Source organism: Romboutsia sp. LXY-2 (assembly GCF_056171995.1).
On the sequence record NZ_JBKFGI010000003.1, the window covers coordinates 169,820 to 534,524 of the forward strand.

The 364,705-nt window shown below is 28.3% G+C and carries 330 protein-coding genes, 3 pseudogenes and 2 riboswitches (1 of these 335 only partly in view); of the genes and pseudogenes, 252 read left to right on the forward strand and 81 right to left on the reverse strand.

Features of this window, described 5'->3' with window-relative positions; genetic code table 11:
- Positions 1-961 carry the 5' portion of an alanine racemase gene (locus ACI48P_RS06665; RefSeq protein ID WP_475214702.1) on the reverse strand. 152 nt of this gene lie to the left of the window's left edge, so 961 of the gene's 1,113 nt are visible here — the first part of the coding sequence; it begins with the start codon at positions 959-961; its stop codon lies beyond the left edge, outside the window.
- 276 nt (positions 962-1,237) lie between these two features.
- Here ACI48P_RS06665 and ACI48P_RS06670 point away from each other — a divergent pair, with 276 nt between their 5' ends.
- The 6 genes from ACI48P_RS06670 (at position 1,238) to ACI48P_RS06695 (ending at position 8,254) form a co-directional block, all read left to right on the forward strand.
- Entirely contained in the window at positions 1,238-2,146 is a 909-nt protein-coding gene (locus tag ACI48P_RS06670) for an endonuclease/exonuclease/phosphatase family protein (RefSeq protein WP_475214703.1), read from the forward strand.
- A gap of 221 nt (positions 2,147-2,367) precedes the next feature.
- A complete protein-coding gene (pcp, locus tag ACI48P_RS06675) occupies positions 2,368-3,009 on the forward strand; it encodes a pyroglutamyl-peptidase I (RefSeq protein WP_475214704.1) in 642 nt (213 codons plus the stop codon).
- Positions 3,003-6,203 (forward strand): M14 family metallopeptidase, encoded by a 3,201-nt coding sequence (locus ACI48P_RS06680; RefSeq protein WP_475214705.1) that lies wholly within the window; start codon positions 3,003-3,005, stop codon positions 6,201-6,203. Before pcp ends, ACI48P_RS06680 begins: the two co-directional genes overlap by 7 nt.
- A 29-nt stretch (positions 6,204-6,232) precedes the next feature.
- The gene (locus ACI48P_RS06685) at positions 6,233-6,922 is read left to right on the forward strand and encodes a DUF969 domain-containing protein (protein WP_475214706.1); all 690 of its coding nucleotides are present in this window, start codon (positions 6,233-6,235) and stop codon (positions 6,920-6,922) included.
- The gene (locus tag ACI48P_RS06690) at positions 6,915-7,835 is read left to right on the forward strand and encodes a DUF979 domain-containing protein (protein WP_475214707.1); all 921 of its coding nucleotides are present in this window, start codon (positions 6,915-6,917) and stop codon (positions 7,833-7,835) included. The genes ACI48P_RS06685 and ACI48P_RS06690 overlap by 8 nt, the downstream gene beginning before the upstream one ends.
- 2 nt (positions 7,836-7,837) lie before the next feature.
- The gene (locus ACI48P_RS06695; protein ID WP_475214708.1) at positions 7,838-8,254 is read left to right on the forward strand and encodes a gamma-glutamylcyclotransferase family protein; all 417 of its coding nucleotides are present in this window, start codon (positions 7,838-7,840) and stop codon (positions 8,252-8,254) included.
- Between the two features lie 71 nt (positions 8,255-8,325).
- Here the strand turns inward: ACI48P_RS06695 and ACI48P_RS06700 are convergent, their stop codons facing one another.
- Entirely contained in the window at positions 8,326-10,503 is a 2,178-nt protein-coding gene (locus tag ACI48P_RS06700) for a hypothetical protein (RefSeq protein WP_475214709.1), read from the reverse strand.
- 385 nt (positions 10,504-10,888) lie between these two features.
- Between ACI48P_RS06700 and ACI48P_RS06705 the strand changes: the two genes are divergently transcribed.
- The 12 genes from ACI48P_RS06705 (at position 10,889) to ACI48P_RS06760 (ending at position 23,884) form a co-directional block, all read left to right on the forward strand.
- The gene (locus ACI48P_RS06705) at positions 10,889-12,403 is read left to right on the forward strand and encodes a 4Fe-4S dicluster domain-containing protein (protein ID WP_475214710.1); all 1,515 of its coding nucleotides are present in this window, start codon (positions 10,889-10,891) and stop codon (positions 12,401-12,403) included.
- Between the two features lie 204 nt (positions 12,404-12,607).
- Positions 12,608-13,837: a serine/threonine transporter SstT gene (sstT, locus tag ACI48P_RS06710; protein ID WP_475214711.1), complete on the forward strand. Its 1,230-nt coding sequence runs from the start codon at positions 12,608-12,610 to the stop codon at positions 13,835-13,837.
- A 143-nt stretch (positions 13,838-13,980) separates the two neighbouring features.
- Positions 13,981-14,592: a TetR/AcrR family transcriptional regulator gene (locus tag ACI48P_RS06715; RefSeq protein ID WP_475214712.1), complete on the forward strand. Its 612-nt coding sequence runs from the start codon at positions 13,981-13,983 to the stop codon at positions 14,590-14,592.
- A gap of 12 nt (positions 14,593-14,604) precedes the next feature.
- Complete coding sequence (locus tag ACI48P_RS06720; RefSeq protein ID WP_475214713.1) at positions 14,605-15,840, forward strand: cation:proton antiporter; 1,236 nt, start codon at positions 14,605-14,607, stop codon at positions 15,838-15,840.
- Positions 15,841-16,157: 317 nt separating this feature from the next.
- Positions 16,158-16,868 (forward strand): ABC transporter ATP-binding protein, encoded by a 711-nt coding sequence (locus ACI48P_RS06725; protein WP_475214714.1) that lies wholly within the window; start codon positions 16,158-16,160, stop codon positions 16,866-16,868.
- Positions 16,861-18,456, forward strand: coding sequence for a putative ABC transporter permease subunit (locus ACI48P_RS06730; RefSeq protein WP_475214715.1), 1,596 nt, complete (start codon positions 16,861-16,863; stop codon positions 18,454-18,456). The genes ACI48P_RS06725 and ACI48P_RS06730 overlap by 8 nt, the downstream gene beginning before the upstream one ends.
- A 240-nt stretch (positions 18,457-18,696) precedes the next feature.
- Positions 18,697-19,776, forward strand: a complete 1,080-nt coding sequence (locus ACI48P_RS06735; RefSeq protein WP_475214716.1) for a lysylphosphatidylglycerol synthase transmembrane domain-containing protein — start codon at positions 18,697-18,699, stop codon at positions 19,774-19,776.
- Between the two features lie 286 nt (positions 19,777-20,062).
- Positions 20,063-20,227, forward strand: a complete 165-nt coding sequence (locus ACI48P_RS06740) for a hypothetical protein (RefSeq protein ID WP_475214717.1) — start codon at positions 20,063-20,065, stop codon at positions 20,225-20,227.
- A 31-nt stretch (positions 20,228-20,258) separates the two neighbouring features.
- Positions 20,259-20,417 carry a hypothetical protein gene (locus tag ACI48P_RS06745; RefSeq protein ID WP_475214718.1) on the forward strand — a complete coding sequence of 53 codons (159 nt, stop codon included), beginning with the start codon at positions 20,259-20,261 and terminating at the stop codon, positions 20,415-20,417.
- Positions 20,418-20,546: 129 nt separating this feature from the next.
- Positions 20,547-21,794: a cation:proton antiporter gene (locus ACI48P_RS06750; RefSeq protein WP_475214719.1), complete on the forward strand. Its 1,248-nt coding sequence runs from the start codon at positions 20,547-20,549 to the stop codon at positions 21,792-21,794.
- Positions 21,795-22,008: 214 nt separating this feature from the next.
- Positions 22,009-22,881, forward strand: coding sequence for a potassium channel family protein (locus tag ACI48P_RS06755; protein WP_475214720.1), 873 nt, complete (start codon positions 22,009-22,011; stop codon positions 22,879-22,881).
- A gap of 70 nt (positions 22,882-22,951) precedes the next feature.
- Entirely contained in the window at positions 22,952-23,884 is a 933-nt protein-coding gene (locus ACI48P_RS06760; RefSeq protein ID WP_475214721.1) for a DUF362 domain-containing protein, read from the forward strand.
- Between the two features lie 98 nt (positions 23,885-23,982).
- On the opposite strand, the gene ACI48P_RS06765 is transcribed toward ACI48P_RS06760, so the two are convergent.
- On the reverse strand, positions 23,983-24,303 hold the full coding sequence (locus ACI48P_RS06765) for a hypothetical protein (protein ID WP_475214722.1): 321 nt from the start codon (positions 24,301-24,303) through the stop codon (positions 23,983-23,985).
- A 413-nt stretch (positions 24,304-24,716) separates the two neighbouring features.
- Between ACI48P_RS06765 and ACI48P_RS06770 the strand changes: the two genes are divergently transcribed.
- Together ACI48P_RS06770 and ACI48P_RS06775 are read left to right on the forward strand one after the other, a co-directional pair.
- The gene (locus tag ACI48P_RS06770; protein ID WP_475214723.1) at positions 24,717-25,217 is read left to right on the forward strand and encodes a QueT transporter family protein; all 501 of its coding nucleotides are present in this window, start codon (positions 24,717-24,719) and stop codon (positions 25,215-25,217) included.
- Positions 25,218-25,260: 43 nt separating this feature from the next.
- On the forward strand, positions 25,261-26,001 hold the full coding sequence (locus ACI48P_RS06775) for a cell division protein (RefSeq protein ID WP_475214724.1): 741 nt from the start codon (positions 25,261-25,263) through the stop codon (positions 25,999-26,001).
- 40 nt (positions 26,002-26,041) lie between these two features.
- Here the strand turns inward: ACI48P_RS06775 and ACI48P_RS06780 are convergent, their stop codons facing one another.
- Entirely contained in the window at positions 26,042-27,703 is a 1,662-nt protein-coding gene (locus ACI48P_RS06780; RefSeq protein ID WP_475214725.1) for an EAL domain-containing protein, read from the reverse strand.
- Positions 27,704-28,084: 381 nt separating this feature from the next.
- Between ACI48P_RS06780 and ACI48P_RS06785 the strand changes: the two genes are divergently transcribed.
- From ACI48P_RS06785 to ACI48P_RS06905, 25 genes are all read left to right on the forward strand, one after another.
- Positions 28,085-29,713 (forward strand): ABC-F family ATP-binding cassette domain-containing protein, encoded by a 1,629-nt coding sequence (locus ACI48P_RS06785; protein WP_475214726.1) that lies wholly within the window; start codon positions 28,085-28,087, stop codon positions 29,711-29,713.
- A gap of 205 nt (positions 29,714-29,918) precedes the next feature.
- Complete coding sequence (locus ACI48P_RS06790; protein WP_475214727.1) at positions 29,919-30,074, forward strand: hypothetical protein; 156 nt, start codon at positions 29,919-29,921, stop codon at positions 30,072-30,074.
- A 200-nt stretch (positions 30,075-30,274) separates the two neighbouring features.
- The gene (locus ACI48P_RS06795) at positions 30,275-30,784 is read left to right on the forward strand and encodes a TDE2712 family protein (RefSeq protein ID WP_475214728.1); all 510 of its coding nucleotides are present in this window, start codon (positions 30,275-30,277) and stop codon (positions 30,782-30,784) included.
- A 562-nt stretch (positions 30,785-31,346) separates the two neighbouring features.
- Complete coding sequence (locus tag ACI48P_RS06800) at positions 31,347-32,135, forward strand: FAD binding domain-containing protein (RefSeq protein WP_475214729.1); 789 nt, start codon at positions 31,347-31,349, stop codon at positions 32,133-32,135.
- Positions 32,135-32,584, forward strand: a complete 450-nt coding sequence (locus tag ACI48P_RS06805; RefSeq protein ID WP_475214730.1) for a (2Fe-2S)-binding protein — start codon at positions 32,135-32,137, stop codon at positions 32,582-32,584. Before ACI48P_RS06800 ends, ACI48P_RS06805 begins: the two co-directional genes overlap by 1 nt.
- A 1-nt stretch (position 32,585) precedes the next feature.
- Positions 32,586-34,850 (forward strand): xanthine dehydrogenase family protein molybdopterin-binding subunit, encoded by a 2,265-nt coding sequence (locus ACI48P_RS06810; RefSeq protein ID WP_475214731.1) that lies wholly within the window; start codon positions 32,586-32,588, stop codon positions 34,848-34,850.
- A 203-nt stretch (positions 34,851-35,053) separates the two neighbouring features.
- Complete coding sequence (locus tag ACI48P_RS06815) at positions 35,054-35,554, forward strand: RNA polymerase sigma factor (protein ID WP_475214732.1); 501 nt, start codon at positions 35,054-35,056, stop codon at positions 35,552-35,554.
- A gap of 14 nt (positions 35,555-35,568) precedes the next feature.
- On the forward strand, positions 35,569-36,429 hold the full coding sequence (gene rsiV, locus ACI48P_RS06820; RefSeq protein ID WP_475214733.1) for an anti-sigma-V factor RsiV: 861 nt from the start codon (positions 35,569-35,571) through the stop codon (positions 36,427-36,429).
- A 319-nt stretch (positions 36,430-36,748) separates the two neighbouring features.
- Positions 36,749-37,669: an arginase gene (rocF, locus tag ACI48P_RS06825; protein WP_475214734.1), complete on the forward strand. Its 921-nt coding sequence runs from the start codon at positions 36,749-36,751 to the stop codon at positions 37,667-37,669.
- A 167-nt stretch (positions 37,670-37,836) separates the two neighbouring features.
- The gene (locus ACI48P_RS06830; RefSeq protein ID WP_475214735.1) at positions 37,837-39,234 is read left to right on the forward strand and encodes a sigma-54 interaction domain-containing protein; all 1,398 of its coding nucleotides are present in this window, start codon (positions 37,837-37,839) and stop codon (positions 39,232-39,234) included.
- 183 nt (positions 39,235-39,417) lie between these two features.
- Entirely contained in the window at positions 39,418-40,119 is a 702-nt protein-coding gene (locus tag ACI48P_RS06835; RefSeq protein WP_475214736.1) for a response regulator transcription factor, read from the forward strand.
- Positions 40,109-40,405, forward strand: a complete 297-nt coding sequence (locus ACI48P_RS06840; protein ID WP_475214737.1) for a hypothetical protein — start codon at positions 40,109-40,111, stop codon at positions 40,403-40,405. The genes ACI48P_RS06835 and ACI48P_RS06840 overlap by 11 nt, the downstream gene beginning before the upstream one ends.
- Before the next feature lie 89 nt (positions 40,406-40,494).
- The gene (locus ACI48P_RS06845; RefSeq protein ID WP_475214738.1) at positions 40,495-41,349 is read left to right on the forward strand and encodes a sensor histidine kinase; all 855 of its coding nucleotides are present in this window, start codon (positions 40,495-40,497) and stop codon (positions 41,347-41,349) included.
- Between the two features lie 320 nt (positions 41,350-41,669).
- On the forward strand, positions 41,670-42,740 hold the full coding sequence (ord, locus tag ACI48P_RS06850; protein ID WP_475214739.1) for a 2,4-diaminopentanoate dehydrogenase: 1,071 nt from the start codon (positions 41,670-41,672) through the stop codon (positions 42,738-42,740).
- Between the two features lie 47 nt (positions 42,741-42,787).
- Positions 42,788-43,096, forward strand: coding sequence for a 2-amino-4-oxopentanoate thiolase subunit OrtA (gene ortA, locus ACI48P_RS06855; RefSeq protein WP_475214740.1), 309 nt, complete (start codon positions 42,788-42,790; stop codon positions 43,094-43,096).
- Positions 43,089-44,510: a 2-amino-4-oxopentanoate thiolase subunit OrtB gene (gene ortB / locus ACI48P_RS06860; RefSeq protein WP_475214741.1), complete on the forward strand. Its 1,422-nt coding sequence runs from the start codon at positions 43,089-43,091 to the stop codon at positions 44,508-44,510. The genes ortA and ortB overlap by 8 nt, the downstream gene beginning before the upstream one ends.
- 18 nt (positions 44,511-44,528) lie before the next feature.
- On the forward strand, positions 44,529-44,903 hold the full coding sequence (locus ACI48P_RS06865; protein ID WP_475214742.1) for an ornithine aminomutase subunit alpha: 375 nt from the start codon (positions 44,529-44,531) through the stop codon (positions 44,901-44,903).
- The gene (gene oraE, locus ACI48P_RS06870; protein WP_475214743.1) at positions 44,897-47,110 is read left to right on the forward strand and encodes a D-ornithine 4,5-aminomutase subunit OraE; all 2,214 of its coding nucleotides are present in this window, start codon (positions 44,897-44,899) and stop codon (positions 47,108-47,110) included. The genes ACI48P_RS06865 and oraE overlap by 7 nt, the downstream gene beginning before the upstream one ends.
- Entirely contained in the window at positions 47,100-48,488 is a 1,389-nt protein-coding gene (locus ACI48P_RS06875) for a GlmL-related ornithine degradation protein (RefSeq protein ID WP_475214744.1), read from the forward strand. Before oraE ends, ACI48P_RS06875 begins: the two co-directional genes overlap by 11 nt.
- The gene (gene orr, locus ACI48P_RS06880; RefSeq protein WP_475214745.1) at positions 48,473-49,552 is read left to right on the forward strand and encodes an ornithine racemase Orr; all 1,080 of its coding nucleotides are present in this window, start codon (positions 48,473-48,475) and stop codon (positions 49,550-49,552) included. Before ACI48P_RS06875 ends, orr begins: the two co-directional genes overlap by 16 nt.
- 80 nt (positions 49,553-49,632) lie before the next feature.
- Positions 49,633-51,075 carry a Na+/H+ antiporter NhaC gene (gene nhaC, locus ACI48P_RS06885; RefSeq protein ID WP_475214746.1) on the forward strand — a complete coding sequence of 481 codons (1,443 nt, stop codon included), beginning with the start codon at positions 49,633-49,635 and terminating at the stop codon, positions 51,073-51,075.
- A 362-nt stretch (positions 51,076-51,437) separates the two neighbouring features.
- The gene (locus tag ACI48P_RS06890) at positions 51,438-52,439 is read left to right on the forward strand and encodes a DUF4003 family protein (protein WP_475214747.1); all 1,002 of its coding nucleotides are present in this window, start codon (positions 51,438-51,440) and stop codon (positions 52,437-52,439) included.
- A gap of 147 nt (positions 52,440-52,586) precedes the next feature.
- Positions 52,587-53,138, forward strand: coding sequence for a hemerythrin domain-containing protein (locus ACI48P_RS06895; protein WP_475214748.1), 552 nt, complete (start codon positions 52,587-52,589; stop codon positions 53,136-53,138).
- Positions 53,139-53,210: 72 nt separating this feature from the next.
- On the forward strand, positions 53,211-54,869 hold the full coding sequence (gene hcp, locus ACI48P_RS06900) for a hydroxylamine reductase (protein ID WP_475214749.1): 1,659 nt from the start codon (positions 53,211-53,213) through the stop codon (positions 54,867-54,869).
- 13 nt (positions 54,870-54,882) lie between these two features.
- Positions 54,883-55,071, forward strand: coding sequence for a ferredoxin (locus tag ACI48P_RS06905; RefSeq protein ID WP_475214750.1), 189 nt, complete (start codon positions 54,883-54,885; stop codon positions 55,069-55,071).
- Positions 55,072-55,408: 337 nt separating this feature from the next.
- Here the strand turns inward: ACI48P_RS06905 and ACI48P_RS06910 are convergent, their stop codons facing one another.
- Positions 55,409-55,750 carry a hypothetical protein gene (locus tag ACI48P_RS06910; protein ID WP_475214751.1) on the reverse strand — a complete coding sequence of 114 codons (342 nt, stop codon included), beginning with the start codon at positions 55,748-55,750 and terminating at the stop codon, positions 55,409-55,411.
- 38 nt (positions 55,751-55,788) lie between these two features.
- Here ACI48P_RS06910 and ACI48P_RS06915 point away from each other — a divergent pair, with 38 nt between their 5' ends.
- Positions 55,789-55,950 (forward strand): hypothetical protein, encoded by a 162-nt coding sequence (locus ACI48P_RS06915; protein WP_475214752.1) that lies wholly within the window; start codon positions 55,789-55,791, stop codon positions 55,948-55,950.
- 51 nt (positions 55,951-56,001) lie between these two features.
- Here the strand turns inward: ACI48P_RS06915 and ACI48P_RS06920 are convergent, their stop codons facing one another.
- The gene (locus ACI48P_RS06920; RefSeq protein ID WP_475214753.1) at positions 56,002-56,544 is read right to left on the reverse strand and encodes a TetR/AcrR family transcriptional regulator; all 543 of its coding nucleotides are present in this window, start codon (positions 56,542-56,544) and stop codon (positions 56,002-56,004) included.
- A gap of 248 nt (positions 56,545-56,792) precedes the next feature.
- On the opposite strand from ACI48P_RS06920, the gene ACI48P_RS06925 reads away from it, so the two are divergent.
- The 20 genes from ACI48P_RS06925 to ACI48P_RS07020 all read left to right on the forward strand — a co-directional run bounded on the left by ACI48P_RS06925 (position 56,793) and on the right by ACI48P_RS07020 (position 72,088).
- On the forward strand, positions 56,793-57,626 hold the full coding sequence (locus tag ACI48P_RS06925; RefSeq protein WP_475214754.1) for a DegV family protein: 834 nt from the start codon (positions 56,793-56,795) through the stop codon (positions 57,624-57,626).
- Positions 57,627-57,658: 32 nt separating this feature from the next.
- Positions 57,659-58,492: a DegV family protein gene (locus ACI48P_RS06930; protein ID WP_475214755.1), complete on the forward strand. Its 834-nt coding sequence runs from the start codon at positions 57,659-57,661 to the stop codon at positions 58,490-58,492.
- A 139-nt stretch (positions 58,493-58,631) separates the two neighbouring features.
- Positions 58,632-58,743, forward strand: a riboswitch (TPP riboswitch).
- Between the two features lie 69 nt (positions 58,744-58,812).
- Entirely contained in the window at positions 58,813-59,007 is a 195-nt protein-coding gene (thiS, locus tag ACI48P_RS06935) for a sulfur carrier protein ThiS (RefSeq protein WP_475214756.1), read from the forward strand.
- Between the two features lies 1 nt (position 59,008).
- Positions 59,009-59,809: a sulfur carrier protein ThiS adenylyltransferase ThiF gene (gene thiF, locus ACI48P_RS06940; RefSeq protein WP_475214757.1), complete on the forward strand. Its 801-nt coding sequence runs from the start codon at positions 59,009-59,011 to the stop codon at positions 59,807-59,809.
- Positions 59,810-59,828: 19 nt separating this feature from the next.
- Entirely contained in the window at positions 59,829-60,605 is a 777-nt protein-coding gene (locus ACI48P_RS06945) for a thiazole synthase (RefSeq protein ID WP_475214758.1), read from the forward strand.
- A gap of 2 nt (positions 60,606-60,607) precedes the next feature.
- Positions 60,608-61,711: a 2-iminoacetate synthase ThiH gene (gene thiH / locus ACI48P_RS06950; protein WP_475214759.1), complete on the forward strand. Its 1,104-nt coding sequence runs from the start codon at positions 60,608-60,610 to the stop codon at positions 61,709-61,711.
- On the forward strand, positions 61,711-62,304 hold the full coding sequence (locus tag ACI48P_RS06955; protein WP_475214760.1) for a thiamine phosphate synthase: 594 nt from the start codon (positions 61,711-61,713) through the stop codon (positions 62,302-62,304). Before thiH ends, ACI48P_RS06955 begins: the two co-directional genes overlap by 1 nt.
- A 133-nt stretch (positions 62,305-62,437) precedes the next feature.
- Complete coding sequence (locus ACI48P_RS06960) at positions 62,438-63,352, forward strand: ABC transporter ATP-binding protein (RefSeq protein WP_475214761.1); 915 nt, start codon at positions 62,438-62,440, stop codon at positions 63,350-63,352.
- Complete coding sequence (locus tag ACI48P_RS06965; protein ID WP_475214762.1) at positions 63,352-64,602, forward strand: ABC transporter permease; 1,251 nt, start codon at positions 63,352-63,354, stop codon at positions 64,600-64,602. Before ACI48P_RS06960 ends, ACI48P_RS06965 begins: the two co-directional genes overlap by 1 nt.
- A gap of 213 nt (positions 64,603-64,815) precedes the next feature.
- A complete protein-coding gene (locus ACI48P_RS06970) occupies positions 64,816-64,941 on the forward strand; it encodes a hypothetical protein (RefSeq protein WP_475214763.1) in 126 nt (41 codons plus the stop codon).
- Between the two features lie 187 nt (positions 64,942-65,128).
- Entirely contained in the window at positions 65,129-65,623 is a 495-nt protein-coding gene (locus ACI48P_RS06975; protein ID WP_475214764.1) for a flavodoxin domain-containing protein, read from the forward strand.
- Between the two features lie 24 nt (positions 65,624-65,647).
- Positions 65,648-67,075: an MATE family efflux transporter gene (locus ACI48P_RS06980; RefSeq protein WP_475215031.1), complete on the forward strand. Its 1,428-nt coding sequence runs from the start codon at positions 65,648-65,650 to the stop codon at positions 67,073-67,075.
- A gap of 25 nt (positions 67,076-67,100) precedes the next feature.
- Complete coding sequence (locus tag ACI48P_RS06985) at positions 67,101-67,937, forward strand: sulfurtransferase (RefSeq protein WP_475214765.1); 837 nt, start codon at positions 67,101-67,103, stop codon at positions 67,935-67,937.
- Positions 67,938-68,293: 356 nt separating this feature from the next.
- Positions 68,294-68,641, forward strand: coding sequence for a DUF134 domain-containing protein (locus ACI48P_RS06990; protein ID WP_475214766.1), 348 nt, complete (start codon positions 68,294-68,296; stop codon positions 68,639-68,641).
- 55 nt (positions 68,642-68,696) lie between these two features.
- Positions 68,697-69,182 carry a hypothetical protein gene (locus ACI48P_RS06995; protein WP_475214767.1) on the forward strand — a complete coding sequence of 162 codons (486 nt, stop codon included), beginning with the start codon at positions 68,697-68,699 and terminating at the stop codon, positions 69,180-69,182.
- 29 nt (positions 69,183-69,211) lie between these two features.
- Positions 69,212-70,105, forward strand: coding sequence for an SPL family radical SAM protein (locus tag ACI48P_RS07000; protein WP_475214768.1), 894 nt, complete (start codon positions 69,212-69,214; stop codon positions 70,103-70,105).
- 86 nt (positions 70,106-70,191) lie between these two features.
- On the forward strand, positions 70,192-70,677 hold the full coding sequence (locus ACI48P_RS07005) for a GNAT family N-acetyltransferase (RefSeq protein WP_475214769.1): 486 nt from the start codon (positions 70,192-70,194) through the stop codon (positions 70,675-70,677).
- Complete coding sequence (locus ACI48P_RS07010) at positions 70,655-71,290, forward strand: Type 1 glutamine amidotransferase-like domain-containing protein (protein WP_475214770.1); 636 nt, start codon at positions 70,655-70,657, stop codon at positions 71,288-71,290. Before ACI48P_RS07005 ends, ACI48P_RS07010 begins: the two co-directional genes overlap by 23 nt.
- Positions 71,291-71,366: 76 nt before the next feature.
- Positions 71,367-71,801 (forward strand): HTH domain-containing protein, encoded by a 435-nt coding sequence (locus tag ACI48P_RS07015; protein WP_475214771.1) that lies wholly within the window; start codon positions 71,367-71,369, stop codon positions 71,799-71,801.
- 83 nt (positions 71,802-71,884) lie between these two features.
- A complete protein-coding gene (locus tag ACI48P_RS07020) occupies positions 71,885-72,088 on the forward strand; it encodes a helix-turn-helix transcriptional regulator (RefSeq protein WP_475214772.1) in 204 nt (67 codons plus the stop codon).
- 160 nt (positions 72,089-72,248) lie between these two features.
- On the opposite strand, the gene ACI48P_RS07025 is transcribed toward ACI48P_RS07020, so the two are convergent.
- On the reverse strand, positions 72,249-72,770 hold the full coding sequence (locus ACI48P_RS07025; protein WP_475214773.1) for a 2'-5' RNA ligase family protein: 522 nt from the start codon (positions 72,768-72,770) through the stop codon (positions 72,249-72,251).
- A gap of 234 nt (positions 72,771-73,004) precedes the next feature.
- On the opposite strand from ACI48P_RS07025, the gene ACI48P_RS07030 reads away from it, so the two are divergent.
- The 3 genes from ACI48P_RS07030 to ACI48P_RS07040 are packed head-to-tail and all read left to right on the forward strand — an operon-like array spanning position 73,005 to position 76,974.
- Positions 73,005-74,396, forward strand: a complete 1,392-nt coding sequence (locus tag ACI48P_RS07030) for a TldD/PmbA family protein (protein WP_475214774.1) — start codon at positions 73,005-73,007, stop codon at positions 74,394-74,396.
- A 2-nt stretch (positions 74,397-74,398) separates the two neighbouring features.
- Positions 74,399-75,742 (forward strand): TldD/PmbA family protein, encoded by a 1,344-nt coding sequence (locus ACI48P_RS07035; protein ID WP_475214775.1) that lies wholly within the window; start codon positions 74,399-74,401, stop codon positions 75,740-75,742.
- A 53-nt stretch (positions 75,743-75,795) separates the two neighbouring features.
- Positions 75,796-76,974: a cation diffusion facilitator family transporter gene (locus tag ACI48P_RS07040; RefSeq protein ID WP_475214776.1), complete on the forward strand. Its 1,179-nt coding sequence runs from the start codon at positions 75,796-75,798 to the stop codon at positions 76,972-76,974.
- 133 nt (positions 76,975-77,107) lie between these two features.
- Here ACI48P_RS07040 and ACI48P_RS07045 read toward each other — a convergent pair whose 3' ends face one another.
- Positions 77,108-78,403 carry an aminotransferase class V-fold PLP-dependent enzyme gene (locus ACI48P_RS07045; RefSeq protein WP_475214777.1) on the reverse strand — a complete coding sequence of 432 codons (1,296 nt, stop codon included), beginning with the start codon at positions 78,401-78,403 and terminating at the stop codon, positions 77,108-77,110.
- 369 nt (positions 78,404-78,772) lie between these two features.
- Here ACI48P_RS07045 and ACI48P_RS07050 point away from each other — a divergent pair, with 369 nt between their 5' ends.
- Entirely contained in the window at positions 78,773-79,015 is a 243-nt protein-coding gene (locus ACI48P_RS07050; protein ID WP_475214778.1) for a MurR/RpiR family transcriptional regulator, read from the forward strand.
- A gap of 121 nt (positions 79,016-79,136) precedes the next feature.
- Positions 79,137-80,012, forward strand: coding sequence for a MurR/RpiR family transcriptional regulator (locus tag ACI48P_RS07055; protein WP_475214779.1), 876 nt, complete (start codon positions 79,137-79,139; stop codon positions 80,010-80,012).
- A 208-nt stretch (positions 80,013-80,220) separates the two neighbouring features.
- Here the strand turns inward: ACI48P_RS07055 and ACI48P_RS07060 are convergent, their stop codons facing one another.
- A complete protein-coding gene (locus ACI48P_RS07060) occupies positions 80,221-81,195 on the reverse strand; it encodes an L-threonine 3-dehydrogenase (RefSeq protein ID WP_475214780.1) in 975 nt (324 codons plus the stop codon).
- A gap of 48 nt (positions 81,196-81,243) precedes the next feature.
- Positions 81,244-82,452 (reverse strand): glycine C-acetyltransferase, encoded by a 1,209-nt coding sequence (locus tag ACI48P_RS07065; RefSeq protein WP_475214781.1) that lies wholly within the window; start codon positions 82,450-82,452, stop codon positions 81,244-81,246.
- Between the two features lie 354 nt (positions 82,453-82,806).
- On the opposite strand from ACI48P_RS07065, the gene ACI48P_RS07070 reads away from it, so the two are divergent.
- Entirely contained in the window at positions 82,807-83,169 is a 363-nt protein-coding gene (locus ACI48P_RS07070) for a VOC family protein (protein WP_475214782.1), read from the forward strand.
- Between the two features lie 176 nt (positions 83,170-83,345).
- Here the strand turns inward: ACI48P_RS07070 and ACI48P_RS07075 are convergent, their stop codons facing one another.
- Positions 83,346-83,510, reverse strand: coding sequence for a hypothetical protein (locus ACI48P_RS07075; protein WP_475214783.1), 165 nt, complete (start codon positions 83,508-83,510; stop codon positions 83,346-83,348).
- Between the two features lie 160 nt (positions 83,511-83,670).
- On the opposite strand from ACI48P_RS07075, the gene dapB reads away from it, so the two are divergent.
- The 9 genes and pseudogenes from dapB to ACI48P_RS07120 all read left to right on the forward strand — a co-directional run bounded on the left by dapB (position 83,671) and on the right by ACI48P_RS07120 (position 88,456).
- Positions 83,671-84,414, forward strand: coding sequence for a 4-hydroxy-tetrahydrodipicolinate reductase (gene dapB / locus ACI48P_RS07080; protein ID WP_475214784.1), 744 nt, complete (start codon positions 83,671-83,673; stop codon positions 84,412-84,414).
- Positions 84,415-84,481: 67 nt separating this feature from the next.
- Positions 84,482-84,826, forward strand: coding sequence for a rhodanese-like domain-containing protein (locus tag ACI48P_RS07085; protein ID WP_475214785.1), 345 nt, complete (start codon positions 84,482-84,484; stop codon positions 84,824-84,826).
- 337 nt (positions 84,827-85,163) lie between these two features.
- Positions 85,164-85,508 (forward strand): hypothetical protein, encoded by a 345-nt coding sequence (locus ACI48P_RS07090; protein WP_475214786.1) that lies wholly within the window; start codon positions 85,164-85,166, stop codon positions 85,506-85,508.
- Between the two features lie 25 nt (positions 85,509-85,533).
- The gene (locus ACI48P_RS07095; protein WP_475214787.1) at positions 85,534-85,881 is read left to right on the forward strand and encodes a DUF6054 family protein; all 348 of its coding nucleotides are present in this window, start codon (positions 85,534-85,536) and stop codon (positions 85,879-85,881) included.
- Between the two features lie 54 nt (positions 85,882-85,935).
- Entirely contained in the window at positions 85,936-87,162 is a 1,227-nt protein-coding gene (locus ACI48P_RS07100; RefSeq protein ID WP_475214788.1) for an MFS transporter, read from the forward strand.
- 185 nt (positions 87,163-87,347) lie between these two features.
- Positions 87,348-87,671 (forward strand): PadR family transcriptional regulator, encoded by a 324-nt coding sequence (locus ACI48P_RS07105; RefSeq protein WP_475214789.1) that lies wholly within the window; start codon positions 87,348-87,350, stop codon positions 87,669-87,671.
- 22 nt (positions 87,672-87,693) lie between these two features.
- Positions 87,694-87,933 carry a DUF1048 domain-containing protein gene (locus ACI48P_RS07110; protein WP_475214790.1) on the forward strand — a complete coding sequence of 80 codons (240 nt, stop codon included), beginning with the start codon at positions 87,694-87,696 and terminating at the stop codon, positions 87,931-87,933.
- Between the two features lie 46 nt (positions 87,934-87,979).
- Positions 87,980-88,057 (forward strand): annotated as a pseudogene (locus tag ACI48P_RS07115) (hypothetical protein); the annotation flags it as partial.
- Positions 88,058-88,093: 36 nt separating this feature from the next.
- Positions 88,094-88,456 carry a hypothetical protein gene (locus ACI48P_RS07120; RefSeq protein WP_475214791.1) on the forward strand — a complete coding sequence of 121 codons (363 nt, stop codon included), beginning with the start codon at positions 88,094-88,096 and terminating at the stop codon, positions 88,454-88,456.
- A gap of 128 nt (positions 88,457-88,584) precedes the next feature.
- Here ACI48P_RS07120 and ACI48P_RS07125 read toward each other — a convergent pair whose 3' ends face one another.
- The 5 genes from ACI48P_RS07125 to ACI48P_RS07145 all read right to left on the reverse strand — a co-directional run bounded on the left by ACI48P_RS07125 (position 88,585) and on the right by ACI48P_RS07145 (position 93,007).
- Entirely contained in the window at positions 88,585-89,619 is a 1,035-nt protein-coding gene (locus ACI48P_RS07125) for an ABC transporter substrate-binding protein (protein WP_475214792.1), read from the reverse strand.
- A gap of 218 nt (positions 89,620-89,837) precedes the next feature.
- The gene (locus ACI48P_RS07130; RefSeq protein ID WP_475214793.1) at positions 89,838-90,158 is read right to left on the reverse strand and encodes a hypothetical protein; all 321 of its coding nucleotides are present in this window, start codon (positions 90,156-90,158) and stop codon (positions 89,838-89,840) included.
- Positions 90,159-90,392: 234 nt separating this feature from the next.
- Entirely contained in the window at positions 90,393-91,196 is an 804-nt protein-coding gene (locus tag ACI48P_RS07135) for an ABC transporter permease (protein ID WP_475214794.1), read from the reverse strand.
- Entirely contained in the window at positions 91,183-91,356 is a 174-nt protein-coding gene (locus tag ACI48P_RS07140) for a hypothetical protein (protein WP_475214795.1), read from the reverse strand. Before ACI48P_RS07140 ends, ACI48P_RS07135 begins: the two co-directional genes overlap by 14 nt.
- Positions 91,346-93,007: a recombinase family protein gene (locus tag ACI48P_RS07145; RefSeq protein WP_475214796.1), complete on the reverse strand. Its 1,662-nt coding sequence runs from the start codon at positions 93,005-93,007 to the stop codon at positions 91,346-91,348. Before ACI48P_RS07145 ends, ACI48P_RS07140 begins: the two co-directional genes overlap by 11 nt.
- Before the next feature lie 169 nt (positions 93,008-93,176).
- Between ACI48P_RS07145 and ACI48P_RS07150 the strand changes: the two genes are divergently transcribed.
- Positions 93,177-93,416 (forward strand): hypothetical protein, encoded by a 240-nt coding sequence (locus tag ACI48P_RS07150; protein ID WP_475214797.1) that lies wholly within the window; start codon positions 93,177-93,179, stop codon positions 93,414-93,416.
- A gap of 60 nt (positions 93,417-93,476) precedes the next feature.
- Here ACI48P_RS07150 and ACI48P_RS07155 read toward each other — a convergent pair whose 3' ends face one another.
- Complete coding sequence (locus ACI48P_RS07155) at positions 93,477-95,027, reverse strand: recombinase family protein (RefSeq protein WP_475214798.1); 1,551 nt, start codon at positions 95,025-95,027, stop codon at positions 93,477-93,479.
- Between the two features lie 220 nt (positions 95,028-95,247).
- Between ACI48P_RS07155 and ACI48P_RS07160 the strand changes: the two genes are divergently transcribed.
- Positions 95,248-95,415, forward strand: coding sequence for a hypothetical protein (locus ACI48P_RS07160; protein WP_475214799.1), 168 nt, complete (start codon positions 95,248-95,250; stop codon positions 95,413-95,415).
- Between the two features lie 20 nt (positions 95,416-95,435).
- On the opposite strand, the gene ACI48P_RS07165 is transcribed toward ACI48P_RS07160, so the two are convergent.
- Positions 95,436-95,927, reverse strand: coding sequence for a helix-turn-helix domain-containing protein (locus ACI48P_RS07165; protein ID WP_475214800.1), 492 nt, complete (start codon positions 95,925-95,927; stop codon positions 95,436-95,438).
- Positions 95,928-96,353: 426 nt separating this feature from the next.
- Here ACI48P_RS07165 and ACI48P_RS07170 point away from each other — a divergent pair, with 426 nt between their 5' ends.
- From ACI48P_RS07170 to ACI48P_RS07185, 4 genes are all read left to right on the forward strand, one after another.
- Complete coding sequence (locus tag ACI48P_RS07170) at positions 96,354-97,280, forward strand: ParM/StbA family protein (RefSeq protein WP_475214801.1); 927 nt, start codon at positions 96,354-96,356, stop codon at positions 97,278-97,280.
- Between the two features lie 22 nt (positions 97,281-97,302).
- Positions 97,303-97,635 carry a hypothetical protein gene (locus ACI48P_RS07175; RefSeq protein WP_475214802.1) on the forward strand — a complete coding sequence of 111 codons (333 nt, stop codon included), beginning with the start codon at positions 97,303-97,305 and terminating at the stop codon, positions 97,633-97,635.
- 67 nt (positions 97,636-97,702) lie between these two features.
- Positions 97,703-98,449: a hypothetical protein gene (locus tag ACI48P_RS07180; protein WP_475214803.1), complete on the forward strand. Its 747-nt coding sequence runs from the start codon at positions 97,703-97,705 to the stop codon at positions 98,447-98,449.
- Positions 98,450-98,465: 16 nt separating this feature from the next.
- Positions 98,466-99,869: a DnaB-like helicase N-terminal domain-containing protein gene (locus tag ACI48P_RS07185; protein WP_475214804.1), complete on the forward strand. Its 1,404-nt coding sequence runs from the start codon at positions 98,466-98,468 to the stop codon at positions 99,867-99,869.
- 119 nt (positions 99,870-99,988) lie between these two features.
- Here the strand turns inward: ACI48P_RS07185 and ACI48P_RS07190 are convergent, their stop codons facing one another.
- Positions 99,989-100,225 carry a helix-turn-helix domain-containing protein gene (locus ACI48P_RS07190; RefSeq protein WP_475214805.1) on the reverse strand — a complete coding sequence of 79 codons (237 nt, stop codon included), beginning with the start codon at positions 100,223-100,225 and terminating at the stop codon, positions 99,989-99,991.
- Between the two features lie 157 nt (positions 100,226-100,382).
- Between ACI48P_RS07190 and ACI48P_RS07195 the strand changes: the two genes are divergently transcribed.
- The 11 genes from ACI48P_RS07195 (at position 100,383) to ACI48P_RS07245 (ending at position 126,238) form a co-directional block, all read left to right on the forward strand.
- The gene (locus ACI48P_RS07195; RefSeq protein ID WP_475214806.1) at positions 100,383-102,017 is read left to right on the forward strand and encodes an ATP-binding protein; all 1,635 of its coding nucleotides are present in this window, start codon (positions 100,383-100,385) and stop codon (positions 102,015-102,017) included.
- Positions 102,018-102,515: 498 nt separating this feature from the next.
- Positions 102,516-102,938 carry a hypothetical protein gene (locus tag ACI48P_RS07200; protein ID WP_475214807.1) on the forward strand — a complete coding sequence of 141 codons (423 nt, stop codon included), beginning with the start codon at positions 102,516-102,518 and terminating at the stop codon, positions 102,936-102,938.
- A gap of 128 nt (positions 102,939-103,066) precedes the next feature.
- A complete protein-coding gene (locus tag ACI48P_RS07205) occupies positions 103,067-105,181 on the forward strand; it encodes a Z1 domain-containing protein (protein ID WP_475214808.1) in 2,115 nt (704 codons plus the stop codon).
- 194 nt (positions 105,182-105,375) lie between these two features.
- The gene (drmD, locus tag ACI48P_RS07210) at positions 105,376-108,615 is read left to right on the forward strand and encodes a DISARM system SNF2-like helicase DrmD (RefSeq protein WP_475214809.1); all 3,240 of its coding nucleotides are present in this window, start codon (positions 105,376-105,378) and stop codon (positions 108,613-108,615) included.
- Between the two features lie 10 nt (positions 108,616-108,625).
- On the forward strand, positions 108,626-113,347 hold the full coding sequence (locus ACI48P_RS07215; RefSeq protein WP_475214810.1) for an Eco57I restriction-modification methylase domain-containing protein: 4,722 nt from the start codon (positions 108,626-108,628) through the stop codon (positions 113,345-113,347).
- Between the two features lie 16 nt (positions 113,348-113,363).
- Positions 113,364-118,754 (forward strand): DEAD/DEAH box helicase, encoded by a 5,391-nt coding sequence (locus ACI48P_RS07220; RefSeq protein WP_475214811.1) that lies wholly within the window; start codon positions 113,364-113,366, stop codon positions 118,752-118,754.
- A 222-nt stretch (positions 118,755-118,976) separates the two neighbouring features.
- A complete protein-coding gene (locus tag ACI48P_RS07225) occupies positions 118,977-119,309 on the forward strand; it encodes a hypothetical protein (protein ID WP_475214812.1) in 333 nt (110 codons plus the stop codon).
- Between the two features lie 92 nt (positions 119,310-119,401).
- The gene (locus ACI48P_RS07230) at positions 119,402-119,794 is read left to right on the forward strand and encodes a hypothetical protein (protein WP_475214813.1); all 393 of its coding nucleotides are present in this window, start codon (positions 119,402-119,404) and stop codon (positions 119,792-119,794) included.
- Between the two features lie 219 nt (positions 119,795-120,013).
- Positions 120,014-121,237, forward strand: coding sequence for a DUF6361 family protein (locus ACI48P_RS07235; RefSeq protein ID WP_475214814.1), 1,224 nt, complete (start codon positions 120,014-120,016; stop codon positions 121,235-121,237).
- A complete protein-coding gene (locus ACI48P_RS07240; protein ID WP_475214815.1) occupies positions 121,230-122,996 on the forward strand; it encodes a phospholipase D-like domain-containing protein in 1,767 nt (588 codons plus the stop codon). The genes ACI48P_RS07235 and ACI48P_RS07240 overlap by 8 nt, the downstream gene beginning before the upstream one ends.
- Entirely contained in the window at positions 122,993-126,238 is a 3,246-nt protein-coding gene (locus ACI48P_RS07245; RefSeq protein ID WP_475214816.1) for a helicase-related protein, read from the forward strand. The genes ACI48P_RS07240 and ACI48P_RS07245 overlap by 4 nt, the downstream gene beginning before the upstream one ends.
- A 94-nt stretch (positions 126,239-126,332) precedes the next feature.
- On the opposite strand, the gene ACI48P_RS07250 is transcribed toward ACI48P_RS07245, so the two are convergent.
- A complete protein-coding gene (locus ACI48P_RS07250) occupies positions 126,333-126,668 on the reverse strand; it encodes a nucleotidyltransferase domain-containing protein (RefSeq protein ID WP_475214817.1) in 336 nt (111 codons plus the stop codon).
- Positions 126,669-126,931: 263 nt separating this feature from the next.
- Between ACI48P_RS07250 and ACI48P_RS07255 the strand changes: the two genes are divergently transcribed.
- Positions 126,932-127,504, forward strand: coding sequence for a tyrosine-type recombinase/integrase (locus ACI48P_RS07255; protein ID WP_475214818.1), 573 nt, complete (start codon positions 126,932-126,934; stop codon positions 127,502-127,504).
- A gap of 91 nt (positions 127,505-127,595) precedes the next feature.
- Here ACI48P_RS07255 and ACI48P_RS07260 read toward each other — a convergent pair whose 3' ends face one another.
- Complete coding sequence (locus ACI48P_RS07260; RefSeq protein WP_475214819.1) at positions 127,596-128,807, reverse strand: amidohydrolase family protein; 1,212 nt, start codon at positions 128,805-128,807, stop codon at positions 127,596-127,598.
- 5 nt (positions 128,808-128,812) lie between these two features.
- Positions 128,813-129,883, reverse strand: coding sequence for a hypothetical protein (locus ACI48P_RS07265; RefSeq protein WP_475214820.1), 1,071 nt, complete (start codon positions 129,881-129,883; stop codon positions 128,813-128,815).
- 132 nt (positions 129,884-130,015) lie between these two features.
- Between ACI48P_RS07265 and ACI48P_RS07270 the strand changes: the two genes are divergently transcribed.
- From ACI48P_RS07270 to ACI48P_RS07330, 13 genes are all read left to right on the forward strand, one after another.
- The gene (locus ACI48P_RS07270; RefSeq protein WP_475214821.1) at positions 130,016-131,041 is read left to right on the forward strand and encodes a helix-turn-helix transcriptional regulator; all 1,026 of its coding nucleotides are present in this window, start codon (positions 130,016-130,018) and stop codon (positions 131,039-131,041) included.
- Positions 131,042-131,167: 126 nt separating this feature from the next.
- A complete protein-coding gene (locus ACI48P_RS07275) occupies positions 131,168-132,388 on the forward strand; it encodes an exonuclease SbcCD subunit D (RefSeq protein ID WP_475214822.1) in 1,221 nt (406 codons plus the stop codon).
- Complete coding sequence (locus ACI48P_RS07280) at positions 132,375-135,863, forward strand: AAA family ATPase (protein WP_475214823.1); 3,489 nt, start codon at positions 132,375-132,377, stop codon at positions 135,861-135,863. The genes ACI48P_RS07275 and ACI48P_RS07280 overlap by 14 nt, the downstream gene beginning before the upstream one ends.
- A gap of 196 nt (positions 135,864-136,059) precedes the next feature.
- Positions 136,060-136,452 carry a hypothetical protein gene (locus ACI48P_RS07285; RefSeq protein ID WP_475214824.1) on the forward strand — a complete coding sequence of 131 codons (393 nt, stop codon included), beginning with the start codon at positions 136,060-136,062 and terminating at the stop codon, positions 136,450-136,452.
- Positions 136,453-136,681: 229 nt separating this feature from the next.
- Entirely contained in the window at positions 136,682-138,988 is a 2,307-nt protein-coding gene (locus ACI48P_RS07290) for a hypothetical protein (protein WP_475214825.1), read from the forward strand.
- Between the two features lie 80 nt (positions 138,989-139,068).
- Positions 139,069-140,097: a restriction endonuclease-related protein gene (locus tag ACI48P_RS07295; RefSeq protein WP_475214826.1), complete on the forward strand. Its 1,029-nt coding sequence runs from the start codon at positions 139,069-139,071 to the stop codon at positions 140,095-140,097.
- Positions 140,091-143,258, forward strand: coding sequence for a hypothetical protein (locus ACI48P_RS07300; protein WP_475214827.1), 3,168 nt, complete (start codon positions 140,091-140,093; stop codon positions 143,256-143,258). Before ACI48P_RS07295 ends, ACI48P_RS07300 begins: the two co-directional genes overlap by 7 nt.
- 12 nt (positions 143,259-143,270) lie before the next feature.
- On the forward strand, positions 143,271-145,226 hold the full coding sequence (locus ACI48P_RS07305) for a hypothetical protein (RefSeq protein WP_475214828.1): 1,956 nt from the start codon (positions 143,271-143,273) through the stop codon (positions 145,224-145,226).
- Between the two features lie 293 nt (positions 145,227-145,519).
- Positions 145,520-151,570, forward strand: a complete 6,051-nt coding sequence (locus ACI48P_RS07310) for a P-loop domain-containing protein (RefSeq protein WP_475214829.1) — start codon at positions 145,520-145,522, stop codon at positions 151,568-151,570.
- Positions 151,563-152,195, forward strand: coding sequence for a hypothetical protein (locus ACI48P_RS07315; protein WP_475214830.1), 633 nt, complete (start codon positions 151,563-151,565; stop codon positions 152,193-152,195). Before ACI48P_RS07310 ends, ACI48P_RS07315 begins: the two co-directional genes overlap by 8 nt.
- Positions 152,196-152,548: 353 nt before the next feature.
- Positions 152,549-154,495 carry a hypothetical protein gene (locus ACI48P_RS07320; protein ID WP_475214831.1) on the forward strand — a complete coding sequence of 649 codons (1,947 nt, stop codon included), beginning with the start codon at positions 152,549-152,551 and terminating at the stop codon, positions 154,493-154,495.
- Between the two features lie 81 nt (positions 154,496-154,576).
- Complete coding sequence (locus tag ACI48P_RS07325) at positions 154,577-156,331, forward strand: AAA family ATPase (RefSeq protein WP_475214832.1); 1,755 nt, start codon at positions 154,577-154,579, stop codon at positions 156,329-156,331.
- Positions 156,331-157,701 (forward strand): hypothetical protein, encoded by a 1,371-nt coding sequence (locus tag ACI48P_RS07330; RefSeq protein ID WP_475214833.1) that lies wholly within the window; start codon positions 156,331-156,333, stop codon positions 157,699-157,701. The genes ACI48P_RS07325 and ACI48P_RS07330 overlap by 1 nt, the downstream gene beginning before the upstream one ends.
- 61 nt (positions 157,702-157,762) lie before the next feature.
- Here the strand turns inward: ACI48P_RS07330 and ACI48P_RS07335 are convergent, their stop codons facing one another.
- The 5 genes from ACI48P_RS07335 to ACI48P_RS07355 all read right to left on the reverse strand — a co-directional run bounded on the left by ACI48P_RS07335 (position 157,763) and on the right by ACI48P_RS07355 (position 161,438).
- Entirely contained in the window at positions 157,763-158,170 is a 408-nt protein-coding gene (locus ACI48P_RS07335; RefSeq protein ID WP_475214834.1) for a type II toxin-antitoxin system HicB family antitoxin, read from the reverse strand.
- 42 nt (positions 158,171-158,212) lie between these two features.
- Complete coding sequence (locus tag ACI48P_RS07340) at positions 158,213-158,410, reverse strand: type II toxin-antitoxin system HicA family toxin (protein ID WP_475214835.1); 198 nt, start codon at positions 158,408-158,410, stop codon at positions 158,213-158,215.
- 64 nt (positions 158,411-158,474) lie between these two features.
- Positions 158,475-158,984: a helix-turn-helix domain-containing protein gene (locus ACI48P_RS07345; protein WP_475214836.1), complete on the reverse strand. Its 510-nt coding sequence runs from the start codon at positions 158,982-158,984 to the stop codon at positions 158,475-158,477.
- Positions 158,948-159,559, reverse strand: a complete 612-nt coding sequence (locus tag ACI48P_RS07350; protein ID WP_475214837.1) for an ABC transporter ATP-binding protein — start codon at positions 159,557-159,559, stop codon at positions 158,948-158,950. Before ACI48P_RS07350 ends, ACI48P_RS07345 begins: the two co-directional genes overlap by 37 nt.
- Positions 159,560-159,839: 280 nt before the next feature.
- Entirely contained in the window at positions 159,840-161,438 is a 1,599-nt protein-coding gene (locus tag ACI48P_RS07355) for a peptide chain release factor 3 (protein ID WP_475214838.1), read from the reverse strand.
- Between the two features lie 288 nt (positions 161,439-161,726).
- On the opposite strand from ACI48P_RS07355, the gene ACI48P_RS07360 reads away from it, so the two are divergent.
- From ACI48P_RS07360 to ACI48P_RS07395, 8 genes are all read left to right on the forward strand, one after another.
- The gene (locus ACI48P_RS07360) at positions 161,727-161,885 is read left to right on the forward strand and encodes a hypothetical protein (RefSeq protein WP_475214839.1); all 159 of its coding nucleotides are present in this window, start codon (positions 161,727-161,729) and stop codon (positions 161,883-161,885) included.
- A gap of 57 nt (positions 161,886-161,942) precedes the next feature.
- A complete protein-coding gene (locus tag ACI48P_RS07365) occupies positions 161,943-162,116 on the forward strand; it encodes a 1-deoxy-D-xylulose-5-phosphate synthase N-terminal domain-containing protein (protein ID WP_475214840.1) in 174 nt (57 codons plus the stop codon).
- Between the two features lie 439 nt (positions 162,117-162,555).
- The gene (locus tag ACI48P_RS07370) at positions 162,556-163,452 is read left to right on the forward strand and encodes an MYG1 family protein (protein WP_475214841.1); all 897 of its coding nucleotides are present in this window, start codon (positions 162,556-162,558) and stop codon (positions 163,450-163,452) included.
- Between the two features lie 339 nt (positions 163,453-163,791).
- Positions 163,792-165,531 (forward strand): ABC-F family ATP-binding cassette domain-containing protein, encoded by a 1,740-nt coding sequence (locus ACI48P_RS07375; protein ID WP_475214842.1) that lies wholly within the window; start codon positions 163,792-163,794, stop codon positions 165,529-165,531.
- A gap of 166 nt (positions 165,532-165,697) precedes the next feature.
- Positions 165,698-166,234 (forward strand): dihydrofolate reductase family protein, encoded by a 537-nt coding sequence (locus ACI48P_RS07380; RefSeq protein WP_475214843.1) that lies wholly within the window; start codon positions 165,698-165,700, stop codon positions 166,232-166,234.
- 249 nt (positions 166,235-166,483) lie between these two features.
- Positions 166,484-167,485 carry a hypothetical protein gene (locus ACI48P_RS07385; RefSeq protein WP_475214844.1) on the forward strand — a complete coding sequence of 334 codons (1,002 nt, stop codon included), beginning with the start codon at positions 166,484-166,486 and terminating at the stop codon, positions 167,483-167,485.
- 143 nt (positions 167,486-167,628) lie between these two features.
- On the forward strand, positions 167,629-168,531 hold the full coding sequence (locus tag ACI48P_RS07390) for a radical SAM protein (RefSeq protein ID WP_475214845.1): 903 nt from the start codon (positions 167,629-167,631) through the stop codon (positions 168,529-168,531).
- Between the two features lie 13 nt (positions 168,532-168,544).
- On the forward strand, positions 168,545-169,798 hold the full coding sequence (locus ACI48P_RS07395) for a coproporphyrinogen-III oxidase family protein (RefSeq protein ID WP_475214846.1): 1,254 nt from the start codon (positions 168,545-168,547) through the stop codon (positions 169,796-169,798).
- A 193-nt stretch (positions 169,799-169,991) separates the two neighbouring features.
- Here the strand turns inward: ACI48P_RS07395 and katG are convergent, their stop codons facing one another.
- A complete protein-coding gene (gene katG, locus ACI48P_RS07400; RefSeq protein ID WP_475214847.1) occupies positions 169,992-172,238 on the reverse strand; it encodes a catalase/peroxidase HPI in 2,247 nt (748 codons plus the stop codon).
- 236 nt (positions 172,239-172,474) lie between these two features.
- On the opposite strand from katG, the gene ACI48P_RS07405 reads away from it, so the two are divergent.
- Complete coding sequence (locus ACI48P_RS07405) at positions 172,475-173,149, forward strand: PHP domain-containing protein (protein ID WP_475214848.1); 675 nt, start codon at positions 172,475-172,477, stop codon at positions 173,147-173,149.
- A gap of 112 nt (positions 173,150-173,261) precedes the next feature.
- Here ACI48P_RS07405 and ACI48P_RS07410 read toward each other — a convergent pair whose 3' ends face one another.
- The 3 genes from ACI48P_RS07410 to ACI48P_RS07420 all read right to left on the reverse strand — a co-directional run bounded on the left by ACI48P_RS07410 (position 173,262) and on the right by ACI48P_RS07420 (position 175,842).
- Positions 173,262-174,317, reverse strand: a complete 1,056-nt coding sequence (locus tag ACI48P_RS07410) for a M20/M25/M40 family metallo-hydrolase (RefSeq protein WP_475214849.1) — start codon at positions 174,315-174,317, stop codon at positions 173,262-173,264.
- A gap of 254 nt (positions 174,318-174,571) precedes the next feature.
- Positions 174,572-174,982, reverse strand: coding sequence for an FxLYD domain-containing protein (locus ACI48P_RS07415; RefSeq protein ID WP_475214850.1), 411 nt, complete (start codon positions 174,980-174,982; stop codon positions 174,572-174,574).
- 92 nt (positions 174,983-175,074) lie between these two features.
- On the reverse strand, positions 175,075-175,842 hold the full coding sequence (locus ACI48P_RS07420) for a protein kinase domain-containing protein (RefSeq protein ID WP_475215032.1): 768 nt from the start codon (positions 175,840-175,842) through the stop codon (positions 175,075-175,077).
- 101 nt (positions 175,843-175,943) lie between these two features.
- On the opposite strand from ACI48P_RS07420, the gene ACI48P_RS07425 reads away from it, so the two are divergent.
- From ACI48P_RS07425 to ACI48P_RS07485, 13 genes are all read left to right on the forward strand, one after another.
- Positions 175,944-176,645, forward strand: coding sequence for an ABC transporter ATP-binding protein (locus ACI48P_RS07425; protein ID WP_475214851.1), 702 nt, complete (start codon positions 175,944-175,946; stop codon positions 176,643-176,645).
- Positions 176,636-179,038 (forward strand): ABC transporter permease, encoded by a 2,403-nt coding sequence (locus ACI48P_RS07430; protein ID WP_475214852.1) that lies wholly within the window; start codon positions 176,636-176,638, stop codon positions 179,036-179,038. The genes ACI48P_RS07425 and ACI48P_RS07430 overlap by 10 nt, the downstream gene beginning before the upstream one ends.
- Before the next feature lie 163 nt (positions 179,039-179,201).
- The gene (locus ACI48P_RS07435) at positions 179,202-180,905 is read left to right on the forward strand and encodes an ATP-binding protein (RefSeq protein WP_475214853.1); all 1,704 of its coding nucleotides are present in this window, start codon (positions 179,202-179,204) and stop codon (positions 180,903-180,905) included.
- The gene (locus tag ACI48P_RS07440) at positions 180,886-182,208 is read left to right on the forward strand and encodes a sigma-54-dependent transcriptional regulator (protein ID WP_475214854.1); all 1,323 of its coding nucleotides are present in this window, start codon (positions 180,886-180,888) and stop codon (positions 182,206-182,208) included. The genes ACI48P_RS07435 and ACI48P_RS07440 overlap by 20 nt, the downstream gene beginning before the upstream one ends.
- 272 nt (positions 182,209-182,480) lie before the next feature.
- Positions 182,481-183,767, forward strand: a complete 1,287-nt coding sequence (gene grdG / locus ACI48P_RS07445) for a sarcosine reductase complex component B subunit alpha (protein ID WP_475214855.1) — start codon at positions 182,481-182,483, stop codon at positions 183,765-183,767.
- A 28-nt stretch (positions 183,768-183,795) separates the two neighbouring features.
- Positions 183,796-185,106, forward strand: coding sequence for a sarcosine reductase complex component B subunit beta (grdF, locus tag ACI48P_RS07450; protein ID WP_475214856.1), 1,311 nt, complete (start codon positions 183,796-183,798; stop codon positions 185,104-185,106).
- Positions 185,107-185,121: 15 nt separating this feature from the next.
- Positions 185,122-186,465 (forward strand): sodium-dependent transporter, encoded by a 1,344-nt coding sequence (locus ACI48P_RS07455; RefSeq protein ID WP_475214857.1) that lies wholly within the window; start codon positions 185,122-185,124, stop codon positions 186,463-186,465.
- A gap of 192 nt (positions 186,466-186,657) precedes the next feature.
- Positions 186,658-187,089 carry a hypothetical protein gene (locus ACI48P_RS07460; protein ID WP_475214858.1) on the forward strand — a complete coding sequence of 144 codons (432 nt, stop codon included), beginning with the start codon at positions 186,658-186,660 and terminating at the stop codon, positions 187,087-187,089.
- A 195-nt stretch (positions 187,090-187,284) separates the two neighbouring features.
- On the forward strand, positions 187,285-187,842 hold the full coding sequence (locus tag ACI48P_RS07465; protein WP_475214859.1) for a TIGR00266 family protein: 558 nt from the start codon (positions 187,285-187,287) through the stop codon (positions 187,840-187,842).
- Positions 187,843-187,935: 93 nt separating this feature from the next.
- Positions 187,936-189,036 (forward strand): site-2 protease family protein, encoded by a 1,101-nt coding sequence (locus tag ACI48P_RS07470; protein WP_475214860.1) that lies wholly within the window; start codon positions 187,936-187,938, stop codon positions 189,034-189,036.
- A 341-nt stretch (positions 189,037-189,377) separates the two neighbouring features.
- Positions 189,378-192,734 carry an AAA family ATPase gene (locus tag ACI48P_RS07475; RefSeq protein ID WP_475214861.1) on the forward strand — a complete coding sequence of 1,119 codons (3,357 nt, stop codon included), beginning with the start codon at positions 189,378-189,380 and terminating at the stop codon, positions 192,732-192,734.
- 235 nt (positions 192,735-192,969) lie between these two features.
- Positions 192,970-194,766 carry an ABC transporter ATP-binding protein gene (locus ACI48P_RS07480; RefSeq protein ID WP_475214862.1) on the forward strand — a complete coding sequence of 599 codons (1,797 nt, stop codon included), beginning with the start codon at positions 192,970-192,972 and terminating at the stop codon, positions 194,764-194,766.
- Positions 194,766-196,580, forward strand: a complete 1,815-nt coding sequence (locus ACI48P_RS07485; protein ID WP_475215033.1) for an ABC transporter ATP-binding protein — start codon at positions 194,766-194,768, stop codon at positions 196,578-196,580. Before ACI48P_RS07480 ends, ACI48P_RS07485 begins: the two co-directional genes overlap by 1 nt.
- 188 nt (positions 196,581-196,768) lie before the next feature.
- On the opposite strand, the gene ACI48P_RS07490 is transcribed toward ACI48P_RS07485, so the two are convergent.
- The gene (locus ACI48P_RS07490) at positions 196,769-197,449 is read right to left on the reverse strand and encodes a lysoplasmalogenase family protein (RefSeq protein WP_475214863.1); all 681 of its coding nucleotides are present in this window, start codon (positions 197,447-197,449) and stop codon (positions 196,769-196,771) included.
- A 251-nt stretch (positions 197,450-197,700) separates the two neighbouring features.
- Between ACI48P_RS07490 and ACI48P_RS07495 the strand changes: the two genes are divergently transcribed.
- From ACI48P_RS07495 to ACI48P_RS07540, 10 genes are all read left to right on the forward strand, one after another.
- Positions 197,701-198,315 carry a C40 family peptidase gene (locus ACI48P_RS07495; protein ID WP_475214864.1) on the forward strand — a complete coding sequence of 205 codons (615 nt, stop codon included), beginning with the start codon at positions 197,701-197,703 and terminating at the stop codon, positions 198,313-198,315.
- Positions 198,316-198,400: 85 nt separating this feature from the next.
- Complete coding sequence (trxA, locus tag ACI48P_RS07500) at positions 198,401-198,718, forward strand: thioredoxin (RefSeq protein ID WP_475214865.1); 318 nt, start codon at positions 198,401-198,403, stop codon at positions 198,716-198,718.
- A 94-nt stretch (positions 198,719-198,812) separates the two neighbouring features.
- On the forward strand, positions 198,813-199,367 hold the full coding sequence (locus ACI48P_RS07505; RefSeq protein WP_475214866.1) for an NAD(P)H-dependent oxidoreductase: 555 nt from the start codon (positions 198,813-198,815) through the stop codon (positions 199,365-199,367).
- A gap of 306 nt (positions 199,368-199,673) precedes the next feature.
- Complete coding sequence (locus ACI48P_RS07510) at positions 199,674-200,762, forward strand: ABC transporter ATP-binding protein (protein WP_475214867.1); 1,089 nt, start codon at positions 199,674-199,676, stop codon at positions 200,760-200,762.
- Positions 200,752-201,648 carry a carbohydrate ABC transporter permease gene (locus tag ACI48P_RS07515; RefSeq protein WP_475214868.1) on the forward strand — a complete coding sequence of 299 codons (897 nt, stop codon included), beginning with the start codon at positions 200,752-200,754 and terminating at the stop codon, positions 201,646-201,648. The genes ACI48P_RS07510 and ACI48P_RS07515 overlap by 11 nt, the downstream gene beginning before the upstream one ends.
- Positions 201,641-202,483: a carbohydrate ABC transporter permease gene (locus ACI48P_RS07520; protein WP_475214869.1), complete on the forward strand. Its 843-nt coding sequence runs from the start codon at positions 201,641-201,643 to the stop codon at positions 202,481-202,483. The genes ACI48P_RS07515 and ACI48P_RS07520 overlap by 8 nt, the downstream gene beginning before the upstream one ends.
- Before the next feature lie 43 nt (positions 202,484-202,526).
- Positions 202,527-203,888, forward strand: coding sequence for an ABC transporter substrate-binding protein (locus ACI48P_RS07525; protein WP_475214870.1), 1,362 nt, complete (start codon positions 202,527-202,529; stop codon positions 203,886-203,888).
- Between the two features lies 1 nt (position 203,889).
- Positions 203,890-204,444, forward strand: coding sequence for a CD3072 family TudS-related putative desulfidase (locus ACI48P_RS07530; protein WP_475214871.1), 555 nt, complete (start codon positions 203,890-203,892; stop codon positions 204,442-204,444).
- Positions 204,445-205,306: 862 nt separating this feature from the next.
- Positions 205,307-206,638 (forward strand): uracil-xanthine permease family protein, encoded by a 1,332-nt coding sequence (locus ACI48P_RS07535; protein WP_475214872.1) that lies wholly within the window; start codon positions 205,307-205,309, stop codon positions 206,636-206,638.
- A 272-nt stretch (positions 206,639-206,910) separates the two neighbouring features.
- Positions 206,911-208,971, forward strand: coding sequence for a diguanylate cyclase (locus ACI48P_RS07540; RefSeq protein ID WP_475214873.1), 2,061 nt, complete (start codon positions 206,911-206,913; stop codon positions 208,969-208,971).
- A gap of 69 nt (positions 208,972-209,040) precedes the next feature.
- Here ACI48P_RS07540 and ACI48P_RS07545 read toward each other — a convergent pair whose 3' ends face one another.
- Positions 209,041-209,214, reverse strand: coding sequence for a hypothetical protein (locus tag ACI48P_RS07545; RefSeq protein ID WP_475214874.1), 174 nt, complete (start codon positions 209,212-209,214; stop codon positions 209,041-209,043).
- A gap of 226 nt (positions 209,215-209,440) precedes the next feature.
- Between ACI48P_RS07545 and ACI48P_RS07550 the strand changes: the two genes are divergently transcribed.
- The 8 genes from ACI48P_RS07550 (at position 209,441) to mtnN (ending at position 216,493) form a co-directional block, all read left to right on the forward strand.
- Positions 209,441-210,190, forward strand: a complete 750-nt coding sequence (locus ACI48P_RS07550) for a DUF554 domain-containing protein (RefSeq protein WP_475214875.1) — start codon at positions 209,441-209,443, stop codon at positions 210,188-210,190.
- A 148-nt stretch (positions 210,191-210,338) separates the two neighbouring features.
- Positions 210,339-211,535 carry a M20 metallopeptidase family protein gene (locus tag ACI48P_RS07555; RefSeq protein ID WP_475214876.1) on the forward strand — a complete coding sequence of 399 codons (1,197 nt, stop codon included), beginning with the start codon at positions 210,339-210,341 and terminating at the stop codon, positions 211,533-211,535.
- Positions 211,536-211,711: 176 nt separating this feature from the next.
- Complete coding sequence (locus tag ACI48P_RS07560; protein WP_475214877.1) at positions 211,712-212,065, forward strand: hypothetical protein; 354 nt, start codon at positions 211,712-211,714, stop codon at positions 212,063-212,065.
- A gap of 181 nt (positions 212,066-212,246) precedes the next feature.
- Positions 212,247-212,999, forward strand: coding sequence for a VTC domain-containing protein (locus ACI48P_RS07565; RefSeq protein WP_475214878.1), 753 nt, complete (start codon positions 212,247-212,249; stop codon positions 212,997-212,999).
- Positions 212,993-213,670: a DUF4956 domain-containing protein gene (locus ACI48P_RS07570; RefSeq protein ID WP_475214879.1), complete on the forward strand. Its 678-nt coding sequence runs from the start codon at positions 212,993-212,995 to the stop codon at positions 213,668-213,670. The genes ACI48P_RS07565 and ACI48P_RS07570 overlap by 7 nt, the downstream gene beginning before the upstream one ends.
- Before the next feature lie 166 nt (positions 213,671-213,836).
- Positions 213,837-214,508 carry a response regulator transcription factor gene (locus tag ACI48P_RS07575; RefSeq protein WP_475214880.1) on the forward strand — a complete coding sequence of 224 codons (672 nt, stop codon included), beginning with the start codon at positions 213,837-213,839 and terminating at the stop codon, positions 214,506-214,508.
- 1 nt (position 214,509) lies between these two features.
- On the forward strand, positions 214,510-215,727 hold the full coding sequence (locus tag ACI48P_RS07580; protein ID WP_475214881.1) for a sensor histidine kinase: 1,218 nt from the start codon (positions 214,510-214,512) through the stop codon (positions 215,725-215,727).
- Positions 215,728-215,896: 169 nt separating this feature from the next.
- The gene (gene mtnN, locus ACI48P_RS07585) at positions 215,897-216,493 is read left to right on the forward strand and encodes a 5'-methylthioadenosine/S-adenosylhomocysteine nucleosidase (protein ID WP_475214882.1); all 597 of its coding nucleotides are present in this window, start codon (positions 215,897-215,899) and stop codon (positions 216,491-216,493) included.
- A 223-nt stretch (positions 216,494-216,716) separates the two neighbouring features.
- Here the strand turns inward: mtnN and ACI48P_RS07590 are convergent, their stop codons facing one another.
- Together ACI48P_RS07590 and ACI48P_RS07595 are read right to left on the reverse strand one after the other, a co-directional pair.
- Positions 216,717-218,630: a carbohydrate-binding domain-containing protein gene (locus tag ACI48P_RS07590; RefSeq protein WP_475214883.1), complete on the reverse strand. Its 1,914-nt coding sequence runs from the start codon at positions 218,628-218,630 to the stop codon at positions 216,717-216,719.
- A gap of 176 nt (positions 218,631-218,806) precedes the next feature.
- The gene (locus tag ACI48P_RS07595; RefSeq protein WP_475214884.1) at positions 218,807-219,127 is read right to left on the reverse strand and encodes a (2Fe-2S)-binding protein; all 321 of its coding nucleotides are present in this window, start codon (positions 219,125-219,127) and stop codon (positions 218,807-218,809) included.
- A 280-nt stretch (positions 219,128-219,407) separates the two neighbouring features.
- On the opposite strand from ACI48P_RS07595, the gene ACI48P_RS07600 reads away from it, so the two are divergent.
- On the forward strand, positions 219,408-220,694 hold the full coding sequence (locus ACI48P_RS07600; protein ID WP_475214885.1) for a transcriptional regulator: 1,287 nt from the start codon (positions 219,408-219,410) through the stop codon (positions 220,692-220,694).
- 168 nt (positions 220,695-220,862) lie between these two features.
- On the opposite strand, the gene ACI48P_RS07605 is transcribed toward ACI48P_RS07600, so the two are convergent.
- From ACI48P_RS07605 to ACI48P_RS07615, 3 genes are all read right to left on the reverse strand, one after another.
- Entirely contained in the window at positions 220,863-222,176 is a 1,314-nt protein-coding gene (locus ACI48P_RS07605; protein ID WP_475214886.1) for an amidohydrolase, read from the reverse strand.
- Between the two features lie 99 nt (positions 222,177-222,275).
- The gene (locus ACI48P_RS07610) at positions 222,276-222,746 is read right to left on the reverse strand and encodes a hypothetical protein (protein WP_475214887.1); all 471 of its coding nucleotides are present in this window, start codon (positions 222,744-222,746) and stop codon (positions 222,276-222,278) included.
- An 18-nt stretch (positions 222,747-222,764) separates the two neighbouring features.
- Positions 222,765-223,613 carry a DUF3100 domain-containing protein gene (locus tag ACI48P_RS07615; RefSeq protein WP_475214888.1) on the reverse strand — a complete coding sequence of 283 codons (849 nt, stop codon included), beginning with the start codon at positions 223,611-223,613 and terminating at the stop codon, positions 222,765-222,767.
- A 523-nt stretch (positions 223,614-224,136) separates the two neighbouring features.
- On the opposite strand from ACI48P_RS07615, the gene ACI48P_RS07620 reads away from it, so the two are divergent.
- Together ACI48P_RS07620 and ACI48P_RS07625 are read left to right on the forward strand one after the other, a co-directional pair.
- The gene (locus tag ACI48P_RS07620) at positions 224,137-224,874 is read left to right on the forward strand and encodes a glycerophosphodiester phosphodiesterase (RefSeq protein ID WP_475214889.1); all 738 of its coding nucleotides are present in this window, start codon (positions 224,137-224,139) and stop codon (positions 224,872-224,874) included.
- A 9-nt stretch (positions 224,875-224,883) separates the two neighbouring features.
- Complete coding sequence (locus ACI48P_RS07625; RefSeq protein ID WP_475214890.1) at positions 224,884-225,264, forward strand: DUF6483 family protein; 381 nt, start codon at positions 224,884-224,886, stop codon at positions 225,262-225,264.
- Positions 225,265-225,405: 141 nt separating this feature from the next.
- Here ACI48P_RS07625 and ACI48P_RS07630 read toward each other — a convergent pair whose 3' ends face one another.
- On the reverse strand, positions 225,406-226,188 hold the full coding sequence (locus tag ACI48P_RS07630) for a nitroreductase family protein (protein WP_475214891.1): 783 nt from the start codon (positions 226,186-226,188) through the stop codon (positions 225,406-225,408).
- A 255-nt stretch (positions 226,189-226,443) separates the two neighbouring features.
- Between ACI48P_RS07630 and ACI48P_RS07635 the strand changes: the two genes are divergently transcribed.
- From ACI48P_RS07635 to ACI48P_RS07650, 4 genes are all read left to right on the forward strand, one after another.
- Positions 226,444-227,112 (forward strand): TetR/AcrR family transcriptional regulator, encoded by a 669-nt coding sequence (locus ACI48P_RS07635; RefSeq protein ID WP_475214892.1) that lies wholly within the window; start codon positions 226,444-226,446, stop codon positions 227,110-227,112.
- A gap of 82 nt (positions 227,113-227,194) precedes the next feature.
- Positions 227,195-229,258, forward strand: coding sequence for an efflux RND transporter permease subunit (locus tag ACI48P_RS07640; RefSeq protein WP_475214893.1), 2,064 nt, complete (start codon positions 227,195-227,197; stop codon positions 229,256-229,258).
- Between the two features lie 29 nt (positions 229,259-229,287).
- Positions 229,288-231,153: a hypothetical protein gene (locus ACI48P_RS07645; protein WP_475214894.1), complete on the forward strand. Its 1,866-nt coding sequence runs from the start codon at positions 229,288-229,290 to the stop codon at positions 231,151-231,153.
- A 173-nt stretch (positions 231,154-231,326) separates the two neighbouring features.
- Positions 231,327-232,664 carry a hemolysin family protein gene (locus tag ACI48P_RS07650; protein WP_475214895.1) on the forward strand — a complete coding sequence of 446 codons (1,338 nt, stop codon included), beginning with the start codon at positions 231,327-231,329 and terminating at the stop codon, positions 232,662-232,664.
- Positions 232,665-232,747: 83 nt separating this feature from the next.
- Here the strand turns inward: ACI48P_RS07650 and ACI48P_RS07655 are convergent, their stop codons facing one another.
- Positions 232,748-234,568 carry a sensor domain-containing diguanylate cyclase/phosphohydrolase gene (locus tag ACI48P_RS07655; protein ID WP_475214896.1) on the reverse strand — a complete coding sequence of 607 codons (1,821 nt, stop codon included), beginning with the start codon at positions 234,566-234,568 and terminating at the stop codon, positions 232,748-232,750.
- 197 nt (positions 234,569-234,765) lie between these two features.
- On the opposite strand from ACI48P_RS07655, the gene ACI48P_RS07660 reads away from it, so the two are divergent.
- The 11 genes from ACI48P_RS07660 to ACI48P_RS07710 all read left to right on the forward strand — a co-directional run bounded on the left by ACI48P_RS07660 (position 234,766) and on the right by ACI48P_RS07710 (position 246,231).
- Positions 234,766-235,458, forward strand: a complete 693-nt coding sequence (locus ACI48P_RS07660; protein ID WP_475214897.1) for a response regulator transcription factor — start codon at positions 234,766-234,768, stop codon at positions 235,456-235,458.
- On the forward strand, positions 235,455-236,696 hold the full coding sequence (locus tag ACI48P_RS07665) for a sensor histidine kinase (protein ID WP_475214898.1): 1,242 nt from the start codon (positions 235,455-235,457) through the stop codon (positions 236,694-236,696). Before ACI48P_RS07660 ends, ACI48P_RS07665 begins: the two co-directional genes overlap by 4 nt.
- Before the next feature lie 78 nt (positions 236,697-236,774).
- Positions 236,775-237,458, forward strand: a complete 684-nt coding sequence (locus ACI48P_RS07670) for an ABC transporter ATP-binding protein (RefSeq protein ID WP_475214899.1) — start codon at positions 236,775-236,777, stop codon at positions 237,456-237,458.
- Positions 237,451-239,835, forward strand: coding sequence for an ABC transporter permease (locus tag ACI48P_RS07675; protein ID WP_475214900.1), 2,385 nt, complete (start codon positions 237,451-237,453; stop codon positions 239,833-239,835). The genes ACI48P_RS07670 and ACI48P_RS07675 overlap by 8 nt, the downstream gene beginning before the upstream one ends.
- A gap of 471 nt (positions 239,836-240,306) precedes the next feature.
- Complete coding sequence (locus ACI48P_RS07680) at positions 240,307-241,122, forward strand: hypothetical protein (RefSeq protein WP_475214901.1); 816 nt, start codon at positions 240,307-240,309, stop codon at positions 241,120-241,122.
- Positions 241,123-241,143: 21 nt separating this feature from the next.
- A complete protein-coding gene (locus ACI48P_RS07685; protein ID WP_475214902.1) occupies positions 241,144-241,449 on the forward strand; it encodes a hypothetical protein in 306 nt (101 codons plus the stop codon).
- A 16-nt stretch (positions 241,450-241,465) separates the two neighbouring features.
- Positions 241,466-241,594 (forward strand): hypothetical protein, encoded by a 129-nt coding sequence (locus ACI48P_RS07690; RefSeq protein WP_475214903.1) that lies wholly within the window; start codon positions 241,466-241,468, stop codon positions 241,592-241,594.
- Positions 241,595-242,098: 504 nt separating this feature from the next.
- Positions 242,099-242,782: a response regulator transcription factor gene (locus tag ACI48P_RS07695; protein WP_475214904.1), complete on the forward strand. Its 684-nt coding sequence runs from the start codon at positions 242,099-242,101 to the stop codon at positions 242,780-242,782.
- Positions 242,766-244,166, forward strand: a complete 1,401-nt coding sequence (locus ACI48P_RS07700; protein ID WP_475214905.1) for a sensor histidine kinase — start codon at positions 242,766-242,768, stop codon at positions 244,164-244,166. Before ACI48P_RS07695 ends, ACI48P_RS07700 begins: the two co-directional genes overlap by 17 nt.
- 240 nt (positions 244,167-244,406) lie before the next feature.
- Complete coding sequence (locus ACI48P_RS07705) at positions 244,407-244,838, forward strand: MarR family winged helix-turn-helix transcriptional regulator (protein ID WP_475214906.1); 432 nt, start codon at positions 244,407-244,409, stop codon at positions 244,836-244,838.
- Between the two features lie 16 nt (positions 244,839-244,854).
- Positions 244,855-246,231: an MATE family efflux transporter gene (locus ACI48P_RS07710; protein ID WP_475214907.1), complete on the forward strand. Its 1,377-nt coding sequence runs from the start codon at positions 244,855-244,857 to the stop codon at positions 246,229-246,231.
- A gap of 57 nt (positions 246,232-246,288) precedes the next feature.
- Here the strand turns inward: ACI48P_RS07710 and ACI48P_RS07715 are convergent, their stop codons facing one another.
- Both ACI48P_RS07715 and ACI48P_RS07720 read right to left on the reverse strand, forming a co-directional pair.
- On the reverse strand, positions 246,289-246,534 hold the full coding sequence (locus ACI48P_RS07715; protein ID WP_475214908.1) for a hypothetical protein: 246 nt from the start codon (positions 246,532-246,534) through the stop codon (positions 246,289-246,291).
- A gap of 54 nt (positions 246,535-246,588) precedes the next feature.
- On the reverse strand, positions 246,589-246,807 hold the full coding sequence (locus tag ACI48P_RS07720; RefSeq protein ID WP_475214909.1) for a hypothetical protein: 219 nt from the start codon (positions 246,805-246,807) through the stop codon (positions 246,589-246,591).
- Positions 246,808-247,327: 520 nt separating this feature from the next.
- Between ACI48P_RS07720 and ACI48P_RS07725 the strand changes: the two genes are divergently transcribed.
- The 3 genes from ACI48P_RS07725 to ACI48P_RS07735 all read left to right on the forward strand — a co-directional run bounded on the left by ACI48P_RS07725 (position 247,328) and on the right by ACI48P_RS07735 (position 248,881).
- A complete protein-coding gene (locus ACI48P_RS07725; RefSeq protein ID WP_475214910.1) occupies positions 247,328-247,468 on the forward strand; it encodes a hypothetical protein in 141 nt (46 codons plus the stop codon).
- 109 nt (positions 247,469-247,577) lie between these two features.
- Positions 247,578-247,964 carry a hypothetical protein gene (locus ACI48P_RS07730; protein ID WP_475214911.1) on the forward strand — a complete coding sequence of 129 codons (387 nt, stop codon included), beginning with the start codon at positions 247,578-247,580 and terminating at the stop codon, positions 247,962-247,964.
- A 65-nt stretch (positions 247,965-248,029) separates the two neighbouring features.
- The gene (locus ACI48P_RS07735; RefSeq protein WP_475214912.1) at positions 248,030-248,881 is read left to right on the forward strand and encodes a L,D-transpeptidase family protein; all 852 of its coding nucleotides are present in this window, start codon (positions 248,030-248,032) and stop codon (positions 248,879-248,881) included.
- A 100-nt stretch (positions 248,882-248,981) separates the two neighbouring features.
- Here the strand turns inward: ACI48P_RS07735 and ACI48P_RS07740 are convergent, their stop codons facing one another.
- Positions 248,982-249,305, reverse strand: a complete 324-nt coding sequence (locus ACI48P_RS07740; RefSeq protein ID WP_475214913.1) for a hypothetical protein — start codon at positions 249,303-249,305, stop codon at positions 248,982-248,984.
- A 1,027-nt stretch (positions 249,306-250,332) separates the two neighbouring features.
- Here ACI48P_RS07740 and ACI48P_RS07745 point away from each other — a divergent pair.
- The gene (locus ACI48P_RS07745; protein ID WP_475214914.1) at positions 250,333-250,770 is read left to right on the forward strand and encodes a cytochrome b5 domain-containing protein; all 438 of its coding nucleotides are present in this window, start codon (positions 250,333-250,335) and stop codon (positions 250,768-250,770) included.
- A 38-nt stretch (positions 250,771-250,808) separates the two neighbouring features.
- On the forward strand, positions 250,809-251,738 hold the full coding sequence (locus tag ACI48P_RS07750; protein ID WP_475214915.1) for a DUF1848 domain-containing protein: 930 nt from the start codon (positions 250,809-250,811) through the stop codon (positions 251,736-251,738).
- A gap of 403 nt (positions 251,739-252,141) precedes the next feature.
- On the opposite strand, the gene ACI48P_RS07755 is transcribed toward ACI48P_RS07750, so the two are convergent.
- Positions 252,142-253,089, reverse strand: coding sequence for a sodium:calcium antiporter (locus ACI48P_RS07755; protein WP_475214916.1), 948 nt, complete (start codon positions 253,087-253,089; stop codon positions 252,142-252,144).
- A 338-nt stretch (positions 253,090-253,427) separates the two neighbouring features.
- On the opposite strand from ACI48P_RS07755, the gene ACI48P_RS07760 reads away from it, so the two are divergent.
- From ACI48P_RS07760 to kamE, 16 genes are all read left to right on the forward strand, one after another.
- Positions 253,428-254,216 (forward strand): enoyl-CoA hydratase-related protein, encoded by a 789-nt coding sequence (locus ACI48P_RS07760; protein ID WP_475214917.1) that lies wholly within the window; start codon positions 253,428-253,430, stop codon positions 254,214-254,216.
- A gap of 71 nt (positions 254,217-254,287) precedes the next feature.
- The gene (locus ACI48P_RS07765; protein WP_475214918.1) at positions 254,288-255,130 is read left to right on the forward strand and encodes a 3-hydroxybutyryl-CoA dehydrogenase; all 843 of its coding nucleotides are present in this window, start codon (positions 254,288-254,290) and stop codon (positions 255,128-255,130) included.
- 18 nt (positions 255,131-255,148) lie between these two features.
- On the forward strand, positions 255,149-256,333 hold the full coding sequence (locus ACI48P_RS07770) for an acetyl-CoA C-acetyltransferase (RefSeq protein ID WP_475214919.1): 1,185 nt from the start codon (positions 255,149-255,151) through the stop codon (positions 256,331-256,333).
- Positions 256,334-256,406: 73 nt separating this feature from the next.
- Entirely contained in the window at positions 256,407-257,531 is a 1,125-nt protein-coding gene (locus tag ACI48P_RS07775) for an acyl-CoA dehydrogenase (RefSeq protein ID WP_475214920.1), read from the forward strand.
- A 23-nt stretch (positions 257,532-257,554) separates the two neighbouring features.
- A complete protein-coding gene (locus tag ACI48P_RS07780) occupies positions 257,555-258,343 on the forward strand; it encodes an electron transfer flavoprotein subunit beta/FixA family protein (protein ID WP_475214921.1) in 789 nt (262 codons plus the stop codon).
- 16 nt (positions 258,344-258,359) lie between these two features.
- On the forward strand, positions 258,360-259,337 hold the full coding sequence (locus ACI48P_RS07785) for an electron transfer flavoprotein subunit alpha/FixB family protein (protein WP_475214922.1): 978 nt from the start codon (positions 258,360-258,362) through the stop codon (positions 259,335-259,337).
- Between the two features lie 15 nt (positions 259,338-259,352).
- Positions 259,353-259,733, forward strand: coding sequence for a 3-aminobutyryl-CoA ammonia lyase (kal, locus tag ACI48P_RS07790; RefSeq protein WP_475214923.1), 381 nt, complete (start codon positions 259,353-259,355; stop codon positions 259,731-259,733).
- 40 nt (positions 259,734-259,773) lie between these two features.
- The gene (kce, locus tag ACI48P_RS07795; RefSeq protein WP_475214924.1) at positions 259,774-260,601 is read left to right on the forward strand and encodes a 3-keto-5-aminohexanoate cleavage enzyme; all 828 of its coding nucleotides are present in this window, start codon (positions 259,774-259,776) and stop codon (positions 260,599-260,601) included.
- Positions 260,602-261,255 carry a 3-oxoacid CoA-transferase subunit A gene (locus tag ACI48P_RS07800; RefSeq protein ID WP_475214925.1) on the forward strand — a complete coding sequence of 218 codons (654 nt, stop codon included), beginning with the start codon at positions 260,602-260,604 and terminating at the stop codon, positions 261,253-261,255.
- Position 261,256: 1 nt separating this feature from the next.
- A complete protein-coding gene (locus ACI48P_RS07805; protein WP_475214926.1) occupies positions 261,257-261,907 on the forward strand; it encodes a 3-oxoacid CoA-transferase subunit B in 651 nt (216 codons plus the stop codon).
- A 57-nt stretch (positions 261,908-261,964) separates the two neighbouring features.
- Complete coding sequence (gene kdd, locus ACI48P_RS07810) at positions 261,965-262,996, forward strand: L-erythro-3,5-diaminohexanoate dehydrogenase (RefSeq protein WP_475214927.1); 1,032 nt, start codon at positions 261,965-261,967, stop codon at positions 262,994-262,996.
- A 15-nt stretch (positions 262,997-263,011) separates the two neighbouring features.
- Positions 263,012-264,256 (forward strand): lysine 2,3-aminomutase, encoded by a 1,245-nt coding sequence (gene kamA, locus ACI48P_RS07815; protein WP_475214928.1) that lies wholly within the window; start codon positions 263,012-263,014, stop codon positions 264,254-264,256.
- Between the two features lie 71 nt (positions 264,257-264,327).
- Positions 264,328-265,359, forward strand: a complete 1,032-nt coding sequence (kamB, locus tag ACI48P_RS07820; RefSeq protein WP_475214929.1) for a lysine 5,6-aminomutase reactivase subunit KamB — start codon at positions 264,328-264,330, stop codon at positions 265,357-265,359.
- Between the two features lie 44 nt (positions 265,360-265,403).
- Positions 265,404-266,861, forward strand: a complete 1,458-nt coding sequence (kamC, locus tag ACI48P_RS07825; RefSeq protein WP_475214930.1) for a lysine 5,6-aminomutase reactivase ATPase KamC — start codon at positions 265,404-265,406, stop codon at positions 266,859-266,861.
- Positions 266,862-266,880: 19 nt separating this feature from the next.
- Positions 266,881-268,443 (forward strand): lysine 5,6-aminomutase subunit alpha, encoded by a 1,563-nt coding sequence (kamD, locus tag ACI48P_RS07830; protein WP_475214931.1) that lies wholly within the window; start codon positions 266,881-266,883, stop codon positions 268,441-268,443.
- Positions 268,443-269,237 (forward strand): lysine 5,6-aminomutase subunit beta, encoded by a 795-nt coding sequence (kamE, locus tag ACI48P_RS07835; protein WP_475214932.1) that lies wholly within the window; start codon positions 268,443-268,445, stop codon positions 269,235-269,237. Before kamD ends, kamE begins: the two co-directional genes overlap by 1 nt.
- 120 nt (positions 269,238-269,357) lie before the next feature.
- Here kamE and ACI48P_RS07840 read toward each other — a convergent pair whose 3' ends face one another.
- Together ACI48P_RS07840 and ACI48P_RS07845 are read right to left on the reverse strand one after the other, a co-directional pair.
- Positions 269,358-270,038 (reverse strand): HD domain-containing protein, encoded by a 681-nt coding sequence (locus ACI48P_RS07840; protein ID WP_475214933.1) that lies wholly within the window; start codon positions 270,036-270,038, stop codon positions 269,358-269,360.
- A 13-nt stretch (positions 270,039-270,051) separates the two neighbouring features.
- Positions 270,052-270,567, reverse strand: a complete 516-nt coding sequence (locus ACI48P_RS07845) for a GNAT family N-acetyltransferase (protein WP_475214934.1) — start codon at positions 270,565-270,567, stop codon at positions 270,052-270,054.
- Positions 270,568-270,709: 142 nt separating this feature from the next.
- Here ACI48P_RS07845 and ACI48P_RS07850 point away from each other — a divergent pair, with 142 nt between their 5' ends.
- The 3 genes from ACI48P_RS07850 (at position 270,710) to ACI48P_RS07860 (ending at position 271,927) form a co-directional block, all read left to right on the forward strand.
- Positions 270,710-270,940, forward strand: coding sequence for a hypothetical protein (locus ACI48P_RS07850; RefSeq protein WP_475214935.1), 231 nt, complete (start codon positions 270,710-270,712; stop codon positions 270,938-270,940).
- 32 nt (positions 270,941-270,972) lie between these two features.
- Positions 270,973-271,401 carry an HIT family protein gene (locus ACI48P_RS07855; protein ID WP_475214936.1) on the forward strand — a complete coding sequence of 143 codons (429 nt, stop codon included), beginning with the start codon at positions 270,973-270,975 and terminating at the stop codon, positions 271,399-271,401.
- 127 nt (positions 271,402-271,528) lie between these two features.
- On the forward strand, positions 271,529-271,927 hold the full coding sequence (locus tag ACI48P_RS07860) for a PH domain-containing protein (protein ID WP_475214937.1): 399 nt from the start codon (positions 271,529-271,531) through the stop codon (positions 271,925-271,927).
- Positions 271,928-272,220: 293 nt separating this feature from the next.
- Here ACI48P_RS07860 and ACI48P_RS07865 read toward each other — a convergent pair whose 3' ends face one another.
- Together ACI48P_RS07865 and ACI48P_RS07870 are read right to left on the reverse strand one after the other, a co-directional pair.
- Positions 272,221-272,748: a putative immunity protein gene (locus ACI48P_RS07865; RefSeq protein ID WP_475214938.1), complete on the reverse strand. Its 528-nt coding sequence runs from the start codon at positions 272,746-272,748 to the stop codon at positions 272,221-272,223.
- Positions 272,749-272,813: 65 nt separating this feature from the next.
- Positions 272,814-273,293, reverse strand: coding sequence for a hypothetical protein (locus ACI48P_RS07870; protein ID WP_475214939.1), 480 nt, complete (start codon positions 273,291-273,293; stop codon positions 272,814-272,816).
- 293 nt (positions 273,294-273,586) lie between these two features.
- On the opposite strand from ACI48P_RS07870, the gene ACI48P_RS07875 reads away from it, so the two are divergent.
- Positions 273,587-274,048: a GNAT family N-acetyltransferase gene (locus ACI48P_RS07875; protein ID WP_475214940.1), complete on the forward strand. Its 462-nt coding sequence runs from the start codon at positions 273,587-273,589 to the stop codon at positions 274,046-274,048.
- A 355-nt stretch (positions 274,049-274,403) separates the two neighbouring features.
- Here ACI48P_RS07875 and ACI48P_RS07880 read toward each other — a convergent pair whose 3' ends face one another.
- The gene (locus tag ACI48P_RS07880) at positions 274,404-274,631 is read right to left on the reverse strand and encodes a hypothetical protein (RefSeq protein ID WP_475214941.1); all 228 of its coding nucleotides are present in this window, start codon (positions 274,629-274,631) and stop codon (positions 274,404-274,406) included.
- 639 nt (positions 274,632-275,270) lie between these two features.
- On the opposite strand from ACI48P_RS07880, the gene ACI48P_RS07885 reads away from it, so the two are divergent.
- The 3 genes from ACI48P_RS07885 to ACI48P_RS07895 all read left to right on the forward strand — a co-directional run bounded on the left by ACI48P_RS07885 (position 275,271) and on the right by ACI48P_RS07895 (position 277,350).
- Positions 275,271-275,930: a B3/B4 domain-containing protein gene (locus tag ACI48P_RS07885; RefSeq protein WP_475214942.1), complete on the forward strand. Its 660-nt coding sequence runs from the start codon at positions 275,271-275,273 to the stop codon at positions 275,928-275,930.
- 232 nt (positions 275,931-276,162) lie between these two features.
- Positions 276,163-276,546, forward strand: a complete 384-nt coding sequence (locus ACI48P_RS07890; RefSeq protein WP_475214943.1) for a hypothetical protein — start codon at positions 276,163-276,165, stop codon at positions 276,544-276,546.
- Between the two features lie 153 nt (positions 276,547-276,699).
- Positions 276,700-277,350, forward strand: coding sequence for a glycosyltransferase (locus ACI48P_RS07895; RefSeq protein WP_475214944.1), 651 nt, complete (start codon positions 276,700-276,702; stop codon positions 277,348-277,350).
- 127 nt (positions 277,351-277,477) lie between these two features.
- On the opposite strand, the gene ACI48P_RS07900 is transcribed toward ACI48P_RS07895, so the two are convergent.
- Positions 277,478-277,945: a hypothetical protein gene (locus ACI48P_RS07900; protein ID WP_475214945.1), complete on the reverse strand. Its 468-nt coding sequence runs from the start codon at positions 277,943-277,945 to the stop codon at positions 277,478-277,480.
- A 478-nt stretch (positions 277,946-278,423) separates the two neighbouring features.
- Between ACI48P_RS07900 and ACI48P_RS07905 the strand changes: the two genes are divergently transcribed.
- Positions 278,424-278,975 carry a nucleotidyltransferase domain-containing protein gene (locus ACI48P_RS07905; protein WP_475214946.1) on the forward strand — a complete coding sequence of 184 codons (552 nt, stop codon included), beginning with the start codon at positions 278,424-278,426 and terminating at the stop codon, positions 278,973-278,975.
- A 56-nt stretch (positions 278,976-279,031) separates the two neighbouring features.
- Here ACI48P_RS07905 and ACI48P_RS07910 read toward each other — a convergent pair whose 3' ends face one another.
- Complete coding sequence (locus ACI48P_RS07910; RefSeq protein WP_475214947.1) at positions 279,032-280,333, reverse strand: glycosyltransferase family 2 protein; 1,302 nt, start codon at positions 280,331-280,333, stop codon at positions 279,032-279,034.
- Positions 280,334-280,670: 337 nt separating this feature from the next.
- On the opposite strand from ACI48P_RS07910, the gene ACI48P_RS07915 reads away from it, so the two are divergent.
- From ACI48P_RS07915 to ACI48P_RS07980, 14 genes and pseudogenes are all read left to right on the forward strand, one after another.
- Positions 280,671-281,183, forward strand: coding sequence for a hypothetical protein (locus ACI48P_RS07915; RefSeq protein WP_475214948.1), 513 nt, complete (start codon positions 280,671-280,673; stop codon positions 281,181-281,183).
- A gap of 193 nt (positions 281,184-281,376) precedes the next feature.
- Positions 281,377-283,932 (forward strand): PEP/pyruvate-binding domain-containing protein, encoded by a 2,556-nt coding sequence (locus ACI48P_RS07920; RefSeq protein ID WP_475214949.1) that lies wholly within the window; start codon positions 281,377-281,379, stop codon positions 283,930-283,932.
- A gap of 589 nt (positions 283,933-284,521) precedes the next feature.
- Positions 284,522-285,403: a proline iminopeptidase gene (gene pepI, locus ACI48P_RS07925; protein ID WP_475214950.1), complete on the forward strand. Its 882-nt coding sequence runs from the start codon at positions 284,522-284,524 to the stop codon at positions 285,401-285,403.
- Positions 285,404-285,594: 191 nt separating this feature from the next.
- Positions 285,595-286,065 (forward strand): ferritin family protein, encoded by a 471-nt coding sequence (locus ACI48P_RS07930; protein WP_475214951.1) that lies wholly within the window; start codon positions 285,595-285,597, stop codon positions 286,063-286,065.
- Positions 286,066-286,324: 259 nt separating this feature from the next.
- A pseudogene (locus ACI48P_RS07935) lies at positions 286,325-286,405 on the forward strand (ABC transporter ATP-binding protein); the annotation flags it as partial.
- A 273-nt stretch (positions 286,406-286,678) separates the two neighbouring features.
- Entirely contained in the window at positions 286,679-287,092 is a 414-nt protein-coding gene (locus tag ACI48P_RS07940; protein WP_475214952.1) for a GNAT family N-acetyltransferase, read from the forward strand.
- Positions 287,093-287,731: 639 nt separating this feature from the next.
- Positions 287,732-287,944, forward strand: coding sequence for a hypothetical protein (locus tag ACI48P_RS07945; protein ID WP_475214953.1), 213 nt, complete (start codon positions 287,732-287,734; stop codon positions 287,942-287,944).
- Positions 287,945-288,162: 218 nt separating this feature from the next.
- The gene (locus ACI48P_RS07950; RefSeq protein WP_475214954.1) at positions 288,163-290,616 is read left to right on the forward strand and encodes an FtsX-like permease family protein; all 2,454 of its coding nucleotides are present in this window, start codon (positions 288,163-288,165) and stop codon (positions 290,614-290,616) included.
- Between the two features lies 1 nt (position 290,617).
- Positions 290,618-291,346 carry an ABC transporter ATP-binding protein gene (locus ACI48P_RS07955; RefSeq protein ID WP_475214955.1) on the forward strand — a complete coding sequence of 243 codons (729 nt, stop codon included), beginning with the start codon at positions 290,618-290,620 and terminating at the stop codon, positions 291,344-291,346.
- A 176-nt stretch (positions 291,347-291,522) separates the two neighbouring features.
- On the forward strand, positions 291,523-292,041 hold the full coding sequence (locus ACI48P_RS07960; RefSeq protein WP_475214956.1) for a sigma-70 family RNA polymerase sigma factor: 519 nt from the start codon (positions 291,523-291,525) through the stop codon (positions 292,039-292,041).
- A gap of 12 nt (positions 292,042-292,053) precedes the next feature.
- Positions 292,054-293,196, forward strand: coding sequence for a DUF4179 domain-containing protein (locus ACI48P_RS07965; RefSeq protein WP_475214957.1), 1,143 nt, complete (start codon positions 292,054-292,056; stop codon positions 293,194-293,196).
- Between the two features lie 164 nt (positions 293,197-293,360).
- Positions 293,361-294,038, forward strand: coding sequence for an ABC transporter ATP-binding protein (locus ACI48P_RS07970; RefSeq protein WP_475214958.1), 678 nt, complete (start codon positions 293,361-293,363; stop codon positions 294,036-294,038).
- The gene (locus tag ACI48P_RS07975) at positions 294,039-296,633 is read left to right on the forward strand and encodes an ABC transporter permease (protein ID WP_475214959.1); all 2,595 of its coding nucleotides are present in this window, start codon (positions 294,039-294,041) and stop codon (positions 296,631-296,633) included.
- 246 nt (positions 296,634-296,879) lie between these two features.
- Positions 296,880-297,410, forward strand: a complete 531-nt coding sequence (locus ACI48P_RS07980) for a hypothetical protein (RefSeq protein WP_475214960.1) — start codon at positions 296,880-296,882, stop codon at positions 297,408-297,410.
- Positions 297,411-297,537: 127 nt separating this feature from the next.
- Here the strand turns inward: ACI48P_RS07980 and ACI48P_RS07985 are convergent, their stop codons facing one another.
- A complete protein-coding gene (locus ACI48P_RS07985; RefSeq protein WP_475214961.1) occupies positions 297,538-297,975 on the reverse strand; it encodes a hypothetical protein in 438 nt (145 codons plus the stop codon).
- Positions 297,976-298,141: 166 nt separating this feature from the next.
- On the opposite strand from ACI48P_RS07985, the gene ACI48P_RS07990 reads away from it, so the two are divergent.
- Entirely contained in the window at positions 298,142-298,336 is a 195-nt protein-coding gene (locus ACI48P_RS07990) for a (2Fe-2S)-binding protein (protein ID WP_475214962.1), read from the forward strand.
- A 44-nt stretch (positions 298,337-298,380) separates the two neighbouring features.
- On the opposite strand, the gene ACI48P_RS07995 is transcribed toward ACI48P_RS07990, so the two are convergent.
- A complete protein-coding gene (locus tag ACI48P_RS07995; protein ID WP_475214963.1) occupies positions 298,381-299,520 on the reverse strand; it encodes a PucR family transcriptional regulator in 1,140 nt (379 codons plus the stop codon).
- A gap of 196 nt (positions 299,521-299,716) precedes the next feature.
- Here ACI48P_RS07995 and ACI48P_RS08000 point away from each other — a divergent pair, with 196 nt between their 5' ends.
- From ACI48P_RS08000 to ACI48P_RS08095, 20 genes and pseudogenes are all read left to right on the forward strand, one after another.
- Positions 299,717-301,042: a glycine/sarcosine/betaine reductase component B subunit gene (locus ACI48P_RS08000; protein WP_475214964.1), complete on the forward strand. Its 1,326-nt coding sequence runs from the start codon at positions 299,717-299,719 to the stop codon at positions 301,040-301,042.
- 15 nt (positions 301,043-301,057) lie between these two features.
- Positions 301,058-302,368 carry a betaine reductase selenoprotein B gene (grdH, locus tag ACI48P_RS08005; protein ID WP_475214965.1) on the forward strand — a complete coding sequence of 437 codons (1,311 nt, stop codon included), beginning with the start codon at positions 301,058-301,060 and terminating at the stop codon, positions 302,366-302,368.
- A 74-nt stretch (positions 302,369-302,442) separates the two neighbouring features.
- Positions 302,443-303,981 (forward strand): BCCT family transporter, encoded by a 1,539-nt coding sequence (locus tag ACI48P_RS08010; RefSeq protein ID WP_475214966.1) that lies wholly within the window; start codon positions 302,443-302,445, stop codon positions 303,979-303,981.
- Between the two features lie 17 nt (positions 303,982-303,998).
- Entirely contained in the window at positions 303,999-304,472 is a 474-nt protein-coding gene (gene grdA, locus ACI48P_RS08015; protein WP_475214967.1) for a glycine/sarcosine/betaine reductase complex selenoprotein A, read from the forward strand.
- 194 nt (positions 304,473-304,666) lie between these two features.
- The gene (locus ACI48P_RS08020; protein ID WP_475214968.1) at positions 304,667-305,653 is read left to right on the forward strand and encodes an ornithine cyclodeaminase family protein; all 987 of its coding nucleotides are present in this window, start codon (positions 304,667-304,669) and stop codon (positions 305,651-305,653) included.
- A gap of 19 nt (positions 305,654-305,672) precedes the next feature.
- Positions 305,673-305,885, forward strand: coding sequence for a tautomerase family protein (locus tag ACI48P_RS08025; protein ID WP_475214969.1), 213 nt, complete (start codon positions 305,673-305,675; stop codon positions 305,883-305,885).
- Positions 305,886-305,956: 71 nt separating this feature from the next.
- Complete coding sequence (ilvD, locus tag ACI48P_RS08030; RefSeq protein ID WP_475214970.1) at positions 305,957-307,609, forward strand: dihydroxy-acid dehydratase; 1,653 nt, start codon at positions 305,957-305,959, stop codon at positions 307,607-307,609.
- Positions 307,610-307,661: 52 nt separating this feature from the next.
- The gene (locus tag ACI48P_RS08035; protein ID WP_475214971.1) at positions 307,662-308,462 is read left to right on the forward strand and encodes a TrmB family transcriptional regulator; all 801 of its coding nucleotides are present in this window, start codon (positions 307,662-307,664) and stop codon (positions 308,460-308,462) included.
- Between the two features lie 201 nt (positions 308,463-308,663).
- Positions 308,664-309,287: a flavodoxin family protein gene (locus ACI48P_RS08040; RefSeq protein WP_475214972.1), complete on the forward strand. Its 624-nt coding sequence runs from the start codon at positions 308,664-308,666 to the stop codon at positions 309,285-309,287.
- A 351-nt stretch (positions 309,288-309,638) separates the two neighbouring features.
- Positions 309,639-311,204 (forward strand): ribosomal protection-like ABC-F family protein, encoded by a 1,566-nt coding sequence (gene abc-f, locus ACI48P_RS08045; RefSeq protein WP_475214973.1) that lies wholly within the window; start codon positions 309,639-309,641, stop codon positions 311,202-311,204.
- A 264-nt stretch (positions 311,205-311,468) separates the two neighbouring features.
- Positions 311,469-312,527, forward strand: coding sequence for a D-alanine--D-serine ligase VanG (vanG, locus tag ACI48P_RS08050; RefSeq protein ID WP_475214974.1), 1,059 nt, complete (start codon positions 311,469-311,471; stop codon positions 312,525-312,527).
- A gap of 14 nt (positions 312,528-312,541) precedes the next feature.
- Positions 312,542-313,408, forward strand: a complete 867-nt coding sequence (locus ACI48P_RS08055; protein WP_475214975.1) for a D-alanyl-D-alanine carboxypeptidase family protein — start codon at positions 312,542-312,544, stop codon at positions 313,406-313,408.
- 2 nt (positions 313,409-313,410) lie between these two features.
- Positions 313,411-314,484: pseudogene (locus ACI48P_RS08060) on the forward strand (acyltransferase family protein).
- A gap of 16 nt (positions 314,485-314,500) precedes the next feature.
- Positions 314,501-315,643, forward strand: a complete 1,143-nt coding sequence (gene vanT, locus ACI48P_RS08065; RefSeq protein ID WP_475214976.1) for a serine racemase VanT catalytic subunit — start codon at positions 314,501-314,503, stop codon at positions 315,641-315,643.
- Between the two features lie 233 nt (positions 315,644-315,876).
- Positions 315,877-316,569 (forward strand): response regulator transcription factor, encoded by a 693-nt coding sequence (locus ACI48P_RS08070; protein WP_475214977.1) that lies wholly within the window; start codon positions 315,877-315,879, stop codon positions 316,567-316,569.
- Entirely contained in the window at positions 316,559-317,668 is a 1,110-nt protein-coding gene (locus tag ACI48P_RS08075) for a sensor histidine kinase (RefSeq protein WP_475214978.1), read from the forward strand. Before ACI48P_RS08070 ends, ACI48P_RS08075 begins: the two co-directional genes overlap by 11 nt.
- Positions 317,669-317,925: 257 nt before the next feature.
- Positions 317,926-318,201, forward strand: coding sequence for a CD3324 family protein (locus ACI48P_RS08080; RefSeq protein WP_475214979.1), 276 nt, complete (start codon positions 317,926-317,928; stop codon positions 318,199-318,201).
- Positions 318,202-318,317: 116 nt separating this feature from the next.
- Entirely contained in the window at positions 318,318-319,028 is a 711-nt protein-coding gene (locus ACI48P_RS08085; protein WP_475214980.1) for an MBL fold metallo-hydrolase, read from the forward strand.
- 360 nt (positions 319,029-319,388) lie between these two features.
- Complete coding sequence (locus ACI48P_RS08090; RefSeq protein WP_475214981.1) at positions 319,389-320,189, forward strand: ABC transporter ATP-binding protein; 801 nt, start codon at positions 319,389-319,391, stop codon at positions 320,187-320,189.
- Positions 320,179-322,200, forward strand: coding sequence for an ABC transporter permease subunit/CPBP intramembrane protease (locus ACI48P_RS08095; RefSeq protein ID WP_475214982.1), 2,022 nt, complete (start codon positions 320,179-320,181; stop codon positions 322,198-322,200). Before ACI48P_RS08090 ends, ACI48P_RS08095 begins: the two co-directional genes overlap by 11 nt.
- Positions 322,201-322,284: 84 nt before the next feature.
- On the opposite strand, the gene ACI48P_RS08100 is transcribed toward ACI48P_RS08095, so the two are convergent.
- Positions 322,285-323,106: a nitroreductase family protein gene (locus ACI48P_RS08100; protein ID WP_475214983.1), complete on the reverse strand. Its 822-nt coding sequence runs from the start codon at positions 323,104-323,106 to the stop codon at positions 322,285-322,287.
- A gap of 221 nt (positions 323,107-323,327) precedes the next feature.
- Between ACI48P_RS08100 and ACI48P_RS08105 the strand changes: the two genes are divergently transcribed.
- The 3 genes from ACI48P_RS08105 to thiC all read left to right on the forward strand — a co-directional run bounded on the left by ACI48P_RS08105 (position 323,328) and on the right by thiC (position 326,286).
- A complete protein-coding gene (locus tag ACI48P_RS08105; protein ID WP_475214984.1) occupies positions 323,328-324,212 on the forward strand; it encodes a LysR family transcriptional regulator in 885 nt (294 codons plus the stop codon).
- Between the two features lie 202 nt (positions 324,213-324,414).
- Entirely contained in the window at positions 324,415-324,732 is a 318-nt protein-coding gene (trxA, locus tag ACI48P_RS08110) for a thioredoxin (RefSeq protein ID WP_475214985.1), read from the forward strand.
- Positions 324,733-324,790: 58 nt separating this feature from the next.
- A riboswitch (TPP riboswitch) is annotated at positions 324,791-324,886 on the forward strand.
- A 101-nt stretch (positions 324,887-324,987) separates the two neighbouring features.
- Entirely contained in the window at positions 324,988-326,286 is a 1,299-nt protein-coding gene (thiC, locus tag ACI48P_RS08115) for a phosphomethylpyrimidine synthase ThiC (protein WP_475214986.1), read from the forward strand.
- 62 nt (positions 326,287-326,348) lie between these two features.
- Here the strand turns inward: thiC and ACI48P_RS08120 are convergent, their stop codons facing one another.
- The 5 genes from ACI48P_RS08120 to ACI48P_RS08140 are packed head-to-tail and all read right to left on the reverse strand — an operon-like array spanning position 326,349 to position 331,679.
- Positions 326,349-327,611 carry an ABC transporter substrate-binding protein gene (locus tag ACI48P_RS08120; protein WP_475214987.1) on the reverse strand — a complete coding sequence of 421 codons (1,263 nt, stop codon included), beginning with the start codon at positions 327,609-327,611 and terminating at the stop codon, positions 326,349-326,351.
- A 10-nt stretch (positions 327,612-327,621) separates the two neighbouring features.
- Positions 327,622-328,917 (reverse strand): MBL fold metallo-hydrolase, encoded by a 1,296-nt coding sequence (locus tag ACI48P_RS08125; protein ID WP_475214988.1) that lies wholly within the window; start codon positions 328,915-328,917, stop codon positions 327,622-327,624.
- Positions 328,901-329,719, reverse strand: a complete 819-nt coding sequence (locus tag ACI48P_RS08130) for a carbohydrate ABC transporter permease (protein ID WP_475214989.1) — start codon at positions 329,717-329,719, stop codon at positions 328,901-328,903. Before ACI48P_RS08130 ends, ACI48P_RS08125 begins: the two co-directional genes overlap by 17 nt.
- Positions 329,720-329,727: 8 nt before the next feature.
- On the reverse strand, positions 329,728-330,609 hold the full coding sequence (locus ACI48P_RS08135) for a carbohydrate ABC transporter permease (protein ID WP_475214990.1): 882 nt from the start codon (positions 330,607-330,609) through the stop codon (positions 329,728-329,730).
- Positions 330,609-331,679, reverse strand: coding sequence for an ABC transporter ATP-binding protein (locus ACI48P_RS08140; protein ID WP_475214991.1), 1,071 nt, complete (start codon positions 331,677-331,679; stop codon positions 330,609-330,611). The genes ACI48P_RS08135 and ACI48P_RS08140 overlap by 1 nt, the downstream gene beginning before the upstream one ends.
- 167 nt (positions 331,680-331,846) lie before the next feature.
- Here ACI48P_RS08140 and ACI48P_RS08145 point away from each other — a divergent pair, with 167 nt between their 5' ends.
- From ACI48P_RS08145 to ACI48P_RS08160, 4 genes are all read left to right on the forward strand, one after another.
- On the forward strand, positions 331,847-332,140 hold the full coding sequence (locus tag ACI48P_RS08145; protein ID WP_475214992.1) for a rhodanese-like domain-containing protein: 294 nt from the start codon (positions 331,847-331,849) through the stop codon (positions 332,138-332,140).
- Between the two features lie 236 nt (positions 332,141-332,376).
- Complete coding sequence (locus ACI48P_RS08150; RefSeq protein WP_475214993.1) at positions 332,377-333,189, forward strand: PIG-L family deacetylase; 813 nt, start codon at positions 332,377-332,379, stop codon at positions 333,187-333,189.
- A gap of 40 nt (positions 333,190-333,229) precedes the next feature.
- Positions 333,230-333,958, forward strand: coding sequence for a response regulator transcription factor (locus ACI48P_RS08155; RefSeq protein WP_475214994.1), 729 nt, complete (start codon positions 333,230-333,232; stop codon positions 333,956-333,958).
- Positions 333,927-335,513: a HAMP domain-containing sensor histidine kinase gene (locus tag ACI48P_RS08160; protein WP_475214995.1), complete on the forward strand. Its 1,587-nt coding sequence runs from the start codon at positions 333,927-333,929 to the stop codon at positions 335,511-335,513. The genes ACI48P_RS08155 and ACI48P_RS08160 overlap by 32 nt, the downstream gene beginning before the upstream one ends.
- Before the next feature lie 70 nt (positions 335,514-335,583).
- Here the strand turns inward: ACI48P_RS08160 and ACI48P_RS08165 are convergent, their stop codons facing one another.
- The 3 genes from ACI48P_RS08165 to ACI48P_RS08175 are packed head-to-tail and all read right to left on the reverse strand — an operon-like array spanning position 335,584 to position 337,455.
- On the reverse strand, positions 335,584-336,396 hold the full coding sequence (locus ACI48P_RS08165) for an ABC transporter permease (protein WP_475214996.1): 813 nt from the start codon (positions 336,394-336,396) through the stop codon (positions 335,584-335,586).
- Complete coding sequence (locus ACI48P_RS08170) at positions 336,390-337,088, reverse strand: ABC transporter ATP-binding protein (RefSeq protein WP_475214997.1); 699 nt, start codon at positions 337,086-337,088, stop codon at positions 336,390-336,392. The genes ACI48P_RS08165 and ACI48P_RS08170 overlap by 7 nt, the downstream gene beginning before the upstream one ends.
- A 4-nt stretch (positions 337,089-337,092) precedes the next feature.
- Complete coding sequence (locus ACI48P_RS08175) at positions 337,093-337,455, reverse strand: GntR family transcriptional regulator (protein ID WP_475214998.1); 363 nt, start codon at positions 337,453-337,455, stop codon at positions 337,093-337,095.
- A gap of 221 nt (positions 337,456-337,676) precedes the next feature.
- On the opposite strand from ACI48P_RS08175, the gene ACI48P_RS08180 reads away from it, so the two are divergent.
- From ACI48P_RS08180 to ACI48P_RS08190, 3 genes are all read left to right on the forward strand, one after another.
- Positions 337,677-337,847 (forward strand): hypothetical protein, encoded by a 171-nt coding sequence (locus ACI48P_RS08180; protein WP_475214999.1) that lies wholly within the window; start codon positions 337,677-337,679, stop codon positions 337,845-337,847.
- A 190-nt stretch (positions 337,848-338,037) separates the two neighbouring features.
- On the forward strand, positions 338,038-338,874 hold the full coding sequence (locus tag ACI48P_RS08185) for a PHP domain-containing protein (RefSeq protein WP_475215000.1): 837 nt from the start codon (positions 338,038-338,040) through the stop codon (positions 338,872-338,874).
- Between the two features lie 117 nt (positions 338,875-338,991).
- Positions 338,992-339,228 carry a hypothetical protein gene (locus ACI48P_RS08190; protein WP_475215001.1) on the forward strand — a complete coding sequence of 79 codons (237 nt, stop codon included), beginning with the start codon at positions 338,992-338,994 and terminating at the stop codon, positions 339,226-339,228.
- Between the two features lie 154 nt (positions 339,229-339,382).
- Here ACI48P_RS08190 and rluF read toward each other — a convergent pair whose 3' ends face one another.
- Positions 339,383-340,081, reverse strand: a complete 699-nt coding sequence (rluF, locus tag ACI48P_RS08195) for a 23S rRNA pseudouridine(2604) synthase RluF (RefSeq protein WP_475215002.1) — start codon at positions 340,079-340,081, stop codon at positions 339,383-339,385.
- Positions 340,082-340,167: 86 nt separating this feature from the next.
- Positions 340,168-341,370, reverse strand: coding sequence for a Na+/H+ antiporter NhaA (gene nhaA / locus ACI48P_RS08200; protein ID WP_475215003.1), 1,203 nt, complete (start codon positions 341,368-341,370; stop codon positions 340,168-340,170).
- A 388-nt stretch (positions 341,371-341,758) separates the two neighbouring features.
- Between nhaA and ACI48P_RS08205 the strand changes: the two genes are divergently transcribed.
- Together ACI48P_RS08205 and ACI48P_RS08210 are read left to right on the forward strand one after the other, a co-directional pair.
- Positions 341,759-343,129 (forward strand): MotA/TolQ/ExbB proton channel family protein, encoded by a 1,371-nt coding sequence (locus tag ACI48P_RS08205; protein ID WP_475215004.1) that lies wholly within the window; start codon positions 341,759-341,761, stop codon positions 343,127-343,129.
- Entirely contained in the window at positions 343,122-343,748 is a 627-nt protein-coding gene (locus ACI48P_RS08210) for an OmpA family protein (RefSeq protein ID WP_475215005.1), read from the forward strand. The genes ACI48P_RS08205 and ACI48P_RS08210 overlap by 8 nt, the downstream gene beginning before the upstream one ends.
- 42 nt (positions 343,749-343,790) lie before the next feature.
- On the opposite strand, the gene ACI48P_RS08215 is transcribed toward ACI48P_RS08210, so the two are convergent.
- A complete protein-coding gene (locus ACI48P_RS08215) occupies positions 343,791-344,207 on the reverse strand; it encodes a DUF4829 domain-containing protein (RefSeq protein WP_475215006.1) in 417 nt (138 codons plus the stop codon).
- A 315-nt stretch (positions 344,208-344,522) separates the two neighbouring features.
- On the opposite strand from ACI48P_RS08215, the gene deoD reads away from it, so the two are divergent.
- Positions 344,523-345,242 (forward strand): purine-nucleoside phosphorylase, encoded by a 720-nt coding sequence (deoD, locus tag ACI48P_RS08220; RefSeq protein WP_475215007.1) that lies wholly within the window; start codon positions 344,523-344,525, stop codon positions 345,240-345,242.
- A gap of 54 nt (positions 345,243-345,296) precedes the next feature.
- On the opposite strand, the gene lexA is transcribed toward deoD, so the two are convergent.
- From lexA to ACI48P_RS08245, 5 genes are all read right to left on the reverse strand, one after another.
- Positions 345,297-345,932, reverse strand: coding sequence for a transcriptional repressor LexA (gene lexA, locus ACI48P_RS08225; protein WP_475215008.1), 636 nt, complete (start codon positions 345,930-345,932; stop codon positions 345,297-345,299).
- 101 nt (positions 345,933-346,033) lie between these two features.
- Positions 346,034-347,176: a tyrosine-type recombinase/integrase gene (locus tag ACI48P_RS08230; protein WP_475215034.1), complete on the reverse strand. Its 1,143-nt coding sequence runs from the start codon at positions 347,174-347,176 to the stop codon at positions 346,034-346,036.
- 717 nt (positions 347,177-347,893) lie between these two features.
- On the reverse strand, positions 347,894-348,085 hold the full coding sequence (locus ACI48P_RS08235) for a small, acid-soluble spore protein, H family (protein ID WP_475215009.1): 192 nt from the start codon (positions 348,083-348,085) through the stop codon (positions 347,894-347,896).
- Positions 348,086-348,212: 127 nt separating this feature from the next.
- Positions 348,213-348,473 (reverse strand): stage V sporulation protein S, encoded by a 261-nt coding sequence (locus ACI48P_RS08240; protein WP_475215010.1) that lies wholly within the window; start codon positions 348,471-348,473, stop codon positions 348,213-348,215.
- 219 nt (positions 348,474-348,692) lie between these two features.
- A complete protein-coding gene (locus ACI48P_RS08245) occupies positions 348,693-349,361 on the reverse strand; it encodes a hypothetical protein (RefSeq protein ID WP_475215011.1) in 669 nt (222 codons plus the stop codon).
- 200 nt (positions 349,362-349,561) lie between these two features.
- Here ACI48P_RS08245 and ACI48P_RS08250 point away from each other — a divergent pair, with 200 nt between their 5' ends.
- The gene (locus ACI48P_RS08250) at positions 349,562-349,840 is read left to right on the forward strand and encodes a hypothetical protein (protein WP_475215012.1); all 279 of its coding nucleotides are present in this window, start codon (positions 349,562-349,564) and stop codon (positions 349,838-349,840) included.
- A gap of 52 nt (positions 349,841-349,892) precedes the next feature.
- Here the strand turns inward: ACI48P_RS08250 and trmB are convergent, their stop codons facing one another.
- Both trmB and ACI48P_RS08260 read right to left on the reverse strand, forming a co-directional pair.
- The gene (trmB, locus tag ACI48P_RS08255) at positions 349,893-350,543 is read right to left on the reverse strand and encodes a tRNA (guanosine(46)-N7)-methyltransferase TrmB (RefSeq protein ID WP_475215013.1); all 651 of its coding nucleotides are present in this window, start codon (positions 350,541-350,543) and stop codon (positions 349,893-349,895) included.
- 82 nt (positions 350,544-350,625) lie between these two features.
- Positions 350,626-350,760, reverse strand: a complete 135-nt coding sequence (locus ACI48P_RS08260; RefSeq protein ID WP_475215014.1) for a hypothetical protein — start codon at positions 350,758-350,760, stop codon at positions 350,626-350,628.
- 453 nt (positions 350,761-351,213) lie between these two features.
- Here ACI48P_RS08260 and ACI48P_RS08265 point away from each other — a divergent pair, with 453 nt between their 5' ends.
- Positions 351,214-352,074 carry a YitT family protein gene (locus tag ACI48P_RS08265; protein ID WP_475215015.1) on the forward strand — a complete coding sequence of 287 codons (861 nt, stop codon included), beginning with the start codon at positions 351,214-351,216 and terminating at the stop codon, positions 352,072-352,074.
- A 47-nt stretch (positions 352,075-352,121) separates the two neighbouring features.
- On the opposite strand, the gene ACI48P_RS08270 is transcribed toward ACI48P_RS08265, so the two are convergent.
- Positions 352,122-353,222: a leucine-rich repeat domain-containing protein gene (locus ACI48P_RS08270; RefSeq protein WP_475215016.1), complete on the reverse strand. Its 1,101-nt coding sequence runs from the start codon at positions 353,220-353,222 to the stop codon at positions 352,122-352,124.
- Positions 353,223-353,521: 299 nt separating this feature from the next.
- Here ACI48P_RS08270 and ACI48P_RS08275 point away from each other — a divergent pair, with 299 nt between their 5' ends.
- Positions 353,522-354,637: a tyrosine-type recombinase/integrase gene (locus ACI48P_RS08275; RefSeq protein WP_475215017.1), complete on the forward strand. Its 1,116-nt coding sequence runs from the start codon at positions 353,522-353,524 to the stop codon at positions 354,635-354,637.
- 710 nt (positions 354,638-355,347) lie between these two features.
- Here ACI48P_RS08275 and ACI48P_RS08280 read toward each other — a convergent pair.
- Together ACI48P_RS08280 and ACI48P_RS08285 are read right to left on the reverse strand one after the other, a co-directional pair.
- On the reverse strand, positions 355,348-356,547 hold the full coding sequence (locus tag ACI48P_RS08280; protein WP_475215018.1) for an alanyl-tRNA editing protein: 1,200 nt from the start codon (positions 356,545-356,547) through the stop codon (positions 355,348-355,350).
- A gap of 557 nt (positions 356,548-357,104) precedes the next feature.
- On the reverse strand, positions 357,105-358,064 hold the full coding sequence (locus ACI48P_RS08285) for a magnesium transporter CorA family protein (RefSeq protein WP_475215019.1): 960 nt from the start codon (positions 358,062-358,064) through the stop codon (positions 357,105-357,107).
- 211 nt (positions 358,065-358,275) lie between these two features.
- Between ACI48P_RS08285 and ACI48P_RS08290 the strand changes: the two genes are divergently transcribed.
- The gene (locus ACI48P_RS08290) at positions 358,276-358,476 is read left to right on the forward strand and encodes a hypothetical protein (protein ID WP_475215020.1); all 201 of its coding nucleotides are present in this window, start codon (positions 358,276-358,278) and stop codon (positions 358,474-358,476) included.
- Positions 358,477-358,522: 46 nt separating this feature from the next.
- On the opposite strand, the gene ACI48P_RS08295 is transcribed toward ACI48P_RS08290, so the two are convergent.
- Together ACI48P_RS08295 and ACI48P_RS08300 are read right to left on the reverse strand one after the other, a co-directional pair.
- Positions 358,523-359,500, reverse strand: coding sequence for an acyltransferase family protein (locus ACI48P_RS08295; RefSeq protein WP_475215021.1), 978 nt, complete (start codon positions 359,498-359,500; stop codon positions 358,523-358,525).
- Positions 359,500-360,336, reverse strand: coding sequence for an alpha/beta hydrolase (locus ACI48P_RS08300; RefSeq protein WP_475215022.1), 837 nt, complete (start codon positions 360,334-360,336; stop codon positions 359,500-359,502). The genes ACI48P_RS08295 and ACI48P_RS08300 overlap by 1 nt, the downstream gene beginning before the upstream one ends.
- A 320-nt stretch (positions 360,337-360,656) precedes the next feature.
- Here ACI48P_RS08300 and ACI48P_RS08305 point away from each other — a divergent pair, with 320 nt between their 5' ends.
- Entirely contained in the window at positions 360,657-361,646 is a 990-nt protein-coding gene (locus tag ACI48P_RS08305; protein ID WP_475215023.1) for a lipoate--protein ligase, read from the forward strand.
- A 78-nt stretch (positions 361,647-361,724) separates the two neighbouring features.
- On the opposite strand, the gene ACI48P_RS08310 is transcribed toward ACI48P_RS08305, so the two are convergent.
- The 4 genes from ACI48P_RS08310 to cmk form a co-directional block, all read right to left on the reverse strand.
- Positions 361,725-362,432 carry a M15 family metallopeptidase gene (locus ACI48P_RS08310; protein WP_475215024.1) on the reverse strand — a complete coding sequence of 236 codons (708 nt, stop codon included), beginning with the start codon at positions 362,430-362,432 and terminating at the stop codon, positions 361,725-361,727.
- A gap of 195 nt (positions 362,433-362,627) precedes the next feature.
- Complete coding sequence (locus tag ACI48P_RS08315) at positions 362,628-363,467, reverse strand: 4-hydroxy-3-methylbut-2-enyl diphosphate reductase (protein WP_475215025.1); 840 nt, start codon at positions 363,465-363,467, stop codon at positions 362,628-362,630.
- 11 nt (positions 363,468-363,478) lie between these two features.
- A complete protein-coding gene (locus ACI48P_RS08320) occupies positions 363,479-364,075 on the reverse strand; it encodes a lysophospholipid acyltransferase family protein (protein WP_475215026.1) in 597 nt (198 codons plus the stop codon).
- A 32-nt stretch (positions 364,076-364,107) separates the two neighbouring features.
- On the reverse strand, positions 364,108-364,704 hold the full coding sequence (gene cmk, locus ACI48P_RS08325; RefSeq protein WP_475215027.1) for a (d)CMP kinase: 597 nt from the start codon (positions 364,702-364,704) through the stop codon (positions 364,108-364,110).
- Position 364,705 lies beyond the last annotated feature (1 nt).

A 364,705-nucleotide genomic window follows, 5' to 3' on the forward strand; every position in this document is an offset into this window, starting at 1 on the left:
TTGTCTCACCAACGATTTGTATTTTACCAACTTCTTCAGAAAGACCAATAACATTTAATTCATTATGACCTTTTACCTTACCAAATCCTGTAATTAAAGAACTTCCGTGAGCCCCCTTATCAAGACCTAAGCATTTACTTCCTACATCTACTATAAATAAGTCTTCGCTTGGTTTAGATATTATTGTTCCTAAAGCTGTTAGTGAACAATCTTCTTCTTTGCATATGTTAAGTGATAATTGTATATTGTCGTAGAAAGGATAGTTTCCAGGTCTTAGTACATCTAAGTTTGTATCTCCAACTACATCGAAGAATGTAGGAGTACTTCCTGTAGCAACAACGTCAATATTAAATCCATTTTCAACTAATAGTTTTTTAGCAGTAGTCATTCTTTCTATTTCTTGACTAGATATTGGTTTTACTTCTTCTGGTTTTGTAACTGCATAAACATGACCAGGATGTGTACTTATACCTAATAACTTTAAATTTTCAAACTGAGATATTTCTTTTGCTAAAGCTGGCGCATTCTCAGGTGTAACACCTAATCTATTAAGACCAGAATTTATTAATATGAAGTATTCCATAGATAAATTTTCATTAGCTAACTCATTGTTCCAAACGTCTGCAGATTCGGTACTATCAAAACTTAGTATTATTTTTGCTTTTTTTGAAAGCTCGATAAATCTTTTTATATTTGCAATATTAACGATAGGGTAAGGGAATGTTATAGCTTTAACTCCAGCATTTACGAAAGCCTCTGCTTCATCTACCGTTCCAACTAATAATCCTTTTGCTCCAAATTCTATTTGCTTTTTTGCTAATTGAGTAGATTTATGAGTTTTAGTCATTGGCCATAGTTCTTTTCCATGCTGATTACATAAATCTTGAACCTTTTTTAAGTTATTTTCTAAAGCATCTAGATTTAATATAAAATTAGGTGTTGATAATTCGTATATTTTCATGATTTGGTCTCCTTGATTAAAGAATATTTAATAAATTTGATAATAATTAACTTATATTTAATATATAACAAATAAAAAAACGTTTGTCAAATTATATTTTTACTCAAAGTTAAGGAATTATTAAAAACAAGGAAAAAAACAAAAAAAAGAAGAAGGTATTATTATAAAGTTATTAAATTAAAAATAATATTTCATATAAAGAGGAAATATATATAAATATTAGTAATAAAAAATTAAGCAAATATCTATAAATTCTACAAGGGAGGGACAAGAAGAGTGAATAAAAGAAAAAATATAATTCTAATATTAATTGTAATTATTGCTATAGTGAGTACTATTATCCTTATTGGATATGAATCAAGCAAGCAGCTAAAAGGAGCAGAGAAAAGAATTTACAATATATTTAAAGAAGAAGAAAAGTCTGTTAGCACAAACTTTGAAGCTTTCCCTGAAACTACAGAAATTTCAGTAATGTCTTATAATATACATAGAGGCAAGGATTTTGAAGATAAGTATACATTAGAAGAGATTATTAACTATTTAAAAGAAAGTGATGCAGATATAATATGCTTACAAGAAGTGCTATTTTCACATCACACATTAATAAGAGAATCAGGTGGATATAAATCTCAGTACGTTGCAAATATAGATATACCTATTGTATCTACTGGGGTAGCTACATATTCAAAATATCCAATAATAGAGAGTAATCATATTGTATTAAGTAGTAAAACAGAACAAAGAGGAGCACTTCATACCGTTTATAAAATTAATGGAAAATTAGTAAATGTATTAAATCTTCATTTAGGATTAGATAAAAAAGAACGAGAAAAGCAATTAAGAGAAATAGAAGAGTATTGTAGTAATCTAGATGGTGAAATAATTATTGCTGGAGATTTCAATCAAAAGTCTGTAGAGATAGAGAACTTTAGAGATATAGGAAAATATCATGGTTATGGTAATAGAGAGACATTTTTCCCACTAGAATCAAGAATAGATTATATTTTTATGACTACAAAAAATATGTATTCTTCAACTTACAATGTTTTATATACAAAAATATCAGATCATTTTCCTATATTAGCTAAGATAAAATATAAACCAGAAAAAATTGAAGATGATGATTACAATAAAACATTTGAACAAAAATGGTTAGACTTCTTTAAAGAAATAAAAAAATATTAATATATATAGGAAATAGTTCTTAATAGAGGTCGCTGATAGAGGCCTCTATTTTGTTAAAATTTAAGTTATAAAGAGGAATTATGGAACATAAGTTGAATAAATGAAGATAACAAGAAATATTTATTGCTAATATAGATAGAATATTAAACCTATAAACAATAAGTATTTTAAAGTTTTATATGAGTTATATAAAAATGACTAAGAATTTGGGGGGAGAAGTAATGAAAATTTTAGTAACTGGATTTGAGCCATTTGGTGGAGAACCAATTAACCCTGCTCAAGAAGCAGTAAAAAAGCTACCAAGTGAGATAAATGGAGCAGAGATTGTAAAAATAATAATACCAACAGTAAGGGAAAAGTCTCTTCGAGCAATAGAAGAATCTATTCAATTACATAATCCTGATATGGTAATATCAGTTGGACAAGCAGGAGGAAGATTTAATATTACTCCAGAAAGAGTTGCCATTAATGTTGATGATTTTGTAATAAAAGATAATGATGGAAATCAACCAACAGATAAGTTTATTAGAGAAGATGGAGAGATAGCATATATTACAAGTTTACCAGTAAAAGCAATGGTTAAACATATGAATGAAAATGGTGTGCCAGCGTCATTATCTTATACTGCAGGAACTTTTGTGTGTAATCATGTAATGTATGGTGTTTTATATATGATTGATAAGAAGTATCCAAATATAAAAGGTGGATTTATACATATACCTTTCACTACTAGCCAAGTGCTAGATAAAAGAAATATGCCTTATATGTCATTAGATGAAATAACAAAAGGATTAGAATTAGCAATAGAAGCTTGCACAATATACAGTGAAGATTTAAGTGTAATTGGGGGAGCTATATGCTGATTGATGACTTAAAAAAATATTTTGACCATAAACAATTCTTTAAAAATTCAAATGAAAATAGTGAAATAGATGGCTTAAATGGTAAACTGATAATCAAAAATAGTGCAAGTATAGAAGATAAATTAAAAGTGATAAATTTATGTGCTGTTGTTGGATTTTATTGTACAGCGCTCGATTTACCGATAGTAAAAATAGTTAATGATAATGAAGAGATAGGAAAACATGATATTGATATATGTGAATTTGAGTACTTAGATATTCACAAGATATCAAAGGAAGAAAATAATATTGTAAAAGATGGATTAAATACATTATCAGAAATGAATAGCCTTAGAAACGGTTTGTTGATAGATACAGATAACGACTTTTTAGCTGATGAAATAAATGCTCAAATAATAATTTCAGAATATATTTCTAATAGTGAGTTGATTGCATCATGTAATATTGCGACAACTTTAGGTTTGAATAGTTTAGGGTGTAATTTAAATATAGCATCTTCTGAAAATAATGTTATTAATAGTAATAAAGTAAAGATATTTATTGGAAATAAAGCAAAAGATAAATTAAAGATAAATTCTTCTAGTAATATTGTTTATGATAAAAATAATAATAGGATTATTATTGGCGGAAATGATGAGGAAATAATAGATATTTCAAAATTTATTTGTGAAAATTATAACTATATTATTAAGCCTGGAGAAGTAAGTTTAAAAAAATTTGAAGATACTATTAGAAAAAATTTAAGCTATAAAGCTAAAATTTCTAAAAATACAGTATTTGAAAAAGAATACAACTTAAAATGGGAAGTTGATGAAGTAAAACATATTTATAAAAATGAAGTTCTTAATAAATTAAATAATAACGAGAGTATAGAAGTTAAAATTTTAGTAAGTGAAGAAAAAGAAATAAGAGATGAACTTAAAGAATACATTATTTCTACTGCAAAAGGACGAAATATAAATATTTCAAAATGTAGTGTATTGTGTTCATATAAGCAAGGCTTAAGTTGGATTACAGAAGAGATAATACATAAAATCAAAGAAGAGTTAGATTTAGATAATATTAAAAACATTGAAATAAGAAGTAAAGCATTTTTACCAAAAGGGAAAAAAAGTTGGGATGATGAAGATGGTGCAATTCCGAATGTAAGTGCATCTAGCCATGATAATCCAGATAGATATCTAGATCTACCGATTAGATTAGTACAAGAATTATATCCAGTAGATGATTTAATAAGCCAAGAAATAGATATACATAGGGACAATATTAACTTCGAAATAATTGAAAACTTAGATTCTGATTATGAATTTATTGTATTTGATGATAAGAATAATATAATACTTGATGAAAAGTTTGAAGTTAAATACTCTGAAAGACCTTATCTAAATGAATTTACTGGTATAGGAAAGGTGCACCCAAATACAGGATTGCTAGAGATTAAAGTTGACGATAAAGTTGTGTTTACAAAGACAATAAAAACTGATGTAGAAAGAATATGGGATATATATCAAGAAGAAATACTTAAAGAATGTAAAGATTATGTCTTATTAAAAACTAACAATGATCCAAGTGTTGATAAACAACCTTTCTTTGATGTTTTAAAGCTTGACATACAAACTAGTGAACCGGATTATAAATTAAAGGTTAGACAAGATATTATATCTGTGTTAAGTGCTCTTCATGAAGACATATATTTTGTAGGATTAGATTTCTTTAAAACCTTTGGTATGAGAACTATGGGAGAGTCTTTAGACGAGCCAGGTTTAATACTACCAGTTATTAATAAGAGAAATGGACAAGGAACATATATGAAGGCATCTCTTGTAGGGGCAGAAACTGAAGAAATATACAACTTTGAATTAACTCTAAATATTAATGAACTTAATATTAAGAATAATATTATTGATAGAGTATATGCTGATATAAAAACTTCTAAAGAGAACTTTGAAATAATTAAAAATAATCTAGAAGACTTTGAAGATGAAATATCTAAAGAAGAATATAACTTTAATAAACTAATAATAAGATTTGAGGATGATGAAGTAGTATTAGCTAATAAAAATATTTATAAAAATAATGATGAGGTTAAAGATATTAAGGATATAAATATACCTCAAGATAAAGTTATTGGTTATGAAGAGTATATTGAAATAATTAATGAGTTAAAGAAAGTTAACGGAATAAAAGTTTGGAAGGCATCTAGTTCATATCAAAATAGAAATATATATGCTATAGAAATTATAAAACAGTATAAATCAAGTCTTGTTTCTACAGCTAAAGTAATAAATAACAGACCAGTATTACAAATAAATAATAGACACCATGCCAATGAAGTATCTAGCACTAACTCGGCATTCTTACTTTTAGAACAACTACTAACAAAGGAAGAATATAAAAAGTATTTAGAGAAAGTAAATATTGTAATGATTCCTTTTGAAAATGTTGATGGTGGATATATACACTATGAATTACAAAAGGATAACCCGGAGTGGCAATTACATATTGCAAGATTTAATAGTGTAGGAAAAGAGTTCGCTAGGGATTATTTTAAAGAGGATAGTAAGTACACAGAAAGCAGAGCCTTAACAAATCTTTGGTATAAATGGCTTCCTGATATTTTAACAGATAATCACGGTGTGCCAAAACATGAGTGGGATCAACAGTTTTCAGGATATACTTCTCCATGGTTTAAAGGATTCTGGCTTCCAAGAGCATTATTCTATGGCTATTTCTGGTACTTAGACGATGAAAAATATCCAGAAAATAAAATTCTAAGTGAAGCTATGCAAGATAAAATAAGCGACTATATTAATGAAAATAAGGAAATTTCAAGATGGAATGTAGATTGGCAAGATAGGTTTGAGAAATATGCACATAGTTGGATGCCAAAACTATTTCCAGCAAATTACTATAAAGACTTGATTTACTATTGGATACCTTATAAACCTAATAAAGAATCATGGCATGTATCGCATAGATATCCTTGGATAACAGCAGTGGATTGGACAACGGAAGTATCAGATGAAACAGCTCAAGGAGAGTATTTAGAATTATGTAGTTTAACTCATAATCTATCAGACATCGCTACTATAGATATGATGTCAAAGGCTTCATTTGAAAAAAGAAAAGAAGTAATAGAGTCTAATGGAGAAATAATAATTAAAGATGTGAGAATTAGGCCTATACAGGTTTAATATAAACATAATATAAAGGGGGAAGAAGAATGATTAAATTGATAGGAATATTAATTATAGTTGTTGGATTTGCACTTAAGTTTAATGCCATAGCTATAGTTATGAGTGCCGGTATAGTTACTGGATTAGTGGGGGGGATGAGTATAACCGATATACTTACAACACTAGGGGAAACATTTGTGGCAAATAGGAATATGGCTATATTTGTTATGACCATACCAGTTGTAGCAATGCTAGAAAAGAATGGCTTAAAGCAAGTTGCAGAAAATTTAATGAAGAAGATGAAAAAAGCTTCTCCAGGTTTAATTGCAACTGTTTATACCATAGGGAGAGGATTCCTTGCAGCTTTTAATATAAGTTTTGGTGGTGTTGTTGGGTTTATTAGACCAGTAATGAATCCGATGGCTGAAGCATCTGTAGAAAAATTAGGGGTTAAATTAGAGGAAGAAGATAGAGATACGATTAAAGCAATGAACACAGCAGCGGAAAATATAAGTTGGTTCTTTGGACAAGCATTATTCGTTGCAGGATCTGGATTACTACTAGTAATAAGTACTCTTGAACCATTTGGATATGTGGTAGACCCAATTAAAGCAGTAAGAGCAGAAATACCTGTATTTATATTGGCAGTAATCTTTGGTGGAATTTACTTTATGATAATGGATAGAAAGATAATGAAGAAATATAAAGAAAAAGCAGGGGTGAAGTCAAATGGATAGTAAAACACTTTTACTTGAGGTAATGTACATTGTATGTGGCCTTATGGCAGCATATGTAGGAGTTAAAGCTTTAAGAGAAGATGGTAGGGTGAATAAAGTAGGAACAGCAGTGTTCTGGTTCTCTTTAGCAGCATTGTTAGCTCTTGGGAAAATATTACCACCAGTAATAGCAGGGGTGTTAGTAGTATTGATGACTTTACCGCCAATATTTAATAAAATTTCAGCTGGTAAAAACACACCGATACCAGAAGAACATAAACAAAAAATGGCTGCAAAATTTGGTAACAAATTATTTATACCTGCATTATCTATGGGTGTATTCGCTTTAATATTTGGTACTTTTATACCAAGTTTAGGATCTCTTGTAGGTATGGGATTTGGAATAGTAGTAGCAGCTATTATGATATTGATGATGTCTAAAGATAAAGTATCTTCTTTACCTAAAGAAGGTTCTAAAATCTTAGAAGTTGTCGGACCACTATCTATATTACCGCAACTGTTAGCTTCTCTAGGAACAATATTTGCAGCAGCTGGGGTTGGAGAAGTGATTTCATCACTTGTGAGTAATGTAGTGCCAGAAGGAAATATAGTGGTAGCAATTACTATTTATGCAGTTGCAATGGCTTTATTTACAATGATAATGGGAAATGCATTTGCGGCATTCTCTGTTATTACAATAGGTATTGGTATACCGTTTGTTCTTAATTATGGATTAGACCCAAATGTTATAGGGATAGTTGGTCTAACCAGTGGATACTGTGGTACACTTATGACTCCAATGGCAGCAAACTTTAATATGCTTCCGGTTGCTATTTTGGATATAAAAGATAAGTACGCTGTTATTAAAAAACAGGCTCCAATAGGGTTAGCTTTATTAGCTTCTCAAATTGTACTTATGATAATGATGGGGTAGATATGTCGAGTTTTAAAATGTTTACTTATGGTACCTTGATGAAAGGGTATCGAAACTATAAAAAATACTTAGAGGGTCATGTTATTTCTATAAAGGAAGCGTATATTGAAGGAAAATTATATCATCTAGACAATGAAAATTGTCCAGCAGTAGTAGAAGGAAATAGTAAAATTTATGGTCAAGTTTTAGAAATAGTTGATGACGATAATAGATCGATTCAAAAGGCTGTGGATGACTTAGAAAACTATTTTGCCGGCAACGACGAATTAATGTATGATAGAAAATTAAAAATAGTTCATTATGAAGGTGGAGATAGTGAAGAAATCGGAGTTTATATATTTGTGAATAAAAATTATCTTATACAAAACCCTATAACCCCAGTGGAATGCGGAGACTGGAGAATTTATATAGGAGATTAAAAATATAAATTCTAGTTAAGGATAAATTATTTCAAAATAAAAAACTCGTACCTAAATGGTACGAGTTTTTTCTATGCTCTCTCAGAATCGCTTAAAATAATATTGATTGTAACGATTATAAGAGGTACTAATATATATAACATAGCCGTAGCTGCTGAAACTATTCCTGAGTCATTAACTAATAAAGTAATTACGCAACCAATAAAGTTAGCTATAAAGCCTTTGAACATTAATGGATGTTTCTTAGAGACTTCTTTTAGTATATTATATGGTTTAAATGCTAATATTCCAATGGATGCGACACCGATTAAAAGTATATTTACCCAATAACTTGTACTAGCAAGCTTTAAGTTCATAGAGATTTTTCTAGCAAATGTTTCAATAATAGCACTTGGTCCATTTTCAACAATTTGTCTTACAAATAGAGATAAATGAGACTCACTTCCTGAAACCATATCAATAACAATAAATAAAGCTATTACTCCTAAAACGCCTACTCCTATAAAGATTATTTTCTTAAAGTCTATTTTAATATCATATATTAAGAAAATTAAAGTTAAGAAAGCAACAAATTCGGATATTGAGGCACCTACATTAGCACCCATAGATGGTGAAGCTGTAGTTAGTAAAACAAATATTGATAATAAACCTATTAACCAACGTGGTATTTTATTACTTGATAATAGTGCAGTGAATGTAAATAATGCAGCACCTATTACAACACCTTGATATTCATTTCCCATACCATAATATCTAGCTCCTACTATTGCATCATAACTTAATATACTATTTTTCATTAGAGGAGTACCTATTAAACAATCAACAACAACTATAACTAATGTGATACCAGCATAAAATAATATTTGTGTATTATCATCACCTTTAAATATGAATGATCCTAAACTGTATATAACAGCAGTAGTTAAAATGATACCAAGTGTTATTAGTCCAGGTGTGGAGAAGTTATACACTGGAGATATTAAAAATGCTAATGGGAGGATAACTCCAAATTTTAGAATTCCTTTTGTTATAGTAAATATTTTATTTTCATTTTCTTTAGGCAGCATTTTTCTAACTAACACTAATAGCATAGATATTATCCAAGTAATGCTTACTAAAGTAACAAAGAAACTGATTATATTTGTCCTTACATTGGCAATAGAAACAATTTTAGCATAATCATCTTTTATAAAATCTACATTATCGTCTTTTGGTACATAGTTAAAAGACTTTCCTACTGCCTGATCATTCTTCAGTACATAATTACCTAATATATCAGAGCAAATATCTACATTTGCAACGATGCCATCTCTTTTTGTACTTGGAGAATATAATAATCCTTTACCGTCACCATCAAATTTAATTACTGGTGAAAGCCTTCTTTTATTCTGATAGTCTACGTTGCTAGGAAAAGCACTCATAATATAAACTTTATCGTTTTTATTAACTAAATCGAAAACTTGTGTTAAATATGTATTAATATATGAGTAAATATCTTTTCTCATCTTCTTAGTTGTATCATCATTTAAAAAATCTTTATATAAATCCAATCTGTGAGTATCACCTAGCTCAACAAAAACTACATCTGCTTCATTGTAATACTTTTTAGTTTCTTCTATTAATTTCTTGTAGTCAGTTCTTATTCCAAAAGGCATTGAAGTATCTTTAACGTTGACATTGTCAACATTACCTAAATCAATTCTACCGCTATTATCCATAGCTAGTAGACCAATATTTCTATTAAGCTGATCTTGCTCAGTACCAGTGTCTGCATTACCAAGTGCAGCTACTTTGATATTATTATCAGATAGAGTCTGACCAATCGAGCCTAATGTAGCACCGTATTGACCGTTTTGTGTATTATAATTAACTAATCTATTTATACTTAATAAATTTATATCTTTTGGTGAAACATTTGTTGTATTTAAATATAATTCAGTATTATTATCATTTAGATTTGTAAAATCAATTATATCAGTAGAGGATATATTTGCTCTTCTTCCAGCACCTATAGTGGCATATGCACGTTTATCATCGTTACCACCATCTCCCCTAATGTTCATAAGAGCAATATATCCTCGCTTGGATAATTCATCTTTTAATATAGGAATATCATCCATATGCTCTAAGTTGGTTCTATTCATATTTATTACAATAATTTTATCCCTATCTGCAGCAATTACATTTGTAGATGACAAAAATACAATTGTTACTATTAAGAGAATTAATGGTACTATCTTCTTTTTCATTCTTACACCTGCCTTAAAAACTTAATTGTTGTTGTAGTACTAAAAATGTCACTATATCTAAGTATTTCATAAATCATTTTTTATAAACAAAAATATCAAAGATTGTTTTAAAAATCTAATTTTACCATATTATACTACATAATAAAATAGTATCAGAAAATATAGCAAAATTTTGGCAATTATCATCATATTAAAATTATTGAACTATTCTTTAAAAAAGGTACAAGAATTGACTAAAAAAGTGTATGTGAATTTTCATTGGAAGAAATACGAAAAAGTAGTGATATTATAAAATAGTTAAAATATTGACAAAGAAATCCGGTAATAGCTATAATGATATTAGTAATAATTGGGAAAGTGACATTTTAATTAGGGGGTAATTTATATGTTTGAATTTGAAACTAAAGTTAAAGAGATTAAGCACAAAGTATTAGTTGAAGTAGTAAAGTTAGCAAGGGAAGATAATCTTTCTATTGAAGAAATTGAAAAGTTACCATATAAAATAATACCTGGAGATAAAGCGGAGTACAGATGTTGTGTGTATAAGGAAAGAGCAATAATATTAGAAAGGGCTAAGCTAGCATCTGGATATTTAGCAAATGGAGATCATATTGATACAGAGTTTGTCGACATTAGACTAGAAAAGCAAATAATTTATGTAGTTGAAAATGCTTGTGATAAATGTCCAATAAATGAGTTTACAGTTACTCATGCGTGTAGAAATTGTTTAGCTCATAGCTGTAAAGAAGCATGTAAATTTGATGCTATAACATATGTTGCTGGTAGGGCATACATTAACCAAGAAAGATGCAAAGAGTGTGGTATGTGCAAAAGAGCATGTCAATACAATGCAATATCTGAGGTAATGAGACCGTGTAGAAGTAGTTGTCCAACGGGAGCATTAGAAGTAAATAAAGATAGTAGGAATGCAGTAATAAATGAAGATAAATGTGTCAATTGTGGAGTTTGCATGACATCGTGTCCTTTTGGTGCAATAGCAGATAAAAGCTTAATAGTTCCTGTTGCAAAAAGACTTGGAAGAAAAAGAAAGATGTATGCAGTGGTTGCACCTGCAATAACAGGACAGTTTGGACAGGATGTTAGCTTTGGGAAGATAAAAAATGCTATAAAATTATTAGGATTCGAAGAAATGGTTGAGGCGGCATGTGGTGCGGATGTAGTTACGATAAATGAAAGTAAAGAGTTTATAGATAGAATGGAAGTGGGAGATAGCTACATGACAAACTCTTGTTGTCCAGGATTTTTAAGTTACATAGAAAAAATATTCCCAGACCAAGTAGATAGAATTTCTCATACCGTATCACCAATGATTGCAACGGCAAGATATATAAAAGTTCAAGATCCGGAAGCTAAGGTTGTATTTATTGGACCATGCACAGCAAAGAAAAATGAGGCAGTAAGAGAAGAATTGATAAATGATGTAGATTATGTTTTAACATTTGAAGAGTTAATAGCTTTATTTGAAGGATTTGATATAAATTTATTTGAATGTGAAGATGAAATTGTAGACGATGCTTCAATATTTGGAAGAGGTTTTGGAGCAGCGGGAGGTTTAACTACAGCTATAGAGAAGTTTATTGATGAAGAACAATTAGAATGTGAGTTCAAACCAATAAAAGTATCTGGTGGAATAGAAGCTAAGAAAATAATGTCTATGGCAAAAGTAGGTAGATTAAATGGTAATTTTATTGAAGGTATGATGTGTGAAGGTGGATGTATTAATGGTGCAGGTATAATAAAGTCAGGTCCTAAGGCTAAGTCAGCATTTAGTAAAATAAATATGAGTAATACATCAGACTTAATACTTTCAAATAGTAAAATTAAAGAATTTAATAATGTTAATTTAGAAAGAAAATTACATTCGAATAGTTTGGATTAGATATTAAATTATAAATATTTATAAAATTCAAAAATAATAAGCGTATCGCAAATTAAGTGATACGCTCATTTTATACTATAATTTGTAATTAAATTATATTTTCCTGTATTAAAAAAACGTTTTTGTTGGTTTTTACAAAAAAATGTGGTATAATTGTTATGTGCAAAAGATTTTTATGCATAAAAACAAAAGGGGGGAAGCAACATGAAAAATCTTGTACAAAAATGGAATAATATTAGTCTTGTAATAAGGATAATTATTGGTCTAATAGTAGGTATAGTCTTAGCAATGACAATACCTGATATTGTGTCACCAATAGCAATGTTTGGTTCACTATTCGTTGGAGCTTTAAAGGGTGTGGCTCCAGTATTAGTATTTTTCTTAGTAATAGCAGCTATATCACAACATAAAGAAGGTCAAAAGACAAATATGAAATCAATCATATTCTTATATCTTCTTGGTACACTGTTAGCGGGGATAGTAGCAGTTATAGGAAGTTTCATGTTCCCAGTTAAGTTAACATTAGTTGCGGGAGTAGAAAATGTAGCACCTCCAGGGGGAGTAGGAGAAGTATTAACTACTTTATTAATGAATATAGTAGACAACCCAATAAACGCTTTATCAAGAGCTAATTACATCGGGATATTAGCTTGGGCTTTAGTTATTGGTCTTGCACTTAAAAATGCAAGTAGTACTACTAAGGATATAATAGTTAATATATCGGATGCAATATCACAAGTTGTTAAGTGGGTTATAAACTTTGCACCATTCGGAATAATGGGATTAGTATTTGATACTATAGCTACTCAAGGAATAGAATCATTATTAAGCTATGGACAACTGATAGTATTATTAGTTGGATGTATGGCATTCGTTGCTCTTGTAGTAAATCCAATTATAACATTTATTGCGATACGCAAAAATCCATATCCATTAGTTCTTAAGTGTTTAAGAGACAGTGGATTAACAGCATTCTTCACTCGTAGTTCAGCTGCAAACATACCTGTTAATATGGGATTATGTAAAGAATTAGGATTAAATAAAGACACATATTCAGTTTCAATACCACTTGGAGCAACAATAAACATGGGTGGAGCTGCAATAACAATATCAGTATTAACTTTAGCGGCAGCTCATACTTTAGATATTCCAGTAGATATTCCAACTGCTATAATACTAAGTATATTATCAGCTGTAAGTGCTTGCGGAGCTTCAGGAGTTGCTGGAGGGTCTTTATTATTAGTACCTCTTGCATGTAGTTTATTTGGTATACCAAATGAAATAGCAATGCAAGTTGTTGGTGTTGGATTTGTAGTAGGAGTTATACAAGACTCTTGTGAAACAGCACTTAACTCTTCAACAGATGTTCTTTACACTGCTGTAGCAGAATTTGGAAAAGAACGTAAAGAAAAAGATCAAAAAGTAGCAAGTTAGTTAGTAATTAATATATTTAATTTTTTCCAATAAATTTAAAAAGAGGAGCATTTGCTCCTCTTTTTTTTGAATATTATTGACTAGTTGGTCTATAAATGGTAATATTTATATTATCGACCATATAGTCTATTAAGGAGGGTGTTATGAATGGAAAAGAAATTAAAGCAGAGATAAGTAGAGAGAAAATAATAAAAGTTGCTTTAGAAGAGTTTGTTCAATATGGGTATAAGGGGGCATCTACCAATTCCATATGTAAAAATGCTAGAGTCTCAAAGGGATTGTTATATCATTATTATCCATCTAAAGAAAACCTTTACTTATCGGTACTAGAAAATGCTATAAATGATTTTAAAAATAATATTAACATTAAAATAATTCCCAAGGAGAAAAAAGGTATTGAATATATAAGTGAGTATTTTGATATGAAATTTAAATATTTTACGGAAAATCCACTTTACTCAAAGTTTATTCCAGGTTCAATACTTACTAATGATTTAGAGGAAGCTAAATTATTAGTTAAAGATTTTGAAGAATACAACAATAGTCTAATTTATGAAGTTTTAAAAAGTATAGATATTAACCCAAAATTTGATGTTGAAAAAGCTTTTGAGTTAATTCTAATCGTTGGAGAGAAGTTAGAAGAAAAGCATATTAAAAATATTGAAAATTCAAGTGTTGAGATCGCCATAGATGAATTTAGAAAAGACCATAAGCTTATGATAGAGATGGTATTTGAAGGAATAGATAATAAATAGGGGGGGATTATTTTGCTTAAAAATATGATTTTATTAATATTATTTACATGTTTAGCTTTTTTAGTTGGAAAGTTAGTCTCTAAAATTCAGCTTCCATCAATCCTGGGGTGGCTAATTACTGGAATGATAATTGGACCCCATGCTTTTAATTTTATGAATAGCAGTATTATGGATGCACAGTGGTACCATATTCTATGCAATATAAGTGAAGTATTAGTTGGTATGTTAATAGGTAGCGAATTAATACTTAGAGAATTGAAAAAATCAGGGAAACAGATAATTACGATTTGTATTTTTGAAGGCATGATGGCATTTCTTATTGTTTCTATTGCGTTCTTTATATTAACAGACATACCTGTAGGTATTGCACTAATATTTGGAGCTATAGCTCTTGCTACAGCGCCTGCTCCGTCATTATCAATTGTAAAGGAGTATAATGCAAAAGGTAGCGTATCAAAAACTTTAATTCCACTTGCTGCATTAGATGATATATTAGCTGTACTAGTATTCTTTTTAGTTATAGGCTTTGTATCTGGAAGTATGACTGGCGAAAGTGTAAACGTGATAAACATATTGTTAATGATAATAGTGCCAATATTAATTGGAATGTGTACTGGATTTATAGGAGCTAAAATTCTTAATAAAGAAGTATCTAAAGGTAATACAATATTTAAGATAGGAATACTAGTGATATGTACAGTAATAATTGGGAACTTCGCAAATAAATTTGTGTCAGTTAATTTACTTTTATCTGGTATTTCATTTGCAGCAATGATAGCTAATATGGTAGAGGAAGAGAGACTCCACTCTATACTAAAAGATATTAACCCAATAATAGGAATAGGATTAATAGTTATGGTAGTAAATCTAGGAGCGCCTCTTGACTATAGTTTAATATTTGGAGCTGGTTCGTTAACATTTATTTATATATTATTTAGAGCAATAGGAAAGATAGGAGGAGCCTATATAGGAGGGAAAGTTTCTAAAGCAGATAAAAATGTTTCTAAATATTTAGGTTTTACTTTACTTCCACACTCTGGAGTATCATTAATATTTACAGGTATTGCTGTATCAGCTTTAGCCCCGTTTGTTCCAGAATATGCAACTATGATACAAGGTACAATAGCAGCAGCTGCAGTAATAAATGAAATAATTGCGGTTTTCTTAGCTAAACAGGCTTTTAAGATGGCAGGAGAGATAAGTCAGAATGATGGAGAAAATTTAGAAGAAAACTATATCAATGTTTAGCAATTGACATATATCTCATAATCAATTAAGACATAAAAATAATAATAATAATATCTATAATAGGATATAAATATCTTAAGTTACAAGTTTTCTATAATTATCAAATTTTTCTTAACAAAACTTATTTAAATAAGTGTGTGTAGGAAAAATTATAAGTTAGGAAATACCTTTAAGGATTGTAATATTGAAGAAAGTAGCAGGTTTAATATTAAACCTGCTACTTTTTTTATAAAAAATGTTGAACATTTATTAGTGTTGTTATATATTATATATAACATATATATATTATATAAAAATAATAATTGTGGAGGTTGGGTATGTTAGAAATAAGAAATTTGTCAAAATCATATAAAAATAAAAAAGCAATAAATAATGTTTCTTTTACTATAAAAGAGGGTGAAATCTTTGGATTTATAGGTCACAATGGGGCAGGCAAGACTACAACAATAAAAGCTATGGTAGGAATACATGACTTTGAAGAAGGAGAAATACTAGTAAATTCAAAATCTATAAAAAAATATCCAATAGAGTGTAAAAAAGAGATAGCCTATATACCAGATAATCCAGATTTATACGAATCTTTAACAGGTATATCATATCTTAATTTTATTTCTGATATTTTTAAAGTATCAAAAAAAGAGAGAGAAGAAAGAATTGAATACTATGCAAGATTATTTGAATTAGAAAGAGCATTAGGAGACCTAATATCATCTTATTCTCATGGAATGAAGCAAAAGCTTGCAATAATATCTGCTTTAGTTCATAATCCCAAAATATTAATACTGGATGAACCTTTTGTTGGTCTTGATCCTAAAGCATCATATATATTAAAAGAAATAATGAAAGAGTTTTGTGAAAAAGGTGGATGTATATTCTTCTCAACACATGTTCTAGAAGTTGCTGAAAAAATATGCGATAAAATAGCAATTATTAAAGGTGGTTCTATATTAGCTTATGGAAGTACTGAAGAAGTAAAAGGAGATGGCACGTTAGAAAATATATTTATGGAGTTGATAGATAATGAGTAATCTAGGATTATTACTAAAAACTAATATTATAAATGAATTTGGTATAAATAAACTTAAAAATAGTGATAAAGAAGATAGAAAAAAATTAATAGGAACTATGATGTTAGTTATTGTTGGAGTAAGTGCATTATTATACTACTTATTCACAATGTGCTTTTTATTCTCAGATTTTTTATTAGAAACAAATTCTATGGAACTACTTTTAGTGATAGGATTTATGGGTAGTGTTTTATTTACATTATTTACTTCGTTGTATAAAGCATCTTCTTACTTATTTGAGGCAAAAGACTACGATATGCTAATTTCTTTACCTTTAAAAGAATCTACAATATTAGCTAGTAAAATATTTATGATGATATTTTCAAATTATATCATGTCTTTACCTTTTATATTAATACCAGGTATTGTTTATTTTACTAAGGTAGACACATCAGTATTTTATTTTCCATTATTAATAATTACTTTTTTAGTAGTACCTTTAATACCAATAGTATTATCTTCTATTGTTTCATTTATAATAGGTAATATTTCTTCAAAACTGAAATATAAGAACCTTGTTATGATTGTGGGGAGCATAATATTATTAATAGCATATATGCTACTAGTTATGAGAATGGAAGAGGTAATAAATAATATAATAGCAAATAGTACTTCAATTATGAATGCAATAATTAATATTTATCCACCGGCATATTACTTTGTTGATACACTTAAAAATAATAGTATAACCTCATTAGTAATATACTTATTGTTGTCTATAGTTCCATTTACAATATTTGTTTATATATTTGCTAGAAGTTTTAAAAAAATAAATTCAAGAATGAATGAAAAATATAGAGCTAACAGCTTTAAATTAGGGAAGCTTCAAACATCTTCTCCATTAAAGGCATTAGTAAAGAAAGAGATATCAAGGTATTTTTCTTCTTATATCTATGTGCTAAATACTTCATTTGGAGTAATAATGTTACTTGTAGGTACACTAGGTATATTAATATTTGGAATGGATAACATTAATGCGATGCTTGAGCTAAATATAGATATGAACTTATTAAAGCCACAAATTACATTAATAATTATGTTTATACTTGCAACCACATGTACAACATATTGTTCTATATCATTTGAAGGGAAAAACTTATGGATTTTGAAGTCACTACCTATAGATGAATTAGATATATTTAAAGCTAAGATATCATTGAATTTACTTTTAAATGCTCCAATTACAATAGTTAGCTTTATTTTATTAGCAATAAATCTAAAGTTTGATACTCAATTTATAATAATAATGGTTTGTACTATTGCTTCTATGTCTATACTAGTTGCAGTAGCCGGATTATTGATAAATCTTCATTTTCCTAACTTTGACTGGAAAAACGAAGTAGCTGTAGTTAAGAGAAGTATAGGAATAATGGTAGTATTATTTGGAAGTATGATATATGTGGGAATGTTTGCTTTAATATATTATTATTTAAAAATGCCTAATATAAATGTACTCTTATTAATCTTTGCTATAATAACAATATTATTTGATATAGTAATATGGAAGATTACTAAGAGCAAAGGTGTTAAGCTATTTAAGGCACTTTAAGCTAAAATTAAGAAGGCTATCTTAAAATTGTTTGTTAACCAATATAAGGTTATTATTAACAGTTCTTAAGATAGCTTTTTATATTATTAAACATAAAGATATGAACTTTATTTTAGATATATAGAATTATAAATCGAAATTTGTAATTATTCTTAATGTTAAAATCTAAAGATAACTATTCCAAAAAAATTACATATGGTATATTATGTATTAACGTAAAAAAATATTAGGAGAACAAATATGAGAGGACTAACAAAGAAAGAGAAAACATTAATTCAGTATGGATTTTTACTGCTCTTAATAGGTTTAACAATATATTTAGTATCAACAACATTAGATTTAAAAATAATACCTAAGATAATTAAAATGGTTGATATAAAATTTATTATACTGGGAATCTTACTTGTTGTGGCATATATATGTATAGAGTCTATAGTATTAAAATTAATAATAAATTCTATACAAAAAACACCAGTGAGATTTATAGGAATAAAGCTAACAACGATGGGTATGTATTATAACTTAGTAACACCATTTGCTTCGGGAAGTCAACCTATGCAAGTATATACACTTATGAAGTATGATATTAATTTTAGTAAAGCAATGGCTATTGTTACCAATAAAACTGTTTTATATCAAAGTATAGTAACAATTTATAGTGCTATTTTAGTATTATTCAATTTGAAGCTATTAAGTAGTGAAATGCCATCTATAATGCTTCTTGTTACAGTAGGAATAATTATGAATATAACCCTTTTATTAGGAGGTTTATTTATAATTATTAGTCCAACTAATGTAAAATCAATATTAGGTTATATTGTTAATTTCTTAGTTAAATTTAAGATTTTTAATTTTCTAGAAAGTAAAAGAGATAATATTAGTAATTATGTAAATGAATTTAATTTTTCTATAAGAGTTTTTATAAAAGATAAAAAGGCTTTGTTTATATCTACAATAATGACTATAGTTCAATTGACTGTGTTTTTCAGCTTAGTATATTGTGTTTATAAAGCATTTGGATTAAGTGGTACACACTATTTAAAGCTAATTACATTACAAGTTTTCTTATATATGTCAATATCCCCTATACCAACTCCGGGGAATGTTGGAGCTAATGAACTAGTATTTTTAACTATTTTTAAAGATATTTTCCCTAAATATTTAATCGGTTATAGTGTATTTTTATATTCAGGTTTTGTGTATTATTTTATAATTATTATTTGTGGGATACTTACAATAAGAACTCATTATCAAATTAGTAAAAGAGATAAGAAGATAGCAGGAGCTTCAAGAGAAGATATTAATATATATAAAATTTAATATTGAAAATTAAATTTAATAAAAAACAGGAATATTTTAACTAATATTCCTGTTTTTTATTTTTAAATAATAAATGAGCTATTATAATCATTTATAAAAAATATTATGATTTGAAATAAATAAAAGGCTAATTAGCGTAATTTGATTAAAAAAATATAAATAATATCATAATAGTAATGAAATATTTATTGAAAGTAATATATAAATTAGAAAAAACTTATAGTTGTAAAAGTGTTATATATGGACAACTTAAGAGTAAGTACAAAATAAAAGAAAGGAAGATATCATGAAAAATAAAAAGCAAGATTTAGATAACAACAAAGAAATAAATAAACTTCTTAAAGAAAACAACACTAGAATGGAGATAGCAAAAGAAATTGCTTCTAATAAAAAAGTAGCAGATATATTAGGAGATAGATTAGCTAAGAAAAAACATTTTCCTCCATGCTAAAAATTTAATATAAGTTAGAGGAGTGAAGCAGATGACAGAAAATAGATTTAGAAAAGGACCTTATGATGATGCGCTACAATTTGCAAAAGATATTTTAAGTAGTAGTTCCTCTATGGATGAAATAATGGTAAATGCAGGAATAGAAGAAGAAACAATTGAAGAAATGGAAGATAGATTAAGTAAACAGTAAAAATGTTAAAAGTATATTAAAGTGTGACTAGTAAGTCACACTTTTTTTTCTTTTACATATATAAAAAGTAGCTATTCTTTATATAAAAGTTAGTAATTCTTAATGAATTTAGTATGGGGAGATGTTATTATGGAGGGATCTATACACACAATTGCAAGTAATAATATTCTAATAATTTTTGCTATAGTTGTAATCACTGGAATTATATGTAGCAAATTAAGTGAACTGCTAAAGGTTCCTGATGTTGTTTTATTTTTACTTGTAGGAATACTTATAGGGCCGTCTTTTTTTGACTTTATAGATATAAGTCAATATCAAGTTGAAAATCAACTTATTTTAACATTTGGATCGGCGTTTATTTTGTATCTTGGAGGTAAAGAAATAAGTTTAAAGGTTTTAAAAAATGTAAAAGTATCTGTATTTCTATTATCTAGTGTAGGAGTATTGATTTCAGCTTTTATAGTTATGAAAGTAGTAGGTTTATCTTTTGAGGTTAGTTCAATGACTGCATTATTGATTGGATCAATAATTGCTTCTACAGATCCAGCAACACTAGTGCCAATATTTAACCAAGTAAAGATAAATGACAAAGTTAAGCAAACTGTCATAAGTGAATCGGCATTTAATGATGCAACAGGTGCAATACTTACATCAGCAGTTCTTTCAATAATATTATCAGGAAGGTTTTCTCTTTCGGAAAATATATACAGTCTTGCTACGATGGTTATTGTTGGATTAGTAATCGGTCTTATAACAGGGGTTACATTGTTAAAATTGGTTACAGATAAGCCTTATGGTATATTTAAAGACTATGCTCCTATTATATCCATAGTATCAGTTATAATAGCATATGAACTTTCCACAAAGTTAGGAGGAAGTGGTTATATGTCTTGCTTTATTGTAGGGATTGTAACTGGAAATAAAAAGAATTTTAAGGTATGGTTGACTCAAAAATCATATGATGCAGATTGTAATGTTGTTGAAACGTTGGGAACCATATGTAGGATGGCAATATTTATTATTTTAGGTAGTCAGGTTGATATTAATATATTGTCAAAGTACTTTGTACCTTCGATAATAGTAGTATTAGCATTTATGTTTATAGCTCGACCTATATGCGTTTTAGTTTGTACTATTGCTGATAGAAAAGCAAAATGGACATTTAAAGAACTTATTTTTATGATGTGGGTTAGAGAAACTGGAGTAATACCAGCAGCACTTTGTGGGATAATTTCAGCAATGAAGATTAATGGATATGAGATGATTTCATCTATTGTATTTATGGCTATTTTAATTACCCTTGTTGTTCAGGGAAGCACAACGAAGTTGGTTGCCAAAAAATTAGATTTATTAGAAGAAGAAGTTTTATCTAAATAGATTATAAAAATTATTATTATGATTAAGACATTAAAGTTATCTTATAATATGTTATTAAACATTGATAGATAGTAACTTTAATGTCTTTTTTACGTTTAATTTTATTAAAAAAAGTTTTGATACAAAGTATTCTAAATGCTAGACAATATAAGCTAATATAAGATATTATTTGTATAATAAAATCAAATACTTTTTAGAAGGGACAAAAAGTCATATGGGGAAATTATTAATAATAGTAAGTACAATGCTAGTAATTATTACTATTGTAGGATATAAGAATATTAATAACAGAAAGCTGATACATCGTATTAAAGATACTTTTAAAGATATAAATCAGATATACATAGAGTTATTAATGAAAAAAGGTAAAGTTCTAAAAGAAATTCATGTATGGATATTTGTTGTAGCTGAGATATTTGTTGTAATGATGGTTATAAGATTTGGAATAAAAAATGTATTAGGAGATAAAACAATAATTTCAGCGTTTTTTACAATGTTAGGAATTATAATTACTTTAATAGTTATACATTTAGCAATAGGGTATATTTTATTATTAACATCAGGTATCCAAAAATTTATTGGAAATGTTGAAGATGAATATTTAAAAAATAATCTTATAGTAAGTTATTTTATTTTAAGTACATATTTTACAGTATTCTTATTTGATTCAAGTCAATTTGACAGTGTGCACTTTATTGCTTTAATAGGGTTATTAATATCATACACATTAAACTTCAAGGTTTTAATAAAAATTATTAAAAATCCAAGACATGTAAAAAGTAAAAATCAAGATCAAAGTATTAGTAGAGGAATAATTATTATTACAATACTGCTACTAGTAATGATAATATTAAATTTATATATGGCTACATGTATAATAAATCAAGCATATCCTGGTGCTTTTAGCAACAACCCAACAAGTTTTGATTTATTCTACTATACAATAATAACATTTACTACAATAGGTTATGGTGACATTGTACCTGTAACTATTCCTGCAAAAACAATAAGTATGTTAATTGCATTTACAAGTGTAGTTTGCATTACTATATTTTTAAGCACTGTATTATCATATAGAGACGAATAAGCTAATAACTGAATAATATAAAATCACCTGTTAATAATCTATAAATAAACTAATATTTAGAGGTGAAGCCATGATAAGAGATAGGAAAGTAAAAGAACCTATAGTTGCGATTACAAAAGCACGTAGTGAAGGAAATTCGTTAAAGAAAGCACTAGATTTATTACCAATAAATAAGATAATTAGTGAAGGAGACACTGTAGTAATAACTCCAAATTGGGTTAATGATAATGGTCCAGAAACTGGAGCAACAGTAGGTCCTAAGACTTTAAAGGTATTAATTAATTATATTAAAGAAAAAAAACCATCAAAAGTTTACATAGCAACAGGCTCAGGTAGAGAAGAGACAAAAGATGTGATGGAAAGAGTAGGATACCTTAAAGTAATAGAAGAAGAAAAGGTTGAATTTATTGATATGAATTACGGTCCATATGTTGACTTAGAACTGAATCATACAATAATAAAATCAACTCCAATAAATAAGGTGATTAATGAGGCTGATGTAATAATATCATTTACTCAATTAAAACAGCATGAGGAAGCAACAGTAACTGCTAGCATAAAAAATATAGCTATGGGTTGGCCACCTGCTGAAATACATGGGCATCCAAAAAAAGAAACAGGTATTCATGAAGATTTACATGGTTTTATTAGATGCTTTGCAAATCATGTTCCTATAGATTTAGCAATAGTAAGTTGTGATAAAGCAATGATAGGAACTGGTCCATCTGATGGGAAAAGTGTAGATACTCCAGGTTTGATAATAGCATCTACGGACCCTGTTGCAGCTGATGCAATAGGAGCTAGATTTTTAGGATTCTTGCCACAAGCAGTATGTTATCTATATGGACTTTATAAAGATGGGCTAGGTGAAGCTAGAGTAGAGAGAATAGATATAAAAGGTCTTGATATACAAGAAGGAGAAAAAATATTTAGTAAAGCAGCTTATAATAAGAAAGATGTAGTTGTAGACAGAGATAAAATTAAGGATATTCACGGAGAGTAGTAATAATTATACAGTGTACGATTTATTATTTGTGGGTAATGTATTAAAAAAAATATAGCATAATAGATAACCAATATATAAATCTATTATGCTATATTTTACTTTTTTGTAATTCTTCTTTTTACTCTTTTGCTTCTTGATGGTGATCGTACAAAAACATCTTCTGTAACTTCAGATAATGTGGTGTCATTTTCTAATTTAGCTTTACAAGCTATACGTACTTCAGAAGCTAGGGCGATTTCTTCACCTAAGGAAATTAGAAAAGATCCTAAGATACCTAGAGCTTCATCATCTTCAATTTCTTGTGAGATTATAGCTGCAAAAATTGATACCAAAATAATATATTGATTAGCTATACTATTACAATAATTTATTGAATCATATTTTGAATTATAAGAACGAGGCTTGTTATCAGACATACTCCCTCCATATAATTAATTGATAATTAATAATATGTTTGCTAATAGCAATAATATGATATTTTTTTATCTCCAAACAAATTATAATGGTTAAATATTTAGTATAACTCACAGAACTAAGTTATATAAGAAATATATACAGTACATGGAAAATAAAACAAATTCTTTTAGCAATATTGAGTTTATTAACTCAATAGTATATAATTATTAAGTAAACTTAATGAGACAGTTCGTAAACCTCCTGTCTATAAACAAAACTACGGTAAATACGATTATATTTATTTTATTTTTGTGGACAATACCGTGGCAATGCTACGGTATTTTTTTAATGTTAAAGATATGGAGAAAATAGAGTTGTTATATAAGTTTTTGTAAATAATAAGGTATTATGATAGTATTTTTAGGAGGTCAACATGAGAAAAAACAACAAAAAAATAGCAGTTACAGCTGTTGTTGCCGCATTATATGCAGCACTAACACTAGCTTTAGGATTTATAAGTTATGGACAAGTACAATTTAGATTAGCGGAGGTAATGATATTACTACCTTTTATAAGCAAAGAGTATATATTAGGTCTAACATTAGGATGTTTCTTGGCAAATGTTATAGGACCATATGGCGTACCAGATATAATATTTGGAACACTGGCTACATTTATAAGCGCATATATGGTATACTTAACATCTAAATTGATGCCAGGTAAAAAATCATCATTAATAATAGCATCAATTTGGCCAACAATAGTAAATGCATTAGTAATAGGAACTATGTTAAATAAGTTTTTTGGAGTTCCTTTAGTTTTAGGAATTTTACAGGTAGGTTTTGGTCAATTTGTGATAATAACTATACTTGGAGTTCCTTTATTTAATGTTTTTATAAAAAAATACGGGAATATGCTTAAGAATGCATTTTAATTAATGCATTTAATACATAAAGATTGAAAGGAAACAAGTGAATATGTTAGAAAATGTATCAAACAGCGCAAAATTAATAGCTATTGGTGAAGATGGATTTAAAAATCTTGATTTAATTAAAGATACAGTTAAAGAAAATATGACATTTGAAAAAATAGCAATAAATCAAGATGTTGATAAAGATTATGTTAGAAATTTATTAGACGGAGTAGATATATTATTTCTAACTTACTCAACTGAAGATAGGAGAGCTAAAGATATCCTAAAGGCTATTGGATTTATGGCTAATGAGAGAAGAGTATTATCAATAGGTCTAAATTCTTCATTGAAAGAAGAAAAAGATGAGTTAAACATAGATAGACAGTTTGTGTTAACTGAAGACAATATGAGCAAGATTACTTCAATAATGAATATAATGATAGAATCAATATCAGATCTTTGTATGATAAATATAGATATTACAGATTTAAAAGAAGCTTTATGCAGTGATAAAGGTATAAAATATTCTTTTGAAGAGTTTGGAAAAGAAGAAACTATTGATAACGTAGCTGAGACATTAATAAATTCTTTAAATGAAGAAGGTAATGAGTTCAGTGGTAAAAAAGGAATATTATTTGTTGATATGGATAAAAACCATTGTGATAATAACAATATGTTAATTGTATTAAATGAATTACTTTCAAAGATACAAGCAAAATCAGAAGACACATATGAGTTAATTTTCTCTTTAAATATTAGAGATAATTCAGAAGATAAAGCTAGAATAGGATTAATATATAACTAAAATAAAAAAGGCTGCTACAAATAATTGTAGTCAGCTTTTTTTATTTAAATTTTAAGTTTTTCAAATCTTTAATATCTAAAGGTTTAGAATAATAGTAACCTTGAATGTAGAATTTTTCATTGTCGATTTTCTTTATTAAGTCACGTTGCTCTATTTCTTCTACACCTTCACAGACAAGTGTCTTATTAGAAAGTTTGCATAACTGAGAAATAAACTTCACTATTTCTTTTCTTATCATAGAATCTTCTATATCGTCTATAAAGTATTTATCTATTTTTACAATATTACAATCTAGTTTTTCTAAAATATCTAAGTTTGAATATTCAACACCAAAATCATCAATGGCTACTAAAAAACCAGACTTTTGTAATTGACTTATTGCAAACTGCATTTTAAGAACATCTTTCATTGCTATTTTTTCTACGATTTCTAAACATATTGTGTTTGGTTGTACATTATATTCTTTTGCAATATTAATAAATTCTTTAATAAATCTATCATCTTCAATTTCCTTAAAAGAAACATTTATTGATATATAGAAATTATTATTTTTTATACAGTCATAATCTTTGATAATATTATAATCTTCTATTGACCTCTTTAAGACCCAAATGGATACCTCATGCATCATATTATGTTCTTCAATATCTTTTATGAAAAAGTATGGTGATAATATTTTATCTCCAGATCTCATCCTAAGTAAAGCTTCGAGACCTTTGATTTCTTCAGTTTTAGGATTAATAATTGGTTGATAATGGATTAAATATTGATTTTTTTGTAAATTATCTCTTATTTCACTTTGTTTTCTTTTTATTTGTATTTTCGGTATTTTAGTTTTATAGATAAATGCAAATATGCCCATAACTATTATCCAAAACAGGAAGACTATTAACATTTTGTTATACTTATTTTTCTCTACATAAGCATTGAAGTACTTTTCGTGAAGTTTTGAAACTGGATTAGGTTCTTTTTCTCCGAAACTTTTAAAAACATGATTTATCCCATTGATTAAATCTTCATTTCCTTTTTTTGCTGCAATATATACAGGTCCTGCTGAATATTCAAATATTGTTTTAAATTTATCTAACTGATTATTGTTAATGGTTGAAATCGTAGCATCAACTTTGCTATCAATAAGAAGCTGATTTACTTCTTCATAAGATTTAGCTAGAACTAAATTAACTTTTATACCTCGAGTATTTAAAAAATCTAAAATCCACTCGGAGTTAGCCTCATTTTCAATGTAACCAAATCTTAAACCATTCAGACTTTCTAAGCTTCCGTAAGGAATATCCTTATTAGTATATATACCGAAATTTTCTATTGAAATTTGAGAATCCGCAAATATTAATTTTTTTAGACGTTCAGTAGTGATATTTATCCCTAACAATAAATCTACTTTGTTATTAGTTAATAAATTTATTAATTCGCTAACATCACAACTAACGTATTCAAATTCAACATTGAGTTCTTTTGTGATAAGTTTTAGTAATTCGTGATAATAGCCCGAGGGATATCCGTCAGCGTTGACATAAAAGTAAGGGTCATAATTATAAAAACCTACTTTTATAACTTTAGTAGGGGGATTATTTTCAGTTGTCCTTTTATTGTCAATATTATAAGCATATATGACTAAAGATGACTGAGTTATAAGGAAAACTGAGATTATAATACAAAATAAAGTATTGATTATTTTTTTCATTTTAAGCTCCATGATATATAATTGTAATATAATAAATATACAACAAAAATATTAAAATATCATTAATTTTGGTAAAATATGCATTTAATTGGAATAGAAGTGAATAATAAAGACATATATTTAGGTTCTTTAATATTCAATTGAACATACATAGTAAGTAGTAATATGAACAATCAATTTTGTATATGGAAAGAATTATATTATAAAAAATAGCTTCAGATGAAGTGTATTTGATTAAAAATATTTAAAATATTATTTTAATATTTAATGTTATATGGTTAAAATAAACAAGACTTGTTGACTAAAATAAGTATTTGTTATATGATAAATAATGTTGTATAATTTTAAATTAAAATTTATGTTAAGAAAGGAAATTTATCGATGTTACAAGTTACTAATGTTGGATTAAGATTTGGTGATAAAGAGTTATTCAAAGATGTTAACTTAAAATTCACTAAAGGTAATTGCTACGGGATAATAGGTGCTAATGGTGCTGGGAAATCAACTTTCCTTAAAATATTAGCTGGAGATATAGAACCAAATACAGGAAATGTTTCAATAACTGAAAAGGAAAGAATGTCTGTACTTAGACAGGACCACTTCAAATACGAAGAAGATACTGTATTAGACGTAGTTATAATGGGTCACGAAAGACTGTACTCTATAATGAAAGAAAAAGATGCTCTATACATGAAGGAAGATTTCTCTGAAGAAGATGGTATTAAAGCTGCTGAATTAGAAGGAGAGTTCGCTGAACTTGATGGATGGGATGCAGAAACTAATGCAGAAAGATTATTAATGGGTCTTGGACTACCTAAAGACTTACATTATAAGCAAATGAAAGACTTGAAAGGTGGAGAAAAGGTTAAGGTCTTATTAGCTAAGACATTATTCGGTAAGCCTGAAATACTAGTAATGGATGAACCGACGAACCACTTAGACTTCCAATCAATAAACTGGTTAAATGAATTCATAATGGGATTAGAAGATTCTATAGTTATAATAGTATCGCATGATAGACACTTCTTAAACCAAATATGTACAAACATAGTTGATGTTGACTTTGGAAAAATCCAAATGTACGTAGGGAACTACGACTTCTGGTATGAATCAAGTCAATTAGCTTTACAATTAGCTAAAGACCAAAATAAGAAAGCTGAAGAAAAGATAGCTCAATTAAAAGAGTTCATCGCAAGATTCAGTTCAAATGCTTCTAAAGCTAAACAAGCTACATCTAGAAAGAAACAATTAGATAAAATAGAGCTTGAAGACATACAACCATCTAGAAGAAAGTATCCGTATGTTGGATTTACTCCTGAAAGAGAAATAGGAAATGAAGTATTAGAAGTTGAAGGATTAACTAAAACTGTAGATGGTGTTAAGGTTTTAGATAATGTATCTTTCAGATTAGATAGAGAAGATAAAGTTGCATTCTTAGGTGACGAGATAGCAATAACAACATTATTTAATATAATAATGGGTGAAGACACTGCAGATAGCGGTACTTTCAAGTGGGGAGTAACTACTTCACAATCTTACCTTCCTAAAAATCATAACCAATACTTCGATGGAGTTAGCTACTCTTTAGTTGACTGGTTAAGACAATACTCTGAAGAAAAGAGTGAAAGTTTCATAAGAGGATTCTTAGGTAGAATGTTATTCTCTGGAGAAGAAGCTCTTAAAGAAGCTCAAGTTTTATCTGGAGGAGAAAAGGTTAGATGTATGTTATCTAAGTTAATGTTATCAAATGCTAACGTTTTAGTTTTAGATGATCCTACTAACCACTTAGACCTAGAGTCTATAACTTCTGTAAACAAAGGTTTAGAAAAGTTCAACGGTGTTATGTTATTCAACTCTCATGACCACGAAATGATTCAAACTCTTGCTAACAGAATAATAGAAATTACTCCTGGTGGATTAATGGATAGAAAAACTACTCTTGATGAGTACTTAGAAAACAAAGATATACAAAAACAATTAAAAGAAATGTATGGAGATACAAAGAAGTAATTGTAAGTAATGTATATCTAATAAATTAAAACTTAATAATATAGGTTTTGAAATACCTTTTATATTCGATAAGATGAAGAACATCTATGTTCTACTTTTTCAAATATAGGAGGTATTTTTTATGCAATTAATAGATGCAATAGCAGAGTATATTTAAAATAGTGAACCTAGGGTAGTACCTATAAGCGAGTTATTAGAAAAGCAAATGAGAAGATACAAAAGAATTAAAGAAGAGTACTTTAAGAACTTAAAAAAAGAAAGTATTATAGAAGACTTTTATATACTCTCAAAAAGTGGAAATAGAATGTGGCAACAAATTATAGAAAGAGGTAATATTCTTGATTTTGTGCTATACTGGTAATGTGGTAGAACTTTCAAAACTGTAAAATATTCAACCAACCGCCAACTGTATGTGGAGCGAAAACTAAGGCATGAAACATACAGAGTTATTTCTATTCACAAGCCAATTAGGGGGGCTACTGGGAACGGAAACTGAAGGTTAATTTAAGTGGAGAGTAGTTCGCAGATAAAAAATATTTAAAGAAAAAAGGGGGATTTAACTTGGCTAAAATTGTGATTAAAAGTGAAATCTTAGAAATGATGCTTTATATTTGGGATTCGGTACATCAAAAGGAAAAGATAGCAGATTCATTTTTTATAGGACTATCGGATCAAACGGATATGAAATATCTATATGATGATGACTTTACAAAGGAATCTGTAAGAAAGGTACTTTCCGCAATATCAAACAGAGAGCTTCTAAATAAACCAACAAAAAAGGAAAGTAGATACTGGAATAAAAATATGTGGATGCTTGAAGATTTGGAATTTACAAATATGATGATAGCACCAGTAAAGCAGCTTAATTTAGACTATATGGAAGATAAATTAAGTAAGGAAGAATATGAGGTAATATTTATTCCAGGACATATGGATGAATATTATATTGATGAAAATAAATTAATAATCAATTTCTTTAATATTATGGTAGATTTATTTGGGGAAGGCCCAGTAACAATATCAGGTAAACCATTTAATGAATATATAGAAGAAAAGCTTCTTAGTATATAACTAGGAGCGATAAACAGTTAAAATAAATCGATCCTACAAACCACTTAGACTTAGAATCTATAATTTCTGTAAATAAAGAGCTTGAAAAGTTCAATGTTGTTATGTTATTCAACTCTCATGACCACGAAATGATACAAATCTTGCTAACCGAATAATAGAAATTACTCCTGGTGGATTAATGGATAGAAAAACTACTTTAGATGAATACTTAGAAAATAAGGATATACAAAAACAATTAAAAGAAATGTATGGAGATACAAAGAAGTAATTTCTATATTTTAAAATAAAACACTCAATCTATGTTATATAATTATTTAAAGTTATATGTTAACTTTGAAAAATAATACATAACATAGATGTGAGTGTTTTTTATTATTTTCTATGTCATTGTTAGAAAAACGAATAATATACAAATATTATAAAAAAACATTTGATTTTAATGAAAAAATACGTACGTAAAAATATTAAAATAAAAAAATGTTTATATATTTACGGATTATGTTGTAATAAAATATCGGAATATGATATAATTAGTTAAAATAATGATAACTAGGGGGAAAGTATGTTTACACTTATAGATATTGTTCAACCAACTACGGTAGAAGAAGCATACGAAGCTTTAACAAAAAGAAAAAACAACCAATTAATAGGTGGAAGCGCCTTTTTAAGAATGGGTAAAAAAAGAATAGGAACAGGAATAGAATTATCAAATCTAAACCTGGATTACATAAAAGAAGATGACAATTATATAGAAATAGGCGCAATGACAACGTTTAGACAGCTAGAAACTAGCAAGGAACTAGAAGAAAACTTTGGTAGTATCATAAAAGATTCAGTAGCAAATATCATAGGGGTACAATTTAGAAGTATTGTAACAATTGGAGCGACAGTATTTTCAAAGTATGGATTTTCAGATTTAATAGTAGCGCTACTTTGTCTTGATACAGAAGTAGAACTATGTAAGGCTGGAAGAATCTCTTTAGATGAGTTTTTAAATAGGGAATATGAAAAAGATTTTTTAACTAAGATATACATTAAAAAGAGTAGAAAAAAATCAGAGTATAAGTCATTAAGAAATGCACAAAGTGACTATCCATTAGTAAATGTTTCAGTTTCTAAGGAAAATGATAACTTTAAGATCTGTGTTGGAGCTAGACCTCAAAGAGCTAAAGTTGCTAAAAAAGCTAGTGAGTTTTTATCAGCTAACGAATTAAATGAAGAAAATATAGCTAAATCAGCTCAAATAGCTGTAGATGAGCTAAGCTTTGGAACAAATATGAGAGCAACTAAAGAATATAGATATGCTATGGCTAAGGTATTAATAAAAAGAGCAATCAAGGAGGTCATATAATGTTAGCAGAACTTAAAGTAAATGGAAAAATAAGGAAAGTTGATATAGAGTGTGAAGAATATTTAGTAGATACATTAAGAAAACTTGGAAACTTAAGTGTCAAAAGAGGATGTGACACAGGATGTTGTGGTTTATGTTCTATATGGGTAGATAAAAAACCAGTATTATCTTGCGCAACATTAACTGTAAGAGCTTTGAATAAAGAAATAACTACAATAGAAGGAATAGAAAAAGAAGCGAGTGAATTTGCTAAAATATTAGTAAGTCAAGGAGCTGAACAATGTGGTTTCTGTTCACCAGGTTTTATAATGACAGTTGTTGCAATGAAGGAAGAGTTAGAAAATCCAACGGAAGAAGAAATAAAGCATTATTTAACAGGAAACTTATGTAGATGTACAGGTTATATGGGACAGTTAAGAGCCATAAAAACTTATCTGGGGGTAAAGTAGTATGAACATAGTAGGTAAAAGTATTGCAAAGATAGATGGAATGACAATAGCTACAGGTAAGCCTGTATATACTGATGATTTAGCAGCAAAGGATGCATTAGTTGTGAAAATACTTAGAAGTCCATATGCACATGCTAAGATAAAAAATATAGATGTTAGTAGAGCATTAATGATTGATGGAGTAGAATGTGTACTTACATATAAAGATGTTCCTGATACAAGATTTACACTTGCTGGACAAAGTTACCCAGAGCCATCTCCATACGATAGACTAATACTTGAAGATACTGTAAGATATATAGGAGATGAAGTTGCTATAATTGCAGCAGTAGATGAAAAGACAGCTGTTAAAGCTATGAGAATGATTAAAGTTGAATATGAAGTATTAGAACCAGTACTTGACTTTGAAAAAGCAGCAGAAACTGATGTATTAGTTCATGATACTCATAGACACACTAACTTTGATATAGGAATGATTAGAGAAAGAAATATAGTATCTACTCATGATTATACTAAAGGTGATGTAGAAAAAGTTATGAATGACTGTGATGTTATAGTAGAGGAAACTTACTATACACAACCTCAGCTTCACGGAATGATGGAAACGTATAGAGCATATAACTACCTAGACCATATGGGAAGACTAGTAGTTGTAACATCAACACAAATACCTTTCCACGTAAGACGTCACTTAAGTAGAGCACTTAATTTACCTTCGAGTAAGATAAGAGTTATAAAGCCAAGAATAGGTGGAGGTTTTGGCGGTAAGCAAACAGCTTGTGTTGAAATATTCTCTGCAATAGTAACATTAAAAACTGGAAAACCTGCAAAAATAATATATGATAGAAAAGAAACATTAAACTGTTCAACTAGTAGACATGCTATGAAGATGAATGTAAAAATAGGTGCTACAAAAGACGGAATAATAAAAGCTATAGATATAGATGCATTATCTGATACAGGTGCATATGGAGAACATGCTTCAACTACATTTGGTTTAGTTGGAGAAAAAACTATGCCTTTATACAATAAATTAGAAGCATCAAGATTTAGGGGAAATGTTGTATATACTAATAAAATGCCAGCAGGTGCATTTAGAGGATATGGAGCAAGTCAAGGATGTTTTGCTGTTGAGTCAACAATAAATGTATTAGCAAATAAATTAAAAATGGATCCTACAGAAATAAGACTTAAAAATATAATAATGGAAGGTGAAACTTCATTTGCATATGGAAAGAAAATAAATTCTGTGGATTTAGTTAAGTGTATAGAAAAAGGAAAAGAGCTTATTAAATGGGATGAAAAATATCCATGTAAGGACTTAGGAAATAGAAAAGTAAGAAGTGTTGGTATGGCTCTTACTATGCAAGGTTCGGGAATAGCTAACATTGATACTGCAAGTGTTGAAATAAAATTAAATGACGATGGAAACTACACATTATTAGTAGGTTCAACAGATATGGGGACAGGTAGTGATACAATACTAGCCCAAATGGTTTGTGAAATACTTGAAACTTCTATGGATAATATAACAGTAGTTTCAGCAGATACAGATGTTGTGCCTTATGACCCAGGTTCTTATGCTTCATCTACTACTTATGTAACAGGTATGGCAGCAGTTAAAGCAGCAAGAGAACTAAGAGAAAAAATAATAACTACTGGTGCACAAATTCTTAATGTAGATGAAGACTATGTTGAGTTTGACGGTGAAAAAGTATTTATGGATGATAAGAGTGTTTCAATATTTGACCTAGCAGTTAACTTCACAATGGGCGTAGATAAAATGCAGTTAGTAGGATATGCTTCACATGGAAGTCCAGTTTCACCACCACCATATATAGCAGGATTTGTTGAAACAGAAATAGATAAAGAAACAGGTAAAGTAGAAATAGTTGATTATGTAGCAATAGTAGACTGTGGAACGGTAATAAATAAAAACTTAGCAAAAGTTCAAGTTGAAGGTGGAATAGTTCAAGGTATAGGTATGGCTCTATTTGAAGAAATAAGATTTACTGATTCAGGTCAATTAGATACTAACACTTTTATGCAATATAAAATTCCTGCAAGATGTGATGTTGGAAATATAATAGTTGATTTTGTGGAAACATATGAGCCAACAGGTCCTTTTGGAGCTAAATCTGTTGGAGAGGTAGTTTTAAATACACCATTACCAGCTATACAAGAAGCAGTATTTAATGGTGCAGGAGTAAGGATTAATACTTTACCAATAACACCAGAAAAAATATTTATGGAAATGAATAAATAATATATAAAGATATCTCTGTGATTACGGAGATATCTTTTTTAATAAAATTTTATTAAACTGTAAAAATAGTATAAAATAGTAAGATGCATGTAAAGAAATAAATCTTAATTTGAATTTATAAAAAAATTATATTTTTCTAAAACTTTTTATATATTTAATATCGTCTATATAAGTGTAACATGTACAGGAGGCCTTGAAATGATATGAAATTATTGAGCTCAAGTAAGAAATTTAAAGAAAAAGCATTTACAGAGTACATAGTCCAAAATAAAAATTCATTTTATAGAGTGGCATACAGTTATGTAAAAAATGAACAAGATGCACTAGATATTGTTCAAGAATCAATATATAAAGGACTATCAAATATTGATAAATTAAAGTCTGTAGATTCAATTAAACCATGGTTTTATAAACTATTAATAAATACATCAATAGATTATATAAGAAAAAATAAGAAGTACGTACAATTAGAAGAAGATGTAGAACTTGAAAATCTAGTGTATTATGACAAAAACACAGAGATAGATTTACAAGATGCTTTAAGCAAACTACCAGAAGAATACAAAAGTATTATTATACTAAGATATTTTGAAGATATGAAGCTTAGTGATATTTCAAATGTGTTAGACGAAAATATTAATACTATTAAAACAAGGTTATACAAAGCTTTAAAGTTATTAAAAATTCATATTGATATAGAATGATGAAGGAGAAATATATGAAAGAAAAAGAAAAATTGCAAAAATTAATAGATGACTATAATAGCATTGAAATACCTGATGAGCTAGAATATTTAGTTATGGATTCAATTGGTAAAAAGAAGAAAAATATTAAATTTAAGAAAGTTATTTCAATGGCAGCAAGTTTAGCAATAGTATTTGTAGGAAGTGTAAATATAATTCCAACATTTGCTGACAGTCTAGAAGGTGTTCCAGTATTAGGCAATATCGTTAAAGTAGTAAGATTATCAAATTATAGCATCTATAGAAATGGATTTGATATTTCTATAGATGTTCCAAAGTTAGAAGGATTAAAAGATAAGGAACTAGAGAAAGAATTAAATGAAGAATTAGAAAGAGAAGCGAAAGACTTATATAATGAATATCTAAAAGAAATTAAAGAACTAGAAAAAGATAATATACCAGGTAGAGAAATGGTTCAATCTTGGTATGAAGTTTTAACAGATAATGATAAGATATTCTCTATGGTTGTATATAATTACTATGCACAAGGATCAAGTAATACAACAAGAAAAATCTATAATATTGATAAGAAAAATGAAATTGCAATAACATTAAAAAGCTTATTCAAAGATAAAGATTATATAAGTGTAATAAGTGAAAATATAAAAGCTCAAATGATTGAGCAAATGAAGTCTGACCCTGATAAAGTTTATTGGATAAATAGTGAAACGCCAGATATAGACTTTAAAGAAATAAAGGCAGATCAAGGATTTTATATTAATGACAATAATGAAATAGTAATATGCTTTGACAAATATGAAGTAGCTCCTGGAGCTATGGGATTAGTAGAGTTTGCTATTCCTAAAACTGTAATAGATATAGAAAAGAACATTTAACCTAAAATTACACTTAATGCCCTTGAAATCTAAAAAATAGATTTTAAGGGCATTTTTATTAAACATTGTTTTAAATTTTTAAAGAATATATTACAAAACAAACTATTATATTATGAAATAAGAATAATATAGAGAAAGGATAAATATATAGTAACATCGTATTAATTATATTAGATAGAATATTAATTTAGGCCAGATTAGAAAAATAGAAGATTTTAAGGAATTATAAAGTTATTGTCAAATTTAGCACATTTAGTGAATGAGATAAATTTGACAGAGTATTTTTAGCTAGAATAGTTAATTATAAGGGGGCTTTTTTATGAGTATGAACTTAATAGGTGTTCCAATTAATTATGGATGTGACAAAGAAGGTGCACAATATGGTCCAAGTAAACTTAGGCAATCTGGAATTATGGAATTAATGAAAAAAAATGAGGTAGAATATTACGATATTGGGGACATATATGTTCCTGATGTTAAATGTGAGGATAAGTATAAATCAAATCCTAACATTAAATACTATGAAGCAATATATGAAGTTAATAAAAACTTAGCTCATGTAGTATACAATTCATTGGAAAGTGAAAGCTTCCCTATTATTATAGGAGGGGACCATTCACTAGCTTTAGGAACTATTTCTGGAGCAAGTAAACATTTTGAGAATTTAGGGATTGTTTGGTTAGATGCTCATGGGGACTTTAATACAGATGAAACTTCTAATAGCAAAAACTCTCATGGTATGCCTTTAGCACTTGTCTGTGGTTATGGTGATGAAGACCTTGTTAACTTATATCATGAAAATATTAAGGTAGAAGAAGAAAACGTTTTTCATATTGGTGGAAGAGATTTTGATGAAAAAGAGAAGGAATTATTAGATTCTAGTAAAGTAAATTTATATTGTAATAAAAAGATAGAAAAACGTGGTTTTGAAAATATTTTAGATGAGATAATTGAGAAATGTGAAGAACAAAATATAGAAGCTATTCACCTAAGCTTGGATATAGATTTTTTAGATGAAGCATTAGTACCTGGAACTGGTACTAGAGTAAAAGGTGGGTATAATGTAGAAGAAGCAAAATATATTTTAGATAGAATATTTAGTACTGGTTTGGTAAAGTCTTTAGACCTTGTAGAATATAATACTGTTTTAGATGAAGAAAGTAAAACATTAGATATCTGTATGGAATTATTGGAATATATAATAAAATCCCATAAAAAATTAGAGGCATTTAATGCATAAATAATAAAGGTAAAAGCTGAGATGGTAAATTAATTTACTAGCTTAGCTTTTTTGCATTGATTAGTATGTTAAAAGATAGTCACTGTAATTTGTTAGATTATAGAGGAATATTGCCTTTGGTGTAATATTATATTATAGTAACAAATTTTTTTGTTAAGGAGATAAAGATGGATAATGAATTATATATTGAGGTTGTTAGAAGTATTTTAGAAAATATTGATGAGGGTATTCACTTTATTGATAGTAATTATAAGACTTTAATTTATAATAATGCAATGGCAAAGCTTGAAGGAATGAATAAGGAGGATATTCTAAATAAATCTTTTTCAAATGTATCTAAAACAATGAATATTAAAAATAGTACTTTGTTAGATGTTTTAAAAAACAAAAGGTCTATAGAAGATAATGTTCAAAAGTATTTAAACCAAAATGGGAAAGAGATAACTACGATAAACACTACTATTCCAGTTATTATAAAAAATAATCTTATTGGAGCACTTGAAATATCAAAAGATATGACTCAGATTAAATGCTTAATGGACCAAGTCCAAAAGCTTGAAGAAGTTAAAAATATAAAAATACATAATCCTGAAAAAATCGGATATTCATTTGAAGATATAATAGGTGAAAGTGAAACCATAAAAAAAGCCATAAATATTTCAAAAAAAGCATCAAAGTCTGATGCTACTGTATTGATTTATGGTGAGACGGGAACCGGAAAGGAACTTATTAGCCAATCAATTCATTATGCAAGTAAAAGATGTGACAAGCCATTTATAGCTCAAAATTGTGCAGCACTTCCAGAGAGCTTATTAGAGGGTATATTATTTGGAACTGTAAAAGGTGGATTTACAGGTGCAATTGATAGACCTGGACTTTTTGAACAAGCAAATAAGGGTACTCTTTTATTAGACGAGATAAACTCTATGCCATTACAACTTCAAGCAAAATTACTTAGAGTATTGCAAGAAGGTTATGTAAGAAGAGTAGGTGGTACAAAAGATATACCAATAGATGTTAGAGTAATAGCTACTACAAATGAAAATCCATTAGATATTTTAGAACAAGGTAAATTAAGAAAAGACTTATATTATAGGTTAAATGTAATATATATTCAAATCCCCCCATTAAGGGAGAGGGAAGAAGATGTATTATTACTTAGCGATAAATTTATTAAAAAATATAACAAAAAGCTTGGTAAAAATGTAAAAGGTATAGATAGTGAGTGTATATCTGTTCTTAAGAAACAATATTGGCAAGGCAACGTAAGGGAATTAGAAAATATTATCTATTCAAGTATGAGTATGATGGATGAAGATGAAAAAATCAAAATTGAAGATATGAATCTAAATTACTATGGCAATGAAAGTCAACATGATACTTTAATAATTGATATTGAATCTAAACCTTTGGACTGGATTATTGCGGATATAGAAGAAAAATATATTAACGAGGCTTTAGATAAAGCTAGTGATAATATTACAAAGGCAGCGGCAATACTAGGAATAGGAAGGCAGAATTTGCAGTACAAAATGAGAAAGTATAATATTAAAAGAAGTTTTTAAAAGTGAATAGAAATTAAATACGACTATTAAAATAGCTTCATTCTAATATTTAGAATGAAGCTATTTTATGTATTAGGAAACTATGACGACTCGTAATATGTGACTAAATTGTAATTCTTGTAATATATCTATAAAAGGTTAAATTAGGTATAATAGTTTTAGAATAGTACAAAGGAGAAAAAAATGCAAAAGATACTAATAGTAGAAGATGATAGCACAATAGCTTTCAGTATGAAATATGCACTTGAAGCTGAAGGTTATAATGTAAGTAGTGCTAATAATATAGAAAATGCTAAAAAAATGTTACATGCAAATAACTTTGATTTAATATTGTTAGATATTATGCTTCCTGATGGAACTGGATATGGATTATGTGAGGAAATTAGAAAAAGTAGTGAGATACCTATAATATTTTTAACTGCCTGTGATGAAGAAGTAAACGTAGTAATGGGATTAGACATAGGAGGAGATGACTATATTACAAAACCATTTAGAGTAAGAGAACTTATGTCTAGAATTAGAGCAGTATTAAGAAGAAAATCATCTAAGAAAGAAGAAGATAATAATTTAGTTCTATTTGGTGATATTAAAATTGCTACTTTAGAAGCAAGAGTATTTAAGAGTGGTGAAGAAATTTTCTTAACAACTGCAGAATATAAGTTATTACTAATATTAATTCAAAATAAAGGAATTGTACTAAGTCGAGTACAGATTTTAGAAAAACTTTGGGATGTATCTTATGATTTTGTAAATGATAATACATTAACTGTTTATATAAAAAGACTTAGAGAAAAAATAGAAGATAATCCATCTTCTCCTAAATATATTATTACAGCGAGAGGGTTAGGATATAAGTTTGTAGGAAGTGATAACAATGGTATTTAGGAATCCAGAAGTAAAAAGATTTTTTTCAAAGTTTCTTGTTGTTATATTTCTAAGTGGTTTTCTTATATTTGGATTTAGTAATTTGATATTAAATACTTTAAAAGAAAGTGTAATAGAAAATAATCAAATAATAATTGGAACTATCGTAAAAAAATATCCAGAACTAGAAGAAGATATTGTAGGTATAGTTACTCAAGGAAGAAACACAGAAAATTTAAGTTTAGGAAAAGAGATATTAGAAAAATACAGTTATACTAATGATATAAAAAAGTTAATGAGCCAATAATTGAAAAAAATAAGCTAGGTATTTATAAATATAATAGTATTTTGGTGATTATAATAGTTATAATACTATTGTTTATTTTTATGGAGTTTATGATAAAGTTATACAAGGATATTACTGATATGACTAACTATGTTTATTATAGCTCAGAACATAAAAATTATAATATGAGAAATAAAAATCAAGAAGGTCAGATTGGGCTTTTAAAAACAGAGTTAATAAAAATGACTAATATACTAAGGGAAAATGTTGAGTTATTAAAAAATGAAAAAATCTTTTTAAATAATGCTATGTCAGATATTTCTCATCAATTAAAAACACCTATGACATCTTTAATAATTCTAAATGATATTATGTATGATGATATACCTAAAGAAGTTAGAACAGACTTTTTAGATAAAACCAAATCTCAGCTTAACAGGATGGAATGGTTAATAAAAAGTATGCTTAAGTTATCAAAAATTGAAGCAAAAGTTATTGATTTTAAAAAAGAGGAAATCAACATAAATGAGCTAATTCATAAATCAATAGAGCCTAGTAAAATGCTTATAGAGCTTAAAAATATTGATTTAAGCATAAGTGGGTCTGATGATGCAAAGCTTATTGGAGATATTAATTGGACTGTAGAAGCTATTGTTAATATTATTAAAAACTGTGTTGAACATACTCAAAGTGGTGGGAAACTAGAAATTTATTATGCGGAAAATCCTATGTATAGTGAGATTTTAATTAAAGATAATGGAGAAGGAATAGAGAAAGAAGAAATACCTAAGATATTTAAAAGATTTTATAAAGGTAAAAACTCTAGTAAAGAAGACAGTATTGGAATAGGTCTTGCTATGGCTAAGTCGATTATTGATAGTCAGGGAGGAGATATTTATGTGAGAAGTAAAAAGAATGAGGGAACAGAATTTCATATTACTATTCATAAGTCTTATAATAAATAGCATCATAATTAATCATTTCATAATAGATAGAGTTAAAAAAGCAAAAAATATTGCATTAACGCAAAATTTTTTGCTTTTTTTTATTTGAATTATAAATATTGAAATGAATAATTAATAAAAAAAGAAATTTAAAAATAATTATAAAAGTTGATAATTTTCTAACTAATATTAAATCACTTAATTACAGAGAAAATTATATATATAAATAAAATATAAAAATTTAAATGCCTACTTTGGCATTTTTTTTGCTTTAATACCAAATGTGTAAAATAATAAATAATAAATAAAATTTAAATATAAAAAATAAGGGGGAAGAAAAAATGAGAAACTTAAGAGTTGGTATATGGGGATTTGGAGCAATGGGAAGTGGGATGGCAAAAATGTTATTAAAGAAAAAAGGTGTTGATATAGTAGCAGTATGTGATAGAAATGCAGCAAGAAAAGATAGAAGTATGTACGATGTACTTGGAATAGAAAGAGGAGAAAGACCAGAAGTAATAATAACAGAAGATCCTGAAAAAGTATTTACTGAGAAGGGAATGGACGTAGCTTTACTTGCTACTGACTCATTTACTAAAAAAGCATTTGATAGAATTAAGCTAGTACTTGAAAAGAAAATAAACGTTGTTTCAACTGCTGAAGAATTAGCTTATCCACAAGCTCAAGAGCCAGAATTAGCAAGACAATTAGATGAAATAGCAAAGGCAAATGGAGTAACGGTACTTGGAACAGGAATAAACCCAGGATTCGTTTTAGACTTATTAATATTAGCTCTTTCAGGAACTTGTGAAGAAGTTGAACATATAAAAGCTTCAAGAGTAAATGACTTATCTCCATTTGGTAGAGCAGTAATGGTAGAACAAGGTGTTGGAGTAACAAGAGAAGCATTTATAGAAGGTGCAGAAAATGGAACTATAGCAGGTCATGTTGGATTCCCTGAATCAATTAACATGATAACAGATGGTATAGGATGGAACTTAGAAAAAGTAGAGCAAACTAGAGAGCCAATAATGAGTAGTGTGTATAGAAAATCTGAGTATGCTGAAGTTTTAGCTGGTAATGTTGCAGGATGTAAGCAATGTGGAGTAGGGTATGTTGATGGAGAAGTTAAGATAGAAATGGAGCATCCTCAACAAATATTACCTCACTTAGAAGGACAAAGTACAGGAGATTACATCACAATAACAGGAACTCCAAATATAAATCTTCAAATTACTCCAGAAATACCAGGTGGAATAGGAACAATAGCAATGTGTGTAAACTCAATACCTCATGTAATAAATGCTAAGCCGGGGCTTAAAACAATGTTGGATATACCAGTTCCAAGAGCAATGATGGGAGATGTAAGAGAATTAGTTGATTTAGAAGAAACTGTAGAAATCGATGCTTAAAATAATTAACTATTAATACTAGTCTAGAGATTTGGGGGATTTTTAAAATGGATGCTAAACATGGCGATTGGGTAACGATTCACAATATAGTACTACAGTCACATGAAAGAGCTCCACAAGTTCCAGAGGATACTAAGCTTGTTCCTCTGGAAATGTGGGTTAAAGGCTTTATTGAAGGTGACGCAAACATAGGGGATTTAGTTGAGATAAAAACTATATCAGGTAGAATAGAAAAAGGAAAGTTATTAAACATAAATCCTTATTACACTCATGATTATGGTAAATGTATACCAGAGCTACTTCAAATAGGATTACAAGCAAAAGAAATTCTATTTGGAGGTGAAGATAATGAGTAGAGATATGAGTTATAAAGGTGTAATGAGTAGAAATAATGAGATAATGAAAAATGCAATAGGTATAGACTATACTAGCTTTGAATCAGGAGGAATATCTTTTGACTACGAAGCTATGATGAGAGAAACAGGCTATACTTTAGATGATATAGAAAAAATACAAGGAAAATATGCTGTTGGTAATACGCCTTTACTTGAACTTAAAAACATTACAGCTTTAGCAAGAACTGTAGCACCAGATGGGAAAGGTGCTAGAATTTTTATAAAAGATGAGGCTGCTAATGCTTCGGGTAGTTTTAAGGCTAGAAGAGCAGCTACTGCAGTTTACCATGCTAAGAAATTAGGTTATAAAGGTGTTATAGCAGCAACAAGTGGAAACTATGGTGCAGCTGTTGCCAGCCAAGCAGCAATGCAAGGATTAAAATGCATAATAGTTCAAGAATGTTATGATAGCAGAGGTGTAGGTCAACCTGAAATAATTGAAAAAGCTAGAAAGTGCGAAGCTTTAGGTGCTGAAGTTATTCAATTAAGTGTTGGACCAGAATTATTCTATAAGTTTTTATCACTTTTAGAAGAAACCGGATACTTTAATGCTTCATTATATTCTCCATTTGGTATAGCTGGAGTAGAGACTCTTGGTTATGAAATATGTAAGCAACTAAGAGAAAGAGAAGGAAAAAATCCAGATGTAGTAGTTTGTACAAATGCTGGTGGAGGAAATTTAACTGGTACTGCAAGAGGACTTATTAAAGCTGGCGCTACTGATACTGTTGTTGTTGGAGCCAGTGTGAACTTAAAAGGCCTTCATATGGCTAGCGATAATCAATTTAATAAAAAATCATTTACTACAGGTCATACTGGGTTTGGTATACCATTTTGTACTTGGCCAGACCGCTCAGATGTGCCAAGATCAGCTGCAAGACCACTTCGATATATGGATAGATATGTAACAGTAAACCAAGGTGAAGTATTTTATATGACTGAACTACTTGCACAACTTGAAGGAATAGAAAGAGGTCCAGCAGGAAACACTTCTCTCGCGGCTGCATTTAGTTTGGCTCAGGAGCTAGATCAAGATCAGATTATAGTAGTTCAAGAAACAGAATATACTGGAGCAGGAAAACATATAGCACCACAGCTTACTTTTGCAAGAGAAAATGGAATAAAAATATTATTTGGAAATCCTATTGATGAGATATGCGGGGAAAATCTAGTATTACCTTCTCATCCTAGTCTTTTAAAAGCTAGAGATATGGATATGGATAATATAAGAAAGTCATATATTAAAAACTGTTTAGTAAATAATCTGAGGGATGATATAAATGAAGCAGACTTAGATTACTTAGTTAGAGATACTAACAGTAGTATAGAGTTTGTTAAAGGGGCTATTGAAGAAATAAGTTTAAAGAGTTTATAGATACGGGGGAGGTATCATATGCAAAAGAGAGCAGATGATTTTGAAGTAAGAAGATCTCATTTAAAAGATTTATCAGATAAAGAGCTTTACGATAGATTTTGGCAATTAGCAACAGACATTGTTGCACCAATGTTAGAGTTAGGTAAAAAAAATACTACACCTTCAATAGAAAGATCAATACTTTTAAGAATGGGATTTTCTTCATTAGAAGCAAAGCCAATAGTTGAAGGCGTAATTGATAGAGGTTTAATGGGAAAAGGTGCAGGTAATGTGATTTATAAATTAGCTAAAGAAAAGAATGTTAGCATAAGAGAAGCAGGTCTTATGTTAGTAGAAGGTGAAGGATGGGATGAGGTAGTCAGTTTATTTAATAAGGAGGTGGCTAAATGCTAAAGGAAAATAAAAAATTAGATATAGATTATATCTTACAAGATTTAGAAAATTATAGACCTAAAAGAAGAGGTTGGACTTGGAGAGAAGAAGATAAGGAATTAGAAATGGGTCCATTTAAGTATTCTAATTGCTCTGCTCCATTAAATGAAAGTGTAGCACTTCCTTCAGCAAAATATTTTAATAATATAGATCCGCAACCAACTCCAGTAATAACTACTGAAATAGCATCTGGAAGATTTGAAGACGATATAAGAAGAATGAGAATGGCAGCTCATCATGGTGCTGACCATATAATGGTAATAAGAACTGCAGGTCAATCACACTTTGATGGACTAATAGAAGGTACTCCTCAAGGTATAGGTGGGGTTCCTATAACTAGAAAGCAAATAAGAGCTCAAAGAAAAGCACTTGATTTTATAGAAGAAGAAGTAGGAAGACCAATAAACTACCATTCTTATGTAAGTGGAGTTGCAGGTCCTGAAGTTGCAGTAATGTTCGCAGAAGAAGGAATAAATGGAGCTCACCAAGACCCACAATACAACGTACTTTATAGAAATGTAAATATGATAAGATCATTTGTTGATGCTTGTGAAGCTAAAAATGTTATGGTATTTGCAGATATGGCTCAAATAGATGGCGCTCATAATGCAAATGCTACTGCAAGAGAAGCTTGGAAGGTTATGCCAGAGCTTATGGTACAACATGCTCTAAACTCAGTTTTCTCTTTTGAAGTAGGAATAAAGAAAGATAATATATGTTTATCTACAGTTCCTCCAACAGCTCCACCAGCACCATGTTTAAAAATAGATTTACCTTATGCAGTAGCTTTAAGAGATTTCTTTGATGAATATAAAATGAGAGCTCAAATGAACACAAAGTATATGGAGTCTTCTACTAGAGAAGCTACAGTTACTCATGTATTAAATTTATTAACTTCTGTACTTACAAGAGCTGATATACAATCAACTATAACTCCTGATGAAGGAAGAAACGTTCCTTGGCATATGTACAACATAGAAGCTTGTGATACTGCAAAGCAAGCACTAGTTGGTATGGATGGATTAATGGATATGATTCAGCTTAAAGATGAAAGTGAACTAAGAAATACAGCTAGAGAATTAAAGGAAAGAGCAGTATTATACATGGAAGAAATAGCTGAGGTAGGAGGATACTTTGAAGCTGTAGAGCAAGGATTCTTTGTTGACTCAGGATTCTATCCTGAAAGAAATGGAGATGGAATATCTAGAAAGATAAAAGGTGGGGTAGGAGCAGGAACAGTTTATGAAAGAGAAGAAGACTATTTTGCACCTGTTACAGCACACTTTGGTTATAATAATGTAGCTCAATATGATGAAGCATATATTGAAAACCCTGCTAACTTAATAGGTGGTTGTACATTTGAAGACCCAGATAAAATAGTTTATATAGATGAACTAGATGAATTTGATAATGTACATGTAAGACTTAAGGAAAATGAAGAATTCAGAAATTCAACTTTAATAAAACCAGAGATGGAATGGTGTGCAGATGGTACAGTAATGCTTACTATGATGCTACCTACAGATGTTAGAACTGCAGAATTCGCAGCAATAGAATTTGCTAAGAAAATGAACCTTGAAGAAGTAGAGGTTATCCATAGAGAAGTAATGCACTCTGCTGAAGGAACAAGAATAGAGTTAAAAGGAAAAGTTCCATTTAGCATAGATATAAGTGAATTGGTAATACCTGAAGAGCAGAAAGTATTAACTGATGATGAAATAAGAGAAGATATTGAAAAAAATCCTTTAAAGATTGTTTGTGCAACAGTAGGAGAAGATGAACACTCTGTTGGACTAAGAGAAATAATAGATATTAAACACGGTGGAATAGAAAGATTTGGTATAGAGTGTCACTACTTAGGAACTTCAGTACCTGTTGAAAAACTAGTAGATGCAGCCATCGAGTTAAATGCTGACGCGATACTTGCTTCAACAATAATTAGTCATGATGACATCCACTATAAAAACATGAAAAAGCTTCATGAGTACTGTGTAGAAAAAGGTATAAGAGAAAAGATTATGGTAGCTTGTGGAGGAACACAAGTAACTCCAGAAATAGCTGTACAACATGGAGTAGATGCAGGTTTTGGAAGAAACAGTAAAGGTATTCATGTTGCTACATTCTTAGTTGAAAAACGAAGAGAGATGATGGCTTCAAATGAAAATTAATGTTTTAGTTGCAGAGATAGGTAGTACAACGACAGTAGTAAATGCATTTAACAATATTAATAGTGAAAGCCCTGACTTTATAGGTCAGGGCCAAGCACCTACTACAGTTTTTGAGGGTGGAGATGTAAGATGTGGTTTAGAGGGGGCTATAAAGGATTTAGCTAAAAATCTTGGTATTGAAAGTATAGAATATGATGATATGTTTGCTACATCCAGTGCAGCAGGGGGCCTAAAAATGACTGTACATGGATTAGTTTATGATATGACTGCAAAGGCTGCTAAAGAAGCAGCACTTGGTGCGGGAGCTATAATACACAAGGTAACAGCTGGAAAACTTAGAAGAACGGACTTAAAAGAAATTAAAGAGATTAAGCCAAATATTATTTTGATAGCGGGGGGCGTAGATTACGGAGAAAGAGACACGGCCCTATATAATGCAGAATTAATTGCAGGCTTAAATTTAAAGATACCAGTTATATATGCTGGTAATGTTGAAAATAGAGAAGAGATTAAGCTTATTTTTGAAGATACCAATTACGATTTATATATAGTAGACAATGTTTATCCTAAGATAGATATGTTAAACATTGAGCCAACTAGAGAAGTTATACAAGATGCATTTGAGAAACATATCATTAATGCACCAGGTATGAAGTATATTAAAGAAATGGTAAATGGGAACATTACACCTACACCAGGTGCAGTAATGGAAGCTTCAAAAATGCTTTATAAATATATTGGAGATTTAATAACATTAGATGTTGGCGGAGCTACTACAGATTTACATTCAGTAACTGATGGCAGTGAGGCCATAAGCAGAATATCAGTAAACCCAGAGCCACAAGCTAAGAGAACTGTTGAAGGTGATCTCGGGGTTTATGTTAATATGAAAAATATAGTAGAGATAATTGGTAAAGATAAATTGGAAAAGGAGTTAAGTTTAGATATTGATGAAATAATGTCTAATTACTTGCCTATACCAAAAACTGAAGAACAAATAGCTTTTGTAGAAAGACTTACAAAAGAAGCTGTAGTAAAAGCAACATTAAGACATGCAGGAAGAATAAGAAATATTTATGGAACTAGTGGAAAAAGTAGAATTGCAGAGGGAAAAGATTTAACGGAAGTTAAATATGTTATTGGTACAGGTGGAGCTTTAACTCGTCTACCAAATAGAGTAGCTATTATGGAGTATATGACTAATTACAATAACAATAAAGAACTTCTATTTCCAAAAGAAACTGCAAAGATACTAGTAGATAATGATTATATAATGGCATCTCTTGGGGTCTTATCAAAGAAATATGAAAAAGCATCCTTAAAGCTTATGTTAAAAAGCTTAGAGTTTGAGGAGGATAAAGTATGTATCCCAGATTAGAAATTGATATAAGAAAGTTAAGAGAGAATGCAAAAATACTATGCGATAAATGTCATAAAAATAATCTACAGGTTGCAATGGTTACGAAGTCTTACTGTGCTATGCCATCTGTAGTTGAAGAAATAGCTAAAGAAGATATAGATTACTTAGCTGATTCTAGAATAGAAAATCTTAAAAACTTGCAACATATAAACCTACCCAAAATACTTATTAGAATTCCTATGCTTTCAGAGTTAGAAGAAGTAGTACAGTATGCAGATATTAGTTTTAGCTCTGAGCTTTCAGTAATAAATAAATTAAATGAAATTTCAAAATCTAAAAATTTAGTTCATAAAGTAGTGTTAATGGTAGATTTAGGAGATCTAAGGGAAGGATGTTTCTATGAAGAAGAGATTTATTGTATGGTTGAGAATATTTTAAAACTAGATAATGTAGAACTAGTAGGTATTGCAACAAATCTTACTTGTTATGGAGCAGTATTACCTTCAAAAGAAAACTTAGGTAGGCTAGCTAAGATAGGTAATGAGATTAAGGAAAAGTATAATATAGAGTTAGAATTTATTTCTGGAGGGAACTCTAGTTCACTTTATTTATTAGACAATAATGAGATGCCAAAAGAAATAACTAATCTTAGGCTTGGAGAAGCTATAGCCCTAGGTCGTGAAACAGCTTACGGGCAAACTATTGCAGGTGCAAATGAAGATGCTTTTAAGTTAGTTTGTGAAATTGTGGAGATAAAAGAGAAGCCTTCATTACCAATAGGTGAAATAGGTCTAGATGCTTTTGGAAATAAGCCTTACTATGAAGATAAAGGAATAATGAAAAGAGCAATACTTGCAATAGGTAAACAAGATATTGATATAAACTCTATTACCTTATGTAATAAAGATTTAGAAATTTTAGGAGCAAGCTCTGACCATATGTTACTTAATATAACTAATAGCAAAGTTGAGTACAAAGTTGGAGACAAGATAGATTTCTTATTAGAATATGGCGGTCTTATGTCTGCTGCGACAAGTAAATATGTACACAAAGAAATATTAACAGAAACTGCATTAGCTTAGCATCCAACAATAATGTCCACTAACCTATTCTAGCTAAGCCTAGAATGGGTAGAAATAAATTATATAAGGGGGAACATATTTTGGAAAAAAAGCCAAAAGTCTCAAGAAAAGCAACAGCAGGTGAAGCACTAATACCAGTATTGTTTTTGATAGCAGTACTAGCTTACTCTCTAGTTAAACTAGGGGCAGACCCACATATACCGCTAATTCTAGGTGCATTTGTAGCGGGGCTTATAGGAATCTTCAGGTTAGGATTTACTTGGAAGGAACTTGAAGAGGGCGTTTTAGACACTATAAGAATGGCAATGCAAGCAGTACTAATACTTATGGTTGTAGGAACATTAATAGGAACTTGGATATTAAGTGGAACAGTTCCTGCAATGATTTATTGGGGACTGAAAATACTATCACCTGGTATTTTCTTAGTGGCAACATGTCTTATCTGTGCAATTGTATCTCTTGCGACAGGTTCATCATGGACTACAGCAGGAACAGTTGGGATAGCACTTATAGGAATAGGTCAAGGCTTAGGAATGCCAGCACCACTTGTAGCTGGTTCAATAATTTCTGGAGCTTACTTTGGTGATAAAATGTCGCCATTATCTGATACTACAAATTTAGCACCAGCAATGGCAGGTTCAAATTTATTTGAGCATATAAAGCACATGGTATATACTACAGGACCAGCATTATTGATAGCACTAGTAATGTATGGCGTAATAGGTATGAAATATGCAGGTAAAGAACTAGATTTAGCAGAAATTCAATTAATAAGTTCTACTTTAGAAGGAGCTTTTAAGACTTTATCACCAGTTTTATTAATACCACCTGTTGTTGTTATACTTATGGTTGTATTTAAAATGCCGGCTTTACCTGGACTAATAATCGGAACATTACTTGGAGGGCTTTTTGCAGGAATATTCCAAGGTGCTGATTTAGCAACAGTTGTTGATGCAGCTCACTATGGATATTCTTCAGAAACTGGTGTGCAGATTGTTGATGAACTATTAGTTCGTGGTGGATTAGATGGTATGATGTGGACAGTGTCGCTGATTCTTTGTGCTTTAACACTTGGTGGAATTTTAGAAAAAACAGGTATGCTTGAGGCTTTAGCAAATTCATTATTGAAGTTTGCAAAAGGAACTTTTGGTTTAGTATTTGCAACCATAATCTCTTGTATAGGTGTAAACTTAGCAACAGGTGAGCAGTACTTATCAATAGTTTTACCAGGAAGAATGTATAAAAATGAGTATAGAAAAAGAGGATTACATCCGAAGAATCTTTCAAGAGCTCTTGAAGATAGCGGAACGTTGTTATCTCCACTTATTCCGTGGAATACATGTGGTGCTTTCATGTGGACTACATTAGGAGTGCATCCATTTGCTTACTTACCATTTGCATTCTTAAATTTAATAAATCCATTGGTTTCCCTGTTTTATGCTGCAACAGGTTTAACAATGGAAAAATTGCCTCCTGAAGAAATGAAAATCGTGGAGAAGGAAATAGAAGAAGGAGCATTATAAAAAATTGGGTTTTGCGAAAGTTTGATAATTACCGGCGGTCGGTAAGAAATATTAGTTCTCTTCCATGCAGGCAAAGAAGACGCCTGCAAATGTCAGAGAACCTATATTTCTTACCTCCCTTGATAATTATAAAACTTTCATGGCAAAGCCCATCTTTTTTTGGGCGAGAAAATAAAAAAAATATATATAATAATTAAATAAAAAACATATGAAATAAAAATTACTTTATAATAAAATAGAGATGATTTGAAAGAATTTAATATATTTAGAATTAATTGAATAGCAAATGAATACAATAAACCCAAAATAGTTGAAAATAGTGTTATTATAGTTATATCAGATGTATTAGGGGGAAGGATTGTATGTATCAGTATTTAATAGATGGTAAATTAGATTTGTTAGTAAGAAATTTTAATGAGCTTAAAAATGTAAAAGGATCTTGGGGAATGGGTATGATTCAGCATAGTTGTGCTTTGTCTTTTACTTTAAGAGGAAAGACTATTGATAGTAGATTGGTTGAGGATAGGCTAGATATAATAAAGAAAAATACAAGCATATTCTCAAATTTTAGAGGGCACAATTTGTTTTATATGGCAACACTTCTTTCTTTTGAAAGTGACCCTGAAGGTAGTTTTAAAGCTATACTTAAAAATTATGAAGAATTAAAAAATGATAGGTTTGGTAGTAGTGATTTTTTATCATTAGCATCAATAATTGTCTATGAAAATAGAGATAAGATGGACTTATATACTGTTATTAAAAGGATGAGACATGCATATGAATATATGAAAAAATGTCATCCGTTTTTAACATCTCATGATGATTATTGTAATGCTTGTTTACTTGCTATACATTCTAAGGATTTAGATAAAGATCTTAATCATATTGAAGAAGCTTATAATTATTTAAATCAAAATGGATTTTATAAAAGTAATGACCTTCAAGCCATGTCTCAAATATTAGCTTTTAGTGAAGATAAAAGTATGGCTAAATGCAAAAAAGCTATTTTAATAAGAGATTTACTTAAGAGTAATGACTGTAAAATGGGTAATTTCGGTAACCCAATTATAGGCGCTTTGTCACTTTTATCATTTGACGAAGAAACGATGGTAAAAGATATAAAAAAAGCATCAGATAAGTTAAAAGATGTAAAAGGATTTGGCAACTGGAGGTTAGGACATACATATAGAAATATGTTATGCGCAAGTATTGTTGCATCTGTATATGGAGAAGAGTTAACTAAAGAACATGAATTAGAAAATATATCTAATAATGTTTTCTTAAATGTTATTATAGCAATCGAAACAGCCACTACTATGGCATGTATAAGTTCAGCTGCAGTGGCTTCAAGTGCATCAAGCTAAATAATTTAACTAATATGCTACCTAAATATAAAAGTTTAGGTAGCTTTTTTGATTATGAGAATGTTTTAGTTATGTAACCTATGTTACTTAAAAATAATTATTTATGAACTATAATAACCATATAAAAATAATAAAGGAGAAATAAAAATGAACGCAATTAAAATTATGAATGAAGAACATCAATATATATTAAGAATGCTTAAAGTAGTTAGAAAGGTATGTTTTAATATATTACAAGGTCAAGAAGTTAATTATGATGACTTTAATTTAATAGTAGAATTTATTAAACAATATGCAGATGAACATCATCATAAAAAAGAGGAAGATATTCTATTTAATAAAATGGTTGATAACTTAGGGGATGTGGCTGAGAAATTAGTTAAGAATGGAATGTTAGTGGAACATGATTTTGGTAGATTATATGTTAGAAATTTATGTGAAGCCTTAGAAAACTATAAAAATGGCAATGAAGAAGCTAAATTAGATATTATTTCAAATGCTATATCTTATACACATCTATTAGAAAGACATATTGATAAGGAAGATAGAGTAATTTATAAGTTTGCAGAAAGAGAATTAGAAGAAGGAGTTCAAAGTAATATTGATGAAGAGTGCATGGTGTTTGAAAGTGATAATAGCGACATAAGGGAAAATAGTATTATAATACTTGAAAAACTAGAGAATAAATTTAAAAATTAAGGTATTTATAACTATATTTAAAATAAAATTGGGAACTATAATACAGAACTTTATTTTAAAGGAGTGTGTTTAATGGACTATCCAATGTTTTGTTACCAGTGTGAACAAACAGCTGGTGGAAAAGGATGTACAAAGGTGGGTGTGTGTGGTAAAACCCCCGAAATTGCAGCGCTTCAAGACTTATTAATATATCAAATAAAAGGAATAAGTTGTTATGCAAAAGAGTTGATAAATAAAGGTGAAAAAATTGATAAGAACATAGTTAGTTTTGTTGAAAACTCATTATTTACAACTCTTACAAATGTTAATTTTGATGCTGATGTTCATGAAAAAATGTTAAGACAATCTCAAGAAATCAAGCAATCATTAAGAAGTAAAGTATCTAATTTAGAATGTTCTTGTGAAGAAGTTACATATAATTTAAGTGATAGTAGAGATAAGATGTTAGAAGATGCAAAAAAAGCAGGTATAATGTATGACCAAGATCTTGATGCAGATATTCGTTCACTTAGACAAACTATAATATATGGTTTAAAAGGAATTTCTGCTTATGGTCATCAAGCTAGAGAATTAGGATATTATTCTGATCAAGTTGATGAATTCTATTTTAGAGCTTTACAAGCAGTTGTTGATGATAAATTAAAACTTGAAGATTTAATAACATGGACAATAAGAACTGGTGACATGAGTGTAGCTGTTATGCAAAAACTAGATGAAGCGAATACGACGATTTACAAAAATCCAGCACCTCATAAGGTAAATGTAAATATTAAAAAAGGACCATTTATTATAGTATCTGGTCATGATTTAAAAGACTTAGAAATGTTATTAAAACAAACAGAAGGAAAAGGTATTAATATCTATACTCATGGAGAAATGATACCTTGTCATGGTTATCCAGAGCTTAATAAATATTCTCATTTAGTAGGTAACTTTGGTGGAGCTTGGCAAGACCAACAAAAGGAATTTGATAATATTCCAGGTTGTATTTTAATGACTACAAACTGTATGATGAAGCCAAGAGATTCATATAAAGATAGAATATTCTCAACAAGTGTTGTAGGTTGGGATGGAGTAAAGCATATTGATAAAGAATCAAACGGAGAAAAAGATTTTAGTGAAATAATTAATAAAGCTTTAGAACTTGGTGGTTTTAAAGAAGATGAAGAGCCTAAAGAAATATTAGTAGGTTTTGGGCATCAAGCTACTTTAAGCAATGCACCAGCAATAATAGATGCTATTAAATCAGGTAAATTAAGACACTTCTTCTTAATAGGAGGATGTGATGGAGCAAGAGCAGGTAGAAATTATTATACAGAATTTGCAGAACAAGTGCCTAAAGACTGTATAATTCTTACTTTAGCTTGTGGAAAGTATAGATTTAATAAATTAGATTTTGGTGAAGTAGCAGGATTACCAAGACTATTAGATGTGGGACAGTGTAATGATGCATATTCTGCCGTAAGGATAGCTTTGGCTCTTGCTGATGCATTTGATACAGATGTAAATAGTTTACCACTTTCAATTATTTTATCTTGGTATGAGCAAAAAGCTGTAGCAGACTTATTAGCATTACTATCATTAGGAATTAAAGGAATATATTTAGGCCCAATATTACCTGCGTTTATTAGTCCTAATGTACTTCAATATTTAGTTGATACATTTAATATTAAACCAATAAGTACACCAGAAAAAGACCTTGCATCTTGCTTAGAGGTGCCAACAAAATAAGGAGGTAAAGATTATGAAAGCTTATGTAGACAGAGAAACTTGTATAGGATGTGGAGCATGTGCTGGAATTTGTCCAGAGGTGTTCAGTATGGATGATGAAGGAAAATCTGTTCCAGTAGATGAAGAGATAAGTGCTGATTCTATAGATGATGCAAAAGAAGCAGAAGAATCATGTCCAGTTGACGCAATAAGTGTAAAGTAAGAAATAAGGTATAACTTAAATAAAAAGGACTATCATAATCGATAGTCCTTTTATAGTACAAGCAATTCTGATATTAGTAAAAGTTATAATCATTTAATATATATTAGATATTAATCAATTATTATTTTTACCGGTTTGAACATTTGCTTCTATTTTTTTCTATTATAGGTGGGACTTCTTTGTCATACATAGTTTGAGTTACTAATTTAATGATATCTGTCACTGTTGTTACATCACAGGTTTGAAGCTTATTTAATAGGTGATCAGATAAAGAACCACTAGTTAATTTTACAATCGATGATGAACTATTTAAATCAGGGATATTTACACTTTCAAGTTATTTTGCCATATCAGGGTCAGTTTTAAATTTATTTATCATAGTGTTTAGCTCTTTAACCTGATTAATTTGTGGTGATGGAGGATTTCCAATAATATTCATAATCTTATTAGGTACATTTAGACCCGCATGAGCAATAAAACCTATCATTATTGCTGGAAATATAGATGTACCAATTGAACGAACCAAAGATAGAGTTGCTAGAGCTGAGTTTATTCTTACACCAATGATAAATAGGTAAAGATCACCTAACATTGATATTGTAAAACCTACTAGTAATATTTTTTTAGGACCATATTTTATCATTAACGAGTTTTCTGCAAACTGGGGAACGAATACCATTCCCACCATTCCTACACCGACTATAAGTGATAAGAGTAATGTTATTAAAATCAAAGAAGTCAATGTTCGTAAGCCCATATAGTAGAGAAATAATAATTATTATTAGTAGAATAGTACCTAATTTATCAATTTTGCCAGTATCAATTGCCCACATAAATATTACAAGTAAATATAATATAAGAACTGCATATATTCAATAATCTTTGCTACTGATTTCTAAGGCTATTATTCAATGTAGGACCTCCTAGTTTTTAGCTTAATAATTTTTTAATGTAAGGTATTAAATCATTAAAAGTAATACTTTCATCTCTAGAGTAGGTAAAAAACATATCTACAAGTAGGTTATATACTAAATCATTTTCTTTAGGAATATTAAGGCCTTTTAAACATTGGCAAATTTTATCGGTAAGTTGGTCTCTATATTGTTTTTTACTTTGTTTTAATTCTAAATATTTATTGGGGTATAGCGAAGTTGTAAGATTATTAAATGAAATAAAATGAACTATGTTCATAAAATGTTCTACTTCTAAATAGATTTCTTTAAGTGAAGAGATATAATTAGTATTATTTTTGATTGTAATATCAACTTTTCTAAGTAGAGTATTCCATTCGCCTCTAATAACACAAACTAATATTTCATCTTTTGATTTGTAATAGTTATAAATAGTGCCAGTACTTACACCACAGGTAGAAGCTATTTTTCTAATACTAACATTAGAATAGCCATCTTTTAATATTAGATCTCTAGAAATTCTTAGTATATCTTCAGAAACATTTTCCAGTATCTTAGGCATAATAACACCTCTTTTCATAAGTTATTTTATGAATGATGTTCATTTTAGTTGACTAAAATTAAAAAAATTTAGCAGTAAACTTAGATGTATTATTCATTAAAAAAATAATACATTTAAGATATTTATTATGAAATTATGTCATTATATAGTATAATGTAATAGTGAAAATCTGCTAATTATAAAATTGATATATACACGTTCTTTATTTTGAGCTAAAATATATTAATCACTGGAGGAAAAATAAGAACATGATAAAAATAATTTGTGATACAATGTCTGACATACCCAAAGGAATAATTGCTAAGTACGATATATATATTGTTCCAACTACAGCTATATTTAATGGGATAGAATATAAAGATGGCGTTGATATTACACCAGAAGAATTTTATCTACTTATGAGAAATAGCCATGAACTTCCGAAAACTAGTCAAGCTACTTACTCTCAATTTAAAGATGTATTTGATAAGTATATAAATGAATATGATGAAATACTATATATTGGTGGTTCTTCAGCTGCTTCAGGGACTTATCAAAGTGCTGTAATGGCAAGTAATGATACTGAAGGCAAAGCAAAAATATTCACTTTTGATACTTACAACTTCTCAGCAGGAGGGGCAGTTTTTATAATAAAAGCTTGTCAATTATTAGATGAAGGAAAAAAATCTGAAGAAATTATTAAAATTCTTGAAGGATTGAAAGGTACTCAAAGAGTATATCTATCAGTAGATACTTTAGAATATTTATATAAAGGTGGAAGAGTATCAGGTGCAAAGGCAAAATTAGGTAGTTTATTAAAGATTAAACCTATACTTTCTTTAGAGGAAGGAATTATTTCGCCGAAATCCCAAGTAAGAGGAGAAAAGCAAATGATATCTACCATATTTAATAAAGCCACTGAAGGAATAAACGATATAGAAAATAGAATAATCGTTTATGGATGTGGTGATAACATTGAACAAGGTAAAATGTTAAAGGAAAAAATATTAGCAACTAACTGTAAACATGCCTATGAAGTTAAGGCTGGAGCATGTATTACTGCACATTCAGGACCTGCCATAGTAGGTATGGCGATCTTATAGTAATAGGTATAGTTAAATGTAGGAGGTAAATGATGAAAATAATATGTGATACCATGTCAGATGTGCCAAAGGAAATTATAAATGAATTTGATATAGAGGTAATACCATTAACAATATTAGTAGATGGAAAAGAATATTTAGATGGAGTTGACATAACAAATGAAGAGTTCTATCAAATATTGAGAAGCAACCAAGAGTTGCCTAAAACATCTCAAATTACTTTTGTAAGATTTAAGGAAGCTTTTGAAAAATATACTACTCAAGGTGAAGATGTATTATATATAGGTGGATCTTCAGCAGCTTCAGGGACATTCCAAAGTGCTGTTATGGCAAGTAGAGAAGTTGAAGGAAGTGGAAAAGTTTACACTTTTGATACTTATAGTTTATCAGTATGTGCGGCAGGGTTTGTAATAAAAGCTGCATTATTAAAAGAAGAAGGTAAATCGGTAGATGATTTAATAAGTGAGTTAGAATCATTAAAGGGAACTGAAACAGCATTTTTCTTTGTTGATAGCTTAGAACATCTACAAAAAGGAGGAAGAATATCTTCTACAAAAGCTGCAATAGGGACAATGTTAAACATAAAGCCAATATTAACGATAAAAGATGGTATAGTTGACCAAAAATCTCAAGTTAGAGGTAAAAAGCATTTATCAGCTACTTTAGTTAATAATACTATTGATTTAGCCAAAAGCTTAGATGATAGAATAGTAATACTAGGATTCTGTGATAATGAAGATGATATAGAAAACGTAAAAAGTAAAGTATTAGAAGCAGGTAATCCTAAGGCTATATACAAAGTAAATATAGGAGCTTGTATATCGTCTCACTCTGGACCAAGTATAGTTGGTATAGCTACAATATAATTTTTTATAATGCAATAATAACTTAGAGACACAAGGCTGAACATTTTGTTCAGCTTTTTTTGTGAGGTATTTATAATATCAAAAAATGTATTGTGTTAGAGAAAACTGTATGCTAAACTTATTTTGTAAGAAAAAATGAATATGAAGCTAGGGGAGCTATAATTGGATAGTTGAGAAGTGAAGCCGTAACTTACAGACTCTAAACACCTGATCAAGATAATACTTGCGGAGGGAAGCTATTTAATATACAGCCAATAAACTAGTATAATTGCGTTCTCTTTCAAGAGAGCGCTTTTTTGTTATCAAAAGGAGGTTAGACAATGAAGGTAAATGGGAAAGAATTAGAATTTAAGGACAACACATCAATCTCAAAATTACTTGATAACATTGGTGTTAATAAAAACACTGTTGTTGTAGAAGTAAACTTAGAAATTATTGAAAATGAAGCCTACGATAATTATTTCCTTAGAGAAGATGATGTTATAGAAGTAATACGCTTTGTAGGGGGGGGCTAAAATGATTATTTACATAAATGAAGTAAAAGTTGAAGTTACTGATGGAAGTAATCTATTTGAAATAAGAGAAAAATATAAAAGTGATGCTGATGTATTAATTTTAAATGGATACCCAATAAATGAAAATACAATATTAAAGCATAATGATAAAATAACTCTTATTAAAAAGGGTGAGATGCCAAAATATGAAGAGCTAGAGTCATTAATGATTTCAAGACATACTCCTAATATTCATAATAAGTTAAAAGCAGGAGCTGTATCCATATTAGGACTTGGAGGACTAGGCTCAAATATTGCTATATCCTTAGCTAGAATAGGTGTAGGTCATTTAATCATAGCTGATTTTGATATTGTGGAGCCATCAAATCTAAATAGACAACAATACTTTATTAGTGATATAGGAAAATACAAAACAGAAGCTTTAAAGGAAAAGATAGAAAATATAAATCCATTCATAAAAATAAGTACAATTAACAAAATAATTAACTCATCAAATATTCACGACTTAAAAGACTGTGACATAATAATTGAAGCATTTGATAATCCAAGCTATAAGGCAGAAATAGCCAATGAAATATTAATTAAAATGAGAGATAAGTATTTAATATCATCTTCAGGGATGGCAGGATACTATGACTCAAATATTATAAAAACTAGAAAAGTAAGAGATAAGTTTTATATATGTGGAGATGAAACATATGAAGCTAGAGAAGGTGAAGGTTTAATGGCACCAAGAGTAGCAATATGTGCAAATCACATGGCTAATTTAGCAACAAGAATTCTAGTTGGGGATGAATTTTAATACAAATAGGGGGAAGACGATGGATAAGTTAGTATTAGGTGGAATTGAATTTAACAGTAGATTATTAATAGGTACAGGGAAATATTCGTCAAATGATATGTTGCCAAAGGTTATAGAATCAAGTAGCAGTGAAATAATTACAATGGCTCTTAGAAGAGTAGATTTAGATAATGAAGAAGAAAATATATTAACATATATTCCAAAGGATATGACTATACTTCCTAACACTTCAGGTGCAACAAACCATATGGAAGCTGTTAGAATAGCAAGGATAGCAAGAAGAATGGGATGTGGTAATTTTATAAAGATAGAGGTAATAAGTGATAGTAAATATTTATTACCAGACAATGAAGAAACAATAAAAGCTACTAAAATTCTTGCAGATGAAGGATTTATAGTACTTCCATATATGAGCCCAGACCTTTATGCAGGTAAAAGATTAATAGAAGCAGGAGCAGCTGCAGTTATGCCTCTTGGAGCACCTATAGGATCTAATAGAGGTCTTAAAATGAAAGAAATGATTCAAATAATGATAGATGAACTTGATATACCAATTATTGTAGATGCAGGTATTGGTAAGCCATCTCAAGCAATGGAAGCTATGGAAATGGGTGCAGCAGCGGTACTTGTAAATACTGCAATATCTAGTGCAGGTGACCCTATAAAAATGGCAAAGGCTTTTAAGTTAGCAGTAGAAGGTGGTAGAGAAGCTTATTTAGCTAAAACAGGTGCAGTAAGCAACTTTGCAAATGCATCTTCACCCCTTACAGGATTTTTAAGTGAGGTAGGTGTATAGATATGAGTTTCTATGAAACGATAGATAAATACAGAAATTTTGATTTTGATAAATATTTTGAAAATGTAAGTGAAGAAGATGTACTTAGAAGCTTGCAAAAAAATAAGTTAGATGAATATGATTTACTAAATTTATTATCTAACAAGGCAGTTATCCACTTGGAAAAAATGGCACAGAAGGCTAATGAAATAACAAGTAGACACTTTGGTAAAGCGGTGCTATTATATACGCCAATGTATATTGCAAACTTTTGTGTAAATAAGTGTACTTACTGTGGCTATAATATAGACTCTGGTATAAAGCGTAAGAAATTAAACATGGAAGAAATAAGAAATGAAGGAAATGAAATATCTAAAGAAGGATTTAAGCATTTATTGTTACTAACAGGAGAAAGTAAAGTTCATTCAAGTGTTGAGTACATTGGTGAAGCAGTTGAGAACCTTAAAGATAGTTTTCCATCTATAGCAATTGAAGTTTATCCTATGGATGTTGAAGAATACCAACATGTAGTAGAAAAAGGTGTAGATGGACTGACAGTATATCAAGAAACTTATGATGAGACCATATACAAAGAAGTACATGTAAAAGGACCAAAATCTAATTTTAAATATAGATTAGATGCACCAGAAAGAGGAGCGATGGCAGGTATGAGAAGCATATCAATTGGTGCTTTACTTGGACTCAATAACTTTAGAAAAGAAACCTTCTTCACATTAATGCATGGGAGATATTTAAGAGATAAATACCCACATGTGGAGCTATCTTACTCAACACCAAGAATGAGACCATTTAAAGGGTGTTATGAAAAACTAGTAGATGTAAATGATAGAGACTTGGTGCAAGCAATAATTGTAATGAGATTATTTGATAACCAAGGTGGAATAAACATTTCTACTAGAGAGGGGTTAAGCCTTCGTAAAAACTTAGTCCCACTTGGCGTAAATAAATTAAGTGCAGGAGTATCAACAAATGTTGGAGGTCATTCTCAAGGTGAAGAAGATACTGCACAATTTGAAATAAGTGATGAAAGTAGTGTTGTTGAAGTTAAGAACATGCTTAAATCTATAAACTATCAGCCAATATTTAAAGATTGGGTAAGATTTTAATGTATTTGATTACTAATAGACATTTGTGTGATAAAAGTAGGTATTTAGAGGTTTTAAAAGAAGCTTCAGACTATGGAGTAAAATACATAGTGTTAAGGGAAAAAGACTTGCCTAATGAAGAACTTGAAGAGCTTTACTATAAGGTGAAAGAGATAGTAAATAAAGAATGTAAAATAATAATAAATAATAATTTTGAAGTTTTTAATAGAGTTGAAGGAGATGGAATTCATTTATCCTTTGATTCTTATATTGATTATTTTAATAAGGGAATGCTTAATTTACATAAGTTAATAGGAGTATCAATTCATAGTATTAAAGATATAGAAGAAGTTAAAAAGAGAAGAGCTGATTATGTATTTTTATCCCATATATATGAGACTAAATGTAAGGAAGAATTAGAGCCTAAAGGCTTAGAAATTCTTAAAGATGCAAAAAAAATAATTAAAAGTTCGGAATTTAAATTAGTAGCATTAGGTGGTATTTTACCAAGTAATGTTAGAGAAACACTTAAGTACTGTGATGATATTGCGGTTATGTCAACAATCATGAAGAGTGATAACATATGTAAAACTATTAACGAATATACAATATAGTGTTATTTAATTAAACATAAATTAAAATAGTTGAAAAGGAGCCGTTGCTCCTTTTTTTTTAATTTATTGAAATATAGTTAGTACTGAGTTATAGTTTATAGTAGGTAATCTTACAAAGCATAAGGGGGACAATATGAGATTAGAAGTAAAGAATCTGAGGAAAAGTTTCTCAGGGAATGAAGTACTACATGGTATATCTTTTTCTATTGAAAGTGGAAGGGCTCTTGGATTATTAGGGCGTAATGGTGCAGGAAAGACTACCACAATTCGTATACTAATGGATGTTTTTAAAGCTGATTCAGGAGAAATACTAATAGATGGAAAGAGGTTTAAGCCTAACGACTATCAAATTGGATATTTGCCAGAAGAAAGAGGGTTATACCCTAAGAAAAAAGTTACAGAACAGATAGTTTATCTAGCAGAGTTAAGGGGAATGCCAGCTAAGAAAGCAAAAGAGAGTACAAAAATATGGCTTGAAAAGCTAGGAATTGAAGAGTATGCAAATAGAACACTAGATAGTTTATCAAAAGGAAATCAGCAAAAAGTGCAATTAGCACAAACTTTGGTATGTAACCCAGAAATAGTTATACTTGATGAACCATTTAGTGGGCTTGATCCAGTCAATGCACAAGTACTTAAAGATACTGTTAGAGAATTGATAAATCAAAATAAATTAGTCATATTTTCTAGTCACCAAATGAGTTATGTTGAAGAGTTTTGTGAAGAGATAGCTATAATTAACAAAGGTGAGATTGTATTGAATGGAAATCTTAAGGATATAAAGAAAGAATATGGTAACAATCGATTAATATTAAGTGGAAATGATTTAGGATTAGATGAATTAAAATCAATACTTGATGACAAGTTTAAAGATTTAGCAATTGTAGCTGAAAGCAAAAGTGATTATCTTGTACTAGAGTTAGTTAATAATACAACCAAAAACCAACTTTTAGAAAATATATTAAAAGCAAATATAGACATAGAAAAGTTTTCTATATATGAGCCAGATTTAACAGATATATTTGTAAAGAAAGTAGGTGAAGAATAGTGAGACAATTTATTACTGTATTAAAATTTGAGCTAGGAAACTACTTTCAAAAAAAATCTTTTATAATAAGCACAATATTAATTTCTTTAGTAATGATAATTGGTTTATCATTACCCAATTTTATAGACATGTCATCAATAATTCCATTTTTAGACAATGATGAAAGTAAAGTAGAAGAAGTTAAAGAAGAAGATAAATCTAATTTTGCAATATATGATGAAGGTAATATTTCATTTAATGAAGAAGAGTTAAATGCATATTTCCCAAACTCAAACTGGAAATTAGTTAAAACACAAGATGAATTAAAGGATTTAGTAGAAAATCAAGAAATTGAAGCAGGATTCAGTGTGAAAAGTTTAACTGAGTATGACTATATTGTTGAAAATACAAAATTTAATGATGTAAATAAACAAATCTTTGACGAATATTTAATTCAAAAGTATAGAGAAAATCAAATAACTAGTCAAGGTATGGACTTTAACAAAGTAAATGGAATTTATAATACTCAAATAGTTTCTAATGTTGAGATATTAGGAAAAGATAGTGCAAATAATTATTTCTATGCCTATGTATTAGTATTTGTAATTTATATGATGATCTTAATGTATGGTCAATTGATTGCTATGGGAATTACTGCTGAAAAGAGTAATAGAGCGATTGAGGTTTTAGTTACAAGTACAAGTACTAACACTTTAATTTTTGGTAAAGTCATAGCAGGAGCAATAGCAAGTATAGTTCAAGTGGGAGTAATTATGTCATCAGCTATAATTGGATATAAAGTAAATAGCCATGCATGGAATGGTATGCTTGATAATGTATTCAAAATACCATCTGAAATAATAGTAACATTTGCTATATTTGGAATACTAGGTTACTTATTCTACTCATTCTTATTTGGAGCACTAGGAGCTTTAGTTTCAAAGACAGAAGAAATAGGAACAAGTGTTGCTCCAGTAATGATGATATTTATTATAGTATTCTTCATAAGTATGTTTGGTTTAACTAATGGTGATAGTACTTTATTAAAGGTTTGCTCATATATACCATTTGCATCTCCAATGACAATGATAGTAAGGGTTTCTACTGGAGCTGTTACATCAATAGAATTTATAGTTTCTGCAATAATATTAATAGCTTCAACAGTATTAGCAGGAATGGGTGGTGCTAAGATATACAGGATGGCTACATTAATGTATGGTAATCCAATAAAACTTAAAAATGCTTTAAAGTGGCTTAAAAAAGAAAAATAAATATTTAGTATAGATTAAAATAGGGAAGAGAGAACAATTAAAAGTTCAATCTTCCCTATTTTAATTTTAATTATTATTACTATTTTATTGACTTTTTTAACAGATGAAAATTTTATTATAATAAGTTGTTGACTTTATACAGTATATTGTATACAATATACTTAACGACGGATGATAAAGATAAAGCAAAAGGAATATAAGGAGAATAAGATTATGAAAAAAATATTAAGCACAATAAAAGGAATATCAGCATTTTTATTAGTAAATGAGAGAATTAACAGCCAAAGATGTGTGGCGAAAGATATAGATACAACTAAGACTATACTTGAGTGCAAGTAAGTTTTAGTCCTCCATGATGATTAAAATATATATACAACTAAGACGTAGGTAATCACCTATGTCTTTTTTGTTTGTACAAATATTAAAAATAAGTTAAAATAATTTGCAGGAGTCTACAAAAACAAACGAATGAATATGATATAATAGGAGTAAATGTTTTTATCATGATTGAAGAAAGGAGAAGTCTATGGACACCGTTATTGTGTATGGAACCCATTATGGAACTAGTTTAAAAGTAGCACAAGTACTGGGAGAACAGATTGCAGGGGCTGTCGAATTAGTAGATGCAAAAAATATAGAAAATATAGATTTAGATAAAGTAGATAAATTAATAATAGGTTGTGGGATTAAAGTTGGGAATATTCCTAATGAGTTAAAAACTTGGGCAGAAAAAGAGCAAGATAATATAATTAAAAAAGAGCTATACATCTATATGTGTGCTGGCGAAAGAGACGAATCTAAAATAAAAGAGTTATTTTCAAATAATTTTCCAGTGAAGATAATAAATAGTTCTAGGTTTTCAACTTGCGTAGGTGGAGAAGTTAACCTTGATAAACTAAGCTTTTTCACAAAAGTAGTATTTGGTATAGCAAAAAAGTTTAATCCTGGAATAGATAACCTAAGTGAAGAAAAAATTACTAATCTAGCTAAAGAAATAAACAAATTAAAAGTAGATTTATAGATTAAAATACAGTGAATTACATTAATAAGGTTAAAGAAATTGAGGTTGAATATGAAAGGGAGAATCGATTTAACAGAGGGAAAGATTGCAGAAAAGTTAATAAAGCTTTCTTTACCCATAATGGCTACCTCATTTATCCAAATGGGATACAATATGATAGACATGATATGGGTTGGAAAAGCTGGAAGTAAAGCTGTAGCAGCTGTAGGAACGGCAGGATTTTATCCATGGTTGGCTATGGCTTTTATTATGATTTCAAAGGTAGGCGGAGAAATAAAGGTAGCACAAAGTATAGGCGAAAATAATATTAAAACTACTAAATCATATATCAAAGCAGCTATAGAAATAAATATAATTTTAGCACTTTTATATACTTGTGTTATGGTTACATTTAATAGCCAATTGGTAGGTTTATTTAATCTTGGTGATGTTGAGGTTATTTCTATGTCTAGGCAATATTTAGTTATTGTAGGCTTAGGAATGGTGTTTTACTTTATTAACCCAGTATTTACAGGTATCTTTAATGGTATGGGTAACAGTAAAATCCCATTTAGGATAAATACAATTGGTTTAGTTACAAATATTGTATTAGATCCAATTCTTATATTTGGATTAGGTCCTATACCAGCACTTGGAGTAGCAGGAGCAGCACTAGCAACTGTAATTGCGCAAGTAGTAGTAGCACTATCATTTATTTCAATGATAATAAAAAGTAAAGAAGAATACTTTAAAATTAAGCTATTTAGAAATATAGAATGTAACTATTATAAGATTTTATACAAACTAGGATTACCTGTTGCACTACAGAGTGGAATGTTTACAGTATTTTCTATGGGGATAGGCGTTATAGTAGCATCATTTGGTCCAGTAGCTGTTGCAGTGCAAAAGGTTGGCTCTCAGATTGAAGCAATTTCATGGATGAGTGCTGAGGGACTTGCAGTGGCACTTGGAAGTTTTGTTGGTCAAAACTATGGAGCTAAAAAGAAGGATAGAATAATCAAAGGTTGTAAGATTGCAATACTTGTTGCATCAATATGGGGAGTTTTAACTACTGCTATACTAGTCTTTGGAGGTAGTGAAATATTTAAAATATTTATTTCTGAAGCAGATGCAATAGAAAAGGGAGCTGAGTATTTAAGAATATTAGGTTTCTCACAACTATTTATGTGCATTGAAATTATAAGTTCTGCAGTATTTAAAGGTTTAGGAAGAACTTATATACCTTCAACAATTAGTATAACTTTAACTGGTGCAAGAATTCCTATGGCATATTTACTATCTAAGCCTGAAATATTAGGTTTAAATGGAATATGGTGGAGTATTACTATAAGTAGTATATTAAAGGGTATACTAATGTTAAGTATACTAATATGGTTATATAAATTAGGAAGATTATTTATAGATAGTAAAAATGAAAAAGTAAGCTCTGAAGCTGAATTTGAATTAATATAAAATATAAACTTGGGGGATGAAGACTATGAAAAACATTGTTAGTGCAAGTTATTTAAAGGAAAATATCAATAATGATAATCTGGTTATATTAGATTGCAGATTTAGTTTGATGGATAAGGAATATGGTAAAAAGTGTTTTGAACATGAACATATTAAAGGAGCACAAAGAATAGATTTAGAAAAAGATTTATCTAGTGAGGTAAAAGAACATGGTGGAAGACATCCATTACCTTCTATAGATAAGTTAAAAGAAGTATTTGAAGCTGTTGGAATAAGCAATGACTCAATAGTTGTTGCTTATGATGAAGGCGATTTAGCGGGACCTTCAAGATTATGGTGGATACTTAAATATCTAGGTCATGAAAATGTATTTGTGTTAGATGGTGGAATAAATGCTTTTAAAGAAATCGGTGGAGAAACAACAACAGAAACCAATTCTATAAATAAAGGAAGCTTTAACCTTAATGTACAAGAAGATATGAGAGTTGATATGAATTATGTTAAGGAAAGACTAAATAAAAGCCAAGTAGCAATAGTTGACTCAAGAGAAAATCTTAGATATAAAGGTGAATTTGAGCCAGTAGATAAAAAAGCAGGTCATATACCTAGTGCCCTAAATTATTTTTGGATGGATATTTTAAATAAAAAAGATGAAAAAATGAATCTAAAAAGTGAAGAAGAATTAAAGTCTCACTTTGATGATTTAAAAAAATATGAAGAAGTAATAGTATACTGTGGTTCAGGCGTAACAGCTTGCCCTAATAGTTTAGCATTAAGCCAAGCAGGAATAAATCATAAACTATATGCTGGAAGCTTTAGCGACTGGATAAGCTATGAAGATAATATTGTTGAAACAAACTAAGTCTACAATACTTGTGTGAAGGAAAAATTTAATCAAACCTAGAATTAAAGATATAGAATATAAAGTTAATTTAACTTTTATTCTATATCCTTTTTTACGTACAAGTAAATTATAATAACTCTTAACCTGTGTGTAACTCATGAAATTAGGGGATACCAATGTATAAATGTAAGTAAAAAAGTTTTTAGCAACGGGATGTGAGCTTGCCGAGCAGACGTTGGCGACATGAGCGGAGCGAATTTTTTGTAGCCACTTGAGTAAAGACAATTTTTATATATTAAAATATTGATTATTTGGATTGTAAGACAATTTGCAACCATATATTTTATTATAATAATGTTAAGAGGGGGCTTAATATGGAGCGAAAAACAATAAGTCAATTGGAGCTTCAGGTTATAACGCTAAAGGATTTAGACAACTTAGCAGATAAAGATTGTGCAAAAGAAATGGGAATGACTAAAAGTGAGTTTAGAAAAATTTTAAAAGAAACTAGAAAGAAACTTACGTATGCAATATGTGAAAATAAAGAAACCTTAATATGTAAGGAACCAGAAGTTATTGAAGAAATATGTAATACAAAATGTAAGTTTAGATGTGCAACATGTTCTAAAATTTATGAAATTGATTATACAAAAGAATCAATAACTTGCCCATTGTGTGGATCTAATAAAGTTATGAAATTAGAAGAGGCTGGGGATATTTAATATATTCAGTTTAAAATTATAAGTAAGAAATCTTATAAAAATCTATGAGGTGAATATGGAAAATAAACAAATATATACTATTGAAGAAGTAAGCAAAATACTAATTAATAAATATAAGACTGTAGAGATAGATGGATATGATATACTGAATAGTATTAATTATGGTGATGAGGATATTAAGGATATAGTCAAGACTTACAAAATTGATGATGAGGGTGTTATACAAAGCATATTAAGTGCTGAAGAAAAAGAAGAACTAAAAATCACATTAGAGTACTTAGACAAAAACAGAGAAGATGTAGACTTAAATATCATGTTTGACGATATGTATAAAATAACTACTGGAAAATTAGTGGTAATAATGTTAGAAAGTGAAGACAACATTCATTTTACAGGCTTTATAATGCATGGAAGTGGTCAAAAGTTACATGATTATTTGAGTAATATAATAGGAGAAGATCTTGAGAAAAACTATAATAATTTAGATGAGACTATATCTGAGTTGAATAATTATAGACCTTATGGAAAGTATTTTAAATAATATATATTCAAAACAAAAGGAAGAATCAAATGGAAGAAATTAAAGCAAAAAACGTAATTACTAGTAATGCAGGTGGAGATAAATGGTTTGGACTAGATTTCAATATGAACATTTATAGAGGATGTAGTCACGGATGTATATATTGTGATTCTAGAAGTAGCTGTTATCAAATTATTGAGTTTGACAGAGTTCGAGTTAAAGAAAATTCTACAGAAATTATTGACAATGAACTTAAAAATAAAAGAAAAAAAGGTATCATAGGGACAGGAGCAATGAGTGATCCTTATAATCCAATCGAGAGAAATACTGAATTAACTAGAAAGTCTTTAGAACTTGTTGATAAGTATAGATTTGGCATATCTTTAATTACTAAAAGTTCATTGATTACAAGGGATATTGATATATTAAAAAGAATTCAAGAACACTCACCTGTAATAGTAAAGATTACAATTACTACATATGATGATGAGCTTTGTAAAAAGATAGAGCAAAGAGTAGATGTTAGTTCTAAGAGATTTGAGGCAATTAAAAAGCTAAGTGATAATGGAATTTATACAGGTGTATTATTAATGCCTATATTACCTTTTATTAATGATACAGAAGATAATATTAGAAATATTATAAAGAAAGCGCATGAGTGTGGAGCAAGGTTTGTATTTTCTTATGGTTTAGGTGTTACTCTTAGAAACAATCAAAGAGAGTACTATTTTGATCAACTTAGAAAGAAATTTAAAGATGAAAATCTTGTCAAAAGATATATTGAAACATATGGAGAGAGATATTCTTGTGGCTCATTAAAATCAAAAGATCTGTGGAAGATATTTGTTGAAGAGTGTAAAAAGTATAATCTATTATATAAGATGGATGATATTATAGAAGATTATAAAAGTAATTATAAACAAGACCAAATATCATGGTTTTAATTAATTAATAAATGAGGGAAGTTAATAAAAAGGTAAATATTAGATAGTTTATTATTAAATATATAAGAGGGTATTGGGGAGATAATATGAATTTAATAGAGTGTAAAATGACTGAGGATCAAGCAAAAGAAATATCAGCTTGGAACTATGAAGGGGAATATAAGATATATAATTTGCCAAGCTGGTATGAAATGGTAGAGGAAGGTTATTCTTTGTGTGATGAAAAGAAAAGAGAAAGGTTTACTGCTTATATTAATGATAGTAAGGAGATAATTGGTTTTGTAAACTTGCTAGATGAGGGAGAATCTGTGTTTTTTGGTATTGGTATAAATCCAGATTATTGTAGTAAGGGATATGGAAAAGAGATAACTAAGTTAGCTTTAGAAAAAAGTAGTAGAAAATATCCTAAAAAGCCTGTAATTCTTGAGGTTAGAAGCTGGAATGAAAGAGCTATATCATGTTATAAGTCACAAGGATTTGAAATTGTTGATAAAAAAATTCAAGAAACTTGTTTAGGGGTAGGTGAATTTTATGTTATGAGGTGTGAAAATGAAAGTATCGATATTAACTAGTGGATTTCCAAATGGGTTTACTGATGATTTGGTTAAGTGTATAAAGGAATATTATAAAAATAATGGATTATTTGCATTTGTTACATCAGATTTTACAGAGCATACAAAAAATGATAGATATAGGGATATATTTTTAGATATGTTTGTAAACAATGGTATTGTGTTTAATGAAGCTTATACTATTGACAACAGAATTTCAGAGGAAAAGGCAATAGAATTTATAGACGGTGCAGATGTTGTTTGGATTTCTGGAGGAGATACTCTTAAGCAAATTGAGTATTTGAGGGAATATAATTTAATGCCAGCATTGAAGAGAAGAGATGGAATTACTATTGGTATGAGTGCTGGTTCTATAAATATGGCTAATAGAGTGGTAATTGCTAAAGATTTGAGAGAGAATATTACTGAGTTGACTATTTATGATGGTATTGGACTTGTAGACATTAATGTTGAACCACATTTAGATACTACTGATGATGAACATATGAAAGATATTTATGAGGCATCACGATATGCTAGTATTTATGGACTTTGTGATGAGGGGTTTATCAAGGTAGTTGAGGATAGTTTAGAGATTTATGGGACTTGCTATAAATACGAAAATGTTGATTAAGACTTATTTGTTATTATTAGAGATAAATCTAACAGATAAAAAATATAAAAATAAATGCATGAAGGGGGATAGATAGATGAATACGACAAAAATTGATGGAGATTATATTGAAGATTTACTTAATAGGTTAGTAAATGATTATGATTTGTCTTGGGAATTACTATCAAATTTATTTGGGGTAGAAGAAATTAAACTAAGAGATTATAAGAAGTATGAATATGAACTATTTAATGATTTTGAACACTGGAATTCATGGACTATTAAAGCATTAATGTTAGATTATATGTCCCTTGATTCACCAGATTTTAGGTATAAAGCCCATTTGGAGGTATTGATTGATGGATACAAGATTTCAACTAAGTCTATTGCTAATTTTGGTAATATTGATGAACAATATGTTAGAGACTTTTTAAATGATGAAATAGATGTGCCAATAGAGGTTAAGTACAGGTTAGGAGCGTGTATAACTCAATTATTAGTTATATTTAAGAATACATCTTATACTTATTAATTTAGTCATAATATAAAACTCAATGTGATATATATGCAATATAGAGATATAAATATATCACATTAGTGAAAGGGGATTTATTTATGACAAAGTTTATCAGTAATTTGAAGAAATATCGTTTGTTTAATGGTCTAACTCAGGAAGAATTAGCCAACAAAGTTAATGTTAGAAGAGAAACTATAGCTCGTTTAGAAAATGCAAAATATAACCCATCATTGGAGTTAGCTGTAAGAATTTCAAAGGAATTAAGAACTCCTATTGAAGAATTGTTTATATTTGAATTTTAGGTAGATAGTGTATTTTCAGCTTCTGGTGTATATGTAACATATTGTTATTAAATAGTATTTGAGAAAGAAATAGGTAAATAAAAATAAGAGTTGTGCACTAAAACAAATAAGTGTTTTAATGTACAACTTTTGTATTTAATATAATTTATAATTAATGATTTTATAATAAGTATTCTTTATGTAATACCCAAGTGTTATTTTCCCATTTGTAGATGGACACATTATCAAAGCTACACTCAAAATCACAAGGTATCTTATTTACATAATCCCAAAGCTTATCATATATAGATTGTATCTTTTTAGAAGATATAGTAACATGAAAAATCTTACCTTTGCCATCGTGAGGATCAAACTTTATATAGTCAATCTTATCCATAGCTTCAATAAGTTTATCATGCAATTCGTTGCCTTCTTTACTCATTAAAACCCTCATAAAAATTACTCGATTATCAAAATGGTCGTAGCCTTTTATTTTATAAGGCTCTGATTTATTTTCCGTACAAAATCTATCAAGGACATTTTCTAATTGTGTAATATCATCACTTTCAAAAGGTGCCTTAATAGTAAAGTGGGCTGGAAGCTTTGATGATCTTGCTTTGAATTTTTCATATACTTCTTTTCTTAAATTATTATTAAAGTTTCCGGCTTTGTCTTTTACAACAGAAACTACAACATATCTCATTCTATCAACTCCATCTATTTGTTTATTTACTTATATATTAATATTCTATATTTGTATGAAAATTATATCATAAAATGAGATATTAATAATTTGAAATAAGAGTGCTAACATTTAATTTAAGTTTATTTCATTGTTTATTTTGAATCTCATTTTAAAAAATTTTAAAGATATAATATTATAGACTGGGAAAATCTGTTATTATTTATAGTAAAGTAAAAGCATAGGAGGTATTATATGATATCAAAAGAAATTGCTTCTTCGGTACTAGCAAAGTGCTTAGTAACAGGTGGAGATTTTGCAGAAATATTTGAAGAAGATTCTATAAGTAATAATATTGGATTAATAGACAATAAGGTAGAAAATGCACTTGGAGGCAGAAGCTACGGTATAGGGATAAGAATATTTAAAGGATTTAAAAGTGTTTATGCATTTACTAATGATAATTCACTTTCTTCTCTTTTAGATACAGCTTATAAGGCGGCACTAGCTTTAGGAGAGCTAAAGGAAGATACTACAGTATACATTAATAATGAGGTTAACATAAATAACATTCATAATATAAAGCTTTATCCAAATACAGTAGATTATAATAAAAAAATAGGTGTAATGAAGACTGCATATAAGAGTGCAAAAGATTATAGCACAGAAATCTCACAAGTAAGTGTTAATTACTTAGACAAAGATCAAAAGATATTAGTGGCTAATAGTGAAGGTCTATTTGTTGAAGATAGAAGAGTTAGAACAAGATTATCTGTTAGTGCTGTTGCATCTAAGGGTAGTGAAAATCAAACTGGTTTTGAAGGACCAGGAGCATGTAAAGGGTTTGAACTATTTGAAGAAATAGATCCTGAATACTATGGTAGAGAAGCTGCAAGAGTTGCTCACACTATGTTAAATGCTAGAAACTGTCCAGCTGGAAATATGATGGTAGCAATAGACAACGGGTTTGGAGGAGTAATATTCCACGAAGCTTGTGGTCACTCATTAGAAGCTACTTCTGTTGCAAAAGGTAACTCAGTATTTTCTGATAAGTTAGGTCAACAAATAGCATCTACTAAGGTTACGGCAATAGATGATGGAACTATACCAAATTATTGGGGATCTGCTAACATAGATGATGAAGGTAATCCAACCAAGAAGAATGTTTTAATAGAAAATGGGATACTTAAGTCATATATGGTAGATAAATTAAATGGTAGAAGAATGAACATGGAGCCTACGGGAAGTTCAAGAAGACAAAGTTATAAATATGCTCCAACTTCTAGAATGACAAATACATATATTGCTGCAGGAGACGATAATCCAGAAGATATAATAAAATCTATAGACAATGGATTATATGCTAAGAAGATGGGTGGAGGCTCTGTTAACCCTGTTACTGGTGAATTTAACTTTGCAGTATCAGAAGGATATATTGTAAAGAATGGTGAAATCGTGGAGCCTGTAAGAGGCGCTAGTTTAATAGGTAAAGGTAGCGAAATTCTTATGAATATAGATATGGTTGGAAATAATTTAAAGCAAGCACAAGGAATGTGTGGTTCGGTATCAGGAAGTATTCCAACAAATGTAGGTCAGCCTATGATAAGAGTTAAAGAAATTACTGTTGGCGGAAGATCGGAGGAATAATTATGGAATTTTTACAATTTAAAGATTTATTATTTGAAAAAGCTAAATTAGAAGGATTTGAAGAATGTGAAATATATTTTACAAGTGGTGAAAATTTAAGTATTTCTGTTTATGAAGGGGAAGTAGAAAAATATAACTTAGATAAATCATTTGGATTATCATTTAGAGGTAAGATAAATGAAAAGATGGGTTATTCATATACAGAAATTATGGATGAAGTAACTATTGAAATGTTAGTAAAAAATGCTAAAGAAGGTGCTTTAGCAATAGAAAATGATGACACACAATTTATCTATGATGGAGATGATAACTATGATAGAGTTAGAACATTTTCTGAAGAAATAGATAATATTGATGCCAAGAAATTAATAGATATTGCACTAGATTTAGAAAAAGAAGCTAAAGAATATAATGATAGGGTTGTTAATATAAGTGGATGTAAGGTTTCATATAGTTCTTCAAATTATGGAATATACAACACTAAAGGATTAGAGTTAAACAATAAAGGAAACCTATTATTAGGATATGTAGTGCCTATAGTTAAAGAAAATGAAGATAAATATGATGGTATGGGATATGCTACTGCATTATCTTTAAAGGATTTAGACCCTAAGATAATTGCTAAAGAAGGTGTAGAAGATGCACTATCTAAAATAGGCGGAAAAAGTATATCATCAGGAAAATATAAAACAATAATAAATAATGAAGCTATGGTTTCATTAATAAGTACTTTCTCAGATATTTTTAGTGCAGATGCAGTACAAAAAGGATTATCTTTATTAAAAGGTAAAGAAGGAGAAGTAATAGCATCACCAATAGTTACAATAGTTGATGATCCATTATTAAATGATGGATTGGCATCAACGCCATTTGATGATGAAGGTGTGGCAACGTACAAGAAAAAAATAGTAAGCGATGGTAAATTAATAACTTTACTTCATAATTTAAAAACTGCAAATAAAGCTAATGTAGCAACAACTGGAAATGGATTTAAAGCTTCATATGCTTCACCTGTTGGAATTTCACCAACTAACTTCTATATTGAAAAAGGAAGTCAAAGCTTACAAGATTTAATGAATGAAGTTGGAGAAGGATTAATGGTAACAGATTTTGCAGGACTTCACTCTGGTGCAAATTCAATAACTGGAGACTTCTCATTGGCAGCAAAAGGATTTTATATAAAATATGGAAAAAAAGCATTCCCAGTTGAGCAAATAACTGTGGCAGGGAATTACTTTGATTTATTAAAAGATATAGAAGCAATTGGAAATGATTTAAAATTCCCATTAAGTAGCGTTGGATCGCCTTCTGTTATAGTAAAAGAATTATCTGTTGCAGGAAAATAAATAAAAGACTAGATTAATACAAATACTATAACTTAAGATGGGAGTGACATTTTATGATATCACAATTATTAGTAAAAACTTTTGTTAAAAATAGTGAAAATACCCAAAATGAAACTGTTAGAAATAAGTATGGGTATTTAGCAGGAATGGTAGGTATTTTTGCTAACTTACTATTATTTTTAGTTAAATTTTCTGTTGGTATGATAACTTCAAGTATTGCAGTAACAGCAGATGCTTTTAATAACTTTTCTGATATGGCATCTTCAATTATTACTATAGTTGGATTTAAAATTGCTTCAAAACCGGCAGATAAAGAACATCCCTTTGGCCATGGAAGGGTAGAGTATATATCTGCACTAATTGTAGCATTTATGGTAATGCTCGTAGGTGTGCAATTTATTCAATCATCTATAAAAAGAATACTTAATCCTGTAAGTATAACTTTTGAGATTGTACCATTTATACTATTATTAGTATCAATATTTATTAAATTCTGGCTAAGTAGATTCAATAAGTTTGTAGGAGATAAAATTGATTCATCTGCTTTAAGGGCAGCATCTGTTGATGCTATGGGAGATGTATTTACATCAAGTTGCGTTGTAGTTTCTTTTTTAGCTACTAGATTCACTAGCCTTCCTATTGATGGATATATTGGTATACTAGTTTCTTTAGCAATACTTTATGCTGGTTTCACATTAGTTAAAGAAACAATAAGTCCACTTTTAGGTGAAGCGCCAGATGAGGAATTAGTAAAGGATATCAACCAAGGTGTTTTATCATATGAACATATTTCAGGTGTTCATGATTTAATAATTCATAACTATGGTGTAGGTAAATGTATGGCTTCTATTCATGCTGAGATACCTGCCAATATTGATATTATGAAAATACATGATATTATTGATGAAGCTGAAAGAGAGATTTCTAAAAAACTTAATATTTATCTTGTAATTCATATGGATCCAATATGTGTAGAAACTGAGGAAATAACAGTAGCTAGAGAAGAGGTAGAAAATATTTTAGAAGATTATCCTTTTGTAAAATCAATTCATGACTTTAGAATCGTAGGAGATGATGAAAAGAAGAATCTAATTTTTGATATAGTAGTTAACCCTGGTGATATTGGTAAAGATATTAGTGAAGATGATTTAATAACAGAGATCGGTAATAAAATTAAAAAAGTACATCCACAGTATAAGTCAATTATTACTGTAGATCGAGAATATATATAAGCATCTTGATATGAAAAGAATTCATTTTGAAAAACTATATGAAGAGAAAATGAATGTTAATGCTTAAACAACTTTATATAAAATAAAAGTGGTTATCAAAATGTATAGATAGCCACTTTTTATTATGATTTTATTAAGAATTAGATATTTCTTTTAATGCATTTATAAAAGTTTCAGCTTCTTCTAAAGTGTTATATAATCCAAGACTTATTCTAACTAAACCATTATTACTAGACGTGTTATTTTCCTCTGAAGTCATAAATTCTTCATAAGCTTCATCATCACTTACACCTAATAATCTATATACATAAGGATGAGCACAGAATTTTGCACATCTTGTAGCTATTCCATATCTATCAGCTAATTTTTTTGAAACTTCATTGTATTTCATGTTTTTCAAGTTAAAAGTGATAACACCTAGTCTATCTAATGTATTATCAACATCCCCGTATAAAACTAAGTTTGGTATTTGTTTCATTTCGTTTATTAGATAATCTTTTATTTCCATTTCATGGCTATAGATTTTATCAAAACCAATTTTTTTCAACTCTACTAATGCACGAATCATAGCCATAACTCCTAAGAAATTAGGGCTTCCAGCTTCTAAGCGTGATGGTGGTTGGCTCCATATTATAGAATCATCAAATACAGCATCTACACAACCTCCACCTCTTAAGAACGGCTCATTTTCAAATAAATCCTTTGCTAAGCCAACTATAGCACCACAGCCAAAAGGAGCATAAGCTTTATGAGCAGAGAACACTAAGAAGTCAATTTGCTCGTTGGGATTATTGCCCTTCATATTAACTTCTTTGTGAGCTACAAGTTGTGCAGCGTCAACAATTATTTTAGCACCATATTTATGACATAATCTTGCAATACCATGAATATTGTTAGCGTAACCAGTTACGTTTGAAGCTCCAGTTATACTTACAAATTTGATTTTGCCCTTACTTTCAATTAATTTCTTTTCTACTGCTTCTAAACCTATCCTTCCATAGTTATCTACATCTACGTACTCAACAGTTGCTGTATGTCTCCAAGGAAGATCATTTGCATGATGCTCCATTCTTGTTGTTAAAACTTTTTCGCTTTTATCTTTTATCAAAACATTTGCTAGAATATTTATGGACTCAGTGGTAGTTTTTGTGTAAATAACAGTGTAATCGTTGTTGCCTTCAAGATTAAAGAAGCTTAATATTGTGTTTCTTCCATCTTCATATCTCTTTGTACATAGTTCGCCTTTTTGACCTGCACCTCTTGCAATTGGTCCATATGTTTGTGCATTTTTTATTATTGCATTTAAGGAACATTTTAAAGGTGGAGTAGTGGCACCATTGTCGAAGTTTATAGGTATTGTAGGCATGCCATTTTCAAGGAGAACGGGTGTTTCTAATCCTACAAATAGATTTCTAAAGTTGGGACTCATGATATAACCTCCATATGATATTAAGTAAAGAATATTTAACATAAAAACTTACTTAATATCACTATATGAGTATAGTTAAAATAAGTTCTAGTTTATAGTCCAACTTAACCAAATGTATATTTTAGAATTGGACATCTAGGTAATTTTAAATATATTAGATTTTAATGATATTTAAGAAATAAAATATCAACTTATACACATCGTAGTATAACTACAAAAGGATTATTAAAATGTAGTAATACTATTTACAAATTTAAATTAGTGATATAGAATAACATTTACAGGTGATGTAAATAAAAAATAAAACATTTTAAATGTATTTTGTCTTGGTGAGCAATTTTGTATTACTATAGGGGGGGAGAAGATAAATTGAAAAATAGAAGATATTATGATGAAATAATAAGGGGTGCATATGAAAATCTAACCAATTCAGAAAAAATGGTTGCAGATTTTATCTTATCAAATTCTTATTCAGTGTTAATAATGACGTTAAGTCAATTATCTATAGATATAGGTGTAAGTGAAAATATAATAGTTAGCTTTGTAGAAAAAGTTGGGTTTAATGGATACACACAATTTAAAATGAAGCTATTAGAAGATTTTTATAAATAATATATTTCATAAAATCATTACTATAGGTTTGTCTTAATAAATATTGATGATTACTTATAAATAATGTATTTTCACTACTACATAATTAATAAAAATTACTAGGATTAAGGATGTGTATAAATTGAAAAATAATGAATCGTATGAGCAGAAAATAAAGAATATGTATAATGCCCTAAGTTCTTCAGAAAAAAAGGTTGCAGATTTTGTGATATCAAATGGTTATGCTGTATCAACGATGTCCCTTAATAAATTATCTGTAAATACAGGGGTAAGCGAACCAACAATTATTAGATTTGTAAAGAAAATAGGATTTAATGGATATATTGAATTTAAGATGAACTTAATGAAAGATTGGGGCAGAGAATCAATAAAAGAAAAAAATGAAACTAATTTATTACTAGATTTACATATAGAAAAAGATGAAAAGTTAGAAGATATTCCACAAAAAATGATAGGAATGACAATTAAGGCTTTAGAAGATACATTAAAGCTAATGGAATTTGAAAAATATAATGAAGCTATTGATATAATCCGAAATGCAAACATTATAGATGTTTATGGAGTAGGTAATTCTGGAAGCGTTGCAAGTGATATTATGAATAAGTTAATTCGTATAGGACTAAATTGTAGATCATATCCAGATAATCATATACAACAAATTTATGCAAGTAATTTAACAGATAGAGATGTTGCAATAGCAGTATCTCACTCTGGTAAAACTATTGATACTGTTGACGTTTTAAAAATTGCAAAAAAATCTGGAGCTAAAACAATAGCAATAACAAACTATAAGGCATCAACAATTACTGAGTATGCAGATATTGTTTTTTATACTGGTGATGTGGAATCAACATTCTATAGTGAAACAATGGTATCACGTATTTCGCAACTGGCTATAGTAGATATTCTGTATATGGGTCTTTTATCTAAAAATTTTGAAATAGCTACTGAACGGCTTGATATAATAAATATGCTAATAAAAGGTAGGAGCTACTAAATATAACGAAATTAATTTTTTATTCATATGATTTATTCTTCAAATACTTATAATAATGTATCTATGTATAATTGCGGAATGGAAAGTAAAGTTTTGTATCCAAATATATATAATATTAATATAGTTTCAGATTTGAAAATTCATTTTTATGGGTGATAATAGAAACCACTTAATTTTTATTAAGTGGTTTATACTTTTAAATTCAATTTTAAGCAAAAGATGTTTCTTTATTTTCTATACCTTTAGCTCTTAGCTTTTCTAACATGTCTGTAGTCATCTTGCTTAAATCATATTCATACTTGAAGCCCCACTCATTTATTGCACAAGTTGAGTCTATTGAGTTTGGCCAAGATTCAGCTATAGATTGACGAACTGGGTCTACATTATAGCTAAATTCAAACTCCGGGATATGCTTTTTAATTTCAGCAGCTATTTCTTCTGGTGCAAAGTTCATTGCTGTAATATTAAATGCATTTCTATGTATTAATTTTGAACCATCTGCTTCTAATAAATCTACTATTGCTTGAAGAGCATCTGGCATATACATCATATCCATTTGAGTACCTTCAGCTATAAAAGATTTATATTTCTTATTTTTTAATGCTTCATAATATATATCAACAGCATAGTCAGTAGTTCCACCACCTGGAGGAGTAACATAAGAGATTAGACCAGGGAATCTTACGCTCCTTGTATCTACACCATACTTATTAAAGTAGTAGTCAGATAATAATTCTCCAGAAACCTTAGTAACACCATACATTGTATTAGGTCTTTGGATAGTGTCTTGAGGAGTTTTGTCTTTTGGAGAATTTGGACCAAAAGCAGCAATAGAACTTGGAGCAAATAATTTACAGTTGTGTTCTTTTGCAATTTCGAGAGCGTTAACAAGTCCTCCCATGTTTAATTTCCAAGCAAACTGAGGATTTTTTTCTCCAACAGCAGAAAGTAAAGATGCTAAGTGAACTATTGTATCTACTTTATGATTTTTAACCACATTATTCATTGCTTCAATATCCATAACATCAAGTAACTCAAAAGAACCACAGTTTACCACTTCGCTACATTCAATTGATCTTACATCTGTAGCTATGACATTGCAAACACCGTATTCTTTTCTAAGTTTAGTAATCAACTCTGATCCTATTTGACCAAGAGCTCCTGTTACTAGAATTTTATTCATATAAATACCCCCATATAATAATCTTAAAAATTTTAAATTTATGAATTCTTATATGATGTCTAATTCTTTTCCTACTTTTTCGTATATAGCTAAAGCTTCATCTAACATCTCTTTAGTGTGTGCAGCAGTAGGCATGTTTCTAACTCTACCTGTTCCTTTTGGTACGGTAGGAAAAACTATTGACTTAGCGTATACACCTTCCTCAAATAATCTTTTACTGAATAATTGAGTTTTGCTTTCATCACCAATAATACATGGAGTTATTGGTGTTTCACTATTTCCAATGTTAAATCCTAGAGCTTTTAGACCTTCTTTTAGGTAATTACCATTTTCCCAAACCTTATCGACTAAGTCAGCACTTTGGGATAAAATGTTTATTGATTCATTACAAGCAGCAGCAGCACCAGGAGTTAGTGAAGTAGAGAATAGGAATGGTCTTCCTCTAACTTTTAACCAATCTATAAGATCTTTGCTTCCTGCTACATATCCACCTACAACGCCTATTGCTTTTGAAAGTGTACCTATTTGGAAGTCAACCCTATCTTGTAAGCCAAAGTGTTTACACGTTCCTGCACCTTTTCCAGTTACACCAGAACCATGAGCATCATCTACATATGAGATTAAGTCAAATTCTTCAGCGATTTCTATTATTTCTGGTAGTTTTGCTATATCTCCATCCATAGAGAATACACCATCAGTAATAACCATTATTTTGTTATATTTGCCACTTTCAGTAGCTTCTTTTGCTTTATTTCTTAAGTCATCCATATTAGAGTGATTGTATCTTATTATTTTTGCACCAGAAAGCTTGCATCCATCAATTATTGAAGCATGGTTTAGTTCATCAGATAAGATAGCGTCATTCTTGTCCATTACTGCTTGGATAGCTCCCATGTTACAGCAAAATCCTGATTGGAAAGCTATAGAAGCTTCTGTTCCTTTAAACTTTGCAATACTTTCTTCTAAGATGTCGTGAATTTCTAAAGTACCATTAATTGTTCTAACTGCACCAGCACCTGCACCATATTTGATGGTTGCATCAGTAGTTGCTTTTATAAGTCTTTCATCAGAAGCTAGTCCTAAATAATTGTTAGATGATAGATTGATTAGTTCTCTGTTATTTATAGTGATTATTGGTCCATTAGAACTTTGTAGAGGATCTATTTTGTTATATAGACCTTTTGATTTTAATTCATTAAGATTAGTTTCTAAGAAGTTTGATAGAGACATGTTTTTTATAGCTGAGCTGTTTGCCATTGTGCATCCTCCTATTAATATATAATTAATTAAATATATAATTATCTCATTTAATATAATTTTAAGTTTTAAGCTTGACTATTGTAAATAATAATTAGTAATCAAATAAATGCAATAACTAACAAATACTTTAATAAAAGAGTAAATATTGATGAATTAGTTGAAAATCATAATAGAAATATGTCTGAAATGTAGAAAAGAGATTCTTAATTTTTTAGAGACTGATAGGGGAAATTAAAAATTTAGTGGCAAGAAAATAATAAATATAAAAAATATATGGAAAATAATGTACTATAGTTGTATAGATAAAATAAGTCTTGTAAGTTGAGACGATACATTTAAGGAGAGTAAAAGATGAAATTTTGTTGGACTACGATAACAGTAAAAGATTTAGAAGAATCACTAAAGTTTTATGAGGAGGTAGTTGGATTAAAGTGTAGTAGAAGATTTGAAGCAGGACCAAACACTGAGATTGCTTTTTTAGGTGATGGAGAAACTGAGATAGAGCTGTTATGGGACAAAGGGGTAGAAAAGGTTAATTTAGGAAAGGATATTTCTTTAGGATTTGAAGTGGAAAGTGTTGATAAGATGTTAAAGTTTGTTGAAGATAGAGGGATAGAAGTTTTAGGTGGGATAATTCAGCCAAATCCTCATATAAAGTTTTTCTTTGTAAAGGATCCTAACGGTTTAAAAATTCAATTTGTTGAGAATAAATAGAGTTGGCAAATGTTCTATAATTTGAAACATTAATATATTTAGAATAAAGAGCATATAAAAACAGCTAGATTTTTGTTAAAGTGATATACCTCCCCCATGACAAATGTTTTATTTTTTTAATTGTCAACCATAAAGGGAGAATATAAATTTTAAATATCTAGCTATTTTTATATATTTTATAGAATTATTGTATACTCAAAGTTTTCAAATAGAAGTTTTGTACCCTCATCTATTTCAAGAGGCAATAAAGCTCTTGCTATTCTTATTTGTTCCTTATTTTCATCTACTAAAACAGCATAATCGCCATCTATTAATGTTACTATGTAATTTCTAGTTATCATATTAGTACCCTCCTATTAATAAATTCTATTATCTAATATCAGATTATATTTTATTGACACCATATATAATATAAATTACCATTTAATTGATATGAATGTAAATGGTTATACAAAATAAGACACTAAAAAATCAATTATAAATGTTCATAAGGGGGAGCCGATGATAAAGATTATTGTTTGTGGATTAGGAAATACAGGAAGAGAAATCGTAAGATGTATTGAAGACAGTGACGGGGTAGAAATTTACTGTGCAGTATCAGATTATAAATTAGAAAATAAAGATTTTGATATATATACAAGCTTTAGCCAAATTCCTGGAAAAGCTGATGTTATTATTGATTTTTCAAAGGCGCAAAGGCTTGAAGAAATTATTGGATATAGTTTAAATACTAATACTCCTGTAGTAATAGGAACAACGGGTCATACTGAAGAACAAGTTGAAAAATTAAAAGAACTGTCTAATAAATTACCAGTATTTAAGTCTTCGAATACGTCTATTGGAATTACTGTAATGTTAAAGTTAGTTAGAGAAGCAACAAGGTTGCTTAGGGATTTTGATATAGAAATTATTGAAAAACATCATAATAGAAAAGAAGATTGCCCATGTGGTACAGCTTATATGACTGCAGATGTAATTAAAGAGGTAAGAAGTGAGCTTGAAAATATCTATGGCAGAGAAGGAAGACATTCAAAGAGAAAAGAAAATGAGCTAGGAATACATACTATTAGAGGTGGAACTATTATTGGAGACAATGATGTTATTTATGCAGGTGATGATGAGGTTTTAGAGATTAAGCACAAGGCACAATCAAATATGATATTTGCTAAAGGTGCAGTTATGGCGTCTAAGTTTATAGTGAATAAAGAGGTAGGATATTATAATATGGATGATGTTCTGAATTAATGTAACATTTGGTAGAAATTTGCATAATTATGTATTAAGTAAGAATATTAAGTGGGAGTAGATAATTATGACATTTGTATCAGTTTTAATGAAAAAAAGAGGATATAAAAGTATTAGTGGTAAAGAGTTAAGTAATTTGATTAATAGAAATAATGACTTAGTCATAATAGATGTAAGAGATCTAGATGAATATAATTCAGGTCATATACCACAAAGTATGAATATACCTTTAGATTCTTTTGATTATAATCTTAATAATTTATATTATTATAGAAATACTCCAATTTTAGTTTATTGTCAAAAAGGTATAAGAAGTAGTGATGCTGCTGATATTTTAGTAAATCAAGGTTTTACTAAGGTATATACAATAAGAGGAGGACTAAATAATTATAAAGGTAAGTTAGTATATTAGTGTTTATAAAAAAAGACCCTTTAGGGTCTTTTTATCATAAGGTGGTTGATTATTAATTAATACTCAATAGTAAAGTAGATTAGACAATGATAACATTAGAAATTGTTATTAGATGTTTAGAGAACCTGTATCTTATGTAAGGATATCTATACCATAAGAGCAGTATAATAAGTAACTACATAAATGTGTGTATAATACATTTATATAGTTATTTGTTATAGAAGGATGAATTTAAGTGTATTATTTTGAACACTAATATTAGCTAGGTATTATAATGATTGTTGCTGGCTTAATTTTGAAATCTTACAGATAATGCTGTGGAGGAGGAAAATGTGAAATGTTAACAATTTTATTAGGAATAGTTATATATTTTATAGGTGCTATTTGCAAGTATCTACATGATGATTATAAACAATATCCCAATATACATGTGGGTTATAAAACTAAATCTGCTATGAAAGATAATGATAGTTGGGAAGAAGCAAACTCATATTTTTATAAGATTTGTAAATTATCTGTCATATTTTCTGTGGGTTTTGTTGGATTAATTAATTTGATGGATTTTCAGATTGTAAGTTCAGTTTATGCTATAACAAGACTGTTAATAGTATTTGGACCTATAGCCTTAACTGAAATTCATCTAAATAAGTTTAATAGATACAAAGGCATAAATAATAAGTAATTAATATATGAAGGGGGAGAAAAACTTGAATTCAGATAATTTTAAAGTTAATTTATCTTTGAGTGATACAATATCAAAATTAGACAGAGGCATAGTTCATTGGAGCGTAGAAGGTGAAAGAATAGATTACCATATTATAACAGGCAATGAAATTAGTGGAGCTATTTTACTAGTATACGAAAAATACTTCTATAGGGTTGGTAATAGGATAACTCTAACTATCGTTGTTGATGATTTAACTGGGGTAACAAAAGTTCATTCTATTGGAGGGGGAGCTGCTCAAGGTATGTTCTTCAAGTTTGACTGGGGAGCAAGCAAAAGTTTTGCAGCATTACCTAGAGAAATTCTTAGTGATTATATAATACAAAATTAACATAGAGATGAATGTAGTGTGCTTTTAAAATCAGCATACATTAAGGGGATATTTATGAAGTTATGGAATAAAAACTTTTTTCTACTGTGGCAAGGTCAACTCGTATCAGTATTTGGTGATGCGCTGTATTCTATTGCCTTAGGGCTATGGGTACTTCAAGAAACTGGCTCAACTGCAATAATGGGAAGTATAATGGCTTTAGTTACCATACCTAGGATAATTTTAGGTCCTTTTGCTGGAGTTATTGTAGATAGGTCAAATAGAAAACAATTAATAGTTTTAGGTGATATTGTTAGAGGTATTGGTATGATATTTGTTGCTTTTTCAGCAATAAATGGATCTTTAAAAATATGGATGGTAATGCTGATGGGTATTATTATGGGAATATGTTCATCTTTTTTTAATCCATCAATTCAATCAGTGCTTCCAGAACTTGTACCTAAGGATAAGTTAATTAAAGCCAATTCATCGTATCAAATGGCGACAACTGGTGCAGATATAATAGGCCAATCTATCGGTGGCTTTTTATATACAATAATTGGAGCACCAGTGATGTTTTTGATTAATGGAATATCATATTTATTTTCGGCTTTTAGTGAAGGTTTTATCTCTATTCCTAAGATAGAGAAGAAGAATGTACATATTACCTTTAAAGAAGATTTTATGGAAGGTATAAGATTTATATTTAAACTTAAGGGGCTTGTAAGAAGTCTCATTATGGCATTTTTTATAAATTTTTTAGGAGGAATGATTAGAGTATTAATTATACCTTGGTTTTTAGCAGAATCATCTTTAGGTATGACTAAATATGGTGTTTTAAATGGATTTCAAAGTATTGGATTTTTGATAGGAACTTTAATATTATCCATGGTTAATATTAAACCAAAGCACAAATATAAGATATATATTTTTTCTATATTAACTTTTATGGTTCTTAGAGGTTTAGGTGCATTTATTAATGAGTTTGTGTTCATAATCTTATTTTTCACTATTAGTTATGTATTCATGTTTGTATTTAACACTGTTGCAAATTCTACAATAATGCTTCTTACACCTTCAGATAAAAGAGGTAAGGTATTTGCTACTATTGGCACTTTAGCTATGGCTATTTCTCCTATTGGAAATTTTGTAGGAGGTGTGTTAGGTGAATTTATGAATCCAAGGCTTTTGATAATTGGTAGCACTATTGTAGGAATTGTTATTATATGTTTTATTGTTATAAATCCAGAAGTTAAAGCTTTTTTAAATTATGAGGTTGAAGACGTTGAAGTCAATGAATAGGAGTTAAGCACTTGATTTTATATTAGGTGCTTATTTTAATTTTTGTATTATTTAAAACCTCATGATAAAAATAGTATAAAAAAATAAAGAAGTGATATTGACACTACCTCTACCTAGGGATACTATATAGCGGTAGTGAGTAATACAGAATACTGGTATTACTAGATAGCGAAGAGATGAATTACTTGGAAAATATTACGGAAATGTTAAAAGGTGTCCTTGAAGGCTGCGTTCTTGAAATTATAAGTCATGAGGAAACATATGGTTATGAGATTATTAAGAGGCTGAATGCTCTAGGATTTTCAGATGTTGTAGATGGGACAGTTTATACAATCTTGGTACGACTTGAAAAAAATAAATTAGTGGAAACTAAAAAGAAGAAATCAGAAATGGGACCGCCACGAAAGTTTTTTAAACTTAATGATGCAGGACGTCAGGAATTAAGAAAGTTCTGGGAAAGGTGGGAATTTGTTTCATGGAAAATAAATCAATTAAAGGAGGAAAGATAATATACTTGATAATTTTATAAAATTGATAATTGGAGACTTAGATGAGAAGAGTGAATATAAACAAATGATTAAGAGGGTTGATAAATTGCCAAGAGATTACAATTATGCGTTTAAAAAAATTCGAAAGTATATGTACACTGTTGGTGCACCTGGAGATGACATGACAATATTTACAGATATGACTATGTTTACAGATTTAATAGATTTATTTGAATTAAGGGTGTCAGATGAAAGCTCAGCAATATTTAATAGAGTTGTTTGAGACTAGTTCATAAGATGGATTGCATGTTCTTTAAGTAACAGGCGAAGATGTTGCTGATTTTTGCGACGAGTTTTTACGTGATACGAAAAAATGGACTGACAATTACCGTAAAATTAATTCGTGATATGCAAAATAATTTTGGAAAAGGAAATAAAATATAATGAAAAAATATAAAAATGAAGAATTATCAAAGGCTTTAGAAGTTGTAGTTTCGACTATCTCTAATTGCGAAAAAATACATCCAAAATTTGAGGAGGGTAGTTCTCAACATACTCTGCTTAAAAATAGAATAAAGGCACTTTATATCTCAAAAGCATTAATAACTAATGAAGATATAAGTGATACATATACAAAAGAAGAACTTTTAAAAGCTATGCCGCCTGTTACTTCAATAATAAGCAAATGTGAAAAAGGACAAAGTAAGCTTGCTGAAGGCACATCTCATCATACACGTTTTAAAAAGATAATAGATGCAATGTATATTTCTAAAGAATTAATAGAAGAAGAGATTAGTAAAAGATAAGTAAATTTGCAAATTAAAAGAGCCCCAGGTGTGGATGTCCTTAGGGCTCTAACCTCAGTGAATAATAAATAATTATTCTAATTAATATATTCTACTACATAATGAAATTTCCTTCAAGAAATTTTTATTTATTTTATTTTTTCTATAGAAGTTTTTGCAAAAGAAGTGTTTACTATATCACCATAAACTGGATCTTTATCTAATTCCCCAGCTTCTTTCATAACTGTAATTAAATTATTTAAGCTCTCTTCTGTTAAAACAGGATCAGTAGACCAAGCATCTATAGACTTATATCTATCAACAACTGCAATTAAGTCATTTAAAGATAAGTCATCAAAGAATGGTTGCATGGCTTTTGCTATATCTTCACTAGATGCGCTTTGAACCCATTGTTGGCCTTTATATACAGCGTTTGTAAATCTTTGGATTAAATCTGCGTTATCATCCATGTAAGATTTAGTAGTTGAGTATGCTGTGTATGGTATTTCTCCAGAATCTTTACCTATTGAAGCTACAATATAACCTGTGCCTGCTTTTTCCATAGCAGTTCCTGTAGGTTCAAATACTGTTGTATAATCAGCTTCTCCACCAGCAAATGCTCCAGCCATAGCAGCAAAAGCAACGTCTGTTCTTACATTTACGTCTGCACTTGAATCATTTTCAGCGATTGTTAATCCGTTTTTCTTTAATACATATTCAAAGGTCATTAGAGGAACTCCACCTTTTCTTCCTCCAAGAATTTCGCTACCTTTTAAATCAGCATAACTAAAGTTTGGCATTTCTTCTCTAGCTACTAAGAAGCTACCATCTCTCTTAGTCAATTGAGCAAAGTTTACTGCATAGTCTTCATTGCCTTGGTTATAAACATATATTGAAGCTTCAGGTCCCATAAGACCAACTTGAGCTTCCCCGGAAATTAATGCAGCCATAGTTTTATCAGCACCGTTAGTGTTTATTAAGCTAACATCAATTCCTTCATCTTTAAAAAATCCGTTTGTAATTGCCGCATATTGTGGTGCATAAAAAACAGAGTGTGTAACTTCTGCAATAGTTATTTTATCAAGTTCTTTATCTTCTGAAGGTGTAGTTGTTGTGCTACATCCAGTAAGTAGCACAGCCCCTAATGCCATTGAGCTAATTACTGCAGTTAATTTTTTGAACATAATTGTACCCCCTCAAATAAAAATTACTTAAAGAAAATTAAAGAAAAAAACATATTAAGTATAGTATATATTATTTTTAAAATAGAAATATGTTACAAACTTATGGTGATAATATTATAACTAGTAACTTGAATGATAAAATAAATTAAAAAGCTGACAGAGTATGTCAGCTTTTCTTACAAGAATTTTTGAAAGTATGAGTTTTGTATTATTAGTTTTTAGTACATTCCGTTTTGTTGGTCATTCATTTTGTTGTTTTTGTTTGGACTTTGGTTTTGTACTGAAGCATTGTATTGACGAGCTTGGTTAGCTAAGTCATTTTGAGTAAAATTGCTTTGGTTAGATAGATTTGTTAAATACTCTGAAGATGATTCTGATTGCATAGATTGCATCCCTTGGCTAGCCTCGTTAGTCATAGTGTTTTGCATAGCTTCGTTTTGTAGAGGTTGATTCATCATTGCATTATTTTGCATAGATTGATTCATCATTGTTGAGTTTTGCATTTGTTGATTTTGTTGTGAATTTCTGCTTTTTTTCATATGTATTACCACCTTTCTTAGTTTCAATAATAGGTTGTGCAAATAGTTTAATATTAAACTGATTAAAATTTTCCTATTTTAACAAATTTATTAGTGCATGATTAAATAAAAAAGCGTTAAAACCAATTATTAAATTTATAAATTGATTTTAACGCATATAATAATTTACATTAACTTACATAATTTATTAGTAATTACAAACTATGTGATGTTGATTTATTATATAAATAACTATTATCTATATTTTTTATATAGTTTTTCAATGATGTTTACTATTTCATACATAATCCATGCACAAGCAGCTAAAACGAATACTCCCATCATTACTAAGTCAAGTTTGAATACTTGGCTTCCATATACAATAAGGTATCCTATACCATATCTAGAAACTAAGAATTCACCAACAATTACACCAACCCAAGCCATACCTATGTTGATTTTTGTTAGGTTTATTAAGTTTCCTATATTTGATGGTAAAATTAGTTTAAAAAGGATTTGAGTTTTTGTAGCTCCAAAGCTTCTAAGCATTTTTATTTTTTCTTCATCTACATTAATAAAATAGTTGTAAGCGGATAAAATCGTTACAACTATTGAAATTGCAATGGCAGTAACCACAATACCTCTTACTCCAGCACCTGCCCAAACTATTATTATTGGAGCTAGGGCAGTTTTAGGAAGAGCATTTAGTACAACTAAAAATGGATCTAGGATTTTAGATAATTTTTCTGACCACCATAGTGCTATGGCTACTAAAATACCAAGACCAGTTCCTATGACAAGACCTAAAACTGTTTCATATACTGATATGCCTATGTGTTTCATTAATTCTCCTGTTGTTAGATATTTAATGAATAACTCATAAATGGCACTTGGTTTACTAAATAAAAATGTATTAATTAAATTAAAGTGTGCTAAAGCTTCCCAAATTACTAGCATTCCTATTAAAAGAAGTATTTGATATAGTAAAATTTTTCTTTTATCTTTTTTTATTTGGTGCATATAATTTAAATAGCCCTCAGATGTTTTACTTAGTCTCATAAGTATCCAACTCCTTCCATAATATATCAAAGTACTTTTGGAAATCGGGAACTTTACGAGTTTTTAAAGGTGTTTTTTCTCCTTCAATGTCTAGTTTTATATTATAGATATTTTTCACTGTTGCAGGTCTTTTAGAAAGAATTGCAACGTTATCTGACATTGAAATTGCTTCTGCTTTGTGTTCTAAAGTGCAACTTTTGATTTATATTATTGGTGGGGTTTAGTGAATTTAATTCAGGATTAAAACCAATATAGTTAATTGTTAAAGTCTTGTTACTAGAAGACCATTCAACGGATTCTAGTATAGAATTTAATAATACTTTCTTTTTATCTATATCAGCATTATCGATTTCATCATTGAATCTATTTAGATTATTTATTAAAACATCTAAGTTTAAATTTGAATTGTTTATCTCTTGATTATGTTTATTTAAAGAATCAAGTTCAGATTTTAAATTTAATATTTCATTATTAAGTATTTCTATTTTTTCAATTATAAAAGATGAAGCAGAACTATCTGTGAATTTTGCTAGTTGCATTACTAAATTATCAACAAGTGTTTCTTTTTCTTTTATAGTTGAATTTAACGAGTTTATTTTTATGTCTACATCTTTATTATTTTGTTTGTTCATTAATTTGGATTTTTCGTATTGTTTTATCATAGATTCTACATTTACATTTTTTATGCTAGAAATTACTAATGGTTCAAGTTTATCAGACCTTATATTTCCGCAGTTACAAGCAGATTTACCTAGTGTTTTTTTCCTTCCACATATATAGTAAATTATAGTTCCAGTAGCTGAATTTTTATAGGACAGTCTCATACTTGAACCACATATTGAACATTTTAAGATACCTGAAAGTAGTGTATTTGGACCAGTTCCTACTCTAGGAGCCTTATCACTATTAACATCTAATAAGTGTTGAACTCTAAGCCAATCTTCTGAGGAGATAACTCCACAATGATTTGCAATAGCAGCAATAGGTTTACTACTATTTTTACCATAGGTTAGAATGCCGTGTTTATTATCTGGAGATCCAACTACATCAAAATCTTTGCTTTTTAAATAATTGAAAACATCTTCGCTTGCATTTACATATGCTGGATTTCTCAGTAAGATAGAAACGGAACTAGGGCAAAAACTACCATTATACGGACCTTTTATGCCATTTTCGTATAAATGTTTATGAAGTTTAGTTAAAGACCCTAATTTTAGATACTTGGAGAAAATATACTTAACAACTTCCATGCTGTCTTTATCAATTTCTAATTTATACATTTTACGTTGAGACATATTTTCATCAAAGTACGTTATACTTGAAGATTTGAAGCCATAGGGCGTACGTCCACCTAACCATCTTCCTGTTTTAGCTAATTCGTACATATTATCTCTAACACGCTCAGCAATTGTTTCACGCTCTAATTGAGCAAATACAGATGAAATATATAACATAGCTCTTCCCATGGGAGTTGATGTATCAAACTGTTCTTTGATAGATACAAAGCTTATATTTAACTTATTTAAATGTTCTATAAGAGAAGAAAAATCTGATACGTTTCTAGAAATTCTATCTAATCGATAACATACTAAGCAATCAAATTTTTTACTATTAGCATCACTTAATAATTTTTTAAACATTGGTCTATTTGTGTTCCCACCAGAATAACCTTCATCTTGATATACATATATATCATCTTTTGAAACAGAGTAGTTAGAGTTAATATAATCTTGACATAATTGTATTTGGTTTTCTATTGACTCTCCTTTACCTGTAAATACAGATTTACGAGAGTAGATAGCTATTTTCATTTATGACCTCCATTCTAAATTGTAGACATATATTATTATATAATAAATTTACATATTTTGTTAATTAATATTATTATGTGATGCACTTCAATAGAAGCGTAGATAACGATAGTAACAAGATACAGTTATATTGAATATGGTAGTATAAAAGGATTCACAGGGGGATTTTATGGGCATTAGAACAGAGGATATAAAAGTACGAGTAAATTATCCGCAACAATTCTATTGGGAAGAAGAAATTGAGAGAATAAAATCGAAGTGGATTTTGGATCAACAATTAGAAATGTATGGAGAGGAAAACTTATTAGAAGTATATCCAATATGGATCCGCATCAAAGAAATTGAATCAGATGATATTACATATGAAGAAGCTAAGAAAATTGCGATAGAAGAATATAAGAATAAATGAATTTAAAAAGCTGTAGCTATGTTTATTTAATATAAACTAGCTACAGCAATATATTATTAATTATTTAAATATAATATTTATATCATTTGTTGATGAATCCCATTCAATTTTACTTACAATAAGATTAATGAAATTTAATTTAGATTCTAAAGTTTCATTTTCTAGAAAATCATCAAAATTATTTAAATAATGGTTAATACGTTCACTAACAGAACTATTTACATCAGAGGAAATTGAAGTAATAGTAACAAAGTTTTTATTTAAATTATTTATTTCAAGTGAAAGAGTCTCCATTTTTTTTATTATAGTATTAATTATAGTTGAATCTGAAGTCATACTTAAGCTATTAGTAAGATTAGATAAACTTTTATTTTTTATTTCTATATTCTTTTTTAATAAAGAAATCTCTCCTGACGTAGTATCGAAGTTAGATTTAAATAAATTATCACTTCTGAATAATTCAATTAATGTTTTTAAATCTATTTTATTAATGTAATCTATTACTAGTCTATCTACATAATTTGCATTTAAATTAGAACATGAACAGGCCTTGGCACCGAAAGTCTTTTTTGAACCACATATATAATAACTATGTTGTTTTCCATTAGTATTAGGTTTTTTATAAGAAATTCTCATATTACTTCCACATAGTTTACATTTGAGTAAACCGGATAATAGTGATTTTTTACCTGTTTTTTCTCTAGGAAATTTAGTACTATTTGTTAACAGTATATTTTGTACTTCTAGCCAAGTATCGCCATTGATAATTCCATTATGCTTTGAAATTGTTGCAATTGGCTGTATTGAAGAGGTATTATTTTTACCGTATGTAAAAAAACCATGTATATAATCAGCATCACCAATAACATTCATATTTTTATTTTCTAAAAAGGATATAATATCAGGCGTAGATTTTGCATACAGTGGGTTTCTTAATATTTTACCAAGAGTACTCAAGTCAAGTATATTACCTTGAGGACCAGTAATAGAGTTTTCATATGCGTACTTTCTTACCTTAGTTAATGATCCCAATTTGATAAATTTATTGTAAAGAAGTTTAACAATCTCAGCTTGAACTTCATCCTCAACTAAATAGGATAATGTTCTATTATCTTTTATAACTTTATTAAACTTATAGCCAAATGGAGCTGGACCACCGAGCCAACGTCCACTTTTTGCTAACTCATACATATTGTCTTTAATTCTTTCTGATATACATTCGCGTTCAAATTGAGCAAAAACTGAATACATTCCTGCCATGGCTCTTCCGGTAATACTATCTAAATCAAAATCCTGTGAGATTGATTTGAATTGAATATTATAGGTATCCAATAAATCAAGTATAGAATAAAAATCACTTGTATTTCTACAGAGTCGATCTACCTTATAAACTAAAAGTATATCAATTTTACCATCTCTGATATCACTTAATAAATTTTGGTAAGCAGGTCGGGTATCATTTTTTCCAGTGTAACCATCATCATAATATATTTTAGTTTGTGTATAATTAAAATTATTTTCACAGTAACTTCTACATAAATCTATTTGATTTTTTATAGATTCACTTTGAGATACATGTTTTGACTTTCTAGCGTAAATTGCAACTCTCATAGTATAAAACTCCTTTATTTAATATATATGAGAGTGATATTTATTGATAATAAGTTTGTAGCTTTATGTTATTTATTTTATTATTTTGAAGAAATTTGTCAAGTGGAAAATTAAAGCTTGTATTTTATAAAAATATTATATAAGATATTAGCAAAGCTATTAATAAATTTAAAAATAATTATTGCTCTCTATATAAGGATTATAATAGAGAGGACGCAATATGAAAAATATAAAAATTAAACATGAGTATAGTACAAATGAAAGTAACAAATTAGAAGAACAAAAAATTAAATGGTTTATAGAATCATTAATTGAAAAATATTCACTAGAAGCAGTTGAAATTTCAATAAATAAAATAGATAAGAATATAAATAAAGTAGCCTTATGATATAAATTCATAAGGCTACTTTATTTACAAGAATATTTATACTTTAAGTTGTTAATTAATCCCTCAGTACCGCAATAGAATACTTCGCTCATACCAATAAATTCTTTTCGTGGAATAGTAGCATATATGCTATCTGTTACATTATCTACAACATTTACAATATTTTCATCGATATCAAGACTATAATTGAAAGAAGCAAATAATTTACACATAAGTTTTATTTTTATCATATCTACATCATCAAAAAACTGCTCTATTTGACTTTCTATCACTAAATTTGGATTTATATCTATATCTTCAGATGTAGGTATAGGTGGGAACGCAGAAGCAACATCTTCTACAGGTAAATTTAAGAAGCTACATATTTTACGTAGTGTTGCGACATTAGGTGTTCTTATAGAACGCTCGTATTGTGATATAGCTTGTTCTGATACACCTACCTTATTACCTAATTCTTTCATAGTTAGTCCTTTTCTTTTTCTATAACTACGAATTAGTTCTCCTGTATTCAAGTAAATCACCTCATTATTTTAATTTAAATACTTAAGTTAGATTATATATATAATTAATAAAATAATAAAGATATATTTAATTATTTCACAAAAATTTACGAAAAGTATTGACCAGAAGAGATAAATATAATAATATCTACTCAAGGTGTTTAGTTCTAAACTTATTGTTAAGTTGAGACTGAATAATAGATGAGTGATATTTATGTTTTGTAAGTTTATTTAGTAGCTTTTAAATTATAAAATATATAATTACCTATACTTTAATATGTTTTTATATAAAAAATATATTAAATATAGATACATCTTAAATTAATAAGCTGTAAGAAGCAGTTTACTAATATGATAAATATATATATTTCTATAAATCTGTATATATAAATATATATATTTACTAGAATTTTATAGTTAAGTACATAGGAGGATAACATGAGAATAGTATGTGCAGGAGATATTGGAAATGAAAATATCCAATTAATTACATCAACAGAAAAATTTATAATGAAAAATAAAATTGATGAAGGAAAATCTATAGATATTAACTTGGCAAAAGGAAACAACACGTTTAATGTGAAATTCAGAGAAAAAACGTATGTTGTTGGAGATTATGCAGAACAGGCTAGTAATAAGATGGAAGGAAAAAATACTGAAAAGCATCTAATTGGACTTTTGACTAGTTTTAGTACCATTATTGAAAGTGGATCTGAAATTGAAATAGTAGTTGGAGAAAGTTTAAATGCATATTTTAACCAAGAACATAAAAAAAGTATAAAGAAAAATTTTATAGGTGAACATACCATAGTAATAAATGGAAAAGAATATATATATCATATCAAGGATATTCATATATTACCTGAGAGCATAGGTCATAAATTGTTAAACTATCATCAATATATGAATAATAAAGTAAGTTACACAATTGACATGGGATCATCAACTATAAATTATGGTTACTATGAAGGACTGATACCGATAGAGAGTAAATCATCAGCATATACATTAGGAATGCATAATATTATATCGAATATAATAAAAAGTTTTTCTAGAAATGGGGGACCAGCTAATTGTAGTAACCAACAAGTGAAAGAATACATAGAGAATGGATGTAAAAACATAAAGCTAGGCAAAATTGTTGAAACTGAAATTAATAGACAGTTTGAAAAATTAGAGTCAATGTTAGAAGCGGATGGTGTAAAAATACTGGATATGGATGAAATAGAGTTTTGTGGTGGAGTAGCACTGACATTAAAAAAATATATAATAAGTAGATATAGTAATGCAATAATAGTTGAAGATCCTTTATGGAGTAATGTAAAAGGATACTTTAAGTTTGCACAACAAAAATTCAATAGATAGGATGTTTATAGGAGTTTAAAATATGGATAAATTAAATGATAAAAAATTAGGATTATATTTATCTTTTAAAAGAAATGAAATTGAATTATACGAAAAAATAAAAAGCACTAGCAATTATTCACAATTAATAAAAAAATTATTAAAATCATACTTTGATAATCAGTGTGAAGATAATATAAATTCTGAATATGAAAATACACTTAAATTAACTGTAGAGGATCTATGTAAAATAATATCTAGTGTTAATATATCTAATACTAATCCCATAATAGCAAAGTTAGATGTAGAAAAAAGCGATGAAAAGAGCAATGATGATAAAAATTATATACCTGAGGATATGCTAGCTGGTTTATAACTAGTTAGCATTATAATTACAAATAATGTTTTTTAATAGCTTTAATAAGCATACTAGAAAACTATTCATGGATGATATAGATAAGCATAATGTTTTAGCTTGGATAATATATCAAACGAATTATGATAAGTATGGATATAAAGAACTTAGCCGATATCAGTGTTATATTAGTTCGTCTATTATATCTAAATCAACAAAGATAAATATTACAAAGGCAAAAAGGCTATTAAAGGAATTAGAGATAGAAGGATATTTTGATTATCATTTTAAATCAAATGGAGGAAATAATAGGCCGAGTATAATTAATGTTAACTATAAATTATGGTGTGAATTAGAAAATGAACCGGTATATAACCCAGTAAAAAATCCAGTTATTAAAGATGCTATAAGCACTGAAAATGCTGGTAAAATAGTGTACTTTAAAAAAAGTAAAGAACTAGATTATGATCTAGAAAGTGAACACTTATCTAAAAATACATCTAAAAATATATATTATGAAATTAAAGAAAAATTTAACTCAACATGCCTTAAACTAGATAAAGTTAAAATGATAGGTAATGAAAGAGAAAGCGCCATACAAAAGTTATTAGATGTAGCTGATAATAACTTAAATATCATTTTTGAAGTATTTGAAATCGCTTCAGCATGCAAGTTTTTAAATGGTGAAAGTGATAGCGGATGGAGAGCTAATTTTGATTGGATAATTAACCTTGATAATTTCATTAAGATATATGAAGGCAAATACAATAATAAAGAAGAAGTCTATTCAAATAAAACAAAGAAATACGATGAATATGGATATGAAATAATTTAGCATAGAAAGGTATAAAATGACAATAATTAAGAATATAACGGATACAGAAGCGATAGAATCAACAATAAATGATATGGAGGAAGTAAGAATATCTCCTCATAGCATTGAAGTAGAACAAAGTATATTAGGTAGTATACTATTAAAACCAGTACTTATAGGAATAGGATCAAAAAGGATAAAATCAAATTATTTTTATAAGGCGGCTCATCAAATAATTTTTGAATGTATGATAGAATTATTTGAACGAAGCATACCTATAGATGTAATGACACTCACTCAAAGATTAAAAGAAAAGGGATATTTAGAGAATATAGGCGGTATTAGCTATTTAACTAGTTTAACGACAATTGTTCCAACGACAAGTAATTATAACTATTATATGGATATTATCATAGAGAAGTATACTAGAAGAGAAGGTATAAAGTTTATAAATTACGTTAAGGAATTGTTATATAGTGGCACGATAGAAGATATAGAGAAGGGGATAGTAGATTTTAAAAATATGATTTCAAATAGAAAAAATATTGAGGAATTATATATCGATGCATCCACAATCAAAAAAAGCAATGATCTTGGGGAATTTATATCCACAGGATTTAATACACTAGATTCGATGCTAGCAGGAGGATTTAGAGCTACGTCATTAACTATACTTACAGGAGAGCCTGGTAGTGGAAAAAGTACATTAATAAATCAAATATTAGCTGGAGCTATTTCTGATGGTCATAAAACATTTCTATATAGTGGTGAATTACCCAGCAATGACTTAATGAAATGGTTCAACGTAACAGTTGCTAATACATATCACGTAGTAGATAAAGTAGATAATAGAGGTCTTAGATATAAAGATGTTACGGATTACTGCTGGGATATTGTTGGAGAATGGACAAAAGAGAAGCTAATGATATACGGAGATGATTCAATAGCCAATAAAAATAATATACTTGCAACAATAGAACATTTAGTAAATAGTAAAAATATAAAATTATTTATTTTAGACAATTTAATGACATTTGATCTTGATGAATATGACAAGCAATATCAGCAACAAAAAAAACTATGCCTAGAATTGAAGGCATTAGCTAAGAAATATAGAGTATCTATAATATTAGTTGCACACCCTAAGAAGCCCTCAGGTTCAGAAAAACCAACAATTTATGATGTAGCAGGGGCTAGTGAAATAGTAGGAAGCGCAGATACTGTAATAAGAACCATGAGATCGGAAAATGAAGATAGTGACTCAGATTCTAGAATATTGTTACTAAAAAACAGATGGGGAGGGATAACAAATAGAGCTTTAACTGTTAAATTTGATTTTAATAGAAAAAGATTTTATAGTAATGAATACGAGAGAGAAAGAGATTACGGATACGATAAAAACAAACAATATGTACAAGTAGATATTGAATCACCATTTTAATAAATTAAAATGTACATTACAATAATTAAAGTTTAGATAGATCAAATAAACTCTAAATGGATTTAATCAAATATAAATCCACTTAGAGTTTGTTTTTATTAGAGGGTTCAAATATCAATTTAATATGGTAGAGAAGTACATTCATATAAATCTTCTAATTTTACATTAAAAGCGGTTGCAAAATATAATAATTCGTAGTCATATACTTCTCTCTTATGAGTTTCAATCCTAGCTAAGGATGCTTGATCTAAGCTAAGACCTAAAATGTTAAGTTTGGCAATTAAATCTCTCTGGCTTAAATTATTTAATTTTCGATATTTCTTTATGCTTCCCCCAACTAAATTTCTTTTATCCATATAAAAACTCCCTAACTTATAGTTTATTATATATAAAACCTATACTTGTATATATTTTTCTAGGTTTTATATATATGTATGATTTTACAATAATTACATATACTAATTGATGAGGTAACCTCATCAAAAACAAATTTTTGTAAAATAGGAGGATAATATGAGTGGTAAATATACCCCTGAGGTAAAAGATTGTTCTATATTTAAAGAAATAGCACACAATACAATTAATCCACTAGAAATAATAAGAGAAGCTGTAAGCAACTCAGATGATGCAAATGCAAATCAAATATATATATCAATAGATCGCAACTCAAACGGTCAATTAGTGATAAGCATCGAAGATAATGGAGAAGGTATGGGAGTAGATGAACTTCATAAGTTTTATAATCTAGGATTTTCAAACAAGAGCATAGACAAAATAGGAGAAAAAGGATTAGGAACTAAAACATTTTATAAAAGTGAAGAGATACATATAGAAACTTACAGTAAAGAAGGCATATTATATATATCTGACATGTATCAACCATGGAAAAAGCTAGAAAAAAATGAAATACCAGAATATGAAATTAGGGAGTGTGATGGAGAAGGAAAGAGAGGAACAAAAGTAATAATTACTGATTATAAAGTTGATAATCCAGAAGTTTTTTTCAATATAGACTCAATAAAAGATTATATACAATGGTTTACAATTGGAGGCAGTTTTAGAAATGTTTTTGCAAATAGAATTAATGTAAAACAACAAATAAACAATATAGACATAGTACCTCAAATAATAATTGATGATAAAATAAATACGAAATCAGAAGTTATTGTAGGAATGCACCAATTTGAAGAACCAAATGAGAATCCTATAGTGGATAGCAAGGATGCTATAATTAAGAAATCTGATGATTATGCAAGAGCATTTGGACCATTTAATAGAGAAACAAATATAAATGGAGAGTTTGTCTCTGTACAAATATATGGAATGATAAGTGGAAAGAATGCGAAAAAGAAAGTGTGTAATTTAAAGAAGGGAGAAACCTATAAAGATAGATTTGGAATATATTTATGTAAGGACTTTATAGCTTGTGTAAAAAAAGATAGCTTATTAAATACAGATGACTTTCATCATTATCATATAATGGCGAATTCTCAGAATTTCAAACTGACTTCGGATAGAAATAATATATCGAATATAGATGATGTTAAAGTAAAATGGGTTTTAGATGAAATAAAAGATGTTATAGAAAATCAAATAAAGCCAATTGCACTTAGAGAATATTTCAACATGATAAAGCGTGAAGAAGAGGAATATAAAGAAAGAATTAAATGCCATAAAACTAAAAATAAAATGAAAAAAATAGAAAAAAGTGAAGATTTAGCAATAGATGAATTAGCTATGGTTAAAGTGCCTCGTAATGAGTTTGAAACAGCATTATTATTAAGTTCTATACTATCAAATGTAGAATTTAGGGAATATATACCTGAGATAAAAAATATATTGTCATATTCATTGAAAACACCAACTGATATGATATGCTACAATAAAGATAATACTAAAGTCTTAGTTGAAGTTGAACTTAAATTAAGTAATTTTTTTACACATAAACATCCTATCGATACAGTTGATTATATTGTATGTTGGAACATAGACATAGATGAGCACAAAATACATAAGGTAAATGATAATAGTTGTATATTTATTAATGGAGAGCAGCGCAAATTTTTAACATTTGATGAAAAAGAATTAGAAGTGATAGAATTAAAATCTATAATAGATAAAATAAGTAAGTCAATACAATTTGTATAGAAATTATAAAATAAAGTCCTTAGATATACGTACATATCTAAGGGCTTATTATTTAGAAACTCAACTCAAGGTCATTATTACACATTCTATAAATCTGCATATTAAACGCATTAAAAGAACAGTCTGCATATTCTAACTTAAGAAAATAATCTTCATTTAAAATACTTTTAATTTCATCTTTAGCAAACTCTAAAGCATCAGCAAATTTTGAATAAAAATGCGTTTGTGTAGTAGGTATTATATGAATTTATAAAAAATAATTCTTTTGAAAACTAGTGATTTCAATGTATTTAAAAAGTTAACATGTTTTGGGGAAATATGGGGAGATGAACACAAAAATTAGTTTTTATAGGAGCATTTAACAATAAAGATTACGTAATAATTACTAGACTAAGTATATATCTTAGTAACAGCTTAGCAATTTGATAAGCAGTCATAGAACTCAAATATGGTTATTATAAATTTTATATAGTATAGAATAAAGTAGGAGGTGAAGAGATGAATTTGATAAGCAAAGCTAAATTTATAAATAATTTAAAGGAATCATATATAAATATACAAAGTATATCAGATCGTAGGCTAGATTATAAATATTTAGAATATAATTTGTTTATAATTTTGATGAAGCATAGAAAGGAACATGATTTTACAGAATTAGGTATTCCTAAAAAGCTAGAGATTAATATGTTGGAATTAGATGGTTACTACGATATATTAAAACAAACGCATGTAACTTTAAATGCAGAGTTATTTAGATTATATAGAAGTGGGTATTTTAAAGAGTCTGAGTTTATAGATTACGTAATAATTACACTTAATAGATACAAAAGTGGCACAGCTAAAATTGTTGATTTAGTTAATGAAACAAGAAAGATGAGATTAGATTATGAAAAAGGGCTTCAAGAATTAAAACAATATTAATAAAACACTGTAAAACAGCTAAAATTGTACAAGGATAAAATTCTATTGTAATATATAAATATAGATTTAATAACAAACAAAAATATCAATTTTATTACATCAGATATGAGAAGGGATCGATAAAGTGTATGATTTTAAATGGAGAATTTTTTAGTGAAAAAAAGAAAGAATATAGCGATAATACCTTAAAATGTATAACTACATCAGTTGAAAAATTAGATGAAATAGAAGATAGACCATTAATGCTATTAGGAAGAATACAAAGTGGTAAAACAAAATCGTTTATTGGTGTTATATCTTTAGCATTTGATAATGGATATGACTTATCAGTAGTTTTAACGAAAAACTCTAATGCACTTGCTAAACAAACAGTAGCTAGAATGAAACAAGAATTTGAAGCTTTTAGAGATGATGATATAGTAGAAATATTTGATATAATGTGCATGCCACCAAATATGTCAAAGTTCGAACTAGATAAAAAGATGATAATAGTAGTTAAAAAAGAAAAAAATAATCTACCAAAATTAATGAAGTTCATAGAAAAGTATTCACTTAATAAAAATAAGAAATGCTTAATTATAGATGATGAAGCAGATTTTTGTAGTATAGGTTACGATAAAAATAAAGACACTCAAGATTTTGATCTTAGAAAAATTGCATCACAAATAAATGATTTAAGATTACATCTGACATGTAGGTTTATACAAGTAACGGCTACACCATATTCTTTATATCTTCAACCTGATACCATAGACCTAGGAACAGATTTAGAAATAAAAGCTGTAAAACCAGCAGATACGGTTTTAGTACCACATGGAGAAGGTTATATAGGAGGGGATTACTATTTTAACAGAGAAAAGCATCCATTAGGAGATTATCTATTCCAAGCTATAGATGAAGATGAATTACAAATAATAAAAAGCAGTGATAGAAGAAGATTTAAAGAAGAAGAAGTATTAATAAGTAATAAAGTTGAAGGGCTAAGAACAGCAGTTATAAACTTTATCGTAGCAGGATGTATAAGGATAATACAAAATGGAGGAAATCCAAGAGGAAAGAAGAATAAATTTAGCTTTATAATTCATACAGAGATAGCTAAAGCTGCTCATAATAGACAAGAAAATATAATTTCAGAACTAATAGAAAAATTAGAAGAAGAAGCTAATAATGAAAGTAGTTTATTAAATAAATACATTTATGAAGGATATGATAACTTAATTGAATCTGTAGCTAAATATGGATTTATAACTCCGAGTAGAAAAGAAGTAAGAAAATATGTTATAAGAGCAATAAAAGACCAATGGCTAAGTAAAGTTATAGTTAACTCTGAAAATGATATAAATGCTTTGTTAGATGATGATGGGCAACTTAGGCTTAGGACGCCATTAAATATATTCATAGGAGGTCAGATACTAGATAGAGGAATAACAATATCAAACCTTATAGGATTTTACTATGGTAGATCTCCACAAAAAATGCAACAGGATACTGTATTACAGCACTCAAGAATGTATGGGTATAGAAGTAAAGAAGATCTAGCTGTAACTAGATTTTATACAACTAGGGATTTATATAATAGAATGTCCAATATAAATGATTTTGATTCAAAATTAAGAGAAGATTTTGAGCAAGGTAATTTTGAAAAAGGTGTAATATTTATAAGTAAAGATGAAAGAGGAAATATAATTCCATGTTCTCCTCAGAAAATAAGAATTAGTAATACTAAAGTATTAAAACCAGGAAAAACAGTGTGTCCGGTAGGTTTCCAAACAGGATATAAAACTTATATTAAAAAGGATATAGAAAAAATTGATCAAATTTTGAGAAGATATAATAATGGAGAGATAGCTGGTAAATTTAAAATAACAACAGAAGATGCTTGTGAAATAGTAAAGTTAATATATAATACGATAGAAATAGAAAGTGATAACTGTATTGATAAAGGTGCATTTACTTCGTTAATAAACTATTTAAGTTCAGATGAAGTAAATGTTTATTGTGGAGTAGATAGAAATATAAGTAGATTAAGAAAGACATCAAGATATTACTCAGATATGCCTTACAATAGAGATAATGATTTAAGGACGGCTAAGGAAATGGCTACTAAAAATCCGACTTTAATGTTAATGAAACAAAATGGTAAAGAGGAAAATGGGTGGAGAGGTGCTGAGTTTTATTGGCCAGTTTTAGTAACTCAAAATAAAATTAATACAGCAGTATATACATCTGAGATGCTATGTTAAATAAAAAATTTAATATAAATACAAAAGGGGGATTTATATTAAAATAATCATGAGTAATTTATAAGTAAAACCATAATATATTATAAGTAGACCTAAGTTATTGATTAGGTCTATTTCTAATATATTATCTTTTATAGAATGAGTAAAATATGATATATTAGAAATATATTTTCAAAATCAAGGAGCTGAAATAATTGAGTAAACAAAAGAAAATACCAACTGTTGGTCAGATGGTAATAGTACGTGGAAGACCAGCAATTGTAAAAGATATAACACCATCTAAAAATAGCACAAATGTAGAAATATTTCATGCTATAGATGTACAGTACATAGACGGATGGCTACATCCAGAAAAAGACCTATTAATATGGGAAAGAGAATACGAAGTAGAAATAGTACAAGGAAACATGCTTCCTAAAATAGATAATGAAGACTTTTCACCAGATGAACCAGAAAAACTAAAAGCATTTTTAAACTCATACAAATGGTCATCAGTAGCAAGAATAAACGCTACAGATGAAGATGTAAACCTAACAGCTCCATGGCAAAGCTCTGTGCAAATAGAAGACTATCAACTATACCCAGTACTTAAATCATTAGCAATGCCAAGAGTATCATTACTACTAGCAGATGACGTTGGACTAGGTAAAACTATAGAAGCTGGACTTATAGTATCAGAACTTATAGCTAGAAATAGAGTTAAAAGAGTTTTAGTAATATGCCCAGCATCTCTACAACTACAATGGAAAGAAGAATTAAAAGATAAATTCCATCTAGACTTTGAAGTAATAGATAGAAAGAAAACTTTCGATATACAAAGAACTATGGGAATAAACTCAAACCCATGGGCTATATATCCTAGAATAATAACATCTATGGACTACCTAAGACAGCCAGATGTACAACAAGCATTTAAAACAGCTACTCAATCTATGTCAGGAAACATAGAAGGAAAGCTACCATGGCAGATGCTTATAGTGGACGAAGCTCATAACTTTGCTCCATCGGGAATGGGAACTAACACCCAAAGGTATGAAATGTTAAGAGAACTTAGCCTAAACTTTGAACACAAACTATTCTTAACAGCAACACCTCACAACGGATATACACATTCATTTACAGGATTACTAGAGCTATTAGATCCTGTAAGATTTGAACAAAAGACAGAGCTAGAATCAAAAGACCACAGCCATATAGAAACGGTTATGGTTAGAAGATTAAAAAGAGATTTAAATACATCTAGAAACAAAAGATTCGTTAAACGATATGTAGAATCTATAGATATAAATTTAAATAAAGAAGAAAAAGAATTATTCGAAGCTTTAAGAGAATATAGAAGTGCAGGACAAAAACTTCTAGCTAAAAAAGAAAAAAGAGAAAAACACATAGGAGAGTTCTTATTTAAACTTCTTACCAAAAGACTTTTATCAGGAAGTTATGCTTTTGCATGTACATGGTGGCAACATGTTGCAGGGATGGATGAAACAGAATTATCAAGCTTCAATGAGCTAGAATACGCAAAAGATAGAGTTGATAACGCTATAGACGATGACATAGAAAAAGAACAAAGAGAAGAAGAAGCTGTAAGAAAGACAGGAGCATGGTTAACCCAATATAAAGAAGAACTAAAAGATGAAATAAAATTAGTGAGCAGTGTACTTACAAATATGGGATTAGGCAAAGAAAACATAAGAAAGGATGTCTCAACTTGGAGTAAATTCCAAAGTGAAAGTAAGTGGGAAAATCTTATGACCTGGATTAATACCAATTTAAAAGAAGGCAAAAACTTTAAAACTGACGAAAGAGTCATAATATTTACTGAATATAAACAAACCCTAGCATACTTAATAGAAAGGTTCAGAAAATCGGGAATACAAGAACCTGTTATAGATATGCTTTATGGTGGAATGACATCTGAAAAACGTCAGGAAATAAAAGAAAGGTTTAATGACTCTACAACACCATTAAAAATACTTTTAGCAACAGATGCTGCATCGGAAGGGGTAAACTTACAAACTGGATGTAGATATATATTCCATTATGATGTACCTTGGAATCCAATGAGAATGGAACAAAGAAACGGGCGTGTAGATAGACATGGGCAGTATAGAGATGTTTACATACATCACTTTAATAGTAAAGATGATGAAGATATGCAATTCTTAAGCAGAATAGTACAAAAAGTAGACCAAGTCAGAGAAGATTTAGGAAGTGTAGGACAAGTCCTAGATAGAATGATAGAAACACATTTTGATTCAGTTGAATCTAATATAAATGAAAATTTAGATGTAGATTTTGTTGGACAAACATATAAGTCTGATATGAAACAAAGAATTACTGATATTCAAAAAGATAGTAGTAAAGCGCTACAAAGGTTGACTGCTACAGAAATATCATTAGATTTAAATCCAAACAATGTAGCTGATATATTTAAATACGCATTACAAAGTAATGGAGGAGACTTAGAAGAAGTAAAAACACAAAATGGAACTGTATATAGGATAAATCCAATACCGCCAACTTGGAATGCAATAATAGATGAAACAATAAGAATAAAAAGTGGAAATCAAAAAGGAGCATTACCTAGAGTAGTATTTGATTCATCATACTTTGAAAAAGAAGTTAATGGATATAAAGTATATTCATACAGTGATGATATAGTACTTTTAAGACTTGGTCATCCATTAATACAAAAGGCCATATTAAATATGAAAAGAGCTCTATGGGAAGATACTAAGTTAAGAAGATGGACAGTTCAAAAAGGTAACTTACCACATGGTATAAATGAATTAATACAAGTAGATTTATTACTAGAAGTTACAAATAAATTAAGAGAAGTAATACATCAAGAAGTTATAACTTTAAATTATCAATGTGACGGAGATAATGTAATTGCTATAGATGATTCACTAAAACAATATGTAACGAACATACAAAAGCAAAAACTTACGTTAGATGAATTAGATAATACACTAGATGATATAAGAGATGAGTGGGATGAAATCAAATCTGATGTAAGAAAAGAAATACAAGCTTTTAGAGCTGAAAAAGAATCTTGGTTTAAACAAACACTAGAAGCTAAACTTAAAGAAGATAAAGAATTACAAAAACAGATATTTGATAAGAGGATAAAAGAACTTAAAGATGAAAAGTTAGAAAAAGCAAAAGAAAAAATATCAAAAGATTTACAAGCTCAAACTAAGGACCTACAAGAGCTTCAAATGAGTTTAATAGAAGATGTTGAAGGGAAAGTAAAAGAGCAAATAAAAAATCTAGAAGTTCAAAGAGATTTAATAATATCTAATAAACAAATAATGAAAGAAATACTAGAAAAAGAAAAAGAAAGAGTACTTACAAAAGTACTACCACAAAGATATAGCCTTAACAATATAGAAGTACATCCATTAGCGATAGAATATATAGTTAAAGGTTAGGAGGACTAAAATGGCAATTGAAAATATAAATGAAAGTATAAAGTGGTGGTCAGAACTAAAGCATGGGGGTATGTTAATATCTCCAGCATTAGTTGGTCAATACTTTGAAAATATAGATGAATTATCATTATATAAATATAACCTACTTAGAGATAAATATATATCTTTTGACTCAATAAGAAGTTCACAAAAAGATATTACAAAGATGGATACAGAAGTTATCAATAAATGGGTTGATTATATAATAAATATAATTTTACAACACAACCCAGATCATATAGTAAAAGGAAAGAATATAGATTCAAAGTATAAGCTAAAGACTATACTAGGGCAATCATTAAGTCCTGATAGAGTAATATTTTCTGATGCAACCAGAAAAAATCCTATATTATTAGTATCTATTCAAAAGTCAGAAAAACTAGGTGTAGGAAAAGATAGAAAAAGTTATACAGAATTTATAGAGTTACTAAGAGGAACTGGAGTAAAGTTAGGGCTTATAACAAATGGAGTTCAATTTAGGCTTTGTTATGCAGGTATAGATTACGATGCTTGGACAGAATGGGATGCAAGTATGTGGTTTATAGAATCTGAATGGAGAAAGCAACTAGATGGATTCATAGCACTACTGGGAAAAGACGGATTACAACTAGTAGAGGGCGAAAATACAAAGCTTAAAACTATAATAGAAGAATCTAGAAATAAGCAAAGCGAAATCTCAGATATACTAGGGCAACAAATACGTGAAGCTGTAGAAATACTAATAAACCAATTAGATAGTACAGTAAAAACATATCCGGAACTATTAGAAGCGATTACTAAGGAGATAGATGATACTGATAAAAGCGACCAACAAATAAACGGTGCTCTATATCAAGCTGCATCAAGGATAGTAATGCGTATGGTAGTACTTTTATTTGCAGAAGCAAGAAATTTACTTCCAAGAGACATAGTAGAATATAACCAAAGTTATGGAATAGAAGGTTTATTTGAACAATTAAAAATGGCACTTGCTTATGAAAGTAAGTTAAATATGAAAAATCAATATAGTGCATGGAGAAGAATAATATCTTTATTTAATTTAGTTCATGAAGGTAGTAACCATCAAACTATAAACCTTCAAGGCTATGGAGGAATATTGTTTGAAAGAGGAAATTTAAAAAATGAAGATGAGATTCTTCAATGTATAGCTATATTTGAAAATATAAACTTTAAACTAAATGATTATCAAGTATATGAATTACTTGAAAAAATTAAAGTGGGTAAGTTAAAAGTTAAGCAAGGTAACAAAAACGTATGGGTTAAAGGTCCTGTAGATTTTTCAGATTTAAGAACTGAATACATAGGAATAATGTATGAAGGATTACTTGATTACTCATTAAAAAGAGCTACAGAGCCACTTATAGTGGTTAATATAGGTAGTCAACCAATACTTCCATTAAGTCATCTAGAAGGTATGACTGACAAAGAAATAAAAGACTTAATGAAGAATCTTAAAAAAGATAGCAAAAGTGAATCACAAGATGCTGATGCTAACGAAGGTGATACAACTTCATCACAAGAAATAGATGAGGAAGATGGCTTATTAGATGAAGTCTATAAAAGAACTAAAGCATGGGGATTAAGAGTTGTTGAGTTAGAAAAGAAAGTAAAGAAAACAAAATCTATGGATGACTATACTTACAACAAAGCCTGTGAAAAAGAAGCAGATAAACTTGCAATAAAGATACTTCATGAAGGTGAATATTATATAGCTTCACAAGGAGGAACTAGAAAAGGGTCAGGAACATTCTATACAAAGCCTGGACTAGCAGTTCCAACTACACAAAGAACACTAAAGCCACTATTATATGATACAGATAGTGAAGGAAATGATATACCTAAAAAACCTAAAGAAATATTGACGGTAAAGGTGTGCGACCCTACATGTGGCTCGGGAGCATTTTTAGTATCAGCAACAGACTATATAACAGATGCTCTAACTAAATCTATATTATACTATGGAAGTTATACAAGTTATTATAATACCAAAACAAGGGTACTTCCATTTGGTAAAAGTTCAAAAGGTAACTTGGATGAAGAATTAATTTCAGTACCACCAGATGACCCTAAATTTGAAGAATACTTAAGAGCAAATCTTATGAGGCATGTTGTGGAAAGATGTATATATGGAGTAGATATAAATCCTATGGCAGTAGAATTAGCTAAGCTTGCTTTATGGATAAATACTATGAATACAGAACTTCCATTTACATTCTTAGACCATAAGATAAAGGTAGGAAACGGACTGGTTGGAACTTGGTTTGATCAATTTAAGCATTATCCTATACTTGCATGGAACAGAGAAGGTGGAGATAAAGAACACTCTAATGGAGTTCATTACAAAAAGGGTGAATGGACTAAGGCTTTAAAAGAGTTTATGGATAAAAAAGTTAAGCCTGATATGGTTAGATTCATAGAAAACTTAGAATGTAATAATCAAATAGGATTTGAGGCTAAAGAAGATATATCTAATAAAGAAATAGAAGATGCTTTAGAAAAAGCTATAGAAGCTTTAGATGAGTTTAATGATTTGCCAATGTCGGCTGCAGGTATGAGAGCAAAGGAAGAAGTTTATAAAAATAAGATACTTAATAATAAATCTATTAAACTTCTAAAAGAAGCTTTTGATGAGTGGTGTGCATTATGGTTTTGGCCAGCGGATGAATTAGATGAAGATGTTCCTATGCCTATGAATTTCCATAATATATCTGATAAAGCTAAGGAAAGAGTTAAGCGAATAGCTAGAGAGATAAAGTTTTTCCATTGGGAATTAGAGTTTCCTGATGTATTTGCAGGTAAAGATAGTGGATTTACAGTTATATTAGGAAATCCACCATGGGATATGGTGAATGCAAATTCAAAAGAATTTTTCTCTATGTATAATCCCATATATTCAACATACGGAAAACAAAGAGCAATGGAAGAGCAAAAGAAACTTTTTGAATTAGAAAACATTGAGAAAATATGGCTAAAAAATAATTTATATTTGAGAGCTATGAGTAATTGGGTATTTAATCTATCTAATCCATATAATATTAGATTAGATAGGGGGAAAAGAAATGAGGAATTGCATTCAATATGGCGAGATTCAAGACTTAATGGTGTGACTAACAGTGATAATAATTTGTATACTTATCAAGGTGCAGGAGACCCCAATAAATATAAGTTATTTTTAGAAAAATCGTTTTATATATTAAAAAAAGAAGGAAGATTAGGAATAATAGTTCCAGGAGGGGTGTATTCAGATAGTGGAACATCGGATATAAGGGAACTATTTTTAAGTAAATCAAAGTGGGAATGGTTATTTAGCTTCGAAAATAAGAAAAAGATATTCGATATACATTCATCATTTAAATTCTGTATAATAATATCTGAAAAAAGTAAGAGTAAAAATGAATATATAAACACAGCCTTTATGAGGAACAAAATAGAAGATTGGAATAATGCAGAAGATATATGTTTTAAATACCCAATAAAAATAGCTACAGAGTATAGTCCTCATAGTAAATCAATACTAGAAATAAATAATAAAAATGATATTGATATAGTAAATAAGATGTATAGTAATGGAAAAATATTAAGTACAAAAAATCAAGATGGGCAACAGATAACGGCTAAAAGAGAATTAAACATGACTGATGACTCTAAGTTATTTACTCGTGTAGAAGATATATTAAATTTATATAAAAAGAATGTGTATAGTCAATGGATAAGTGATAAAGATGAAATATTACTACCGTTATATCAAGGTGGTATGATAAATCAATTTGATTTTGCCTATAAGTCATGGGAATCTGGAACAGGTCTAAATGCTAAGTGGAGTGAAATATTAATAAACAAAAAAGAAATAAACCCTCAGTTTATAATAAAAAAAATAGATGCAGAGCAAAAATTAGGAACTAGCAAAAGTATAAAAATATTTTATAGAGCTATAGCAAGAAATACAGATACAAGGACAATGATATCAGCTATAACTCCACATTATCCTAGTGGAAATTCTTTAAATAAATTAGAAATACCGGATTCAAACGTAGAGGATAAACTTATATTAAGCCAAGTAATTAATAGTTTTTGCTTTGATTACATCCTACGCTTTAAGTGTGTAGGCACAAATCTAAATCCATTTATTCTTAAAGAAATGCCTATATTAGAAACGTTAAAATTTAAATACATTATAAATGAAATTATAAAATATAACGCATCTCTACAATTGAATCATAAAGTATTTGCAAAAGAATGGGTATGGTTAGTAGATAAATACACTAATATAAAGAGTAAAAGTTGGTATTCACTTTGGGTACAAACAGAGCATGAAAGGCTTAGAATTCGTTGCATACTAGATGCAGTAGTAGCAGAAATGTATGGACTAGATTATGAAGATTTAGCATGTATATTAAAAGATGACCCAACAGACCCTAAAGGATTTTGGAGAGTTGATAAAGACAAGCCAGTAAACATGAGACATACTACATTAACACTAGTAGCTTTCAAACGATTAAAAGAAATAGGAGTAGAAGCATTTTTAAAAGAAGAATGGCAACTACCAAAAGATGTAGCAGAAGCTATGGGACCAAGATTCTTAGATTGGCAACTAGAAAAGAGCGTAGAAGAAAGCTGGAAAGAATGTGAAGAACACGCTAGAGAATTCTTAGGAGATGAAGAATACGAAGAATTTATAAAAAACTTAGAATAATAAAGGGGAGATTGTAATGGCAAAAGGAATAAATCCTATAAGATTTGCAAATGAAGTTAATGAAAACTTTTTAAACTATCAATTAACAGCATTCCCTTTTACAGATGAAAACTTAAACAAACAAGCAAAAGACTTAATAAAAGGAGAGGGAACATCCTCTCCTATGATAAAAGGACCATTTGTCAGTTTAAGTAAATCATTTTTAGAAGGAATGACTATAAAAGAATTAGAGGAAGATGGAAAAGTACATCCTGCACTAGCAGGTGTAGCACCATTCCCTACACTATTTAAACATCAGGAGAAATCATTACTAAACATTCAACAAGATAAACACTGTTTAGTATCTACAGGTACAGGTTCAGGAAAAACAGAATCATTCATGTTACCTATAATAGATTATTGTTTAAAATTAAGAGACCAAGGGGCAAGAGAAGGCATAGTAGCAATCCTTGTTTATCCAATGAATGCACTTGCAAATGATCAATTAGACCGTCTAAGAGGGATGCTTGCAGGTTCTGGAGTTTCTTTTGGTATGTATGTAGGTAGTACTCCTGAAGATGAAAGCAAACTAGGTGGATATATGAGAATGTCTTCAAAAGAAGGTAAGAAGGATTACTATAAGCACAGAGAAGGAAATAGAGCTTCTGATATGATAATTTCTCCTTTTGAAGAAAGATTATCAGAAAAAGAAATGATAGAAAATCCACCTAGAATACTACTAACAAATGTTAACCAACTAGAGCTATTACTTACTAGAAAAAAAGATATATCAATGTTTGTTAATGCTCCACTTAAATACATCGTATTTGATGAAGTCCATACGTATAGTGGTGCTAAAGGTGCAGAGGTATCTTGTCTAGTAAGACGTTTAAAAGCATTCTGCAATAAAAGTGCTGATGAAGTTGTATGTATAGGAACATCAGCTACAATTGCAGACAAAGAGGATAAAGGAAATGTAGTTGGTAAGTTCGCTAGTAGATTCTTCGGGGTTAATGAAAAAGATGTTGTTTTAGTTAAAGAAGAATATAAAAATGAAAGCTTTGTTCAAGATAAATTAGTGCCTAGGAAAATTACTAATAAAATAGATAATTTACTAGATGAAACACTAAATGCTATAGAAGTAGAAGATGAAGCTAAAATAGAAGAAATATATAATACACTTACTAATAGTACTCTAGAAGGTCAAGGTGATATAAGAGCTAGATTATATGAAAACTTAAGAAGAAATGAATATGTATATAATTTAGTTAGAATATTAAGTCAACCAGAAAGTGTTGAGGAAACTATCAGTAAAATAAATAGAAGTATAAATAGAGATGCATGGAATATAGGTATAGAAGCTCAAATAGAACTTTTATGCTATCTAGCACTAGGAGCATTTGCAGAAAAAGAAGGTAATCCACTTCTTAGACCTAAGGTACATTATTTTGTAAAAGGTCTTGAGGGAGTAGTAACGGTATTTGAAAAACATGAAGATAATAAATTCTATCCTAAAATGTATATGAACATGGATGAAGCTATGGAAAGAAATAATATATTACCAACAGGGGCATTACCTACATTAGTGTGTGGTAACTGTGGTCAACATTATTTTGAAGGATACTATGAAAATTTAATAGTAGAAGATAAAGAAATCTTTGGTGGAGAAGCTGTAGAAGGAAATCGAATATGGTTATCTACATACGAAGGAATGGATAATGCAAATAGAGCAGTACTGACAGATAGTTTCTTTGTAGAAGAAAGTGATGATGAAGAATCTGCAGAGAAAGCTAAAGAAGTTTTAGCTAAGAAAAAACAACAACTATATATGTGTAGTGTCTGTGGAACTCTTCATAAACATAATGGAGATTGTAAAAATGATAAATGTAGATATGCAGGTCCATTAGTACCTATGTATATCATGAGCAAACTAGAAGGTGGAAAGCTATTCCAATGTGCAACTTGTGGTCATAGAGGTAGTAAGAAAAATGGAGAAGTAAAAAGAGAAGGTATAAGACCTTTATCTGCGACTACTGTATCTGATACTCACATATTATCTCAAAACATGATAAATGCATCAGAAGGAGAAACTCAAAAGCTAATAGTGTTTGCAGATAATAGACAAGATGCTGCTTTCCAAGCAGGATGGATGCAAGACCATACTAGAAGATATCGATTTAGACATTTAATATATGAATACTTACATGAGAAAAATAGTCCAGCTAGTATAGGTGATATATTAGAGCACCTTATGAATTTATTTACTAAAGACATGAGTTTAGCAAGAACATTGGCTCCAGAAGTATTTGATATGAAAAAACAAGAAGCTTACAGTAGTGGTTTAGAGGATTTACTAGAAACTTATCTACGTATAATAATAGTTAGAGAATTAGGAACTGCATATAAGCAAAGAGATAGTTTAGAAACCTGGGGTGTAGTTAAAGTATTATACTATGGAATTAATACTGATAGTGCATTCATAAAAACTTGGTCAAATAAACTGGATATAGAAGATGAAGAATTAGTAAATGGTATTAATTCATTATTAGATAAATTTAGAAGAGAAGGTTCACCACTTCTTTATGATGATAGTGAAGTATTTACTAGATACTGGAGAGAAGGAGATAGAGAAGTTCAAAGAGGATTTATACCTTTATTTAACTTCCCACCAAAAGGATTAGCAAAAAGAGCTGAAGGTCCAAAGAAGATGTATATGAAAGGATTTGAGGGTCCAAGCATAAAGCAGTTTATATCTAATTGGAAAGTAAATTCAAAATATGTATCTGAATTCGTAGATGAACTTTGGGAATTTTTAACTCAAGATATAGAAGTATTAAAAGAAGTTAGCTTAAAAGGTGGTAAGAATAATATTTTATCAGGTGTATATCAAATAGATTCTGCCAAAATAGGCTTAACTACGCAAATGGAGTTTTATAAATGTAATGTATGTCAAAGAGTTCACTCAAGACATATTCCAAATAATGCATGTACTGCTTATAGATGTCAAGGTAAGATAGAAAAAGGAGAGCCATCAAAGGAAAACTATAATGTAAATATGTTAAATAGTACTTTTAGTATGGTAGTTCCTAGAGAACACTCTGCACAAGTACCGGCTAAAGATAGAGAAATTATAGAAGATCAATTTAAATCCAATAAAGGTAATATAAACTGTCTTATAGCAACACCTACACTAGAAATGGGAGTTGATATAGGTGCTCTAGATATGGTTCTTATGAGAAATGTACCTCCTAAACCTTCTAACTATTGGCAAAGGGCAGGTAGAGCAGGTAGAAAGCATAGAATGGCGGTTGTATATACTTACTGTAGAAGAAGTGAGCATGATAGGTATTTCTTTGAAGACCCATTAAGAATGCTTGATGGAAAAATAGATCCACCAAAGTTTAACCTTAGAAACGAGATAATGATAAAGAAACATGTACATGCAACAGTTATATCTCAATTTATAAGAATGACACAACTACCTTCTTTCTATAATATTGATGAGAAGGAAGTTGAAAATATATTAGATATACTTAATGATAATATACCAAGCTTCATAAAGGAATATCTATTCTACAATGATTCTGAATATAGAGATGAACCATATAATGTAGCGAGCTTTAATACTATAATATTAAAATATAAACCAGTATTATTAGAAGAAATAAAGAAAGTGTTTAAGTTATATTGGCCAGAAGATGATAATTTTGTAGTATGTGATGAGCAATTAGAAAAGTACTTAGATGAAATGACTGAATCACTTCAAGAAGTTGTCAATAGACTTCATAAGAGGATGAAGTGGGCAGTTAATAAGCTTAGAGAACTTAGTACTGTAAAATTAAGAAAACTTCTTGAAAAAGAAGATGAGAAGCTAGAAATGAGATGTAAAAGCTATATTGATAAAATGAGAAGAGTTTCATTAGAAACATATACATTATCAGTACTAGCAGTTGAAGGATTCTTACCTGGATACGGTGTATTTGAAGGTAGTATAAGAGCTTACTTAAATAGAAATACAGCTAAAGGTATAAATGATTTAGAATTATCAAGAGCTACATCTATGGCAGTAAGAGAATTTGTTCCAGGAAATATGATATATGCAAATGGTAGTAGGTTTAAAACGACACTATATCATTTCCCAGCACAAAAAGAGCAATTTGTACCTGATGAATATGTTATAAATACTGAAAAAGGAATAATTAAAAACTCTGCTCATAAAAAAGATGTTAATAAAGGCTATGGTGATGAAAAAGCAGTAGGAATAGTAGGTGTTCCTATTTGTGATACTACAATATCATATGTATCTAGAATATCTGATGAAGAGGTCAATAGATTCCAATTGCCAGTAGTAGTTTTAGGTTACTTAAAGAAACCTCATAGAGGTATAAAGACTTATAAACTAGCAAATGGAAAAGAATTTAACCATAGATTTGGGCAACAAATTAGACTTGTAAATATAGGTCCAGCAGATAAGGTTCAAGACAAAAGGTTAGGGTACCCTATATGTACAGTGTGTGGAGCAACTAGGTCACCATATGCATCAGATAAAGATATAGCTAATTTTATGGAGATGCATGAAAAGACTTGTTCAAAGCCACCAAGTAATATAGTTTTATCTGCAGACTCAACTGTAGATGGATTACTATTTACAGGATTAGAAGAACAAGCTGATGCAGTAAATTTAGCAGAAGCTTTAAGAATAGGAGCTTCACTTACAATAGAAATGGAAGCTAATGACCTTCAATATTTAGTTATAGCAAATGATGATGATACATTTGATGTATTTTTATATGATTCAATGCCAGGAGGTTCTGGACTATTACAACAGATGATAGACAACTGGGTTGAAATGGTGCAAAGAGCTGTAACAAGTTTAAATCAATGTAGCGGAAGATGTGAAGCAAGCTGCTATGATTGTATGAAAACTTATAATAATGTATTTGTTCATAAATTATTAGATAGACAAAAAGCTGTTGAGCTATTGCTAAATTGGTTAATGCCACCTAACTTTGAAAAAGAATTACCACCAGTAGTTACATTAGAAGATGATAGGGCTAGTAAAGGAACTAATGCAGGAGAAGTTTCATTATTTAATATACTTAAGAAGGAAGGCTTCCCTGACTTTGAAGAGCAAAAGGTAATAAAGATAGGTGCTCCATATGATAGAACTTTACCAGATTTATATTATGAGGATGAAGATGATGATGTAAGAGTGGCAGTTTATTTAGATGGATTATCTAATGCTATACATGGTAATGAAAAACAAATAGCAATGGACAACATGATAAGAATGCAATTGGATGAGATGGAAATAGATGTTATAAGTATAGCTGTTAGTGATTTAAATGATCCCGAAGCTTTAAACAAGTCATTGAGAAAGATAGCAAGAAAGATACAGAGAAAAGATTTAGCAAAGAAATATAAATAGATATATGACTTGTAGATATTGTATAAAAACTGTGAAGAGTAAGAAGTGCTTATATAGAGTATTCTTACTCTTTTTAGTATTAAAAGGGAAATAAAGAGAATATTTAGATTATTAGAATATTTTAGTTAAAGATAGAATTATAAAAATGTCGAAATTTGCAAATATAAAATAACCGTTATATAATGATTTCATAAAATACATATTTAGCATAGGAGGAATATAATGATTATTGATAATAAATTATTTCATTATACATGTAAGCACAACTTACAGAGCATATTAAGTCAAGGCCAATTAAATCCAGATGTTTTAGGTGATATATACTTTGCACCAACATTATTAGATTGTAAAAAATTTGTACTAGGTTACTCGGAACTTAATAACATAGATGCATCACAATACATAATACTAGAAATAGATATATCGCATTCGGATATAGACATATCTAATTTAGAAGTATCATTTGACCATAATAAAAAATATTTTTATAATGCAGATGCCTTAGTATACAATGGTGTATTAAAAATAGATAATATAAAAATCCATGAGATGTAATAATAAATGTAAATTTAAAATGCTTTTTAGAGGTATAATACAAGGCAATTGTTATATATTGTTAACTTAGGCTACATGAAAAGGAGGGCTTTATGAAAGACGGTTTAGATTTATATGATTTTTTTATAACTAAAAAATACTCATGGTTGGATTTGGTAACAAAAGCTACTTTAAGCGAAACTTTTGATGAAACAATATTTTATCTATATTTAGCAGATAGTCCACTCGTAGAAACTCCGCTTAGTATGCCGATAAAAATGTTAAATGAGTACACTTTTAGACGTTGCGATAAATGCCCTTTATGGATTAACGGTAATGGTGATGATAGAGATTTCTATGGTATATGTATTTTAACTGGATATGAAACAAGGTATGATGGTGATTGTGGGAACTATAGATCTAAAGATTTAGAAGAAGGGTATTGTGAAGATGAAATAAATCCATTTAATATTCAAGAGATAATTAATCTTGTATCGAATAAGTGATATTAGTATATTACGAACAAAAAATAGCATGATATAATACATTTTAAGTATTGTATCACGCTATTTTGTTGTAAAAACTTATGTGATTTTAAGCGATAAAATAATTGATGCACCTCAAAAGTAAAAATGTTAAGCATATATTTAGGGGCTTAATTTTAGTCAGATATCCTATTTATTTTTGTTATAATATAATAAATACTAAAAATCGGAGGGGTAGCAGTGTTAAACGAAATAAAACTTGGTTGGATAGACTATTCAAAACAAGATCGAGATAAAGTAATGTCAGTACTACACATACTATCTGAGCCACAAGCAGTAGATGAACTAGGAGTAGGACAAATAAGAGATAGATTTGCAGATATATTATTCCCAGGTACATCCACAGTACAGACTAGAGCAAAATACTTTCTAATAGTACCGTACCTACTAATGGAACTAGAAAAAGATAAAAATCCAACACCTAAAAAAATGATGGACAAACTAAATGAACAAGAACTCTCCCTTATACCAATACTAAACAAAGAACACTCAGAGGGAGTAATAGGAAAACTATCAGGGCACAAACTAAAAAGAAAACCATCTAGTATCTATTGGAATGGAATACGTACCTTTGGACTATTTAAATACGATAAAATATCTTTAGGTGAATATATAAAAGCAGTGTGCTCACTAAAAAATCAAAAGGAAAAAATTAAGAAGTTGGGAAATGAAAATCTAGAAGAAGGAACATCTAAAGATGATATAGACGCACTAAATGGAGAGATAGTAAGCGAATTCTTTAGCTGTATACCACCAAAGAAAGATTGGATAGAAAACTTAGATATAGAACTTACTCTAGAAGAAGCAGAATACCTAAAAAGTAAAATAATAAAATCTAAAAAATCAAAGGACACATTACTATCATATCTGCTAAAAGAAGGCAAAGACAAAATAGAAGAAATAAATGACTTTGATGTAATAGGAGAGCTATTTGATTTACCAAAGGGTATAAAAGAAGACTATTATATGGCTAGAGATTTTTCAGATTTTATATACGGTGCTAATATTAGATACAATTATATACTATCTAAAGGAAACAATGAAGACATTGAAGAAGAATGGCTAAACTGGTATGAATCTGATTTTGTAAAATATAAATTTGAGCATTTTGATATATATGCAGTTATAAAAAGATTAGATATACGTAGTGGAAGTGTTGTGAGGTTTTTAAACCAATGGAAAGAAAAACTACTAAATGGAAATCTAGAAGAAATAGATAGATTAATCATAAGTAGAGAAGAAGAGATAAAAGGCAAACAAAGAGCCAAGTTAACTAATCCTAAACTAGCCTTTTATGGAGATAACAATATGGTTCGAGGCAGTAAGCTAGAGTATCGATTTACACCAGGTAGAAGACTTACAGTAGATATTTTTAGAGGAATAGAGGGAGAGCAAAATGATTAATCCATCAAAAGAAAGACATTCATATAGTGACTTATTAAAGCCACCAAGTGGGTATAAGGTTGATTTTGCAGTGGGGACTACTTATTCATTAGATTTAGAAGCTCTTATTGGAGTTCCAATAGCACTATGCTTATCAGAAGAAATGGAAGACACTTTTATTCAAAATCCTATTGCTGTGATAGAAGGTATAAGAAGGGCTTCTGATAGTTTTATGGTATTTTGTGAAGGGGGACAAATCAAAGTACCAGATAATTTAAATCACATATATTCACTTATGGAAGAGAGTGTGTATGAAGTAGCTTTATCTAATAATAAATCTTTTCACCCTAAGGTATGGGTAGTAAAATACACTAGTGAAAAAGAAGATTTGTATAGATTGATAGTCCTTAGCAGAAATCTTACCTTTGATAGAAGTTGGGATATGGTGGTATCTATTGAAGGAAGAGCATACAAGAAAAAGAATAAACAAAATAAGCCACTAAAAGATTTTATGGAGTTTTTAATTCCATATACAAATAATGAAGATAAAAAAGATAGATTAAAAGAGTTAATTTCAGAAATAGAGTATGTAAAATTTGAAACAAATAACAGGTACTACACAGATTTTAAGTTCCATCCAATAGGTATCAAAAACTATGATAAGGATAGTACTGAAATTTTTAATACTTACCATAATTTAATGATTATATCACCTTTTTTAAGTAAAAATGTAGTGCATGATTTGAATAATTTGGCATTGTCTTATGCACCTAAAACTTTGATAACTCGTAAATCAGAAATTCCAAAATTAGATAGTTACATATTAAATGAAATGGATGTGTATACCTTAAAAGATATAATTATTGATGGGGAAGAAAGTTTGAGCGAGGATGGAGAAGGTGAATATAAAAAGCAAGATATCCATGCAAAGTTTTACGCTAGAACTAAATACAGTGAGCATAATTTTTATATAGGCTCTGCTAACTGTTCTAATAATGCTTTTAATGGTAATGTTGAATTTATGATTAATTTAACTTATAAAAAACGTGGATTTAGAATAGATGATTTACTTGAAGATTTATTTGGAGATAAGGATAAAAATGAAAATCCATTTGAACAGGTTACTGAGATGCTACAAAAAGGTGAGGATAATGTTGATATACAAAATGAACTAGAAAAAGCAATCAAGCAATTATGTAGAACCAAAATAAAAGCAAGTGTAGTAGATGATGAAAATTGCTATAAAGTAATAGTTGAGGCAGAGTCTCTAAGAGCGGATATTAATTATTATATAAGTCTATTAGGACGAAACAAGTATGTGCTTATGGATAATGTGACTAATATTGATGAACTACATTTAATTGATCTTGGAAACTTTTATAAAATAAAAGTAGAAAAAAATGGTCAAAAGGTAGAGAGGGTAATAAAAATAATCACTGATAATATACCAGATGGTAGAGATAGTGAAATATACAAATCAATTATTAATAATGAATTTACTTTCTTAAAATATATTTCATTTATATTAGCGGATGATTTTCTAATAGAAACATTACAACAAATAGAAACAAAAAATAAAAATAACAATACATGGGAAAGATATGCTATGGATGGTCCTATACTATATGATAACATGCTAAAGTCAGTATCTAGGCAACCTGAAAAGATTGAAGATATAAATGAAATTATTAGTATGATAGATGATGATAGTATTGTTTCTAATGAATTTCTAGAGTTCTACAATATTGTTTTAGGTGCGAGTAGGAGGATGAGAAGATGATAGATTTACAAAATAGAGAGTCAGAAATAATCAAAGGTCTAAAAGATTTTCAACTTGCTACTGTAGAGAGAGTATCCTATTTATTTAATGAAGGCTATACAAGAGTACTTGTGGGGGATGAAGTAGGGCTAGGAAAAACTCATATAGCTAAAGGTACGATAGCTAAAATGGCTAGGCATTACAAAGAAGTACTGAACAAGGATTTGTTTAAGGCAATATACATTTGTTCAAATCAAAGTATAGCATCACAAAACATTAATAAACTTAGAATAGATAATAAAGTTTCTAGGGAGGGAGTATGGGATACTAGATTATCTATGCAGCATTTAAAAATCTATGAAAGTGACAATGATGAACAAGTAAAAGAAAATTATATTCAATTAATACCCCTAACACCAAGTACATCATTTAATATAATCAATGGATGTGGTAGCGTAAGTGAAAGGGCATTGACTTATGCAATATTAAAAAGGTATATGCCGTTAAATAGTGTATTAGATGGACTTGAACGTTTGCTAATAGATAGAGCACCAACAGCATGGCATGGTTGGGTAAAAGATTACTTTGAAGATAGAGTAGTAAATTGTAATTATAAAAGTAATTACCAATATATAGAAGATATAATAGATAAAGTAGACGAGTACTTTCAGCATAATAATGAATTACTAGAAGAGCTTAAAAAGTTGTGTTACAATGTACAGCATTATCCTAATATAAAACATGATGGAACTACAAAGATGATTCAAAATCTAAGGACTATGATGGCTTTTATAAGTGTTGATTTGATGAATCCTGATTTGGTTATTATGGACGAGTTTCAAAGGTTTAATGAGATAATTGATATAAAAGGGGAAAGTGAAACTGCAATTCTTGCCAGGAAGTTTTTTAATAATAGTAATGATATAAAAACTAAGGTACTACTATTATCTGCAACTCCTTACAAGCTATACTCAACACTTGAAGAAATAAATGAGAGTGGAGAAGATGAGCATTATAAAGAGTTTATGAGGGTAATGGATTTTATATTTTATGATAATGAAGAGCTAAGAACATCATTTAAACAAGTATGGAAAGATTACTCAACTACACTACAGGAAGCTACTAATGAAAACTTTGCCACCCTTATATTGAAGAAAAATAAAGCGGAGGAATATCTATATAAAGGTATATGTAGAACAGAAAGAATGCTTATAAAAGGAGCAAATGACATAATAGACCTAGATATATCTAAACACAAAGCAAGTATTAGTGAGTATGATATAATCTCATATACTCAAATGGACAATATTATAAATAATATTGATTTAAAATACCATGTACCAGTGGAATATATAAAATCAGCTCCATACATTATGTCATATATGAATACTTATAAGCTTAAGGAAAAAATATTTAACTACTTTAAAAACAATCCTAAAGAAGCATCAATGGCTAAGGGAGATAAAATATGGTTAAATGCAAACAAAATCAATAAGTATGATGAAATATCTATGGGAAATGGAAGACTAGAAAAAATTAGACAAATTAGCATTCCTAAAAATGCAGAACGCTTACTATGGATACCACCATCTAGACCATATTATGCACTAGGTGGTCCATTTAAAGGGAATGAGGAATTTTCTAAAACTTTGATTTTTTCTGCATGGGAGATGGTACCCAGATCAATAGCTACGTTGATTTCTTACGAAGCAGAAAGGATGACTGTAGGTAAGTTAGTAAAAAGTACACCTAATGAAAAAAGAGAAAGAAGAGGTTATTTTAACACTAAAAATAGATTCCCTGCACCTAGAATAAAATATAATATAGGTAATTCATTAAGTTTATTATACCCAAGTATAACTCTTGCTAAATTGTTTGATTCACTAGATGTTATAAATAGAAAATTAACCTTAAAAGATATTAAAAAGGAAATAGAAAACAACATCTCGGTACTTTTAGAAAAAATAAGTAGTGAAATAAATATAAACAACAAAACCGTTGATAGAAGCTGGTATTATATAGCACCTTTATTATTTGATTTGGAAGAAGAATCAGTAGGAGAATTTTTAAATAATATAAATTTAATAGAGAATAGAGAAGATGAAAATAATGATGTAGATAAAAGTGCCTTAGCTAAAAACTTTGAAGAGCTAAAAGAAGTATATTTTAATAAAGATAATATAACTTTAGGTAAAATGCCTAATGACCTTAAAATAGTTTTAGCTAACATGGTACTAGGCTCACCATCAGTAGCCGCACTTAGATTACTTAAGAATAATAGTAAAGAGTCTCTAATTAATGCTGTAAGAATAGGTAAAACAATATCTGATAGATTTAACACACAAGAAGCTACTTCAATTGTAGAACTTCAATATGGAAAACGAAGTGATGATACACACTGGAAGAATGTATTAAAGTATTGTGTAGATGGAAACATACAAGCAATGTTAGATGAATATACACATATGTTAGAAGAATCAAATGATATGAACAGTAAAAATTTAGAAAACAGGAATAATATTCTTACAGATATAATATGTAAAAATTTAAAAAGTCACTCGGCTAGTTATAATATAGATACATATGAAAGTTTTGTGAATAGAGTAAATGGAGATACTTCAGATAAAGCAAAAAAAATGAGATCTGGATATGCAGCTGGTTTTTATGATACTAAAAAAGAAGATGGAAAAGTACAACGTAAGGATAGTTTAAGACATAGTTTCAACTCACCATTTAGACCATTCGTACTAGCATCCACATCAATTGGACAAGAAGGATTAGATTTTCATTACTATTGCAGGAAGATAGTTCATTGGAATCTACCATCTAATCCTATTGATTTAGAGCAAAGAGAAGGTAGAATAAACAGGTATAAGTGCTTGGCTATTAGACAGAATATAGCTAAAAAATATGGTGATATTAGGTTTGAGAGTGATATTTGGAATGAAATGTTTGAAGTAGCTAGTAATAATGAGAGAGATCATGGAACTTGTGAGTTAGTTCCATTTTGGTGCTTGCCAAGAGTGGATGGTCCTAGGATTGAGAGGATAGTTCCGTATTATCCTTTTAGTAAAGATATGGTTAAGTATGATAGGCTTATTAAGATATTATCATTGTATAGGCTAAGTCTAGGGCAAACAAGACAACAGGAGCTGATCGAGTATTTATTTAGCAATGGCATAGATGGAATTTATTTAGAAGATTTATTTATGAACTTGAGTCCAATATATAAATACTCTTATTTTTTATCAAAACAGGAATAGTTATATATAAGTAACTTTTGTTATAATAAAAAACACAGTAAATCAATTATTAAGAAGATTTACTGTGTTTTTTATGTTAAACGAGACTGTGAAACTAATTGAAGGCAGTATTTTTATTATATAGTACAATTTCTTCTTTTCTTATTTTAAATTCTAAAGTGAAAGGTAAATTAGCTCTATTATAAAACTCAGAACTCTTATATAAAAGCATATCTACTGGAATGTTTGTAGCCTTTGTAATCGATCCTCTTATTTTTACAACCAAATCTCTTTTACGAGACTCATAATCATTTGTTATTATACACAAATCTATATCGCTTGATTTATTTGGAGTTCCATAAGCATAGGATCCAAATAAGTATATCTCACTTATGGGAGCATCTTGATTTATTTTAGAAATGATATTATTTATTTCTTGATGTATTGTCATTTAATAAAATATCTCCTTTTAATAATAAGTTCATTATCTATTAATATATTATAACTTATTTTATCTATAAACTATAATTCACTTTTGCTATATCAAATAAAATTCTATTAAAATATTATAATAATTTAGAAATAATTAGTTCAAAGTGAATAATACCCTTTTATGTAGTTATAGATTTATATTAGGAATCTATAATAATAGAACAGGTGAATAATACCCTATAATATGTATTATCGGGTAAAAGTACTAAGAAGGAGTATTTTATGGCAAAAAGGAAGATTCCAGAGTTTTTAACAGAGCAGGAACAAGGGCAGTTGATAAGTGTTTTTAACATAAGATATTTTAACTCATTTAAAAATCGTACTATGATTAAATTATTTTTAGCTTCAGGACTGAGATTATCTGAGATGATTAATCTCAGATGGAAAGATATTAATTTAATGACAGGTCAATTAAAGGTTGTAGAAGGTAAAGGAGCAAAAGACAGAATTCTTTGGATTTCTGAAAGTATTGTAGAAGAGTTAAGAGTATGGAAAGAAAGACAAGTTGAAAAGTTAGGTATATGTGAACATGTATTTACTACAAGTAGCAAGAATAAGTTAGATGATAGGAATGTAAGACGAATGGTGGCTGAGTATTCGGAAAAAGCAGGTATAACTAAAAATGTAAGCCCTCATACGTTTAGACACACATTTGCTTCAGATTTATTAAGAGCTACTAAAAATATAAGATTAGTACAAAAAGCTTTAGGTCATGAAGATTTAAGTACTACGATGATTTATACTCATATTGCTGATGAGGAATTTGAAGATGCTTTAAAGAAATTAAGAAATTAAATAAAAAATAAAGTAGATATCTAAAATTGATTAGTAATTTTAAGATATCTACTTTATTTGTATATAATTTAATTAATATATTCTAAAACTATTATCGAGAAATTAATTTTTTACCATTGATGAATGTGGATGATATTTGATTAGGAGTAGTGATTTCTAATCCAGGGACACCATCAGCAACTAAGAAATCAGCATTCATACCAATATCAAGCTTTCCAACAGTTTCCTCCAAACCAAGTATTCTGGCAGGATTAGTAGTTAATAAAGAAAGACATATATTCTCATCGAATCCATTTTCAAATAATAATTTCATAGATGGTTGAGCAAGAAGCATTAATACATCAGATCCATATAGATTATTCTCATCTAAATTTAAATGAGGAGCTGGAGGTAAATATGCATCAGTTGCAATTGATACCTCAATACCTTCTTTTACTAAATTTAATATATCATAAGGCAAATTAGGTGTAAGGTGTGTACCACCTAAAGGTGTTGCTACGATAGAAGTATTATTAGCCTTTGCTCTTATTATTTGTTCATCAGTAATACTATGAGCATGATGAAGAACATCTATACCACATTTAAGTGCTAGATTAATTCCTTCTTCCCCAGCTACATGAGCTCCAATTTTTTTGCCTTTCTCATGAAAAATATTCACTATAGATTTAAGTTCTGCTTCGTTAAAAACAAGCTCTCCTGCTCTAGGAACAGAAGAAAGAGGTAGGTTAGCAGGTGTAGCATTAATAAATATATTTTCACCTGGAAATTCATTTTTATCAGCTATTAAAGACACTTCTTTAACATCGGATAACATATTTTTAGTAACTTGCTCACTCTCATGTAAGCAAGTATAACTAGACAAATCATTTGTTCCTATGGTAATACTATTTAATGAGAATTTTACTCTTAAAGGTGAGTCTTTAGCAAGTTTTATATAATCATCTATAGAAATACTACAGATAGGGCTTCCGCAAATTTGTTCTCCTATGCATGTTATACCAGATAAAAGTGCATTAAATAATAACATTCGTCCAGCTTCTAGATAGGTTTCTTTTGTAACAGGATAAAGTGACCCCGCAGCATACTCTAACAAATGACAGTGACAGTCAATTAAAGAAGGTGTAATTACTTTTTCACCGTAGTCATACACAGGTATATTATTAAGATCATTTTTTAACTCTTTATAAGTTCCTACATTTTCAATCTTTCCATCATTTATAATAATTACGCCATCTTCAATAGTTCCTTTTTCAGATAAAGTAATTATTTTCTTAGCACGACAGGCAAATATATTATCTTTCATTAAAATCACCCCACTATAAATGGAGTAAGTCCATATGCTAATATAGTAGCAGTTACTACTCTAATTAAACATCCTAATACTGCAGCATTTAAAGCTTCTTTCTCTGTTAAATCTGTTGATTCAGCCCAGGTAACAGGTACTTGACCTAGAATTACAGATAGTGGTAATCCAGAGTTTGCAAGCACAAAACCTCCAACTACTAAGCGAGGGTCAATTTGACCAACTAAATTAGCTATTTGTGACATTGCTAAAGTTGGGCTTACTAAAAAAGAAACTATACCACTTGATGGTTCAATTCCTAAAACTGATAAAATAGATCCCATATAATATTGAATTTGGCTCCATAGTCCAAGGAAATCTAAAACTCCAATTATAGAAAATACTACAGCTACAGCAGGTATTATTACTAACAATAATAGATGCATACCTTCAGCTCCTGAATCAAAGAGTACCTTCATAATAGGGGTATTAGGTGTAAATCGAGGAAGTTCTTGTAATTCAACACCTTTAGTATTTCTATATATAGTTTTTGATAAGATAAAAGGTACAATAATAAGAGGTAAAAATATAGATAGAATAACAAGTGGTAAACTATTAATTTTAAATACACTAAGAGTAATGATTCCAAGTACAAAGGTAGCAAAAGATTGAGGGTTTTGTATCATAGTTGCTACTGCAATCTTTTGTTCTGATTTTGTTGCGTTTGCTTTAACAAGTACAGGTCCAGCAACTTTTCCTGAGGCGTTAATATCACCTAATATATTGTATATACTTGGTATAACAACTGAAGGGTTTATATTTAGTATTTTCATTATAGGTAAGAATAGGCGAATTAGTGCATCTGTAAAACCAAAGCGCTCTAGTATACGTCCTACAATTACACTTACAACTATGGCTATTCCAACATCACTTGTTAGAAATACATCTACAACTATTGGGAATACTTGAGCTGTAATAGAGTTAAAAAGATTAGATAAGCTATCTGGTGAAAAAATAAGAGCTAAAAGGCTTGAAATAACAAGGATTAGACCTACTATTTCAATTTTAGTCCACTTCTTACGGTTAACTTCTTTCATTGAGATTATCCCCCTTTGGAAAAATTATAGATTTTATATTATTTATATTATATGTTTAAGAATTGTATTGGTTAATATATAGTGATACCATTATATAAATTAAAAATATAATGTGATGGAGGTGTATGTAGGATGGTAAAAGATAATCATATAAAATTTTATATATTAATGGAAGTTTTAAAACAGTATTCAGACGAAGAAAATATTTTATCTAAAAAAGATATTGATAGATATATGAAAGAAAAAGGATATGAGCCAATTGGAGACAAGAGAACGGTAGATAGATATATACAAGACTTAATAAAATTAGGACTAGATATAGAGATTGTAGAAAAAAACAATAATTATAAAGGGTACTATATGATAAGTCATGAATTTGAGCCATATGAGTTAAGAATATTAGCAGATTGTATATATGCGAGTAAATTTATAACTAAAAAGAAAAGTGAAGAAATTATAAATAAGTTATGTAAACTTAACACTATATATAATAAATATGGTATAAGAAAGTATGCTTATATAGACGATAGATCGAAAGCTATAAATGAAGAGATTTTCTATAATGTAGACAAGATTGATCGGGCAATAAGTGAAGGTAAGAAAATATCATTTAATTATTATACATATGATGAAAGAAAGCAACTTGTAGCTAAATTGGATAATGAAAATAACATTAAAGTCTATAATGTAAATCCAGTAACAATGATATTGCAAAGAGATAAGTATTACTTAATAGGTGAAGGCAATAGTAGATCAGGTGTCTTAACTAACTATAGAATAGATAAAATAAAAAATATAAATATTCTTTTAGATGAAATTGATGATTTAAGTCATATAGAAGAATGTAAAAACAAGTTTAATCCAGTTGATTATACTAAGAAGTCATTTAAAATGTATTCTGGTAAAGAAACGAGTGAAATAGTATTAGAAAGTAACAAAGGATTATTAAGTATATTTATAGATGAATTAGGAGATGACGTATATATAGAAAAGCTAGGAGACGACTTATATAAGGTGAAGTTTGAAGCAAAGGTAAGTCAAGGTATTACTAAATGGATATTACAGCTAGGGCATAATGTAAAAGTTATTTACCCGGAAATTTTAATAAAAAATATTAAAGAAGAGATAGATAAGATAAATAATCTATATGGACAATAAGGTATGCATAAATATGCATACCTTATTGTTGTAGAATGTATAAATAATGTATACACTTACTTATATAACGTAATATATAATGGCATATTAGCCTAATTGTAAAATAAATGAAATATGGAGGTTAGAATGAGAGTATTACATACAGGGGACTGGCATTTAGGTAAAAATCTAGATGGAGCCAGCAGAATGGATGAACAAGAACAATTTCTAGAAGATTTTATAGGTATAGTAGAAGAAAATGATATAGATTTAGTAATAATTGCAGGAGATATATATGATACGAGTAATCCACCAGCAAGAGCAGAAAAGATGTTTTATAACACACTAAAGAATATTTCAAAAAATGGAGAAAGATTAACGTTAGTAGTATCAGGAAATCATGATAACCCAGAAAGAATATTAGCAGCTGGGCCACTTGCAATGGACCATGGAATAATAATGGTAGGAACACCAAAGACAGTTGTGTCAGTAGGAGACTATGGGAAACATAAAGTATTAAATTCTGGAGAAGGGTTTATAGAAATAGAAATAAATAAAGAAAAGGCAGTAATATTAACAGTACCTTATCCTAGTGAAAAAAGATTAAATGAAGTGTTATACACAGAAATGGATAATGACGAAGACAAGTTAAAAACATATAGTGATAGAATACATACATTATTTGATAAGTTAAAAGAAAACTATAGGGAAGATACTATAAACTTGGTAGTATCTCACTTGTATACAATGGGAAGTGTAGAAGGTGGATCAGAGCGAAGCATTCAATTAGGAGGAAGCTTTATAGTAAATGGAAGTTGCTTTCCAAAAGAAGCACAATATATAGCACTTGGGCATGTTCATAAGCCACAAATAGTACCAGGAACAGAAAAGAGAGCAAGATACTCTGGATCTCCTATTCATTACAATAAAAAAGAGATAAGTTACGATAAAAAATGCTTTATAGTAGATATACATCCAAAAGAAGAGTGTAAGATAGAAGAAATACCACTAAAAGTATATAAACCTATAGAAATATGGAAATGTGATGGTATAGAAAATGCAATACAAAAATGTGAAGAAAATAAAGATAGTAATTGTTGGGTGTACATAGAAGTAAGTACTGATAGATATATAAGAGAAGATGAAATAAAGAAAATGAAAGAATTAAAGAATGATATATTAGAAATTACTCCTAAAATAATAGGCAATGATGAAGAAGAAAATACAAGTGAGAGTATGTCACAAAAGTCATTTGAAGAATTATTTAGAGACTTTTATAAAAAAGAAAGAAGTGTAGAAGTACAGCAAGAAGTAGTAGATGTATTGTTATCGATATTAGGGGAGTGTGATATAGATGAGACCAATTAAGCTAAAGGTAAAAGGACTAAATAGTTTTATAGATGAACAAGAAATTGATTTTGAAGAACTTACAAGTAGAGGATTGTTTGGTATATTTGGACCAACAGGAAGTGGAAAGTCTACAGTACTAGATGGTATAACATTGGCTTTATACGGAAAGATAGCTAGAAAAAGCTCAAACTATATAAACTCTAATTGTGATAGAGCAAGTATAGTTTTTGAATTTGAAATATTAGGAGCAACTAAACGTAGATATATTGTGGAAAGAGGATTCAAAAGAAATAAAAATGGAGGAATAGATACATCGGGAGCTAAAATTACTGATATAACAAATGAAAAAGAAATACTTGCAGATAAATCAACTTTAGTTACGAAACAATGTGAAGATATAATAGGATTAAATATAGATGACTTTACAAGAACGGTAGTATTACCACAAGGTAAATTTAGTGAATTTTTAAGATTAGAAGGTAAAGATAGAAGAGAGATGTTAGAAAGACTTTTTAATCTTAAAGAGTATGGAGACGAATTATCACAGAAGCTATCAAAGGAAATATCTAAAGAAAAAAATAAGCATACATCACTACTGGGTCAACTAAAAGGCTATGAAGAAATAAATGAAGAGTACTTAAAAGAAAAATCTAAGAAAGCTAAAGAAGCTAATGAAAGTTTAAATAAAGCTAAAGATGAGCTAAAAACCATAGAAAAAACTTTTAAACAAAGTGAAGAAGTATGGAATTTACAATTAGAGCTACAAGGACACAAAGATGAAGAAAATAAATTGAAGTTAAACGAAGATGATATAAGGCAAAAAGATGGAAAAGTAATGCTAGGAGAAAGGGCATTAAAAGTAAGTCCGTATATAGATTCTTATGAAAATATATTAAAAGAAAATAAACTTAATGAAGAAGTTTTAGAAAATTTAACTAAAGACTTAGATAAATTAAAAGTTAAAAAAGAAGAAATTGAAAAAAAGCTAGATGTAATAACAAATAAAAAAGATACAGAAATACCAAAGTTAAAAATAAAAGAACAAAGAATAAAAGATGCTATAGAAGATAAAAAAGCATTAGATATAATAATGGCTGAAATTAATAGTGGAACAGATGAAATTAAGGAACTAGAAAATAGACGTAATTCAGATGATATTAAGTTAAAAGAAAATAATGAAAAAATAATTTTAGCAACTAATGAGTTGCAATCAAAAGAGCAAAAATATGAAAATCTTAAAATCGAAGATGGATTAAAAGAAAAAGTTCAACAAGGATTATTACTAAATCAAAAATATAAATCAATTTCTAAAATAGTTAAAGAGTATGAAAATAAAATAGGCAATATAAATAAAGAACTAGAAAACTTAAAACAAGAAAGTATTGAATTAAAAGTAGTAAAAGATGAAAAACAAAAACTTCTAAGTGATAAAAATAGTGAATTAGAAGAACTACTTAAAAATAGTCCAGGGGAATCAAGAGACTTATTAAATTTACAGGCGAAATTAAATATAGTTAAAGAGAATTGGGCAAGGTTTAATCAGTATACGAAAGAAAAAGAGAACGCTCAAAGTATATCAAAACAATTAAATGAAAGTTTGAAAGTTGAAGAATATAAAAAAGAAGATTTAGAAAAAGGCTTAGAAGAATTAAAGAATAAGTGTAAGCAAATACAAATAGAAAACTTAGCTCATAAGTTAAGACTAGAACTTAAAGAAAATAACCCCTGCCCTGTTTGCGGATCACTTGAACATCATAATGAAAACTTAGCAGATATAGATATTAGTCAAGCTAATTATATGGAGAAAGAAATAGATAAAAAAGAAAAAGAATTAAAGAAAATAGAAAGAAATATAACAGAGGCTAAAACTAAGTATGATACTCAAAAGGAAATAATTACTTTAAAGGTAGGTGAAATAGAAAAACTAGGAGATGAATTTAAAAATACACCATTAGAAAATGTTCAAAATGAGTTTGATAAGCTACAAAAGGATATAGAAGTATATGCAAAGCAAAAAGAAACATTAGAAAAGTTGATAAATATATTAAAGGAAGAAAATTATGATATAGAAAAATCATTAGAACAAGTTTTAACAAAACTACAAGACCGTGAAAAGTTATTAAAAGATACTAAAGTAGAACACGAAAAAAGTATAGTTGATTTAGATATTATTGAAGTTAATTTAAATAATCTAAAGTGTGAAAGTAAGGTAGAGGACTTTGAAGAAAAGAATAAAGAGATACTAAAGATAGAAAAAGAAAGAGAAGCTTTATCTAATGATATAAAAATATTAAGAAGTGAAATAGAAACTTTAGAGAAAGCTAAAGAATCTATAACTAGTGAAATTAATGTTATTAAGGAGCAGTTAGCAAAGGTACGTGCTACTGTAGAGGGTAAAGAAAGTGCTAAAGAGGAAAAAATAAACTCTATAAAGAATAAAGTGGATGATTCTACTAACTTAGAACAATCATTATTATCGATTGAAAAACAAATAAATCAAATAGACGAAGAATTTAAAAATACACAAGAACTTAAAAATAATGTAGATGAAAAGTACCAAGAAAGAAATGAAAAATATATATCTGCTATGACTAAAAAGGAAGAACTTACAAATAGAGAAGTTTCAGATAAGGAAAAATTAGAGTATAGTCTAAAAGAAGAAAGATTTGATAATATAGAAGATGTTAAATCTAAGATTATATCTAAAGAAATGATAAAAGAATTTAAAGCTGAGATAGAAATGTACAACGAAAGCTTAGTTAAAGTTACTGGTGCTATAGAGAATATAGTTAAAAAAATCAATAATAGGGAAGTTAGTAAAGAAGCTTGGGAAGAGATAAAAATAAGTAAGGTTCGAAAGGAAGAAGAAATTAATATACTGAATGAAAGTAAGATAAAGGTTGATGAAGAAGTAAAATATATTGATATTAAGTTAAAAGAATTAAAAGAGTTATTAAAGAAAAAAGAAGCGTTAGACCATAACTTAGGTATACTAGCTGATTTAGAGAAGTTATTTAAGGGTAAGAAGTTTGTAGAGTATGTTGCTTCTAACAGGCTTAAATATGTTTCCATAGAGGCTTCTAAGAGGTTGAAGGATATAACCAACGGTACATACGGTCTCGAGGTTGATGCTGATGGAAGATTTATTATAAGGGATTATAAAAATGGCGGCGCTCAAAGAGATGCGAGTACTCTGTCTGGAGGAGAGACATTCCTTGCTTCATTAGCACTTGCATTGGCTCTTTCTGCTGAGATTCAGTTAAAAGGAACTGCACCACTTGAGTTATTTTTCTTAGATGAAGGATTTGGAACACTAGATGAGGAACTATTAGAGGATGTTATGTCGTCTCTTGAAAGCATACATAATGATAAGCTTAAAGTTGGTATAATAAGCCATGTTGAGTCTATTAAAAATAGAGTTCCAAGAAAACTTATAGTTACTCCAGCAAAAGCAGGTAAAGGTGGAAGTAAGGTTAAAATAGAAGTTAGCTAGATGTATACTATTTAAATATGACAACCAGATACACAATATGAGCTCCTACACTAATATGGGCTCATATTGTATGTTTATCTTTAGTATTAAGCCAACAATCTCTATAAACATATTTATGATATAGTTTGTTTATAGAAATTATAAGTAAAAAATATTTAGGAGAAAGAATTTTAAGATAATAGATATAAGAACAATATTGAAAGAACAGTTTGAAGAAAGCATAGTAGTAGAAATCCCACTAAAGAAAAAATCTAGAAATGGTGATACAACATTTACAGCTATATTAAATAGTAATGGGATAGAAGTTTCTAATCTAGGGAATAAATCTATGCTTGAATTTAAAGCATTTGAGTTAGTAATACAATTATTAGAAAATAGCACTGATAGATGTATACAGTCAGGAAAGTATGAGAAGTATAAGCTAGGCGAAGGTGATTGCACGTTAGAAAGTATAAATGGATGTTTAGCGTATTATTTAGATGAAACAGAAATAGGTAAGTCTGTATTTAGAAGAAGCTCTGCTATAAATAATATATTGGTATGGTGTGGAGTATGTGAACATATCCGAGGAGGATTACGATTAAAATAATATATCTAGTAGTTGAAAATACACCACAGGGTACAACTGCTAAATTTATAAATTAATTAGTTAATAGTGTTTATACAAAATAGGTATGCATATATATGCATACCTATTTGTTGTAGTGAGATAAATAAATATATTACAATAATATGGTATTCAATAAGGTTTAGTAAATAAACGAACTATTGAATTATTTTATTCTAAGTATGCTAAGGAGTAGGTAAAGGAGTAAACAATGGCAAAAAAACATTTAAAGCAGTTAGGGTTTAAAATAACAGACGAATTTTTAGAAAAAAATAATTACAACATTTATAAAACAGATGAAAGTGTTGTAAAAGCAGTAAAACTTATAAGAAGTTATGCCAAGGATGTATTAAATAAAGAATGGATGGCGGGTAATGTTACTAGAATACCGCATGTTGTAAATTCAGTAAATCCAGTTGCGTTATTTATGAAATCAGAAGGTAAGGATGATGATTTTATAGCACTTTACTGTAATAGTACTTTAAAAACTGAAGAAGTTAAAAGAGCAATGTATATAATTACAAACTCAATAGAGGAATTTATAACTCAACATAAAGAGGGGATAGAAGAATATATGGGTTGTCCAGTAGAGATGGATATAAGTATAGATTTAAAATTACAAGGTCGTACAGAAGGCAAGTTTTTGAAAGATAACATAGCTTTAATAAAGGCACTGATACTAAAAGCAATGTCAGGAAAAGAATTAAAGATAGGAATGCAAGATAACGATAACTATGTTACACCATCTATTAATGTTAAACTGTATCCATGTTATAGCAAATCAGACGGTCATTACTTAATAACAGATGTTTTAGAATATAAAGATTATAAATATGCAATATACATATCGCCTCAAATCGAAGTAATAGATAAAGACATATACTTATTTCCTAATGTAGGGGTAAAGAGATTTATAAGAGGAATAGAAACAAAAGAAGCTATAAAATACAGCAAAGCTGATAGGAACACAATTCTTGTTCATGATGGAGAACATTATCATACACCTAGAGTATCTTTTGATAAAAAAAATCAAGAGATTAAAATAGTCTCAGGTGACTGGAAGCTGTTTAAGTTTTTAGACGATAAAGGGATAACATTTGAGGAAATAAAAGATTATGTAGAGGGTCAAGAAGAAAGTGATTTTATATTTGTACAATATCATCCAAAACTAGGGAGAAAAAGTAAAATAGGAAGTGGTTTACCAGCTCAGGATAAGTTAGATATATATAATTATATAAATAGAGTTATACCTGAATTAGAACCAATAAATGAATTAGAAGAAATATCATACAGGAATAAAGCTGGAGCTATAAATAACAGTAATAAGTTAATTTTAGCTAATACGATATATAGAAATAATGTAAGCAATATCAATTTGTATATTGTGCATGATGGAGAAAATAAAATATTTGATACTGTTGTAGATACTATAGAAAATGGTATTTTTGCAGGGAACAAAGGATTAGATAGATTAGAAGGATATAATTATAGACTTTTGGTTGGAGATGGTAAGGAAGTATTATTAAAACTAGTAAATACACCAGTAAAAGGTACACTGTCACCTAAAGAAGACAAGGAAGAAATAGGAGATAGGTTATTAAATATAAATAAAGAAATTAACTTTGAAGGTGATTTTAATATTGCACTTGTTGAGTTAGAAAATAGAAATGATAGTACAGATGCTAAAAATATCTTACGTAATAGTTTAGATAAAATTGGTATAATAAATCAATTTATAGAAAAAAAAGATGAAGAAATATCTCATAGAGTAAGAGCAGCAATATTAGATTTATTAAATGATATAGGGTTTGGAAATGCCAATCAAGCAATTAAAGAAAATCAAGTTATATACACTATGCATAAAATAAAAGATACAAATATTATTGCAAGATTAGACAATGAAAGCATAGAATTATATATACCATCAGTAGTAGAAGAATTTATTCATATTAGCAACGTATATAGCTATTTAAGCGAAGTAAGTTTACATAAATCCAACAATAATGAGTTAAGTCTAGATACATTTATAAATTTATTAAATGAGGAAAAACGAGAAAAGATTGTGGTTTTAGAAGAAGGAGAAGTTAAAAGAAATAGTATTTTAAATTCTATGGATTTAGAATCTATAGAAAGGATAAAAAGAAATGCAGATATATATATTACAACTGATTTATTAAATCGTGAGTTTATTCAAATACTGAATGATGAGATTTCATTAGGTAAAGGATTGTATGAGTCTCATGACAATGTGTATATTTCAGTAGGAGAAAAGGTACAAGGAAATAATAGTACAGTTGTTGCTTCTAAAGTAAGAGCGTGGACTAATACAAAAGGTGGGACAAGTGTAGGAGCTACAACAGAATATAAAAACAGAATAGCTTTCGAGATAAAATCTAATAAAGATGATTTTGATATTATTAAGTTAATCCATAATTTAAGATTAAATGTGACTACATACAAACATTTAAATAGAATTATAATAACTGACTATATAACAGGATTAGAGAAACATATATAAGTTTTTGTGAAAACTTAAAACATAATATATGGTCCGATAGTAAAACGCAGTATAGTCGGACCTTCTAAAAAGGAGGACAAATGAAAAATACTCAAGATACACTGATGGAATTTATAACGTTTATAAAAAATGAAACACTTGGTGCTAAGATGGATTATAAACGTATTGATATTTTATACGACTATAAATATAAGCTATTTGAAAATTGTACATTGATAAATTTTATTGATAAATTATGTTCATTACCGGTAAGTGAATACATAGAGGGTGTAGAAGAAATACAAGAACCTTTATTAGATGAAGATTGTAGATTGAATGATGTTTGGAGTAAATGGCATACAGATATATTTGATACTCCGAGTAAAAAACAAGATGAACGTTTTGAAAAGTTTAGAGAAGAGTGTTTCAAAATTCAAAGTAAGGACAAAGAACAAGCAGATGAACTATATAGAACTACAAGAAAATTTATAATAGAAAATCCTATATTAAAAAATAGACAAGAAATGAAGTTTGCTTTTATGGGAACAAAAGTAGATTTTTTAAATAAACAAATAGGACTAGATTACATTAAAGATTGTTATCACATGGTAAGTAAAGATACTGATTATTTAGCCTGTAATGAATGTGGATATGTAAAAGAGTTAGAAGGAAGAGAAATAATACATAGATTATGTAATATTCCAAAGTTTGAAGAAATTACATTAAAAAGAGGGACATTAATTGCAAAGTCAATTATATACTCAAGTATTGTAAGACCAGGAAGATTTGAAATGAAAATATTTGAAGCACTATTAGAAGCAGGTATTGATGCAAGATTATTCCCTGATATAGAAGTAGATGGAGATATAGAAATATCAATAAATAATCAAGAAATATATTTAGATATGAAAGCATATTACCGTAATACTGACTTAAAGAAAGAAATTTTAAATAAGAATGGATATCTTAAAGACAAATATAAAAATAGATGGATTATAGTTCCTGATGAATATTATTTAGATCAAAAAAGAGAGTTACGAAATATTATAAACAGTGGTAATAGTAGGATATATAACAAAGAGGATTTAATAGATAAAGTAATTAGGATGGAAAGGAATAATATATGCTAAGATACAGTTATTTAAGAATGTCCACAGATAGTGAAAGAGAAATATTTGTAGACACATTTGGAGACATTGCAAAAACAACAATTGAAAGTTTAAAAATTAAAGGTGGTGGAAGAAGCCAAAACCTCAAAATTAATAAGTTTATATATGTTGAATTGCTTCTATTTACTGCTTATGAAATTTACAAGAGGCCTTTTAGTACAGATGAAGTTTTATTATTGTTTTCAACTGTGCATAAGATGTTTATAGATACTACAAGGGAACAGGACAAGTTTATAATTCATGCTCATACCTTTTTAAATAGTTTTGCAGAAGAATGGGAAAAGAGAATTTTAATACAAACTTTTTATTTTAAACAGAATGATGAAATAGTAAAAAATAGCATGTTATTTAAAAAAGATAAAGGTGGTAATATACATTTAAATGGAAATATAAAGTATTATGCAGACAGAATTAATTCATACAAAAAAGTATTAACGGATAGTTATTATATAGCTTTGGATGAAGGGAAAAAAGATGATATTATAACCCCATTATTAAACCAACGAATCCAAGAAAAAAATACATATAACATAATTGAAAAAGTAGAAAAAGTAATTAAAAGCATAGACGATGATTATATAAAAGATATGGATAAGTATGTAAATGAACCATATTATTATAAAAATTATAAAGAAATAGATCTAGAAGAAGTAAAAGCATGGTCCGATGGAATTGTACATATAGCAGGACCAACAGGAGCAGGTAAAAGTGTACTTTTTGATATTTATATAAAGAAGCTAACTGAAGAAGGTTTAAAGGTACTTTATATTACAGACACACATGCCCCAGCATCAATAAATACTAAAATAAAATATGATGATCTAGGAATAAACTCTACTATTATAATGGGAAAAAATAGACAGAAGCATATTGATAAATTTATACAAAGCAAAGAAAAAGTGAGTATGTTTAAAATAATTAAAGATAATAAAAAATTATTTGATAATCTAGACTTTACTTGTACAAATAGCGATATGCATGTTTGTCAAAGGTGCAGTAAGGATATTACAAAAACTAGTGATGGAGAATGTAACTTTTACAAAATGTACAAAAGCATTGAAAAAAGTGACCTAGTAATTACTACCCCATATAATCTTTTTTCAACACTAGTAACGCAAAAGGTAGATAAATCAACAAGAACACCTTTTGAAATACTTAATATTTGGGCTGATGTAATTATAATTGATGAAGTAGACAAGATACAAGAAATATCAGAAGAAATATTTTGTGATCTAATGCAGGTATATTCTATGGATACCGTTGCAAGTGCTAGAGGTCAGCATTTAGAAGAATTTATGAAACTTTTACATAATTTTTTCACCAGAAATAATTTTGTAAATATTCCTAAAATCAAAGAGTATAAAGAAAATGTAACTAATTATGATGTGCAAATTGATATGCTACATTTACTATTTTTCCATCAAGAAAAATCAACAAGCAATATAAGAAGTTGGCTAGGAAGTAGAGATTTTACGATAACACAATTAATAGAAGAGTGGACAGAAAAGTATATTAGTAGTGTTAAGATTAAAGATGGAGATATATTAGATGAAAAGAAGATAATAAATAGAATACATGCAACTTTAAATTTTAATATTGATACCATTAGAAAAGAAATAATTAATAAGATAATTGAAAAATATCAAAATGATGATATAGAAATAGATAAGATATTTGATGGTGTATTAAAAGATTTTAAAAGAATATTAACAAATATAAGATTAACACAAGAGCAAGAGGAAGAATTGAATATTAATGGTATTAACTTTGACAAAGATGATATAAAAATTAATTTCAAAAAAGTTAAAGAAATCAATAAAAGAAATGAAGAATTAACATTTATCGTACTGTTAGCCTCAATAAATAGTTATTTAGATAGTGTGTATAAAAACTATAAAGCTATTTTTGAACTAGGAATACAAAGTAACTTTAAACAAGATAGTAAAAATAAAGAGAGTCAAAGTTTCTTGCCAGTAGCACCAAAGGCTGAAAATCATATTTTTGCAACTAAACCTCTTATAAAAGATATTGATGGATATCGTTTAGATATAGGTTATGAAGGTGTTACATTAAAAAAGAAAATATATAGTGGCATAGGTAGAGAAATATTATTCAATAATCCATATGCAGTAAGTACAATGTATGATATACCAACACCATTTATGTATATTACTAGTGCTACAGGAGCAGGTATAGGGTCAAGTTTATACAATATAAAACATCAAGTTAACTACCTACTAAAACGTACAGATTATACGAATAGTAAAGTGAATTTTAAATGTTATGTTTACAAAGATATTAATGGTGAACCTATTAGAGTTAGTGGTCATAAGGATAAATTTTTAAGAGATAAAAATATTATTGAATTGAGCAAAAAAATAAGAGGAAGTATCATATCTCCGCTTGAAGAAAGTGATACAGGAATATTAATTGTTACGACATCTTATCAAAATGGAAAGTTAATATTGGAGCAATTATTACAAGATGGAGTTAATGCAAAGTGTCTATATAGTGAAGAATTAGGGCAGTTTGATAGTAAAAAGTATATTAACAAGTTAGATATTGAAAAAGAAGCTAAGAATGTGAAAGTATTTATAGCTGTAGATACTATTATTGGGAGAGGATATAATATTGTAAATAGTAAAGGAAAGAGCTATTTTAGAGATATTATAATTATAAATAGAAAAATGCCAAATCCAACTGATTTAAAGTCAAAGATATCTTATATACATAAATATTTAACTATTCCATCGGTCCATGATGATTATAAATCCTTAAAGCGTGATATGTACAAAATGAATAGGAAAATAAGTGATTTAAATACATATAGCAGCGCACCTAAAGATGTAAAGGAAGCAATAGCAGGAAATACTGCAGTACTACTTAAGCAGATAGCAGGAAGAGGGCAAAGAGGTGGTACAAGTGTAAATATACATTTAGTAGATAGTGCATTTTATCCAGCTACAGCTGAGAGTGGTGAAAATGAAATGATTGATACAAGTAAGACAAGTATTTTTACGGCTTGGCAGGATATATTTAATAAGGATAATCCTGTTGTAAATTATTTATACAAGGATATTAGGGATGGATTAAATAATTACGATTTGATAATAGAAGAATAGGGAGAAACTTAAGTGAAGATAGAAGATATAAGGCTAAAGATAGGAATGAGTAAAAGAGAAGTAAATGCATTCGTTAGCGAGTGGATAGAATTTGATGATAGTGTTTATTCAGGTGTGGATTTTAAACATAATTGGAAATGTAAGTGTGGTAATTTTATAAAAGATAGATCATGGTATAACATACAAAAAAAGAAAAGACTAACTTGTAAGGTATGTTCAAATTTTAAGAAACATAGAAGTATAGCTAAAGATATAATAAGTAAAAGCAAGCATGTATGTAATATAAGTGATGTAAATATAGTTGCATCAATGACAAGTAGAGAAGTTAATCAAATTATTTCTAAATGGTTATTATTAAATGATGACGTGTTTAAAGGAAGTAATCATAATCATGAATGGGCATGTAAATGTGGGAATATATTTACCAGAGCATGGGGGGATATAAAGAGTAAAAATAGAATAGAATGTAAAGTGTGTAGATATAACAAAATTAAAAGTGAACATAAAATTAAAGTAGAATATACTGATGAATATGAATATATAGACACTTATTTTATTGGTGATTTTATACCTGAAGAAAATGAAATTACAGCAAAAATAAAGGTAAAGTTACGCCATAAATATTGTAATGAAACATATATTACTAGATTTGAAGATTTAGATAAATCGAAATGTCGCAAATGTTGTGGGAAGTATGAAAATAGTTTTGCATATTACATAGAAAAAGAGCTAAATGAAAGATTAGATAAATATTGGGATTTTGAAAAAAAAACAGTTAACCCTTATTTTACATATAAAAATTATATAGGAAGTAAAACTAATATTGACAAAGTATGGATAAAATGTATTAATGAAAAAAAGCCTCATCATGAAAGTTATAAGATAAGTTGTCCAGAATTTGTTAAGGGAAATAGGTGTTCATATTGTAGTCCCAATAGTGATGAGAATGTACATATACTTGATTCTATATATACAAAATTTAATAACATAGCTAAGATGATATATTCAGATGAATTTAATAATAAAGTTGATACAAAAAAGATTCTTCCATATTCTAATAAGAAATTTTACTTCAAATGTAGTAAATGTGGAGAAGTAGGGACTAAAGCTAGAAGACTAAGTGATATTGTTAAAAATGGATATCCTTGTAAATATTGTTCTGATGGAGTATCTATACCAGAAAAATTCGTTGCAAATATATTAAGACAAAGCAATACAGAATTTATAACTCAGTTAAGTAAAAAAGATGTTGAATGGATTACAGATGGTACTAGATATGATTTTTATATACATGAATTAAATATGATTATAGAGGTAATGGGAGAGCAGCATAAAAATTATACTGGATTTAGTAGAAAACTAGATGAAGAAAAAGCTAATGATATAAAAAAGTATAATCTTGCAACCTATAATGGAAAAATCGATATATATTTACAGATAGACTGTGAAAAGACAGAGTTAGACTGGATGAAGGAAAATATAAAAAAGGAGTTAAGTGATTATATTGATTTAGATAATGTAAATTGGGAGGAAGCATGGGAAAATAGTCAAAATAGTTTGTGTATAGAATCATGGAAACTATGGAATAAAGGAATTAGAAGTACAAAGGAAATTGGGGAAATATTAACTTTACATTATGGCACAGTTTGTCAATACTTAAAAAGAGGTGCAGCAATTGGAAAATGTGACTACTGTAGTGAAACTGAAATGAGAAAATATGATAAACAAAACTTAAAATGTAACAAAATTAAAGTAAGATTATTATTTAAAAATGGAGATTATAAAGATTTCGATTCAATGGCAAATTTATGGGATTTTATTGGAATAAGTCATAGTGTGTATTACAAATATATAAAGACTAATGGAAATGTAATAAATATAGATAATTTACCAAAATGTACAAAAACAACCTTGGATAAGTTGATAGATTATAATGGATGTAAAATAGAATTATATAATAAAAATTAATCATTAAGGTAATCCCATATATTGGTATTACCTTAATTTTTTGATATGATAGATATATATTTTTTTTCATATTGGTATTATTAAAATATGAAAGCAGAAAAAGTTATGTAGGTAATTATATTAGAGACTTTATAAAGGGGATATGATATTGAAACTAGTATAATAATTGGACAAATATAAATGTTTTAAACTTAAATATATTACATTATTAACCCTAAAGTATATTATATGGTAAGTATTAAATATGTATAGTTTTTAAATAAATAGTAATGCAAGAAGAAAGGAAGAAATACATGAGTGAAGAAATTACAAATGATTTAGTTCGATATTCTAGAGCCGGTGATGTCTTTCATTATAGATGGGTAGCTTTGAGGTGTTTAAACATGATACACCCATTATCCAATGTTAATATGATAATGGTAGAAAGTTCCAAAGAATCTAAATCTCCGGGGGAATACATTATAGATGCGGCCGAATATGTAACGAAAGAAGAGAATGAAGAAATACATTATTATCAGTTAAAGCATTCTACTGTTAGGTCAGATAAAAATTTTACATTATCAGAATTAAAAGATAGTATTAGTGGATTTGCTGAGCGATACATAGATCATAGGAGCAAAGGTGATTATACAAAGGTAAATTTCTATGTAATTACTAATAGAGTTATATCATCGACACTTAAGAGTAATATAGTAAAAATAAAAGATGGTAAAAGTTGCACACAAAAGTTTACTGATTTATTAAAAGAATACACAAAGCTCGATGGAGAAATACTTTCTGATTTTTGTGGAAGGCTTTATCTTTTAGATGGATATGGAGATTATCAAGCATTAGGGAATGAACTTTACTTTAAAATGGGAAACTTACTTTCAGGCGATTTAGATGATTCGAAGATAGATACATTAGTATCCATGATATCAAATAAAGTATTGCCGGATTCTGATGGACGAATATGTGTAGAAGATGTACTCAAGAGATTGGGGTGTTCATCAATACGAGATATGTATCCTGCCACAGCTGAATTCGATGTACCAAGTAATATTTTTATAAGAAGACAGTATATAGAACTAATAGAAGGAATTAAAAATACAGATCAGAATGTTATTGTACATGCTCCAGGTGGAGTAGGTAAAAGTGTGTTCGCTCAAGCTATTGAATTAACTAGAAAAGATGATGTGGTAATATTATATGATTGTTTTGGAGCAGGTAAATATCGTAACCGTAGTAAGATAAGGCATACTTACAATATTGCACTAACACAAATAATTAATGAATTAGCAACTAGGGGATTATGTGATCCAATGCTAACTTTGAGGCATGCTAGAGAAAGTGAAATTTTAAACACGTTTTTTAATAGAATAGAAACAGCCATAAATAACCTGAGAAGTAAGCACAATGATAGAGAATTATATATTGTAATTGACGCAGCTGATAATGCAGAAATGGCAGCAAAAGAATTCAATGATAGTTGTTTTGTTCATGAGCTAATTAGAGAACAGATGCCAAAATACTGTCATTTGATTATGACTTGTAGAACAGAAAGAATAAATTTGCTACAGCCGACTTCGTCAACTAAGCAGCTTGAGTTATTACCATTTTATGTAAACGAGAGTGAAGAGTATCTACAAGAAAGGTTAGATGAAATTTCAACTGAGGAATGTATAGAAATACATAGGCTAACTAGTGGAAATCCACGTGTACAGTCAAATGCAGTAGAATTTGCAAAAGGAGATAAGAGTTTAATATTGAAATACCTTGGTCCAAAGGGAACTACAGTAGAAGGTCAAATTCAATACCAATTAGATTATGCTATAAATAAAATAAAAGATAATTTGAGTGATAACTATAAAGAGCAAATAGATACTATTTGTTGTGGATTAGCTACATTACCACCATTTATACCTATATCTGTATTAGCTAAAGTATCAAATGTTAAAGAAACAGTCATAAAAAGTTTTATTTCTGAACTAGGTAGAACATTATTGAAACTAGATGGAGTAGTCCAATTTAGAGATGAGCCAACAGAATCATGGTTTAGAAATGAGTATATTGGAAAAAAAGAACAAATTGAGGTTTTTATAAATCGAATAAAAGAATTAGCGAATGAGTCTGTATATGTATCTGAGGTATTACCGGTATTATATCTACAGGCTGAAAAGTATGAAGAACTAATTTTGTTAGCATTATCTGAAGAACATCTTCCTAATAAAAATCCTATTGATTCAAGAAGTGTAAGGATGTTTAGATTAGAATTTGCGTTTAGGGCAGCATTAAAATCTAGGAAACATGCCGATGCAATTAAGATAGCATTACTAGCAGGAGAAGAAAGTGCAGGTAATAGTAGGCAAAATGAGTTACTTAAGAATAATACTGATTTAATACCAGTTTTACAGAACAAAGAAAAAGTGCAAGAACTAGCGTTTAAGAGAATTCATTCTGGAAAGTGGTTTGGGAGTGAAAATGTATATATATCATCGTTACTAGCAAGTATACCAGAGTATAAAGGTGAAGCCTTAAGTTATTTTAAATCTGCTAATAAATGGATGAATATATACCTAGATGGACGAACTCTAAAGAATAATAAGTACTCTGACGATTATTTAAAAGAAGATGAGATTGCAGAACTAACATATGCTTGTTACGTATTATATGGGTTAAATAAAGCTATAGAGTTTATGCTGAGTTGGAAGCCACTATCTTTAGAATTTAATTTATTTAGAAGGTTTACTAAGCATCTAATTGATTTTGGTGAATTTGATGTAATAAATGAAATGAGTAAAATAGTATCATTGAATATGTATGCTGTTATGGGAGTTAATTATGAATTAGAGAAGGTAGGATTGTTTATTGATAAAGATGCACTGAGTATAAGTATATTAAACTCAGAAATGCAAGATATCGAGTATATATATATATATGGTCTACACAGAGACCAGAAAGTAAATGTTATATTAGCATATATTGAGGCTTGTATTCATCATAATATAAATTGTGACAATCTATATTTACTAATTGAAAAATATCTGCCTAAAAAAGCTAGTTATTCTTTTGCCAGTAATCATTTTAGTGATGATAGGGATCAATTCATTAGAAGTAGAGCTATAATTAGTAGTATGAATAAAATAGGAGAAGAAGAGTGGCTACCAGAAGATAGAGACAGAATAAATAAGAATGAATATGAAGAAGTATATGACATTTTATTTTCATGGTATGAATTTAGACTGAGATGTATTAAAGATTCAAAACAGAGTAATGTTGATGAAATGAAGAAAATAGAAGTAGAAACTTTAAAAAGATTGAATACACGCTATCTAAAATATGATAGTTTACCATATGAAATATCAAAGTTAAGGATGAATATATTAATGTTTAGTCATAGTCTCAAAGAAAATGAAGTAAACTTAATGTATCAATATATAATAGATAATAGACTGCATTTTAGATTAAATTGCCAATTAGCTTTTTTAAGAGCATCAAAGAGGTTATATCATCTTAAAGAAATACATGATGAATTAGAATTCTTAACATCAGAAGATATAGAGGCTGCAGAATTAGAATGTGAAGTCAAATTAGAAACATATGTAGATTTAGCAAGAGCGGTAATGGTTACATCTACAGATGATGCAGTAGAATATTTTAATAAAGCTATAGAGTTAGCTAATAAATTTGGTGATGAACTACCGTATAGGTGGAATGCCATTACTGAAATTGCAGAGAAATGTTCTGCAGAGTTTAGTCGGGAGGATGAGTTAGCATACAGGTTCATTAGGTGTGCAGAAATGGTTGGAGAAAATGTAGCAAGAGAAAAATATTGGGATAGAGATAGAGCTATGAGAATTTGCACACAATTGTCAGGGACTGAGGGGTTAGGAGCTATAAGTAGATGGAGAGAACGTAATATAGGTGACTTTACAAGACTATTTCCCATTGTTGCTGAAAGCTTAGTTAGCAAAGCCTATTTACCTTCGAAGGCTGCATGGTCTTTGTCTGCGTTTATAGTAGACAAGCAGATCTTAAGATACTCAAAAGTATGCTCTAAGATAGAAACAGATATTAATATATCCAGGAAAATAGAAGAACAAGGGAAATATTATTTTGATTTAATGGAAGTTAATGATTTAAAAGAAATAAAAGGTTCAGGTTATCAAAGTAATATAGAGGAAGATACTATGATCCCTGAAGAACTTTATAGTGTACTAAATAGTATTGTGAGTATAAGTGAAAAAGATATTAAAACATTATTTGATCATATAAGTAATAGTAGAGATTATTATAAATATAAAGAACAGTTTTGGAATCAAGTATATAGTAAAGTATCTATTAATAACTCTTATAATTTCATAATGTGTGCACTTAATTTGCCAAATGGGGATTACTATACGTATACTGATTTATTAAAGTATATTCCATATGTATGGTTTAAAAAACCTAGCTTTAGAAAAAGATGGCATAATATCTTAAAAAATGTAGCAATGAAATATTCAGTAGAGCTATTAGATAAGTATAGAAGAGATATATTTATTGACGATATTATTAAAGAACGTAATGATGTAGAATCAATAATTGAAGGTATAATAATAGGTATATCCGAGTACAAGTACTTAGAAGATACTGATTATTTTAAATATATAACTATTGCAATTAATTTATTAGATTGTTCAGAGACAAAAAATATTTTAGATTTTTCACTAAAAAGATTAGAATTACATATACCAAATGATTTTGCTAAAGTAGAAAGATGCAAAAGTGATTATGATGAAGTTGAATCAAGTATACAATTAAGTAGATTTATTTGGACAGCTTTAGGTTCACCAGAAGCTTCGATAAGGTGGCAAGCTGTACATGCTATAAAAAGACTTTCTGAGTTTAATTGTGATGAAATAATTAATGAGTTGATAAAAATAGAAGATCATGAAACAATAGGGTTATTTAGGCATAAAGATTATCCACATTATACTTTACATTCAATTTTATATATGTTAATAGGATTGAAAAGAGTTTCAATTGATAATCCTGATAAATTATTAATTAATAAAGATAAATTTATGTACTATGCTACAGGATTTATTCCGCATGCATTGATTCAAAAATATGCAGTGGACATCATAAAAGCTATTGAAAAAAAGTTTCCTGGCACATATAGTAAAGAGTCTTATAATGAAGCTATAAATAGTATTAAAAGTACCTTTTCAATTATTGATAAAAATAATATAAATAATATTATTATAGATAAAGAAGAAGGTATTAAAGAAGAAGGATTTTATCATGGCTATGACTTTGTTAGATATTGGTTTGAACCATTAGGGAAAGTATTTGGAGTTTCAGAACACTATATAAAGAGTAAAGCTGACAAAGTAGTAATAAACCTACTCAACATTAATAGTAAGGAGGATTATGATGTAAGAAACGAAATCTGGCAAGAATCTAGGTATTATGAGATGACATATCACTCACACGGCGCATATCCTAAGGTAGAAAAATATAATTTTTATATATCATATCATGCCATGCTAGTGGTAGCTTCTAAGCTACTAAAAGAAAAGCCACTTACAAAATATTATGAATGGACAGAAAGACCATGGGAAGAATGGCTAAAAAAACATGATATATCTTGTGATAAAGGATATTTTTTATCAGAATTAAGAAATAAAATACCAAAAGATATACAGGCATGGTATGGAGGCTCAAAAGATAATGAATGGAATGAATGGATAGATACTATTAGAGAAGATGACTTTATAAGTGCAGTAGAATCTGGAGACGATGATATTTGTATATCTGGATATTGGGAAGTAAAGAAACATGACTATCATCACTATAAGGAAGAGGTTATTATATCTTCTGCACTTGTATCTAAAGAAGGTTCAAGTGAATTGGTTGTCGCATTAGAGAGTTATGAAAATCCGCATGATTATAAACTTCCAGAATATAGAGAAGAACCATGGGAATATGATGATAATGTATTTAAACTGAAAGGGATAATTGAAGATGTAGATACAGAATCTGGAATTGATAAATTTGATCCTTGGGCAGGTGGAATATTAAATTGGAATTGTAGTATAGGAGAAGAATACTTGAATTTGCTACCGAAAGAAGCCGTTAGAGGTTATATGTGGAGCATTCCATATATAGGAGATAAGGAGCAAGAAAATTTAACTGGAAAAAGATTGAGTGTAACAAAAAACTCTTTGAAGGAATTAGTTAATAAAACAGGATTATATGTAGTCATTGAGGTGCAAATCAGAAGGAGTTTTGAACCTAATTATCAAATAGATTATTCATATAAGCCACCACTTCACAGAATATTTTTATTTAATGAAAAAGGAGCGTTACAGAGTGAATGATGAAAAATATAGACTAGGAGAATTACTAGTGAATGAGCTTGAAGACAATAATGATATGATTTCTAGATGGATAGCTTATTATATTGGTAAGCAAATGGATATAGCAAAGAATAGTAGTGGATGTGAAAAAGAAGAAGCTGAACAAAAATGCTTTGATAGTATTTTAAAATTATGGGATCGCAGAGTAGAATTACCTAATAACAAATATCCATTCAAAAACTTAGCTTCAATACTTGAGGTTATAGAAAGTATTGATCCGGAAAATGATAGAAGTTTTTATATACGAAATGCGTTGCCAACTTGTTCAAATCAAAGTGATGTTACTGAAAAATTAAGAATGATAAAAAATATAGATAAAGTTTCGAGGATATGTATCTCTTTTATATTAAGTGAAGTAATGAAAGAAACTAAGGATAATATGATATCAGATTGGTGTGAAGCATGCTTAAAGCATTTAGATAGTAATTCACTTGAAACAAGTATTATTGACAGATTATTGAATGAAGGTACTTGTATAGATAAATTTGAAAAATTAAGTTCTACTGAAACAAGAATTAAGGAATTAGAAGAGTTTCAAAAAACTAGTAGCAAAATAATAGAGATGTATAATAAGGAATCGATCTGATTAATTAAATATAGATAGGATGAATATAATAGAAAATCACAATGTTTAAACATTGTGATTTTTACTTTTAAAAGTAATAGACATATATTGATTTATATGTCGTTAAGTTATATAAACGTGAATTAAATGTATAAAATTATATATAAAAATAATTACATAGAATATAGTTGGAATTAAGTTTTATTTAAATTGAACTCAGGTATTCATTCGTTAAATGTTACTTAATATAAAGTGCAGTATAAAGTGAATCTATGAGTATATTATATAGAAAAGTCAACGGTCTACAACTAAATAGTAAAATAGAATATTGTACAAGTATACTCTAATATAATTCTATAGATGGGGGGATGTATTTGAGTATATCTGATAATTTTATTAAAGATTTCAAGAAAAGTGATATAGATAGTAAGATAAAATTAATAAAAGAAGTGCTTTATGGAAAAAGTAATTCTGAAGAAACTATAGATAAGTGTATATACACAGACTTAGAATATAAGGATAAACTTATTTTAATTATCTGGATATCAAGTGATGCAGGTATAGAAGAATATATATTTTGGGATGAGAGACAAGAACTACTTAGATTAAATAAGAAAAAAATAGACATTAATAAGGAAGAATTTATAAAAGTACATAAATATTTTAAAGATAACGAGGATGAAAGAATAAACTATAAAGATATTAGTGAAAGAGCAGATATGATTATGGAGGATAATAAAAGGAAAGATACACAGGCCTATTATACTCCTAAAGTATGTGTATCTGATATACATAAATATATGAACAGTATTATAGGAAAAGATTGGAGAGAAAATCATATTGTATGGGATAGTGCATGTGGTACAGGCAATCTAACAAAAGATTATAAATTTAATAATTTATATTTATCTACACTAGAGCAAGAGGATGTAGATATTATAAAGATATTGAAATATAATGAAAATGCTAATGTATTTAAATATGATTTCTTAGATAAAGATATACTTGAACAAGTAGAAAAATGGAATGTTCCTAATTCATTAATATCATCTATAAAAAAACAAGAAGATATAATATTTTTAATAAATCCTCCTTACAGTAGAGGACATGAACATTTGTATATAAAATTTATAGAAAAAATTTTACAAATAAAGAAGAAATATTACTTTAAAGGTTCATTTTATATGTGTATAATTAGTCCGATTGGATATATTAGTGATTATGATAAAAAATCAGAAAATCTAAGGAGCAAACTATTAAATGAATTTGAGCATAAAGGTGGAATATTATTCAACTCGAATATATTTTATAATACAAGAGAATTTCCATTAGCATTTACTATTTGGAAAGCTAAGTACAATAATAGTATTAGTAGATTTAGCTATAGATTAAAAGATTATAAAATAGATAAAAATTATTATGAGGATGTAGAAATATATAATACAGATTATAATATATCATTTAAAGATTGGATTAAACCGCAGCAAATAGAATTATATACAAGTATAATGCCTATATTAAAAAATTCAGGTTTAGTTACCAAAAAAGGAGTTAGATGTAGTAAAGATTGTTTAGGATATTATGTAAATAACTCTAATAATATAGAGCAATCTGAAAAATGGGTTTTTATTATGAATGGGGAGTATATAGAAAAAAAGGGTTTTTTTATAACCAAAGACAATGTTAGAAAGGTGCTCAGTAACTTTTCAACTAGAAGAATACTTGCATCTAGTAAAAATACAGGAAGATGGAAAGTAAAAAAAAATCAACTGCTAAAGCCTAATACTACACATACTATATATAGAGAATGGGAGAATGATTGTATTATATACTCTATTTTTAATAAATATTTTTTCCAAAGTTCACTTAGAAATATAGATATAACATCTATAAATAAGGACGTAGTTAATAAAAAAATAGATATGTATAATCAATTTTTCTTTATGTCTAAAGAAGATATGTATGTACTCTCTAAGAGATATAATAATAATGAAATAGAAAAAGATATAAAGTTAAATGGTATAGAAGAACGTTATATATATAAAGATATTCTAAAAAGTATAGAGTTAAGCAAAGAAGCTAAAGAAGTATTAGATAAGGCTAAAGATATAGTTTATGGAACATTTGAGTATAGGAAAAATTCAAAAGTAAATGGAATAAATACATGGGATGCTGGATGGAATCAAATAATGGCTATGATAGAGAAATATAGTTATAAAAATCGTGAAATTGAAGATAAAATTAATGAATTTAATAATTTATATAAAAAGTTAGAAAATAAACTAGAACTTTTAATCAAGGAATTAGATATATTAATATAATAATTAGATTTTAACAGCATATTTTAAATAGCTGTTTTTTTTAATGCTTATTTGGACATACTTCGGTATGAGGTGATAGATATGACTAGAAATGATTGTATAAAACAAAGGTTATACATGATTTTATTTATGGTATCACTAGCTTATAAAGATACTAAACATATTGAGTTTAATATTAAAGAAAGTGAACCGCCCATAGATATTGAAGAATTTAAAAAAAATGAAATATTAAAAAATAATAATCAAGGTAAATATAAAATAATGAAGAGTATATATGAATCTGAAATTAATATACAAATTGAAGCGAACTTTAAATCGCAAGGTGAACAAGATGGATATAATATATACGGGATAATTAAAAAAGATACCTTAGCGTATGAACTTTTAAAACTTGTAATAGAAAATAATGATGTTATAACTAATAAAATAAAAGAGAATGGCAATTTTGATTATACAACAAAAAGTGAAACATACTATGAAAGATATTATGCACATGAAAATCTTGCTAAATTTTTTAAGGATAAATTTATGACAGAAGATACGAATGAAATTATAATTCCTATGACATATATAGGATATGGCATAACTGCATATAAGAGATTTTTAATACCCGAAGAGAATATCTTAACAACAAGTACTTCATGTACTTGGATCAATGTAGTTAAGGTTTTGAAAAAAAATATACATGAAGTTTTACCATCGTATAGCGAATTAATATTTGATAATAATGAGAAGTTATCATATAAAAGATTTTTAGATAAAGTTTCAATAATAGATATAGATATTAAAAAGTTAATAGGTCATACTAAGGATATAACATATAAAGAAAACTTAAATGTTTTCATAAAGGGTGTTCCAGGTACAGGAAAATCAAAGAAAGTCAAAGATTTAACTAGCTATATAAGAAGAGAAAATAAATTGAAAATTAACATTCATTCAGATATGAGCAGCTCTGATATAATGCAAGGGATAGCTGTTAATATAGATAATGACAATAATTTAGTATATAAAGAGAAATATGGATTGGTGTTAAATCATATTTTAGATGCAATATTAAATCCACATGAAGATTTTGCAATAATACTAGAAGAAATGCAAGAGAAAGAGTTAAATAAATTAATAGGTAGTTTAATATATCTTATAGATTTAGATAAAAGAGTTAGTAGTAATTATATAGAAAATTATATGAGTAAAAATAATATAAAAAGCAATGATATAAATGTAGTATTTGATATAATTGATTGTATAATTAATGAAAATGAAAATATAGATTATATTACTATACCAAATTTAATAGAGGGTAATAAACGACAAAGAAATTTGATTATACCAGATAATTTATATTTTTATATAACCACAAATTATAGGCAAAATAAAAAAGTTATTGAAGATAATATACTTAGAAGATTTTTTATAATAGAAATGTATCCAGAATATAAAGATACTGTTAAATATGATAATGAATTTATATCAGACTTTTTATATAACTTAAATAAAAATATAATAAGAGTATTCTCGAATGAAAGTCACCCAGAGAGAATGTTTATAGGACATGCAAGTTGGTTACACGTCAATTGCAGTAAACAACTATATAATAGCTTTATAAAACTATGTATTGAATTTAATGATATAAGACTTATTGAATATCAAGAATTTAAAGCTATTTTTGAAGAAGAACACTGGAGAGAATTTATTAAAGCATGTGAAAATATACATGATGAAGTATGCAGTAAAATTATAAATATATTAAAAAAAATATCTAGTGAACAAGTAAATTCATATTTTGAATTAATTGATAGTTTGCAAAAAGAAAATATGAAAGTAGAGTATAAATAGTGGAAATAAGAACTATATTTTTTGGAGAAAATGATAATTTATATAAGGAAATTGCTAAAAAGGGTTTAATTACTTCAGATAATGATAAACCATTTATTATTACTGAATATGTAGATTATTTAAGGAAAAGAAACTTATCTAGTTATACTGGCTACTTCAAGTATATAAGTAATAATATAATATATGAAATTTATATAGTACCAAAGACAATTAAGTATATCATGTGCAATAAGTATAATTTAGATAGTGAAAGTCTTAATGATATGAATGAAGAGCAAAAGAGAGAGTGTAAGCAGTTAGTTATAGACTATATAAAAGAAAGTATTATTCTTTTGCAAAATAATGATAAAGATTATAGTACTATAAGAGGAATAGACATTAAATATAAATATATTGATAAAATTTATTTAGAACAAATGAATATTGATGATTTAATATATGAATACTATAAATCAATATTAACGGATATTAGAAAGAAAATAGACAAATATTATAACTGTTTTTGTATAGAAAATTCATATGCTTATAATAATACTAATTCATCTAAAATAGATGTATATAAATCTATTATAAACATGGACAAGTCTACTATATATATAAAAAATAGAAAAGATATATTAAACTTAGATATAATAGACATAGTATATAATGCAATTGAAATATTTAAAAATAAACGAATTAGAAACTTAATGAACAATAAAGAAATCATAGATATATCTTCTAAAATTCAAAAACTTATAATAAAAAAGTTTAATTATAAATTCAAAACAATAAATGAAAAAAAAATTATATCTTCATTTATTAAGTATAAATTTAATAATGAAAACCAAAAGAATCTATATAAAAATATAATTCTATTATTAGGATACGAAGATATAGCATTTAATGATAAGCTAAATACAGATATATTACTGAAATATAAATCTAAGTTAGAAGATGTAAGTTATAAAGTAATAAACTCAGATAAGGTATATGAGTATAAGGTTTACGAATATTGTAAAAACAAATGGCATATGTATAAAATACATATGAATAATAGTGGGGATAGTATATTATATACATATAAATATAAAGAACAAAATGTAGAAAGAAAAAAATATAGCAATCCAGATATAGTTGTATATGATGGAAGTACTGTTAAAGCATTAATTGATGCAAAATGGAAAGTATTAAAAAATATAAAAAAAGATGTAAAAGAAGAAGATTTATATAAAATATCTAGAGATTCATATATATGGGCGAATGGATTATGTGAAAGATACTTAATATATCCTATAGTTCCTAATACATATGATGGAGTTGTATTAAATTTTAAAATAAAGAATGTCATGGATCATAACCATAAAATACAAATTAATGAATGTAATTAAATATAAACTGTTAATATAATTTTTAGTTTAAATAAAAATAGCTCCTAGAATAGTTAGGAGCTTAATTTTTATTTAAACCAAGATAATCTTTAAGAGCATCTTGTAATATTTGAGAAAAATTAACATCGTGCTTAAGTGCTTCTTTATTTAACCACTGAGGAATTGTAAGAGTCTTTTTAACAGCTTGATTTTCTATAGCTTTTCTATGAATAGGCATAACTACATCTATTAATACAGGAATCTGATCAGACTCTAAATGTAAATTTTTTATATTAGTAGGTTCAGGTATAAAATCATTATCTTCTTCCATACCATAGAGATGAAGTCCAAGTGCTTCTTTTGCTCTACCAATAGCCTCTTCAGTAGAATCACCACAAGTTAAACAACCTGGTAAGTCAGGAAACTCAACTGATATTCCATCTTCATCAAAACTTAATATTGCTGGGAAAATATAAATATCTTTTTTCAATAACATCAACTCCTAAGAAAATATTTTAAGAAGGAGGCGGGACTAATGAGTATTAATCCCTGCTTGTTTAAAAATACTTTTAACTGTTCTTATAGGAAAATCCTTTTTAGGATGAGGTACAGTCACAGTTCCTTTTTTAGTTGGATGTTTATATTGATGATGATCACCAACACATCTAACTTCATACCATCCATCAGCTGTAAGTATTTTTATAATCTCTCTTGAAGAATAAGCTTTCATCTTTTGCTCCTCCTTACAATGAAATTATAACACGTATATTAATACGTATCAATAAGATTATTAATTATTCTAATAATTGGTACTTTTTTAAGTTAATATTAATTTTATTATATGTACTCATACTAATAATACCGCCGTTAAACCAAAATCTAAAAAGGCTACGAGATACCCCAAGTTTATTAGCAGCATCTTCTTTAGTTAAATTATTTTTATTTATCCATAAACTTAGCTTGTCCAAAAAATGATCAAAATTATATATAAGTTTTGTATAACCCTCAATACAAAGATAATCCATATCGAATTTAGAAGATAATAGATTAAGAACATCTTTAGTAGGAGTATACCTATTAAGTTCGTATCCACTTATAACTGAATTAGTAACATTGCATAAACTAGAAACATCAGAAATAGATAATCCTAATTCTAGTCTAGATTTTCTAAGCCTCTCACCAAAAGTATCATCAGTTAGCCTATTTTCAAGAAAATCACTACAATCAACATTAATAGATTTAATATCAAATTCAGTATTATCAATACTTACACCATATTCATCATAGGTTGCACTTTCGAACACATAGCTTCTGATATATCATGTGTAACTAGTATTGCTGATTTACCTTCATTTTTTATAATCTTATAAACATCATCACTTACTAATAGTCTTGTTTGATAATCTAGTGCTGAGAAAGGTTCATCAAGTAAAAGCACATCAGGATTTACGGCAAGAGTACGAATAAGTGCAACTCTTTGTCTCATACCTCCTGATAGTTCTTTTGGATACATGTTTCTATATTCCCATAGACCGTAAGTTTTGAGCAAGTTTTCTACTCGCTCTATAGCTTTTGGGTCTTTGTTATTTTGTATTTCAAGGCCGATAGTTATATTGTCCATTATATTTCGCCACTCTAGTAGATGGTCTTTTTGAAACATATATCCGATATTTCCATTTATTATTACATCACCACTAGTTGGTTTTAGTAGTTTTGTTAGTATATTTAGGATTGTTGATTTTCCTGAGCCTGATGGGCCAAGTAGGGTTAGGATTTGTCCTTCGTTAAGTGTAAAGTTGATGTCTTTTAGAACTTCAAGTTCGCCGTCTTTTGTGTAAAAGGTCTGACATAAGTCAGTGACTTTTACAATTTCACTCATGTGAGTCACCTCCAGGAAGTTTTGTACTATATATTATTGTATTGAGATGGAAAGTAATTTGTACCAAATTTAAGTGTATAATTTATAGCGTATATAGGCTAATTAGTTATTTATTAGAATGTACACATCCTAGGTATCACAATTTAATAATAAATTTTCCTAGTGATGATAAATTTAAATTTAAAATTGAAAAGTATTTGAAATATAAAATATTATTAATACATATAAATATTAATCCCCCTATGTCTAATACAGACTTAGGGGGATTAATATTAATTTCTTATAAAGAAGTTTCTTTCAAAACTATACCTTCATTTCTTTCAGTTAAAGTTCTAATAGTCCATTCATTTTGGAATAACACTACAGGATTTCTATCTTTATCTTCAACTAGTAATGTATCCATTGGCATTGAAAGCTTACCATATTTAGAAATATCATTCTCAATCCAACGTACATGGCAGTAAGGTAGTGGGTTCATTATTATATCAACACCATATTCTTGTTTTAGACGATATTCTAAAACTTCAAACTGAAGAACACCAACAACACCGACAATAAGCTCTTCCATACCAAAATTAGGTTGATTGAATACCTGTATAGCACCTTCTTCTGATAACTGTGTAAGACCTTTTACAAATTGCTTTCTTTTAAGGGCATTCTTAGTAGATAATCTAGCAAAATGTTCAGGCGCAAATTGTGGTATACCAGTGTATTGTAAATTTGATTGTTTTTCACTTAATGTATCACCGATATTAAATATACCTGGGTCATGTATACCTATAATATCACCTGGATAAGCTGTATCAATTATAACACGGTCTTGAGCTACAAACTGTTGAGGTTGTGAAAGCTTAACTTTCTTTTTTCTTTGAACATGATTTACTGTCATACCCTTTTCGAATTTACCAGAGCAAATTCTAAGAAACGCAATTCTATCTCGATGATTTTTATCCATATTAGCTTGAATTTTGAATATAAATCCTGAGAAATTGTCTGACGCAGGATCAATATCACCTAAGTTACTGCTACGAGGACTTGGTGATGATGTTATTTCTAGGAATGACTCTAAAAATGGCTCTACACCAAAGTTAGTAAGGGCACTTCCGAAAAATACAGGTGTTAATTCACCACTTAATATTGTGTCTAAATCAAAATTATCTCCAGCAATATCTAAAAGTTCTACATCCTCTAGTAGTTTTTCATGAAGGGCATCACCAAGTAAAGTCTTGAATTTCTCATCAGAAACTTCTCCAGTTATAGAATTAGCAATAGCTTGTCCATGATTACCATCATTAAATACTTCAACTTGATTTTTATGACGGTTATATACACCTTTAAATTCTTTACCAGAACCAATTGGCCAGTTTACTGGACAAGAACGAATTCCTAAGACATTTTCAATATCTTCAAGTAATTCAAATGGATCTTTTCCTTGACGGTCCATTTTATTGATAAAAGTGAAAATTGGTATTCCTCTCATTTTACAAACTTGGAATAATTTCTTTGTCTGATCCTCAACCCCTTTAGCAGAGTCAATAACCATTACTGCACTGTCTGCCGCCATAAGGGTTCTGTAAGTATCCTCACTGAAATCTTGGTGCCCTGGAGTGTCAAGTATGTTTATGCAAAAGTTATTATATTCAAATTGAAGAACACTTGATGCAACAGATATACCTCTTTGTTTTTCAATTTCCATCCAGTCAGATACTGCATGTTTTTGAGATCTTCTAGATTTAACTGATCCTGCTTCACGAATTGCACCACCATATAATAGAAACTTTTCAGTTAATGTAGTTTTTCCTGCATCGGGATGGGAAATGATTGCAAAAGTTCTTCTTCTTTTAACTTCATCAATCAAGCTTAAATTTTGTTCTGTCATTTTTAATCATCCTTTATTTTATTTTTATTATTATCAAAATATAAACAATTATATTTATTAACAGTTTTAAAATGGAAATAATTTTCTATGTATTATAAAAAACTATAATCCTATTGATATTATAACTTTATTGTAAAACTGTCAATGATAATGGAGAAATATATAGTTTATGAACAGATAATTAACATAAATAATTTTACTCTGTGAGACGATTATTGTATTTGTACGACTATGAAGATTAAAGTAGAATAATAGGGGAAAACTCTCTATGACAATTGCGTGAATAAATTGACAGTCAGGTATTACGTAAATAGAATAACAGATTCACTTATTTTGAGTGAAGAATCACTTTATCATCGTATAGGGGAAGAGGTTAGAGACGGATTGGACTTTGAAAGAGCATGGAAAATGCTTACAATAAATCTTGCAAAAATGATGGGAATTTAATATATAAAGCATAAGTAAAATGAAATGAATTTATTATCTACAGAAATCAGGGAGATATTGATAAGTAAAGTTAGTACGACAGGAGGACACTTTGGTCTAAACTTAGTTAAGGTAGAAGCAACTATAACTCTTCATTATATATTTAACTCACCAGTAGGTAAGTTTGTATACGATGTGTTGCACCAATCATATGCATGTAAATACTTACAGGAAGAAAAGAAAATATCGTAGCAATAATAGGTCTTGTATCGTTCTCCCATTTAGGAAATAAAGTATAATTTAAATTAAAATCTTCAGGAATAAATGCTACACTAATAAATCCAAAATTCATAACAGGTGTAGATGAAGAGTTATTAAGTAAGTTAAAATAAAACCACAAATTAGTAATAATATTAGAGGATGGCATACTTGATGGTGGATTTGGTGAGATGATATCATTTCGTTTGATAAGTTTTATGATGATGCTTTGGTTGATAGATAACGGTGTCACATCTATATGGAGGAGAAAACATTAATAAAAAACAAAAAATTGATTCATTAAATAAACAATGGTACCATTTAAATATATTCCCTAGAAATTTTATTAACATAATAAAAAACTATTTGATAAAAATAGTAAGTAAACGAAAAATAACAATACTTTTATATCAGAAAGAAGAGGTACATAAAAATGAAAAAAATGGCAGTTCATAACGGCATATTTCATGCAGATGATGTATTCGGCGTAGCACTTATGCAATCTATATATGAAGATTTAGAAATAATAAGAACAAGAGACGAAAGTAAATTACAAGAATGTGATATTGTATCTGATGTAGGAAATGGAAAGTATGATCATCACCATGTTGATAAGAAAAAAAGAGAAAACGGAATACCTTACTGTGGATTTGGTTTACTATGGCAAGATTTTGCATTAGATTATATAAATAAAAAATTCCCAGAATTAACAGACACAAGCGAGCAACAAGGAGTAGTTGAAAAGGTAGATACTATATTTATTCAACAAATTGATGCACAAGATAATGGTGTAGATGTTATGACTAGCCAAGTTCCAGTTATGACACTTTGTGATATCATAAATACTTTTATACCTACTCGAGGAGGGGAAGTAGAGTTAGAAGAAGGCTTCTTTGAAGCAGTAGCTTTTGCAAAACAAATATTATATAAAACAACAAAGATATACGCAGATAACTATGATAACCAAAGACTGGTTAAAGATGAACTTGAAAAACAAAATGTAGAGCAGTCTCATATTTTAATATTAGAAAAGTCAGTTCCATGGAAAGATACTGTAATTGAAATTGATGAAAAAGAACATGTACTATTCGTAGTATATCAAGATATAACAGGATCATGGTGTACTCAAACAGTGCCTAAAGAAGCAAATAGTTTTGTTGCTAGAAAGAATCTACCAAAAACATGGGGTGGATTAAGAGAAGACGAATTATCAAATCACACTGGTATAAAAGAGTGTATATTCTGCCATCCAGCACTATTTATATGTGGTAATAAAACAAGAGAAGGTGCTATAGCAATGGCACAAAAAGCTGTTGAAGAAAATTTATAAAAATTTAATATGCTTTCTGTATATATTACAGAGAAATAAAGAGGGTATTATCTAACATAAGAAGATAATACCTTTTTAAATATCGTGAATAATATCTCCTAGTAGGAAATAATACTCATTTTTACATATGAATATTAGTAAAATTAAATAACTTTAAAATAGTAATCAACACATCCACTAAAATATAAAACGATTGAAAAATGTCGAAAAAAATGTTATGATATCAACAGTAAATCCAAAAAAATGTCGTTAATACATATATAATCAAATCAATTGATTATATATTGAAGAGCTTATATTTATAGGCTTTTTTTTACGCATAAAGAGAGGTAAAATCATATGATAAAAATAGACAGCATGTCCTACTCATTTCCGCAAAAAGACCTATACAACAATATTTCATTTACATTAGAAGAAGGTCAACACTGTGCATTTATAGGAGCAAGTGGTAGCGGAAAAAGTACACTAATAGATATAATTATGGACCCAGAAAGATACGTTTATGATGGTAAATTAGAAATGGATCCAAGCTGTAAAATCGGGTATGTAAGCCAGTTTTCACAGAGAGATAAAAGTAAAGAAACTACAGTATTCGAATATATAGCAGAAGAATTTATAAAGCTACAAGAAAAAATCGCATCTATATGTACTGAAATGGAAACATCATCAGACATTGATACTTTACTAGAAAATTACCAAGAAGCTTTAGATGCATTTGATGCAATAGATGGTGATGATTATGAAAGCAACATAAATAAAAAATTAAATCTTGCAAACCTAAGTAAGCATAAAGATAAAATGATATCTGAACTTAGTGGTGGGGAGTTTAAGCTTATACAAGTAATAAAAGAAATGTTAAATAATCCTGACTTAATGGTTATGGACGAGCCAGATGTATTTTTAGATTTTGAAAACTTAAATGCTCTTAAAAATCTAATTAACTCTCACAAAAAAACAATATTAGTTATTACTCATAATAGATTCTTACTAAATCATTGCTTTAACAAGATTATACATCTTGAAAATACAGAGCTTCAAGAGTTTGATGGGAGATACATTGATTATAATCTATCGCTACTTCAAACTAAAATTGAATTACAAGAATTATCAGCTGCTGATGATGAAGAAATAGCAAAAAATGAGATAAGAATAGAAAGATTAAGAGAAAGGGCAACTTATAATGCAGAAGCATCTAACGGTAGAGCATTAAAAGCTAGAGTTAAAATACAAGAAAGATTAGAGGCTCGTAGAATAAAAGCTCCATTCGTAGATATAAAGAAACCTTACATTAGATTAACTACTGATAATGAAATAGAAGAAACTGTTGCCTTAAAAGTTAAAGATCTTAGTATAGCATTTGATGAAGTGCTTTTAAAAAATGTTAACTTTGAGATTAAGTCTAATGATAAAGTAGCTATTGTTGGTACAAATGGTGTTGGGAAAACGACTTTATTAAAATCAATATATATAAATAATAATGACTCTATTGAAATAAATAATAATATTGAAGTTGCATATTTATCACAGATGCAAGGTGAGGTATTAAATGAGTCTAATACTATACTTCAAGAGTTTTACGACGCAGGATTTGAAACTTACGGGGAGATTAGGTCATATATATCAAAATATGGTTTTGGATCAGAGTTCATTAAACAAAAGATAGAATCTTTATCTGGAGGAGAAAAGAATATTCTACAACTAGCTAAGGTTTCATCTAGTAAAGCTAATATGTTGCTTTTTGATGAGCCGACTAGCCACCTAGATACTTATTCTCAAATGGCACTTGAGGAAGCTATAGAAGATTATAATGGTGCTGTTTTAATGATATCTCATGATTATCAGTTTATAAGTAATTGTATGGATTATGTTTTATTGATTGAAGATAAGACTATTAGAAAAGTTAGTATGAAAAAGTTTAGAAGAATGATTTATGCTAACCACTTTGATAAAGATTATTTAGAAATAGAAGAAAAGAAAAAGACTGTTGAAACAAAAATTGCAAGGGCTTTAATAAATATGGATTTTGAATTAGCAAGAACTTTATCACAGGAGTTAGAAGAACTTATTAAGTTATTCTAATTACTGCGTTATTCACAATAATAAGCTACAACCCCCTTCAAGTTGATAGATTAAATTACAAAATATATCAACTTGAAGGGGGTATTTTAAGTTGAATCTTATAATATAAGGGTATAAAAGAAGAAAACGAGATAAAATATAGATATTACATATGGAGGATTAATATATGAATGGAAAAATAATATTAAATTTAGCAATAAGTTTAGATGGATATATAGCAGATGAAAATGGTGGATATGAGTGGATAGCTGGCGATAGTAATTCTTCATTAGATACTGATAACAAATGGGATCATGGCAAGTTTTTAGAAGATATTGATGTTGTGGTTATGGGAAGGAATTGTTATGATCAAGGAATGCATAAAGACTATGAAGGTAAAGATGTTTATATAGCTACTTCTAAAGAGATGGAGGATTATGAAAACTACCACTTTGTAGGTGAAGATATATGTAAGATTATATGTGACTTAAGAGCTGACGGTAAAAATATATATTTATTCGGTGGTGGAGTTCTGATTGATAGCTTTTTAAAAAATGATATTATCGATGAATATATTATAGGAATAATACCTACTATTTTAGGAAAGGGTAGAAAGTTATTTTTAGAAAATAATCCAAAGATTGATTTATCACTTCAGTATTATGCAGTTGAAGATGGAATAGTTATTATGAAATATTCTAAAAAAATAAGTAGGGAATCTTAGTGTGGGAATGTTTTCCTATTTATATTAACTATAATTATTATAACTAATTATAAAACTTTTTTGTGAATTTTAATAGTTAAGTATAACTTACGAGAAAGATAAGTATAAATTTTAGTATAGTATTTAAATAGTTATAAAAGGAGGTTATTATTAAATTGCTGTTATCAAAGAATTTGATGATATCAAAGTAGAAGTTGCTTTTGAATTAAACCTATTTTCAAGTACTAAGCTAAGGGGGAACTATATAGAGTGATGATTTTGAAAAAGAAGTACATATATTTAGTTATTATAGTAATAACTTTAACTGCTATAGCTTTTAACATAAAAAACATTAACAATAAAATGAGTTCCAAAAGTAATATAATAATGGGTGGGAGAGAAGTTATTATATCCTGTGAAAATGATAAAGAGGATGTTGAAGTAGAAGATATAGATTATAGCAAAGATTATGATAGGTTTTTTAGACCATCAAAATTACCAATATTAAATACTAACACTATTAGCTTTGATTATAATAAAAGTAACCCTAAGGATATAAACATATCAAAAGAACTTCTAAAAACCTCAGAAGAAGCAATAATAAATTATTTTTCAACTCTAAGAGAAGCAGCAAACCCAACATCAACATCAGAGTCTTACACAGGATGTGGAACTTTAGGAGAGGCTAAAGAACCTTATCCCTATGCATATAACTATTTCACAAAAACTTATAAAGAAAAACATACATACAAAAGCTTCATAAAATCTTTTGAAGATATACTACATATTAATTTAATAAAACTAGATGAAGTACAAACAGATAAAGAACATCCAAATGATGTGAAATATTTTATAGAATTAGAAACAATACAAGGCTCACCAAAAGGTATGGGAATGTTTGCATACTATTATGGATATGTATATCTAGCTGAGGAAGACGGAGTTTATAAAATAAGTGATATAGAATATAGTGGAGAAAATTATCTATGTGCACCATATCATAGCTGGAAATGGGATGCTGTGCTTTCTACAGATATTAGGTATGGAGATTGGTGTAAGCTTATAAAGGAAAAGCACCCTATAGAGCTGGATGGATATAAAAAGAAGGTAAAGTTTTTAGGAACTGATGGAAATGAGTATATGATACTGTATTATCAGCTAACTAATGGCTATGATATAGAGATAGCTCAGTTTAGAATGGGTAAAGATGGAAAATGGTTAAATATTAACTTAGATCCTACTAAATGTTTAAAAGACCATGCTAATAAATAGTTAGCGTGGTCTTTTTAGGTATAAAAATATTTGGGTATAAAACCATTGAGAGCGAGTTATTATGTTTTATTAACATCGCTTATATTTAGGGATTTTGTTATAATATATATAAAATATAAGAGATAGTTAAAAGGGGGGTGTCTATGAAGATAAGTTATTTGACAAAGCTTTCGTTATTTGGGGTTAGTACCATTTTATTTAGAAGAAAGAAACCTATCTTAGGCACTATTATACTGACAGATAAATGTAATCTTCAGTGTAAACATTGTGCAGTTAATAATATTACTGGTAAAATTCATCCATATAGGACGATTAAAGAGGAAATGACAATTCTATACAATCAGGGAATTAGAATATTGTTCTTTTGTGGAGGAGAAACTTTTTTATGGCAAGATAGTGGATATGAGTTAAGAGACCTTGTAATAGAAGCTAAAGAGATGGGTTTTTTAATAGTTAACATAGTTACGAATGGAACGCTTAAGATTGATTTACCAGAGGCAGATCTTATCTTGTTAAGCATAGACGGAGGAAGAGAGTGCCACAATGAAATACGAGGAGATACTTACGATAATATATTATCTAATGTAGAAGAAGCTACATCAGACAATATTTGTTTGTATATGGCTATAAATCAGATTAACAAAAAAGGTATAAGAAATACTTGCACCCTTGCTAGAGATAGTAAAAATATTAGGGCAGTATCTTTTAATTTCCATACACCTTACCCAGGAACAGAGTATTTAAGCTTAACACCTGAAGATAAAGAAGCATGTTGCAATGAGATTGAGACTTTAATGAAAGAGGGATACCCTATATTCAATTTAAAGAGTGCTTTTCCTTATTTAATAAACAATAACTTTAAAGTACCTTGCTATCAATGTGTAGTTATGGAAAATGGTAAAGAGTCTATTTGTGGAAGATGTATTGATATACCAGGATTATGTGATAAGTGTGGTTATTTTTTTGTGGCAGAATATACGTTGTTATTTGGAGGAAATATAAAAGTTATTTGGGAGATGGTAACTACTTATACTAAATATATTTAAGGGGGAATGGCTAATGTTACTTACATCAATGATGAGAATTTATTTGACACGCTCTTTAAAGCCTTTTACATTTGAGGGAAAATATGAAAATAAGCTAGAATTCGAAAACTTGCAGGACTTAGGCCTTTATGTACATATTCCATTTTGTAGGTCTTTGTGTTCATTTTGTCCTTATTGTAAAGTAATATATGACAAAGACTTAGCCTTGAAATATAAGGAAGCACTTCTTCAGGAAATTGAACTAGTAGGAAAAACAGACAATAAAAAGAAGAAGGTAACAAGTCTTTACTTTGGGGGAGGAACTCCAACTTTGATGATAGATAGTTTGGAAGAAATTATCTGTAGGCTAGGTGAGTACTTTGAAATTACAGATGGAATAGGTGTTGAGCTTCATCCTGAGGATATTACATATTCTAATTTAGAAAAGCTAAAGAAAATTGGTATTACTATGGTTAGTTTGGGGATGCAATCCTTTGATGAAAGTTGTTTAAAAAAGATTGGTAGAAGTAGTGTAGACTTTAAAGAGAAGCTAAAAATAGTAAGAGAGGCAAATTTTAAAGTAGTAGATATTGATTTGATATTTGCTATACCAGGTCAGACTGAGATGATTTTGAAAAATGATATTTATACAGCTTTTGAATATGGAGCTACACAGATTTCTACATATCCATTTATTGATTTTACTTTTGCAAATAATGCTTATAAACCTTTATCACATAGTACAAAAAAGGAGATGCTTAAATATTTAAGTAATTTATGTGAAGAAATGGGTGTGGAACGTAGCTCTGTATGGACTTTTGCCAAGAAGAATACTGATAAATATTCTTCTATTACTAGAGATACTTTTTTAGGATTTGGAGTATCAGCAACTACCCTTTTAAAGGATAAATTTAAGGTTAATACCTTTTCTATTGAGGAGTATATAAAACGAGTAGAAGAAGAAAAACTTCCAACATCCTTGACTCTAGATTTTACACCTAGACAACGAGCTGTATATTATCTATTTTGGAGTGCTTATAGTATGAAAATAGATAGTGAAAAATTTGAAAATATAGTAGGGAAGTCTCTAAAGGATATGTATGGATTTGAGTTTTGGATTGCTGAGAAGTTAGGGTATGTAAAGAAAAATGGAAATATTTATGAACTTAGTGATAAAGCATCTTACTACTATCATTATATTGAGCAGGTGTATACTACGGAATATATTGATAAAATGTGGAATATCTCTAGAAACATAGCATTTCCTGAGAAAGTCATACTTAGTTGACTTATTGTGGATATATGAAAATTATATCAGAATGAATTCTACTGGATAATTATTTAAGTTAAAATTTAAAAAATTAAATATTATTATAGTTATAATAACTAGTAAAAAATGATAGCGTGGTAGTAGTGAATTCTCACTAAACCTTTGCTATCATTTTTCCTTCATAAAGATATTAAGTTATTCAATATATAGACTAACAGTTACAGTGACGTCCTTGCTTACTGTTTAAATCTGCATCAAAACGATCTGCATTCATTACTTTATTCCAAGCAGAGACAAAGTCCTTTATAAATTTAATCTCAGAGTCTTTACTTGCATATACTTCTGCAATAGCACGAAGTTGAGAATTAGATCCGAAGATAAGGTCAGCTCGAGTTCCCATCCACTTTAATTTTTTTGTAGATCTGTCTCGTCCCTCAAATATTTGTTCATTAGAAGAAGTAGGCTCCCATACAGTATCCATATCTAAAAGATTTATAAAGAAATCATTTGAAAGAGATTCTGGTTTATATGTAAAAACACCAAGTTGAGATTGTTTATGGTTTGCATTTAATACACGCATACCACCTAATAAAGCAGTCATTTCAGGAGCAGTTAAAGTTAAAAGTTGTGAACGGTCAATTAATAATTCCTCAGGACGACTTGAGTAATCTGATTTAAGATAGTTTCTAAATCCATCTGCTTTTGGCTCAAGTACGGCAAATGAATTAATATCAGTTTCTTCTTGTAATGCATCACTACGTCCAGCAGTGAAAGGTACGGTAATTTTATAGCCGGATTTTCTTGCGGCTTGTTCAATGCCTACACATCCAGAAAGAACAATTATATCTGCTAAAGATACCTTCTTAGGTTTTACTTGAGATAGATCATTTCCTTTTGTCTGTAAAGAGTTAAAGTCTGACTGTATTTTTTCAAGAACTTGTAAAACTTTATTTAACTTTTCAGGTTCATTAACTTCCCAAGAATTTTGTGGTTCAAGGCGAATTCTAGCACCATTTGCGCCACCGCGTTTATCAGAGCATCTAAAAGTTGATGCAGATGCCCAAGCTGTAGTTACAAGTTCAGGTACTGACAATCGAGACTCTGAGATTTTCTTTTTAAGATACTCAATATCATCTTTATTAATTAATTTATAGTCAACTTCAGGTATAGGGTCTTGCCATATAAGTTTTTCTGTAGGAACTTCTGGACCAAGATATCTAGAAATTGGACCCATATCACGATGTGTTAATTTGAACCAAGCACGTGCAAAGTCATTAGTGAATTTATCAGGATTATTTAGATAGTCTTTAGCAATTTTATTATATACAGGATCATAGAGAATACCTAAATCAGCTGTTGTCATCATAGGTCGATGCTTTATTGATGGGTCATGTGCATCTATTATCATATCTTTGTCATCCACATCTTTAGCCAACCACTGATAGGCACCAGCAGGACTCTTAACTAACTCCCATTGGTATTTAAACAACATTTCAAAATATCCCATAGTCCACTTTGTAGGATTTGGTTTCCAAGCTCCCTCAATACCGCTACTGATAGTATCAATACCTTTACCACTTTTATAACTATTTTTCCAACCAAGACCTTGTTGTTCAATGCTAGCAGCTTCAGGTGCAGGCCCAACATATGTTGCAGGAGCGGCTCCGTGACATTTACCAAATGTATGACCACCAGCTATAAGTGCAACAGTTTCTTCGTCATTCATAGCCATGCGTGAAAATGTCTCTCTAATATCTTTTGCAGAGCCCATTGGATCAGGTTTTCCATCAGGTCCTTCTGGATTTACATAAATTAATCCCATTTGTACAGCTGCAAGAGGATTTTCAAATGTATCATTATTATAGTTTTTATTATTTCCAAGCCACTGAGTTTGTGAACCCCAGTATATTTCTTGTGGCTCCCAAACATCCTCACGTCCACCACCAAATCCAAAGGTCTTAAGTCCCATTGACTCAAGGGCACAATTACCAGTTAATATCATAAGATCTGCCCAAGAAATTTTATTACCATATTTTTGTTTAATTGGCCAAATTAATCGACGAGCTTTATCTAAATTAACATTATCAGGCCAACTATTTAATGGTGGAAACCTTTGGAGTCCATCTCCTGCACCACCTCGACCATCACCTATTCTGTATGTTCCTGCACTATGCCATGCCATACGAATAAATAGTGGTCCATAGTGACCAAAGTCTGCTGGCCACCAATCCTTTGAATCTGTCATCAAATCATATAAGTCTTGTTTTAGTGCATAATAATCAAGTTTTTCAAATTCTTTAGCATAATCAAATTTACATCCCATTGGATTACTTAAGTTTGAGTTTTGATGAAGAATGTTTAGGTTTAGTAGGTTAGGCCACCAATCCTTATTTGTTGCTCCTACTCCTGATACAGAGTTCATGGTTCTTCCAGTAACGGGGCATCTCATTTCTCTCATGTGATAGTAAACCTCCTTTACTTTATTTATGATTTTAATGTAAGTAATAAATTAATAATTGATACTTTATAAAATTCAAATTTAAACTCTTTAAGTACAATATATTTCATTAAATAATATGTAATTAGATTTTTGAATATGCAAAGGATATTTGTGTTTAGTATAGAAATTAGGTTTACAAGATTACAGCTTTGTTTTAATATGAAGTGTATATACTTAAAATAAGGAGCATAAATATGAAGTTCAAATATGACTTACATGTACATACAAAAGAAGTTAGTCCTTGTGCACGTCTTAGTATAGAGGAAATAATAGACAAATATATAGAAAAAGGTTACTCTGGATTAGTTATTACAGACCATATGAGAAAGGGTTACTACAGAAAATGTAGGAGAGAAGAATGGAAAGAGAAAACCAAAGAATTCTTTTACAGTTATGATAGAGCTATTGATTATTGCAAAGATAAGGATTTTTATATAGGTTTAGGAATGGAGATTAGTTTTAATAGTAGTACAAATGATTTTTTGGTATACGGATTTGAAAAAGATGATTTCTTTGAAAATGAGTGGATGATAGAAATGGAGCTAAAGGAATTTTATAATAAGTTCAAGGATAAAGCTATCATTATTCAGGCTCACCCTTATAGAGAAAGAGGTAGTAATTTAGTGGATATAAACTTTCTACATGGGCTAGAAGTATTTAATCAAAATCCAAGACATAATAACCATAATGATCTGACATATGATGTTTATAAAGAGAACCTTAGACTGATAGCTACAGGTGGAAGTGATGTACATCAAAAAGAGGATATGTGTACAACAGGTATATGTACAGATAAAAAAATCACGTCAGATAAAGATTTAATTGAGATATTAAGAAATAAAGAATTTAAAATAATAGGAATGGATTAAAATATATTTTTAATTTAATTAATAAGAAATATAAAAATAATAAGTAAGAAGTTGAAGGTCTAAGTTTATTCTTAGACCTTTAATATTTATTAAACATAATTATTAACTAAATTTATTGAAGTGGATTTAAGTTTTCTTCTCCACTCATACTTAAGATAGTTTGAACCAATAATTCAATTTCATTTTCTATATCATTAAGATTTGCAGTCTCACAAGGCGCATGCATATATCTAAGTGGTAGTGAAACAAGCGCAACGGGTACACCTTTACCAGTTAATCTTATTTTATCAGCATCTGTACCAGTATTTCTTGGAGTAAGTTCGTACTGTATCTCAATACTATTTTCCTTTGCAGCTTTTTCTAAAATTTCATTAATTTTAGAACTTATTGGAGCTCCTTTAGATAATATAGGCCCATTTCCAAGTGTACAATAACCACTCTCTCTTGGATCTATTCCTGGATAATCTGTAGCAAAAGATACATCGCAAGCAATACCCATAGTTGGATTTATATGGCTAGCGGCAAAATAAGCTCCACCCATATTTGTTTCCTCATTAACAGTACTTACAGCATAAACAGCCACATTAGGACCCTTATCAGATACTTTTCTAAGAACTTCAGCAACTATAAATGCACCAGTTCTATTGTCTAGACCACGACCAACAAAAGTATCATTTAGCATATACTCATAGTCAACATCATATATTATATAATCACCAATAGAAACAAGCTTTTCCATTTCTTCTTTATTATTAGCGCCACAATCTATAAATAGATCTTTAGCTTCTATATTATCCTTAGCACCACCTTGATGTTCAGCTCTAACACCAACTACACCTTTTAAAACTCCACTTTTAGTTAAAACTCTAACCCTATTTCCAAGAGCTAACTTAGGATTTATACCACCAGCTTTAGCAACATATAAGTATCCGCTGTCATCAATGTAGTTTACCATATAAGCAATTTCATCGCAGTGGCCAGCTAGCATAACCTTGAATTGTTTATCGGGATTTACAGATGCTATAACATTACCAACAACATCAGTTTCAATTTTGTGTGCAAAATCTTTAACATATTCCATCCATAATTTTTGTAATTCTATTTCATTGCCAGATGGTGAAGGTGTCTTGATAAGTTTCTCTAGAAATAATTTTGATTCTTCTCTCATAATAATAGTTCCTCCATACAAATATATATTTAACTCATACATAGTTAACAAATTTAAAATCCAAATAACATTTTTATTTGGATGTTTTCATTTAGCCCCTTAAGGATGGTATAATATAATAATACTCTATTTATACACATATTGGAAAAAAATGAATAAATGGGGAGTTATTAATGGGTGCTGCAAAGATAAAAAGAACTACCAGATGAACTTTATAATAACACATCACTTCACAAAGTAGATGTATTGTATAATTAGAATACGCTAGACTTTGCAGTTATTTCAAATTTATCAAAATCATCTTTTATACATAAAATTTCAACTTTTCTTTTCTCTCCTGGACTTATACCAGATTCATTAGTAAAAGAACTTCCTACAACAGTACCATCACTACCAAATAGCTTGTAATCAAATTCTATATAATCAATAACTTCATCACTTGTATTTTCAAATATACCAACTATAGAAGTACTAAAATCAGTTTTTGTAACTTCCCAGTTAATATTTTTAGCCATTTCATTTACAGATTCATCATTCTTAGATATTTCATTTTCAGTATCTTTAATAGCTTGGTCTACTGAAGAAACACCTGCGCTAATAAAAGCAGCACAGCCACCTATAACTACTATAAAACCTATTATTACACCTAATATTATTTTTTTCATAAATATAACCTCCAAAATTTAATAATTATTATACTCTTATTATAGTGAAGGCTAATTCTTAGTTGGTATGCTAGTAGTATACAAATAAGAATTTATGAAAATAAAGTTAATAAATATCCTAAAGAAATAAATATTATAAATGAATATAGAGAAAAACCAAAAACTCTAGTGACTTTATTACCGCTATTTACAAGTGGTAATTTTTCATTTATATCCTTAAAATTAGCAAATAAACATACATACATAAGAGCCATGACAATAAGTATTACATTAGCAATAAAAGATGACATGCTAGTAAAAGCAAACAACCCTGTACTCAAAGTCAAATAAAATAATGTAGCTAAAGTCATATTGATTTTGTTTTTAGTTCTAAAGCCTGGAATAATTGTATTTGATTTTGGATTAGACTTAGAATTTGGAATTTCTTTTTTCTCAAAAGGGTTATTTTCTTTAAAAAGTAAAAGATCTAAATCATATTTTAGTTTATCTACATTTTCGTATCTATCTTTTGGAGATATTTCCGTACATTTTAATATTACGTTTCTTAATTTAGAATTACTTAAAAATTCCTTGAAATGTTTACCTGTTGTTAGTACATTCATCATTACCCCCATAGCATAAATGTCACTTCTACCATCAGATTGCTCAAATCCAAATTGCTCAGGTGAGGTATATCCTTTTGTACCTAATAAGGTAGTATCAAGATTTTCACCTGTTTTATATATTATTGATTTATCAAAATCAATTATTTTTATAACATTGTCATTACTTATAACTATATTTTCAGGCTTGATATCTCTGTGGATTATTGGAGGTGTTTGATTGTGAAGCAAACTTAAAACCTCACACATTGATGACATATATTCCAAGTGAAGATTACCAAAACTATATTACTCTGAATTTAGTTTATATATTATAATAATCTATAAGATGTATTAATTAAAGAAAAGGAGATTAGGTTATGTCCATAAAACTAATCAATGTAGAAAAAGTTTATAGAACAAGGGAAATAGAAACAGTAGCCTTAAAAAATATAAATCTAGAAATTAAAGATGGAGAATTTTTAGTGATATTAGGACCTAGTGGTAGTGGAAAAAGTACTATGCTAAATGTAATAAGTGGGCTTGATACACCTAGCAGTGGTGAAATATACTGTGATGATAAAAAAATAAGTGATTATAATGAAGACAAATTAACAAAATTTAGAAGAGATAACCTAGGATTTATTTTCCAACAATATAATCTCCTTCAAAATCTTACGGTAAAAGAAAATATAGAGCTAGGATCAAGTATTGGAGTTAATCCTCTTAATATAGATGAAGTTCTAGAAGCTGTAAGTATGACAGAACAAATGGATAAATATCCATACCAACTAAGTGGAGGTCAACAACAAAGAGTATCCATAGCTAGAAGCGTGGCAAAAAATCCAAAGATAATGTTTTGTGATGAGCCAACAGGAGCTTTGGATGAAGAAACAGGAAAACAAGTTTTAGAGTTGATACAAAACCTAAATAATAAGTTTAAAACTACAACTGTGGTTATAACTCACAATCAAAATATAGCACTTATGGCAGATAGAGTTATTAAGATGAATTCAGGTAAAATCGTTGAGGAAATCATAAATACAGAAAAAAGAAAGGTAAGTGAAATAAAATGGGGGTAAAAATTCTATTTAAAAACACTTTAAACACCTTTAAAAAGAAAAAACTACAGCTTTTAGCTATAGGCATAATAATTGCAATGAGTTCATTTTTATATACTACTATGTTTTATGCTATAGATAGTTTAAAGATACCTCTAGAAAAATTTATAGAAAATACTAATCAAGAAGATTTTTCAATAGGTATGATAAATGGATTAACTGACTCTGATATTAATAAACTAAATAATGAAGAAAAAATGAACATGATGGTTTATTCATTAAGTGATATAAAGAATTTAGATGAAAATTTATATAATAAGATTATAGGAAATAGGATTAAATCTTTTGAAAAAGCCTATGATGAATTTGAATTAGAAAATAGATCATTTAAAGAAATTAACTTTAAAAATAATACTGTAAGCAACAAAATTACTTTATACAAAGATAATAAAAATATTAATAAATCATTTATCGAAGAAGGAAATAAGCCTAAAAATGATGATGAAATAGCTATAACAAAAATATATGCTAAAAAAAATAACTTAAAAATAGGTGATAGTATAAAGATAGATAACAAAAATTATACTATTACAGGGTTTGTGCTATTTCCTGATAACACACTTCCTATAAGTGGAACAGATTTTAATATTGATAATTCTAAGATTACCTTAGGGCTTGTTAATGACAGTGAGTATGAAAAGATAAAAGGAAAAGAAGGTTTCTATCTATCTGCAGTATGTAAAAATAAAGAAAGTTTAGAAGATTTTAATAAAAAAGTAGTAAATACATATAAGGATAATAAGGATTTAGATTATATAACAAGTATAGTGCTTACTAAAAATCAAATAAGAAGTGGTGCTATATATGAGGAGTTAAAGGGTGGAAAGATGATGACTATAGGTATAAGCGTAAGCATTAGTACAATCGCTGTGTTAATTGTGCTTATGATAACTTACAGAATAGTAAAAAATGAAAGAGCACAAATAGGAGTTTTAAAAGCCCTTGGCTATTCTAGCAAAGAAATACTAAAGCCTTATATAATTATTCTTAGTATGATATCTCTACCTTTATTAATTATAGGATATATAGGTGCAATGTTTGCAGCTCCATCTATGAGTGAAATGTATTTGGAATTTTACTTAATACCAATGGGAGAGATTAAACCAAACTTAAGTGTATTAATAGTAGCGATAGGAGTTCCATTTATAGTAATAATTGGTTTATCAACTATTCTTATAAATAAGATGCTTTCTAAGAGAGCTATTAATTTAATAAAATCTAATGAAAGTGGTAAGGTAGGAATACTAACTAAGTTGGCTAGTAAAATACTAAAAAAATCAAAGCCACAGACTAAGTTTAAATACTCATTTATATTATCAAATACTAATAAATTCTTAGTATTCTTCTTAGGCATATCATTATCTTCAATGCTTATAATAATGAGTCTTATGATGGTTAATTTCTTTGATAAGATTAGTGTTGATTATTATAATTCGATAGATTATGTATATGAAGGTATTGTTGATATGTCAAAAGAATATCCAAAACTTAATTCTAAAGATGAGAAGTTTATAAGCTTACCTAATGGAATATACAATGATGATAATATAACTATAGTTGGATTAGATAATGATAACAATCTTCATAAGTTATTTAATAAAGAGGGTAATACTATTACTGATAAGCTAGAAGAAGGCATTATTATAAATAAAAGCTTTAGCTTAACATATGGAGTAAAAGTTGGAGATAACATAAAAATTATTATAAATGATAAGGAATTCGAAGATAAAGTAGTAGGAATTTCTAATGAGTATTCAGGGGTTAAGGTTTATATGGATAGGATTAAGTTAAGCAATATAATGACTAGTGATAAACTATTTGATTATATTGATCAAGATGACTTCTATACAGGTGTATACTCAAAGGATGAGCTTGATAAAGATGACTACTTAATGGTTACAAATAAAGGTGATATTTTAGAACAAACAAAGTCTATGCAAGGTTTTGTAAAGATAGCAGTATACACAATGATAGGGACGGCAGTATTAATTGCTGTAATAGTATTATATGTACTTACGACTATGACAATAGAAGATAATTATTACTCAATATCATTATTAAAAGTAATGGGATACTCTAAAAAAGAAGTAAATTCAATGTTGTTAAATAGCTATTTAGTATATTCAGTGATTTCATATTTGATAAGCATACCTTTGACTGTATTTGGTCTAGGATATGGAGTTAAATACTTAGCAAGTGAATTTAATATGATTATGCCATTTGAATTTGAGATTTGGCATGGTGTTGTTGGGTTTGTCATTATGATAATTATATTTGCCATAGGAAGTAACTCAGCTAAGAGGAAAATTAGTAAAATTTCACTTCAAGAGGTTTTAAAAGAGAATAGAGAATAAAATTATTATACAAAATCCCACGCTCTAGTGAGCCTGGGATTTATTTTTATTATAACAGTAAAGATTTATGAGAGAGTGCTTAATAGCAACTCGTTAGTACTGGAGGATTTTGTAATTTAATGTAGAATTTAATAATATATATTTATGATTAAAGGAGTAAATAATGAGGAAACGAAACGTAATTATTATTGGAATAATTTATTCACTTCTTGTTACAACCATAGTTTTTAGTATATATGTAAAACTTGAATATAACACTAGTTTAAAAGAATTCATTGAAAAAGCAAAACCAATAACGTCAAAAGAAAAACAATGGCTTGTTGAAAATGGTACCTTAGTTTTTGGTTCAGACCAGACATCACCACCGTTAAGATATGAAGATGCTAATGACAATCAATATAAGGGTATAGCAGTAGATATAATCAATTCTTTATCAATTACTATTGGGCAGAAAATTGATTTTCAAAAGCATGACTGGTGGAGGGAATCATTAGATGATTTATCAAACAATTCTATTGATTTTTTTGATTTAATAAAATCAGAAGATAGATCTAAAGATTATCTTTTTACAGACCCATTATATTCATTAAATGGAAATATTTTAAAAGAAAAAAACAATAAAAGTATTAATAACTATAATGACCTAAAAGGAAAAAATGTAGCCATAATAGAAGGTGACTACTCAATTGAGTTTTTGAATAGTAGAGTTAATGACATCGATATTGAATTAACTCCTGACGTTAAAACATCTGTAGAGTACTTATTAGATGGGAAAGTAGATGCTGTAGTTGGTGATGAACCTGTATTAAATCACTACATTAAACAATTGGATCTTGGAAGGGAATACACTGTACTAAGTGATCCAATTTATATGAAAAAAGCATGTTTAGCAGTTCCAAAAGGTCAAGAAACTTTAGTAAAGATTTTAAATAAGGGCATTTTTCAGCTAGAAAAAACAGGCGTGTACGATAGTATAATAGATAAATGGAAATATGAATGTAGTGATATTAATTCAATAATATATCAAAACCCACAACCTAAAATTGTATATATATTGTTTATTGCCATGTTAGTTTCAATATACATTATTTCTGGAAGCACATATATATTAAAGAAAGAGATAAAAGAAAAATCAGAAGAATTAAAGAAGGTAGAGAATCAATTAATTAGAGATAGTAAAATGGCAGCTATTGGCCAGCTTGCATCTGGAGTTGCTCATGAAGTTCGTAACCCTCTAGGTATAATTCGTAATTATTGTTATCTACTTAAAGATGATGATATTAGTATAGATGAAAAAAATGAGTACGTTAAAGAGATAGAGTCAAATGTAGACAGAGCTAGCAATATAGTAACCAATCTATTGAGTTTTGGTAAATTAACTAGTGATTTGGAGTATGAGCTAAACCTACGCGAATTTATAACTAATTTATTAGATCGAGAAAAAAATAGTATATTAATCAAAAACATAAATGTATCTATAAATTGTAGTGAAATAGTATTATCTATAAACGTAGAGTTACTAAATCATATATTAACAAATTTATTATCTAACTCAATAGATGCAGTTAGTCACCATGGAGTTATTATAATTGATTGTTATGTCAAAGGTGATTATTTGTATATAGATATTAAAGATGATGGAAAAGGAATAAGAGCTAAAGATATTGATAATATTTTTGATCCATTCTATACTACAAAACCAGTAGGGGAAGGGACTGGCCTTGGTCTATACATCGTTTATAACCTTGTTACAAAACAAAATGGAGAAATAAATGTTGAAAGTAATGAAAAAGTTGGAACTTGTTTTCATGTTAAGCTTCCAATAAATAGGGAGAAGGTTAAATATTATGAGGATATTAATAGTTGATGATGAAGCACAATATAGTGAAGTAATGAAAAAAATACTCAAGAAAAAAGGACATATAGCAGATGTTGCTCATAGTGGTCAAGAAGCTTTAAAAATACTTAAAAGTAATAAAAAATATGATGTAGTTTTATCTGATCTTATTATGAATAATATGAATGGTGTAGAACTACTTGAAGAAATACAGAAGTTAGATAAAAATATTAGAGTAATAATGGTAACAGGATATGGAAGTATTGAGAACGCTGTAGAGGCAATGAAAAAAGGAGCATATTATTATTTTATTAAAGGTAGTTCAGTTGAAAGTTTATTAGAAGAGTTAGAAAAAATAAATACAATAGTAACTAAAGAAAAAGAATTAAACAACAATGGAAAATACACTTTAAATACTAAAAATAAAAAATTTGCTCAAACTATAGAACTTGCTAAAACTGCTGCAAAAAGTAATGTTAATATTCTATTACTTGGGGAGTCAGGTGTAGGAAAAGATGTTTTTGCAAGATTTATACATGAAAATAGTATGAGAAAGGATAATCAGTATGTAGCAATAAACTGTTGCTCTTTTTCAGACAATCTTTTAGAGTCAGAGTTATTTGGTCACGAAAAAGGATCTTTCACAGGTGCTTATGAATCTAGAAAAGGTAGATTTGAGTTGGCAAGTGGTGGAACTTTATTTTTAGATGAAGTAGGAGATGTTTCTTTAGGAGTTCAGGTAAAGCTTCTTAGAACATTAGAAAATAAGGTAGTAGAAAGACTTGGGAGCAACAAACCTTTTGAAGTAGACTTTAGACTTATCAGCGCAACTAATAAAAATCCAAAAGATGAAATCTTAGGCGGGACAATGAGGGAACATTTCTTTTATAGAATAAGCACAATCGTACTTACAATACCACCACTTAGGGAAAGAAAAGAAGATTTAGATGATCTAATTCAGTTTTTCTTAAATAAATATAAAAAAGAATTTAATAAAGATATAACATCTGTTGATGATGACGTTATGGGATTTTTATTAAACTATGACTATCCAGGAAACATAAGAGAATTAAAAAATATTATAAGTAGATTAGTAGTACTAAGCGATGGTAAAAGGATAACAAACAGGGGGCTACCAGTAATAACTAATATTCATAAAACACCTGAGAAAGAAAGTATCAGACCGCTTAGAGAGATAAGAAAAGAGTTTGAATGCGAGTACATAGAAAAAGCTTTATTATCATGTGGGAATAATATTTCTCAAGCAGCTAAAAAATTAGATATTAGTAGAAGGCAACTAACTAACAAAATAACCGAATATAATATTAGATAACAATATTCATATAGATTATATAGCGTGTGAGAAGAAAATTTCATACTAAAGTGGGAAAAAAACTTCTCAATTAATGGATACTTATAAAAGAGATAAACGATTCTATTTATTGTTTATCTTTTTTTATTTTATTTTTAACTTTTATTTATTGAAAAAACCTTTATATTATAGGGTTTGTATTGGTAATTTCTATATTGAAATTACAATTATTAGTTTTTTGGCATAGTTAATGCTAGTTATATAAGGCAAAAGTCTATAAGGAGGTACATTATATGAAGTTGGAACTAGGCAAAATATTTATCAAGGATATTCAGTTTGGACAGCAAACAGAAGTAAAAAACTCAACTCTATACGTTAATAAAGAAGATGTAGAAAAAATCGTCTTAGAAGATGAAAAGTTTGTAGGAGTAAAGGTAGAATTAGCTAGACCAGGTGAATCAATAAGAATAGCTCCAGTAAAAGATGTTATTGAGCCAAGGGTTAAGGTAAGTGGAGATGGTGAAATATTCCCTGGTGTTATAAATAAAGTAAAAACTGTTGGAAATGGAAGAACTCATGCGCTAGTTGGTTCAAATGTTATTACTTGCGGAAGTATTGTAGGTTTTCAAGAAGGTATAATAGACATGAGTGGTCCTACTGCTAAGTATACTCCTTTTTCACAAACTAACAGCTTATGTATAGTAGTTGAGCCAAGAGAAGGATTAGAAACACATGATTATGAAAAAGCAACAAGACTTGCAGGGTTAAAAGTTGCTACTTACATAGGAGAAGCTGGTAGAGCAGTTGAGCCAGATGAGATAGTAACTTATGAAACTAAACCATTACTTCAACAAGTAAAACAATACCCTGATTTACCTACAGTAGCATATATACATATGCTTCAATCTCAAGGGTTATTACATGATACTTACTACTACGGAGTAGATGCTAAAGAAATGGTACCTACTTTTATGTATCCTACAGAAATAATGGATGGTGCAATAATATCTGGTAACTGTGTTGCTCCTTGTGATAAGGTAACTACTTTCCATCACTTAAATAACCCAGTTATTGAAGATTTATATAAGAGACATGGAAAAGATATAAACTTTGTTGGTGTAATATTAACTAATGAAAATGTATTCTTAATGGATAAAGAGAGAAGTTCTGATATGGTTGCAAAACTTATTGAGTTTATAGGTGCAGATGGTGTACTTATAACTGAAGAAGGATATGGAAACCCAGACACAGATCTTATGATGAACTGTAAAAAATGTACAGATGCTGGAGCTGATGTAGTATTAATAACTGATGAATTTCCTGGTAGGGATGGTAAGAGTCAGTCTGTTGCTGATGCAACAAAAGAAGCAGATGCTTTGGTTTCTTGTGGTCAAGGTAACTTAATAGTACACTTCCCAGCTATGGAAAAGGTAATAGGAACATTAGAATATGTAGAAATGATGATTGGTGGTTACAAAGGATGTATTAACGAAGATGGAAGCATGGATGCAGAACTTCAAATAATAATAGCCTCTACTATAGCAAATGGATACAATCACTTAACAGCTAGATATTATTAAAATATAAAAAATAATGGAGGATAAGTTTATGGGTAAAATTAGAGTAGTTCATTATATAAATAACTTCTTTGCTGGAATCGGTGGAGAAGAAAAAGCTGATATACCACCTGAAAAAAGAACTGGTGTAGTAGGTCCAGGTATGGCACTTCAAAAGGAATTTGGCGATGAAGCTGAAATAGTTGCTACAGTAATTTGTGGAGATAGTTACTTTGGTGAGAACATGGAGAGTGCAACATCAGAACTTTTAGAAATGATAAAAAAAGAAAAGCCTGATCTATTTATTGCAGGACCAGCATTTAATGCGGGAAGATATGGAGTAGCATGTGGTGGTATTTGCAAAAAAGTCGAAGAAGAATTAAACATACCAGTTGTTACAGGTATGTACGTAGAAAATCCAGGTGTAGATATGTATAAGCTAGATTTACACATTATATCAACAGGTAACTCAGCTGCAGATCTTAGAAAATCAGTTCCAAAGATTGCAAAACTAGGATTAAAATTAGCTAAAAATGAAGTAGTAGGACCACCTGAAGAAGAAGGATATATCATGAGAGGTATAAGAATGAATTTCTTCCATGAAAAGAGAGGTTCTGAGAGAGCTTTAGATATGCTAGTTAAAAAAATGGCTAAAGAATCTTTTGCAACAGAATATCCAATGCCTGAGTTTGACAGAGTAGCTCCAAATAAAGCAGTTGTTGATATGTCAAAAGTTAAGGTTGCTTTAGTTACATCAGGGGGAATAGTTCCAACAAATAACCCAGATAGAATAGAATCATCAAGTGCAACAAAATATGGTATTTATGACTTAACTGGAAAAGATTCTATGTCTAAGGATGAATTTACTACTATTCACGGTGGATATGATAGAGCATTTGTTTTAGAAAATCCAAACTTAGTTGTTCCTCTAGATGTTGTAAGAGAATTAGAAGAAGAAGGCGTTATAGGAGAGATGTCAAATTACTTCATAACAACTACAGGTACAGGCACTAGTGTAGGTAATGCAAAAAAGTTTGGAGAAGATTTTTCTAAAAAACTTGTTGAAGATGGTGTTGGCGCAGTAATTCTAACATCTACATGAGGTACTTGTACACGTTGCGGTGCAACGATGGTAAAAGAAATAGAAAGAGCTGGAATCCCTGTAGTTCATCTATGTACTGTAGTACCAATATCTTTAACAATAGGAGCAAATAGAATAGTACCTGCAATAGGTATACCATATCCTTTAGGAGATCCAAAGTTAACAGAAGTTGAAAGTAAAAAGTTAAGAAGAAGCCTTGTATTAAGAGCACTTAATGCCCTATCAACAGAAGTAGAAGAGCAAACTGTATTTGAAAAATAAAAATGGAGTGATTTGATGGATAAAAATCGGGAGTCTTGGGGGAGTAGATTTGGTTTTATAATGTCAACTATAGGTTTTGCAATTGGTCTTGGTGCAGTGTGGAGATTTCCTTATATGGTTGGAGTTAATGGAGGAGGAGCATTCCTTATAGTATATGTATTAATATCTATAATAATAGGAATACCTCTATTTATAGCTGAGATGGGTCTTGGGAGAAAGACTCATCTAAATCCAGTAGAGGGAATGAGAAAACTAACTAAAAAAGGTAGTCTATGGGTCGGAATTGGCTGGATTGGAGTTATAGCATCTTTACTAATAATGTCTTATTATACAGTTGTTATAGGATGGATGCTTGCTTATTTATTAAAAATGGCTACGGGTGCTTTTTCTGGACTATCAATTGAAGAAGTAAGTAATGTTTATTCTAGTTTTATTGCAAATCCAATGCAAGGAATATTTTTCACTTTGTTAATGATAATAATACTAGGAGTTATTGTTACAAAAGGGCTTAAAGATGGTATTGAAAACTGTTGTAAATATCTAATGCCGGCTTTGTTTGTAATATTAATAATATTAGCAGTTAGAAGTGTTATGTTGCCAGATGCAATGGAAGGTATTAAGTGGTATTTAACACCTAATTTTAGTAAAATAACTCCACAGGTCATTCTTGCAGCCCTAGGGCAAGCATTCTTTGCAATTGGTATAGGTGTTGCAGCTGCATTCGTATACGGTAGCTATTTAGATGATAAAAAGTCTAATATACCAGGAGATGCGACTATAATAGTATTATCAAATACAATGATAGCAATAGTTGCAGGATTTATAATATTCCCTGCTATATTCTCTTTTGGAATGTCTCCTGCAGCAGGCCCAGGTCTTACTTTTGTAACTATGCCAAACTTATTTAGTCAAATGAGCGGAGGAGTAATGTTTGGGACAGCTTTTTTCTTCTTAGTAATAATAGCAGGTATAACTTCTGGTATAGGATATTTAGAAGCTATAGTTTGTACTATATCAGAAGTATTTAAATTGGAAAGAAAGAAAGCGGTATGGTCAACACTACTTGTTATATTTACTTTAAGTATACCTTGTATATTAGCAAATGGTCCTTGGAGTAATATAACAATACTTGGAAGAAACTTCTTTGATTTAGCAGATTTTATATCAGGAAATGTTCTTATGCCACTAGGGGCATTAATGATATCTTTATATACTGCTTATAAGTGGAAGTATGAAAACTATATGGATGAGGTAAATATTGGTGCGGGTAAAGTAAGGGTTTACAAGTTTATGAAACCAATAGTTATTTACCTTATACCAATAGCAGTATTTATAATAATGGTAACTGGTTTAATGTAAGTTAATTATTAATATTTATCCCTATAAATTAATAATCCCTCTATCTAGAATAACTAGGTAGAGGGATTTATTATTTTAAACTCATGATTCCTACTATAATATAGCATACTGATATGGACTTAGAAGAAATGAGTAGTTAGGATTCATACATATATGATATAATAAATGAATAAAAATTAAGGAGTTTGCTTAATGAGTAATGAGACAATAAAACTTATGAGCATATTAAAAAATATTGATGATGAAGATTATCTTGATAATTATTTAGATAGCATAGAAGATAAGTTTAAAGATTTAGATTTTATTAATTATGTTAAAGAGTCAATAAAAGATAAAGGAATTAAGAAAAGTGATTTAATAAAAAATGCTGACATAGATAGAACATATGGATATCAGGTCTTAAATGGTAGTAAAAAACCAAGCAGGGATAAGATACTAATGATTTGTATTGGTGGTGGATTTAGTTTAGAAGAAACTAATAAGCTACTAAAGTTAGGTAATTGTGGGGAACTTTATTCAAAAAATATAAGAGATGCAGTTATTATATTTGGGATAAATAAAAAAGTTGATATATTACAGATAAATGAACTTTTATATAGTAGAGATCAGGAGTGTTTAAGCTAGAAGTATATTGATAGAGTTTAATGTAAAGGTAATTATTAAAATTAATAAATATTATTATTGATGAATAATTTAAATAAATTTTGTGGGAGGTAAACTATGAGTAATGAAAAATTTGAACTATTATGCCAAGGGGATAGTAGAATACTTAAAATACACGCAACTAGAGGAGAAGCATACATAGTATAAGCAGGATCTATGGTTGCAATGACACCAAGCTTTGACTTAAATGTAAAAGCTGGAGGTTTAGGAAAAATGTTTGGTAGAGTAATGTCTGGTGAAAGTGCACTACTACAAGAGTACAGAGCATTAGAAGATGGGGAGTTATTGTTAGCTCCAACAGGATCAGGGGATATTACTATGATAGATTTAGATGGAAGTAAAAGTTTAAGAATAAGTAATGGGAACTTTTTAGCTTGTACAGAAAGTTTATCTCTAGAGACAAAAGCTAAAGTAAAAGGAATATTCGGTAGTGGTGAAGGGTTATTTGGAATTAGAACTAAAGGTCGTGGTACTTTATTTGTAAATTCTTGTGGATCAATACATAAGATAAATCTAAGTCATGGTCAAGAGTACATAGTAGATTCTAGTCATTTAGTTTTATGGGACAATGATATGGAATACTCAACAGAGTTAGCGGCTAAAGGATTAGCATCGTCATTTTTTAGTGGAGAAGGCTTTTTAGCAAGATTTAAGGGGCCGGGTGAAATATGGATTCAAACTAGAAAGCCTATAGTTTTATCTCAAAATGGTTAATTAAAATATAATATTAGTTATATTATTCGAAACATAAAAGTATATAATCAGGGGAGTGATTAGAATTAAAGATAATAAAAAGAAAAAAAATCAATGAAGGTATTACGATATATCATAATAATGCTAATAGGATTTATTGGTGGATTAATAGGTGTAAGTTTGTCATTAACAGACAACATAGAAGTTAGTAATATATTTGGGGATACACTACTTTTTCTAATATCATTTTTAGTAGCATTTTTAATTCAAGTAATACTGCATGAATTAGGCCATTTAATCTGTGGCTTACTATCAGGATATGAGCTTGTTTCATTTAGAGTAGGTAGTTTAACACTAGTCAAAGAGAATGATAAATTTCTTATGAAAAAGTTTAATGTAAAAGGAACTGGTGGTCAATGTCTAATGATGCCTAAGGAAGATAATTACGAGAAAATATCATATGTATTATATAACTTAGGTGGATTACTTATGAATGGTTTAGTTGTAATTTTGTGTTCAATAGCCATAAAAACATTGCATTTAAATAGATATATACATGAATTGTTCTTATCATTAATTATTGTTGGAGTTATGATATTTATTACAAATGGTATCCCTATGAAAATTGGTGGAGTTGCTAATGATGGATATAATGTTATTTCAATAATGAAAAATAAACTTATGAAGTATTGTTTCTATACACAGTTAAGGGTGAATGGACTTTTACATAAAGGAATGAGATACAAAGATATGCCACTAGATTGGTTTAATATAGATGAAAACTCTGATTTTAGCAATCCTTTAGTATGCAGTATTAAAATTATGGAAGCTAATTATTATCATGACAACTTTGATTTTGAAAAAGCAAAAGAATATTTTGAGTTTTTACTTAATTATAGACCTAAGATAATAAGCTTATATGAAAATGAAATAAAATGTGAATTGTTATTTTATGAGATAATAGGTGAAGGTAATATAGAAAAAATTAATGATTTATATACTAAAGAATTAAAAAACTATATAAAAATAACAGATTGTTATATAAATAGAAAAAGATTAATGTATGCATATTATTTAATTATAGAAAAGGATATGAAAAAAGTAGAACAAATACTTAAAGAAATGGAAAAAGTGAAAAAAACATATCCAATTAAAGCCGAAGTTGAAAGTGAAATAGAGTTAATTGAATTTATTAATGAAAAATTTGAAAGATAAATTAGCATAGGTTAAAGTTTAATTTTATTGAAAAAATATAAATATAATAAGTAAGTTTTTAAAGGTCTTAAGTTTATTCTTAGGCCTTTTTTTATTTTCCACCACTTACCATTGTATCCCTGGTTTTAATTCTATTCCCCCTTGTTTGAAATTCATAATTTAAAATTGTTCATATATTAAGATGATATCACACTATATAGTTTTTCACAGGAATACTTAAATCAAGGGAGGCGGAATTACGAACTTGAGTAGGAGCATCTTTTTATATGGTAAACATCGTATTAAATTAACAGAATAATACATAATAAGACTATGAAAATAGATAAAAGGGGCAAAAACTTATGAATGAAAATATTAAATCTATATTTACTCAAATAGAAAAAAATTTAAATAAAGAATTAATAGGTCAAGGTAAATATTTACATAGTTTATGTAATTACTTTGAAAACAAAACTCTATTAAAAGAAAAAGGAATGATATTTTTAATAGGAGAAAAAGAAACTTCAAAAAAGACAAGTATAAAGTTGATATTTGAAAACTTGAAAAAGTACAACCTATCACCAACTAATGAAGTAGATATAATAGATTTATCAGCCTATAACTTTAACTTAGGCTACAATGCATTCTTAACAGATTTGTATGAAAAGCTGAATAGTCTATCAGAATGTATTATATTTAAAAATATAGAAGGAGCAAGAAGTGATATAATTAACACAGTAAAAGAAGTTTCACCAAATAGCTGTATTGTGCTAGATAAAAACTATATGATGAAAAATAGATTTTTAGTAGAATATGAGGGAAACGAAAAAAATACTGTAAATCAAATAATATGCCATAATAAGTTTTTAGTTTTTATTTCAGAAAATGAGAACTTCAAAATAGAAGATTTATTTGGGAGAAACTTTGAAAATAAAGTAGATTTAGTATTACATACAAAAAAACTAAATAAGCACGAAAGAAGTTTAATACTAAAAAAAGAAGTAGAAGAAACTGCCAAAAGGATAGAGAATAACTCTAAAGTAAAAATAATATTAGATGCTATAGAAAATGAAGAAACTGGAGAGAACATAGGAATTTATAAGTTTTTACAAGAAAGTTATAAGAGTGACTCTAACTTTGGGATTTATGAATATGTATCATATAAACTTTGTAAGCCACTTACTAACTTTATAAGAGAAGAAGAAATACGAGCACAAAGTTCAATAATCGTTTATGTAGAAAATAATAATATATATTTAAAATGTGATAGAGGTCAATTTAACCTAGATGACTATTCAATACCAACATTAGAAGAAGCCAAATACAAACTAAATTCTATAATAGGGATAGATGAGTTAAAAGAATTCATAAAAAATGTTAAAAATAATTTTAGAGTGCAACAAATAAGAGAAAAACTAGGATTAAAAACTTCAAAAATATCTATGAATATGATATTTGTTGGAAATGCAGGTACAGGAAAAACAAATGCTGCTAGAGTAACCTATGAATACTTAAATGCACTTGGGGTATTAACAAAAGGTGTTTACAAAGAAGTAAGTAAGGCGGATTTTTTAAGCGAGAATACTAGTGATGTTGCTAAAAGAACTATAGATATAATAAATTCTTCAATAGGTGGAGTGCTATTTATTGATGAGGCATATTCCTTATGTGAGAGCAATGAAGATAAGGTAGGTAAAGAAATTGTAGATGCACTACTTAAGGGAATAGAAGATAATAGAGATGATTTAGTAGTAATACTAGCAGGTTATGAAAAAGATATGGAAGAGTTTTTATCATTTAACCAAGGTCTTAAATCAAGATTTCCAAATATAATCCATTTTAATGATTATAGTCCTTCACAGATGTATGAAATAGCTGTAAATATTGCTGCATCAAAGGGATACAGAATAGCTAAAAATGTGAAAAATGACCTTATTGATTTATTTGCAAAAAATCAACTAAGTGGAAAAAATGATCTAGGAAATGCTAGATTTGCAAGAAATATAATAGAAAATGCTATACTAGATGCTTCGAAAAAATATCTGAATAATAAAAATAAAGAAATAGACTTATTAGAGAGAGATAACTTTAACTTTAAAGCAAAGGCAAAGTTTGATTTGGAAAAAAGATTAAGTGAGATAATAGGCCTATCAGATGTAAAAAAATTACTTAGAAGCCAATACAAATTAATAGTAGCACAAGAAAAAAGAAAGTCTGTAGGGGTAAACACTGAAATAGACCAAAACTTAAATATGGTGTTTACAGGTAATCCTGGAACAGGAAAAACTAGTATAGCTAGATTAGTAGCAGAAATGCTAAACAGTATGGGGCTACTAAAAACTGGACAACTTGTAGAGACTGATAGATCAAGCTTTGTTTCTGAAATACCAGGAGAAACTTCTAGAAAAACAGAAGAAAAATTTAAGGAAGCTTTAGGTGGAGTATTATTCATAGATGAAGCATACACACTAGCCAATGATTCTTTAGGTAGAGAAGCCGTAGAAACATTACTAAAACTTATAGAAGACTACTCTAAAGAAGTAATAGTTATACTTGCTGGATACAGTGAAGATATGGAAGACTTTTTTGATGTAAATATTGGTCTTAGATCAAGATTTCCATTATGGACAAATTTTGCAGATTATAACCCAAATGAACTTTTAGAAATGTCCATTAAATTAATAGAATCTAAAGGATTTAAGTTATCGAAAAATGCTTACTTATCTCTTAAAAATAGATTTGTAGATATATATGAAAAATCAGACTCCCAATCAGGCAATGGAAGAATGGTTAGAAACTATGTGGAAAACTTAATAAGAAATCAGAGTATAAGAATTTCAGAAGAAGATACTAGTGTATATGAAATGAATTTAATTACTGTAAAAGATATAGAAAAAGTAGATTTATCAGATTATGAAAATGAATTTAATATAGAAGAAAAATTAGAAAAGTTGGTATATAGTGAAAAGGTAAAAGACTTTCTAAGAAATCAATACAAATTTATAAAGATAGAAGAAAAAAGACAAAAACTAGGAATAAAAAATGAAATAAACAAATATAAAAATATAGTGTTTACAGGTAACATTGGTACAGGTAAGAAAAAAACACTAAACATCTTATCAGAAATGTACTATAGCAGAGGATTGGTAAAAGCTAAAAGCATTGTAGAGTTTGATATTAATGAGATAGTATCTATGATCGAAAAAGGAAATAACATAGAAGATATTTTTAATAAATCCTTAGAAAAAGTTGTAATAATATACAAGGCTCATGATATGATAAATAAAGATAATTATGAGCAGATAGTATCATCATTAATAAAGTTTATAGACCAAAATAAGAATCGTATATATTTGGTTTTAGTTGGTGAGAAAGAAGGAATTAGAAAGTTGCTGGCTTTAAATCCTTCATTAAATTATAGATTCCCTATATATTTTAATTTTGAGGATTATACATCTGAGGAGCTATATACTATATGTGTAAATATATTGAAAGAAAAGGGATTTGAAGTCTCTAAAGATAGTGAGAAAATGTTGCATGAAGTTATTACGGAGATTTATAAGAAGAATCCAACTATGAAAAATGGTCTATTAGTTAAAAGTTATTTAGATAAATTGATAAGATTACAAAGTAGTAGGGTTTATGATGAAAAATTGAGTTTAAAAGATATTAACGTTATAACTACTGATGATGTAGTATTAAGTAAGATTAATTATTGAAGATAATAAAAGCCTATAATTTATATATTGGATATAAAAAAGCATCTAACATATGGATGCTTTTTTATGTCAGAACTTACTTAAGTAATAATATGTTCTCAAAAAATCATATAATGAAAAGATTTAGAAGATAAGAGGAATTATTTATTATATAATTAATATATAAATAATATTTGACTTAACAGGGGACGTGTCAAAGATTATAAAATGTCATCTAGCAATGAAAGGGGGAAAAATGATAATAGAATTCACTAAGGGATTAAAAAGATATTTCTTATTAGCATTAATAACCACAATTTTAGGAATAGGATTTAACTATTTAACACCACAAGTCATAAGAATAACAGTAGATTCAATAATAGGTGATGCACCATTTAACCTACCAAGTATAATAGAAAGCACTATAAACAGCATAGGAGGAAGAGAATACCTAAGACAAAACTTATACATACCAGCTATGGTAGGAGTAATATGTGCTATTTTATCAGGTATATGCAACTATTTATACAAAGTGAACATGTCAAAAGCATCAGATGGAACTATTAAAAATCTAAGAAACAGACTATATAGTCATATAAGTAAACTGCCGTTTAACTGGCATATGAAAAATCCAACAGGAGACATAATACAACGATGCACCTCAGATATGGAAGTAGTAAAAAACTTCCTAGGAATACAGCTACTAGAATTTGTGAGAATAGTCTTTTTAATAATCATATCACTATATTTAATGTTTTCAATGAACGTAAAACTTTCTTTAATAGCAGTAGGATTCATAGCTGTTGTAATTATATATTCAGTAGTATTTTATACTATTATCCAAAAGAAATTCCAAGCAGCAGATGAGGCTGAGGGAGAACTATCATCCCTTGTCCAAGAAAACTTCACAGGAGTAAGAGTTGTAAGGGCTTTTGGTAGACAGTCTTATGAAATAGATAGATTTGATGAAAAAAATATAGGATTCTCAAATCTATGGATAAAACTAGGTCATGTGCTTAGTTTTTATTGGGGTACTGGAGATTTAATATCAGGGCTTCAAGTAATGTCGATAGTAGTATTTGGATGTATAGAAACAGTATCACTAAATTTGACTCTAGGCCAGTTTTTAGCTTTTATTTTTTATAATTCAATGTTAGTTTGGCCAGTAAGATCTCTAGGAAGAATTATCTCAGAAATGGGTAAGGCTAAAGTATCCATAAAGCGTATAGGAGAGATATTAGAAGGTAGAGAAGAATGTGATGATGAAAATGCAACAACTCCTAATATGAAGTCAGACATAGAATTTAAAAATGTAAGATTTGATTATTATAACTCAAAACTAGTACTTAAAGATGTAAGCTTTAAAATACCTAAAGGTAGTACTTTTGGAATATTAGGTTCAACTGGGTCTGGTAAATCTACAATAGTACATTTATTAGATAGATTGTATGACTTAGGAGAAGAGAATGGAGAAATACTTATAAATGGAGTAAACATTAACAACATAAAACTTAATTACTTAAGAAATAACATAGGGGTAGTACTTCAAGAGCCTTTCTTATTTTCAAAAACTATAAAAGAGAATATAAATATATCATCGTACTTAAGTGAAGATGAAAATATTGATGCTATAGAAGATGCAGCTAAAATATCATGTGTTCATGAAAATATATTAGGGTTTGGTAAAGGTTATGACACTATTGTAGGAGAAAGGGGAGTAACCTTATCCGGAGGTCAAAAGCAAAGAGTAGCAATAGCGAGAACCTTAATAAAAAATAGCCCAATAATAGTATTTGATGATTCTCTATCAGCGGTAGATACTGAAACAGATGCAAATATAAGAAAAGAATTAAAATCAAAATTAAAAGATAGCACAGTAATTATAATATCTCATAGAGTAACTACACTTATGCAGTGTGACAATATTATTGTGTTAGATGATGGAAAAATAATTGAAGAAGGAAATCATGAAAAACTATTAAAGATTGATGGAGTATATAAAAAGATTTATAATATGCAGTCTAGTATAGATGAGTTGGGAGGTGGAGAGTGATGCTAAATGAAGAACAATATAAACAAAGTTTTTCTATAAAAATATGGGCAAAGCTGTTTCCGTTTCTAAAAAAGTATAAATTACAGTTAATATTTGCTATACTCGCTAATCTATTGGTAGCTTTTGTTGATGTAATGCTACCAATTTTTCAGAAATATGCCATTGATAAATTTATTGTACCAATGAATACTAGCGGAATCAGAAACTTTTCATTTGTATATATATCAGCAATAGTATTACAGGCAATTTTTGTAATAGTATTTACAAGATACTCTATGTATTTGGACTTAAATATTGGTAAGGATTTGAAAAGAGCAACTTTTATTCATTTACAAAAGTTATCCTTTTCATTTTATAATACTACTCCTGTAGGATATATTATAGCAAGGGTGATGAGTGATACTAATAAAATAGGCTCAATGATAGCTTGGGGGCTTGTAGATATACTATGGTCTATTACATATATAGGTGGGGTGTTTATAGCGATGCTAATGCTAAATGTAAAGCTTGCACTATATGTAATATCAATAGTGCCATTTATAGCATTGCTTACTGTATATTTTCAAAATAAAATCCTAAACGTAAATAGAGATATACGAAGTATAAACTCTAAAATTACAGGGGCCTTTAATGAAGGAATAACAGGATGTATAACATCGAAGACTTTAGCAATAGAAGATAAAAATTTAGATGAGTTTTCAAAAATAACTGAAACAATGTATAGCACAAGTATAAAAGCTACAAGACTAAATGCAATTTATATGCCGATAATATTATTTTTTAGTTCTCTAGCAGTAGCATTTGTGTTAGCAAAAGGTGGAAATTTAGTTAATGAAGAATTAATGGCAATAGGTACATTATCAGCATTTATTTCTTATGCAATAAGTATATTTGAACCAATACAACAATTAGCAAGAAATATATCTGATTTTATATCTACTCAAGCAAATATAGAAAGAGTATTTGGACTATTAGAAAAAACACCTGATATAGTAGATAGTAAAGAGATAATAGATAAATATGGAGATAATTTCTCTCCTAAAAAAGAAAATTGGGAAGATCTTAAAGGTGATATAGAATTTAAAGATGTATATTTCAAGTATCCTGATGGTGACGAATATATATATGAAAACTTTAACTTTAAAATACCTGCTGGAACTACTGTAGCTTTGGTAGGAGAGACTGGAGCAGGCAAGAGTACCTTAGTTAATTTAGCCTGTAGATTTTTTGAGCCTACAAAGGGGAATGTATTAATCGATGGTAAAGATTATAAAAAAAGATCTCAGCTATGGTTACACAATAACATAGGTTATGTACTACAAAATCCTCACTTATTTTCAGGAAGCGTAAAAGAAAATATAAGATATGGAAAGCTTGATGCAAGTGATGAAGAAATAGAAGAAGCGGCAAAGATAGTTTCTGCCCATAAGATAATCATGAAGATGGAAAAAGGATATGATAGTCAGGTAGGGGAGGGAGGATCAAATTTATCTACTGGAGAAAAACAACTTATATCCTTTGCTAGAGCAGTATTAAAAGACCCGAGGATTTTTGTACTTGATGAGGCTACTTCATCTATAGATACAGAAACAGAACAGATAATTCAGAGGGCAATCTCTCATTTGTTAAAGGATAGAACTTCTTTTTTAGTTGCTCATAGATTGTCTACTATTAGAAAGGCGGATGTTATTTTAGTAGTTAGAGATGGAAAGATAGTTGAAAAAGGAAGTCATAAAGAGTTATTAAGTAAAAAAGGTTATTATCATTCCTTGTATGTTAAGCAGTATGAAGAGGAGATAACCTCAAGATTATAATTACATTTGAATAGAGAGATTATCAAATAGCCTAGATTATTATATATTAGAACATAATAACTTAGGCTATTTATCATTGAAAAAATATAAAATTACTAAAAGCTTTTATGTGAGTTAATCCATTAAAGATTAAGCCTCTTGCTCAAATATCTTAAGCTGATTAGAGAAGCTAACATTTAAAAAATAAATTAAGAAACAAATAAAATACTAAGAGCCAATATTATTTGTGCAGGAAAATATAATATATGGCAACATAAAGAGAATTTATCCTTATTCAAGTCACCAAAAACACTAAAAGATAAAAGTGAATCCGATAAAACAAACAACAAAGCCCCAATAAAAGCTACACATCCCAAAATAAAATTAGGTGAAAAAATCAATAGAGTAGTAGCCTTACTCAACATAAAAGATATCACACAAGCATACATAAGCACACCATATTTAAAACTATCTAAATCAAGATCAGACTTAGTAAATACAAAGTAAGCAATACCTAAGTATAAACCTGTAAGAACAAAGTCAATAATACCTATAGGATGTATTTGACTAAAGGCCATAATATAAAATAAATGTCCAAATAAAAATGCAACTAGACCTGTTAAAAACAAGACCTTTTTATTTTTAGATATATTTTCTAAAGCCAACAAAAAATCACCTAGCAAACCAAAACAAAGCCCAATAAAAATATAATAAAAATAAATTTTTAACTCTAGATTTTTATAAACAAAGCATTTAATTGAAAGTAATATTATTAGCAGTGTGGCACCGGATTTTAATAATACAGAAATCTTATAATGACCTTTGTAGTCAGTATAAGTAAATAAACCAGCTAAAAATATACATAAAATAACTAATAAACTTAGACTCATAACTATCTCCTTACAAAAGTAAAATTTTTAATATACCCTAATAAAATTATATACTACTTATAAATATTATACTATTAATAAGTAGTAGTATAGCACTCAACAGGGAAATTAATAAAATATAACTATATATACGAAATGAATTAAATACAACTATGTGGTAAAATATAACATATGTAAACATGATAAAAGTATCATCACAAAAATCTTTGGCAGCATAAGTAGCCAGTATTAATTTATATAAAAGGAGAATTATGAAACTAATAAAATTCCTAAGAAACATTACGATAATACTAGTCATAATACTAATAGGATTCATATCCTACAACAAATACCAAGAACAAAAATACATAAATGAAACAAAAAACATGACAGAAGAAGACTTACTTATAGTCAATACAGTAATAAACTTAGCAAAAGAAAAAATAGGTCTAGAATATGTCTGGGGTGGAAAAGGTGAAATAATGACCGAAGAAAGACTTGATGAACTTATAGGCTACTACGGAATAGATTACTACCCATTAAACCGAGAAAAATACATAGGAATCCAAGCCTTTGACTGTTCAGGTCTTACCTACTGGACATATCTTCAAAAAACAAATGTCCAAATAGGATATTCTACCTCACAGCAAAAAGAAGTACTGAAGGACTATAGAGTAGGACTAAAAAATCTCCAACCAGGAGACTTAATTTATACCCCAGGCCATGTAGTTATGTACATAGGCAAAGGAAGAGTAGTTCAATCCAGAAGTAAAGCACCTTATCCTATAGGTGGAGTATGTGAGACGTCAGTTAAAACATATAAGCAGGGAGAAATATATAGACCTATAGAATATATAAAATCTACTAAACTTAAAAATAATCAATAACTGTGACAAAGTCACGTAATATTTTAAGCACCATGCATATATTAAATTAGATAATAATTAATAACTAAAAAAGTGGGGGTATAAAATGCTTAAAATATCAAATTCTCAACAATTTAAAAATGAGGTAGAAAATAGTAATGGGATAGTAATAGTAGACTTCTTTGCTACATGGTGTAGACCATGTAAAATGTTAGCACCAGTATTTGAAGAAGCTAGCACTATGATGAGAGGCCAAGCAAAATTTGTAAAAGTTGATGTAGAGGAAGTAGCAGATATAGCAAGAAAATACAACGTAAAATCAGTTCCAACTACAATGATATTTAAAGATGGGAAGCTTATAGATTCTATAGTAGGATTTTTGCCAAAAAATAATTTATTGAAAAGATTAAACTCTCATATATAAATGAAAAAACAAAGATACTTTTATCATAATATAGGCTTCAGTGGATAAAATATATTAGTAACCATTAGAATTAGAGATAAAAGGAGAATTATATATGAAGTCGACAATAATACTTGCAAGTAACAACGAAAAGTCTTTTACACAAGAAATAGTAAATAGATTAATAGATAGATTAACAAAAAACCAAGTAGAATATGAAACAATAGATTTATACAAAGACAACTTTAATCCAGTAATGAGTGCTAAAGAAGAAGAACTATATAATGTTGGTCAAAGTGAAGATGAACTAGTTAAAAAATACCAACAAATTTTAAAAGATACTGATGAAATAATATTAGTATTCCCTCTATGGTTCAACAATGTACCAGCAATACTTAAAGGATTTTTCGATAAAGTACTTCTAAAAGAATTTGCTTTTACAGAAGAAAACAACAAAACAAAAGGATTATTAACTAATATAAAATCAGGATTAGTTATAAGTACATCAGAATCTAGCTGTGAATACCTAGTAAAAGAATTTAATAATCCTATTGAAAATGTAGTAGTAAAAGGTACACTAGGAGTTTGTGGAATAGAAAACATACAATATATAAATCTAAATGCAGAAGATAAAGATAAAGATGATCTATTTGGAAAATATTTTGGATAGTAATTTTAAGTAAAAATATGCTAATAAATAATCGTAAGCAATACGAATAAAAATAAATAGTAAAAACTTATCAAACTAGTAGCTGAAAATCGGCTACTAGTTTTTGTGAACCTATAAATAAAAATACATATTTCACAACTTATAATTCATACAATACAAAAACTATCTACAGTCAAATAGAAAAATAATATATATTATAACTTTTATATAGGAAATAGCAATTAGACAAAATAATACAAGTTATCTATAATTTGTATCGTAGCTGAAATAAAAGGGGTAATTTGCAGGAAACACGGGGGGATTAGTATGGACTTAAGGATAGAGAATCTGTCTATAAATTTTAAAGGATGCAAAGCTATAAATAACCTAGACCTAAACATAAAATCGGGAGAGCTAATAAGCTTACTAGGTCCTAGTGGCTGCGGAAAAAGCACAACAATATTTACTTTGGCAGGAATCTATAAGCCTAATAAAGGTAATGTCTACTTTGGGAATAATATAGTAAATGATATAGTCCCTGAAAATAGAAATATAGGAATGGTGTTTCAAAACTATTCTTTATATCCACATATGAATGTATTTGAAAACATTGCCTTTCCACTAAAAATAAGTAAGATACCTAAAAGTGATATAAAAGAAAAAGTAGCAATGATAAGTAAGTTAGTAAATATAGACGACTTATTAAAAAGGAAACCTTCTCAATTATCAGGTGGACAACAACAAAGAGTTGCAATAGCAAGAGCAGTGGTAAAGGAGCCTCAGATTCTTCTTTTAGACGAGCCTTTATCAAATTTAGATGCAAGACTAAGAGTTAAGATGAGAGAAGAAATAAGAAGAATACAGCAAGAAATGAAAATAACCACTGTATTTGTAACTCATGACCAAGAAGAAGCCATGAGCATGTCGGATAAAATAGCGATTTTAGATAAGGGAGTATTACAACAATTTGACACACCTATAAATTTATACAATAATCCTAAAAATATCTTTGTGGCTAAGTTTTTAGGTAATCCAGTAATAAACACCATAAGCTGCAAGATAAATAAAAAAGACAATAAACTAGAAGTTTTTAATAAAGAATATAACATAAGTAATATATTAAACTTAAACAATTTACTATATGATGAAAATAATTATATATTAGGTATAAGAAGTGAAGATTTTAAAGTTAGCAAAAATCCTAAAGATAACTATATTAAAGCCAAAGTTGATATATATGAAAATCTAGGTAAAGACACAATTCTTAAATTAAAGGTTGATGATGAAGAGATTAGGGTTATACTTCCGAGTAATGAAATAGAATCAAGTTTAGAAGAATTATACATAGGATTTAACTTAGATAGAGTTATTATATTTAACAGAGAAAGCGGTGAGAATCTTTGCTATGTTAAATAATGAAAAGAATCTTAAAAGCTTTTTAAAAGCAATGTTATATTTACTTCCTGTTTTGTTAATAATTTCTATTTTTTATATTTATCCAATAATAAAGACCTTTGATATGAGTTTTTATAGTAGCTATAACTATATAAAGGATATAGTATTTGAAAGAGGTTTTGACAATTATATATATTTAATAAAAGATAAAGATTTTTGGACTGCAATTACTAATACAGGTATTTATGTATTATTTGTAACACCAATATCAATAATATTATCTCTAGTTATAGCAGTATTTTTAAATAGTAAAATCAAATTCAAGAATTTATTTAGAAGTATATATTTTCTTCCTTTTATAACATCAACAGTTGCTATTTCAATAGTTTTTAGATGGATATTTCATTATGACTATGGAATATTAAACTATCTTTTAAATCTATTAAATATAGATCCTATAAAATGGATTACTGACCCAAAATGGTCAATGGTAAGCTTAATAATACTTAGTGTTTGGAAGAGTCTTGGCTATAATATAATAATATTTTTGGCAGGACTTCAAAATATTGATTCAGGCTACACACTAGCTGCAAGAATTGACGGAGCAAATTTTATTCAAAGAACAAAAAATATAACAATACCACTTTTATCACCAACAATATTTTTCGTAAGTATTATAACTTTAATAAATGCTTTTAAAGTATTTTCAGAAGTATTTGCTTTATTTGATAAGCAACCGGGACCTTTAAATAGCTGTTTGACAATGGTTTATTATATATACAACAAATTTTATAATCACTACCAATATGGAATAGCATCAGCAGCTGTAGTTATTTTATTCTTGATTATAATTACTTTAAACTTTATTCAATTCAAAATAGGAGAAAGGAAAGTAAACTATGATTAATAGAAATGAATACACGAAGTCTTTAATTGGTAAAATTATAATTTATGGGATTTTAATACTTGGGTGTATAGTTACTCTTATTCCATTTGTATGGATGATTAGTACCTCATTAAAGCCTTTAAGTGAGATTTTTACAATGCCACCCAAACTTATACCAAATGATATACAACTTGAAAATTATAAAGAAGTTGCTACTACTATTCCTATTGTAAGATACTTTATAAATAGTTTGATAGTAACAATTGTAATAACTATAGGAACACTAATAACAACAATACTTGCAGCTTTTGCTTTTTCAAAATTTAACTTTTGGGGAAAGGAAATAATCTTTTCTATCTTAATAGGGACTATGATGGTTCCTAGTGAGGTAATGCTAATACCAAACTACATAACTATAGCAAAATTAGGTCTAATAAATACTTACGCAGGTCTTACTATACCTTGGGTAGCCAGTGTCTTTTCAGTATTTTTACTTAGACAGTTTTTCTTAACTGTACCTAGTTCACTATATTATGCAGCAAAGATAGATGGTTGCAGTGACTTTAAATTCTTATTTAGAATAATGGTCCCTGTATGTAAACCAGCATTAATAACAATAGGACTACTTAGAATAGTAAATAGTTGGAATGAATTTATATGGCCACTTATTGTTACTAATCTGCCAGAAATGAGAACATTACCAGTAGGCATAATGAACTTTACTACAGAAGCTGGTGGAAACTATCATCTTATGATGGCAGCATCTACAATAGTTATTTTGCCGGTTATTATAGTCTATCTTTTTACACAAAAACACATTATAGCAGGGATTACTAAATCGGGTATAAAAGGTTAACTTTTATCAATAAATACTTATTTGCACAAAAGAGGGGGATATTATGAAACTAAAGAAAATGACATCAATCATATCAGCACTACTATTAACACTAAGCTTAACTGCGTGTAGCAGTTCAAAAGGTGAGGAGAAAGAAGGTACTTCAGACAAATCGCAAATCGCTACAGAAATCACACAAGATGTATCTATAGAGTTTTGGCATGCAATGACAGGGGAAAATGAAGCAGTATTAAAAGAAATAACAGACAAGTTTAATGCAGAAAATAAGGATGGAATAACTGTAAATTTAGTTTATCAAGGACACTATAAGGATTTATTCTCAAAGCTCGAAGGAGCTTCTAAATCAAATCAATTACCAGAGTTAGCTATGATATATCCAAATAGATTAACTGCATACGTAAAAAATGACTTAGTAGAAAACTTAAATCCATACATAGAAAACGAAAAAATTGGATTTGATAAAGAAACTTGGGAAGATATTCCTGCTTTCTTAAGAGACAATGGTATGTGGGAAGGAAAACATCATTCATTACCATTTAACAAATCAACTTATCTACTATTCTACAATGAAGATATACTGAACAAGTACGGAGTAAAACCACCAACTACTTGGGATGAGTTGAAAGAAGCTTCAGTGAAACTTACTGTAGATGAAAATAAAGATGGAAAAAATGATATATATGGACTAGCATTAAATTCTTCAGTTGGAATAGACTCTTCTTTCTGGGTTAAGCAGGCAGGTGGAGATTTAATAGATGAAGAAAATGATAAAATACTATTTAACTCTGATGAAACAGCGAAGGCTTTTGATTTTATAGCTGGAATGGTTAAAGATAAAACTGCTAAAATTGCAGGAGAAGAAAAGTATATGACAGGTCCATTTAGTAGAGGAGAAGCTGCTATGGGGATATCTTCAATGTCAGCCCTTCCTGATATAATAGCTGCTTGTGAAGGAACAAATGTAAAATTTGAAACAGTAGTATTACCTAAGGGTGAAAAAGAAGCTTCTTTATTCTCAGGAACAGATGTAACCATATTTAACACTTCATCTGATGAAGAAAAATTAGCAGCATTTAAATATATAAAATACTTTATGGAAGAAGATACTCAACTTTTATGGGGAACTAAGTCAGGATACTTACCTCTTAGAAATTCAGTATTAAACTCAACAGAATTTAAAGAATTTGCAGAAAAAGAATGTCCTGCAAAAGGTATAGCAGTAGAAGCCTTTGAATCAGGATACTGTGATCCAAAAGTATTAAATGGATATGCTATTCATGAAAATATGGACAAGGCACTACAACAAATAATATTAGGTGAAAAAGATACTAAAGAGGCTTTACAAGAAGCAGAAACTAACACTAGAACAGCTTTAGATGAAGCGAAAAAATCATTTGGAGAATAATATGAGTATAAATGAACCAAAAAAAATTATATTAGTATCACATTGTATTTTAAATAAAAACTCTAAAGTAAAGAGCTTTTATAATAATTCTATAAAAGAAGAGCTAAGAAAAGATATTATAAAGCAAATGATAGAAAAAGATTATGGGATTATTCAGCTACCATGTCCAGAGCAAATTATCTATGGCTGCAAAAGATGGGGACATTTAAAAGAGCAGTTTAATACTCCTCATTTTAGAGAAGTATGCAGAAAAGAGTTTAAGCCTGTGTTAGACCAATTAATAGATTATATTAATAATGGCTATGAAATAGTTGGATTAATAGGAATTGATGGTAGCCCATCTTGTGGAGTAAATCTTACATGTACAGGAGATTGGGGTGGAGAGATAAGTAACAATCCTATTTTTGAGAATATTAATGATTCCATATTATATACTAAAGACAAAGGTATATTAATGGAGGAAATACAATCTATGTTATTAAGTAATAATATAGTTATTGATATGATTGGATTTAGAGAAGAAAATATTGAAGCAATATACAAAATGATTGAATAGAGTTTTTTTAATAGACGAAGATAAAAAATACTCTACAAATAGACTTATTATCTATTTTAGATGTTTTTTATACGATGACAAATATTCCATACTTACTAGTCTAAATAAAATGTATTGATCATATGAAAATAAGTTATTCACAGGAAAATATTAGAAATAAGTATATAAGTACAGCATGTGAAGTGTATTTTTTTTATGCTAACTCTAAGTATTACCTTATAAATATAAACAAATGGTGGGGAGTAACAATTAACAAAAACATACTAATCCAATGAGGGTATAGGAGAAAGTAAGGAAACTCTGATATGTTTTGCGATCAACTAATATAAGGAGCAAAAGAATCAGGTATAAATGATGCTTTAATAAACCCAATATTTACAACATGAATAAATGGAGAATTACTAAATAATCTTTAAGAAAACCAAAAGGCTGATTTCTACTGAAAATAGAAATTGGCCTTTTTATGTATAAATAAATCAAACTAGATAATAAACGGTCCATAAATAATAAGTGCAGTGATAATAATTTTGACTTCTAAAATACGTACATTAGTTGCTAGATTTTGATTTATATTTGTATATACTGTGTGTTTCTATAGTATTATATTAATTATAAATTAATATAATAAACAACTATTCTTATAAATTGGAGTATAAATAACTTGAAAAATATTAAAATGCTCTTAATATTTGTAAAAAATAATAGTTTAAAATCTAAATATCGAATGAAAAAAAAATGATTGCATTAAAAATAAATATAAATACGAACTATATATAAAAAAAAATAAAAAAATATGGAAAAAATATTTTTATTATGATATTATAAAAAAGTAAAAAAAAGGGAATGACTTAGGAGGAAAATAATGAACAATGGATCAATATACGAATTAGAAGGTAGGGTTGCATTTAATAAAGCAATACCTCTTGGAATACAGCATGTATTAGCTATGTTTTTAGGTAATATCTCCCCACTTATAATAATCAGTGGAATGCTAGAAATGCCACTAGAAATGAAAACAATGTTAATACAAAACTCAATGTTTATAGCAGGTCTAGCTACATTACTTCAGTTATATCCAATACTTAAAGTAGGAGCGGGCTTACCAATAGTAATGGGGACAAGTTCTGGATTTATAGGAACAGCAAAAGCAATAGGGGCTACATATGGATACGGAGCAATACTTGGAGCATCACTTGTAGGTGCGGTAATAGAAGTGTTCTTAGGATTTTTCATAAAGCCATTAAAGAAATTATTCCCACCAATAGTAACAAGTTTAGTAGTAGTTGCTATTGGATTATCATTATTACCTGTAGGAGTTAAATACTTTGGAGGAGGGGTAGGAGCAAGTGACTTCGGGAGCTGGCAACATTTATTAGTAGGAAGTACAGTAATTATAACTATATTAGTATTAAAGCAATTTAAAGGATTTTTAAGTGAATCATCAATTTTATTAGGAATAGCAGTAGGATACATATTATCAATAACTTTAGGTATGGTTGATTTTACACAAGTGAAAGAAGCAGCATGGTTAAGTTTACCAACACCATTTGTATCACAAATAGAGTTTAACATGGAAGCAATAATTGCAATGACAATAATGTTCATAGCAACTACAGTTGAAACAATAGGTGATATATCAGGAATTACAAATGGTGGTTTAGATAGAGAACCAACAGATAGAGAGTTAGCAGGTGGAGTTGTAGCAGATGGTGTTGCAAGTTTTATAGGTGCACTATTTGGAATATTACCAAATACATCTTTTAGCCAAAATGTTGGGTTAGTAGCAGTTACTAAGGTAGTAAATAAGTTTGTTATAATGACAGGGGCAGTGTTCTTAATAATATGTGGATTCTGTCCAAAGTTAAGTGCAATATTCTCAGTTATGCCACAATCAGTTTTGGGTGGAGCAGCAGTGATAATGTTTGCGATGATCTTAGTGAGTGGTATACAATCATTAACTAGAGAAAAAATAGATGGAAGAAATGGATTAATAATTGCTGTATCAATTGGGCTTGGAGTAGGAATCGGAAATGTTCCAGAAGTATTAGAACAAATGCCACTTTGGGTATCAAACATATTTGCTCAAAATGGAATAATTATGACGTTTGTAATAGCTACAGTATTAAACTTAGTATTACCTAAGGAAAAAGAAGTAAACAGAGAAAGTGATAGAGAGCTTGTTAAAGCAAGCTAGTTAATTATAAGGTCTGCTCATTAAAGATGGGCAGGCTTTTTTACGTATAAGGGATTTATAAATATGCTCTTATATGTTGACCTATTAATAAAATAGGATAGTAAAAATATATTAATCACATAATAAAATTAAGTCTACAAAAACAAACTTATTATTAAATTAAGGGAATACTGGAAAAAATAAATATAAATATTGCTAAAAATTTGATAATATATATATATTCTTAAAATATTTAACCTTAACCACTGATAAAAAAATTGCATGGAGGCAAAATGAAGATTAATAGGATATGTAAAATCATATTTGCTATATCAATACTTCTACTTGTTTTAGGAATAGGCAGTAAAATAACGTATAAGGCTGCTATTTCAGATAATTCATATAAAAAAAGCAACGTAGATAAAATTTATGAAGATATTTTATACAATGGCATTGAAGAGTTTAGTGAAGATAACAGACAGAATATAGAAAAAGAAATCAACGATATAATTAGGGAAAGTAAAGATAAAGAAAGTTTAGCAAAAGCATATTTCATGTCAGCTTATATCAAAAGCACAAAATTTAATATATATGAAACTATTGAAAAATATGACAAAGCAATATCATACTTCGATAAAGATACAAAACCAGAGTTTATTATTAGAACATTTTTTGAAATTAGTGAGTGCTATCTGACACTAGATGACTATCACAAATCGTATGTTGCATTTGATAAGGTTATTAAGCTTGGAAAAGAAAAAAATCTTGAAGAAGATATAATTAAATTTTCTCTTTTAAGAGCAAAGCACTTATCACAAACTTCAGATGGGACAAAAAAAGCAGTAGATTTAATGGAATCAACTCTTGAATTATCAAAGGAAATAGATTATGGGCATATTGAAGACGTTTATTTAAAATTAGGAATATGCTATTGGTATGTAAATAGAAATATAGAAGCTATTAACTGTAAATTAAATGCACTAGGAATAGCAATAGAAAAAGATTTAGATAAGAAATCTGTTGAAATAATGATAGATATTGGAATAGATTATTTATTTAAAGAAAATTATGATGAAGCTATAAAATATTTAGAGTCATCTTTAGAATATCATATAGAAGACAAAACAGAAGATGCAGATTTAAAATCTTATGCTTTACTAAATCTGGCTCAGGCATACACATCTATTGGTGACTATGAAAAGGCTAAAGATAGTTTTAAAGAATTAGAAAGATATATTGGTAAATTAAAAAATGGAAAAGTTAAAAGTGATACTAAAACTGTTATGTATGTAAATAAAGCAGATTTAGAGAATAAGCTAGATAATCCTAAAGAATCACTAAGGTTACTAGAATTAGCATCAAATCGTTATGAAAGTAGTAAAAATTTTACATACTATGATTTTGATATTCAAATAGCTAAGATTTATGGTGATACATACTACATATTAAAAGATTACAAAAGCGCCCTTGAAGCACATAAATATGCAGAAAAAATAGCTGACGAAAGGGGAATAGATCACCTAAAAGCTATACACTATAATAGTATATATTTAGATTATAAAGCATCAGGAGATATTGGTAATGCGTTATTATATTTAGAAAAGAAAGATAATATAAATGATAAAGATAAAAAAGATCAAAACTTGCAATACTCGCAGTATTTACTGAAAAAATTTGAAAATGAGCAAAATTTAAAGAAGATAGAAGAGCTAGAAATAGCTAAAAAGAGAATGATTATGCTTTATATTTCTTTAGTATTAATAATTATAATAACCTTTTTTATTATTGGATTTATTTATATTAAGAACAAAGAAATTAGAAGATTAAATAGTCTTTTAAAAGATTTAAGTGTTACAGATGATTTAACAAATATTGCAAACCGAAGAGCTATGGAAGAATATTTAAATCTTAATTGGAATTCTTACAAAAATATAAATAAGCCAGTGTCAATAGTAATGATGGATGTAGACTACTTTAAAAAGTATAATGACAACTATGGTCACGTCATGGGAGATAAGGTTTTAGAAATGGTTGCAAATACTATAAAAGAATCTTGTAGATACTCTGATTTTGTAGCAAGATATGGTGGAGAAGAATTTATAATCATAATGTTAAATACTGACAAAGAAGAAGTTATAAAAGCAGTAGAAAGAATTAAGCAAAATATTTATGACCTAAATATTAATCATGAATACTCAGAGGTAAGCGACAGAGTAACTGTTAGTATAGGTATAACTACTGCACTTGTAAGAGATGACAAAGAATATTATGATTATATAAAAAAGGCAGATGAAGCACTGTATATTGCAAAAGAAAATGGAAGAAATAAGTATGTGCATTTGTATCATGAATAAATAAGCTAAATATATTTATAAAAAAATAAGGGACCCATTGAATTAATCATTCAATAGGTCCCTATCTAATTAGCAAATTATATGTTTTAACGAATCTTTTTTCTTATCTAAACCTATATTTTCTGGTCTCTTACAAAATGGAAGTTTCTTTCCTCCAGAATGATGATCTATACATTCCTTACAATTGCCATGTCTCACACACTTTGTACTTAAACAGCCGCATTTTAAATTCTTGTTTTCCATTATTTTAACCTCCAATTTTTACTATATATAATATTTTATATTAACACACTTATTAGAATTAGAAAAGTTAGTAAAAAAATAACAAAATAAAATTTACAAATATTATAAATTGTAAAAATATTGAAATTAAAAAAATTCAATCTAGTAATATTGTGATACAATAAATTAGTATATTTAAATCAATGAATTAAAAAGAAGTAAAAGATCATTTATAAGGAGGGGGAAAATGTTAGGAACAATTGTAAACAGTATAGCAATTATATTTGGAAGCTTAATAGGTCTATTATTAAAAGGGGGAATACCCGAAAGAATAAGCAATACAATAATGAAAGGCCTTGCTTTATGCGTTTTATACATAGGTATTAGTGGATCTTTTGAAGGTGAAAATACAATTATTACAATAGTATGTATGGCTATTGGAGCATTTCTTGGGGAACTAATGGATATTGATAGCAAACTAAACAAACTAGGTGATTTTATAGAAAGTAAGGTAAGTAAAAAATCAAAAGTTGAAAATGATGATGAATTAAGCATTGATATAGACTGTGAGCATATGACTGCGTCAACATCAAAAATATCTATATCACAAGGCTTTGTATACTCAAGCTTAATTTATTGTGTTGGAGCAATGGCAGTAGTTGGATCTCTTGAAAGTGGTCTTCAAGGTAATCATGCAACTCTATTTGCAAAATCAATATTAGATGGAATCTCTGCAATTATTTTTACGGCTAGCCTTGGAATAGGAGTTATGTTTTCTGCTGGAGCAGTGTTTGTATATCAAGGAATAATAACTGTGTGTGCAGGCATACTTGCAGGAGTTTTAAGCTCAAGTGTAATATCAGCAATGACTGCAATAGGAAGTCTTATAATTATAGGTTTAGGGCTTAATATGTTAGAGGCTACAAAAATAAAAGTTGCAAATTTATTACCCGCAATATTTATACCTATTATATTAGGTATTTTAGGAATAATTTAATAGTTTATATATTTAAAGTGCCTAGCTAAATTAATTTGCCTAGGCACTTTTTATGTACAAATAGTTTTAAAGAACTTAGTGTTTAATGCATAAGAATAAATAAGAGGAATTCTTACTGAAAAATATGAATACTTAAGGGAGGAGTAAAATGAAAAAAGAATTAATACAAAAAGAAATAAATGAAATATTAGATAAACTTATTACTTATAGAAGAAACTTTCACAAGAATCCAGAGCTTGGTTACGAAGAAGTTAAAACATCAAACTTCATAGCAAACATCTTAGAAGATATAGGCTTAGAAGTTACAAGAAATGTAGGTGGTAATGGTATTGTAGGGCTAATAAGAGGAGAAAATAAAGGAAAGACAGTGTTACTTAGAGCAGATATGGATGCTCTACCTATTCAAGAAGAAACAAACCTTGATTTTGCCTCAGAAGTCCCCGGTAAAATGCATGCTTGTGGTCACGATCTTCATATGACCATAATGTTAGGAGCCGCAGAAATATTATACAAACATAAAGACAATCTTGAAGGTAATGTTAAGTTTATGTTTCAGCCAGCAGAAGAGTGTAGCCCAAATGGAGGATCTAGATCCATGATTGAAGATGGAGTTCTTGAAAATCCAAAAGTAGACTATGCAATAGCAACTCATACCATGCCTGAACTTGAAACAGGACAATTTGGAATAACTGAAGGTGCAGTAACAGCTCAATCAGATTCTTTCAGTATAAAGATCATTGGTAAAGCAGGTCACGCCTCAACTCCACACAAAGGAGTAGATGCTGTAATAGCAGCAGCCAATGTAATTATGAACATGCAAGCAATTCTTACAAAAATGGTAGATCCTCATGATCAAGCAGTAGTATCAATTGGAAAAATTCACGGTGGTGATGCTCGAAATATAATATGTGAAACAGTAACACTTGATGGAACAGTAAGAATGATGACTCCAGGATATGTAGAAGATATGCCTAAGTTAATAAGGCAAGTAGCTAATAACTCTTGTGCAGTATATGGAGCAAAGTGCCAGCTAAAGTACACTAAAGGTTATTGCATTTTAAACAATGATTCAAATCTAGTAGATTTAGTAACTGAGGTTTGTATAGAAAACTTTGGGGAAGAAAGTGTAGTCCATTATCCTCAGTGTGCAGGTGGAGAAGACTTTGCATTTATTGCTAGGCTAGTACCATCAATGTTTATATGGGTAGGAAGTAGAAGTAAAGAAAGTGAGTTTATTCCTCAGCACAATGGAAGAGTTATATATGATGAGGAATGTATACCCATTGGGATTACAACTGTTGTAGCTACAGTTGGAAGATTATTATATACTTATACTCATAAATAATATTAATATTTTAGGGCTATTTTATTTTTATATATTATTAAAAAGAAGTAAGGTAAGTGAATTTTAACAAATTTTGCTAGACTTAAATTTAGTATTGTGCTAAAATAAATACCGAACACACATTCGTTATTCTTATTAAGATTAGTCTTTGGAATAATAAATTAAGGAGAGTAAAGATGACAGAGCTAGCATTTGATAAAGATGAAAAAAGCAAATTAATTTATAAAATTACAGAAATAGTTGAAAGATTATTAGCTTGTGATGAGAACCTAAAAGCTAATGGGAAATTTATTTATATTCAAGATAGTAAGATAGAACATGAAGAATCTATATCGCAAGAGTACTTGAAGAAGCATCCATTTATTGACTCTTTTAGACAAGATGGAAACTTTAGAAATAGCTTAACTATAAGTTCAAGCACAGGAATATTTTATGATGCTATATCAGAAAATAGAGAAACTTATAAATTAGTTATAAAAGAAGAAAACAATAATGAGATAAATATTATCTTAGAAATAGAGAAAAATTAGAATAGATTAAATATCCCCATATTTAAATGAATTAGTAAAAATTCAATTAAGTATGGGGATATTTTTAATTAATCACCTTTGTACAAGTTCATAAAACCTACACATAAATTTAAGATAGCTTTAAGGTTTAATTTATATAATTATCTCATAAAGACAGGCGTAAATAGATAGGAGGAGTAAAATGGCAATTAAATCTTTTAAGCGTTATGAGAAAAAATTTATACTAAGCCAGGAGCAGTATGATTCTCTATTACCAAGACTTTTCGAATACATGGAACCTGACAAATATTGTAAAGATGAAAAAAATTACACAATATACAACATTTATTATGACACAGAAGAAAGTGATGTAATAAGACATTCTATAGGAAAGCCATACTTTAAAGAAAAGTTAAGAATTAGAAGTTACATGATTCCCAAAAGTAGAAATGACAAAGTATTTCTAGAGCTAAAAAAGAAAATAAATGGAATAGTAAATAAAAGAAGGGTAGTTCTTACCTTAGACGAAGCTACTAAATTTGTAGAATTTGGACAAAGACCAGTGACTAAGGACTATCTAAATGAACAAGTAATAAATGAAATAGAATATTATCTAAAAAATAATAAAGTTCATAAAACAGTATACATTGGCTATAGTAGAAAAGCATTCTTCTCAATAGATGATAAAGAATTTAGATTAACCTTTGACTCAGAAATATTAGCAAGAAGAGAAGATTTATTTTTAGAAGGTGGTTACTATGGAAAAAACATTTTAGGAGAAGAAAGATATCTAATGGAAGTTAAAATCCTAGGTGCAATACCAATATGGTTTACAAAAATACTATCAGAATTATCAATATACAATACACACTTTTCAAAATATGGAAATGAATATATAGAGTATTGTAGAAATACACAAAATAAGAAAGTAAGAGGGAGAGTAAAAGTATGTTAGAAACAATAATATCATCAACAAATGGGGAGTCATTTACACTTGTAAATGCACTTATAGTCATAGTCTCGGCAATAATATTAGGACTTGTTATAAGTGTTTGTTATATGAAGACTAGTAAAAAGACTATAGATAGTTCAAACTTTACAATAACTCTAGTAATGCTACCCGTAGTTATTGCAATAATAATCTTATTGGTTGGGAACAATATAGCAAGAGCATTTAGTTTAGCAGGTGCATTTTCAATAATTCGTTTTAGAAGTGCACCAGGAGAGCCTAAAGATATAGCTTATGTTTTCTTTACACTGGCAGTAGGCTTGACATGTGGTATGGGATACATTGGATATGCTGTAATAGTTACTATAATATTATGTTCTGTAATGTTTGTAATAGATATTACAAAATTCGGACAGCCTAAGCATAAAGCTATGCAACTTAGAATCATAGTTCCAGAAGACTTAAACTATGATGGAGTTTTTGAAGAAATATTAAATGAGTATACTAATTCTTGGCAAATACAAAGAGTAAGAACTAGAGATTTTGGCGCTTTATTTGAGCTAAGTTATATGATAAATATGAAAGCTGAAAGTGACCAGAAGAAGTTTATAGATGAGTTAAGATGTAGAAATGGAAATCTAAACATAACACTTACATTAGCCGGAATAACCGAATAAGTCAATTATAAGAGGTTGTAGCAAATTGAATTTACTGTTTAATCGACGTTTCGCTAGACTAAACAGTAATTCAAAATATTGTTACAACCTCTTAGTTTGGATTGGAGATATGTGATAAAATAGATTAAAAATAGATAAAAATGTAAATTATAGGATGGGTGATGATATGAAGGTACTTTTGGTAGAGGATGAGGTTCAATTATCTGAGGCTTTAAGTCATATTCTTATTAAGTATAAATATAGTGTGGATGCTGTTCTAAATGGTGAAGATGGTTTAGAGTATGGTTTAAGTAACATTTATGATGTGATTATTTTAGATATAATGCTACCTAAGTTAAGTGGTTTACAAGTTCTAAAAATGTTGAGAAATAAGGGAATTTCAACTCCTATAATTTTACTTACTGCAAAGGGTAGTGTTGAGGACAAGATAACAGGATTAGATTTAGGCGCAGATGATTATCTAGCTAAGCCTTTTGCGCCAGAGGAACTTCTGGCAAGGTTAAGAGCTTTAACTAGAAGAAGAGGAGAAATTATTAATAACAATACATTAGAGTTTGGAGATGTTAAGTTAAATCTTACGACTTATGATTTGGAAGTGGGAGAAAATTCTATTAGACTTACTGCTAAAGAATTTGAGCTACTTAAGTATTTTATGGATAGGCCAAAGGCGATTGTAAGTAAGGATGATTTAATTACAAGGCTTTGGGGATTTGATTCTGAAGCAGAGTACAATAATATAGAGGTGTATATTTCATTTATTAGAAAAAAATTATCTTATATAGAATCTAAAGTAAAGATTACCACTATTAGAAGAGTAGGGTATAGGTTGGAGGAGTAGTATGTTTGAAAAGCTTAGGCGAAAATTTATTTTTATAAATATGGGTTTGTTGACTATAGTTTTTTTATGCATTTTTGGAGTAATATTCACTGTAACTGCAGTAAATCTAGAAAGAGACATGCTAAGGTCTTTGGGAGAGATAATTGGATTTGAAGACCATTATAATGGAGGTCCTGCACCTAAACGCAAGCCTAATGACAACTCAATAATAGTAGAATTAGATACAACCGAAAATATTGCTAAGGTTTTTAAATCAACATATTTAGATGTGGATGAAGAAATTTTACAATCTTCAATAGATAAGATAATAGATAGTAATGAAGAAAATAGCAAAATAAATATAGATGGCACAAGCTATTCATATTTAATGAAAACTACTTCATATGGAATAAAGATTGCATTAATAGATAGGACTTATCAACAAAGTCTATTAAGCGGTTTATTAAGAAGTTTTGTTGCTGTAGGTGCTTTAAGTTTAATAGCTTTATTATTTATTAGTATATATTTGACTAATAAAAGTATTAAACCTATTAAAGATACATTTGAAAAGCAAAAGCAATTTATTGCAGATGCATCACATGAATTAAAAACACCTTTAACTATTATTAAAACCAATACATCATTAATACTAAGTGAGCCAAAAGAAACGATAGAGAAGCAAAGAAAATGGATAGATTATATTAGCTCCCAGGCAGATAGAATGTCAGAGTTAGTTAATGAAATGCTATATTTAGCTAAACTAGATGTTGAGGAAAATAGAATTAAGTTACTACCAATGAGTATTAGTAAGACAATAGAAAGTACATTACTTGGATTTGATGCAGTAATCTATGAAAATAATATAGCATTAGAAACGAATATAAGCGAAAATATAGAAATAAATGGAGATAAAGAAAGTATAAAAAAGTTGTTTAGCATTTTAATAGACAATGCAATAAAACACAGCAATAAAACTGGGAAGCTAACTATTGATCTATATTCAGAGAAAAATAAAGTTAAGCTAAAAGTAAAAAATACTGGAGAAGGTATAGAGAAAGAGTACTTAGATAAAATATTTGAAAGATTCTATAGAATTGATAACTCAAGAGTAAGAGAAACAGGAGGCTATGGATTAGGATTATCAATTGCAAAATCAATAGTTGAACAACATAAAGGTAAAATATATGCTCAAAGTAACGTAGGAAGTGATACAACTTTTATAGTTGAACTTCCAAAATAAATAAGATTCTATAGAGAGACATATTAATGTCATATCTTATGATTTTTTTACAATTTGTATTGCTTATCGCCATTAAAAATTAAGTGGTTAGTAAAAAGGATTTTAGGTAATTTGAATATAATATAATAAGAAATTTAAATATAGTATAGATAGGATTAGAAAAAGGGGGATGATAGATTTGAGAACTATAGGGATAATAGGTGCTATGTCTATTGAAATAAATCTAATAAAGGATAATATAGAAATAATAGAAGAAAAAGAATATGCTGGTTTTAAATTTTACATAGGAAAGAAAGAAAACATAAGTATAGTAATAACATCTTGTAGCATTGGGAAGGTAAACTCAGCAAGCTGTACACAAATATTAATCGATAAATTTCAAGTTACGCATATAATAAATACTGGAATTGCAGGAAGCTTAAATAAAGATGTTAAAATATGTGATATTGTTATTTCGGATAAAGTAACTCATCATGACGTTCGTAAAGAACAAATGCAAAGATGGCATCCTAATAAAGAATATTTTGATGCGGATAGATTTTTAATAGATACAGCTATAAAAGCATACAAAAAAATGAATTTGTATAAATACAATTACCACTTTGGAAAAATTGTAACTGGAGAATCATTTGTTTCAGATAGAATGTTAAGGGATTTGATAATTAAAGAGCATTCTCCTCATTGTGTGGAAATGGAAGGAGCAGCTATAGCACAAGTTGCTTATATGAATAAAATACCATTTCAGATAATGCAGATGGTGATATGAATGAGTATAATAATTTTGAAAAGATAGCATCAAATAACTCAGCAAATTTGGTATTAAATATTTTAGACTTATTAAATTACATGGATGTTTAAATTTATAATTTGATATCCTTTAAGATAGCAAAAGTTTCAATATGGATAGTGTACCTTAGAGCTTAAGCCATTAAGTAACTAAGGTACACTTTTTTATATCAGGGGGTATAAATATATCTGAAAAATCTTGTCTATTGAGCAGTAGGAGGTGTCATATTAGGCATAGTACCCATAGATCCTTTACCACCACTTGGTTTAGTACCAGGATTACCTATTCCTCCAGGGTTGCCCATACCACCAGCACTTACTCCTGATTGAGTAGCACTATTTGAAACTCCTGACACAGTAAAGTTTGCAACTTCAGTTCCACCGCTATATTTACCATCAGTATATAACCCATTATTATTAGTACCAGTAGATTCTCCGCCAGTTGATACTACATAAGAAGTATTATCTTTTAATTGCGGTGAGCAAATAACAACAGATTGATAGGCTTTTGGAGAAGCAAAAGTAATTATATCCTCACCAGAATCTGATTTAATATTTACTAAAGTATTAGCTTCCTGAGAAGCCACAGTTATATTTACAGCATTTTGGGTAGAACTTTGACTTACAGATTGAGCCATTCCTGAACTACCTGCAGCAATTAGTAAACCTCCACTAACATTAAAAGTACCGTCATAGTCTAGTGCCCCATTACCATTGTTTGTTGGACCATTAACTATTACTGTACCATTAGTCATAGCTATAGAACCATTTGAATCTATACCATCACCGCTTGCGTCAACTAAAAGATTACCACCGTTAATAGTAATTGAACCGTTAGATGAAGAAGCAAATCCATTTTGACCAGGTCTACCATTAGTAGAAGAGCTATCATTTCCTCCAGCAGCATTTATACCATCATCACTTGCTACAACACTTATATTACCATCATTTATAGTTATTGTTTGAGCTTCGATGCCTTCATATGACTTTTGGATATCTATAGTACCACTGTTTATTTCAAGAGATGAATCCGCATGTATACCATCATCATCAGAAGAAGCAGATATACTACCATTATTAATACTTATAGTATCATTTGAATGTATAGAGTCATCAGAAGAGTCGATATTAATATTTCCACCATTAATAGATATATCGTTAGTAGCTTTTATACCCTTAGCACTTGTAGAGTCTGATTCTTCAGAATCTGTAGTTGTAGTTTGAGGATTTTCACCTGGTGCCTTCCCCAAATTACCCCAAGTACCATCTTTAGACGTGCTTGCATTAGCATTACCGCCACCAGTATTTATGTTTATATCACCACCATTTATTATTACATTGTTTTCAGCTTGAATTCCGTCTTGTAAAGCAGTAATATTTAAGTTACCGCCTTCAACTATTATATATCCTTTTTCAGCTTCTTCAATATTTGTTGATTTCATGCCATCTTCTTGAGCATTTACAGTAACATTTCCGCCAGATATAGTTATAGAATCCTTACCACGTAAGCCATCACCAATAGCATCTACAGAGATATTACCTTCTTTAATTTTAAGATCATCCTTACTTGTTATTCCGTTGTTGTAGTTTGCACTTACCTTTAAAGAACCATTACCGATAATTGTTAAATCATCCTTACTAAATATAGCTGCATTTGGCTCATTATTAGTTTCGTCTTCTAAAACATAATTACTTCCATCAGTAATAGCATTTTCAGTATTATCAGCTAAAGCTATTATAGTTTTATTTGCACTTTTTACATATATTGGAGCACTATTTGATGAAGTAATATTAGCGCCATCTAGAAGTAAATTTACTTGGTCTTCTTTAGATGCTTCTACTATTATTTGACCATCTGAGCTTTTTCCGCTAATGCTATAAGTACCAGCAGATTTTATAACGACCTTATTATTTTCTACAGTTGCGCCATTTCCTTCAACACTAATATTTGTTCCAAGTTTAATATAAGTATCAACTTCTCCAATACTTTCTATTTCTTTAGATTTTGTTATAACTTCATTTGTACTAGTATTTGTTTCACTGATATTTTTTGTACATCCAGATACAGTTACACAAAGTGATAAAACTGACATCATTAAAATAAGTTTCTTGTTCATAATTTTCCTCCTAATTTACAGAACAGCTAACAAGTAGTTAAGTTTGTACTAGCTGATAAGCAATTATTTATGAACTAATAATATCAATAGAAGCTTAAAGTAATCTTAAAAATAAAAAAATGTACCTATTTAATTTTAAATTTAAAAATTAAATAGGTACATCTTATAATCGATTATTATCTTTTTATATCTATTACGTTTTGAACAAGTGCCTTACATCTACCGCAACCTGAACCAGCCCCAGTTACTTCAGCAACCTTTTCAGTTGTATCAGCACCATTTTTAACTGCATTTACAACATCTTCTAAAGAAACATTCTTACATCCACAAACAGATGCTAATATATTTTCTATTTCACCAGCACATCTACCGCATCCAGTAGCAGCACCTGTCATTTCTTTTATCTCATCTAAAGTTCTAGCACCTTGTATCATTGCCTTTCTTATATCTATGTAACTTACTTGCTTGCAATGACATATTATTCTATCTCCAGCCATTTTAAATCTCCTCTCATGTTAAATATTCTCTATAATTATAATACCCATGATATGGATATGTAAACAATTAAAATATAGGTATAAAAAAAATAAAATCTATATAAAGAATATTTTTTGCTATTATATTACATTTTATGTTTATTTTAATTAACTTAGACAAAAATAAAGATACATTAATTTAGTAAATAATTGATAATATTTAACATATTAAAGGATACAAAAATTAAAGGATATAGTATAATTTTACATGTGGAAAGATGTATGCACAACGGAGGGTATTATGAAGTTAGGATTAGTAGGTCCAAGTGACTCGGTTAATAAAATTGGGAAGGACTTAAATGAAATTGACACCAAGGTGGAAATAAAATCATTTATTAGGGAGAGGGTAGTAGACTCTATAGAGGTAATAGAGGAATGTGAAAGCCAATGTGATGCAATACTGTTTTCTGGTGTTGCAGTATGTGAATTTGTAAAATCTAAATACAATATTACTAAGCCTTACGCCTTTGTAGACAGAGGTGGAAGTAGTATTGCAAAAGCTTTTTGGAAAATGAAAAATGATAATCTTAATCTAAATAAATTTAGCATAGACGTTGTAGACAATGAAACTATTGATGACATGATAGATGAATTAGAAGTAAAACCAGAAGCAATGTATTGTCTACCTTTTTCAATGAATATTAACGAAATGGAATATGTAAACTGGCACATTAATTTGTATGAAAGAAAAGAAATAGATGTTATTATTACAGGTTTTGGAGCAGTATATAATGAACTAAAGAAAAGAAACTACCCAGTTTATAGATTACAAGCTACAAAACCATTAGTTAAGGTTAGTTATAATAAAATAAAAAGTGAATGTGCATTAAGCAAAGCACAATATTCTCAAATTGCGGTAGAAATATTAAGCCTAGACCATAGAAAGGATAATACAGAAAGTTATTATTCTGATATGTTAAAAAGGACTGAGGTAGAGAAGTACATAGTAGAATATGTTAGAGGAGTACAAGGTTCTTTATTTTCTTTTGGAAGAAATGAATTTGTAATCTTTGCTAATAAGGGAATGATAAGCCAAGAATTAAATTATAGCAAACTATCTTCATTAAAAAAGGAAATTAAAAACATTGGATTTACATTAAGTGCAGGTATAGGTATTGGACTTACATCTTATCAAGCAGAGACAAACGCACGAAAGGCATTAAGAAGATCTCATGATTCAAAGGGTAATGATGTGTTTCAAGTTGATGAAGAAGGAAACTTAAAAGGTCCCCTTGGATCTCAATTTGAAATAAGCTATCCGCTGTTATCAGCAGATGAAAATATTATGGATATTTCACAAAAAACAGGCTTAAGCTGTGAATCAGTATTAAAACTAAAATCTTTAAATGAAGCAAGAAAAAGTAAGATATATGACTCAAAAGAACTGGCAGACTGTTTAGATGTTAGTGAAAGAACAGCTAGGCGTATTTTAAAGAAAATTACTGAAGCTAATTTAGGTAGAGTTTTTGCCAAAGAGAGTAGTAGTGGAACAGGAAGACCTAAGAGTCTTATTGAACTATTATTCTAGATAAGTTTATTAAAAACATAAATTAGAATATATTTTAATATTAAATTAATTTAAAATAATAAAAGGGGGGAAAGCTCAATATGAACTTTCCCCATCTAAAAATGTGTTAAATAATTTGGATTTCTATATTTTAAATAATTTTTAGTTTTTTTAGTAATTTATGGTTAACTATATTGTTCTATCGTATTTAGCTAAGAATCCTAAGTATTCTTCTTTAGTCATAACTGGTGTGAAATCTGCTAATATTTCATTTGCTTCTTTAGCACCATCGAATAATAAGTCAACAACTGTCATTGCCATAGATTTAGCAGGAACTATATAAGCTAAGTCTTCATCAATTATTTCGAAATCTCTAGTGTGAAGAGCTCCCTTAACTCCACCTACCATTGGGTGTAGAGTAGGCATTAAGTGAGATATATCACCGAAGTCAAATGACCCTGTGAAGTCTCCACCATCTACTATCTTTTCACTTTCTATTCCTAATTCAACTAAGTTGTTAGCGAATAAGTTATCCATACTTTGGTATCTAAGTATTGGTAAGTATCCTGGTATTTCAGTTAATACAACTTCAGCACCAACTGCAGTTCCACCAGCTATTAAAGCTCTATTTATTCTTTCGCTTGCATCTATCATACCATCTATAGTTCTAGCTCTTACATATGATTCCATTTGAACATCAGCAGGAACAACGTTGACTATATCTCCAGCTTTAGTTAAGATAGGATGGAATCTAACTCTTTCAGATTCTTTAAAAGTTTCTCTTAATGCGTTAACATTGTTTATAGCTAACATTGCAGCGTTTAATGCGTTTATTCCGTCATATGGTGCAGAACCAGCATGAGCTTCTTTACCTATAAATTGAACTTTTTTTCCTATAAATCCGTTACTTTCTGGTCCAACTAAAGCTTTGTTTTCTCCCATGTCTAAAGAGTGGAACATCATTGATAAATCAATATTGTCAAAGTATCCTCTCTTAACTAATTCTTGCTTACCACCAAAATAAGTTATTTCACCTTTATCTTTTAAAGATTGTCTGTATTCTAACTCTATAAATTCTTCAGCAGGAGTAGCCATGAAAGATACTTTACCATCAAGAGAATCTAAAACTCCACTTTTAACTAAACCTAATGCAGCACCTAACATACCAGCTATTTGTATATTGTGTCCACATGTGTGAGAAGCTCCTATATCATTTGAATCTTTATGTTCTTTACAAGATATGCCATCAAGTTCTCCAAGTATAGATACATGAGGACCTTGTTTTTCTTCATTAACTACAGCTAAACATCCAGTTACTGCTATATTTTCTTCAACATTTAATCCTAAGTCGTCTCTTAAGAAGTTAGCTACAGCTTGAGTTGTTTTATATTCCTTGTATCCGTATTCTGGAGTATGGTATATTCCACGTCCTACCTCTATTATATGTTCTCTGTTTTCATCTATTGTTTTGATTATTAAGTCTTTTAATTGCTCTTTTGTCATTGTGAAGCCTCCTAATAAGTTATAAGTCTATATTTTTATGTTTATTTATAAAGTTGGTGAGCTATTATTAAAGCTCACCAATAAATTAAAAACCATTTATTATATTACACCTTGCATCTTTAATACTATATGTCCGATTGATGCACAAGCGAAGAATATTGTAGTGAAAACTACTAGAGATATAACAACTATCTTCCAAGACATCTTCTTTAAATCTTCAATTTTATTACCAACAGATATACCTGCAAATGCTAAAAGTGGAGTAGTTATTGCCATAAAGTTTATGTTTGCTACTTGAGCATTAAAAACATCAGATACTGCATTACCAGGTATACTTAAAGCTAAACCTATTAATGTTGCAAATCCGAAAGCTGGGAATATTGATTTTGGGAACATGTCCTTTAACATCATTGCTACCATTGCTGCTGCTATCATTATTAACATACCTGGAAGAGCAGTAGTTATAGCAACACCTTTACTTATATATTGACCAATTAGTATCATAGCTCCAACTATTAACATTACTACTAATTGATATGAACTTTTTTTGAAATTTAAATTTCCAAACATATTTTGCACCTCTCTTTATTATGCTGCTTTTCTATTGTTAGAATTATTTTTTCTACCTAATTTTGGTTCTAATATAGCGTATAGCTTATTAGTAAATGGTAGAGTTATGAACACTAAGAATATTAATCCAGTTAAACTAGACATCATATTACTTGTTGCACCGTAAGATAATATTGTATCAACCATAGCAGGATCTGCTGCTATTTGAGGAACTTTTGTAAGTGCTGCTGATGCTGCAGTCATCATACTTCCACTACCAACACCTGTTGCCATACCTAATGCATATGGATGAAGTCCTGTGTATATTGATACTGAACCTAATATTGAGAAGTATATAGTTCCTATAACTGTTCCCATTAAGTAAGTTCCAAGAACACCACTTCCTTCTGGAGAGTTTATTCCATACTTTTCTGATATTACACCTAATGAAGTCTCACGGCTTATACTTGAACAAGCACCAATTGCTTCTCTTTTAAATCCAAATAATAAAGCTAGGGGTAATGCTACTATCGGAGCTAATATATGACCAAACTCTTGAGCTAAGAAAGCAGGTCCTGCTTCTATTATTTTTGCAAGATTTGGACCAACAGTAGATCCGTACTTAATACCTAATAATACAAGAGCTATACCAACAACATCTCCTGCAATATTTATTTCTTTTTCTCCGACACATTCTTTTAGTGCCTTAATTTTTTTACCTAATAAATCTGGTGTTATTATGATACCAATTATAACTGCATATAACATTGGGAATAATACAAGTGCCACAGGACCTATGTTAATTGTATACTCACCGATGAATTCACATACTACCACTATAACAAAAGCAGTAAGCATTAACTTAATAAGATTTTTTTTGTTTTCCATGTTGCCTCCTAAAATAATGAATAAAATAATGAATAAATAATTTTTACATCTGTGAAAATGTTTACCTAACTTATTTAAATATAGTGAATACGTTTTTCCTTATAAACTTATGTATTCACTTATTATTATTTAATATTTAGATGTGGATTCACTGATGTATGTTTTTGTCATGTCTGAAACATGACCTTAACTAGATGATATATAATTATTAAAAAAATGTCAATAAAAAATAGTGAAAAATGTTTAGAGTCGAAGGAAAATGGGTAAGTGAGTCGAAAAATAGCATATTTATCCTAGTGAATTTATTTATCTAGAATAAAAGAAGATGACTAAGTAGTATTAAAATAATGAATAATAATATAACTATTGAAGTAATGTGTAATTTGTATTTAAATAATAATAGATATAAATTACATAAAATGAGATACAATAAAATATCTTTATCTTAGCCATAAGAAAATTTATTAAATTAAGCTTTAAATATTAATTAATAATGTTTAAGGTAACAAAATAAGGGGGCAAAATGAAAATTATTGCACATAGAGGAGCTAGCGGATATTATCCTGAAAATACCTTACTAGCTTTTAAGAAAGCATTAGAAATTGGTGTGGATGGTATAGAACTAGATGTCCATAAGTCAAAAGATGGAGAATTAATAGTAATACATGATGAAGATGTACAACGCACTTTTAGTGGAAAAGGGCAAGTTTTGGACAAAACATTAAAAGAGCTTAAAGAATATAAATGCAGAAATTTTGAATTTAAAAATAACATAGAATGTACAATACCAACTTTAAGAGAAGTTATTGAACTAATAAAAGATGAAAATATTCTTATAAATATTGAAGCTAAAACAGATGTAATTCATTATGACTTAGAAAATGATATAATAAAGCTAGTAGAAGAATACGATCTAAAAGATAAGATACTGATATCTAGTTTTAACCATAAAAGTATAAGCAAACTAAAAAATATTGATAATAGTATTGATTATGGAGCACTATATTATAGCAAAGAAGATTATAATCCAGAAGAAAATATAGTAGACCATGGTAAGAAAATTGGTTTATATAGCATAAATGTAAGCAATAGTTTAGTAAATAAAGAAATAGTAGAACAAGCACATAGGGAAAATATGAAGGTATTAGTATATACAGTAAATTCACCAATAGAAATGAAAAAAATGATAGAATGTAACGTAGATGGTGTATTTACAGATTATCCCGAACTAATGAAAGAAATCTTAGAAGAGAGAAATTAGGAGGCTAAAGTGGCAATTAAACAAGACTGGTTACTTAGAGAAATAGAAAATCTTGTACAGTTTGTATCAAGATTTATGTTTAATAAAGATTTTATAAACTATGAAATAAATGATTTAATTAATAACTCAGAGTCAGATTTATTATTTAAAGAAATTATAAGGTTATTAGAAAAAAATAAAATCTGTGAAGCTGAAAATTTAATATTTAAAAATATTAAAGAAGAAAATTTAGAGTATCTTAAGCTAGCTATAGATTTTTACACTAGAATTAACGAATTTAGTGATGAACAATTAGCAATTTGTAATTTCTCAAGAGATGAAATTGTTGAAGGACTAAAAGAAATTCTTGAAATATATGGAGTACCAAGTATTGGACTACTTAATATATAAAAAATAACCTGCTTATATTTATAAGCAGGTTATTTTTTATATATATCCTTATGTTAGATTATATACTATTGTATTATATTTTTTATCTTTCATATTTAACATAGTATATCAAGAAATAATATTATTTGTATGTATTAAATTTTAACCTTTAATTTTTCCTGTAAAATACTTAATACATTCTTTAATTGATCTATTCATTTCAATAGAAAAATCTGAGCTTGTTTTTCTCATATAAATTAATTGACCATAGTTCTTTGCATTAAAAGGATTGGTTTTAGGCATTTTATCTTCCTTAACTTTAAACATTTCCTTTAGCTCATCGTCATTTAATGATTTATATTTTTCATCAAATACTACATGTTCCATATTAAATCTATCAACATAAACTCTTTTCATATTTTCAGGATAATATCCTAAAGTAATCATTGCAGCAGGGAAGGTATAATCAGGTAAATTTAGAAGCTCTTTATGTATTTCATAGTTTTCCATAATATCACCTATATAACAACTTCCAATACCTAAGCTTTCAGCTGCAATTACAGCATTTTGACAAGCAATAAGTGCATCATTAATTGATAATATTAAATCATTCATTCCTGGAGGGGTAACTTCTCTATTGTTTTCTTTTGCTATTTCATCAACATTACATACCTTAAAATAATCAAACCATTTTTGAACATCAGCCAAAAATATTAATACTACTGGAGCTTTTGCAATAAAAGGCTGATTATCACAAGTTTTACTTAAAGTTTCTTTCGTTTTTTCATCAGTAATTTTTATTATTGAGTACATCATCATATTACCTGCAGTTGGAGCTTTAATTGCACTATTAAGAATAATATCAAGATGTTCTTTAGGTATTTCTCTGTGACTATATCTTCTAAGAGATACTCTTTTGTTAATTGTTTCTATTGTGTTGTTCATAAAAAATCTCCTTTACTCATGTATTTATCAAAATATATTATTAATTTCTTTTAACTATAGTCCTTTTCCTTTAAATATTTCGATGATAATTTTTTAGAAATAATAAGATTAAAATAATAATTAAAAAACATAATGTGAAATTAAGGTAAATAGAAAGACTTAGTTAGATTTTAAGCTTTTGTTTATTGACAAAATATGGTTATAGGACTATGCTAAATACAAATAAGAAATTTATAAAGTTAGGAGGGGTATTTTATGGACTTGGAAAGTAAAGATAATCTTAGAGATTTAATAATTCGAAAATCTTCTCGGTTGTTTGTAGAGCAAGGATACAAAAACACTACAATAAGGCAGATTGCTGAAGCTTGTGAGCTAGGAAGAGGTCATTTGTATTATTATTTTAGAAAAAAAGAAGATATAGTCTTATATCTTTACAAAGATCTTATTGAGAATATATATTCATATATCAGTAAATTAGATAGTAACAATAATCCTCTAATTAGTTATGCTATTATACAAAGTATATATATAAAATCTATAGCAACTAATAAAGAATTATTCAGAATGTATATAGAACTTTCAAAAGTAGATTCAGTAAGAAATGAATATATAAAAATCTTAAGAGAATTACTAGTAGAAAAAATTCAAGAATTACATTATGAAGAAAAACGATTTACTGAAAAGGATACAAACCTAAGTATTATTATTGGCTCAGCAGGGGAAGATGAGCTACTAAGAAGATTCTACAAAAAAGAAACAGAATTAAGTTTGGAAGAGATTATTGAAAGTACAATAAGAACCAGGTTGCTACTATTAAACATTTCTCATAAGGAAGTTAATGAAATAATAATTTATTGTGAGAATGTAACAAAAAATATGGATATTAATAGTATAGTAAAGAATATTAATTATGTAGAGAGATAAAGGAGATATCTTTCTATGAATTATATTGGGCGCGCCTAAATATAATATAATTTGGGCATGCCTAAAAAGGGGGGATATTGAAATGAGAGAACCACCCAATCAAATTGCACGTAAAAGTAAAATAATACTTCTTGTTGCAATAGTTTTATTAGTACCAGCAGTATTTGGATATTTTAATACTAACATTAATTATGACATCTTAAGTTACCTACCAGATAACCTATCAACAACACAGGCAGAAAAAATACTAAAAGAAGACTTCAACTGTGGATCACTAGCTATGTTAATAGTTGAGAATATGGATAATAAGGATGTATCCAAATTAAAAGAAAAAATTAAAAAAGTAGATGGAGTAAATGACGTAATGTGGGTAGATGACCTATCAGACATTACTGTGCCTAAGGAAATGCTACCAAAGGAAGTTACAGATTTATTGTATACTGATAATTCTACACTAATGATTATTAAGTTAAGTGAAGGGTCAGCTAATATTAAAAGTTTAAATGCAGTTGAGGAAATTAGAAGTATAACTGGAAAACAAGCATTTTTAAGCGGGATGGCAAGCATTATCAAAGACACAAAGGATATATCAGATGATGAAACAAAACTATACGTAATAGTTGCAGTAGTTTTAACATTATTAGTTTTAATGTTAACTACAGAATCATATGTTACACCATTTATATTCTTATTAAGTATTGGTATGGCAATTATTTTTAACTTCGGTACAAATATCATCTTCGGAGAAATTTCATATATAACAAAGGCACTCACAGCAGTGCTACAACTTGGTGTTACAATGGATTACTCCATATTCTTGCTTCATAGATACGATGAAGAGAGAGAAAAATATGAGGACCATATTGAAGCTATGGCAAACGCAATTTCAAATACTGTAGTATCTGTTCTTGGAGGTTCAATGACCACTATTGCAGGTTTCTTGGCACTATGTGCGATGGACTTAGCATTAGGAATGGATATGGGGTTGGTTATGGCAAAAGGGGTATTAATCGGTGTTATTTGCACAATAACAGTACTACCAGCTTTAATACTTATATTTGATAAACCAATTCATAAATATACACATAAACCATTTTTACCAAAATTCAATTGGACATCAGATTTTGTAGTAAAACATTATAAAAAATTAGTTATTTTTTTCATAATTTTATTAATACCTGCTTTTTATGGAAGTAGAAATGCAAAAGTATATTATAACCTAGATGAATCACTACCTAAAGATTTACCTTCAATAGTAGCAACAAACAAATTGAAAAAAGATTATAACATGAATAGTACAAATATCATATTAGTAAGTGACAAACTAGGTAGTTATGAAATAGATAAAATGATAAAAGAAATAGAAAATCTTGATGGTATAAACTCTGTTATAGGATTGGAGAAATATGTAGGTCCAGCAATAGCTCAAGATATAATACCTAATAAAATACTAGAAGCAGTAAAAGCTGGTGGATATGAACAAATAATCGTCAACTCAGAATATAAAGCAGCATCTGATGAAGTCGGAAAACAAATAGATGAAATGAATGCTATTGTCCAAAAATATGATAAAAATGGCTTAATAGGTGGAGAAGCACCTTTAACTTATGACTTAATCAAAATAGCAGATAAGGACTTTAAAACGGTAAGTGCAGTTTCTATTATAGCAATATTTGTAATAATCTCATTGCTATTTAAATCAGTATCAATACCAGTTATTTTAGTAATGACAATAGAGGCAGCAATATTTATCAACTTGGGCATACCTTATTATACTGGAAAGATAGAACCATTTATTGCATCTATAGTTATAGGAACAATTCAGCTTGGAGCAACAGTAGACTATGCAATATTATTAACATCAAGATACCAAGAAGAGTTAGCGATAAACAGCAATAAATTTGAAGCAATGAAAAAATCTATACAAAGCAGTTCTAGGGCAATAGTTACAAGTGCACTTTCTTTCTTCTCTGCAACTATAGGAGTTGGAGTTATTTCTAAACTAGAAATGATAAGCTCTCTTTGTAGTCTAATGTCTAGGGGAGCGATTATAAGTATGTTTATGATAATCTTTATACTTCCTGCTATTTTATTAGTTTCTCATAATGGAATATTAAAGACTAGTAAAAACTTTATTAAAAGATAAATGATAAAAAATTAAAGGAGATGGGGCTCATGAGAAAAATTAATTTACCTAAAAAATCAATTGCATCATTAACAGGATTAATGATACTTTTTAATACAGGTGTATCATTTGCAGATGTAAATAAAGAGGAAACGGTATATTCAATACTAGATAGCAATGGAAATATTGAAAAAACAATTGTTTCATCATGGATAAACTCAGATAATAAGTTAGGTGAATTTAAGGATATTAGCAATCTTACAAATATTACTAATGTTAAGGGAGATGAAAAGCCAACTATTAACGGTAAGAATATAGATTGGAATGTTAACGAAGAAGATTTATATTACAAAGGAGAAAGTAACCAAGAACTTCCTATTAATGTACAAATAAAATATGAACTTAATGGTAAAGAAATAAAACCTGATGAGCTAAAAGGTAAGTCTGGTAAATTTAAAATAACTATAAGCCTCATAAATAACGAAAAAAGAAAGTGTACTATAAATGGAAAAGAAAGAGAATTATATGTACCATTTTTAACTGCAACAGAAGTATTGTTTAATAGAGAAAATGTAAAGAATGTAAAAATAAATAGTGGTGAATTAATTGATGATGGTAAAAATTGTTCAATAACTTTTGCTTCAAGTCCAGGATTAAAAGAATCGCTAGATTTAGATGAAGAATTTAATAAATATATAGATTTAAAAGATACATTAGTAATAGAAGGAGAAGCTACAAACTTTGAAGCACCAACAATTATGCTTGCTGCAACACCACAATTGCCAGAATTACAGGGGTTAGATGAAAATTCAACAATAAATGATTTATCTAAGGTGTTAGATGATTTAAACAATGGATCAACACAATTATTAGATGGATCACAAAAATTACTAAATGGAAATAATGAGCTTAACACAAATTTTGTAAAATTTGATAAAGGTGTAAAATCAATAGATGAAGGAACAAATAAACTAAACCTAGGAATTGATAAGCTTATAAACTCAACTCCAACTTTAGAAGCAGGAGCAAAGAAGCTTAGTCAATCACTAACTCAACTAAGTGATGCACAAAATAAGTTCTGTGAAGGTGTAAAACAATATGTAGCTAATAGTTCTCAATTAAATAGTGCATACTCTATGATCAAAAAAGGAATAACTGACTCTTATGCAGGAAGTACACAAGTATTAAAAGGACTTGGTCAAAGTAATTCAGGGTTAGACGCACTACTATCATCAACAAATAACATTGATGATGCCTCAAGTAAATTAAATAGTATTGCTAATTCAGTATCAAGCACAAATCCAGAGTTAGCAGCACAACTAAATGAAATATCTCAAGGATTAACTCAAGTATCACAAGGACAAAAAGGTGGTATAAATAATATTAAATCAGGTATGTCAGGATTATATGGTGGAGTAAATAATTTAAATATTGGACTTGGGAAATTAAATGAAGGTTCAAATACTTATGCTAGTAACTTTAATAATTTAGTAAATGCTGGTTCAAAATTAACAGCAAACTCTGATCAATTATCACAAGCAGCATTAGAAATAAAATCTGGAGGAGAACAACTGGCAAAAGGAGCAAACGATTTAAATAAAGGGGCTAGCCAATTAGGTGCAGGTAGTAAATCTTTAGCAAAAGGAACAAAAGAACTTAGCACAAATTCTAGTAAACTATTAAATGGTACTAATGACTTAGCGAAAGGTTCAAAAGACTTATATGATGGTGTATATAAATTAAAATCAGAAGGCTTAGATAAAATTTATAATGAAGGAAATATAAAATTAAAAGATATTGAAAATATTATTGATATAAAAGATGAGCTTTTAGATTTATCTAAAGAATATAATAATTTCTCAGGTATAGAAAAAGATATGAATGGTAAGGTTAAGTTTGTTATGAAAATTGGTTAATAGAAAATGAAATCTTTTATTATTATTGAGCTGCTAGTTTTTAACTAGTAGCTCTAATTTTAAAATATAATAATTTTATTTTTTTATTTAATGCACACTTTTCATTAAAAATTCATACATAATACATTAGAAATATGATATAATCTCTTAAAACTATTTTTAAGGAGGAATCAATGAATAATTTAGACGCAGACCCCAGGTCCATCATCCCACAATTAATATTAATAATTTTACTTACGGCAGTTAATGCTTTCTTTGCATCAGCTGAGATGGCTATAGTGTCAGTAAACAAATCGAAAGTTAAAAAGTTAAGTGAGGATGGTAACCTAAAAGCACAATTACTTGAAAAACTAATGAAGGAACCAAGTAATTTTTTATCAACAATTCAAATAGGTATAACTTTAGCTGGATTTTTCTCGAGTGCACAAGCCGCAACAGGAATATCAGGTTATATAACGAAATCTATTAATTCTTTTAACATTCCTTATGCACAGGCAATCAGTGTGATTAGTATTACAATAATACTATCTTTCTTTACTTTAGTATTTGGAGAATTAGTACCTAAGAGGATAGCACTTAAAAAATCAGAAAGAATATCTTTATTTGTAGTAAAGCCAATATATTATATATCATTAATAGCAAAGCCATTTGTAAAAATTCTTTCAGTATCCACTAGTATAGTATTAAAACTTACTGGTAATCATGACATTGATATTGAAGAAAAAGTATCTGAAGAAGAAATAAAAACTTTAATTGCTAAATCACTTCAAGATGGATGTATTGAAGATGAAGAAAAAGCAATGATATCTAGAGTTTTTGAATTTAATGATAAGATGGCAAAAGAAATTATGATATCTAGGAAAGATACATTTATTATTAATATTGAGGATAATATAGAAAGTATTCTAGATAATGTATTAGAGCAAAACTACTCAAGAATACCAGTATATAAGGAACAAATTGATAACATAATAGGTGTTTTATATGTTAAGGATTTAATGATAGAAGCAAGAAAACATGGCTTTGAAAATATCAAAATAGAAAATATTCTTCAAGAACCTTGTTTTGTACCAGAAACAAAAAAAACAGATGAGCTATTTAAATTACTAAAGGAAAAAAGAACACATCTTGCCCTGTTATTTGACGAATATGGAGGTTTCTCTGGGATTGTTACTATGGAGGATTTAGTAGAAGAAATAATGGGTGATATTGATGATGAGTATGATTTAGAAGACTCAGATGTATTAAAAATTGATGACGATAACTTTATTGTAAAAGGCATTTTATCAGTTAGTGACTTCAACGATAAATTTGACATAGATATAGAAGATGGAGAATATGACACATTAAATGGATATTTATTAACTGCCTTTGGAGAAATACCAAAGGAAGGAGCAGAAGTAGAATTAGAGGATATAAAGCTTAAGATTCTGAAAGTAGGAAGTAGAAGGATTGAAAAAGTTAAAGTTGAGTTTTATAATAGATTTCCAGATAATGTTGTAAATGCATAACAAAATGATATATAATAAAGGACTGCTATAACTGAGTAAGTTGTAATAGTCCTTTTGCATTTAATATAAGTTATTAGATAAGTTTATAAATTGTAAGCTAATAAGTTTGCGTCTATTTCTAATTCATTATTGGCCTCTTTTTCAAGAAAATCTATAAAATATGCTACTAAGGTAGGGTCAAACTGTGTTCCAGAACATCTATTAAGTTCGTAAATAGCTTCTTCTTTACTCATAGCTTTTTTATAAGTCCTATCTGTGGTCATAACATCATAAGAATCAGCTATGTTTATTATTCTTGCAATTAAAGGTATTTCTTCTTTTGATAGACCAAGAGGATAACCACTTCCGTCCCATTTTTCATGATGAGTTAACACACATTTAGCAACATTACCAAGCTCACTAGAAGCATTAATAATTCTATAACCTTTTTCAGTGTGAGTTTTCATAATTTCATATTCATCAGAAGTTAGCTTTCCTGGCTTTAATAAAATATCTTCACTTATTCCTATTTTACCAATATCGTGCAGTTTAGCTACAAGAATAAGTTCATCCAACTCTGACATTTTAAAATCTAATTTTCTCCCTATAGCAAAAGCATATTTTACAACTCTTTGAGCATGTTCATTTGTCTCAAGATTTTTTTCTTCTAAGCTGTTCATTAAAGATTCTATAATAGAACTTTTAATACTCTTTCTCTCAAGAAGCTTTTGTCTATAAACTTTTTCTTCAACTTTTTTTATAGATTCATATATATCTTCATCAACATCGTATTTAACGTTTTCGCCTAATGCAATGCTAAGTTGCATATATTCGTATTCTTCCTGTTTACACTTGTAAAGAATACTTCTCATTAGTCTCTCACACTTAAACTCATCACAATTAGGAACTAAGATAATAAATTCATCTCCGCCCCACCTAAATACGTAACCGCTTTCCTTGCACACTGATTTTAGTACAGAAGAGATGCTTTTCAATAGCTTATCACCTTCAAAATGACCAAGTGTATCATTTAATACTTTAAGTCCATTAACATCACCCATTATTATACCAAGGGGATGATATTTAAAATGATTTAATTCCTTAATTTTTTCTTCAAAGCTATTTCTATTGTATAAACCAGTAAGCATATCTATTTCACTTAAGTACCTAAGTTTTTCTTCTATTTTTATTCGATCAGTAATATCCCTAGCCAATCCGACTAAACCAATAACTTCACCTTCCTCGTTAATAATAGGCGTTTTTATACTTTCTTCTGTTCTATAATCAATATCCATTGGGTTAAAACTATATTGGAAGTGTTGTGGTTTTTTATTTTCCATAATCAACCTATCTTGTTCAATAAATTGCATGGCAGATGATTGATTATCAAGAAGATCCAAATCAGTCTTTCCTAGTATTTCTGTAACTCCCATTTTAGTGTATACTTCTTCAAAAGCTTTATTATATCCTATATATCTACAGTCCTTATCTTTATAAAAAATTGCTTCAGGAACTGTATCAATAATAGTTCTTAAAATATTCTTTTGATTTATTACTTCAATTTGTTTTTGTTTTTTATCATTAACATCAATAACTATACCGGCAACACCTTGTATCTTATTGTTAGAGTCAATCATTGGGAAGATATATGCTTCCATTTGAGAACCATTAATTTCGCACTCAGAAATTGTTAATTGTTGGCTTACTAAAACTTCATCTAACAATCTATTGTATAAATTAGCTGCTTCAAAGGGAAAGGCATCAATGTTTTTTTTACCTACAACGTCATAAGCATTAACATTGTACATTTTCTCATAGTGTTCATTTATAAAAAGAAGCCTGGTATCAACTCCAGATATCCAAACTGGGTAGGGCATGTTTTGTAAAAATAATTTATATATATCTATAGAATTTTCTATGTTCATTTATCAATACTCCTTAAAATTTATTACAGAAGTTATTCCAATAATTGTATTTTACATGGGTTTGCAAAATATGTCCATAATTACATGACAAATACACAAAAAAGGCTAAAATGTACTAATTTTGATGCGAAATAGCTAATAATGAAATATTTTGCTATTATATAATGGAAAGACTACTTAATATATTAGGAGGAAACATGGGAAGTATTTTACTTTTAGAAGATGATAAATCATTAAATAGAGGAATAAGCTTTAAACTAAAAAGAGAAGGATATGAGGTTTATAATACCTTTACTATAGGTGAAGCAAGAGACGTATTTAATAATAGTAAAATAGATTTAATAATTTCTGATGTAGGATTACCAGATGGATCCGGATTAGATTTTTGTGAAGAAATAAGAAAAAATAGTAACGTTTATATTATTATCTTAACTGCACTAGATCAAGAAATAGATATAGTAACAGGTTATGATATAGGAGCAGATGATTATATTACTAAGCCATTTAGCTTAATAGTATTAATATCAAAGATAAACGCGTATATGAGACGAGTTGGCTCAACTAATACTGAAAACATATTAACTTGTGAAAAAATAAGATTTGATTATGTAAATAACAAGATTATTAAGGCAAATTACGAAACACTACTAAGCAATAATGAAGCTAAGTTACTAAAATATCTTATGGAAAACTCAACTCAGACAGTTACTAAAGAACAATTATTAGAAGTACTTTGGGATATAGATGGAAACTTTGTTGATGAAAATACTATAGCAGTAAATATTAGAAGACTTAGACAAAAAGTTGAAGACAATCCTTCAAATCCAGAATATATAAAAAATATTCGTGGATTAGGATATTCTTTTGCAAAGAGGTGTTTAAAAAAATGATTACTATATTAAGAAGAGAACCTATCTTTAAAAAGATTTTTATTATTGCAGTATTGTCCATAAGTTTGATTTTTTCTATATTTACATATTTTCAGTACAATAATTTAAAAAGCATTTATAAAGAGCAAAATGAAATTAATAAAAGAATAGTCGGTACTTTAGTAAATAAATACCCAGAAGATGAAGTAGATATAGTAAAGTCTATATACTATTCTAATGATGATTATAAAGAATTAGGTGAAATAACACTTAGTAAACTTGGCTATGATGAAAATTATGAAATGGGTAAAAATATTAACTTTACCAATCAATTATCAACTTTTATGATTACAAATATTATTGGATTTTTAGCAATAAGTGCCTCAATAATTATACTTTTAATTAGCTTAGTAAAATATGTATTTAAGAACCTTGAAGAGTTAAGTAGAGTACTACAAAAAATAATAAATAATGGAGATTATTCAGAAATAAAAAGTGATGACGATGGAATATTTAGTGTTATTAATAGCGACCTTAATAAGTTATCACGAAGTTTACATATAAAGATTATTAACTTGGATAAAGAAAAAGAAAGTATTAAAGAGTTGGTAACAGATATATCTCATCAATTAAAAACTCCACTAGCATCACTAAAGCTATATAACACATTGTTAATTGAAGAAGAAATTGATGAAGAAGATAGATTAGAATTTTTAAAAACCAATGAAATGTCTATTAATAAATTACACAATCTTATAAATTCATTGGTTAATATTTCTAGAATGGAAGCTGGAATGATAAGTATTAAAAAAGAAAATAAAAGTATTAAAGAAACTATCAATAGAGCTATAAGTAGTGTAAAAGCAAAAGCAAACATAAAGAATATCAATATTAACTATGAAGACTTTAAAGATAGCTTTATATTACATGATTCAAAGTGGACGGAAGAATGTATATTTAACGTACTTGATAATGGTGTAAAGTATACTGATGAAAATGGAGAAATTAAACTCTCAGTAAATGATACTATTAATTTTATTAGAATAGATATTGAAGACAATGGTATTGGAATAGATACTTCAAAATATAACGACATATTTAAAAGATTTTATAGAAGTGAAGAAGTTGAAAGTATAGAAGGATCAGGTGTGGGATTATATTTAAGTAGAAAAATATTAGAAAGACAAGGTGGAAATATTATTGTTTCATCAAAGAAAGGTATTGGAAGTAAGTTTTCATTGTTTCTTACAAAAGTGTAAGACTTCTTGTAAGATTAATGAAAGACTATCTATGTATTATTAAAGTATAAATAATACATAGACAAGGGGCAAATAAATATGAGTATACTAAAAACAAGTAAATTAAAAAAATATTATGGAAGTGGTGAAAGTTTAGTAAAAGCAATTGATGACACAAACATTTCAATAGATGAAGGTGAGTTTGTTGCTATAGTAGGAAAATCAGGTTCTGGTAAAAGTACTTTATTACATATGGTAGGTGGTCTTGATAGACCAACAGCGGGTAAGGTTTATATAGATAATAAAGATATATTTTCTCTAAAAGATGAACAGCTTGCAATATTTAGAAGAAGAAAAATAGGCTTTATATTTCAGTACTATAATCTAATACCATCGCTAAATGTATGGGAAAATATTGTATTACCAATTGGACTTGATAACAAAGAAGTAGACACAAATTTTGTAAATGATATTGTTGAAGCACTAGGACTTACAAGTAAGAAAGAGTCACTTCCAAATACTTTATCTGGAGGACAACAACAAAGGGTTGCAATAGCTAGAGCTCTTGCTACAAGGCCTTCAATAATACTAGCTGATGAGCCAACAGGAAACTTAGATTCTAAAACTTCAGATGAAGTAATGAGCTTACTAAAAACAATGATAAAGAAATACAACCAAACACTAGTAATGATAACTCATGATGAAACTATAGCTCAAATGGCAGATAGAGTAATATATATTGAAGATGGTAAAGTAATAAAAGGTGGTGTTATAAATGATTAACACTACAAAAATTGCTAAAAGTAATCTTAAACAAAATAAATCAAAAAGTATATTAATACTTATAACAATAATTTTATCAACAGGCTTATTATCAGCACTTGCAATGACTTGTGTTGACTGGAGTGAAAGTAATAAAGCAAGAGTAAGAAAGTACTCAGGAACTTTTCATGGTGCATATGCAAGCGTGGATGATGCTACTTATGAGAAAATCAAGATTCATGCAGATATAGAAGATACAGGAGTATCAAATGGTATTGGAATAAAAGAGATTGGCGAAGAAAATAAACTTGGAATAATGTATTTAGATGAAAATGCCATTGAATTTAATAGTACAAAGCTATTAGAAGGAAAACTCCCAACTAAATCTAATGAAATAGTTCTTGATGATATTGCACTTGAAAAATTAGGATATGAAAAAAAGTTAGGTCAAAAGATAGTATTAACTTATGAAGATTTCTCTAAAAAGGGAGAAACGACATCTGAGTTTGTATTAACTGGAATTACAAAAGCTAGTGAAATGGCTAAAATGAAAAAAGCATATACAGCAACAGTTTCAAAAGATTATATGACATCAACAAGAGATATGTCAAAAGAAAACTATATTGTATATATAACACTTAATGGAGTAAATAAATTATCTTCTGGTGAAATTGAATATAAAATTGAAGAGATAGGTGAAGATTTAGAAATAGCAAAGATTAATAGAAAAATAAATGAAGATTATATAAACACTTTAAATCCTGATGAAGAAGTTATGCTTTGGAGAGTAGTAATAGGAGCGGTAGTATTACTATCTAGTATTTTAGTAATATATAATATTTTCTATTTATCTATTGTTACTAAAGTTCAAGAGTTTGGTAAATTAAGAGCAATAGGTGCTACTAAAAAGCAAATAAAAGAAATAGTTCTTAAAGAAGGAATGATTTTATCAATAATAGCAATTCCTATAGGAATTGCCATAGGCTTTATTTTAAATAAGTTCTTATTATCTCAGATGTTTGCATTTACTGAAGATGTACCTAAACTACCTATAGTAATTGGAGTAATAATTATTAGTTTATTAGCAGTTATGCTATCTTTATTAAAACCAATGAAGGTTGCGTCGAAGGTTTCAATAGTTGATGCTGTAAGATACAATGGACAAGAAAATACTAAAAATAAAACTAGAAAAGGCTATAATGCCATAAACTTAAAAAGGCTAGCCTATGCAAACTTAAGTAGAAACAAAAAGCGTACTTATGTAACAATAATATCTTTATCTCTTAGTGGAATTATATTTATTGTTATATCTTGTTGGATGAATAGTATAGATGGAGAGACTATGGCTAGAAATCATTTCCCATCTGATATTGGAATATCTCTAACTAATTATACTTTTGGAGATGATGAAAGTCATCAAACAGAATTAAATCTACTTCAAATGAACAATCCATTAGGAGAAGAATTTGTAAATCAAATGCTTAGTATTGATGGAGTAGCAAAAATAGACAAATCAAAATATTTAAAAGTAGAGTTAAAAGGGGAAGAAACATCTTATAAATATCATAGTTTAGTCGGAACAAATGAAAATGATTTAGAAGAGTTAGAGTTGTATTTAGAAGATGGAAAGATTGATTTAGAAAAACTTAAATCAGGTGAAGAAATAATAATCTATGATTCTTCAACTGTTAAAGAAGCAAATATAAAAGTAGGAGATACAATAACTCTAACAATATACGATGGAGATAAACAAGTAGATAAAGATTTTAAGGTGCAAGCAATAAGTGGTGGATCAGGTAGTTTTGCAGTACATGATGATGTATTAGATAAACTAGTGAAAACAGATGCAACTACATCGTTAGGATTATATGTTGAAAAAGATAAGTATGATAGCGTTAAAGCTTATGTAGAGAACTTAGTAAAAAGCAATGAGTATTTTGAAGCAAGCTACATTGATGATGAAATAGATACATATAAGTTCTTAGTAAGTACTACAAAGGCTATTGGATATAGTTTAGTCGTAATAATTGGGATAATAGGATTTATCAATTTAATAAACTCAATGATAAGCAGTATTATTAATAGAAAGAAAGAACTAGGTATGTTACAAGCAATAGGATTAACTGATAAGCAGTTAGTAAAGATGTTAAATATTGAAGCTATGTTTTATACATCAATAATGTTATTTACTTCATTGACTTTAGGAAATATATTAGGATATATAGCAGTTTATGTATTTAGAAAAACTGGAGGATCATATGCTGTATTTACATTACCTATTGCTCAGATATTAATTATGGTTGTGTGTGTTGTAATTGCACAATTGTTGTTGACTTATTTGATTAGTAAAAACTTTAACAAAGAAAGCCTAATAGACCGTGTACGATATAGTGATTAGGTTGAATTAACTAAAAATTGTTAGTAATTATAGCTCCGTGGATGATGTATAAGTTCTTTGCCATGCAGGCTAAGGGCGTGCCTGAAAATGGCAAGTGAACTTATATATCATCCCCTACGCTAAATTACAAACAATTTTTTTGTTAAAGAACTATGGGAGGAAAAATTAAAAGATAAGATCCTATATTATAATAATGAATGTATTTGCGCTTTGCTTAAAATAGTTATTTATATTTTTATAAAAATTAGTATATTAGATACTTTTTAAATATATGGAATATCATGGTATTATAGAGTTGGATTCTTATTATTTTTCAGGTCTATAAAATTATGTGGGGAAGGTATGTTTTATTTTTTAGAGTTTATTAAAATTATAACTGAGTATGCTTGGATTTAGATGTTACCATTAATTATTTTCGTGTTTATGAAAATATATAAAAAAAAAGATGGAGAAGTATATGAGTCGAATTTAGTGTTGAAGATGATAGGCTTTTATATCTTAGGAGGATTCAATTTCAGCCTTAATGGAATTATTAGTATACCTATATTATTACCTTTAGGTTATTGTATTTACCATTTTTTTATTAAGGATAATGAGAGAAACAATAAAATCGTAAAGCATAAGTGTGCAGTATTTGGAGTTGCTATGCTTTATGTTGGATTTTTAAATGGATTAATTTATAACTCTTTAGAATATAGAGACTATAGAATTAAAAATTATAGCGCTAATGTAAGAGATATTAAAGATGAGTGGAACTATATTAAAGAAAAGCTGTATTTAGATTATAATAATATGCTTGAGGAGTTTAGGATATCTTACGATAAAGATGATAATATTCAGAATGTATATTATTATTTTATTAATGAAAATGAAAATAAACTTTTTATGGTAAGTGATGATCTTGAAGGAAGATATCATATTCAAGTTCAAAAATATAGAGATGATCAAAGTGGATCAACCTGGGGATGGTTTGATGATGATTATAGAAATATTAATGTAGATGAGTTTATGAAGATAATTTCAAATATTGAGTTTGCAAAATCCACTTTAGAAGAAAATAAAAATATTGCAACTTACGATGTGGTTTATTCAGCATATGATACAACTACAGCATCTGATGAGTATGAAAATAGTATAGCTTATATAATTGAGTCAGATGATGGTACTCTATATAGAAAGGCAAAAAGGAGAGAGTTACCTCTTGTAGGGACTAAGATAAATTACATGCCAATGGAAAGAGTTACTGAAGGGCAAACTGAATCAGTAAGTACAGACTGTTATTTATGATTCCCTTCTTATGGTAATATGTTGATTAAAGATAGTACTGAAAAATTGACTATAGAAAATGTTAAGAAAGATAAATTTTTAGAGATTTATAGTGAAGGTAATACTTTTTATGATGTCTATTATTATCTAGATACTGAGTCTTGGGAAGAAATTGACAAGAGTGAGGTAGAGGAATCACCATATTTAATTATTAAGGATGATTGTGATACAACTATAACTATTTATGAGAAAGACAATTATGCCGTATATGAAGATAAAGATGGAACAGCTTATTTTAGAGTAAGTGATTATTCAATGGATAACTTACAAATGATAAAATATCAATAATTAGGGATAATAGCAGATGGACTTAACGGTACAGGGGATACTAAGAAGAGAACTACTAGAAGAATCTAAAATAGTGGCTACTATTACAGAGGTTCATAGAGTTCTTAACTCAGGCAATTCTGTATTTGAATTATATCCTGCATAGCTGGCTAATCCTGAATATATAAAAAATGTAAAATCTATTAATAAAAAAATTAAAGTAGTTTCTTCTGGAGGATTAATATAGATAACATGAATGATTGGCTAGAAAACTAGTAACTAAGTACAAAGAATATAGATTAAGTAAAATAAATAATTAATAGACTATATGAAAATCCTATACAGTAGACAGTTACGATGTTTACGTTATAGGATTTTTTATATATAAGATAAAAGTTAATACTAAATAAAGCATTCTATTTTACCGTATATTAATATTAATAAGATAATAACATAAACATTAAGAAGTAGTATATTAGATTTTTATTCATAAATATGATAAAAATACTGAGGTAATTTAAATTATGGTACATAATAATACGTAATTATAGTATTATAGAAGTTGATAGTTTTAAATAAGATTTATATTATATTTAAAAATAATCGAAAAGTGATATAAGACTAATATATATATTCTTAGTAAGGTGATTTTTTAATGGGAGAGTTTAACATGATGAAAATATTACTTGTAGATGATGAAAAAAAGATATGTGAATTTGTAAAAGCATATCTGGAGAATGAAGGATATAATACAAAGGTAGCATACGATGGCAAAAGTGCTATTGAGTATTTTGATAATGACATATTTGACATAGTAATTCTAGATAGGATGTTACCAGATATTAGTGGTGAAGATGTGTGTAAGTATATTAGAAGCAAATCTAATACACCAATAATAATGCTAACAGCAATGATAGAAGATGAAGAAAGAATTGAAGGTTTTAACTTAGGTTGTGATGATTATATTTGCAAACCTTTTAACGTTAAAGAGCTAATCTTAAGAATTAAAGTATTCTTAAAGAGAAGTGGAAAATTAGATAATAATGAAATCATAAATCTAAATGAAGAAATAATAATTAATACAGCTTCACATGATGTCAAGGTAAGAGGGAATTCAATAATACTAACGAATACAGAATATAAGATATTGTTGATGATGGCATTGAATCCGACAAAAGTATTTACTAGAGAAGAATTATTAGAAAAAGTTATTGATGGTTATCATGAAAAAATGGATAGAGTAATTGATAGTCATATAAAAAATCTAAGGCAAAAGATTGAAGTTGATTCAAGAAATTGTAAGATAATAAAAACTGTTTATGGGGTAGGTTATAAATTTGGAATACAGGTTTAATAAAATATCTCTTAATAAGCATATAATCATATCTTTTGTTACGATTATTACACTGACTATTGTAGTAATTGGAGGTTTTATTCATAATACTTTTAAATCTGAATTTAGTAAATATGTTGATAAAGGAAACAAACAGGAAGTAGAACATTTAGTTTATGATATTAGGAACATGTACTCCTTAAAAGGATTTAGTAAAGATAGCATAAAAGTATTAGGCGAAAGAGCTATAGATAAGGGCATGGCTCTAGAAGTATATGATAGCAATGATAAGCTTATATGGAGTATCTTTGAAGAAGATAAGATGTTATTTAATGATACGCTAAATAGTATTAGTGAAAATATGGAAAAAATTGATAATAACTGGAGCCAAGATCTTGAAGAATACAAATTTGGTATTTATAATGATGATGATAAATTAATAGGATACGGAAAGATTTATCACTTTAAATCTATTTATTATTTAGACAAAGATATTGCATTCTTAAAAATAATGGACAAGATACTATTAATGATAAGTATAATTTCTATTGGCAGTGTGGTAGCAATATCAATTGTGATATCAAAGTCAATATCTCAGCCTATAGAAGAGGTATCACAGATGGCTAAAGATATTGGAGAAGGAAAGCTTAAGTCTACACTTGAATGTGATAGTAGTATCCAAGAAGTAGATGAACTTATTTACTCAATAAATAAATTATCACTAGCATTGAATAATCAAGAAATATTAAGAACAAGATTAACAACGGATATATCTCATGAACTTAGAACACCAATAACCAGCGTTCAAGGACATTTAGATGCCATTATTGATGGTATTTGGGAGCCTACACCAGAAAGGCTAATGAGTATAAGAGAAGAAATTACAAGAATTAGTTATCTAATTGGAGAACTTAGAAAGCTTGCTAAGTACGAAAGTGAAAAAAATAAATTAGATATGAAAAATACTAATATAAAAGCACTAATACAAAACATTGCTTTCAACTATGAAAAAGAAGCTATTAATAAAAACATAGAGATAAATTATGATTTAATGGAAATATGGACAAGAGTTGATAAAAATCAGATTTCACAAGCTATTGTAAATTTACTGTCTAATGCTATTAAATATACTGATTATGGTGGTAAAATAGACATTAAACTTTATGAAGATTATAATTATGTACATATTTCTATAAAAGATAGTGGAATAGGAATACCACAAGCAGATATATACAATATATTTGAAAGGTTTTATAGAGTTGATAAGTCAAGAAATACAGAGACTGGTGGTATTGGCGTTGGTTTAACGATTGTTAAAACTATTATTAGACAGCATAATGGTGAAATATTAGTGAAAAGTGAAATAGGAAAAGGCACTGAGTTTATTATTAAAATACCAAGATAATGTTTAAAAAAGATGAAGCTATGAATTTATTAAGTTATATGATAATTAATAAGTTCATAGCTTTTTTAGATAAGGAAAATGATTTTTGCAAATATGTAAGAAAAACATTAAAAAAATACAAGAAAAAGTAGTTGCGGACACAACTAAAAAGTGTTAGTATTATATAAGTTGCAAATGCAACTAATGATAAAGTATAAATATTAGGTTGCATTTGCAACTAAATTAAATAGGAGTATTAATATGGAAAGAAAGTCAAGAGAACCTATCGGGAAATATATTTCTCAATTATATAGAAAAGGAGGGACACAAATTAGTAAAGAAATCTCTACCTTTGGAATTGGTCAAGGGCAACTAATGTTTTTAACACAACTTTACAGGCAAGATGGTATTAGCCAAGAAGAGCTTACTGAAATTCTCAGAATAGATAAAGGAACTACTGCAAGAGCGATAAAAAAGCTTGAAGAAGAAAACTTAGTAACTAGAATAAAAGATGAGCAGGACAGAAGAGCATATAAAGTTTACTTAACTGACAAGGCAAAATCTATCGAAAGCAACATTTTTGAGATACTTAGAGAATGGGATGAAAAAATAGTAACAAATTTAACAGAAGAAGAAAAAGAAACTTTTACAAGAATCTTAAAGAAGATCTGTATTAATCATAATTTAAGATAAGGAGATGAATGAATGAATGAACAATAGTCAACAAATTTTAGGAACAGAGTCTATTGGAAAATTATTACTTAAGTACTCTTTACCTGCCATAGTAGGGATGATGGTAAATGGTCTTTACAATGTAGTTGATAGAATATTTATAGGAAATATACCTGGTGTTGGACCACTAGCTATAACAGGTCTAGGAGTTACAATGCCAATTATGACGATAATAATGGCATTTGGTATGTTAATAGGAATAGGTACAGCAACAAATATATCTATTAAATTAGGTCAAGGGAAGAAAGATGAAGCACAAAGGCTTTTAGGTAACGTATTGTCATTAGCAATCATAATAGGAATAGTACTTACTGTAGTTGGTCTAACATTCCAAAACCAAATACTTTCCTTATTTGGAGCAAGTGATGCCAGTTTAATTTATGCAAAATCTTATATAAACATAATATTATTAGGTACAGTATTTAACATTACTGCATTTTCTCTAAACCATATTATTAGAGGGGATGGAAGTCCAAAGCTTTCTGCAGCAATAATGATAGTTGGTTGTTTAACTAATATAGTACTTGATGCGTTATTTATATTTGGATTCAAAATGGGAATACAAGGAGCTGCATTAGCTACTATTACTTCTCAATTTATTACAGCTACTTGGGGAGTATCTTATTTCATAAGAGGTAAGTCTAACTTGAAGTTTGATAAGAAAAACCTTAAATTAGATAAATCACTAATAAATATGATATTTGCTATAGGAAGTGCACCTTTTGCAATGCAAATAGCAGCTAGTTGTGTTCAAATAATATGCAATAATTCGCTTAAGACTTACGGTGGAGATTTAGCTATAGGAGCTATGGCTACAATAAACTCAATAATAATGATGGTTGGCATGCCAATAGTTGGTTTAAGTCAAGGTGCTCAACCAATTATAGGATTTAATTATGGACGTAAGCAATATGATAGAGCTACAAAAACATTAAAGATATGCGTTGTTGCGGCAACTATAGGTTTATGTTTTGGATGGGTAATAGTTCAGTTCTTCCCAGAACCAATAGTAGCTATGTTTAATAGTGATGAGGAACTAGTTAGAATATCTGTTGATGGAATAAGAAAATACTTAATGTTTATGCCTTTAATAGGTATGTCTATGATAGGTTCAAACTATATCCAGTCAATAGGTAAAGCAAAACACGCAATGTTTTTAAGTTTATTAAGACAGGTAATATTGTTAGTACCTATGATGCTTGTATTACCGAGATTTTTTGGACTTAACGGTGTTTGGTTTGCACAACCAGTAGCAGATTTTATTTCATGTGTAGTAACATTTATAGTTGTTAAAATAGAAGTTAATAAACAAAAATTTCTAGTAAAAGAAGAGTTAGTAGACGTTTTAGCATAGATAATTTTAAAGCCTGAGAAATATTTATATTTACTCAGGCTTTTATTATATTAATTTTTAAAACTCATAATCGTCAGCAACATAATTTATCATATCATTTGCTGAAGTCAGGTAGTAATATATATGAGTCATCATTTCAGAATAAAACATCCTAGAATGTTGGTTAGCATCTATTAGAAGCTGATCTATTAGGTTAATTTGTTCTTGGATACTAATTTCTAAAATGTCTACAATAGCATATAGCCTAGCTATTAATAAGACATCATCTTTAGATTTCTTCGAGCTGCTTTTCTGAAAATTCAAATTGCTTCTTATTGTATTAAGATTACTTAAAGTAAAGTTTAATTGTTTATATAATTATTTTGAGTCATTTTTAATATCATATGGATTAATGTCAATTGCATAAAGATAATCTCTTACACGTACAATTTCAGAATATATTTTTCCTAACTCCTTGTTATATGTTGTAGTCGCTTCTTTACATGGTTCAATTATATTATTTGAATTTGCATATGTAGAATTAGGAAATAAGAAAAGTATTAAAACAATAGAAAATAAATAATAGTATTTTTTCAAAGTAATACCTCCATAATGAGTAGTTTTATAGCCATAATAATTATAATGTCTTAAATATTTTTACCTAAAAAAGATTTTTTATTTATAGTATTATTTTTAAAGAAGTATTATGGGTTATTTTATTACAATATTAAGTGGTTGATAATTTTAAAATGCAATTTATAAAAAATATTTAATAGAAGTGATAATAAATTTATTTTATTTCATTTTATCTATTGTAAATCTTTTATTAATAAGTTGTGGCACAATTTATAGGAATTTTGGAGGTGAATATGGCATGTAATGAAGCAAATTATATAAAAAGAGAAAGAGGACTCACTAGAATATATAGTAGATAAATATCTACCATTAGTTAAAGGTGTGTATTATAAGGTATTATATTCACTTAATAACGATGGGGTAATTGAAGTGTGTATAAATGATGTATTCCTTTCAGTATAGAATAATTCAAAAAATGCACAGGTGAATCTGAAGATCTTAGAAAGTAGATATGTGCAATAGCAAAGTTTAAAGCTATAGATTGTTACAGAAGAGAAGTAAAGAAGCAAGGCTAGAAGATAAGATTAGTAGTGAAAGCAACTTGGTTGAAGATGAATTATTAGCAATAGAAGAAAGAGAAGAGTTAAATGGGTGTAATAAATACTCTCTCTCCAGTAGATAGAGGTCGATTTTATAGATAAAGAACTGGATACATCAGGTTTTGCAGGGTTAGAAGGAAAGTTTATAGATGAATATACATTTGTAGGTATGCAAAATATAAGCTTAGTACAATGGATATAGAAGATGAAATACCAGACGAATTTAACTTCCAAATAAAAATTAATGTAATAGATAACTATGCAATTAGTGGAAATGATAAAGATCATGTTATCATTGGAACGTGGGCTTTTAAGGTGCATGTAAAAGTAAATAAAGAATTAAGAACTGTAATAAATGTAAAAAGTGAAAATGGTAAAGTGCTTCAAATGTCAGAAAGTGGAGTAAGTAAAGATAATAAAGGTGAGATGGGTATCTATATGCCTCCATCTGAAGAATATAAAAATATACGAGTGGTAGTTGAAAAGCCAATATTAGTTACTATTGAAGGTCAAGAAGGAACTTATGATGAAGTAGATAAAGAAGTAGTATTTGATCAAGTTATAAATATAGAAAAATAAAAATAGAACATAAAAATACATTTTCTCATAAAATATTGTAAAAGAATATGAGGGGATGTATTTTTGTGTATGAAAGTAAAAGAATAATAAAAAAAGCAAGAGAAAATATATATAAATACACTTTAGTAAATTTAAATTTAAGATCTGAAAAATCAACAGACTCACCTATAATTACAGTAATACCTAAGGGGGCTAAAATAGAAGTTTTAGATTCTGAGGAATATTGGTTAAAAGTAGTATATTATAATAACAAAGGATATGTTTATAGGGATTTTGTATCTAAAAGTAAATATACTTGGAGCAATCTTAATTTAAGAAAAGATAAATCAATAAGTACTGATATAATAACTGTAATTCCTGAAAAGTCAAGAGTTGAGGTATTAGAAGATGATGGTGATTGGTCTAAGGTAGTATATGATGATATGGTTGGTTATGTATTTAATTATTTTTTATCAGATGATGGAAATAAACCAAATGCATTTGATTATAAATATTTTTACACTGACATGACTAGATTTGTTAATGAAAATAATATAAAAAGTCCTACCAATTATTTACTAACAACTGACCTAAAGAGCAAATATACTTATGTTTTTAAAAAGGAAGATGGTAAATGGGTACAGTTACACAAATGGAAATGCACAGTTGGAAAGGCTGAAACACCTACTATTACAGGTATATTTTATATAAATGGTAGAAAGCCATCATTTGGAACAGAGAATTATTCTGTAAAGTATGCAACAAGAATTAAAGATGGTTATTATTATCATTCTATTTTATATGATTCAACAGGAAGCTATGTAATAGATTCACGACTTGGTCAGGCGCTTAGTCATGGATGTATAAGATTAGAGACTGAGAATGCAAAGTGGATATATGAGAATATATTAGATACAACACCTGTAATTATTCAATAATTAAATCTTTATATTTATAAATTGATAAAAATAGATGATAAATATTATCTTAATAAAAAGCAGAAAAGTTACTGCTTTTTATTAAGTAGATAATAATATATTAGAAGTATTTCCAATAAATAACTATACTAATTAATGCAAAAATTATTGTATAAGCTAGTGAAACTACAAATGGGACATTGAAATGGAATTTTACAAAATGATCTTTAGTACGAGTTTCGCTAGCCATAAATCTTTTATGAGATGCATTAGTTAATTCTGTAGTAAACCCACCCTCACTAGAGAAAAACCAAATTATAATAGTAAATAACAAACCAGTCATAAATGATAATTCTAAAAACTCCACTTTAAACAGATTACACAATAAATAGTTTGAAGCAAGTAGAACAATTAAAGTGATAGATCCTGAGATTAACTTTTTCAATAAATCACCCCCTATTATATAAAAATAAGTTTAGTCATGAATTTATGTAATAATAATCTAAGTGTTTTAGATATATAAGATAATTATATTTTATTCGAAGAGTAAGTGGTACATTTACTTTTTATAATTTATTGAAAATATAGAAAATTTAAAATATGTTAAGTTTTTAAGTATAGTAAAGACTTGTTTTCTTGTTTGTTATATTTTAGATATGATAAGCTGCTGTATAAATTTTTTATATATGGCAATTTAATCAAAAATATTTGTGAATAATATATATTGTTGGTTAAAATTTATATTATTAATGAATAATGATTTTAAATTTTAGATAAATGGGTATTTAACATTGCATTAGAGATTGTAGTAAATCATTATATTTTAAAATTAGAATGATGGTAAGTTACGAATTCTGTATATTAGATTTTTGACAATAGGGAGTGTGCTGTATGAACTCAGGATAAAAACAATAGAATAATATATGCTAATAAGTGTCTTTATAATAACTTTAGATACCCTTTGGACTTAGAAGATTATAATATTGAAAAATTTCAGCGAATTAATTTAGATATTTAGAAAGTATTGCTTTTTAACATAAGTTAAGACATTATGATGTTTTCAAGTATAACAAAAATGTATATAAACTGTAGTGAGTAATTATGATAAATGTGGTTATTTAATATCTATGTTAATTGATGTTACAGATATTAACTAGAATAATAAATCTTATACAGATAAAATATTTTGAGAATATTTATTGATAATATACCAGAATTGATCTTTTATAAAGAGAAAAATTTAAGGTATTTAGGTATCAATAAAAAATATATTAAACACAAGAATAAAAGATATTAAGTACCTTTTGCAGTTATAATAGTTTTTTATATATACAAAGAATTATACTAACAAATAAAGGAAAGTCATTAGTTTTTCTTTTTAATAAAAGGTGATAGTAGATATATTAATATCATAGAACCTCAATATTTTAAGTATATATATAATAATGAACTTATAATTTAGAGGTGAAAATATGAATAAGAGTTATATCGATATACAAATTAGAAATTTAGAAAATGCTATAAAAATGACAGAGCAATATATGAATATGGCTGATAACCAATATATGCTTAACTGTTTAAGAATGCAAAGATTGTATTTGAAAAACAAAATAAGTTATTTAGAAATGGTCAAAGAGCAAGACACAGTTGAGACGATCTATTCAAATAATTCATTTACAATGGAAGAAATAGAAAAAAATTATAATGGAGAAAATGGAAGTCCATCATACGTTGTAGTTAACAAAATAGTTTATGATGTAAGTAATGTAGGTTCTTGGGGTGGCGGAATGCACCATGGATTATTAGCAGGTAACAACCTTACTAATGAATTTAATTCTTGTCATTATGGGAACGTAGAATCATTAAAAAAAGTAGCGCCAATAGTTGGATATATTGTTGAAGAACAATAATATAAAATCAATTAATAGATAAAGGTAGAAAATGACTTATGATAATAAATACAGGAAATAGAACAGATATACCAGCTTATTTTAGTAAATGGTTTTTTAATAGAATTAAGGATGGATATGTTTATGTTAGAAATCCATATTATTTTAATCAGGTAACAAAATACAGGTTAACACCTGATATAGTAGATTGTTTAGCGTTTTGTAGTAAAAATCCAGAACCTTTTATTACAAGAATTAGTGAAATAAAGGATTTTTCACAATTTTGGTTTATAACAATCACTCCATATGATAAAGACATAGAACCTAATGTGCCTTTAAAAGAAAAAGTTATAGAAAGTTTCAAAAAGTTATCAGATATTGTAGGTTTAAAAAATATAGAATGGAGATATGATCCGATTTTTATTAATGAAAAATATAGTCTCCAATTTCATATAGAAAGTTTTGAAAAAATGGCTTCTTCTCTTAGTGGATATACAAATTATTGTATAATTAGTTTTGTAGATCTGTATGAAAGTACAAAGCGTAATTTTATTAATATTAAAGAGGTATCCTATGAAGAGCGTAAAATTTTAGCAGAGAAATTTGTTTCTATTGGAGAAAAATACAACATAAGAATTAAAACCTGCTTAGAAGGTGAAGAGTTCTCTAAATGTGGTGTTGATTGTAGTGGATGCATGACTAAACAAGTAATTGAGCGTGCAATTAATAATAATATCAAAGTACTAACAAATAAAATAGCAACAAGAAAAGGATGTAGTTGTCTTCTTGGAAATGATATAGGGGTATATAATACTTGCGCTCATGGTTGTATATACTGCTATGCAAATTATAATCATAATATAGTTAAAGATAATATTAAGAATCATGATCCAAATTCACCTTTATTAATTGGGAATATTATGGAGAATGATGTTATAAAAGAAGCAAAACAAGAAAGCTATATAGACGGACAGATAACATTCTTTTAATAAACAAAATTAATTAAATGAAAATATATATTTTTAGAAAAGCTGTATCTTCTTACTATTTATTATAGTAAATGAGATACAGTTTTTCTAATAAAGAAGATATATTCAACCATCTTTAAATAGTTAGTTATTAATGATCATGATTAATAAAATTATTAATCATTTTAGCGTTTAGGCTTATGTATTTATCTAATAAAAATTTCTCTATTCTTTTAAACTAAATAGCCTCTGCTAATTCATTCTTCATAACATCTCATCTTACTGTATCCTTTAAAGTTTCGCTGATTATCATAAAGCCAGTATGAGTGCATAGTTTCTATAATTATACATGCTTATAAAACAATAGAAAGGGAAATCTATAGAAATTATATTTATATTCTAAGGGCAGCCTACTAACCTTTGCTTATAATGTTAAGAACAACAAGTAACAAATCATTATACCAATTGAAGGGAATATGTATGATTTTTCTTTCTTACCGTTTAAGACAAAGAACATAAGAGGAGTAGCTATTGCTCCAAATAGAATAAGATATACTATATTTTTATCGTCAAACAAATAGATAGTTCCTTTAGTATATATAAAATCAGCAATAAAAATCACAAGAAAGTTAAATATATTACTGCCTAAGATATTTCCAACTGCAACGTTAAAGTTCTCTCTTTTTACTAAGGTAATACACGTAGTAACTTCAGGTAAGGAAGTGGCAATTCCAAGGAATAATGCACCGGCTAGTCCTGCGCCTAAGTTCAATTTTGTAGATATAATATCAGTTATGTATGTTATTAAAATGCTAAATAAAACTAAGCCAATACTTGAAATTACAAATCTAAATATTATTTGATTTAAACTCAAGTCAATTTTAGTATTATCTTCCTCAATTTCTTCATTATCATCGCTTGCCATTGTTTTAATTCCTATTATATATAAAGTGAGTATAAATATAGACGTTATGCTTAAACCTAAAACTTCAAAGTTAGCCAGCTTAAATAAGTTTAATATTAATGCTATATAAATGAAAAATAATAGTAGTGTTGTAGTACTATGGATTTTAGAAATAGAAGCATTTTTGAATATTTTACCACTAAGTAAAACTAAAATAGAAAAAATTGTTAAGTTGAACAAATTGCTACCAAGTATGTTGCCAATAGAAAGACTAGGATTATCCAACAAAATAGTAGCTGATACAGTAGTTAGTAGCTCTGGCAAAGATGTAACTGCTGATAATAATATCCCTCCTATAAATGCTCCAGACAAGGTTGTAGTCTTATCAATTAAATCAATATACTTAGCAGTCTTTATAGATAAGAAGATAACTAATGTTGCCACAATGGCGTAAGATAAATAATTCATATGTAACCTCCAAATTTATATCAAGTAAAAATAATTTAAGCTTATTAAAAGTTAAAAATATCTATTTATCATTATTAACTATTTTTTTTAGAAAAAAACTCACAAATAAAATTAATTCATGAAAGATAACTAATAAAAAATATTAATAACCAGATAGCTATAGGTTGGTTATTCAAAATTAATTATTACTTAATAAAAATAATTTTATATAAGTTAAGGAAATTTTACTTTTTATTGTCATAATCAAAAATAGCCTTCATATAATTTAATAAATACAGTAGAAAACGGTTGGAAAGTAAGGTAGAAAATCAAAAGATTAAATTATAGGGGGAAAAATTATGTTTACTAATATAATCTGTGAAAAGATAGATCATATTTATAAAATAACTATAAATAGAGAAAAACAATTAAATGCTCTTAACAAGGACGTTTTAGAAGAGCTTGATAAAGCAATAGATATTTTAAACAATGATGAAGGTATCTTTGTGGGAATAATAAGTGGACAAGGTCGAGCTTTTGTCGCAGGTGCAGACATTAATGAAATGAAAGATATGAACTTTGAAGAAGGACGTAAATTTTCAGAAGAAGGAAATCGAGTATTTAGAAAAATAGAATCTTCACCTAAACCAATTATTGCAGCAATAAATGGATTTTGCTTAGGTGGAGGCTTAGAGTTAGCCATGAGTTGCGATATAAGAATAGCATCACAAAAAGCAAAGTTAGGTTTAGTTGAATTAAATATTGGAATAATTCCCGGATTTGGAGGAACACAAAGGTTACCAAAAATAGTAGGGATAGGAAAAGCTAAAGAGCTTACATATAGTGCTAAAATTATTGATGCAAAGGAAGCATTAAAAATTAACCTTGTGAATACAGTTATAGAGGAAGATAAATTAATGGACGAGACTATAAAAATGGCAAAGGATATATCAACTAAGGGTCAGCTTGCAGTAAGATATGCAAAAATTGCAATAAACCAAGGTTTAGATATGAGTATTGATAATGGTATTAAATTAGAAAGCAACTTATTTGGTATGTGTTTTGCAAGTTATGATCAAAAAGAGGGTATGGAAGCTTTTTTAGAAAAGAGAGAAGCTAACTTTGACTTGAAAAAAGATATAAAGTAAATAATTTATTACAAAATTAGAAGTAGTAGAAATCCGTTATAAAAATATTAAGAGTTTCAGGGGGACAAACTATGAAAATAATGGTAATAGGCAGTGGCACAATGGGCTGTGGTATATGTGAAGTACTAATGTCTAATGATCAAGAAGTAATTTTGCATGATATAAAAGATGAGTTAATAGAAAAAGGCGTACAAGTAATATCTAAAAGCTTTGAAAAAAAGGTAGCAAAAGGAAAGATATCTCAAGAAGATAAAAAGAAAATGATTAATAACTTATCAGCAACAACAAATTTAAGAGAAGCCGTAGAATGTGATTTAGTAATAGAAGCAATATATGAAGATATAGAAGCTAAAAAGAAATTATTCAAAGAACTAGATTATATATGTCAAAAGAAAACAATTCTAGCAAGTAATACATCATCTCTATCAATAACTGAAATTTCTCTAAGTACTAAAAGAGCTGAAAAGGTAATAGGAATGCACTTTTTCAATCCAGCACAAATTATGAACCTTATAGAAGTAATAGATGGAATCTTTACTTCTGATGAAACTCACGATAAAATAGTCAACCTTTCTAACAGTCTAAATAAAACACCAGTTAACGTAAAAGAATCACCAGGTTTTATAGTAAATAGAATACTAGTACCTATGATAAATGAAGGTATAGGAATTTATGCTGAAGGTATAGCAAGTGTAGAAGATATTGATAATGCATTAAAATTAGGAGCTAATCATCCAATAGGGCCATTAGCACTTGGAGATTTAATAGGACTTGATGTTTGTTTAAATATTATGGAAGTTTTATATAAAGAATTTGGAGATACAAAATATAGACCTCATCCACTACTTAGAAAAATGGTAAGAGGAAATATGCTAGGACGAAAAACTAATAAAGGTTTTTATGATTATAAATAGTTATAGGGGGGCTTTAATATGAAAGAAGTAGTAATAGTTTCAGCTGTTAGAACTCCAATAGGTACATTAGGTGGATGCCTAAAGGATGTAAGTTGTGTTAACCTTGGAAGTATAGCAGCTAAGGAAGCAATAAGTAGAGCAAACATAAATCCAGAATTAATTGATGAAGTAATAATAGGTAATGTACTTAGTGCTGGACTTGGACAAAATGTGGCAAGACAAGTAGCTATAAAAGCAGGGGTACCTGTTGAAGTTCCAGCATTATCAATAAATAAGGTATGTGGTTCTGGACTTCGTGCAGTAACAATGGCTGCACAATTTATAGCTTTAGGTGACTGTGATGTAGTATTAGCTGGCGGATGTGAAAGTATGAGTAACTCTCCTTACTTAATACCAAAAGGAAGATATGGTTACAGTTTAGGCAATAACACATTGATAGATAGTTTAGTAAATGATGGACTTACTGATGCTTTTAATAACTACCATATGGGAATAACTGCAGAAAATTTAGCAGAAAAATTTGATATTAGTAAAGAAGAACAAGATGAATTTGCCTATATTAGTCAACAAAGAACTAAAAAAGCTCAATTAACAGATAGATTTAGTAGTGAAATAGTAGAAGTAAAAATACCTCAAAGAAAAGGTGATGCAATAATAATTTCTACAGATGAACATCCAAAGCATAACACTACTATAGAAAAGCTATCAAAACTGAGACCTGCTTTTAAGAAAGATGGAACTGTAAGTGCTGGAAATGCATCTGGAATAAATGATGGTGGTGCAATGGTTGTTGTTATGTCTAAGGAAAAATGTGATGAACTAGGACTTAAACCATTAGCTAGCATTATATCATACGCATCTGCTGGAGTAGATCCTACAATAATGGGTTATGGGCCAGTACCAGCAACTAAAAAAGCATTAGATAAAGCTAACTTATCTTTAGAAGATATAGATTTAATAGAAGCTAATGAAGCTTTTGCAGTCCAATCATTAGCAGTATCTAAAGGATTAAATTTTGATATGGAAAAAGTAAACGTAAATGGTGGAGCAATAGCACTTGGTCATCCTATAGGTGCTAGTGGATGTAGAATTTTAGTTTCGCTTATTCATGAAATGCATAGAAGAGAAGATTGTAATTTAGGTCTTGCTACTTTATGTATAGGTGGAGGACAAGGTACAAGCTTAATAGTTAATAAGTTATAAAACTTTAATGCTAAATTTTATTATATAAAGCTATTAAATTAGAGTCAATCGATTTTAAAAAGAGGTGAAAAGTATGAAAAAATATGAATTATTAAAACAAATGTATAAAGAATTTACTGAAAATGAAGTTGCACCAATTGCACATGAAATAGATGAAGAAGAAAAATTTCCTTATGAGACAGTAGAGAAAATGGCAGAGTGTGGAATGCTTGGTATTCCCTTCCCTAAAGAATATGGTGGAGAAGGGGGAGATGTAGTCGGTTATATTATGGCTGTTGAAGAATTATCAAAAGCTTGTGGCACAACAGGGGTAATATTATCTGCACATACTTCTCTAGGAGCAACACCAATATATGAGTTTGGAAGTGAAGAACAAAAACAAAAATTCTTAGTTCCACTTGCTAAAGGAGAAAAGATTGGAGCCTTTGGACTTACTGAACCAAACGCAGGAACAGATGCTTCTGCACAACAAACTACTGCTGTTGAAGATGGAGATCATTATATATTAAACGGAAGTAAAATATTTATAACAAATGCAGGAGTTGCTGATATTTATATAATTATGGCAATGACTGATAAATCTAAGGGAACTCGTGGAATATCAGCATTTATAGTTGAAAGAGATACTGAAGGTTTTACTGTAGGGAAGAAAGAGAAAAAACTTGGAATTAGAGGTTCTGCAACATGTGAATTAATATTTGAAAACTGTAGAATTCCTAAAGAAAACTTACTTGGTAAAGTAGGTCAAGGCTTTAAAATAGCCATGAAAACTTTAGATGGTGGACGTATAGGAATAGCAGCTCAAGCCTTAGGAATAGCTCAAGGAGCACTAGATTCTACAGTTAGCTATGTAAAAGAAAGAAAACAATTTGGAAGAAGCTTATCAGCATTTCAAAATACTCAATTTGTTTTAGCTGATATGAAAACGAAAATAGAAGCGGCTAGACACTTAGTGTATAGTGCAGCTGATAAGAAAAATGAAGGTAAACCATACAGTGTAGAGGCTGCAATGGCAAAGCTTTATGCTTCAGAGGTAGCTATGGAAGTAACTGTTAAAGCTGTCCAACTTCACGGAGGATATGGATATACTCGTGAATACGATGTTGAAAGAATGTTAAGAGATGCAAAAATAACCGAGATTTATGAAGGAACTTCAGAAGTTCAAAAAATGGTTATTAGTGCAGATTTACTTAAATAGCAAAATATTTGGAGGAGTAAATTATGAATATTTTAGTTTGTATTAAACAAGTTCCTGATACTACGGAAGTAAAATTAGATCCTAAGACTGGTACTTTAATAAGAGATGGAGTACCAAGTATTATAAACCCTGATGATAAAGCAGGATTAGAAGAGGCTTTAAATATAAAAGATAAAACAGATTCTACTGTAACAGTAATAACTATGGGACCACCTCAAGCTAAACATGCTTTAAATGAAGCTTTAGCAATGGGTGCTGATAGAGGAATATTACTTACTGATAGAGCTTTTGCAGGTGCAGATACTTTAGCTACTTCATCTACTATTGCTGGTGCTATTAAAAAATTAGATTATGATTTAATAATAGCTGGAAGACAAGCAATAGATGGAGATACAGCACAAGTTGGACCTCAAATAGCACAGCACTTAAATATACCTTCAATAACTTATGTTGAAAAGTTAGATATAGAAGGTGATAGCGTAATAGTAAATAGAGCTTTTGAAGATGGACACCAAGTAATAAAAGCAAAAATGCCACTTCTTATTACTACATTAAAGGAAATGAATACTCCAAGATATATGAGAGTAGGCTTAATATACGATTGTGAGAAGGAAGATAAAATAGAGACTTGGAGTGTTAATGGAATAGAAGTTAATTTAGAAGAAATAGGTCTTAAAGGATCTCCTACAAAAGTTAAAAAATCTTTCACTAAAGGAGTAAAAGCTTGTGGTGTAGTTCATGATGTTGATGAAAAACAAGGAGCTAAGTTGATAGTAGATGCTTTATGTGAAAAGTATATTATAACGAAATAGTTAAGGGGGGATAAAGATGAGTGTAATGGTTTTTATTGAACAAAGAAACAGTAATATACAAAAAGTTTCTTTAGAATTGTTAGGAAAAGGAAAAGAATTAGCTCATAAGCTTAATGATAAAGTTAGTGCAGTTTTATTAGGTAATGATGTAGAAAAATTATGTAAGGATCTTATCTATTATGGAGCAAATGAAGTAATTTGTGTAGATAATGAAAACTTAAAAGATTATATGACTAGCACATATACTAAAGCATTATGTGAAGTAATAAATAAAAAAGAACCAGAAATAGTTTTAATAGGAGCAACTACGATAGGAAGAGATTTGGCTCCAAGAGTAAGTGCAAGTATACATACTGGACTTACTGCAGACTGTACTTCTCTAGATATAGATGAAGAAACTAAAGGACTACTTATGACTAGACCTGCTTTTGGTGGAAACATAATGGCTACAATAGTTTGCCCAGAGCACAGACCACAAATGAGTACAGTAAGACCTGGAGTTATGGAAAAGCTTGAAAAAGATAGCTCACTTGTAGGAAATATAGAAATGTTTGAAGTTGATTTTGAGGAAAGTGATAAGAATGTTGAGATTATTAAGTTTGTAAGTGAAAACATCAAAAAGGTTAATATAGAGGATGCAAAAATATTAATTTCTGCTGGTCGTGGTATGGGTTGTAAGGAAAATCTTGATGATATTTATGAGTTAGCAGAAATACTAGGTGCAGAGGTAAGTTCATCTCGTGCAGTAGTTGATGCTGGATGGCTAGATAAGTCAAGACAAGTTGGTCAAACGGGAAAAACAGTAAGACCAGACTTATATATAGCTTGTGGAATATCTGGAGCTATTCAACATTTGGCTGGAATGGAAGAATCTGAATTTATAATTGCTATAAATAAAAATCCAAGTGCTCCGATATTTGAAGTTGCTGATGTTGGTATAGTTGGAGATGTTAATAAGGTAATTAAAAACCTTATAGAAGAATTAAGAAACTAAGGGGGGGGGACTTTAATGATGGCTATGATAAGAGTAAGAATGGGTAGTAATGATGCTCACTATGGAGGTGATTTAGTAGATGGTGCAAAGATGCTACAGTTATTTGGAGATGTGGCTACTGAATTATTAATAAGAAATGACGGAGATGAAGGTTTATTTAAAGCCTATGATAATGTGGAATTTATGGCACCGGTTTATGCAGGGGATTATATTGAAGCAGTTGGTGAGATAGTTAACTCTGGAAATTCTTCAAGAAAAATGGTTTTTGAAGCTAGAAAAGTTATTATACCAAGACCTGATATAAATGATTCAGCAGCAGAACTTTTGAGTGATCCAATAGTAGTTTGTAGGGCAAGTGGTACTTGTGTAGTAACTAAAGATAAACAAAGATATTAAAAATGTTTTTAATAATAGATATAAAATAGGGGGTCTTAATATGGAAAAGTTGATTATTACGGCAGCTATTTGTGGAGCAGAAGTAACAAAAGAGCATAATCCAAGTGTTCCATACACTGTAGAGGAAATAGCTAGAGAAGCAAAGTTGGCTTATGATGCAGGTGCATCGATAATACATCTTCATGTTAGAGAAGATGATGGAAAACCAACTCAAGATATAAATAGATTTAGAGATTGTATAAATGCAATAAAAGAAGTATGTCCTGATGTTATTATTCAGCCATCTACTGGTGGAGCAGTTGGAATGAGTAATAATGAAAGAATTCAACCTGTAAACTTATTACCAGAAATGGCAACCCTAGATTGTGGTACTTGTAACTTTGGTGGAGATGATATCTTTGTCAATACAGAAAACACTATAAAAGAGTTTGGGGAAAAGATGATAGCTTTAGGTGTTAAGCCAGAAATAGAAGTATTTGATAAAGGTATGATAGATATGGCTTTAAGACTTAATAAAAAAGGATTTATAAAAGATAGTATGCATTTTAACTTTGTAATGGGTGTTAATGGAGGAATAAGTGCTACATATAGAGATTTAATTTTTATGAAAGAAAGTATTCCTTCAAATGCTACTTTTACAGTAAGCGGTATAGGAAGATCTCAATTTGAAATGGCTGCATTTTCTATATTACTAGGTGGTCATGTAAGAGTTGGATTTGAAGATAATGTATATATGCAAAAAGGAGTTTTGGCAAAATCTAATGGTGAGTTAGTAGAAAGAGTAGTAAAAATAGCTAATGTTCTTCAAAGAGAAATAGCATCACCTAAGGAAGCTCGTGAAATCTTAAGCCTAAATGGGGGGAAATAAATGATTAAATTAGTTTCTTTAGATAAAATAAAAAGATTATTAAAAGATGATATGACAATTATGATTGGTGGTTTCTTAGGTTGTGGAACAAGTGAGATATTAATAGATGCAGTAATCGATTCAGGAGTTAAGAATCTTACAATAATAGGTAACGATACTGCCTTTGTAGATAAGGGAATAGGAAGACTAATAGTGAATAATCAAGTTAAGAAAATAATAGCATCTCACATAGGCACAAATCCAGAAACAGGAAGACTTATGAATGAAGGAAAGGTAGAAGTTGAATTATCTCCACAAGGTACTTTAATAGAAAGAGTTAGAGCTGGTGGTTATGGCTTAGGTGGAATACTTACACCAACTGGTGTTGGAACAATAATAGAAGAAAATAAAGAAAAGATAGTTGTAAATGGAGAAGAGTTTTTACTTGAGTTACCTCTTAGAGCAGACTTAGCTTTAATAAAAGGAAGTATTGTTGATGACTTTGGTAACACAATTTATAAAGGAACTACTAAAAACTTTAATCCTATGATTGCTATGGCTAGTGATTTAGTAGTAGTTGAAGCTGAGACCCTTGTAGAATGTGGATGCTTAAATAAAGATATGATAATGACTCCTGGAGTCGTAGTTGACTTTATAGTTAGGGAGGAAAAATAAAATGAATGCAAAAGAGATTATAGCAAAAAGAGTAGCTAAAGAACTTAAAGATAATGATTTAGTAAACTTAGGGATAGGATTACCTACTTTAACAGCTAATTATATAGATCCAAGTATAAAAGTTACCTTCCAATCAGAAAATGGAATGGTTGGTATGGGAAAACTAGCTAAAGATGATGAAATAGATGTAGATATTACCAATGCTGGTGGACAATACGTAACTATAAATGAAGATGGTGCATTCTTTGATACATCTATGTCTTTTGGGCTAATAAGAGGTGGTCATGTTGATATAACAGTTCTAGGTGCTTTAGAAGTTGATCAACATGGAAATCTTGCAAACTGGATAGTTCCAGGAAAAATGGTTCCAGGTATGGGGGGGGCTATGGATCTTGTTGTGGGAGCTAAGAAAGTAATAGTTGCAATGGTTCACACTGTTAAAGGTAAGTCTAAGATTTTAAAAAACTGTAAATTACCACTAACAGCTAAAGGTGTTGTAGATATGATAATAACAGAACAAGCTGTAATGGAAGTAACTAGCGAAGGTCTTTTAGTAAAAGAAATTAGTAAGGATGTAAGTGTTGATGAATTAAGAGCGATGACTGAAGCATATTTAATAATACCTGAGAATGTGAAAATAATGGAAGAATAATGAATAATAAAAAGTGCTTAATAGGTTAAGTAAATTAATAAATAGGGGGATTTAATCATGAAAGGATGCAAATACGGAACACACAGAGTTATAGGAGAAAATGTACTACCACAACCAGCTAAGAAAATAAACAATAGTATGGAACTTTATGATAATGAAGTACTTATAGATGTTCAAGCTTTAAACATAGATTCAGCAAGTTTTACTCAAATAGAAGAAGAATGTAAACACGATGTAGAAAAAATAAAATCAAGAATAATTGAAATAGTATCACAAAAAGGGAAAATGCAAAATCCAGTAACAGGTTCTGGTGGTATGTTAATAGGTACTATAGAAAAAATAGGATCTGACTTAATAGGAAAAATTGATTTAGAAGTTGGAGATAAAATAGCTACATTAGTTTCATTATCTCTTACTCCACTACAAATAGATGAAATAATAGATATTAAACCAGATATAGATAGAGTTGAAATAAAAGGAAAAGCAATATTATTTGAAAGTGGAATATATGCAAAACTTCCTAAAGATATGGAAGAAACTTTAGCACTAGCTGCTCTTGATGTGGCAGGGGCACCAGCTCAAACACAAAGACTAGTAAAAGAGGACGATAGTGTATTAGTTTTAGGAGCTGCAGGTAAGTCTGGTATGTTATGTTGCTATGAAGCTAAGAAAAAAGCAGGTAAAAATGGTAGAGTTATGGGATTAGTAAGAAAAGAAGAACAAGGAAAGTTCTTATTAGAAAATAAATTAGTGGATATAGCAATAGTAGCTGACGCACAAAATCCAAATGAAGTATTAGAAAAAGTTTTAAAAGCAAATGACGAAAAAGAAATTGATTTATGTATAAACTGTGTAAATGTACCTAATACAGAAATGACTTCTATATTACCAGTTAAAGATGAAGGAACAGTATACTTCTTCTCTATGGCTACATCATTTACAAAGGCAGCACTTGGAGCTGAGGGTGTAGGTAAAGATGTAAACATGATAATAGGAAACGGATACACAAAAGGTCATGCAGATGTAACTATAAGTTCATTAAGAGAAAGCGAAACTTTAAGAGAAATATTTAAAAATTTATATGTATAGTAGGGGGATTAAAATATGAATAGGAAGATATTTTTGGATGTTAAAAATGAGGACTGGAATGACTGGAGATGGCAAGTAAGAAATAGAATAACTACTGTTGAAGAATTAAAAAAATATATACCACTTACAGAAAGTGAAGAAGAAGGCGTTAGAAAATGTCTTGAAAATTTAAGAATGAGTATTACACCATACTACCTATCATTAATAGATCCCACTAATCCAAATGACCCTATTAGAAAACAGGCAATCCCAACTTATAATGAATTAAAAATATCTGCTGCTGACTTAGATGACCCATTACATGAAGAAGGAGATTCTCCAGTACCAGGATTAACACATAGATATCCAGATAGAGCTCTTCTTTTAGTAACAGACCAATGTGCAATGTACTGTAGACACTGCACTAGAAGAAGATTTGCAGGACAAAATGATGATGCTCTACCATTTAGCCAAATAGATAGAGCTATAGAATATATAAGAAATACTCCTGTAATAAGAGACGTATTATTATCAGGTGGAGATGCACTTCTAATGAGTGATGAAAATTTAGAATATATCATAAAGAAACTAAGAGAAATACCACATGTAGAAATAATAAGAATAGGAAGTAGAACGCCTGTAGTTTTACCTCAAAGAATAACTGACGATTTTGTAAACATGCTAAAAAAATATCACCCAATTTGGTTAAATACTCATTTTAATCATTCTAATGAAATAACTGACGAATCAAAGATAGCATGTGAAAAAATGTCAGATGCAGGAATACCTTTAGGAAATCAAAGCGTATTACTTAAAGGAGTAAACGACTGTATGCATGTTATGAAAAAGCTTGTAAATGATTTAGTAAAAATAAGAGTAAGACCATATTATATTTATCAATGTGACTTATCAAATGGAATAGAACACTTTAGAACTCCAGTAGCAAAAGGAATAGAAATAATAGAAGGTCTTAGAGGGCATACTTCGGGTTATTGTGTTCCAACATTTGTTGTTGATGCTCCTGGTGGTGGTGGAAAAACACCAGTTATGCCAAACTACGTAATATCTCAAAGTTATGACAAAGTAATACTTAGAAACTTTGAAGGTGTAATAACTACTTACATAGAGCCACCTAAGTATGAACACGAATGTAATTGTGAAGTGTGTAGTGGAAAATCTAAAACACATAAGGTAGGTATAGCAGGACTACTTAATAATGAAAAAACAGTACTTGAGCCAGTAGAGTTAGATAGAAGAAATAGAGGTTTAAGTAAGGAATAAATACTAAATTATTAACTTTATAATTTGACTTATAAAATAAATTACAAAGTTAAATAAAATAAGGATATATTATGAATATTTTAGATGAAGTTTTAAAATATAAAAGCTTATCTATAATAGGAAACTATAAAAATGTAGGTAAGACCACAACCTTAAATTATATTATAAATGAAATAGCTAATAAGAAGACTAAGGGTAAGGTTACCCTTGGTCTTACCTCTATAGGGGTAGATGGAGAAAGTCAGGATATAGTAACTAATACACAAAAGCCAAGAATTTATGTTATGGCAGGAAGTATTATTGCAACAGCAAAAAGCTGTGTTTTAAGTAGCGATATTACTAAAGAGATACTAGAGGTAACAAATATAAACACTCCTTTAGGTAAGATCGTAATATTTAGAGCTTTAAGTGATGGATATGTAGAGCTAGCAGGTCCATCTATTAATAGTCAGATAAAAACTATTATTAATTTATTACTAAATCTAGGTGCCAACTTAAGTATAGTAGATGGAGCATTATCAAGAAAGACTTTAGGTTCACCTAGTGTAACAGAAGCTACAATATTTTGTAGTGGAGCCGTAATTAATAAAAATATGAATAAGGCAGTTGAGCAAATTGCTTATGAAGCAAACATGCTTAGTACTGATAAGATAGATGATGATAAATTTTATAAGATTTATGAAGAACTTTTAGATAGTAAGATAACCTTGGTTAATGAGGATTACTCTTATAAAAAGTTAAATATAATGACAACCTTAGATGCTCATAAAGAAGTTTATGATGGGATAGATGAAGATACAAGTTATATAGTGATAAATGGGATACTTACAAATACCTTTATCCAAAGTTTAATAAAAAGTGGCACTAAATACAAAAATGTGACTTTGTTAGTTGTCGATAGTACGAAGATATTTTTAGATAAAGAAGTATACGATAAATTTTTAAAACTTAAAGGAGAAATTAAGGTTATTAATCCTATAAATTTAATAGGAATTAGTATAAACCCAACATCAATAGATGGATATGCTTTTAATGAAGAAAACTTTATATATTGTATACAAAATAAAACAGAAACAAAAGTATTTAATGTTATAGATAAATAAAAACTTATTGAAATATATAAATATTATAAGTTTAATAAAATATAGTGAAAGTAGGTGAGAGTATTAAGAATTTTATTAATGAGGAACTAAATACTATAACAGCCTTTGGTCATGAAGAAAAAAGAAACATAAAAATTTATAAAAAAGCTAATGCTGATAAATTAATAAAAGAATTAGATAACATTGAAACTCTTAAAAATAAGTTATCAGAAAATAATGATATTTACCAGGAAATAATTTATATACTTTATAAGATCAAAGATATAAAAAATAGCATAACAAGATTATCTAATAAACAAATATTAGATGAAATAGAGTTATTTGAAATAAAAAATTTTGCTATAAACAATGAAGAACTTATAAAAAAATATTCAAAGCTTAATCTTAAGATAGATTATATTAATTTTATATCCTTAAATAAAATTATTAAAATGCTAGATCCTGATGATTTAAATCTATCAACCTTCCACATATACGATTCATATAGCCAAGAGCTAACAAATCTTAGAAAAGAAAAGGCTAAGCTTGAAAGTAAAATCTTCTCAGAAAATGATATTTATATTATTGAAAAACTAAAAAATGATAGGTTAGACATAGTTGTACAAGAAGAAAATGAATGTTTGAAAATAAAAAAACATATAACTTCAAGCTTATATTATTACCTAGAAAATATTAAAACAAATATAAATTCAATTGGGAAACTAGATCTACTTTTGGGGAAAGTAGAGTTAGCTGTCAAATACAATGGGATTAAGCCAAATATAAACACTGATAATAAGATAATTTTCAGAGAAATAATAAATCCTAAAGTAGCTAATATATTAAATAAAGCTAATAAAAAGTACATGCCAATTAGTATAGAGTTAACTAAGAAGATTACCTTAATAACTGGAGCCAACATGGGTGGTAAAAGTGTTAGTTTAAACACTGTTGCACTTAATTTATATCTATTCCAATGTGGATTTTATGTTTTTGCTAAGGAAGCTGATTTATGTATACTAGACTTTATATATTTAGTAAGTGATGATATGCAAGATGTAAACAAAGGTCTATCTACATTTGGAGCAGAGATAATTAAGTTAAAAGAAATAACTAAACTTATGAAAATACAAGATGGCTTTATAGCTCTAGATGAATTTGCAAGAGGTACTAATCCATGTGAAGGAAGAATACTTCTAAAATCAATATGTACTTATTTTAAAAACTTCAACTCTTTTAGTTTAATGTGTACTCATTATGATGATATCATTGACCAGGAAATTGACCACTATCAAGTGGTTGGTCTAAAGAATGTCAATTTTGATAAGCTAAAACGTCAAATGAATCTGAAAATTTCTCACAAAAACTATAATAGCACAAGTATAGACATACTTCAAGAAAATATGGATTATAATTTAGAAAAAGTTGGAAATGAAAGAGAAGTACCGAAAGATGCTATAAATATATGCAAGTTATTAGGATTAGAAGATGAAATTGTTGAGATAGCTAAAAATATTAAGTAAGTTTTACAAGGGGGACAAGATGAGTAAATTAAATTTAGATTTTAGTGTAGTTGAAAAAGCAAGACAAAGCGCTAAAAGTATTGCAATGGATACTCAAGAATTTATAGACAAACATACTACTGTTGCTGTTGAGAGAACAATATGTAGATTACTTGGAGTAGATGGAGTAGATGAATTTAATGTGCCGCTTCCAAATGTGGTAGTGGACGATATTATAAAAGACCATGGAAAAAACAGTTTAGGATTAGGTATAGCTTATTACCTAGGGAATGCTATGATTAATACTGGGCTTAGTATTCAAGAAATAGCCCAAAAAGTTAGCAAAGGTGAATTAGATTTATGTAATTTGAAAGAACATGACGTTTTTGAAGTTAAATTGAAGATAAATGAAATAGCAAGAGAAACTGTGGCGAAAATTAAAGAAAATAGAAAGAAAAGAGATGATTACTTAGAGGAGTATAGCGATAAGAGTGGTCCTTACTTATATGTAATAGTAGCAACAGGAAATATATACGAAGATATAATCCAAGCAAAGGCAGCAGCAAAACAAGGCGCTGATATAATTGCAGTAATAAGAACTACTGGTCAAAGTTTACTAGATTATGTGCCTTATGGAGCAACAACAGAAGGCTTTGGAGGAACATACGCTACAGGAGAAAACTTTAGACTAATGAGGGAAGCACTAGATGAAGTCGGAGAAGAGCTTGGAAGATATATTAGACTTTGTAACTACTGCTCTGGATTATGTATGCCAGAAATAGCAGCATTAGGTGCAAAAGAAAGACTAGATGTAATGCTTAATGATGCATTATATGGAATTTTGTTTAGAGATATAAACATGAAAAGAACTATGATAGACCAATATTTTTCAAGAATAATTAATGGATTTGCAGGAGTAATAATAAATACTGGAGAAGATAACTATTTAACTACAGCAGATGCAGTAGAAGAAGCACATACAGTATTGGCATCTCAATTTATTAATGAACAATTTGCACTTATAGCAGGACTACCAGAAGAGCAAATGGGTCTTGGTCATGCTTTTGAAATAAGCCCAGATGTAGAAAATGGATTTTTATATGAACTAGCACAAGCACAAATGGCTAGGGAGATTTTCCCTAAAGCACCACTGAAGTATATGCCTCCTACAAAGTTTATGACTGGAGATATATTTAAAGGGCAAGTACAAGATGCACTTTTTAATATGGTAACTATAATGACAAAGCAGAAACTACATTTACTTGGAATGTTAACAGAGGCAATCCACACACCATTTATTTCAGATCGAGCAATATCAATAGAAAATGCTAGTTATATTTTTAATACTATGAAAGACTTTGGAGATGAAATAGAGTTTAAGAAAGATGGAATAATGGCAAACAGAGCTGATGAAGTTTTAAACAAAGCCTGTGAACTACTTACAGAGATAGAAAAAGAAGGATTATTTAAAACATTAGAACAAGGCAAGTTTGCAGGAATAAAAAGACCTATAGATGGTGGGAAAGGTCTTGATGGAGTAGTTATGAAAGAAGCTAATTATTTTAACCCATTTATAGGACTTATGTTAGGAGGTGGATTTTAATGAGTGGATTATACTCAATGGAGACTAAGGAATTTGATAAAAATTTAGATCTTAAAAACTTAAGACCTTATGGAGATACTATGAATGACTCAAAGGTACAAGTAAGTTTTACACTTCCAATAAATGACGATGAAAAAGGAATTGAGGCTGCAAAACTAACTGCTAAAAACATGGGATTAAATGATATAAATGTTGCTCATCATAAACCATTAGATAAGGATTTCACTTTTTATGTTGTATATGGAAATATAGAAAAAGGCGTAAATTATGAGGAAATCCATGTTGAAGTAGCACAAGAAGAGACCATGGATAAGTATGAAATAGAAACTTATATAAAAGAAAATATAAAAAGAGATATAGTAGTAGTTGGAGCAAGTACTGGTACTGATGCTCATACTGTAGGGATAGATGCAATCATGAATATGAAGGGATATGCTGGTAACTATGGATTAGAAAGATATGATGGAATAGAAGCATATAATTTAGGAAGTCAAGTTCCTAATGAGGAGTTTATTAAGAAGGCTGTAGAATTAAATGCTGATGTACTTTTAGTATCTCAAACTGTTACTCAGAAGAATGTTCATATAGAAAATCTTACAAACTTGGTAGAGCTTTTAGAAGCAGAAAACCTTAGAGATAAGGTTGTGTTAATTTGTGGAGGACCTAGAATTAGTCATGAATTAGCTAAAGAACTTGGATATGATGCAGGGTTTGGACCAGGCAAGTTTGCACAAGATGTTGCTAGCTTTGCAGTTGTTGAGATGATAAATAGAAATCTTCATGTAAATAAGTAATGTTATATATTAAACCTAGTTAAGTAATTATGTATACAAAATTGTATGTAAAAAGGCAATTTATATTGATTTAAAATCTATATAAGTTGCCTTTTATTGGTTATTTTATATTTTACTAATTTAATAATTATTTTCTAAAATATTATTAAATAATTGCCATTCTATATTATTAAAGAATACTTTAGGTTCTAAATTCATTTTTTTAGAAAAAGCTATTATTGATTTGAAGACTTTAAGAATAAAGTAGAATTCTTCTAATTCACTTTTGTTAATTTTATTATTACAAATAAACTTAACTTCTAAATTACTATTATTAATATCAACTAATATATCATTTATGTATTGTAGCTGTCTCATGCCTTTTACATTATAGCCTTCTTTTGCGACTCTAGTATGTTTTATATCTAGTTTATCACTTAATATTAAAGTAAGTGCTATTATGTTATCACTATTAAACCCATCACTGTGGATTTTTATTGCATCCAAAACTAAATCTTTATGTTCTAATATAATATTATTATCATTAAAATAGGATTTAGCAAAATTATAACTTCTTGAAGAATGATTATCTTTACCTTCTATAGCACCAATATCATGTAGTAGTGCTGCTATTTTTGCTTCTTCTATAAAATCCTCATTATAATTTAGCTTATTAAGTATGGATTCAACTAAATTAGAAACATTATTTACATGGCCAAAATTATGATGCGCCCATCCTTTATCTAAATCTTCAAATTCTGTTATTTGCTTATATATATTAATAATTCTTTTATCATTTTTTATTAATTCAAATCTATTCATTAAATTCACCATACTATATTATTTTTTCAAGTTCAAATGAACCGTAATTACTGTTACCAAATGGACCATCAATATCTACATTAGTAATAGTTGAAAAGCCACACTTATTCCAAAATCTAATACCCTGCCAATTCTTTAAGGATACTGAAATTTTTATATTCTTATAGTTATTAGCTTTAAAGTATGATGAGATACTTTCAACTATACTATAGCCATATCCATTGCCACGTTTTTTGCTAGAAATATACATAAAACAGATATATAAAGTATCTTTTGATGGGAATCCTTTGTATAAAGTAGTATATCCGATAATTTGATTATTTTCATAAACTGATAATATATAGAAATTATCTTTCGTGCCATTAGGTGGCAAGTCTCCTATTGTTAGACAATCACTAGGACTAGTGATATTATGATTTTCATCAAAACTGAAGTATTCACAAGCCTCATTATGTATGATATTTAATTCATTAAGTTCATTAATACTAGATGTTTTTAACTCTAGTTTATCTTTTGCTAAGATGTTCATATATTCTCCTTAAACCACTAAAAATATTTTTTACTATTTAAGTATAATACATATATCAATTTAAATCATTTTTTATATAAATTAATTACAAATGCTATAATAATATAAAAAGCAATAAATAGAAGTCCAAAGGGGGATACATATGAAGAAAATTAGGCTTAGAATTTTGATTATTTTTTTCATCATTGAATTGATATTAATTTGGTCAGGGCAACAAGATTTATTTTCTATTGTTATGCTTACAGGATTTTTCATGCTAACTTGTATAGATAGATGGGAAAGTTATAAAAACGGAGAGAGAAAACAAGCTTTTTTTATTTTAATTATAATGATAGTAATATTTTCGGCATGTATGTATAATATAACAAATTAACTTTAAAGTGATAAAAGGGGGAAATATTTTAAATGGATAATAAAGACTGTGTATTTTGTAAAATAGTTAATAAGGAAGCTGATTCAAATATAGTTTATGAAGACGATCTTGTGTGTTGCTTTTTAGATATTGATCCAATAAATGAAGGTCACGTGTTGATAGTACCTAAAAAGCATTGCCATAATGTTGATGAGGTTGAAGATGAAATTTTATTGAGGATTATGAAACTTTCAAAATGTATAACTAAAGCTATTAAAAAGGTTTATAACTGTGATGGATATACAATGATGCAAAATGGGGGTATATTTACAGACTTTGGTCATTATCATATGCATATTTTTCCTAGGTATATAGATGATAAATTTGGATGGGTTTGTAAAGATCTTAAAAATATTAATAGATTTGAAGAGGTTAAAGAAAAATTAAAATCTAAATTGGATATTAGAGTCATAGATATTTAAAATATAGAACTTATTTTTAGAATTTATATGTATTTTATGTAAATATAATTGTATTTAAGTACGATGGATAGATTATTATTAAATAATTTATATAATAAAATATATATGAACATAGGGGGCAAATTAGTTGAAAAGTAGATTTTATTCAAAAGTAGATTGGTGGTTATGGATTCTCCTTGGCTTTACAATAATATATGAGGTCATAGCAATTATAAAATTACAATCAGTATTAAGTAACATAATAGGCATAGTAGTTATTATCTTTATAAGTTGGATTTTATTTGGAACATATTATGAGTTTAATGAAGATTATTTACTAATTCAATCAGGTCCATCAAAAGAAAAAATATTTTTTAAGGATATTAAAAGAATAAATTCTAAAAAATCTATGGTAGCATCTTCTTGTTTGTCTACAGATAGGATAGAAATAATATGCAATGGCAGATTTGGTGGATATGTATCTCCTAAAGAGAAAGAGAAATTTATTGAGATATTAAAAGCAAAATGCATGAATTTACAATCATAACTTATATAATGGTAAATTACACTGGGATGAGGTGAGTCAATAAATAATATCAGCAAAATAATTTTTTTAATTAATAACTTTATATATTGTAAACCAACAGGGTAGTAATTAAAATTATTATTCTGTTTTTATGTGCATTCATTTTAATAAAGTATCATTATATATATCGTTAATATAATAAGAAATATTTAAAAAAATAAAAAAGAGAGTAAATTTTACTCTCTTAATTGAAATCTAATTTATTATTAATAACTATTAAACTGTATTAGTTGTTAACCTTAACTTATATTATACTAACAATACCAATTAATCTTTGCAGGATTTGGTTCATTTTCTACAGAAATTGCTTGTAGCGCTAATTCCATTTTTGTAGACTCTTCAAAAGCTAAGTGATCATAAAGGTCTGCTGATTTTTCCAACCCTACTGTATCATATGCAATTGCAGCTGTACCATAAAAAACAAAACCAAGTGAATTTGTTGGATTGTGAATACTTGCTGCAGCTTGACTTACTGCTCTTATTGATGCTTGAGCTACAGGGTTACTTTCAGCATCCTTTGCAGCTAAACGAAGATCTGAAATAAGCTTTTTGACTCCTGTTAATTTTATATTACCATCAAGATAATCTTTAGATGCATTAAGCGTATCTCTAAGGCGACTATCAGTAGGATAAATTTTCTCATATATTGGAACAATATGCTCTAGGGCATAGTTAACAGTCCATTTACCAATTGTATTATTACTTTGTGTTTCTATCAATCTCATAAGTGAAATTATATATGGAGAGTCTAAACTTCCTAAGGTTTTTCGTAATTTAGCCATATTATACTCCTTTCATTAGTCAAATTAATTATCTTATATATAATAATGATTTTACGATACCACCATTAACTTTGCAATAATATTAATTCATTTATGTATTTATAATCAAACTCAGAATCTATAAGTTTATAAAATCCACTTTTAAAGCCAGGTTTAGTACAATCAATATAAATAACACTTAAATCTTTTAACCATAGTTTAATATTTAGGTCATATTTCCAATCAGGCTCAGATAATTTAATAGAATAGTCGTAGTCAGGCTTTATAACATCGTAAATACTTGAATAATCTTTATTATCTAGGGGCTTTAGTTTTAGACCCTTAATATAATTAAAGATAACGGAGCAGTCTAGAGAATGATAATTGTAGTGATGCTTGTACTTTTCAGGATTGTACTTGATTTCTGAAAAACTACAACTTACTGCATCTGAAGACAATTTGACTAATGGATTGTTTGGAATTTTATAATAAAGAAAGTATTTATATAAAAATGGAGATAGCAAGACACACAATAAAGCAATAATAATATACTTATTTTTTTTCATGATTAAATTCCACCCTTCATTATGTATTTAACAAAATTATTCATTAGTAATAATGGTAGTACAAATTTTAGATAAATGGTGAAAAACAATTCTTTTATTATCGACACATGAAAAAGAATAATGTGTTGAAATATGGAGATAAAACACTACGGTTCGTTTATTTAGGTTATAATAAAAATAGTAAGGCAACTATTAATGGAGACAAATTTAAATTAAAATTAAATAGTTTAAAAAAAACTTCAAAAAGACTGGAATTAAAATAAATAAGATAAACGTAAACTAGGAGATAAAAAATGGAAAATATAATTATTAGAAAGTTATCTATAAATGATAAAATCCCTTATTATTTATTAATAGAAGCTGATCCATCAATTGAAAGCATAAACGAATGTATATGTAGAGGAGATTGTTATTTAGCATTTGATAGTGATAAAATCATAGGGGTATTTATACTTATAAATACTAGACCATTTACTTTAGAAATTGTAAATATTTCTGTCCATGAAAAATATCAGGGTAGTGGTATTGGAAAATTATTAGTATATAAGGCAATAAAAGTAGCAAGAAAATATAAAGCAAAAGTATTAGAAGTTGGTACGGGGAATTCTAGTATATCTCAACTTGCCTTCTATCAAAGATGTGGATTTAGAATAGTTGGAATTGATAAGGACTTTTTTAGAAAACATTATGATGAAAAAATTGTAGAAAATGGTATTGAATGTATTGATATGATAAGGCTAAGTATTGACTTGTAAATAGTTCTGATTATATTAAATCAAAAGAATTTTATGTAGAGAAACTAGGATTTGAAGTTATCAATTAAAAATATGGAGAAGAAAAAGATTCCTATAAGCTTGATTTAAAAATAGGAGATGGTAATAAAATAAAAATATAAAACTACTTACATAAAGCAGTTCTATATTTTTATTTTATTACTTTTAAAAAGTTTTATGTATTATTTATCTAGTATAGCCTAGATAAACTCCTCTCATAAAGTGTTTCCAAATATCTCTCATTTTCCAAATCCCCCCTTTAAAAAATGAAAACCTAACAATAATTATAGTCACTTATATAGAATGTCGCAATAATAATTATTATCTACTTAAAAAATTAGAATTCAGTAAAAGTATATTTTTCTAACATTGGTAGTTTTAAAACATATATAACTGTCTCATCATCAACTATTTTTTTTTCATAATCAGGAAAAACACCTGAAATCCAACTTTTAAGAGTAGTTTCTATATTGTCTGTTTCAATATCTCTAGTGAAGGAATAATCTATAGAATACATACCTGAACAAGAGTTATAAATCTCTCTAAGTACTTCATATCTTTTCATTTAATCACCTTATAATTTAAAATTTAAATAACTCTTTTACAATAAAAATATCCTTATAATTTAATGTTAATAAACATTAACTTTATCAGCAATATATAAGTAAATCATACTTGATATTTCTTTACTTATATACTAATTATTAACAGTATCATATTAGGATATTATTATCAGAAATGGTTAATATATAATCAGATAGTTAATAAAGCTTAACTGTCTAACCAACACTAACTATGCAAAAGCTAGATTATTTCTAACCTTTTGATAGTACCTTTGGAAGTGATGGTGGCTAGATATTTGTGAAAATATCATATTAAATATAATGAAGGTACTAGGAAACCTCAACCTACTACCGTGCAAATAGTTTCTGTCTAATTGCCAAAGGTTGGAGCCAAGCTGATTTGCAAACTATATTTAATAAAAGTCATAGAGGACAAGGATGTAATTTATATTACTTCCTATAAAAAGCACTGAATTTGAAAGCAATAGCTTACAAACCAGTGCTTTTTTGTTGCGTAAAAATTATAAATATAAGTTATAACATAATTTATTTATCTATGATGACTATATATAAAAAGTTGTCTATAATAAAAATATAACAAAATGTAAATAAATGACATATAAAAAGGAAGGGAATAGAAAATGATTAATATAACAATTGATAAAAAACTTAAAGAAAAGTGTAATGTACATATAGCATCAATAGAAGCTAGAGTTAAAGTGAAAAAATCTGATGCAAAATTAGTAAAGTTAATAAACGATAAATGCAAGGAAATAGAAACTAATATTAAGCAAAGTGAAATTCTAGGCTTAAAAAATATTGATTCTTCAAGAAAAGCTTATAAAGCATTAGGAAAAGATCCAAGTAGATATAGACTATCTTCTGAGTCTCTTGTAAAAAGAGTAGTGAAGGGAATGGGTCTATACTTTGTAAATAACATTGTAGAGATAAATAACTTAATATCATTAGAAACTTGTTACTCAGTAGGAAGTTATGATTTAGATAATATAAAAGGAAATATAATATTTACAGTTGGAGGAGAAGGAGAAAGATATGCTGGTATTGGAAGAGGATCAATAAATTTAGAAAATCTTCCAGTATTTAAAGATGATGAAGGTAAGTTTGGAAGTACAACGTCAGATTCATTAAAAGCAATGATTAATGAATATACTAGTCATATAGTTATGAATATAATAGCCTTTGATGAAGATGAGAATTTAGAAAAGTATTTAGAACTAGGTAAAAATTTACTTGAAGAATTTGCAGATGCAACTATTATAGATACAAAAATAATATGTTAATTTAATAAATATAAGAATTCATTATTTTTGCAAAATACTATTTGTTAATTAAGTTTAATGAACATATTTGAACAATTTGTATATTAGTTTAGTATTAATTTGTACTTTTATTATCATTAATTGAAATTAAAACATAGTATATTATATAAACAAAATAGTATCTACTTTTGATTATATTATTAGATGTGATATAAGTAATAAAATACAACAATGTTTATAAGGGGACTTGATAATGGAATTTAAAGTATTAATATTTTATGTTTTAGCAACTATAGGTATAGTGATGGCTATTATTGATACTATAAAGCTTAATAAGTTTTATGAAGAGAAAATCGATATAGCTATGGGAACGATAATAAATATTGATATACTTGGAAGTGAGCCTTTGTATTACTTAAAACTTGCAACTGTAGGTTATTATGTAGATAAAACGCACTATATATCAAGCAACAGGATTTTAGTATCAAGATTTGCCAATGTAGGAGATGAAGTAGGTATTAAATATCATATTGATATGCCATTCTTACTTTATAATAGAGTTATAGAAAAGTATTTTATTTATTTGACCATATCATTTGTGTCTGCATTAATAGGATTATTTATTAGCAAAATTTAATTTTAAATTCTAAAAAAATATAAAGATTGAACGAGATATATAAATGGCTGAACTTTTATAGTTTAGCCATTTACTTTTAACCATGGAACAAGTTGCATATTGATACTTAATCTTGAACAAAATATTAGAAATATGATTAAGGAGGATATGAACATGAAAAACTTATTTAAAAAAGTAATGTTTATATTTTTAAGTGCGATTTTAATAATATCTCCAATTAAAGCTTACGCAAAAGAAGTAACAACTGAATCAGGCAACGTGTGTAGCAAATCAGCACAAGATTTAAAATGCATTGAAGAAAGACTATGGATTGATCACGTATTTTGGACTAGAGAATTTATAATAAGTGACCTTTCAGTTTTAAGAGATAGGGATGACGTGTTAAGAAGACTACTTAAAAATCAAGAAGACATAGGGAATTCTATAAAGTCTTATTATGGAGAGGAAGCAGGGAATAAATTAACAGCATTATTAAAAGAGCATATCGTTATAGCAGGTAAAGTTATAGATGCAGCTAAAAGAAATAATAAAACAGAATTAGCAAACAATAACAAGCTTTGGTATGAAAATGCTGACAAAATAGCAGATTTTTTAAGTGAATCTAACCCAAATTACGATAAAAAACAATTAAAAGATATGTTACATACACACTTAAAACTTACTACAGATGAAGTTATGGCAAGACTAATTGCCAACTGGAAAGCGGACATAGAAGCCTTTGATAAAGGTGAAAAACATATGATAAATTTTGCAGATGTATTAACAGAAGGGATTATTAAACAATTCCCTGAAAAATTTGAGTAAAGTAATATAAAAGATAGCAATCATTACATTATAACATGGCATTTAGATAAATTTTTAAATAATAAACACCTTTAAAAAATATAAAGGTGTTTGTTATTGTTTAAATATAAATTTAATTATCAACTACTTAAAATACACATTCAATTAAGCTAATATCATAATATTCTAATGCTATAGCTTTAAATTCTATTTTATCATCATCACAATCTATTCTATATCCTTGTATACTTCTTTTATCATACTTATCAACTAACATATAAAATTTTGAAGGTTTATAACCTTTTTTCATTTCTATTCTAACGACAGTCATCTTTTTACAGTTATCTATTGTAAATTGCCCTCCACCAGGAGATATCTTTGGAGTTGTTTTATGATATCCATCATCTGGATAATCGTAATATTCATCATTGTCAACAAAGTAATCTTCATAACTTTCATATTGATCGAAGTCCATTGAAGGTTCAAATATTTTTGCTACCTCAATATATTCATCAGTAAAATCTTCTCCTGGATATGCATTTTGCAACTCTCTAACATACATAGCCATAAATTTATAATAGTTATCCCAATATTCTTGCCAATAGTTTCTGTCCATTGTTCATTCCCCTTTTTATGATATTATAAAGTACATTCTATATAAGATATGTTAATATAGAAAAATGGTTCATAAGTAAATCAAATATATTTAAAAGTAAGGTGAATAATAGATATATTTGTAATACTGTACACGATAAATTCCACATTAATAGCAGTTACAGTTAGTGGTAAAATAATAAATTTAATATATAATAAGGAATATACATTTTCTGTAAAACAGACATTGTTTAAATTTTATAGTTGTAATTATCATAAGCTTATGAAATAATATACTCAAAAATACATTTTGAAGGGTGACAAAAGATGAAGGATTATTACTGCCCAAAATGCGGCTTAAAACTTGAAGTAATGGATAGCTGAGGATCTATAAGCTATTTTTGTACGGTGTGCAAAACATTAATATCTAGAAGTAAGATACTAACAAAGAAACAAATGGAAGAAATATTCGATTTAAATGAAGAGCAATAGGAGGCAAAATGGACTTTAATGTAGTAAAAAAAGTATCAAAAGTGTTAAATAATATAAATTGTAAATGGGCAATTGGAGGTTCTGTTTTATTAAATCAGTATAACTTAATAGAAGAACCAAATGATATAGATATTTTAATTGATCCAAATTATGCGAAAGAAATAAAAAGAAAAATGAATAAAATAGGTACCTACATTGAGTTAGAATCTAAGAAGCCTTTTTTAACAAAAGAGTTTTTTGGATATTTAGTAGATGATACAGTAATAGAGTTTCTAGGTGGTTTTAGTATAGATTTAGGAAATAACAAAATATACAATTATATACTAGATGAAGAATCTATTCATATTAAGAAAAATATTGATGAAGTAATAGTAAACTTTGCATCGCTAGAAGACTGGGTTGTAGCATACACAATTATGAATGATCCTAAAAATAGAATACCGATTCTTAATAATTACTTTAGAAATAATGGTATTGAAAATATTAAATTAGTAAATAGATACTTAAATCAAGATTTACCTGAAAAAACAAAAGAAAAAATAAAAGAAATTATTAGATAATATAATTATTTATTAGTAAAAAAAGGGAGCAAAAGCTCCTTTTTTTACTTCCAATTTTATTTCCAAGTTCTTTTAAATCTAAATAATTCTTGTACATAACCATACAAAGATACAGGACTCATTATTAATTGATATCCCAAAATAAAAAGTATAAGGCCTCTTTTGTTGGCTCTGACCTTAAGGCCTAATTTTTCAAAAACATGTTTTTTCTGATAACTAAAAAGAACATAAAAGCTTACACCTGTTAATGGAAGAACTAGTAAAGTCATAATACCTACGATAATATAGTTTTTGAAAAATAAAGCAAGTATAACACCTGTAGTCCAAAAAAAGGTATAGCTAAAATCAATATAAGGTAATAAGAAGTCCATACCTGTTGTAAACATGCTCATTATAGTCTTTTGCTTCCAAGGCTTAACCTCTCTTATTCCTTCAATCATTCCTCTAGCCCATCTAGACCTTTGTTTAATAAAATGACTAAGCTTAGTTGGTACATCAGTAAAAGCAACAGCAAATGGTTCGTAATAGACTTTATATCCTTTTTCAAGCATTTTCCAGGTTAGTACTATATCTTCACCTATAGAATCAGACCAACCTCCTATTTCTTTAACAATAGAAGTATCATAACTACTAAAGGCACCTTGAGCCACTAATGTAGATTGATACATACCTTGCATTCTTTTTATTCCCGCAATACTTAGAAAATAATCCCATTCTTGCATTCTAGCAAGAATTCCATCTCTACTATTACTTACAAGTACTGAGCCTGCAACAGCAGCAGTTATGTTGTTTTCTTTAGGAGTACTTAACATTCTACATATAAGATTGTTTATAGCATCTTTATGCAAGATAGTATCAGCATCTAAAGTTATAAAATATTCAGTAGTAATATGTTTAAGTCCAGAGTTTAAAGCATTAAATTTGCCTTGATTACTTTCTGTAATAATAACTAAGTCTAAATGGAACTCATTTTTAGCACGAATAACTTCAGAATATGTATTGTCATTTGAGTTATTATCTACAACTATAACTTTGATATTTCCATTGTAAACAAGTTTACTAACATAAGATAAAGTTCTATATATGCAATTTTCTTCATTATAGGCCGCTATTAATATTGTTACTTCATTAAAAGGATTATTGACTTTATACTCTGGTTGCCTATCAAGTAGTACACTAGTTATTAAAAAAGCATTTAAGAAACCTGGCACTGTAGTAATACCGCATATTATTAACCAAGAAAGTACATAGCTATTTGTTACAATATAAAGGTCATAAGCCCAGGGTAGAGCCAATAATAATGAAAAAATAGTCCAAGAAAATGATATAGCTATACTGATGTAAAATTTTACTCTCATTGGAATATATAATTTTTTATTTTTAGAGTTTTTATATCTAACTTTATCAATTATTTTATTAATACTATATCACCTCTTTAATTAATGAAGTTGTATCTGCCAATTTCAATAGATAATAGAATTATTATACTATAGTATATTATTCTAAAAATATTCATATGGTTCTATATCTTATAAAATTTTGTATAATTATAGGAATATTTTTTAATAAGTTATTAAACTAATATTTATAAAAAAATTAAAATGAGATAAATAATATGCCTTTATTGATAGTGAATAATAAGGAAGGTTAAAGAACAAAATATATATATAATTTTTAAAAAGAGAGGTATCAACTTTGAAGCGCATAATCTCAATATTACTTATATGTACTATAACACTTACTTGTAGTTTTATTAAATTTAACAATTATTCATTTGCAAACAATTTAGAACCAGCAAAGTATGAAAATGTAAAAGTTATAAAAGCCTACCTTAATGAAGCAGAAAAATTAAGCAAAAATCTTGATTTAATAGGAAAGCACGTAATGAGCGCTAAAGAAAATAATGATGAAAAGAAGCTAGATGAACATTTGAAAAATATAAATTACATTCAATCTCAATCTTTAAGCTTAAGTGATTCAATATATAAAGACTATAACTATTATAAAAGTCAAGGGATAGAAGATGTGTATGAAGTTTTACTTTCAATAATAGCAGTAATGTCAGATTATAATTTATCTCTACAAGAGCTAGGAGCTTATATACAATGTGAAAGTTTAGAAGATAAGTATATGAGGTTTAGTAACTTTGTTATAGTTCAATATAGAGGTGACACTATTTTAGAAGGAATAAATAAGTTTTTTAACTAAAATAGAATATATGAAAAATAGCTAGAAATTATTATTCTAGCTATTTTAATGTGGATAATTTTATGTATTTTCGATATTGATTTATTTGAATTTTCTGATAATTGAACGTATCTATGATATAATATATATATTAATTATTATAAAGATTTTATCTGTAATCATCCAAATAATAAAATCTGCAAGGAGGTATGTTATGGTAAGATACGACACAGTTAGTACGGGAATAAAAGGCCTTGATCAAGCGATTGATAACTTACGCCTAGGAGATAACGTAGTATGGCAGATCAATTCTATAGATGAGTATTGTTATGTAGTGGGTCCATATGTAGATCAAGCAAAAAAAGATAATAGAAAAATTGTATATATAAGATTTGGAGATCATAAGCCAGTAATAGAAGATATTAGTGGTGTAAAAATTTATCAACTAGATCCTTTTTTAGGCTTTGAAGAGTTTGCAACAACAGTTCATAGTATAATCGGGTTAGAGGGAGCTAGAAGTTTTTATGTATTTGACTGTTTAACATACTTACAGCAAAGTTGGTATTCAGACTTGATGACTACTAATTTTTTCAAAGTGACATGTCCATACCTTTATAAACTAGATACAGTTGCATACTTTGCGGTAATGAGAAACTCTCATACTTTTGAGACAGTTGCATCAATAAGAGAAATTACACAGTTGTATTTAGATATATATAATGTAGATAGTGAAATATATATACATCCATTAAAAGTATGTGAAAGATATTCTCCAACAATGTTTTTCCCACATAAGATAGTTGGAGATAAGGTAGAGTCAGTTACATCAAGTGCTGATGCAGCACAATTATTTTCACAGTTTAACTGGGGAAGTGAAAGACTGGGTTACTGGAGAAGAACTTTTAATAAGGCAAAAGAATCTTTAAATGCAGATTTTGAAACCAGAGAAAAAATGAAAAAACTTCTAATTAATATGTTAGTTGGTTCGAACTCTAAGATTTATGATATGTGTATGAAGTATTTTGATTTAGCTGATGTAGTACAAATAGCATCAAGAGAAATAGGAGCAGGGTTAATTGGTGGGAAAAGTATAGGAATGTTACTTGCTACGAGAATACTTACAAAAGTAGAGGATGCAAGAAATTATTTTAGTCCATTAATAGAACCTCATGACTCTTTTTATATAGGTGCTGATGTATTTTATTATTATATAGTTGATAATGGATTATGGGATTTAAGAACTAAGCAAAAAACAGATGAAGGTTATTTTAAATACGGACCAGAACTTAAAGAAAAGCTAGAATCAGGATATTTTTCAAGAGCTATAAAAGATCAGTTTATGCATATGATTGAATATTATGGTCAATCTCCAATTATTGTAAGATCTAGTTCATTATTAGAGGATAGCTTTGGTAATGCTTTTGCTGGTAAGTATGAAAGTGTATTTTGTGTAAATCAAGGTACACCAGAGCAAAGACTAGAAGCATTTGAAGAAGCAGTTCGAAAAGTATATGCTAGTACAATGAATGATGAGGCATTAAATTATAGAAAAATAAGAGGCCTTGATAAACGTGATGAGCAAATGGCAATCTTAGTTCAAAGGGTATCAGGGGATTATTATGGAGAATATTTCTTCCCACATGTTGCAGGTGTTGGCAACTCATCAAATTTATATGTGTGGAATAAAAAAGTGGATATGAATGCAGGAATGCTTCGACTAGTATTTGGCCTAGGGACTAGAGCAGTAGATAGGGTAAATGAAGACTATGCAAGAATAGTAACATTAGATGACCCTATGAGAGTGCCAGCTATGACTAGTGAAGATCCAAGTAAGTTTTCTCAGCATTATGTTGATTTATTGAACTTAAGAACAAATGAAGTAAGTACAGTTTATATTAATGATGCATTAAAAAATGATATAAAAGCAAATGTTAACTTGTTTGGAGTAAAAGATAAAGAAACAGAAAAAATGTTAAAACAAATTGGTAGAGACCCTAGTGCAGCACCTTTTATATTAGATTTCAAAACTCTATTAAAAAATACTAAGTACCCTGAAGTTATGAAGAAGGTTTTAGCTGTATTATCAAGAGAATATGAACATCCTGTAGATGTGGAATTTACAGCAAACTTTAATAAAGATGGCAACTTTAGATTTAATATAGTTCAGTGTAGACCTCTTCAAACTAGAGGATTAGGTAAGACAGTAGAACTTCCTAAGTTTAAAGATAAAAGTGAATGTATTTTCTCATCAATAGGAAACTTTATGGGAGGTAATGTAAGACTTCCAATAGATTATATTGTTTTTGTTTCTGCTAAAGAATATGTTAAGTTAAGTAGAAGTGAAAAGTTTTCTATAGCTAGACAGATAGGAATGATTAATAATTCGCTAAAAGAGAAAAATGCTATGCTTATGGGTCCTGGAAGATGGGGAAGTAGAAGTCCATCATTAGGTGTACCAGTTAGGTTTACAGAGCTTAGTAATATGTCTGTTATGTGTGAGGTAGCTTATAGTAGTGAAGGTCTAACACCTGAATTGTCTTATGGGAGTCACTTCTTCCAGGACTTAGTAGAGACAGGGATATTCTATGTAGCATTATTTGATAAAAAAGATGAAGTAGTATTTAATGAAAGTAAGTTATTGAATAATAAAAACATAGTAAGAGATATAGTAGACTCTGATGAAATAAATGAGGATGTAATTAAGGTATATGATACTAAGGGATTACAAATTTACTCAGATATAACTAGTCAGGTTGTAACATGTTCTTAAATAATTAACAACTTAATCACAGATTTAAAACAAATACATAATATAAATTAAGTATATTATGTATCTAAATACTTTTTTAGAATATATTTAAAAATTCTTACCAGATATAAATAACTATTCCCTCCATATTAATAAATACATCTATTAACTAGATGCAAGTCCAAATTAAGCTTCCTAATCTTAACGGTTAGGTGGTTTCTTTTTGTTAATAAAGAAATAAATAGAGTAAGTTCTTCACGCTTATATCTTAGCAAAAACATACATAAAATAATACGAAAAAATAATTCCTAGTAGATATTAATATGTTTTTACTAATTAGCCAATGAAAATTCGATAAATATGATTTAACATTATTCTTGGAATCTTAGGGATAGTATAAATAAACTATCTAAAAATATTAACGGTATTGTTTATTAATGGATTTTAAAGGAAAATAAGGGGGAGTTTTCTATGAGATTTTTAAGATTTATGTTATACTGTTTATGTAGTATAAAAAAATATACATATATATTAAACATATTTGACAAGAAATAAACAATATTAACTAGAAGTTAATATTATTTCTAATGACAAATTGGAGGGGTATAAAATGAAGATAACAGAAGGATATATGCCATTTGAAGGATTTCAAACTTATTACCGTATAGTAGGTGAGTCTAAAGAAGGTAAGAAGCCATTAGTACTACTTCACGGGGGACCAGGTTCTACACACAACTATTTTGAAGTATTAGATAAAGTTGCTGAAACTGGTAGACAAGTAATAATGTATGATCAAATAGGATGTGGAAATTCATTTGTTGAAGGACATCCAGAACTATTTAATGCTGATACATGGATAAAAGAACTTATAGAACTAAGAAAGCATCTTGGTCTTGATGAAGTGCATCTTTTAGGTCAATCTTGGGGAGGTATGCAAGCTATATGGTATGCTTTAGAATATAAACCTGAAGGTATAAAGTCTTATATTTTATCTTCTACACTTTCTTCTGCAAAACTTTGGGAACAAGAGCAAAAAAGAAGAATATCTTATATGAATGAAGAAGATCAAAAGGCTTTACTTGGTGCAGAAAAAACAGGAGATTATTCTAGCCAAGAATATGGTGATGCATTAGGTAGATTTATGGATATGTACTGTGCAGGTGCGGTTACAGAAAATGATCCTGAATGTTTAAGACGACCTAAAAAATCAGGAAGTGAAGCATATGTAGTTGGATGGGGACATAATGAGTTTTCTCCTACAGGAACTTTAGCTGGATATGAGTTTACAGATAGATTACATGAAATAACAGAGCCATGTTTAATAACAAGTGGAGCTATAGATTTATCTTCACCATTTATATCAAAGACAATGTATGATAGAATTCCTAACAGCCAGTGGGAATTATTCCAATATTCAAGACATATGCCTTTTGTTGAAGAGACTGAAAAGTATATTGAGGTATTAAATAATTGGTTAGATAAAAACGATTAATGATTAAACCTGTTGGACAGTAATATGTTCTACAGTTTTTTTACTTGTAAGAGAATGATTACTATAAATTAGTCTTTTGTCGTAGAAAAGTAGAATATTAGATTTAAGTCTATTTAATATAAAAGTATGTAACAAAATTTGTTAAAACTTAGTAATATATAATGAAGTATATATTATTAGGGAGGACAGATATGTTTAATTACAACTATAATTACCCAACACCTCAGGGGTTTATTAATTCAGTTAATCTTATAGAACAATCCGTTGAAGGGGAAAAATACGACGCATTATTTTATGAATGGTTAATAAATAATATTCCAACAGAAGGGTTAAAATCTGAACAAGTAAAAAGCATAAAAGACACTATAATATCTATCAAAGAGGATGAAATGTCTCACAATAAAGCTTTTAAGAAAATGTATAAAAGACTGACAGGAAAAGAGGCTACTCCAGAAAATAAGGAATTTGTAGCTCCAGCTAGTTTTATAGATGGAATAATTATGGCTTTAAATGGCGAATTAAATGCAGTAAAAAGATATCGTGAAATAATGGAAGGTATGCCTAATATAGCTTATAGAGATATGGTATTTAATATATTAAGCGATGAGTTAAGACATGGAAGTTTGTACAATTATATATATACAACAGTTTTAAATGATTAAGATAAAACAACTGATATCTTTATAAAAAGTTAGCAGTAATAATAGTTTTATTTTAATATTGAAATATAAATTAGAGTAATTAAAAAGCAAAATGCTAGGTTTTAATAACGTTAAAACCTAGCATTTTATTATTTTAAATGCTATTTTAAAGTTAATTAAATATGACTTATATAATTTATTACTCCATAGGTTTATAGATGATTGCTATAATTAAACTAGAGCTTTAGTAATTATTACAGAATAGAAAGATATTAGGATTAGAGTTGCAATAGCAAGAGCATTAGCTAATAAGCCTGAAATAATATTTGCAGATGAGCCAAATGGAAATTTAGATAATAAATAGTATATACAAAAGTAATAATTAGCAATCTTAATATTAAGAAGTTAATGTAGGTAAAGATACTCATATTTTTTATATAAATACAATAGTATTAGTAGAAGACTATAAATGTTAGAAATTAATACAAAAAGATTAAAAATAATAGCATTAAATAAACATAATCTAGAACTTTCTATAACAAATTTTAATGAAATGGAGAGGGTATTGTAAGTCATAAAATGTAAAGAAGAAATTTGTAAGTGTTTAATCTTTATAAAAGAGAGGAAAATTTATATGGAGTTTAAAGTTACTGACAAAATTACAAAAGAGGATGAAGATACTATTTTAAAAGAGTTAATAGATTACAATCTAGAAAGAATAGAAGATAAAAATCCAAGGGATTTAGGAATTTATTTACAAGATGAATCAGGTAAAATAGTTGCTGGTCTAATTGGAAACACACATGGTAATTGGTTATTCATAAAGTTTTTATGGGTAAGTGAAGAATTGAGAGGTAAAAATATAGGAAGTAATATTTTAATACAGGCAGAAAAAACAGCAAAAGAACGAGGTTGCAAGTACTCATTTTTAGATACCTTTAGCTTTCAAGCACCTGTATTTTATAAAAAGCATGGATATAAGGAAGTTTTTACATTAGAAAATTATCCTATAGTAGGAAAGAGGCATTATTTCACAAAAACTTTTTAAAATTTAGATAGAGGATTGATAGAGTTAGGTTAGTCAACTTAGTCAGCTAGTAAAAGAGAAGTATTTGAAGAAACTGGTGTAATAGTATAATACTTAAAGCTAATCGGTATATTTTCAGGGAAGAAAGATAATTATATAAAATTAAAAAGTGCTGAAAGATAATAGTAACTGAATTCTTAGAATTTGAAAACTAAGGCTCAAGGGGGAAATTATGAAGATATTGTTAAATGGCATATATTTATATGGAATATTTGTAGTAGCTATAATCTGTATCGCCGTTATGATGTCTAAAGAAAAATAATAACTTAACTTTTTTTGTAATTTAAATGGTTTACTTAGAAAAAAATTTTTATAAAACATTAATAATAGCAGGTGAAATGAGTATGTTTGCATATCAAATAGTAAAAAATATTGATACTAGTAAAAAGAATATAAACTTATAGTGTAAAGAAGGTTAATAGTTTATAATTTATTATATAACATAAAAATACTATTATAAAAAATAAAGGAAGTGTATAAATGATTGTAAACATAAGTAATCCTGCTAAGGATGAATTAAATAAAATGTTTGATGCTTATAACATTAGTAACAAATCTATTAGAATATATATGAAAGAAATAAGTGCTTGATATGGTCCAATGTTTAGTTTGGCTCTGGATGAGGCAACAGATAATGATGTAACTTATGAATCTGATGATTATACTATTATTTTAAACAAAGATTTATCTGACAAAATAAATGTAATTAACATTTACTACAAATCAGCTTTATCTTCAGATATATTTAGAGTATCTACAGATTTAGTTTGGAAAGAAGAATATTATGGTCTACCTTGGGCAAAACCTTGGTAGCAAAAAAAGGTTGTCTTTATTGACAGCCTTTTTTGTATTTCTTAAATATAAAAAAAGAACTTCATATTTAAGAAATATTAGTGAAATTATATACTTTACTAGACTTTTACTACAAGATTTTCTACAATTCTATTGTATAGGTAAAAAAAGGAAACAAAGGGGGAGTGAAGCTAAATTACTATTACACAACAAATATATATAAAAGAAGGTAGAAAATTATGAACATGAAAAAATTATTCAATATAATATTTTTATGTGGAATTTTTTTATGGATAATTCCATCAGCAAGTTTTACTAATGTAGATAAAAAATTAGTAATATTCTACACAGGGTTTAACTTAATAATTTCTGTATTATATTTATTAGAATTTTTAAAGGTAATTAAAAATAAAAGAAATATGCTGTATGAGTCTATATTAGTATATTTATCATTTGTAGGGAGTTTAGTAGCGCATGTGGTAACCTATGTAATATTACTTGTTTATGGTTATGAGTCAAATTTTGTAATTATACCATGGGTACTTATTCTTAGGGGGCTAGTTGCTTTTTCAGTATTTCTTTTCCAGCATATTTATTATGAAGATGGAAGTTTAGTTAAAGAGACTGATAATGATGAAGAAATTTTTGAAGATAATGTTAAATTTGTAGAATTAGAAGATGAAATTAAAACTGATAGTGAAATAAAAATTAAAAAAAATAATAAGTGGGTTTATAAGATTTTATTAAGGGATTTTAAAGCTCATATTAAAAATTATATAGTTTTTATAATAAGTGCAGTATTAACGGTAACATATGTTTATGGTTTTTTAGGAAACCTTTTCGTAGTTCATAGTATCCAACAAACACATACTTTAAACCTTGGTGAAGGAATTACGGTTGTAGTACTTAACGCCTTAGTAGTTATTACAATTGTAAATATTTTAATTCAATTTTATGCGTTAAAAAACTACATTCAAAATAGAATGAATGACTTTAAGACATTAGTTCTTTTGGGGATGAAGAAAAGAGAAATATACAAAAGTATGGGATTTATATTAGGAATAAGCTTATTTATTTCTTATTTTATTGGTGCTATCTTAGGAAACATTATGATTATTATATTTAGGAAAGTATATAGTATTTATCTAGAAAACCTAATAATTCCTATGCCTAATATTATAATGATAACTATTATATCTTTTGTTTTATGTGTATTAGTTTTAGGTTTTATAATGGCAATAGTTCAAGAAATGGCTATTGAAACTAGTATGTTAAATATTTCAAATTCTGATATGGAAGAAAAAACTCCTAAGGCAAATAAGCTATTTTTACTATTACCAATTACTATTATATTTTTACTATTATTATACTCAGATCCTCATAGAGCAGAATCCATATATATAATTTATCCTTGGATTTTAGTAGCGATGGTAACAATATATTATGGAGCAGGTTATATAATTAGAAAGATAAAAAGCAAAAGAACACATTATCTAAACAACATTTTAACTTATAACCTTATAATGTATAAACCTAAAAGTTATTTAAAAAACTCATTAGTGTTATATTCACTAATATTTGTAATGTTTTTAACTTATATTTTCCAAATAGCAACTTTATTTCCTTTAGATACAGAAGGGCTTTATCCTTATGATTATATATGCTTAGCATATGATAAGGATAAAAGTGAGCTTGAAAATTTAGAAGAAAAATTTGATGTTGATAGTAAACTATATGAAGTATTAAGAGTAACAGTACCTGGAGGTGAAGATGGAGGATATGGTTATCATTATAAAACATTACCTATAGGTCATCATCTTGGAATTTCAGAAAGTACTTATAAAGAATTGACTGGAGAAACACTTAATTTAAAGAATAAAGATATATATATTTTATATCAAGAAGATAAATCAAATAAGGCTCACCCACTAGATTTTTATGTAAAAAGATCAAAGCCAAGTATTAGAATAGGTGAACCTAGGCTGTATGGACCAGGGGAGAGAAAAATTATTTTTGATTTTGATTATAATTTGGTTGGCGAAAAAAGAGAAATACTATTAGGACGATTATCTAATATAATGTATGAAAATATAGTAGTATTCTCAGATGAATACTTTAGTAATGAACATAAAAATACAGATGGTATAAAGTGGTTAATGACTGTAAATAGTAATACTAATAATGACGAAAAATTAGATGCTTATTTTGATAATTACTTAGAAACACATAATGATGAAAAAATAGTAGATGGGCATGTACAGTCTGTATATATTGGTAAAGATTTAGAAGAAGCTTTCCAAGGAGAGAAGATCTTTACTTTGATTATTAATATTTCTGTTTTAATTACCTTTGCTATTGCAAGTATAATTATAGTATTTGTTCACGTTTTTGGAAATATAGATTACTACAAAAATCGTTATGAGTTATTAGGATTTTTAGGAGAAAAGAAAAAGAAATCTGATTCTATAATAAAGAAAGAAGTAAGAACTTTTGTTACTGTACCATGTGCATTAGCAATATTAACATCACTAGTATTTATAATAATGAATATTTCAATGCGTGGATTTAATTATGTTGAGATTATTACATGTGCTAAAGTATATATAATTATTACATTAGTATTTTTAATATTATTAAGTATTTCAACTTTTACAATATCTCGTTTATTAATTAAGCAGATTGGGGGTAAGTAATATGGAAATTTTAAAAGTAGTGGACTTAAAAAAATCCTATGGAGAAGTTGAGGTTTTAAAAGGGATAACTTTTAGTGTTAATCAAGGTGAACGTATAGCTATAATGGGGAATTCTGGTTGTGGAAAAACTACTCTATTAAAAATAATTGGTTTAATAGAAGAAGCAAGTGAAGGTAATGTTTATTATAAGGGGCAAAACCAAGAAGAAATGTACAGTGACGAAGTTTCAGATATAAGGCTTAAGGATATAGGTTTTGTATTTCAAGAATTTCGCTTACTAGATAGCCTTACTGTACAAGAAAATATAATGCTTCCTATGATAATAGATAGAGAAGAAGAAGAGACTATGTTTGAAAAATGTAACTACTATTCAGAAAAAGTAGGTATAAAACATATACTAAATAAAAAGCCATCAAAAATATCAGGTGGAGAAAAACAAAGAACAGCAATATGCAGAGCTTTAATAAATGAACCAAGTGTTATATTTGCGGATGAGCCAACAGGAAATCTAGATTCAAAAACAGGAAAGATGATAGTAGATATTTTAGTTAATGCAAATGTTGAGCTTAATAAAACATTAATAATGGTAACACATGATCCACTTATAGCTAGTTATTGTAATAGAATAATATGGTTAAAGGATGGATTAATAGCAGAAGAAATAAGAAGCGATAATAGTGAAAAGCTATATATAGAAATAATCGAAAAGATGAAAAAGCTATATAAATAAAATTATAATTATACAGAAGTATTTGATTATATGGTAAATAAAGGGCAACTAATCTAGATTATAAATATCTAATTAGTTGCTTTTTAAAATTTATAAAAAAATTTTATATAATTGCCAGTTTTTTGTGCTAAAATTCGTATTAACTGTTGTAAAAGCTTTTACAGGGAGGTATAAATTTGAAAGATAAAATCATAGTAAAATATATTAAAAAGTGTAATCCAAAGGGGATGGAGTTATTAATAGATAATTATAACGGATTATTAACCTCCATAATTAGAACACATCTTAACCCACTACAAAATTATGAAGAAGAATGTATAAGTGATGTATTATTACTTATTTGGGAAAATATAGAAGGGTTTAATTCTAAGGAAAGCTCCTTTAAAAACTGGATTTGTGCAATAGCTAAGTATAAAGCAATAGATTATAAAAGGAAGTATATTCACAAAGTAAATCTTGAGTTAGACAATGATTTATTTTATGTAGATGAAAACTTAGCAAAACTTGAGATCGAAGAAGAGATTAATGAAATGTTAAGCTTTCTTAATGATAAAGATAAGGAACTTTTCACTAGATACTATTTAAATGGAGACAAGTTAGAAGAAATAGCTAGTGATAACAATACCAATGTAACTAACTTACATAGTAGGCTTTCTAGAGGAAGAAAAAAGATTAGAAATAGTATTTTAAAATAGGAGAGTGAGATTATGATAGATAAGTTTAAAGTTTTTAATAAAGTAAAAATAGATACAGATAAGTATAAAGAAATAAATAATGATAATGATGAAGATCTAAAAATAAAAATGAAAGAACGATTATATTCTTCTGAGCGAATGAAGAATAAAAGAAAGAAAAGAAATGTTATAATTACAACTGCTGCATCTATAAGTGTAATAATGTTAGGGGTAGGAATTATGAACCCTTCTTTAGCTGACAATATAATAAAAAATATATCAGAGTTTCAAAGTATGCTAGATAAAATAAATGAGTCAATAAAAGAGGATACTCAAGCAGAATATAACCCCAAAAATTATCCTGAAAGGGAAGAAGAAAAAGAAGAGATTAAAAAGAATAAATTAATAGCAACGCCTATAAATGTATCTAGTAAGAGTAATGGTCTTGAGATTACTATAGATAAGGCAATGTATGATAAAAAGAAGCTATACTTAGATATGACATTAAAAACTGACAAGCCTTTTGAGGATACAGACTTTATAAATGCTGTTTCAGACTCTCCATATGGTGATGGTCAGAAAAATATGTACATAGAGGATTTAAAGCTTCTTATTAATGGAGTAGAGCCAATTAGTTATGGATACGGGCCGGGAGTGGTTGAATTTGTTGATGAGCATACTGTAAACTTAAGTTATTTATTAGAGTTGAATGTAGATAATGATATTGAAGAAGCTAACTTTAATATAGGATTTAGTATACCAAGATATAAAAATCAAGTGTTCAAAGGAAAAATTGATGGAGAATGGTATTTTAATTTTGATATAGCTGCAATGGATGATGGTAAGAAGCATTTTGATATTAATAAAAAAGATGGAGATTATACTTTGTTAAGTATAGATGTTACTAATACTTATGTTGAGGTATTTATGGAGCTTCCTGTTAAGCCTTCTTTAGGTAATCCTCATAATAATTTTATTATTGTTAAAGATGATAAAGGTAGGGAGCTAAGAATGTCTACTGGTATAGATGGTAGTGATGGAATTAGTAACCAAATATATGAACTAGAGAGTATTGGACAAGAGATTAAGTATGTCGATATCTTTGTAATTGAAAGTTATATGGATATTGAAGATACTTCTAAGTATTTATCAAGTTTTAGAGTAAATATAGAATAAGATATAATTAATTAAAAAATTAGCTATATATGGTGAGGGTTAGATAAAATATCTAACTCTTTTTTTATACAACTAATGTGACTAAACTGTCACAATATTATTCACATTGTAGTCACATTACTAACCTAGAATAAGAGTATAAACTATTCAATATGGAGGGAATTATGGAAATCGTAAAAGTAAAAAATCTATGCAAAAGCTATGGAAAAGATGAGACAAAAGTAGATGCTCTAAAAAACATAGACCTAACAATAAATAAAGGTGAATTTGTAGCAATAGTTGGACCTAGTGGAAGTGGAAAAAGTACTCTTCTACACTTACTAGGAGGTGTAGATTCTCCAACAAGCGGTGAAGTTTACATTAACGATATAAATATATACAATCTAAAAATAAAGGATCTAGCAATATTTAGAAGAAGAAATGTAGGGATTGTATATCAGTTTTATAATTTAATACCTGTATTAAGTGTAAAAGAGAATATACTACTTCCAGCAGAACTAGATGGTAGAAAAATAGAAAAAGAATATCTAGATGACCTACTAAATACATTAGGTCTAAAAGAAAGAGAAGACCATCTTCCAAATGAGTTAAGTGGAGGTCAACAACAAAGGACTTCTATAGGTAGATCACTAATAAATAGACCTGCGATAGTACTTGCTGATGAACCTACAGGAAATTTAGATAGTAAAAACTCAAAGGAAATAATTGAGCTTTTAAAATTATCAGTAAAGAAGTATAACCAAACATTAATAATGATAACTCACGATGAAAACATTGCAAGTCAAGCTGACAGAGTTATTACAATAAAAGATGGAATGATTAAAAGTGATGAGGTGATATAAATGAATTTATACACATCTTTAACACTTAAATATCTTAAGGAAAATAAAAGAAGAACAATAATAACTATTATAGGTGTAATATTATCAACGGCACTTATTTGTGGTATAGGAAACATATTTGAAAGCTTAATGGACTCTCAAATAAGAGAAACAGCTAAGCGTAAAGGTAGTTACCATGTATCTTTCAATTATGTTGAAAAAGAAAACTTAAAATATATTGAACAAAATGCTGACGTAAAAGAAAGCGGATTAAGTAGTTTGTTAGGAAGTGCTATGATAGATAAAGAAAATGGCAAGCTCCTAACAGTAAAAGAATATGATGAAAATGCTTTTAAAGGTTTTTTAATAGAATTAAAAGAAGGTAGATTACCTACTAATAATAGTGAAATAGTTTTAAGTGAAGATAGTTTAGTAAACTTTGAAAAAGATATTAAAATAGGGGACACTATAAAATTAGACATAGGTGATAGAACTTTTCCAGATGGACAGATAGTTAATGGAGCAAGTGTAGAAGAAGATGAAACTATTAAAAATACAAAAGAATATGCTTTTAAAGTAGTTGGGATAGCTAAAAAGCCAGGATTTGAATATGGTAAAAGTGTTACTACTGGATTCACTTATCTTAATATAAATGATAAGTTACCTTTTGACACTGTAAACATTGGATGTATTATGAAAGACCCTAAGACAGTTTATAATAATTCATCAAAAATTGCTGGGTCTGCAAAAGTTAAAAATATAGAATCAAATATTGAAACAGAACCTGGAATATATTATAACAATCACTTACTAAACTTAATTGGTGGAAGTAAATATAAACATATTAGCTCTTCAATAATATCTATTATAACTTTAGTTACTTCAATAGTAGTAATATGTACTATATCTACTATTTACAATACTTTTAGTATATCAATAGTTGAGCGTAAAAAGCAGTTTGGTGTACTAAGCTCAATAGGAGCAACTAAAAGCCAAATAATTAAAATGGTTGTAACTGAAGGGGTAATAGTTAGTTTAATAGGTGTTCCTATAGGATTATTATGTGGTACCGTTGCCATAGATGTACTTTTTAAAGTAATAAAAAAATTCTTTGAAAATTCATTTATTGCAGACTTAAACCTTCAAGTAATATATTCTCCTAAAATTATAATACTTAGTACAATAATAGTATTATTTACAATATTTATTGCAGTAATGATACCTGCTGTAAAAGCAGCAAAAATATCACCTCTTGAGGCAATTAGAAACACTGGTGATTTTAAGTTTAAAAAAGTTAAAGACTCTAAATTAGTTAAAGCTATATTTAAAACAGAAGGTGTACTTGCATATAAAAATATTAAGAGAAATAGAAAAAGATACAGAAGTATAATTCTTTCAATGATAGTTAGTATAGTAATATTTATTTCATTTAGTGGATTTATGAAAGTAATGTTAAAGGCTCAATCAATTAGAAGTGAGGAAATGAACTATAATGTTTATATGTCATCAATCTCAAGTTCTAAAAATAAAAAGTATACTAATATAAGAGATGAAATAAGTAAGTTAGATGGTGTAAATAATTTTGCTGAAGATAGCATGAATTTACCAACATACTTAAGTATTAACATGAAAGACAGTGATTTAAATAATAAACTGAAAAATAATGAAAAGGAATTATTCAAAGATCAGTTTGATGAAGAAAAAATAGGAAATGATTTTGTTTACAATACAAAAAATAACGTAATAAACTTCCCTGGTGAAGAGTTTATAAGTAGTATTACTCTTAATGAAGGTAATTTTAATAAAGATGATGCAATAAAAGATAATGGAGTGATATTAATAAATAAGATTTCATATTCAGCTCCTGGGAAAAAGGGAGAAGCAACTCTAACAAAATATAAAGTTGGAGATATAATTAAAGTTAGTGTTGAAAATAGCTTTGGAGAAAAAATAGGTGACTATAATCTTAAGATAATGGGAATAACTGATGAAAAACTTTTAGGTTATGGTTCATATAGACAATGGGGATTAGATTTTATAACATACGATGAGGTTGCTAAAAATATAGGAGTTGAGCTTGAAAAGGATACATTATATATTGATGTAGATAACGAAACTTCAATACAAAAAATCGAAGAACTTTCTGAGAAATATGAATGGAACTTCTACGATGAAAGAAAAGGTGCTGAAGAATTAAGACAGACATATCTTGTGATGCAAATATTTGTATACGGATTTTTAATAGTAATATCTCTAGTAAGTACAACAAATATTATAAATACAATTAGTACAAATATAAGCTTAAGAAAAAGAGAGTTAGCTATTATTAAATCTATAGGCGTAACTCCACAAGGCTTTAATAGAATGGTTTACTTAGAAAGTATTTTATATGGAACTATTTCTTTATTGTATGGAGTCCCCATAGGTGTAGGAGTAAGTATTCTAATGAATAAAATTGTAGGAGAAGTTATTTCTTTTGGAACAATACTACCTTGGGAAGCTGTTATTGTTTCAATAGTTGCTGTTTATTCTATAACATTATTATCAGCTATGATTCCTATGAAGAAGCTTAATAAAGAAAATATAATAGAAAATATAAGACAAGAAAGTATTTAATATAAATTATTATTTAAAAATAACTTTTAGAATCAAATGTTAAATATAACATTATTCACATTATATAGTACTGTAAAAGCCTAAAACTAAACTGTTTTAGGCTTTTTAATATGTTACATGAGTTATACATAAATAGTGAACTGGTAAAATTATTTCATTATACAATAAATATGACAAAAAACTACAAAATAATTCATAAATGTGATAAAATTATACTCTATGCTTAAAAACGAAAGGATGTATAATATGCAAGCCATAAGAATAAAACCAGAAGAATTTAAATTAACTAATTTTATAGAATATATAAGTGATAACCAAGAAGAATTACTTTATGAATATCCAAAAGAAATATCAAGAGTAAGTTTAGTAGATAAAGATTACTTAGATGTAATATTATTTGATGAAGATTATGAAGACGTAAATAGTCCAGAGGACTATGCTAATTTATTGTTAGATGAAGAATACGGATTATTATTAACTATAGGTAAAACAAATGAAAATTTAGATAAATTAGATTTTATAAATGGAAAAAAATATAGTTTAAGTCATTATGCTGATGATATTTATCAAGACAATGTTTTAAAGGATATTGGTGACTTGATGTTAGATATGAGTCACTTAGTAAGTATACTTATTGATATAGATGACTCGGAAATAGTTATATCCCTAGTTAACTTTGAACATGGTGGACAAATATCCCAACCAAGATTACTAGAAGTTGATGAAAGTGGAGACTTTGAAGATATTGTCAAGGCATTAGTTCAAAATTTTATGTAAGAGTTTAGAGAAATCATATAATTAAAGAAATAGAAAATAGTTGTTTAGTTTAGAAAATATTGTTAAACACTTTGAAACCTTAAATCCACGTCAGAAATGACGTGGATTTTTATAATGTAATAATATATTACTTTAGACCTAAATAATGAAGCATATCAGTAATCCCATACATTTCATCATACTTAGAATAATAATCCTTAAATACATCATCTATGCTAGAGTCTTTATATACTTCAAATTCTACTCCTTTGTATTCTGCTTTAATACATTTTACAGAAGTGGTATCAAAGTAATTTTTTAGTCTTTTTATGTAATCTTTAATATCTTCATCAGGTAAAACTGAAAGGTCTTCAATATTTTTTGCAAGTATGAAAGCCGAATCATTTACTTCATCTAAAGATATATTTTCCATTAATTGATTTTTTAAAAGCTCTAATTTTTCAGGGGCTAAATCTAAATCATCTAAGTCTTGGCCATTTAAAAGTTCTTGTATTTTATCTAATATCATAGCATCATTAAATGCAAATTTATTAGAGTTGTTGTTTTTTGATAATTCATTTTTCATTTAAAATCTCCTAATTATAAGTAATTATTTTTATTATATCAAAAACTTATAATTTAAATAAGATTATAGTAAAAAATAACTAAAACTTAGTATTATATATTATAAGTTTAAAAGTATATTTACTTGGTATATATATAAATATTACTAGCAATAGGAGGTACTATATATGAGTAATGATAACAGAGTATGTGGTTGCTTTAATGTAACAGTTGAAGATATAGTAAAAGCAAAAGAAAAGGGATGTAGAAGTGTAGGAGAAATAGTAAAAGAAACTCATGCTGGACAAGCTTGTGGAAGATGCAAACCTAAGGCAGAGTTAACTATTTTAAAGGTACTTTTAAACAGATTATATATAAAATAAGGTATTTACTTAATAAAAGTTAATAAATAAATATAAAAAGGATATTAATTAATATCCTTTTTATATATTTTATGTAATTTTACAGCCAATGATATCCTTTCATAAAACTCCACTAAATTATCATCTAAATTTAGTATAGCTTTAATTTTTAAAATTCTATATCTTATTGTATTTTCATGTTGGAATAAAATATTAGAACAGGATTTATAATCACTACCACATTCTATAAAGGTAATTAATGTATGCAATAAATCTTTTTTGTACTTAAGATCATATGCAATAATAGGGTCTATGGTGTCATGATAAAAGTTTTTTGCTTCAGAAGTGTGCTTAAAAGCATGCAATAAAGGCATAATACCAAGATTATTATAATATACAACATCTTCATTAGTAAAATTAATTGAAGTTGCGCAAATTACTGCTTGATTAATAGCATCTTTAGCATCTACAAGATTTTTAAAATTATTACTAACCCCTATAATACAATCTTTTGAGTTGTTTCTTATAGTTTCTATAAAATAAGAAAGTAAAGAATCTATATTAGTAGAATTGGTATCAAAATAACTTAATATAAAAATATATCCATTTTTATATGGAATACATATATTTTCTTTATTTATATTCAGTATTGATAATAAATTATTATTTATCTCTTTAGCATGAAAATATAATACCGTTGTATAATCATAAAAATGTGGATTTATAGAGTTAAGAATTTTCTTTGTTTCTATTAAACTATTAGAATTAATTAAATCAGCAAGTAATAATTCATGCATCTGAAAATCTTTATTTTTATATATAAGGTAGGAAATATCTCTTATAATATCCCCATAAGATACACTATAATCCATAGTTATTACTGGGAAATTAATTTTATTACAATGATGAATCAAATCCTGAGTAAAAAAATCTAAATATTCGTTAGTTATACATAAACCACTACTATTACAAGACTTTAAAAAGTTAATAGCATAAATTGAATACTCAAGGCTTTCTTTAAAAGCAAAAAAATTAGTAATAAAAAAATCCCCCTCTTTTAATACTAATCTATCTCTTTGTTCATGAATAGGACAATCAAATACTGAAACTCTGTTTATAGTATTGTTTAATCCATTTTTGCCAGCTATTAAGTTACTATCTTTAAAAATATCAAGCTTCAATATATCTCTTACTAATATTCCCATTAGAAATTCCCCCATAGTATTTTGTTTATTTTTATTTTAACAAAAAAAGGTAATTAAAAAAAGTGTTTATAAAAATTTTAAAAGTCTGATTAAATGTTTGTAAATTTTACAAATATATCTTCTTCTTAAAAAAGTAAAATTATATTAAGAAACAACAAATTGTAACAAATAAGAAAAAATCATGGAGGGGAATATTGTGAAATTAGAGTTTGGGAACTTTTATGTTAAGGACATTGTATTTGGTAAAGAAACATCTTTTAATAATGGGATACTTACCATAGATAAAGAAGATGTATTAAATTTTGTAAAATCAGATCAAAGAATAACTGATGCTGATTTACATATTGTAAATCCAGGAGATATGGTTAGATTATGTCCAGTTAAAGAGGCTATAGAGCCAAGAATAAAGTTAGATAAGAATAGTTTATTCCCAGGATATATTGGAGATATAGCACAGTGTGGTGAAGGAACTACTTATGCACTTAAAGATTGTAGTGTGTTAGTTGTTGGAAAGCACTGGGGAGGCTTCCAAGATGGACTTATAGACATGGGTGGGGAAGGAGCAGATTATACTTACTTCTCAAAACTTAAAAATGTAGTTTTAGTTGCTGATACAAACGAAGATTTTGAGAAAAAGGAACAACAAAAGAAAAATGATGCATTAAGAAAAGCAGGACATAAAATGGCAGAGTATATAGCTGAATGTCTAAGAGATTTACAACCTGATGAAGTGGAAACTTTTGAACTTGAGCCTATAACAAAGAGAAGTGAAGAAGTAAATAGTCTTCCAAGTGTGGTATTAGTATTACAAGGGCAATCTCAAATGGAAGAGATGGGATATAACGACTTAGTATATGGTTGGGATATGAATCATTTTGTTCCAACTCTAATGCATCCAAATGAAATACTAGATGGAGCTTTAATTTCTGGAAGCTTCATGCCATGTTCATCAAAATGGTCTACTTATGATATGCAAAATGCACCAATAATAAAAAGAATTTATAATGAACACGGAAAAAGTTTAAATTTCTTAGGTGTAATATTATCAAACTTAAATGTTGCCTTAGAACAAAAAGAAAGATCAGCTTTATTTGTTGCTCAAATAGCAAAATCTTTAGGAGCAGATGGAGCTATAGTTGCTGAAGAAGGATATGGTAATCCAGATGCTGACTTTGTTGGATGTGTAGTAGCTTTAGAAAATGCAGGAGTTAAGGTAGTAGGTTTAACAAATGAATGTACAGGAAGAGATGGAAATTCACAACCACTTGTTACTCTTGATGAAAAATTAGATGCAGTAGTTTCTTGTGGTAATGTATCAGAGCTTATAGAGCTTTCGGCAATGGATGTAGTACTTGGAGAATTAAAAGCATTAAGTAGAGATGGTCTTTCTGGTGGATGGTCAAATGATGAGATACTAGGACCTTCAGTTAGAGAAGATGGATCAATTATTATGGAAAATAACTCAATGTTCTGTGGAGACCAAGTATTAGGATGGTCAACAAAGACAATGAAGGAATTCTAGGAAGGGGTGCTAAAAATGAAAAAAGCTATATTATATCTTAATCAATTCTTTGGTCAAATAGGTGGAGAAGATAAGGCTGATTTTGAGCCAGAAATTAGAGAAGGACTAGTTGGTCCTGCACTACAACTTAATAAACTGTTAGAAAACGCAGAAATTACACACACAATAATATGTGGAGATAATTTCATGGGTTCAAATACAGATGAAGCAATAGATAAAATAATAAATTATCTTGAAGATAAAGAATTTGATATATTCTTTGCAGGTCCAGCTTTCCAAGCAGGTAGATATGGAGTTGCATGTGGACATATATGTAAGGCTGTTAAAGAAAAGTTTGGTGTAGAAGTAGTAACATCAATGCACATAGAAAATCCTGGTGTAGAAATGTTTAAAAAAGATATGTATATATTACAGGGTGGAAACAGTGCAGGAAAGATGAGAAGTGACCTTTCTACTATGGCTAAATTAGGAAATAAAGTAATTAATGGCGAAGAAATATTAGATGCAAATACTGAAGGAATTTTTGAAAGAGGAAAAAGACATCAAGCTTTTAGAGACGATAAGATAATGGCATCAGATAGAGCAGTAGAAATGCTTATAAATAAATTAACGGGAAAAAGCTATAAGACTGAACTTATAGTACCAAAAATTGATAGAGTGCAAATAGCTGATGCAATAAAAGATATAAGCAAAGCAAAAATAGCATTAGTAAACACAGGTGGAATAGTACCAGTAGATAATCCTGATAGAATACAATCTGCTTCAGCAACAAGATGGGGAAGGTATGATATATCTAACTTAGAATCTTTACAATCAGGAGTATATAAAACTATACATGCAGGATTTGACCCAGCTGTAGCAGATGATAATCCAAATGTAATAACTCCTATAGACTCTCTTAAAAAGTATGAAAATGAAGGTGTAATAGGTAAATTACATGATTACTTCTACACTACTGTTGGAACAGGTACAACACAAGGTGAAGCTAGCAAAATGGCTAAAGAAATAATACCATTTTTACAAAGTGATAATGTAGATGCAATAATCATGGTTTCTACATGAGGCACTTGTACTCGTTGCGGTGCAACGATGGTAAAAGAATTTGAAAAAGCTGGATTCCCAATTGTTCAAATGTGTAACCTTATTCCAGTAGCAAAAACAGTAGGAGCAAATAGAATAGTACCGACTATATCTATACCATATCCTATGGGTAACCCATCATTATCAAAAGAAGAGCAATTTACAATGAGACATAATATGGTTAAAACAGCTTTAGATGCCTTATGTACAGAAATAGAAGAACAAACTGTATTTAAACACAAATAGTTATCTACCTATCATCTTGTTTATTCATTTAGTTTATTTAAGTAGACTTTATTACTAAAAATATAGGGGGAACTATGATAAGAGCTGATGAGAAAAAAAATAAGGTAGATAATAAAGTATTTTATTCATCATTGATTATTACTATACCCATATGTCTATGGGCTGTAATAGATGGTGAAGGTTTAGGTAAAGTAGTATCAAGCGCTTTTGATTTTTTTACATCAAAATTTTCCTGGCTATACTTATTATCTATGATGATATTTGTAGTATTTGCAATATGGCTAGCCTTTAGTAAGTTTGGAAATATAAAGCTAGGTCCAGATGATTCAAAACCTGAGTATAAGACTGGTTCATGGTTTGCTATGCTATTTGGTGCAGGTATGGGTATTGGTCTAGTATTCTGGGGCGCTGCTGAACCAATATCACATTTTATATCACCTAAAGAAGGTATAGATCCTGCAAGTATTGAGGCAGCAAAGTTTGCTATGAAGTCATCCTTCTTACACTGGGGAGTTCATCCTTGGGCAGGATACAGTATAATAGGACTTTCTCTAGCATATTTCCAATATAGAAAAGGAAAGTCAGGATTAATAAGTCAATTATTTGAACCATTACTAGGAGATAAAGTTAATGGTCCAATAGGTGTAGTAATAGATACTTTAGCAGCCTTTGCTACAATAGCAGGGATTGCAACATCACTAGGTTTAGGTACATTACAGATTAATAGTGGTCTTAGTTATTTATTTGGTTTACCTAATAATGCTATGACTCAACTATCAATTATAGCAATAACAACAATAGTATTTATATGGACTGCAGTGTCAGGTATAGACAAAGGTATGAAAATTTTATCTGATATAAACTTGCTTACTGCATCATTACTGACTTTAGCTGCACTTTTAGTAGGTCCTACATTAAATATTATAAATACTTTTGTAAGTACTTTTGGTAACTATACTCAAAATATTCTTGTTGATAGTATGAATATAAGTGTATATGGAGACAATTCATGGCTTAGCAGTTGGACAGTTTTTTATTGGGCTTGGTGGATAGCTTGGGCTCCTTTTGTAGGAACATTCATAGCTAGAATATCAAAAGGAAGAACTATAAGAGAATTTATTCTAGGAGTTATGTTTGCTCCAGCTTTAGCATCTTTTGTATTCTTCTCAATATTTGGGACGCTAGGAATAGATTTATTTATGAATGGAACTATTGATTTAGCACAGTTAACAAATATGTCATCAGATGTATCAATTACACTGTTTGAAGTATTATCACATTATGATTTTGGATTTATTTTATCTATTGTAGTAATATTCTTATTACTAACATTCTTTATTACGTCAGCAAACTCAGCTACTTTTGTATTAGGAATGTTCACTTCAAATGGAGATTTAAATCCATCAAATAAAAGAAAGATTATGTTAGGATTAATGCAGTCTTTACTAGCAGTTAGTTTATTATTAACAGGTGGACTTAATGCCCTACAAACATCATCATTATTAGCAGCATTTCCATTTGTATTTATAATGATATTTGCTTGTATATCACTAACTAAATCCTTATTAGAAGAAAAGGTTCCTGAAAATAAAAAAGAAAAAATAAAATCATAGATATTGGAGGAGAGATAGTGAGCTTATTAGAAAATAAAAAAGTAATTATTATAGGCGATCGAGATGGTATACCAGGTCCAGCTATAGAAGAATGCGTTAAGACAGTTAATGGCACAGAAGTAGTTTTTTCATCAACAGAATGTTTTGTCTGAACGGCTGCTGGGGCTATGGACTTAGAAAATCAAAACAGAGTTAAAGAAGCTGCTGAAAAATATGGTGCAGAGAATGTTTTGATATTACTAGGTGCTGCTGAAGCCGAAGCTGCAGGTCTTGCAGCTGAAACAGTTACTGCTGGAGATCCTACATTTGCAGGTCCACTTGCAGGTGTAGAATTAGGATTAAAGGTGTTCCATGTTGTTGAACCAGATATGAAAGAATTATTTAATGAATCTGTTTATGAGGAACAGATAGGAATGATGGAAATGGTTTTAGAGGTAGATGAGATAGTAGATGAGATGACAAATATAAGAACTCAGTATTGTAAGTATTAAAAATTAATAAATATCCCTGATGTAAAAAAAGCTATGGTTATCATAGCTTTTTTTATTTACTAAATAATAATTAATAATTATATTATAAAAAATCTTATAATTGACATTTGTTAAAAAATTGATACACTTAAATTAACAATAGTAGTAACCAAAAGGAACTACTAAAATCATATTCATAAATTAGGGGGATCAAAATGTTATTATTATCAAAGAGAGATATAAAAAAAGTATTCACTATGAGAGATGCTATAGAAACTAACAAAGAAGCTTTCAAGTTATTTTCTCAAGGTAAAAGTGAGGTGCCACTAAGAACAACAATTCAAGCACCTAATCACAATGGCGTATTTTTATTTATGCCATCATATGTAGAAGATTTAGATGTAGCTGGACTTAAAGTCGTTAATATTTTCCCAGAAAATGTTAAAGAAAATTTACCAACAGCACCAGCTCAAGTTTTATTAATAGATGGAAAAACAGGAATAGTAAGTTCAATACTAGATGGTACTTATGTAACTCAACTTCGTACAGGAGCATCTTCAGGTGCAGCATTTGATTTATTTGCAATAAAAGATGCTAAGGTTGGAGCTTTAATAGGTACTGGTGGACAAGCTGCGGCTCAGTTAGAAGCGATGATGGTATCTCGTGACTTAGAAGTAATAAAGGTATACGACTTAGATGAAGAAAGAACAAATGCTTTTGTTGAAAGAATGAAAGAAGACCTTAAAGAATATAAAACAGAAATTATTAAAGCTAACTCTTCAGATGAAGCAATTGATAATGCTGATATAATAGTTACTGTTACTCCATCAACAAAACCAGTATTTGACGGAACAAAAGTTAAAAAAGGAGCAACAATAAGTTGTGTAGGAGCATATCAACATCATATGCAAGAACTAGACCCTGCTGTACTTCCAAGAACATCTAAAATATACTTTGACTCAGAAGAAGCTGTATTATCAGAAGCAGGAGATATATTAATACCATTAGAACAAGGAATAATAACAAAAGAAGATTTTACAGGGGATATAGGAGATGTATTACTTGGTAAAGTAGTAGGTCGTGAAAATGATGATGAAATAATAGTTTATGAAAATGTTGGAATAGGAGTTTTAGACTTAATGACTGCAAGAGCAATTAACCTTAAAGCTAAAGAAGCAGGAATAGGAACAGAGTGGGAATAAATTTTAAGGAGGAATAATCATGCCACATATAGTAGTAAAAATGTATCCTGGAAGAAGCGAAGAAGTAAAAGAGGACTTTGCAAAAAAGGTACAAATGTTAACAGTACAAGAATTTGGATGTCAACCAGGACATGTATCAGTATCTGTTGAAGATATATCACCAGAAAATTGGAAAGATGAAGTAGTTGACCAAATAAAAGCTGAAGATTTAATAATTGAACCTAACTTCTAAAAATTAATATAAAATATCTTGGGAAAATATAAAACATTAAATTATAACAATATTCAAAGGGGAGAAATGTTATGGGAACTAATGGAGCATATTGGAATGGACCAAAGGCAACACATAGACGTGTTATGTTAAAGGCTGCAGGATATACAGATAAGGATATAAAACAAAAACCACATATAGGTGTAGCAAACTCTTTTATGGAAGGATCTCCAGGAAGTGCACACCTTAGACAAATTACTGAAGCTGTAAAGCAGGGTATATGGGCAGCAGGAGGAATTCCTGTAGAGTTTGGAATACCTGCTACTTGTGGTAATGTTGCAAATGGAGCTGAAGAATTAAAGTACGAACAAGTAGGTAGAGACATTGTTTGTATGTCAGTAGAATTTGTTTCTAAAGTTCATCATTTTGATGGTATAGTAATGGTTGCATCATGTGATAACATAATAGCTGGTACATATTTAGCTGCAGCTAGACTTGATATTCCAGCAATGGTAGTAACAGGTGGTTCTATGCAACCAGGTAATTACTGTGGAAAACAAGTTGTTGAAGCTGAACTAGATGTTGCTGTTTTAGCTGGTGAAGATGAATTAGTACTTTCAGACATGGAAGAACATGTATGTCCTTCATTTGGAGCTTGTCCTTCAATGGGTACTGCAAATACTATGCAAATGCTAGGTGAAGTAATGAACTTAGTAATACCAGGTACAGGGACAATACCTGCTTCTGATAATATGAAAATAAGAAAAGCTAGAGAAGCTGGAAGTTTTGCAGTTGATCTAGTAAAATCAGGACGTAAGCCATCAGAGTTAATTACTAAAGAAACATTAATGAATGCAATTATGTTTGATATGGCAGTTGCAGGTTCAACAAATGCAGTACTACATATATTAGCTATAGCATATGAACTTGGTATAAAAGTAGCTATGGAAGACTTTGAAAAATATGCAAAGGAAATTCCATGTATAACAGGAGTAATACCAAGTGGACCTTATACAGTGGTAGACTTCCACTATGCTGGTGGTGTAAAAGCTGTAATGAAAATGATAGAAGATAAATTATATACAGATGTACCAATAATAGATGGTAGAACATGGAAAGATATATTAGATAAAGTAAAAGTTGAAAGTTCAGATATAATAAGAAGTTTAGAGGATCCATTATTTAATGAACCAGGACTGCAAGTACTTAGAGGTAACTTATCTCCTAATGGTGCAATAGTAAGACCGACAGGAGTTCCAGAAGAAATGAAGTACTTTAAAGGTAAAGCTAAAGTTTTCTCAAATGACTTTGAATCTTTAGCAGCTATTGAAAATGGAGATATAGTACCAGGAGATGTAATAGTAATTCGTTATGAAGGATGTAAAGGATCTCCAGGTATGAAAGAAATGATGTTAACAACTGATGCCCTTGTAGGATATGGACTTCATAAAAGTGTAGGATTAGTTACAGATGCAAGGTTTTCAGGATTTAACTATGGTGCAATAGTAGGTCATGTTTCTCCAGAAGCTTATGATGGAGGTACTATTGCTTTAGTAGAAAATGGAGACGTAATAATAGTAGATACTATTAAAGGTGAAGTAACACTAGATGTTTGTGATGAAGAGTTAGCAAGAAGAAGAGAAAACTGGGTATGTCCACCACTTAAAGAAGAAAAAGGGTGTCTTGCATTATTTGCTAAAAACTGTAGACCTGCAGAAGAAGGCGGAGCAATGCAACCATGGTAAAAAGCATAAATAAAGGTATTTATGAGTATTTGAATATATGGGAGAATAATTAATGATAGATGAAAAAATAAACTTATTAAATAAAATAGGTTTAAATGATTCAGAGGCTAAAGTATATTTAACTTTAGTAAAAGAAGGAAGTATCTCAGGATATGAAGCAAGTAAGCTATCAGGGGTACCTCGTTCAAAAATATATATAACACTAGAGTCATTAGTGAGGAAAGGCTTTGTACTATTCTCTGAAAATGATTCAGTAACAAAATATGCTTCAGTATCAATTGAAGAGGTTTCTGAAAGAATTAAACATGAAACTAATAACACTTTAGATGAATTATCCATCCAATTAAAAGATTATGGTTCAGTTACTGACTTAGACTATATTTGGCATATAAAAGAATATAAAAATGTATTTGCTAAATGCAGAAATATGATTAAAAATACAAAACATGAACTGCTAATTCAAATTTGGGAAGATGATATACAAGAAGTTTACGATGAGCTTAAAGAATTAGATAAAAATGATGTAAATGTAGGTGTTGTTCTCTTTAGTGAAGATGAAGGTCTTATGCTACCTTTTAAAAACTGTGTAAAACATGGTATGTTAAAAGATAAGTACGAAGAAATGGGAGGTCGATTTATTACCCTTGTTTCTGATAAAAAAGAAGTAGTCTTTGGGCAAATACTTAGTGAAAACGTAGCTGAGGTTATTTGGACAGAGTCAAAGCCAATGATATCTATGGCTTCAGAGTGTGTTCGCCATGATATGTACTTCTATAAAAGTGCTAGTATATTTAAAGACGAAATGCAAAAAGAACTTGGTAGTGATTACTCAAAGATTAGGGGGATATTCTAAAGCTTAGTTCAAATATTAAAAAGAGCTACAATAAAAATTGTAGCTCTTTTTTGATTAAACATAGGTTATCTTACTAAACATTCTCTATAAAATAATATGGATAAATGTAATTTTAAATTATTTATAGTTGCAAATATAATAAGAAATAACTAGTCTTAATATTATAGACATAAATATTATGATGGAAAATGGAGGAATTATATGAAAGTATTATTAGTAAATGGAAGCCCTAATAAAAAAGGATGTACATATACAGCTCTTGAAGAATTATCAAAAACTTTGAAAGAAAATGGAATTAATACTGAAATATTTCAACTTGGAAACAAACCTATAGGTGGATGTATTGCCTGTGGTTCATGTAAGAAAACTGGAGAATGTTTTACGGAAGATATAGTAAATGAGTTTGTTGAAAAAGCTAAGTTAGCTGATGGATTTATATTTGGTTCACCTGTTTACTATGCATCAGCATCTGGTTCAATAATATCTTTCCTTGATAGAGTATTTTATAGTGGCAGTAAACATCTTGCATTTAAACCAGGTGCAGTTATCTGTAGTGCTAGACGAGGTGGAACAACAGCAACTTTTGATCAATTGAACAAATATCTTTCAATTTCAAATATGCCTATCGTAAGTTCTCAATATTGGAATATGGTTCATGGAAACAATCCTGAAGAAGTAAAACAAGACTTAGAGGGACTTCAAATAATGAGGGTTTTAGGGAGAAATATGGCTTGGATAATAAAATGTATAGAGTTAGGGAAAAATAATAATGTTTTAAGACCTGAGTTAGAAGAACGATTAGCTACAAACTTTATTAGAATTTAGAAAAATATTAATATGTACTTGAAATAAATATAGTTTACTACTATAATAATTATTAAAATAAACATAGAGGTGATTAGATAAAATGAACAATTAATCTTATTCAAATTAACAATCAGATAGTTTTAATAGGTAAAAGCATCATAATAGATGTTTTATTAACAAAGCCTATAAACTACTTAAAGTTAAGGATAAGATTAAATATTATAACATAATCATCATTAAGTACTAGCTAATACAGCTTTTATTTACATGTCATAAATTTGTATAATATAACTTTCTTTTCTTTGGGTAGTAAAAATACCATAGAGCTAAGGAAGTTTTTTTATTTCCTTAACAAAGGAGATGATAATTATGGCACAAATTAAAATAAATAACTTGAGTTTTCAATATGATACACATGGTGAAGATATATTCAAAAATGTATCAATAAATATAGACACAGATTGGAAGTTGGGTTTTATAGGAAGAAACGGGAGAGGAAAGACCACATTTTTAAAGCTCCTAAAAGGAGATTATAAGTATAGTGGTAAAATTACAAGTCACGTAAATTTTGATTACTTCCCTATGGAAGTAGAAGATCATGGGAAGTATGCATTAGAGGTAATGAGAATAGCCATCGCACCTTTTACAAAATGGGAAGTTGAAATGGAAAAGTATATGAAAGATCCTAAGTATATTAAGGACTATGGTGATATTTTAGATAAGTATATAGAAAATGACGGATATATTATAAATGAAATGATAGAAAAAGAAGTAAGGAAAATAGGGCTAGAACCAGATATATTAAATAGAACATTCAATACCTTAAGCTCCGGAGAACAAACAAAATTACTTTTAGTAGCTTTATTTTTAAGAAAGAATAACTTCTTATTAATAGATGAGCCTACCAATCATTTAGATGCAGAAGGTAGGGATTGTGTGGCAAATTACTTAGAAAATAAGAAAGGCTTTATATTAGTTTCACATGATAGAAATTTTTTAGATAAAATTGTTAATCATGTCTTATCAATTAACAAAAGTAATATTGATATTCAAAAAGGTAATTACTCCACTTGGCAATTAAACAATGATAGAAGAGATGAATTTGAAAAAGCAGAAAATGAAAAACTTATAAAAGAAATAAAACGATTAAAAATAGCATCAAAACAAAAAGCAGGATGGTCTAATAAACTTGAAGCAACAAAAATTGGTTGTGGACCTGTAGATAGAGGGTTTATTGGACATAAGGCTGCTAAAATGATGAAGAGAGCAAAATGCATTGAAAAGCGTCAAAATAAAGCAATAGAAGAAAAGTCTAAGCTTCTTAAAAACATCGAAAATACAGAAAAACTAAAAATTGGAAATATAAGTGGAAACTGTGAAAAATTACTTAAAGTTATAGATTTACAGATAATATATGAAAAAGAGCTTTTTAAACAACCACTAAGTTTTAATATAGAACCTGGAGATAGAGTATGGCTAAGAGGTAAAAATGGAAGTGGTAAATCAAGTATATTAAAATTAATAATGGGAGACGAAATTAAATACACTGGATATTTTAATAAAAGTGATAATATCTCATTTGTATCTCAAGATACAGGATATTTAAAAGGAAATATAAGAGATTTTTCTAAAAATAGAGAAATAGAAGAACAGAAACTAAAAAGTAGTTTAAATCAATTAGGAATTAACAACACTCAATACGAAAAGAATATTGAAGAATGGAGTGAAGGTCAAAAAAAGAAGTTGCTTATTGCTGCTAGTTTGAGTGATTTTGCAAAGCTTTATATTTGGGATGAACCATTAAACTTTATTGATGTAATATCTCGTATACAAATAGAAAACATGATACTAGAAGAAAATCTAACTATCCTTTTTGTAGAACATGATCAATGCTTCGGAAATAGAATTGCTACTAAAATTATAGATCTGCTATAAGTAAATTAACAATAGATAGATATAGAATATGAATCATATAAGTATACAAATAGGCTATGTTTTAATAATTATTATTAAAACATAGCTTTTTTTATTATATCTACATATAGATAATTATTAATTCAACTTAAGAATTGAAAATAAAAACTTAAGAAAACTTAAGATTTACTTATAAATCTCTTAATCTTTAAATCTTAGAATAGTCTTATAGGAAAATAAATAACTAATTTAACATACTAAACTAAAATTTAAGGAGAAATAAAAATGAAAAATGTATTAATAATATTTGGTGGAAAATCTAATGAATATGAGGTTTCTTTAAAATCATCATCAGCAGTTATAGATAACATAGATAGAAGTAAATATAATGTATCAATGATAGGAATTACTAAAGATGGAGAATGGTCAAGTTTTAGTGGAACTACTGAAGAAATAAGAAATAACACATGGTTTGAAAATAAAAATTGTAAAAAAGCATATATATCACCATGTACAAGTCATAAAGGTTATGTAGAGATAGACAACAATGAAATAAAAGAATACGCTATAGATTTAATATTCCCAGTGGTACATGGTAAAAATGGTGAAGATGGAACACTACAAGGATTATTAGAATTATCAGGGATTCCCTTTGTAGGTTGTAAAACACTATCATCATCAATTTGTATGGACAAGGCAATAGCTCATAATATAGTAAAAGAAGCTGGTATAAACGTAACAAAATCATTAATAGTATTTGAAGATGAAGATAATGTTATTGAAAAAATAAAAGAAAAAAATATGAAATTACCAATTTACATAAAACCTGCAAAATCAGGATCATCAATTGGTATAACAAGAGTTGAAAGATTAGAAAAAATAGATGACGCAATAAAAGAAGCATTCGCCCACGATAATAAAGTTGTATTAGAAGAAGCAATAGATGGATTTGAAGTTGGTTGTGCAGTCCTTGGACAAGGTGATGTAATAGTTGGAGGCGTTGATGAAATAGAGTTAACTAGAGGATTCTTTGACTTTAATGAAAAGTACAATCTAGAAACTTCAAAAATTCATACTCCTGCTAGAATAAGTAATGAAAAAACAGAGGAAGTAAAAAAGACTGCTACAAAAATTTATAAGCTACTTTCTTGTGAAGGTATATCAAGAGTAGATATGTTTATAGATAAAAAAGGGGATATATTCTTTAACGAAGTTAACACTATACCAGGATTTACAGCAAATAGTAGATATCCTAAAATGATGAACTTAATAGGATTAAGTTATACAAAATTAATTGATAAATTAATAGAAGTTACTTTAGTAGAAGAACTTATAACAGTTTAAGAGGAATATTACTTATGAATGAATTAATTAAAGAATCTAAATACAATTACTCCATATTAAATAAAGTAAAAGACTTAATAAGTTTAAAGGATAATGATGAATATATAACACTAAAACTAACTAATAAGGAGCTATACTCTGGTAGCTTAATATTAGTAAACAAAGATAATGAGTTTAGACAAGGGATAGTAAGCATACTATCTTTAGATAATGATTATTTTGAAATTTATGGGAAAAAGCCAATATATATAAATGAGTTAATGGTAAAACCTCTTTTAAACTTAATAGATGATATAGATGGAAAGAAAAAACTAGTGGCAGTAAGTGGCTATAGAAGTGAAGAAGAGCAAAGAAGAATATATAAAGATTCTATACTAGAAAATGGAATAGAATTCACAAAAAAATATGTTGCTAAACCTAGACAAAGCGAACATCAAACTGGATTAGCAATTGACTTAGGTGAGGTATTAGAAAACGTAGATTTTATATGTCCTTCTTTTCCTAACCATGGTATATGTAAAGAATTTAAAGAATTAGCCCAGGACTACGGTTTTATAATGAGATATAAAAAAGACAAAGAAAAAATAACAAATATATCAGAAGAAGTATGGCACTTTAGATATGTAGGTGTACCTCATTCAAAAATAATGAATGAAAATAATTTTTGCTTAGAAGAATATATAGATTACTTAAAAAACTTTAAATATAAAAGAAACTCTTTAAAGTTAATATATAACGGATATAAAGTGGAAATATTTTATGCTGAAAAACTAAATAAAATAACAGAAGTAAAGTTATTGAAAAGTAAAAAATATAATGTATCAGGTAATAATGTAGATGGATTTATTGTTACTCTCTTTGAAGAATTAAAGGAGTTATAAATATGATACAAAAAACAAAATATGGATATATAGACTTGTTTAAGTTTGTTGCATCATTACTTGTAATAACTATTCATACAGATCCTTTAACAACTTATAGCATAGCAGGAAACTTTATACTTACAAGAGTTCTTGCAAGATTAGCAGTCCCATTCTTTTTCATCTGTGCAGGCTATTTATTTTCTTTAAAATTGACTGATAACAAAATAGAAAATAATAAACTATTGTTTTCTTATTTATAAAGAATTTTTAGTATTTACTTGATATCAATAATAATATACATTCCAATAAATATATATAATGGGTACTTTACTAGTGATTTTAGTTTAATAAGTATACTGAAAGACATAATTTTTAATGGAACAATGTATCATTTGTGGTACCTTCCAGCATTAATCTTAGGTATGTGTATTGTATTTATATTAATCAATAATTTTAGTATAAATACCTCATTAATAATTACTATAGTTTTATATATTCTTGGATTATTAGGTGATAGTTATTTTAAAATAACAAGTAGTATAGATTTATTAAATAATTTATATAGTAATATGTTTTTAGTGTTTGATTATACAAGAAATGGTATATTCTTTGCACCAATATTTATATTACTAGGTTTTAAATTCACAAAATTTGATAATAAAGAAAATGACAAATTGAAAGATGAAGATAATAAATATAGTACAAAAAACAAAGGATTTATAAAGGATTTAATTTTGTTTTTATTATTAATTATGCTTTTAGGTATAGAAGCTACACTATTAAAAACATTTGACATACCTAAACATGACAGTATGACAGTTTTTTTAGTGCCAGCAGTATATCTATTATTTAAAATATGTATAGATCTAAAAAATAAAAGTATGAAAAAATTAAGAGACATAAGCTTATATATTTACATTCTACATCCAATGATTATTATTTTAGTGAGATTAATAGGTAAAATAACTAAAACCACATATATTCTAATAAATAATAGTTTAATAAATTATATTTCAGTAACTTTAATATCTATTTTGGTATCAGTAGTATTAGTAAATATAAATGATAAATTAAAAGTTAAAAATAATAATTAATTATGAGGAAACTACTATGAACAATTTTAAAAATGTTAATAAAGATAACTTAAGAGCGTATAGAGAAATAAATCTTTCAAATATAGAGCATAATCTACTTAAAATCCAATCTATATTATCTGATGGGTGTAAAATAATGGGTGTTATTAAAGCAGATGCATATGGACATGGAGCAGTAGAAGTAGCTACTCACTTAGAAAGCTTAGGCGTAGAACACTTTGCAGTAGCAAGCCTTGATGAAGCAATAGAATTAAGGAATGCTAATATAAATGGTGAAATATTAGTACTTGGATATACACATGTTAATAGAAAAAAAGATTTGATGTATTATGATATATCTCAAACTATAGTAAACTTTAGCTATGCAAACATGCTTTGTGAAAGTGATGGACAAGTTAAGGCTCATATAAAATTAGATACAGGTATGAATAGACTAGGAACAAAAAAAGAAGACATTGAAGAGTTAATTAATATATATAATAGTAATAAACTTAAGGTTATGGGAACATTTAGCCATTTATCAAGGGCAGATAGTTTATTAGAAGAAGATATTGAGTTTACAAAAAAACAAATTAATAGATTTTATGATATAATAGACTTGTTGGAAAAAAACAACATAAATCTAGGTAAAATACATTTACAAAGTAGTTATGGTATTACAAATTACAGAGAATTAAGATGTGATTTAGTAAGACCAGGAATAATCTTATATGGTGTTTCAAGTAGTCCTTATGATGATAGCATAGAAGACCTAAATCTTAAGCCTGCATTATCTTTAAAATCTAAAGTTGGATTAGTAAAAAATATAAAGAAAAATGAAACAGTAGGATATGGAAATAACTTTACAGCATCTAAAGACTCTAAAATTGCTATAGTAACTATTGGATATGCTGATGGGTATCCAAGAGGACTTTCAAAACAAAACTTTAATGTCTTAATAAATGAAAAAGAAGCTAGTGTTATAGGAAATATTTGTATGGATCAAATGTTAGTTGATGTAAGTCATATTGATGATATTAATATGGGTGATACTGTAACATTAATAGGTAAAGATGGAGATAAATATATTTCTATAGATAAGATAAGTAAGTTAACCAATACCATTAATAATGAAACACTTACAGGTATAGGTCAAAGAGTTTGTAAAGTATATATTTAATTTGATTTTATTATAGGTGTATTTTAGAAATAATCTAAAATACACCTTTCTTAATGTAGATATATTTATAATTAAAACTTAAGAATTCTTAATATTTACTTATAAATATCTTAATATCTATTTTATAAAATTAAACTACTAGCCGAAGTTACTGAATATATTTACCAGTAAGGAATAACTTAAGAAGAATATATATAAAATAAATTATATTGTAGAGTAAGGAGAGAAGTAAATTGAAAAATACAATACTTGTAGTAGATGATGAAGCAGAAATAAGGAATCTGTTGGAAATATATTTGTTAAATGAAGGTTATGAAGTATGCAAAGCAAGCAATGGAGAAGAAGCATTAGAGATTATTGAGCAAAAGGATGTTCATCTTATTGTACTAGATATAATGATGCCTAAGATGGATGGAATAGAAACATGCAAAATAATACGTGAAAAAATGAGCGTACCGATAATTATGCTAAGTGCAAAATCTGAAGATATGGATAAAATTCAAGGTATAATGACTGGTGCAGATGATTATTTGACAAAGCCATTTAATCCTTTAGAGCTTACAGTTAGAGTAAAAGCTCTTTTAAGACGAGCATACTATTTTACTAATAGAACGGACAGCAATAAAGACTTAATTTTAATAGAATCATTAAAAATAGACAAAATCAATCATATAGTGGCTGCAGATGACAATGAGATACAGCTTACATCGAGAGAATTTGATATCTTATATTTACTAGCAAGTCATAGAGGAAGAGTGTTTAGCACAGAAGAAATATTCTCACGCGTATGGGACGAGCAATACTACCAATCTAATAATACGGTTATGGTTCATATGAGCAGGATAAGAGAGAAAATAGAAAAGCACATGGGTGGAAGTAAAGTTATTCATACAGTATGGGGGGTAGGCTATAAAATTGAAAAATAAAACTAGATATATATTTAAAGTATATAAATATATTATTACTCAGATTTTATTAATAGGAGTAAGTTTTCTGTTAGCCATATTTGTAAATGCCATGTTTTATGACTTAGTTAGAGTTATATTGGATATAAGAATAATAGGACCTTTATTGAGAATTATAGTTAATAATTTAGGACCATTCGAATACTATATTGGTATGGCGATTATGTTAATATTTGTTGTTTTTATATATGTGCTAATATCTTATAGAACCAATAAGAATATAGCAAATTTAATGGAAAGTGTAGAAATAATGGCTAATGGTGACTTAGACAAAAGAATAAATGTAAAATCTAGTGATGATGTAGGAAAAGTAGCAAGTAATATTAATCATATTATAAAACAATTAGAAGATATTACAGTTGAAGAAAGAAAAGCTCAACAAACTAAAACCGACTTAATAACAAATGTTTCACATGACCTTAGAACACCGTTAACATCAATAATCGGATATTTAAATCTTATAGAAGAAGATAAGTATAAAGATGAAGTTCATTTAAGATATTATACTAGAATAGCATATGAAAAATCAAAAAATTTAAATGTATTAATTAATGATTTATTTGAGCTTACTAAGCTTCAAAATAGATCGTTGTCACTTAATAAAGTTGATATAAACTTAGTAGAATTAATAGGTCAGGTAATATCTTATCTAGAGTATCAAATAAGTGAAGCTAATGTGAAAGTAAGAATTAATTTTTCAGATGATAGACTTATAGTAAACGCAGATCCAGATAAATTAGTTAGAGTATTTGAAAACTTAGTAACAAATGCAATAAAATACGGCAATGAAGGAAAATATATTGATGTTGTAACAAAAAAAGATGATAAGTTTGCGGTCGTAGAAATAAAAAATTACGGAGAACCAATACCACAAGCTGACATCCCTTTTATATTTGATAGATTTTACAGAGTAGAAAAATCAAGGAATAGAAATGATGGTGGTTCAGGTTTAGGACTAGCTATAACTAAAAACTTAGTAGAAGCACATGATGGAAAGATTATACTTAATAGTGATTATGGAGAAACTAAGTTTATAATAAATCTTCCAATAGAAGATTAAAAAAGTATGATTAAATAATTTTAATAACCTTAACCATAGTAAAATCTACTATGGTTTTTATTTTTATGATAATATACTTAGTGAAAGGAAGTGTAAATATGATTAGAAAATCTAAATTGGTAATTGAATTAGGCTCCAAGCAAAGACTATAACAAAATGTTAAGTTGTTTGGGGCCATAAAATAGATATGGTCTATATGTTTTGTGCAGTCTTTGCGATAACTATTTGTTAATTAAAATAGAATAGGAGTAAAGATTATGAAGTATAAAAAAGCACAAGAGATATTACCGAAGCATTTACTTGAATTAGTGCAAGAATATGTAGATGGTAGTTATTTGTATATACCTACAAAACAGGACACGAAAAAATCCTGGGGAGAAAATAGTGGGTTAAAAAGAGAATTAAGTAAAAGAAATAAAGAGATTTTTAATAAATATATAAATGGTGTAAAAATAAAAGAATTAGTTAATGAATACTACCTTACGGAAAGTAGTATTAGAAGAATAATAAAACAAGAAAAGAATGCTTTATAAGCATTCTTTTTTATTCCTATCAACTTTAATTCAGAAATGTTTATAATAGTAATATTTCAGTTATATAATGATATAATTTTATTTATAATATAAAAATTGTTGAAGGAGTAAGTAAAATGAATAAAATAAATATACTAGAAATACCATTTAATTCTAATGGTATGATTGATAAAATATATCCAGTAATATTAGAAGATGATAAAGAGATGATACTTGTTGATTGTGGTTATCCAAATTTTTTAAAACTAATAGAAGAATGTTCTCAAAAAAATAATATTGATTTAGGTAAATTAACAAAACTGATAATAACTCATCATGACTTTGACCATATGGGATCTGCCAAAGCTTTTAAGCTAAAGTATCCTAATCTTAAAATTATATCTTCATCTAAAGAAGAAAATTATATCAATGGAAAATGTAAATCACTAAGGTTACAACAAGCTGAAGGAATTTACGATAGCCTTTCAGATGATGATAAAAAAGGGGCACTAAGCTTTCAGAAAATACTTAAGGATATTGAACCAGTTAATGTAGATATTAAAGTGAAAGATAAAGATATATTTGATTGGTGTGGAGGATTAGAAATAATAGAAACACCCGGTCATATGCCAGGACATATATCTTTATATCTAAGGGAAAGTAAGTCATTAATATGCGGTGATGCTTTAGTTATTGAAGGTAATAAACTTGTAATAGCTAACCCGCATTATACACTAGATATGGAAAGAGCTAAGCAATCAGTAAAAAAGCTATTAAATTATGATATTAATAAAGTTATTTGCTATCATGGCGGCATTTATAAGGGCAAAATAGAAGTAGATATATAATTAATTATCACTAATCCCAGAAGTAAAAAAAATCATAAGTGTTCATAATGGAGAGATAAAAATTTACAGTATAATAGGGGAAGGAACTTCTATAGATATCAGATTATAATCTTGGTATTTATTGTAATATAGGCACAAAATATATACAATTAAATAAGTTTACGCAAATTTTGATTACAATAACAATAGAGATATTGAGACAAAAAAATGTTAAGTAATATAAATTATAGCTTAGAGGTTAAACTCTAAGCTTTTTACGTTAATAATCTAACTAAATAAACTAAATAATTGAAGAAAATGGTATAGAAGGCTACAATAGAACTAATAGCAAAAATCAACTTGTTTGAAGGGGGGAATATTATGGAGACTGTAATAGAAGTAAAAAATTTATCAAAAGTCTTTACTAGAGTTGTAAAAGATGAAAAAAGTAAATTAAAAAAACTAAAAACAAAAAAAGAAGAATTTTTAGCAGTGGACAATGTAAATTTCACAGCAAAGGAAGGTGAGATTATAGGAATACTTGGTCCAAATGGTGCAGGAAAAACCACACTACTAAGAATGCTAGGTGGAATATTAAGCCAAAGTAGTGGTAGCATAAATGTTATGGGCTATGATTATGAGAAAGATAAAGATAAAGCAAAAAGAGAAATTGGGTATTTATCAGGAAATACTAAACTGTATGGAAGAATATCACCAAGAGAGCTTTTAAGTACCTTTGCAAGCTTATATGAAATGCAAAAAGATGAGATTCCAAATGCCATAGAGAATGTATGTGAAATAATGAATATGAGCAAATTTATAGATAATAGAATAGAGAATTTATCTACAGGTCAAACTCAAAGAACATCAATAGCCCGTTGCCTTATTCACTCACCTAAATTATATATTTTTGATGAGCCTACATTAGGACTTGATGTAATAAGTAGTCAATCAATAATAGATTTTATGAAAAGAGAAAAGAAAAATAAAAAAACAGTACTTTACTCAACGCATTATATGGAAGAAGCTGAAAGTCTTTGCGATAGAATCATTATGATACATAAAGGTAAGATAATAGCTCAAGGAAATGCTACAGAGCTAAAAAAACTTACTAATTCTACAAACTTAAGAGACACATTTATAAAACTTGCCAATGAAAGAGGTGAGTTACATGAGGACTAAAATAATATTTGAAATCTTTAAAAAAGAAATGCTAGATATTTTAAGAGATAAAAAAAGCTTGTTTATGATGATAGTCTTGCCTATTATATTATATCCATTAATTTTAGTAGGTTTTTCACAAATACTTATGATGAGTATGAACTCTATGGAAAGCCAAGAAGTAATAGTTGCCTTTGATAAAGATGTAAACAAAGAATTAATAAATAGGTTTTCTAATTATAATAATAGTAATGAAGATAGTGAAGGCATAAAAATAATAGATTCAAAAGACTATGAAAAAGAAATAGAAGAAGGCCAACTAGATGCATATATTAAAGAGGAAAATATAGAAAATAAAATAAACTATAAAATATACACTAGTAACTCCAATGATAAGTCTTTAGCAGTACAAAGTAAAATTGATGAAATATTATTAGAATATAAAGATTCAATAATTAGAGGCAAATTAGAAAATGAAGGTTTAGATTCTGAATATATATTGAATCCAGTAAGTTATCAAAATATAGATTTAGCAAAAAGCGAAGAAAAAGCAGGATATCTATTAGGTCAGATATTACCATTTATTCTTATAATGGGAGTATTACTAGGTGCAATATACCCAGCAATAGATGTTATGGCAGGAGAAAAGGAAAGAGGAACATTAGAGACATTGCTTACTTTGCCAATATCGAACTTAGAGCTTATTATAGGTAAGTACCTTTCTGTATCTTTTAGTGCTATTGTAACAGCAATACTAAATATATTATCAATAGCATTGACTCTTGGATTTATGGCTTATTCTCAAGACTTAGCAAATTCTATGGCCATAGAAAGTTTTGATATTACAAAACTAATTGGACCAATAATAGTATGTATAATATGTGTATGTTTATTTGCAATGGTAGTATCAGCTATTAGTTTGTGTATTTGTTCCTTTACAAAAAGCTTTAAAGATGCACAAAACTATGTTACTCCACTTATGTTATTAATTATGATACCATCTTACGCTTGTATGCTTCCAACTTTAAAATTGACTTCTACAACAGCAGTAATTCCTGTAGTAAACATATCATTATTAATAAAAAGTGTAATGTCATTTAATAGTGATTTAGGATTAATATCATTAGTATTAGTTTCAAATATTGCTTTTGTTATTTTATCAGTAGTAGCCTTATCTAAAATATTTAACTCTGAGGAAGTATTATTTGGAGAAAACAAAAGCTTCTCATTCTTAGAAAAAAGATCAAACATCAAAAAAGGAACAATGCCTGCTCCTAGTGATGGTATAGTACTTTATGCAACAGCTCTGCTTGCATTAATTTATGTTGGTAGTATAGTTCAAATGAAATTTAAAATGGCAGGAATAGCCATGACTCAAGGAATGCTTTTATTATTACCATTATTACTTGCTTATTATATTAAAGCTGATTTTAAAAAGGTATTTAGTATAAAACTACCTTCGATAAAACATGTTTTTGGCTCTATAGTTCTTTGGATTGGTGGATATATAATAGCTCTATTAGTATCACAAATATTATTATATTTATTCCCAAGTAACCAAGAAGTTGTGGAATCCTTAAATAAAGCATTATTTATGGAAAACTCATTTATTATTAACTTAATAGTAGTAGCTCTTTTACCAGCAATTTGTGAAGAACTTCTATTTAGAGGATTTATATTTAAATCATTTAATAAAAATGATAAATCACCTAAGAGAGCTATAATATTTAGTGCTATATTATTTGGATCAATGCATATTGACTTTATAAGAATGGTTCCAACAACAATTTTAGGTTTAGTTTTAGCATATAGCGTTTATAAGTCTGGCTCAATATTTGTTGCTATGATGATCCACTTATTAAATAATGGATTATCAGTAGTAGTAACGCACTTAACAAATCAATCTAGTAGTATTGAAGTATCACAAATAAATGCAATATCATTAATACAATCTATTCAAATGATATTAATAGGGATAGTATTTTTATATTTAGGAAGATTACTATTAAAAGATAAAAAGATAAAAAGATAGTTATATATAAGAAAAAAGGTCTGTATTTACAGACCTTTTTGTTTATTTTTTATAGCTTTATAATAACTATTTTTCTATATATATTTACATCCAAGAAACTGATACATCTTTTCTTGGAACTGTTCTTTGGTATTTAACAGCAGGATATCCTATTACCATAGCAGTGATTATTTGTTCTTCACCTTGTAATCCTAAGAATTCTCTCATTTTCTCATTTCCTTGAGATGCTCTTACTAAGAATCCACTATAGAAAGTACCAAGACCTAAAGCATTAGTCATAAGTTCCATATTTGTAGAAGCAAGACCTCCATTTATCGGAGTCTTAGAAACTACAAGTATTACAGCTGGAGCATTAAAGAACACTCTATCATTTTCTTTAGGGTTTTTCTTATAACTTTCATACATTGAAACCCACATTCTTGCATATTTTTCAAATTGCTTTGTTTTTTCATTTAAGTTATTAAGTAAGTATTGACCTTGACCGTGTAATGCTTCTAAAGTTATTTCTTTAAGTTTTTCTAAATCATCTCTTACTACAATATATGAGACATCTTGACTATTCGTTGAAGTTTGAGTAAATCTTCCAGCTTCTACTATTTTATTAAGCTTTTCTATTTCTACATCTTTAGCTTTAAATTGTCTAGTTGATCTTCTAAATTTAATAAAGTTTAATAAATTATCACTATCAACATCAAATTTCTCTTTATCGTATTCTATAACATCATCCATGTTATATTCGTCTGTAGTAATAGCATACTTAGGGCATATTGCTACACAGTGACCACACTTTATACAATTATTATTATTAATATCTGCTTTATTATCTACTAATGATATACACCTTGTAGGACAGTCTTTAATACATAATTCACATGAAATACATTTTTCTTTGTTTACATTCATCATAATATTTAATCTCCTCAAATAAGAATTTGACATAAATTAATAAAATATCTATAATTATTAATTATAGTTTATTTACTATGTTTTTAATTATAGCATTGGTAAATCAGTAATGTCTAATTGAAAATTTTCATACTTATATAACTATTGGTTATATAAACTGTATATAAAACCAATTTATGAAATTATTATAAAATATTTTCTATACTATTAAAGGAGGTAATATGAACTTACAACAGTTAGAGTATTTTAAAACTATTGCAGAAACAGAAAACTTCACTATAGCATCACAAAAATTAGCAGTATCTCAGCCTGCCTTAAGTAAAGCAATAGCAAAATTAGAAGAAGAGCTTGAAGTACCGCTTTTTAAAAAAGAAGGTAGAAATATAAAGCTTACATCCTTTGGAAATATATTTTTAAATCATATAAGTAAAGCATTAGAAGAAATAGAAAAGGGTATAAAGGAATTAAAAAAAATAACCGATGCTGATACGGGAACAATTTCAATTTCTTCAACTTCTAACGTTGGTACGTACTTTATGCCTCTTGTAATTAGTGTATTTTTTAATAATAATCCTAATGCTAAATTCCAGTTTAATTATCAATCAAGAGTAGATATGTTAATGGATTTAAAAAATAGTAATATTGAATTATGCTTTTTTGATACACAAGATTCTATTTCAGAAAATAGCGACATAGAATTTATTCCAATAAAAAAAGAAGAATATGTTTTAATAGTTCCTAAAAATCATAAACTTGCAAATGAAGAAGAAGTTTCTTTAAAAGACTTAAAAGACGAGTATTTTGTTTCATCATGTGAAATAAATGAAGATAAAATGCAGTGGTATAAAAATTCATTAGGATATATACCAAAGATTTCAATTAAACCAAGCAGTTCTACTATATTTGAAGGTTTGGTAGCTACTGGTGCAGGAATAAGTATTATACCTAATACGCCCTTAATAAATAAAAATTTAGTATCAGTAATTAAAATTAAAGAAGAAATAAAAAACAGTATAATATATATGGGTTGGATGAAAAATTCATATCTTTCACCTATATGTAAATCCTTTAAAGACTTTGTAATTTCATCAGATTATGGTAAATAAGAGTTAGCATATACTAACTCTTATTTACGTATAAAAAGCGTTATTATAAAGTAAATATAATCGAAATGGTTTACATAATTTAGTTATAGTTAATTTTAAAAAGATATATTTATTTAATGTATAATAAAAACACAAATGAAAAACCTATTATTACTATATGAATTTCTGAATTTATATTAACAAAATAAAAGGAGAGTAAAAGATGGCTAATATAATAAACACAAATGAATTTGTAAATGAAGTAGAATATAAAGAAGGAGTGGTTGTAGTTGATTTCTTTGCAACATGGTGTGGACCTTGCAAAATGCTTTCACCAGTATTTGAATCATTAGCAGAAGAAATGGAAGACAAAGCAGATTTCTTTAAAGTTGATATAGATGAAAGCATGGATCTTGCACAAAAATTTACAGTAACTACAGTTCCAACTGTAATAGTTTTTAAGGATGGTAAAGAAAAAGATAGATTAGTAGGATTTATTCCTGAAAAAAGCTTAAAAGAAAAAATTGAAGAATACATATAAATCTAATAATTTAATTGATTTTTGTAAAGAATAGAGTTACAATACAATTGTAAAATAAAATATTAGCTAGGGGTGTCGAAAGACTGAGAGATGAAAATCAACCCTTGTACCTGATCTGGATAATGCCAGCGTAGGAAAGCAGATTTATATACTTTTTTGTAATGTAATCAAAAAGCTATGTTCCTATGTGGAATATAGCTTTTTTTAGTATATAAAACTCTCAATCAAGGTATAGCTAAAAATTAGGGGGATAAAATGAATTACTCAACACAAATGGATGCTGCAAAAAAAGGAATAATAACAAAAGAAATGCAAATTGTTGCTACTAAAGAAAGTAAAAAAATAGAGGAAATATTAGAATTAGTAGCAAAAGGACAAATAGCAATACCAGCAAATAAAAATCATAAATCATTAAGTGCTGAAGGTGTTGGAAAAGGCTTAAGAACTAAAATAAATGTTAATTTAGGAATATCTAAAGACTGCTGCGATTATGATAAAGAATTAGAGAAGGTTAGAGTAGCACTTAATATGGGAGCTGAAGCTATAATGGACCTTTCTAATTATGGAAAAACAGAAGGTTTAAGAAAGAATATAGTTAATATGTCAAGTGCAATGATAGGTACTGTGCCTATGTATGATGCCATTGGGTTTTATGATAAAGAATTAAAAGATATTACAGTAGACGAATTTTTTAAAGTAGTTGAGAAACATGGAGAAGATGGTGTGGATTTTATTACTGTACATGCCGGTCTTAATAGAGAGTCTGTTGAAACCTTAAAAAGAAATAAAAGATTAACTCATATAGTTTCAAGAGGTGGATCTCTTTTATATGCTTGGATGGAGCTAAATAATGCAGAAAATCCTTTTTATGAGTATTATGATAGACTACTAGAAATATGTGCACAGTATGATATGACAATATCTTTAGGAGATGCTTTAAGACCTGGTTCAATAAATGATGCAACAGATGCCTGCCAAATAAAAGAATTAATAACATTGGGAGAGCTAACTAAAAGGGCTTGGGAGAAAAATGTACAAATAATAGTAGAAGGTCCTGGTCATATGGCTATAAATGAAATAGAAGCCAATATGGTACTTCAAAAGAAGCTTTGCCATGGAGCACCTTTTTATGTATTAGGTCCAATAGTAACGGATGTAGCTCCAGGATATGACCATATAACTTCTGCAATAGGTGGAGCAATAGCAGCAACCTATGGTGCAGACTTCTTATGTTATGTAACTCCAGCAGAGCATTTAAGACTTCCTGATTTAGACGATATGAAAGAAGGAATAGTAGCAGCTAAGATTGCAGCCCATGCAGCAGATATAGCCAAAGGAGTTAATGGTGCAAAAAATTGGGACTATAAAATGAGTAAAGCAAGAGCTGATATTAACTTTGATGAAATGATAAATTTAGCTCTAGATCCAGAAAAGCCAAGAAAATATAGAGAAAGTTCAATACCTGATGAGAAGGAAAGCTGTACTATGTGTGGTAAAATGTGTTCGATGAGAACTATGAAAAAATTAATGAATGGTGAAAATCCACAACTATAATAAATATTAAATATAATTAAGGGTACCTAGAAGTACCCTTAATTTATTTTATCTTAAAGAAACTATTCCCAAATAGACATTAAAGTTGATTTAAAATCATCTAACTTAGCTTTAACATCAGAAGTAGGTTGTGCTAATATGCCTTCTAGCATTATTGCTGATTCACGGTATGCACTATCTGCATTTGGCATAACAGGATTTGTATATAAATCTTTAGTAGCTTCAGATACTATTGGTGCAACTAAGCTACCAGATTTTTTATATTCATCTGATTCTATTGCGCTCTTTCTTACAGGAATATAACCAGTTTCTTTAGCCCAAGTTATTTGATTTTCTTTAGTTGTTAAAAACTTTAAGTATTCAATAGCTGCAGTTCTTTGCTCAGCTGAAGCATTTGTAAATACATATAAATCAGTTCCTTGTTGCATTCTATGTTTTGCAGGATATGGTACAACACCAACTTCAAACTTATCGCTAACTCCTGAAGTAACAAAACTTTCTCCAGCATTTGATCCTACAAACATACCAATAGTTTCGTTAGCAAAAGGTCCAGATAAGAATTTATCAGTACCAGCTATTCTAAAGTATCCATCTTTTATACCATTTAAGTAATAGTCAACAGCTTTAACTGAAGGTTCACTAGTTGGATCAAATTTTGAATCATATACTACATTTTGATTTTTTAAGTACGTAGTATAATAATTACTTAAAGAATCAAATCCACCACCAACAATTCCTTTTTTTGCTTTTATTTCTTTACATACATTAGTAAATTCCTCATATGTTGTTGGAGCTTTTAATCCTAATTCATCTAACATAGTTTTGTTATACCATAAAACTTCAGTAGATTTATTAAATGGTATTCTATATGTAACACCATCTATTTTTGTAACAGCTCTAAATCCTTCTAATATATCATCATAGTTTTCAAAGCCTATTTTCTCATGATTAATATAGTTATCTAATCCTAGAACTAAGCCATCTTTTATAGGATTTAACATCCAGTCTGGATATGCTTGAGTTAAAGTTGGTAAATTCTTAGGGCTAGCTATTGTTGCAGTAAGCTTTTGTTGTAAGTCTGGATAGCTAGATTGATTTTGTAGGTTTACAGTTATGTTTTTATTACTAGCTGTAAACTCTGATGTTAGCTTCTTTAATGCTTCTTCTTGAGCACCACTCATTGCATGCCAGAAAGTTATTTCTACTGGTGCTGTTATTTCTGTTATAATTTCTTCATTGGCTGGTTGTTCTGCTTTTTTGTTACTACATCCTGTCATTAAACCTAATGACAGTAAACAAACTAATAATTTTTTAGATACTTTCATTTTTTCCTCCTTAAATAGTTTGATTTTTCTTTGGTAATAATACATCCCCATGCTCGTTATATAATTTTTCAGGACGATAAGAGTGTATTGGAATAAGAAGCCTTGGCTTAATTAAATTAATTATTTTAATTAAGTCATTTGGATGAGCATGCCCGCTACAGCCAATCCTAATAAATTTAATACCTCTATCTTCAAAGTTTTTAATAAATGGAGCATAGGATGGGTCAAACTCACCAAGTGGTGTTGCATTTGAGTGGATATATAGTCCACCTTTTTTTAATTTGTCTATATATTTTAAGGCAAGTGTATCTAATTGCCATAAAAATCGTCTTTCATCCTTTAACAAATCTTTAAAATCTACTTTTTTATCAATACTTAAACCATAGTCTTTATCATCTAATTGATAATAAAGACTTTCAAAATTAGTAGCTTCTTTAACTACATAAGAAGAATATGCATCTAAAACAACTTTTCTAGGGCTATACTTTATAATATTCATTATTCTTTCTATATTAGAAATATAGTAGTTAAAAGTAATCTGTTTATTAGGATTTTCTTTTATCACTTTATTTATTCTATTTATTAAATCACATTCATTAGTAGAATCATCACCAAGGTTTTCATCATCAAAATCCTGGAAAGAAACACTAACACCTTCTATTAAAAGTACATCACAGTTTTTACTTTCTTTGCAGAAATTATATGTGTCATCCTTTCTATAACCATGTATTCTTAAATCTCCTGTATAAGATATCTTTAAGTCAGGAGTCTGTATCAAAAGAGCACATGCACCGTAAGCATCATGGTCTATAGGCATTACTTTTACTTTTATTTCACCAACTTCTATTATTTCATTTTCTTTAACACCAATTATATCTCTTGTATTTTTATCTTTATTATTATAAAGAGGGAATAAAAAATCATTGTTAATATTTAAAGTATTAAGCAAAGACTTTGTACCTTCTAGTGTATATAAAGGTACATTGGGGTTTAAATAGTTTATAATCTTAGAATGATCTAAGTGTACGTGTGATAAAAATACAGCTGTATTCATAAAACTGTCATCCTTAGACTCATAACTATTTAAAGGTATCGCTGGGTCAAACATATTATTTAAATATGGTACCAAGTTATTGTCTAATAATCCTTGTAAATCATTAGGTTGTATTTCAGAAGCTGGGTTGTACTCACTACCAAAATCAAAAAATATATGGCTATCTTTATATATAACTTCTATTATTGTTCCTCCAATGGTCAATATACCATTATGAAAAGTAATTTTAGTTTTTTTATCCTTTAACACCACTCTTAACAACTCCTCTGATTATTTGCTTTCTAAAAATGAAATATACTATTAATATTGGTACTATAGTTATTGTTGAAGCCGCCATTTGTAATTGAACATTTGTACCACTTTCAGTTGCAAAGGCACTAAGGCCGTTGCTTAATAGTCTCATTTCTTTAGTGTTTGTAACTAATATTGGCCATAAAAAAGAATTCCATCCGTTTATAAAGCTTAATATTCCCATAGTAAATAAAGCTGGTTTACCTAGAGGGATTAATATTTTTGTAATAAACTCTAAATCACTACATCCATCAACCTTAGCAGCTTTATAATATGATAAAGGTATACTTGATAAGTATTCTTTTAAATAGAATATATAAAATACACTCGCAAGTGAAGGGACTATTAAAGCTGTGTAAGTATCAAGTAAGCCTAGTTTTGCAATTGTTTGATAGTTTGTAAATACAACAACTTCATAAGGAACCATTAGTAGAGCAATCATTGAAAGTATTAAAACATTTTTATATTTAAACTCAAGCTTTACTAAAGCAAATGCAGCAAGTATTGATGTTATTATTGTTCCTAATGTAGATAATCCTGCGACTAAAATAGTATTTAAGAAATATATAGCAAAAGGAGCTTGTTTCATTGCAAGGCTAAAGTTTTGCCATTGAAAATCTTTTGGAAACAATGTTGGAGGTATACTTGTTGCCTCTTGGAATGTCATTAAGCTTGACAATATCATATATACAAAGGGAAACAATGTAATAAAAGCCATTATAGTAATAAAAGTATAGGAAATAAACGTATAAACTTTTTTCATATTTTCACCTACTTAGATAATCTTTTTAATACGTAATTTTGTATTATGGTAAATAACAATATTAAAACAAATAAAATAACTGCAGCAGCCATACCTTGACCATAACGGTTTTCAACATAAAACTTATTAAATATATAAAAAACTGCAGTAGTGGCACTATCAGCAACACCGGCTTTACCATTAAATATTGCAAATACTTGAGCATATACCTTAAATGCACTTATAAAGTTAACCATTAATAAAAATGTTATGATAGGTAACATTTGAGGAAGAGTAATCTTAAAAAATTGCTGAATTTTAGTAGCACCAAACATATCAGCTATTTTATAATAATCACCATTAATAGTTCTAAGTCCAGAAAGTAATATTACAATATTAAATGCTAGACTTGACCAAACACCAAATATAACAAGTGTATAAATACTCATTTTAGGGTTATCTAAAAAATTTATTGGTCCAATATTTATAAAACCTAATAAATAGTTAACAAAACCATATTCACCATTTAATAAAAATCTAAATACTATACCAACAGCTATTACACTTGTTAAATAAGGAATAAAAAATACTGTCTCAAAAAAATCTTTAAACTTTATTTTTTCAAAAACAGTAACTGCAATAAACATTGAAATTATAAGACCTAAAGGTACAACAATAAATGAGTATATTGCAGTATTACTTAATGCTGTATGAAACTTAGGGTCAGATAACACAATTTGATAGTTTCTAAAGCCATTAAATACAAGATTATTTAAAGTACCTTTTTGAAAGGATAAAATAAATGTTTGAATTAATGGAAATACATTAAAAATTATAATAATTATTAATGCAGGTAATAAAAATAACCAAGCTTGAGGTGAATTTTCTGCGCTGTATCTTCGAGTCTTCATCAGTACACTCTAGCTCCTTCCTCTTCAAATAAGTAAATATTTTTATAGTCTATGTTAAATCCAACTTCTTCACCTTCATTTAGTGTTTTGCTGATTTCAGTTATTGATTTTGCTATTTTATTATTAACATTAAAATTAAGTATGCAGTCTTTACCTATAAGTTCGTTGGATTCTACGGTAGTAATAAATAGTGGATTATCGCTTATAACAAAATGTTCAGGTCTAATACCAACCACGTAATTATCTTTATTTAAATCCATTTTGAATCTATTCTTATCAAGTAAACTTAAATCAATAGAGAAGTCATCACCAACTAAAGTATTGCCATCTTTTTTCATTTCAAAAATGTTTATTATTGGATTACCCATAAATTTAGCCACAAATAGATTAGCAGGCTCTAAATATAAATTTTGAGGTATGTCAAACTGTTGAACTACACCTTGGTGCATTAATACAATCCTGTCACTTATAGATAATGCTTCTTCTTGGTCGTGTGTAACAAATACTGTAGTAATACCTATTTCCTTTACAAGTCTTCTAATTTCTTCTCTAATTTTTAATCTTAGTCTAGCATCTAAATTACTCAAAGGCTCATCAAGTAATAATATTTTAGGATTTTGAACAAGTGCTCTGGTTATTGCAACCCTTTGTTGTTGACCTCCAGACATTTCACCAGGCTTTTTATCTGAAAGTTCTTCAATACTAGTTATTTTCATATACTTTCTCGCAACTTCCATTGCCTCATCTCTAGTTTTTTTATTTTTCCCCACAACTAAAGGGAACATTACATTATCTAGAACAGTCATGTGAGGATATAGGGCATAATTTTGAAATACTAAACCAATATTTCTATCTTTAGGATGTTTTCCTATTATTGATTCTTTATCAAACCTAATATCACCACTTGATGGATCTAATAAGCCTGAAAGTAAATTTAATATTGTTGTTTTACCACAGCCACTAGGACCTAATAAACATACAAGTTCTCCCTCATTGATTTGTAAATCAATACTTTTTAAGGCTTCGTACCCATTTGGATAGACTTTTCGTAGTTTTTCTATATATATCATATTTCACCTCTAATTGTTATTGTTAATAAAATTAATCGATAAAATTATATTTTCCAGTGAGACAAAATTTAAACTAACGTTTTATATCTTAATTATTTTTTATTTAGATTATTAAAGCTAATTATGGGTATAAAGTTAGTAAATAATTAAGGTTAGGAGATATTAGTATGTACGTTAATATAGATAAAGAAAAGTTAAATAATATGATGAATAATGACGATGATATTTTATTATTAGATATAAGAACAGAAGAAGAGTTTGAAGAAGGATTTATACCAGGAGCAATAAACATTCCAATATCTACACTTTTGTTTAATTTAGATGATATTGAAGATTATAAAGATAAAAATGTAGTAGTGTACTGTAGAAGTGGCCATAGAAGTATAACTGCGTGCACTTTACTAGATATGGAAGGCTTTGAAAAATTATATAATTTAGAAACCGGAATAATAGGTTATTAAGATAATTTAATATATATTTTTGTTAAAATAGCTTTAATAAAAAAGTCCAACAAATTAATTGTTGGACTTTTTTATTTATAAATTATATACATATACAAAAGTTTCGTAATAATTTCGTAATAATTCCGATGAAAATGTAATAAAATGTTAATATTTTTGAAAAAACATTGTAAATTTTTATTGATATTATATCTTTATAGAAAAACATTTAGAATTCATAGGGGGAAGATTTAATTATGACAAACATTATAGCAAAAGAAAAAAGCAAAAAACAAAAAAAAGGAATTTTATTTATTCCTATAATAATTATATTAAGTCTTACAGTTGCAGGATTTAGTAGTTTTGGCCATTACGAAAAAAGAGAATTTAAAGACAATGTTGTTTTTTATCCTCAACATCAAGATGATGAGGTATTATGGGCAGGTAGTGCTATTGTAGAGGCTATAAAAGAACGAGGAAGTGATCATGTTTATGTTGTTCAAGTATCTACTGGCTCTGGAATATCAGTGTTTGATAGATATGAACAATATAAAAATCTAACAAGAGAACAAAAAACTAAACTAAGAGAAAATGAGTTTTTAGCTTCAGTTGAAGCTTTAGGTGTAAAAAAAGAAAATATAATACTATTACCTGAAATAAATAAATCAGATACAACTGACTTTAACTTAATGGAAAAAGTTGCTCTAGACTTTGAAAAAAACTTAAAAAGCGTAACACATGTAGCTCACACATACAAATTAGATGACCATTTACAACATATAAAAAATGGATCTGTAATTCAAAGTTTATACAATTCTGGAAAAATAAAAGATGCTAAGTATTTCGTAAAACCACAGTTTGCTCACAAAATAGATTTAGGTAAAAAGATAGTTTATAAAGCAGATACAAATGAAGAATATGAAAAAGTAAAAAAAGCATGTGAACAATATAAGATAGTAGATGAAAAAAATGGTAGAGAAGGAATAGGATATAAGTCTGACCATAAGTCTTTTGATAATTTAGTAAATGACAAGTCTGTAGAAGCTATACTTCATACTCCTGAATTATAGGATTGACTAAATATGATATAATTTGTCTTGGGGTGATATTATGAATGAAAATATTTTAGTTGTAGATGATGATAAAGATATTGTTGATGCAATAGAATTTTATTTAAAACCAGACAATTATAACGTATTAAAAGCTTATGACGGCATAGAAGCTTTAGAAATTCTTATGGAAAATAATGTAGAGCTTATTATAATGGATGTAATGATGCCAAAACTAGATGGTCTTAAGACCACATTAAAGATTAGAGAAGAAAAAAATATACCTATTATACTATTATCTGCTAAGTCAGAGGATATGGATAAAATAATGGGACTTAATATGGGTGCTGATGATTATATAACAAAACCATTTAATCCATTAGAGTTAACTGCAAGGGTTAAGTCCCAGCTTAGAAGGTATATTAATCTAAACAACATGAACAATTATACAAATAATGAAAATAATAATTTTCATAAAAAATCAATTTTAAGAAGTGGTGGACTAGAACTTAATTCAGAAACTAAAAAAGTTAGCTTAGATGGTGAAGATATAAAAATAACACCTATAGAGTTTAAGATATTAACACTACTTCTAGAAAATCAAGGAATTGTATTTTCTTCACGAGACATATATGAAAAAGTATGGCAAGAAGATGCTTATAACTGCGAAAAGACAGTAGCAGTTCATATTAGAAGAATTCGTGAAAAGATTGAGATAAACTCAAAAGATCCAAAATATTTAAAGGTGGTGTGGGGTATTGGATATAAAATCGAAAAACTTCCTTACTAATAACTCTAAGGTTAAGTATATATCTTTAGGTATACTAATATTATTTATATCTGCTCTTTTTGAAACATTATTTAATGTAATATTTAGTTTTAGAGGAAGTAACATGTATAACTATGTTTCTATTCCTAGATACTACTTCTTTGGATCTGTTAATAATGTGTGGGGATCAGAGTTAAAAGATGACTACATTATAATAGCAATAATATTAGGTGTTATAACTTTAATATTTGCAGGTCTTTATTATATTAATAGAAATTCTTCTAAAAAATTAGAAATTAAAATAGAAAGCTTCACTTCTAATAGGTCTTTAGAGACAATACTAATTTTAGTAGTAGCATTAATAATTCTTAGATATTTTGTATGGGCAAATACATTAGACTTTTTTGATAACATACTTATTTTTATTAATAGTATTATTTTATCACTAGTATATATAATAATTATCTATATTAATTTTAATAAAAAGAACTTAGATAAGAAATCTTTTGTATATAAATTTATAAAAGGATTTATAAATAAGCAAAATAAAAAATCTTTAAATAAAAAAATTGCTGCATGGTTTATTTTGACTATAATAATAAACTTTACTTTACTTTCAATAGTATTTATACAAATATTTGGATATTATTACAATGGTTCAGCTTTTATATATGCCTTCATTGGAACTTTACCAATAGGAGTATCTTTAGCTTTAATTTATAGAAAGCTATCAAGAAAACTAAGTTACGTAGATTATATTTCATCTAATGTTAAAAATATAGAAGAGGGTAACTTAAAATACCAGCTAGATGTAAAAGGGAATGATGAAATATCTAACCTTGCCTTAAGTATTAATAATATTACTAATGGTTTAGATATTGCACTACAGAATCAAATAAAAAGTGAAAAAATGAAAACAGAACTTATCACTAATGTATCTCATGACTTAAAGACACCATTAACTTCTATAGTAAATTATGTAGATATTCTAAAAAACAATGAATTAGATAATGACACTATAAAAGATTATATTAATATTTTAGATAGAAAATCTAAAAGACTTAAAGCCTTAGTAGAAGATATTTTTGAAGCTTCAAAAATAAGTAGTGGTGATATAGAATTAAATATAGAACAAACAGATATAAAAGAACTTCTAATTCAAAGTATAGTGGAGTTAGAAGATAAAATAGAAAAAAGTAAACTTGATTTTGTAATATATACACCAGATGATCCTATATACACTATGATAGATGGTAAAAGAATGTATAGGGTATTTGAAAATCTTATTAATAACATACTAAAGTACTCATTAGCAAATACAAGAGTTTATATAGATATGTATATAGAAGATGAGAATATAAATATAGTTTTTAAAAACATATCTAATCATAGGTTAAATATGAAACCAGAAGAGCTTCTTGAAAGATTTAGACGAGGCGATGTATCTAGAAACACAGAAGGTTCAGGTCTAGGATTATCAATTGCTCAAAACCTAGCTTCTATACAAGGTGGAAGTATGGAACTTTATATAGATGGTGATTTATTTAAAGTTATTTTAAAATTTAAATCAATATAATTTTACATTAAAAAAGGTTATACATAAGTTATTTTAACTTGTATAACCTTTTTTGTTTAATTAATATATGTTACTCTAAGTTTAACTTTCTATCTAATATATACTTAGTAGCAAAGAATAATACTATTAAAGTAGCTAAATTAAATATGTTAGCAGCTAAAAAACTACTACTTACTAAAGAAGTAAAGCCTTCTACAGGATTAGCTTCTAAAGATAACATTAATTGATCTCCTAAATTATCAAATAAAAATGAACCTATAATATTTTGGATAAAGTTAAATACTATATTTATTCCTAAAAAGCTTATAAAAGAAGCTAAATTTCTATGCTTATTAAATATAGGTAATTGTCCCATAGATAATGATAAATAAACAGTAAACACGAATACAGAAAATCCTAAGAACATTAATAATAATATATTTATTACATATGATAAAAATCCTTCATTTACTAATGATCTCAATAAATCCATAAAAGTATTGAAATAATAAGAGTAATCCATACCAAATTCATTTATTAAAGGGAATATAGTCATTAAACAAAATGCTAAAAATGCTACTAAGCCACTTAGTACTGTCCATATTAATACTACAAAATACTTAGATAATAATATTGAAGTAGAGCTTACTGGTAATGTAAAGATTAGATAACCTTCATCACCAAGTAGATTTTTACTAAATCTTTGAATTAGTACTATTATAGTTATAACAAACATTGCTATCATAAGTGCTGCAAATACCATTGTTAAAATTCCTTGTACTTGGTAAAGCTCTGTATTTATAAAAAATCCATTTATTAAGGCTACTACAAGTAGTGTAATATATAGAGGAATAAATATCCTTGCCGTTGCTTTTAATTCGTATTTTAATAATTTTCCTAACATCTAAATTCCTCCCTAAATAAAGTATCTATAGATTTTCCTTTTTCTTCTCTTATTTCATCTACATTACCTTGTAATACTATATCTCCTTTAGATATAAATATTACTTCATCACATATACTTTCAATTTCGCTTATTAAATGAGTTGCTATCAATAGAGTAGCGTCTTCGTTGTAGTTTGTAATTATAGTCTTTAGAATATAGCTTCTTGCAGCAGGGTCAACCCCACCTATGGGCTCATCTAAAATATATAGATTTGCTTTTCTAGACATAACTAATATTAATTGAACCTTTTCTTTTGTCCCTTTAGACATTGTTTTTAGTTTTTCCTCAAGATTTATGCTTAGTTTTTCTAGCATATCATGCGCCTTATCTATATCAAAATCTTCATAAAAATCATTGAAGAATGCTAATAAATCCTTTACCTTCATCCAATCATTTAAATAAGTTCTTTCAGGAAGATAAGATACTATTTTCTTAGTTTCAACAGAAGGTTTAATACCTGATACTAATAATTCACCTTCATTTTGATGTAATAATCCATTAATTAATTTTATTAATGTACTTTTACCACTTCCATTAGGACCTAAAAGTCCTACTATTTTTCCTTTTGGAATATTTAAATTCATATCTTTTATTACTGCTTTATTTCCGTAACTTTTACTTAAGTTTTTAATTTCCACGATATTTTCCATTTGGTTACCCCCTTATTGTTTTTATTATAATATCTGGTACTTCATCTTTTTTGTAGCCTAAGTTGATAAGAGTATTATAAAGAGATGTTATTTCCTCTTTTGCTATTTCCTCTCTTAAATGATTTATTATATCTTCATCATTAGTTACATATCTACCGCTTGTTCTTTGACTATAAACTAAACCATCTCTTTCTAATTCTGACAATGCCCTTTGCATTGTATTAGGATTGACTTCAAATTCTAAAGCTAAGTCTCTTACTGACGTTAGTTTTGAACCTGGAGATAATTCCTTAGAGATTATTTTTAGCTTTAATATATCTACTATTTGAAGATATATGGGCTTATTGTTATTAAACTCTATAGTCATATATACACCTCCATATCATTGTATTAATCACTTAATACAATATTACAAATATTAATTTGATTTGTCAATAGGTTAAAGGAAAAAGTTAGATAAATTGCTATTAAAATAAATACTATATATAATGATAAATATTTTTTATAGAATATTTTTAGATTTGTATAAAAATATACCCCTTAATCAATACTATTATTAAGAATATATTTTGAAGGGTGGTTGATTAAGTGGAATTAATTAATACTAAAAAAATGAAAGATCCTCAATTTTGTAGTCTTTGCGAAAAGGATAGAAAACATGTGATAGTAACTTATGAAGATGTAAATGAAAGCAATGAGACATTTACAGTTGAAATGAAAAGATGTAAGTCTTGTGGAAATGAAACAACATATATGTAAAATACATAAGTATTAAATTATATTAAGGGACTATTGAAATAATAAAAGTTAATTATTTCAATAGTCCCTTAATTTTTATATAATGTTAGTTACCTTTATTTCAGTATGTCTAAATCATATTAACTTGATAAAATTTAACTAACATGAGAAAATAACTATATAAATTTATATTAAATTAAAAGGAGAGCTTATGTTAGTAGATTTACATATACATACTTACTACTCAGATGGTACTATGACACCTAAAGAGGTAGTTGATAAAGCAAAAGAAAAAAATGTTAAGGTTATAAGTATTACTGACCATAACAAAATTGATTCTTGGGAAGAATTTAAAAGTATAGCAATAAAAGAAAATATAATTCCTATAAAAGGTGTTGAAATAAATGTAGGGCATAAAGATAGAGTTCTACATATATTAGCTTATAACTTTACAAATACACCTGAACTATTAAGGTTAATAAATAAAGCTGATAGTGAAATGCAAAAAATGAGTGATGATTTAATAATAAATCTTTCAAAAGAATCTGAAAAAGTTTCTATTAAAGACTTTGAAGAATACAATTATAATCCTAAATATGGTGGTTGGAAAGGCTTACATTATTTATTAGATAGAAAAGTTACAACAAAACTATTTGATGGCTTTAAATATTATCAAGAATATGGATGTGGATATGAACTTTATGATTTTCCATCATTAAAGGAAGTATGTGATGAAATAGAAAAGGCTAATGGTTATAGTGTTTTAGCTCATCCTTATGAATACTATAAGGCTTTACAAAAAGATGAACTAATTATAGAATTAAAAGACTTAAAGAATAATGGTATAAAAGGAATCGAATGTTATTATCCAACACATGATGAGTCTATAACAAATACATGCGTTGAGTTTTGTAAAAAATATGATTTGCTAATTACTTCTGGAAGTGATGACCATGGTGAGTTTGGTAAAGAAGCTAAAACATTAGATCAATCTTTAGGCTGCATGAATAAAACAGTAGAGGATTTAAATATTAATAAGCTACTGTAATACTTTAATAAAACTAAATTTATACTTTATATAGAATATTTTATAACTGTTTAAAATATGTTTTTAGAGGAGATAAATATCTAATATAGAAGATTATATCTAAGGAGGGTGATTTATATGGAAAACAAAAACTATAAAGATGCCTTGGTTCAACTAAGTGAATTTGTAAAACAAAGAGAAGAATTAGTTGCTATATTAGAGGAGAGTATTGATAAGTCTATTATTGATAGAACATTGCCTTTTGACTATAAAGAAAAGTATGTAGAATGGCAACAAGACTTATTAGATATAGTTCTACGACAAAGTAATGAAGCTAAAGAATATATGATGACTTTGGATGACAATGATAGTTGATAATTTTAAATAATAATTAAGTAGTTAAAAGAATAATAAAATGCCAGAAGTAATTTTACTTTTGGCATTTTTAATTATATAAATCTAAAACCTCATAAGTTTTACTTATTATATTTTCTTTTAAGGCTAACTCATTAAATAAAAAACTTGTAAACTACTTTAATAATCCTTCTACTTCATGTGGCTTAAGCTTTCTCCATTTTCCAGTAGGAAGTCCTTTTAAAGTAAGATTCATTATTCTAACTCTCTGTAATTTTTTAACTTCGTAATTAAAGACTTCACACATTCTACGTATCTGTCTATTATAACCTTGCGTTAAGATTATTTTGAATGTACGGCTGTTCACTTTAGTAACTTTACACTTATTAGTTACTACATGCTTGTTTGTAACTGGGTTAAATATACGTACACCTTCTGACATACCATCTATAAAACTTTTAGTTATATCTTTATTAACAGTTACAACATATTCTTTTTCATGGTTATTTTCTGATCTTAATATTTTGTTAACTATAGTACCATCATTAGTTAATATTATTAACCCTTCTGAAGGTTTATCTAATCTACCAACAGGGAAGATTCTCTCAGGATAATTTATATAATCAATAATATTACCCTTAATATGTCTTTCTGTAGTACAAGTAATCCCAACGGGTTTATTTAAAGCGATATAAACATCATTTTTCTTCTGATGTAATTTTTTACCATTTACTTTTACTATATCATTAGGTTCTACACTTTGACCTACTTCAGCAACCTTACCGTTTATTGTTACCTTTCTTTGTTGTATTAATTTATCAGCTTCTCTTCTAGAACATATTCCAGTCGAGCTAATATAGTTATTTAATCTCATAAATGTCTCCTTATGTATGATAATTACTTGTTAATTATAGTATAGTTAGTTTTCCTTAGCAAGGGGCATATATGTTTATCACTAATTTATCTTATATATAGTTTACTAGTATATTTTAGATTAGGTTTATTTTTAAATTTTATATAATAATAGTATAAATTTATTGTAAGCGCACTTATTATTACAGATATTAAAGCTGATAGTAAAATTGACATTTTTGCAATATTTACTAACACAAGGTTATGTATAAAAGCAACTTCTGAAACAAAAATTGACATTGTAAATCCGATACCTGCTATTATGGATACTAAAAATACAGCTATCCAACTAATGTTCTTTGGTTTTTCTGTAATTCCTAATAAACATCCTAAATAACTAAATAACATTATGCCTAGAGGTTTCCCAACACATAGACCTAAAATTATTCCAAGTGATAGGGTAGAGGCACTTGAAAAACTTACTGTACTAAAGTCTAATGAAATACCAGTATTCGCAAATGCAAATAAGGGTATGATAATTATACTATTAATTGGAACTAATAGTCTTTGGAGCCTTTCTAAAGAACTTCCCCCCTGTTCGGAGGATGCTGGTATAACCATAGCAAGTAAAACCCCACTTATTGTTGAGTGAACTCCACTTAAATGGATAAAATACCATAAGCAAAGACCAGAAAGTAAATAATATGTAATACTTCTAACCTTAAATATTTTGTTAGCTAGAATTAATATAATTAAAATACAAATCGCTATAAATAAATAAGTAGTTTCAATATTGATAGAGTATACTAATCCTATTGCTAATATAGATACCAAATCATCAACTACTGCAAGAGAAAGTAAGAATATCTTTAATGAAGTATGAAGCTTCTTTCTAAAAATAAAAAACACACCAACGGCAAAAGCAATATCTGTTGATATAGGTATACATACAGCTCTTAAAAAAGGAGTGTTCCTATTTATGACTAAAAAGATAAATGCTGGTACCAACACACCTCCGAGTGCAGATATTACAGGGAAAGAAGCTTTCTTTATAGTAGATAAATTTCCATGAAGTATTTCATGTTTAATTTCTAATCCTGCTACTAAAAAGAAAATAGCCATTAAAAAATCATTAACAAACATATGCATAGTAAATTTATCGCCTATCTTAATGCTATCAAAATAATATGTGTATATATCTTGATAAGGACTATTATATATAACTAGCGCTGCAATAGTTGCAACAATAAGACCAACACTTGTAAACACTTCGAGTTTAACAGGTCTTCTATAAGCTCTTAACAACCTCAATTTATCACCAACCTACCTTAAATAAAATTTAAATACAAATGGACAAATTAGATATCTTTCAAAGAAGCCTATGTCAAGAAAAGTAAAATTATTACTAATTTATGTAACACATCTACCAATCTAATCATAGTATTTATTAAGAATAATAACTATTAAAATACTCCCTACAATATCTCAAAAGATCAAAGTTATCTGGAAATATTATAGATAAAACCCATAGCTAATAATTTAATGTAGGCAATGTATATAAATAGTATCTTATAAAGCAGTCTGTAGTTAACAGCTGCTTTATTTTTTTTACAAAAATATGATTATTTTAATTTTATTGTATTTTAATTTAAGCTAGGACATATAGATTATAATAAAATAATTTAAAAAGTAGGGGGGGATGAAGTTGAATAATATGTTAGAAAATTTTATTACTTCAGTAATTAGCAATCCAATAACAGTATCTTTTTTAGTTATAATTACAGTTTACTCAATAATTAAGATAGTAGAAAATAAAATGATCTATGAATTTATTAATCAGTATTTAAAAGAAATCAATGAACATCAAAGGAGAAGTATTTTCTATTCTCAAGTCCTAGAAAAATTTAATAAGTATAAAGAAGAAAATAGCTATGCTGAAATTAATATATCATCTTTTACAGAAGAAATAGCTGCAAATGTTACATATAAAAAGAAATATATACTAGACAAGATTAGAGCATTAAAAAATGCGTCGTCAGTGTGTATACTATTAGGAGTCTTAGGTACATTTGTTGGACTATCTACAATGCTACTAACAGTAAATACTAATGACATAATAAATTCGTTGCCTCAAACAATAAGCAGTATGCAAACTGCTTTTACTACAAGTATATTTGGTATAGTTTTTTCTATATTACTTGGGTTAAGCTTAAGAGTTAAAGATGCAGAGCATGTACTTATACAACTAATGTTAAAAATAGAAAACCTATTAACTGCTGAAGTAACTCATGCTAAAGCAAAAGTAATGGATTCTAAAATAGAAGATGTAAAAGATACTATTAAGCAAATAAGTAAGTCAATAGAAGCTATAGAAAGATTTGATAAAATATCTAAGGATCTTAACGACTTTAATGAGGAGTTTATAGGTGGAATAGAAACTCTTAAACAGCTTATAGAAGGTTCTGAAAGCTCTATTAAGACTTTTGATCAAAGCGTAAGAAAATTAGATAAGCAATTTAATATAATGAACATTAAATTTACAAATTTATTTGATAAATATGAAGACCAAGATGAAATTAATAAAGAAATACTAATGGATATAAAAGAATGTACTAAAAATATTTATGATTCTACAGATAATCAAAATAAAATAAAAGATTACCTAGAAAATATAAATAATGAGTTTTCTGTATACGAGAGCAATACAAAAGACCTATTAGATAACTTAATAACACATGAAGACAATGTTTTATTAAAGCATAAAGAATTAAATGATCAGCAAATAATACTAGATAATAGTATTAAAAACCTTTCAAACATTGTATCTGTAACATCTAAAGATGTACAAGACAAATTAGACATGGTTTTTAGCTATGTAGACATCTATAATGAAGCTTTAAGTCTATCAAGTAAAGAACCTATAAAAACTCATGAAGCTATTAACACAAGGCCTGATGAAAAATATAATCATGAAGAAATATATGAAATAGATAATGAAATGGAACTAAATAAAAATAAAAAAATGTTTACAGTAATTAAATCGATAAGTGAGGATGACCTACATGATTAATAAATATAGAAGAACTGTAAATAAGGATTTTGAAAAGAGTAGCTTTTGGCCAACTTTTACAGATTTAATATCAACAGTTCTAATGGTTGTTATTTTAATTTTATTTAGCTCAGAAAGTATTAGTGGATCAGTAGAACAAGATTTAGCCAATAATGTAAATGACTCCGTAAAAGAAACCCTTAAAGATAGTGGTATTCCAGTATACGTTGATGAAAAGAGTGGAGATATAACTTTTGGTGATAGTACATTATTTGATGTTGATAGCGATCAGTTAAAACAAGAAGCTAAGGATATGCTGAAAGTATTTATTCCTAAATACATAGAAACAATATATGGAGATTATTCTGATTATGTTTCAAAGATTGTTATTGAAGGTCATACTGATGATGTAGGTTCATATATGTATAATTTAGATTTATCTCAAAGAAGAGCATATAGGGTTGTGGAGTATATTGTTGGAGATGAAATAGGAGATTATGAATATAAAGAACAATTAACTAAAGATATAGTTGCAATTGGAAGATCAAAGGCTGAACTTATTACAAATGAAGATGGAAGTATAAATAGAGATGCTTCTAGAAGAGTAGAAGTTAAATATGAGGTTAATATGAAGAAATAAAAAGTGACTAGTAAATAGTCACTTTTTTATACTACTTTTTTTTTATACCGCACCAATATCAATTAACCATTGTGAGTTGGAACTTTTCTTTGTTAGAAAAAACCAAACATCATAGACACCACTTTTATTAGTAAACTTACTACTAGAATCATATGTTACTTCATATCTTACTTTATAAATCTTGAAGCTTTTATCAGATGATAAGTTATTGTTTTTTATATATACTTTTTTTATGCTTTCATTATGTTCATCTTTAATGCTCAGTATTTTTATACTTCTAAGATAGTTGTTATCAGCTTTTATTTCCTCTATATCTTCACAATTTAATAAAAGTTTTTCAATAGATTCAATGTCTTTATTATTTCTATAATTAAAATATTGATATATAATATTTTGAGAAGAGTCATTTGCTGAAAGATTTTCTGAACGAACAGTGACTACAAAAGTAAATACTAACATTGGTATAAGTATACAGAAAGCTATTTTTTGTGTATTTTTCCTCAGAAGTCATTCCCCCTTAGTCTTATTTATAAATAAGTACTAGAATATACTTTGATGAATGTACACAGGTGTTAGAATAAAAAGATATTTTATTATTAATATATTAAACTAAAATGAAAAATGAACTAAATCTTGAAAATAAATAGCAATTTTCATAAATGAATACGGAATTTATAATATTACTATAGAATTTTTTTTAATTCATCCATAAAAATTATGAAAAGTGGTATAATATGTAATAAACAAATAGAATTAAAACTAAGGAGAAATAATATGAGTAAAGAATTAACACCAACTCCACATAATAATGCAAAAATGGGAGACATAGCTGAAACAATTTTACTTCCAGGAGATCCATTAAGAGCTAAGTTTATCGCAGAAACATTTTTAGAAGATGTTGTTCAATATAATACAGTAAGAGGAATGTATGGATATACTGGTTACTACAAAGGTAGAAAAATCTCTGTACAAGGTTCAGGAATGGGTATGCCGTCAATAGGTATCTATTCATATGAATTAATACATTTTTATGGAGTAAAGAACTTAATAAGAATTGGTTCTGCAGGAGCTATCAATAAAGACCTTAAGCTTCATGATGTTGTAATAGGTATGGGAGCATGTACTGATTCAAACTTTGCTTATCAATATAACTTACCTGGAACTTATGCACCTATAGCAAGTTATAATTTATTACAAAAAGCTGTAGATGTTGCAAAGAATAATGGTACAGACGTAACAGTAGGTAATATATTATCTAGTGATGTATTTTATAGTGATGCAGGATTAGATAACTTAAGTACTTGGAGTAAGATGGGTGTACTTTGTGTAGAGATGGAAGCAGCTGCATTATATATGAATGCTGCAAGAGCAGGAGTTAATGCATTATGTATATTAACTATATCTGATTGTCCTTTCACTGGAGAAGAGTGTTCTGCACATGACAGACAAGTAGCATTCACAAAGATGATGGAAATAGCTTTAGAATTAGCTTAATTACATAAATCTAATAATATCAAATAAAAAAAGATATGGGAAACCATATCTTTTTTATTTGATAACTCTAAATACACCAGTTACTATACCTATTATTTCTACATCATTAGGATCTAAAATTATAGGCTCTAAAAATTCATTTTCTGGTTGTAATCTTATAATATTATCTTCCTTAAAGAACCTTTTAACTGTCGCAGATTCTTGCTTAACTAAAGCAACAACTATTTGAGAATTTGAAGCAGTACTTTTCTTGTCAACTATAACATAGTCACCATCTAAAATTCCTGCATTAATCATACTGTCGCCTTTTACTTTTAACACGAAATTGTCATTTCCCTTTACAAAGTTAATAGGAAATGGAATAAATTCTTCAATGTTTTCTTGTGCAAGTATTGGTTCACCAGCAGTTATTTGTCCAACTAAAGGTAGTGTTAATATTTCTTGATTTACACCAGAAGCTTGTTCACCTCTATCGCTACCTAAAACTTCAATAGCTCTTGGCTTTGTAGGGTCTCTTCTTATGTATCCTAATTTTTCAAGTTTATTTAAATGTGAATGTACTGTAGAAGTTGATTTTAAGTCTACAGCAACACAGATTTCTCTCACTGAAGGTGGATATCCTTTAAGTAAAAGTTGATCTTTTATAAACTCTAATATCATGACTTGTTTATTACTTAAATCTAAATACATTTATAATCACTCATTTCTGTGTTAATTTTTGTAATCTAAAGTATACCTATATTGTAGCATATTGAGGTTTTTAATACAAACATTTGTTCCAAAGAAGCATTTTAAATATTCTCATCATTTTCCTCTTCAATCCATTCGAAGTTATTAACAATATCTCTTTTAACATTCTTCTTATGTGCTGCATATAACTGAGTAGTTGTTACGTTATCATGATCAAGAAGATTTTGAACGTCATAAATAGAAAAACCTGTCTGAATTAGGGAAGTAGCAGCTGTTGCTCTAAGCTTATGAGGGCTATATCCGTTATCTCTAGAGGTATCCATAGAAATTGATGTATATTTCTTTACTAACTGTCTAATAGCCTTAGGATTTAACCTTTTATTTTGTAAAGAAAGGAATAGAGCATCTTGAACATCTTCACTTAACATTTCACTTTGAGGTCTTTCATTTAAAATATAATCTCTAACAACCAATTCACAAGTTTGGTTTATTGGCATTAACACTTCTTTACCACGTTTTCTATAAATTTTAAATTCACCTCTAGAGAAGTTAAATGATGAAATATTTAGCTCACGAAGCTCATTTAATCTAAGACCATAGGTTACAAACAAAGCCAAAATAGCTTTATCTCTAAGTTTAGTTTTTCTCCAATAGACTTTTTCTTTTTCAGTTAAACCTTCACCAGTATCAACAGCATCAAGCATTTTTGCAACTTCATCAATCTCAAGACGTTTTATGGCATCAGGTTGAGGCTTAGGTAATTTTATTGGATTAAATCCATCAGTAATGTTATTTTCTAGTTGCTGATTTCTAAATAAGAATTTAAATAGAGTAGATAGCGATGATTTTTTTCTAGCTAAAGCTCTATTATTATTTTCATAAATCAAAGTACTTTTATCTGTATGCTTATAATATCTACTACAATAATCACCTAAAAACATATTTACGTCTCTAGCTTTAACTTTATTAAATTCCTCTAATGTAATATCTAAAGCATCAGAAGCTTCTGTAAGCTCCTTAGTTTCGATTAAGTATGTACAGAAGAAGTATATATCTTCTAAATAAGCCAAACGGCTTGAAACGGCAACAGAGCCTTTTAAATATATAAAGTAATCTTTCATAAATGGAGGAAGCTTTCTTTCTACAGAAATGCATCTTTCAATAATCTCATTGTCGCGTAAAACGATATTATCTGGTTTATCAGACTTATTATGTATTTTTATCATTTTTTTATCACTCAAAATATCACCACCTAATAATTTTTATTCTAATTAATAAAATAGCACATTGTTTTTTTTGATTCAACAATTCCTTAAAATTAAATAATCATAAAAATCGAATATAGTATCAAGTAGAAGCTTATATTATAAATATGGTAAAGAGATATAGATTGGAATTAATAGTTACAACTTTATTTAATTGTAGAATATGATATTTTTACTTTATTAATTAAATAGAAATGACATGTCGTCAAGTGGGGCGACTTAAATATATTAAGTATGTATATGATTGATAGTTTTAAGAATATAAGATTAAAATTATTGGTTAATAGAGATAATAAGTAAAATGAATATAATTTGTGAAACATTAGTGAGAAACATATACAAATAAACAATAGATATTAAATTTAATAAATCTGTTATGAGAAAACCAATTCTGTACACACATAAAGATTATAAATAGAATTATTAAAATAAAAAGATCTGAAGATTAAAGTTAGAAAAGAATAGTAATAGAAATAGTGAAAAATATTATATTATATATGTATATAGCCAGAATATGATAAATAAGGCATTTTAATATATTTATATTAAATTTTATACTAACTATTCCCAAAATATACATTTAAAGACTAGTTAGATTATACTTAAATAATTACCATATACATTTAATATATACCACTCTTTAATCAATTATTGACAATAACAATAAAAATCCCTTTATTTCAAGGGATTATTTAGTTATACATATTTATTTTTTTCAGTTAACATTTCTAAATCAACTTCAAATTTTACATTATCTTTTACAGTTTCAACATATGCAGTACCAATATTATTATCAAAACTTATAATATGTACTTGTTTGTCTTTATAATATACAGATGCATCGTTATTATTTGAATTAACAATTTCTGCAGCGCGTCTTAGTTGCATAAAAATCCTCCCATATAGTAATTTAATATTATATTAACCTATATAATAATCATTTATTCATTCAAAAAATAAAATAAGCATAATGATCTTAATCAATATGCTTACTCGGATATCTTATTAAAACTCATTATTTAGGCTCAACCATCAATTTTATTGCTGTTTTTTGTTGACCATCAATTTCAATATCTGTAAATGCTGGTATGCACACAAGATCCATACCGCTTGGAGCTACGAAGCCCCTTGCTATTGCAATTGATTTTATAGCCTGATTTAATGCACCTGCTCCGATTGCTTGAATTTCAGCACTCCCCTTTTCTCTAAGAACTCCTGCCAAGGCCCCTGCTACAGAATTAGGATTAGATTTAGATGAAACCTTTAATACTTCCATTACAATATCCCCCCCTTGAGTAATAAGATATTTTTATAAATCTTATTAACGGCATTTTTTAGTATATTTCTATAAATAGTTAGAAAAACCTTTATTTTTCATAACTATTTTATTAATATTGAAGTTTTTTTTATATTTATGTAAAAATAAAAAAATATAGCAAATCTAATATCGTTTTTTAGCAAAATAAAAAGTGTTGAGTAACTCAACACTAAAATACTAACTATTTTTACCATTTTCTACTATATTATCTATTTCCTCTAAAGAAAATCCAGTTATTTCTGTTATGAAGTTGATGTTAGCTCCTTTGCCTAATAAGTTAATTGCAATATCTTTTCTAGTTTTTAGTAATTTAGCTTCTTTACTTTCTTTTTCTTCATCATAAGTAATTTTTTCTAAGTACTTTTTAGTATTTTCTAATTCATAATTAGGACTATAAGCTTCTTTATTGTCTTTATTACTATGTACTGTCTCTGAACTATCTTTAGAATCTGTAGAATTTAATTCTTCTTCTATGCTATGATTCTTTGTAATAGATATAAAACTAATTACAATTAGTATAGATGGAACAATAAAATACAATTTTGCACCTAGAAAACCTAAGATAATAGTAAAAATAGCTAAAACTTTATTTAATGTGTCAAAAGAAAAGCTAAAGAAATCTGTATCATTAGAATATGATCTTATAACAGCTAATATTAATGTAATTACACACATTGGAAGAAGTAAATAACTAGCAATTACTCCTTCAAATCCAAGAAAGTCAAAGTTATTTTCTATATTGGTATAAACAAACATGTACCCATTTAGATAAGCGAAAATACATGCAATGATACCTAATGCTGCCCCTAGAGCTTGTGAGTACCATTTGTAAAAAGAGCACTTCATGTTCATCCCTCCCCTACTTAAAGATGTATATAAAATCATATGCGCTTTTAGTAATAAATATTTCTATATTTAATCTTCTATTGTATTAGTAAGTTATTTTGTGTATACTGATTGTTATGATATTTAGGAATAAGTTGATTATTTATACTTATTTTGGAAATAATAAATATTATCCACTGAGTTAAGGGGGAGTTTTGATTATGTTCGACAACATAGAATTTTTTCTTAAAATTATTTTTATAGTCTTAACTGTTGTTTGGATTAGTAAAATATTAGTATTAAGAACAGATAAACAAATAGTTATAAATCCATTATTATTAGGTATTGCTGCTCTTTTAGTTGTACTACCACAATCTAATGAGAATGTTGAATTTATGGGTTTTAGTGTAGAGTCTATTAGAATAGCATTATATAGTATTTATTCGCTAGTCGTTGTATTTGGCGTTTTTGCTACAAAACGAAAAAATGGTATATTTTAATGCATAAAAATAAGCTGTGATATTCACAGCTTTTTTACATATTAGTCATTATTTACAAACATTTAGGCTTCTTAGCTTCACATCTATATATTTTCATTCCTAATGACATGAATTTGTCTTCATATTCAGTAGTTACATTTTCTATAGATTCGTTATTAGATAAATCTAAAGAAATATTTTTAAGTAGCCAGTAATTACTTGCAATTTCATTTAAACTAAATTCAAATAATTTTTCATTGTCAGTTTTAAAGTGTAACTCACCTTCTCTATCAAGTAGTTCTTTATACATGTTTAAGAAGTTTGTGTGAGTAAGTCTTCTTTTTGCCCATCTAGTTTTTGGCCATGGATCACAGAAATTAACGTAAATTCTTGATAACTCACCTTTTTCAAAATAATTTAATATGTTACTTACATCTCCCCATACAAACAGTATGTTATTTAAATTAGCTTCATCAGCTTTTTCTACAGCTTTTAATAAAACTTCTTCTTTAAGTTCCATAGCTATGTAATTGATATTAGGATTTTGTTTAGCAAGTGTAGTAATAAACTTACCTCTACCTGTACCAAATTCAACATGTATTGGATTATTGTTATTAAACTGTTTGTGCCAATTACCTTTTAATTCCTCTATATTTTCTCTTAATACATAATTAGTATAACTTAATAATTTTTCATCTGATCCTTTTTTACGTCTTCTTCTCACTATATTCTCCTTTATATAAATGGTAAATTTTGTATTCTTAAAAAATTAAAGAGTATTAGCCTAAACTAATACTCTACTTTTATTAATGTCCGCAACCAGAGCATCCTCCGCCGCAGCCACCTTCATCATTAATCATATTTTCAGGTGCAACTCTGAATCCATATCCAGTATCTTCTATTACTATATTCCCATACTTTGTATGATCCTCAGTACTCATTATAAAGTTTAATCCATCAACTTCATAAGTTAAATCTTCTTCTTTTTGCTCATCCAGAGCAAGTCCAAATGATGGACCACCTCAACCAACACCTGCAAAATACACTCTTATGTTTCCAGGTCTGTCTTGATTATCTTTTAATATGTCTTTCAGCGTATTTACAGCTGATTCTGGTAAAGTAACCTTCATATAATCATTTCCTTTCAATATTAACTTAAAATCATTTATATTATATACCGATATGGTGTATATAATCAAATTATTTTTTCCAAATCTGATAAAAAAATCCATATTCTTAAATTTTTCATGTAATAACAATTAATTTTACATGTATTTACAAATATTGATATGAATATCTAATTTTCAGAATTAATTATATTATATTATACCCCTATTATTCTTCCTTAAACATTGTTATAATATTGATTGTCATAATTGAAAGGGGGATCTTATATGAAAAAACAAAAACCGTCTATGCTTATAGAAAGCGTTGGGCTTATACTGGGTTGTATATCAATGAGTATTGGTATCAATATGTTCTTAAAACCACATACAATCGCTCCTGGGGGCTTAAGTGGTATGTCTGTAGTACTAAGTAAAGTTACTGGATTATCTGTATCTAGTATTATGCTTATGATTGGTGTGCCTTTAGTTTTATTAACATTCAAAATGTTAGGACGTAAAAACTTCATCAAAACTTTAATGGGTACTGTATTATTTTCTTTAATAGTAAATATAACTTCTCCATTAGCATCAATTGTTGCTACAAGTGATTTATTGTTATCAGCTATCTCTGGTGCAATATTAGTAGGTATAGGTATTGGTATTGTATTTAGAGTAGATGGTTCTACTGGGGGAACAGATTTAATAGCTTTAATCTTAAGTAAAAAATTCCCAGGTATAAAAGCAACAAAGTTTATGATGTGTTTAGATGGTGTTGTAGTAATATCATCTGGTATAGTAAGTCAAAATATTGAGATAGCTCTATATTCTGCTATTGCTTTATATGTAATAGTAAAAGTAGCTGATGCCATAATGGAAGGCTTTGATTTTTCAAAGGCATTCTTTATTATTTCAAATCAATCAGAAAGTCTAAGACAAGTAATTACTAATGAATTAGATAGAGGCCTTACTATTTTAGATGGTAAAGGTGGTTATACAGATGAGAAGAAAGATGTATTACTAGTTGTTATTCCTAAGAATCAAGAAGTGTATCTAAAAAAATTAGTTAAATCTACTGACCCTAATGCATTTATAATAGTAAGTAATGTTCATGAAGTATTAGGTGAAGGATTTAAAAGTTTAAATAATTAAAGCGGCTTATAAGCCGCTTTTTTTAACTCTGTTAATTTTATTACTTATTAATTATTTTCTAATATAGAGTTGACTTCTTTAGACTCCCCTTCTCTAAGATTACATACAAATAAACTAGGACTAATATATTTATAATCATTTATAAAAGGAAATAGTATTGTGTATCTTCCATCTTCTAGATTTTTAAATTTGTATTCCCCTCTAGAGTTAGTCAAACAAGAAAGCTTCTCCCCTTTTGTATTTATTATAGTTATAGTTTTATTTTTTACTATATTCCTTTTGTAAGATATTATATCTATATCTTCTTTATTATCCAATTCTAACTTACCGTAGATTTCACTAAGAGGTTTTTCTTTTTTTAGCTTATTAAGATTAAAAGTAAGATTTACTAACTTAATAAAAATTGGTTGTATCAAAATGCCACTTAAGATTCCTCCCTTTAAATATGGGACTTCGTGAAAAAACTCAGCTTTTATTATACAATCAGAATATACATTTTTAATTAAAACTTTTGAAACTGAATAAAGGAAAAAAGGTCTCTCATCAGTTTCTATATAATTAAAGCTGCCAGTGACTTGTATGTTATCACAGTGTATTTGAATATCTTCATCCCAAGTAACAGATGGTTTAAATAAATAGTCTTCTCCATAATCTATAGATATTGGATTTAACAATACGCATTGTTCACTAGCTATGACTTTCAAATTTTGAGAGCATAGTGTATTAATAAATGATAAGTCAGATATTTTATTGTTTGAAATATTAAGTAGTTTTAAATTAATGAGAGGTTTTAAATCTGGTATAAAAGATATATTGTTACTTTCCAAACCTACACTTTCTAAATTCTTTAGTTCATTTAAAAAAGATACATCTTCAATCTTATTTTCGCATAATTCTAGGTTCTCCAATTTTTTTAGTTTTCTTAGCTTCTCTACATTTGTTAAACAATTTTTACTAAGGTTTAAGCTGATTAAATTTTTAGCATAATGAATACCTTCTAAATCTTTTAAGCCACACTGTGATAAATCTAATTCTTTTAATGTTTTTAAATACTCTTTTGTTATTTGTGACTCAGACTTATTTAAGGCATTAGCTAGGGCAAATCTTAAATGCTTATTAATCCAATTTGTATTATTACTTTTTGCCAAAGCTTATCATCCCTTCTTTAAAAATTAGATACAAAAAAATAATTTATTAAACTATACATTGTAACGTTAGTCTCCTGAACATAGGATTATCTCTTACCAACTTATGCTTTATGTAATATAACTGTGATTGTAAGACATAAAATATATACTTTTATGCCAAAAATCATAAAACTAGTATTTTCAACATATTTAAAGATTAATTTGGGTTTTATGTCAGTTATATGTCAGAACTTTAAATATATTTATTTATATAGATATGATATAATTAAATAATACTTACTAATTATTGGAGGGACAAAATGAGCTTTGCATTTATAAGAAAAAGAAGTAAAAACTACATAGTTTATTTAGAATATAAAGATGTTGAATCAGGTAAAAAATATCAAAAAAATATGGGCTCTTATGATAAAAAAAGAGATGCTTCAAAAAGATTAAATGAAATAAAAGAGAACATATTTAATGATAATTTATCGCTACCAAATGCCTTAAATTTAGAAATTTTTCTATTAGATTTTCTCGAAAAGTATAAGATAAATTTATCAATAACTACATATAATTGTTATAAAAGAATTACTAAAAAATATATAATTCCTATCCTAGGAAAGTATAAACTTAATGAATTAAAGCCTATTCATATTCAAAATTATGTTGATGATTTAGTTGGTATTTTAGCTCCACAGACTATTAAAATACATATAAATATATTAAATTTAGCACTAAGAAAGGCCTATAGATTAAAGCTAATCAATGAAAATATAATAGAATGTATTGAGGTTCCGAGGAATAAAAGATACAAAAATAGGATATACGACAGAGAAAGTATGATAAGATTACTTGAAATATGTAAGGATACTCCCCTAGAGTTGCCTATTTATTTAGCTTCTGGATTGGGGCTTAGAATATCTGAAGTTCTTGGACTAACATGGGATAACATAGACTTTAACGAAAATTGTATAACAATAAACAAGATAACAGTACGTAATGAAGGTAGAGTTATTCTAAAAAATCCCAAAACAGAAAGTTCAGAAAGGACCATTTCTGCTCCAAAAGAGATAATACTTATGCTAAAAAATCATAAGAAAAAACAGCTAGAAACTAAGCTTCAAGGAAAACTTGATAATAAGAAAAACTTATTATTTTATGATAAAAATGAGGAACCTATTGCTCAAGATGTTTTAAGTAAGAAATTTAATAGGTTTTTAAAAGACAATGATTTATCTCATATAAGATTTCATGATCTACGTCATTCTCATGTTACTTTATTAATTAATTCTAAAGTACCTATTAAAGTTATATCAGAAAGAGTTGGACATTCTAATATAAATACTACTCTAAACATATATGCTCATACACTTAAAGAAATGGATTCTGAAGCTAGTATTAAGATTTCGGAAACTTTATTTAAGTTAGGATAATATTTATAAATTAATTATTTTTATATAAAGTTGATAAAAAGTTTACTTTTTGTGACTAAATACTTTCGATTTTAAAGCCTTCATTTTACAAACACAATACAATAAGCTGTGTATCAAATAAAAAACGCTTAAAATTGCTTTAAATCAGTTTTAAGCGTTTTTTTATATTGATTCATTATAAATGGTTACCTTTGCATTATTATGTTAACTTATTAAGATTAATACGATAATAATTTCAAAAATTAATTATTTCATTTGGTCGATAGTGATCAAATAATTTTTAGTGCTTTAGTATAAATAAATCTTGAATATGTATTTAGTAACATAGATTACTTTAAAGGTAGGATAGAAAATGACTAGTAATACAAATTTTATTTTTATCTAAAAATTCATCTTATATTTTTTACTATATAGATATTTAAAAATAACAAAAAATCCCTCTAAAATCTTTCTGTTTTAAAGGATTTAAAATAATTTCATAACCCAATTAGTCGAATAAGTATGTCGAACCCCTTAAAAAGGATTTAAATGGGTAATTATAAAACACAACAATAAAAAGTCGATATTTAGTTTCCTTAACGTTATTATGTAAACTAAATAAAATATTAATATGAGACTTTTGTATACTTTTAGTTTTTAATTTTATATATTTTGTGCAAAAAAAGACACATAGATTATAATGTGTCTTTTTATGTATATCAAAATTTTTATTATAAAGTTCTTCCTAATTTAGAAAAAGCATAATCTAATGAGTTTTCTAAATTCCCATTATTCTTACCTCCACCTTGTGCAAGAGATAAGCTTCCCCCTCCTCTTCCATCAACGAGTGTTATTGCATCTTTTAATAAGTCATTCATATTTGCATTTTTTATATTTTTTGACGAAGCAAAAACTAAATTTACTTTATCATCAGACTTAACACCTAATAAGGCAATTGTATTTTCGTAGTCTGTTATTTTTGTTGCTAGTTTAGAAATATATTTTAAATTCTCATCCTCATATGTTTTTATAATTACTGATATGTCATTTATTTTAGATGAGTTCTCTATAAGATCTCTTAATTCATAATTAGCTACTACTTCTTCTAGTTTTCTAACCTTATACAAAGCATCTTCTAGCTTCTCATGAATACCTTTAATTCCATTAATAGCTTCCTCATCTGTTGAACTTAAATATCTACATATTTCAATCAGTGCTTCATCTCTTTTTAAGAAATAGTCTACAGCTCTCTTACCTGCTAAATACTCTATTCTTGTTGCTCCTTTGTTTTTTTCCCATTTTTTTAATTTAACCATACGTAAATCTATAGTAGACTTAGGATGAACTCCACAACATGCATTACTATCAAGTTCACCGATTTTAAGTATTCTTATTTCATCAGAAGTATCTGGTAAGTCTCTTCTTATCCATATTTTCTTAAGCTCTTTTTTAGGAGGTAGTAAAGTTTCTACCTCAATGTTTTCTCTTATTATTTCGTTAATATAAGCTTCAGCTTCTCTTATTTGTTCAGGCGTTAGATATCCCTCTATGTCTACAGTGCTTATCTCTCTACCAAAGTGTACTGCCACAGTATTAGCCTTAAATAAAGTATAAAAGCTTCCAGAAATTACGTGTTGTGCAAAATGTTGGTGCATACCATCTTCTCTACGTTCCCAGTCTATAGAGCATTTTACTTTATGTATCTTTATTGGCTTTTTATCTAATACATGAAATACCTTCGAATTCTTTTCATATACATCAATTACGCTATGATTATCTATTTTACCTAAATCACATGCTTGTCCTCCCCCACCTGGGAAAAAGGCAGTTTTGTCTAACTCTATATGGTATTTATCATCTATTTCAACAATATCTATTATTTCTGCTGTAAATTCTTTTATGTATTGATCTTTGTAATATAATTTTTCCATTTATTCCTCCTAGTATTTCTATTAATAATTTATATTTTACACTATTAAACAATGTATATAAAGATTTATGATTATAAATTACTTAGTATATACATTTTTTACGATTTTTATAAGATTTTAAATTTGTAACTTAAATCAATAACTTTAATTAATATTCAAAAACAAAACATTAACTTTATTTATTAAAGTAAAATGAACTTCTCTTCAATGGGCTGACTTAAATTAATTAAGTTATATTATTACTTTCATTTTATGTTATTTATCGCTATTTTTAATGTAATAAATTCGCTTTGCTCATGTCGCCAAAATTTCATATCGTCAACGTCCATTCGGCAAGCTCATGTCCCGTTACTCAAACGACTTCGTCCGTTGCTCAAAAGCTTTTTTAAGCGACCACGTCGGCGATTTCAATTCACTTACTATTAGTATACTGATATCACTTGGTTTCATGAGTTATAAACATATTATGAGCCATCATAATTTTCTGATACGTAAAAAAGTCTTCATTTAATGAAGACCTTATTTATATATTGTTTAATATAGATATAATCTAGCTTCTACAATAACTTTTTAATCTTAAATATTATTATCCCAACAACAACTATTAATAACATAGCTACAAGCGTAATTGGGTATCCATAATACCAATTAAGCTCAGGCATAACTTTAAAGTTCATTCCATATATACCGGTTATAATAGTTAGTGGTGCTGCAATCCCAGTTAGTAATGTAAGCTTTGTAATTAAGTTATTTGTCTTTTCTGCAACTTGTGAAGAGTAAATATCAAGAAGTTTATCTGCCAATTCTCTTGTTGAAAGAGCAAAGCTATATAACTTCTCTATGCCAAAGTCTATTCCTTGTAAATTATCAAGGTTATACTTTTTAACATCTGAATACTTTAAATATCTAATATTCTCTTTTAGTATTCTTTCACCTATATATAATAATGGTCGAGTATTTTTAACAACCGTTCTTGTTATACTTCTTATATCACTTATTTTTTCTATTTGATTATCTACTAAACCATCTAATATTTCATCTTCTAATTTAAGTATTAAATCCTCTAGTTTTTCGAGACTTTCAAACTCATGAATAATAATAGATTTGAAAATCATATAGTTTATTTGAAATAAACTGACAACTGTAGGTGCATTTTCCATTTTTACATTATTTGTTATCATATTTCTTACAAATTCATATATAAAATGTTCCTTGTTACAAACGACTAATATAAAATTATCAGATAGATATATGTTTACTTCCTCTATTAGTGCTTTCTCATCTATAAGCTCAAATGTATTTACACTAAGAAAATCATAGTTTTCAAATAAGTCTAACTTGATACTTTCATCAAAATTCAAACAATCTTTAATGGTTATTTCATCAATGCTTAAAATATCTTTAAGTAGATTAAGCTCTGTTGGTTCACATACCATAAGATATAATTGTTCATTGTTATAAAAATTTTCTTCATAATTTTCATAATTACAACGTGTTTCTAGATTTAATATATGCATAATATCACCTTAATTTATTATTTGTAAAGACGTTATAAAAATACATTTATTTTCCATTCTATTAATAATTATATTAAATATATTTTTAATGTGTGCAATTATATATTACCTAACTTTCTTTTAACACTTATATTACTCTTTATATCACCAAATTTCAATAATATACATATATTATATTAAGATATTTATCTTCTTATAAGGAGTTGATAGTATGTATGAATATGCACTATCATTACAAAATGAATATGTTGAGATATACACTTATCTTACTAAAAACAAACTATATGGAGAAATTGTTCAAGTAACTCCTTTTGAAATCGTACTAGAAAGAGCGCATTTAGAAAAATCAAAAAACCAAAATAAATACTTATACATTCCTATTAGTGCTATAATTTCTATTAAAAAATTATAAAAATTAAAAGCCACAGCTGTATTTGCTGTAGCTTTTCTTTGGGTATTTATAATCTAGTTAGTTTAAATATCTTATTAAATAGAAAATCATATATTCTTGCAAAAAACTTTCGAGATAATATGAAGGTTACAAATAAAGGACTAATTAAAATAATAAAATTTGTAAATATGTGCTCATCCCATGTTGGAATTAAATAAAATATTAGTAACACAACATATATATGAAAAGTATACACATACATTGTTGATTTTCCCATTTCAGAATAAAAAGTTTTACTTGTTGGTGTAATTATACAAACAAATATGCTTAATAAAATACTACTTATATAAAGCACACCTCTATATATTAAACCTTGCAAGTTATTCATACCCAATTCTTTAAATGAATATGAGCCATATAAAAATTTATAGTCAATAAAGTTTACTTCTGCTGAGATTAAAGCTAGTGTAATAAATACTGAAATTCCTAATATAGCAAACCAAATATTCACTTTTTCATCTATTCTTTTCAGTCTATTTAAATCTGTATAATATCCTAGTAAGAAAAATGGTAAATACACTATTGTCCTTGAAAATGATAGTACAGAACCATTAGACATAAGTCCCACAATAAGTCCTAATAGAAAACTAATAGGAAGAATATATTTTATCCTTATTAAGTATTTTAGTGATATTCTCCAGAAAAATAAACTTAATAAAAACCATAGTGTCCAACCAGGATAAATAATCGGTATATTAATATCTCTAGTATATGCATAAGCTAAAGAATACCAAAGGATATTTAATACAATATATGGAATTAATAAATTCTTAAAAAATACTTTATTACTTTTATTAACATTCTTTGATAATAAACCGGATACAAATATAAATAAAGGCATATGAAATATATATATAAATATATATAAACCTCTTAAAGTACTACTAGTATCTATATATCTTTCAATAAGATGACCAAATACTACTAAAACAATCAGAATAGCTTTCAAATTATCTATAAAGTAACTCTTATTATTTTCTCCCATCAATTCACCTCTTTATTTATGGCAATTTTATCAAAAAAGTCAAATATATAACTTGAATATAAATTGCCAGGGCCTCTTACAATATCTATTGAATGTTCATGATCTATACCTTTAATAATCTTTAGACTTGAATTATTATTTAATCTTTTGCTAAAAGATATAGAATTTTCTACGTTAATTAAGGAATCTTTATCGCCATGAATAAATAATACAGGTATATTAGAATATTTACTATTAATCATACTAATTGGATTACAATAAAATTGATCTATGCCATTTAGATAATTTCTAATAAGCTTTTTAGAAGCTCTTGAATTACATTTTGTAAAATCTAAAACTCCCGCTATAGAAAAAAATCCTTTTAGTATAGAAGGACTTATTTTATATTTATTTTGTCTATCCAAATCAAATACTAAATGGCTAGCAAGCTCAGAACCAGCTGAATATCCTCCTATTACAAGATGCTCATTATTACAATGATTATTGATATAATGTTTTAGAGCTTCAAAGCAGTCATCAATTTGTGAAGGATAAGTAAATTTTGGAACTAGCCGATAACCAACTATTACTGTATTATATCCTTTTTTAGCGAAAAACTTTCCTACACCACTATATAAGGATGGACTACCTTGCCACCATCCTCCGCCGTGAACAAAAAATATAGTTAGCTTACTTTTTTTATTACTTTTAAAAACCTTATAGTAATTTTTTTTATTATTACCATATTGTATACTCTCACCTTTAATATGTTTATCATCTAAATATCCATACTTAATCATTTTATAGACATTTCCAACTTGTCTAAATAACTTACAATCAAAATTATATTTTTTCATATAACATACCATCCTATACTTGATATAAATAAAATTACTTAACTTATTTATATATATTATTATAGAAGCTTAAGATATATTTTTAAATACTATCTTTAATGTTTTTTAATATATTCAATTGTATGTTTTGTAATTCTTTATTAATAATTTCATATCACTTTATTTTATCTTTATATATTTTACTATAATGCTTAATAGTATTCTTATATTTAGACTGAAAGTTTTTACTTTTTACAAAAAATTATTTACATTAATTTGTGAAAAATATATAATAATGGCAACAATTGTATAAATTTTTTAGTATTAGGGGGAAATTAAAAATGAAATACATTGAAAGTCCATCTAATGATCCATATTTTAATTTGGCATTAGAACAATATGTTTTTGATAAAATGAGTAGAGATGAAGAATATTTTATGTTATGGCAAAATGATAACGCCATAATAATAGGCAAACACCAAAACACTATAGAAGAAATAAACCAAGAGTATGTAAATCAAAAAGGTATTAGTGTTGTAAGGCGTTTGTCGGGGGGAGGAGCTGTCTATCATGATTTAGGCAACCTAAACTTCACATTTATTGTAGATGATGGTAATATAAGTAAATTTAACTTTAGTAAATTCTGTAATCCTATAGTAAAAGCTTTAGAAAAACTTGATGTTAAGGCAGAGATTAATGGTAGAAATGATATAACTATTAACGGTCAGAAGTTTTCAGGAAACTCACAGTATGCAAAGAAAAACAGAATAATGCACCATGGAACAATAATGTATGATTCTGACATTAGTGTAGTTGCATCTTCTCTTAAGGTATCTAAAGATAAAATACAATCTAAGGGTGTAAAATCTGTAAAAAGTAGAGTCACTAATGTTAAAGAACATATGAAAGAAGATATACCAATATATGAGTTTAAAAAGTTATTACTTCGATATATGTTTGAAGACTCAGATTTAACTGAATATAAACTTACCAATGTTGATATAAAAAACATCGAAGTTATAAAGAATAATCGATATAGTAACTGGGAATGGAACTTTGGCTCATCTCCAAAATATAATATATTAAAAGAACGACGTTTTGATGGCTGTGGGAAAATCGAATTATATATGGAAGTTAATAATGGTATAATTAATAGCATTAAAATATTTGGTGATTATTTTGGAAATGGAGACAATGTAGATATTTCAAATAAATTAGTGGGATGTAAAATAGAGGAAAAAGAAATAAATAATGCTCTTTGTAATATAAACATTCAAGATTATTTTAATAACCTAAAAATCGAAGATTTTATTAAGCTAATTACTGTATAGTTATTTATATATTGTGTATTACTTGTTAAAACAATAAAAAAGCCTAAGCAACCAAGCTTAGGCTTTTCTATATAAAGATTACTCATTATATAGTCCAACATATTCCTCTAATGTTAAGTTATTCATATTGAAGTTTTCACTATGCTCTACACCTACATATCTATAATGCCATGACTCATAAATATATCCTGTAACATGTTCTTTCCCTTGTGGATATCTTAATATAAATCCATACTTATGTGCATTTTCATAAAGCCACTTAGCTTCTGGTGTATCATCAAACCAATTACCAGGTGCTTTATTCGTATTTCGATTAGTAATATCTAAAGCAAGACCTGTTTGATGTTCACTAAAACCTGCTTTGGCTGAATATGTGTTTGCAACTTCACTACCATCATTTTGAGCATATCTATTAAATAAAGAAACCTGTGTACTATAAGATCTATAACCACTTCTTATATTTAATACTATTCCTTTTTTATATGCATCTTTTTTCATTTTTCCAAAAGCATCTAAAGCTTCTTCTTCAAGAGGGGATCTGAAATTTTTAGGTAATCCATAGTCCTTGTTAACAATAACTATTCCATCAATATATAATGGCTTTTTACCTTCTACATATTCACTTACGTCTCTGTTGTTTTCCATAGCCTGTTTTATTGCTTCGCTATTATAATTTAATATATTTGTTCTTTGAATTTCTTCCTTTTCTTTTTCCATTGAAACAGCTATATTAAGTGATGATACTAATACTACTAATATAGATAGTATAACTACTAATAGTCTCATTATATATGCCCCCTATTAATTACTGCAATTATTATTATACATCATACGACATGTTTTGCAATCATTAATAATATTTTGTTTAAAATTGTAAATTAATTGTTACTTTTATTTCCTAATACGTAAAAAAGCCATACATAGCTTACACACTTTTATATGTACTTACTATATACGGCCTTTAAAGCTCATTACATTCTTTTATAGTGATTCTAAATAACTAATTACTTCATCTATTATCCAGTTAGGAGTAGAAGCTCCTGCCGTTACCCCAACAATGTTATATATAGATAAGTCTTTTGAAACTAATTCGTCTTTTGTTTCTATAGCAATAGTAGGAACTGTGTTTTCACAGATTGAAACAAGCTTTTGAGTATTCGAACTATGCCTTCCTCCTATTACAATCATACAATCAACTTCATCAGATAATTCTTTAGCTGATTGTTGTCTTACCTTTGTAGCTGAGCATATTGTATTATTAAATCTTATGTTTTCTATTTCTTTTGATAAAAACTCTTCAATTTTATTATAATTGTCTAGGTTTATAGTAGTCTGTGCAACTACACAGTATTTTTTATCTTTATTTAAATTGATTTCTTCAATTTCACTAAGTGATTTAAAAATTAATGCACTGTTATTACACCAACCATTAATACCTATAACCTCAGGATGTTTACTATCGCCGATTACAATAATATCATATCCATCTTCATACGCTTCTTTAACTATAGTGTGAATCTTTTTTACAAATGGACATGTAGTATCAATTATATTTATATCTTTATCTTTCGCATCAGTATAAATTTTTTCAGCTACACCATGTGATCTTATAATCATGTTTTTCTGAGTTGGAACTTGACATACTTCTTCAATAGTTTTTAGTCCTTTTTCCTCATACTTAGATACTGCTTGTTTATTATGTATTAATGGACCTAATGCAAATATAGTGTCATTACTATTTTCTAGTTCATCCCAAGCCATTTTCATAGCTCTTTTTACACCAAAGCAAAATCCAGCATTTTTAGCTATTTTAACTTCCATGTTTTCTCTCCCTATTTTGAATGTATAAAGTAGTTTTCTTTTATTATTTCTAAAATATTATTTGACAATCTTTCATAGTCTTCTGACGATAACTTTACTTTGTAGTATTCCTCAAAAGAAACAGGCTTGTCTATATAAATAGTAACTCTATTAAATATTTTATAATTAGAAATTATTGATATAGGCACTACCATAGCCTTACCTTTAACTGCAAAGAGAGAAAGACCAGCCTTAGCTTCACCAAAGCCTGGACCTTTAACTCTTGTTCCCTCAGGGAAAATACCTAAGACATAACCATCTTTTATTGCCTTTAATATATTTTTTATAGTGGAAATATCCGGCTTATCTCTATTTATTGGTATTACATTTAATTTACTTAATATATACCCTAAAGGTTTAATATTAAATAATTCTTTTTTAGCTATAGCAGCAACTTGTCTATTTTCTATAGCTGCTGCTATAAAAATAGGATCTAGGTTAGACTTATGATTAGCAGCTATTATTATATTACCTTCATTTGGTATATTTTCTGATCCTACTACTTTATATTTAAAAAATACATTACAGAATCCTTTGAATACTTTTATTACAAAATTATAAAAACTCACACTTATCTCCCTTTCGAATGTTTAGTACACTCTTATAATTTAATTTTAGAAATAACTTCTTCAACAACTTGTTCTATTGTTTTTCCAGTAGTGTCGATTTCAACGGCATCATCTGCTTTAACTAAAGGAGCAAATTCTCTATTAGAGTCAATTTCATCTCTTTTTACTATATCCTTTATTATTTCTTCAAGGCTAACATCATATCCTTTTTCACATAACTCTTTATGTCTTCTAGCTCCTCTTTCTTCAGGAGTAGCTATTAAGAAGAATTTATAATCTGCATTAGGGAATACATATGAACCAATATCTCTACCATCTAATATTCCAGAATTTCTTTTCCCAATTTCTCTTTGAACATCTACTAGTAAATGTCTTACTTCTTTTATTTTAGCAACATTTGATACATTGTTAGATACTTCAACTGTTCTTATTTCTTCATTAATAACATTACCATCTAAATATATGTTATTATCCTTAAAATCAATGTCTGTAGCTTTCGCAAGTTTTATAACTTCTTCTTCATTATTTATGTCTATATTATTGTTTAAACATTTGTAAGTTATTGCTCTGTACATAGCTCCAGTATCTATATAATTTATACCTAACTCTTTAGCTATTATTTTTGCTATT

Excerpts from the sequence above, each read along its gene's own strand:
- pcp (WP_475214704.1), top strand. The coding sequence starts at position 2,368 with ATGAAAATTTTAGTAACTGGATTTGAGCCATTTGGTGGAGAACCAATT.
- ACI48P_RS06680 (WP_475214705.1), top strand. The coding sequence starts at position 3,003 with ATGCTGATTGATGACTTAAAAAAATATTTTGACCATAAACAATTCTTT.
- ACI48P_RS06685 (WP_475214706.1), top strand. The coding sequence starts at position 6,233 with ATGATTAAATTGATAGGAATATTAATTATAGTTGTTGGATTTGCACTT.
- ACI48P_RS06690 (WP_475214707.1), top strand. The coding sequence starts at position 6,915 with ATGGATAGTAAAACACTTTTACTTGAGGTAATGTACATTGTATGTGGC.
- ACI48P_RS06695 (WP_475214708.1), top strand. The coding sequence starts at position 7,838 with ATGTCGAGTTTTAAAATGTTTACTTATGGTACCTTGATGAAAGGGTAT.
- ACI48P_RS06700 (WP_475214709.1), bottom strand. The coding sequence starts at position 10,503 with ATGAAAAAGAAGATAGTACCATTAATTCTCTTAATAGTAACAATTGTA.
- ACI48P_RS06705 (WP_475214710.1), top strand. The coding sequence starts at position 10,889 with ATGTTTGAATTTGAAACTAAAGTTAAAGAGATTAAGCACAAAGTATTA.
- sstT (WP_475214711.1), top strand. The coding sequence starts at position 12,608 with ATGAAAAATCTTGTACAAAAATGGAATAATATTAGTCTTGTAATAAGG.
- ACI48P_RS06715 (WP_475214712.1), top strand. The coding sequence starts at position 13,981 with ATGAATGGAAAAGAAATTAAAGCAGAGATAAGTAGAGAGAAAATAATA.
- ACI48P_RS06725 (WP_475214714.1), top strand. The coding sequence starts at position 16,158 with ATGTTAGAAATAAGAAATTTGTCAAAATCATATAAAAATAAAAAAGCA.
- ACI48P_RS06730 (WP_475214715.1), top strand. The coding sequence starts at position 16,861 with ATGAGTAATCTAGGATTATTACTAAAAACTAATATTATAAATGAATTT.
- ACI48P_RS06735 (WP_475214716.1), top strand. The coding sequence starts at position 18,697 with ATGAGAGGACTAACAAAGAAAGAGAAAACATTAATTCAGTATGGATTT.
- ACI48P_RS06740 (WP_475214717.1), top strand. The coding sequence starts at position 20,063 with ATGAAAAATAAAAAGCAAGATTTAGATAACAACAAAGAAATAAATAAA.
- ACI48P_RS06745 (WP_475214718.1), top strand. The coding sequence starts at position 20,259 with ATGACAGAAAATAGATTTAGAAAAGGACCTTATGATGATGCGCTACAA.
- ACI48P_RS06750 (WP_475214719.1), top strand. The coding sequence starts at position 20,547 with ATGGAGGGATCTATACACACAATTGCAAGTAATAATATTCTAATAATT.
- ACI48P_RS06755 (WP_475214720.1), top strand. The coding sequence starts at position 22,009 with ATGGGGAAATTATTAATAATAGTAAGTACAATGCTAGTAATTATTACT.
- ACI48P_RS06760 (WP_475214721.1), top strand. The coding sequence starts at position 22,952 with ATGATAAGAGATAGGAAAGTAAAAGAACCTATAGTTGCGATTACAAAA.
- ACI48P_RS06765 (WP_475214722.1), bottom strand. The coding sequence starts at position 24,303 with ATGTCTGATAACAAGCCTCGTTCTTATAATTCAAAATATGATTCAATA.
- ACI48P_RS06770 (WP_475214723.1), top strand. The coding sequence starts at position 24,717 with ATGAGAAAAAACAACAAAAAAATAGCAGTTACAGCTGTTGTTGCCGCA.
- ACI48P_RS06775 (WP_475214724.1), top strand. The coding sequence starts at position 25,261 with ATGTTAGAAAATGTATCAAACAGCGCAAAATTAATAGCTATTGGTGAA.
- ACI48P_RS06780 (WP_475214725.1), bottom strand. The coding sequence starts at position 27,703 with ATGAAAAAAATAATCAATACTTTATTTTGTATTATAATCTCAGTTTTC.
- ACI48P_RS06785 (WP_475214726.1), top strand. The coding sequence starts at position 28,085 with ATGTTACAAGTTACTAATGTTGGATTAAGATTTGGTGATAAAGAGTTA.
- ACI48P_RS06790 (WP_475214727.1), top strand. The coding sequence starts at position 29,919 with ATGAGAAGATACAAAAGAATTAAAGAAGAGTACTTTAAGAACTTAAAA.
- ACI48P_RS06800 (WP_475214729.1), top strand. The coding sequence starts at position 31,347 with ATGTTTACACTTATAGATATTGTTCAACCAACTACGGTAGAAGAAGCA.
- ACI48P_RS06805 (WP_475214730.1), top strand. The coding sequence starts at position 32,135 with ATGTTAGCAGAACTTAAAGTAAATGGAAAAATAAGGAAAGTTGATATA.
- ACI48P_RS06810 (WP_475214731.1), top strand. The coding sequence starts at position 32,586 with ATGAACATAGTAGGTAAAAGTATTGCAAAGATAGATGGAATGACAATA.
- ACI48P_RS06815 (WP_475214732.1), top strand. The coding sequence starts at position 35,054 with ATGAAATTATTGAGCTCAAGTAAGAAATTTAAAGAAAAAGCATTTACA.
- rsiV (WP_475214733.1), top strand. The coding sequence starts at position 35,569 with ATGAAAGAAAAAGAAAAATTGCAAAAATTAATAGATGACTATAATAGC.
- rocF (WP_475214734.1), top strand. The coding sequence starts at position 36,749 with ATGAGTATGAACTTAATAGGTGTTCCAATTAATTATGGATGTGACAAA.
- ACI48P_RS06830 (WP_475214735.1), top strand. The coding sequence starts at position 37,837 with ATGGATAATGAATTATATATTGAGGTTGTTAGAAGTATTTTAGAAAAT.
- ACI48P_RS06835 (WP_475214736.1), top strand. The coding sequence starts at position 39,418 with ATGCAAAAGATACTAATAGTAGAAGATGATAGCACAATAGCTTTCAGT.
- ACI48P_RS06840 (WP_475214737.1), top strand. The coding sequence starts at position 40,109 with ATGGTATTTAGGAATCCAGAAGTAAAAAGATTTTTTTCAAAGTTTCTT.
- ACI48P_RS06845 (WP_475214738.1), top strand. The coding sequence starts at position 40,495 with ATGATAAAGTTATACAAGGATATTACTGATATGACTAACTATGTTTAT.
- ord (WP_475214739.1), top strand. The coding sequence starts at position 41,670 with ATGAGAAACTTAAGAGTTGGTATATGGGGATTTGGAGCAATGGGAAGT.
- ortA (WP_475214740.1), top strand. The coding sequence starts at position 42,788 with ATGGATGCTAAACATGGCGATTGGGTAACGATTCACAATATAGTACTA.
- ortB (WP_475214741.1), top strand. The coding sequence starts at position 43,089 with ATGAGTAGAGATATGAGTTATAAAGGTGTAATGAGTAGAAATAATGAG.
- ACI48P_RS06865 (WP_475214742.1), top strand. The coding sequence starts at position 44,529 with ATGCAAAAGAGAGCAGATGATTTTGAAGTAAGAAGATCTCATTTAAAA.
- oraE (WP_475214743.1), top strand. The coding sequence starts at position 44,897 with ATGCTAAAGGAAAATAAAAAATTAGATATAGATTATATCTTACAAGAT.
- ACI48P_RS06875 (WP_475214744.1), top strand. The coding sequence starts at position 47,100 with ATGAAAATTAATGTTTTAGTTGCAGAGATAGGTAGTACAACGACAGTA.
- orr (WP_475214745.1), top strand. The coding sequence starts at position 48,473 with ATGTATCCCAGATTAGAAATTGATATAAGAAAGTTAAGAGAGAATGCA.
- ACI48P_RS06890 (WP_475214747.1), top strand. The coding sequence starts at position 51,438 with ATGTATCAGTATTTAATAGATGGTAAATTAGATTTGTTAGTAAGAAAT.
- ACI48P_RS06895 (WP_475214748.1), top strand. The coding sequence starts at position 52,587 with ATGAACGCAATTAAAATTATGAATGAAGAACATCAATATATATTAAGA.
- hcp (WP_475214749.1), top strand. The coding sequence starts at position 53,211 with ATGGACTATCCAATGTTTTGTTACCAGTGTGAACAAACAGCTGGTGGA.
- ACI48P_RS06905 (WP_475214750.1), top strand. The coding sequence starts at position 54,883 with ATGAAAGCTTATGTAGACAGAGAAACTTGTATAGGATGTGGAGCATGT.
- ACI48P_RS06910 (WP_475214751.1), bottom strand. The coding sequence starts at position 55,750 with ATGGTATTCGTTCCCCAGTTTGCAGAAAACTCGTTAATGATAAAATAT.
- ACI48P_RS06915 (WP_475214752.1), top strand. The coding sequence starts at position 55,789 with ATGTTATTAAAATCAAAGAAGTCAATGTTCGTAAGCCCATATAGTAGA.
- ACI48P_RS06920 (WP_475214753.1), bottom strand. The coding sequence starts at position 56,544 with ATGCCTAAGATACTGGAAAATGTTTCTGAAGATATACTAAGAATTTCT.
- ACI48P_RS06925 (WP_475214754.1), top strand. The coding sequence starts at position 56,793 with ATGATAAAAATAATTTGTGATACAATGTCTGACATACCCAAAGGAATA.
- ACI48P_RS06930 (WP_475214755.1), top strand. The coding sequence starts at position 57,659 with ATGAAAATAATATGTGATACCATGTCAGATGTGCCAAAGGAAATTATA.
- thiS (WP_475214756.1), top strand. The coding sequence starts at position 58,813 with ATGAAGGTAAATGGGAAAGAATTAGAATTTAAGGACAACACATCAATC.
- thiF (WP_475214757.1), top strand. The coding sequence starts at position 59,009 with ATGATTATTTACATAAATGAAGTAAAAGTTGAAGTTACTGATGGAAGT.
- ACI48P_RS06945 (WP_475214758.1), top strand. The coding sequence starts at position 59,829 with ATGGATAAGTTAGTATTAGGTGGAATTGAATTTAACAGTAGATTATTA.
- thiH (WP_475214759.1), top strand. The coding sequence starts at position 60,608 with ATGAGTTTCTATGAAACGATAGATAAATACAGAAATTTTGATTTTGAT.
- ACI48P_RS06955 (WP_475214760.1), top strand. The coding sequence starts at position 61,711 with ATGTATTTGATTACTAATAGACATTTGTGTGATAAAAGTAGGTATTTA.
- ACI48P_RS06960 (WP_475214761.1), top strand. The coding sequence starts at position 62,438 with ATGAGATTAGAAGTAAAGAATCTGAGGAAAAGTTTCTCAGGGAATGAA.
- ACI48P_RS06970 (WP_475214763.1), top strand. The coding sequence starts at position 64,816 with ATGAAAAAAATATTAAGCACAATAAAAGGAATATCAGCATTTTTATTA.
- ACI48P_RS06975 (WP_475214764.1), top strand. The coding sequence starts at position 65,129 with ATGGACACCGTTATTGTGTATGGAACCCATTATGGAACTAGTTTAAAA.
- ACI48P_RS06985 (WP_475214765.1), top strand. The coding sequence starts at position 67,101 with ATGAAAAACATTGTTAGTGCAAGTTATTTAAAGGAAAATATCAATAAT.
- ACI48P_RS06990 (WP_475214766.1), top strand. The coding sequence starts at position 68,294 with ATGGAGCGAAAAACAATAAGTCAATTGGAGCTTCAGGTTATAACGCTA.
- ACI48P_RS06995 (WP_475214767.1), top strand. The coding sequence starts at position 68,697 with ATGGAAAATAAACAAATATATACTATTGAAGAAGTAAGCAAAATACTA.
- ACI48P_RS07000 (WP_475214768.1), top strand. The coding sequence starts at position 69,212 with ATGGAAGAAATTAAAGCAAAAAACGTAATTACTAGTAATGCAGGTGGA.
- ACI48P_RS07005 (WP_475214769.1), top strand. The coding sequence starts at position 70,192 with ATGAATTTAATAGAGTGTAAAATGACTGAGGATCAAGCAAAAGAAATA.
- ACI48P_RS07010 (WP_475214770.1), top strand. The coding sequence starts at position 70,655 with ATGAAAGTATCGATATTAACTAGTGGATTTCCAAATGGGTTTACTGAT.
- ACI48P_RS07015 (WP_475214771.1), top strand. The coding sequence starts at position 71,367 with ATGAATACGACAAAAATTGATGGAGATTATATTGAAGATTTACTTAAT.
- ACI48P_RS07020 (WP_475214772.1), top strand. The coding sequence starts at position 71,885 with ATGACAAAGTTTATCAGTAATTTGAAGAAATATCGTTTGTTTAATGGT.
- ACI48P_RS07025 (WP_475214773.1), bottom strand. The coding sequence starts at position 72,770 with ATGAGATATGTTGTAGTTTCTGTTGTAAAAGACAAAGCCGGAAACTTT.
- ACI48P_RS07030 (WP_475214774.1), top strand. The coding sequence starts at position 73,005 with ATGATATCAAAAGAAATTGCTTCTTCGGTACTAGCAAAGTGCTTAGTA.
- ACI48P_RS07035 (WP_475214775.1), top strand. The coding sequence starts at position 74,399 with ATGGAATTTTTACAATTTAAAGATTTATTATTTGAAAAAGCTAAATTA.
- ACI48P_RS07040 (WP_475214776.1), top strand. The coding sequence starts at position 75,796 with ATGATATCACAATTATTAGTAAAAACTTTTGTTAAAAATAGTGAAAAT.
- ACI48P_RS07045 (WP_475214777.1), bottom strand. The coding sequence starts at position 78,403 with ATGAGTCCCAACTTTAGAAATCTATTTGTAGGATTAGAAACACCCGTT.
- ACI48P_RS07060 (WP_475214780.1), bottom strand. The coding sequence starts at position 81,195 with ATGAATAAAATTCTAGTAACAGGAGCTCTTGGTCAAATAGGATCAGAG.
- ACI48P_RS07065 (WP_475214781.1), bottom strand. The coding sequence starts at position 82,452 with ATGGCAAACAGCTCAGCTATAAAAAACATGTCTCTATCAAACTTCTTA.
- ACI48P_RS07070 (WP_475214782.1), top strand. The coding sequence starts at position 82,807 with ATGAAATTTTGTTGGACTACGATAACAGTAAAAGATTTAGAAGAATCA.
- ACI48P_RS07075 (WP_475214783.1), bottom strand. The coding sequence starts at position 83,510 with ATGATAACTAGAAATTACATAGTAACATTAATAGATGGCGATTATGCT.
- dapB (WP_475214784.1), top strand. The coding sequence starts at position 83,671 with ATGATAAAGATTATTGTTTGTGGATTAGGAAATACAGGAAGAGAAATC.
- ACI48P_RS07085 (WP_475214785.1), top strand. The coding sequence starts at position 84,482 with ATGACATTTGTATCAGTTTTAATGAAAAAAAGAGGATATAAAAGTATT.
- ACI48P_RS07090 (WP_475214786.1), top strand. The coding sequence starts at position 85,164 with ATGTTAACAATTTTATTAGGAATAGTTATATATTTTATAGGTGCTATT.
- ACI48P_RS07100 (WP_475214788.1), top strand. The coding sequence starts at position 85,936 with ATGAAGTTATGGAATAAAAACTTTTTTCTACTGTGGCAAGGTCAACTC.
- ACI48P_RS07120 (WP_475214791.1), top strand. The coding sequence starts at position 88,094 with ATGAAAAAATATAAAAATGAAGAATTATCAAAGGCTTTAGAAGTTGTA.
- ACI48P_RS07125 (WP_475214792.1), bottom strand. The coding sequence starts at position 89,619 with ATGTTCAAAAAATTAACTGCAGTAATTAGCTCAATGGCATTAGGGGCT.
- ACI48P_RS07130 (WP_475214793.1), bottom strand. The coding sequence starts at position 90,158 with ATGAAAAAAAGCAGAAATTCACAACAAAATCAACAAATGCAAAACTCA.
- ACI48P_RS07135 (WP_475214794.1), bottom strand. The coding sequence starts at position 91,196 with ATGAGACTAAGTAAAACATCTGAGGGCTATTTAAATTATATGCACCAA.
- ACI48P_RS07140 (WP_475214795.1), bottom strand. The coding sequence starts at position 91,356 with ATGTCAGATAACGTTGCAATTCTTTCTAAAAGACCTGCAACAGTGAAA.
- ACI48P_RS07145 (WP_475214796.1), bottom strand. The coding sequence starts at position 93,007 with ATGAAAATAGCTATCTACTCTCGTAAATCTGTATTTACAGGTAAAGGA.
- ACI48P_RS07150 (WP_475214797.1), top strand. The coding sequence starts at position 93,177 with ATGGGCATTAGAACAGAGGATATAAAAGTACGAGTAAATTATCCGCAA.
- ACI48P_RS07155 (WP_475214798.1), bottom strand. The coding sequence starts at position 95,027 with ATGAGAGTTGCAATTTACGCTAGAAAGTCAAAACATGTATCTCAAAGT.
- ACI48P_RS07160 (WP_475214799.1), top strand. The coding sequence starts at position 95,248 with ATGAAAAATATAAAAATTAAACATGAGTATAGTACAAATGAAAGTAAC.
- ACI48P_RS07170 (WP_475214801.1), top strand. The coding sequence starts at position 96,354 with ATGAGAATAGTATGTGCAGGAGATATTGGAAATGAAAATATCCAATTA.
- ACI48P_RS07175 (WP_475214802.1), top strand. The coding sequence starts at position 97,303 with ATGGATAAATTAAATGATAAAAAATTAGGATTATATTTATCTTTTAAA.
- ACI48P_RS07180 (WP_475214803.1), top strand. The coding sequence starts at position 97,703 with ATGGATGATATAGATAAGCATAATGTTTTAGCTTGGATAATATATCAA.
- ACI48P_RS07185 (WP_475214804.1), top strand. The coding sequence starts at position 98,466 with ATGACAATAATTAAGAATATAACGGATACAGAAGCGATAGAATCAACA.
- ACI48P_RS07190 (WP_475214805.1), bottom strand. The coding sequence starts at position 100,225 with ATGGATAAAAGAAATTTAGTTGGGGGAAGCATAAAGAAATATCGAAAA.
- ACI48P_RS07195 (WP_475214806.1), top strand. The coding sequence starts at position 100,383 with ATGAGTGGTAAATATACCCCTGAGGTAAAAGATTGTTCTATATTTAAA.
- ACI48P_RS07200 (WP_475214807.1), top strand. The coding sequence starts at position 102,516 with ATGAATTTGATAAGCAAAGCTAAATTTATAAATAATTTAAAGGAATCA.
- ACI48P_RS07205 (WP_475214808.1), top strand. The coding sequence starts at position 103,067 with ATGATTTTAAATGGAGAATTTTTTAGTGAAAAAAAGAAAGAATATAGC.
- ACI48P_RS07215 (WP_475214810.1), top strand. The coding sequence starts at position 108,626 with ATGGCAATTGAAAATATAAATGAAAGTATAAAGTGGTGGTCAGAACTA.
- ACI48P_RS07220 (WP_475214811.1), top strand. The coding sequence starts at position 113,364 with ATGGCAAAAGGAATAAATCCTATAAGATTTGCAAATGAAGTTAATGAA.
- ACI48P_RS07225 (WP_475214812.1), top strand. The coding sequence starts at position 118,977 with ATGATTATTGATAATAAATTATTTCATTATACATGTAAGCACAACTTA.
- ACI48P_RS07230 (WP_475214813.1), top strand. The coding sequence starts at position 119,402 with ATGAAAGACGGTTTAGATTTATATGATTTTTTTATAACTAAAAAATAC.
- ACI48P_RS07240 (WP_475214815.1), top strand. The coding sequence starts at position 121,230 with ATGATTAATCCATCAAAAGAAAGACATTCATATAGTGACTTATTAAAG.
- ACI48P_RS07245 (WP_475214816.1), top strand. The coding sequence starts at position 122,993 with ATGATAGATTTACAAAATAGAGAGTCAGAAATAATCAAAGGTCTAAAA.
- ACI48P_RS07250 (WP_475214817.1), bottom strand. The coding sequence starts at position 126,668 with ATGACAATACATCAAGAAATAAATAATATCATTTCTAAAATAAATCAA.
- ACI48P_RS07255 (WP_475214818.1), top strand. The coding sequence starts at position 126,932 with ATGGCAAAAAGGAAGATTCCAGAGTTTTTAACAGAGCAGGAACAAGGG.
- ACI48P_RS07260 (WP_475214819.1), bottom strand. The coding sequence starts at position 128,807 with ATGAAAGATAATATATTTGCCTGTCGTGCTAAGAAAATAATTACTTTA.
- ACI48P_RS07265 (WP_475214820.1), bottom strand. The coding sequence starts at position 129,883 with ATGAAAGAAGTTAACCGTAAGAAGTGGACTAAAATTGAAATAGTAGGT.
- ACI48P_RS07270 (WP_475214821.1), top strand. The coding sequence starts at position 130,016 with ATGGTAAAAGATAATCATATAAAATTTTATATATTAATGGAAGTTTTA.
- ACI48P_RS07275 (WP_475214822.1), top strand. The coding sequence starts at position 131,168 with ATGAGAGTATTACATACAGGGGACTGGCATTTAGGTAAAAATCTAGAT.
- ACI48P_RS07280 (WP_475214823.1), top strand. The coding sequence starts at position 132,375 with ATGAGACCAATTAAGCTAAAGGTAAAAGGACTAAATAGTTTTATAGAT.
- ACI48P_RS07290 (WP_475214825.1), top strand. The coding sequence starts at position 136,682 with ATGGCAAAAAAACATTTAAAGCAGTTAGGGTTTAAAATAACAGACGAA.
- ACI48P_RS07295 (WP_475214826.1), top strand. The coding sequence starts at position 139,069 with ATGAAAAATACTCAAGATACACTGATGGAATTTATAACGTTTATAAAA.
- ACI48P_RS07300 (WP_475214827.1), top strand. The coding sequence starts at position 140,091 with ATGCTAAGATACAGTTATTTAAGAATGTCCACAGATAGTGAAAGAGAA.
- ACI48P_RS07310 (WP_475214829.1), top strand. The coding sequence starts at position 145,520 with ATGAGTGAAGAAATTACAAATGATTTAGTTCGATATTCTAGAGCCGGT.
- ACI48P_RS07325 (WP_475214832.1), top strand. The coding sequence starts at position 154,577 with ATGACTAGAAATGATTGTATAAAACAAAGGTTATACATGATTTTATTT.
- ACI48P_RS07340 (WP_475214835.1), bottom strand. The coding sequence starts at position 158,410 with ATGAAAGCTTATTCTTCAAGAGAGATTATAAAAATACTTACAGCTGAT.
- ACI48P_RS07350 (WP_475214837.1), bottom strand. The coding sequence starts at position 159,559 with ATGAGTGAAATTGTAAAAGTCACTGACTTATGTCAGACCTTTTACACA.
- ACI48P_RS07355 (WP_475214838.1), bottom strand. The coding sequence starts at position 161,438 with ATGACAGAACAAAATTTAAGCTTGATTGATGAAGTTAAAAGAAGAAGA.
- ACI48P_RS07370 (WP_475214841.1), top strand. The coding sequence starts at position 162,556 with ATGAAAAAAATGGCAGTTCATAACGGCATATTTCATGCAGATGATGTA.
- ACI48P_RS07375 (WP_475214842.1), top strand. The coding sequence starts at position 163,792 with ATGATAAAAATAGACAGCATGTCCTACTCATTTCCGCAAAAAGACCTA.
- ACI48P_RS07380 (WP_475214843.1), top strand. The coding sequence starts at position 165,698 with ATGAATGGAAAAATAATATTAAATTTAGCAATAAGTTTAGATGGATAT.
- ACI48P_RS07390 (WP_475214845.1), top strand. The coding sequence starts at position 167,629 with ATGAAGATAAGTTATTTGACAAAGCTTTCGTTATTTGGGGTTAGTACC.
- ACI48P_RS07395 (WP_475214846.1), top strand. The coding sequence starts at position 168,545 with ATGTTACTTACATCAATGATGAGAATTTATTTGACACGCTCTTTAAAG.
- katG (WP_475214847.1), bottom strand. The coding sequence starts at position 172,238 with ATGAGAGAAATGAGATGCCCCGTTACTGGAAGAACCATGAACTCTGTA.
- ACI48P_RS07405 (WP_475214848.1), top strand. The coding sequence starts at position 172,475 with ATGAAGTTCAAATATGACTTACATGTACATACAAAAGAAGTTAGTCCT.
- ACI48P_RS07410 (WP_475214849.1), bottom strand. The coding sequence starts at position 174,317 with ATGAGAGAAGAATCAAAATTATTTCTAGAGAAACTTATCAAGACACCT.
- ACI48P_RS07415 (WP_475214850.1), bottom strand. The coding sequence starts at position 174,982 with ATGAAAAAAATAATATTAGGTGTAATAATAGGTTTTATAGTAGTTATA.
- ACI48P_RS07420 (WP_475215032.1), bottom strand. The coding sequence starts at position 175,842 with ATGTCATCAATGTGTGAGGTTTTAAGTTTGCTTCACAATCAAACACCT.
- ACI48P_RS07425 (WP_475214851.1), top strand. The coding sequence starts at position 175,944 with ATGTCCATAAAACTAATCAATGTAGAAAAAGTTTATAGAACAAGGGAA.
- ACI48P_RS07430 (WP_475214852.1), top strand. The coding sequence starts at position 176,636 with ATGGGGGTAAAAATTCTATTTAAAAACACTTTAAACACCTTTAAAAAG.
- ACI48P_RS07435 (WP_475214853.1), top strand. The coding sequence starts at position 179,202 with ATGAGGAAACGAAACGTAATTATTATTGGAATAATTTATTCACTTCTT.
- ACI48P_RS07440 (WP_475214854.1), top strand. The coding sequence starts at position 180,886 with ATGAGGATATTAATAGTTGATGATGAAGCACAATATAGTGAAGTAATG.
- grdG (WP_475214855.1), top strand. The coding sequence starts at position 182,481 with ATGAAGTTGGAACTAGGCAAAATATTTATCAAGGATATTCAGTTTGGA.
- ACI48P_RS07455 (WP_475214857.1), top strand. The coding sequence starts at position 185,122 with ATGGATAAAAATCGGGAGTCTTGGGGGAGTAGATTTGGTTTTATAATG.
- ACI48P_RS07460 (WP_475214858.1), top strand. The coding sequence starts at position 186,658 with ATGAGTAATGAGACAATAAAACTTATGAGCATATTAAAAAATATTGAT.
- ACI48P_RS07465 (WP_475214859.1), top strand. The coding sequence starts at position 187,285 with ATGGTTGCAATGACACCAAGCTTTGACTTAAATGTAAAAGCTGGAGGT.
- ACI48P_RS07470 (WP_475214860.1), top strand. The coding sequence starts at position 187,936 with ATGAAGGTATTACGATATATCATAATAATGCTAATAGGATTTATTGGT.
- ACI48P_RS07475 (WP_475214861.1), top strand. The coding sequence starts at position 189,378 with ATGAATGAAAATATTAAATCTATATTTACTCAAATAGAAAAAAATTTA.
- ACI48P_RS07480 (WP_475214862.1), top strand. The coding sequence starts at position 192,970 with ATGATAATAGAATTCACTAAGGGATTAAAAAGATATTTCTTATTAGCA.
- ACI48P_RS07485 (WP_475215033.1), top strand. The coding sequence starts at position 194,766 with ATGCTAAATGAAGAACAATATAAACAAAGTTTTTCTATAAAAATATGG.
- ACI48P_RS07490 (WP_475214863.1), bottom strand. The coding sequence starts at position 197,449 with ATGAGTCTAAGTTTATTAGTTATTTTATGTATATTTTTAGCTGGTTTA.
- ACI48P_RS07495 (WP_475214864.1), top strand. The coding sequence starts at position 197,701 with ATGAAACTAATAAAATTCCTAAGAAACATTACGATAATACTAGTCATA.
- trxA (WP_475214865.1), top strand. The coding sequence starts at position 198,401 with ATGCTTAAAATATCAAATTCTCAACAATTTAAAAATGAGGTAGAAAAT.
- ACI48P_RS07505 (WP_475214866.1), top strand. The coding sequence starts at position 198,813 with ATGAAGTCGACAATAATACTTGCAAGTAACAACGAAAAGTCTTTTACA.
- ACI48P_RS07510 (WP_475214867.1), top strand. The coding sequence starts at position 199,674 with ATGGACTTAAGGATAGAGAATCTGTCTATAAATTTTAAAGGATGCAAA.
- ACI48P_RS07515 (WP_475214868.1), top strand. The coding sequence starts at position 200,752 with ATGTTAAATAATGAAAAGAATCTTAAAAGCTTTTTAAAAGCAATGTTA.
- ACI48P_RS07520 (WP_475214869.1), top strand. The coding sequence starts at position 201,641 with ATGATTAATAGAAATGAATACACGAAGTCTTTAATTGGTAAAATTATA.
- ACI48P_RS07525 (WP_475214870.1), top strand. The coding sequence starts at position 202,527 with ATGAAACTAAAGAAAATGACATCAATCATATCAGCACTACTATTAACA.
- ACI48P_RS07530 (WP_475214871.1), top strand. The coding sequence starts at position 203,890 with ATGAGTATAAATGAACCAAAAAAAATTATATTAGTATCACATTGTATT.
- ACI48P_RS07535 (WP_475214872.1), top strand. The coding sequence starts at position 205,307 with ATGAACAATGGATCAATATACGAATTAGAAGGTAGGGTTGCATTTAAT.
- ACI48P_RS07540 (WP_475214873.1), top strand. The coding sequence starts at position 206,911 with ATGAAGATTAATAGGATATGTAAAATCATATTTGCTATATCAATACTT.
- ACI48P_RS07545 (WP_475214874.1), bottom strand. The coding sequence starts at position 209,214 with ATGGAAAACAAGAATTTAAAATGCGGCTGTTTAAGTACAAAGTGTGTG.
- ACI48P_RS07550 (WP_475214875.1), top strand. The coding sequence starts at position 209,441 with ATGTTAGGAACAATTGTAAACAGTATAGCAATTATATTTGGAAGCTTA.
- ACI48P_RS07555 (WP_475214876.1), top strand. The coding sequence starts at position 210,339 with ATGAAAAAAGAATTAATACAAAAAGAAATAAATGAAATATTAGATAAA.
- ACI48P_RS07560 (WP_475214877.1), top strand. The coding sequence starts at position 211,712 with ATGACAGAGCTAGCATTTGATAAAGATGAAAAAAGCAAATTAATTTAT.
- ACI48P_RS07565 (WP_475214878.1), top strand. The coding sequence starts at position 212,247 with ATGGCAATTAAATCTTTTAAGCGTTATGAGAAAAAATTTATACTAAGC.
- ACI48P_RS07570 (WP_475214879.1), top strand. The coding sequence starts at position 212,993 with ATGTTAGAAACAATAATATCATCAACAAATGGGGAGTCATTTACACTT.
- ACI48P_RS07575 (WP_475214880.1), top strand. The coding sequence starts at position 213,837 with ATGAAGGTACTTTTGGTAGAGGATGAGGTTCAATTATCTGAGGCTTTA.
- ACI48P_RS07580 (WP_475214881.1), top strand. The coding sequence starts at position 214,510 with ATGTTTGAAAAGCTTAGGCGAAAATTTATTTTTATAAATATGGGTTTG.
- mtnN (WP_475214882.1), top strand. The coding sequence starts at position 215,897 with ATGATAGATTTGAGAACTATAGGGATAATAGGTGCTATGTCTATTGAA.
- ACI48P_RS07590 (WP_475214883.1), bottom strand. The coding sequence starts at position 218,630 with ATGAACAAGAAACTTATTTTAATGATGTCAGTTTTATCACTTTGTGTA.
- ACI48P_RS07595 (WP_475214884.1), bottom strand. The coding sequence starts at position 219,127 with ATGGCTGGAGATAGAATAATATGTCATTGCAAGCAAGTAAGTTACATA.
- ACI48P_RS07600 (WP_475214885.1), top strand. The coding sequence starts at position 219,408 with ATGAAGTTAGGATTAGTAGGTCCAAGTGACTCGGTTAATAAAATTGGG.
- ACI48P_RS07605 (WP_475214886.1), bottom strand. The coding sequence starts at position 222,176 with ATGACAAAAGAGCAATTAAAAGACTTAATAATCAAAACAATAGATGAA.
- ACI48P_RS07610 (WP_475214887.1), bottom strand. The coding sequence starts at position 222,746 with ATGTTTGGAAATTTAAATTTCAAAAAAAGTTCATATCAATTAGTAGTA.
- ACI48P_RS07615 (WP_475214888.1), bottom strand. The coding sequence starts at position 223,613 with ATGGAAAACAAAAAAAATCTTATTAAGTTAATGCTTACTGCTTTTGTT.
- ACI48P_RS07620 (WP_475214889.1), top strand. The coding sequence starts at position 224,137 with ATGAAAATTATTGCACATAGAGGAGCTAGCGGATATTATCCTGAAAAT.
- ACI48P_RS07630 (WP_475214891.1), bottom strand. The coding sequence starts at position 226,188 with ATGAACAACACAATAGAAACAATTAACAAAAGAGTATCTCTTAGAAGA.
- ACI48P_RS07635 (WP_475214892.1), top strand. The coding sequence starts at position 226,444 with ATGGACTTGGAAAGTAAAGATAATCTTAGAGATTTAATAATTCGAAAA.
- ACI48P_RS07640 (WP_475214893.1), top strand. The coding sequence starts at position 227,195 with ATGAGAGAACCACCCAATCAAATTGCACGTAAAAGTAAAATAATACTT.
- ACI48P_RS07645 (WP_475214894.1), top strand. The coding sequence starts at position 229,288 with ATGAGAAAAATTAATTTACCTAAAAAATCAATTGCATCATTAACAGGA.
- ACI48P_RS07650 (WP_475214895.1), top strand. The coding sequence starts at position 231,327 with ATGAATAATTTAGACGCAGACCCCAGGTCCATCATCCCACAATTAATA.
- ACI48P_RS07655 (WP_475214896.1), bottom strand. The coding sequence starts at position 234,568 with ATGAACATAGAAAATTCTATAGATATATATAAATTATTTTTACAAAAC.
- ACI48P_RS07660 (WP_475214897.1), top strand. The coding sequence starts at position 234,766 with ATGGGAAGTATTTTACTTTTAGAAGATGATAAATCATTAAATAGAGGA.
- ACI48P_RS07665 (WP_475214898.1), top strand. The coding sequence starts at position 235,455 with ATGATTACTATATTAAGAAGAGAACCTATCTTTAAAAAGATTTTTATT.
- ACI48P_RS07670 (WP_475214899.1), top strand. The coding sequence starts at position 236,775 with ATGAGTATACTAAAAACAAGTAAATTAAAAAAATATTATGGAAGTGGT.
- ACI48P_RS07675 (WP_475214900.1), top strand. The coding sequence starts at position 237,451 with ATGATTAACACTACAAAAATTGCTAAAAGTAATCTTAAACAAAATAAA.
- ACI48P_RS07690 (WP_475214903.1), top strand. The coding sequence starts at position 241,466 with ATGGACTTAACGGTACAGGGGATACTAAGAAGAGAACTACTAGAAGAA.
- ACI48P_RS07695 (WP_475214904.1), top strand. The coding sequence starts at position 242,099 with ATGATGAAAATATTACTTGTAGATGATGAAAAAAAGATATGTGAATTT.
- ACI48P_RS07705 (WP_475214906.1), top strand. The coding sequence starts at position 244,407 with ATGGAAAGAAAGTCAAGAGAACCTATCGGGAAATATATTTCTCAATTA.
- ACI48P_RS07710 (WP_475214907.1), top strand. The coding sequence starts at position 244,855 with ATGAACAATAGTCAACAAATTTTAGGAACAGAGTCTATTGGAAAATTA.
- ACI48P_RS07730 (WP_475214911.1), top strand. The coding sequence starts at position 247,578 with ATGGATATAGAAGATGAAATACCAGACGAATTTAACTTCCAAATAAAA.
- ACI48P_RS07745 (WP_475214914.1), top strand. The coding sequence starts at position 250,333 with ATGAATAAGAGTTATATCGATATACAAATTAGAAATTTAGAAAATGCT.
- ACI48P_RS07750 (WP_475214915.1), top strand. The coding sequence starts at position 250,809 with ATGATAATAAATACAGGAAATAGAACAGATATACCAGCTTATTTTAGT.
- ACI48P_RS07755 (WP_475214916.1), bottom strand. The coding sequence starts at position 253,089 with ATGAATTATTTATCTTACGCCATTGTGGCAACATTAGTTATCTTCTTA.
- ACI48P_RS07760 (WP_475214917.1), top strand. The coding sequence starts at position 253,428 with ATGTTTACTAATATAATCTGTGAAAAGATAGATCATATTTATAAAATA.
- ACI48P_RS07765 (WP_475214918.1), top strand. The coding sequence starts at position 254,288 with ATGAAAATAATGGTAATAGGCAGTGGCACAATGGGCTGTGGTATATGT.
- ACI48P_RS07770 (WP_475214919.1), top strand. The coding sequence starts at position 255,149 with ATGAAAGAAGTAGTAATAGTTTCAGCTGTTAGAACTCCAATAGGTACA.
- ACI48P_RS07775 (WP_475214920.1), top strand. The coding sequence starts at position 256,407 with ATGAAAAAATATGAATTATTAAAACAAATGTATAAAGAATTTACTGAA.
- ACI48P_RS07780 (WP_475214921.1), top strand. The coding sequence starts at position 257,555 with ATGAATATTTTAGTTTGTATTAAACAAGTTCCTGATACTACGGAAGTA.
- ACI48P_RS07785 (WP_475214922.1), top strand. The coding sequence starts at position 258,360 with ATGAGTGTAATGGTTTTTATTGAACAAAGAAACAGTAATATACAAAAA.
- kal (WP_475214923.1), top strand. The coding sequence starts at position 259,353 with ATGATGGCTATGATAAGAGTAAGAATGGGTAGTAATGATGCTCACTAT.
- kce (WP_475214924.1), top strand. The coding sequence starts at position 259,774 with ATGGAAAAGTTGATTATTACGGCAGCTATTTGTGGAGCAGAAGTAACA.
- ACI48P_RS07800 (WP_475214925.1), top strand. The coding sequence starts at position 260,602 with ATGATTAAATTAGTTTCTTTAGATAAAATAAAAAGATTATTAAAAGAT.
- ACI48P_RS07805 (WP_475214926.1), top strand. The coding sequence starts at position 261,257 with ATGAATGCAAAAGAGATTATAGCAAAAAGAGTAGCTAAAGAACTTAAA.
- kdd (WP_475214927.1), top strand. The coding sequence starts at position 261,965 with ATGAAAGGATGCAAATACGGAACACACAGAGTTATAGGAGAAAATGTA.
- kamA (WP_475214928.1), top strand. The coding sequence starts at position 263,012 with ATGAATAGGAAGATATTTTTGGATGTTAAAAATGAGGACTGGAATGAC.
- kamB (WP_475214929.1), top strand. The coding sequence starts at position 264,328 with ATGAATATTTTAGATGAAGTTTTAAAATATAAAAGCTTATCTATAATA.
- kamD (WP_475214931.1), top strand. The coding sequence starts at position 266,881 with ATGAGTAAATTAAATTTAGATTTTAGTGTAGTTGAAAAAGCAAGACAA.
- kamE (WP_475214932.1), top strand. The coding sequence starts at position 268,443 with ATGAGTGGATTATACTCAATGGAGACTAAGGAATTTGATAAAAATTTA.
- ACI48P_RS07840 (WP_475214933.1), bottom strand. The coding sequence starts at position 270,038 with ATGAATAGATTTGAATTAATAAAAAATGATAAAAGAATTATTAATATA.
- ACI48P_RS07845 (WP_475214934.1), bottom strand. The coding sequence starts at position 270,567 with ATGAACATCTTAGCAAAAGATAAACTAGAGTTAAAAACATCTAGTATT.
- ACI48P_RS07850 (WP_475214935.1), top strand. The coding sequence starts at position 270,710 with ATGAAGAAAATTAGGCTTAGAATTTTGATTATTTTTTTCATCATTGAA.
- ACI48P_RS07855 (WP_475214936.1), top strand. The coding sequence starts at position 270,973 with ATGGATAATAAAGACTGTGTATTTTGTAAAATAGTTAATAAGGAAGCT.
- ACI48P_RS07865 (WP_475214938.1), bottom strand. The coding sequence starts at position 272,748 with ATGGCTAAATTACGAAAAACCTTAGGAAGTTTAGACTCTCCATATATA.
- ACI48P_RS07870 (WP_475214939.1), bottom strand. The coding sequence starts at position 273,293 with ATGAAAAAAAATAAGTATATTATTATTGCTTTATTGTGTGTCTTGCTA.
- ACI48P_RS07875 (WP_475214940.1), top strand. The coding sequence starts at position 273,587 with ATGGAAAATATAATTATTAGAAAGTTATCTATAAATGATAAAATCCCT.
- ACI48P_RS07880 (WP_475214941.1), bottom strand. The coding sequence starts at position 274,631 with ATGAAAAGATATGAAGTACTTAGAGAGATTTATAACTCTTGTTCAGGT.
- ACI48P_RS07885 (WP_475214942.1), top strand. The coding sequence starts at position 275,271 with ATGATTAATATAACAATTGATAAAAAACTTAAAGAAAAGTGTAATGTA.
- ACI48P_RS07890 (WP_475214943.1), top strand. The coding sequence starts at position 276,163 with ATGGAATTTAAAGTATTAATATTTTATGTTTTAGCAACTATAGGTATA.
- ACI48P_RS07895 (WP_475214944.1), top strand. The coding sequence starts at position 276,700 with ATGAAAAACTTATTTAAAAAAGTAATGTTTATATTTTTAAGTGCGATT.
- ACI48P_RS07900 (WP_475214945.1), bottom strand. The coding sequence starts at position 277,945 with ATGGACAGAAACTATTGGCAAGAATATTGGGATAACTATTATAAATTT.
- ACI48P_RS07905 (WP_475214946.1), top strand. The coding sequence starts at position 278,424 with ATGGACTTTAATGTAGTAAAAAAAGTATCAAAAGTGTTAAATAATATA.
- ACI48P_RS07910 (WP_475214947.1), bottom strand. The coding sequence starts at position 280,333 with ATGAGAGTAAAATTTTACATCAGTATAGCTATATCATTTTCTTGGACT.
- ACI48P_RS07920 (WP_475214949.1), top strand. The coding sequence starts at position 281,377 with ATGGTAAGATACGACACAGTTAGTACGGGAATAAAAGGCCTTGATCAA.
- pepI (WP_475214950.1), top strand. The coding sequence starts at position 284,522 with ATGAAGATAACAGAAGGATATATGCCATTTGAAGGATTTCAAACTTAT.
- ACI48P_RS07930 (WP_475214951.1), top strand. The coding sequence starts at position 285,595 with ATGTTTAATTACAACTATAATTACCCAACACCTCAGGGGTTTATTAAT.
- ACI48P_RS07940 (WP_475214952.1), top strand. The coding sequence starts at position 286,679 with ATGGAGTTTAAAGTTACTGACAAAATTACAAAAGAGGATGAAGATACT.
- ACI48P_RS07945 (WP_475214953.1), top strand. The coding sequence starts at position 287,732 with ATGTTTAGTTTGGCTCTGGATGAGGCAACAGATAATGATGTAACTTAT.
- ACI48P_RS07950 (WP_475214954.1), top strand. The coding sequence starts at position 288,163 with ATGAACATGAAAAAATTATTCAATATAATATTTTTATGTGGAATTTTT.
- ACI48P_RS07955 (WP_475214955.1), top strand. The coding sequence starts at position 290,618 with ATGGAAATTTTAAAAGTAGTGGACTTAAAAAAATCCTATGGAGAAGTT.
- ACI48P_RS07965 (WP_475214957.1), top strand. The coding sequence starts at position 292,054 with ATGATAGATAAGTTTAAAGTTTTTAATAAAGTAAAAATAGATACAGAT.
- ACI48P_RS07970 (WP_475214958.1), top strand. The coding sequence starts at position 293,361 with ATGGAAATCGTAAAAGTAAAAAATCTATGCAAAAGCTATGGAAAAGAT.
- ACI48P_RS07975 (WP_475214959.1), top strand. The coding sequence starts at position 294,039 with ATGAATTTATACACATCTTTAACACTTAAATATCTTAAGGAAAATAAA.
- ACI48P_RS07980 (WP_475214960.1), top strand. The coding sequence starts at position 296,880 with ATGCAAGCCATAAGAATAAAACCAGAAGAATTTAAATTAACTAATTTT.
- ACI48P_RS07985 (WP_475214961.1), bottom strand. The coding sequence starts at position 297,975 with ATGAAAAATGAATTATCAAAAAACAACAACTCTAATAAATTTGCATTT.
- ACI48P_RS07990 (WP_475214962.1), top strand. The coding sequence starts at position 298,142 with ATGAGTAATGATAACAGAGTATGTGGTTGCTTTAATGTAACAGTTGAA.
- ACI48P_RS07995 (WP_475214963.1), bottom strand. The coding sequence starts at position 299,520 with ATGGGAATATTAGTAAGAGATATATTGAAGCTTGATATTTTTAAAGAT.
- ACI48P_RS08010 (WP_475214966.1), top strand. The coding sequence starts at position 302,443 with ATGATAAGAGCTGATGAGAAAAAAAATAAGGTAGATAATAAAGTATTT.
- ACI48P_RS08020 (WP_475214968.1), top strand. The coding sequence starts at position 304,667 with ATGTTATTATTATCAAAGAGAGATATAAAAAAAGTATTCACTATGAGA.
- ACI48P_RS08025 (WP_475214969.1), top strand. The coding sequence starts at position 305,673 with ATGCCACATATAGTAGTAAAAATGTATCCTGGAAGAAGCGAAGAAGTA.
- ilvD (WP_475214970.1), top strand. The coding sequence starts at position 305,957 with ATGGGAACTAATGGAGCATATTGGAATGGACCAAAGGCAACACATAGA.
- ACI48P_RS08035 (WP_475214971.1), top strand. The coding sequence starts at position 307,662 with ATGATAGATGAAAAAATAAACTTATTAAATAAAATAGGTTTAAATGAT.
- ACI48P_RS08040 (WP_475214972.1), top strand. The coding sequence starts at position 308,664 with ATGAAAGTATTATTAGTAAATGGAAGCCCTAATAAAAAAGGATGTACA.
- abc-f (WP_475214973.1), top strand. The coding sequence starts at position 309,639 with ATGGCACAAATTAAAATAAATAACTTGAGTTTTCAATATGATACACAT.
- vanG (WP_475214974.1), top strand. The coding sequence starts at position 311,469 with ATGAAAAATGTATTAATAATATTTGGTGGAAAATCTAATGAATATGAG.
- ACI48P_RS08055 (WP_475214975.1), top strand. The coding sequence starts at position 312,542 with ATGAATGAATTAATTAAAGAATCTAAATACAATTACTCCATATTAAAT.
- vanT (WP_475214976.1), top strand. The coding sequence starts at position 314,501 with ATGAACAATTTTAAAAATGTTAATAAAGATAACTTAAGAGCGTATAGA.
- ACI48P_RS08080 (WP_475214979.1), top strand. The coding sequence starts at position 317,926 with ATGAAGTATAAAAAAGCACAAGAGATATTACCGAAGCATTTACTTGAA.
- ACI48P_RS08085 (WP_475214980.1), top strand. The coding sequence starts at position 318,318 with ATGAATAAAATAAATATACTAGAAATACCATTTAATTCTAATGGTATG.
- ACI48P_RS08090 (WP_475214981.1), top strand. The coding sequence starts at position 319,389 with ATGGAGACTGTAATAGAAGTAAAAAATTTATCAAAAGTCTTTACTAGA.
- ACI48P_RS08095 (WP_475214982.1), top strand. The coding sequence starts at position 320,179 with ATGAGGACTAAAATAATATTTGAAATCTTTAAAAAAGAAATGCTAGAT.
- ACI48P_RS08100 (WP_475214983.1), bottom strand. The coding sequence starts at position 323,106 with ATGATGAATGTAAACAAAGAAAAATGTATTTCATGTGAATTATGTATT.
- ACI48P_RS08105 (WP_475214984.1), top strand. The coding sequence starts at position 323,328 with ATGAACTTACAACAGTTAGAGTATTTTAAAACTATTGCAGAAACAGAA.
- trxA (WP_475214985.1), top strand. The coding sequence starts at position 324,415 with ATGGCTAATATAATAAACACAAATGAATTTGTAAATGAAGTAGAATAT.
- thiC (WP_475214986.1), top strand. The coding sequence starts at position 324,988 with ATGAATTACTCAACACAAATGGATGCTGCAAAAAAAGGAATAATAACA.
- ACI48P_RS08120 (WP_475214987.1), bottom strand. The coding sequence starts at position 327,611 with ATGAAAGTATCTAAAAAATTATTAGTTTGTTTACTGTCATTAGGTTTA.
- ACI48P_RS08130 (WP_475214989.1), bottom strand. The coding sequence starts at position 329,719 with ATGAAAAAAGTTTATACGTTTATTTCCTATACTTTTATTACTATAATG.
- ACI48P_RS08135 (WP_475214990.1), bottom strand. The coding sequence starts at position 330,609 with ATGAAGACTCGAAGATACAGCGCAGAAAATTCACCTCAAGCTTGGTTA.
- ACI48P_RS08140 (WP_475214991.1), bottom strand. The coding sequence starts at position 331,679 with ATGATATATATAGAAAAACTACGAAAAGTCTATCCAAATGGGTACGAA.
- ACI48P_RS08145 (WP_475214992.1), top strand. The coding sequence starts at position 331,847 with ATGTACGTTAATATAGATAAAGAAAAGTTAAATAATATGATGAATAAT.
- ACI48P_RS08150 (WP_475214993.1), top strand. The coding sequence starts at position 332,377 with ATGACAAACATTATAGCAAAAGAAAAAAGCAAAAAACAAAAAAAAGGA.
- ACI48P_RS08155 (WP_475214994.1), top strand. The coding sequence starts at position 333,230 with ATGAATGAAAATATTTTAGTTGTAGATGATGATAAAGATATTGTTGAT.
- ACI48P_RS08165 (WP_475214996.1), bottom strand. The coding sequence starts at position 336,396 with ATGTTAGGAAAATTATTAAAATACGAATTAAAAGCAACGGCAAGGATA.
- ACI48P_RS08170 (WP_475214997.1), bottom strand. The coding sequence starts at position 337,088 with ATGGAAAATATCGTGGAAATTAAAAACTTAAGTAAAAGTTACGGAAAT.
- ACI48P_RS08175 (WP_475214998.1), bottom strand. The coding sequence starts at position 337,455 with ATGACTATAGAGTTTAATAACAATAAGCCCATATATCTTCAAATAGTA.
- ACI48P_RS08185 (WP_475215000.1), top strand. The coding sequence starts at position 338,038 with ATGTTAGTAGATTTACATATACATACTTACTACTCAGATGGTACTATG.
- ACI48P_RS08190 (WP_475215001.1), top strand. The coding sequence starts at position 338,992 with ATGGAAAACAAAAACTATAAAGATGCCTTGGTTCAACTAAGTGAATTT.
- rluF (WP_475215002.1), bottom strand. The coding sequence starts at position 340,081 with ATGAGATTAAATAACTATATTAGCTCGACTGGAATATGTTCTAGAAGA.
- ACI48P_RS08205 (WP_475215004.1), top strand. The coding sequence starts at position 341,759 with ATGAAGTTGAATAATATGTTAGAAAATTTTATTACTTCAGTAATTAGC.
- ACI48P_RS08210 (WP_475215005.1), top strand. The coding sequence starts at position 343,122 with ATGATTAATAAATATAGAAGAACTGTAAATAAGGATTTTGAAAAGAGT.
- ACI48P_RS08215 (WP_475215006.1), bottom strand. The coding sequence starts at position 344,207 with ATGTTAGTATTTACTTTTGTAGTCACTGTTCGTTCAGAAAATCTTTCA.
- deoD (WP_475215007.1), top strand. The coding sequence starts at position 344,523 with ATGAGTAAAGAATTAACACCAACTCCACATAATAATGCAAAAATGGGA.
- lexA (WP_475215008.1), bottom strand. The coding sequence starts at position 345,932 with ATGTATTTAGATTTAAGTAATAAACAAGTCATGATATTAGAGTTTATA.
- ACI48P_RS08235 (WP_475215009.1), bottom strand. The coding sequence starts at position 348,085 with ATGCAACTAAGACGCGCTGCAGAAATTGTTAATTCAAATAATAACGAT.
- ACI48P_RS08240 (WP_475215010.1), bottom strand. The coding sequence starts at position 348,473 with ATGGAAGTATTAAAGGTTTCATCTAAATCTAATCCTAATTCTGTAGCA.
- ACI48P_RS08245 (WP_475215011.1), bottom strand. The coding sequence starts at position 349,361 with ATGAAGTGCTCTTTTTACAAATGGTACTCACAAGCTCTAGGGGCAGCA.
- ACI48P_RS08250 (WP_475215012.1), top strand. The coding sequence starts at position 349,562 with ATGTTCGACAACATAGAATTTTTTCTTAAAATTATTTTTATAGTCTTA.
- ACI48P_RS08260 (WP_475215014.1), bottom strand. The coding sequence starts at position 350,760 with ATGAGTACTGAGGATCATACAAAGTATGGGAATATAGTAATAGAAGAT.
- ACI48P_RS08265 (WP_475215015.1), top strand. The coding sequence starts at position 351,214 with ATGAAAAAACAAAAACCGTCTATGCTTATAGAAAGCGTTGGGCTTATA.
- ACI48P_RS08275 (WP_475215017.1), top strand. The coding sequence starts at position 353,522 with ATGAGCTTTGCATTTATAAGAAAAAGAAGTAAAAACTACATAGTTTAT.
- ACI48P_RS08280 (WP_475215018.1), bottom strand. The coding sequence starts at position 356,547 with ATGGAAAAATTATATTACAAAGATCAATACATAAAAGAATTTACAGCA.
- ACI48P_RS08285 (WP_475215019.1), bottom strand. The coding sequence starts at position 358,064 with ATGCATATATTAAATCTAGAAACACGTTGTAATTATGAAAATTATGAA.
- ACI48P_RS08290 (WP_475215020.1), top strand. The coding sequence starts at position 358,276 with ATGTATGAATATGCACTATCATTACAAAATGAATATGTTGAGATATAC.
- ACI48P_RS08295 (WP_475215021.1), bottom strand. The coding sequence starts at position 359,500 with ATGGGAGAAAATAATAAGAGTTACTTTATAGATAATTTGAAAGCTATT.
- ACI48P_RS08300 (WP_475215022.1), bottom strand. The coding sequence starts at position 360,336 with ATGAAAAAATATAATTTTGATTGTAAGTTATTTAGACAAGTTGGAAAT.
- ACI48P_RS08305 (WP_475215023.1), top strand. The coding sequence starts at position 360,657 with ATGAAATACATTGAAAGTCCATCTAATGATCCATATTTTAATTTGGCA.
- ACI48P_RS08310 (WP_475215024.1), bottom strand. The coding sequence starts at position 362,432 with ATGAGACTATTAGTAGTTATACTATCTATATTAGTAGTATTAGTATCA.
- ACI48P_RS08315 (WP_475215025.1), bottom strand. The coding sequence starts at position 363,467 with ATGGAAGTTAAAATAGCTAAAAATGCTGGATTTTGCTTTGGTGTAAAA.